Here is a 458,023-nt window from a genome sequence, read left to right on the forward strand (position 1 = left end):
GACTACGGCAAGTTCAAGTACTCGGAACAGAAGAAGGCCCACGAGGCCAAGCTGAAGCAGAAGATCATCCAGGTCAAGGAAGTCAAATTCCGTCCAGGTACGGATGAGGGCGACTACAGCATCAAGCTGCGCAACCTCATCAAGTTCCTCGACGAGGGCGACAAGACCAAGATCACGCTGCGTTTCCGTGGCCGCGAAATGGCGCACCAGGATATCGGCTTCCGCATGCTTGAACGTCTGAAGGGTGACCTGGAGCCGTATGGCCAGGTCGAGCAGTTCCCGAAGATGGAAGGCCGCCAGATGATCATGATTATTGCTCCGAAAAAGAAGAAATAATTCTCCGATTTGTAGGGTGGGCGGGGCAATTTCGGCCAATGGCCGGAATTGCGCCCACGCGGTGATTGTTATCGGCTCCGCTGTCGTGCGAGTTGATTTTGCCGCCAGCTATCACCGCGTGGGCGGGAGACCCGCCCACCCTACGTTCCTCCGGCCGGCTTTTGCGGCTCTGCGGCAACACCATTCCCCCCCAACCTGTGTTAGAATCTGCGGTTCCTGTTTTTCGAAGCAGGTTGTAGCGTATCTCGCATGCGCTGCAAAACAAGTGAAAGCAGGCATCTAAGCGCGACATCAGTTGCCACCTGCAATCCTGTTATATATGAGGCTGTCCGTGAAAAGGACAGAAGACTATGCCAAAAATGAAAACCAAAAGCTCCGCGAAGAAACGTTTTCGCGTACGTCCGGGCGGTACTGTGAAATCGGGTATGGCGTTCAAGCGTCACATCCTGACCAAGAAGACCACCAAGAACAAGCGTCAGCTGCGCGGTACCCGTAACATCAATGCGTCGGACGTGACCAGCGTCTACCGCATGATGCCAACTGCTTAATCTCACACTAAGGAGCTAATATGCCTAGAGTTAAACGTGGGGTTACCGCACGGGCCCGTCATAAGAAGGTTCTTGAGCTTGCAAAAGGCTACCGTGGCCGTCGCTCAAAAGTATACCGTGTTGCCAAGCAAGCAGTCATGCGCGCTGGCCAGTACGCATACCGCGATCGCCGCAACAAGAAGCGCGTTTTCCGCGCACTGTGGATCACCCGTATCAACGCGGCATCGCGTTCGCACGGCATGACCTACAGCGTCTTCATGAACGGCCTGAAAAAAGCCGCGATTGAACTGGACCGTAAGGTTCTGGCCGACATGGCCGTGCACGACAAGCCAGCGTTCGCTGCGATCGTCGCTGCCGTCCAGGCCAAGCTGGCTGCCTAACAGCAGTTTGCTAGAGCAAATAGCGCTGCGGTAACGTAGCGCGAAAAGAGCGGGGCATCGGTTCAAACCTATGCCCCGTTTTTGATTGTGGGGCCTTGTCAAACCAGCACGGACCCTGTGGCTCCCGCCACCATCAAAACAGGAAAACACGCATGAACTCGCTGGAAGAACTCGTCGTCTCGGCCCAGGCTGACTTTGGCGCTGCGCCTGATGCAGCCGCGCTGGAAAACGCAAAAGCAAAATACCTCGGCAAGACCGGCCAGGTAACCGAACTGATGAAGGGACTCGGCAAGCTCGACCCTGAACAGCGCAAGGCGCAGGGCGCCCTGATCAATGCCGCAAAAGAAAAAATTGAACAGGCACTGACGGGCCGCCGCGAGGCGCTGGCGAACGCCCAGCTCCAGGAACGCCTGAACGCGGAAGCGATCGACGTCACCATGCCGGGCCGCGGCCGTTCCATCGGCGGCATCCATCCAGTGATGCGTACCTGGGAACGTGTCGAGCAAATCTTCCGCTCGATCGGTTTCGACGTGGCCGACGGCCCCGAAATCGAGACCGACTGGACCAATTTCACTGCCCTGAACAGCCCGGAAAACCACCCGGCCCGTTCGATGCAGGACACCTTCTATATCGAAGGCAATGACAGTACCGGCAAGCCGCTGCTGCTGCGCACCCATACCAGCCCGATGCAGGTACGCTACGCGCGCACCCACACGCCGCCGATCAAGGTGATCGCGCCGGGCCGCACCTACCGCGTCGACAGCGACGCCACTCACTCGCCGATGTTCCACCAGGTCGAAGGCCTGTGGATTGGTGAGGACATTTCCTTTGCCGACCTGAAGGGTGTCTACCTGAATTTCGTGAAGGCCTTCTTCGAGACCGACGACCTGCAGGTGCGTTTCCGCCCGTCTTACTTCCCGTTCACGGAACCGTCGGCCGAGATCGACATCGCCTTCGGCTCGGGCCCCTTGAAGGGCCGCTGGCTGGAAGTGTCTGGCGCGGGGCAGGTGCATCCGACCGTCGTCAAGAACTTCGGGTTGGATCCGGAAAAATTCATCGGCTTCGCGTTCGGCTCCGGCCTTGAGCGCCTGACGATGCTGCGTTATGGAATCAACGATCTGCGCCTCTTTTACGAAGGCGACTTGAGATTCCTGAAGCAATTTAATTAATAGTGTCGTCGATTCAGTACGATCAATAATAAATTACGCAGTTACAAGGCTAAAGATTATGCAATTCTCCGAAAACTGGCTCCGTTCCATGGTCAACCCGAACATGAGTTCGGATGAACTGTCCCACCTGCTGACGATGTCCGGCCTCGAAGTCGAAGAAGTCGAGCCGGTCGCGCCGCCATTCTCGAACGTGGTCGTGGCCGAAGTGGTCGAAGTGGCCAAGCATCCGAACGCGGACCGCCTGAACGTTTGCCAGGTCGATGTCGGCACCGGCACGCTGCTCAACATCGTCTGCGGCGCGCCGAACGTGCGCGCGGGCATGAAGGCGATCTGCGCCAAGGCCGGCGCCGTGCTGCCGCCTGGCGCCGACGGCAAAGCTTTCGAAATCAAGGTCGGACAACTGCGTGGCGTCGAATCGCAGGGCATGATGTGCTCGGCCAAGGAACTCAAAATTTCGGAAGAGAGCAGCGGCCTGATGGAGCTGCCGTTTGACGCGCCAGTGGGCGCCAGCATCCGCGACTACCTGGGCCTGGACGACCTGAAGTTTACGATCAAGCTCACGCCCAACAAGGCGGACTGCCTGTCGGTGCTGGGCGTGGCGCGCGAAGTGTCCGCGCTCACCGGCACGCCGCTGCACCTGCCGACCACGGTGCCGGTGCCGGTGACCATGGACGAGATCCTGCCTGCCAAAATTTCGGCGCCGGATTTGTGCGGCCGCTTTACCGGGCGCGTCATCCGCGGCCTGAACGCGAAGGCAAGCACGCCCGACTGGATGAAGCAGCGCCTCGAGCGCTCGGGCCAGCGTTCGGTGTCGGCACTGGTCGACATCTCGAACTACGTCATGCTCGAAGTCGGCCGTCCGTCGCACGTGTTCGACATGAACAAGATCCACGGCAGCCTGGACGTACGCTGGGGCAAAAAGGGCGAAACGCTCAAGCTCTTGAACGGCAACACCGTTGAGGTCGACGAATGGGTCGGCGTGATCGCCGACGAGAAAGAAATCGAGTCGCTGGCCGGCATCATGGGCGGCGATTCGACCGCCGTGACCCTGGAAACGACCGACATCTACCTGGAAGCGGCCTTCTGGTGGCCGAACGCGATCCAGGGCCGTGCCCGCAAATTCAATTTCTCGACCGATGCGGCGCACCGCTTCGAGCGCGGCGTCGATTACGCGACCACGGTCGAGCACATCGAGCGCATCACCGCGCTGATCGTCCAGATCTGCGGCACGGAAGCAACGAAAGTCGGCCCGATCGACGACCAGATCGCGAACCTGCCGCAGCGCCAGCCGGTCGTGCTGCGCACGGCGCGCGCGCAAAAGGTCATCGGCGTGCCGATCACCGACGAGATGGTGGCCGATATCTTCACCCGGCTGCACCTGCCGTTCACGCATGAGGCTGGCCAATTTGCCGTCACCGCGCCGTCCTACCGTTTCGACATCGAGATCGAGGAAGACCTGATCGAGGAAGTTGCGCGCGTGTATGGCTTCGAAAACATTCCTGCCAACCCGCCGGTCGCGCCGAGCGCGATGCTGATCGAACCGGAAAACACGCGCTCGCTGTTCGCGATCCGCCACCGCGCGGCCGACCTCGGCTACCAGGAAGTGGTCAACATGAGCTTTGTGGAAAGCGTCTGGGAACAGGATTTCGCTGCCAACGATGCGCCGATCAAGCTGCAGAACCCGATCGCCAGCCAGATGAGCGTCATGCGCTCGACCCTGATCGGCGGCTTGCTGGCCAACGTGCGCTACAACCTGAATCGCAAGGCGGGCCGGGTGCGCGTGTTTGAAATCGGCGCCATCTTCAAGCGTAATGATGCGGTTGCCGACGGTCCATTGTCGGTGGCGGGCTTCGAGCAGCCCAAGCGCGTTGCCGCCATGGCTTATGGCCCGGCGCTGGACGAGCAGTGGGGCGTGCCGACTCGCGCGGTCGACTACTTCGACGTCAAGGCCGACCTGGAAGCCCTGTTCGCCCCGCGTGTGGTACGCTTTGTGAAGGCTGAGCACCCGGCGCTGCATCCGGGCCGCTGCGCCAACGTCGAGCTCGATGGCCGCGTCGTCGGTTTCATCGGCGAACTGCATCCGCGCTGGCTGCAGAAATACGACCTGGCGCAGGCGCCGGTCCTGTTCGAAGTCGATGCCGACGCGCTGCAGCAACGCGTGGTCCCGCGCTACACCGAGATTTCGAAGTTCCCGGGCGCCACGCGCGACCTGGCGCTGGTGGTGAAGCAGGGCGTTCCGGCCCAGGATGTCATCGATGCCTTCGCCTCGGCCGCGGCCGCCCATCCGAATGGCAAGATCGTGCAAGCCATTGTTTTATTTGACGAATACCGCGGCAAGGGCCTGGAGCCGGACGAAAAATCGCTTGCTTTCCGCTTTAGCTTGCAAGATACTCAATCGACCTTGCAGGACGATGTCGTCGAGGCCGTCATGGCTTCGCTGGCTGAGGCTGCAAGAGAAAAACACAGCGCAAAACTGCGCGGCTAAGTTTGTCATTCCAAAACATGTCCATCTGAAGGCAGGGCTTCAAAATTAATAACAACGACGTTGATTCGGCCGTATTCCAGGAGGCCCTGGCGGCCGACCTGCATCGCGCGATGCAGGTGGCACGAGTACGGCAGGAAGCGGAAAAGGATCTCCCGACCCTGACCAAGGCCGAGTTGGCCGAGCTGCTCTTCGAGCAGGTCGGCTTGAACAAGCGCGAAGCCAAGGACATGGTCGAGACTTTTTTCGATGAGATCCGTAACGCGCTCGAGCGCGGCGAGGCCGTCAAGCTGTCAGGCTTCGGCAACTTCCAGTTGCGCGACAAGCCGCAGCGGCCTGGCCGCAATCCAAAAACCGGAGAAGAGATTCCGATTACGGCGCGCCGTGTCGTGACTTTCCACGCCAGCCAGAAACTGAAGGGCATGGTTGAAGAGACCAGCCCGGCATCGATGGCGCGCGCCGCCTGAGTCAGCCAGTCAGTACCGCTACTCGGTACACCTAAAAAGTGAGCCATGAACGATCGCCCGAACAAGATTGAACTGACCGCGCTGCCGCCGATCCCGGCGAAGCGCTACTTCACGATCGGCGAAGTGAGCGAATTGTGCGGCGTCAAGCCGCACGTGCTGCGCTACTGGGAGCAGGAATTTACTCAGCTAAAGCCAGTCAAACGCCGAGGTAACCGCCGCTATTACCAGCACCATGAAGTGCTGCTGATCCGGCGCATTCGCGAGTTGCTCTACGAACAGGGCTTCACGATCAGTGGTGCACGCAACAAGCTCGACAGCCGCGCCAGCAGCCTGGCAGGCGGCATCGAGGATGTGCAGGTCGAAGAGACGCCCGTCGTCGATACGGCCAAGCTGCGCGTGGAGCTGCTCGATATCGTGGCCTTATGCAAGCAGAGTGTAAGCCCAGCTTAATGTAGCGTTAACGCGGCAGTCATGCGTCTGTTACAGGAGACGCTTGAGTGCTAAAATGTTACATGCGGCTTAGGTACCAACGCACGACAGCCGGGGTGAGCCATCCCCGGCACTTTCCTGTGCCAGGAAAATTTAAGGGAAGACAATGATACGCGTTGCCATTTGTGACGATCACCAGATAGTTCGAGCAGGTTTCAAACAAATTTTCTCCTCGTCCGGCGATTTCGAAGTCGTCGCTGAAGGCGCCACCGGCCGCGAGGCGCTGGACATTGCCCGTCGCGAGATCTGCGATGTGCTGCTGCTCGACATCGCCATGCCCGACCAGAGCGGGATTGACATCTTGCGTACCATCCGCCAGGGCCAGCCGAACCTGCCGGTGCTGATTCTCTCCGGCTATCCGGCGCAACAGTACGCGCTGAACCTGTTCAAGATGGGCGCCAATGGCTACCTGAACAAGGAATGCGATGCCGACGAGCTCAAGACTGCCGTGCGCACCGTGTTCCAGGGCCGCCGCTACGTGAGCTCGACGGTCGGCGAACTGCTGGCGCAAAGCTTCGACCGCGATCCGAACACGGCTTTGCATACCGAGCTGTCGGACCGCGAATTCCAGGTCTTCCTGCGCCTGGCCAAAGGCGCGACCGTGTCCGATATCGGAAACGCGCTGTCGCTGTCGATCAAGACCGTGTCCACCTACCGTACCCGCATCATGGAAAAGATGGGCCTGCAGTCGAACAGCGACCTGACCTATTACGCCATGAAGAACAACCTGCTCGACTAAGCAGCAGTTTGCGGGCGCCTCCCGGCGCCTGCCCTTGCCGGCCTCCAATCGCCGGCCGCGGTTCCGACACCGCACGCGTGTCATCGCGCAACGTCCGCCCGTGGCAAACCGTCATCATGTGACGGCCCCACGGTCCCGGCCGCCAGCGCACATCTGAGTTTCCCTTCTATACGACAAGATTGCTGGGCTGCATTGAAGCCTCACAGGGACTATAATCAACCCGGTCCGGCAAGCTGCGCGAAAGGAACCTTTGCAGATGTATTTTTCCACCGATCCCCTCCCGAAACGCAGCCGCTCGCTTCCCCTGTACAAGACGCTGCTGTGCTTTGCCGTCGTGGCGATCCTGCTGGTCAACGGCATCAGCCTGTTGCGCAATCTCGACGGGATGAAGGCCGCCAATTCCCTGCAAGACCAGACCGCCAAAGTCACGGACGAGCTGCAGCACCTGAACCTGCTCGTCACGGATGCGGAAAGCAATCTGCGTGGCTATTTCCTTTCCGGTTCGCCGAGCTATCTCGGCTCGGTGACGGGCGCGCCCGCCCGCATCGATGCCCAGTTGCACAAACTGAGTGCGCTGCTGGCCGACAATCCTTCTCAGCAAAAGAACCTGGCCCAGCTGCGCCTGCTCGTCGAGCGCCAGCTGCGCATGATGAACGAAGCGCTGACCATCTACCGCGATGGCGGGCTGCAGGAAATCCTGACCATTACCGGCGCGCCGACCGAAGGCGACACCGACGAGATCCGCCTGCAAGTGGTAATCATGCTGGGCGAACAGAACGAATTGCTCAACGCGCGCAGCGCGGCCTTTTACGACGAGTACCGCCATGCCGTGATCCTGGGCCTGGGCATCAATGCTGCGGCGATTGCCGTGCTGCTCTTGTTCTACCAGCTGGTGCAGCGCAGTTTCGCCGCGCGCGCCCGCGCCGAACAGGCCTTGCAGCTGGTGAACGAGCAGCTCGAATCGCTGGTGGCACGCCGCACCGAACAGCTGTCGGTGCTGTCGCGCCACCTGATCCATGTGTCGGAAGAAGAAAAATCGCGCCTGGCGCGCGAGTTGCACGACGAAATGGGTGCGAACCTGACGGCCATCGGGATGGACCTGGCCAGCGTCGGCGAACAGCTGCGCGGCAGCCGGCCCGAGCTGGCGGCCATGCTGGCGCGCGCCCGCGCCACCTTGGTCGATACGGTGCAACTGAAACGCCGCATCGTCGAAGACCTGCGCCCGAGTCTGCTCGACAACCTGGGCCTGGGCGCCGCCCTGCAAAGTTATTGCGAGGATTATGGTCGCGTGACCGGGCTCGACTGCGACATCCTGATCGACGGCGACGTCGACAGCGCCGGCCCCATGCATGCGATCGCCTTGTTCCGCATCGTGCAGGAGTCGCTCAACAACATCGCCAAGTATGCCCAGGCGCGCAGCGTGATCGTGCACCTGGCGCGCGAAGACGACGCCTTGTCGCTGGAAGTCATTGACGACGGCATCGGCATCGGCTCCGACGCGATTACGCGTTCGAAATCGCACGGCTTGCTGGGCATGCGCGAAAGGGCTTTGCTGCTGGGCGGGAAACTCGATATCGACCGTGGGGTCAACGGGGTGGGGACTTGCGTGCGGGCATGGATTCCGGCCGTGGGAACAACGGCAGGCGCCGTCGCATTGATGCCGCCGTCCCCATCGCCGGTCCTGCCGGCGGTGGGAGAGGGCGACCGGTTTGCCGCTTAGCGCGCGACGTCCATCAGCAGACGATCGTATTCAGTCTTGGCGACCTTGTAGCATTCGCCGGCATAGTCTTCGAGGCCGGTACGGTCCAGCACGGTGATGTTGCCGCGGCGGTACTGGATCAGGCCTTCATCCTGCAGCTTGCCGGCTGCTGCCGTGATGCTTTCGCGGCGCACACCCAGCATGATCGAAATCAGTTCCTGGGTCACTTTCAGTTCGTTGCCTGGTGAACGGTCCAGGCGGTCGAGCAGCCAGCGGCAGAGCTTCTGCTCGATCGAGCTGTGGCGGCCGCCCACGGCGTTCTGGGCCATCTGGGCGAACAGGGCATTGGTGTAGCGCATCAGGAGCTGGGGCAGGGCGCCGCCCTTCATGAATGCGTCACGCAGGAATTGGGTTTTCAGGCGGTAGCCGTAGCCGGCGCTCTGCACGACGGCGCTGCACATGGCGCGCTCGCCCATGAAGAGCGACACACCGACCACGCCTTCGTGGCCGACAACGGCGATCTCGGTGGTGGCGCCGTCTTCCATGACATACAGCAGCGACACGATTGAGGTTGTAGGGAAATACACGTATTCAAGTTTGCTGCCATACTCGAACAGCTCCTTGCCGAAGGGCATAGGAACCAGTTCCAGGTGCTCGAACAGGGCTTCCAGGTCAGGGCGGGGAAGGGCTCCGAGCAACTCGTTTTGTTGGGTGCCGGAGACGCTGACAACTGGACGGGACGCCGCTTTGATATCCTCTTTGGTCGAAAGAAGCTGGTTGACCGATTGTGCTTTTTGCGTGACACCACCGAGTTGAGCGTTGTTCATTTTCTGTCCTCTTATCTAACGTACTGCATGAAGTGCGACTTCCGGAGAGCTTGTTCACTATGTTGACAAGATCTCAATCGCGATGTGTGTACGATACGGCTTCCGTCTGTTGGCGAACATAAGATTAGGGGTTGCTCCTGTGTAGGCACTATGCATGGTGTCGTGTCAGTCCAGTCCTACTGGGAAAGATGCCGCAAATCAGGGCTTTTCTTTTGGTAGAGCAAACAATTGCTTCATAATGGGTGCGCTCGCAACCATTTACCTCCTCATTTACTTCGATAACTCATGCACGTCCTCCTCGTCGAAGACGACGCCGTCCTGGCCGATGGCCTGACCCGCACCCTGCAGGGACACGGCATGCAGGTCGAACTGGCGACCGATGGCCTCCAGGCCGACGCCCAATTACAGCGCAATCCTCCGCAAGTGGCTGTCCTCGATATCGGCCTGCCCGGCATCGACGGCTTCGAAGTCGTGCGCCGCCTGCGTGCGCGCGGCGATACCACCCCCGTGCTGCTGTTGACCGCGCGCGACGCCATCGAAGACCGCGTGCGCGGCCTCGAACTGGGCGCCGACGACTACCTGGTAAAACCCTTCGCCACGCCTGAACTGGTGGCCCGCATCCGCGCGCTGGCCCGGCGCAACGCCCCGAAGACCGGCATCCTCACGCTCGGCAACCTGGTCTTCGATTCCGGCGCCCGGCGCGCGCGCGTCAACGACCGCGCGCTCGAGCTGTCGGCGCGCGAATGGGCGGTGCTCGAATACCTGCTGCAGCAGGCGGGGCGGGTAGTCTCGAAGCAGCAGATCATCGACACCATCGCGCCCTGGGGCGAGGACTTGACCCTGAATGCCGTCGAAGTCTATGTCTCGCGCCTGCGCCTGAAACTCGATGGCGCCGGCCTCGCGCTGCGTACGATCCGCGGGTTCGGCTACCTGCTGGAAGCGGCCGCCAGCGAATGAGCAGCATCCGGGTCAGGCTCCTGAAATGGCTGGTCGGCCCGATCCTGGTCGTCAACCTGGGCGCCGCCGCGCTGACCTATCTGCTGGCCTGGACCCCGGCCCAGCTGGCATTCGACGAAGGATTGCGCCTGGACGCCGCCACCCTGGCCGCCCGTGTCCGTGTCGGCGGCGCGCCCGCGCTGGCGTCGACTGGCGCCGACAGACTCTCGGGCGAATCGAGCTGGGCCGCCCTGCACGATGCGCAAGGCAGGCTGCTGGCCGGTTCGCCTGAGCTGCCCGGCGCCCGGCGTACCCGCATGCTGGATGCGCGCCTGAACGGCGAGCCGGTGCGGGTGGCCGTGGCCGAGGTGCCGGGCTCGAACGGGCAGCACGTCAGCCTGGCGCGCACCACGCGTGCGCGGCAAGGCGTGCAGGCGGCGATCGTGCGCTCGCTGGTGCTGCTCGAAGTGCTGTTCAGCCTGGCGTTGGTGGGCCTGGTCTGGTTTTCGGTCGGGAACGGCCTGGCGCCGCTGGCCCGCCTGCGCGCCCGGCTCGACGCCCGCGGCAGCAGCGACCTGGCGCCGATCCTGGACACCGGCATGCCGCGCGAACTGGTGCCCGTGGTCGACGCCTTCAATGCCTTATTGGGCCGCATCGAACTGGGCGCGCGCGCGCAGGACGAATTTCGCGCCAACGTCGCGCACCAGCTGCGCACGCCCCTGGCCGGGCTGCGCCTGCAGCTCGAGTGGCTGGCCGCGCGCCACGCGCAGGAGCCCGAGACGCGGCACTCGGTCGAACTGATGCTGCAGGCGAACGAGCGCATGATCCGCCAGACCAACCAGCTGCTCTCGCTCGAACGCGCCGAACCGAACCGCTTTGCGCGTGCGCGCCTGGCGCCTCTCGACCTGTCGGCGCTGGTGGCCGAGAGCGTCCAGCATTTCGTCGAGCAGGCGGCCAGGCGCGACATCGACCTCGGTTTCGAACTTGACCGGGCGAGCGTGCAGGGCGACCGTTTCCTGCTGCGCGACCTGGTCGACAACCTGGTCGACAACGCGCTGCGCTATACGCCGCGCGGCGGGCGCGTGACTGTCGGCTGCGCCGCGCTCTCTAGCGGCGGCGCCATGCTGCGGGTCGAGGACAACGGTCCCGGCATTCCCGCGCACCTGCGCGGCCAGGTCTTCGAGCGCTTCGTGCGCCTCGACGAAGGCACCCATGGCAGCGGCCTGGGCCTGGCGATCGTGCGCGACATCGCCAACCTGCACGGCGCCGAGCTGACGCTATCGGACGCGAAAGAGGGCGGCGCCGTCTTCACCGTCGCCTTCCCCTAGTTTCTACTGTCAGCTTCCTGTCAGCATTTCCTCAGGGAAATGCAAGCTTGCTGCGTTACTATTCTCCCAAGGCAACTTTTATTTCCGGTGCGCTGGCCTTGCAGCGGCCTCTTTACCCTCGGGAACCGACATGAAACCTCAGGCTGGCTTCACGCTCATCGAACTCATGATCACGATCGCCATCGTCGGCATCCTGTCGGCGATCGCCATCCCGAATTACGGCAGCTATGTGCTGCGCACGCGCCTGACGGATGCCTATTCGGGCCTGGCCGGCGTGCAGCCCGCGGCCGAGCAGCACTGGGCGAACACCAACAGCTACGCCGGCTTCACGGCCTTGCCGGCCAATACCGAGAACTTCACCTTCGCCGTCGCCAATGCCAGCGAGAGCGCCTACTCGATCACGGCCACCGGCAAGAACGCGACCCTCGGCTTTGTCTTCACGATCGACCATAACGGCCAGCGCGCCACGACCGGCGTGCCGTCCGGCTGGACCGCGAGCGCCAGCTGCTGGGTGCGCGACAAGGGCGGGAAGTGCAGCCAATGAGGCAGCCAATGAGGCAGCCAATGAGGCAGCGCGTGCGCCCGGCGGCAATGCGCGGCTTCACCTTGCTCGAAGCCCTGGTCGCCCTGGCCATCATGGGCGTCGTGGTCTCGATCGGCATGCCGAGCATGAGCAACTGGATCTATGCCGGCAAGGTGGCCGCCGCAGGCCAGTTCTATGCCGAGGGCTTCGCCATGGCGCGCAACCAGGCGCTGACCCAGAACGGCACCAGCCGCCTGGTGCTGAGCGCAAATCCGACGAATGGCCAGTTCGACTGGCGCATCGACATCTGCTTCCCGCGCTCGAACAATCCCTGCAACGAGATCAGCGAGAACTGGTCGACCACGACCGCCGCGGCAACCGATGACCCGAAAGGCGTGAACGGTTTCAAGTCGCTGCTGCGGCGCGCCGACGCGCTGCCGCCGGCGGCCGAACTGGCCCAGTCGACCGGTGAAGACAATGCGCGCGCCGTCTATTTCACGCCGCTCGGCTGGGTCGATCCCGCGATCGGCCCGCGCCTCGAGCGCATCGACATGAAACCGGCCGGCAAGAAGACCGGCGCCGCCCCCGAGACCGCGATCGTGCTGACGCTGGCCGGGAACGCCATCCGCTGCAAGCCGCTCGTTGCCGCCAACGACCCCTACAGGTGCCCGCCATGAACATGATCCCGAAGCGCCGCCAGGACGGCGTCGCCCTGCTCGAGGCGCTGCTCGCCGCGGTCCTGCTGGCCATCGGCTTGCTCGGCACGATCGGCCTGCAGGCGCGCGCCCATTCGGCCCTGCTTGATGCCGGCATGCGCGCCGAGGCGACGATTGCCGCCGAACGCCTGATCGGCATGATGAGCACCGACGCCCAGAAGCTCGACGACTACAAGCTGGCGGCCGGCGGCACGCCCGGCGCGCGCCTGGCGCCCTGGCACAGCGCCACCAAAAAAAGCATTCCCGGCGCGCAGGTCGTCATCAGGATCGCCCCGGCCAGCCTGTCCTTTCCCGCCGTCGTGACGGTCTCGATCAGCTGGCAGCGCAAGGCGGGCGCCCAGGCCAACACGCACACCGTCAACGCCTACATCTAGGAGCCGGCATGCGACCCATTTCCTCAAGCGCGCAGGGCTTCTCGGTGGTCGAGCTGCTCGTGAGCGTGGCCATCGGCCTGCTGGCGCTGGTATTCGCGACGCGCCTGATCACGGGCTCCGAGCAGAGCAAGCAATCGGCGCTCGGCGGCTCGGACGCGATGCAGAACGGGATGCTGGCGATGTTCTCGGTCAGTAACGACGCCAGCCAGGCCGGCTTCGGCCTGAACGACCCGATCATCATCGGCTGCAATACGCGCTTTACCGACAATGCCGGTTTCATGCTGGCACAGGCGCCGCGCGGCGGCGCCGTCATTCGCCCGCTGGCGCCGGCCATCATCGTATCGAACGGCACCGCGCCCGACGTCATCAGCCTGTACTCCGGCAGTTCCGTCACCGGCACCGGCACCATGCGCCTGGCGACCGACTACGGCGGCGGCACGCGCCTGGACACCGACCGCCTGCCGTACGGCTTCGCCGTCGGCGACGTGGTCGTGGTCGCGCCCGAGGACCGCATCGGCGACTGCGCGCTGGCCCAGATCTCGGCCCCGCCGAACGGCAATCCCTGGGTGATGGTGGGCGGCGGCGCCAATTTCCGCTACAACACCGGCGCGCTCGGCCCCTCGTTCAAGGGCAGCCGGGCGCGCATCTTCAACCTGGGACCGGCCGCTACGCTGTCGCTGCACACCTGGTCGGTCAACAACGGCTTCCTGCGCCTGCGCTCGACCGACATGGAGGGATCGAGCGCGACGCCCGCCACGGTGGCCGACAACATCGTCTCGATCAAGGCCCAATACGGCTTCGACCTGCGCAACGGCGACACTTTCAAGAAACGCAAAAGCATGCAGGTGGGGCGCTGGTCGACCACGATGATCGATGCCGACGCAAACGGCGTGACCGGCAGCCCGGGCGACTACGAACACCTGGCCGCACTGCGTATTGCCGTTGTCGCGCGCAGCAAGACGCGCGAGCGCCCGAACGCGGCCGGCGCCTGCAGCGCCACCACCAGCTTGCCGACCGTGTTCGCCACCGACGAACCGGAAGGGGTGACGCCCGTCCCCATGAGCGTGGACGTGGCCGTGGCGAACGACAGCGCCGACTGGCGCTGCTACCGCTACCGCGTGTTCGAAACCATCGTCGCGCTGCGCAACGCGGGCTGGAAACCATGATGAAACGATCCCTGCACACCCAGTCCGGCATCGCCTTGCCGGTCATGCTGGTCATCCTCCTGGTGATGCTCATCTCGAGCATCTACCTGCTCAAGTCGAGCAACACGACGACGCTCACGGCCTCGAACCTGGCCTACGATTCGGCCCAGAGCCGGGCCGTCGACTTCGGCCTGCACGAAGCCTACCGCTGGCTCGAGACTACATCGGTCGGCAACAAGGACCGGCTCGACACGGACGCCGCGGACTCCGGCTACAGCGCCACCTACGACACCACCCAGGGTGTGCGCACGCCCGCCTTCTGGACCCGCTCGCGCATTGTCAACGTGGGCAACCAGCGCGTCGAATTCGCCATCCACCGCATGTGCGACCTGCCGCTGCCGTACAACGACAAGGACAACAACTGCATCCAGACCAGCGACAACCCGCTGGCCAGCGGTGCGCCGCTGGCGGTCGGGGCCAGCAATGCGATCTCGACGCCACGCTACGCAGAGGTGCCGCGCGTGCACTACCTGATCACCGCACGCATGGACGGCGCGCGCGGCGGCAATGTCGTCAACCAGTTGGTGGTGCTGATCGGCGGCTGACGCCGCCCACCGAATCGAGGCCCCCGGGCCAATGAAATGGAAACACGCATGAATCGTCTTCTCTCGTATCGCCTTCTCGCATTCGTCCCGCTCCTGCTGGCGCTGCTGGCTCCGGCCGTCCAGGCCGGCCCGACCGCGATCTCCCAGCTGCCGCTGCTGAACATCACCGGTACCGGCACGGTCAAGCCGAACCTGATGCTCCTGTACGATAACTCGGGCTCGATGACGAGCACCTTCACCCCCGACTACGTCGACGACACCAGCACCTGCCGCTCGCGCGCGACCATGGCCGGCGGCACGCGCGGCTGCCGCATCGGCGATCCGCCCTTCGCCAGCCCGGACTTCAACAAGCAGTACTACAACCCGAAGGTGCGCTACCTGCCGCCGGTCACCAGCACCGGCGTGCCCTTCGAATCGATGACGCGCGCTTATACCACCGCCTGGACCTCGGTCACGACCGATGCCTTCAACGTCGACAACACCGACCTGCTTGGCGCCGATGTCAGCAAGACCAACCTGGTGACGGGCTTCCCCGACCTGCGCTGGTGCGACGGCAGCGGCAACTGCAGCGCCAACAGCAACGGCTACGCCTACCCGAACGACGTGCGCACGACGGCCCAGTCCTTCCTTGCCAATCCTTACTACTACACGATCAACGTCGCCGAATACTGCACCGACGCCACCCTGACCAATTGCCGCGTCACCGCTGTCAACGCGCCGGCGCCGGCCGGCTATCCGGAACCTGCGCGCGTGCGCTGGTGCGACAGCCGGGCTCTCACCAATTGCCAGGCCAAGTACGTCGGCGCCTTTAAATACCCGCGCTATTCCGACCCGGCGCGCAACCCCGACTGGTACGGCACCATCACCATCGGCGCCTCGAGCTATGCCAATGCGATGCGCATCGACAGCGTCTCGGTGGTCGAGCCGACCGGCACCTTCACCCTCACCAACACGGCCGTTACCGCCTCGGGCGGCACCAACAGCGCCACCAAGCAAGCCGCGGTAGCCAATGCGCTGGCTGCCTCGATCATCGCCAAAACCGGTCTCGCGGCCCAGTACACGGCCTGCGTGCGCACGCCGACCGTGTCGGGCGTGCCGGCCTGTTCGAGCTTCGGCATCACCCTCGACAGCACCGCCATGGTCGCCGTCGTGCCGATCAGCTGCCCGGCGGGCACGAGCAGCAAGGCGGTCGGTCCCTGCACCCTGGTGTCGGACGGCAGCCGCGCCGGGCGCGACCTGATCGTCAATTCCGGCGCCTCGGTGACTGCGCTCCTGACCGTGACCGGCACCACGAACGCCAGCAAGAACCAGGTCCTGAACGGGATTACCTTCGGCGGCGTCCAGCTGTTTTCCGGCACCCTCACCTTGTCGAAAGGCGTGAATTCCAGCGCGGTGGCGCTGGCCATCAAGACCAAGATCGGCACCGGCGGCGCAGTGCGCGCCTATGTCGGCGGCAACAACGTGACGCCGATGTGCGAAGCCGCGGCCAGCAACGTCGTCTGCCTGGTCACCGATTCGCTCGACGCCGACGGCGACAACATCGCCCTCGGCGCGCTCTCGAACAACACCGCGAGCAAGACGACTTACCTGAGCTTTTCCAGCACCGTCGGCGTGTCCGACGGCGTGCCGAGCGCCGTGACGCCGCTGGGCGCCTCGGTATTCGTGCGCACCGACATCGTCGCGACCCGCACCAGCTACCCGAAAGTGGCGGCGCGCACGGACTGCGCGGGAACGAGCTGCACCTATGACGAAGAGATGACCAATTTCGCCAACTGGTACGCCTACTACAAGACGCGCAACCAGATGATGAAGACCGCCGTCGGCCAGGCCTTCCAGCCGATCAACGACAACTACAACGTCGGCATCGTGTCGCTGTCGGTGGCCGCTGCCGAAGGCACGATGAAAGCGCCCAAGCCTTTCGCGGGTTCCTCGCGCACCGCCTGGTACAGCGCGCTGTACGGCATGTCGCCCAGCGGCTCGACGCCGATCCGCACGGCCCTGCATTCGATCGGCAAGATGTACGCGAACCGCGCGCCGTACAACTACTCGACCGGCAACGAGGTGATCCAGTACCCGTGCCAGCAGAACTTCACCTTCGTCACCACCGACGGCTACTGGAACGGCGCAGCTGCCGCGGACGTGGTCAGCAACGACAACGTCGAGAGCTCGGCGCGCTTCTGCTCGCGTGCCAAGGGCTGCGTCGACCCGCGCAGCCAGACCGGCAATTCGCTGGCCGACGTCGCCCTGTACTGGTACAACGGCGGCTCCAACGAAGCGGGCAAATCGCTGCGCTACGACTTAGAGAACTGGACCGACGTCGACGGCCTGGTGGCCGCGGCCGCGGGCGAAAACACGCGCCTGCACATGAACACCTACACGCTCGGCCTGGGCGTGGACGGCCTCATGACCTACGATCCGAAGTACGACACGGCCCCGAAGACCGGCAGCGACTTCCACAAGCTGCTCACCGGCGCCACCGGCTGCCCATGGAACAACGGCGGCACCTATGTCTGGCCGAATCCGAGCACCGAAGACAATACAGCCGGCGTCACCTACCAGTCGCGGGTCGACGACCTCTGGCACGCGGCCATCAATGGCCACGGCAAGTACTTCAGTGCCTCCGATCCGCTGCAGGTGATCGAGGGCCTGCGCGCGGCCCTGTCGAACATCGAAATCCGGATCGGCGCCGCCGCCGCGGCCGCCACCTCGACCCCGAACGTTTCGCAGGCCGACAACGACATCTTCGCCGCCACCTTCACCACGGTGCGCTGGTTCGGCGAACTGCAGGGCAAGAAGATCAATATCTTTACCGGTGCGATCGAACCGAAGGCAACCTGGAACTCGTCGGAGATCGTCGGGCGCAAGGTGGCTGCCGACACGGACCAGCGCCGCATCCTGATGCTGGACGTGGAAACTGGCGGGTTGAAGAACTTCGACTTCCTCGAAATGACCACCGCCGAGCAGGCCTGGTTCAAGGACAAGTGCAGCCTGCTGGCGCAATGCCCGACGCTCTCGGTCGCCGACCGCGCGACCGTCAACAAGGGCAAGACCATCGTCGACTGGCTGCGCGGCCAGCAGCAGCATGCCAACGATGTCGTGCTGCGCGCCTACTCGAAGACGGCCACCACCCCGGCGGGCCTGGCGGCGCCGCTGCCGATCGTGCTGGGCGATATCGCGTCCTCCAAGCCGGCCTACCTGCGCGACCCGCGCAAGGCCTATCCCTACGAGGACTATTTCACCTACCAGCAGGATAACCAGGACCGCAAGCCGACCGTGTTCGTCGGCGCCAACGACGGCATGCTGCACGCGTTCAACGCCCAGACCGGCGAAGAGCTCTGGGCTTACGCGCCGCGCATCACCATGAAGAAGCTGGCCGTCCAGGCCAGCACCACCTATTCGACCAGCCACCAGTTCACCGTCGACGGCTCGCCCGAAGTGGCGGACGTGAAGATCGGCGGCACATGGCGCTCGGTGCTGGTGGCCGGCCTGAATGCGGGCGGGCGCGGCTTCTATGCGCTCGACGTCACCAATCCGGACGAGCCGACCGCGCTGTGGGAATTGTGCGCCGACCCGGCCGTGTGCAGTGGCGACAATTTCGACGCCGACCTTGGCCTGTCCTTCGGCAGCGCCCAGATCGGCACCTGGAAGGGCAGCGACCAGGTCGAGCGCTGGGTTGCCTTCCTGAGCTCGGGCTATAACAACATTCCGGGCACCGACGGCGTCGCCGGCGGCAACGGCAAGGGCTATCTGTATGTCGTCGACATCGCCAGCGGCAGGGTACTCTCGAAAATCACGACCGGCTCGGGCGACACCACCACGCCGTCGGGCTTCGCGCGCTTCACGGCGGTCTCGGAAAACCCGCATACTGATCCGCTGGTGACCCATGTGTACGGCGGAGACAACCTGGGCCAGATGTGGCGTTTCGACTTCACCAAGCCGGGCGCCACGACGCTGGTCAAGATGGGCGACGCCGGCGTGAAACAGCCGGTCACCACCCGTCCCGACGTGACAATGTGCCAGGTCGACGGCACCAGCGCCGACGGCACCGAGAGCCGCACGCTGCAGCGGGTGGTCGCCTTCGGCACCGGACGCCTGCTCGATACGGCCGATATCGGCAATATCGACGTCCAGAGCACCTATGTGCTCAAGGATACGGGCCTGCCGATCAGTGCGGCCGCATGGCGCGGCACCTCCACCATGGCCAGGCAGAGCCTGGCGAAGGTCCCGGGCACGACCACCGCCTACACGATCAACGGCGTCAAGATCGACCTGGCGACCCAGCAGGGCTGGTACATGGACTTCAACCAGAACGCAGGCGAACGCGTCAACCTCGACCCGCAGATCATCTACGGCGCCCTGAACATCGTGACGAATACGCCAAGCTCCTCGTCGAGCTGCAAGGTGGGCGGCACCAGCAATGTCTACCAGATCAATATCTGCACCGGAGCGCCGCTGACCTCGATCACGGTCGACGGCGCGGGCGGCACGGATGGCAGCGGCGGCGGCGGCACGGGCAGCGGCACCTCGGTCATGATCGCGGGCCATACGCTGTCGAATTCGGCGGCGGCCGTCGGTTCGATCATTATCACTCTGCCAAAAGGCAATGCGCGCCAGATCACGACGAATGCCGACGGCAGCATGGGCGACGGCGCGGTGCACGGGGCCATTTCGGCCGCGGCCCAGCGCGGCGGCTGGCGCCGCGTGCGCGAATAAGCGGGGCAGGCAAGCTGCCAGGATGGAAACACGGAGGGGCCGGCGCCGAAAGCGCCGGCCCCTTCTGCATTCTATTCACACGATCGGCCCCGGAATCGGTAAAATCGAGGGTTTTCTTTATCCGGGCTAAGGCCTCGACTATGTCCAACGATCCTGACATCCTCGCTAGCGAGCTTCCTGGCACCGATGCGCCCGAGACCGCAGTTGGTGCGCGGCCGGCCGCCGTCGCGCGCGAAGTGGCGCGCCGCCGCACCTTCGGCATCATTTCCCACCCCGATGCGGGTAAAACCACGCTGACCGAGAAGCTGCTGCTGTTCTCGGGCGCGATCCAGCTCGCCGGTACCGTCAAGGGCCGCAAGAGCGGCCGCCACGCGACCTCCGACTGGATGGACATCGAGAAGCAGCGCGGCATTTCGGTCGCCTCCTCGGTGATGCAGTTCGAATTCCGCGACCACGTCATCAACCTGCTCGACACTCCGGGCCACCAGGACTTCTCGGAAGACACCTACCGCGTGCTGACCGCCGTCGACTCGGCGCTGATGGTGATCGACGCGGCCAAGGGCGTGGAGACGCAGACCATCAAGCTGCTCGAAGTCTGCCGCATGCGCAACACGCCGATCGTCACCTTCATGAACAAGCTCGACCGCGAAACGCGCGATCCGCTGGAATTGTTGGACGAACTCGAGTCGGTCCTGAAGATCGAATGCGCGCCGGTGACATGGCCGATCGGCATGGGCAAGAATTTCCGCGGCGTGTATCACCTGCTGAACGACGAGATCATGCTGTTCAAGGCCGGTGAAGAGAAGGCCGACGGCGCCTTCGAGATCCTGAAAGGCATCGACAACCCGAAGCTGGCCGAGATGTTCCCGCTCGAGATCGAGCAGCTGAAAATGGAAGTGGAACTGGTCCACGGCGCCTCGCATCCGTTCGACCTCGAACGCTTCCTGGCCGGCATCCAGACCCCGGTCTTCTTCGGTTCGGCGATCAACAACTTCGGCGTGCGCGAAATCCTCTCGGCGCTGGTCGACTGGGCCCCGGGGCCGCGCGAGCGCGACGCCACGGTGCGTTCGGTGGAACCCGCCGAGCCGAAGTTCTCGGGTTTCGTCTTCAAGATCCAGGCCAACATGGACCCGGCCCACCGCGACCGCATCGCTTTCCTGCGCGTGTGCTCGGGGCGTTTCGAAAAGGGCATGAAGGTCAAGCACCTGCGGCTGGGACGCGAAGTGAAGCTGTCGTCGGTGGTGACCTTCATGGCCTCTTCGCGCGAGCAGGTCGAAGAGGCGTATGCGGGCGACATCATCGGCCTGCCGAACCACGGCAACATGCAGATCGGCGACAGCTTCTCTGAAGGCGAGATGCTGACCTTCACCGGCATCCCGTACTTCGCGCCTGACCTGTTCCGCACAGTGCGCATCAGGAATCCGCTGAAGATGAAGCAGCTCCATAAAGGCTTGCAGCAGCTGGGCGAGGAGGGCGCGGTCCAGGTCTTCAAGCCGGTGCTGGGCTCGGACCTGATCCTGGGCGCGGTCGGCGTGCTGCAGTTCGAAGTGGTTGCGAGCCGCCTGCTCAATGAATACGGCGTGGACGCTGTCTTCGAAGGATCGAGCATCAGCAGCGCGCGCTGGGTGTCGTCCGACGACAAGAAGTCGCTGTCGGACTTCGAGACGCAGCTCGGCCACAACGTGGCCTATGACGCGGCCGGCAACCTGGCCTACCTGGCCACGTCCGGCGTGAACCTGCGCCTGACGCAGGAACGCTGGCCGAAGCTGACCTTCCACGCGACGCGCGAGCACGCGGCGAAGCTGGGGTAATTCCCGCTGTGGCGACAAGCAGGCCGGCGATCAAGCCGGCCTTTTTTTCGTCGCGATCACGGCTGTGCCGCGCTCTCGATGCTGGTGACGATCTGGTTCGCCACCGTCCCGTCGGGCTGCGTCACGCGCAACTGCACCGGCAGCCAGTGGCGTTCGGGCGCAAGCCACAACTCCACGCGGGCCTCGCCTGCCGGCGCCAGCTGCGCCAGGCGCACGGTGGCCAGCACGCCGGCCGGCGTGCTCAATTCTTCATTGCCCACCACCTGCCAGCGCACGATGCGCGCGCCGCTGCTGCCCGCTACCACGATGTCGATCGTCTCCTGCACCTGGTCCGGCTCCGCCAGCCCGATGCCGGCCAGCTGCATCAGCACCGAGGCGCGGTCCTGGCTGCCCAGGCGCAGCGGCTCGCTGGCGGCGAGGGGCCCGTGCTCGATGCGGCGCGCTTCGCGGTTGAAACGGGTCATTTGCGTGCCGCCGGCGGCGCCGGCTTCGCTGGCCTGGCTTGGTGCGATGCCGGCGTCGTCGCCGCCGCCTTCGCTCTCCAGCAGCCCAAGCACGCCTTCGATGCGCAGGCGGTAGGCGCCGTCGGTCTCTGCCCACACCAGTTGCGCCGCTTCGCCGGCGCTGGCCGGCTGCCCGGGCGCGTTGCGCGTCACCGCATAGGTGAGGGTGGCCGAAGGCGGCAGGCGCACGCGGTAGCGGCCCGGCATTTGCAGCGGTGCGATGCCGGACGTGGCGGCGGGAGGCGGCGCGGCGGGGGTGTCCGCCGCGGCGTTCGATGCGGGTGCGATGGGTGTGGACGGCGGCAGCGCCGGCGCCTCGGCCGCTGCCTGCACAGGCGCCGGGGCAGGGGGTGGCAAGGCCGCCGGTGCGACTCCATCCGGCCGCGCGCGTACAAGACGCAGCGCTACCGGCGTGCCAATGACCGCCGGCGCGGGCGCCCACAGGCCATCGATCAGGACAAGCGCGAACAGGTGCAACAGCAGGGAAAGCCCGACCCACGCCGCCAGGCGCCGGTGCCGGGCCAGGTGGACGGCAATCTTCATGGCGCTAGTGTCACCGACCTGTCTGCAATTGTCCACCTGCGGGAAGGTGTTGATGCCGCGCAAAGGGGTGCCCATGGCGATGCCTTAGATTGGTCAATGCGTTAGAGAAATATCGCGCACTCTCGACTTGCGAGGCCCCCATGCACAAGCACCAGCGTTGTCAAGCCGCGGCGGTTCTTCCTGCCGCCTTTCCTTTCCTGTTCGAGGAGCGCTGAAATGCTGTCGCGCCTGAAGATCGGTCCCAAACTGCTGCTCGCGCCCGGCGTCGTGCTGGTGCTGCTGGTCCTGCTGTCCTCCGGCGCCTGGTATGCGATGGTGCGCCAGAACGCCCTGCTGGAAGACATCGTCGGGCGCCGCGCCGCCCACATGCGCGCCGCCAGCGACGTGGTATTCACGGCCCAGCGCGGGCATGCCGAAATCTACCAGCTGCAGACCTGGATCGGCGGCAGCTTCCCGAAAAGCCGGATCGAGCCCCTGATCCGCGACATCCACCGCCAGCATGCGCTGACCAGCTCCGGCCTGCAGCAGCTCTCGCGCATGACGCCCCCGCAGGGCGACGAGCGCCGCTTCGTCGACGGCGCCGCTTCCGCCTACGCGCGCTATATCCGCGCCGTGGTCGACGTGATCGAACTGGCGCGCGACGACCAGTCGATCAGTGCGAATGCGATGAGCAAGGCCGAAGGCGCCTTTGCCGACGTGGCCCAGCGGCTCAACGCGCTGGCCCAGCTGGAACAATCGCTGTCGCAGGAGGCGTCGAACAGCGCCGCCGAGGAGTTCCGCGCCATGACCTGGCTGATGCCCTTCGTGATCGTGCTGGCGATCGGCGTCTCGCTGCGCATCACTGTGGCCGTTCGCGGCGCGCTGCTGAGCGAGATCCGCAGCATCGGCGCGGCCGCCGTCGACCTGGCCAGCGGCGACCTGACGGTCAAGGACCGCGTGTATGGCAACGACGAGATCGCGGAAACCTCGCGCGCCCTGAACGCCAGCATCCGCAACCTGAACGCGACGCTGCGCACCATCCTCGAATCGGCACGCTCAATCGGCTCGGCCTCGCGCGACCTGGCCCTCGGCAACCTGAACCTCACCACGCGCGCCGTGTTTCGCGCCAATTCGCTCGAGCACACGGCCTCCTCGATGCAGGAGCTGGCCGCCACCGTCAACCTCACCGCCGACAGCGCGCAGGCGGCCAACCGCCTGGCCGAATCGGCGTCGAACGTCGCCCAGCATGGCGGCAGCGTGACCGAGCGCCTGGTGACGACGATGGCGACCGTGAAGGGCAGCGCCTGCCGGGTCGGCGAGATCACCCAGCAGATCGATGCGATCGCCGTCGAAACCGGCACCCTGGCCCTGAACGCGGCCCTGGAAGCGGCCCGCGTGGGGGAGCGCGGGCGCGAGTTCGCGCTGGTGGCGGGGGAAGTGCGTTCGCTGGCCCTGCGCACCGGGAACGCGGCGCGCGAGATCCGCGAGCTGATCGAGCGGTCGGTGGCCGAGATCGAGGGCGGCACCGCCTTTGCCGCGCAGGCCGGCAGCAGCATGGCGACCATCGCGGTGTCGGTGCAGCAGGTGGGCGACATCATCAACCAGATCAGTTCAGCCAACGCCGAGCAGGCCAGCGGGTTGTCGGAAGTGAGCGACGCCATCGTGCAGATGGACCAGGTCACGCAGCGCAATTCCTCGCTGGTGGAAGAGGCGGCCGAAGCGGCGCGCACCCTGCAGATGCAGGCCTTGACCTTGTCGAAGGCGGTGGCGACCTTCCGGCTGGACGAAGCCGTGCTGCCGCCGGAACCGCCGCCGCGCCAGTCGAGCGTGGCCGAACCCGACATGCGCGAGGTGCTCAAGGATGGGCGGCGCGATGCCAGCACGGCGCCGAAGGTGGAGCGGCGCAAGGTCCCCAGGCCGCATTTAAGGTTGGCGTCGCGCAGGGATTGAGTTGTCGATTGGTCGCCGCAAAGCGCGCAAAAAAAAGCGGCGCAGGGATCACTCCCCACGCCGCCCTTCACTTCACGCGATGACGATTACTCGTAATCGCTGATCGGTGCGCAACCGCAGAACAGATTGCGGTCGCCATACACGTTGTCCGCACGGCCCACCGGCGGCCAGTACTTCTTCTTGCGCAGCGAAGCCACCGGGAAGGCAGCCACTTCGCGCGAATAGGTGTGCTGCCAGTCGTCGGCAGTCACCACTTCCGCCGTGTGCGGCGCGCCCTTCAAAGGATTGTCCATCTTGTCGTACTCGCCGCGCTCGACCTTGACGATCTCGGCGTGGATCGTGATCATCGCCTCGATGAAGCGGTCGATCTCGATCTTCGATTCCGACTCGGTCGGCTCGATCATCAGCGTGCCCGGCACCGGGAAGCTCATGGTCGGGGCGTGGAAACCGAAGTCCATCAGACGCTTGGCGACGTCTTCGTTGCTGATACCGGTCTTGTCCTGCAGCGGACGCAGGTCGATGATGCACTCGTGCGCGACCAGGCCGTCGTGGCCGGTGTAGAGCACCGGGTAGTGCGGGGCCAGGCGGCGCGCGATGTAGTTGGCGTTCAGGATCGCCATCTCGGTCGCGGCGGTCAGGCCTTCGGCGCCCATCATCGCGATGTACATCCACGAGATCGGCAGGATCGAGGCCGAGCCGTAAGGCGCCGCGCTGACCGCGCCAATGCCGTCTTCGCTGCGCACATAGCCGGTCGAACGCTGGTTCGGCAGGAAGGGCGCCAGGTGGGCGCCGACGCCGATCGGGCCGACGCCGGGACCGCCGCCGCCGTGCGGGATGCAGAAGGTCTTGTGCAGGTTCAGGTGGCTCACATCCCCGCCGAAGGCGCCCGGCGCTGCCACGCCGACCAGCGCGTTCATGTTGGCGCCGTCGATATAGACCTGGCCGCCGTGCGCGTGGACGATCTCGCACAGTTCCTGGATGCCTTCTTCGAACACGCCGTGGGTCGACGGGTAGGTGACCATCACGCAGGCCAGGTTGGCGCTGTGCTGCTCGGCCTTTTTCTTCAGGTCGGCCAGGTCGACGTTGCCGTTCTCGTCGCAGGCGGTGACGACCACCTGCATGCCGACCATGTTGGCCGATGCCGGGTTGGTGCCGTGGGCCGAGGACGGGATCAGGCAGATGTTGCGGTGGCCTTCGCCGCGCGACTGGTGGTATTTCTGGATGACCAGCAGGCCCGCGTATTCTCCCTGTGAGCCGGCGTTCGGCTGCAGCGAAATGGCGGCATAGCCGGTGACGGCGCACAGCATTTCTTCGAGTTGGCAGATCATCTGGCGGTAGCCGACGGTCTGGTCATCCGGAGCGAACGGGTGGATGCTGGAGAACTCGGGCCAGGTGACCGGGATCATTTCCGAGGTCGCGTTCAGCTTCATCGTGCAGGAACCGAGCGGAATCATGGTGCGGTCGAGCGCCAGGTCCTTGTCGGCCAGGCCGCGCAGGTAGCGCAGCATTTCGTGCTCGGCGTGGTAGCGGTGGAAGGTCGGGTGCGTCAGGAAGGCGCTGGTGCGGGCCAAGGTCGACGGAAAAGCGTCAGCCGCATCCTTGTCCAGTTCCTCGACGCTTGGGACGGCCGCGCCATTCGCGAAGATCGAGAACAGCAGCTCCAGGTCTTCACGGGTCGTGGTTTCGTCCAGCGACAGGCCGACGTGGCCGTCGTCGACGCGGCGCAGGTTCACACCGGCCTCGTTGGCGGCGGCGTGCAGCTCGCCGGCGCGGTCGGTCTTGACCGTCAGCGTATCGAAGAAGCTGTCGTTCGCCAGCGCATAACCCATCTGCTTCAGGCCAGTGGCCAGGATGCCGGTCATGCGGTGCACGCGATTGGCGATGCGGGTGAGGCCGTCCGGGCCGTGGTAGACCGCGTACATGCCGGCCATGACGGCCAGCAGCACCTGGGCGGTACAGATGTTCGAGGTCGCCTTTTCGCGGCGGATGTGCTGCTCGCGCGTCTGCAGCGCCAGGCGCAGGGCCGACTGGCCCTGGGCGTCGACCGTGACGCCGACCAGGCGGCCCGCCATCGAGCGCTTGAATTCGTCGCGGGTGGCCAGGTAGCCGGCGTGCGGGCCGCCGAAACCGAGCGGCACGCCGAAGCGCTGGCTGTTACCGACGACCACGTCCGCGCCCCATTCGCCCGGCGGCGTGAGCATGGTGAGGGCCAGCAGGTCGGCCGCGACCACGATCATGGCGCCGGCCGCGTGCAGCTTTTCGCAGGCGACACGGTAGTCGCGCACTTCGCCGTTCACGCCCGGGTATTGCAGCAGCACGCCGAAGCAGGTTTCGTCCAGCGACTCGACGTCGGCGGCGGCGATCACGCGCACTTCGACGCCGATCGGTTCGGCGCGCGTCTTGACCACTTCCAGGGTCTGCGGCAGCACGTCGTCGGCCACGTAGAAGACCTTCGAGGCCGACTTGCCGACGCGCTGGATCAGCGTCATCGCTTCGGCGGCGGCGGTGCCTTCGTCGAGCATCGACGAGTTGGCGATGCCCATGCCGGTCATGTCGGTGATCATCTGCTGGAAGTTCAGGATCGCTTCCAGGCGGCCCTGCGAGATCTCCGGCTGGTACGGGGTGTAGGCGGTGTACCAGGCCGGGTTCTCGAAGATGTTGCGCAGGATGACAGCCGGCGTGTGGGTGCCGTAATAGCCCTGGCCGATGACCGACTTCATCACCTTGTTTTTCGAGGCGATGGCTTTCAATTTGGCCAGCGCGGCCTGTTCCGGCAGCGGCTCGAAGAACTGGCCCAGGTCGAGCTTGTCCTTGCGGCGGATGTTGGCGGGAACGACGGCGTCGATCAGCGCGGCGCGCGTTGCGTAGCCGAGGGTCGACAGCATCGCCGCTTCTTCCGCGGTCGATGGGCCGATGTGGCGCGGGATGAAGGAATCGCGCTCTTCAAGTTGGGTGAGGCTGGTGCGGGTCATGGTGGTGGCCAAAAAGAGGTGACGGGACGGGCGGGACCGGCCGGACTAAAGAAGGAAGATGGGGAAGGACGGTGACAAACCAAGCTTGCGGCGCGCAGCGCCCCGCAAGCTTGTCGTCAAAATCAGTTGCCGGTCGACTTGCCGTAGGCGTCGGCGTCCATCAGGCCGTCGTACGCGCCGGCGTCGGCTGGCTTGAGCTTGAACAGCCAGGCAGCGAAGGCATCGGTATTGATCGAGTCTGGCGCGTCGGCGGTTGCCTGGTTCACCTCAAGCACGGTGCCGGCGACCGGAGCGTAGATGTCGCTGGCGGCCTTGACCGATTCGACCACGGCGGCGTCCTGACCGGCCGTGAAAGCCTTGCCGACCTGCGGCAGTTCGACGAACACGATGTCGCCGAGTGCATCCTGCGCGAAGTCGGTGATGCCGACGGTCAGGCTACCGTCTGCTTCGCGGCGGACCCACTCGTGGGACTCGGTGTATTTCAGGTCGGTTGGAATATTCATGTGCAGGCTCCAGGTTTAGATAGGTCGATATTATATTAGACGGCCAGGACTTTGCCGTTGCGGACAAACGGCAGCTTGACGACGGTGGCGGCCAGCTTCTTGTCGCGGATCTCGACGTGCACGGTGTCGCCGATCGCGACGTCCATCGGCAGGCGCGCCAGGGCGATCGCCTGCTGCATCGAGGGGCTGAAGGTGCCGCTGGTGATTTCGCCCGCTTCGCCCGAGGCGGCCACGACGCGTTGGTGGGCGCGCAGGATGCCGCCTTTTTCGCGCAGGATCAGGCCCATGAACTGGGCGTTCTGGCCCTTGGCCTGCAGCGCGGCCTTGCCGATGAAGTCGCGCTCGGAGACCAGGTCGATGGTCCAGGCGAGACCGGCGTCGAGCGGGTTCACCGACTCGTCCATGTCCATGCCGTAGAGGTTCATGCCCGCTTCCAGGCGCAGCGTGTCGCGCGCGCCGAGGCCGGCCGGCTTGACGCCTGCGGCAACGAGCGCATTCCAGAGCGCCTCGACCTGGGTCGCCGGCACGCCGATTTCGAAGCCGTCTTCGCCGGTGTAGCCGGTGCGCGCGACCATCGCTTCACCGAAGGCGGTGTCCGGGACGATCACGACGTTGAAGGGTTTCATGTCCTGCGAAGCGGCTTGCGCGGTCGGCAGCACTTCCCAGACCTTGGCGCGTGCGTTCGGGCCCTGCACGGCGACCAGGGCAATCGCACGCTTTTTATCACCTTGAGCGTCGCGGCGCTCGGTGATGGTCAAGCCGCTGTTCGTGGCGTCGTTCTGCTGGCGCATCCAGGCCACGTCTTTTTCGGCGGTGCCGGCGTTGACGACCAGGCGGAACCAGTCTTCGCGGAAGAAGTAGACGATCAGGTCGTCGATGACCGTGCCTTCGGGATTGAGCATGCACGAGTAGAGCGCCTTGCCCGCCACCTGCAGCTTGTCGACGTTATTGGCCAGCAGGCCGCGCAGGAAAGGGCGGGCATTGGCGCCTTCGATGTCGACCACGCACATGTGCGAGACGTCGAACATGCCCGCGTCCGTACGCACGGCGTTGTGCTCTTCGATCTGCGAGCCGTAATTGACGGGCATGTCCCAGCCGCCGAAATCGACCATCTTGGCGCCAGCGGCGCGGTGTGCGGAATTGAGCGGGGTCGCTTTGAGCGTCATGGGAATCCTCAGGGCAGAATAATAGGGAGCCGCCACGCCGGACCTAACCGAACGTGTGCTGCGCGCCCCTCTGTCCTTGGTACCTGAGAGATAGCGATGTCAACATCGCCTGCCCCTTCGGTGGGCCCCGCGTTTTATAACCGTGGCCGCTCTCCAGAGTTGATCGAAGCACGCGTCGCGCGCCGACCCCTGACCGGTCCTTTTGCCTGAGAGTTTATGGGTGATGCCCCTTCGGCGCCAGCAGCAGCTGGTCTCTCCCGATCAAGACTGCGAAGAATATGTCACCCATGCCTGCCTGTCAATCTCGCAGGGCTTGCGGCGGCCTTCTTCTGCTCTGCAGGCAGCCCGCGCACCGTTGGCGTGCATGCGCGCAGGCTTTTTCCTCGATTTGTTAAACTGGCGTCCACACTTTGCGGGGCAAAATAACGGGGTAAAACGAATCTATGAGCGACGATAAAGCGAAAATGAGCAAGGAAGCCTGGTTCACCTTGTCGGGCGACGTCAACAGCGACATGGTGCACCGGGTGTTCGAGGCGGTCGGCCACATGACCGAGGACGGCATCGAAACGGCCCATGTGCTGGTGCAGTCGAACGGCGGCTATGTCAGCGACGGGCTGTGCCTGTACAACTTCCTGTCGAAGTCGCCGATCGAATTCGTGATGTACAACGGCGGGGCGGTGGCCTCGATCGCGGTCATCATGTACCTGTCGGGCAAGCGCCGCTACGCCAGCGAAACGGCGCGCTTCATGGTGCACAAGTCGCACGCGACGGCCTCGCCGGGCTCGCGCCCCGACGCGCTCAACATCATCGTCGAAGGCTTGCGGGCGGACGACGCGCGCACCGAGTCGATCCTGCGCAAGCACGTCGAGCTCAGCCCCGAGCAGTGGGCGATCCACCAGTATTCCGACCTGCACCTCAATTCTCGCGATGCCAAGACGGCCGGCATGATCAACGACGTCGTCGATTTCGCGCCGCCCAAGGGCGCTCACCTGCGCAATATCTGAAGGCCGCATTTTTACGATAAAAAGGCGTGCAAATATTATTTGCAGATTATGCATTACATGCAAAGAATGTTCGCATTCGCTAAAACTTTACCGGGCCTTTCGATCACCCGGCAGGAACAGCATTATATGGCTGAGTAATTCGGCCTGAATCCCCGACAATATCTGCGCCGCATAATAAAAGAGCCTGCAACGCATTCCTTCGCCAGGCTCTTTCATTTATCCGCCATGGTAAATGGCGGAATAAGGTCGATTACTTCTTTGCGTCGTTCTTGTGGCTTTGACGGCCAGCCGCGGCGTGCTGCTCAGGCGTACCGCCGCGCACGCCCGCACCTGCGCCCGAACGCGATCCCGCACCGGACTGCTTGTTGCCTTGGCGGCCCAGTTCGAGATTCTCTTCCTGGGCGCCGCTGCGCGAGCCTGCGCTGGAACCGGAGCGCGAACCGGAGCTTGACCCGGACTGCTTGTTCGCATCGTTCTTGTGGCTCTGGCGGCCGGCTTCCGCGTGCTGCTTGGGGGTGCCGCCCTGCTTACCTTTTCTCTGATTCGAGGCCATGATTATTTCCTTTCAATGTGTGAGAAATATGCCTGCTCGTCGAATGACTGCGTTCTTTCAGCAGTTGTTTTCGGTGCTGCAATCATGCGAGCGGTACAGTTGAACCGGTATCGGATGACCACCTGAGCCCGTGTAGGATGGGTTCCTACACATTGAAAATAATCCATACTTCAAATACTTCAATGTTTTTCGTTAGCGATTTTCAGAACTCTTCCCAATCCGCATCCGGTTTGGTCGCCGCGCGCCGGATCGGCGTGACCGTTTTCGCCGCCGCGGCTGCCGGTGCTGCTTTCGCCGCCGCCTTGCGCGCTGCCGGCCCCGCCTTCTTCATGACCGGCAACTGACGTACCGTGGACGGCGACGCTTCCTGCGCCGCGTCGCCCGCCAGCACGAAGCCGGTCGTGGCCCGCGTTAGCGTGGCGGCCTGTTCGCGCACGGCGGCGGCAGCGGCGGCCGACTGTTCGACCAGCGCCGCGTTCTGCTGGGTTGCCTGGTCCATCGCCGTGATGGCGCCGTTGACTTGCTCGATCCCGGCAGTCTGCTCGGCGCTGGCGGCGGCAATTTCGCCGATGATGTCGGTCACGCGCTTGACGCTGGTGACCACCTCGTCCATCGTGCGCCCGGCCTTGTCGACCAGCAGGGTGCCGGCGTCGACCTTGGCCACCGAATCGTCGATCAGGGCCTTGATTTCCTTGGCCGCCGCCGCCGAGCGCTGGGCCAGGCTGCGCACCTCCGAGGCGACGACGGCGAAGCCGCGCCCCTGTTCCCCGGCGCGGGCTGCTTCCACGGCCGCATTCAGGGCCAGGATATTCGTCTGGAAGGCGATCCCGTCGATCACGCCGATGATCTCGGCAATGCGTTTCGAGGAATCGTTGATCGAGGCCATGGTGCCGACCACGTCGGTGACCACGGCGCCGCCCTTGACCGCCACTTCCGAGGCCGACAGCGCCAGCTTGCTGGCCGTGTGCGCCGAGTCGGCGTTCTGACGCACGGTGGCGGTCAGTTCTTCCATCGAGGAGGCGGTTTCTTCGAGCGAGGCCGCTTGCTGCTCGGTGCGCCTGGACAAGTCCATGTTGCCGGCCGCGATTTCCGTGCTGCCGGTCACAATGCCGGCCGCGCCCGTGCGCACCTCGCCGATCATGCCCGCGAGCTTGCCGGCCAGCGCGGCGAGCGCGGCCATCAGCGCGGCGCCGTCGCCGCCCGCGGCGCTTGCCGCGCGCAGGCGCAGGTCGCCGCCGGCCACGCGCTCGGCCACTTGCACGGCCTCGTGCAGGGGCCGGCTCGCTTCGCCCGCGACCCAGGCGGCGAGCAAAGCCGTGAACCCCAGGCCAAAGCCGAGGCAGAGCAGGGCGCTCCCGCGCAAGGCCGCACCGGCCGCGCCGGCCTGGCCCAGCAGCCAGAGCAGGCAGCCGGCGCCGAGGGCGAACAGCAGCGCAAAAGCGCCAAGGATCTTGAACCTGGTGTCGAGTTGACGAATGTGTTTCATGGGAGCTTCCTCGGGCGGGATGGGTGAAAGGGGACCTTGTTATGTTAGGGAAACAAAATTGTGGACGGTTGCGTCATCGCAAAGTTAAAGATGCCGCTTGGACATGCCGTGAATGAAGAAGCGGGCAGCGCCCGCGACGGAAGAGGCGAAAAAGCCGCAATTTTCCTGCGTGACTATTGCCTTTCGGAAATAATGTGCAACAATAGGGTGTCGGCGCCTTGCGCCACAGGATGAACAAGCCATGGCCAATGCCGCCAACGAACCCGCCAGCCCAGTGTTGCCCGTGCTTCCGCGCGAGGTGCTGGCCGAGCTCGTGCGCGACGCCTGCGCCTGCGCCAACGAACAATTGACCGGCATGGTCAACCGGCTGGTGGCGGCCATGGCCGACATGACCAGCGCCGGGCTCGAGCCCCAGGCCGCCTACCGCCGCGCCAAGGCCGGCAAGCTCCTGCAAAGCAACTCCTACGCCTTCGTCCATCTGGCCGGCGAAGCGATCGAGCGCGCTCTGCGCGAAGCGGTCGACGAACTGGTGCCGGGCGCGAAAATCCGTGCCGGCGCCATTTCGCTGTCCCTGGTGCCGCTGGAAGTGATGGATAACCAGGTCGCCTTCGGCGCGCTCTGCCGTCCCTTCGAGATCGCCCATTCGGAAACCCTGGCCAGCTTGTCGGTGCGGATCGGCATGCTGCTCGGGCGCGAACTGCTGCGGCCCGGGCAGAATCCCTTCCGGCCCGAGGTGTTCGTCAGCGCCACCCACGATGCCTGGCGCGCTTTCACGCCCGAGGTCGAGGACCACCCGGTGCTGCTGCCGCTGCTGCGCCCCGAGCTCTTCATCGACCTGGGGCCGCTCCTGGCGGGGCTCGACGCCACCCTGCGCGCCCGCAGCAAGCAGGCGCGCGAGCGCTTCCACATCAGCAAGACCAGCGACCCCGGGCGCGGCCGCAAGAACGGCATGGACGCCGCCCTGGCCCAGCAGCTGCGCAGCCTGCTCGGCGGCGCGGAGGCGGACGGATCGACGGCGCTGGTGCCGGACTTGCCGAACATGCCGCAGGGGCAGGGCTGGCGTCCGAGTTCGGCGGCCGGCTTTGGCGTGGCCCCGGCGGGGGCCGCGACGGCGTCCGCGGTACAGGCGGGATCAAGCGGCCATCCAGGCGCTCCCGGGGTGCAGGCTGGATCAAGCGGGCCGGGAACAGGCTTGCCGGCCCTGGCCGGCAGCGGCGCGCCGGGTGCGGCATCCCCGACGCCTGGCCAGCACGCCTCGCTGCTCGACCTGCTGGCAAGCCTGCAATTGCCAGCCGCCGCCAACGGCGCAGGCCAGGCAACCGGCGCGCCGGCGGCCCAGCCGCACAATGTCTTCTACCTGCCGCGCTTCAAGCAAAGCCTGCCCCAGGGCGCCCTGTCGCGCGGCGAAGAAAACACGCTCGACCTGCTGTCGCGCATTTTCGAAACCGTGCTGCTCGACGACAGCATCCCGCCCGAGACGCGCGAACTGATCCGCTTCCTGCAGGTGCCGGTGCTCAAAGCGGCGCTGCTCGACCAGGACTTCTTCTTCGAGGAAGCCCACCCGGCGCGGCGCATGATCGACCTGCTCTCGAACATGGGCTGGGAAGGGCGCAAGGGCGGCGACGACCCGGTGGTGCAGGCCATGCGGCGCGGCGTCGACCGCATCGGGCGCGAAGGCGAGTCGCAGCCGGCCGCCTTTGCCGAAGCGGTGGCCGAACTCGAAGCCCAGCTGCTGGTCGAGGAACGCGCGGCCGAGGAAGCGATCGCGGCGCCCATCGCGCGCGCCACCAGAATCGAAAAGCAGACCGTGGCCGCCCGTTCGGCGCGCCAGGCGGTGCAGGTCCGCGTGGCCGACGGCGAGTTGATTGGCCTGGTGTCGGGCTTCCTGGAGCAGCGCTGGGTCGACGTGCTGACCTTCGCCGGGGTGATCGACGAAGAACGTCCGGGTGCGCTCGACAACGCCACCCGCACCATGGACGAACTGGTCTGGACCGTGAAGCCGAAAGCGACGCAGGAACAGCGCAAGGTCCTGATCAACAAGCTCCCTGGCCTGCTCACCGCGCTCAACAAATGGCTCGATGCGATCAAATGGCAGGACGCCGAGCGCCTGCAGTTTTTCGCCGAACTGGCGAAATGCCACCTCTCGATCGTGCGCGCCCCGATCGAACTGTCGCCCGAGCGCCAGCTCGAGCTGGCGGTGGAGGCGGCCCAGCAGGACGCCCTGCGCCGCATCGCCCTGGAACAGGCCGCGGCGGCCCAGGAAGACACGCTTGAAAAGGACGATGCCGCCCTGACGGTCGACGAATTGGAGCGCGGCATGCGCATCGAGTTCACCCAGCTTGACGGCAGCGTACGCAAGGTCAAGCTGGCCTGGGTCAGTCCGCGGCGCTCGCTCTTCATCTTTTCGAGCGGCCTGCGCCAGGAGTCGTTTTCCCTCAGCGCCGACAAGTTGCTCGAGGCCGTGCGCGCCGGCCGCCTCGCCGTGCTGGCGCTCGAGGGCGTGGTCGGCCGCGTGCTCACCGCCGCCATGCAGGACGCCGTCAACGACCCCGCGCCCCCCGGCGCCGCGCGCCAGGCCGGATAAGGCAGCCTTGCCTCAGTCCTGCGCCGCTCCCAGGCGCAGGCGCCGGGCCCCGGTGGCATCGATGAATTCACGGTCGTGGGTCGAAAAGAAGAACAGGCGCTTCGCCCCTTCCTGGCGGATGTGCGCCGCCAGGAAGCCCCAGGCCTCGGCGTCGATCCCGTTGGTCGGTTCGTCCAGCACCACCAGCGGCGCGGGACTCATCAAGCCACTGAGCAGCATGAACTTCTTGCGCGTCCCGAGCGACATCGCGTCGAAGCGCTTGTCCATGTGCGGGCCCAGGCCCAGGCCTTCGATCAGGTCTCCGGCATCGTCCAGGTCGCGCCTGCCGCGCAGGGCGTCCACCATCACCAGAAACTCCACCCCGCGCATGAAGTCGTAGGCCACCGGTTCGTCCGGCACATAGACCAGCTGGGCTTTCGCGCGCGCCGGATGGCGTTTCATGTCGTGGCCGGCGATCCGGATCGTTCCGTCCTGCGGGGACTCGACGCCGCAGACGAGCGAAATGAGCGTGGACTTGCCGCTGCCGTTGACGCCGACCAGGGCCACCGCGCCCGGCGCGCAGGAAAACGAGAGCTGCTCGAACACGGTTTGGCCGTCGAAGCGCATGGCGAGGGTGTCGACCTCGAGCAGGGGCGCAAGGGAAATGCTGGTCATAGATTGAATGCGATCAGAAGTGCCGCCGCGACGAGCGCGAATTTGGCGAGGTTGGCGTCCTTGTGGCGCTGCAGGACCGGAAGGCCGAGCAGCGGGAGCCAGGCCAGCCAGTAAGCGCCGGCGCCGGCCATCGAGAGCGTCGCCGTATGCTGCGCGCCGAAGCGCCAGGCCAGGGCGGCGAGCGTGGCCCCGAACAGCAGCGCGGTCAGGCCGAGCACCAGCCATTGCGCCGCCAGCACCATGCGCAGCCGGGCGAAGGGCATGCTGCGCAGCAGGGGCGCGAGGACCAGTCCGCCCTGGTGCAGGGTATAGAAATAGCCGGAACTGAAGCAGATGCTCAGGGCGCAGCCCACGTGCAGAAAGGCGCGCGCCTCCTCGACCTTGTTGGCATACACGATCATCCACCAGGCCGCCAGTTGCGGCAGGCCGGCCAGCAGCAGGCGCATCGCCGCATCGTAACGGTGCTGCTCGAGCAGCAGGGCCGCCTGGACGCGCAGCAGGATCAGGGGGCGCCACGGCGGCGCGCCTTCTGTACGGGACGCGCGTTCCAGCGGCGCGTCGCTCTCTGCCATGCAGGCGTACACGGTCGCCGCCAGTGCGGCCAGCGCCGCCGGCGCCAGCAGGAAGGAATGCAGCCAGGGCGCGCCGACCAGGATGGCCAGCACCGCGCCGGCGCCGAGGCGGGCGCGCATGTGCGGGCCGAAGGCCACCGCCCGGGCGGTCGCGATCGTCAAGGCGGCATACAGCAGCAGGTAGAGCGGGAAGCGCTCGTCGACGCCCAGCGCATGCTCCGAGCGCCCGGCGATCCAGAGTGCGACCGCAAAGGGCAGCAGGAACACCGGCAAGGCCAGGCCGAGAACCGACAGGTCGACCAGGCGCTGGACAGGGCGCGGCAGCGGCAGGCTGCGGCTGTAGCGGGCCAGGGCGCCGCCGCGGATGAAGGGGCCATGGATGCTGGTCCAGGCGGCCACCAGCGCCATCCACCCGGCCGCGAAGGCGAGGTCCGGCCCGATGCTGCCGGGCGCGCGCCAGAAATGCAGCAGGGGCTCGGCCAGCAGGCTGGGGCGCTCCCTGAACAGGATGCCGAACAGCGCCATGAACAGCATGATGGCCTGGCTGTAGCGGCGGTAGAGGGCCATCGACTGCCTGCGGAAGGCGTCGCGCCGGATCCGGTACAGGATCATGAAGGCGGGGTGCGCTTCCCGCTTGGCGAACATCCTTGTGTCGTGCATGCGCCGGAATTCCTCGTGCCTGGGCCGGAAGTGGTTTTGGATTATCGCACATTGAATTAAGGCAACGATGCCCTGCGATGGCCGCCCCGCCGGCAGCGTGGAATGCGGCAGCCGGCCCGCCTGCCTGCTCACCTATGAACTTGGCTCAATTGCAAGCAACAAATGGTATGATGCGTCCTTTATCGATTCCCGAGTAGCCGAAGCAACGTGCGACTATCCTCCATTAAATTGTCGGGATTCAAGTCTTTCGTCGATCCCACCAATTTCCAGGTGCCTGGGCAGCTGGTTGGCGTGGTCGGCCCGAATGGATGCGGCAAGTCGAACATCATCGATGCCGTGCGCTGGGTGCTGGGCGAATCGAAAGCGTCGGAGTTGCGCGGCGAGTCGATGCAGGACGTGATCTTCAACGGCTCGACCCACCGCAAGCCATCGGGCCGGGCCTCGGTCGAACTCGTGTTCGACAACTCGCTCGGCAAGGCCGCCGGCCAGTGGGGCCAGTACGGCGAGATCGCCGTCAAGCGCACGCTGACGCGCGACGGCACCTCCACCTATTACATCAACAGCCAGCCGGTGCGCCGGCGCGACATCCAGGACATCTTCCTCGGCACCGGTCTCGGTCCGCGCGCCTACGCCATCATCGGCCAGGGCATGATCTCGCGCATCATCGAGTCGCGCCCGGAAGAACTGCGCGTCTTCCTCGAAGAAGCGGCGGGCGTCTCGAAGTACAAGGAACGGCGCCGCGAAACCGAAAACCGCCTGTCGGACACCCGCGAAAACCTGCTGCGGGTCGAAGACATCCTGCGCGAACTGAACGCCAACCTGGATAAACTCGAAGCGCAGGCGGCAGTGGCAATGCGCTTCCAGCAGATGCAAAGCGACCAGGAAGAAAAGCAGAAGCTGCTCTGGCTCTTGCGCAAGAACGAGGCCAAACTGGAACAGACGCGCTGGTTCCGCGAGATGGAAGAAGCGCAAAACAGCCTGGAAGAGCAGACCGCGAAGCTGCGCAATGTCGAACTCGAACTCGAGCACCTGCGCCAGCACCATTTTTCGGTCGGCGACCGCCTGCACACGGCGCAAGGCGCGCTGTACCAGACCAATTCCGAGATCGGCAGCCTGGAAGCCCAGATCAAGTTCGTGATCGAGTCGCGCACCCGCCTGCAAAACCAGCTCGGCACCTTGAGCGCGCAGCGCGACGGGTGGCTGGCGCAGGCGCAGGAATACGAAGAACAGATCGAGGAAGCGACCTACAAGGTCGAGGAGCTGGCCGCGCGCGCGGAAGGCGCGCAGATCGCGGTCGAAGCCCAGAACGAGCGCCTGCCGGAACTCGACGCCGCCTGGCGCGACGCCCAGCGCCGCGGCGACGAAGGGCGCGCCCGCATCGGCGAAGTGCGCCAGCGGATCGAACTGGCCGCCGCCCACGGCCGCAATGCCGGCAACATTTTGAATGGCCTGGCCACGCGCCGCGAACGCCTGCAGGCCGAGAAGAAGGCCCTCGCGCCGCCCGACAGCGCCCACCTGGCCAACCTGCGCATGCAGCTCGAGGAAAAGCAGCAGGCGCTGGAAGAACAGACCCTGCTGCAGGAAGAAGCCTCGGCCTTGCAGGACGCGGCGGAGACCGAGCGGCGCGAAGCCCACGCACAGTCGCAGCGCGAGTCGACCACCAACGCCCAATTGGAAGCGCGCCTGTCGGCATTAAAACAGCTGCAGGAACGCGTGCAGACCCAGGGCAAGGTCGCGCCCTGGCTGAAAAAACACGAACTCGATACGCTGCCGCGCCTGTGGCAAAAGGTGCAGGTCGACGAGGGCTGGGAGACGGCGCTGGAAGCGGTGCTGCGCGAACGCGCGGGCGCGCTGGAGCTGTCGAACATCGACTGGGCCAAGGCCTTTGTCGGCGACGCGCCGCCGGCGCGCCTGGCGCTGTATGCGCCAATGCCGGGTGCGCCGGCCGCGCAGGAAGTCATGGGACTGAAGTCCTTCGCCAGCCTGTTGAAACTGAACGACCCCGGCCTGCGCGGCGTGCTCAACGACTGGCTGCACCTGGTGTTTACTGCCGAGACGGCGAGCGAAGCCTTCGCCGAGCGCGCGCGCCTGCCGCAGGGCGGCAGTTTTGTCACGCGCCAGGGCCATGTGATCACGGCGTCGAGCGTGCGCTTCTACGCGGCCGATGCCGAGCAGGACGGCATGCTCGGGCGCCAGCACGATATCGACAACATCGGTAAACAATTGCGCGCCCAGGTCTTGCTGACCGACGAAGCGCGCACCCGCGCCACGCGCGCCGACGCGGCCGTGACGGAACTGACGCGCCGCCTGCAGGACGCGCGGGCGCGCATCGCCACGCTGCAGCGCGAGACCCACGCGCTGCAGATCGAGGTCGTGCGCCAGAACGAAGTCGAATCGCGCTTCAACCAGCGCAGCAGCCAGATCGACGTCGACCTGGCCGAGATCGCGGCCCAGGACGAAGAGCAGCGCATGGTCCAGCAAGAGGCCGAGCAGCAGTTCGAACAATTGGACATGGAACTGGCCGAACTGCAGGGCAGCTTCGAAGACGGCCAGACCCTGTTCCTGCAGCGCGAAGCGGCGCTGTCGGAGGCGCGCGAGAAGCTGCGCGACCTGGAGCGCGGCGCGCAGGAAGCACTGTTCGCCGAAAAGACGGGCCGCGCGAAGATCGAGGAACTGCGGCGCAGCATCGCCACCGCCACGCAGCAGGCCGCGCAAGTGGCCGATTCGCTCGCCAGCGGCAAGGAAGAACTGACGGCGCTCGAAAGCGGCTCCGCCCACGAGGGCTTGCAGGAACTGCTCGACCGCCGCACGGCGCAGGAAAAGGCTTTGTCGGATGCGCGCCATGAGCTCGACCAGGTGGCGCAGCAGTTGCGCCACGCCGAGGAAGGGCGCATGGGCTCCGAGCGCAGCCTGCAGCCGCAGCGCGACCGCATCACCGAGATGCAGCTCAAGGAACAGGCGGCGCGCCTGAACCAGGAACAGTTCGCCGAAGCCCTGGCCGCCACCGGCGCCGACGAAGCCCTGCTCGCCGAAAAGCTCGACCCCGACCTGAAACCCCAATACCTGCAGGGCGAGGTCACGCGCCTGACGAACGCCATTGCGGCGCTGGGCGCGGTCAACCTGGCCGCGGTCGAGGAACTGGCCACGGCCAGCGAGAGGAAGCGCTTCCTCGATTCGCAGAACGCCGATTTGAACGAAGCGATCAATACGCTGGAAGACGCGATCCGCCGCATCGACAAGGAAACGCGCGACCTGCTGCAGGACACTTTTGAACGCGTGAACACGCATTTCTCGGAGCTGTTCCCGATCCTGTTCGGCGGCGGCAATGCGCGCCTGGTGATGACCGGCGACGAAATCCTGGATGCCGGCGTCCAGGTGATGGCCCAGCCGCCGGGCAAGAAGAACGCCACCATCCATTTGCTCTCGGGCGGCGAGAAGGCCCTGACGGCGACTGCCCTCGTGTTTTCGATGTTCCGCCTGAACCCGGCGCCATTCTGCCTGCTGGACGAGGTCGACGCGCCGCTGGACGACGCCAATACCGAGCGCTTCTGCCGCATGGTCAAGCGCATGTCCGAACATACCCAATTCCTTTTCATTTCGCACAATAAGATTGCGATGGAAATGGCCAATCAACTGATCGGTGTGACGATGCAGGAGCAGGGCGTATCGCGCATCGTGGCGGTGGACATGGAGTCCGCCGCCCACTTCTCACAAGAGGCACAAGCAGCATGACAGACCTTCAAATGAGCCTGATCGCGGCGGGCGGCGTCTTCGTCGTCGGCGTCATCTCCTATAACAAGTGGCAGGAGCACAAGGCGCGTAAAAGCGTCGAACGCGCCTTCGCTTCCGATCACGACGACGTCCTGATGCGCCCCGACGGCACCCCAGGCGAACGCAGCGAACCGGTGCTGGAACTGGGCGCCACGCCGCCGCTCGGGCCGGTCGAGCCAGGCTTCGGCACCGGCGCACCGGGCGCCGGTGCTTCCGGCGCTTCCGATGCCACGGAAGCGCTGGAGCCCGTCGCGCCGCTGCCGGGCACGACGCCGGATACGCCCCCGGCTGAACTGGCCGAGAACCTGGTCGACCCGCTGATCGACTGCATGATCCCGCTGGCCCTCGAGGGCGCGGCGCGCGGCGACAAGATCCTGCCGGCCCTGCACAAGCTGCGCCGGGTCGGCAACAAGCCGATCCACTTCATCGGCCTGGCCGTGAACGGCGACTGGGAGCCGATCGTGCATGGCGGCGTCTACACCAAGCTGCAGGCGGGCGTCCAGATGGCCACCCGCACCACCAGCCTGAACGAACTGGAATACTCGGAACTGGTGACGCGCCTGCGCGCGGTGGCCGACGAAATCGGCGCCGAGCCGGAAGTGCCGGACATGATCGAAGTGATGAGCGAAGCGCGCACCCTGCACAAATTCGTCGCCGGCCACGACGCCCAGCTGGGCGTGAACCTGAAATCGAACGGCGCCCCATGGCCCATGTCGACCCTGATCGGCGCACTGGAAAAGGCCGGCTTCGACGTGCGTCCCGACGGGCGCTTCGCCATGCCTGACGGCGCCGGCGGCGTGCTGTTTACGCTCTCGACCAATGTCACGCTGGGCGCCGACAACACCGACCGCCTGACCTTGCTCCTCGACGTGCCTTGCGTGGCCCCCGCGCGCGACGGCTTCGGCGCCATGGTGAAAGCGGCGCGCGACCTGATGCTGCGCCTGGACGCGACCATCGTCGACGACTTCGAGCAGCCGCTGCTCGACCCGGCGCTGGACGACATCGCCGGCCAGGTGAAGGAGTTCTATACCGAGATGGAAGCGGCCGACATCCCGGCCGGCTCGACCCGCGCGCTGCGCCTGTTCAGCTGAGGCCTGGATGAACGAACAAGTCGATGCTATTGCGCGCATGGGGGCGCTGGTCGAGGAACTGAACCGCCATATCTACAACTACCACGTGCTCGACGCGCCGACGATTCCCGACGCCGAGTACGACCGCATGTTCGTCGAGCTGCAGGCGCTGGAAGCGGCGCACCCGGAGGCGGTCTCGCCGGACACGCCGACCTCGCGCGTGGGCGCGGCGCCCATCCCCGAATTCAAGCAGGTGACGCATGCGGTGCCGATGCTGTCGCTGAACAACGGTTTCGAGATTGAAGACGTCGACAACTTCGACCGCCGCGTGCGCGATGGGTTGGATAACGGCGAAGTGGCGTACGTCGCCGAGCTGAAATTCGACGGCCTGGCGATGAGCCTGCGCTATGAAAACGGGATCTTCGTGCAGGCCGCCACCCGCGGCGACGGCTATACCGGGGAAGACGTGACGGCGAATATCCGCACGGTGCGCGTGATTCCGCTGCGCCTGCATGGCGACGACATCCCCGAGGTGCTGGAAGTGCGCGGCGAAGTCTTGATGTTCAAGGACGATTTCGCCAAGCTCAATCAGCGCCAGCGCGACGCCGGCCAGAAGGAATTCGCCAATCCGAGGAATGCCGCCGCCGGCAGCCTGCGCCAGCTCGACGCCCGCATCACGGCCCAGCGAAAACTGCGCTTCTTCGCCTACGGTATCGGCCTGCTCGAAGGCGCGCCCATGCCGGAATCGCATTCGAAGGTGCTCGACTGGTTCGACCGCCTCGGCCTGCCGGTCTCGAAAGAGCGCGCCGTGGTCATGGGGCGTGAAGGCCTGCTCGACTACTACCGCACTATCGGTGAAAAGCGCGGCGGCCTCCCATATGAGATCGACGGCGTGGTGTACAAGGTCGACCGCCTGGCGGACCAGCGCGCGCTCGGTTTCGTCTCGCGCGCGCCGCGCTTTGCGCTGGCCCACAAATTTCCGGCCGAAGAAGCGCTGACGGTGGTCTCGGCCATCGACGTGCAGGTCGGGCGCACCGGGGCGATCACGCCGGTGGCGCGCCTGGTGCCGGTGTCGGTGGGCGGCGTGACCGTCACCAACGCGACCCTGCACAACGAGGACGAAGTGCGCCGCAAGGACGTGCGCGTGGGCGACACGGTGGTGGTGCGGCGCGCCGGCGACGTGATTCCGGAGGTGCTGTCGGTGGTGCTGGAACGCCGCCCGGTTCCGGAGCCGGCCGCCTACACGCTGCCGAATGTGTGCCCGGTCTGCGGCTCGCACGTGGTGCGCGAAGAAGGCGAATCGGTGGCGCGCTGCTCGGGCGGCCTGTCCTGCGCGGCCCAGAGAAAAGAAGCGATCCGCCACTTCGCCGGCCGGCGCATGATGGACATCGAGGGCCTGGGCGACCGCTATATCGACAGCCTGGTCGAATGCAGCCTGATCCACGGCGTGGCCGACCTCTACACGCTGACCCTGGACGACCTGCTGCGCATGAAGCGCCTGGCCGACGAAAAAGAGGGCAGCACGCCCGAGACCGTAAAACAGGGCAAGGTGCCGACCAAATGGGCCGACAACCTCCTGAACGCGATCGCGGCCAGCAAGCAGCCGCCACTCGAGCGCCTGCTGTTCGCGCTCGGCATCCGGCATGTGGGCGAATCGACCGCCAAGACCCTGGCCGACTGGCTGGGCAGCCTGGCGCTGGTACGCCGTGCGCCGGCCGCCTTGCTGCGCGTACTGCCCGACATCGGTGGCACCGTGGCCGAGTCGATTGCCGACTTCTTCATCGAGCCGAAGAACCAGGCCGCGCTCGACGCGTTGCTGGCGACGGGCGTGGCGCCGCAGGGCGAGCATCCTCCGAAGGCGGCGCTGCGCGAGCGCCTGGACGAGGTGGCCCTGCTGGCCGCACTCGGCATTCCGAAACTGACCGAGCCGCGCGCGCGCCAGCTGCTGGCCGGGCGTACACTCGAAGACCTGGCCCACCTGAAGGTGTTCAGCGTGTTCGGCCTGCCTGACTTGCTTGTCGCTTCCCTTGATGCCTGGATGGCGGTGCCGGCCAACCGCGAAGCCTTGCTGGCGCTGGCCAGCCTGCGCGGCACGCTGATCGACACGCTGCCGCAGGAGTTTGAGACCGAGCAGGGTGTGCTCAGCGGCCAGACCTTTGTCCTGACCGGGACGCTGCCGACCATGTCGCGCGACGAGGCCGGCGCGCTGATCGAGGCGGCGGGCGGCAAGGTATCGAGTTCGGTATCGAAGAAAACCTCCTATGTGGTGGCGGGAGCGGAGGCCGGCAGCAAGCTGGCCAAGGCCGAGTCGCTCGGCGTGACCGTGCTCGACGAAGCGGGCCTGCTGGCCCTGCTGGCGGCAGCGCCGGGTGCATGAACAGAACAGGAGAACAAACATGAACAAAATTCGCAAGGCAGTCTTTCCCGTGGCGGGCCTGGGCAGCCGCTTCCTTCCCGCCACCAAGGCGCAGCCGAAGGAGATGCTGCCCATCGTCGACAAGCCGCTGATCCAGTACGCGGTCGAAGAGGCGGTGGCCGCCGGCATCACGGAAATGATCTTCATCACCGGGCGCAACAAGCGCGCGATCGAGGACCATTTCGACAAGGCCTATGAGCTCGAAGCCGAGCTGGAAGCGGCCAACAAGCAGGCCCTGCTCGAACTGGTGCGCAACGTGATCCCGAAAAACGTCACCTGCATCTACATCCGCCAGTCGGCGCCGCTGGGCCTCGGCCACGCGGTGCTGTGCGCGCGGCCCGTGGTCGGCAACGAGCCCTTCGCCGTGCTGCTGGCCGACGACTTCATGGACACCGATCCCGGCGCCAAACCGGTGCTGGCCCAGATGGCCGAGGTCTACGACTACGAGCAGTGCAGCGTGCTGGCGGTGCAGGACGTCCCGCGCGCGAACACGCGCCAGTACGGCATCGTCAAGGCCGAGTCCTACCGCGACAAGCTCGAGCTGGTGTCGAACATCGTCGAAAAGCCGCTGCCCGACGAGGCCCCGTCGACCCTGGCCGTGGTCGGGCGCTACATCCTGTCGGGCGCCATCTTCGAGCACCTGGAACACCTGGGCACCGGCGCCGGCGGCGAGATCCAGCTGACCGATGGCATCGCGGCCCTGATGCGCGCGGAACGCGTGCTCGCCTACCGTTACGACGGACGGCGGTATGATTGCGGTTCGAAGCTTGGCTACCTGCAGGCGACCGCCGCGATGGGACTGAAGCACCCGGAGACGGCGGCCGGCTTCAGTACCTTTTTGGCCCAGCTGGCAAAGGAGAACGGACATGACGGTACGTGAGATCCTGAAGATGGGCGACCCGCGCCTCTTGCGCGTGGCCGAGCCGGTGACCGAATTCGGCACGCGCGAACTGGACCTGCTGCTGGCCGACATGTTCGAGACCATGCATGCGGCCAATGGCGCGGGCCTGGCGGCGCCCCAGATCGGCGTCAACCTGCAGCTGGTCATTTTCGGTTTTGCCAATAATGCGCGCTATCCCGACGCGCCCCAGGTGCCCGAAACGGTGCTCATCAATCCGGTCCTGACGCCCCTGTCGGACGAGATGGAAGAGGGCTTCGAAGGCTGCCTGTCGGTGCCCGGCCTGCGCGGCAGCGTGCCGCGCTTCAAGCGCTTGCGCTACGAGGGCGTCGACCAGTACGGCGAACCGATCCGGCGCGAGGTCGACGGTTTTCATGCGCGCGTGGTCCAGCACGAGGTGGACCACCTGCTCGGCATCCTCTACCCGATGCGCATCGTCGACTTTTCGCGCTTCGGGTTTACCGAGGTGATGTTCCCGGGGCTCGATCCCGCCGGCGACGACTGACGTCACACGGCCAGCCGCAGCTCCTTCGCGGCCGCCACCATGTTGGCCAGCGCCGGCAATACTTCTTCCCACTGGCGCGTCTTCAGGCCGCAATCCGGATTGACCCACAGGCGCTCGGCCGGAATGCGCTCGGCCGCCTTGCGCATCAGCTGCACGATGTGCTCGCGGCTCGGGATGTTGGGCGAGTGGATGTCGTAGACGCCCGGGCCAATCTCGTTCGGGTAGCTGAAATGCTCGAAGGCGTCGAGCAGCTCCATGTTCGAGCGCGAGGTCTCGATGGTGATCACGTCGGCATCCATGGCGGCGATCGCGGCGATGATATCGTTGAACTCGGAATAGCACATGTGGGTGTGGATTTGCGTCGTGTCCAGCACACCGTTGGCGGCGATGCGGAAGCACTCCACGGCCCAGTCCAGGTAGTGCTGCCACTCGGCCCGGCGCAGCGGCAGGCCTTCGCGCAGCGCGGCTTCGTCGATCTGGATCACGCGCACGCCGGCCCGTTCCAGGTCGAGCACCTCGGCCCGGATCGCCAGCGCCAGCTGCCGGCACGAGACCGAACGCGGCTGGTCGTCGCGCACGAAGGACCAGTTCAGGATGGTCACGGGGCCGGTCAGCATGCCCTTCATCGGCTTGTCGGTCAGCGACTGCGCATAGCTGCTCCATTCCACCGTCATCGCCTGCGCCCGGTTGATATCGCCGAACAGGATGGGCGGCTTGACGCAGCGCGAGCCGTAGGACTGGACCCAGCCGAAGCGGCTGAAGGCATAGCCCTCGAGCTGCTCGCCGAAATACTCGACCATGTCGTTGCGTTCGGCTTCGCCATGCACCAGCACGTCCAGCCCGAGCGCTTCCTGTTCGCGCACGCTGCGCGCGATCTCGGCGCGCATCGCGGCCTTGTAGCTGCCTTCGTCCAGGGTGCCGGCCTTGAATGCGCTGCGCGCCTGGCGGATGTCCGCAGTCTGGGGGAAGGAGCCGATGGTCGTGGTCGGGTAAGGGGGCAGCTGCAGGCGGGCCGCCTGTTTCGCCGCGCGCTGCGGATAGCCGCTGGTGCGCTCGGCCAGGCGCGCGTCGAAGGCAGCGACGGCCTGGCGCACGATTGGCGCGTGCACGCGTGGCGAGGCACGGCGTGCGCTGAGTGCATCCGCGTTCGCGTCCAGCGCCGCCTGCACCGAAGCACGCCCGAAGCGCAGCGCCTGCGCCAGCACCTGCAATTCATCCAGTTTTTGCACGGCGAAGGCCAGCCAGGACTTGATCTCGGCATCGAAGGCCTGTTCGCTGTCCAGGTCGACCGGCACGTGCAGCAGCGAGCAGGAGGGCGCCAGCCAGAGCCGCTCGCCCAGGCGCGCGGCCACCGGCTCGAGCCAGTCGAGGACGGCCGACAGGTCGGTCTTCCAGATGTTGCGCCCGCTGATGACGCCCAGCGAGAGCACTTTATGGTCGGGCAGGAGATTCAGGAGCGGGGCGACGTCGTCGAAGCCGCTGACGGCATCGATGTGCAGGCCGGCCACCGGCAGGTTGGCGGCCAGGTAGCGGTTTTCCTGCAGTTGGCCGAAATAGCTGGCGACCAGCAGCTTGACCCGGCAAGCTTTCAGCTGGTGGTAGGCGAGGTTGAAGGCATGCTGCCAGTCCAGGCTCAGCTCAGTGACGAGGATGGGCTCGTCGACCTGCACCCATTCCACGCCTTCAAGCGCCAGGGTTTCCAGCAGGTGCGCATAGGCGTCGAGCAGGGCGGGCAGCAGGGCGAGCTTGTCGGAGTCGTCCCTGGCCTTGCCCAGCGCCAGGTAGGTGACCGGGCCGATGATCACGGGTTTACCCTTGACGCCGTGCTCCTTCGCCTCGGCCAGCTGCCCGAGCAGGCGCGAGGCGTCGAGCGTGAAGGTGGTGGAGACCGAGAATTCGGGGACGATGTAGTGGTAGTTGGTATCGAACCATTTGGTCATTTCGCCGGCCGCGACGGCGCCGCAGCAGGCCTGGTGTTCTTCGCTCCCGGCCGAGCGGCCGCGCGCGACACGAAAATAATTGTCGAGCGCATCGCCATGAAAGTCGCGGAAGCGCTCGGGCAGGTTGCCGAGGGTGACGCTCATGTCGAGTACCTGGTCGTAGAGCGAGAAATCGCCGACCGGCACCAGGTCCAGGCTGGCCTGCTGGTCCCAGTGGCGCTTGCGCAGCTGCCTGCCCAGGCCGAGCAGGGCATCGCGCGAGGACTCGCCCTTCCAGTAGGACTCGAGCGCGAACTTGAGTTCGCGGCGCGCGCCGATGCGGGGAAAGCCGAGGTTGTGGATGGTGGTCATGGGTGCTCCGGGTAAGTGAATGAATCGACTCATCCATACTAAAGAGCAGCATTCATGAAGTAAAATGGTCATTTCTCACATATCCATTACATTCACTCATGTCGATGCTGGAACGTACCCATCTGGAGATTCTGCTCGAGGTCAAGCGCCAGGGTTCGCTGACGGCGGCGGCCGAGGTCATGTGCGTGACCCAGTCGGCGCTCAGCCACAGCATGCGCAAGCTGGAAGCGGCGGCCGGCACGGAACTGTGGACGCGCGAAGGGCGCTCGCTGCGCCTGACGCAGGCCGGCGAATACCTGCACGTGGTGGCGCAGCGCCTGCTGCCGCAGCTGGTGCTGGCCGAGGAGCAGCTGCGCCAGTTCGCCAACGGCGAGCGCGGCACCCTGCGCATCGGCATGGAATGCCATCCCTGCTACCAGTGGCTGCTGAAAGTGGTGGCGCCTTACCTGGCCGCCTGGCCGCTGGTCGACGTTGACGTGAAGCAGAAGTTCCAGTTTGGTGGCATTGGCGCCTTGCTCGGCCACGAGATCGACCTTCTGGTCACGCCCGATCCGCTGCTGCGGCCCGGGCTGCGCTTCGAGCCGGTGTTCGGCTACGAACAGGTGCTGGTGGTGCACAAGGACCATCGCTGGGCGGGACAGGCCGAGGTGCTGCCCGCGCAGCTGGCCGAAGAAACGCTGATCACCTATCCGGTGCCGATCGACCGGCTCGACATCTACACCATGTTCCTGCTGCCGGCGAACCAGGCGCCGCGCCGGCACAAGACGATCGAGACGACCGACATCATGCTGCAGATGGTCGCCAGCGGGCGCGGCGTGGCGGCGCTGCCGAAATGGCTGGTGACGGAGTATGCGCCGCAGCTGCAATTGCAGACCCTGAGGCTGGGGCCGAAAGGGATCCAGAAGCATATCCATCTCGGCGCGCGTGAAGCGGACTGGGAACTCGATTACCTGCACGCCTTTGTCGCGCTGGCGCGCCGGGGGGGGCGGTGGATGAAGGCTTTCCCTCGCCCTGAATTTACTGCGCCTTCGGGTAGGGGCTGCTCCCGCCTTCGGCGATGAAACGGTCGATGCGCGCGGCCAGCACCGGCAGGGGCACCGAGCCCAGTTGCAGCACCGTGTCATGGAAGGCGCGGATGTCGAAGGTCGCGCCCAGCGCCTTTTCCGCTTTTGCACGCGCCTCCATGATCGCCATCTGCCCCAGGTAATACGACAGCGCCTGGCCCGGCCACGAGATGTAGCGGTCCACTTCGGTCGTCACTTCGTGGTTCGACAGCGCCGTGTTCTCGCGCAGGTAGGCCTGCGCCTGTTCGCGCGTCCAGCCTTTGGCGTGGATGCCGGTGTCGACCACCAGGCGCGCCGCGCGCCAGGCTTGGTAGCTGAGCATGCCGAACTCCTCGTAGGGCGTCTCGTAGATGCCCATTTCGCTGCCCAGGCGCTCGGCGTACAGGGCCCAGCCTTCGCCGAAGGCCGAAATATAGGCGCGTCTGAACGGCGGCACGCCGGTCTGCTCGAGTGCGACGGGCATCTGGAAGGCGTGGCCCGGGGCCGACTCGTGCAAGGTCAATGCCGGCAGGCTGTACAGCGCGCGCGAGGGCAAATCATAGGTATTGACCAGGTAGACGCCGGGCCCGCCGCGTCCGGCCGTGTAATAGGGCGCCTGGTCGGGCGGCACCGGCCGGATCGCAAAGCGCTGGCGCGGCAGGTAGCCGAAATACTGGCCGGCCTTGGCGTCGAATTTCTTGGCGATCCAGGCCGCGCGCATCAGCAGTTCGTCGGCCGACTTCGCGTAGAACTGCGGGTCGCTGCGCAGGAAAGCAAGAAAGGCTTGCAGGTCGCCCTTGAAACCGGCGCGCCCGATCGTGGCCGTCATCTCGAGGCGGATCTTCGCCATCTCGTCCAGCCCGATGCGGTGGATGGCGTCCGCGCTCAAGTTCGTCGTCGTGTATTCGACGATCTTCGACTGGTAATAGGCTTCGCCGTCGGGCAGGCTGGCGGCGGATAGCGCTTCGCGCGCCCCTGGCAGGTAGACCTCGCGCACGAAGCCGAGCACCGCCGCGTAGGCCGGCTGCACCTGGGTGCGGATCGCGGCGACGGCCTCGGCGCGCAGGGCGGCCTGCTCATCAAGGGGAATCGCCGCCGGCATGCTCTTGAAAGGCGTGTAGAACACCGTGTCTTCGGGCGCTGCCGCGACCACCGAGGCCAGCGCGGCGTCGCGTCCCTGCAGGGTGACGCGCGGGGGCGTGAAGCCGCGCGCCAGGCCCGCGCGCAGGTTGGCGGTCTGCTCGGCGAAGTGACGCGGCAGCTTGCCCAGGCGCGCCAGGTAGTTGCGGTAGTCCTGGGCGCGCGCAAACGGCTGGCGCGCGCCATAGGTCACGTCGGTCCAGAAGGCGCTGTCGGCATTGACCGGCGCCTCGTACTCGCGAAAGCGCAGCGCCTGGACAAAGGCCGCGATCTGGGCATGGTAGACCTGGAAGTTGAGCTGCTGCGGCGCCGACAGGCGCGCCGGGTCGATGGCAGCAAGCTGGCGCAGGGTGCCTTCCCAGTAGGCCAGGCGCGCGGCCTGGGAGGCGGCTTCGACGCGCGGAAAATCGGCATCGACCTTGCCGCCTTCGGCCTCGTCGTCGGCCAGGCCCTGGGCCACGCGCCACTGCCATTCGGCGCGGTGGATCGCCGTGAAGCGCGCGTCGAGCGAGGGCGCTTTGGACGGCACGGCCCGCGCTGCCTTGACAGGAGCCGCCTGCGCCTGCGCCGGCAGCAGGATGCCAAGCGCGCACAAGACGCCTGCGATGGATTGCTTCATGTTCTCTCCAAAGTATGGCCTGGAAGTTCCTGCTCTGCATTATGGCGCAGCGGCCGATACGTCACCGATAACTTCTGTTTAAGCGGGGCGCGGCGTAGGAATTCATCCCGTCTTCGTATGAAAGAGTAAAAAGTGTTGATCTTGCCTTTATAATTGTGTCGCAGCCAGCCAAATGGCGAATAAAACATAACAACGACAGCCAACAGCGCGCATGGATCAGAAAGAGGGGCCGCGGCCCGGGCAACCCGGAGAGGGGAATGGCAGCAATACGGGAAGCGCCGCGGCATTGGTGCAGCCCTGGCTGCGCCTGAGCGAACAGCTCATGCCCCTGGTCGGCGAAAGCGGTTTCTGCGCCCTGTTCGGACGCGCCCTGCGCCTGTCTACCCCACGCTTCGAGCGACTGTCCACTTGCGACAGCGCGCGTCCTGTGGCCGACCTGTTGACGTCCCTGACCAGAACCCTGAACGAGATAGGACCCGAGCAAGCGAGCGCCGCCAACGGCGTCCTGCTCGAGACATTCACCACGCTGCTGGGTTCCTTGATCGGCGAAGCGCTAACGAAACAGCTGTTACACGTCGCAGAGCTTGGCGGGGAGGGGCAGACGTATGGACTGGAGCAGAAGTAAATGAGCGATAAAGTAGACCTGGGGCTTTTGCAAACCGGTGTGCCAGGATTGGACACGCTGCTCGGTGGAGGCCTGCCCGAGTTTTCGTTCAACCTCGTCGCCGGCCCGCCGGGCAGCGGCAAGACGACCCTGGCGCACCAGATCATGTTTACGCTGGCCAGCACCGAGCGGCGCGCCCTGTTCTTCACCGTGCTGGGCGAGCCGCCCCTGAAGATGCTGCGCTACCAGCAGCAGTTTTCCTTCTTCGACATGAGCATGGTGGGACCCGCGATCCGCTACGTGAACCTGAGCGAGAACCTGCGCACGGGCGACTTCAGCGGCGTGCTGGAACGGATCATGGCCGAGGTCGAGACCTTCTCGCCCTCGCTGGTGTTCGTCGACTCCTTCCGCTCGGTGGTGCAGACGGCCAAGTCGGGCAACGAGGGCGTGGCCGACCTCCAGTACTTCATCCAGGAGCTGGGCACGCGCATGACGAGCTGGCAGGCCACCACCTTCCTGATCGGCGAGTACGTCAGTTCCGACCCGGAGGCCAATCCGATCATGACGGTGGCCGACGGCGTGCTCTCGCTGACCCAGGTGCACGAGCACAGCACCGTCGTGCGCAAGATGCGGGTCGTCAAAATGCGCGGCCGCGCCCACCTGGCCGGTTCGCACAACTTCCGCATCACGGGCGACGGCCTGCGCACCTATCCGCGCATCCTGCCGCCGCTGGCCGACGACCGCATCCCGGGCGTGCCGATCGACCGCGACGCGCGCCGCATCTCGGTCGGCGTGCCGGGCCTGGACAAGATGCTCAATGGGGGCCTGCCGGAAGGGCACACGATGCTGGTCTCGGGGCCCACCGGTTCCGGCAAGACCATCCTGGCGACCCGCTTCCTGCAGGAGGGCGCGCGCCTCGGCGAAAAAGGCGTGGCCGTGTACTTCGAAAAAGGCACGCCGCGCCTGCGCAACGCCGAGCTGGCTGAAATGATACAGAAGGGCGATGTCAGCGTGGTCGAGAGCCGCCTGCTCGACCTGACGGTGGACGAGCTGATCGACGAGCTGGAACGCACCCTGCAGCGCACCGGCGCCACCCGCCTGGTCATCGATTCGCTCTCCGAATTCGACCTCTACATGGCGCCGGAATACCATGCCGAGTTGCGCCTGGCGGTGTTCCGCCTGCTCTCGGCGGTGGCAAAGCAAGGCGTCAGTGCGCTGGTGACGATCGGACTGAACGACGTGTTCGGCGAGCTGCGTTTCGGCGAAGCGAACATCCCCTTCCTGACCGACGCCATCGTCACCCTGCGCTACGCCGAGGTGGACGGCAAGCTGCAGAAATTCATGTCGGTCGTGAAGGTGCGCGGAAGCGCCCACAGCACTGACCTGCGCGCATACCGCATCACCGACGAAGGCCTGGAGATCGATGCGCTCCCGACCGAGGTCATCGGCGTCTTCGGCGGCGCCGCGGCGCGCGCCCTGGCGCCTGGCTGAAAAGGACAGGGAATGTTTCACGAACACGGAGGCAGCTCGATGCAACGTTCCCTGGATCCCGCACAGGGGCAGGACCAAAGCGACGCCTTGACCGGCGCGCTGCTGCTTCGCATCGCCAGCCAGGAAGAAGAAATCGCGCGCCTGCGCGAAGCGAACGAGCACCTGGTGCTCGCCGCCATCAGCGCCCAGGGCCTGCGCGACGACGCCGAAGATGCGAACCGGCGCCAGAACGAATTCCTCGCCATGCTGGCGCACGAGCTGCGCAATCCCCTGGTGCCGATCAGCATGTCCTCGATGCTGCTGGAGCGGTCGGCCAACGCCACGCCCCAGCTGCTCAATTTCACCAAGGTGATCCGGCGCCAGGTCGACCACATGGCCTGCCTGCTCGACGACCTGCTCGACGCCGCCCGCATCAGCAGCGGCAAGATCACGCTCAACCTGGAACCGCTGTCGCTCTCGGCCACCATCGACCAGGCGCTTGAAACGGTCTTGCCGCGCATCGGCGAGCGCAGCCAGGAATTCGTGCTCGACCTGCCGCCGCAAGCGCTCGGCACGCTGGGCGACCGGGTGCGCCTGACCCAGGTGCTGTCCAACCTGATCGGCAACGCCTCCAAGTACACGGGCGACGGCGGGCGCATCGTCTTGAGCGCCGCGCGCGAGGGCGACGAGATCGTCATCGCGGTCAGTGACAACGGCAGCGGTATCGCACCCGAAGTGCTGCCGCATATTTTCGATCTGTTCACCCAGGGTCCGCGTTCGCTGGCGCGCTCGGAGGGCGGCCTGGGCGTCGGCCTGAACGTGGTGCGCAACCTGGTCACCATGCACGGCGGGGCGATCAGCGCCGAAAGCCCGGGCGTCGGGCAGGGCAGCCGCTTCATCCTGCGCCTGCCGGCCTGCACGCTGCCCGATGCGGCGCCGCCGCGGCAGGACCTGCATCCCGCCGCCGCCAGCTGCTGCCGGGTCCTGATCATTGAAGACAATATCGACGCCTGCGACACCCTGAAAGCCTTCCTCGACATGGAAGGGCATGAGGTCAGCGTCGCGCACGACGGCCAGACGGGCCTGGACGCGCTGCTGGCGCAGCCCTACGCGGTCGTGGTCTGCGACATCGGCCTGCCGAGGATGGACGGGCTCGAGGTGATGCGGCGCCTGCGCGCCGCCCAGGACGGCGCAGGTCCGGTGGCGATCGGGCTGTCGGGCTATGGCCAGGCCGAGGACCGAGCCCGTGCCCTGGAGGCGGGCTTCGACCATTACCTGGTCAAGCCGGTGAACCCGGACGCCTTGCTGGCGCTGGTCGCGGCGCGCGTTTAAACGGCCGCGCGCGCCTGCCAGTCGGCGCGCGTCATTTCCCAGGCCGCATGCGGCCGTTCATACCATGTTTCCAGGCCGCGGTAGCGCAGGCCGAGGCGCTCCATCACGCGTGTTGAAGCCGTGTTTTCCGGCAGGCAGACCGCCACCAGCGACCGGGCACGCAGGGTATCGAAGGCGAAGGCGGCCATCGCCTGCGCCGCTTCCGAGGCCAGGCCCCGGCCCCAGCGTTCGGGCACCAGGCGCCAGCCGATTTCATGCGGATTGGCCGGGTCGCGCCCCAGGTACTGGATGCAGCCGGCGCCGACCAGCAGGCCTGTGTCGCGCTCGATGAAGGCCCACCAGGAAAAACCGTATTGCGCCCAGCGCGCCTTGACCAGCGCGATCATCTTGCGCGTCTCTTCAGGCGCTTCGGGAGCGCCGCTAAGGAAGCGCATGACTTCAAGCCGGCGGTTCATGGCCTGCAGGCCGTCGAAGTGCTGCTCGTCGATCGGTTCCAGGCGCAGGCGTGGTGTGGTCAGGATTGTCATCGTTGAGATAGACCTCGACAGAATAAAAAAAAAGGGCCGGCGAAGCGGCCCTTCATGTCCAGCGCGCTGCTTACTGGTGCGCGTGGTGCGTTGCCGTGAGCTTGCGCATCAGCGGCAAGACGGACAGCGCGATCAGGGTGCAGATCAGGGCGGCGATGCCCAGCTTGTTGAACAGGCTGGTGTAGATCGGCAGCGTCTGCAGCGGGTCGGTCATGCCTTGCGGGACGCTGGCGTAGTTCGCCACCACGCCGCCCAGGTATTGCGAGATGCCGGTCGCGACGAAATAAGCGCCCATCATGAAGCCGCCCATGCGCGCCGGCACGTAGCGCGCCACCATCGCCAGGCCCAGGCCCGAGACCAGCAGTTCGCCCAGCGAATACAGGCCATAGCCGGCGATCATGATCCAGGATGAGGTCATGCCGTTGACGGCGAAGCTGCCCGCAAAACCGTAGGTGAAGAAGCCGGCGGCGACCACGCTGAAGCCGAGCGCGAACTTGCCGGCGATCGACAAGTCCTTGCCGGTGCGGCCGGCGCGGGTGTACATCACGGCCAGCACGGGCGAGAGCACCATGATCCAGATCGCGTTCAGGGCCTGGAACTGGCCTGGCGACCAGGTCCACAGGTGGGAGCCCAGCACGGTGAACTCGAGGTCGACGTTACGCAGCGCGAACAGCGACAGCGAGGTGCTCATCTGCTGGTAGAAGATGAAGAAGAACACGGTCTGCAGGGTCAGCACCAGGGCCGCGATCAGGCCGGCGCGTTCGCTGCGCTCGCTCTTGCGGATCAGGTGCACGAAGATGCCCAGCACCACGATGCCGGCCAGGTAGACGAAGACGCGGGCAATGCTCTGGTATTGCAGGATCACGGCCGACAGCGCGACCGCGACCACGCCGCCGCCCAGCACCATGGCCAGCTTGCTCTTGTCGAGCGGAAGTTCGTCCGGGAGCGAGCCGACGTGGCGGATGGTCGCGCGCATCATCAGGAGGGTGAAGATGCCGATGATCAGGCCGACGCTGCACACGCCGTAGGCGATGTGCCAGCCGATCTCGTTACCGTGGGCCGCGTTGAAATAATCCTTGATCGCGGGCGTCGCCAGCATCGAGAAGGTCGAGCCGACGTTGACCGCCATGTAGTACATCGTGAAGGCGCTGTCGATTTTCGAATCGTCGCCTTCGTAGATCTTGCGGACCAGGTTGGCGGTGTTCGGCTTGAACAGGCCGTTGCCGACCACGATCACGCCCAGTGCCGAAAACAGGAACCAGGTATTCGTCGTCGGCACCGCCATCAGGGCGTAGCCGAGCGAGAGGATGATCGCGCCGAGCAGCATCGAGCGGCGGGTGCCGAGCACCTTGTCGCCGATCCAGCCGCCGATGGCCGGCGCGACGTAGATCAGGGCCGCGGCTGCGCCCCAGACGAGGTTGGCGCGGGTATCTTCGAAGCCCATGCGCTGGACCATGAAATAGACGATCAGCGCCTGCATGCCGTAATAGCCGAAGCGCTCCCATAACTCGATCATCCAGACGGTCACGAACGAGCGGGTCTGGCTGTACGGCAGGATTTCCGTTTTCAAAAAATGTCTCCTTGGTATGTGGACTGTCGCCTCCAGCTCATGACCAGAAGCAAGCTGCTGCATGCTACGCGAGGGCAGGGCAAGATGCAATCCTGACAGGCGGGGCGAACGGCGTTCCGTATGAAGTCAACCGTGCGCGCAGCGCCACGTTACGCGGCGAGGACCCGTTCGTTCGCCAGCAGCAGGGCGCAGCCGTCGGCCGGCAGCGGGCGGCTGATGTAATAGCCCTGGATTTCGTCGCAGCCATAGGCCCGCAGCGCGTCCAGGTGGCCGGCCGTCTCGACGCCTTCGGCCACCACCTTCAGGTTCAGGCTGTGCGCCAGGCTGATGACGGCCTTGGTAATGGCCGCGTCGTCGGCGTCGTCGGGCAGGTCGCGCACGAAGGTCCGGTCGATTTTCAGGGCGTCGAGCGGGAAGCGCTTCAGGTAGGCCAGGCTCGAATAGCCGGTGCCGAAGTCGTCGACCGACAAGCGCATGCCCTGCTGCTTGAGTTCGGTCAGGATGCGCACCGCGCTTTCCGGGTCGGTCATCAGCATCGATTCGGTCAGTTCGAATTCGAGCAGGCGCGGGTCGACCCCGGCCTCGGCGACGATCGCGCTTACCTTCGCGGCAAAGCCGTCCTGCGCCAGCTGGCGCGCCGACAGGTTGATCGCCACCGGCGGCACCGGGGCGTACCGGGCCGACCAGGCCTTGATCTGGCGGCAGACCTGGGCGATCACCCATTCGCCGGCCGGCAGGATCATGCCGGTTTCCTCCAGGATGGCGATGAATTCGCCGGGCGCGACCAGGCCGCGCTCTGGATGGCGCCAGCGCAGCAGGGCCTCGAAGCCGCTCACCAGGCCGGTCGCGAGTTTCACTTTCGGCTGGTAGTGCAGTTCGAACTCGCCGCGCTCGAGCGCCAGGTGCAGCTGGTGTTCGGTCTGCACGCGCAGCGCGGCGTTGGCGTTCATCTCGGCCAGGTAGAAGCGGTAGTTGTTGCGGCCATTGTGCTTGGCGCTGTACATCGCCGTGTCGGCGCTGCGCAGCAGGGTGGCGGCGTCGCGCCCGTCCGCGGGATATTGCGCGATGCCGACGCTGGCCGAGACGAACAGCTGCTGGCCCTGCAGCAGGAAAGGCTGGGCCAGGGCGTCGACGATGCGCTGCGCGGTGGCTTCGGCATCGGCGCTGCTGCCCAGCCGCGGCAGCACCACCGCGAATTCGTCGCCGCCGAGGCGCGCCACCACGTCGCCGGGCGCCACGCAGGCCTGCAGGCGCTGCCCGGCCTGGGCCAGCAGGGCGTCGCCGGCGCTGTGGCCGAGCATGTCGTTGACGCTTTTAAAGCGGTCGAGATCGATGAACATGACGCCGGCCCGGCCTCCGGCGCGCGCGGCGGCGCCGATCGCTTCTTCTAGGCAGGTGCCGAGGCGGTGGCGGTTCGGCAGGCCGGTCAGGGCGTCGAATTGCGCCAGATACGTCAAGCGATTGCGTGCATCCTCGCGCTCGACGGCGCTCGAGAGGATGTTGGCCAGGCTGGTCAGGAAGCCGTCCTCGTCTTCCTGGAAGGTGCGCGCGGCCGGGGCATACACGGCCAGCGCGCCGTAGGGGCGCTCGCCGCAGTCGAGCGGCACCGCAATGCTGCTGCCGGCCTGCCCGGCGCCGAGCAGGGCGGCGCTCCAGAGGCCGAGCGCGTCGTCCGCGCCGGGAACGCAGTCGATCCGGCTGCCCTGGGCATCCTGCGGGAAGCCGCAGGCCGCCTGCAGGCAGGCCTGGCCGGCGCCGGCGTCGAAGCCGAACAGCGCCGCGTGGCGCACGTTGACGCCGTCGCAGGCGGTAATCACGGCCTGCGCGAACAGTTCGTGCAGGGAGCCGGCCTCCAGTGCCTTGCGTCCGAGGCGCGCGATCAGGCCCTGGCGCATGGCGTTGCGCACGATCGCGTCTTCGAATTGCTTGCGTTCGCTGATGTCGAAATCGATGCAGATGTATTTTTCGACGCGGGCGGCGGCGTCGAAAATCGGGACGATGGTGCGGTACCACTGGCGTTCGCCGTCACGCGCCGACACCGCGACTTCGCCGCGCCAGACCGTTTCGGCCGGCGACCAGCCGCCGCCCATGCGCGGCAGGGCAATGCCCAGCAGGTCTTCGCGCGCGTGGCCCGACTGGCGCACGAATTCGTCGTTCACGGCCGTGACGCGGCCTTCCAGGTCGACTTCGCAGACGATGGCCGCCTGGTCGAGCGCGCTCTTGTGCTGGACCAGGGAATTCATGAGGCCCGCGATGCGCTGGCCGTACTCGTCGCGCATGCTGGCGGCGCTGCGGTTCACGGCCAGGATGGCTTCGCGAATTTCCAGCGGGGTGTCGGGATGGACCGTGGCGGCTGCGGCTTCTCCATCGCCGTAAAAGCGCAGGCTGCCCAGGTTCTTCAGCCAGCGCACCAGCAGCGTGCGCGCCAGCGCCAGGCTGATTGCCAGCACCACGGCCGCGAGCAGGCCCGATTGCACCAGCAGCAGCCACAATTGCGAGGCGAGCCTGCGCTCGTCGAAATGCAGGCGCAGCACGCCGTAATCCTTGCCGCCGGCGGTGACCACGCGGTTCACGTCGTACAGTTCGCCGCCCACGTGCGCCAGCAGCCAGCGCGGCGCCGGCGCCAGCGAATCGTCGGGCGCGGCTTCGGCGCGGATGGTGCCGCCATTCATGTCGATGAAGGCGGCGCTGCGAAACGGCGACTGCACCATCATCGTCGAGAGGGTGCGCTTGACGGTGTCGTAGTCGCCGATCAGGGCGCTCTCCTCGATCGCCTGCGCGCCCACTTCGACCAGGGTGTTGGCGGCGTCCTGGGTTTCTTCGATGTGGCGCAGGTACTGGTGGCGGTAGAACATGCCCAGGCCGACACCCACGAAGACCAGCATGCTGACGGCGAACAGGGCGAACACGCGCCCCACCAGCGTGCGCGGCCGCAGCAGGGCGGCAGGTCGCGAGAGCGCGGCGCGGATCAACGCAGCTGGGCCGGAGCGGCCTGGTAGAACGCGCGGTAGGCCGCGTAATCGGCCTCGGTGGCGGCGACGAAGCCGACCGGCTCGGGTGCATGGATCAGTTCCGTGGCCGCCGCCAGAATCTTGCGTCCTTCCGGATCGCGCGCCATGCCCAGGAAGGCCTGGGCGACGGCGCGCACGTGCGCCTTGGGCACGCGTTTGGACGACATCAGCGCCAGGTCGTTGAACGGGGGCGAGCTCCAGAGCACGCGAAACGCCTTCTGCTCGCGTTCGGCGTAGTTCTGCACCAGCTGGGAATTCGCCCCGGCCGCCTTGACGCGGCCGCTGAAGAGCTGGGTGAAGGCGGCATCCATGTTGCCGGCAAAGACAACCGTGATCGGCACCTTCTCGCGCAGCAGCTGGGCGTAGGTGACTTTGTAGGCGATCAGCGCTTCCGGGCCCGGAAAGACGACGGTGCTCTCGCCAAGTTCCGCGAGCGTGCGCACGGGCGACTCGGCCGGCACCACGATCTGGGCGCGCACCGGCGCCGCGTCGCGCCGGCCGAACACCGTCCAGCCCAGGTGGGCGCGCTCGGGACTGAACAAGTGGTTGGTGAAAGCGAAGTCGACTTCGCGCGTCAGGATGAAGCTGGTGGTGTCGGCCGAGGTGCGGCCGAGCTTCAGGTTCAGGCGCACGCCGCTCCTGGCCGAGACATAGCGCACGATCGGATTCCAGAAGCTGGCCGACACGCGCAGGTTGTACTGGTTCACTGGTGAAAAGTTATAGGCCGGCGCTTCGGCGGCCAGGCTGGGGCCGGCCGCCAGGCAGGCGAGGAGCACGGCAAAGCCGGCCCGAAGGGTCATGCGCATGATGATGAAACACGGGGGGAGGGCGCTCGACAGGCGCAGGGAACGAGACTATAGCAGAGTTCTAACTAACAATTCCAACTGGAAACTTGTTGTGTTGTAAAGCTGCGAAGGCCGCGGTTCAGTTCGCCGAAATGCGCTGGACGCCGGCCACCGGCTGGGTTTCGAAACGTTCGCCAAAGCCGGCGATCAGGGGCTTGCCCTGGGTGATGGCGGCGCGCACCGCGGGCAGGGCGAGCGAGGCCTTGTGGCTGGCGGCATTGTCCCAGGCTTCGGTGATCCAGAGCGCGTCCGGGTCCTGCACGTCCTTGGCGATGACGTAACTCAGGCACCCGGGCATGTCGGCCGTGCCGGCCGCCAGCAGGTCGATCAGGGCGTCGCGCTGGCCGGGTTTGGCGCGCATTTTTCCGATCAGGCCATACATCGGGCCGGCCGCCGCGGGCTGGGCGGCGGCGTCGGCAATAACAGGCGCGGTAGCGAGCGCAGTGAGGGCGGCGCGGCGGGAGATGGCCATGGCAGGATCCTTGATGAGCAATCCGGCAAGATTAGCAGAAAGCACAATGCAGGAACAGGCCGGCCGGGCCGCCTGCTTAAAACACCTCGTCGGCCCGCAGGTAGCGCCACTGCCCGACCGGCAGATCGCCCAGCTTGACCTTGCCGATGCGCACGCGTTTGAGGCCAACGACCTTCAGGCCGACCATGTCGCACATGCGGCGGATCTGGCGCTTCTTGCCTTCCTTCAGGGTAAAGCTGAGCTGGTCGTCGTTCTGCCAGCGCACCTTGGCCGGCAGCAGCGGCTTGCCGTCCATCCAGAGGCCGAAACACAGTTTTTTCAGGTCGGCATCGGGCAGCTTGCCGGGCTTGGTGTACTCGACCCGCACCAGGTATTCCTTCTCGACCGAGGTGGTCTCGCCAATCAGCGTCTTGGCCACGCGCCCGTCCTGGGTCAGGACCAGCAGGCCCACCGAGTCGATGTCGAGGCGCCCGGCCGGCACCAGCGAACGCAACTGGGTCGGGTGGAACTGGTCCGGCGCCGGGTCGTCCGGCCAGCGGTTCTCCGGCTTGATCAGGGCCACGGCCGGCGTGTAGCCGTCTTCGGCCTGGCCCGATACATAGCCCATCGGCTTGTTGATCAGGATGGTGACGCGCTTGCTTTGCTCGGCCGCGGCCTGGCGCTCGACGGTGATGCGCTGGTCGGGGAGCACCTTGCTGCCCAGTTCCGAGACGACCTTGCCGTCCACCCGCACCCAGCCGCGCGCGATCCATTCATCGGCTTCGCGGCGCGAGCACAGGCCCAGTTCGGACATTCGTTTGGAGAGGCGGAGCGGTTCGGTCATTGGAAACTTGGTATAAGTGAATAAAAATAAGTGAGACGGGGTGTATCAGATCGCCAGCGCGTCGAGCAGCTCGGTTTCCAGCTGCACCAGCACGCGCGGGTTGTTCAGGTTCGGGCCGTCGACCAGGAACACGTCCTCGACGCGCTCGCCCAGGGTCATGATTTTGGCGGTATGCAGGTTGATGCGGTAGCGCGTGAGCACGGTGGCGATCGCGTACAGCAGGCCGGTGCGGTCGTTGGCCGCGATCGAGAGCAGCCAGTACTGGCCGCGTTCGTCCGGGCGCAATTCCACGGTCGGCGCCGCCGGGAAGTGGCGCGACAGGCGCGACAGGCGACCGCGCGTGGGCGGGGGCAGCGGCGCGTTCGACACCAGCAGCTCGCACAGTTCGTGTTCGATCAGGCTGATGATGTCGCGGTAGTTCTTCGCGAAGTTTTCTTCGGTGACGAGGAAGGTGTCGAGCGCATAGCCGTCCTTGGTGGTGTGGATCTTGGCGTCCAGGATGCTGAAGTTCTTGCGGTCGAAATAGCTGCAGATGCGCGCGAACAGGTCGGGCTGGTCCTTCACGTAAACGGCCACCTGCAGGCCTTCGCCGACCGGCGCCAGGCGGCTTTTCACGACCGGGCGCGTGCTCTTGAGCTTGTCGTGCAGGCTGCGCGTCTGCCAGGCGATGTCGGATGCGTCATGGCGCAGGAAATACACCACGTCGAGCTGGTCCCACAGCGCTTCGTGCGCGTTGGCGGGCAGGCCGAACAGGCGCAGCGTGGCCAGCGCTTCCTGCTGGCGCATCTTCAGTTCGCGGTCGGCCGAATGCGGCTCGCCGCCGAGCACGCGCAGCGTGATGCGGTACAGGTCTTCCAGCAGCTTGGCCTTCCAGGCATTCCACACCTTCGGGCTGGTGCCGCGGATGTCGGCCACGGTCAGGAGGTAGAGCGCCGTCAGGTGGCGCTCGTCCTTGACGACATCGGCAAAGGCGGCAATCACGTCGGGGTCGGACAGGTCCTGCTTTTGCGCGACCTGCGACATGGTGAGGTGCTGCTCGACCAGGAAGGCCACCAGTTCGGTATCGTCCTGGGACAGGCCGTGTTCCCAGCAAAAATCAAGCGCGTCGACCTTGCCCAGTTCCGAGTGGTCGCCGCCGCGGCCCTTGGCGATGTCGTGGAAGAGCGCGGCCACGTACAGCAGCCAGCGGTCGCGGAAGTTGGCGATCAGGCCGCTGCAGAAGGGGTATTCGTGGGCGTGTTCGGCCATCGTGAAGCGGCGCAGGTTACGCACCACCATCATGATGTGCTGGTCCACCGTATATACGTGGAACAGGTCGTGCTGCATCTGGCCGACGATGTTCCTGAACTTCGGCAGGTAGCGTCCCAGCACGCCGAAGTCGTTCATGCGCCGCAGCGCATGCACCAGGCCGACCGGCGCTTTCAAAATACGCAGGAAGTTGGCGCGGTTGACGGGGTCGGCGCGGTAGGCGTCGTCGATCAGGTTGCGCGCATGCCAGAGCGCGCGCGTGGTGCGCGCCGTCATGCCCTTCAGTTCGGGGCGCTCGGTCATGGCCACGAAAATCTCGAGCACCGAGGAGGGCGTGGTCTCGAAGGTGTCGTCGTGGGCGATGTCGATCAAGCCGTGCACGTCGTTGAAGCAGGCGTTGATGCGCACCGGTTCCGCGGGCGTGGGGAACAGGCGCGCCTCGATGTTCTGCAGCAGGATGGTATTGAGCTGGGTGACCGTTTTGGCCGCCCAGTAGTAGCGCTGCATCAGGTATTCGCTGGCGCGCCGTGCGCCGGGGCCCGACGGATCTGATACCAGGTCGAAGGATTCGGCGATCGCCGTCTGGACGTCGAACAGCAGGCGGTCTTCGCGCCGGTTGGTGTGCAGGTGCAGGCGCACGCGGATGTCCTTGAAGGCGCGCTCCTTTTCCATCAGCTGGCGCGCCTCGTCCTGCGTGATCAGTTCGCGCGTGGCGAGCTGGCTCCACGAATTGGCCAGGCCCGCCGCTTTCGCCACCCACAGGATCACCTGCAGGTCACGCAGCGCGCCCGGGCTTTCCTTGACGTTCGGCTCGAGCGCAAACGCCGTGTATTCGTATTTGGCGTGGCGCAGGCGCATCTCGGCCGTCTTGGCCTGGAAAAAAGCCTGCGGGTCGAGCGCTTCCTGGTAGCGCGCCTGCAGCTGGTCGAACAGCGCCGCGTCGCCCGTCACCAGGCGCGCCTCGAGCAGGCTCGTTTGCACGGTGATGTCGGCGCCAGATTCGGTCATGCACTCGTCGACCGTGCGGATGCTGTGCCCGATCTCCAGGCCCAGGTCCCACAGCAGCTGCACCAGGCTTTCGAGCTTGGCCTGGGTGATCGCGTCGGGCGCGGCGCCGAGCAGGATCAGGAGGTCGACGTCGGACTGGGGAAACAGCTCGCCGCGCCCGTAGCCGCCCACGCCCACCAGCGCCGTATTGGCGGGCAGCCGCGCCGTCACCCAGGCGTCGCTGAGGATGTCGTCGACGCACTGGCGCAGCCCGCGCAGCAATTTTTCCGGCTTGCCGTCCTCGCGAAAGGCCGCGAACAGGACCTGGCGTTCGGCTTTGAGCCGGCTTTTCAGTTCGGGACGAGCATCGGCGAGGGCGGCGGCGGACATGGTGCTTACGCCGGTACGGCTTCTTTGTTGGCGACGATGGCGGGCGGCGGCGGGGTGCCGGCGGAAGTGGTGAGCACTTCGTAGCCGGTCTCGGTGACCAGGATCATGTGCTCCCACTGCGCCGACAGGCTGCGGTCCTTCGTCTTGATGGTCCAGCCGTCCGGCATTTCCTTGATCTCGCGGCGGCCGGCATTGATCATCGGCTCGATCGTGAAGATCATGCCCGGCTCGAGCTTGTCGAGCGTGCCGGGTTTGCCGTAATGCAGGACCTGCGGCTCTTCGTGGAAGACGCGGCCGATGCCGTGGCCGCAGAATTCGCGCACCACGCTGTAGCCGCTCTTTTCCGCGTGCTGCTGAATCGCGTGGCCAATATCGCCCAGATAAGCGCCGGGTTTTACCTTGGCGATACCGAGCCACATGCATTCGTAGGTTACTTCCGACAGGCGGCGCGCCAGGATCGACGGCTCGCCGATCAGGAACATGCGGCTGTTGTCGCCATGGAAACCGTCCTTGGTGATCACGGTGACATCGATGTTCAGGGCGTCGCCGCTTTTCAGGACCTTGTCGCCCGGGATGCCGTGGCAGATGACGTCGTTGATCGAAGTGCACACCGCCTTCGGGAAGGGCGGGTAGCCGGGCGGGGCGTAGTTCAGCGGCGCCGGCACGGTGCCCTGCACATTGGTCATGTATTCGTGGCACAGGCGGTCGAGCTCGCCGGTGGTGACGCCGGCTTTCACGAAAGGCGTGATGTAGTCGAGCACTTCGGCGCCGAGGCGGCCGGCCAGGCGCATGCCTTCGATTTCTTCGGGGGTTTTGATGGAGATGGACATGGATAAGCAGTATTCGAGACGGCGGGGCGGCATGCCCGGCGCAATAGTGCTTGCATTATAAGGGATGTGACGGCGTGTTGCCGCCGATACCCCGTGTCCCGCATGCAAAGCTTGAATTGCAACGAGAATCCGGCTAGAATCTCGGGTTGCTTGGGCTGAGGTCCGGCAATGTTATCAAAGTAGTCTATTTTTTATTATCAAAATCGCGAATCCGGCCGCCAAGGGTGCCCCAAAGGGTGACTGGCCGACATTCAAGAATTTAACCCTGGAGAATTACATGTCCGTTACTATGCGCGAAATGCTGGAAGCCGGTATTCACTTCGGCCACCAGACCCGTTTCTGGAACCCAAAGATGGCACCGTTCATCTTCGGTCATCGCAACAAAATCCACATCATCAACCTGGAAAAAACCATGGCGATGTACCAGGATGCGATGAAAACCATCAAGCAGATCTCCGCCAACCGCGGCACCATCCTGATGGTCGGCACCAAGCGCCAGGCCCGTGACCTGATCGCCGCTGAAGCCCAGCGCGCAGGCGTGCCTTATGTCGACCAGCGTTGGCTCGGCGGCATGCTGACCAACTTCAAGACCATCAAGACCTCGATCAAGCGCCTGAAGGACATGGAAGCCCAGATCGCTGACGGTTCGGTCGAGAACCTGTCGAAGAAAGAAGCGCTGATGTTCGAGCGCGAAATGATCAAGCTGCAGAAGTCGATCGGCGGCATCAAGGACATGGGCGGCGTTCCTGACGCAATCTTCGTCGTCGACGTCGGCTACCACAAGGGCGCCATCACCGAAGCCGGCAAGCTGGGCATCCCGGTCATCGGCGTGGTCGATACCAACCACTCGCCAGAAGGCGTCACCCACGTGATCCCTGGTAACGATGACTCGTCGAAAGCCATCGCCCTGTACGCACGCGGCGTTGCCGATGCGATCCTGGAAGGCCGTGCCAACGCCACCAACGAAGTTGCCGAGATGGTCAAGGCAGCCGGCGGCGACGAATTCGTCGAAGTCTCCGAGCAGGCATAAAAAAGTAAGAGCCGGTCATACGGCCTGCCGCATGCGGCATTCCGCATGACCCAAGGGGTGCCGCGCTGTAGCTGAGCACCCCTTTTTTTAAGCACAAGATTCCGTATTAAACATTTAGGAGAAGAACATGGCAGCAATTACTGCAGCGATGGTTGGTGAACTGCGCGCGAAGACCGATGCGCCGATGATGGAATGCAAAAAAGCCCTGACCGAAGCCGAAGGCGACATGGGCCGTGCCGAAGAGATCCTGCGCGTCAAGCTGGGCGGCAAGGCATCGAAGGCGTCCGCTCGCGTCACCGCCGAAGGCGTGGTTGCAAGCTTCATCTCCGGTAACATCGGCGCGCTGGTGGAAATCAACAGCGAAACCGACTTCGTCGCAAAGAACGACGAATTCATGGCCATGGCCAACCTGGCAGCCAAGCTCGTCGCCGAGCAGAACCCTGCCGACGTGGCAGCCCTGTCCGCACTCGACGTCGGCGGCCAGACCTTCGACGCACTGCGTTCGGCACTGATCGGTAAAATCGGTGAAAATATGACCGTGCGCCGCTTCCAGCGTTTCGAGACCACCGGCAAGCTCGCTTCCTACCTGCACGGCGCGCGTATCGGCGTCATCGTCGACTACGACGGTGCGGACGAGCAAGTCGGCAAGGACGTCGCGATGCACATCGCCGCGATGAAGCCGGTCGCCCTGTCGTCGGACGGCGTGCCAGCCGAAATGATCGAGAAAGAGCGTTCGGTCGCCCAGCTGAAGGCCCAGGAAGATGCCGACGCAGCCGCTGCCGCCGGCAAGCCTGCCCAGTCGCCGGAAATCCTGGCCAAGCGCCTCGAAGGTTCGGTCCAGAAGTACCTGAAGGAAGTCTCGCTGCTGAACCAGACGTTCGTGAAGAACGACAAGCAGTCGATCGAGCAAATGCTCAAGGCCGCCAACACCACGGTGAAGGGCTTCACGATGTACGTCGTGGGCGAGGGCATCGAGAAGAAGGTCGACGACTTCGCAGCAGAAGTTGCGGCACAGATGGCTGCCAACAAGCAGTAATGTGAAAGCGGGCCGCAAGGCCCGTTTTTTTAACCTGGCCATTTGCATTTTGGCCATGGTTGGTGCGCCCTCCACATTCGAGCGTGCGCGCCGTTTTGCCCGCCATCTGTACATTTGCAGATGAGGCGCCATGCCACGAGCCCGGCGCCGGAACCGAATTCGAATCAATACATCAGGAGAGCGCTTCATCATGACAAAACCAGCCTACAAACGAGTCCTGCTTAAACTGTCTGGCGAAGCACTGATGGGCGACGATCAGTTTGGCATCAATCGCGTCACCATCGACCGCATGGTTGCCGACATCGCCGAAGTGGCGAAGCAGGGCGTCGAGCTGGCGGTGGTGATTGGCGGCGGCAACATCTTCCGTGGCGTCGCGCCGGGAGCGCAGGGCATGGACCGCGCCACCGCCGACTACATGGGCATGCTGGCCACCGTCATGAATGCGCTGGCGCTGGCCGACGCGATGCGCCATGTCGGCATCACCGCGCGCGTCATGTCGGCGATCGGCATCGACCAGGTGGTCGAGCCCTACGTGCGCCCGAAAGCGCTGCAATACCTCGAAGAAGGCAAGGTCGTCGTCTTTGCCGCCGGCACCGGCAACCCCTTCTTTACCACCGACACCGCGGCTGCCCTGCGCGGCGCCGAAGTGGGCGCGCAGATTGTGCTCAAGGCCACCAAGGTCGATGGCGTTTATACTGCCGATCCACAGAAGGACCCGACCGCCACCCGTTACGAGTCGATCTCGTTCGACGAGGCGATCTCGAAGCAGCTGCAGGTGATGGACGCGACCGCGTTCGCGCTGTGCCGTGACCAGAAACTCCCGATCAAGGTGTTTTCGATCGTCAAGCCAGGCGCCCTCATGCGCGTGATCATGGGCGAAGACGAAGGTACACTGGTACACGTTTAATAACAGTAGAACTCGCTTTTAATATCGAATAACAGGAGAGCAGCATGTCCTTAGCTGACGTAAAAAAGAATGCGCAAGAGCGCATGACCAAGTCGATCGAAACCCTGCGTGCCGACCTGGCCAAGGTTCGTACCGGCCGTGCCCACACCGGCATCCTCGACCACATCACGGTCGACTACTACGGCTCGCCGACCCCGCTGACCGGCGTGGCCAACGTCACCCTGATCGACGCCCGCACCATCGGCGTGCAGCCGTATGAAAAGAAGATGCTGAGCACCATCGAAAAAGCGATCCGCGATTCCGACCTCGGCCTGAACCCGTCCACCTTCGGCGAACTGGTCCGCGTGCCGACCCCGGCCCTGACCGAAGAGCGCCGCAAGGAAATGGTCAAGCTGGTCAAATCGGAAGCCGAAGATGCGAAGATTGCCGTGCGCAACATTCGCCGCGACGCCAACGAGCAGCTGAAAAAGATGGTCAAGGACAAGACCGCATCGGAAGATGACGAGCGCCGCTCCTCCGACGAAATCCAGAAGCTGACCGACAAGTTCGTCGCCGACATCGACAAGATGGTGACGGAAAAGGAAAAAGAAGTCCTGACCGTGTAAGATGCCGTGCTCGGGCGCGATGGCAAGGCCATCCGCAAGCGAGCACAGCAACTACGCTGTAACTGGTAAGCAGACGTAACCGACAGCAGCATGCGGACCATTGCCGGGCACAATCGCGCAAGGTCCGCTTGCTCATTCACCTTATTACCCGCCTTCCGTACGTCCCTGATGGCAAACGATTTATGATCTTTAAGAGTTCCACGACCGTAGTTCCCGATGTGCCGGCCGTCCCGCGCCATATTGCCGTCATCATGGACGGCAACGGGCGCTGGGCGACGAAACGCCTGCTGCCCCGCGTCGCGGGTCACGTCAAGGGCGTCGAGGCGGTGCGCGGCGTGGTCGAAGCCTGCGTGCTGCGCGGGGTCGAATACCTTACCCTGTTTGCTTTTTCGTCGGAAAACTGGCGCCGTCCGGAAGAGGAAGTCTCGCTCCTGATGCGCCTGTTCGTCACCGCGCTCGAACGCGAAGTGTCGAAAATGCACGCCAATAACATCCGCCTGAAAGTCGTGGGCGACCTGTCGCGCTTCGATGCCAAGCTGCGCGAGATGATCGCCAATGCCGAGCGCCGCACGGCCGGCAACACGCGCCTGACGGTCTCGGTCTGCGCCAATTACGGCGGACGCTGGGACATCATGCAGGCCACCTCGAAAATGGTCGCCGCCAATCCGGGCGTGGCCGAGTTCAGCGAAGACATGCTGGCCCCGCACCTGGCGATGGCCTATGCGCCCGAGCCCGACCTGTTCATCCGCACCGGCGGGGAAGAGCGCATTTCGAACTTCCTGCTGTGGCAGCTGGCCTATTCCGAGCTGTATTTCACCGACACCTATTGGCCGGACTTCTCGGTCGAGTCACTCGACGCGGCGATCGCGTCCTACCAGAACCGCGAGCGCCGTTTCGGCCGCACCGGCGAACAAGTCGCCAACAAGACCAAATAAGACTAACCAAGCTGATGCTCAAAACCCGGATCCTCACCGCGCTCGTGCTGCTGGCAGTGCTCCTGCCAGTGCTGTATTCGAATAACTTCACGGCGTTCGCGGTGGTGGTGACCGCCTTCTTCGGCGCCGCGGTCTGGGAAACCTTCCGCCTGTTCAATCCGAAGTCGAACAAGGCGGCCATCGTGGCCGTGTTCTGGACCGCCGCCTTTGCCTGGACCTTCTTCTTCAGCGCCAACGGCGCGGCCCAGACCTTCTGGTTCGTGATCAGCGTGCTGGTCTGGGCGCTGCGCTTCGTGCCTTCGCTCAAAATCGGCTTGCCGGCGCTCGACAGCGCCGCCAATACCATGCTCAGCCTGACCTATGCGGTGTCGCTGGTGGGCTGCTTCGCGGCCATCGTCGCGCTGTATGCCTATTCGCCGCTCTACCTGCTGTCGGTGCTGGTGATCGTCTGGTGCGCCGACATCTTCGCTTATTTTTCCGGCAAGGCCTTCGGCAAGCGCAAGCTCGCCCCCTCGATCTCCCCGGGCAAATCCTGGGAAGGCGCGATCGGCGGCGGCATCGCCGTGCTGGTGCTGGCCACGCTCGCCATCGTGCTGGCGAACGAACAGCTGGCCGGAACCTTTCCGATCCGCGTCCAGGCCGGCCTCGGCTGGGCTGCCACCTATCTCGTCCTGATCCTGATCGTCGCCGCCAGCATCGTCGGCGACCTCTTCGAATCCCAGCTCAAGCGCCGCGCCGGCATGAAGGACAGCAGCAACCTGCTGCCGGGCCATGGCGGGGTGCTCGACCGGATCGACGCCCTGGTCCCGGTACTGCCCCTGGCGGCACTGATCGGCGCCTGGCTGTAAGGAGCTTTAACATGCAACGTATTACCATCCTCGGCGCCACCGGCTCGATCGGCGTCTCGACCCTCGACGTGCTCGCGCGTCACCCCGAGCAGTACCAGGTCTACGCACTCTCGGCCCACAGCCGCGTCGACGAACTGGCCGCGCAGTGCCGCCAGTTTCGCCCCGCACGCGCCGTGGTCGGCACGGCCGAAGCGGCCGCCGAATTGGCGCGCCTCCTAGACGGCCTGCCGGTCGAGGTGTCGTATGGCGAGGCCGCCCTGTGCGAGATCGCATCGAGCCCCGATACCGATACCGTGATGGCGGCGATTGTCGGCGCCGCCGGCCTGGCCCCGGCCCTGGCCGCCGCGCGCGCCGGCAAGAAGATCCTGCTGGCGAACAAGGAAGCGCTGGTCATGTCCGGCCAGCTCTTCATGGACGCCGTGCGCGAACACAAGGCGACCCTGCTGCCGATCGACAGCGAGCACAATGCCATCTTCCAGTCGCTGCCCGGCGACTACGCGCGCACGCCCGGCGCAGCCGGCGTGGCGAAGATCCTCTTGACCGCCTCGGGCGGGCCCTTCCTGCACCGCGCCGTCGAAACGCTGGAAGACGTGACCCCGCTTGAAGCCTGCAAGCACCCGAACTGGTCGATGGGCCGCAAGATCTCGGTCGACTCGGCCACCATGATGAACAAGGGCCTGGAAGTGATCGAGGCCCACTGGCTGTTCGGCGCACCGGCCCACCTGATCGAGGTCGTGATCCACCCGCAAAGCGTGATCCACTCGATGGTGTCCTATGTCGACGGCTCGGTGCTGGCCCAGCTCGGCAACCCCGACATGCGCACCCCGATCGCCCATGCGCTGGCTTACCCGGAGCGGATCGACTCGGGCGTGGCCCAGCTCGACCTCACCAGCATGGGCGCGCTGCAATTCCACAAGCCCGATTACGCGCGTTTCCCTTGCCTGGCGCTGGCCTTCGAGGCCCTGCGCGCGGGCGGCACGGCGCCGGCCCTGCTGAACGCGGCCAATGAAATCGCGGTCGAAGCCTTCCTGGACGAGCGCATCGGCTTTCGCGACATCGACCGCGTGCTGCGCCGCGTGATGGACGAGAACGAGCACGGCGCGGCCCACGACATCGAGGCCGTGATGGCCCAGGATGCGCGCGCCCGCGCCGCCGCTTCCAGCATCGTCGCTGCCATCGGGCGGAACTGACCATGGGCTTTCTCTACACTGCGGTAGCCTTCCTGCTGGCGCTCGGGCCGCTCATCATCTTCCATGAACTCGGCCACTACTGGGTTGCGCGCGCCTGCGGCGTGAAAGTGCTGCGCTTCTCGGTCGGCATGGGCAAGGTCGTCTGGTCGCGCCGCTTCGGGCCGGACCAGACCGAATGGGCCATCTCCGCGCTGCCGCTGGGCGGCTATGTCCAGTTCCTCGACAGCCGCGACCCGGAAACGGCGCCGAAGGACGACAAGGACCGCGAGCGCGACTTCATGCGCCAGAACGTCTGGAAACGCATCGCCATCGTCGGCGCCGGCCCGGTCGCCAACTTCCTGCTGGCCATCTTGCTGTTCGGCGCACTCTTCATGCATGGCGTCGAAGAGCCGGGCACCAAGCTGCGTCCGATGGCGGCCGACACCCCGGCCTATGCGGCGGGCCTGCGCGGCGGCGACAGCATCGTCGCAGTGAACGGCGAGCCGGTGGAAGGCTGGTCCGACCTGCGCTGGCAGGTCACCCACCTGGCGGTCGACAAGCAGGATGCGCGCCTGGACGTACGCGGCGCCAACGGCAGCCAGTACACGGCCACGATTCCGGCCAGCGCCATCGGCGAGCCGGGTCCCGAGGGCGACATCATGGGCGCGCTCGGCCTGGACGTCTGGATCGGCCTGCCGCAGGTGGAGAACGCGGTGGCCGGCGGCGCCGGCGCCGCCGCCGGCTTGATGAAGGGCGACGTCGTGCTCGGCGCCGACGGCAAGCCTTTCGCGCACGCGGCCGACTTCGTGCAGGCGGTACGCGCCTCGCCGGGGCGCACCATGCAGCTGGCGGTGCGGCGCGGCAGCCAGAGCTTGAGCCTGCCGTTGACCCCCGCGAAGGACGCGAAAGGGCAGGGCCTGGCCAGCGTGCAGCTGGCGCCGGCGATCGAGCGCGTGACGGTGCAGGCCGGCCCGGTCGAGGCCTTCGCAAAGGGCGCGCGCCGGACCTGGGAGATGACGGTGCTGACGTTCAAGATGATCGGCAAGATCGTCACGGGGCAGGCTTCGCTGAAGAACATCACCGGCCCGATTGCCATTGCCGACTATGCCGGACAGACCGCACGCATGGGCCTGGCCACCTTTTTGGGCTTCATCGCAGTCGTCAGCGTGAGCCTGGGTGTCATGAATCTGTTACCAATCCCCGTGCTCGATGGGGGGCATTTGTTGTATTATTCGCTGGAAGTTTTAACCGGGCGTCCCCTGTCCGAGCGGATCCAAGGATTCGCGCAGCGCGCGGGGGTGGCCTTGCTGTTCATGCTGATGGCGCTCGCCATCTTCAATGACCTGTCGCAGCGGCTATAGCGGCAGCGCGCCACCGCCAAACAAGAATATTTGTATGTTGTCCAATGATTGACCCATTGATTTAGCCAATGAAATCACAACCAGATCGTTTTGCCCTGCCGTTCATTCGCCGCAGCCTGATCGGCGCGGCCGTGCTGGCGCTGTGCGCCGCTCCCGCGCTCGCCGTCAATCCGTTCGTCGTCAAGGACATCCGCATCGAAGGCATCCAGCGTACCGAAGCGGGCACCGTGTTTACCTATCTGCCGGTGCGCGTGGGCGAGACCTTCGATGACGTCAAGGGCGTCGCCGCGATCAAGGCGCTGTATGCAACCGGCTTCTTCAAGGACATCCGCCTCGAAGAAGAAAACGGCGTGCTGGTGGTGCTGGTCGAAGAACGCCCGGCCATCAACACGGTCGAGTTCACCGGCACCAAGGAGTTCGAAAAGGACATGCTGGTCAAGGCGCTGCGCGACATCGGCGTCGGCGAAGCCAAGATCTACGACAAGTCGGCCGTGGACCGCGCCGAACAGGAACTCAAGCGCCAGTACCTGTCGCACGGCCTGTACGGCGTGAAGATCACGACCACGATCACCCCGATCGAGCGCAACCGCGTGAACGTCATGTTCAACGTGGACGAAGGCGACATGTCGCGCATCCGCCAGATCAACATCGTCGGCAACAAGGCCTTCTCGGACAAGGAACTGCGCGAAGTGCTGCAGCTGACCACTTCCGGCTGGTTCACCTGGTATTCGAAGGCCGACCAGTATTCCAAGACCAAGCTGACCGGCGACCTGGAAGCGATCAAGTCCTTCTACCTGGACCGCGGCTACCTGGAGGCGAACGTCGAATCGACCCAGGTGTCGATCACGCCGGACAAGAAGGACATCTACCTCACGATCAACATCACCGAAGGCGAGAAGTACACCGTCTCGAGCGTCAAGCTCGAAGGCGAGACCTTCGGCCGCGAAGAAGAACTGCGCAGCCTGATCGTCCTGCAGCCGGGCCGCACCTATTCGGGCGCGCTGCAGGAAGCCTCGAGCAAGCGCATCTCCGCGCGCCTGGGCAACTTCGGCTATGCGTTTGCAACCGTGAGCGCCGACCCGCAGATCAACCGCGAAAAGCGCGAAGTGGCCTTCACCTTCGTCGTCGACCCGGGCAAGCGCGCGTATGTGCGCCACGTGAACATCTCGGGCAACACGGTCTCGCGCGACGAAGTGATCCGCCGCGAATTCCGCCAGTTCGAAGGCGCCTGGTACGACGCCAACAAGGTCAAGCTCTCGCGCGACCGTGTCGACCGCCTCGGCTACTTCAAGGAAGTGAAGGTCGACACGCCGGAGTCGCCGGGTACCAGCGACCAGGTCGACATCAACCTGACGGTCGAGGAAAAACCGACCGGTAACTTCATGGTCGGCGGTTCGTTCTCGCAGGCCGAGAAGTTCACCTTCACGGCCTCGGTCCAGCAGGCGAACTTCGCCGGCAGCGGCCAGACCGTGGGCATCGACCTGAACACCTCGAAGTACAGCCGCACGATCGCGTTCTCGAACACGAACCCCTATTTCACCGACGACGGCGTCTCGCGCGCCTTCCAGCTCTACCTGCGCACGACCCGTCCGCCGCTGTCGAACATCGGTTCGTACACGGTACGCCAGACCGGCGGCAACATGACCTTCGGCGTGCCGTTCTCCGAGACCGACACCGTCTACTTCGGCGCGGGCCTCGAGCGCACGACCCTCGAGACCGACAGCTCCAGCCCGGCCCTGTACCGCAACTTCGTGGCCCAGAACGGCGGCCCGTCGAACGGTATCGGTACCGGCAAGAGCATCTCGATCCCGCTGAGCGTGGCCTGGGGCCGCGACAGCCGCGACAGCGCGCTGACGCCGAGCATCGGCCGCTACCAGCGCGCCAACTTCGAAATCGACGCGATCGGCGACGCCAAGTATTTCCGCGTGGTCTATGAACAGCAGTGGTACCGTCCGCTGACCTCGTGGATGACGATGGCCCTGCGCGGCGAATTCGATTACGGAAAGGGCATCGGCGGCAGCTCGTATCCGGTCTTCAAGAACTTCTATGCCGGCGGCATCGGCTCGGTGCGCGGCTACGAGAGCTCGACGCTGGGCGTGGTCGATCCGGTCTACGGCGACGCCATCGGCGGCTCCAAGCGCGTCCTCGGCACGGCCGAACTGCAGTTCCCGTTCCCGGGCAGCGGCAAGGACCGCAGCCTGCGCTGGTTCACTTTTGTGGACGGCGGCCAGGTCTTCCAGGAGAAGTCGAAGATCTACCTGGGCGAGCTGCGTTACTCGGCAGGTATCGGCCTGTCGTGGATTTCGCCGGTCGGTCCGCTGCGCTTGAGTTATGCTAAGCCCCTGAATGAGAAACCGGGCGACCAGCTCGAGCGCTTCCAGTTCCAGATGGGCACGGGCTTCTGACCGGCGCCCGTCGGCATTTACCCCTGGGTTTACCCTTTTCATCGCGGAGAACCATGTTGAAAAATCCGATAGCCTCGCTGCCACGCATCTTGTCACAAGCGCTGCCACACGCGCTGGTGCTGGCGGCCCTGTGCGGCACCGCCTCACCGGCCCTGGCGCAATCGGCCCCTAGCCGGATCGGCTTCGTGACCACCGAGCGCCTGATGACGGAATCGAAAATGGCCAAGGCGGCCGACGCCAAGATCCAGGCCGAGTTTTCGAAGCGCCAGAAGACGACCGAAGAGATGCTTGGCAAGTTCAAGCAGATGAGCGAAAAGTTCGATACCGACGCGCCGCGCCTGACCGACATCGAGCGCACCCGCCGCGCGCGCGAGCTGTTCGACATGGAAAAGGACGTGCAGCGCATGCAGCGCGAATTCACCGAAGACCTGATGCAGAGGAAGAGTGAAGAGCGCGCCGCGATCGCCACCAGGGCCTACAAGCTGATCGAACAGATCGCCGAGCAGGAAAAGCTCGACGCCGTGCTGCAGGAAGCGGCGTGGTCGAGCCCGCGCATCGACATCACCGACAGGATCCTGAAACTGCTGGACAAGTAACTTGGAACATCGTCAACATTCACAGCCGGGCGTACGCCTCGGCGACCTGGTCGAGCGTTTCGGCGGCCAGCTGGCGGGCGATCCCGACCTCATCGTCGCGTCGATCGCGCCGCTCGACAGCGCAGGGGCCAGCCAGATCAGCTTCCTCAGCAACAGCAAGCTGCGCGCGCTGGCCGCGCAAAGCGAAGCGGCGGCGCTGATCCTGTCGCCGCTGGACGACCCGTCCGTTGCCGCCACCTATACCGGCGCGCGCATCGTCACCACCAACCCCTACGCCTATTTCGCCCGCGCCGCGCAGTATTTCGTCTCGCTCGAAGAAGCCGCCCCAAGCCCGGGCATCCACCCGAGCGCGGTCGTCGATGCCTCGGCCGAGATCGACGCCACGGCCCACATCGGCCCGCACGTCACGATCGAAGCAGGAGCGGTGGTGAAAGCCGGCGCCATCGTCGATCACGGCTGCTTCATCGGGCGTGAAGCGACCGTGGGCGAGGGCACGCACCTCTACGCCAACGTCACCTTCCACAGGAAATGTATCATCGGCGCGCGCGGCATCGTCCATTCGGGCGCGGTGATCGGCGGCGACGGCTTCGGCTTTGCCAACGAGGCGGGCGTCTACATCAAGATTCCGCAGACCGGACGCGTGGTGATCGGCGACGACGTCGATATCGGCTCGAACACCTCGATCGACCGCGGCGCGCTGGCCGACACGATCATCGAAGACGGCGTCAAGCTCGACAACCAGATCCAGATCGGCCACAACTGCCATATCGGCAAGCACACGGCGATGGCCGGCTGCGTCGGCGTGGCCGGCAGCGCGAAGATCGGCAGCCGCTGTACCTTCGGGGGCGCGGCGATGGTGCTCGGGCATCTGGAGATCGCCGACAACGTGCATATCTCGTCGGGCAGCATGGTCTCGCGCTCGGTGCTCGAACCGGGCCAGTACACGGGATTTTATCCGCTGGCGAAAAACGCCGAATGGGAAAAGTCGGCCGCGATCGTGCGCAACCTGAACACCATGCGCGACAAGATCCGCGCCCTGGAAAAAACAATCAAAACGATTACCGAACAGAGCAAACCCGAAAATGACTGATACCGTAGCCAACACCGCGCCCAAGCGCACGCTGAACATCACCGAGATCAAGGAATATCTGCCGCACCGCTATCCGCTGCTGCTGGTCGACCGCGTGCTCGACGTCGAAATCGGCAAGCGCATCACCGCGATCAAGAACGTCACCGTCAACGAAGAATTTTTCAACGGCCACTTCCCGCACCAGCCGGTGATGCCGGGCGTCCTGATGATCGAAGCGATGGCGCAAACCGCGGCCATCCTGTCCTTCATGACGATGGACGTGAAGCCCGACGAGAACTCGGTCGTGTACTTCGTCGGCATCGACAACGCGCGCTTCAAGCGTCCGGTCGGTCCCGGCGACCAGCTGGTGATGGACGTCGAGATCCTGCGCGTCTCGCGCGGCATCTGGAAGTACAAGGCCACGGCCAGCGTCGACGGCAAGGTCGCTGTCGAGGGCGAACTGATGTGCACCATCCGTGCCAACGAGAGTGCAGCGGGGCAGTAATGAGCAACAAGATTCACGCCACGGCGATCGTCGACCCGAAGGCCGAGCTCGATAGTTCGGTCGAGGTCGGCCCGTATTCGATCGTCGGCCCCAACGTGCGCATCGATGCCGGTACCGTCGTCGGGCCGCACGTGGTCATCGAAGGCCATACGACGGTCGGCAAGGACAACAAGTTTTTCCAGTTCTGCTCGATCGGCGCCGCGCCCCAGGACAAGAAGTGGAACGGCGAGCCGACTCGCCTGGAAATCGGCGACGGCAATACGGTGCGCGAGTTCGTCACCTTCAACCTGGGCACGGCCCAGGACGAGGGCGTCACGCGCCTGGGCAACGACAACTGGATCTCGGCCTATGTGCACCTGGCGCACGACTGCCAGGTCGGCAGCCACACGATCTTCTCGAACAACGCACAACTGGCCGGCCACGTGCACGTGGGCGACCACGCCATCCTGTCGGGCTATGCCGGCGTGCACCAGTTCTGCAAGATCGGCGCGCATGCCTTCATCGGCATGTACACCAGCCTGACGCAGGACGTGCCGCCTTTCGTGCTGGTGTCGGGTAACCCGGCCGGCGCGCGCGGCGTGAATATCGAAGGCCTCAAGCGCCGCGGCTTCACGCGTCCCCAGATCGACGGCATCCGCGCCGCCTACAAGCACATCTACCGCGAGAACCTGACGCTGGAAGAGGCCAAGGCGGCCCTGGCGCGCGATGAAGAATCGATGCCGGACGCGGCAAGCCAGATCCGCGCCATGCGCGACTTCCTCGGCAGCGCCACCCGTGGCATCGTCCGCTGAGGTTTCGTTAGCCCTGGTCGCCGGCGAGGTGTCCGGCGACATGCTCGCCGCCCGCCTGCTGGCCGGGCTGCGGCCCCATCTCCCGAACGCGCGCTTCCACGGCATCGGCGGGCCGCGCATGATCGAGCAGGGTTTCGTGTCGGAGTTGCCGATGGAGACCCTGACCGTACGCGGCCTGTTTGAAATCATCCCGCGCTACCGCGAAATCAAGGGCATCCAGAACCGCCTGCGCGAGCGCCTGGTCCGGGAGCGTCCGGCCGCCTTCATCGGCGCCGACTACCCCGGCTTCAACCTCGGCCTGGAAGAGCAGCTGCGCGCCGCCGGGATTCCGACCGTGCATTTCATCGGCCCCCAGATCTGGGCCTGGCGCGGCGGGCGCATCAAGAAGATCCAGCGCGCGGTCTCGCACATGCTGGTGATCTTCCCCTTCGAAGAGCAAATCTACAAGGATGCCGGCGTGCCGGTAACCTATATCGGCCATCCGCTGGCCGAAACTATTCCGATGGCGCCGGATGCCGCGGCGGCGCGCACGGCGCTGGGCCTGGCGCGCGATGCGCGCGTGGTCGCCATCATGCCGGGCAGCCGCATGGGCGAGCTGAAATACCTGGCCGAGCCCTTCGTGCGCGCGGCCGGCCTGCTGGCCAAACGCGATCCCGGCCTGCGCTTCGTGGTGCCGATGGCGGGCGAAAAGCAGCGCGCCTACTTCAGCGAGATCGTCGCCCAGACCGGCCTGGGGGGCATCGAGCTGACCCTGGCCGACAACTCGCACACGGCCATTGCCGCGGCCGACGCCGTGCTGGTTGCGTCCGGCACGGCGACGCTGGAAGTGGCGCTGTTCAAGAAGCCGATGGTGATTGCCTATAAAGTCATGCGCGCGTCCTGGGAAATCATGCGCCACATGGGCTACATGCCCTGGATTGGCCTGCCGAACATCCTGGCGCGCGAATTCGTCGTGCCGGAGCTGCTGCAGCACGCCGTGACGCCCGAAGCGCTGGCCGATGCGGTGTGGCAGCAACTAAACGACGCCGCGGGACGCGAGCGGCTTGCGGCGCGCTTCACGGAGATGCATCATGGCCTCCTGCGCGATAGCGCTGCGGTCAGTGCAGAGGCTGTGCTGAAGGTCATTGGAAAATAAAGAATCAGGCACCATGAGTAAAAAACGCTTCAACTTCTACCCCGGCCTGCCGCCGCGGCTGCGCCCGTTCACCGACCTCGACATCGTCTGCGGCGTCGACGAGGCCGGCCGCGGCCCGCTGGCCGGCCCGGTGTATGCCGCCGCCGTCATCCTCGACCCGAAGCGCCCGATCGAAGGCCTGCGCGATTCGAAAAAGCTGACCGAGGCGCGCCGCGACGAACTGGCGCCGCAGATCCGCGAGTACGCGCTGGCCTGGGCGATTGCCGAAGCCTCGTGCGAGGAAATCGACACCCTCAACATCCTGCATGCGACCATGCTGGCGATGCGGCGCGCCGTGGAAGCCCTGCAGACGATCCCGACCCTGGCCCTGATCGACGGCAACCGCTGCCCGCCCATGACCATCCGCGCCCATGCGGTGATCGAAGGCGACGACAAGTGCCACGCGATCTCGGCCGCCTCGATCCTGGCCAAGACCGCGCGCGACGCCGAACTGGTGCGCCTGCATGCCCAGTACCCGCAGTATTGCTTCGACCAGCACAAGGGTTATTCGACGGCGCTGCACCTGGAGCGCCTGCGCCTGCACGGCCCGTCGCCGGTGCACCGGCGTTCGTTCGCACCGGTGCGCAACCTGCTGCAGGTCGACCTGTTCGCGGCCGTCGCATGAAACAGGTTTCTTCGCGCGACAATCCCTTCTACAAGGAACTCAAGGCGCTCGCCGCCAGCTCGCAGGCGCGCCGCAAGGCAGGGCGCACGCTGCTCGACGGCGTGCACCTGTGCCAGTCCTGGCTCGACCTGCGCGGCGCGCCGGGCCATTGCGTGGTCTCGGATGGCGCCTTGCACCATCCCGAGGTGGCCGGCATCGTCGAGCGCTGCGAAAGCCTGCGCGCGCACGTCACGGTCTTGCCGGACGCGCTGTTCGGCGCCCTCAGCCAGGTCGAGCATGGCGTGCACCTGCTGTTCCTGGTCGACACGCCATCGCCCGTCCAGCCGCACAGCTTGACCGTATCGAGCGTGCTGCTCGACGGCGTGCAGGACCCCGGCAATGTCGGCTCGATCCTGCGCAGCGCCGGCGCGGCCGGCATCACCCAGGTGTTCTGCAGCGCCGGGACGGCCTTCTGCTGGTCGCCCAAGGTGCTGCGCGCGGCGATGGGCGCGCATTTCGTGCTCGAGATTTTCGAGAACGCCGACCTCGGCGCGCTGATCGACAACTCGAAGCTGCCGGTGCTGGCGATGAGCGGTTACGCCAAGCAGAAGCTGTACGAGGTCGACCTGACCGGCCCCGTCGCCTGGCTGCTAGGACACGAAGGGCAGGGCGTGGCGATTGAGCTGATGGAACGCGCCACGCACCAGGTGGTGATCCCGCATGCGGGGCAGGTCGAGTCGCTCAATGTGGCCGCGGCCGCCGCCATCTGCTTCTTCGAACAGCTGCGCCAGCGGGCGGCATGAGCGCGGCATCAGCGCGATTCATGGACGGCATTGCCCCCTGTAGGGTAAGCTCGCGCTAAACAGCTTGTGGAGTAGAGATGGACATCGCGCATTTGCATTTCCTGGTAGCCGAAGCCGACAGCACGCAGCGTTCCGGGCTGGTCGAGATGCTGGGCCGCCTCGGCGCCAGCCGCGTCACCGAGGTGCCCGACGGGCACATGGCGCTGCGCACCTTCCAGGCCGGCTTCACGCCGCGCGTGCACGTCGCCATCATCGACCTCGCGCTGCCCGGCATGGACGGCCTGGAACTGATCCGCAACCTGGCAATGCTCGACTCCGGGATCAGCCTGATCGTCACCGGCGCCCAGCCGGCCAACCTGCTGTTCTCGGTCGAGACCCTGGCCCAGGCCTACGGCATCGACCTGCTCGGGTCGGTCTCGAAGCCGGTCACCGCCGCCAAGCTCAAACCCCTGATCGACAACTACGCGCCGGCGAGCGTGCCGCCCACGCTCGACAGCACCCCGCGCTTCGAATTCGCCGAGATCGGCAACGGCCTGCAGAAGCGCCAGTTCGAACCCTTCTTCCAGCCGAAGATCGAACTCGCCACCGGCCAGGTGAAGGGCCTGGAAGCCTTCGCGCGCTGGAACCATCCCGAGCACGGCCTGCTGGGGCCGTCGGCCTTCATCGACGCCCTGGTCCAGAACAACCGCATCGATTTTCTCGACTGGAGCATGATCGAGCTGTCGGTCGAGCGCTGCCGCTGGCTGCACGACCAGGGCACGCCGATCTCGATCTCGATCAACCTGGCGCCCGAGACCCTGGCCCATCCCGCCTTCCTGCGCCAGATCACGGCCTGCCTGGGCCGCCACGCGATCCTGCCCGACTACATCACCTTCGAAATGCCGGAGTCTTCGGCGCTCAACACCGACCCGAATTTCATCGAGCGCCTGGTGCGCCTGCGGATGATGGGCTTTGGCCTGGCGATCGACGACTACGGCACCGGACGCTCGAACCTGCAGCTGCTCGCCCGCATCCCGTTCACGGAACTCAAAATCGACCGCAGCTTCGTCGACGGCGCCTCGAAACGGCGCCCGCTCGGCACCGTGCTGCGCTCCTGCCTGTCCCTCGCCCACAGCCTGGACCGGATGTCGGTGGCCGTCGGCGTCGAGACGCGCCAGGACTGGGACTTCCTGCAGGGGCTGGGCTGCACCTATGCCCAGGGCTATCACATTGCCAATCCGATGGAGGCATCGGCCTTCCCCGGATGGCTCGAGGATTGGCGCCACTTTTTCTGATTGGAGGAGTGATGGGAATTGCGCTACGCTGCCAGTGCGGCAAGCTGCAGGGTGAAGTCGATGCCAAGCAGGTGGCCGCGCGCGCCGTCTGCTATTGCAAGGACTGCCAGGCTTTCGCCCGCTACCTGAAGGCCGAGGACCGCGTGCTCGACGCCGGCGGCGGCACCGAGGTCGAGGCGGCGCTGCCGGCGGCGGTGCGCTTCACCAGCGGCCAGGAACACCTGGCCTGCATGTCGCTCAGCCCGAAAGGCATCTACCGCTGGTACGCGTCCTGCTGCAATACCCCGATCGGGAATACCCCGCGCGACCCGAAGATGTCGTATGTCGGGGTGGTGCGCACCTGCCTCGACGCGCCGCTTGATACCATCGAGCGCGACCTGGGGCGCGTGCGCATGGTCGCCAGTTCCAGCTCGGCCTACGGTCCAAGCAAGCCCAAGCCCCTGGGCAGCGTGCTTGCGATCGGCAAGATCGGCGTCATGCTGGTCAAGGCGCGCCTGAATGGCGGCTGGCGCGACAATCCCTTCTTCGATGCATCCGGTGCGCCGGTGCGCGCGCCGCGCGTGCTGACGCTGGAGGAGCGGGCGGCCCTCACGCGCTGAAAGGCAAATGAATGGAAGTATAAATTGCTAGCAAGTGGCAATATAAACTTCCAATTTAACTTTACAAATTGCTACTCTCTGGAATATAGTCGTGCGCACACCGCGTATAACGATCTCTGGAGAGTGAAACATGCCCCTGCTGCGCCCGCACTATCTCGCCTTACTCGCCGCCGCTCTGTCAGCCCAGGCCGGCGCCCAGCAAGCCGGCACCGCGGCGCCCATCGCCCAGGTCGAGGTGAAAGGCGGGGCGGACAGCTACAACGCGCGCCGCGACGACACGGCTGCCCGCATCGTGGTGGGGCGCGAGGAAATCGCGCGCTACGGCGACACCAGCGTGGCCGACATCTTCAAGCGCATTCCCGGCGTGACGCTCACCACCGGCGCCGGGCGCAGCATCGAAGTCAGGATGCGCGGGCTCGGGCGCGGCTACACCCAGATCCTGGTCAACGGCGAGCGCACCCCGGCCGGCTTCGCGCTCGACTCCCTCTCGCCCGACCTGATCGAACGTATCGAAGTACTGCGCGTGGCGAGCGCCGAGTTTTCCGCCGAGTCGATGGCCGGCACCATCAACATCGTGCTGCGCAAGGCGGCGCGCAAGCGCCAGCGCTCGGCCAAGCTGGGCTACCTGGCAGCCAGCGACTTCCGGGGACCGAACTTCAACGCCGAACTGGGCGACCGCGGCGAACGTTCCTCGTACGCCTTTACCGCCAGCGGCAACCACGACACCCTGGACCGCGAAGCGTACGGCGTGGAGGAAAACCGCGCGCCAAGCGGCAGCGTCGACCTGCTGCGCACAACCGTCGTGCCCGAGCGCGGCCACACCAACCGGTTCAATCTCGCCCCGCGCTTGAACTGGACGCTCGATAACGGCGACACCATCGCCTGGGAAAGCATGGGCAACGGCACCAGCTTTCGCAACCATGCCCAGCCCTTGATCACGACCCTGGCCGGCCCGGCGCCGCAAGTGCCTGACCTGCAGACCTTCGGCGAGATGGACGACAGGATGATCAAGTCCGACCTGCGCTGGAACCGCAAGACGGCCTCCGGGCTTGAACTCGACCTGAAGTTCGGCGCCGAATGGTCGTCGCGCAAGATGTTCGTCAAGCGTCTCGGCTTCGACGCCGGCGGCAGGCTGGAAACCGACGGCAGCACGCTCACGGACACCCACGCCAGGGGCGTCAACACGACCGGCAAGGCGACCTACACGGCGGGCGGCGGGCACCTGCTGGCGCTGGGCTGGGACATCCGCGTCGACGACAGCGACGATATCCGCGTCGAGCGCGACCGCGTGCGCGTGCTGCCGCCTGGTGTGCTTGACGAACGCTTCCGCGCGCAGGCCAGCCGCGCCGCCGTGTACGTCCAGGACGAGTGGACCCTTGGGCCCAGTGGTCGGTCTACCTCGGCACGCGCCTTGAAGGCGTGCGCACGCGTGTGCTCGGCAACAGCTTCGCGCCGGCCCGCGTCACCTCGAGTGTCCTCAGCCCGATCGTGCAGACCCTGTACAAGCCTCCCGGCGGGAAGGGCGACCAGCTACGCCTTGCGCTGTCGCGCACCTACAAGGCGCCGGACCTGTTTGCCATCGTGCCGCTGCGCAGGGCCTGGGAAAACAACAGCGCCACCGAGGCCGACTATCAGGGCAACCCGGACCTGAAGCCCGAACTTGCCTGGGGACTGGACGCGGCCTGGGAGCATTTCTGGGCCGAGGGGGCGATGCTGTCGGTCAGCGGCGCCGTGCGGCGCATCGACGACTACACCAGCAACCGCATCTATTTCGACGGCGCGCGCTGGATCTTCACGCCCGCCAACGAGGACCGGGCGCTCATGCGCAGCATCGACGTGGAGAGCAAGTTCCCGCTCAAATCGGTGTGGGCGGGCGCCCCGGCGATCGACCTGCGCGCCAGCGTCAGCCGCAACTGGTCGCGCGTGGACTCGGTGCCGGGGCCGGGCAACCGCATGGAACAGCAGGTGCCGCTGAGCGCGAACGCCGCCATCGACTACAAGTCGGGCGCGCTCACCACGGGCGGCAGCGTCGCCTACCGGCGCGGCGGCAGGGTGCAGGTAGCCGCTGAGCGGGGCTTCTATCGCGCCTCGCGCAGCGAGCTCGATGCCTATGCGCTGTGGGCCTTCAGCCCGAACACGCAGCTGCGGGTCGCGCTTGCCGACACGCTGGGGGATAACGTGTTCGGACCGGATTACACCGACCCGGCGCGCGGGGTGGAAACGCGCCGCTGGCGCTATCCAGGCGGCGTGCGCGTGCGCAGCACCCTGGAAATGAAGTTCTGAGCGCTCAGCACTCGATGACGAGACCGGGCCGGAACCCTTCCTGCTCGCCCTTGGAGAGGTAGCCGAGCGGATTGGCGACAACGCGGCAGGACCAGGCGCGGCCATCTTCCACGCCGCTCTCAACGTAGTCGTTCAGGCAGTGCAGGTGGCCGTGCAGCCACAGGTCGGCCAGCGGGAACAATTCGTCGAGGGCATTGCAAAAGCCGGCCGTGCCGGGCGTGATGCCATAGCGCGGATCGGCGCTTTTCAGGCTGGGCGCGAAATGGGTAACCGCGACCGTCACCCCGTCGTGGGGAACGGCCAGGGCCTCACGCAGCCATTCCTGGCAGGCTAGCGACATGGCGCGCCAACCCTCGGCCAGCACCGGCTCGCCATCCCGCAGGGTCGTGTTCTTGCCGAGGTAGTAGTTGGCGGCGCGCTGGGCTTTTTCGCGCAGCTGCAGCTGTTTGGTCAGCTCGTGGCCCGCGGCCAGCGCATCGAAATCGGCCCAGAGGGTGGTGCCGATGAAGCGCACGCCATCGATGAGGACCGTCTCGCGGTCGAGCCAGGTGATCCCCAGGCGCGCGCAGGTGGCGCGCAGGCGATCATAGGTTTCATCGAACTCCAGGCCGTCGAACTCGTGGTTGCCGGGGATGTAGAGCACCTGCGCCTGCGTGGCGCCGAGGGCGGGTGCGAAGCGTTCGAGGCCGAAGTCGGTGCCGCCCAGGCGCGAACTTGCCTGGTAAGAGCCGATGTCGCCGGCCAGGACGATGACGTCGATGCCGGGCGCCAGCGCGGGCTGGAAAGCCGGATAGCGTTCGAGGTGGAGGTCGGAAAACAGCTGTATGCGCATGGCGGCAGTATAGCCAGATTGGCCGGGCCGTGCCGGCGCTGGACGCGACCCGGTCCTGACCCGCCCTTTGGCTGGCGTCGCGGCGCTGCGTGCGCAAGCGCACAGAGGCCAGCCGCCCCAAGGCGCTAGGGTGCAGGATCGTTCAGCGCAGGGGGTCTCATGAGCAAGGATTCTGGAAACGTACGTATCGAACCGGCGACCATGCCGGCCGGCGGCTGGGGCTCACTGAGCGAAGTGGCGCATGTGCTGTTCGACCAGCGCCCGGGAGTCAAGGACAGCGCGCTGCTGCTCAAGCAGAACAAGCCGGACGGCTTCGCCTGCGTCAGCTGTGCCTGGGCCAAGCCGGCCAACCCGCATCCCTTCGAATTTTGCGAAAGCGGCGCCAAGGCCACCGCCTGGGAAACCACCAGCAAGGCCATCGGCGCCGACTTTTTCGACCGATACACGGTGACCCAGCTGGAAGCCTGGAGCGACCACGCACTCGAGGACCAGGGGCGCCTGACGGTGCCGCTGCGCTGGGACGCCGCCAGCGACAAGTACCGCCCGATCGCCTGGGAGGCCGCCTTCGCCGAGATCGGCGCGGCCCTGCGGCAAGCCGAGCGCGACAAAACCGTGTTCTACAGTTCCGGGCGCGCCTCGCTCGAGACGTCCTATATGTACGCGCTGCTGGCGCGCATGTACGGCAACAACAACCTGCCCGACAGCTCCAACATGTGCCACGAAAGCACCTCGGTGGCGCTGCAAAAGACCATCGGCGACGGCGTCGGCACTGTCTTGCTGGACGACTTCGAAGCGACCGACTGCATCTTCTTCTTCGGCCAGAACGTGGGCGTGAACAGCCCGCGCATGCTGCACCAGCTGCAAGCGGCGAGGAAGCGCGGCGTCCCGATCATCACTTTCAATCCCCTGCGCGAACGCGGCCTGGTGAGTTTCACCAATCCGCAGTCCCCAAGCGAAATGCTGACCGGGCAGGAGACGGCCATCAGCACCCAGTACCACCAGGTCAAGCCCGGCGGCGACACGGCCGCCATCATGGGCCTGTGCAAGGCGATCCTGGCGCTGGACGACGCGGCGGTGGCCAGCGGCGCGGAGCGTGTGGTGGACAGCGCCTTCCTGGACGCGCATACGCACGGCCTGGAAGACTTCCTGGAATCGGTGCGTGCCTGCGCCTGGCCGGACATCGTGCGCGAGTCGGGCCTGAAGCAGGCGGCGCTGGAAAGCGCGGCCTGGGTATATGCGAAGGCCAAGGCAGTGATGGGCGTCTACGGGATGGGCCTGACCCAGCACCGCAACGGCGTGCAGAACGTGGCGATGGTGGTGAACCTGCTGCTCCTGCGCGGGAACATCGGCAGACCTGGCGCCGGCATCTGCCCCGTGCGCGGGCATTCGAACGTGCAGGGCCAGCGCACGGTCGGCATCACCGAAAAGCCGGAGCTGGCCCCGCTCGACAAGCTGCAGGAACAATACGGGTTCGAACCGCCGCGCAAGAAGGGCATGAACACGGTCGAGGCCTGCGAAGCGATCCTGGCGCGCAAGGTGCCGGCCTTTGTCGCCCTGGGCGGCAATTTTCTCCGCGCCGTGCCCGAGACCGTGCTGATGGAAGCGGCCTGGCGCGAGCTGCCGCTCACCGTCCAGATTTCGACCAAGTTGAACCGCAACCACGTCATCCACGGCAAGGCCTCCTACATCCTGCCCTGCCTCGGGCGAATCGAGGTCGACCGCCAGCTTGGCGGCGAGCAGAGCGTCACCGTCGAGGACAGCACGGCCTGCATCCACGGTTCGCGCGGGATGGCGGAACCGGCATCCACCCAGCTGCTGTCTGAGCCGGCCATTGTGGCCGGCATCGCCAAGGCCACCCTGGACCCGAATCCGCGCGTCGACTGGGATGCCTGGGTGGCCAACTACGGCGGCATCCGCGACGCGATCGAAGCGACCTATCCCGACATCTTCCCCGACTTCAATGCGCGCATGTGGACGCCGGGCGGCTTTCGCAAACCCGTCGGCGCCGCCGAGCGCAAGTGGAAGACCGAGAGCGGCAAGGCCAATTTCACGGTGCCGGAAGGCTTGCCGGGCGACCCGGACCTGACAGGAGGACCGGCCACGATGCGCCTGTTCACGGTGCGCAGCGACGGCCAGTTCAACACCACCATCTACAGTTTCGACGACCGCTTCCGCGGCGTCTACGGCAGCCGCATGGTGGTCTTCATGGGCCGCGCCGACATGGCCAAACGTGCGCTGGCCCAGGGCGACCTGGTCACGCTGCGCTGCGCCAGCGACGACGGCGTCGAGCGCAAGGTGGAAGGGCTCGCGGTGGTGCCCTACGATATTCCGGAAGGGACGATCGCCGGCTATTTCCCCGAATGTAATCCGCTGATCCCGCTCTGGCACCATGCGAAGGAAAGCCAGGTGCCGGCCGCGAAAGCGATCGACGTGCTGGTCGAACGCGGGAGCGGATCATGAACGCGGCCGAAGCCTTCCTCGGCGCCGCCCCGGAGGGCACGCGGCGCCTGGCTGCGAGCCGCTGCGCGGGCGAAGCGGCAGAAGAAGGCAGCGAACTGGTGGCCGACGAGGCGCCGGTGGCCCTGGTCTACAACGGCATCACCCACGCCGTGATGCTGGCCTCGCCGCTCGACCTGGAAGACTTCGCGCTGGGCTTCACGCTCGGCGAGCGCATCGTGCGCCAGGCGCGCGACGTCTACGACATCGAGGTCGGACACACGCCGCGCGGCATTGCGATCGATATCCGGATCGCCTCGGGCGCCATGGCGCGCATGAAGGGCGCGCGCATCGCCCGTACCGGCAAGACCGGCTGCGGCCTGTGCGGGGTCGACAGCCTGGACTACTTCGAGCAGGAAGCCTGCCTGCCCGACCCGCGCACGCCGCCTGCGGCGCCGGCAGCTAGCCGCATCGAATCGGGCGCGCTGGAACGCGCGATGGCGGAAATGGCCGCGCGCCAGCAGCTGCACCAGGCCACCGGCGCCGTGCATGCCGCCGGCTGGGCCGCGCTCGATGGCGAACTGCTGATGGTGCGCGAAGACGTCGGCCGCCACAATGCGCTCGACAAGCTGGTCGGCGCGCTGGCCAGGGCTCGGATGGCGCCGGAAGATGGCTTTGCGGTCGTGACCAGCCGCGCCAGTTTCGAGATGGTGCAAAAAGCGGCGCGCGCCGGCTTCGGCCTGCTCGCCGCGATCTCGGCGCCGACTGCGCTGGCCGTCAGGATGGCCGAGGGCGCCGGGTTGACGCTGGCCGGGTTTGTGCGCGGTGGACGGTACGTGGTCTACAGCCACCCGCAACGTCTGCTTTCACCTGACACGTAGGGTGGGCACTCGTGCCCACGCGGTGGAGCGCATGATGGTCGAGATCCAACCCACGTTCGGCACCGTGGGCGTATTAAATTTCTCCGCGTGGTATCGGCCGGTGAACCGCGTGGGCACGAGTGCCCACCCTACCTTACCGAATGCGTTCTGCGCTTTGCACCGCCAAGGCTTCCGTCGCCGCCACGCTGTCGAGCGGGCGGAAATAAAAATACCCCTGCACGAAGTCGCTGCCCATCTCGCGCAAAATATCAAGTTCGGCCAGCGTCTCGACGCCCTCGGCCACCACTTCCAGGCCCAGCGTGCGCGCCAGCATGACCACGACTTCGGCGATCTGGCGCTTGTCGCCGTGGCTGTCCATGGCGCTCACGAACGAGCGGTCGATCTTGAGGGTGTCGATCGGCAGGCGCCGCAGGTGGCTGAGCGACGAGTAGCCGGTGCCGAAATCGTCCAGCGAGAGGCGCACGCCGAGCGCCTTGAGGTCCTTGAATACGGTCAGCGCATGCTCGGCGTCTGCCATCACGGCGCTTTCGGTCAGTTCCAGTTTCAGGCTGCCGTGGGCGATGCCTGACTCGGCCAGCACGCGCGTGACCACGTCCACCAGTTCGCCGCCCGCCAGCTGGGTGGCCGAGACGTTCACGCTCATCGAGAGGGCGGGGTCGCCGGCCAGTTGCCAGACGCGCAGCTGGCGGCATGCCTGTTCCAGCACCCAGCCGCCGATCCGGACAATCAGTCCCACTTCCTCGGCCACCGGGATGAATTCGACGGGCGAAATCATGCCCAGTACCGGATGGCGCCAGCGCAGCAGCGCTTCGAAGCCGCGGATCACGCCGTCCTGCGGGGTGATGATGGGCTGGTATTGCAGGTAAAGCTGGTTCGTCTCCACAGCCAGGCGCAGCTCGGCTTCGAGCGTCAGGCGGCGCAGGGCGCCTTCCTGCATGGTCTGGTCGAACATCATCCAGCGCGCGCGGCCGTTCTGCTTGGCGTGGTACATCGCGATGTCGGCGTCGCGCAGCATGTCGTGGACGTCGGCGTAGCCGCTCGAACTGAGCGCGATGCCGATGCTGGCGGTGACGTAGACCTGCTGCTGGCCGATCAGGAAGGGCGTGGCCAGCGCCTTGAGCAGGCGTTCGGCAACCCGGATCGGGGTCGCCGCGCTGTTGACGTGGTCGAGCAGGATGGTAAATTCGTCGCCGCCCAGGCGCGAGACGACATAGCCGGCGTCCTGGGCGTCGCGTGCGACCAGGTCGTTCTGGCGCAGGCAGGCGCGCAGGCGCTCGGCGGTGGCGACGATCACCTGGTCGCCGGCCTGGTGGCCGAGGCCGTCGTTGATCGCCTTGAAGCGGTCGAGGTCGACGAACAGGACCGCGAACTGGTAGTCCGGGATGCGCTGCGAGCGCACCATGAAATGTTCGAGCCGGTCGAGGAAGAGCTTGCGGTTGCCGAGCTGGGTCAGGGGATCGTGCAGCGCGTCGTGTATCAGCCGGTCCTGTGCGCGGCGGCGTTCGATCACGCGCCCGAGCTGGGTCCCGACCTGGGCCATCAGGCGCAGCATCGATTCCTCCGGGGTCTGCCGCTCGCGGCTGAAGAATTCGAGCACGGCCACCACCTCGTGGCCGATCACGACCGGGAATGCAAACAGCGAGGCCAGGCCGAGCTGCACCAGCAGCGGCAGGCGCGGGTAGTCGTCGGCAGTGGCGGCGTCGGCATTGGCCCAAGTGGGCAGGGCGCTGCGTACTACCTGGCCCGGCAGGCCGACGTCGTGGCCGAAGGCGATGGTTTCGGACAGATTGCGCAGGGCGTCGAAGCGGCCCTCGCTCTCGTCGTGCCAGACCGCCGTGGAGTCGAGCGCCTCGCCCTCGCCCCGCACCAGCAGCAGGTGGCCGAGCGGCCAGCCGGTATAGCGGCATACCGCATCGAGCGCGCGGCGCATGGCGTCGTCCACGCTGGCCGCTTCGTTGGCGGCCACCGCGATCTGTTCGAGCAGCTTGAGTTCCTGCTGGCGCTGGAACAGGTCGCGCAGGCCGCGCTCGGCGATGGCTTCGGCTTCCTGGCGCGCCGCGGTTTCGCGGCGCAGGCGCCGCTGCAGGCGCGCGATCTCGGGATCGGGCACCGGATCAGGCGCTGCGGCGGCCTCGTTCAGCGTCATGCGCGAAACTTGACGTGGAAGCTGCACTTGGCGGCGCCATGGTGCATGCACTGCGGCTGGGTGATCTCGGCCTGTTCGCCGAAGTGTTCGGCCGCGCCCTGCATGAAGCCTTCGGCCAGGGCGCACAGGCGGCGCGCCGAGTTGTAGCCGATGACGAGCTGTCCGCTGTCGGCCGTGTCGAAATCGAAGACCGGCGGGCTCGCGCCCGGATACAGCTTGCGTACTTCCGGGTGGATGATGTTGTTGAGCGTGAGGAGGAAACTGCGCGTGTCCGGATGGCCGGCGAAGAAGCTCGGGTAGCGCTGTGCCAGCAGCGGCATGGCGCGCCGCCCGAACCAGCGCAGGACGTCCTGCTCGGGGATGTTCAGTGCGGCCGACGCAACGCCGACCAGGCGCAGGATTTCGGCATCGTCATAGCTGCCCAGCGAGGTATAGGCGCCGTCCAGGCCGGCGTCGTCGAGCAGGCGGTCCCAGGTGTCGTCGCCGAACTCGGTACTGACCGCCTCTTCCAGCAGATTAAAAACAATGCCCTTCATACTATTTCTTCCATGTAAATTTTAGTGATATTTCACAATGCGGATTTTACACGGGCGCGCCGCTGTTGATGCATGCTGCATGAAATTGGCAGGGACAAATAAGGGACCGCCGCGAGGACACAACACGGTTGTTGCCCGTTTGCAACGCCTGCGTCGGCCTGCTCCTATTCAGCCTTCGTCTTCATCGCGCAGTTTGTCGAACACGGCCAGCGCCGTCTCGCTCAGGCCGTCGACAACGAAGGGATCGTCCGGCGCATACTCGGCCGCGTCGACCAGGATACGCAGCTTGGCCAGGCGGTCGCCCAGGGCCAGCGCCTGGGCCGGCGCCGGAGCGTCAAGCTGTCCGGCGCTGCCGATGGCGTCGCAGACGGCTTGCGGAAAATCCCACAAGGCGGCGATGCGCCTCGACAGGATGCGCGCCTGCGTAAACAGGCCGGCCACGAATGGGTCGGAGCCGGGCAGGGCCTCGCCCGTGCAATGCTGGTCGATCAGGCGAAAGGCCACGACCAGGCCGACGTTTTCCATCAGGCCGGCGAGATAGGCGTCGAAGGCGTTCGCGCGCAGGCTTGGTGCGAGCAGGCTGGCGGCCAGGGCGCACTTTTCGGACTGGCGCCAGATCAGGGGGGCGGCGCGTTTGGCCAGCCGGCTGCTTTGCATGCTGACGATGGGGCGAAACGCCACGCGCGCCAGCAGCATGCGCATGCCGTTCTGGCCGAGCAGCATGATGGCGCCTTGCATGCTGCTGATCGGCGGGCCGGAATGGTAGCGCGGCAGGTAAGCCGGCCGGTTCGCCTCGCGGTAGACCTCGGCCACCAGCACCATGTCCTGGCTGAGCTGGCGCGACAGCTCAGCGGCGTTCATGTCCTCGCCCTGCAGGGTGCGCATCAGTTGCGGAATGATTTCGGGTACGCGCGGCACCAGGGCGGCGCCCGCCACCGGGGATTGCGCCAGGCGCGCCAGTTCGGCCAGGATGGCCACCTCGGTCTGCGGCGTGGCGCGCGGCGGGCGCGCCTGGGCCAGCCAGCGGTAAAAGACGGCGTCGATCTCGGCGCCGGTCGCCGCTACCCCCTCCGGCGCGGCCCCTGCCTCCGCGGCCGGGGCCGCGTCCGCTTTTTTTAATTTGTCCAGCCAACCCATTGCATGCTGCCCTTAGAAAGTGTCCCGCCGATTTTACATGAGGGAGGGCGCGCAGGCTGACGCCGCGGCCACACAGGCCGCTCCACGCCCGGAACTTGTTGCCTAATTGGAATTAACTGATTTATGATTTGATAACTTATCGAACCTGCTACGGATCCTCCATGCGCGCGACCCGAATTTTCCACCTTTACGCCAGGCGGCTGGCCGCCCTCGGACTGGCCGCCCTGGCTGGCGGCGCCTGGGCCGCGGCGCCCGCGCTGCCGGACTCGCCCCAGGCCTGGCGCGCGGCCGCGCAAGCCGACATCGAGGCGGCGGTGCAGGTCACGCGCGAAAACCATCCGGGCGCGCGCGACCCGCACAACCCGCGCTTTCTCGCCAACCTGGACGCGGCGCGCCTGCACGGCCTGGCATTGGCCGCGAAAGTGAACGACGCCGCCGGCTACACCGCGGCGGTCGAGGGTTTCAACGTGCGCATCGGCGACGGCCACGCCGGGATCCGGGCACGCATCGACAAGTCGGCGCGTCCGCCCACGCGCTGGCCCGGCTTCATCACGGTCTGGCGCGGCGACGCCCTGTATGTGCATTCGTCGCAGGCCCCGGAGGTCGCGGTCGGCAGCAAGCTGCTCGGCTGCGACGGCCGGACCGGCGAGCAGCTGGTGCGCGAGAACGTCTTCAGTTTCGAGGGCCGCGTCGGCGAGGCCGGGCAATGGTGGTCGGACGCGCCGAATTTGTTCATCGACACCCACAATCCCTTCATCACGCTGCCCCGGCGCTGCCGTTTCGAGTTCCAGGGCGCGGTGCGCGAACACAGGCTCGCATGGCGCGAACTGGACGCCGAAGCCCGCCGCCTGTGGGTCGACAGCGAGAGCGGCGACGCGCGCCCGGTCGGCATGTTTGAAGCGCGCAAGAACCTGGCCTGGGTCTCGATGCCGACCTTCCACCCGAACGAGGAAGAACGCGCCACCTACCGCGCCCTGACGCGCGATGTCGAGACCAACCGTGCGCGCTGGCTCGCTTTCGACGCAGTCGTGATTGACCTGCGCAAGAACGGCGGCGGCTCGTCCGCCTGGAGCGTCGATTTTGCGCGCGCCCTGTGGGGCAGCGAACGGGTGCGCCAGGCGCGCTCCGCCTTCTCGGGCAAGTCCGAAGTCTGGTGGCGCGCCTCGCCCGCCAACACCGAATATGTGTTTTCGATGGCGCAGACCCTTGCCGGCCAGGGCAGCGAGGACATGGCCGCCTGGGCCCGCCGCAATGCCGAAGGCATGCGCGCGGCGCTGGCGCGCGGGGATGATTTCCACGTAGAGAAAAGGGATCCTGCCGCGGCCGCGCCGGACGCGCTTGAGGCGACGGCGTCCTTCACGCGGCCGGTGTATGTGGTCGTGCCGGGCAACTGCGTCAGCGCCTGCCTTGACGCGCTCGACGTCTTCACGCGCTTCCCGAACACGACCCTGATCGGCGCGCCGAGTTCGGCCGACTCGACCTACATGGAAGTGCGGCGCCATCCGCTGGCCTCGAACCTGGCGGTGGTGATCGTGCCGAACAAGATGTACGTCAACCGCGGCCGCGCCAACGGCCAGATTTACCCCGCGGCTATCGAGGTGCGCGACGTCGCCTGGTCGGTCGAGACCCTGTTGAAGACGGTCGAAGCGGATCTGGCGCGCCACACCCATCCAACCACGACGACGAGGTAACCGTGCTTCTCCACCGTTTGCGCCTCCATTTCTCCAGGCTGCTCCTTGCAGGCCTTCTTGCTGCCCCGATCGGCCCGGCATGCGCCGCGGCGGCCGCTGCTCCGGTGGCATTGCCCACGACCCCAGAGGCCTGGCGCGCCGCGGCCCGTGTCGACATCGAGGCCGCCGTACAGATCACGCGCGCGAACCACCCGGGTCCGCTTGACCCGCACAATCCGGGTTTCGCGCTCCACCTGGAAGCGGCGCGCCGTCACGGGCTGGCGCTGGCGACGGTGCCGGCAAGACGAGAATGAAAAAACTGTTCAGGTACCTGGCGATCACTCTCTCGACCGTGATTGTCTGCGGCTTGTTATTCATTGGTACCGCGGCCTGGCTATTTGCTCCCAAGATCGAGCGTTTCGCGTCTTACGGCCAGCTTCAACAATCCGGATTGATCGAAAAAGGCTGGATTACCGGCTTCATACCGCAGGATGCCTACGCTATCGTCCACACGCATGATCTGGATAACAACGAGGCAGTGACGGAGTTTTCATATACGTCTGCCTTGCGCGCCAACCCCGGCGAGAACTGGCAGCCGGTGTCGCAGGCGGCGCTCGGCAGACGCGCCGCCGACGGGTGGGAATTCAAACATGGACCAGACATCCGCTACTTCGCGATGGCCGGCCCGACGATGGACGAATTTGTGGCCATCGATGCGAACAGCAGGCGGGTCTTGCACTGGGTTTCCAACAAACGATAAACAGCCGTGCCAGGCGATCAGTACTCGCGCCGATCCGATCCGGCCGCTGCAGACATGCGGTTTGCCGCATTCGCCGGCATCTGGGCCACCACGCTTTCTTCCCTGAACATCCGGCTCACTTCCCCAAACGACATCGGCTTGCCGAACAGCCAGCCCTGGGCGTACTGCACGCCTTGCTCCTTCAGGAACTCGGCCTGGGCCGCGAGCTCGACGCCTTCGGCGATCATTCGCAGGTTCAGCGAACCGGCCATCGCGATGATATGCGGCACCACCTGGTTGGTGGGCGCCCTGGTGCCGATCGCCTCGACGAAGGAGCGGTCGATCTTGAGAATGTCGAGTTCAAGCGATTCCAGGTAGGAAAGGCTCGAATAGCCGGTGCCGAAGTCATCGATGGCGACTTCGTAGCAGCGCTCACGCAGTGTCTCGATGGTGGGACAGGCGGCCGTCATGTTGAGAAAGCCCCGTTCGGTAATCTCGATCAGCAGGTTGCCGGGCGCGGCCCGCGTGTTAGTCATGAAGCGGTCGAGGAGGGGAACCGTGCCAGGCGAGTGCAAATCGGCGGCGGAGATGTTGATGGCGACGTGGAAACCGGGATGATTTGCAAGAAAGTGCCCGGCATCGCGTTCCACCAGCTCCAACACTCGTTCGGTCAACTGCGTGATGACGCCGCACTCTTCGGCCACTGTAATGAACAGATCCGGCGCCATCAGGTCGCCGGTCGAGCGGCGCCAGCGCAGCGCATGGCCAGCGCATCGGTTCGCTCCTGCACATACGCGGCGGGCACTCAGGGCCGTTACCGGGCGAACGGTCGACCTGTAACAGGCCAAGCGCCATCTGCGATATCGGCGTCCAGGTGGCAAGCGGCAGGGCCTTGTGCACCAGCACCGCAAAGCCGTCACGCTCAAGCGCGAACAGGGGACTCCTGCCCGCCGCGTCGAGTGGAATGTGCGAGTAGATGACGACGCCGGTCGGGGTGACAAAGGTGGGCTGGCCGAGTTTGAAAGCGGCGGGCCCCATGGACGAGCAGCCGATGACGCCATCGCGCACGCGTCCGACGCCCTGGATGTAGGGATAGCTGAGATTCAGGCGGCGCATCAGCGCCAGTTCCGGCGCTGAACATGGCGCGTGGCCGGCGCAGGCCAGCGCGGAAATCGTTGCGTCGGCCTGGCGGGTGCTCTCGTCGGGTCAATTCCGTGACTGGCGCAAGCGTTTCGGGTCAGTACTCGCGCCGGTCCGGCTTGATCTCCTGCAGCACCGTCGTCGCAATCTCTTCAATCGACTTGGTGGTCGAGGACAGCCAGCGGATGCCTTCGCGCTTCATCATCATTTCCGCTTCGGCTACTTCATAGCGGCAGTTCAGGATCGAGGCGTATTTGCTGCCGGCGCGGCGCTCCTCGCGGATCTGGGCCAGGCGCTCCGGTGCGATCGTCAGGCCGAACAGCTTGTGCTTGAAGGGCGGCAAGGACGACGGCAGCTTGCCGCGCTCGAAGTCGTCGGGAATGAGCGGATAGTTGGCCGCCTTGATTCCGTACTGCATCGCCAGATACAGGCTGGTCGGCGTCTTGCCCGAGCGCGAGACGCCCACCAGGATGACGTCCGCCTCGGCCAGGTTCTTGTGCGACTGGCCGTCGTCGTGCGCCAGCGAAAAGTTAATGGCTTCAATCCGGTTCTTGTATTCCTCGGAGTCGACCACGTTGTGGATGCGGCCGATCGTGTGCGTCGACTTCACGCCCAGTTCCATTTCCAGCGGCGCAACAAAGGTCTGGAACAGATCCATGTGCATGCCGTTCGAGCCGCGGATGATGCCCGACAGGTCGTGTTTCACCAGGGTCGAGAACACGATCGGGCGTTCGTTATTGGCCGCGTAGTGTTCGTTGATGCGGCGGGCCGCGTCTTTCGCCTTCTCGAGCGTGTCGATGAAAGGGATACGGATCTGGCGAAAACGCATCTCGAACTGCGAGAGCACCGCGTGGCCGAAGGTCTCGGCGGTAATGCCGGTTCCGTCGGAAACAAAAAACACCGTGCGGGTGCTTGGGGGGAGTGGAGGCCGGCCTTCAACTGTCATGGTATTTTTTTAACAAATGCTGTCGGGTTTGCAGTGATGTGCGATGTGAATTCGAGGCACACGGGGTAGAATGCTCGGCAACGGATTTTCCATTGTGCTGCACGGCGACCAGAATAACAAGAACACTCGCCTCCGGCACCGGTACAGATTTCTATCATCAAGTAAGGTGTTTTATTATGACTAACCTGTCTAATGCAGCATTGAAAGACCCCGAGCAAGGCGCCAGCGTCTACGTCGCCCCGTTCGAGAGCCTGCGCATGACCGATGTCGAATCGGTCGGCGGCAAGAATGCTTCGCTCGGCGAAATGATCAGCCAGCTGGCCGAAGCCGGCGTGCGCGTGCCGACCGGCTTCGCCACCACGGCCCAGGCCTTCCGCGACTTCCTCGAGCATTCGATCGATGGCGGCGCGCCCCTGGCCGAGCGCATCGCGACCCGCCTGGAACACCTCGACATCGACGACGTGCGTTCGCTGGCCGTGGCCGGCGCCGAGATCCGTCAGTGGATCATCGACACCCCGTTCCAGCCGCGCCTGGAAAACGAGATTCGCGACTTCTACGAGCGCCTGGTGCTTGAGTCCACGGCAGAAATGTCCTTCGCCGTGCGCTCCTCGGCCACCGCCGAAGACTTGCCGGACGCCTCGTTCGCGGGCCAGCAGGAGACCTTCCTGAACGTGGTCGGCATCGACAACGTGTTAGAGGCGATGAAGCATGTCTTCGCTTCGCTCTACAACGACCGCGCGATCTCCTACCGTGTTCATAAAGGCTTTACCCACGCGGAAGTGGCCCTGTCGGCCGGCGTGCAGCGCATGGTGCGCTCGGACCTGGGCGCCGCCGGCGTCATGTTCACGATCGACACCGAGTCCGGCTTCAAGGACGTCGTCTTCATCACCTCGAGCTACGGCCTGGGCGAGACCGTGGTGCAGGGCGCGGTCAATCCGGACGAATTCTACGTCCACAAGCCGATGCTCGAACTGGGCAAGTCGCCCGTCATCCGCCGCAACATCGGCTCGAAACTGATCAAGATGGAGTTTACCAGCGAAGCCAAGGCCGGCCGTTCGGTGAAGACCGTCGACGTGCCGATCGAACTGCGCAACCGTTATTCGCTGACCGACGCCGAAGTCGTCGAACTCGCAAAATACGCCGTCATCATCGAGAACCACTACGGCCGTCCGATGGACATCGAGTGGGGCAAGGATGGCCGCGACGGCAAACTCTTCATCCTGCAGGCGCGTCCTGAAACGGTGAAGTCGCAGCAGAAGTCGACCGACGCCCAGCAACGCTTCAGCCTGAAAGGCACCGGCACCGTGCTGACCCACGGCCGCGCCATCGGCCAGAAGATCGGCGCCGGTCCAGTGCGTGTGATTACCGACCCGGCCGACATGGAACGCGTGCAGCCGGGCGACGTGCTGGTGGCCGACATGACCGACCCGAACTGGGAACCGGTCATGAAGCGCGCCTCGGCAATCGTCACCAACCGCGGCGGGCGTACCTGCCACGCAGCCATCATCGCGCGCGAACTGGGCGTGCCGGCGGTTGTGGGTTGCGGCGACGCGACCGATATCCTGAAGGACGGCACCTTCGTGACCGTGTCGTGCGCCGAGGGCGACGAAGGCAAGATCTACGACGGCCTGCTGGAAACCGAGATCACCGAAGTCTCGCGCGGCGAACTACCGCCGATCAAGACCAAGATCATGCTCAACGTCGGCAACCCGCAGCTGGCGTTTGATTTCCAGTCGGTGCCGAACGGCGGCGTGGGCTTGGCGCGCCTGGAATTCATCATCAACAACAACATCGGCGTGCACCCGAAGGCCATCCTCGAGTATCCGAACATCGACGCCGACCTGAAGAAGGCAGTCGAGTCGGTCGCGCGCGGCCACGCCTCGCCGAAGGCCTTCTACGTCGACAAGCTGGCGGAAGGCGTGGCGACGATCGCCGCCGCCTTCTGGCCAAAACCGGTCATCGTGCGCCTGTCCGACTTCAAGTCGAACGAGTACAAGAAGCTGATCGGCGGTTCGCGCTACGAGCCGGACGAGGAAAACCCGATGCTGGGCTTCCGCGGCGCCGCGCGCTACCTGGCCGAAGACTTCGCCGAAGCCTTCGAGATGGAATGCATCGCCATGAAACGCGTGCGCGAAGAGATGGGACTGACCAATGTCGAGCTGATGATTCCGTTCGTGCGCACTCTCGGCCAGGCCGAGAAAGTCATCGGCCTGCTGGGTAAATATGGCCTCAAGCGCGGCGAAAACGGCCTGCGCGTCATCATGATGTGCGAAGTGCCGTCGAACGCAATCCTGGCGGAGCGCTTCCTCGAGCACTTCGACGGCTTCTCGATCGGTTCGAACGACCTGACCCAGCTGACCCTGGGCCTGGACCGCGATTCCGGCATGCCGCTGCTGGCCGCCGATTTCGACGAGAGCGATCCGGCCGTGAAAGCCATGCTGTCGCTGGCGATCAAGGCTTGCCTGGCGCAGGGCAAGTACATCGGCATCTGCGGCCAGGGGCCGTCGGACAATCCGGACTTCGCCCAGTGGCTGGTGGAGCAGGGCATCGAGTCGATGTCGCTGAACCCGGATTCGGTGATCGATACCTGGCAGAAGCTGGCCGCCATGAAAGTGAATTAAAATAGCTCAAAGGCAACAAAAAGCTTGACTCGGCGTCGGAACGGGTTAGACTTTTGCAAACCCTCGCCACCCCTGCGGTGGCGGGGGTTTTTCATATCGACTGGAGAATCCCATGCGTCCTGGTTCCATCGTGCTTGCCTTGACAGGCCTGCTGCTTTCCACCACCGTACTCGCCGCCGACCCGGGTTTCTGCCACTCGGTTTGCGACAGCGAACGCCGCGCCTGCAAGGCGGACGTGCAGCAGCTCGCGGCGGAAGACGGCGAGGGCCTGCTCGTGATGCAGGAGCGTAACCAGCTGGCGCGCACCGCCGCCAAGACCGGCGCGCCGACCTCGGAAGCGGTGCGCAGGGGGGAACACTCGGCGGTGCAGAATCGCCGCATCCAGCGCACGGAAGCTTGCGTGAGTACCTGGCAGCGCTGCGAACGCGCCTGCAAGGCGCCCGAGGCCAAGGCCCCGGTGTCGCCTGTCCTCTCCCCGCGCAAGAGCGGATGAACACCTACCGGGTTATTGTCGTCGGATTGATCGGGAGAGCAAGATGTCGGACTGGATGAACTGGCTGGTGGGGGCGGGAATCCTGGTGATTGCCGAACTGTTCACCGGCACCTTTTATTTGTTGATGATCGCCATCGGACTGGCCTTCGGCGGCATTGCCGCCATGCTGGGGGTGAGCGGGCCGATCCAGACCCTGGTTGCGGCCGGCGTCGGCCTGGTTGCCACGGCCGTCCTGCACCGCAGCCGTTTCGGGCGGCCGGCCAAGAGCAATGCGACGCGCGACCCGAACGTCAATCTCGACATCGGCGCACGCGTGGCTGTGCCGCACTGGCAGGAAGGTCGCGCCCGCGTGATGTACCGCGGCGCGCTGTGGGATGTCGAACTCGGTCCGGGTGCGCAGCCCGAAGCGGGGGAATACCGGATCGTCGAGGTACAGGGAAACCGCTTGATCGTCGCGAATTCATAAGCAACGCTAATATTGATTACTCATCTACAAGGGATGCTCATGGAATTCTCGTTCGAAATAGTCGCGCTCGTCATCTTCGTCATCGCGATGGTCTTCGTCTTCAAGACGATCAATGTCGTGCCGCAGCAGCATGCCTGGGTGGTCGAGCGTCTCGGCAAATACCACGCGACGCTGGCGCCGGGCCTGAACATCGTGATCCCCTTCATCGACCGCATCGCTTACAAGCACGTGCTCAAGGAAATCCCGCTCGACGTGCCGCCCCAGGTCTGCATCACGCGGGACAACACCCAGCTGCAGGTCGACGGCATCCTGTATTACCAGGTCACGGACGCCATGCGCGCTTCCTACGGCGCCTCGAACTATGTCCAGGCCATCACCCAGCTCGCGCAAACCACGCTGCGCTCGGTGATCGGCAAGATGGAACTCGACAAGACCTTTGAAGAGCGCGACCACATCAACACCACCATCGTCAACGCGATCGACGAGTCGGCCGCGAACTGGGGCGTGAAAGTGCTGCGCTACGAGATCAAGGACCTGACGCCGCCGGCCGAGATCCTGCACTCGATGCAGCGCCAGATCACCGCCGAGCGCGAAAAGCGCGCGCTGATCGCCGCCTCCGAAGGCCGGCGCCAGGAACAGATCAACATCGCCAGCGGCGAACGCGAAGCCTCGATCGCCCGCTCCGAAGGCGAGCGCCAGGCCTCCATCAACCGCGCCCAGGGCGAAGCGAGCGCCATCGTCGCGCTGGCCGAAGCAAGCGCCACCGCGCTGCGCCAGGTTGGCGCGGCTATCCGCGAACCGGGTGGCGAAGACGCGATGAATTTGCGCGTGGCCGAGCATTACGTGGACGCCTTCGGCAAGCTTGCCAAGACGAATAATTCGATCATCGTGCCGGCTAACCTGGGCGAGATGAGCGGGCTGATTGCCAGCGCGCTGCAGATCGTGAAGGCCCAGAAATGAAGCGCGTTATCGTAATTACCGGCGCCTCGGACGGCATCGGCGCCGAGATGGCGCGCCAGCTGGCGGCGAAAGAGGGCGCCAACGTCGCACTGGTGCTGGCGGCGCGCAACGCTGCCCAGCTGGAAGCGGTCGCCGCCGAATGCGTGGCGCATGGCGCGCAGGCGCTGGCGGTGCCGACCGACGTCTCGGTGCAGATCCAGTGCCGGCGCCTCGTCATCAGCGCGGTCGAGCGCTTCGGGCGCATCGACGCGCTGGTCAACAATGCAGGGCGCTCGGCGCATGCCCTCTTCGAAGAGGTCGAGGACCTCGGCTGGTACGAAGAGCTGATGCGGGTGAACCTGTGGGGCGCGGTCTGGTGCACGCAGGCGGCCCTGCCGCACCTGAAAACGGCGCGCGGCAGCATCGTGGCGGTGTCCTCGCTGGCGGGCCTGATCGGCGTGCCGGGACGCACGGCCTACAGCGCCACCAAGTTCGCGATGACGGGCTTTTTCGAGGCGCTGCGGGCGGAAGTCAAAGGCGCGGGCGTGAGCGTGACGACTGCCTATCCGGGCGTGGTCGCTACTCAGATCCGCTACCGCGGCTTCAACGCCCAGGGCGAGCCGCTCGGTAAGAGCTCGCTGAAGGAAGAGGGTGCGATGAGCGTGGAAGAATGCGCGCGCCTCATCATCGAGGGCATGAATGGGCGCAAGCGCGAAGTCGTGATGACGTCCAAGGGCAAGCTCGGGCGCCTACTGAAACTGCTGGCGCCGGGGATGGTGGAGAAGATGGCCATGGCGGCCGTCAAGGACGAGGCAAGGCCGCACTGAGCCTCACTATCGTAGAGTGGGCACTCGTGCCCACTCTACATCAACGCCGCAATCAGAAGTCGACCGACCCCGAGAAGGTCAACGTCCGCGGCGCACCCGCCACCAGATAGCCCGCCCCCGGATAACCGCCTGCCGAAGCCCAGTAACTGCGGTTGGCGACATTGTCGACCCGCGCACGCAGGGTCACGTCGCACTCGAAGGCGCGCGTCATGAGGGTGGCGCCGATGTCCAGGCGCGTCCAGGACGGCAGATGCTGCTGGTTGGCGCCGTCGGCGTATTGCTTGGCGGTGTAGAGCGTGCGGGCGTTGAGCGACAGGCCCGGCATGCCCGGCACGCTCCAGTCCGCGCCCAGGTTGAACTGGGAGCGCGGCACGCCGATGGCCTCATTTCCTTCGTTGATATTGCCCTGGGTCTCGCGCTGCTCGGCGTCGAGCAGGGTCAGGCCGCCCAGCAGGCGCAGGCCCTTGGCCGGCATGCCGAACACAGACAGTTCCACCCCGCGGTTGCGCTGCTCGCCAAACACGCCGAAGTGGCCGTCCTGCACAAAGGCGCTCGGCTGCGCCGTGACGAACAGGGCCGCGCTCATGCCCAGTTTGCCGGTGTCGACCTTGACGCCGATTTCCTTCTGGCGCGAGCGGTAGGGCGCGAAGACGGCGCCCTGGTTGTCGATGGGGGTGGCGCCGGCGGCGGCCTCGGGGCCCTGCTGCAGCGCCTCGATATAGTTCGCGTACAGCGACACGCCCTTGACCGGTTTATAGACGATGGCGGCCACTGGTGTGTTCGCGCTTTCCTCGTACTGGGTCAGTTCGCTGCCGGTCTGGTAGTTGTAGCCGTAGTCGCGGATGCGCTGGTGGCGCAGGCCGAGGGTGACCAGCACCTTGTCCTGGGCGAAGGAAAGCGTGTCGGCCACGGCCGCGCTGGACAACACGGTCTTGCGCGTGACGCGCGGCGCGTTCATGTCGCCGCCGTCCGGCCAGGGGAAGAAGGCCGGCGCATCCACGGGGACTGGCCGGTAGAGATTGTTCGGCTGGCCCAGGCTGAAGGCATAGGCGTTCTTCGATTCGGAATGAAAGCCCGACACCGTCGCCGCCAGCGAGTGCTTCACGGGACCGGTAAAGAGGGAGCCGCGCACGCCGAGTTCGCCCGTCTGGACGCTGTCTTCGCGCACATTGTCGAAGCGGCTGAGGTTGCCGTCGCCGTTTGCCGCACCGACCGTCACCTGCGCCAGCACGTTCGCCTCGTTGCCCTTGCGCGCGCCCAATGCCGCCCAGGCCACCGCATCGCCGCCCAGGTCAGCCTCGGCACGCAGGGTGCCGAAGGTGTCGCGTTCCTTCGAGTAGGTCCATGGCTGGCCCCAGTTGCTGCTGGCGCGCGGCGCGGCGACAATCGCCACGCCCTGGTCCACGGTGACGCTCGGACGCGCGTTCTCTAACTTGTGGTTCTGGTAGCCGGCGTCGGCCGAGACCCGGAAGCCCTGGCCCCGGTAGTCGGCGCCGACCGAGAACACGGACAGTTCGCGCTCTTCGGCGTCGACCGCCGTTTCGCCCTCGCGCCGCACGGCGTTCACGCGCAGGCCGGCACGGTTCTCGGGGCCGAAGCGGCGGCCGATGTCGACTGCGCCATACACCTGGCCGCTGCTCTCGCTGCCGAGCGTGACCTGGTTCAGAGGCGCATTCGGCGCGCGCTTGGGCAGCAGGTTGATCATGCCGCCGATCCCGCCGCCGCCGGGCGCCGCGCCATTCACGAAACTGTTCGCGCCGCGGAAGACTTCGACGCGCTCGAGCAGTTCGGAGGCGACGAACTGGCGTGGCAGCAGGCCGTACAGGCCGTTATAGGCCAGGTCGTCCGAATTGACCGCGAAGCCGCGGATCACGTACAGCTCCTGGTAATTGCCGAAGCCGCGCGCCACGCGCACCGACGGGTCGTTCTGCACCACGTCGGCCACGCTCTTGGCCTGCTGGTCCTGGATCAGCGCGTGCGTGTAATTGGTGGTGTTGAAAGGCGTGTCCATCATGTCGACATTGCCGAGCAAGCCGAGGCGGCCGCCGCGCGCCACCTGGCCGCCGGCGTAGTCGCTGGGCAGGCCCTGGGCGGAAGCGTCGGCCGAGGCGGTGACGACGACGGTCTGGATCGGCTGGCCGGTGGTGTCTGGCACGGTTTGCGCCGTAGCGTGGCCGGCAGCGAACAGGCCGGCGGCGAGGGCGAGGGGAGTGAGGGAGAAGCGGGGCTGGATCATGGTTGTTCAAGTCAAATGAGAATAATTATCATTATTATGAACCCAAACGCTTGCAGCTGTAAATGAGAACCATTATTATCTGGGCTCATCCTGGAAACCGCATCCCATGTCATCGCAATCCCTACGCCGCTGGAGCTGGATCCACAAATGGAGCAGCCTGGTCTGCACCGTCTTCATGCTCCTGCTGTGCCTGACGGGCCTGCCGCTGATTTACCACCACGAAATCGGCCACCTGCTGGGCAACGACGTCGAGGCGCCCGTGCTCGGGCCGGGTGCGTCCCGTGCCAACCTCGACGACGTGATCGCCTCAGGCCGCGCCCTGTACCCGTCCAAGATCATGATGTACATGTCGCAGGAGGCGGACGAGCCGGACATCTGGAACGTGACCCTCGGCGACCATCCGACCGACGAAGACTACAAGCCGATTGCGGTCGACGCGCGCACCGCGAAAGTCATCACCGAGCCCGCCTTCGAAGGCGGCGCCTTCATGTCGACCATGTTCCGCCTGCACGTCGACCTGTTCGCCGGCCTGCCCGGTAAACTCTTCCTCGGCTTCATGGGGCTGCTGCTGATCGTCGCCATCGTCAGCGGGGTGGTGCTGTACGCGCCCTTCATGCGCAAGCTCGAATTCGGCACCGTGCGCCACGGCAGGACCAGCCGGCTGAAATGGCTCGACCTGCACAACCTGCTGGGCATCGTGACCCTGGTCTGGGCCCTGGTCGTGGGCGCGACCGGGATGGTCAACACCTGGGCCGACGTGCTGCTGAAATACTGGCAGGCGACCGAGATCGCCGACATGCTCGAACCCTACAAGGGCGCCGCGCCGCCGGCCAGGCTGGCGTCGATGGACGCGGCCGTCAAGCGTGCGGAAGCCGCCGCCCCTGGCATGGCGGTGGCCTTCGTGGCCTTCCCCGGAACGCCGTTCGCCAGTCCCCATCACTACGGCGTCTACATGCGCGGCAACGAAGCCTTCTCGTCGCGCCTGTACAAGCCGGTGCTGATCGACGCCCAGACCGGCGACATCACCGACCAGCGCGACCTGCCCTGGTACCTGACCGCCTTGCTGATCTCGCAGCCGCTGCACTTCGGCGACTATGGCGGCGGCTGGATGCAGTTCCTGTGGGCGCTGCTCGATGTCGCGACCATCATCGTGCTGGGCAGCGGCTTGTACCTGTGGGTGCAGCGCGGGCGCGCGGTGAAGCGGCATGCGGCGGCCGTCACGGGAGCGGCCGGCACGCCGACTCCAACGCTGGCGCGTTCGGGAGAACGGCCATGAAAGGCGGCGCCATGCAGCTGTGGTTCATGCCGGTCCTGCTCGGCGTGCTGACCACGATTGGTCTCGTCAGCGCGCTGCTGGGCGACGGGATCTGGGACATCGTGTCCGCTTTCGCGCTCGGCGCGCCGGTCATCGCCGGGGCCTGGTACGGCCTGCGCCGGCGATGACTGAAGACTTCCTTAAGTTGCCAAAGGCTTAAGCATTGCCAAAGTATCGCCCGGTATAAGGTGGCTACCTACCACACCACACCACACCGGGAGACTGCAATGAAGGGCTTCATCCGCGCCAACAAGGGATTTATTTTGTTCATGCTGCTGTTCGGCGTGTTCCGAACGGCGGTCGCGGACTGGAACCCGATTCCCTCGTCCTCGATGCGGCCCAACCTGCTCGAAGGCGACGTCGTCTTCGTCAACCGCCTGGCCTTCAACCTCAAGGTCCCGCTGACGGACCGCGTTATTACGGAGACCGGCGAGCCGCAGCGCGGCGATGTCGTCACCTTCAGTTCGCCCACCGACGGCACGCGCCTGATCAAGCGCCTGGTCGCGCTGCCCGGCGACGTGGTCGAACTGCGCAACGAGCTCCTGATCATCAATGGCCGCCGGGCCCGGTACGACGCCGTGCAGCAGGTGATGGAGCCGGCCGGGCAGGGCGAGGTCCCGGCGCTGCGCCTGTCCGAACACTTCGACGGCCATGCGCGGCGCATCCAGTTCATTCCGCAGGTGCAGACGCCGGCCCGCAACTTCGGCCCGGTGACAGTACCGCCCGGCCAGTACATGATGCTCGGGGATAACCGCGACAACAGCGCCGATTCGCGCTATATCGGCTTCGTGCCGCGCAATCTGCTGATCGGCCGCGCCGAGCGGGTGCTGGTGTCGGCCGACATGCTGGACAACTGGGGGCCGCGCTTCGAACGTTTCGGCATGTCGCTGCGCGACTAACTGCAAGCCGGGTCAGCGCTGCGCGATCCGCGACGAGACGACGATGACTTGCGCCAGGTCCTGTCCAGGAACATAGCTCAACAGCATGTCATCGCCCGATTCCCCGAGGTTGAACTGCATGGTGACCTTGCCGTCGCCCGAGACGAACTTGTCGCGATCTACCTGGACCAGGCGGATCGGCCTTTGGTTGTCGATCACCGCGCTGATGGAGCGCTTCGAAGGCTTCACGTTCATGCGCCAGCCGTTCGACATCGCATAGCTCGCATCGAGCTGTTCGGCCTGGTCAGGGAAGATCAGCAAGGCCTTGACAGGGGCGGTCACCTGCACCGTCGATATCGGTTCGGGAGCGGGTTGCGGATAGGGGGTGGTCTGGGCGAGGGCGCTGGAAGCGAGCAAGAACAGGGGAGCGGAAAGCAGGCAGGACAGGGGACGCATGATCGTTCCTTCACAGTGCAGGATGAACCCGGCGCAGCAGCGTGCTGCCGGTGCGCCGGCGTGCCGCAACGCCGATCAGGCAGCTACTGGATTGCGGTAATTTGAGTCTAGGGCAGGGCTCGCCAAGCACAAGGTCCATGCAGCGTGCATCACGAAACGATCTGGCTTTCGAAAAAGCCAGATCGCCGTGACATGACTCAGATTCGCAGGGGCGGCGCGATTTTTCGTATCGCAGTTGCGACAGCGGCAGGGTCGCCCGTCTCAGCGCTGGGCCACCTCCGAGGAGATGACGATGACCTGCGCCAGGCTCGGGTCGGGCCGGTAGCTCATTACCACGTCTTCGCCCCAGCTGCCCCGGTTGAATTCCATGTTCACGTTGCCGTCAGGCGAAGCGAATTGGTAGGGGCCGACCGCGAACAGCCGCAGCGGCTTCTGGTCGTCGATGGCGGCGTCGATGTGGCGCGCCGCGGTGCTCACTTTCATGTTCCAGCCATTCGAAATGGCATAGGTGCCGCGAATGGTCTGGGCCTGGTCGGGCCAGATCCGGACCGTCTTGGCAGGCGCGCGCACCGACACGGTCGATATCGCCTCGGTACCGGTATCGGTGCGGGGGTAGGGAAGGTCCTGGGCACCCGTGCTCGAGGCCAGCACGAGCAGGGATGCGGGAAGCAGAAGAGTTAGCGAACGCATGATGGTTCCTTCACAAAGTGTTTGAAACGCGTTCGGACCGGCATTGCCGTGGGTTGGCGATGGCGGGCCGCCAGAGTTCCGCGGTCGCTGGGTGTGGACTGCGGATACCTTCAGTCTAGGCAAGCCGGCGCCGACTTCAAGCAGGCGAAGCCGCCGAACCGGGGCGGGCTCAGGCATGGGCGATGGAAACTCGGTACAATCGCTGCCCCGCACGCCGCTTGTTGCCGCGCGCCTCGTTTTGAAAGCATCCGATGTACAGAACCCTCACCGTCGTGCTGGCCTGCCTGGGCATGGCCGGCGCACTCGCCATCGATACCTATCTGCCCTCGATGCCCGCCATCGGCCGCGAATTCGGCGTCGGCCCAGTGGCCGTGCAGCAGACGCTGTCGGTCTTCCTGTTCACCTTCGCCTTCATGATGCTGTTCTACGGCACCCTGTCGGACTCCTTCGGCCGGCGCCGCGTGATCCTGGTGGCGCTCGTGCTCTACACGATCGGCTCGATCGGCGCGGCCTTCGCGCCCACCTTCGGCTGGCTGCTGGCCTTCCGCGCGCTGCAGGGCCTGTCGGCCGGCGCCGGTACGGTGGTCGGGCAGGCCGTGGTGCAGGACCGCTTCAGCGGCGCCCAGGCCCAGAAGATGATGTCGAACATGATGATGGTGTTCGGCCTGGCGCCGGCCATCGCCCCGATCGTGGGCGGCTGGCTGCACGTCCACTTCGGCTGGCGCTCGACCTTTTACTTCCTGGCCGCCTTCGGCATCCTCCTGATCGTGCTGACGCTGCGCCTGCTGCCCGAGAGCCTGCCGGTCGAAAAGCGCCAAGCCTTCCATCCGGGCACGATCGCGCGCAATTACCTGAAGGTGCTCAAGCACCCGCAGTTTTTACTCTTGTCGCTGGCGGTGGGCATGGCCTTCGGCGGCCTGTCGCTGTATATCGGCTCGGCCGCGAACTTTGTGATGGTGATCCTCGGGCTGCCGGAGACGGCCTTTGCCTGGATGTTCATCCCGCTGATCGGCGGCATGGTGCTGGGCTCGGCCTGGGGCGGCAAGCGCGCCGCCAGCATGGCGCCGGGGCGCCTGAAGTGGATCGGCTTCGGCACCATGCTGGTGGCGGCGGTGGTCAATATCGGCTACAACGCCTTCTTCCCGGCGGCGATACCGTGGGCGGTGCTGCCGCTGGCGATCTATACCTTTGGCCTGGCGGTGGCGATGCCGGCCATCCAGATGAGCGCGCTGGGGCTGTTCCCGGACAACCGCGGGCTGGCCTCGTCGATGCTGGGGTTCATCCAGATGATGTCGTTTGCGCTGGTGTCGGGGCTGGTGGCGCCGGTGCTGTTCGACAGCGCCTTCAAGCTGGCCTGCGGGGTGGGGGTGGGGCTGGTGCTCAGTTTTGGGGCTTGGCGGGCGAGCAAGCTGGCGTGATTCGCCAGGGCCGGTTGAACGCGTGGGCGGGAGACCCGCCCACCCTACATCCTGCTAAACGCTTTTCGGATACGCTTGTGCTTGACCCGTAGGGTGGGCGGGTTCCCCGCCCACGCGTTCAACGCACGTGCGCATACCGCGCCGACAAATCAACGCTTGTTGGTCTTCATCGCCGCCTGCACCTCGCGCTTGGCGTCGCGGTCCTTCTCGTTGGCGCGCTTGTCGTGCTGCTTTTTACCTTTGGCCAGGCCCACTTCGCACTTCACGCGCCCGCCCTTGTAATGCAGGTTGAGCGGCACGAGCGTATAGCCCGAACGTTCGACCTTGCCGCGCAGCTTGTCGATTTCTGCGCGGTGCAGCAGCAGCTTGCGTGTGCGCAGGGCTTCGGGGTGGCTGAAGGCGGAGGTGGTCGAGAGCGCACTCACGTGGCAGCCGAACAGGAAGAGCTCGTCGCCGCGCACGACGACATAGGCTTCCTTGATGTTCACGCGTCCGTCGCGAATGGCTTTGACTTCCCAGCCCTCGAGCACGATTCCCGCTTCGTAGCGGTCCTCGATGAAGTAGTCGAAAAATGCTTTTTTGTTGTCAGCGATGCTCATGAAATAGCGAAAATCCCCGGGTCGGTTAAACTACAGCTGTCGCGCCCGGGAAGGGCGCAGATTGCAACTTGTCCAACATCATAACAAACGGTTGACCAATGGCAGTAGTGCACAAATCAGTTTTATTGGGCTATAGCGCGGAACAGATGTTCGATCTGGTGGCGAAAGTGGAAGATTATCCGAAGTTCCTGCCGTGGTGCAGCGGCGTGAAGATCCTCGAGCGCGCCGACGACAAGCTCGTCGCCAACCTCGCGATCAACTTCCACGGCGTCAAGCAGAGCTTCACCACCTCGAACCACAACGTTCGCCCGGTGCAAATGAAGATGCACCTGGTCGACGGTCCGTTCAAGATGCTGGAAGGCACCTGGAACTTCAAGGCGCTGCGCGCCGACGCCTGCAAGATCGATTTCGACATGCACTACGAATTCTCCAGCATTATCCTCGAGCAGCTCGTTGGTCCCGTGTTCGGGATGATCGCCAACAGCATGGTCGACTCCTTCTGCAAGCGGGCCGAGACGGTATATGGCTGAACTCGTGGCTGAAAAGTTCCAGGTCGTCGTCGCGTATGCCACGCCCACCCGGGAATACCTGCAGGCGCTGGAGGTTGAGCCGGGCACGACCATCGGCCAGGCGATCGAGGCCAGCGGCGTGCTCGCCGCCTTCGCCGACATCAACCTGGTGACCCAGCCGGTCGGTATCTTCGCCAAGAAGAAAACGCTCGAGACAGTCCTGCGCCCGCGCGACCGCATCGAGATCTACCGTCCGCTGGTGGCCGATCCCAAGGATTCGCGCCGCAAGCGCGCCGCCAAAAAAGAATCCGCCGCGTCCCAGTCTGCTGCTTGAACCACTGTCTGTAGTCACAGTGTTCTAACTGAGTGTCGTGCGCGCGGCATTCTTTGCTAAGATTGCCCGATGCTGAGTGTCCTGAGTCTCTTGTTGGTGACGACCGCCTTGTCGGTGGTTATGCTGTTCGTGCTGACCTCGCTACGTGGCAGCAATGTCATCGGCATCCGCGAATGGGGGCAGGCCAATGCGCTCGCCATCCTCGCGCTGCTGCTGTTCGCTTCACGCGGCATCCTGCCCGACCTGCTCTCGGTCGAAGCGGCCAACGGGCTCTTCCTTGGCTCGGCTGCGCTGATGCTGGCGGGTTTCCGCCGCCACCTGGCCTTGCCGGTACCCACGCGCATTCTCCTGACCAGCATCCTGGCGGCCACGGCCGGCGTCGCCTACTTCCATTACCAGGTCGAATCGTTGGCAATGCGCACCGTGATCGTCTCGGTCTTCCATGCCGGCATGTACCTCGCCATCGGCCGCACCATTCCCGCGTCAATCGAACCGCGCCTGCGCTACGCCTTCCTGTTCACGCGCCGCGCCGCCTTCGTGCTCGGCAGCGTGCACGCCTGCCGCGGCGCTTTCTACGCCATGCAAGTGGGTAATCCGCTGAGCTTCCTCGACCCGGCCATCTATAACCTGGTGTTCTTCGCGATCGGCACCCTGGCGCTGCCGGCCCTGACCCTGGGCGCAGTCATGATGGCCAACGCCCAGGTAATCCGCGAGACCGCCTACGCCGCCGACCACGACCACCTCACGGGCGCCTGGTCGCGCCGCGCCTTCTTCACCTTCGCCGAGCACGAGCACGCACGCGCCGAGCGCATCGGCAGCCCGCTCTCGCTGCTGGTGTTCGACGCCGACTTCTTCAAGCGCATCAACGACACCCACGGCCACGCCACGGGCGACCGCGTGCTGCGCGACATTGTCACGCATGCCCAGGAAGTGATCAGGAAGATCGATTATTGCGCCCGTCTGGGCGGCGAGGAATTTGTGGTGCTGCTGCCGGACGCGAGCCACCTGACGGCGATGGACGTTGCGGCGCGCCTGCGCACGGCGCTCGACCGCTCGCTGCAGCTCGCGCCCATGACCATACCGGTCAGCTATACGGTGAGTATTGGCGTGGCCACGCTGGCGCCAGAAGAAAGTTTGGCGGGGATGATGGCGCGCGCCGATGCCGCTTTGTATGTCGCCAAAGCCGACGGGCGCAACCGGGTGGTCAGCGCGCCGATGCCGCCGCGAATCGAGCGCGTGGCCGGGCGCAGCTGACTTAGAGCCTATTCCTGTAGGCCGGAGTCGCTGTTGGCGCGCCTGGCAAGCGGGTGCTGCGTTGCTCGTCGTTGCATGGCTAGCCATGCGGCCTCCTCGCGCCTTGCCCGCGCTTGCCAGTCATCGCCAACAGCTTCCCCCTGCCTACAGGAATAGGCTCTTAGCGGCACTCGCCCATCTGCTTCACGTTGGCCTCGTTGAGCGCGGCGCGTTCGGCCTCATTCAGGTAGCGCCGCTTGCCATCCGGCCCGATGTCGACGATGCGGATGCCCGAGTCGATCACGCGCTTGTCCTTGCGCAGGTTTTCGCAGTGGGCCGTGCGCGCGGCCGCCTGCTTGGCCTCCTGCTCGGATTTACGGTCGGCATCTTCCTTCGCCTTGGCACGCTTGCGATAGTCGGCTTCGCGCTCGGCCAGGGTCGGCGGGCCTTTCGGTTTGGCTGTGTCGGTGGCCGTCTCGGGCGTGCTCGGCGCTGGCGGCGCGAGTTGGGCGGGAGCAGGCTGGCCAGGCGCCTTCAAAATTTTCGAGCGTGGCGTGCCGGGCGGCGGCGGCTGGTCCGAATACTGGCGCGTGCCGTTCGGGCCGATCCAGACGAACTGGGCCTGCGCGGCACCGGCACAGCAAAGCAGGAGCGCGGCGGCAAGGCGAAACAGGCGAGGGCGGAGCGGCTGGAGCATGGTTAAATATTTCCTGTGAGTACGACTTGTGATTCTCCATGATTCACGGGGAGTGTCAATGGACGGATGTCCCAAGGGTCTTTTTTAGGCAACGTGCGACGGGATTCGCGGCTTTCTGTATAATTCGCTTTTGCGCCTATAGGAAAATGCTATGCGTCTACTTCAAAAAGCACTCACGTTCGATGATGTGCTGCTCGTCCCGGCCTACTCCAATGTTCTTCCGGCCGACACCTCCCTTCGCACCAAGCTGACGCGTAACATCACGCTCAATATCCCGCTGCTCTCGGCCGCGATGGATACCGTGACCGAAGCCCGTCTGGCAATCGCGATGGCGCAGGAGGGCGGCATCGGCATCATCCACAAGAACCTGCGTCCGGCGGACCAGGCACGTGAAGTGGCGCGTGTAAAACGTTTCGAAGCCGGCGTGCTGCGCGACCCGATCATTGTGCCTCCAAACATGAAGATCCGCGACGTCATCGCCCTTCAGCACCAGCATGGTTTCAGCGGCTTCCCGGTTGTCGAGGGCAAGCAGGTGGTCGGCATCATCACCAACCGCGACTTGCGTTTCGAAGAAGACCTCGACGCCGAGACCCGCACCAAAATGACCCCGCGCGAAAAACTCGTCTACGTGAACGAGGAAGCGAACACCGAAGAAGCCAAGCGCCTGATGAACAAGCACCGCCTCGAGCGCGTGCTGGTCGTCAACGACGAGTTCGAGCTGCGCGGCCTGATTACCGTGAAAGACATCATGAAGTCGCACGAGCACCCGTTCGCATCGAAAGATGCGCAGGGCAAACTGCTCGTCGGCGCTGCTGTCGGCGTGGGCGAGAAAGACCGCGAACGCGTCGAGATGCTCGTCGCCGCCGGCGTCGACGTGCTGGTGGTCGATACCGCGCACGGCCACTCGCAAGGCATCCTCGACACCGTCAAGTCGATCAAGACCCGTTACCCGCAGGTGGACGTCATTGGCGGCAACATCGCTACCGCGGCCGCTGCGCTGGCGCTGGTCGAGGCGGGTGCCGACGCCGTCAAGGTCGGCATCGGCCCTGGCTCGATCTGCACCACCCGTATCGTTGCCGGCGTCGGCGTGCCGCAAATTACGGCCATTTCGAATGTGGCCGAAGCCCTGCTTGGGACCGGCGTGCCCTGCATCGCCGACGGCGGCATTCGCTACTCGGGCGACGTCTCCAAGGCGCTCGCAGCAGGCGCCTCGACCGTCATGATGGGCTCGATGTTTGCCGGCACCGAAGAAGCGCCGGGCGAAGTGATCCTGTACCAGGGCCGCAGCTACAAGTCCTACCGCGGCATGGGTTCGCTGGGCGCGATGGCCGAAGGCTCTGCCGACCGCTACTTCCAGGACGCCTCGGCCAAAGCCGACAAGTTCGTCCCGGAAGGCATCGAAGGCCGCGTCGCTTACAAGGGCAGCGTGCTCGCGATCATCTATCAACTGGTCGGCGGCGTGCGCCAGTCGATGGGCTATTGCGGCTGCGCGACGATCGACGAACTGCGCGAAAAAGCGGAATTCGTCGAGATCACCTCGGCGGGCATGCGCGAATCGCACGTCCACGACGTCCAGATCACCAAGGAAGCGCCGAACTACCGTTCGGAATAAAGCGAAAGCGGCCCCTTTGCGGGCCGTTTTTTCGTAGGGTGGGCCGGGCCGCGATCGGACTCCGTGCCCACGCGGTCTCACCGTGTGATCGACCGCGACGCAAATTTTGCCACCCGACCCCGATTACTTCTTACTATTTGGCTCTGAATGCACTCCAAAATCCTCATCCTCGACTTCGGCTCCCAGGTCACCCAACTCATCGCCCGCCGCGTACGCGACGCCGGCGTCTTCTCCGAAGTCTTCCCCTACGACGTCAGCGACGAGTTCGTCCGCAACTACGGCGCCGCCGGGGTCATCCTGTCGGGCAGCCACAATTCCACCCTGGAAGGCGACTCCCCGCGCGCCCCGCAAGCCGTGTTCGAACTCGGCGTACCAGTCCTGGGCATCTGCTACGGCATGCAAACCATGGCGGCCCAGCTCGGCGGCAAGGTCGAGAACGGCAAAGTCCGCGAATTCGGCTACGCAGAAGTGCGCGCACGCGGCCACACCGCGCTCCTGAAAGGTATCAACGACTTCGTCACTGGCGAAGGCCACGGCATGCTCAAAGTCTGGATGAGCCACGGCGACAAGGTCCTGGAAATGCCGGAAGGCTTCAAGCTGATGGGCAGCACCGATTCCTGCCCGGTCGCCGCCATGGCCGACGAAGAGCGCCGCTTCTACGCCCTGCAATTCCACCCGGAAGTCACGCATACCACCCAAGGCGAAGCCATCATCGGCCGCTTCGTGCACGAAATCTGCGGCTGCAAATCCGACTGGAACATGCCCGACTACATCGGCGAAGCCGTCGAAAAGATCCGCGCCCAAGTCGGCACCGATGAAGTCATCCTCGGCCTGTCGGGTGGCGTCGATTCGAGCGTGGCCGCAGCCCTGATCCACCGCGCCATCGGCGACCAGCTGACCTGCGTGTTCGTCGACCACGGCCTGCTGCGCAAGGACGAGGGCAAGATGGTGATGGACATGTTCTCGAAGAACCTCGGCGTGAAGGTGCTGCGCATCGATGCCGAAGACCAGTTCCTCGGCCACCTGGCCGGCGTGAACGACCCGGAGCAAAAGCGCAAAATCATCGGCCGCGAATTCGTCGAAGTGTTCCAGGTCGAAGCCGGCAAGCTGACCAACGCCAAGTGGCTGGCCCAGGGCACGATCTACCCGGACGTGATCGAATCCGCCGGCAAAGGTAAAAAGGGCCAGACCATCAAGAGCCACCACAACGTAGGCGGCCTGCCGGAAACGCTGAACCTGAAATTGCTGGAGCCGCTGCGCGAACTGTTCAAGGACGAAGTGCGGAAACTCGGCGTGGCGCTGGGCCTGCCGCACGGCATGGTCTACCGCCACCCGTTCCCGGGCCCGGGCCTGGGCGTGCGCATCCTGGGTGAAGTGAAAAAGGAATTCGCCGACCTGCTGCGCGAAGCGGATGCCATCTTCATCGAAGAGCTGCGCAATACGCCGTTCGAACTGCCGCCGGTTGCCGGTATCGACGCCGGCAAGGCGCCGGTGAACTGGTATGAGGCGACCAGCCAGGCGTTTGCCGTGTTCCTGCCGGTGAAATCGGTGGGCGTGATGGGCGACGGGCGTACCTATGAGTACGTCGTGGCCCTGCGCGCGGTGCAGACGCTGGACTTCATGACGGCGCAGTGGGCGCATCTGCCGCATACCCTGCTCGGTAAAGTATCGAACCGGATCATCAATGAAGTGCGCGGGATTAATCGCGTTGTTTATGATATTTCGGGGAAGCCGCCAGCGACGATTGAGTGGGAGTGACCGGAGTTTTCTAAGTAACTGATCTTGAATTGAAAACTGAAGAGCCGTTGATCATCCGAGTGAATGATCAACGGCTTTTTTATTGCCTGCGCGGACAAAGCCGGGAATGTAAATGCAGTGCGAAGCTTGAAATTTCATTGGTATCTAACATGGTGTTGATCTAGACATTCAAAGTGAAAAGCGTGCGGTACAGGGGTATTTTCAAACATGGTATCGGAAGCACGTATGCTCGAAAACACCGCACTGCGTAACCTTACGCTCATAGACAAGGGCCTGTCAGGTTTTCAAACCACCCCAGATTTTATATAGGCTCCATTGTTTGAGAAAACGGAGTCATGAAGAAGTAACCGAAGTATTCCCTGGAAATCATCGAGCGCGCCGTGCGGACGGTCCAAGTTACGCCACCGAGGAAGATCTCTCTCCGCGCGCCGACGCTTGGCTTTTCAGTCCAGGTCGATCCGAAAGCAACTGCAAACATGGGAGTTTGGATGTAACAGATGAGCTCGGCGCACCTGAGATTCAGGAGGCCGCGCACCCTCGTGCCGTTCGTAGAGCTACGCCGATGTGATCTGTCACCGCCAGCTCATCAAATTCGAAACCTGCTCCTCGCGGCGATAGCTCAAGAAAGCCCCACAAGCGTAGGTTGCTAACCCCCGGTGTCAGAATAGTTGTCGCGTCACTTGATGAAGTAAAGCCATACCGGGGACGGGCAAGAGAGAGCGTGTGAAGCAGTATTCAGCAGAACGAAAAGAAGCGTTACTACGGCAGATGATGCCGCCCCAGAACCGGGTGGTGTCGGAACTGGCCCGTGAGAGTGGGATCACCGAGCAGACGCTTTATACTTGGCGCCGTCAACTTCGTAATCAAGGAACGCCGGTGCCAGGTAGTGGGAAAAATGCTGAGGAATGGACTTCGGAGGACAAGTTCGCGGTGGTGCTCGAAACAGCAGCGCTGAACGAAAGCGAGCTGTCGGAGTATTGCCGCCGCAAGGGGCTTTTCGCAGAGCAGATCGCCACGTGGCGGGCTGCGTGCATGGCGGCTAACGTGAACGTGGCGCAGCAGGTGCGCGGTCAGCAGACGCAATCGAAGGAAGACAAGAAACGCATCAAGCAGCTGGAGAGGGACTTGCAGCGCAAGGAGAAGGCCTTGGCCGAGGCGGCAGCGCTGCTGATCCTGCGAAAAAAAGCCCAGGCGATCTGGGGGGACAAAGAGGAAGACTGATCAGCGTCCCAGATCGCCTGTCGTGTGTTGCGTTGATCCGCGAAGCAGAGGCAGCAGGTAGTCGGTTGTCACCGGCTTGCCAGGAGCTCGGCATTACCCTGCGTACGTTTCAGCGGTGGGTGCGCGACGGCGACGCTGCTGTAGCTGCCGACAGCCGCCCGACGAGTGCGCGGCCAGAGCCTGCCCACAAGCTCAGTGAGGACGAACGGGCCGAGATTCTCGCTGTCGCCAACAGCGAGGAGTTCGCCAGCCTGCCGCCAAGCCAGATCGTACCGACGCTGGCCGATCGCGGCGTTTATATGGCATCGGAATCGAGTTTCTACCGCGTGTTGAAGGCGGCTTCGCAGCAGCAGCATCGCGGCAAGGCAAAGAAGCCAAGTGCTCGCGTGCTCACAAGCCATTGCGCCGTGGCGCCGAACCAGGTTTGGAGTTGGGATATCACGTGGCTGCCGGCCGCGATCAAGGGCAAGTACCACTACTGGTACATGGTGCTCGACATCTACAGCCGGAAAATCGTCGGTCACGAAGTCCATGAGGCGGAATCGGCAGAGTCGGCAGCGCGGCTGATGCGCCGGGCCAGCTTGGCCGAAGGCCTGGCGGGCCGGCCGCTGGTTCTGCACTCGGACAACGGCAGCGCAATGAAGGGTTCGACAATGCTGGCCACGTTGGAACAGTTAGGCGTTGCACCGTCGTTCAGCAGGCCCCGCGTGAGTAACGACAATGCGTTCGCCGAGTCGCTGTTCAGAACCTGCAAATATCGCCCGGATTACCCAAGTAAGCCGTTCCAGACGCTGGAGGACGCACGCGCATGGACGCAGAAATTCGTGCGCTGGTACAACCAGGATCATAAGCACAGCGGCCTGAAATTCGTGACGCCGGCACAGCGCCACGGTGGTCAAGCCGGAGCGATCCTGGAACATCGCGAACAAGTGTATCGACAGGCCAGAAGCCGCCATCCGCAGCGCTGGTCGCGGGGTGTCAGAAACTGGAATCTGGACGATCATGTCTGGTTGAATCCGGAACGGATTCGGCCAGAAGAATCAAAGCAGGTTGCGTGAGATGACGCGACAACTACGTTGACAAACACCGCTAAGGTTATTGCACGCCTAGTCATCCAACTCGAAAGCGAGCTGAAGAACTGCTGCACGCGAAAGCGAGGCAACGCTTTCTGCTTTGTGGCGCCCTTTTTCGCAGTAACCCTCCGTTAGCGAGACCTTCCGTGAGGCTTGACTCATTAACGCCAGCTGGTCGAAGGGCAAACCGTGACTTTAGAGGCGGTCCTACACGCTGATCGAGCAGTTCCCGTGGATGGGCACTTGGACGCGTTCATGTCCCATGTGATTGCCGAACTTGTAGTTAACGATGGGGTAGCTCACGCATTTGAGCTAGTTGGGCAGGAAGGCAGATCCCGCATTCGGGGAAGGCGTTAGTTGATCTATTGCATATTTCCACCGAGAAATAAGGCGAATAATCCGATGAGTTTGCTCCCACAACCTTCTCGCTACTCATCTGATGCAGAAATTAACTCTTTCGCGCCGCGTCCCGCGACACTGCCTTAGTCTGCTTGGCTGCTTCCTCGCTTTTCCTGCATCCGCTCAAGTCACCGACGAGCTGGCAGACAATCAGTTACAGCGCCAGCAACAACGCGAAGAAGCGCAGCGCAGGCAAGACGACGCAACGCCCGACGTGCGTTTACAAATACCAGTGGCGCCCAAGCCAACAGGATACCCGGCGGGCGAAACGCCATGCTTTGTGATCCGAGAAGTGAAGCTCGAAGGAGACGAAGCGGATCGTTTTCAATGGGCGCTGACGGCTGCAGAGCCGGCGCTCGGACGATGCCTGGGCAGTACCGGCATAAACACCATAGTGGCGGAAATCCAGAACGCTTTGATTCAGAGCGGTTACGTCACCAGCCGGGTGCTCGCCGCTCCGCAGGACTTGCAGAGTGGCGAACTTCGGCTGAAGCTGATCCCCGGAAAAGTTCGAACTATACGCTTTGCCGATACCCATCCTCGTGGAGGCTACGCCAGCGCGCTTCCTTTACGCACTGGCGACGTCTTGAACCTGCGTGCCATCGAGCAGGGCCTGGAAAATTTCAAGCGTGTGCCCGGCACCCAGGCTGACATTCAGATCGTCCCTGGAGAGCAACCGGGGGAAAGCGACTTGCTTATCAAATGGACGGGTAGCCGCGGGTATCGCTTAAGCCTGTCGGCAGACGATAGCGGCAGCCGCTCGACAGGAACCTACCAGGGCGGGATTACGCTCTCACTCGATAACCCGGGCGGACTGCACGATCTGTTCTACGCCACACTGAACCGGAATCTGCCCGGCGACAGCCCTGGTGGCGCTCACGGCACCAAGGGCTATGCGCTGCATTACTCCATTCCTTATGGGTACTGGCTGGCAAGCTTGCAGGCGAATGATTACGGCTACCACCAGACGGTGGCAGGCGCAAACCAGGACTACATCTATCGTGGAACGAGCACCAACACCGAGCTGAGACTTGCGCGCCTTGTCTATCGTGATGCCGTGCGCAAGACCACCTTGTCGCTGCGTGCCTACCAGCGGAGAAGCCGCAACTTTATCGATGACACCGAAGTCGAGGTCCAGCGTCGCCGGATGGGTGGCTTTATTGCCGGCGTCCAGCACAAGGAATTTATCGGCAACAGTACGTTGGATATCGGCCTGACATGGAAGGTCGGCACCTCCGCTTTCGGCACACTGCCAGCACCTGAAGAACAGTATGGAGAAGGCACCGCCCGTCCTCGCCTGTTCAATGTCGACATCAGCTTGAACATTCCCCTCGGCCGTACCGTTGCGTACCAAGCTGCCTGGCGTCGCCAGTGGAACCGGACGCCTCTGGTGCCGCAAGACCGTTTCGCGATCGGCGGCCGTTACACAGTCCGTGGTTTCGACGGCGAAGCCAGCCTGTCTGCAGAGCGGGGTTCGCTCGTGCGCAATGACCTTATCTGGACTGTCCCTGGAACGAACCAGCAGCTGTACCTCGGACTCGATCATGGCGTCGTGTCTGGGCCGAGTGCCGCGCGCCTGCTTGGCACCCGCCTGACCGGTGCGGCCGTGGGCTGGCGCGGCCAGTTGGGACGACTACAAGCTGACGTGTTCGCCGGAAAACCGGTGCGCATGCCAGAAGGCTTCCGTACTGCGCACGTCGCCGCAGGTTTTAACCTCAACTATGAATTCTGATCCGCCATGAACAAACTTTGCTACCGCATCGTATTCAATAAAACTCGTGGTATGTGCATGGCCGTGTCGGAAACGGCGCGCAGCCGGACAAAGGCCCCAGGACAGGGCAGGGCCGACAGCTCAGTGCGAGGCTTCAAACATGTCCCTTCGTTGCACCGCATAGCTCTGCTGATTGCGGCAGCACTAGGAGGAACGATAGTAGCTGGTGGTGTGTCGGCGCAAGTCGTCGCTGATCCTAACTCTCCAGGAAAGCTGCGACCGACCGTGCTCGAAACCGCGAACGGCGTGGTCCAGGTCAACATCCAGACTCCCAGCGCGGCTGGCGTCTCAAGGAATGTCTATTCGCAGTTTGACGTGCCGAAAAGTGGGGTCATCCTGAACAACTCCCGCACGGATGTACAGACCCAGATCGGCGGCTGGGTACAAGGAAATCCCTGGCTGGGCAAGGGGACGGCGCGGGTGATCCTGAATGAAGTCAATTCGAGCAATCCCAGCCGTTTGCAAGGCTATATAGAGGTGGCGGGCAGCCGCGCAGAGACCATCATCGCCAATCCGGCCGGGATTGCGGTCGACGGGGGCGGTTTCATCAACGTCAGCCGTGCCACGCTCACCACCGGCAACCCAATCATCGAGGATGGCAGCCTGAAAGGCTACTCGGTTCAACGTGGTCAGATCGTCATCGGCGGAGAGGGGCTGGACGCCAGCAAGACCGATTACACAGCGCTGATTGCCCGCTCAGTTCAGGTCAATGCGGGGCTATGGGCGCAGCGCCTCAACGTTATCACTGGTACGAACGAGGTCGAGGAGGCAGCGCAGGCCAGCGTGACGCAGGCGAGCCAGGCGACCGGAGCCCTGCCGCAGTTTGCGGTCGACGTCGGACAGCTCGGAGGTATGTATGCGAACCAGATCTATATGGTGGGCACGGAGGGTGGCGTTGGCGTCCGCAATGCCGGCGGGATCGGGGCCAGTGCTGGCGATCTGATCGTGACCGTCGCCGGGCGTCTGGAGAATAGCGGCACGCTGTCGGCGAGCCAGCGCCTGCAGCTGGATGCCGCCGGCGTTGGGAACCGCGGGAATATTCAGGCAGGCAGTACGCTGGTGATGACTGCCGGTGATCTCGCCAACGTCGGTCAGATCAAATCTGCGGTGGAAGCGTCGATCACGGTGCAGGGCGAGATTAATAACAGCCGCGGGCACATCGAAGGAGCCCGAATTGATCTGCGCGGTGCCGCGTTACGCAATGTCGAAGGCACGGTTTTGCAAACCGGGGCATCGGCGCTTGCGCTCAAAGCAGAGCAGGTCAGTAATGCGTCAGGGACGCTTGGGCGACAAAGCGTGGCGGCCACTACAGAAACCGGCGGCACCGCGGACGCGAGCAGCGGCGCCACATCCCCGATCGGCGCTGGTGGCACGAGTGGCGCCGCTCCAGACGGTGCGGGTCAGACGGACGCAGGCGCACCCGGCGTTTCCACGCCACAGCCAGTGCTGGCCGACGGCCGGGTGGAGGTACTGTCGCTCGATAACGCGTCGGGGCTCATCGCCTCCAACGGGCAGGTGACGCTGAACACGGGCACGCTGGAAAACCGGAGCGGCGTCGCATACGTAAGCAGTCTGTCCGTGACCGGACCGTCCTTGGACAATACCGGCGGTACGCTGACGATCCTCGGCACCTTTAGCCCTCGGCTTGAAAGCTTGGTCAATGATCAGGGCAAGCTCCTGGTTGGTGGCGCTTTCGATGGTGGGTTCGGCTCTCTCAGCAACCGGCAAGGCCTGCTGCAGGCCACGCATCTCAACGTCGATGTGACCCGGACCCTGGACAACAGTGGGGGGACCCTGCGCCAGCTTGGCAGCGCCATTGCGGGCATCCGTGTTGGCGGCGAGCTGGCGCTGGGCCAGGGCACACTGGATATGGCATCCAGCTTGAGTCTGCGCGCGGGTTCGATCAGCGGCAGCGGCAGCATCCTGAATGTGACAGGCAACCTGGACGTGGAAGGCGGGACGACCAGCAGCGCCCAAGGAAAGTGGATCGTCGGCGGCGACGCCAACCTGCGCACCAGCGGCTTCGACAACAACAAGGGCACGATTGCTGCTGGGGGGACGCTGAGGATCGATAGTGCAGGTTTTGATAATGCCGGCGGAACGATTGCAGCGAAGGAGGCCAATATTATGGCCGGCGGCGCTATCGATAATAGTGCCGGCATTATCCAGGCAGTGCGTAGTCTTGAGCTGAACGCTACCGGCGGAATCGTTAATCTGGCCGGCAGTATCGCGGCAACGGCAAGCGACAGCACCATGCGTGTGAGCGGTGCCGCCCTGGTCAACAGCGGAAAAATTGCCGGTAATGGTGTCGCTGACCTGAAGGCGCACTCCATCGTCAATATGTCGAATGGAAAAATTTCAGCTGGCGGCCCCCTGGTGCTGAACGCGCATGCCAGCATTGACAATACTGGCACCATTAGCAGCGGCGCAGCACTCACGATCGATGAGGCGGCAGCCATGCTGACCAATCGTGGCACGCTGGTCGCAGATGGCGACATTGCGATCCGCGCCGCCAACATCGATAACAGCGGGGGTACGCTTGCTACCGCAGCCGGGTCCGGCGCCAACGTGACGTTGCAGGCGAACAGCCTGGCCAACCGCGAGGGCAGGATCGTAGCCGAACGTGCGCTGACCCTCGATCTCGGCGGGGCGCTGGACAACGACCGAGGGATGATTCAGGGTGTCGATTTGGTCCGCACAAGCGCGGGCGGGAACCTGACTAACGACAGCGGCGTGATAGAAGCAACCGGCGCCCATGCCACGCTTGCGCTGCAAGCGAATGCGATCCACAACGGTACCGGGCGCGTGGTCAACGTCGGTGACGGCAAGACGACGATCGCAGCAGCCGACAGTCTGGGAAGCGCCGGTCTAGTGGCTGGCAACGGCACGCTGGACGTTCGCGCTAATAGCCTGCTGAACCAGGCTGGAGGGACGCTGGCGTCGGGAGGCGCGATAACGGCCGCGGTCGGCACCCGGTTCGACAACTCGGGTGACATGCGCAGTGGTGCCGCGCTCGATATCGCAGCGCAGGCCGCTGAGGTGACCAACGCCGGGCTGGTAGTTGCGAGCGGAGCAATGACCCTGGCGAGCGCCGCCTTCAACAACGATGGTGGGCAACTGGCGACCGCCAAGGGTTCGGCAGGAAATCTCAATCTTGATGTCGCAAGCATCAGTAACCGTGGTGGGTCGATCTTGTCCGACGGGAATGCGCAGCTGATCAGTGCCGGCGCGTTCGATAGTACCCACGGCAAGCTGCAGGCCGCGGGTTCGCTCGAGCTCAGCGTCGCTGCTACGCTCAGCAATGACGGTGGCCTGATCGAGACGCTGGACCCATTTGCACGCCTGAACCTGCAGGCATCCGCGCTCGACAATGGAAATGGCCGCATCGTGAACGTTGGTGCTGGTGCGACGACGGTAACGGTGGAGGGCAGGTTCGTCAGCAGTGGACTCGTCGCCGGCAATGGCAGCGTGAACCTGGCAGTGTCCGATCTCGACAATCAAACTGGCGCCAGGATTGCCGCAGGCACTACCCTGGATATCGGGGCGGCCCGCACGATTGCCAATGCGGGCCAGATTGGCAGCCAGGGGGCACTCAGGGTCAATGCCGCCAACGCGGCGGTACGTAATAGCGGTCACATCGTCAGCGGTGCTGACGCTAGCCTGGATACCGCGTCCTTCGACAACAGCGGCGGCCAGGTGGGCACCGTTGCAGGAAGCGGCGGCGACATCGTGCTGCACGCAAGCGACATCATTAACGAGCGTGGCAAGTTATTGGCCGATGGTGCCGCGCACATCACATCCGCCGGAATGCTGGACAATCGGCAGGGTGAATTGCGAGCCAACACTGCAATGGCCATCAATGCCGCAGGTACGTTGGTCAGCCAGGATGGCGTGATCGAAACTGCGGGTCCGGGCGCCACCCTGAATGTGCGCGCCGAATCCATTGAGAACACCGCAGGCCGCATGGTAAACGTGGGCAGCGGCTCCACTACCGTCATGGCGAATAGCCGAATCGTCAATAGCGGCATGATCGCTGGCAACGGAACACTCGTCATCTCGGCGCAAACCTTGCAGAGCACGAGCGGCGGTACGATTGGCTCATCGGGCGAACTGGATCTGGCGCTGCACCAGGAACTTGTCAACGCGGGCACCATCACCAGTGCACAGACCCTTCACTTCAATCAGGGCAGCGCCAGCCTGACCAATAGCGGCCGGATTGGGGCCGGCGGCGCCATCGACATTGACGTTGCGACCGTTCGCAACGACGGCGGGCAAGTGTACACGGTGACCAATTCGGGCGCCTCGATCAACATGCGGGCGGATACCGTGAACAACATCGGCGGCACCGTCTCCTCCGATGGACGTCTACAGGTCGAGGTCGTCGGCAGCGTTGGCAATAACGGCGGAACACTCCATGGCGGAACTGGCACGATCCTCGACGTAGGCAGTGCCTTGACGAATGGCAGTGGCAGTATCGAGGCAGCCGAAGGCACGTTGGGAATCCGGGCTCAGTCGGTCGACAGCAGTGGGCGCATCGTTAACGCAGGCACCGGCGCCACGACGATCGACAGCACCACGGCCATCGTCAACGCTAGCACGATTGCCGGCAAGGGCACGCTCGAACTGTCTGCGGAAACGTTACAGAACTTAGGCAGCGGCACGATCAGCAGTGGCGCTGCGCTCGATCTCGCGATTCGCCGGGAGCTGGGCAACGCCGGCGCCATGATCAGTGAAGGAACCATACGCTTCGACCAGGCTGCAGGGAGACTGGCTAATACCGGCCGCATCGGTGCACAGGGCAGCATTGACATCACCGCCGCCGAGGTCAGCAACAATTATGGTGGCCAGGTCTATACGGTCAACAATTCGGGCGCCGCGATCACTCTGGATACTGGCAGGCTGGACAATACCGGAGGCACCTTCTCGGCCGACAGCCTGCTGCGTGTGGAGGCGGGCGGAAATGTCGCCAATAGTTCCGGACTGCTTCGTGGCGGAACCGGTGCAGCGCTGCAAGCGGGCGGCGCGCTGGTAAATGGTAGCGGTGCCATCGAAGCCTCCTCCGGAGCGCTTGCAATTCAGGCGCAAACGATCAGCAACAGCGGACGTATCGAGAATGCCGGTACAGGCCAGGCGACGATCGACAGCGTTTACGGCATCGTCAACAGCGGCGCCATCGCCGGCAACGGAACACTAGACGTGCACGCTTCTGCGCTTCAGAACGAAGCCGGAGGACGGCTGGCCTCGGGGCGCGCCCTGGTGTTGGATGTGGGCCAGCAATTCAAGAATGCCGGCACCATCAGCAGCGGCGGTACGCTCAGTTTCGACGAAGCTGCCGCGTCATTCGCCAATAGTGGCGAGATCAGTGCAGCCGGCAGTATGCACTTGACGGCTGCATCCTTGGACAACAGTGGCGGCCGAATCTCGACGGTGCGCGGCTCCAGCACGGACATTACAATATTCAGCTCGACCCTGAGTAACCGTAATGGTGCGATTCTGGCCGACCGCAATGGAACCCTCTCGGTTTCCGGCGACGTCAACAATGGCCAGGGCACGCTACAGTCCGGCAATAACCTGGTCTTGACCGCCTCCGGCACGATCGGCAATGCAGGTGGCGTCGTCGAAACGCTGGGCGCAGGCAGCAGCCTGACGCTCCAGGGGGCAGCCATCCATAACGGCACTGGTGAGATCACTAATGCCGGTAACGGCGACACACGGCTTCTGAGCCAGATCAGCATCAGCAACGACGGCGTGATCGCTGGATTGGGCAATGTGCTCCTGTCTGGCCAAGCACTGCTGAACCACGGCGGAGCGAGAATCGAGTCTGGAAACGATCTCACGCTGGCGATCACCGAGGAGCTTGGCAACCAAGGAAAGATCAACAGCGCTGGCAAGTTGACCTTCGACCAAGCGGGTGCCACTTTCTCCAATAGTGGCGAGATTTACTCCGGGGGGCACACCCTGATCAATGCCAACCTGGTAAATAACGATGGCGGCCGTCTTGGAACCGGCAATGGTTCCGGCGCCGATCTGACCCTGACCAGCCAGCAGCTGAGCAACCGGGACGGCCGCATCGCCAGCGATCGCGATTTAGTGGTCAATACGCACGCGGTTACGGCGATCGGTGCGCTATTCGCGGGGCGCGACCTGGCCCTGACAATGGACGGTGATTATTTGCAGGGCGGCAGCGATCAACAACTCCGCTCGAACCGCGACCTGAGCCTTTCCGTTACCGGCAATATTACCAATACCGCGACGATGGAAGCCGCCCGCGTGTTGACCCTGTCTGGCCAACACATCGTTAACGGGGCAGGAGCGTCCATCGAGGGCGCGGACGTGATCCTTAGGGCACGCGGCGACCTGATCAACGCCGGCGAGATCAACGGCCAAAATACGCTGGACATCAACGCGGTTAGCGTCAACAACAGCGCAGGCATCGTAGGAGGGGGTGTCAGCCTGGCCGCCGGGAGCCTGATTAACAGCGGTTCGTCCGCGCTGATTGGCGCCACTGGCACACTCAGGCTCGGCGTGAACTCGACCCTGAACAATACTGGCGGCGCTACCCTGTACAGCAGTGGAGACATGATTATCGGCAATCAATGCTGCGGGAGTACCGACATCGTCAACAACATCTCGTCGACCATCGAAGCGGCCGGCAACCTGGCGCTCAAGGCGGGTAGCTTGAACAATGTGCGCGAAAACGTCGAGATTGTGAAGGTGAAGACAGTGGACGAAACCGTTCACATGACTATGCCGAGCTGGTACAAGTTCGGCGAAAATTACCATCGGTTCGATACAGAAGCAGCAAATTACAGAGCACATGAAGTGTATTTCGTCAGCCCGTCGGACATCCTGGAAGATCAGGAATATGTGACGCCCGACGGTTATACCATCCATCGTGCGGTGATTCGAACCCACGCGAACGATTCGGCGTTTTACGTAGCCGCTTCGGGCCTATACGGGTACTACGGCGCGCAGTCCCGGTTGACGCCGGCCGAGGGCACTCGGGTGATCTACTATACCGAGAGCGCCCAGGTCGCCAATCCCGACCAGGGAGCACCTGCGAGCAATGCGATCGTGCGTGCAGACAGCGTGACGGATTGGAGCTCGACAGTCGACTTTTCCAGTCAGTACGGCAACTGCAGCAGTGACTGCATCCGGCTGATCACAGAACCAGATTACATCGACCCTCGCACAACGATCATCCGGCTGACCCAACGGACTTTGGGGCCGTACAGGGAGAAGGGCGAGGAATCGCGTGACGCGCACCATGTCGTGATGGAAGACCGGCTCGGACCAGGCGCGGGCGCCGTTGCCCAGATTCTTTCTGGCGGAGACATGCGCTTGACAGTCGCCAGCGTATTCGAAAACCGATTCAGCGACATTAAGGCCAAGGGCAGCCTGATACTGGACGGCGCCGCCAGTAAGCCTACCGTCGGTGCCACGCTGTACCGCACCCACATCTTTGATGGTACGTGGAAAACCTTGGGAGGGGAAACCATCTCCTACCAGCAGCCGACAATCTCCGAAAAAATAGGTTCTGTGTCAGGGGTAATCGAAGGCAACCAGGGCGTCAGCATTTCGGGCAGGAGTTTCAGCGTCGTTGACGTCACAGCAGGTACTGTCGGCAATATCCGCGACGCGGTCAACGTGATTGGTAGCGGTGCTTCAGGGGCAAATTCCGCCGGCGCAAGTGTGGGTGCGTCCACGGGCTCTGTCGGGACGGTCGGGCTAGTACAAGTAAGCGTCACCGGGACAACGGCTGGATTGGCAAGCGAGACCGCAGCAACTGGCGGCAACGGCATCGTGAATGCCAGCCTCGGAGCCGCCGCAAGCGGTTTCGGCAACAATGCGCGAGGCGGCGGAAAGGCAACCGCTAGTGGTTACGCCAACAAGCTAGTCGTTGGCACCGTCGGGAATACGAACGGGGGCGCCAAGCCTGCGCCTGCGCATCAACCCAGCATCGTGCACGGAACGGAATTGGGTGGCGTGATGAAAGTTGCGCCGAGTGGCCTGTTCACCCGTAACCCGGACGCGAAAAGCAGCTACCTCTTTGAAACCCGGCCGCAGTTCGCTAACCAGCGGCAGTGGGCCAGCAGCGACTATTTGCTTAAGCAACTGGAGTTCGACCCGGTCACTACGCAGAAACGCCTTGGCGATGGATTCTACGAACAGCGCCTGGTGCGTGAACAGCTGGCCGAACTGACCGGTCACAAGTCCTACAGCGGCGCCAGCGACGACAGCATCTACAGTGAGTTGCTGACGAATGCCGTCAGCGCCGCGAAGGAGTTCGGCTTGCGCCCTGGTGTCGCCCTCAGTGCCGAGCAGGTGAAGCGGCTGACGAGCGACATCGTCTGGCTGGAAACCCAGACCGTGATGCTACCTGATGGCAGCACCGAGACCGTGCTCGTGCCGAAGGTCTACCTTGCGCACGTGGGGACGCATGCATTGCAGCCGGGCGGCGCGCTAGTAGCCGGCAACGGAGTGGCCATCCATACGACAGAGAGCATCGTTAACAGCGGCGGGGTGATCGATGGTGGCAATGGCCGCACCTTGCTGCTGGCGGGGCAGGACATTGTGAATCAGGGCGGCAGGATCAACGGCGGTGCTGTGGTGTTGGCAGCCGACCGCGATGTCAAGAACGAATCGTTGGCGGTAACGCAAACGCATGACTTCCAGCAGAATGGCGGTAGCTACACCTCCTTGGCAAACCAGGCCACGATCACGGCCACGGGCGCGCTCGATATCATGGCCGGACGGGACCTGAGCGACCTCGCTGGCAAGATCACCGCCGGGAGTGCCGTGCTCACTGCCGGGCAGAACATCGACTTTGGTACGATCCGTACCGGCAGCACCTACCAGTCCCAGATCGGCGATTACACCGAGAAGAACAGCAGCGCTACCCATCAGCTGAGCCAGATCAATACTGCAGGTGACCTGAAGATCGCAGCGAAGGGCGACCTGAACCTTACCGGCACACAAGTCTCGATTGGTACTGGTGGCAGCGGCAACGGCCAACTCCTGGCCGGAAAGAACATCAATATCGCTGCCGTGACCAACGAGGTCAACACCTCGGCGCAGAACGATCCGGGCAGCAAGCAGTATGACAAGCGGGTACATCAAGACCAAACCGTCGTGGGGTCTGACGTCATCGCCGCAGGCAGCCTGACGGTCGCTGCGGGCATACTCGAGCAGGGTGCCATCAACATCACGGCCAGCTCGGTTACTGCCGGCGAGCAGCTGAAACTGGCGGCCACCGACAACATCAATATCGGGTCCACGCAGGAGAAGCACGTATCGGACACCGCCTCAACTCGCACTTCGGGAAGCTCATTGAGCAGGAAGACAACGCAGAAGGCTGATTACGTGGCGAGCAGCCAGGCGGTCGGCAGTGCCCTGTCCGGCAAAACCGTCGATATCAGCGCAGGGAAGGATGTCAATGTGCTCGGTAGCGCCATCGCAGGTGATGGTGACGTTAGTCTGGCAGCGCTCGGTAATGTAAATATCGGGGCGTCCACCAGCACCCTGACCGAACAGCACCACACACAGGTCAAGGAAAGCGGCTTCCTGAGTGGAGGCGGATTTGGCATTACCTACGGGACGCGGGTCACGACGACGGACCAGAGCCGCGACGCGACGACGCAAAGTGGCCAGTCGCGCAGTATGGTTGGATCGATTAAAGGCAACTTGAGTGTCAGCGCGGGCAATGCAGTCAAGATTAGCGGCAGCGATTTGAGCGCTGGTCAGGACATGATCCTGACTGGGAAAAGCGTGGCGATCACGCCAGGCGCGGACGACGAGAACGGCAAGTTCACCACCAAGATGACGCAAGATGGACTCACGCTGGCAATCGGCGGCAGCGTCGTCAATGCTCTGCAGACCGCGCAATCCATGACTGCGGCAGGAGAGAAAACGTCGAGCGGACGGCACAGGGCGCTGGCCGCGGCCGCAGCGGCGTTGACCGCGAAGGATGCAGCCCAGGACATGGCTCAGAACGGTCCAAGCGCCAGAATCAGCTTGACCGTCGGCCATTCGGAAAGTGAAAGCACCGAGCTGACGGCTAGCCGCTCCAATGCAGGCAGCGTGCTCGCGGCCGGCAACAACGTCACCATCCTGGCGACCGGAGCGGGCAAGGACAGCAATATCGACATCGTCGGGAGCGATGTGCGTGCCGCAGGCAACGTGTCTTTGACTGCAGACAACCAGATCAATCTGCTGGCTGCCCAGGATACCGAGAGCCAGCACAGCCAGAGCAAGAGCTGGAGCGCGGCAGTTGGCATAGCTGCCGAAATAAACTCGCAGGGGGCGAGGTATGGCATCACTGCCAGCGCCAGCGCGAGCAAGAGCAAAGTCGATGGTGAGGGCACGACCCAGGTCAACAGCCATGTCAGTGCCGGCAACCGGGTGACGATCGCCAGTGGCGGCGACACCAATCTGAAGGGCGCGGTCGCCAGCGGCAACCAGGTAATGGCGACCGTTGGCGGAAACCTGAACATCGAGAGTCTGCAGGATACGGCCAAGCTCGACGGCAAGAGTCAGAGCGTCAGCGTTTCCGGCACTATCGGCGCAGGTGGCGGATTCAGCGCCAGCGTCAGTCAAAGCAAGGTAAATAACGACTATGCGAGCGTGCACGAGCAAAGCGGGATGCGTGCAGGCGATGGCGGTTTCCAAGTCAATGTTGCTGGTAATACGGACCTGAAAGGAGGCGTCATTAGTAGCAGCGAGCGGGCAATCGAAGACGGCCGCAACAGCTTGACTACCGAAACGCTCTCGTCTAGCCACCTCCAGAACCGAGACAGCTCCAAAGCCAGCGGTATCAGCTTGGGTGTAAACGTCGGAAAGAACCAGAGCGGAAACACGTTCTCTCCGAGCCTGGCCCCAGGCATTGGCAAGGTGAGTGGCAGTCAGAGCAGCGTTACGCGGAGTGGCGTAAGCGAAGGAACGCTCACGGTTGGCGATGTGCAGGAAGGACAAGCGATCGCAGGCTTGAACCGTGGCGTGAAGACGGGAGACGATACGGCTCAGGCGCTCACCAAGAGCTGGAGAGGTGCGGAGGCGCTTGACGATGTAGGCGCGCAGATGGAGATCACCAGCGCCGCAATGCCACGGCTTGCTAAGACAATCGGCGATTACGCTGAGACAAAGGCCGCCGAACTGAACAAGCTGGGCAACGCGGAAGAGGCGGCGAAGTGGGAGGAAGGCGGCGTTTATCGGGTTGCCGCACATACGGCGCTGGGTGCGCTGGGGGGCGGTGCCAGCGGTGCGTTGGGCGCAGCAAGCACCGCGGTTGCGACACCAGCCCTTGCCTCGTCAATTTCGAAGTTGGACGTCCCGGAGGAGTTAAAAAGCGCCTTGCTACTTGCGGCTGGCACGGCAATTGGTGTCACCGTCGGTGGACAAGAAGGAGGCGTTGCCGGCGCTAATGAGGTGGCGAACAATTATTTAAGTCATGTACGTACGGCATTTAACCAGCTGTCCGAGCAAGAACAGTTGGTGAAGGCCGAAAATGAATGTAACGCAGGTAACCTAAATTCTTGTCAAACACGCGACGGCCTAAAATGGAAATCGGATTCACGCGACATCGCACTCGCGGCCGCTTGCTCACATGGACAAACTGCTAATTGTCGTAGTGCAGTTGTGTTGGCTCAACAGGCTGGAAACAGAGTTATTATCGGAGACGATGGAAAAGTTATTATCTATCCGATCGGTGGGGCAGAGTTGGTGCCCGTTAAGAACGTTAAAGCCGAGAGTTTTCACGATAAGGTTTCTCGAAGCACATCTGAGGGTTTACTTCTTTACGGGACACCTACACTAGCTTGGAAAGGGGCGGTACAGGGCGCTGAACTCGGTGCCAGCGCACTCGCTGCCTATCAGCGGGCATCTGCGGGGTATTCAGTGCTCGCGGCATCCGGAACAGGAGCTGCACTTGGTGGTTTGTCCTACAGTGGGAGCGCAGCTTTAGGCGCTTGGCACGAAATCTATCTAGATGAACAGAAAAGCTTTGCGCCGGAATTTGCGAATCGCTTCTCCTACTCTGGATTGGCTGCTGCTTCGACAGTTGGTGCAGTTACTGGGGCTTACGGTAATGCTATGTTCCAATGGGCCGGCGTTCCTAACGCGTTAAGTAACATAAAGACTTTGCCAGGGGCAATTATTCGCCTTAACGCCACAGCGTTAGGCCAAAGTGCTGGTCGAGCCACTCAAGAGTCAATCAAGCCGCCTAGCGACAGGCAATAGAAAGGACATATTATGTTTGATGGGTTACTGTCGGGACTGTTGGGGGGACTCTTCGGCCCAGCAATCGCACACTGGCTAAGCAAATTTAAATATTGGATCGTGTTCCTCACTGGGTTTTTCGCGACGCAGGTTTTTTTTGTTGCGTCGATGTTACACAAAGTGGGTTTTCGGAAGACTATCGAGTCTTTCGAGAATGGGATTAATCCAATACTTGTTTGCGCTCCAGCGATTGCTGGCTTACTAGCTGTTCTGGTTGCGTTCATTGGCTCGTTAAACTCTTCGAACGATAGCTCTAAGAATAGTACGGCAGACAAGGACAAGTAGGCGACAACCAGTTTTGTGACAGTATGGGACACGATCCGCCTGCAGAAATATAAAGTTATGTTTATGTGCCCTTGCCATGACTTGCGCCGCAACCGTCCAGTTGCCTTCTTAATTCACGACGTTGCTGACCAACGGCATAATCGAGCCTTGCGCGGTCGTCATGTATTTTGTAGCCAAAAAGCAGCGCAAAGGAACCGTGAGCCTCGAATGCACCGAACTCTCGATCAAACCTTGCATGCAAGCTGAATTCAAAGCCGGCTTCCGCCAGGCCTCGCCGCTCTTACAGCGTGCGCGCCGCTGCGCGGGCATGCTGCTCTAGCGCGACATCGAGAATCCGAGCGCCGACTGGCTTCTGGTGCGCTGGCAGACGGTCGAGGACCACAACGTCCACTTCCGTTGCAGCGAGGATTTCTAGGAAGGCGGCGGCTGGTCGGCCACTGCTTCGATGGGGCGCCCAGCGTCAGCCACCTGGAGACGGTGCTCGAAGGCTTCTGATCATGTGCGTCAATTACCGTCCGCCCACGCCCGAGCAGTTCGGCACGCTGGGGGACTTCAGCGATCTCCCAAACGACTGGCGTGGCCGGAGGAGACCTCGAAGGATTACGTCGCGCCCATCCTGTGCAGGGATGCTCACGGCCGACTGGAAGCCCGCCTGGCGACCTACGGCATGGTGCCACGGCACCGGATTCCGCCAGAGATCAAACCTTTAGATACGATGAACGCGCCGGTACGCAAGTCTCGATTGGTACTGGCGGCAACGGTCAACTCCTGACCGGAAAGAACATCAATATCGCTGCCGTGACCAAAGAGGTCAACACCTCGGCACAGAACGACCCGAGCAGCAAGCAGTATGACAAACGGGTACATCAAAACCAGAACGTGGTGGGGGCGGACGTTACTGCAGCCGGCAGCTTGACGGTCGCTGCGGGCATACTCGAGCAGGGTGCCATCAACATCACTGCCAGCTCGGTTACTGCCGGCGAGCAGCTGAAGCTGGCGGCCACCGACAGCATCAATATTGGGTCCACGCAGGAGAAGCACGTATCGGACACCGCCTCAACGCGCACTTCGGGAAGCTCATTGAGCAGGAAGACAACGCAGAAGGCTGATTACGTGGCGAGCAGCCAAGCGGTCGGCAGTGCCCTGTCCGGCAAAACCGTCGATATCAGCGCAGGCAAGGATGTCAATGTGCTCGGTAGCGCCATCGCAGGCGATAGTGACGTCAGTCTGGCAGCACTCGGTAATGTAAATATCGGGGCGTCCACCAGCACCCTGACCGAACAGCACCACACACAGGTCAAGGAAAGCGGCTTCCTGAGTGGAGGCGGATTTGGCATTACCTATGGGACGCGGGTCACGACGACGGACCAGAGCCGCGACGCGACGACGCAAAGTGGCCAGTCCCGCAGTATGGTCGGCTCAATCGACGGCAACCTCAACGTAAGCGCAGGCAATGCAGTCAACATTAGTGGCAGCGATCTGAGCGCTGGGCAGGACATGATCCTGACTGGGAAAAGCGTGGCGATCACGCCAGGCGCAGATGACGAGAACGGCAAGTTCACCACCAAGATGACGCAAGATGTGCTTACGTTGGCAATCGGCGGCAGCGTCGTCAATGCTCTGCAGACCGCGCAATCCATGACTGCGGCAGGAGAGAAAACGTCGAGCGGACGGCACAGGGCGCTGGCCGCGGCCGCAGCGGCGTTGACCGCGAAGGATGCAGCCCAGGACATGGCTCAGAACGGTCCAAGCGCCAGAATCAGCTTGACCGTCGGCCATTCGGAAAGTGAAAGCACCGAGCTGACGGCTAGCCGCTCCAATGCAGGCAGCGTGCTCGCGGCCGGCAACAACGTCACCATCCTGGCGACCGGAGCGGGCAAGGACAGCAATATCGACATCGTCGGGAGCGATGTGCGTGCCGCAGGCAACGTGTCTTTGACTGCAGACAACCAGATCAATCTGCTGGCTGCCCAGGATACCGAGAGCCAGCACAGCCAGAGCAAGAGCTGGAGCGCGGCAGTTGGCATAGCTGCCGAAATAAACTCGCAGGGGGCGAGGTATGGCATTACTGCCAGCGCCAGCGCGAGCAAGAGCAAAGTCGATGGTGAGGGCACGACCCAGGTCAACAACCATGTCAGTGCCGGCAACCGGGTGACGATCGCCAGTGGCGGCGACACCAATCTGAAGGGCGCGGTCGCCAGCGGCAACCAGGTAATGGCGACCGTTGGCGGAAACCTGAACATCGAGAGTCTGCAGGACACGGCCAAGCTCGACGGCAAGAGTCAGAGCGTCAGCGTTTCCGGCACTATCGGCGCAGGTGGCGGATTCAGCGCCAGCGTCAGTCAAAGCAAGGTAAATAACGACTATGCGAGCGTGCACGAGCAAAGCGGGATGCGTGCAGGCGATGGCGGTTTCCAAGTCAATGTTGCTGGTAATACGGACCTGAAAGGAGGCGTCATTAGTAGCAGCGAGCGGGCAATCGAAGACGGCCGCAACAGCTTGACTACCGAAACGCTCTCGTCTAGCCACCTCCAGAACCGAGACAGCTCCAAAGCCAGCGGTATCAGCTTGGGTGTAAACGTCGGAAAGAACCAGAGCGGAAACACGTTCTCTCCGAGCCTGGCCCCAGGCGTGGGCAAGGTTAGCGAAAGCCAGGCCAGCACGACCCGCAGCGGCATCAGCGTTGCGGCGCTGACAATTGGGGATCAACCGGCGGGCGAAGCAATCGCGAATCTCAACCGTGACGTCATAACCGGTAAGGACACGTCCGGGCGCTCATTAAAGGGTGGACTGGAGCGCAGGCGTTGGACGAAGTGGGTGCGCAGATGCAGATCACCAGCGCCGCCATGCCTCGTCTAGCAAAAGAGATTGGCGATTACGCCGCAACCAGGAAGAAGGAACTGGAGAGTCAGGGCAATACCGAAGAAGCGGCGAAGTGGGCCGAAGGAGGGATTTACCGCGTCGCGGCCCATACGGCGCTCGGCGCCATGGGGGGCGGACTGGGTGGGGCAGTCGGAGCAGCGGCTGCGGCAGAAGCGGCGCCAACCATAGACGAACTTCAGAAGGCGATGACGGTGAAGTTAACCGATGCCGGGTTGGGCGACAATGCGGCAGAGGTCGCGGCAAAACTGATCGCGGGCGGGGCCGCCGGGGTCATTGGCGGTGTGGCCGGCGGCAGTGCAGGGGCGGCGACCGGGCTGAATGCGGACGCAAATAACCGTCAATTGCATGAGAGCGAGTCCCAAAAGCTAGCAGTATTGAAGCGAGGAAAGTCAGCGGATGAGCAACACAGACTAGACGCCGCTGCCTGTGCCTTAGTGAGGTGTGCCGACGGCGTTCCTACAAGTGATCCGCTATATCGGACATTGGAGGCGCTGCAAAGTGAAGGCAAAAACTACAATGTCGAACAAATGGCGCTAAAGGCGACGGGCGAATTTGTTTACCAAGCATATTTGGATCCAGCGCGCGACGCTTTAACCAGCCGTGCTGAATTACTGCGTCGCACGGGTGGCGCCATCAATCTAGGCGCGGGGACGCTGGGGACAGTCGGTGGCGGGGTCATTGCCGCCGGCGGCGTGGCATCGTGTGTCGAGACGGTTGGCTTAGGTTGCGCATTTGGTGCGTTTGGTGCATATATTGCCACAGCGTCGAACCAACAGGCACAACAGGGAAGCCAAGCGCTTTTTGGCCCGTTCCAGTCCAGCGAAGGTCAGCGGGTGTTGAACTCGCTTAATGCGCAGACATTCCCAGGAGAAAAGGATCCTCTCGTGACCACTGGTCTGGACGCGCTTAAGTTAGGTGCGACGGCGGTGGCAGGGAAGGTTATCCCGAAGGGGCTTGCTGCGGCCGAGGGATTAGCTGGCAGGACCCGCAGCAGCGCTGTCGTTGCACCAAGTGGGTCGAGCCCCACATTTACTTTCAATTCTGTCGAGAATCCAGGGCCGCTTGCCACCTTGCCAGGTACTCCGGCTGCAAATTTCTTTTCTGGGAAGTACAACGCTACCGTTCTCACCGATGATCTAGTGCTATACCGAGCAGGCGAAACTGGGAAGCCCCTTGGTCAGTGGTTTACCAGAGAGGCCCCCGAGTCGCTAGCAAAGGTAAGGATCGATTCCGCCGTAAAAAGTCAGTGGGTAGATCCAAAAACCCGAGTTTTGACCGGCAGCTCGCCCATTGACGTTGTTTATACCGTTAAAATCCCGAAAGGATCCACGGTCTATGATGGGCCAGTTGGTCCTCAAGGAGGATTTTATGTTGGCGGACCAAATGCTAGTCAAGTATTTGTGGAGACGCCATGGAACATTAGGGGCGTTCAGGTGCTTGATGCATCGCCGATTAAAGGAAAGAAATGATATGAAAACCAATCACAAGCAAGTCGAAGAAGTCCGCGTCCTCCTCAACGAACTGCTTGCACTTCTTGATGAGGAAAAGGAAGGAAATTGGTCTCGGGGTATTAGGGCGGCATGTCAGGAATTAGTTGGCTCGGAAGGTTGCGTTGCCAATGCCGATTTCGAGAGCGCGCGGTCAATTTATAATACTATGATGGCAGGTGGGCGCGGTTTTGCTGAGTATTATATTTGGGCGGAGGACGAGGAGGAGCGGATTCGTAGGAATAAAGCACTAGGAGAGCTTCGAAAAAAAATATGGGAAACATTTAATTCTTGACTAGAGACGACCAGAACAAGGCGTTTAATAATTTTTGCGTCAACGATGTGAGGCCCGTTGCACTAATGGCGTTGTAACAGCACAGGGTTTCCTTCGCCGCATGGGCCGGCGAAAGCATTAAATTCAACTGATTTTAATGCTGGCGTGGAGTCCAAGCGGATGACGCGTTCTACCGAGACGCACCCTCGCTTGTGCTTGTACTCTCCGCACAAGGCGAAAACGTCATTCGAGCGGAGCCAATCAGAACTGTGCTTGACACCGACAGGATACGACCCGGCGGCACGACGGTTCCGCGTCGCCGTACGTTCATGTGATCTAGCATCGCCAACTCAGCAAATTCGAATCTTGCCCGCCTTCACTGAGGAGTACGAATTGTCCGAGGGCGGTCGCAACGCTCAACGGGTTGGGAACAAGGTCACGTTCGAAACGAACGGAAATGTTTATATTTATCCCATCAGTACGCCAGAATTAGTCGAAATTCTGAAATCGGGCGCTTGAGGCTTCGACGAGACAGTGTCCAGATGTCCGTCCGCGGGTTTGCTTCTTTGTACTGGGGCCGGACGAGGTGCCGCTGATGATCACCAAGCACTGCCTGCGCTTCTCGTCAACCTTTGCCCGAAACAGGCCACGGGCGTGCAGGGCGTGCAAGGCCAGGTGCGCGCCGAGCCAATGACGCTGAGGTCGGGCGAGGAACCTACATGCTGCGTTTCGACTGCAAGCCTTGCGAGATGCACATTGTCGAGGCGATGAAGCCTGGCATCCTGCGCGCACCGCCGCCATCCGCCGTGCCGTACAGCCCGCTGACCTTCCATCCCCGCCGGCCCATGTGAAAGCTTGCGGACAGCGGCCCGGACGAAAGCGCTGGTGTCCCAGCCTGCGACCGATTGAACCCGCCCGCCCGCGCCCTCATTCCCGGAACCGTTGCAGGTGCCGCGTGAACTCCGCCTCCGCCTCGACACTGGACAGGTGCGACGCTGCCAGCTCGACGTATTCCGTCCCGGCGATCCGCGCCCGCATCCAGCGCGCGTCGTCCACGGTGGTCACCGGATCCTCGCGGCCGGCCACCAGCAGCGTCGGCACGGAGATCGCGGCGAGCTCCGCGCGCAGGTCGGCCTGCGCCAGGGCCAGGCAGCAGGCTGCATAGCCGCGCGGATCGCATGCCTGCAATTGGCCGACCAACCCGTCCACGCACGCCTGGGCGCGTGCGCGGAAGCTTGGGGTGAACCAGCGTCCAGCCGCGCTGGCTGCGATCGGGTCCATGCCGTGCGCCAGCACCTGTTCCGCGCGCGCTGTCCAGCCTTCTGCCGTCCCGATCCGGGCCGAGCTATTGGCAACGACGAGCCGTCGCAGCCTCGGGCCGGCATGGACGCCGAGCCACAAGCCGGTGAGACCGCCCATCGAGATGCCGCAGAAGTCGACGGTCTCGATGTCCAGCGCGTCCAGCAGGCGCAGCACGTCGCCGCCGAGTTGGGCAAGCGTATAGCCCGGGCCAGGGCCGTGCGCTTGCGCACCGGCCAGGCCGCTCATCCCATGGCCGCGCGTATCGTAGCGCAGCACACGCACCTGCCGCGACAGCATGTCGGCCTGCGCCTGCCACGACGACGCGGTGGTGCCGAGGGAATTCGAGAACATCACGACTGGTGCGCCCTCGGGGCCTTCCAGCGTGTAGGCAAGCTGTCCATCGCCCGGGTCCAGTAGCCGCATCGGTCGCTCCCTTCAGGCCTCGAAATGCGCGCGCTCGATGTGGTCGGCCGGAAGGCCGTCGCGCGTCGCCTGCAGGTCGAAATCGAAGTCGATCGCATAGCAGGGCGCGTCGACTTCCCTGGCGTGTAGCGAGGCGGGGTCGCCCACCTTGCGCATCGCAGGCACCAGGCCCTCGCGGGTGGCGAAGGCAAAGTCGTCCCACAGGTAGGGGTCGCCGTCGATGTTGATCTGCGTGGTCAGCTTGCGGTGGCCAGGTGCCGTGACGAAGAAATGGATGTGCGCAGGGCGGGTGCCGTGGCGGCCCAGCAGCGTGAGCAGCTTTTCGGTCGAGCCGCCCGGCGGCACGCTGTAGCCGACGGGCACCTTGCTGCGGAAGCGGTAGCGGCCTTCGGCGTCCGTGCGGATGGAGCGGCGCAGGTTGAACGGGCTTGGGGTGGGATCGAAGAACGAATAGCCGCCCAGGTGGTTCGCGGGATGCGGACGGGATAGACGTTCAGGCGATAGTACAGGTCCATCCTGAACTTGCCGTTGGCCACCGCCTGCTGCAGGTCTTCGTTGGTGGCGGCGACGATGCGCACGTCGATTTTCTGGCTGTGGGTGCCGCCCACGCGTTCCAGTTCGCCTTCCTGCAGCACGCGCAGCAGGGAGGCCTGGGCGCGCGCCGACAGTTCGACGACTTCGTCGAGGAAGATGGTGCCACGGTTGGCGCGCTCGAACTTGCCGGGCCGGCTGACGGTGGCGCCCGTGTACGCGCCTTTCTCCACGCCGAACAGCTCTGCTTCGATCAGGTCCGGCGGAATGCTGGCGCAGTTGACGGCGACAAAGGGCTGCTGCGCGCGCGGCGAAGCCGCGTGCAGGCCGCGCGCGAACACTTCCTTGCCCACGCCGGTTTCGCCCAGCAGCAGCACATTGGCCTTGCTGGCCGCCGCGCGCCGGATCAGCTGGCTCGCTTCGCGGAAGGCGCGCGAGCGCCCCACGGAATTGGCCGGGGCGTCCTCTTCGTTGGCCCGCACGGCTTCCCGCAGTTCGCTCAGCTGGCTTTGCAGGGCGAACAGTTCTTCGGCCATCGAATCGCGCATCAGCAGTCGCTGCGTTTCGGCGTGGTCTTCCCATTCCTCGGCCGGTTTTCCCACGATTTCGCAATGCGGGCTGCCACAGCCGGCGCAGGCCACCTCCTTGTAGATGATGGAGCGCCCCATGAAATAGGTGGTATAGCCGCTGGCGTAGCCAAGCTGGCTCCAGCACACCGGCTCATCGCTGGTGTCGTGGTGCTGGAGGTAGACCTGCGCCTCGAACGAAGTGCGCCAGACGAAGCGCCCGAAATAGCTCCCCTTGGCGAGGTCGAATTCCAGCTCCAGCGGCGTCACGTGCACAAGGCCGCGTATGCTGTGCAGTTGCGGTCCCACCATGAAGGCTTGTTCGACCGGCAGGTCCGGCCGCAGTTTGCGCGCCAGTTCCGCATCGCGCAATCCGGTCTGGTAGCCGTAGCGCATCAGCAGGGCGCGCGCGCTGCATGCCCATGGTCTCTACCAGCTCGTCGCGCAGCGCGCCCCAAACGCCCGCATGGTTGAGCATCACGCGCTGCTCGGACAGCCAGATGGTGCCCTCGTCGGGATCGAAACGGATCTGCGCAAGCAGGTCTTCGTTGGAAGGTAACTGCGGGTTTCCCACTACGGCGTCTCCAGCGTGTTTATCGATGGTATCGGGGCATAGTGCCACAGATGCCCAGCGTCGTCAGGGATGTTCCGGAACCCGAACCGCAGGGTGCGCAAGGCCAGGTGGGGACCGGGCCGATGAGCTTGAGGCCGGGCGAGGAAACCTGCACGCTGCGCTTGGACCGCAAGCCGTGCGGGATGCACGTCGTCGGGGCGATGAATCCCGGCATTTTGCTGACCGTCCCCGTCAATTGGTTTAAGCTTGGCGTGGCTCCGGTTCACGCCCGGATACAACTACAGATTCGCCCTCCACCATTTCCGCGACTTTCCCGCCACCTTTTTCAAGAACCCGAAGCATGCAATCAGTCCACTGCATCGAAGACCTCAGGCTGCTGGCGCAGCGCAGCGCCGCGTGCCGCGCATGTTCTACGACTACGCCGATTCTGGCGCATGGACGGAATCAACCTACCGCGCCAATGCCGACGACTTCTCCCGCATCCGGCTGCGCCAGCGGGTCGCGGTCAACATGGAAAACCGGTCGCTGGCAAGCACGATGGCAGGGCGGGACGTATCGATGCCGGTGGCGCTGGCCCCGACCGGCCTGGCCGGGATGCAGCATGCCGATGGCGAGATCCTGGCGGCGCAGGCGGCGGAAGCGTTCGGCGTGCCGTTCACGCTGTCGACCTTGTCGATCTGCTCGATCGAGGATACCGCCGCGCATACGCGCGCACCGTTCTGGATGCAGCTGTATGTGATGAAGGACCGCGATTTCATCGAGCGCTTGATCGACCGGGCAAAAGCGGCCCGCTGTTCGGCGCTGGTCCTGACCCTGGACCTGCAAATCCTCGGCCAGCGCCACAAGGACTTGCGCAACGGCCTGTCCGCGCCGCCGCGGCTGACGCTCGGGAATATCGCCAACATGATGACGCGGCCGCGCTGGTGCATGGGGAATGCTGGGCACGAAACGCCGGGGCTTCGGCAACGTCGTCGGGCACGCCAAGGGAGTGTCGGACATGGGTTCGCTGTCGGCATGGACATCGCAGCAGTTCGATCCGGCGCTGTCCTGGAGCGATGTCGAATGGATCAAGCGCCGCTGGGGTGGCAAACTCATCCTGAAGGGCATCATGGAGCCGCAGGACGCCAGGCACGCAGTGGAGTCCGGTGCGGACGCCCTGGTAGTCTCCAACCACGGCGGGCGCCAGCTCGACGGTGCGCCCTCGAGCATTGCGGCGCTGGCCGACGTCGTCGACAGCGTCGGCGGCGGGATCGAAATCCACATGGATGGCGGCATCCGGTCCGGGCAGGACGTGATCAAGGCGCTCGCGCTCGGCGCCCGCGGCGTGTACATCGGGCGCCCCTTCCTGTATGGCCTCGGCGCCGGTGGCAGGGCAGGGGTGACGCGCTGTCTCGACATCATTCGCAAGGAGCTGAACATCACCATGGCGTTTTGCGGTCACCGCGATATCTGCGATGTCGACGAGCGCATTCTTTGGCAGCCTGCGACGGCACGCGCTGCCGCGATAGCGGGAGAGCCACCAGGGAAAATTGCCTTTCCCTGATCCTCGACATCAACCGCCTGGCGCAACTGCTGGAGCAGTCAGCGCATACCGGTCAGTAAGCGAAGGTCCCGGCCTGGCTGCAATCAAGATAGGCCATACGCGTGCGCAACGACCAGATTTCATTGGCAATATCATGCAATGCAAGGGTTTTGCCATGGACACGTTGACGCGCGGCTGCAGGGGCCGACGGCATGATCTCGGTCAGCGCCGGCGCAGCGTCGGCGACTTTGACAAAGAGGGCGCTACGAGCAGCGATGTCGGAAGAGAGTTGCGAGCAGGAGGCGTCTTCATTGTTTGCAGCCTGGGTGGCCGAGCTGGCACCGGTGCAAAGCGCGAAGCATAAAAGTGCGATCGATTTCTTCATTATTAGTCCTTGAGCTATGGGGAAGCCCGCGGGCGAACTGGCGGGCTGATTCTATTTCGTGAAGGAAAATAGAGGAGATCGGTCAATTATTGTGCAGCGCAGCATCAGGCGCCAATTGTTTCTGGTGATGTGAGTTATTTCCGTAAGGCATATAAGACTTCACCAAGGTCTACCGCAACGGGCTTTTCATTGTATGTACGCGCGTCGATAGTTTAAGATGCGCAACTTGATAGGTTTATAACAATGGAAGCGAGCACGGAATGACCCGATTGCGACGATGGTGCAGTGCGCTGCTGGGGTTCGCGTTAGGAAGGCCGCGACAAGGTCGCAGCCCTGCGCACCGGCGCGCGCCAGGAGCCTTTGCTGCACGAGTGCTTGCGCATGGCGGGGGAGGAGGAATTGTGCGCGATCGGGCAGGAAGCCTTGCGCAACGCCTTGCGTCATGCGCAGGGCTGATCCATGCCAATGCCCGCCTGCATACGGCGCCCGGCGCCGGCACCACATGGCGGATCGAAATCAAGGCGGCGCTGGCATATGCGGATCGCCGCCCGCGCAGAACCTGGCCCTGGCAAGGAAAATGATCATGAAAAGAATCGATGTCGAGACACTCACGCTCCTGGCCGAAGCGTCCGTCGCCGTGACGGCGCCGTGCACCTGTAACGAGGAGTCCCTTGCCGCCTGGAGGGCAGTGCCGCTGGCGCTGGACCCGGGCCGCCTGGAGGAAGCCGGCTTCCTGTTCGACGATCCCTACGACGAGCCGACCTTCGCCGAGTACCATCCGGCGGGAACCCGTTATGAAAGCGAAACCGCGCCGATCGCGATGCGCTTCTACCCCTACAACCGCTGCGCCGTCGTACGCTGCAGCGACTGTGGCCGGCACTACCTGCGCTATAACGAGGCGGGCGGCTATTTTACGGAAATGCGGATGCGCGCCTTGCGGCCCGAGCTGATCGTCGATGCACCGCTGGGTGCATGAGCTTCCGTAGCCGAGGTTTGTTTCCGGGATCGCTACGTCGATAACCGTAACTAACCAACGTGAGAAGTGCAGGGCAAACAGAGAACCGGGCGCTAACGATAAGGGAAGAGATAACAGTCCTGCACGCAGGCCGCCAGGAAGGAGGGAGAAGGCCATTGCTGCCCTGTCCTACGTGCGCCTGAACCCCACCCGAAGTCCAGGGATCGGGCGGGGCTAGTCGAAAAAATCGACGATAGCCGATCAAATAACTCGTTTTTCCTCCTCGCTTACGCCGCGCATAATGGTTTTCATGAGAGGGAAGCAGGTTTCCCTCGAATCGAACCAAGCGATCAGACAAGCACCTGGAGAACGACATGGAAATAACGACGCACCGCGGCACCGGACCGCTGCAGCAAGTCATTACGATCGGCCCGCACACGATCCTGACCGACGCCTCCGTGGAAGCGGGCGGCGAGGCGAGCGGTCCCTTGCCGCACGACCTGCTGGCGGCGGCCCTTGCGGCCTGCACCACGCTGACGCTGAACCTGTACGCCCGCCGCAAAGGCTGGCAGCTGGACGAGGCGCGGGTCGCCATCACCCACGGCCAGGAAGGGGACGCCTATGCGCTGCACCGCCGTATCGAACTGGTCGGCGCACTCGGCGCCGACGAGAAGGAACGCCTGATGGCAATCGCGAACCAGTGCCCGGTGCACAAGACCTTGTCGGGCCGGATCGCCATCACCACCGAAGTCGCCTGAGGCGGCCCATTCTTCACCACCGTCTCGAGCCTGCCACCGGCGCACAAAGCCGGTAGCAGGTCAGGGACCTTACTGGCCTTCCTCTTCCGGCCGCGAAGCGGACTGACGCGACATCCCCCCAGAGCGCGACTCGTGCTGGGCCGATACCGGCCGCACTGACGCGTGCATTGCGCCCTGGCGCAAGCCCTGCTGCGGCGCGGCGCCGGGGCGTGACATCGCTGGCCGTCTCGCACCGAGCGTCAGGTCGCTGGGCCGGTTCAAACCCGTGGCGACCACCGTCACGCGCATGGCCTCGCCCAGCGTGTCATCGTAGACCGCGCCGAATTTGATGATCGCGTCGTCGTTGGTCTGCGCGCAGATCGTGTTCATCACGAGCTTGGTTTCGCGCAGTTTCAGGGTTTCCTCGGAGGCGGCGATATTAACCAGCACCCCGCGCGCGGCGCGCAGGTTCGCGCCATCGAGCAGGGGACAGGCGATCGCCTCTTCGGCCGCCTTGACGGCGCGGTCGTCGCCGGTATGTTCGGCCGAGCCCATCATCGCCATGCCGGTCTGGCGCATCACCGTGCGCACGTCCTCGAAATCGACGTTGATCATCCCTGGCACGGCGATGATGTCCGCGATGCCGGTCACGGCCTTGCTGAGCACCTCGTCGGCGGCGGCAAACGCCTGCTTTTGCGTGACATCGTCTCCCAGCACTTCCTCGAGGCGGCTGTTGAGGACAATGATCAGCGAGTCGACGCATCGAGCCAGCGTCGCGATGCCTTCTTCGGCCACGCGCATGCGCCGCGGGCCTTCGAATTCGAAGGGTTTCGACACCACGCCGAGGGTCAGGATGCCCAGCTCGCGTGCCACTTCGGCAACCACAGGGGCGGCGCCGGTGCCGGTGCCGCCTCCCATGCCGGCGGTGATGAAGACCATGTCGGCCCCCTTGAGGGCCTGGGCAATGTGCTCGCGTTCACGGATGGCGGCTTCGCGTCCGACCATCGGGTCGCTGCCGGCGCCCAGGCCGCTCTCGCCAAGCTGGATGCGTTTTTCGGTCAGGGTGTTCGACAGGGCTTGCGCGTCCGTATTCGCGCAGATGAATTCGAAGGTGGACAGTCCGGACGGTGCCATGTGGTTGACGGCATTGCCGCCGGCGCCGCCGACACCGATGATTTTGATGACCGTCGCCGGGGTGGGAATTGTAGATTCGGACAAGGAAGACTCCGTTTGAAGAAATAGCGTTCGGCCGGCCGCGCACCTGCCGCGCATCTGCTGCGCCGCGTTGTGGCGCATGCCGAGCCCAACAGACTACTTGCTGAGGCGCGCACGCGAAAGCGTGTAAACGTTACATTCGAAACGATTTGTAAGAGCGCGTGACATCGTCCCCAGATCTAAAAGCGGACGCCCGCCGTCCGGTGTCCTGAACCGTCCCGCCGCGCACCGGTCAAAACTTGCGTTCCTCAGGTCAGATGGGAGCACCTCACGAACCAGCCGGTTCGCGTTCAGTTTTTCCAGGGAGGACGATCATGGCCATCAAGAACATCGCAATTGCCTGCCAGGGCGGGGGCAGCCACGCGGCGTACACGGCGGGGGCGCTGCCGGTGCTGCTGCCCCGCTTCGACAACGTCCTCATTGCGCGCTCCGGCGGCAAGCGACACATGCTGGAAGAGGGCAGCGGTGAACACCTGAACCTGGCCGGCATCAGCGGCACCTCGGGCGGCGCGATCAGCGCGCTGCTGGCCTGGTTCGGTTACCTGACCGGTGGACCGAAGGCCGCGCAGGACCGGCTCGACGCCTTCTGGGATGCGAACTGCGCGCACCAGCCGGGCGAACGCATGCTCAACGGGATGACGCAGTTGACGGGCCGCATGCTGAGCATCGATCTGAAGCTCAGCCCCTATCTGCCGCCGCTCATCGATATCGAACGCTTCACCACCGGCACCTGGCCGTGGATGACGAAAATGTGGCCGCCCCTGGGCGGCTGGATTCGCGAGCACTATTTCCAGTTGCGCGAAACGGTCGCACCCCACGTCGATTTCGCACTCGTCGGCGCGATCGGCGATTTCTGCAGCATCCCCGAGGAGGTGAAACGCTGGCAGTCCTGCGACCTGGAGGCAAGGATGGTCCACGCCTCGCAGCCGGCGCACGCCGGCATACGCACGAAACGCCATGCCATCGAAGAAAAGATCCGCGCGAAAATGGAGACCACGCGCCGCCTCGTGGACTGGATTGCCGGCCAGGACCTGGAACCGGACTGCGTGCTGCGCGCCGCCTTCGACGCGTGGAAGGTGCCGCAGTACAGCTTCGAGCCCGCCTCGCTCGAGCGGCTGGCTGCGGCGGTGCAGGATGTCGGCTACACGATCCCGCAGCTCCTGATCGGTGCCGTCGACGTCGACAGCGGCGCCTTCATCGCCTTCAGCTCGGAACGCTCGCCCGAGGAGGCCGGGGTGACGCTCGACGCGGTCCTGGCCTCGGCTTGCCTGCCGTGGGTGTTCAAGGCCCAGGAGATCACCGGCATCGACCCGGACACCCAGGAAGTGCGCGCCACCGCCTGCTGGGACGGCCTGTTCTCGCAGAATCCACCGATCAAGAACTTCATCTCCCACATCGGCGATCCCGCCAAGAAGCCAAACGGACTGTGGATCCTGCAGATCAACCAGGACAAGGCCGATTTCAGCAAGCGCATTGCGGACGCGAGCGACACCTATCGCTATGGGAGCGAGCTCTGGCAGCGGCGCGACACGCTGTCGGGCAACCTCTCGCTGAACCAGGAAATCGCCTTCATCGAAGCCGTCAACCGCCGGCTGGACGACCCGTACCAGGCCTGTCGCCCGCAGGACAAGCCGGTCGAAGTGGTGCGCATCGTCATGGATGCGGAAGCGGTCAGCGCTAGCGCGGGCCGCGAACTCGGTATCTTTTCGAAATTCGACCGCGACCTGATGCTGAAAAACGTGCTGGTCGAGTATGGGCGCGTGCAGGCCGCGAATTTCCTGGCATTGCGCGCCGACCGGGACCCGCTGTTCGGCGACCTGGCGCGCGCGCTGGAGCAGATGGGCGCGCGGCCTGGCAGGGGGCAGGCGCGGGCGGCGAACTGGCGTTCCGGGCAAATCTTCGGCGCAATGCTGTCCCCGGACGTGCTCACGCTCGACCGTGCGCCGGGCCTGCATCCGGACAGCGTCCCCCAGGGCGCCCTGATCTGGCACGTGAGCGATGCGGTCATTGACGGGCGGGTCGTGGGCATCAGGGGCCGCACCGAGCTGCTGAACCGGGGAGACGGCTGGCGGCTGGGCGAAACGCGGCTGCTCGAAGTGTGGCAGAAGGAGGCGACGGCCGCGCAGCAGCAGCAGGCATTGGCAGCCTGGGAGGAGGAGCAGCTGCCGGCCGGCGCCGAGCGGCGTCATACGGCGGCGGCGCGGCCGCCGGGCTTGCGCTAGGTAACTGCAACAGGGTCGAGGACAGCGATCATTGGCGCAGCCGCCAACCAGTCGCCGGCCTGTTCCAGGAACCTGAGAAAATGGGCGCTCCCACGGTGCGCTTCCAGCGCAGCGTCGTCCGCGTAGACTTCGAGCACGTGGAAGGTGGCGGGTCGTTCGCCGTCGCGGTACAGGTCGTAGCGCCGGACGCCCGGTTCCTGCCTGGAATGCGTGAGCAGCGCGCGCAGTGCTGCCTCGAGGTCGGTGTCCCGTTCGGGGCGGGCCACCAGCGTGGCAATGACTTCAACGGTCATATCGGTTCCTTTCTCAAAAGCCGGACAGCACGATCTTCCCCCGCGCCTTGCCGCTCTCGAGCAAGGCATGGGCGCGGCGCAGATTGGCTGCGTTGATGGTGCCGAAATGGTCCGCCAGCGTCGTGCGCAGCACGCCGGCGTCGACCAGATCGGCGATCCGGGCCAGGATGTTGTGCTGTTCGATCATGTCCGCGGTCTGGTACATCGAGCGCGTGTACATCAGTTCCCAGTGCAGCGAGATGCTCTTGGGCTTAAGGATCGGCACGTCGAGCGACACGGGGTCGTCGATCAGCGCCAGCTTGCCCTGCGGCGCCAGCATCTCGGCGATCTCGACCAGGTGCTTGTCGGTGTGGGTCAGGCTCGCCACGTACTCGACCGCGTCCAGGCCAAGGCCGCGCAACTGCGCCGGCATCGGCTTCGTGTGGTCGATCACATGGTGGGCACCGAGCTCGCGCACCCACGCCTGTGTTTCCGGCCGCGATGCGGTGGCGACCACGGTCAGGCCGGTCAGCTGGCGCGCCAGCTGGATCAGGATCGAGCCGACGCCGCCGGCGCCGCCAATGACCAGCAGGGTCCCGCTCGGGTCTTTGCCTTCGCGCACCTGCAAACGGTCGAACAGCAGCTCCCACGCCGTGATCGAGGTCAGCGGCAGCGCGGCCGCTTCCTCGAAGCCGAGGCTCTTCGGCATCGGACCGGCGATGCGCTCGTCGACCAGGTGCAGCTCGCTGTTGGTGCCCGCCCGTAGCAGCGAACCGGCGTACATGACGCGGTCGCCTGGCTTGAACAGGGTGACCTTGTCGCCCACGGCGCGCACCACGCCGGACGCATCCCAGCCCAGCACCTTTGGTTCTGCCGGGGGCGGCAGCACGCCGCCACGGATCTTGGTATCGACCGGGTTCACCGAGACCGAGTGCACTTCCACCAACAGGTCGTGCCCGCTCGGCGCAGGCTCGGGCAGGGTGGTGTCGGTCATGGCATCCGGCGAAGCGAGCGCAACGGACTCGTTATAGACAACAGCTTTCATAGGTACTCCATATAAATGACAGGCCCGGTTACAGCGGGCGGGGTGCTGGCGCTGTCGCACCATGCTACCGATTGCGCGCTTGCAGAGCGGATCGTTACGTGCGGGCAGCACCGGCAAAGCGGTGGAAATGGCGCGGCGCCGCCTGGGGGCGCCGATGCTGTGGACGGCAAGCCGGCCCGGTTCAGAATTCCTGGACGGTCGGGCGCAGCACGATTTCGTTGATGTCGACGTCGGCCGGCTGGGCGATGGCGTAGGCAATCGCGCGCGCGACCGTGTCGGCGGGAATGGCCATCTGGTAGAAGTCGAGCACGGCGCTGGCGCTTTCGGCGTGGCTGCTGCCATGCTTAAGTTCCGATGCCACCGCGCCCGGCGAAATGATGGTGCTGCGGATCTTGCCGCCGACTTCAGCGCGCAGCCCTTCGGAGATGGTGCGCACGGCAAACTTGGTGGCGCTGTACACGGTGGCGTTGCCGAATACCTTGAGCCCGGCCACCGACGCGATGTTGATGAAATGGCCGCTGTCCTGCTTCTGGAACACGGGTAAGGCGGCGGCGATTCCATACAGCACGCCCTTGACGTTAATGTCGATCATGGCGTCCCACTCGTCGACCTTCAGTTCGCGCAGCGGCGCCACCGCCATCAGGCCGGCATTATTGATCATCACATCTAACCGGCCGAAATGGGTCAGCGCGGTTTGCACCAGTGCCGCCACGTCGTCCTTGCGCGTCACGTCGGTGACGGCGAATGCGGCCTGGCCGCCGGCGGCGCGGATCTCCGCCGCCAGCGCTTCCAGCCGATCCTGGCGGCGCGCGCCCAGTACGAGGTGCGCGCCCTGCGCCGCCAGGTGGCGCGCGGTGGCTTCGCCGAGGCCGCTGCTGGCGCCGGTGATGAGGACTACTTTGCCTGCGATCTCGTTGTTCATGGTGTTTCTCCGATAGGGATGGTCAATTCAGGAAAGGAGTATGCGGGCCGGGTACAGGGTTGTATATGGAACAACGGCGATTTCAGAATTCGAATTTATGGAATAATCGCAGCCTCATTGAGGAGCTAGCGCGTGCTGAACCAGACCGACCTGTTACGAATCTTTTGTGTGGCGGCGGAATCGTCCAGCTTTCGCGAAGCGGCGGCGCGGCTCGCCATTTCGCCGCAAGGGGTGACGCGCGCGATCCAGCAGCTCGAGCGCCACTTCGGCGAAGTGCTGTTCCACCGCAGCACGCGCCAGGTCCGGGTGACCGAGTTCGGCGCGCAGCTGGCGGCGCGCGGCCGCGATTCGCTGCTGCAGTTCGATGCGCTGTTCCAGCGCGCCAGCGATGCCTCCGAATCGGAACTGCCGACCCGCGTGCGCATCACGGCGCCGCGCAGCCTGGCGCGCATGCGCCTGCTGCCGGCGCTCGCCAGGCTGACCTTGGCGCACCCGGCGATCATCGTCGACCTGCGACTGGCCGACGCCATCGCCGACGTGGTGGACGAACAGATCGACATCGGGGTGCGCCTGGGCTTCATGCGCGACAACCGCTTCGTCGCGCGCGCCGTCGCCAAGATGTCGTTCGTGATTGCCGCCGCGCCGGCGCTGGTGGTGCGCACCGGGGTTCCGGCCTCGCCCGAGGCGCTGGCGGCGCTGCCGACCACCGGCTACGTCGATGGCGCCAGCGGCAGGGTGTGGCCGTGGTACGTGGCCGACGGCCTCGGCGGCAGCCAGCAGTTCACCCCGACTTCCCCAAGCTTCCTGAGCGACGACCCGGAGGCCGAACTCGACGCGATGCTGGCCGGCGTCGGCTACGGCCAGCTGCCGCACTACCTGGTCGCCGCCGAGCTGGCCAGCGGCCGCCTGGTCTCGGTACTCGACGACTTCGCCCCGCCCGCGTGGGACGTGTTCGTCTATCGCCCGCAACGTGGCCCGGTGGCGCCCCGCATCCGGCGCGTGTTCGACACGATCGTCGAGGCCCTGTCCGACCCGGTGCCGGCGAGCGCCTGACTGCCTCCTTCAACTGCTTGACATTCTTATCACCTCCGGCCCACAATCGCACGACCGTTCGGTTTTCCTTCTAAAAGGTTCGCCATGCCAAGCTCGACCGCAGTCGCCCACCGTATCTGCCCCTTCTGCGAGGCCAGTTGCGGTCTCGAACTCGACTTGGAGGAGGGACGCGTCGTCCGTATTCGCGGCGACCAGAACGACGTGTTCTCGAAGGGCTTCCTCTGCCCCAAGGCGATCGGCCTGAAGGACCTGCACGACGACCCCGACCGCTTGCGCGTGCCCCTGATCAAGCGTGACGGCCAGTTCGTCGAAGCCAGCTGGGAAGAGGCTTACGCAGAGATCGAACGGCGCCTGCCGCCGATCATCGCGGCCGGCGGGCCGGACGCGGTGGCGACGGTGCTGGGCAACCCGGTCTCGCACAAGATGAGCCTGATGCTCTACTTCCCGCGCCTGGCCAAGGCACTGGGCACCCGCAACATGTTCTCGGCGTCGAGCGTGGACCAGGTACCGAAGATGCTGTCCGTCGGCCTCATGTTCGGCAGCTGGCTGTCGGTTCCCGTCCCCGATATCGAACGCTGCGATTACCTGGTAATCCTCGGCGCCAACCCGATGGTATCGAACGGCAGCTTGTGGACCGTGCCGGACTTCCGCGGCAAGGCCAAGGCATTGCGCACGCGCGGCGGCAGGATGGTGGTGGTGGACCCGCGCCGCACCGAGACCGCCGAGGTGGCCGATGCCCACCATTTCATTCGTCCCGGCGCCGATGTATTTTTCCTGCTCGGCATGGTGCAGGCGCTATTCGACGAAGCCCTGGTGCGGCCAGGCCGGCTGGCCGCGCATTGCAACGGGTTCGAGGAGCTTGCCGCGGCGGTCAGGGAGTACTCGCCCGAACGCGTCGCCGCGCGCTGCGGCATCGATGCCGCCACCATCCGCAGCCTGGCCCGTACGCTCGCCACTACGCCGCGCGCGGCCATCTACGGGCGCATCGGCACCTGCACCCAGCAGTTCGGCACCCTGTGCTCCTGGCTGATCGATGTCATCAATGTACTGACCGGCCACCTGGACGAGGAGGGCGGCGCCATGTTTCCCAAGGCCGCGGCGTTCGGCGCCAACACACGCGGCAAACCAGGCGTCGGCCGCGGGGTCGTCAGCGGGCGCCATCGCTCCCGTGTTTCCGGCGCCGTGGAGGTGGCGGGCGAGCTGCCGATCACCTGCCTGGCCGAGGAAATCGATACGCCCGGCCCGGGACAGATCAGGGCGCTGATCGCGATCGCCGGCAACCCGGTGCTCTCAAGCCCCAACGGCCCGCGCCTGGCCGCCGCGCTGGACGGGCTGGACTTCATGGTCAGCCTCGACATCTACCTCAACGAAACCTCGCGCCACGCCGACGTGATCCTGCCGGGGCCGTCGCCGCTGGAAGACGCGCACTACGACGTCACCTTCACCCAGTTCTCGCACCATAACCACGCGCGCTACAGCCCGCCGGTGCTGGATCGCCAGAGCAGCCAGCCCGACGAGTGGGAGAGCCTGTTGCGCATCGCCGCGATCGCGAAAGGGCAGGGCGCCGGGGCCGACATCGAGGCATTTGACGACGCCTTGCTGGGACAGGAGCTGGACAAGGCCTTCGGTCCGGCCGCCGCGCAGGTAATGGCGGCGCTTGCCCCGCAGCGCGGGCCGGAGCGTCTGCTCGACCTGGCGCTGCGCACCGGCCCTTACGGCGACCAGTTCGGCCGGGTGCCCGACGGGCTCTCGCTGGAAAAAATCAGGCAAGCGCCGTCCGGCATCGACCTGGGGCCGATGACCCAGCGCATACCCGAAGCCTTGCGCACGCCGTCCGGCAAGATCGAACTTGCCCCGCAAATGCTGCTCGACGACCTGGCGCGCGTGGCGGCGGACCTGGCCGCGCCCGCGCCGGATCTGGTGATTGTCGGCAGGCGCCAGCTGCGCTCGAACAACAGCTGGATGCACAACCTGCCGGTGCTGGCCAAGGGCGTCTATCGCTGCACGGCGCTGGTCCATCCGATGGACGCCGCCCGGCTCGGCCTGCTTGATGGCGGCATGGCGCAACTGCGCAACGGCGCGCGGCGCATCGAGGTGCAAGTGGAAGTGAGCGACGAGATGATGCCAGGGGTGGTCAGCCTGCCGCATGGCTGGGGCCACGACCTGGCCGGCACCCGGCTTGGCGTCGCGGCCGAGCGGCCGGGCGTCAACCTGAATGCGCTGCTGGACGAGAACCTGCGCGATCCCTTGTCGGGGAATGCAGTGCTGTCAGGTGTGGCGGTGGAGATGGCCCCGCTGGGAAGCGCTATCTTGTAAGTGCGCCTGACGCAGACAGGATGTTATGCACGCGACTTACGCTTTATAAAAATTTGCGGCTAGAAAACTTTTTATCGAGGCCGTTCATTCCTTTCCCTATAGAATTGTTGCTTTATTTATTTCGACGATTCCTTGGGATGGTAATGGTGAGATTAATTCGTAAAAAACGCTACCTGGCTGGCGTAGCGGTACTCATTCTGGCTTGCGCGACGAGTGCCTGTGTATCGCCGCCAATTACGTCCGAGACACGTGCCCAGACATCGCCGAAAACCCTGCAGTTGGCGAGCGGCGATGGTCTGCTGGCGATCAAAATCGCCGTCAACCGTCCACAAGTCAGTCCGCTCTTCCGCAAGTTCACGACGCTGGCTGTGTGGAATGAGCGTTTGGAAAAGGAATTCGAACTGAAGGATTATGCGGACCCTGGGGCCTCGCATGCATTCTTCGTCGGCAGCTTGCCGTCAGGTCTTTATAGCTTGCGTGCGATTAAGGGAGAGGTCAGTAACCCTATGATCGAAGCGTCTATCCGTACGGACGCCAATGAGAAATTCCCAAAGTTCACTGTCGCCGAAGGCCGCCTCACGGATCTCGGCAGCATCGCCTATATCCGCGCCCATTATCCCGCTACGTCGATTCAGTATCATTTGGGCCAGGTGTACGCGCCGAATGATCGCCAGGCAGAACTTCGCCAGCTCAGCCCTGCCTTGGCGGCGATAGTCGGGACGCAACCGGCGCTCGGCTGGGAACCGGGCGAACGTCTTCAGGCGCTCCAGGAGCGTTACGACGGCCTGCGCTCGACCAGCATGCTGGCTTATTCGCCCAAGCGGCTGGAGGACGGTACGCTCCTGTCTGGAGAAGCTTTTGGCCAGATCACGGTGCGTAGCCCCGGAGGTGCATGGAGCGTCATTCAAACACCAACTGCCTTGCCGATCCGGTCTGTCCATGCAGCTAACGATGGCACGCTGTTCGCTGGCTCTGATGACGGTACCCTGCTCACCAGGGCCGCTGGAAAGGCGGACTGGCAAACTGTCGCTCTGCCGCTGGACGACGCCAGCGTGATCGACATCGGACCTCTGCCTGCTTCCCAAGAACTTCTGGTCGTCCTGCAGACCCGCGATCGATTTATCGGCTTGTCGACAAGCATGGCGGCGCCTGGGCAATGGACCGAACAGTTTTCGCAACCACGCCAGCTTTTTCGAGCGTCCGCCGCTGACGCTCGTGGGTTCGTCCTGCGCGCAGGCGATAACCTGGCCCTGGTCAGCGGCAGCAACATTGCGAAGCAAAAAACAGTTCGTTACGACCACCAGACCCGCCACTGGGAGGTAGCCGCCTTGGACAGCGATGGTCTGCCCGAATGCTGGGCCATGCTGCCCGACGGCCGGATCGCGCGCTTCCAGCAGGTGAACCTGTCGCGCGACAGGTTCTTCGAGCTTTCCGGAGATGGCGGCCTGCATTGGGAAAGGCGCGCCGAGCTGCACGCCACTTGGGGATCGCTGCTCTTCGTGTCTAACGACGTAGGCTATGTCGCGCGCGCAGGTGGCCCACCGCAATATGAATACTATGAGAACGCCAAGGGCGGCGAGTCGGTCTGGCGTACCGACGACGCTGGTCGTACCTGGCGCGAAATGGGACCAGCGCCAGCTTTTCCCCGGCGCCTGATACATCTCGGCGGAATGGACAATATCGGCTTTGTCAGCGACGATGGTCGTTTCTACAGCTCGTCCGATGGTGGCAAACGCTGGGTTCTGGAACGAAGAGTGCCCTGAGCGGGCCAGCATCGGACGTGCAAGCAGCGGTGGAACATGACAAAACTGATGATGTTCATCGGGGAGTGGCGCCGAAGGCTTGGCCGATGGCGTATCCACCGTCGGCGCCATATCGACATCAGGCCCGCGCCGCGGCCACGGCCGGCTGCCTTCCCAGCACGAGGAAACCGAAGGCCGTCGCCAGCACATACATGCTGACCGAGTAGATCGCCGCCGGCACCATCAGCTGGAAGTCGCCCAGCACCGATACCGCGACAAAAATCGCCAGCGTCGAATTATGGATGCCGATTTCGTAGCCGATCGCGATCGCATTCGGCTTGTCCATCCCCATCAGGCGCGGCACGTAGTAACCCAGTCCCAGGCTGATGGCGTTGAAGGCAATCACGGCCAGGCCGATCGAGGCGAAGGAGGCGGTCAACGCATTCCACTCCTTGGCGATGGCGATCAGGGCCAGCGCGGCCAGCACCACCATCGAGAAGCGCTTCATCGGTTTTTCCGCGCGCGCGGCAAAGGCCGGCGCCCGGCTTTTCACGAACATGCCGATCAAGACCGGCACCAGCACGATCCCGATCACTTCGATCACTTTCCCCGTTTGCATGGGCACCACCTGGCCGGTGCGGGCAAAGGTATTGATCGCAAAGTTGCCGATCAGGGGCAGGCTGACGATCGACAGCACCGTATTGATGGCGGTGAGCGAAATATTCATCGCGACGTTGCCGCCGAAAAGATGGCTGTACAGGTTCGCCGATACGCCGCCCGGCGAGGCGGCGAGCAGCATCAGGCCGACGGCATACACCGGCGACACGTCGAGCGCCACGATCAGGCCATAGCAGATCGCAGGCAGCACCAGGGCCTGCAGTACGAGTGCCAGTACCACCGGTTTCGGATGCCCGAGCAGGCGGCGAAAATCGGCAAGGGTGAGCGACAGGCCCAGTCCAAACATGATCAGGGCGAGGGCGCCGATCAGCAGGGTCGGCAGCAGCGTGATGAAACTGTTCATTCATGTCTCCTTATTATTTATATTTATTCAGGACGGCTCAGGTCAGGTAGCTCTCGTCGACGCGGTTGAGCTTGCGTATCAGCGCGGGCCAGGCGAATGCGCCTCCCATTCCCGATGTCTGGGCCTTCATCGATTCGGCGGTGCTGCCCAAAACTTCCGGTGCAATCATGCGCAGTTCGCCGCCGCCCGCCTGTGCCGCCAGCTGGATCTGGCAGGCGGTCTCGAAGATGTACATCGACAGGAAGGCGTCGGGGATGCTGGCGCCGACGGTCAGCAAGCCGTGGTTGCGCAGCATGAGGAAATGGGCCGTGCCCAGGTCGTCCTGCAGGCGCGGCTTTTCGGCATCGTGCAGCGCGACGCCTTCGTAGTCGTGGTACGCCAGCGAGGCGAGCACGAACATCGACTGCTGGGATATCGGCAGCACGCCATCGCGCTGGGCGCTCACGCCCACCCCGGCGCGGGTATGGGTGTGAATGACGCATCCCGCGTCCTCGCGCACGGCGTGAATCGCACTGTGGATGACGAAACCGGCGCGGTTGACCGGCAAGGGCGAGTCGGACAGCTTGTTGCCGTCCTGGTCGACCTTGATCAGGGACGATGCGGTGATTTCATCGAACATCATGCCGTAGGGGTTGATCAGGAAGTGGTGCTCGGGCCCGGGGACCCGGGCGCTGATATGCGTGAAGATCAGATCGGTCCAGCCGTACAGTGCAACGAGCCGGTAACAGGCGGCCAGGTCGCATCGCAATTGCCATTCGTCGGCGCTGACCTGGTCTTTCATGGAAGGGATATTCATTTTAGTTTCCTCGGATGATGTGGATTCAGGCCGGTTATTCAGCGGGCATGGCCTTGCTGTAAATACTGCGGCGCGGCTTTTCGAACACGCGGCGCAGCATCGGCTCGAATTCGGCGAGCGGCAGTGTTTCGGCCTGCCTGTCGAATGCCGGCGCGTCATACAGGTCGCAGAATTCGGCCGTGGCGTCATAAAAGGGATGGCCCGCGAATTCGTCGCGCATATCGCGGTTCAAGCCAAGATGATGGAAGAAGTGATAGCCCTGGAATATGCCGTGGTTCTGCACCATCCAGAAATTGGCGTCGCTCACAAACGGTTTCAGGATGGCCGCCGCGATATCCGGGTGATTGAAGCTGCCCAGGGTGTCGCCAATATCGTGCAGCAGGGCGCAGACCACGTATTCCTCGTCGCGCCCATCCCTTAATGCCCGGGTCGCGGTTTGCAGCGAATGGGTATAACGGTCGACCGGAAAGCCGCCGTAGTCGCCCTCGAGGATTTTAAGGTGCGCCAGAATGCGGTCGGGCAGGGCTTTTGCATAGGGCACGAATTCCTGGCCGATCAGCTGCCAGTCTTCCCGGGTACTGTCTTTCATATTGCTGAAGCTCGCGCGCACGTTCATGGTTGTCGTCTCCTGTTTCTTGTTCTGGAAGAACCGCCGAGGTTCTTCATCGATGGTAAAACAGGAAACGATTTAGTGATGAAATTTTTTGGGCTGGGAGCCGCTCAAGGAAGAAATATCATCCCTGCGGGCTGGCGCTCATCTGCCGGCAATAGCGGACGAGATTGTCGGGCAGGTCGGATGGGCACACGCCGCACTGCCGGTTGCCGGGCACCGCATGGTCGATGAAGGTGGGGTAAGGCAGGTTCAGGTTGCCCATGATCTCCCGGAATTCTTCCAGGGTCTTGCCCTTGCCCAGCCGTGGATTGCGCAGCTTTTCCTGCGCAATCGAGGTCACGAAACGTTCCTTGTAATCGTGGGCTGGGTAGACGAGGGTCTCGTCCGGCAATGCAAACAGCTTTTCGGTAACGCTCCGGTAAAGGGCGTCCGCATCGCCGTTCTGGAAGTCGGTGCGCCCGCACCCCTCGATCAGCAAGGCGTCGCCGGTGAACACACGGTCACCGAGCAGATAGGAGAAGTGGCCATCGGTGTGCCCGGGCGTATGCAGGGGCTGGAGCCGGATGCCTGCCATCTCGAACGGTTTGCCTTCCTCGATGCCGATATCGGCGCAGGCCAGCCGGTCGAAGGCCGGCGCCGCGATCCTGCTGCCGGTCGCCCTTTGCAGTTCGAGGGCAGCCGTGATGTGGTCGGCATGGATATGGGTGTCGAGCGTGTACGCAAGGCGCAAACCCAGGCGTTGGAGCTCGGCAAGGTCGCGGTCCATGCTCGAAATGACCGGATCGATCAGGATCGCCTGGCCGGTCTGTTCGTCGCCCAGCAGGTAAGTATAGGTGCTGGACACGGGCTCGAAGAGCTGGCGGAAAATCATGGCGGTTCTCCTGCGGATGGGTGGGGGTTCAGGCGCCCTGCGGCAGGCCCAGGTTCCGGTTCGCAGGGACGGCGACGTCGATCAGCTTCGGCTTGGGCAGGTTCAGTTCGCTCATCAGTTTGCAAAAATCGCTGCGGCTGCGATTGGCGAGGCGGCTGTTGTGGCGTTTCTCCCAGCCGATGGTCGATACCGCCTGGCCCTTGTAGTCGTGTCCCGGCCACACGCGCGTCTCGTCCGGCAGCGCAAACAATTTTTCCGTCACGCTGTCGTAAAGGGCGTCGCTGCTGCCGCCCTGGAAGTCGGTGCGCCCGCACCCGTCGATGAGCAAGGTGTCGCCAGTAAAGACATTGCCGCGCCAGGCGTAGCTCATGCTGCCGGGCGTGTGGCCCGGCGTATGCAGCACCCTGATCTGCTCGCCGTCGCCGAAGCCGATGACATCGCCGTCGTTCAACTGTACTTCGGCGGGGCCGATCCCGCAGCCGCTCGGCACCGCCGCCTGCGCCCCGGTGAGTTCGCGCAGCTTGCCGGCGGAAGTGACATGGTCTGCGTGCGCATGGGTCTCGAGAACATAGGTCAGTTGCAGTCCCAGCCGCTCGAGGTGACGCAAGTCGCGCTCCCAATGGTGGTCTACCGGATCGATGATGACGGCCTGGTTCGATCCCGGGGCCGTCAGAAGATAGGTGAAGGTCGACGATTCGGTGTCGAACAGCTGGATCGGATTCAGGTTCATTTGATTTCCTCGTTCCTCGATGAATGATTACAGGACTTCCTTACGCCGCTGCCTTGACGATCATGGCGATGGCGACGAGTGCCGACACGGCGGCAAACGCCTTCTGCAACTGTGGGCCGGCAAGACGGCTGCCGAGACTGCGGCCACCGAGCATTCCTGCAAGCGCGCCTGCCGAGAAGGGTAGGGCCAGCGCCCAGTCCATGTGTCCGCTGGCGGTGCTGGCGGCGACGCCCATCAGCGAAATCAGTGCGATGACGGCCAGCGAGGTCGCCACGGCCGACTTCATCGGCAGGTCCGAATAGCGCTGCAGTGCCGGTACCATGACGAAGCCCCCGCCCACGCCGAGCAGCCCGGACAGCAGGCCAGCCAGAGCACCGGAGAGCGACATGGCCACTGCGCAGGGGCGCGTCCAGACAAAGCGCCCGGTATCTGCGCCGCGTTTGCACACTACTTGTGCGGACGTCGGGATGGGGCCATGTCCGGATGCCTGCCTGAACGTCTTCAGCGCGACGTACAGCAGCACCAGCGCGAACAGGACGGCCAGCGACCGGCCGTCGATTTGGCGCGCAGCCCAGAGGCCGGCGGGCGAGAGCACCATGCCGGTCACGGCGATCAGCCCGGCGGCGCGGTAGCGCACGCTCCCCGAGCGCAGTCCCAGGATTGCCCCGAGCGCGGCGGCCATCCCAACGGCCATGAGTCCAACCGGCCCCGCCTCGGAGACGCTGGCGCCGGTGCCGAAGACCAGCAGCGGGACTGCCAGGATGCCGCCACCGGCGCCGGTCAGGGCAAGGATCAGCCCAACGATTACACCCAGCGCAAGCGCGGTCATGCTCAGGCCCGGCCCTGCGCGCGCGCGGCCGAGATTTTTTCCAGGCCCTCGAACAAGGCCATCCCCGCGAGCATCGCCAGTGTGAAGATCAGCGGTTTCACACCGCCCGAGGCGAGCGATGCCAGGGCCGGGCCGGGGCAGTAGCCGGCCAGGCCCCAGCCGGCGCCGAAGGCAAGCGAACCGAGCACCAGGCGGCGGTCGATAGCCGTTGCCGTCGGCAGGCGCATAGGCGCGCCCAGGAGCGAGCGCTTGCGCTTGCGCGCCAGGCCGAAGGCGAACACGCCGACCAAAATCGCCCCGCCCATGACGAAGGCGAGCGATGGGTCCCAATTGCCGGCCAGGTCGAGAAAGCCAATCACCTTGGCGGGGTCGGTCATGCCCGAGACGATCAGGCCGATGCCGAACAGGAGGCCCACCATCAATGCCATCAAGATTTGCATGTCGATTCCTTCAGTTGAATACGTGGCGCACGAGATACACCGTCACGAAGCCGGCGAGCATGAACGCGGCCGTCGCCACGAGCGAGCGGGGCGACATGCGCGAAATGCCGCAGACGCCGTGGCCGCTGGTGCAGCCGGCGCCGTAGCGGGTGCCGGCGCCGACCAGCAGGCCGGCGGCGACCAGCGTGCCGGTTCCAGCCTCGACCGTGACAGCAGGCAGCGCCGCGAACAGGCCATACACGACGGGCGCCGCCAGCAGGCCGGCCAGGAAGGCCACGCGCCAGCCGGCGTCGCCGCGTTGGGGGCGCAGCAAGCCGCCGAGGATGCCGCTGATGCCGGCGATCCTGCCGTTGAAGAGGATGAAGGCGGCGGCGGCCAGCCCGATGAGCACGCCGCCGGCAAGCGCTGCCTGCGGCGTGAAATTGACCCAGTCGATCGTCATGTCGTTTTCCCTTTGCCTGGCTGGCAGAACAATTCATAAAGAACCTGCATGATCGCGGTGGCTTCCGCACTCTCGATCTTGTAATGAATCTGCTTGCCCTCGCGCCGGGTGCTGACCAGGCCCTCTTCGCGCAATACCCCAAGCTGCTGGGACAAGGTCGGCTGCTGGATTTGCAGCAGGGTTTCGAGTTCGCTGACGCAAAATTCGCCCTGCGTCAGCTGGCACAGCAAGAGCAGCCGGTCGGGATTGCCAAGCACCTTCAGCATGCCGCAGGCGCGTGCCGCGGCAGTTTGCATGGCCTGGAGGTCGAATTTCTGTCCATCGCTCATCGGGAATCCTTCCTGGGTTTCGTTATGCACGAAGATAGTATATGCAAACACAGTATATAATTCAATATATTGTTTTCGTATTTTTTTTCACCAGGAGATCCCATGAGCGTTCGCTACCTTGATCAAGATTTTGCGGTTTCCGCGCAAGTTGCCCCGGACGCCGTGTCCGAACTGTGTAGTGCAGGCTTTGCGGCCATCATCTGCAACCGGCCCGACAGCGAGGGCGACGGCCAGCCCGCGTTCGCTGCGGTTGCCGGGCAAGCACGGGCGTGTGGCGTGGAGGCGCACTACCTGCCGGTCGTACCGGGAGAAATCACCGTACGCGACGTCGAGGCCTTCGCCGCGCTGTTTGCCGCGGCGCCCAATCCAGTTCTGGCTTACTGCCGAACGGGACTTCGCGCCGAGACGCTCTGGCAGCTATCGGCCGGGCTGCGGGACGGGGCGAGGGTGGAAGCGTGACCGCGGGATTGCCGTAGCGCCCAGGACTGGCTTGCCTGAGCGAAGCAAAGAATGGCCCCCGTCCGGGATGGGTATGCGGGAGCCGGCCATGCCGCTTGTCAGCGCGGCGCCAGCCGTGCGGAAAACGCGACGCGCACACGCAGGCCCGGCGTGCCGTCGGGTTTCGGGCTCAGCGAAATGCTTGCCCCGATCTGGTTGGCGATCGACGCCGTGATCGCCAGGCCCAGGCCGGAGCCCGTCTCGCCATTGCCGAGGACCCGGTAGAACGGATCGAACACGCGCTCACGCTCTTCCGGCGGGATGCCCGCGCCCGTATCGTCGATGCACAGGACGGCGCGGCCGCCGCATTCCTCGACGCCGATATCGACCCGTCCGCCTTCGGGCGTGTAGCGGATCGCGTTGTCGACCAGGTTCTTGATGAGGATCCGGATATCCACCGGGCGCCCGGTAACCTGTGGATCGGCATCGCCCACCACGCCCAGGTCGATCGCCTTGGCTTCGGCCAGCGGCACCAGGTCCTCGAGGCATTCCTGGATCGCCTTTTTCAGGGGCACCTGCGTCAACTGGTCGAACCCGGGCTCCTGGGTGCGCGCCAGGGTAAGCAACTGGTCGAGCAGGACGCGGGTGCGCGACAGGCCCGCCGACAGTGCTCCCAGCCGTGCGCGCGCTTCGCCCGGCATGTCGCTCGCCGCCAGCCTCTCGGCCTGCAGCGACATGGCGGTCATGGGCGAGCGCAGCTCATGCGCGGCATCGGCGATGAAGCGCCGTTGCCCCGCCAGCGCGCGCACCGTGCGGGCGATCAGCTTGTTGATCTCGGCGACGAAAGGCCAGACTTCCGACGGCAGCGCGGCCCGGTCGAGCTCGCCAAGGTCGTGTTCGCGGCGCGCCCCCAGCTGCGCCGCAAGGCGCTGCAGGGGCTGGAACATGGCGCGCACCAGCAGCATCACCATCAGTACCAGGACAGCCCCAAGGAACAGGATCGGCATGACCGTGCGCCAGGCGTTCGCGCGCGCCGCGGCGTCGCGCACCGCGGTTTGCTGCGCGACCGCGACGCGCACGCCTTTGGCGTTGGTGCGCACGAACACGCGCCAGGTCTCGCTGCCGATGCGCACCGTCTGCAGGCCGTCGGGCAAGGCCGTGGCAAAGCGGGGCGGCCGTTCCGGCTGGGCCAGGATGGCGCCCGGCGCGTCGATGAAGCGCACCACCAGCCGGGCGTTGAAGCCTGCGTCGCCCACCTGTTCGCGCGCCATCGGCGAGGTGGGAACGGCATCGAGCCGGCTGATCAGGTAGCCGACCTGGCGCAGCTGGGTGTCCTGCCCGCGGTGCGCGTCCTCGGTCGCCGCACGGTAGGAGAACAAGCCGGCAATGGCGGCGCCGCTCAGGATCGCCGTTGAAATCCACAGCGAAAGCCGGAAGCGCAGCGATGCGGTCAGCGGCCCTTCGCGACCATCCATCCGACCCCCCGCACGTTCTTGATGATGTCGCTGCCCAGCTTCTTGCGCAGCGAATGGATCAGGAATTCGATCGCATTGCTCTCGACTTCTTCGTTCCAGCCGTAGACGCGGTGTTCGAGTTCGGAACGGCTCAGGATGGCGCCGGGGCGCACCAGCAGGGCCTGCAGGAGCGGGAACTCGCGCGCCGTCAGGCGCACCGCCGCCGCGCCGACCCGTGCCTCGTGGGTGGCCGGATCGAGTTCGACGATGCCGTTGCCCAGCACCGTGCTGGTCGTTCCCTCCTTGCGCCGCGTGAGCGCGCGCATCCGGGCCAGCAGCTCGGTCATCGCGAACGGCTTCACCAGGTAGTCGTCGGCGCCGCTGTCGAGCCCCGCCACGCGGTCTTCCGTCGCCTCGCGCGCCGTCAGCACCAGTACCGGCACGTCGTTGCGCGCCCTGCGGATCGTCTGGAGTACCGCCATGCCGTCGATGTGGGGCAGGTTCAGGTCGAGCAGCACCAGTTCGTACTCCAGGGTCAGCAGGGCCGTGAGCGCGGCCTCGCCGTCGCGCACCCAGTCGGCCGCGTAGCTGGCGTCGCGCAGCGCATGCTGCACCACGCTGCCGATCATCGGATCGTCTTCCACCAGCAGCACTCTCATTGCCTGCCTCCGCGCGCATGCGTGTGCGCCGCCATGCCGCCAGGCGCCAGCGGGTGCTCGAAAATCTCGCTTGCCACCCGCGCCAGGTCGTTCATGCCGGCACCGGCGGCCATGTGGCCGCTCAGCCAGCCGGCTTGCCCGCCATTGCCGAGCAGCTCCTCGATCAGCAGGCAGGCCGCGGGAAAATCAGGGTCGTCCGAACGTGCGCTCAGCCGGGCCAGGTCGCCGCGCACCACGCGTTCGATCGGGTGCTCCCTGCGCGTGCAAGGGTCGATCCAGTTGCCCTGTACTCCTTCCTTGGCCGCGTTGAAGCGGTTCCAGTTGTACAGTTCGCGCGCGCTTGCGCCCGGCCAGACACCGGGCTGGTCCGCCATCTCGATGCACAGCTCGCGCGCGTAGCAGGCCAGGGCCGCCGCGTGCGCCGGGTGCAGCGGGGTATCGAGCACTCTCAATTCGATCGTCCCGTACTCGGGTTTGGGACGGACGTCCCAATAAAAATCCTTGATGCTGTTGACGATGCCATGCTGTGCCAGGCGGTCGAAGTGCTCGGAAAATTCCTGCCAGCTGCGCAGGTCCGGCGGCATGATGCCGCTCATCGGGAACGCCCCCACCACGTTGCTGCGGGCGCTGCAGAATCCCGAGTCCTCTCCCTGCCAGCAGGGCGAGTTGGCCGACAGGGCGATGAACAGGGGCGCGCGCTGGGTCAGCCAGGCGCCGATGCGCACGGCCTCGTCGGCGCTCGCCATCCCGATGTGGACGTGCATGCCGAATACGGTGAACAGCTTGGCCAGATAGCCGTACTTCCTGGCCGACTCGCGGTAGCGGTCCTTCGGATAGATGCGCTGCTCGTTCCATTTCTGGAACGGATGGGCGCCGCCGCCCGAAATCGCCGCCCCGACCGCGAAGGCGGCCCGCTGCACGGTGGCGCGAATCTCCTCCAGCTGGTCCGCGGCCTCGCGGTAGCTGCCCAGTACGGAGGTCGCGACCTCGAGCATCGACGTGGTGATCTCGGGTGTCGCCACCCAGGCCTTCTCCTGCTGGTCGAGCAGGAGCAGGATGTCCGGCGCCGCCGGCAGCAGGTCGTAGGTGAGGCGGTCGAGGACCATCAGCTCCAGTTCGATCCCCATGCTGCCGAGCTGCGAACTGGCAAACGGCGGCAGGAATGCCGGGCCGGCGCCGGCGACGGCGCGGGCCTGCGCGGCCGCGCTGTCGAGCTCCGTGATCGTCTCTGTCATAGTTCGCTTCCTTTATGTGTTTCGCCGGCAAAGTGCAATCCGGCCCAGGTTATCGCCGGGGCCACCAGCACGTTGAGCGCCAGCAGCGCGCCCATCACGTTGGTGGCAGTGATGCTCAGGTAGGCGGCGTTGGAAATCGAGCTGTCGACGACCAGGGTGCTGAAGCTTACCAGCGAGCAGGCCGACAGCGCGATCGCGTGCTTCTTGCGTGCGCTCCATGCGTATCCGGGGACCAGCGCGAGGCGCGTCATGGCGATCCGCATGGCGAACAGCAGCACCGCCATCAGCAGGACCGGCCAGTGCAGCACCTGTTCCACCTGGACCAGTGCGGCGGCGGTCATGAACAGCAGCGCGTAGCCGATGTCCTGCACGGTCTTGAGCTGTGCCTGGAACACGTTCTCGCGCTTCTCTGCATTGCGCAGCAATAAACCCATCAGCAGCAGCGAAAGCAGGGCGCTCGAGGAGGTCACCGAGCACAGGCCGAGGTCGAGCATCAGTGTCGCGAGCAGGATCCCGGGCCGTACGCCGGCCTGCGCCCGCGAGACGCTCGACGCCAGCTTGTAGACGCCGTAGCAGAGCAGCGCGATGGCGGCGCCCAGCAGCAGCTTGCCGCCCTGGAGCGCGAGCTGGTCGGCAAAAGGTGGCTCGTCGGTGACGCCATGGCTGCGCAGCCAGGACAGCGAGACCGACAGGGCCAGCAGCGCCACCAGATGGCTCAGGCCGACGGCATTGGCGGCGGCATAGGTTGCGACACCAGTGGCATTGTGGTCCGATACCATCGAGGTGAACACCACGGGATTGATGGCAATCAGGATCGACGCGATAAAGGCCGCTTCGCTCCATGCCAGGCCGAACGGAACCAGCAGGGCCACGGCACAGGCGCCGCGCAGCACGCAGCCGAGCAAGAGCGAGAGGCCCTGTTCGCGGCTGCGCCAGAGCCAGGCCAGATCCATTTTGCGGCCGGCCTCGAACAGTACCAGGGCCGACGCTGCGTTGAGCAACTCCTGGAAATGGGTGAGCAGGGCCGTGTCGACCAGGCCGAATCCGCTCACGCCCAGGATCAGCCCGGCGGCGACCGCGCCGTACAGGCGGGGCACCCCGCGCCGCTGCAGCAGCACGCCGAATATCTGCGCCAGCAGCAGGCCGGTGCCGATGATGGCCAGCGGCGAAAACAGGAACAGGGGGAGGCTGGACAGGTCACTCATACGCGGCCGCCCACTGCACGGCGATCGCCTCGAGCTCGCGCTCGACGGCCTGTCTTGCCTGCCACAAGGCCGCCGCATTGTCCTGCCCTGGCCGCAGCCGGGTACTCATCCGCAGGCGAACCGTCGCCCCATCGTTCTTGGAGGGCATCCACAACTGGCCGTTCAGGGATGCGCCCTCGACCCAGGTGGCGAGGAACTTGGCACCGCTGGGCAGGTTTGCGGGCATGTCGAGCATCTTGAAAGGCGTCAGCCATTTGGCATCCGGATACTGCCTGCTCAGTTGCAGGTGCATCGCGGCGCGCTGTTCGAGCCGGCTGTCGTTGGGACTGTAGGACAAGGGCAGCCTGGCCTGGCCCGGCAGCGGATTGCCGACCGTAAGGCACAGGCCGGCCGTTTCCAGGGTCAGGCCTGCGGGGCCCAGTTCGCCCGGCCGCGCGCCGAGCACGCGGCGAAACACCGGCTGCGCCGGCGATGGATCGGGCTTGACGGCGGCGGCCGGCTGCTGCTGCCGGGCGGCAGACTCGGCCAGCAGCGTCCAGCGCTGCTCCTGCCAGCGCCGGGTAGCAGGACGCGGATTCGGGTTCCAGTGCCATTCGGTGGCATGCCATTGGCCGCCGTCGCGTGCGATCTGGACCAGGCGTTCTTCGCCGCCCACGGCAAAGCGCAGGGTTTGCGCGCCCCAGCGCCTGTCCCAGACGCTGCGCGGCGCGGCCGGCGGCAAGCCCCGCTGGACCCAATTCCACCAGCGTGCCTGTTTGCTGATGCATGACGAGGGCGCGCCCTCGTCCCAGCTCCAGCTGGTTTTGCGCAAGCGGTTTTGCCAGGCACATTCGGCCTTGCCGTTCGGCCAGGCAGCGCTGCGCTGCGCAGCGGCAGGCTCGCGGCAGGTCCATGGCCTCTGCTGTGCCAGTGAACGGAAATCGTCGAGGAAGTCAGGATTCGGGGTGGCGCCATGCCGGGAGGCCGCCGCCAGGGCAGGGGCCGGCGCGCAGGCTGCCGACAATATGAGGGCGGCAGGCATCAGGCCCCGGGTCCAGTAAAGGGTTCGGTTTTTCAATTTGCACGCCCAGAAGTTAAGCGCATACAGAGGACTGTTAAGCACGGGAAATTGAATGTTATGGAGGAACACTTAGCGAACACTTAGCGATTCCGTTGGCAAGGCGCAGCCAGGCAGCGCTTGCTGCCGGGGTCAAATGTTTCCGGGCGCTAATGGTTCGCTAAGTCTGCGCTTCTACGATGGCTGAAATCGCAGTCGATCGACGGCGTGCTTACTCCGAGGCTGCCCGCGCGCGCCCGATTCGATAACATGACCAAATTTGCTTTCATTCTTTTCGTGCTGGGCTTGCTGGCTGGCTCCGCATCGTCCGTACAGGCAGGCAGTGCGCAGGGACCGACGGCAACGAAGGCGCAGGCGCAGGCGGCGCAAAAGCAGCGGCCTGCGAAGGCAGCCAGGCATCGCCGCTCCACCACCGGCTACGCCGCCCGTCTCGGGGCGCTCAGGTCGCATGCCGTGCTGATCCTCGATCCGGCGACGGGAAAGGTGCTGTACCAAAAGAACGCCCATGCGGCACTGCCGATTGCTTCGCTGACCAAGCTGATGACGGCTCTGGTGGTGCTCGAAGCGCGGCAGGACATGCTGCAGCCGCTGTCGATCACCAGCGCGGACGTCGATCGCCTGAAATATTCGTCATCGCGGCTGCGTGTCGGGACCCGTCTGTCCCGCTCGGCCATGCTGCACCTTGCCCTGATGAGTTCCGAAAACCGGGCGGCAGCGGCCCTGGGACGCAGTTATCCCGGCGGAACCCGGAAGTTTGTCGCTGCAATGAACGCGAAGGCACGCGCGCTCGGCATGCGCAGCACGCGCTATTCGGAGCCAACCGGGTTGTCGAGCGCGAACGTCTCCAGCCCGGCGGACCTGGCGAAGCTGGTGGTTGCCGTCGAAAAGCACGCGCTGATCAGGCGCTACTCCACGGACCGGCATTTCTCGATCAGGCAAGGCCGGCACCAGACTGTTTACCGCAATACCAATCGCCTCACCGCCAATCCGAGCTGGCAGATCCGCCTGCAAAAGACAGGCTACATCTCGGAGGCCGGCCGCTGCATGGTCCTGCATGCGAAGGTCAAGGGCAGGGCGACGGTGATGGTGTTCCTCGACGCGCAGGGAAAGTACGCGCGCGCGGCCGATGCGAACAGCGTCCGTGCCTGGCTGTCGAGGTTTGCAGCATGGGCACGGCGATGAGCGTGCGGATAAACGGGCGTCAATGCATGCTTGCTCACAACTTCTTACAAACAACGCGAGCCGGATGTTAAAAAAGCGCTAAGCTCTATCTTCGGAACCGAGAAGTGGTTAGTAGAAGATCATGAAGACGCAATTGCTTGAAGACATTGGCCAGAGCGCTGCCTTGTCCCCAGCGCCTGCCAAGCCAGTCGAAAATGCGAAAGCAGGGACCTTGACGCAAGTTCCTGCCACAGCGGGAAAGGCGGCGCCTGCCAGGCCCCGGACAGCCACGGGCGTGTGGCGGCTTGCCGCTGCCGAGAAAATGCCGGCGCCGGCAACGCAGTCGGAGGAACCGGCGCCGGTTGCCTTGGACCAGGTCTTCGAAGAAATCGCCGCCCTCGAGGCGAATTTTGTTCGTCCAAGGCAGCAGCCAACACCTGTCATCGCACAGGTCGAGCCCGAGCCCGCGCCCGAGGTGCAGGCCGCCCCGGCCCAGCCTCCGCATGCGCCCGCCGTCCTCCCGGCCGAGGACAGGACTGCCCCGAATCCGGCCCGCATCGCGGCTGTGCCGCAAGACCCTTTGTTCGATTTCACCGAGCCGCTGCCGGCACAGCAGGAATCCAATCCGTTTACGCCAGCCCCAACCGTGCTTGCACGGCACGGTAAACGCTACGTCCTTGGGGCAGCGGGCCTGCTGTCAGTTGCGCTGCTCGTCTTCGGAGGCCGGTGGCTGTACCAGGAGCGAAACGATGCCGGATCGATGGCACGCATCGCAGCGCAAGCGCGGGTGGCTACGCCAGCGAATGGACAAGCGATTGCAGAAAAGGCGTCCCTGCCGGCGCCCGGCGCTGAGGTGCGCGCGCAAGCCGACGCTTCCACCAGCAGTCCCGTGCCGCCCCTCGTGATGCTGGAACGCGATCCGCCTGCCGCCATCAAGCCTGAACCAGCGCTTCCATCCGTGGAGGAGGCGCCGCCAGTGGCGCGCAAGCCCAAGCGCACCGTGGAAAAGAAGACCGCTTCGACGCGGCCGAAGCCGATCATTCGAAAGGCGGACGAGCTCGTCCGTACGGCAGCGCGGCCAGCGCAGGAACGGCCGAAACGCGAGCCGGTTCGTCAGTTTGCACGCGCAACCGCCATCCCGGTCGACAGCCCGGCGGCGCCGGACACCTCCATGGCCGCTTTGCTGAGGGCATGCAGGGCACATGGCTATCACGCAACCCAATGCATCAAGCGTGAGTGCAGCGTGACCGCTTACGGCTTCGCTTGCCGCGGGCGGTGACAGGCAATCGAGCAGGCGCTTGGGATCAAACCCGCTTCAACTGCCCGATCACGCTCGCCACCTTGGTCGTAATCACATCGACCGCTGGCCCATTCGCACCGTGCGGCAAAATGACATCGGCATTGCGCTTGGTCGGCTCGATGAACTGCTTGTGCATCGGCCGCACCGTTTCCAGGTACTGGTTGACGATGCTCTCGGTCGAACGGCCGCGTTCGGCAATATCGCGCTGCATGCGGCGGATGAAGCGCACGTCCGGGGCGGTGTCCACAAAAATCTTCAGCGACATCATGTCGCACAGGGCCGCGTCATACAGGGCGAACAGGCCTTCGATCACGATGACCGGGGCCGGTTTGACGGGAATGGTCTTGTTGGAGCGGTTGTCGATCGTGAAGTCGTACTCCGGCATCTCGATCGCTTCGCCATTGCGCAAGGCCTGGACGTGCTGGACGAGCAGCGGCCAGTCGAAGGCCTGTGGATGGTCGTAGTTCTGCCGGCGCCGCACTTCCGGGGTGAGGTCGGACTGGTCGCGGTAGTAATCGTCCTGCATCACGACCGAGACCATGTCGGCGCCGAAGGAGGCCAGCACTTGCTGGGTCACTGTCGATTTGCCGCTGCCGCTGCCGCCGGCGACACCAATGACAAAAGGTTGGAAAGAAATGTCGTTCATCCCCGCATGATACCGGAGCGGCGGGCGAACCGACAGGGGCCGGTTGATCCGGCACGCGCCGCCGCATGGGCACGCTTTGCGCACCTTGTTTTATAATTAAGTCAATATTCCCTCAGCATTGACTCATCCAGGAAAGCGAGCGACCCACCCCCATGCACTATGCCCTCGCGCCCCGCACCTTCCTCTTCAGCCATTATTTCAACACCGGCCTGCGCATCGCCACCGGCATCATCGGCCTGACCTTCATCGCCTACCTGCTCGCCGACCTGCCCACCGCGGTCGCCGTCGCCATGGGCGCGCTGTGCACCAGCCTGATGGACATGCCCAGTCCCTTGCGCCACAAGTTCAACGAGATGCTGGCCGGCGTGCTGCTGTGCTCGGTCGTGGCCCTGGTCGTCAGCCTGAGTTCGCAAGTCGAGTGGCTCTTGCTGAGCGTGATCGTGCTGGTCTCCTTCCTGGCCAGCATGATGGTGGTCTACGGCAGGAAGGCGATGCCGCTGCAGTTCGCGGCGCTGTTCGTGATGATGCTGGCGAGCGAGGCGCCCAGCACGCCGCTGCAGGCGCTGGAGCATGGCGTACTGTTCTTCCTGGGAGGCGCCGGCTACATGGCCTATGCCATGGTCGTCGTGTGGAAATTGCAGCGCCGTCTCAAGCAGCAGGTGCTGGCCGAAGCGCTGTACGAGCTGGCCGTGTACACCAGCATCAAGGCGGGCTGCTACGACCTGGCCACCAGCCTGCCTGCGCAGATGGAAAAGCTGGTGCGCGAGCAGAGCGTACTGGCCGAGCGCCAGCAGGCCTCGCGCGACCTGATCCTGCGCGGCAAACCAACGCCTGACGAAGCAATCCTGGTGCAGGTGCACTACGCCATGTTCGACCTGTATGAAATGGTGCTGTCGACCGACACCGACTACGGCGTGCTGCGCGAACATTTTGCCGCGGGCAGCACCTTGCCGCTGCTGGGCGACCTGATCGGCAAGGCTGCGCGCGACATCGAGGCGGTCGCGTATGCGATGACGCGCGACCAGCCCTCGCGCTCAACGGTCGATTACGGTGACGATCTGCGCGCGCTCGAGGCCCTGCAGCGCGCGCTCCCCATGAGCGAGGACAAGGACCTTGACGCGCAGGCCGCGCTGCGCGCCACGGCCAACAAGATCGGCGACGTGATCGCCATGATCGGGCGGCTGCACGCTGCCAGCCAGGTCTCCCACGGCGTGCTGCCGATGGTGCCGCAAGCGGACATGACGCCTTTCCTCACCCAGCAGCGCTACAGCATCGGCCTGCTGCTGGACAACCTGCGCTGGAGTTCCCCGGTGTTTCGCTTCGCGTTGCGGGTGGCGATGGCCATTTCCGTCGGCCTCGTCACGAGCCGCTGGCTGCCCTATGTCTCGCATGGCTATTGGACCGCGCTGACGATCGCCGTGATCCTGAAGCCGAGCTTCAGCCTGACCCGCCAGCGCCGCGCCGACCGCCTGGTCGGCACGCTGATCGGCTGCATGATCACCGCCGTGATCCTGCATTTCGTGCACACGCCCGCGATATTGATCGGTTTCATGTTCGTCGCAACCGTCGCGGCCTCGAGCTTCCTGTCCATCAAATACCGCTACACGGCGGTCGCCGCCAGCGTGCAGGCGCTCTTGCTGATCGGCCTGACGGTGCCGCAGGGCGGCAGCGGCATCACCGAGCGCCTGCTCGACACGCTGCTCGGCACCCTGATCGCCACCTTCTTCAGCTATGTATTGCCGAGCTGGGAGTACCACAACCTGCCGCGGCTGGTGGATGGGGTGCTGGACGCCAGCCGTAAATACATCGATGCCGCCGCCGATTTGCTGTTGAAGCGAACGAGCGACGATGTCCAGTTTCGCGTCAGCCGCAAGCGCTTCATGGACAGTCTCGCAACGCTCAGCGCGGCGCTCGGGCGCATGCTCGACGAGCCGGCCGCGAAGCAGCGTGCGCCAAGCGAGCTGAACCGCTTCACCGTACAGAACTACCTGCTGATGGCCCACCTGGCGGCGCTGCGCCTGCTCCTGCAGCGTTACGAGGAGAAGCTGCCGGCCGCCGAGGTCGAGGCTGCACTCGAACGCATGTTCGCCGAGGTCAGGGCCAGCCTCGACGCGGCGCCCCAGACTGCGCCGGCGCCGGCGCCGGCGCAGGAAAAGACCACCTGGATCGCCGAGTGGCCCGGCTGGGCGCCCCTGCAGCGCCGGCTGCGGCTGCTGCAACAGGACGCGGCGCAACTGGCATTGAGCCGTGCCGCCATCGGGGATGTTCTCGGCCAGAAATGAAGCCCCGTGCGGCACGCCGCAGGTTTGCATAGGAGCTCGGGCGGAAACGACGGATAATGTCGGATTATTCGTCTTCAGCACCGCTCCGGAATTCTCCTATGGAAATCAAAGTCAACTTCCTCGACAAACTGCGGCTCGAAGCCAAGTTTGACGACTTCACCGTCATCGCCGACCAGCCGATCCGCTACAAGGGCGACGGCTCCGCGCCCGGCCCCTTCGATTATTTCCTGGCCTCGTCGGCCCTGTGCGCGGCCTATTTCGTCAAGCTGTATTGCAATACCCGGAATATCCCGACCGAAAACATCCGCCTGTCGCAGAATAATATCGTCGACCCGGAAAACCGCTACGCCCAGATTTTTAAAATTCAGGTCGAGCTGCCGGCCGATATTTCCGATAAAGACCGCCAGGGCATCCTGCGTTCGATCGAGCGCTGCACCGTCAAGAAAGTCGTGCAGGAAGGGCCGCAATTCGTCATCGAAGAAGTCGCGAACCTGGACGCCGATGCGCAGGCGCTGCTGACCCTGCAGCCCGATTCAACTGCCGCCACCTATATCGTCGGCAAGGATTTGCCGCTCGAGCAGACCATCGCGAATATGTCGGCCCAGCTGGCGGCCCTCGGCATCAAGATCGAAATCGCGTCCTGGCGCAATATCGTGCCGAACGTGTGGTCCTTGCACATCCGCGACGCCCATTCGCCGATGTGTTTCACCAATGGCAAGGGCGCGACCAAGGAAAGCGCATTGGCTTCGGCCCTGGGCGAATATATCGAGCGCCTGAACAACAACCACTTCTATGCCGGCGCCTTCTGGGGCGACGACATCGCCCGCGCCGACTTTGTCCATTATCCGAACGAGCGCTGGTTCCAGCCCGGCCCCGACGATGCGGTACCGGGCGAGATTCTCGACGAGTACTGCCTCGGCATTTACGATCCCGACGGTGAACTGCGCGGCTCGCACCTGGTCGACACCAATTCCGGCAACGCCGCGCGCGGCATCGTTTCGCTGCCTTATGTGCGCCATTCGGACGGCGAAACCGTGTATTTCCCGTCCAACCTGATCGAAAACCTGTATGCCAGCAATGGCATGAGCGCAGGGAACACCCTGGCCGAAGCGCAGGTGCAATGCCTGTCCGAGATTTTCGAGCGGGCGGTCAAGCGCGAAATCCTGGAAGGCGAAATGGCCTTGCCGGACGTACCGCAAGAAGTGCTGGCGAAATACCCCGGCATCCTGGCCGGCATCCAGGGCCTGGAAGAGCAGGGCTTCCCGGTGCTGGTGAAGGATGCCTCGCTGGGCGGGACTTATCCGGTCATGTGCGTCACCCTGATGAATCCGCGCACCGGCGGCGTCTTTGCTTCCTTCGGCGCGCACCCGAGTTTCGAAGTGGCGCTGGAACGCAGCCTGACGGAATTGCTGCAGGGACGCAGTTTCGAGGGCCTGAACGATTTGCCGCAGCCGACCTTTGCCAGCGAAGCCGTCACCGAGCCGTATAACTTCGTCGAGCACTTCATCGATTCCAGCGGCGTGGTGTCGTGGCGCTTCTTCAGCGCCAAGGCGGATTTCGATTTCGTCGAGTGGGATTTTTCGGCCGAGGGAAAAGACTCGAATGTCGAAGAAGCCGCGACCCTGCTCGGCATTTTGGAAAGCATGGGCAAAGAGGTCTACACGGCCGTGTACGACCAGCTGGGCGCCGTCGCCTGCCGCATTCTCGTGCCCGGTTATTCGGAAATTTATCCGGTCGAAGACCTGGTCTGGGATAACACGAACAAGTCGCTGCTGTTCCGCGAAGACATCCTGAACCTGCATCGCCTGGACGACGAGCAGCTCGAAGCCCTGCTCGAGCGCCTGGAAAACAGCGAGCTCGACGAGTACGCCGACATCGCCAGCCTGATTGGCGTGGAATTCGACGACAACACCGACTGGGGCCAATTGACTGTGCTCGAGTTGCGCCTCCTGATCAACCTCGCCCTGAACGAATACGAGGCGGCGCATGAACTGGTGGGCGCCTTCCTGCAGTACAACGACAATACGGTCGAGCGCAAACTCTTCTACCAGGCCATGAACGTGGTGCTGGACGTGCTGCTCGACGGCGAGCTGGAACTGGACGATTACGTGTTCAATTTCCGCCGCATGTATGGCGACGCCCGCATGGACGCCGTGCTGGGCTCGGTGGACGGCAGCGTGCGCTTCTTCGGCTTGACGCCGACCAGCATGCAGCTGGAAGGCCTCGACCGCCACCACCGCCTGATCGACAGCTACAAGAAGCTGCACAAGGCGCGGGCGAAGGCGGCTGCAGCGAGCTAGGCTTCCTGCAGCACCTCGGCCGCGGGCAGCCCGGCCACCGGCGCGGGTGTGCCCCAGTACATATTGTTCAGCACCACGACATTGGACGAGGTGCTGTCGACGTGCACGCCGCCGCGCGTGGGGCCCGCGAAGATGTTGGTCGTAATGAGGGTGCGGCTTCCGTAAATATAGGCGAGCTGGATGTGTGCGTAGAACGGACTGGCCGCGTTGCCCCCACTGCGCCGGTTCAGGACGGCACGCGTGCAATTCGAGTCCAGGATATTGCTGGCGATCGTATGTCCGCCCGTGTCCGGTATGCTGCCGGGCGCGCCGCCTCCGTATAGCTGGATCCCGTTGCCCTCGTTGTTGGCGACGCGGTTCCCGTACACGGAGCAGCGCAGGACGCCGTCGTCCAGCCCGATTCCCACGCCTTCGGAACCGTTGTCCAGCGGGCCGCCGTAGTTGTAGTTGAACCTGCAGGTATTGTTCCGGATCGTATGGTCCGACACCGCGCCCGGCCCGGCGGCTGACGACAGCTCGATGCCGCGCCCGTAATAATTCGGACTCGCGGCGCCGCCGTTGGTGTTACAGGTGTTGCCCTCAATGATGAAGGACTTTGCAAAGCCGGTGACGTGAATCCCGAAATTCATGTTGGTACTGCACTCGTTGCTGCTCACGCGGTTGCCGTTTCCGCTGCTGAGGAAGATGCCGCTCAGCATTCCGGTGACGCGGTTGCGATCGAGACGCGCCTCACGGCCGTTGACGAGATAGATGCCGATCGTATTGCGGTTGGCGTTGTAGGTCACGCCAGGCGGCGGAGAGATCCGGTTGCCCTGGATGAGCAGCCTGGTAAACGCGGCGGCGCTGGTATAGGTCTCGCAGCGGATGCCGTGCGATGCGGGCGAGCCGCCGCCCCGATGCAGCACGGTGTTGCCGAGTATCCTGATGTTGTCGATGTTCGTACTGCCGGCCACGAGGATGCCGTGGTTCGCATAGGCGGGACTGCAACTCACGGCGTCCACCGTGCAGCCTGTCATCGTCACCTCGTTTTTTTCGAAGACATAGACCCCGGCGCAGTTCGAGCTGAGCGTGATGTTCTCGAAGTTGCAGCCATTGCCCAGCCAGATGATGGCGACGTCGCTCGCTTCCGGCAAGGCCGGGTTGCGGATGTCGAGATTGCGATAGGTAACGAAATCGCACTCCTGGCCAAAGACGGCAATCGACCCGCCTGCCTGTGGTGTGACGGGACTGCCGGGAAGCAGGATGACCGGCTTGGGCCGCGATGGATCGTCCGAGCCATCGCTGCGATACCAGGCGCCGATGGTGATGCGGGCCAGCCGCGTGCCGCCGGCCGTCAGCCGGAACATGCCTGCATAGGTGGTGCCGCGCTTTTGCAGGTAGGTGTTGCCGGGAGACCAGGTAACGCTGAGCCAGAATTTGAACGGATTGGCGAGCGAACCGTTACCGGGACCGGGACCGGCAGCGCTGGGGTCGATGTAGAAGGTGGCCATGATGTCTTGCCTGTCGTATCGGAAAATGACCTGGCCTGCGCGCCGCCGGTCCGGGTGGCAGGAGGATGAAAGAGGGGAGACCGGCGCTAACAGCTTAGCCAGATCGTCAGCAGAGTCTGTTATGGGGTATCAAGCGCCGCTTGACCCTGTTGGCGCGGGCGTGCCCAGTCACTGGCAGATATCGGGCTTGTTGTACATCGGATGGCGTTGTTCATGATATATTGAAAAAGTTTTCAGAAAGCAACTATAAAAAAGACCACACCCAGGGGAGTTTCCCCATGGTTGCCGCCGAAGACCATGCGCTGACCGGTCGTCTTCGAAAAAGAAAGCTTCTGATGCATCATCTCGCCCCGCACTTGGCCCGTAAGAACTTGATCGAAAAGCCCTGATGGAAACGGTCTTCCTTGTCATCGGTAGCGCGCTTGCACTGGTGTTCATCGTCGTCGGCGTGAGCGCCCTGCGGCGGGGGGCCGCGTCCAGGCACTGGCGCCAGGTACCCGGCACGGTGAACGAGGTGGCGATCGAACGGCACCTCAAGACCGGCGGCGCCGACCGTTTCTCGGCCCGGGTCGACTACAAGTTCGTGTTCGAGGGCAGTAGGCGGCGCGCCAGCCAGGGCTTCGGCCGCACCACCATCGACCGCGACGAGGCGGTCTCCTACGGGCGGCCGTATACGGCCGGACAGGCAGTCGACGTGTTCGTCGATCCGGCCGATCCCCGCAGAAGCACGCTGACCCCCGGCCTGAACTACGGACATCTGGTCACGGTGGCGTTCGGCGCGGTCATGCTGGTGTTCTTCCTGAGCCGCCTGGCAGCCTGAGACCGGGCGAGAGTGATAAACTCTCGCCCTGACCATCGACGTTTCAATAGCCATGACCACCAAAAAACAGCCTCCAGCGGGCAAACCAGAAGGCACGCCTGCGGGCCGCCCCGAGAATCCCTTCATCGACGGCGGCTTCTACGACCGCGTGCGCGACTACACCGAGCGCGACGCCACCTTCTCGAAAGAGCTGAAGGCGATCGGCGACCGCGGCGCGGGCAAGGCGAGCACCGACGCCCGCTTTGCGCCATCGCTGGAACTGCTGCGCGGTGTGGTCAAGAAGGGCGTGTCGCTGAACGACATGCTCGAACGTATCGTGTCGGGCGCCGATTCCGGCCTGTGGGAACCCTGGCTGGCCGCCTACGGCATCGAACTGCGCGGCGTCAGCTACGGCAAGACCGGCCCCCGCAACGCCCGCCTGGCGCTCGACATGAGCCTGAACGCCAAGGCCAATCCGCTGTTCGCCAACGCCGGCGTGCGCAACTGGCGCAGCCTGGTCGCGGAAGACTGCGCCCAGCTGCAGGTGGAAAAGCCGACGGTGGAGACGGCGGCCAAGGCCTATGCGATTTTCTTCCTGGACGCGGCCGAATAAGACCGCGGTACCTCTGACCATATAAAAGGAGCGGCGATGGTGCTCGAGAGTGCGGAACTGTTGATCAAGCCCGGCATGGAAGCCGAATTCGAGGCAGGGGTGCGCCAGGCCACGCCGCTGTTCCGGCGTGCGCGCGGCTGTTCCGGCATGCGCCTGGAACGCGGCATCGAAAACCCGCTCGCCTACCGCCTGCTGGTGCGCTGGGCGACGGTCGAGGACCATAACGTCCACTTCCGCGGCAGCGAGGATTTCCAGGAGTGGCGCCGCCTGGTGGGGCACTGCTTCGACGGCGCGCCGAACGTCAGCCACCTCGAGAGCGTGTTCGAAGGCTTCTGATCAGGCCCGCGCATGTGCGTCAACTACCATCCTCCCACGCCCGGGCAATTCGGCAGCCTCGGCGCCTTCACGGATCTTCCGGCTGATTGGCGCTGGCCGGAGGAAACCTGGAAGGATTACCTCGCCCCGATCGTGCGCGCAGGTAGTGGCGGCCGGCCGCAAGCCTGCCTTGCCAGTTACGGCATGGTCCCGCGGCGCCAGATTCCGCCCGAAATAAAACCCTTCGACACGATGAACGCGCGCGCCGAGTCGCTTGGCGAACGGCGCTCCTTCGCCCCCGCCTGGCGCCGCCTGCAGCTGTGCGCCGTGCCCATGGCCTGGTTCTACGAACCCTGTTACGAAACCGGCCGCGCCGTGCGCCATGCGATCGGCATGGCCGACGAATCGCTGTTCTTTGTCGCCGGCCTCTGGCGCGCCTGGCCGGATGTGGACGGTTCTGTCCAGTTCTCGTTCACCCAGATCACCATCAACGCAGACGAACACCCCCTGATGCGGCGCATGCACAAGCCGGACGACGAGAAGCGTTCCCTCGTGATCCTGCCGCACGAGGATGTGGGCGACTGGCTCGCCTGCAAGGACCTTGAGGTGGCGCGCAGCTTCCTGCGTCATTATCCGGCGGACGGCATGCGCGACTGGCCGGCGCCTGCCGCATCGCGCAAGGTCGTGGAAGTATCGCCGAACCTGGAGCTGTTCTGATCGTTCGACCTGTCCTGACCACCTGGAGAATGCATGAAGCAACTGTCTAGAGGAGAAAGGCTGCCGCTGGCGGCACATGCGCCGGATGGCGTCCTGCAGGCCGGCTTGTCCGCGCGCGGACTGGGGCTCGACTTTGCCTGTTTCGCGCTCGATGCGCAGGGCAAGCTGTTCGACGAGCGCTACATGACCTTCTTCAACCAGAGCGCCAGTCCCTGCGGCGGCGTGCGGGCAGCAGGGGCGGGCGCGGACAAGGATGGCTTCAGCTTCGACCTGAACCGCCTGCCGGGCGGCGTGGAGCGCGTCGTAATCACGGCCAGCATCGACGGCGCCGGCCGCATGTCGCAGCTCGAGTCGGGCCATGTGCGCCTGCTTGGGCGCGACGCCGAGTTCGCGCGCTTCGAGTTCGGCGGTTGCGACTTCAGCGCCGAACAGGCCGTGATGCTGGGAGAGCTGTACCGCAAGGACGGGCAGTGGCGCTTCATGGCCGTCGGCCAGGGTTTCAATGGCGGGCTGGCCGCCCTGGTCGCGCATTTCGGCGCCGATGTCGCGGCGGACGCCCCGGCGCCTGCCGCAACGACCACACCCGCCATCAGCCTGGAAAAGCGCGTCGAGCAGGCTGCGCCGCAGCTGGTCAACCTGGTCAAGTCGGCCGGCGTCTCCCTGGCCAAGGTGGGACTGGACAAGCACCGCGCCAAGGTCTGCCTGGTGCTCGACATCTCCGGCTCCATGAGTGCGCTGTACAAGAAAGGCCAGGTACAGGCCTTCGCCGAACGCATCCTGGCGCTGGGCTGCCGCTTCGACGACGACGGCGAGATCGACGTCTTCCTGTTCGGCCGCAACGTCCACCGCGACGAGCCGATGGACTTGCATAACTTCGGGCGCTACGTCGGCCAGATGATCGAGCGCCACCCGCTCGAAGGCGACACCCGCTACGGCGCGGCGATGCAGGCGGTGCGCCGCCATTATTTTCCCGACGCCGGCGGCGGCGAGCGCAGCACGCCCTGCAAGGCGGCCGTTCCGGTGTACGTGATGTTCGTCACCGACGGCAGTACCTCGGACCAGCCACTGACCGAGCGCCAGCTGCGCTGGGCCAGCCGCGAGCCGATCTTCTGGCAGTTCATGGGGATCGGCAAAGGCAAGAAATCGAAGAACAAGCGCCTCGCCAACTTCGCCGATTCCGACTTCCCCTTCCTGGAAAAGCTCGACGAACTCGATGGCCGCCTGATCGACAATGCCGACTTCTTCGCCGTCGCCAGTCCCGACGAACATTCCGACGCCGAACTGTACGACCTCCTGATGACCGAATACCCGGGCTGGCTGAAACTGGCGAAGCAGCACGCTTTGCTGCCCTGAGATCGCCCCTGCCAGCACGGCGGGTGCGTAACGGTTATCATATTCATCTCATTTGACAGAGGACCCCACCCGCCATGACGACGTCCAGCTACCCAGATACCCGCCTCCTGATCGCCAACGAATGGCTTGACGCCACTGGCGGCAAGACGATCCCCGTGCTGAATCCGGCCACCGGCCAGCCGATCGGCAACGTTGCCCACGCCAGCATCGCCGACCTGGACCGTGCGCTGGCCGCCGCCCAGAAGGGTTTTGAAACCTGGCGCGCCGTCTCCGCGGCCGAACGTGCCGCCACCATGCGCCGTGCGGCCCAGCTGCTGCGCGAGCGCGCCGGCGACATCGCGCGCCTGCTGACGCAAGAGCAGGGTAAACCCCTGGCCGAAGCCAAGGGCGAGATCCTGGCCGGCGCCGACATCATCGACTGGTTCGCCTTCGAAGGCATGCGCGTGTATGGCCGCATCGTCCCGTCGCGCAATCCGGCCGCGCAGCAGCTGGTGCTGAAGGAACCGGTCGGTCCGGTCGCCGCTTTCACGCCGTGGAACTTCCCGATCAACCAGATCGTGCGCAAACTCGCCGCCGCACTGGCGACCGGCTGCTCCTTCCTGTGCAAGGCGCCCGAAGAGACCCCGGCCTCGCCGGCCGCATTGCTGCAGTGTTTTGTCGACGCCGGCCTGCCGCCGGGCGTGGTCGGCCTGGTGTTCGGCGATCCGGCCGAAATCTCCAGCTACCTGATTCCGCATCCGGTCATCCGCAAGGTCACCTTCACCGGCTCGACCCCGGTTGGTAAACAGCTGGCAGCCCTGGCCGGCGCGCACATGAAGCGCGTCACGATGGAGCTGGGCGGCCACGCACCGGTGATCATCGCCGAGGATGCGGACGTCGCGCTGGCAGTGAAAGCCGCCGGCGGCGCCAAGTTCCGCAATGCCGGCCAGGTCTGCATTTCGCCGACCCGCTTCCTGGTGCACAACGCGATCAAGGACGAATTCACCGCCGCTTTCGTCCAGCATGCCGAACGCCTGAAACTGGGCGATGGCCTGCTTGAGGGCACGACGCTGGGGCCGCTGGCCAATGCACGCCGCGTCACCGCGCTGTCGAAAGTGATCGAGGATGCGCAGGCACGCGGCGCGACGCTGGCCACCGGCGGCAAGCGCATCGGCGAGACGGGCAACTTCTTCGCGCCGACGATCCTGGCGGACGTGCCGCTCGACGCGAGCGTGTTCAACGACGAGCCTTTCGGCCCGGTCGCCGCGATCCGCGGTTTCGACAGCCTGGAAGACGCGATTCAAGAGGCCAACCGCCTGCCGTACGGACTGGCCGGCTATGCCTTCACGCGCTCGATCAAGAACGCGCAGATGCTGATGAACCGGATGGAAGTGGGCATGGTCTGGATCAATCAGCCGGCCACGCCGAGCGCCGAGATGCCCTTCGGCGGCATCAAGGATTCGGGCTATGGTTCCGAAGGCGGACCGGAAGCGATGGAGGCTTACCTGAACACCAAGTCGGTGTCGATGGTCGGCGTCTGAGTCGAGCCGGACGAAACAAGAAAAGCCCCTGAGTCAGGGGCTTTTTTTAGGTTCATCACGGATTTCCGGGAAACGCGGCGTGATCTTGAGGAAGAAGAAGTCGCTATCCCGGTAGCCGTAGGCCATCCGTTTCATTACTTTGATACGGTTGTTGATGCCTTCGAGCTGGCCGGTATGCATCGGCCAGCGCAGCCGTGCTGCGATGCCTCGCCAGTAAGGCTTGAGCTTTGCTGCAAACTTTCTGAGCGGTTCGATTCCGCTGTCGCGCGCCATCTTGAGCCAGTTGCGCCAGGCGAGAAGCCACCGCCAGCCGCCCGATGTCTGCCAGAGTTCCTTGAGTGCTGTCTTCATCACGTACACCGTCATTAAGGCCTGGTTGGCGGCAAGCAGCTCGTCCAGATTAGCCTGCTGGGCTGGCGGGACGTTTTCCCGGTTGCGCAGCAAAAGCCAACGAGAGCGCTTGACGACTTTGCGCTGAGGGCGGTCGTCGCGCAGGCGGTTTGCCTCGTCGACCCGTACCCGGTCGATCACCTCACGGCCGTACTTGGCAATGACGTGAAACAGATCGTAGACCACGCGCGCCTTCGGGCATTGCTGCTGTACTTCCAGGTCAAAAGCGGTATTCATGTCCATTGCGACGGCTTCGATGTTGGCGCAGCGGTCGGGGCCGAGCCATTCGAAGAACGGACGGATGGCCTCGCGGCTGCGGCCCTCGCCGACCCACAGTACCCGCCGGCTGTCCGCATCGAGCACGACAGTGGCGTAACGATGCCCCTTGAACAGCGCGAATTCATCCATGACAAGCCGCGTTGGCTGCGCTGCGGGCAAAGCAGCCAGTTCACGTTCGAGCTTGGCACGCTCGATAGTGCGCACCGTCTCCCAGTGCAGCTGCGCCAGTTTGCACACGTGGGCAACTGGAAGCTTCTCGCACCACAAGCCGACAAACTCGGCCAGGGAGCGGGTCACCCGGGCATGGCGATCGAGCCACGCCACGCGCTCGACCCTGGTGCCGCATGTGCTGCATTTCAGACGACGCAGTGGCACCCGCAGCCGTACCGGCTTACCCTGCATCGGCAGCTCTCGGATGATGCGCGTCGCGCCATCGTGCACCTGGTAGCAATGCACGCCGCACCCGCCACAGACCATCGCTGCGCTCGCATCCCGCCGCAGCGTAATCCACACGACATCGTCCTTCACATCCAATTTGGTAGCGGTAAAGCCTTCCCAGAACGGGAGGCTGAGACTATGATCTGGCATGAGAGCGGTAGGTTGAGTTGGTTGGGTTTGGTCGCACAAACACAATAACTCTTCCTTACCGCTCTCTTGCGTTTACAACACGGTCATCCCGGAAATCCGTGATGAACCTTTTTTTATGGGCTCGTGCAGGGGAGGCTAGGCACCGCCGACCAGGGGAATCACGCCGAAGACGACTGCGGCTGCGAGCATCACCAGCGCGGCCGTGATCGACCAGAGCAGGGTATAGCGCTGGTGGTCGCCGAATTCGACTTCCGACAGGCCGACCAGCAGATAGGTCGACGCCACCAAAGGGCTGAGCAGGTGGACCGGCTGGCCGATGATCGCGGCGCGGCCGATTTCGGCGGCGCTGATGCCGTACACGGCGGCCGCTTTGGCCAGGATCGGCACGATGCCGAAGTAAAAAGCGTCGTTCGAAATGAAGAAGGTGAAGGGGATGCTGAGTACGCCCGTGACGATGGCCAGGTAAGGACCCATCCATTCCGGCACGCCGGCAATCACGCTGTTGGCGATCGCATCGACCATCTTGGTGCCTTGCAGGATGCCGACAAAAATGCCGGCGGCGAAAATCAGCGACACGACCGGCAGCACGTTGGCCGCATGCGAGGCGATGCGCTCCTTTTGCTCCTGCAGGCCGGGATAGTTGATCATGATGGCGATCGCGAAGAAGATCATGAACAGCACCGGCAGCGGCAGGGCGCCCGTGATCAGGAGGCCCATCAGGGCGGCGGTGAGGAGGAAGTTCACCCAGATCAGCCTGGGACGCGCGATGCTCGCGTCGAGGCTCGGCAGGTCCGGTCCGGCGCCGCCGTCGAAGCTGGCGGCCGAACCGGTGATGGCGGCGGACGCAGCGCCGCGGCTCCCCGGCAGTGCATGCACATTGTTTTCCCGGCCTGCGGCGGCATAGGGCGCGGCGATCTGGCCGGTGGTGCCGTCCATCTTGGCCGCGACGGCGAAGTCGGCGTAGGCAGGCTGCTGCGCCGCGGCTTTCTGGGCCTTGGCTTGCGGCGCCAGCGTGACCGTGCCGATCCGCTTGCGCTCCTTCATGCCCAGCATGTAGGCGACGAACAGCACCCAGACCGAGGTGACGGCCATCGGCAGGATCATCGGCACGAAGATGTCGCTGACCTCGACGCCCAGGGCGCTGGCGGCGCGCGCCGTCGGGCCGCCCCAGGGCAGGATGTTGAAGACGCCGCCGGCCAGCATGATCACGCAGGCCAGGATCAGGCGGCTCATGCCGAGGCGTTTATACAGCGGCAGCATGGCCGACACCGTGATCATGTAGGTGGTGGCGCCGTCGCCGTCGAGCGAGACGAACATCGCCAGCACCGCGGTGCCGACCACGATTTTCATCGGGTCGCCGCCGACGACTTTCAGGATCTTGCGCACCACCGGGTCGAACAGGCCGGCGTCGATCATGATGCCGAAATAGAGGATGGCGAACATCAGCATGACGCCGGTCGGCGCCAGGCTCTTGATCCCGGCGAGCATCATGGGGCCCAGTTCGGCGCCGAAGCCGCCGATCAAGCCGAAAGCGATCGGCACGACGATCAGCGCCACCAGCGCCGGCAGGCGCTTGGTCATGATCAGGAACATGAATACGACGACCATCGAATAGGCCAGGGCGGTCAACATTGTCGTTCTCCTGACAGGTGCTCGACCTGTCTGCATCGGGGCCCGTGAGGCCCGTCGTTGGTTGGTGCGAATGCGCGTGGATTGCCAGGCCAGGCCCGCGCCATGCGGAACCGGGCGCGAAACGGCTCAGGCCAGCGCGGTCAACGAAACCAGTGGACGGTGAGGGAACGGCCGGGGGAGTGCGGCGCCGCAAGGGCGCGCGGGGGCAGGGTGCTGCATGGTGTCTCCGGCTGTTGTCATCGTGATGCTGCTTTGTTTGCATCGACTATAGGCGCGCCAGCCTTTCAATCAGCTTTCAGTGCGTGCGGGACGCGGCGCCTCGTGCGGGAACAGCACGCTCACTTTCAGGCCACCGCTTCCCTCGGCCGCGCCCAGGGAGAGGGTGGCGCCGTGCAGCTGGGCGATGTCGCGCACGATCGCCAGCCCGAGGCCGGTGCCGCCCGGATTGGCGTCCATCGTCGCCTGGGCGCGATAAAACGGAGTCAGCACCTTGTCGTAGTCGGCCGGATCGACTCCGGGGCCGCTGTCGAGTACTTCGAGCAGCACGCCCGGCGCCTGGCGGGCGACGCGCAGCAGCACGCTGCCGCCGGGCGGGGTGTAGCGGATCGCGTTGTCGGCCAGGTTCGAGACCAGCTCGTGCAGCAGCAGGGCCTGGCCATTGACGACGGTGTCCTCGCCGTCCGCCGCTTCCAGGGCCAGGTCGATCCCTTTCTGCACCGCCGGCAGGGCCAGCTCCAGCCCGACCTGTCCGGCGATTTGGGCCAGCGAAACCGGCCCCGTGTCGCCGCTGCCGCTGCCATGCTCGATCCGCGCCAGCATCAGCAGGCGGTTGGCCAGGTGGATGGCCGAATCGGTGGTGCCGGCGATCGCCCCGACAATCGCGCGCATGGCGGCGGGGTCGTTTTCGCGCAGGGCCAGTTCGGCCTGGGTCTTGAGCACCGCCAGCGGGGTGCGCAACTGGTGCGAAGCGTCGGCGATGAAGCGGCGCTGGCTGGCGATCAGGTGCTGCAGGCGCGCCATGGTGCCGTTCATCGCCGCCACCAGCGGGCGCACTTCCTTGTGCACCAGGGCTTCGTCGATGTTCGACAGGTCGGACAAGGCGCGCGTCTCGACCTCGTTCTTCAGTCGCATGAGCGGGCGCAGCACGAGGCGCACCGCGAACCACACCAGGCTGGCCACCGCCAGCACCAGCAAGGCCTGGCGCAGCAGCGTATTGACGAGGATGCGGCGGGAGAGAGCGCGGCGCGCGTCGAGTGTTTCGCCGACCTGGATCAGGGCGATGCCGCGCATCGAATCGTCGTAGACCGGCTGCAGCAGGGCCGCGATGCGCACCCGCTCGCCGTTGTAGTCGGCGTGGTAGAAGCGCACCAGGGCCGGATACAGGTCGCTGCGCGGCACGTCCTTCGGCACTGCCGGCAAGTCGCCATAGCCGGACACGGTTTCGCCGCGCAAGCCGGTCACTTTGTAGTAGATCCGCCCCAGGGTGTCGGTCTCGAAGCTGTCGAGGGCGACATAGGGCACGTCGGCCGCCACCTTGCCGTCCTTGACCGAGACCCGTTCGGCCAGCGCGCGCGTGGAGGACAGCAGCGAGCGGTCGTAGGCGACGTCGGCCGCCTCCAGCGCATCGCGGTAGAGCGAGACCGCGTTCAGGCCGACCAGCAGTATCAGCGGCAGGATCAGCCAGCGCAGCAGCTCGCCGCGCAGGCTGCCGAGCGGCTTGGCGCCGGCTGCCATGGCGCCGGCGCGGCGCCGCAGGAAAGCAGGGAGGGCCATGGGATGCCGGGTCCTAGGCGGGCGGGCGTTCCTGCAGCAGGTAACCGATCCCGCGCAGCGTGACGATGGCCGCGCCGCCTTCGGGACGGCGTTCGAGTTTTTTTCGGATGCGGTGGATATACAGCTCGATGGCGTCGAGGTTGACGTCGTCGTTCAGCGCAAAGACTTCGTCGAACAGCTTTTCTTTCGAGAGCGCGCGGCCCGGACGCGCGATCAGGGCTTCGAGCACGGCGTGCTCGCGCGGCGTCAGGGCCAGCGGCTCGCCGCAATACTGAAACATGCGCGAGACGGTGTCGAAGCCGAGCTGGCCGCAGCGGTGCACCAGCGCCTCGTTGCCGCTGCGCCGGCGCAGCAGCGCCTTTACGCGCGCTTCCAGTTCGGCCAGCTCGAAGGGCTTGGCCAGGTAGTCGTCGGCGCCCAGGTTCAGGCCTTGCACTTTTTCTTCGACCCCGCCGCGGGCGGTCAGGATCAGGACCGGCGTGCCGCCCCGCGCGCCGCCGCGCGCACGCAGGCGGCGCAGCACGTCCAGCCCGTCCATCTTCGGCAGGGTCAGGTCCAGGATCACCAGTGCATAGTCCTGGGTATGCAGCAGGGCGTCGGCATCGGCGCCGGTGGCCGCGCATTCGACGGTGAGGTTGGCGTCGCCCAGGGCTTTCGACACCCAGTGCGACAGCTCGACGTGGTCTTCGACTAACAGGATTCTCATCGCGCCAGTGTAAGCGCAAAGCGCCCGGTTCGGAAAGGTCGGGGGAGCGCGGCAGTCGCCAGCGCGCTATGATGTGGAGCATGAACCTACTGCGCGCCCTCCTGGCTTTCCTGCTGCTGGCCTCCTTCGCACCGTTTGCCGCCGCCCTGGCGCAGCCGGACGCGCAATGCCTGATTCCGTCCAAGCCGGGCGGCGCGATGGACCTCACCTGCAAGCTGGTGCGCAAGGGGATGGCCGGCACGCCGGGCGTCCCCGAGCTCAAGCTCAGCTACATGCCCGGCGGCGTCGGCGCCGTTGCCTGGCGCACCATGGTGTCGCAGCGCCGCGGCGAACCGAATACGCTGGTGGCGTTTTCCGGCGGCTCGGTCTTGAACCTGGCGCTTGGCAAATTCGGCAAGGCCGAGGTGGGCGACGTGCGCTGGGTCGCGGCCTTCGGCGCCGACTACGGCATGATCGCGGTGCGCGCCGATTCGCCTTACCGCACGCTCGGCCACCTGGTCGCGGCGCTGAAACTCGATCCGCAGCGGGTCCTGATCGGCATGTCCGGCACCGTCGGCAGCCAGGACTGGATCAAGATGGCGATGCTGGCGCGCCTGGCCGGCATCGATCCGCGCAAACTGCGCTTCGTCGCCCTGGAGGGCGGCGGCGAGCAATTCGTCGCGATGCAGGCGGACCACGTGCAGGCGATCTCCGGCGATACCTCCGAAGCCCTGCTGTATTCCGGCGACGGCAAGGTGCGGGTGCTGGCGGTGCTGTCCGAACGGCGCCTGCCCGGCGTGCTGGCCACGGTGCCGACCGCGCGCGAGCAGGGTTTCGACGTGGTGTGGCCGGTCACACGCGGGGTCTGGATGGGGCCGGGCGTGCCTGAGGCCGACTACCGGCGCTGGGTCGCGGCCTTCGCGCGCATGGAAGCCAAGCCCGAATTTGCCCGCATGCGCGAACAGGCCGGGCTGTATCCATTTTTCCTGACCGGCGACGCGCTGGCGGCCTACGTGAAAAAGGCGGTCGTGGACTACCACCGCCAGGCCACCCAGTTCAAGCTGGTGCGCGAGCGCTAGGCGCGGCTACAGCAGGAAGCTGCGCGCGCCCGTCCCGCTCAGCGCGGGTGCGCCGCCCGTTTCGTCCTTGAGTCCGATGCCGGTAAGCTGGCGCTTGCGGGCTTCACCCAACAGGTAATGCAGCTTGCCCGCCGCCTCCTCGAAGCCCAGCCCGGCCGGCCTGACGTTCGAGATGCAGTTGCGGCGTTCGTCCGTCAGGCCCACGCGCGGCGCCCAGGTGAGGTAGAGACCCATGCTGTCGGGCGAACTCAGGCCCGGCCGCTCGCCGATCAGGACCACGACCATTTTCGCGCCGAGCAGCTCGCCGACCTCGTCGCCGACCGCCACGCGGCCCTGCTCGACGATGGCCAGGGGCGCCAGCGTCCACGATTCCGCTTTCAGGCGCGCATGCAGGGCCTGCAGCAGCGGCGCGGCATGCTGGTTGATGCCGAGCGCGGACAGGCCGTCGGCAACGACGATCGCCAGATCGAAAGGACCTGCGCCGGCCTTGTTGCGGGCTGCGAGCAGGGTGCGCGAGGGCGCATCCAGCCTGCGTCCGAGATCGGGGCGTTGCAGGTAGACGTTGCGGTCCTGCGCGGCGCTGTGCAGCAGCAGCGGGGCGGCGGCTCCCGGCCAGGCTTGCGCGAGCGCGCCGGCCAGGCCGGCGCTGTCGAGTGCTTCGTGCACGGCGTCGCGCGCACGCGCATGCGCCAGCTGGAAGTCGAGCTGGGCGCCGGTCAGCTGGCTGACGCCGCTGTGCCCGAGCGCGATGCGGGCCGCCGTGAACTGGCGCAGGGCCTGCCAGGGATCGCGTTTTTCGGAGATATCGGTCATGGCAGCGCCTTCAGGACAGCTGCAGCAGCGCGCGCTGGAAGGGCGCCGGCAGCGTGCGGCCCAGGGTCGCCCGGGCGTCGTTCGTAAAAATGCCCATGCCGCGCAGCCAGGCGAGGAACTCCGGCGCCGGCTCCAGGCCGAGTATGCGCCGCGCATACAGGGCGTCGTGGAAGGAGGTGGTCTGGTAGTTCAGCATGATGTCGTCCGCGCCGGGTATGCCCATCACGAAGCTGCAGCCGGCCGCCCCCAGCATCGTCAGCAGCACGTCCATGTCGTCCTGGTCGGCTTCGGCGTGGTTGGTGTAGCAGACGTCCACGCCCATCGGCAGGCCGAGCAGCTTGGCACAGAAATGGTCTTCCAGGCCGGCGCGGATGATCTGCTTGCCGTCGTAAAGGTATTCCGGCCCCATGAAGCCGACCACCGAATTGACCAGCAGCGGCTGGAAGGCGCGCGCCACCGCATACGCCCGGGCCTCGCAGGTCTGCTGGTCGAGGCCGTGGTTGGCGTTGCTCGACAGCGCGCTGCCCTGGCCGGTCTCGAAATACATCAGGTTCTCGCCCAGCGTGCCGCGTGTGAGCGACAGGGCGGCCGCGCGCGCCTCCGTCAGCAGCGCCAGGTCGACCCCAAAACTGGCGTTGGCCGCCTGGGTGCCGGCGATCGACTGGAACACCAGGTCGACCGGCGCCCCGCGTTCGATGGCGGCCATGGTGTTGGTCACATGGGTCAGCACGCAGGACTGGGTCGGGATCGCATAGCGGCTGATGATGTCGTCCAGCATCCGGACAAGATTGACCACTTGCGCCACATTGTCGGTGGCCGGGTTGATGCCAATGACGGCGTCGCCGCTGCCGTACATCAGGCCGTCGAACAGGCTCGCCGCGATGCCGGAGGCGTCATCAAGCGGGTGGTTCGGCTGCAGGCGCGTCGAAAGCGTGCCGGCCAGGCCGATCGTGCTGCGAAAGCGGGTGACGACGCGGCACTTGCGCGCGGCCAGCACCAGGTCCTGGATGCGCATGATTTTCGACACGGCGGCCGCCATCTCGGGCGTGATGCCGGGGGCAATGCGGGCCAGTGCCGCTTCGTCGGCTTCGTCGCCCAGCAGCCAGTCGCGAAAGTCCCCGACGGTCAGGTGGCGGATCGGCGCGAAGGCCGCCGCGTCATGCGTGTCGAGGATCAGGCGCGTGACTTCGTCAAGCTCGTACGGCACCACGGCCTCGTTCAGGAAGGTGGTCAAGGGCAGGGCACTGAGTGCCATCTGCGCAGCCACGCGTTCCTCGGCGCTGCCCGCCGCCACGCCGGCGAGGAAGTCGCCGGAACGCGCCGGGGATGCCTTGGCCAGCAGCGCGCGCAGGTCCGCGAAGATATAGGTACGGCTGCCGACCAGGTGGGTAATCCGGCTCATGGGGTGCTCCTTCACAGGCGCAAGAAGTCTGCATCAGCCACGATCCTGCCACAATTCTGGCCCGGCTTGATAAACAGTTGGGTGCGGCCCAACCAGCGGGCGTGAATTGTTGGCCGCGGCACGACGGTCGGCGTGGCCGGGAAAGGCGCCAGCCCCGGGCACATGGCCTGGCACGGTCGATGCATGGCAGGGTGCGAGCGCAGGCAGCAAGCTCATTCCCAACCAAGCATTTACATCGAGGAGAACGATCATGAAAACGTTAGTCATCAAGGACCTGGCGGTCACCCCCACGGCAGCACACGAGCAAGGCGGCGCAGCACGTACGCTGTCGCGCGCGGAAATGGAAAGGGTAGGGGGCGGGCGCGCCATCTCCGTGCTGGTCGACGGCCGCCCCGGCGGCGTGGTCGACGATTTCCAGCTGCAGATGGCGATCTTCAAGGGCGATATCGGCGTCACCGTCGTGTGAGTTGAAGCCGTGTGCAGATAGTCCGGCCACAAGCCTGCTGCGGCGGGCTTGCCGGCCGCTTTCATCCCCGCCGTCCTGACAGGTGCCATTTGCTTGCTTTTTGGGCCACAATGGGCTCGTTGACCCAAGGAGGAAGCGGATGCGTGATGCAATCATCGTCGGTGGCGGCCATAACGGCCTGGTCTGCGCTTTCTACCTGGCCCGCGCCGGCTTGAAGGTGACCGTGCTCGAAGCCCGAGGGGTCGTCGGCGGCGCGGCGGTCACCGAGGAATTCCATCCCGGCTTTCGCAACTCGGTGGCAGCCTACACCGTCTCCCTGCTCAACCCGAAAGTCATCCACGACATGGACCTGGCCGCGCATGGCCTGCGCGTCGTCGAGCGGCCGCTCTCCAACTTCCTGCCCACGCAGGACGGGCGCTACCTGAAGATCGGCGCCGGCCGCACCCTTGCCGAAGTCGCCAAATTCTCCCAGCGAGATGCCGACCGCCTCGACGCCTATGGCCGGCACCTCGACGAGGCCGCGGACCTGCTGCGCGAACTGGTGCTGCAAACGCCCCCCAACCTGGGGCAGGGCAGCTGGCTCACGGCGCTGCCCGAATTGATCAAGGCGGGTAAGCTTGGCAACCGCATGCGCAAGCTGTCGCTGTCGAACCAGCGCGAACTGCTCGACCTGTTCACCAAATCGGCCGGCGACTACCTGGACGGCTGGTTCGAGAGCGCGCCGATCAAGGCGGCGTATGGTTTCGACAGCGTGGTGGGCAATTACGCCAGTCCGTACTCGCCGGGATCTGCCTATGTGCTGCTGCACCACGTGTTCGGCGAAGTCAATGGCAAGAAGGGCGCCTGGGGCCACGCGATCGGCGGCATGGGCGCGATCACGCAGGCGATGGCGAAGGCCGCCCAACAGCTCGGCGTCGAGATCCGTACCGATTGCGCGGTGGACGAAGTGTTGCTGGAAAAAGGGCGCGCGACCGGCGTCGTTACCGCCAAGGGCGAACGCCTGAACGCCCGGGTGGTCGTGTCGAACCTGAACCCGCGCCTGCTGTACACCAAGCTGGTGGACCCGGCCGCGCTGCCCGACGACTTCCTGCGCCGCATGCAGGCCTGGCGCTGCGGCTCCGGCAGCTTCCGCATGAACGTGGCGCTGTCGGAGCTGCCCAGCTTCAGCTGCCTGCCGGGCCGGGAGGCCGCCGAGCACCACGGCAGCGGCATCATCATCGCGCCCAGCCTGCAGTACATGGAGCGCGCCTACCACGACGCGCGCAGCTTCGGCTGGTCGCGCGAGCCGATCGTCGAGGTTTTGATTCCTTCGACACTAGATCAAACACTTGCGCCGCCCGGCCAGCACGTGGCCAGCCTGTTCTGCCAGCACGTCGCACCCCAGCTGCCCGACGGCGCGAGCTGGGACGACCACCGGGACGAGGTGGCCGACCTGATGATAGCGACGGTCGACCGGCATGCGCCGGGATTCAGATCTTCCGTACTCGGGCGCCAGATCATGAGCCCGCTGGACCTCGAGCGCACCTTTGGCCTGGTGGGCGGCGATATCTTCCACGGCGCGCTCGGGCTGGATCAGCTGTTCGCGGCGCGCCCGATGCTGGGGCATGCGGATTATCGCGGGCCGGTGGCAGGGCTATATACCTGCGGCTCGGGGACGCATCCGGGCGGCGGCGTCACAGGGGCGCCGGGCCATAACGCAGCGCGCGAGGTGCTGAAGGACTTTGCAAACCCGAAGAACCCGGTGCGCAGCCGCCGGGAAGAGGCTAGCGCGCCGTAAGGCAGGCTCAGCCGACCTCGGCCTGTCCGAAATACCCATACTGCAGGCTTGCGGCAATCCGCCGCGCCACCAGCATGAACTCGTCCGCCACCTCCGGCGCGAACAATCTGCGCACATGCGTCTCGAACAGCGCCAGCCAGCGCCGGAAATGCGCCATCTCGACGCCCTGGATCTGCATGTGCTTGCCGAAGACATTGCCCTTGAATTCGCCGCTGGCCAGCATGACGGAGCACCAGAAGTCGACCATGCGCCCCAGGTGCGGTTCCCAGTGGTCCTTGATGGCGCCGGTGAAGATGGGCGCCAGCAGCGCGTCCTGGCGGATGTCGGTATAAAAATCGTTGACGAGCGTGATGATCGACGCGCGGTTCAGTTCGGAGTACATGGTGTGCGGTGTGTTTCGAGGTGAGGGCAGCGCCGACATTGTGCCAGAAGCAGCAGGCCAAGGCCGCCAATACTGCCGGTTACAAAACGTTTGTGCCAAGCTTGTTAAGTTGTTATCCTCTGGGAAACTTTAGCGGCAGCCGGCCGCGAACAAGCACAGGGGATCGGGATGAAAAGACGGGAACTGCTGGGAGCTTCGATGTCCGCCGCGCTGCTGCAAGCGGCGCTGCCTGCCGCGGCGCTGGCCAAAGGCGCGGAGAAGGGACCCAGCCTCGGGCGCGCCCGTCCCGGCACGCCGGGATGGCCGGCCGCCAAGGAATGGCAATCCTTGCGCACCCAAACCGGCGGCCGCCTGCTGGCCCTGAGCCCGCCCTTCGCCCGCGGCCAGAGCGAAGCCGTGCGTGCCGAGGCGCTCGCCGGCCTGAAGAACCCGTACTACATCGGCGACAACCCGGCGCTGACCCAGACCAGCGGCTGGCAGGACGCCTGGACCTCGCGCGCCAGCGCCTATGCGGTGGCCGCGCGCGATGCTGCGGACGTGGCCGCCGCCGTGAAATTCGCGCGCCGCCACAACCTGCGCCTGGTGGTCAAGGGCGGTGGCCACAGCTACTTCGGCGCCTCGAACGCCCCCGATTCGCTGCTGGTCTGGACCCGCAAGATGAACAAGGTCACGATGGTCGACTCGTTTGTTGCGCAAGGCTGCCCGCAAGCGTCGAGCCAGAGCGCCGTGCACGTCGGCGCCGGCGCCATGTGGGCCGATGCCTATGCCGAGGTCACCACGCGCGGCGGGCGCTACGTGCAGGGCGGCGGCTGCACCACGGTCGGGGTGGCGGGGCTGGTGTCGGGCGGCGGCTTCGGCAATTTTTCAAAGGGCTTCGGTACGGCCGCGGCCAGCCTGATCGAGGCCGAAGTCGTGACCGCCGATGGCGAAGTGCGCATCGCCAACGCCTGCACCAATCCCGATTTGTTCTGGGCGCTCAAGGGCGGCGGCGGCGGCAGCTTCGGCGTGATCACGCGCCTGACCCTGCGCACGCATGCGCTGCCGGCCTTCTTCGGCGCCGTGTTCGGCGAGATCACGGCAGCCAACGGCGAGGCCTGGCGCGCGCTGGTGGCGCGCTTCGTCGAGTTTTACCGCACCAGCCTGTTCAACGAACACTGGGCCGAGACCGTCACGCTCAAGGATGGCAAGACGCTCAAGCTGGGGATGGTGTTCCAGGGGCTGGACCAGGCCCAGGCACAGGCAGCATGGGCGCCGTTCTTCGCCTGGGTGCGCGAGCGCAAGGATTACAGCGTTGCCGAGCCGGCCGTGATGGCTATTCCCGCGCGCCACTTTTGGGACCCGCAGTTCTTCCAGAAGCATGCGCCCGGCCTGACGACGGTGGACGGGCGTGCCGGCGCCTCGCCCGACCACCATTTCTGGACCGGCGACGGCGAACAGGCGGGCTGGTTCATCCACGGTTACCAGTCTGCCTGGCTGCCCGCCAGTCTGCTCGCGCCTACGCAGCAGGCGCTGCTGGTCGATTCGCTGTGCGCGGCCGCTGCCCAGTGGGACCTCGCGCTGCATTTTAATAAGGGCATCGCCGGCGCGCCGAAGTGGGCAGTCGATGCGACGCGCGACACGGCGATGAACCCGGCGGTCGTCGATGCGTTCGCGTTGGCGATCATCGCCGGCGGCGGCGGACCAGCGTTTCCCGGCATGCCGGGCGCGGCGGTCGACGAGGGGCGCGCGCGCCGCGCCGCGACACGCATCCGCGGCGCGATGGACGCATTGCTGAAAGCGGCGCCCGAGGCCGGTGCCTATGTCTCGGAAAGCGACTACTTCCAGCCGCGCTGGCAGCAGGCTTACTGGGGTGGCAACTACGCGCGCCTGGCGCGCATCAAGGCGGCGGTCGATCCGGACGGGCTCTTCGTCGTTCACCATGGCGTGGGCAGCGAGGGCTGGAGCGCGGACGGCTTCACCAGGGTCAAGCCTGGCTGAACCGGGCCGGCCTGCCGTCCATGGAACAAATCTCCGGCCTGGGAGTCCCATGCATAGGGGGATAGACGCCGAGGAGATGGTATGGCCGGGATCGTTCGCATCGACGATGAAGTCATCGATACCGATTACTTCATCCGAACTTTGAAACTCACCGGGCAGTTCGAGGGACTTGTCGAGCAGCTGGTGCGCGAGAAGCTGACCGTGCACGCAGCGAAAAAGCAGGGCCTGCAGATTGCGCCGCAAGACATCCAGGAGCGGGCCGACCAGTTCCGCCGCATCCAGGGCCTGCACCGGGCCGCCGACATGAACCATTACCTCGACGCGCTCGGGGTGAGCCTGGACGAATTCGAAGACTTCGTCACCGACGGCCTGTACCACGAAAAGATGATGGAACAGGTCTGCAGCGAGAAGGCGGTCGAGCAGTACTTCAAGCTCAACTCGCCGCGCTTCGACAGCGTCGAGATCAGCCATATCGTGCTCGACTCGGAAGGCAAGGCCAAGGAGATGATGTCGGCGCTGGCGGACGATCCGGACAGCTTCGCCGAGATGGTGAACGAGCACTCGGTGGGCGAAGCGCGCGAGAACGGCGGGGTGATCGGCAAGGTGCTGCGCGGTTCGCTGCGGCCCGACCTGGAGGCGCGCGTCTTCAATGCCGCGCCCGGCGACTTGCTGGGGCCTTTCCCTTCGAGCGACCGCACGCTCTACGAAATCTTCGCCGTCAACGCCAAGTACCCGGCCACGCTCGACGAGGAAACGGCGGTCGAGGTGCGCCGCCTGCTGCGCGAGGAATGGCTGGCCGCGCGGGCCCAGGAGCACATCATCGAAACCGTCACGGCGCGCTGAGCAAAGACAGGCCGCCCGAACGACGCGCTGACCGGCAGTCAACCACATGGAAACCTCAGCGCAACAGCGCCAGGCATCGAGCGAGTTCCTGGCCTCGGTCGAAATCCTGTCCGTCTTCACGCCGGAAGAGCTGGACCAGCTTGCGGAAAGCATCGAAACGCGCACCTATGCCTTCGGCGACGCCATCTGCAGCGCCGGCGACGCGGCCGAGGGCCTGTACGTCATCAAGTCGGGCTCGGTGCGCGTGTTCGGCGAAGAGCACGGCAAGGAAATCAGCATGGGGGTGCGCAAAACCGGCGAGGTATTCGCCGAAGTGGCCATGCTGCGCCCCTACCGGCATGAACTGTCGGCGCGCGCCGCCCTCAAGACCGAACTCTGGTTCATTCCGCGCACTGCAATCGAACCCGCCATCGCCCGCAACAGCGCGGCGCTCGACTTCATCAACAACTATGTGGCGATCAGCTCGGCCGGCGGCCTGGTGGCGCGCCTGTTCGACCTGCGCGGCAAGGTGAGCAAGCCCGAGCTGGAAGAATTCGTGCGCAGCGTCGGCGTCAAGCGGGTCGGCGCCGGCAAGGAGATCCTCAAGCAGGACGCGCGCGACGACCGGCGCCTGTACGTGGTGCGCCAGGGCCAGGTGCGCGTGGTCTATCACGACGGCGCCGACGAGTATGTGCTGGCCACGCTCGGTCCCGGCGAGATCTTCGGCGAAAAAGCCTGCCTGATGCGCCAGGAGCAGCCGGCCCAGGTGGTGGCGGCCTCCGAAAGCGTCCTGCTCGTCATCCCGGAAAAATCGGCCCATTTCATCCTTGAGCGCAATGCGAAATTTCGCGAGGTGATCGAGGAGCGCGTGCGCTTCTTCGAGCGCGAACTGCATCGCCAGAAGCGGCTGGCCGAGCGCCGCAAGCGCCCCGTCATCCTCGACCTGGCCTCTACCCCGAAGGCCGGCGAAAAGATCATCAAGCGCTTTGCCCTGGTCGAACAGGCCGAGGAGATGGATTGCGGCGCAGCTTGCTTGGCCATGCTGTGCCGCCACTACGGCATCAACATGACGCTCGGTAAGCTGCGCGAGCTGGCCAACGTGACCACGCAGGGCGCGACGCTCGACAGCCTGGCGCGCGCGGGCGAGGCCCTGGGCTTCGGGGCGCGCGGCGTGCAATGCACCTTCGACGCGCTGCTCGGCTTCGAGCTGCCTTTCATTGCGCACTGGGAGGGCTACCACTACGTCATCGTGTATGGCGTCTCGCCGAACCAGGTGTGGATGGCCGACCCGGCGGTGGGCTTTCGCAAGATGAGCGTGGAGGAGTTCGAGCGCGGCTGGAGCGGCACCTGCCTCGTCTTCACGCCGGGGCAGCAGCTGGTGCAGCTGGAAGCGGCACGCTCGCCCTGGCTGCGTTTTGTCAGCTACCTGCAGCCCTACCGCAAGATCCTGCTGCAGCTTTTTCTGGCTACCTTCGTCATCCAGATGCTGGGCATCGTGCCGCCGATGATCATCCAGAACATCCTCGACGGCGTGCTGGTGCACCAGAACATCGGCCTGCTGCACTTGCTGATCCTGGGCTTGGTGATTTCCACCGTGTTCAGCCAGATCATGTCGACCCTGCGCGCCTATCTGTCGAACTACATGGTGCGCAACCTCGACTTTTCGATGATGGCGCAGTTCTTCAAGCACACGATGTCACTGCCGTATTCCTTCTTCGCCAAGCGCAAGACGGGCGACATCCTGGCCCGCTTTTCCGAAAACCAGACCATCCGCGCCTTCCTCACCGAGTCGACGGTGACCACCTTGCTCAACCTGCTGATGGTCTTCATTTATTTCACCATCCTCTTCCTCTACAACGTCAAGTTGACGCTGCTCCTGATCGGCTTCGTCATTCCGATCATCGCGCTCACCGTGCTGGTGACCCCAAAAATCAAGGACTACGCGCGCGAGGTGTTCAACGTCTCGACCGACGCCCAGTCCTTCCTGATGGAGGCGCTGGGCGGCATCGAGACCATCAAGGGCATGGGCAGCGAGCGCCCGGTGCGCCTGAAATGGGAAAAGAAATACGTCAAGGCGCTCGAGATGCAGTACCGCGCCCAGTCCTTCAATATCCTGGTCGGCCTGGCCAGCCAGATTCTCAATTCGGCCACCACCATCGTGATCCTGTGGGCGGGCGCCACCCTGGTGCTGGCGCGCGAGCTCACCATCGGCCAGCTGATGGCCTTCAATGCCCTGATGGGCAGCGTGCTCGGGCCCCTGATGGGACTGGTCGGCCTGTGGAGCCGCATGGCCGACGCCACCGTCGCCATGGAGCGCCTGGGCGACGTGCTCGATATCGAACCCGAGCAAAAGCCGGCCGATCTCGCCTCGCGCGTGGTGCTGCCCGACCTGCAGGGCGAACTCAGGTTTGAATCCATGTATTTCCGTTACGGCGGCGAGGATACGCCCTGGGTGCTGGAAGACATCAGCATCGAGATCAAGCCGGGCGAGCTGGTCGCGGTGGTCGGGCGCAGCGGCTCGGGCAAGACCACGCTGGCCAAGCTGCTGGTCGGCTTCTATCCGCCCAGCGATGGCAAGATTTTTGTCGACGGCTACGACATGAGCGTGATCGACAAGGATTACTACCGGGCGCAAGTGGGCTATGTCATGCAGAGCAACCTGCTGTTCTCGGGGACGATTGCCGAGAACATCGCCAGCGGCGACGACAGCCCGGACCGGCGCCGCATCGAGGAAGTGGCGAAGATGGCGGACGCCCATGCCTTCATCTCGAAGTTGCCGCTCGGGTACGAACAGGTGGTGGGCGAGCGCGGCGTGGGCCTGTCCGGCGGCCAGGTGCAGCGGCTGTGCATCGCGCGTGCGCTTTACCACGACCCGCGCCTGCTGGTCTTCGACGAGGCGACCTCGGCGCTCGACACCCAGTCCGAGAGCAACATCATGGCCAACATGGAGAAGATTTTGTATGGCCGCACGGCCGTCATCATCGCCCACCGCCTGAGTACCATCATGCGGGCCGATAAGATCGTGGTGCTGTTCGAGGGGAAGATCGTCGAGCAGGGGCGCCACGACGAGCTGCTGGCGCGGCGCGGCATGTATTACGAGCTGGTACAGAAGCAGTTGGGTGCGGCATGAAACTGTACAACCCCGGCGGCGAGCGCGGGTCCGCGATGTCGTACGCGGCCCTGCTGGAAAAGATCGAAATCATGCGCTCGACCCTGCGCTGGGCCACGAGGCTCGAACGGCCGGACGTCGAAAAGCTGCTGCGCCAGTCGAATGCCCTGCGCGATGAAGTCATGGGACTGTCGCACAAGGAGCGCTTCGTGCAGGCGCTCGGCGGCGACCGGCGCGCCGACAGCCCGGTCGAGCACCCGCCGGCGGAACTGTCGACGGGCGAACGGCGCCAGGCGCTGCTGGCGCGCAGTTTCGTCTTCGAAGGCACCTTCGGCGACAATCCCAAACTGCTCGACGCGCTGGAGATCGCGGAAAAAGCGGCGCCCACCGACTTGCCGGTGCTGGTTGACGGCGAGAGCGGCACCGGCAAGGAGCTGATGGCAAAAGTCATCCACGCCAACGGCGCCCGGGCCGATAAACCCTATATCTCGGTCAACTGCGGCGCGATTCCCGACAACCTGCTCGAGTCCGAACTGTTCGGCCACAAGCGCGGCGCCTTTACCGGCGCGGCGAACGACCGCAAGGGCAAGTTCGAAAGCGCGCACAAGGGCACCATTTTTCTTGACGAGATCGGCGAGCTGCCCTTGCCGGGCCAGGTGAAGCTGCTGCGCGTGCTGCAGTCGCACGAGATCCAGCGCGTCGGTTCGGACGAAACGATCAATGTGGATGCGCGCATCGTCGCCGCCACCAACAAGAACCTGCGCCGCCTGATCGAGCAAGGAAGCTTCCGCGAAGACCTCTTCTACCGGCTCAGCGTGATCCACGTGACCCTGCCGCCGCTGCGCGAACGGCGCGACGAGATTCCGCTCCTGATCGCCTGGTATGGCGACGAAGCCAGCGAAGCACTGAAACGCCCGCCGGTCGCCTTGAGCCCGCGCCTGCGTAACTTCCTGCTGCAGTATCCGTATCCCGGCAATATCCGCGAACTGCGCAACATCATGTACCGCATTTCCTGCCTGGCCGGCGAGACGGCCGACCTCGCGCATCTGCCGGAGGATATCCGTCCCGCGCGGCCCGCCGCGATCGTAACGCCTGAAGCGGCCTCGCAAGGGGTGTCACTGGCCGAGGCCAAGCGTCTGGCCAGCGACGAGGCCGAACGCAGCTGCCTCGAGCGCGGCCTGCAGGAAGTCGGCGGCACCGTGGCGGAACTGGCCAGGCGCTGGGACATGAACCGCTCGCACCTGCAGATCCTGCTCAAGAAGCATGGGCTGCACTCGAAGGATTTTCGGAAGCACCACTAAGATCGGACAATCAAAGCGCTGGGTTGACCACCGTCTTGTCGCTCGACATATCGTCGGCCCGCACCACGATCGCCGTGATGTTGTCGCGCCCGCCATTGGCCAGCGCCAGCGCGATCAGTTCGTTGGCGGCGGCGATGCAGTCCCCCGGTGCCAGCGCCGCCGCGATCTGGCCTTCCTCGACCGGGGTGCTGAGGCCGTCGCTACAAAGCAGGAACAGGTCGCCGTCGCGCACCACCAGGGTGGCGATGTCGAAGTCGATCGCATCGGCCGCGCCGATCGCGCGTGTGATCATGTTGGGGCTCGCTGCAGCCATGGTCATGTCGGCGCCGCTGTCCTTCAGCGCTTCGAGCTGGCTGTGGTCGCGCGTGAGCTGCTGCAGGCGGCCCTGACGGCACAGGTAGATGCGGCTGTCGCCGGCCCACAGGCAGGCAGCTTCCACGCCGCAGGCGAGCAGGGCGACGACGGTGGAGCCGATCACGGGCACTTGGCGCACCCGTGCTTCCAGGCGCAGGGCCTCGTTCACCTGCGCCAGCTGGGCGCGCGCGCTGTCGACCAGGCTGGCGAGCGTGGCCTGGGCCGGCAGGCTGGCGAGCGCATCGACGACGGCCTTGCTCGCGAAGTCGCCGTAGGCATGGCCGCCCATCCCGTCCGCCACCGCCCACAGGCCGCGCTGCGGCTGCGCGAGAAACGCGTCCTCATTGCGGCTGCGCACCAGGCCGACGTCGGTGCGCGCGGCTGAAGTCCAATGCATGTCGCTGCCAGCGTCCATCGCATCGTCCAGGTTGGGTGTCCTTCCGCGGCTAGCGCAGCAGCGAGTTGTTCACGCTGCTTTCGTCCACCACGACATTGAGCGTGGCGCCGGCGCCGGTATTGTTCACGGAGACCGTCTGGAACTGGTTGATCATCTGGTCGGCGAAATTGTTGATCTGATAGAAGTTAATGACCGGGAACTGGCTGCTGGACGCGGGCACGAAAGGCCGGATCCAGCCGAACACCCAGGGTGCGCCGGCGCCGCGGATGGCCGACATCGCCTTGCGGTCGAGGGTGGCGCTATTGGGCAGGTCGCCGATGGTAATGCTGGCCATGATGTGCCTCCAGGTTGAACGGAAGGTCTACACTTGGGGAAAGCGGGGCCGGTCTCCCCAGTGTAGAACAAAACGATCGCATTGGTGGGTCAGCCTACGATCTTGTTTTCGCCGCGCTGGTCGACGTCGCTGTCGACGTGCAAGCCGTGCACGAAAGCCGACCCGTTGGCGGTGGCCGTCAATACTTCCTGCATCTGCGCCAGGTTCTGGGTGGCGTTGATCGAGGAATCGAAGCTGCCTGCAAGCTTCAGGTCGCCGTAGCCGTAAGCGGGTGCGCCCATTTTCCAGCCGCCGCGCACGGCAGCCATGGTCGGGCGGTCGAGCTGTTCGCTGCGGGCCAGGTCGAGGATGGTCAGGGTTTTCATGGGTTTCTCCTTGAAGTCGATTCAAACGGTTTGGTTCAGAATACGGCGTTGTTGCGGGCCCAGAGCGAGGCGGCCAGGTCGATGTCCGGGCCTTTGAAACCGGCGCCGATCACGCCATTGTTGTTGAGGACGTTGACGCCGATCTGCTGCAGCTGGGCGATCTGCTGGTTGACGTTCACGTTCACGTTCACTTCCTTGCCGAAGGCGTTGCCGCCCCGGACGGCGGACATGGCCCGCTGGTCGAGGGCCGCGCTGCGCGCGAGGTCCTTGATGACGATGGATGACATGCTGTTCTCCTTGATGGGGTAGCTGGTGCGCGGCGGTGGTGCCCGCCGCGCAGCCTGTGATTAGCCAATGATCTTGTTCTCGCCGTCCTGGTGGACGTCGCTGTTGACGTGCACGCCGTGGACGAAGGCCGAGCCGTTGGCGGTGGAGGTGAGCACGCTTTGCTTTTGCAGCAGGTTCTGCGTCGCCGTGATCGACGAATCGTAGGACGGCGCGTAGCTCAGGTCGCCGGGCTTGAAACCGGGCGCCTTGACGTCGGGCGCATACATGCTCCAGCCGCCGCGCACAGCTGCCATGGAGCGGCTGTCGAGTTCTTCGGTGCGGGCCAGGTCTTTGATGGTCAGGGTTTTCATGGTGATGCTCCTTAAAGGTCAAGTAGATGAAAGCGTGCGTCGTGTTCAGAGAAGCGGGGACTGACGGATGATCTTGTTTTCGCCGTGCTGGTCGACATTGCTGTCGACGTGCACGCCATGCACGAAGGCCGAGCCGTTGGCGGTGGCAGTCAACACTTCCTGCATCTGCGCCAGGTTCTGGGTCGCCGTGATCGACGAATCGAACTTCGGTGCATAGGTGACGTCGCCGACCGGATAGCCGGTCCCCATCTTGAAGCCGCCGCGTACATGTGCCATGGCGCTGCGATCGAGTTCTTCGGTACGGGCCAGGTCGGTGATGATCAGGTGTTTCATGGTGAATCTCCTTGGTGGTAAGTGGTTTGGTGTCGAGGCATTTGGTGTGCGCTCATTGGACATATAGCGAAAGGTGTGCCAGCTGCTTTAGCTTTGCGTTCGAGGCGTGTAAGTGCTTGAATTTGAATGGCTTTCTTATCCGCCTGCCGGTATCGATGAACATTCGATTAAGCCCGGGGACAGCCAGGGTGACGGCTGCAATCCAACATGTTCGGACCGCTGTTTGGCGCTTCACAACAGGTAGCGGTGAGGCTGACGAGTACGTAGGGTGGACACCCGTGTCCACGCGTGACGGCACCGATGCCCGCGACCCGGCTCGGAAGTAGCACTGCAGATGGAATGAAATGCCCGCAACGGGGCAGGAAAGGCGGGGAAAGGCGAGGAAGGGTAAAACGCTCTTACTGCAAAATCACTGCAGACGGCCGCGCAAGCACGCGGCCGTCTTCGCCTGCTCACGCACGCTGCGGCATGGTCGGCGCACGCACGACAACAGCCCTGGCCTGCGCTACTTCATTCGCGCGCGCCACTGCTGCTGACTCCTTGGCGTCGCCCGACGACAGGCTCTCGAGTGCAAGCGTCCCCGTGCTGACGACGGCGAGCGTGACAACGAAGATGGCTTCCATGTGCTTGTGGATGTTCATGCTGTTCCCCTTGATAGGCTGGTTTCGAAAAGTCGGAGCGTTTGTTCGCTCACGTTCTTCCTACAGCACTTAGCGTGCCAGCGGCCCGCGGGGGGCATGCCGGGAGAAAGGGCGCGCAAAGCGTCGGGCCACGGACAACAGCCTGCACAGGCCGAGTCGCTTGCGGCCCAACACCGCGGCGCCAAGCGGACAAAAAAAAGCCGTCCAGCGTTCAACTGGACGGCTCGGCGCGACGCGCACGGTGGTCAGCGCGCGGGCCGGCGCGGCGGCGCCAGGTCGAACAGGCGAATGCGCTGCGGCCCGCTACGCGCGGCGGCCGCCGCTTGTGGTGAGCGAGCCCGATAGCGCGACCCGCCGGCGATGGCCAGCATTGCCTGGCGATCGAGTTCGGTACTTTCCAATAAATCCTTGATGACGATGTGAGCCATGAGGCCTCCCTTGTAAAGCTGACGTTAACGGGCTCCATCCCGTTGCCGGGATGGAGGGTGAAGCTGGGGGCGCGATGCGGTCAGAATACCACCTCATTCTTCGCCCGCAGCGCGGCGGCGAGATCGATGTCGGGGCCCTTGAAGCCGGCGCCGATGACGCCGTTTCCGTTCAGGACATTGACGCCGATCTGCTGGAATTGCCCGATCTGCTGGTTCACGTTGACGTTCACGTTGACGTCGCTGCCGAAGCCGCCGAAGCCGGTGCCGCCCCGTACCGTTGCCATTGCCTGCGTGTCCAGTTCGCTGGCATGGGCCAGGTCGTCGATTGCGATGGATGCCATGGTCTCGCTCCCCGCGCTTAGCCGACGATCTTGTTTTCGCCGTCCTGGTGCACGTCGCTGTTCACGTGCACGCCATGGACGAAGGCCGACCCGTTGGCTGTGGCGGTGGCCACGCTTTGCTGCTGCAGCAGGTTCTGGGTGGCGGCGATCGACGAATCGTAGCTTGGGGCGTAGCTGACGTCGCCCACTTTCCAGGAAGGCGATGGCGCATACATGCTCCAGCCGCCGCGCACGGCCGCCATGGCGGTGCTGTCGAGTTGTTCGGTACGGGCCAGGTCTTTGACGGTCAGGGTTTTCATGGTGATGCTCCTTGAGTATGTGAAAAATGGTCGAATCGATTTCAGGCTGCCGGGGAACGACGGATGATCTTGTTTTCGCCGTGCTGGTCGACGTTGCTGTCGACGTGCACGCCTTCCACGAAGGCCGAGCCGTTGGCGGTGGCGGTCAGGACTTCCTGCATCTGCGCCAGGTTCTGGGTCGCCTTGATCGACGAGTCGAAGGTTGGTGCGTAGCTGAAGTCGCCTGGCATATAGCCGGGGCCCATCTTGAAGCCGCCGCGGACGTCGGCCATGGCGCTGCGGTCGAGTTCTTCGGTGCGGGCCAGGTCGGTGATGGTCAAGGTTTTCATGGTTCATTTCTCCTGAGAGTAAGTAGTTGGTAAGTGAGGCATTTGGTTTGCGCTCGATGGACATATAGCGAGAGGCGTGCCAGGTCTGGCCCGGCGCATTGGCCGCAAGCGCAAGCCATTGAAAATCAACGGTTTATATTGTTATGGAAGAGCCAGGGCCGGCCGAGCCCCCGGGGAGAGTGCGAGCCCGGATGGTGGCCCGTCCCCAACAGATTCCGAAGGCCTGTTGGGCGCCCTCCAACACCTGCTGCAGACCAGCGAAATTGAGTCGCCACAAACGCTTGATCCTCGCTCGCTTCATGCTAGTCTCACATTACCGGCTTGCGATTTACACAATCGGATCATGGACAGTTTCGCGCATGCGCTCCACCAGTTGCAGAGCGGCGCCTTGCAGCATCCCGAGTTCCTGGCGCAGCTCGACCGGGTGCTGGAAAGCGCCCCGGAAAGCCCCGGCCGGCTGCTCGAGCTGCTGAGCCAGGAACACGCGCGCCAGCCCCTGCCGGGCGATGTCTACAAGGAAGTGCAGCTGCGCATCGGACGCATGATCGCGGCGCGCCAGCGGCTCGGCGGCGACGATACCTTCGTCCAGACCCGGCCCGGCGCGCAGGGCGGCGCGAACGCTGCGCCCATGCCGCGCGACGACGACCCTTTCGGCGCCGAGCCCGAGCGCATGAAAGGCGTCGGCGAAACCCTGAACGGGCGCTTCGTGCTGGAAGAGTGCGTGGGTTTTGGCGGCATGGGCACGGTCTACAAGGCGCTCGACCTGCGTAAACTCGAAGCCTCGGACCGCAATCCGTATATCGCCATCAAGGTGCTGAACGTCCAGTTCCGCGGCCATCCGAAGTCGCTGATCGCGCTGCAGCGCGAAGCGCGCAAGGCGCAGGCGCTGGCGCACCCGAATATCGTCTCGGTCTACGATTTCGACCGCGACGGCGCGATGGTCTATATCACCATGGAATACCTGCAGGGCAAAGCGCTGAGCCAGGTCTTGCGCGCGCCGGGCTTTTCCGGCATGCCGTATGCGCAGGTGCTGCCGATCGTCAGCGGCATGGGCAGTGCGCTGGCCTATGCGCACGGACGCGGCTTCGTGCATTGCGACTTCAAGCCGGGCAACGTGATCCTGACCGATGCGGGCGTGGTGAAGGTGATCGACTTCGGCATTGCGCGGGTGTTCCAGAAGACCGAGACCGATGCCGACGTCACCGTGTTCGACCCAGGCAGCCTGGGTGCGCTGACGCCCGCCTATGCCAGCCCCGAAATGCTCGAGCAGCGCGAACCCGACCCGCGCGACGACATCTATGCGCTGGCCTGCATCACCTACGAACTCTTGACCGGGCACCACCCCTTCAACCGGCTGTCCTCGGCCCAGGCGCGCGGCACCGGCATGAAGCCGCCGCGCCCGGCCAATCTCGGGCGTTCGCAATGGCAGGCCTTGAAGTGCGCGCTGTCCCTGGAGCGTACCGAGCGCACGCCGACGGTGGCGAAATTCCTGGCCGAATTCGGCGCCGCCGGCGTCAAGCCGCGCTACAGCCTGGTTGCCGCCTCGGGCGCGGCCGTGGTCGCGGTGGCTGCGCTGGCGGTGGCGGGCTGGCAGTTTCTCGGGCAGGAAGCTGCGGCCCCGGATGCCGCGCCAAGCGCGCAGGCAGTGGCCGAGCCCGCCGTCACGCAAGCGCCGCCCGTGATCGATCCGCCGGCGCCTGCCCCGGCAGAGCCTGCTGCGCCGATGGTCGCGGCGCCCACCGCAGCGGCCGTGGCGGCGACCCTGGCGCGCATCCCCTGCGCTGCGCTTACAGGGGGGCAGCGGGCGAATACGGTGCAGGTGCAGGGTGTCGTGTCCAGTGCGGTCGGCGCGGCCGGCGTGCGCGCGCCGCTGCTGGCGATGCCCGGTGTGTCGGCCGTCGACCTCGAGCTGCGCGAAGTCGATCCCGCCATGTGTCCCGTAATTACTACCTTTGCTCCCTACTGGGTCGCGCACCGCCAGGCGGGCGGCGGGGCCGGGCTGCGCCTGGCCGGCAGGCTGCGCAATAATGCGGCCCTTTCGGAAGGCGATTCGCTGATGGTCGACGTGACGACCCCGGCGGGCGCATCCTTCATGACGGTCGACGCCTATTCGCCGGACGCGGGCGTGATCCACCTGCTGCCCAATGCCCTGGCCCTGGACAACAAGGCGCCGCCCAACCGGCGCGCCACGGTCGGCAGGCCGGGCGAGTGGCGGATCGGCACATCGTCCGGCGCCAGCCTGCTGGTCGTGCTGCTCACCACGCCCACGCCCCTGTTCGGAACGCTGCGGCGCGAATCCGAGCCGAGCGCCGACTACCTGGCGAGCGTGGCCGGCAGCCTGGCGCAGATGCGCGCGCAAGGCAAGGCCGGCGCCATCGGGGTCGAATTCCTGCCGGTGGCAATCGGCGCACGCGGACGCTAGGCGCTTGTCACTTCAGGCTGCGCGCCACCCGGAAGCCGTTCTGCGACTGGCGCACGCTGGCGTCGTAGCGAAAGCGCGTCGAGCTGACCATGTAGGGCGCCCCTTCGCGCCAGGAGCCGCCGCGGATCACGCGCACCCGGCAATTCGGTTCTTCCCAGGCGCTGCCGTCGCTTGGTGCATCCTTGTAGTTGTTGTGCCAGCAGTCGGCGACCCATTCCCAGACGCTGCCGCTGGTATCGTGCAGGCCGTAGGGGTTGGGCGGGTAGCTGCCGGCATTGGCCGGCCGGTCGCTGCTCCAGGGCTGGCCGCATTCCTTGCAATTGGCTTTCCCGCTTGCCATTTGCTGGCCCCACCAATACGGCGTTGCGGTGCCGCCACGGGCGCCGTATTCCCATTCGGCCTCGGTCGGCAGGCGGTAGGGCTGGCTGCTGATCAGGCTGAGCCATTTCACGTATTGCTGCGCATCGTCCCAGCTGACGTCGCGCACCGGCGCGCTCGGGCTGGTGTCGGCTGGCTGCGCGATGCGGGGGCAGCCGTTGGCGGTCACGCAGGCATTCCATTGCTGCACGGTGATCTCGAATTTTCCGATCGCAAACGGGGCCGAGATCGTCACCTGGTGCGCCGGCCGTTCGCTCGGGTCGCTGGCATTGTTCCCCATGGTGAAAGTCCCGGCGGGCAGGGAGACCAGGGCAGGGCAGGACTGGCAGTCCCGGATCTCCCCGCCATTGCGCACCGGCGTTGCCGCAACACGTGGCGCCGGCGCCGGGGCGCTCGGCTTGACGGGCGCGGGTTTCGGCTTGACGGGCGCGGCGGCCGCCGGCGGCGCCGTTGCCTGCGCGGCAGGCGCGCGCAGGCGCGTGATCCTTGCCTGGGCCAGGGCCGCGAAGCGTCCCTTCGGATAGGCTTTCAGGTAGGCCTCGTAATCGCTGGCGTGGGTGCTGTCCTTGATCGAATTCCAGAAGGCCAGCTCGAACTGTTCGGGACTGGCGCGCGGAACAATGCCGGGCGCCTGCATGCCGGCCATGCGCGCCTGCGCCTGGTCGCAGTATGCAAAAGCGGGCCCTGCCAGTATGCAGACCATCAAGCGCGTGTGCCACATGAGCGTTTCCTTTTTCGTATAGCCTACGATAGGGATTTGACTTGCGATCTGACTGAGAGTGTGCCAGATTTAGAACTAGCGTTGCGCACATCCTTACGAGCACGGCTGGAGTATTCCATCATGCGCCCCACGATCGTTCTTTTTGCGCTACTTGCGGCAGTCCTGCAGTCCGGGGCCGCCCATGCCGGCACGATGCTTGGCCAGGCAGCCGAGCCCGCTGCAAAACCTGCGGCAAAACCTGCGGCAAAACCCGCCCCCAATCCAGCCGCGCCCCAGGTCTATTTCATCTGGCCCTACGACGGCTCGGTCATCACCGGCGGCAAGTTCTGGGTGCGGATGGGACTGCGCAACATGGGCGTCGCACCGAAGGGCGCCGACGTGCCGGGTACCGGCCACCACCATCTCCTGATCGACACCGAACTGCCGGCGATGAACGAGCCGATTCCGAACAACCGCAACAACCTGCATTTTGGCGCCGGCGAAACCGAGGCGCGCGTCGAGCTGCCGTCCGGGACCCATACCCTGCAATTGCTGCTGGGGGACAAAGACCACGTGCCGCACAAGCCGCCGGTGGTATCAAAAAAAATCACCATCACGGTACGCTAGCCTCGCCCGGGAGAAGACCATGCGCCCATTCTTCGCCGCCCTTGCCTTGATCGCCGCGCTGGCGGGCGGCACGCTTGGCGCGACGGATGCGCCCGCCAATGCCTACTGCTATATCGGCTGGCCGCTCGATGGCCAGGTCCTGCAGGCGGGCAAACCCTTCCGGGTCTGGTTCGGCCTGCGCCACATGGGCGTGGCGCCCAAGGGCGTGGCCATTCCCAACACGGGCCACCACCACCTCCTGATCGACACCGAGCTGCCGCCCGCGGGGCAGCCGATTCCGTCGGACCGCAACCACCTGCATTACGGCGCCGGCGAGACCGAAACCATGATCGAGCTGGCGCTGGGCAAGCACACGCTGCAGCTGTTGATGGGCGACGAAAACCACGTGCCCCACACGCCGCCCGTGACCTCGAAGAAAATCACGATCACCGTCAAGTGAGCCGGCATGGAACCGAACGCCGCCTTTTCTCCCGCACCGCCTGGCACCGGCGACCCGGTGCGGGCCTATGTCGAATGGATGGGGTCAACAACGCCCGGCCCGGCCGTCTTCCCCCTGCACGACGAGGCCGTGCTCGGGCGCGACCCCCAGGATGCGCTCGAATCGAACAAATACATCTGCATTCCCGAGCCGACCATCAGCCGGCGCCATGCGCGCATCCGGCGCCGCGGCGCGAATTATTTTGTCGAAGACCTGCATTCGCGTAACGGCACTTTCGTCTGCGGCGAGCGCCTGGCGCCCGGCGCCTGGCACCTGCTGCGCGACGGCGACGAGCTGGCGCTGGCCTCGGCGCAGCTGGTATTCCATTCGCTGATGCTGTCCGAGCAGGCCAGCACGGCCACCGTCATCACGCGTTCGGTCGACGCCACCCGCTTCGCGCCCGTGGTCGACGCCGCCAACGCCGCGCGCACCGACCTCGAAAAAACCGTGCACCGGCTGCACGCGATGGCCCAGGTCAGCATCGCGCTGGGCGCCGTGACCGACCAGGAGACGCTGATCGAAAAGATCATGAACTTCATCTTCGACCTGTTCCCGCTGGCCGAGCGCGCCTTCATCATGCTGCGCCCCAACGAGCAGGACCCGCCGCGCCCGGTCGCCGCGCGGCGCCGCGGCGGGGGCGTGGAAGACCCGGCGCAGCTGCGCATCTCCCGCACCATCGTCGACCAGGTGCTGGTGAAAAAACGCGCCATCCTCTCGGTCGACACCCTGGCCGACCGCCATTACGCGGCCCACGAATCGATCGTGGCCCAGGCCATTTTGAGTGTCATGTGCGTGCCGCTGATCCTGGGCGAGGACGTGCTCGGCCTGATCCAGGTCGACACCTCGTCCGACCCGCAGGCCTTTCAGGAGGCGGACCTGGAAATCCTGAGCGGCGTGTGCGCCGAGACCGCCGTCGCCCTGAAAAACTTCCAGCTGTATTCCGACATCAAGGGCCTGCTGGATGGGTTTGTCTGCGCTTCGGTGCAGGCGATCGAGGAGCGCGACCCGGTCACGGCCGGCCATTCTTTCAGGGTCGCCGACTACGCCGAGCACCTGGCGATGGCCATCGAACGCGCCGACGACACGGTGCTGCGGCGCGCCGCCTTCACGCCGGCCCAGCTGCGCGAGATCCGCTACGCCGCGCTCCTGCACGACTTCGGCAAGGTCGGCGTGCGCGAGCACGTGCTGCGCAAGGAGAAAAAGCTGCACCATGCCGACATGCGCCTGCTGGAACAGCGCTTTCGCTACGCGCGCGCCTGCCTCGAACGCCATGCCTGGCGCACGCTGGCCAAGGATCATCTTGAGCAGGAGCTGGGCATGGCGCAGTTTCGCCGCGAATGCGAGCGCATCGAGGCGCGGCTCGAGGAGGAGGGCGCGCGGCTCGACGACTTCTATGCCACCATCGTGCGCGCCAACGAGCCCTCGGTCTCGCACAGCACGGCCCCGCCCGAGCTCGATGCGATCCTTGGCCACGCCTGCGCGGGCTGCGAAGACGCCGGCTTTCGCCTGCTGAACGAGGACGAATACGCGGCGCTGAGCATCAGCAAGGGCTGCCTGACGCAGGACGAGCGGCGCCAGATCGAGGCGCACGTGGCCGATTCCTACTCCTTCCTGATCCTGATTCCCTGGACGCGCGAACTGGCCGGCGTGCCGGCGATCGCTCATGGCCACCACGAGAAGCTCGACGGCTCGGGCTATCCGATGGGCCTGAAGGGCGGCGAGATCAGCCTGCAAACGAGGATCCTGACGATCAGCGATATCTTCGACGCCCTGACCGCGCGCGACCGTCCCTACAAGGAAGCGGTGCCGGTCGAGCACGCGCTCGACCTGATCGCCGAGGAATGCCGCGTGGGCCACCTGGATGCGCGGCTGTTCAAGGTCTTCGTCGACGCGAAAAGCTGGGAGGCGCGCGCCCACGCATGAGGGCAGGCGAGGCAGCCTATGAATGTCCAGACGAGGAGATGGCGGAATTGGACGCTGGCCGCGACGGCGGCGCTGCTGCTGGCGGCCTGCGCCGACGTCAGCATGAAGCCCTACCAGACGCCCGACAGGCCGGCCAAGACGGCCTGGTCGAGCCAGAAGGGCCTGCCGATTGCCCCGAGCGAGATGATCGCGCCCGACTGGTGGAAGCAGTTCCGCGATCCCTATCTCGATGGACTGGTGGAGCGCGCGCTGGGCTCGAATTTCGACCTGAAGGTGCTCGCCGCGCGCATCCGCGTGGCCGGCGCGGAGATCGGCGAAGCGCGCGCCGGGGCACTGCCGACGCTGGAATCCGGCGCCGGCGCGAGCTTCGAGAAAAGCACCGGCGAGAAGTTCACCAAGCAGTTCAACCTCGGCACCCAGGTCAACTGGGAGATCGACGTCTGGGGCCGCGTGGCCAAGGGCGTCGAGGCCCAGACCGCCGAATTCAAGGCCACCGAGGCCGACTGGCGCGCGGGTTACCTGTCGCTGGTGTCGGACGTCTCGACGACCTATTTCCAGATCCTGCAGTTCGACGAGCAGATGCGCCAGCAGCAGCAAACCCTGGAAAAGAACAAGGCGATCCTCGGCACCTTCGAGGCGATGATGTCCCAGGGCCTGCTGCCGCAGACGCAAGTGCTGCAGCAGCGCGCCGAAATCAACCGCCTGAGCCGCGACCTGATCGAACTGGAGCGCCTGCGCGCCGTGGCCGGCAACGCGCTGGCCACCCTGCTCGGCACTCCCGCGGGCGAATTCAGCGTGCCCCCCGGCGCCCTGCAGGGAAGGGTGCAGCTGCCGGCCGTGCCGGAAGGGCTGCCCTCGCAACTGCTCAAGCGCCGGCCGGACGTGGTGGCGGCCGAATACCGGGTGCTGGTGGCCCATGACCTGGTCGGGCAGGCGAAACTGGCCCAGCTGCCCTCGATCAGCCTGACCGGGCGCGGCGGGACCTCCAGCTTCGCCCTCAGCTCGCTGCTGAAATCCTTCACTTTCGGCCTCCTCACGAGCATCAACTTCCCGATCTTCGATCCGAGCGTCAAGGCGCGCATCAAGACCAGCGAAGCGCGCACCGAGCTGGCCGAAGGCGAGTACCGGCGCGTGGTCATGGCCGCTTTCGAGGAAGTGGAAAACGCGCTGGTCAATCTCGACGCCCACCGGCGCCAGCGCATCGAACTGCAGCAGCAGTCCGAACGGCTCGGCGTGGTGGCGGCCCAGGTGGAAGCCCAGCTCAAGGAGGGCATGGTGTCGCAGCTCGAAGTCTTCGAGGCCGAGCGCACGCTGCTGGCCTCGCAACTGGCGCTGCTGGCGAACCACCAGCAAATCCTGTCCGACACCGTGACGCTGTACAAGGCCCTGGGCGGCGGCTGGCCGGCCGTGGACGTGCGCAACGTGTCGCACAATGCGGCGCGGGACTGAGCGATGGCGGCGACCGACGCCATGATCGCCGCCCCGCGTCCCGCGCCCTCCGGACGCCTGACAATCGTGCTGGTGCCCGTGTCGCACCCGGAACTGGGCCCGATCCAGATTCACGAGCCCCTGTTCGCGATCGGCCGCCTCGAAGCCCCCTTCGACGCCTATCCGCAAGCGCTGGCGGCCGACCTGTCGCGCCGCCACGCCCGCATCTTCTGCGAGCATGGCGCCATCTATTTTGCCGAGTTGGGCAGCAAGAACGGCAGCACCGTCAACGGCGTGCCCGTCAGGCAGGCCATTACCACGCTGCGCGACGGCGACCTGCTGGGCCTGGGCAAGACGCTGACCTATCGGGTGCAGCTGGAGCAGGGCGCGCGCGAGGCGCCGCATGCCAGGCTGGCGCGCCTGACCCTGCACCCCGAGGACGGCGGCGCTGTGCTGCAGCCTATCGTGATTTCCGAATTCCCCTTCATGGTCAGCAAGGCCGACGACGCTTTTGCGCGCTACAAGGAGTTCGAGCCGGCCCAGGTGAATTATCTGTCGCGCCGCCACGCGCATATTTTTCTCAGAGGCGGGCAGCCGCACATCGAGGACCTGGGCAGCACCAACGGCAGCTTTCTCAATGGGACCCGGCTGGATGAGCATGCGGTGGCGCTGGCCGAGGGCGACGTGCTGGCCTTCGGCGGGCGCTATTTCGTCTACCGGATCGCACTCGAATGGGAGGCCAGCGCGCGTGATCCGACCCTCACGCGCCTCGGCACGGCGCAGCCGGCCGGCCTGGACGCCGACCGCACCACCTTCGTCGAAGCCGCCGACTCCTTCCTCGATATCTTCTGCGTCGATCCGGCGCCCGCGGCCGACGAGGCGCCCGGCGCCGCGCAAGCGCCTGATGCACAGGAGGCGGCGGCGCCGCGCGGCAAGTTCGCCACCATGCTGGCCGGGCTGTACGCCGCATTCGGCGGCAAGGAGCTTCCGGATATGCGGCGCCTGCGCGACTACTGGATACCGGGAACGCTGCTCTCCGTCGTGCTGCTGGCCTGGCTGGGCTTTTCCATCGGCAGCACCGAGCGCGAGCTCGAGCGCCTGCTGGCGGACCGCGCCTATGCGCAGGCCGCGGTGGTGGCGGGCGACGCGCTGGCCAACGACCCTGGCGACAGCCGCCTGCAGGCCCTCGCCACCGAAGCCCTGCTCAAGGCCAATCTGCCGGCCTGGATGGCGGCGGTGAACGCCGGCCATTTCGAGGGTGCGGCGCGCCAGGTGGGCGCCATGCGCCGCCACGTGCGCGCCATTCCGGAACTCGGCCCCTTGCTGGATGAACTCGACTGGATCACCTCCCTCAAGACCTTCGTGGCCAGCAGGGGCGGCGCCCAGGCCCCCAGTCGCGACGCCGCCGATGCCGCCCGCATCGCGCAGTTCCTGAAGCAGTGGGAAGAGCGCAATGAAGCCTACCAGCGCGGCTTCGAGACCATGTCCGGCCACGTGCCGGCCTTTCGCGATGCCTACGCCGACGCGCTCTCCGACATCCGTCGCCTCGCGCTGGCCAGGAGCGGGACATGAAACGCGACTTCCTCAAACCCCAGTCCCTGACGCCCCTGGCCGAAGCGCTGGAGGAGCACAGCGCCGAAGGCATCTCGATCCTGACGGCGAACCCCTGGCGCTTCACCCAGGCGCTGGTCTACTCGATGGTGGCGCTGGTGCTGGCGGCCATCGTCTGGTCCTTCTTCGGTCACGCCGACGTGCGGGTGACGGCCAACGGCGTGCTGGCGCCCGCATCCGAAGTGCGGCGCCTGTACGCACCGATCGACGGCGAACTGAGTAACATCTACATCGCCGAGGGGCAGCCGGTGAAAGCGGGCGACGTCGTGGCCCGGATCTACGCGCGCGGCGCGATCGAGGCGGCGAGGAACGCCCTGGAAGCGCGCCTGAAACTCGACGACGCGGAGCGCGAGTGGAAGGAATTCCCGGAAAAGAAAGCGCTGTTGGAGCGTAATGCGCAAGCGCTGCGCGAGGCGGCCGAGGTCGAAGAGCGCCAGCACCGGCGCCGCCTGGCCGAAGGGACCAGCCAGCTGGCCCAGGGCCAGAGCGCCCAGCAGCAGGAAGCGCGCACCATGCTCGAAGACGCGCGGCGCGCACGCGACGCGGCACGCGGCGAAGCCGACAAGTACGCCCGCCTGTTCGCCTTGCCGGGCGGCGGCGGGGTCTCGCAGCTGCAGGTCGAGAGCAAGAAGAACGCCTTGCAGGCGGCGGAAAACGCGATGCGCGTGGCCCAGGCGCGCATCACCGAGCTGGCGGCGCGGCAAAGCCTGGAATCGACCCAGGCCAGGAGCGAACTGGAAACCAGCGGCCAGAACCTGGATAAACTGCGCCTGCAATCGGAGTCCGCCGACCGTGAAGTGGCGAACGCCGAAGACAAGCTGCGCCTGCAGGTGCAGACCGCGCGCCTGGTGGCCGACGCGGCGGCGCGCATCAAGTTCGAGAACATCGACAAGGAGAACTTCCTGCGCATCGTGGCCCCGGTCGATGGCGTCATTACCGAGGTGACCTCGACCCAGCCGGGCGACAAGATCCAGGCCAATGCGCCGCTGGGCGGCATCGCGCCGCGCAATGCCAGGCCGATCCTGAAGATCGAGATCGCCGAGCACGACCGCGGTTTCCTGCGCGAGGGCCAGGCCGTGCAGATGAAGTTCAACGCCTTTCCCTACCAGCGCTATGGCCTGATTCGCGGCACTCTGCAGTACATTTCGCCGGCCACCAAGCCCTCGCCGGCCACCAAGCAGCCCGTCTACGAAGGGCGCGTCTCGCTCGACCAGGCCCAGTACAAGGTGGGCGAGACCACCTATCCGCTGCGCTACGGGATGACCGCGGTGGCCGAGATCGTGGTGCGCGAGCGCAGGCTGATCGATCTGGCGCTCGATCCGTTCCGGAATATCGGCGGCTAGGCTATGCTGTTGGGGTAAGTCCGGAGAAAGCCCGCTTGCGGGCTTTTTTGTTGCGCGCTGTGTTTACCACTGCACTGTTCGCGGATGATCTTTTGTGCACACTGACGCAGGCGGCTAAATCCTGAGTCCACGCGGTACAACGGTGGCTTATCGGTGAAGCGCAACTTAACCTTTGCGCCAACAATTAGAAAAACTAACTTCAAGGAACACGCATGTCGACACAGCCGATCACGGTAGAGCAGGGCCTGCAAACCGCCGGCGTCGGCAAGTTCCAGTACCGCCTGTTCCTGATCTTCGGCCTGGTCTGGATGGCCGACGCCATGCAGGTGCTCTCGATCGGCTTCTCCGCCCCCTCGATCGCCAAGACCTTCGCCATCCCGGTGCCGCAGGCGCTCCAGACCGGGACCCTGTTCTTCATCGGCATGCTGATCGGCGCCTTCGTCTTCGGCCGCCTGGCCGACCGCATCGGGCGCCGGCCGGTGCTGATGATGGCGGTGGTGATCGACGCCTGCTTCGGCGTGGCCTCGGCCTTCGCCCCCGACTTCACCTGGCTGCTCGCGCTGCGCTTCCTGACCGGCATCGGCGTGGGCGGCACGCTCCCGGTCGACTACACGATGATGGCCGAATTCCTGCCCTCCGACCGGCGCGGGCGCTGGCTGGTGCTGCTGGAATCGTTCTGGGCGGTCGGCACCATCCTGCTGGCGGTGCTGGCCCTGGCCGCCGTGAGTTGGGGAGACGACGCCTGGCGCGTGATCTTCCTCGTCACCGGCCTGCCGGCGCTGGTGGGCGTGGTGCTGCGCCTGTTCATTCCGGAGTCGCCCATGTACCTCAACCGCAGCGGCAAGTCCGAGCAGGCGCGGGTAGTGCTGGCGCACGTGGCCAAGGTCAATGGGAACGACGTCGCGATTCCCGCCCTGCAGCCGGACGTGGCGGTCAAGCGCTCGCTCGGCGCGCTGTTCTCGGGCGTGCTGCGCCGCCGCAGCATTGCCCTGTGCGTGGCCTGGGCGCTCATCTCGATCGCCTATTACGGCGTCTTCGTCTACCTGCCGGTAAAACTGAGCAGCGAAGGCTTCGGCTTCATGCGCGGCCAGGAATTCCTGATCCTGCTGGCGGTGGTGCAGCTGCCCGGTTTCGCTTTATCGGCCTACGGCGTCGAGCGCTGGGGGCGCAAACCCACGCTGATCGGCTTTCTCTTGCTCAGCGCCGTCGGCTGCATGTTCTACAGCTTCGGCAGCTCGACCGCGGTCGTGGTCGGATCGACCCTCCTGATGAGTTTTGCGCTGCTCGGCACCTGGGGCGCCCTGTACGCCTTCACGCCCGAGGTCTACCCGACCGAATTGCGCGCCAGCGGCATGGGCATGGCGGGCGCCGTGGCCCGTTTCGGCGGCCTGTTCGCGCCGACCATCATCGCGCCGGTGATGGCGACGCAGTTCACGCTGTCGCTGGCGATGCTGGCCGCCTTCCTCGTCATCGGCGCGCTGGCGATCGCCTGCGTCGACGTGGAGTCGCGCAACCGGGCGCTGGAATAAACGGCCTCGGCTTTTGTTGCCACGCAGTCACGTGTTACCCTAAGCCGACAATCACCCGACCTGCATGCCACTCATGATCATTTCGTCCGCCACCGATTTCCGTGAAGCCGCCCGCCGCAAGCTCCCGCCCTTCCTGTTCCACTATCTCGACGGCGGCGCCGGCGCCGAGCAGACGCTGCGCAGCAATGTCGACGACCTGCAGGCCGTGCGCCTGCGCCAGCGCGTGCTGCGCGGTTCGGAGAAGCTCGAGCTGGGCGTCGAGTATTTCGGCGAGCAGTACGCGCTGCCGGTGGGCCTGGCGCCGATCGGCCTGGCCGGCATGTATGCGCGGCGCGGCGAAGTGCAGGCAGTGCGTGCGGCCTGCAAGAGCGGCATTCCCTTCATCCAGTCGACCGTGTCGGTGTGCTCGCTGGCCGAAGTCGCGGCGCAAGCCTCGCACCCGATCTGGTTCCAGCTGTACGTGCTGAAGGACCGCGAGTTCATGCGCGACGTGATGCGCCGCGCCTGGGAGCTCGGTGCGCGCACGCTCGTCTTCACGGTCGACATGCCGGTGCCGGGCAACCGCTACCGCGACGCCCACAGCGGCATGAGCGGCGCCAACGGCCCAATGCGGCGCGTGCTGCAGGCCATGCTGCATCCGCGCTGGGCCTGGGACGTCGGCGTGCACGGCCGTCCCCACGACCTGGGCAACATCACCGCCTACCGCGGCCACGCCACCGGCCTGACCGACTACATCGGCTGGCTCGGGGCGAACTTCGATCCCGACATCGCCTGGCAGGACCTGCAGTGGATCCGCGACGAGTGGAAGGGCAAGCTGGTATTGAAGGGCATCCTCGACCCGGACGACGCACGCGACGCGCTGGCCTTCGGCGCCGACGGCATCGTGGTGTCGAACCACGGCGGGCGCCAGCTCGACGGCACGCTGTCGTCGGCGCGCGTGCTGCCCTCGATCGCCGAAGCGGTCAAGGGCAAGCTGACCATCTTCGCCGACGGCGGCGTGCGCACCGGCACCGACGTGTTCCGCATGCTGGCCCTGGGCGCCGACGGCGTGCTGCTCGGGCGCGCCTTCGTGTATGCGCTGGCCACCGGCGGCCAAGCCGGCGTCGAGCGCCTGCTCGCGATCATGGAAAAAGACCTGCGCACGAACATGGTGCTCACCGGCGTGAAGTCGGTGCGCGAGATCGGGCCGCACCTGCTGGCGGCATGAACGGCTGAGCACGCCCGTTTGAGCGTACCGGTCAGCGCAAATCGGCCGAGTCGTAGTAGACCGTGCCTGCCACCGGCGACCGGTTGGCAAGCGCCGGCAAGTTCTCTTCGACGCCCTGCTTGGGTACTTCGACTGCGGCCGTAGCGGCGCGTTCGAGCAGCACGATGTGGTCGAAGTCCGGCCGGCTGTCGATCAGCTTGACCAGGAAACGCCCTACCGGTGTGTAGCGCGCCACGGTCTGCACGACGGGCTGGGGCGAAAGGGTGCGGTAGAGGACTACCTTCTCCACCACCAGCTCGGTCTCGCGCTGGCGCGTCGTGCCATCGCGCTCGAAATGGCCTTCGACGATGTTCGCCTTGAATTCATGGAGCGGCGTGGCGGCGCCTGGCGCCAGCCGGTGCAGGGCAAAGCGCTCCGGCTCCAGCGTCCACAAGGCAGTCTTGCCATCGAGCCGCGCGCGCATCTCGCGCTCGCGCTCGGGATCCTTGAAGTGCAGTCTGAGAACGACCTGGTTGTCGTGCGGCGCATGCAGCATCGGCAGGTGCGAGGCATACAGGCCGTCGCGGTCGCCGAAGAGGACCATGCCGTGCACGCCGTGGCTGGGGTCGAGGGCGAAGGCGTGCAGGGGCAGCAGGAAGAGGAGGACGGCGAACAGGCGGCGGGCGTAGGTGGTCATCGGATGTCTTGAGCGGAAAGCGGAACCCGTGCATAGTAGAAGCCATTGACGCGCGCGTAAAGAGAAGAATGCCGCGCTTTCCCCGATTGACCACACAGCCACGGGAGAGGCATGACGAAGACCGCTCTGCTGGTTCTACTGGCCCTGACCGGTGCCGCTTCGCAGGCGCCCGCCGTCGCCGCAGGCCCGCCCGCCGACCTGGTCTACCGCAACGGCTTTGTCTACACCGTCGACGCGAACGACAGCGTGCACCAGGCTCTGGCCGTGCGCGGCGGGCGCATCGTCTACGTAGGCGACGACGCCGGTGCCACGGCGCTGGCCGGTACGAGCACGCGCGTCGTCGACCTGCAGGGCCGCATGCTGATGCCAGGTTTGATCGACGCCCACATGCATCCGCAATCGGGCGGCAGCCGCCTGCTCAACTGCAGCCTGGATTACCAGCGGCTCACTGTGCCGCAGTTCCAGGCACGCATCCAGGCTTGCCTCGATCGCGATAAAGCGAAAGACCCAGGCCGCTGGCTGGTCGTCGTCAACTGGTTCCAGCAGGGGATGCAGCCCGACGGCGTGGCCACCAGCACTGGGACGCTGGACGGCTTGATCACGGCGCGTCCGATTCTTGTGCGCTCCTCGTTCGGGCATTCGGTGCAGCTCAATGCGCGCGGCGTCAAGCTGGCCGGCATCCAACGCGGCACGCCTGATCCCGCGGGTGGAAGAATCGTGCGCGACGCGGGCGGCGAGGCCACCGGCCTGCTGGAAGACAGCGCGCAGGAACTGGCGATGCGCCTGCTGCCCCCACTGAATGCGAAGGAAAATCTCGCCGCCTCCAGCGCCGCACTGGACGCGATGCGCAGGCAAGGGATCACCAGCTTCCTCGACGCCTGGACCGACGTTGACACCATGCGCGCGTTCGCGACGCTGCAACGCCAGGGCAAGCTGACGGCGCGCGCCCATTTCGCGCCGCTGATCGATCTCGACAAGGGCGCGACCGTTCGGACTGCGGTGGACAGCCTGCTGCAGCAGCACAGGCGCTTCGACCAGGGGCCGACCGGCGTACGGCCGTCGATGCAGGTGCGCCATGCCAAACTGTTCATGGACGGCGTGATTGCCGCGCCCGCGTTCACCGGGGCCATGCTCGCGCCCTATCTGGTGAGCGAGGGGCGGCCGAATCCCGGCAATGGGCCGCGCAGTTATTTTTCGCCGGCTGCCCTGGACAGCACGCTGGCGGCACTGGCCCGTGCGCGCATCGATCCGCACATCCACGCCGACGGCGACCGCGCCGTGCGCGATTCGCTCGACGCCATCGCGCGCCTGCGCGGCACGCCGCAGGGCAAGCACGTACGGCCCGCGCTGGCCCATGCCGAGATCGTGGCTCCCGCCGACTATCCGCGCTTCGCCACGCTGGACGTTGCACCCGTGCTGTCGCTGCAATGGGCCAAGCCGGCGCCGGACACGGTCGGCGCCTTGCAAGACTTTCTCGGCCCCGAGCGGTATGCGGCGGTCCAACCGCAAGCCGTGCTGCTGGACGCCGGCGCGCGCGTGGCCTATGGCAGCGACTGGCCGGTCGATCCTCTTGACGCCTGGTTCGCGCTCAAGGTCGGTGTAACCCGCACGGCCGCGCCCGATGCCGGCCCGGAGTTTGCCGGACGCCTGACGGCGCAGCCCGGCATGCCGCGCGCCGCCGTGCTGCGCGCGGCCACTTTGAACGCAGCCTGGACGCTGCGCCAGGAAAGCACGACCGGCTCGCTGGAAGTGGGCAAGCTGGCCGATTTTCTTGTCCTCGACCGGAATTTCTTCAGCATTCCCGAGGAAGACATTGCCAACATCAAGGTGCTGCAGACGGTCGTCGGCGGCAGGCTGGTGTACGAGGCAAAGGATTAGCGCGGCAAGCGAGGCCTATCCGCGCCCGATACGCTATCCTGTCGCCTGTTTTCGATATTCAGGCGATGCAATGAAGAGGTTGGGTGGGATGCCGTCATGGTAGAGAAGGACGAGTTGGACGATCGATCGCCGCGGCGCCTGCCGCCGCGCCTGTCGCCGGAGGAAGCACTGGCGCGGAAGGAAACGCGCGAGCGCAGGGATGCCGAGATGCGCGGCGTCGCGTCGATCGACGCGATGCGCGCGGCGATCAAGGACGCTGCGCGCAAGCTCTTCGCAATCGAGGAGCTGCCACGCGCCGGCAAGCTCGATGCGGCGGCCTTCCTGGCACGCGCCGCCGAAGGACTGCCGTTCCTGATGCCCGGCGGTGCCTCCCGCTGGCCGCTCGCATCGCTCACGCCGCAAACCCTGCGCGAACAGTTCAGCACCATCCCGGTACGCGCCCGCGTTGGCGACTACGTCAATACCGCCTTTGCGGCCGACCGGGCGATGCAGGACATGTCGATGCTCGAATACCTGGACCTGGGCGCCAGCGGCACGCAGGCGCTGCCGCCGTATCTGGGCAACCTGGAGCTGCGCGAACTGAACCGCTTCTGCCACTGGCCGGCCTGGTTCACGAAGCCCGGCCCGCCGCGCTTCTGGCTCGGCCCCGCCGGCACGGTAACACCGCTGCACGCCGATTACGACGACAACATCTTCGTGCAGATCTGGGGTTCGAAGCGGATCTTTCTGGCACCGCCGCACCACGATGAATTCCTGTATCCGGTCGAGGCGAACGCGCTGCTGTTCGGTTCACCCTTCGACCCGGAAGCGCCGGACTACGAACGCTTTCCCCTGGCGCGCCAGGCGACGCTGCTCGAGATCGTCGTGGGACCGGGCGACATGCTGTATGTGCCGGCCGGGTGGTACCACCAGGTACGCTCGCTCAGCTTTTCGCTGTCTTCGAACCGATGGTCGCGCACGATGCCGCTGGCGCTTGGCTCATCAACTTAACCTCAGCGGTTGTCGTCCCGCTCGTCCGCTTCGCGCTGGTTGCCCGTATGTTCCGGCACGCGCGCACGCGGCAGGTGCCAGTCATATTTGACCGCCACCATGCGCAGGCCGAAGCACAGCAGGGCGCCGGCCACCGCGGTGGCGGTGGTCGGCAGCTGCAGCGCGTCGCCGATCACGACGACCGATGCACCGGCCAGCGCCGCGACGGCGTAGATGTCCGACCTGAACACGGCCGGCACGTTCGAGAGCAGCACGTCGCGCGCGATGCCCCCGCCAATCCCCGTCAGCATGCCGAGCAGGGCCGCCATCACTGGTTCCAGGCCGTAGACCAGCGCCTTTTGCGCGCCCGCCACGCAAAACAGGGCCAGGCCGACGCTGTCGAAGAACAGGACCGGCGAACGCAGGCGGTTAATGATCGGGTACCAGAAGAAGATGACGACGCCGGCCAGCATCGAGACGGCCAGATAGCGCCAGTCGCTGATCGCAGCCGGCGGCGTCGCGCCGATCAGCAGGTCGCGCACGATGCCGCCCGAGTTGGCGGCCACGAAGGACAGCACCAGCACGCCAAAGATGTCAAGGCGGCGGCGTGCGCCGGCGGTGGCGCCACTCAAGGCGAAGACGAAGGTGCCGACCAGGTCGAGCGTGAGCACGAGGGTCTTCATGGCAGCGCCCATGTCGAGCGAGAGAACATCGAACACTGTAACTACCTTTGGTAAAAAACGCGGCGGAACGCGCAATGATACGCGCCCGCCGCCTGCCCGAAGTAAAAAAGCCCCTGCGAACAGGGGCTGCTTGGCCTACACCTGCGGTTTACTGCTGCGCGACGACGGCCGGTTCGTCGAGCGTGAACGCCTTCAGGCCGAGCGCCTTGCTGCTGGCCTGGCGCACGCGGTTGGCGAGCGCCGGGTCGCTATTCAACTTCTGGCCATACGAAGGCACCATTTCCTTCATCTTCGCCTGCCATGCCGGCGTCGCCAGCTGGCCCTTGAACGCTGACTGGGCGATCACCTTGAGCATGATCGGCGCGGCGGTCGAGGCGCCGGGCGAGGCGCCCAGCAGGGCGACGATGCTGCCGTCGGCCGCGCCCACGACCTCGGTGCCGAACTGCAGCAGGCCGCCCTTCGGCGTGTCCTTGACGATCTGGACGCGCTGGCCGGCGGTGGCCAGGGTCCAGTCTTCCAGCTTCGCGTTCGGCAGGTATTCGCGCAGGGTCGCCAGGCGGTCTTCAGGATTGAGCATCACCTGCTCGACCAGGTATTTGGTGAGCGGGATGTTATCGATGCCGGCTTGCAGCATCGGACGCACGTTACCCGTGCCCATCGAGCCCGGCAGGTCGATCCAGGAACCGTTCTTCAGGAACTTGGTCGAGAAAGTCGCGAATGGTCCGAACAACAGGGTCTTCTTGCCGTCGATGACGCGCGTGTCGAGGTGGGGCACCGACATTGGCGGCGAGCCGACCGAGGCCTTGCCATAGACTTTCGCATGGTGCTGGTTGACGAGCTCCGGATTGTTCGTCACCAGGAACTGGCCGCCGACCGGCACGCCGCCATAGCCCTTCGCTTCCGGGATGCCCGACTTTTCCAGCAGCGGCAGCGAACCGCCGCCGGCGCCGATGAAGACGAACTTAGCGCGCACGGTCTGCAGCTTGTCGTTCGCCAGGTCCTTGATCGAGACGTTCCAGATGCCGTCGGCGCCGCGCTGGATATCGCGCACTTCATGGCGCAACTGCAGGGTCATGCCTTTTTTTTCGGTCAGGGTTTTCACCATCGAGCGGGTGAGCGTACCGAAGTTGACGTCGGTGCCGATGTCCATGCGGGTCGCGGCAACCTTCTGCGTCTTGTCGCGGCCATTCATCACCAGCGGCGCCCACTGGCGGATCTGGTCGTAGTCTTCGCTGAACTGCATGCCCTTGAACAGGTTTTCCTGCTGCAGGGCGGCGTAGCGCTTGCGCAGGAAAGCGATGTTCTCATCGCCCCACACGAAACTCATGTGCGGCACATTGTTAATGAAGGCTTGCGCCGGCGGCAGGTAGCCCTTGTTGACCTGGTAGGCCCAGAACTGCTTCGACACTTCGAACTGTTCGTTGATGTCGACGGCCTTTTTCGTTTCGATGCTGCCGTCCGCGCCTTCGGGCGTGTAGTTCAGTTCCGCAAAAGCAGAGTGGCCGGTGCCGGCATTGTTCATCGCGTCCGAGCTTTCGGCGGCGACCGAATCGAGGCGCTCGACCATCTCGATCTTCAGGTCTGGATCGAGCTCGGTGAGCATGGAGCCGAGGGTCGCGCTCATCACGCCGGCGCCGACCAGCAGCACGTCGACCGGCTGTTCATTGGATGCGGGAGGGGCCTTTTCGCAGGCGGCGAGGAGCGAGCAAGAGACTAAAACGGGAAGCAGTTTACGCATGAGATATCCGAATCTTGAACTGAGACGACGACAGCAGGGAGTTGAAAGGACAGATTGGCTGGTTTCTCATGGCCAGCTTGGTGGAGCTCGGAGGTAGTCGAAGTCTCGTCGACGCGGCTCATGCTGCCCGGCGACGCGATGTCGCCGGGCGCGGGTAACCGTCTGAATCGGTTACAGGGATGTATTTTACTACTGAATCTTTCACGTATGTATTATCGGCTCAAGATTCGAGGGCGGGAGGCGTTTACTCCACCCAGCTGAACCCGTCGCGCGCCAGCAGGGCGAACGACTCCGATGGCCCCCAGGAACCGGCGGCATACGTGTGCGGCTTTTCGCCCAGCTTGCCCCAGCCCTCGATGATCGGATCGGCCCAGGACCATGCGGCTTCGAGTTCGTCGCGCCGCATGAAGTGGGTCAGGCGGCCGCGCACCACGTCGATCAGGAGGCGTTCGTAGGCTTCGGCGCGGCGCTGCTGGAAGGCCGACTGCAGGTCGAGGTTCAGCGCCACCTGCTGCATGTGCATGCCGCTGCCGGGTTCCTTGGCCATGATCTGCAGCTTGATCGCTTCCTCGGGCTGCAGTTCGATGACGAGGCGGTTGGCGACGCCGCCCGGCGCGCCCGGGAACAGCGGGAAGGGGGGATTCGCGAATTCGATGACGATCTTCGACGAACGGCGCGCCATGCGCTTACCCGTGCGCAGGTAGAACGGCACCTTCGACCAGCGCCAGGTGTCGACGTGGGCGCGCAAGGCGACAAACGTCTCGGTGTTAGATTCCGGCGGCACGTTGCGCTCTTCGAGGTAGCCCGGCACTTCCTGGTTGCCCGAGACGCCGTGACCGTACTGCCCACGCACCGTGTCGCGCGCGATGTCGGCCAGGCCGAAGCGGCGCAGCGAGCGCAGCACTTTCAGCTTCTCGTCGCGCACGGCGTCCGGCGCGAGCGAGGTCGGCGGCTCCATCGCGACGATGCACAGCAGCTGCAGCAGGTGGTTCTGGACCATGTCGCGCATCGCGCCGGTGCCATCGTAGAAGCCCGCGCGGCTGCCCACGCCCACTTCCTCGGCCACCGTAATCTGCACGCTCGAGATGTTCGGCGCACGCCAGATCGGTTCCAGGATCGAATTCCCGAAGCGCAGCACCATCAGGTTCTGCACCGTCTCCTTACCGAGGTAATGGTCGATCCGGTAGATCTGCGACTCGGCAAAGTGCTTGCCCACTGCTTCGTTAATCTCGATCGCCGAGGCGAGGTCGGTGCCGAGCGGCTTTTCCAGCACCACGCGCGCATTGGCGTCGACCAGGCCGGATGCAGCCAGCTTGTCGCAGATCGTGGTGAACAGCGCGGGCGCGGTCGACAGGTAGAACACGCGCTCGGCGCCAGGACGCGAGGCGGCGGCGAGGTTGCCGAAGTCGGGCGCGGCCTGCACGTCGAGCACGACGTACTCCAGCAGGCGCAGGAAGCCGTCCCAGGTCTTGTCGTTGAAGTTCTCGGGCGCGATGAAGGCGCGCGAATGGGCCTCGACGTGGGCCAGGTAGGCGTCGCGCGCCAGCTCCTGGCGGCCGGTGGAGAGGATGCGGGTCGAAGGCGGCAGGTTACCGTGCAGGTAAGCCATGTACAGCGCCGGCAGCAGCTTGCGCATGGCCAGGTCGCCCATGCCCCCGAAGATGGTCATGTCGAGGGGGAGGGCGGTGTCGGGCGCGGTTGTTTGGGTCATGGTCTTGGCTCAAATAGTAGTGCTCAGCGCTCTGCGGGCAGGGCGCCGACGCGTGGTCGTATCAAATACTATAGCCTAGATCTGCGGGCAAGGCCGCCAGGCGGACAGGGAGCCGGCGCCCCCTTCGCATGTGGATGCCGGATCGGTTATCCTTGCAGTAGACCAAACGATAACAACAGGGGACACCATGGAATCAACCATCCTGAACCGCCGCGACATCGACTTCCTGCTCTACGAATGGCTCAATGTCGAGTCGCTGACGACGCGCCCGCGCTACCAGGACCACAGCCGCGAGACCTTCGACGCGGCATTGGATACCGCCCAGCAGATCGCGACCGATCTCTACGCCACGCATAACAAGAAGAGCGATGCGAAGGAGCCGCATTTCGATGGCGAGCGTGTCGCGATCATCCCGGAAGTCAAAACCGCGCTCGATGCCTTCTGCGCGGCGGGCCTGTTGGCGGCGGGCCAGGACTACGACTACGAAGGCATGCAGTTGCCCTGCGTGGTCGAGAAGGCAGTCGGCGCCTGGTTCCCGGCCGCGAACGTCTCGACCTCTTCGTACACCTTCCTCACGATGGGCAACGCGAACACGCTCCTGAAAACGGCGACGCCGCGCCAGGTTGAGCGTTTTGTGCGTCCCCAGCTGGCGGGCCGCTTCTTCGGCACCATGTGCCTGTCCGAGCCGCAGGCCGGCTCCAGCCTGTCGGACATCACGACGCGCGCCGAGCCTGACGCGGTCGATGGCCCCGAAGGCGAGCGCCAGTACCGGCTGCGCGGCAACAAGATGTGGATCTCCGCCGGCGAACATGAGCTGGCCGAGAACATCGTGCACCTGGTGCTGGCCAAGATTCCCGGCCCGGACGGCAAGCTGATCCCGGGCGTGAAGGGGATTTCGCTGTTCATCGTGCCTAAATACCTGGTCAACGAAGATGGCTCGCTCGGCGAGCGCAACGACATCGCGCTGGCGGGCCTGAACCACAAGATGGGCAACCGCGGCACGACCAACTGCCTGCTCAATTTCGGCGAAGGCAAGTACAAGCCTGACGGGCGGGCCGGCGCGATCGGCTACCTGGTGGGCGAGCCGCACAAGGGCCTGGCCAACATGTTCCACATGATGAACGAAGCGCGCATCGGCGTCGGCCTGGGCGCGACCGTGCTCGGGATCACCGGCTATCTGCACGCGCTCGACTATGCGAGGAATCGCCCGCAGGGACGCCCTCCGGCCGAGAAGGACCCGGCGAAACCGCAGGTCGCGATCATCGAACATACCGACGTGCGCCGCATGCTGCTGGCCCAGAAAGCCTACACAGAAGGCGCGCTGGCGCTGATCCTGTACTGCGCCAGGCTGGTCGACGAGCAGCGCACCGGCGAGTCGGTCGAGGCGCAAACGCGCGCCGGCATGCTGCTCGACTTCCTGACGCCGATCGCCAAGTCCTGGCCTTCGCAGTGGTGCCTCGAAGCGAACAGCCTGGCGATCCAGGTCCACGGCGGCTATGGCTACACACGCGAATACAATGTCGAGCAGTTCTACCGCGACAACCGCCTCAACGCGATCCACGAAGGCACCCACGGCATCCACGGGCTCGACCTGTTGGGACGCAAGGTCTCGATCCAGCAGGGCGCCTTGTTCAAGGCCGTCAACGAGGAAGTGGCGGCCACCATCGGCAAGGCGCGCACGGCGGACAATGCCGACTTGCAGGCGTATGCCGGCCAGCTCGAAGCACTGTGGCAGCGTATCGGCCAGGTCACGGCGACGCTGTACGGCGCCGGCGACATGAACAAGACCCTGGCCAATGCCAGCTTGTACTTGGAAGCGGTCGGGCACGTGGTGATCGCCTGGATGTGGCTTGAGAAGGCACTGGTGGCGGTCGAGGGCGAGGGCGACTTCTACCGCGGCAAACTGCAGGCCTGCCGCTATTTCTTCAACTGGGAATTGCCGAAGGCCGAGCAGCAGCTTGCGCTATTGGCGACGGTCGACACGACCACCCTCGACATGCAGGATGCATGGTTCTGATGACTGACGCATTCGACCCGACCACCCAGATCACCCTGAACGACATCGCCATCGGCGCCCGGCTCGTCGAGGCGCTGCTGCACCATGTAAAGAAGAATGGCGCCGCGCTGATCGGCTATGCCGAGCTGCTCGAGCTGGGGCGTTTTCTCGATCCGAAGGATGCCGAGATGGGCCGCGCCGAAGTGCTCGGCATGGCCATGAAGCTGCGCTTCGTGTCCGAGTTTTGCAAGGAGAACGGGTATCCGGACCTGGCCAGCCTGGCCGCGCATCCGCTGCCAGGCGCCGACGGCGATCGTGACGCCGAACGGCGCGCGGCCGCTGCCTTCGACTGGGCGGCGGCGCCGGCGCAGCTGGCCGCCTATGTCAAAGCCGCGAAAGCCCGCGTGCCGGCGCGCCTGAAACCGCGCAAGGAGCGGCCGGCCGAAGTGTCCTGGTATGCCTACTTCAGCGCGCACCGCGAGGCGTGCAAGAACATTACGTCGAGCGACAAGAAGGAAGTGGTCAACCTGATGATGGCCGGGCTCGACCCGGAGACGGCATTGCGGCGCTTCCTGGCGGCGAAGGCGGAGTTCGAGGAAGCTTGACGGCGGGCGGCGGCTTCGCCTGCAGAGAAGCGCGAAATGCGCGAAAATGGCGGGTTACGCCGTTCATTGGGAACTCCCGCCATGTCTTCTACCGCTATTCCAAGCCTGCGCCCCGGCGCCGGCATGAATCCGACGCCGCTCGGCGTGTCCCTGATCCTGATCCTGCTCGGCGCCTGGTACCTCACCGGCGCCGTCGGTCCGAAGCAGGCCATGCTGTTCGTGGTCGGCGCGCTGCTCGGCCTGGCCTTGTACCACGCCGCCTTCGGCTTCACCTCGGCATGGCGCGTCTTCATCGCCGACGGCCGCGGCGCCGGGTTGCGCGCGCAGATGCTGATGCTGGCCGTCGGCGTGGCGCTGTTCTTCCCGGCGCTGGCCGCCGGCACCCTGTTCGGCAATCCGGTCTCGGGACTGGTGTCGCCGGCCGGCACCTCGGTCGTCATCGGCGCTTTCATCTTCGGCATCGGCATGCAGCTGGGCGGCGGCTGCGCCTCCGGCACCCTGTACACGGTCGGCGGCGGCAGCACGCGCATGATCGTGACGCTGGTCTTTTTCATCATCGGCTCGGTCATCGGCACCGCGCACATGCCGTTCTGGACCTCGCTGCCGCAGCTCGCGCCAATCTCGCTGGTCAAGACGCTGGGCCTGACACCGGCGCTGCTGCTCAACTGGACCGTATTCGCGGCCATTGCGGCCATCACCGTCATCGTCGAAAAACGCCGCCATGGACGGCTGGTCGCGTCGCACGAGCAGCCGCCGCACGGTTCGCCATGGCTGCATGGCCCTTGGCCGCTGGTGGCCGGCGCGCTGGCGCTGGTGCTGCTCAATTTCGCGACCCTGGCGCTGGCCGGCCGGCCCTGGGGCGTTACCTCGGCCTTTGCGCTGTGGGGCGCCAAGGCCGCTTCCTTTATCGGGATCGACATCGCCAGCTGGACCTACTGGTCGACCAAGGCCAACGCCGCGGCGCTGGCGGCTCCCTTGTCGCAGGACGTGACCACGGTAATGGACATCGGAATCGTGCTCGGCGCGATGCTGGCCGCGGCACTGGCCGGGCGCTACGCACCGGTCTGGCGCCTGCCCCTGCGCTCGGTCCTTGCCGCGGTCGCCGGCGGCCTGCTGCTCGGCTATGGCGCGCGCCTCGCCTATGGCTGCAACATCGGCGCCTACTTCAGCGGCATCGTGTCGGGCAGCCTGCATGGCTGGCTGTGGCTGGTCTTCGCCTTTGCCGGCAACGTGCTCGGCACGCGCCTGCGGCCCTTCTTCGGGCTGGAAGTCGAGCGAGTGAAGCCCACCGCCTGCTGATCTGGCGGCGTTTCGAAAGCAAGGAACGGATAGAGCGCACTGGACGAAGCCTTCATCCTGACGATGTTACCCACATCATCAGGAGGAAGACCATGCATCAGCTATCGGGAAAAGTCGCCATCGTCACCGGCGCCAGTTCGGGCATCGGCTACGCGACGGCCAGGTTGTTCGCCAGCGAAGGCGCGCAGCTTGTCGTCACCGCGCGCCGCCAGAGCGAGCTCGCCAAGCTGGTCACGGAGATCGAGCGCGAGGGCGGCGTTGCGGTCGCTATCGCCGGCGACATCCGGGACGAGCAGCTTGCACGCGCCCTGGTGGAGACGGCAGTCGAGCGCTTCGGCGGGCTCGACATCGCATTCAACAATGCCGGCACCACGGGCCAGACTGCGCCGGTGGCCGACATCCCGCTCGATACCTGGCAAGCCACGCTCGACACCAACCTGACAGGATCCTTCCTGGGCGCGAAGTACCAGTTGCCGGCCATGGTGAAGCGCGGCGGCGGCTCGATCATTTTTACCTCGAGCTTCGTCGGCAGCACCGCCGGCTTTCCCGGGATGGGCGCCTATGCCGCCAGCAAGGCTGGATTGACCGGCCTGATGCAGGTTATCGCCGTCGAGTATGGCACCCGCGGTATCCGCGCGAACGTCTTGCTGCCAGGCGGCGTCGACACACCCATGGGGCGGGAGACCGCGAATACGCCGGAGGCGCTGGCCTTCATACAAAGCCTGTACGCCCTCAAGCGCATTGCCCGGCCCGAGGAAATCTCGCGCGCGGCGCTCTACCTGGCTTCCGATGCGTCGAGCTTCAGCACCGGTTCATGCCTGCTAATCGATGGCGGGGTGTCGGTGAACCGTACGTGACAGCTTAATGCCCGAGGAGCGCCAGGCTGCGCTCCCATTCGGCATGCCATGGATCGAGGAAGGCGTTGGCGTCAAACGCGCGTTTCAGACTGCGCAGCGGCACCCGGTGGACGTCGTGCAGGCCGAGCGCCAGCACGACAGGATTCCAGACGATCTTCGATTTCGCCTTCTTGGTGCTGGCCTTGATGCGCGCACCTTCGTCGCCGAAGATGCCGCCGGCGCTGGTCAAGGCCGCGTCGAGGTCGAGCTTGGCCAGGCCACCAAACGCGGCGATCACCTGTTCCTTGTAGATGCCGGCCGTCGATTCCGTCGGCGGCTTCGGTTCCGCAGGCGGCTCGGCGGCACGCTTGACGGTCTTGACCAGTTTCTCCAGTTCCTTTTTCAGGAAGCGCAGTTCGTGGAGCTCGCGCCGGAAGCCCGGTGCGGGCAGCGTCGTCACGATCTTGTAGGCGTCCTTGGTGATTGTGATCAGGACGTCCTCGCTGCCTGCCGCCAGGCGCGCGGTGTCGCCTTCGAAGAAGATCGGCGCGGCATAGCCGCCGTTGGCGTCGCCGAAGAGTTCCGGAAAGGCCGCATCATAGTCGAGCCAGACCCAGGGCGTCATGCCGTACTCGATCAGGCGGGCCAGGGTCCAGGGCGTGCCGAGCTCCTGCTCCAGCCAGTCGCAGCTTTGTTCGAGGGTCGCCCGGAAAGGCAGGATGGTGATCGTCATGGTGATTCTTTCAGCCGGAGGAGTTGCGCGGCCTGGTAGGCGCCGAAGGCGTCGTTGAAGAGGCAGCGGATCAAGGGGTCGTCGACCAGTTCGGCCGTGTCGAGGTCCGCTTCGGTGGCGTCGTCGAAGCGCGTGTCGTTGATCCGCATGTACATCGAGGTCAGGGATTCGCCCAGTTCAAGGGCCGCGTACAACTTGGCAGCCGGGATCTCGGTGGTCCAGGAGAGCGGGGCGGCGGCAGCGACGAGGCCGATGCTGTCTTTCTCGACGCGGTAGTGGTACTGCGTTTCTGTACCCGCGCGGTCGAACACGGAAAGGCGCCAGAGGCGCGGCTGCTCGAAGAAGCTGTCCTCGGGCAGTTCCATGCCGCGGTATTTTTCGAGCAGGCCTGCGCGGCAGTAGCCGTCCACCCGCGCGGCTTGGTCAAGGCTCAAGGCCGGGAAGCGGCGCGCGATCTCGCTCGTTGCTGGCGGAACGGCCTGCGGATCGTAGTCGTAGTCCACATCCTGCTCACCCACCGGCAGCACCCAGTCGAGCGGCGCCGCCGGCGTCAAGCCATCCGCATCGAGCCGCATCGTTACCGAGGGATTCATGCGCACCACGCGCGCCTGCGGCAGCGCTGCGCCAATCTCGGCTTCGAACTGGCAATAGCTGATCGGGAAGAAGGAATGGTTGTACCAGGACCAGCTCTCCTGCAAGAACTGGCAGGAGCTCGGCACGATGAAGCGCGGAGCGAGCGCTGTGAGTTCCTCGATCCATTCTGCGGGCACGGTGGCCGGCGCTGGTGACGTGCGCGAGGGCGACAGCACCTCCATCTCGCGCATGGTCTGGAAGGGCCACAGCACCACGTCCCATGGGCCGTGCGCGGCGAGCGCCGGCAGCGTGTCCGGGTCGATCCAGGAGTCGACGACATTGAGCACCTTCAGGCCGGCCGCCTCGACCTGGAACATCGAGTCGACATCCGGGTCCATCGCGATGCGTGGCGTGACCGTGATTGCGCCGGCCGTCACCGGCGTGTCGATCCGCAGGGCTTGCACGTTGACGAAACCAAGTTCGCGCACCATCGCGAACAGCTCGTCGAAGATGCAGTATATATAGAGGGGCGTCGCGCGGTCGAGCAGGGCCAGGCTCTCTAAGGAGCAGTGGTCGTCGTGGAAGTGCGAGATGAAGACGGCATCGAAACGCAACTGGCGGATCTTGTCGCGGTCGAATGCGACCTGTGGGAAGGCGTGGCAGTTGCGGCTGAAGGGATTCTCGAAGATCGTGTCGAACGCGATCCGGCTGCCTTCGCATTCGAAGACATAACCGGCATGCAGGATCCGGGAGATGTGAAGCGGCATAGATTCTGCAAAAAGGGTGGCGGCGCGCTATGTTAACACGCCGCCCCTTTGCTAGGCCAGGTGGTCCGAGCCGCCATCGTAGGAGTCGCCGGCAAAATTGTCGGTGTCCATGCCGGCGTCGTCCAGCAGCGAACTGCCGCTGTCGGTATTGCTGTCGCCCAGCAGGCTGTTGCCGCTGTTCTGGAAGTCCTCGATCGGCGAGGTCAAGGAAGAGAAGGCGTCGTTATTGCCGAGGAAGCCGTTGCCGTCCTGGTTGTGATGGCCGAGCAGGTTGCCCAGGCCCTGGAACAGGAAGGCGCCGGCTGCGACGCCGGCCGCGGTCGAGGCGATGTTCCCGAGCGCGCCGCCCATGCCGCCACCACCGACGCCGCCGCGGAAGAAGTTACTGGCGCGGCTGGCCAGCGAAGGCTGCTGGTAGTGCTGGGGGTACTGCTGCTGCACCTGGCTGCCGTAGGCTTGCGCCGGCTGGCGCTGGCCGCCGCTGTTGCCCCAGGCGTTCGGGTCGAGGAAACCACCGCTGTTCTGCGCCCCGCCTTGCAGCTGGCGCTGCAGGTTGGCGATCTCCATCTTGGCATTGTCGAGCGCCTGCTGTTGCAGCAGGGCGCGCTGCACCAGCAGGTAGGCCGCATCGGGCTGGTAGGCCACGGCCTTCTGGATCATGGCCTCTGCCTCGGGATCCTTCGGCAGGCCGCGCACCTGGACGAGCTGGTTCAGGAAGTTTTCCAGAAGCTGGGTATCTTGCGGACTCATGGTGTCACCCTCCACATGGCTTGAATGGTCAATATCGCACCATTGTGGAGGGATTCAGGATTCGCGGGCGCGCGCCCGCTCAGAACGCGGCGATGCCCGTCTGCGCACGGCCCAGGATCAGCGCGTGGATGTCGTGCGTGCCTTCATAGGTGTTCACGACTTCCAGGTTGACCATGTGGCGGATGATGCCGAATTCGTCCGAAATGCCGTTCCCGCCCAACATGTCGCGTGCCGTGCGGGCGATGTCCAGCGACTTGCCGCAGGAATTACGCTTCATCATCGAGGTGATTTCCACTGCCGCCGTGCCTTCATCCTTCATGCGTCCCAGGCGCAGGCAGCCCTGCAGGCCAAGCGTGATCTCGGTCTGCATGTCGGCCAGCTTCTTCTGCACCAGCTGGTTCGCAGCCAGCGGTTTGCCGAACTGCTGGCGGTCCAGCGTGTACTGGCGCGCCGTGTGCCAGCAGGCTTCGGCCGCACCCAGCGCGCCCCAGGCGATGCCGTAGCGTGCCGAGTTCAGGCAGGTGAACGGGCCTTTCAGTCCGCGCACTTCCGGGAAGGCGTTTTCTTCGGGGCAGAACACGTTGTCCATGACGATTTCGCCGGTGACGGAAGCGCGCAGGCCGAACTTGCCGTGGATCGCCGGGGCCGACAAGCCTTTCCAGTCCTTCTCCAGCACGAAGCCGCGGATCGCGCCTTCATCGTCCTTGGCCCAGACCACGAACACGTCGGCGACCGGCGAATTGGTGATCCACATTTTGGAACCCGTCAGCGAGTAGCCGCCGTCGACCTTGCGCGCACGGGTGACCATCGAGCCCGGGTCGGAGCCGTGGTTCGGTTCGGTGAGGCCGAAGCAGCCGATCCATTCGCCGGTGGCCAGTTTCGGCAGGTATTTCTGTTTGGTCTCTTCGTTGCCGAACTCGTGGATCGGCACCATGACGAGCGAGGACTGCACGCTGGCCATCGAGCGGTAGCCGGAGTCGACGCGCTCGATTTCGCGCGCGATCAGGCCGTAGGCGACGTAGTTCAGACCAGGGCCGCCGTACTGTTCGGGAATCGTCGGGCCCAGCAAGCCGAGTTCGCCCATTTCGCGGAAGATGGAAGTGTCCATCTTCTCGTGGCGGAAGGCTTCGAGGATGCGCGGCTGCAGCTTGTCCTGGCAATACGCGTACGCGGCGTCGCGGATCATGCGCTCGTCGTCGGTGAGCTGGCTGTTCAGGAGGAGTGGATCGTCCCAGTGGAAGGCGGCTTTGGTCATGATGTTCTCTCTATTGAATGGGTGTTCAGCGGGCGAAGTACAAATCGTGCAGATGGTCGAGGCTGACCTCGGAGGCCGCCTGCGACAGTACGACTTTCCCGCTTTGCATCAGGTAAACGTGGTCCGCGACGCCGACCGCGCGCTGGGTGTTCTGCTCCACCAGCACGATGGTACGCCCGTCGCCCTTCAGGCGCGCGAGGATTTCGAACAATTCGTTGACCATCACCGGCGCCAGGCCCAGCGAGGGCTCGTCGATGATCAACAGCTTCGGGTCGCTCATCAGGCCGCGCGCCATGGCCAGCATCTGTGCTTCGCCGCCCGAGAGCGAACCGGCCATCTGCTTGCGCCGTTCGCGCAGGCGCGGGAACATGAGGTAGGATTTCTCCAGGTTGGCGGCCGCTTTCGAGCGGTGCTGGGGCGCGAAGGCGCCCAGCATCAGGTTTTCCTCGACCGTCATGTCGCGAAACACCATGCGCCCTTCGGGAATCATGGCCATCGAGACATCGTGCATTTCCCAGGTCGGCGTGCCGCCCAGCTGCTTGCCGTCGAGCGTGATCGAGCCCTGCTTGATCGCCACCAGGCCCATGATGGCGCGCAGCAGGGTGGTTTTGCCGGCGCCGTTGGGGCCGATGATGGTCGTCAGCTTGCCGGGGGCGACAGTCAGCGACAGGTCCCACAGCACGTTGATTGCGCCATAGCCGGCGCGCAGGTTGGTAATTTCAAGCATGGTCGGCTCCCGTATAGCTTTTCACCACAGCCGGATTGCTGAACACTTCCTGCGGCGAGCCTTCGGCGATCAGCTGGCCGAAGTTCAGCACCGCCACGCGGGGGCAGAGGTTGCTGATGGTTTCGATGTCGTGCTCGATGATGCAGATCCCGACCGAGAATTTCTCGTGCAGGCCCTTGAGCATGTTCATGAAGGCGCGCTTGCCGTTGGTCTCCAGGCCAGCCAGCACTTCGTCGAGCAGTAGCAGCTTCGGGTCGGTGGCGAGGGCCTTGGCCACTTCGAGGGCCTTCAGTTCGGTCAGCGCCAGGCCGGTCGATGCGTCGCGCTCGGCCTTGGCCGTGAGGCCCGTAAAGTCGAGCACTTCGTCGATGCGGCGCTCGTCGATGCGGCCCGTGCCGAAGCGCTGGGCCACCTGCAGGTTCTGGCGCACGGTCAGTTCGTGCATCGGCTGCGGGATCTGGAAGGTGCGTCCGATGCCCATGCGGGCCCGCTGGTACATCGGCGCCTTCAATACGTCCACGCCGTTGAACACGATGCGGCCGGCCGTGGGGCGAACCAGCCCGGAGATCGCATTGAACAGCGTGGTCTTGCCGGCGCCGTTGGCGCCGACCAGGCCGACCACGTCGCCGGTGCCGATGTTGAGCGACACGTCGTTCACGGCAGTCAGGCCGCCGAAGCGCACGGTCACGTTTTCAAGCTGTAGCATCTTTTTTCCTCATGAACTTCTTCACCAGGCCAAACAGGCCGTCGGGACTCGCCAGGATCATCCCGACCAGCACCACGCCCAGCACCAGCTGGTGCCCCGTCGGCATGATGTTCTTGACGAACAGCTGGTCGACGAGATACACCACGACCGCGCCCACCAGCGGGCCGGTAATCGTGCGGTAGCCGCCGAAGATGGCTGCGACGATCGGGATCGTCACCCACAGGCCGCTGAAGGCGTAATCCGGCTCCAGGAAGTTGATGTAGTGGGCGTTGAAAGCGCCGACCACGCCGCACATGAAGGCCGAGACGAGCAGCATCAGGCCCTTGAGCAGGGTGTTGTTGACGCCAACCACGCGGGTTGCATCTTCGCTGTCGTGCATGGCGCGCAGCGCCAGGCCGTGCGGGCTGCGCCGGATCATGTCGTAAATCAGGGCGAACAGCAGCACGATGGTCAGGATCACCAGGTAGTTGCCGGTCTTGCCGCCGAAGTCGACACCGAAGAGTTCCGGCAGGCGCGGAATGCTGGCGATGCCGCCCGAACCGCCCGTGACCGAGGTCCATTCGGTGGCCAGGATGCGGAAGATGTGGGCGTAGGCGAGAATGGCCAGCGCAAAATAGGGACCGCGCAGGCGCAGCACCGGCATCATCAGGAGCGCGGAAATCACCGCCCCGACGCCGCCCATGACCAGGCCAATAAACACCGGCACGCCGAACTTCATCGACAGCACGGCCGAGGTATAGGCGCCGACCCCGAAGAAGGCTGCGTGGCCGAAGCTCACCATGCCGCCCAGGTTGCCGAGCAGCGCCCAGGACAGGGCGATGCCGCCGATGACGAGCGAGGCAATCACCAGGCTCATGACGTAGGCGTTCCCGCCCAGTACCAGCGGCACGCCGACATAGGTGGCCGCCAGCACCACGATCAACAGTTTATTGATTTTCATCCGCGCCTCCCGGCTGCACCGAACAAGCCGTTAGGCATGAAGAAGAGGACCAGCAGGAACAGGCCCATGCCGGCCAATTCCTGCAGGGCCGAGCTGGCGAGCGTCACCGTCAGCGACTCGGCAATGCCGAGCAAAACCGCGCCGATCAGTACACCGGGAATCGAGCCGATACCGGCCAGCACGGTGATGATGAAGGCCTTCACGGTCAGCACGCTGCCGGTTGCCGGGCTGACGACGCCATAGCTGAACAGGGCGACGCCGGCAAACGCCGCCAGCAGGCCCGCCACCAGGAAGGAGACCAGTTCGGTGCGGCCCGGATTGATGCCCATGAGTTTGGCGGCGTCGCGGTTGCTCGAGACGGCGCGCACCGCGCGGCCATACCAGCTGCGCGAGAGCCACCACCACAGGGCCACGATCAGCACCAGCGAGACGAAGAAGAACAGCACTTCGCTGCGCATGCTGTAGAGATCACCGACGACGAAGGCTTCCTGCATCCAGGACGAACTGGTGGCGCGCACGTCGGCGCTCCAGATCATGAGCACGACGTTGGTCAGGATGACGCCGACGCCATAGGTCAGGGTCAGCGAATTGATTTCACGGTTGGTCTTGATGCGGCCAACCACGAAATAGAGGAGGGCGGAGGTGATCGTCACGACCAGCACCGCCACGGGAATCGCGGCGGCCGGGTTCCAGCCCAGTTTCGATTCGACCGTGTAGGCGATGTAGGCGGCCAGCAGCACCAGTTCGCCGTGCGCGAGGTTGATGACCTTCATGGCGCCGAATACCAGCGCCAGGCCCAGGGCGATCAGCGCATACGAGCCGCCCTGCAGCATTCCGGAGTACACGGACTGCAATATTAATTCGGACATGTGTGCATTCCAATTGAGGTGAGACATGCCGGGACGGGCGCCGGCACCGCGCGCCCGCCTCCGGCTGCTACATGCTTACCAAGGCACGCCTGGGAACATCGGCTTGCCGTTTGCGGATTCCTTAGGCCATACCAGCACGACCTGCTTGCCCTGATGCTGGCCCATGCGCTGCACGAAGCCCGGGTTGTCGCCGTTGGCGTCGAACTGCACGCGGCCGATCAGGGTCTTGCTGTCGGTCTTGCGCATCTCTTCGATCACGCCGCCTTTTTTCAGCGTGCCCTTGTCGGCCGCGCGTGCAATTGCTTCGAACAGCAGCATCGACTGCACGTAGCCGAACTGGCCCAGGTAATCAGGCTCCTTGTTGTGCAGCTTCTTGTAGCCGTCGCCGAAGGCCTTGCCTTCAGGCGTGGTGAAATTCACCGGGAAAGGCAGCACGGCGGTGCCGTAGACCTTGGGCATCAGATCCGGGAAGTCGGCCGCCATTTTCGGCGTGGCCAGCGACCAGACGCCGGCAATGGCTTTCACCGACGAGGGCTTGAGCACGCGCGCGGCGCGCAGGATGCCGACGTAGTCGTTCTCGTAGCCGACCATGGCGATGAATTCCGAGCGGTCCTGCAGCTTGACCTTGTTCAGGATCGGCTTGAAGTCGGTGATCGCCGGATCGAAGGCATGCATGGCGACCTTGACGCCTTTCGCGCCCAGGGTTTTCTGGACGTCGGTTGCCAGGCCTTCGGTAGCGTCCTTGGTCGAATAGATGATCGAGACCGATTTCACGCCGAGGTCGGAAATCAAACCGATCAGGGCTTTCTGGTAGCCGGCGGTGTTATTAATGCGGAAGAAGTTCTTGCGGCCGGCTTGCACCAGGCCGTCGTCGACGCCGCCCGAGGTGATGTAGGCCAGGCCCAGCTTGTTGGCGGCGTCGGAAGCCGGCGAGATGTTGTTCGAGCCGTAGCCGCCGGTCACTGCAACGACGCCTTCGCTGGCCAGCTTCTCGACCGCGGCGACCGCCTTGGCAGGAGCGGATTCGTCGTCGACGGTGACGAGCTTGATGGTGTGCTTGCCGTTGGTCTTGTTGAAGACTTCAGCGGCGACGCGGATGCCTTCCTGGGTGCCCATGCCGACCCGCGCGAGCGGTCCGGTAAGGGGAATTTGTACGCCGACCAGGAATTCTTCTGCCTGCGCGGTGCTTGTGCCGAGTGCGGCGCTTGCGGCCACCATTGCCAGGACGATGCTTGTTGCCTTCTTCATGTCTCCACCTTTTCAGTTATGTTCACGAGTCCGCCCCTGCGAAGGGACGGCTTTGCTGCAGCCTGCGCCGCATGCGGCGCAGGCAAATTCTGTACTGCGTTCAGTTGCCCGCTCAGCCCAGGTTGCGGCCCATGCTCATTTCCACGCTGCGCACCAGCTGCACCAGGCGCGGGCCGAGGTCGTCGATCAGCTTTTCCTGCGGCAGGAGGAAAGAAGGGCCGCCGCAGTTGAAGGCCATGGTCTTGGCCGGATCGGGATCGATCAACGGTACGCCGACGGCGCTGATGTTCGCGTCCCACAGTCCCGAGGACATGCAAAAGCCGCGGTCCTGGTAATCCCTGAAGCCCTGTTCGAGATCGGCCTTGATCTTCGGCCAGTTGGTTTCGGTCTGCAGGCGGATATGGTCCATCAGGAAGTCGCGGTCGTTCTGCGGCAGGCCGCACAGATAGGCCTTGCCCATGGCGGTGGTCGCCAGCGGAATGCGCGAACCGGCGTCGCGGCGCAGGGTGACGGCGGCGCTGCCGCGGCAGGCTTCCACGTAGACCATCGAGAGGCGGTCGCGGATGCCGATGGCCACGCTGCACTGCGCGTATTCGGCCAGTTCCTGCATCGCGGGCCGTGCAAGCTTGCGCACATCGAGGTTGGCGAGCAGGGTGTAGCCGAGGGCCAGCACGGCCGCGCCCAGCTGATAGCGGCCCTGGTCGGCGGAATAGTTGAGGTAACCGAGCTTGGTCAGGGTATGGGTCAGGCGCGAAATCGTCGGTTTCGGCATGGCCGTGCGCTTGGCTATTTCACTGTTGGTGAGATAGGTTTCGCCGGGGCGAAAGCAGCGTAGAATTTCCAGGCCACGCGCCAGGGCCGTCACGAACTGGCGGTCCTTGGCTGCATCGTCTTCGAAGGTCTCGATCTCGTGTTGCATGGTTTCCTTGATTGTCTCGGCGCCTGGCGTCTGGGGCCGGGTCTGGTCGAATATTCACACACGCAAAAGAAAAGTGTCAACTGTTTCGTGAAATAGCCGTTCGCACAGCGAAACACATTATCCGCGCCTCCTATGGCGGCGCTCGATTCTGATTGATAAGTTGCAAAAGACGCAGGGCGTACTGACAGCAACTCAACCGTAATCTTGGCATTTACAGCAATGGCGAAAATGCGGTATCGTTGATTTCGCTGAAATCTGCAAAACACAGTTTCGCACAGCGAAACACCCTACAAAGGAGACAGGCTTGAACACTTCCGCCGCACCCGCATCCGCATCCGCTTCCGTGAGCACGCGTCGCCACGACGACATCCTCCTGGTCACGATCGATAACCCACCCGTGAACGCACTCGGCGTCGACGTGCGGCGCGGCTTGTCGGACGCCATCGACGCGGCCGAGCAGGACGCCGCGGTCAAGGCTGTCGTCGTCAATGGCGCCGGCCGCAACTTCCTCGGTGGCGCCGACATCCGCGAATTCGGCAAGCCGCCCCACGCGCCGGCGCTGCCGGACGTGTGCAACCGGATCGAAGCCTGTTCCAAGCCGGTGATTGCCGCCATCCACGGCGCGGCCCTCGGCGGCGGCCTGGAAGTGGCGCTCGGCGCCCACTACCGCGTCGCGCTCGGCAGCGCCAAACTCGGCTTGCCGGAAGTGCTGCTGGGCCTCCTGCCCGGCGCCGGCGGCACCCAGCGCACGCCGCGCCTGATCGGCGCGAAGGCGGCACTGGAACTGATGCTGAGCGGGCGCCATATCGGCGCGACGGAAGCCGCAAAACTCGGCCTGGTCGACCGCGTGGTCGAAGGCGAGGACCCGGCAGCCGCCGGCCTGGCCTATGCGCGTGAACTGATTGCCTCCGGCGCCGCACCGCGCCGTACCAGCGAAGCGGGCGCGCTGAGCGATCGCGACACCACGCAGGCGGCCATCGACGCCGCCCGTGCCGAGACGAGCAAGAAGGCGCGCGGCCTGTTCTCGCCACTGAAAATCGTCGACGCGGTGCAGGGCGCACTCGACCTGCCGTTCGCAGAAGGCCTGGCGCTCGAGCGCAAGCTCTTCATCGAATGCCTGGACAGCCCGCAGCGCGCCGGCCTGGTACACGCCTTCTTTGCCGAGCGCGAAGCGGCGAAAGCCCCCGAAACCCGTTCAGCCCAGCCGCGTCCGATCGCCGGCGTCGGCATCATCGGCGGCGGTACCATGGGTGCGGGCATCGCGGTTGCGGTGCTCGATGCCGGTTTGCCTGTCGTGATGATCGAGCGCGACGAGGAAGCGCTGGCCCGTGGCCGCGCGAACGTGGAAAAAGTCTACGACGGCCTGGTTGCCAAGGGCCGCATCAAGCCTGAAGCCAAGGACGCCGTCATGGCGCGCTGGAGCGGCAGCACCGCCTATGACGCGCTGTCCCAGGTCGACCTGGTGATCGAAGCCGTGTTCGAGGACATGGCCGTGAAACAGGCCGTGTTCAAGGAACTCGACCGCGTCTGCAAACCGGGCGCTGTGCTGGCCACGAATACCTCCTATCTCGACATCGACGAGATCGCCGCCTCTATCTCCCGTCCGCAGGATGTCATCGGCCTGCACTTCTTCTCGCCGGCGAACATCATGAAGCTGCTGGAGATCGTGGTGCCGGCCAAGGTGGCCGCCGATGTCGTCGCCACCGCCTTTGAACTTGCGAAAAAACTCAAGAAGACCGCAGTGCGCGCAGGCGTCTGCGACGGTTTCATCGGCAACCGGGTGCTGGCCGTGTACGGCGCCGCCGCCCAGGCCATCATGGAAGACGGCGCCTCGCCCTGGCAGATCGACAAGGCGGCGCGCGAGTTCGGCTATCCGATGGGACCGTTCCAGGTCTCGGATCTGGCCGGCGGCGACATCGGCTGGGCCACCCGCAAGCGCCGCGCCGCCACGCGCGACCCGAAGGCGCGCTACGTGCAGATCCCGGACCGCCTGTGCGAACGCGGCTGGTTCGGCCAGAAGACGGGCCGCGGCTATTACCTGTACCCGGAGGGCGCGCGCGTCGGCACGCCGGATCCGGAAGTCGACGCCATCATCGACGCGGAACGCCAGCGCGCCGGCATCACCCCGAAAACCTTCACGGATGAGGACATCATGCGCCGCTACCTGGCCGCCATGATCAACGAAGGCGCGAACGTCGTGCACCAGAAGATCGCCCTGCGACCGCTCGACGTCGATGTGACCTTTGTCCACGGCTACGGCTTCCCGCGCTATCGCGGCGGCCCGATGCACTACGCGGACACGGTCGGCCTGCCGAAAATCCTGGCCGATATCCAGGAATTCGCCAAGGAAGACCCGGTGTTCTGGCAGCCGTCGCCGCTGCTGGTGGACCTGGTCGCACGCGGCGAGAACTTCGCCAGCCTGAACAAATAACAGAACCCCTTAGAGGAGACTCGCCATGCGCGAAGCCGTCATCGTTTCAACCGCCCGCACCCCGCTCACCAAAGCGCACCGCGGCGAATTCAACATCACCTCCGGCCCGGAACTGGCCGCCTTTGCCGTGCGCGCCGCCGTCGAGCGCTCGGGGATCGACCCGGCCCTGATCGAGGACGCGATCCTTGGTTGCGGCTACCCGGAAGGCACGACCGGCCGCAACGTCGCGCGCCAGGCCATCATTCGGGCCGGTTTGCCGATCACGATCGCCGGCACCACCGTGAACCGTTTCTGCGCCTCGGGCCTGCAGGCGATTGCGATTGGCGCCGGGCGCATCGTCGTCGATGGCGCGCCCGCCATCATCGCCGGCGGCGTGGAGAGCATTTCGCAGATCCGCACCCGCGACAGCGGCGACTCCGGCATGGACCCGTGGATTTTGGAAAACAAGCCGGCGCTCTACATGCCGATGATCGAGACGGCCGACATCGTCGCCAGCCGCTACGGCATCTCGCGCGAAGCACAGGACCGTTTTTCGGCGGAGAGCCAGCGCAAGACCGAGGAAGCCCAGCTCGCCGGCCGCTACAAGGAAGAGATCGTCGCCTGCACCACGACCATGGCGGTGACGGACAAGGAGACCAAGGCGGTCACCAAACAGGAAGTCACGGTCAGCGAAGACACCTGCAACCGCCGCGGCACCACCTATGAAGGCCTGGCCAAGCTGGCGCCGGTCATGGGCGAAGGTAAATTCGTCACAGCCGGTAACGCCTCGCAGCTGTCGGATGGCGCCTCGGCCTGCGTGATGATGGAAGCGAAAGAAGCCGAACGCCTCGGCTTGACCCCGCTGGGTGCCTTCCGCGGCATGGCGGTGGCAGGCTGCGAACCCGACGAGATGGGCATCGGCCCGGTGTTCGCGGTGCCGAAGCTGCTCAAGCGCTTTGGCCTCACCGTCGACGACATCGACCTGTGGGAGCTGAACGAAGCCTTTGCTTCGCAGGCGATCTACTGCCAGCAACAGCTGGGTATCCCGGACGAGCGCCTGAACGTGGACGGCGGCGCGATTTCGATCGGCCACCCGTTCGGCATGACCGGCGCGCGCCTGGCCGGCCATATCCTGCTCGAGGGCCGCCGCCGCAAGGCCAAGTATGCGGTCGTCACGATGTGCATCGCCGGCGGCATGGGCGCCGCCGGCCTGTTCGAGATTTATTAAGGAACGCCATGGACCTGAATTTCACCCCGCAAGAAGAAGCCTTCCGCGCCGAAGTCCGCGCCTTTTTGGATGAGAAGCTGCCGGCGCGCCTGTCCGACAAGGTCGCCGAGGGCAAGCACCTGTCCAAGGCCGACATGGAAGAATGGCACGCCGTTCTCAACGAGCGCGGCTGGCTCGCGAATCACTGGCCAGAGGAATACGGCGGCCCGGGCTGGACCGCCATCGAAAAATTCATCTTCGAGAACGAGAGCGCGATTGCCCATGCGCCGCGCATCGTGCCCTTCGGCGTCAACATGCTTGGCCCGGTTCTGATCAAGTACGGCAACGCCGCGCAAAAGGACTACTGGCTGCCGCGCATCCTGAACGGCGACGACTGGTGGTGCCAGGGTTATTCGGAACCGGGCGCCGGCTCCGACCTGGCCGCGGTCAAGACCACCGCCGTGCGCGGCACTGACGCCGAGGGCGAGCACTACATCGTCAACGGCCAGAAGACCTGGACCACGCTCGGCCAGTACGCCAACATGATCTTCTGCCTGGTGCGCACCGACCGCGAGGCCAAGAAGCAGTCGGGCATCAGCTTCCTGTTGATCGACATGAATTCGCCCGGCATCGAGGTGCGCCCGATCATCACCCTCGACGGCGAGCATGAAGTCAACGAAGTCTTCTTCACCGATGTACGCGTCCCGGTGCAGAACCTGGTGGGCGAGGAAAACGCCGGCTGGACCTGCGCCAAATACCTGCTCACCTACGAGCGCACGAATATCGCCGGCGTCGGCTTCTCGGTGGCCGCACTGGCGCGCCTGAAGAAAATCGCCGCGCGCCAGACGCGCAACGGTAAACCGCTGCTTGATGACCCGACCTTCGCAGCACGCCTGGCGCGCGTCGAGATCGACCTGGAAAACATGAAGACGACCAACCTGCGCGTGATCGCGGCGGTGGCCGGCGGCGGCGTGCCGGGTGCGGAAAGCTCGATGCTGAAAATCCGCGGCACCGAGATCCGCCAGGAGATCACCTCGCTGGCGCGCCGGGCGATGGGCGTGCATGCGCGTCCCTTCAGCCAGGACATGCTCGATGCCGATTACCAGGGCCAGCCCTTCGGCCCCGACTTCGCAGCGGCCGCCGCGGCCCAGTACTTCAACAACCGCAAGCTGTCGATCTTCGGCGGCTCCAACGAGATCCAGAAGAACATCATCTCCAAGATGATTCTCGGACTGTAAGGATACCGACATGAATTTCGAACATACCGAAGAACGGCGCATGCTCGCCGACAGCCTGAACCGCTTCATCGCCGAGCGTTATGGCTTCGAGACCCGCAACAAGATCGCCGGTTCAAGCGAAGGCTATTCGCCCGAGATGTGGAACCACTTTGCCGAACTGGGCGCGATCGGCGTGCTGATGCGCGAGGAAGACGGCGGCTTCGGCGGCGCCGGTTTCGATATCGCCGTGATTTTCGAAGCCCTGGGCCGCGGCCTGGTGCTCGAACCGCTGCTGGCTTCCGCCGTACTGGCGGGCGAGGCGATTGCCGTCGCCGGCAACGAAGCGCAGCGCGGCCTGCTGGCCGAGATCGCCGACGGCAGCACCATCGCCAGCTTCGCGCACGACGAGCCGGAGACGCATTATGAAATGGCGCGCGTCGGCCTCACGGCCAAACGCGAGGGCGAGGGCTGGGTCCTGAGCGGAACGAAGTCGGTGGTGCCGCAGGGTGGGCAGGCCAAGGTCTTCGTGGTCTCGGCGCGCACCGCGGGCGCGATCGACGACGAATCAGGCATCTCGCTATTCCTGGTGCCGTTTGATACGGCAGGTCTCACCATCCGCAGCACGCCGACCATCGACGGCGGCCACGTCGCCGAACTGAGCTTCACCGACGCGCGCCTCGGCGCCGACGCGCTGCTCGGCGTGGAAGGCGGCGGCTTCGCCACCGTCGAGCGCGTCGTTGGGCGCGGCATCCTGGCCCTGTGCGCCGAAGCGCTGGGCGCGATGGAAGCGGCCAAGGCGGCCACGCTCGACTACCTGCGCACGCGCAAGCAGTTCGGCGTCCCGATCGGCAGCTTCCAGGCACTGCAGCACCGCATGGCCGACCTGCTGCTCGAGATCGAACAGGCACGCTCCGCCGTCATCAACGCGGCAGCCGCGCTCGATGCGGACCGCCTCACCCGCGAGCGCGCGCTGTCCGCCGCCAAGATGTCAATCGGCCGCATCGGCACCCTGGTGGCCGAGGAATGCATCCAGCTGCATGGCGGTATCGGCATGACCTGGGAACTGCCGCTGGCGCATTACGCCAAGCGCCTGGTGATGATCGACCACCAGCTGGGTGACGAAGACCACCACCTCGAGCGCTATATTGCGCTCGGCCGCGAGCAGCAGGCAGCATGACGGCCGGCCTGCTGGTACGCACCGAGGGCGCGGTGCGGGTGCTGGTCAACAGCAATCCCGCTGCGCGCAACGCAATCACCCCGGCGCTGTACGATGCGCTGCCGGCAGCACTGGAAGACGCCGCGTCCGATCCGGCCATCGGCGCCATCGTGTTCGCCGGCGACGGCGACTTCTTCTGCGCCGGTGGCGATCTGCGCCAGCTGGCCACGCGGCGTGAACTCGCGCCCGCGCAGCGCCGCGAAAAGATCGAACGCCTGCACGACCTGGTCCGCGCGATCCGCGCCTGCCCAAAACCCGTCATTGCGGCGGTGGAGGGCGGTGCGGCCGGCGCCGGCATGTCCCTGGCCCTGGCCTGCGACATGCTGGTGGCCGCGAACAATGCCTTCTTCACGATGGCCTATGTGAAGGTGGGCCTGAGTCCCGATGGCGGCGCCACCTCCTTCCTGTCGCAATTCCTGTCGCGCCAGCAGATGATGGAGCTGTGCCTGCTGGGCGAACGGATTCCCGCCGAGCGCCTGCACGCCTTCGGCGCGGTGAACCGCTTGAGCGAGCCTGGTGCGGCGCTGGCCGAAGCGCTGGCGCTGGCCGGGCGCATTGCCGGCGGTCCCGCGAACGCCGCCGAACGGATCAAGCGCCTGTGCGAAAGTGCGGGCCACGCCAGCCTGGAACAACAGCTCGACCTGGAGGCGCAGACCATGGCGCAATCCCAGGGCGACGACGAAGCGCAGGAAGGCATCAAGGCCTTTTTTGATAAGCGCGCACCTGATTTCGCGTCCCTGCGCGGACGCACTGGAGAGACACAGTGACTAGCAAATCCTCCCTGCCGCTGGCCGGCGTGCGCGTCCTCGACCTGTCGCGGGTGCTGGCCGGCCCGTGGTGCGCCATGGTGCTGGGCGACCTGGGCGCCGAGGTCATCAAGGTCGAGCACCCGGTGCGCGGCGACGATACGCGCGACTGGGGCATGCGCGTCGGTTCCACCGAGACGGCCTATTTCAACAGCGTCAACCGCAACAAGCGTTCGGTCTGCCTCGATCTGAAAACGCCCGAGGGCCAGCAGATTGCGCGTGATTTGATCCGGAAAAGCGACGTCGTCATCCAGAACTTCAAGTTCGGCGACATCGAGCGCCTGGGTCTCGGCTACGACGAACTCGTGAAAGAGCAGCCTGGCCTGATCTATTGCTCGATCACGGGCTACGACCGCACCGGGCCGGAAGCGGCGCGTCCCGGCTATGACCTGGTGATCCAGGGCGAGGCCGGCTTGATGGCCCTGAATGGCGAGCCGACCCAGCCGCCGCTGAAATTCGGCGTCGCGGCAGTCGACATGATGACCGGCATGTATGCGGCCCAGGGCGTGCTGGCCGCGCTCTACGACCGCGAGAAAACCGGCGTCGGCCGCCACGTCGGCATGGCCCTGTTCGATTGCGGCCTGATGATCACCGCCTATTACGGGCTGGAAGCGCTGCTGCGCGGGAACGATCCTCCGCGCTACGGCAATGCGCACCCGTCGATCATGCCCTACGGCGTGTACGAAGCGGAAGATGGCCCGCTGGTGATTGCAGTTGGAAACAACAGCCAGTACCTGCGCTTTTGCACCGAGGTCATCGATCGTCCCGACCTGGCCAGCGACGAACGTTTTAAAACCAATCTCGAGCGCACCAAGCACCGCGAGGAACTGGCGCCGCAGCTGCGCCAGGCGGTCTCGGCGCGCAAGCGCAAGGATTTGTTGGAACGCATGGCCCAGGTCGGCATTCCCTGCGGCGAAGTCGCGGGCCTGCACGAGGCGATGACCTCGAAACGAGCCGTCGATTCAGGGCTGGTGGCGCGCATGCCGCATCCGGTGGCGGGCACGGTCGATGTGATGGCCTCGCCGTATCGTTTCAATGGCGAGCGTTTGCCGGTGCGCAAGGCGCCGCCGACGCTGGGGGAGGGGACGAACGAGGTGCTGGCGGAGATGCTGGGCTTGTCTGAAGAGAGACTAAAGGAGCTGAAAGAACGCGGCGTCGTTTGAAGGACACCTTGATTCCCCGGGCCAACACGCAAAACTATTTATGACTGTCGCGCTTCATTTATTGCCATCCACGGCATACATTGAAATTGACGTTTGTCCGTTTTATTGGAGCGCATCATGTCATCCCGTCCACTTGTTCCGGCCGTCCTCGTCACGATGTTGACGGCCTGTATGTCGGCAACCGCGGTTACGCCGCGCGCCGACCTGCTCGGCTCACCAGTCCCGCCGGTGGCCGCTACCCGTACCGTGAACCTCACGCAAGACACACGGTATGTGAATGTCGTTGCCGGCGATACCATCCGCTTCGTTAACGGATCGGGTGAATTCGCCTGGAGTTTCAATGTCAGCCCCATCGTCCAGATGTTCGACCTGAACCAGGTGGCGCCTCCGGGTGCCCTTGGGCATTCGGTGAACGTGTATGTTGCACCCGATCCGCGCTATTCGGAGCGGACCGAGTTCAACGACCATGACCGCCAGGACGCAAGGGCCCCGGCGATCATTCGCTGACGTTTAGTTACCGGCCTTACTTGCCCGCATTCAGGGCGCGCAGGAACTGACCCTTGATCTTGCCGCCCTCGACCGTGCCCAGGATGACGTTGGCGATCGTGCCGCCTTTGCTGTCCAGGCCGTCGATGTCGTTCGGGTTATACATCGCCGGCAGGGTGGTGAAGGCTTTTTCCATCTGCGCGCGGATCGCGGTCGCGTCGGTGGTGGTGCCGGCCAGTTTCATGGCAGCCACCGTCGCGTGCACGGCCGAGTAGTTCAGGCTGATCTCGGTGCTAGGATCCTTGCCCGGGTTCAGCTTGCGGAAGCGTTCGGTGAAGGCGACGGCTTCCGGACGGGTGTCGTTCGCCAGCGGCATCACGCCGATCGAACCTTCCAGAGGGGTCAGGCCGCCGACCACCTTGGCCATCTCGTCGATCTTGGCCTGGTCGAGGATGATGAAGCCGCCCTTGAAGCCCAGTTCGCGTGCCTGCTTGGCCACCAGTGCAGTCGGCTCGGAGGCGCCGCCGATGAACATGACGTCCGGTTTCGACTGCATTGCACGGGACACGCCGCTGTAGAAGTCGGTGGCCTTGTTGTAGGACATCGGATTTTCAGCCACGACCTTGCCGCCGGCAGCTTCCCAGGCCGGCTTGAAGGCGGCCGACCAGGCTTTTGCGTAGTCGTGGTCGGCCTGCACCATGGCCACGTTCTTGCCGTGCTTGGTCATCATCGCCTTGGTGAACGGGGCAATGTAGCCGGTGAAATCAGGCGGGATGCGGATCGTGAGCTTGTTGCCGCGTTCGGTCACCTGCGGCAGGCTGGTGTAGGCCAGCAGCAGCATGTTCGCTTTCTCGTTCATGCCCTGGACCGCGAAGATGCCGCCCGAGTGCGGGACCAGCACGGCTGCCGTCTTGTGCTGCTGGATCAGGCGCTGGACGTTGATGCCGGTCTCAGCCGGGTTGTACTTGTCGTCCAGGGCGACGATTTCGACCTTGTAATTCTTGCCGCCGATTTGCAGCGGCTTGGCGTTGATTTCCGCGGCGGCCATTTCCATGCCGCTCAACACGTTCTTGCCATACAGGGCGGCGCCGCCCGAGAGGGGGCCGGAGTAGCCGATCTTGATGACTTCCTGTGCCTGCACGCCGCCGGCGGCGAAGGCGAGGGTGGCGGCGGCTGCGGCGAGCAGGGTACGGCGGGACAACTTGGCTTGCACTTTCATCTTTGCGTCTCCTAAGATTTACTTGTTGTGGTTGCTGCGGTGGTTGTAGTGCTTCAACTCGGCATCTATGCGCCGATATAAGCTTTGCGTACCTGTTCGTTATTGAGCAGCTCTTCGCGGCCGCCTTCCATCACGATGTGGCCCTGTTCGATCACATACGCGCGGCTGGCGATGTTCAGGGCCGCATACGCATTCTGCTCGGCCAGCAGCACGGTGGTGCCGGCCTTGTTGATGCGGGCGATCACCTCGAACATCTGCTTCACGACCAGGGGCGCCAGGCCCAGCGAAGGTTCGTCCAGCAGCAGCGCTTTCGGGCGGCCCATCAGCGCGCGGCCGATCGCCACCATCTGCTGCTGGCCGCCGGAGAGCGAACCGGCCGGCATGTCCTTCTTTTCAAACAGGATCGGGAACAGTTCAAAGACTTCTTCCAGCGAGCGCTGCGTGCCCTTGCTGTCGCGCCGGTGCACGTAGGCGCCCAGGGTCAGGTTCTTCAGCACCGACATGCCGGGGAAGAGCTTGCGTCCTTCCGGGCAGTGCACCAGGCCGTCGGCGACGATCTGCGAGGGCTTGCGCCCAACCAGTTCGTGGTTGCCGAAGCGGATGCTGCCGGTGCTGGCTTTCTGCAGGCCGCTCATGGTGAGGAAGATCGAGCTCTTGCCGGCGCCGTTGGAACCGAGCAGCACCACCAGTTCACCTTCGTCGGCGTGGATCGAGACGTCGTGCAGGGCGCGGAAGCTGCCGTAAGAGAGGGAGACTTTATCAAGCCGCAGCATGTTCGCTCCCCAGGTAGGCTTCGATCACGACCGGATTGGCGCGGATCTCGGAAGGCGTGCCTTCGGCGATTTTTTCGCCGTAGTTCAGCACCAGGATCTTGTCGGCGAGGTTCATGATCATGTCCATCTTGTGTTCGATCAGGCAGACGGTCAGGCCGCTGGCGGCCATTTTGCGAATCAGGTTGGCCAGACCCACGGTTTCCTCGGGATTCACGCCGCCCGCGGGTTCGTCCAGCAGCAGCATGGTCGGATCGGTCGACAGGGCCAGCGCAAAGGCGACGCGCTTGCGTTCTTCCTGCGAGATGTCGCCGGCGATGCGGTTCTCGATGTGGCCCAGGCCCACGAAGTCGAGCGCGGCGCGCGCTTTTTCGCGGCAGATGCGTTCTTCTTCCTTCAACCGTCCGCTGCCGAGCACGACGTCGAGCAGGTTCGACCTGGTACGCAGGCGGTGGCCCACGATCAGGTTGTCGAGCACGGTCGCGGTATCGAACAGGGTCGTGCTCTGGAAGGTGCGGCCGATGCCCAGGCGCGCCATCTGGTCGGCGCGCAGGCCGGTCACGTCGCGCCCGTCGAAGACGACGCGGCCAGAAGTAGGGGCATACGCGCCGCTGACCAGGTTGAAGAAGGTGGTTTTACCCGCCCCGTTCGGCCCGATGATGGCGTTGATGGTCCCGCGTGCGAATTTCACGCTGACGTCGTTGACGGCCGCCAGGCCGCCGAAGCGCTTGGTGAGCGAATCGATTTCAAGCATGGGTCGCTCCTTTCGCAGCCGGCAGTGCGCCGGGCAGTGCGCCGCCCTCGCGCGCAGGCTGAGGCGTGCTCGCGGCCTGCGCGGCAAGGGCTTCCTTGCGGCGCTTGCGGTTCATGTAGGTGCCGACGATTCCGTAAGGCAGGAAGATCACCAGGATCACGAGCAGCGGGCCGAAGACCACGAAGCGGTAGTCCTGCAGCACCTGCAGGTACTGGGTCAGCCATGGCACGCCGATCGCGCCCAGCAAAGGCCCAAGCAGGGTGCCGATGCCGCCGATCAGCATGTACATCGTCATGTCGAAGGTGTGCTCGACGCTGGCCACGCCCGGACCGATGAAGCGCACGAAACCGGCATACAGGCCGCCGGCCAGGCCCGAGAAGAACACCGACAGCATGAAGGCGAGCAGCTTGTTGCGCATCAGGTTGATGCCCAGCGCCTGCGCCAGGTCGTCGCCGTTGCGGATCGCCATGAAGGTGCGGCCCAGCAGCGAGCGCACGATGCGGTGCATGATCCAGAGGCTGGCGACCAGGAAGAACAGCACCAGGTAGTACTGCGGGCGCGGCGTGGAAAAATCGATGTCGCCGATCGATGGCGGCGCCGGGATGCCGATGATGCCGACCGTGCCGTGGGTCAGGCTCTCCCATTTCTCGATCACGAGGTACATGATGTAGCCCACGCAGAGCGTGAAGATCGAGAAGAAGTGGGTCTTCAGGCGCAGCGAGACGATGCCGACGAAGAAGCCGAGGAAGGCCGCGAACACGCCCGAGAGCGCGAACGCGATCCAGAACGGCACGTTATGGTCGACCGTCAGGATGCCGACGGTATAGGCGCCGACGGCCATGAAGCCGCTGTGGGCCAGGTTGTACTGGCCGGTGTAGCCGGTGATCAGGTTCAGGCCGATCGTGGCGATGGCGTAGATATAGGCGGTCGACATCACGGTCAGGTGGTAGTCGTTCCCGGCGAGGAAGGGGAAGGCCAGCGCGAGCACCAGCAGGAAGCTCCAGCCGACGGTTGGGTTAAAGAGCTTCATCAGTGGGCTCCCTTGGCGAACAGGCCCTGCGGACGCACGGACAGGATCAGCACCAGGATCGCAAAGGCGATGATGTCCTTGTAGTCGGTCGAGATGTAGAAGGCGCCGAAGGCTTCGGCAAAGCCGAGGATCAGGCCGCCCACGATCGCGCCCGGCACGCTGCCCATCCCGCCCAGCACGATGATGACAAAAGCCTTGGTAATCACCAGGTTGCCCATTGAGGTGTAGACCAGGTTGATCGGCGCGTACAGGACGGCGGCGACGCCGGCCAATGCACCGGCGATGGCGAAGGTCAGCATCGCCACGCGCGTGGCGTCGATGCCGACCAGGGCCGCGCCTTCGCGGTTCTGGGCCATGGCGACGATGGTCGCGCCGGTGATGGTCTTCTTCAGGAACAGCTGCAGCAAGGCGACCAGCAGGAAGGCCGCGGCGATGATCAACAGGCGCTGGGCCGGCAGGGTCAGGCCGCCGAATTCGAGCAGCTGGGTATAGGGCGTGTCCATGCGGTGGAAGTCCGCGCCCCAGATGGCCTGGGCGCCGGCTTCCAGGAACAGCAGGATGCCGATCGAGGCGATCATGTGGTGCAGGTAGGGCGCCTTACGCAGCGGGTGGAAGACCAGCCGCTCGGACAGTACGGAAATGAGGGCGACCACGACGGCGGCGCCCAGCATGCCCCACCAGTAGTTCATGCCCAGCTTGTTCATGATGAAGAAAGCCGAATAGGCGCCGGCCATGTAGAAGGCGCCATGCGCGAAATTCGGCACGTGCAGGATGCCGTAGACGAGGGTGAGCCCGAGTGCGACCAGGCTGTAGACCCCTCCAAGGGTCAGCCCGTTAAGGACTTGTTGCAGGAAAAGCTCCAAAATCGTGTCTCCATTATTGGTGTGATCGTTATTGATTTGGATGCTGCTGGCCAGGCGCGTCGTTACGGCATGAGCGCACCTCGTTGTGGATAGCCGGCATGGAAACGCAAGGGCGCGAGGCTGCGTGCGTTCAGTTCGAAAAGGGGGAGGGAGGAGGAGGCAAAACCGCGGATAGCGGCGCCGTCAGGGCGGCTTGCCTGTTTATTCGCCAACACGTCATGTGTGAACATGCGACTCCTCGTTAATGGGCGCGCGATCGGCGCTCCCGGTGGATTCAGCGATTTTGGTTTTGCTACGCGAAACTACAGGGTGTAAAATGGAACAAAAAAAGGATACGATAATTTCAGGTGAGTAGCAATGTTTTGTTATCGCGCCGCAAACGATGTGTAAGTACGCGGCCACGGAACCAAACATCGTGTCTTGATAAAGCTCATCTGCCGCTGCGGCAAGGCCAGTGTGCCATGCCTTGTGCTTCCCGGCAAAGCCTCATTCGAGAAGGCCCGTATTCCACTGTCCACACTGGGGTCCACCATGCAAGCGAGCGATACGACAAACACCGGCCATGACCCTGACGGCGGGGAGCTTGTCGACGCCTCGCGCAAGAACGAGGAGCGCTATTTCATCATGGCGCTGGCGCGCGGCCTCGAGGTGCTGTCGTGCTTTCGCTCGGCCGACAAGGGCCTGACCAACCAGCAGATCGCCGAGCGCTGCGGCCTGCCCAAGTCGACCGTCACGCGTTTCACCTATACGCTCACCCGCCTGGGTTACCTGGTGCAGGAAACGGGCGGGCGCTATGTGCTCGGCACGGCCACCCTCGGGCTGGGCGCGGCGATGCTGGCGCGCCTCGACATCCGCCAGCTGGCACGCCCGATGATGCAGGAGCTGGCCGAGTTTTCCGGCACCACGGTCTCGATCGCGGTGCGCGACCGGCTCTCGATGATCTATATCGAAGTCTGCCGCAGCACGGCGGCGCTGGCGCTGGCCCTGCAGGTGGGTTCGCGCATGCCGCTGGCGGTGTCGGCGATCGGGCGCGCCTACCTGGTCAAGGCGAGCGAGCAGGAGCGCCAGGATATCCTCACGCGCTACCAGGAGCTCGACGAGATGGCCTACACGGCCGTGCTGGAAGCGATCGAACGCGGCACGCGCGACTATGCGCAGTACGGCTGCACGACCTCGTTCGGCGAATGGCAGAAGGACGTCAACGGGATCGCGGTCGGCTTCTATCCGATCGGCGGCAACCAGCTGATGTCGATCAACTGCGGCGGTCCCTCGTCTAGCGTGTCGGAGCAATTCCTGCTCGAGGAAGTGCGGCCGCGCCTGATCGAGATCGCGGCGCGGCTCGAGTCCTAGTAGCCTGCGTCGAGCTGGGCCGCCGTCAGCGCCTTCATCACTGCAAAGACCCCACTGGCGCGCAGGATGCGCTTGCCGTCCACCAGCAGTTCGCAGTCCGCGAACGCCACGCGCGAGCCGATGCGGCCGATGTGCACATGCGCCTCGACCCAGTCGCCGGGGCGGGCGGCATCAATAAAATCGGTACTCAGGTTGACCGTGACAAAAGAATTGCGTCCTTCGCAGGCCATCGTCAGGCCCAGGCCCAGGGCCGAGTCGGCCAGGCTGGCCAGCATGCCGCCGTGGACGATGCCGCGCATGTTGGTGTGTTGTTCCGTGATGCGCATCGCGATCACGATCTCGCCGTCGCTACGCCGGCAGTACAGAAAGCCCAGGCTCGCCATGTAGGGACCGCCGCGCTTGAGACGCTCGAATCCTGGCGGCACAATGCTGCCGTCCTCGTCCTGTGAAATCATATCGAAACCTTTTACCCAAAAAAAACACGGCGGCCCAGGGGCCGCCGTGCTGTTCAACCAACTTGATTCAAGCGAGCTTGAATCAGAAGAAGTGCATCACGCCCACGGTGAAGCGGTTGGCCGAGTCGCTGCCTGCGGTGACGATGCCCTGCGCCAGGTTGATGTCGCCGCTTGCGAAACCAGCAAGCGTACCAGTGTTGGCAGGCAGGACATTGCTGGTGTTGGCGCGCGTGTAGGCTGCGTACGCGGTGCTGCGCTTGCTCAGCGCGTAACGGCCGATCAGGTGGTACTGCTGCGAGTCGGTGTCCGCGCCGAAGTCGCCGTAGCGCTTGGTGTTGTAGACCGCGGCGGTCAGCGTAAAGGCAGGCGCGAGCGGGATGTCGGCGCCGATGCCGGCCACCGAGATCGTGCGGTTGGTGCTGTCGACTTCGTTGGCGATGTAGGTGCCCTTGATCACGGCGCGTGCCATGGTGTACTTCAGGCCGACGCCGGCGGAGGTCAGCAGGTCGGTGTTGTTGGCGTTCTTCATGCGGGCGTACGCGCCGGCGACGCCGATCGGGCCTGCGTTGTAAAACGCGGACGCGCCCTGGTAGGAGCCAGCCTGCGTGTTGCCATTCACCTCGCCGAAGGCGCGCATCAGGCCGAAGCCGAAACCGGCGAAGGTCGGCGAGACGTACTTGATCGAATTCGACTGGCGCAGGGCGCTGTTGAATTGACCGTTGGCACCGAAGCCGCCGTAGACCGCGCCGAAGTTCATGGCGCCGAACAGCACGTTCGGGCTGTTGGCAGCGAAGGCCAGGCCCATCGGGTCAGCCAGGCCGACCGAACCGATACCAAGGATGTTCTGGCGGCCGATGTCGATCGAACCGAAGCCGCCGCTCACGCCGACGGTGGCTTCACGGTCGAACAGCGCGGTGGAGGACGTAGCGCTGCTCGGCGAGCCGGTGTTCACGCCGGCCGAACCGACGTCGTTCAGCAGGGTACCCTCGAGGCCGAAGCGGGCCTTCATGCCGCCGCCCAGGTCTTCCGTGCCACGGAAGCCCCAGCGCGAGGTCTGCATCTGGCCAGCTTCGACGTTGGTTTTGTCGAAGGCAGAGCCGTCGTTATTGATGTGGGTTACGCCGGCATCGAGGACGCCATAGATCGTCACGCTGGTCTGCGCCGAAGCGGTCGAGGCGCAAGCTGCGAGCACGGCCATTGCAAGGATGTTCTTCTTCATTAATTCGGTCTCCTGGTTACGAGGTGCTCCGGCCCCGACGAGGCCGGACGGCAATACTTCGGGGGTATAGCGGCGGCGTTTCTCTTGGTGGAACTGTGCCATCTATAATGAAACTGTATTTTCTTGAGTCAATATTGTCAATGACTTCATGCCACTTGCGAGGCGTTTGTGCAATTTCGCACAAGAAGTGTTGTTCAATAGAGCAAGAAGGGTGCGCAGGGGCCAAATTTGTGCACTGCGGTGGTGCGGAGAGGTGAAACACCCCACCCCCGCGCGATGCGGGGGTGGGGGGGGGCTGCGATTACTCTTCGTGGAATGCTTCTTCGCGTTTCTTGCGCAGCGAAGGCAAGAGCACGACGATCATTGCCGCGGCGGCCAGGGCCAGCATGGTGGCGCTGATCGGACGGGTGACGAACACCAGCGGGTCGCTGTGCGAGAGCAGCAGCGCACGGCGCAGGTACTCTTCCATCATCGGGCCGATGATGAAGCCCAGCAGCATCGGGGCCGGTTCGGCGCCCAGTTTTGCGCAGATGTAGCCGAACAGGCCGAACAAGGCCATCAGCCAGACGTCGAACTCGTTGTTGTTCAGGCTGAACACGCCGATCGAGCAGAACATCAGGATGGCCGGATACAGGCGGTGGTAAGGCACGGTGATCATCTTGACCCAGAGGCCGATCATCGGCAGGTTCAGCACCACCAGGAACAGGTTACCGAACCACATCGAGACGATCAGGCCCCAGAACAGCGCAGGCTGCTCGGTCATCACGGCAGGACCAGGCTGGATGCCCTGGATGATCATGGCGCCGATCATCAGCGCCATCACCGGGTTCGACGGAATGCCGAGGGTCAGCATCGGGATGAACGAGGTCTGGGCGCCGGCGTTGTTGGCCGCTTCCGGTGCCGCCACGCCTTCGATCGCGCCCTTGCCGAACATGGCCGAGTTCTTCGAGATTTTCTTCTCGATCGAGTAGGAGGCGAAGGAGGCGAGCATGGCGCCGCCGCCCGGCAGGATGCCGAGGGCCGAACCAATGGCGGTTCCGCGCAGCACCGGCGCGATGATGCGCTTGAGATCGTCCTTGGTCAGCATCAGGCCCTTGACCTTCTTCATCATCACCGTGCGCGACTCGTCGTGCTCGAGGTTGCGGATGATTTCGCCGATGCCGAACATGCCCATCGCAACGATCACGAAGTTCACGCCGTCGGCCAGTTCCGGCAGGTCGAAGGTGTAGCGCGCCAGGCCCGAGTTGACGTCGGTACCGACCAGGCCCAGCAAGAGGCCCAGGATCACCATGCCGATCGCGTTGAGCAGCGAACCGCTGGCCAGCACGACGGAGGCGACCAGGCCGAGCACCATCAGCGAGAAGTATTCGGCCGGGCCGAATTTGAGCGCCAGGTCGGCCAGCGGCGGCGCGAACAGGGCCAGCAGGACGGTGGCGACCGAACCGGCGAAGAAGGAGCCGAGCGCAGCGGTGGCAAGCGCCCGGCCGGCATGGCCCTGGCGCGCCATCTGGTAGCCATCGATCGCCGTCACCACCGAGGACGATTCTCCCGGCAGGTTGACCAGGATGGCGGTGGTCGAGCCCCCGTACTGGGCGCCGTAATAAATGCCCGAGAGCATGATGAGTGCCGAGACCGGCGGCAGGCCGAAGGTGGCCGGCAGCAGCATGGCGATGGTGGCAACCGGGCCCAGGCCCGGCAGCACGCCGACGGCGGTGCCGACGAACACGCCGATCAGGCAATAGGCGAGATTGGTAAGGGTGAAGGCCGTTTCCAGGCCCAATCCGAGATTAGCAAAGATTTCCATGTTTTCTTCTTAGTAGCCGAACCAGGGGCCAAGGATAGGCATCGGCAAGCCGAGCAGCTTGACGAACACGAGAACGGCGAATGCGGCCAGGCCGACGGCCAGCACGATATTCGCTTTCCAGGTGAACTTGGGACTGGCATAGGCGGCGAGCAGCACCAGCACGAGCACGGCGGGGACCAGGCCGGCCTTGCGCATCAGGAAGCCGAACAGGATGACGGCCGTCAGGATCAGGAACAGTTCCTTCAGGTGGAACTTGCCGATCGCTTCGCCAGGACGCAGGAAGGAGCGGATCATGCCCATTGCGCCGACCAGGGTCAGCAGCCCTCCGAGGACGGTCGGAAAGTAAGCCGGGCCCATGCGGCCGGCGTTACCCATCGGGTAGTCGAGGCCGATGATGATGGCGGCCAGGCCGAAGAATAGAAAGATGAAGCCGGTCCAGAAGTCCTTTGGATGGCGGATGAATGATGGCACTGCGCGCTCCTTTATTGCTTGATGAATACTGTCGAGCTTGATGTCGCGGCCGCCGGGATGTCTCCTTCCGGGCGGCCAGACGACTTGCGGGCCGGCCACGAAAGGGGTTCCGTGGCGGCCCGCTGCCTGCTGTCCTGCGCCTTAGTCGGCGTAGACGCCGGCCTTGGAGATGATCGGCTGCCAGCGCTCGATCTCGGCCTTGACGTGGGCGCGCAGTGCCTCCGGCGTGGCGCGTTTTTCCGAAACCGGCTCGGTGCCGAGGTCGGCGAAGCGCTGCACCACGTTCGGATCCTTCAGGGCCGTCTGCAGGGCGCTGGCCAGGGTGTCGACGATCGGCTTCGGCGTGCCTTTTGGTGCGTACATGCCGTGCCAGACCGCGACTTCAAAGCCCGGCAGGCCCGATTCGGCCAGCGTCGGCAGCTCTTTCATGAAGGGCAGGCGCGCCTTGGTGGTCACGCCATAGGCCTTGATCTTGCCGCTCTTGACCTGGCTGGTGGTGTTGGTGGTCTGGTCGCACATGAAGTCCACCTGGCCGCCGAGCAGGTCGTTCATCGCAGGACCGGTGCCCTTGTACGGCACGGTGGTGAGGTCGGTGCCGATGGACGTCATGAACAGCATGCCGCACAGGTGCGAAGCCGAACCGACGCCGGCATTGGCGTAGGTGACCTTGTCCTTGTTGGCCTTGACGTAGGCGAGGAACTCCTTGAAGTCCTTGGCCGGGAAGTCCTTGCGCGCGACGATCATCATCGGCACGTCTGTGACGAGGCCGATCGTTTCGAAGCTGTCCAGGGCGTTGTAGCTGAGCTTGCGGTACAGCGAAGGCGCGGTGGACTGGCCGATGTGGTGCAGGAACAGGGTGTAGCCATCCGGTGCGGCCTTGGCGACACGCGCCGCGCCGATCGTGCCGCCGGCGCCGCCGACGTTCTCGATGATGATCTGCTGCTTGAGTTTGGTGCCCATCGACTGGGCCACGAGGCGCGCCACGGTGTCGGTTGGACCGCCGGCGGCGAATGGAACGATCATCGTGATCGTCTTGGTTGGATAGGTCTGGGCATGCGCCATCGCGCTGCCAAACAATGCCAGGCATGCGGCGGCGCGCATCAGGGTGATTTTCATGGTGTCTTCCTCGGTCTCTGTTTATAAGTTTTGCCCAACCGTCCACCTGTTGCTCGCGATCTCTTTTGCGCCTGGGGCGCTTCCGTCGGATCTTAGTGAACAGGTACGTACGCAGGCTTGGTTGTACCAGCAAATATACTGATTTGCAACTAAGGGAAAACCGCAATTGCAAGCCGTGCAACGCTGATCCTTATTCGTGCATGGCGCCGAAAACCCTCTTGCGGCGACACTCATCCATATTAGTGCGGACGCGGCGCGGATGGCGCGCAAAAGGCATGGCGCCGCCCGCTCGCGCGCGGTGCTAGGCTGGCGACAGGGAGGCCGTCATGTTGCGTGCAACGCTATTGGTTCTGGTTCTGGTCCTGGCCATGCAGCCGGCAGCGGCGCAGACCTGGGTGGCGCCGGTCGAGATCGCCACCGGGCGCGGCGATAAAGGCCCGTGGCGCCAGAACGGCTCGCGCTACGATTATGTTGACGACGCCAGCGTCGCCTTTGACCACGATGGCGCCCTGGCCCTGGCCTGGGTCGATCAGAAAAGCCGCGATGTCTGGCTGCGCCGCCTGGCGCCGGGCCGCCGGTTTGGCGCGCCGGTGAACGTGTCGCGCAGTCCCGCCACCTTTTCCTGGCTGCCGCGCATCGCGGCCGATCCAACGCGTCGCGGGCGCCTCTGTCTGCTGTGGCAGGAAATCATTTTTTCTGGAGGCTCGCACGGCGGCGACATCCTGTTCGCTTGCGCAAACGACGGCGGCGCGGCCTTGTCCGCGCCGCTCAACCTGTCGCGCTCCAGCGGCGGCGACGGCAAGGGACGGCGCGACCGGCGCACCTGGTCGAACGGCAGCCTCGATCTCGCCATCGGCGCGGACGGCAGCGTATTCGCCGCCTGGACCGAGTACCACGGCGCGCTGTGGCTGTCGCGTTCGATCGACGGCGGCGCCAGCTTTTCCCAACCGCGCCGGATCGCGGGCGACGACGAGCGCCCGGCCCGCGCGCCGTCGCTGGCCCTCGGGCCGGGCGGCAGCGTCCATCTCGCCTGGACCGTGGGCGAAGACCCGCAAGCCGCCATCCGCGTCGCCCGTTCGCTCGATGCGGGCGCCAGCTTCGGGGCGCCGCTGCTGGTGGGCGGCGGCGCAGGCGCGGCCGATGCGCCGCGGCTGGCGGCGGGTGGGGACGGCAGCCTGCACCTGGTCTACGCCCAGGGTGGCGCCGTGCGCCATACGCGCGCCGCGCCGGGCGCCGGCTTCGGCCCGGCGCGCACGCTCTCAAGCCAGGGCGCCGCCTATCCGATGCTGGCCGGCGACGGCCGCGGCACGCTGGTGGTGGCCTGGGAGAGCATGGATGCTTCGGGACGCCCCCAAGCGCTCGGCTTCGCCGTCTCGCGCAACGGCGGACGCCATTTTTCCGCACCAAGGACCGTGCCCGGCAGCGCAGCGCCTCCCGGGGGCAGCAACGGCAGCCAGCAAGGTTTGCTCGGCTCGAAGCTGGCCGTCAGCCGGGATGGCCGCATCGCGCTGGTCAACAGCAGCCTGGTGCCGGGCCAGCGCAGCCGGGTGTGGCTGATGCGCACGCGCTGAGGGCATCAGAAATACCTGACCCAGGCCTTGCCACTCTCGCGCTTGTAGCGCCCGAAACGCCACGTCGGCCAGTACAGCGCCGCGGCCAGCAGCGCCGACAGCGCCCACACCTGCCACACCGCGCCCAGGTCGGCGCGCGCCACGCCCAGCACGGCGGCCGCGATGCGCTGCAGCACCAGCAGTGCGTACAGGTGCAGCAGGTAATAGAACATGGGCGCGCCGCCGAAGACTGCAGCGATGCGGGTGAACACGTTGTCGCGCTGCTCGGCGGCCGCCAGCACCAGCAAGCCGGCGCCCAGGGTCAGCAGAATAAAGTCGAGCGAGGGCGGGTATTTGGTGAAGTTCAGGACCGACATCGCCGTGTGCAGGGCCTCGTCGTGCACGGACCACGGCAGCGGCTCGCCGTACAGGTTCGTCGCGCGCAGGGCTGCCAGCAACATGAGGCAGGCCGCGCCCGCGAAGGCCAGGCTTCGCCGGCGCGTCGCGGCCGGCATGTTGCGCCCATACAGCGGGCCGCAGGCGTAGCCGAGCAGGATCACGCCGATCCAGGCCAACACCGGATAGCTGACCTTGATGCGCAGCGCGCCCTCGGCCAGCATGCCGCGCTGTTCGAGCACCGTCCACGCCGCGGCGCCCAGGCTGCCCGGCTCGAAAGAGACGCCTGCCAGGGCATTGTGGCCGCCGACAATGACGATGCCGATCGCCCCCAGCAGCGGCAGCGGCAGGCGGTGCAGCAGGGCCAGCGCCAGCATCGACAGGCCGATGGCCCAGATCACTTGCAGGTAGAGGATGGACGGCGTCAGGCTGCCGGTCCAGGCGAAGTTCACCACGGTCAGTTCCAGCGCGAGCAGGAGCGCGCCGCGCTTGGCGAGGAAGCCCGTGGCATCGCGCGGCCCGGCCGGCGGGTGGGCGTAGAGCCAGGCCGACAGGCCGGTAAGGAAGATGAACAGCGGCGCGCAGAAGTGGGCAGCCAGGCGCGTGAAGAACAAGGCAGGGCTGGTGGCGGCGGCGTCCATCGGGTCGCTCACCTGGTGCTGGAGGAAGAAGGTTTCGCGGACGTGGTCGACCGTCATCAGAAGCATGACGAGGCCGCGCACGACGTCGATCGAGGCGATGCGTTTGTTGGGAGTTTGCATAAGTGGCTTCCTAAAAACGGTAGGACAGGGTGGCCGTCGCACTGCGCGGGGCGCCAGGCGCGATCCACAGCCGGCTGTATGAACTGGCGGCGTAGCGGCGGTCGAACAGGTTGTCGACGTTCACAGCCAGGCGCCAGTGCTTGTCTGGAGACCAGGCGGCCAGGAGGCGCGCGGTGCTGTAAGCCGGCAGCATGAAGTCCGACGAGGCGGCGACGTCGCCCGGCCGTTCGCCCACATAGGCGACGCCGCCCCCGACCGAGGCGCGCGCGTCGCCGGCGATGAGCAGGACATTGGCCGAGTGGCGCGCCACGTTCGGGAAACGGCTGCCGCTGCGGATCGTGTTGTCGCCGCGCGTGACGCGCGCATCGGTGAAAGCATAGGCGCCGGAGAGCTTCAGGCCGCGCCGCAGCGTGCCGGCCACGTCCAGTTCGATTCCCTTGCTGGCCACTTCCCCGGCGGGCAGCGAAAAATCGGTGTTCTGCGGATTGGTGGTCAGGACATTGCGCTTGCCGATCCGGTACAGCGCCAGCGTGGCGGCGAGGCCGGCCGGCACGTCGAGCTTTGCGCCGATTTCGTGGGCGCGGCTCGATTCGGCGGGGAAGGCCGTGTTGTCGATGCCGATGCCGCTGTTCGGACGGAAACCGCGCGCCGTGCTGGCGTACAGCGAGACGGTCTCCAACGGCTGGTACACCAGGCCCAGGCGCGGGCTAATGGCGCGCAAGCGCTGGCTGGCACTGCTGCCGAGGCGGCGATTGTCCACGTGCTGGCCGTAGCGGTCGGCGCGCACGCCGGCCAGCGCCTTCCAGTGCGCACCCAGGCTGACCTGGTCCTGCGCGTAGACAGCCGCCGCCTGCTGGCGCTCGTGGGTGTCGATCGACAGCGCCAGCGGCGCGGCCTGTGTCCCGTATTCAGGCGCGAAGATATCGATCGCATAGGGAGCCGCCGCCGAGGGATTGCGCCGCAGCTGGACGCGCCAGTCGTCGAAGCGGTAGCTATCGGCGCCAAACAGCAGTGCGTGCGTCATGCCAAGCGCGTGCACCTGGCCCAGCAGTTCGATGCGCGCCGAGCGGTCGGTCGCCGAGAAATCGCGGTGGCGGCGCTGGCGCTGCAGCGTGCGTCCATCCGCCAGCAGTGCATGCGCGTCGCTCGAGAAGCCGCGCAGCGCACTGTCGCGATACGCCGCGCCGCCTTGCAGCGACCAGCCGTCCTTTAGTTCATGCTGGACGAACAGCTGGTGGCCGAGCGAGTTGATCTTTGTGCTGCCGTCGCCGGGTTCGCCCAGGAAGCGCGATGGCGGGAGCGCGTCGACCCGGCTGCCCACCGCCGGGATGCCGCGGTCGAAAGGCGCGCGCTGGCGTACGGCTTCGATTTCCCAGGAGACGGTCGTTCGCTCGCCTGCCAGCCAGACCACGGACGGCGCCAGGTAGCTGCGCTCGCTGGCGACGCCGTCGCGAAAACCATCGCTTTGCTGATGCGCGCCGTTGATCCTCCAGGCGAGGCTTGCGCTGGCGGGGCCGGTCAGGTCGGACGCCAGGCGCCGCGTGCCATGGCTGCCCAGGGCTGCTTCCTCGCTCTGCATGGGCACGAAGCGCGGCTTCCGGGTGAGGATGTTAACGGTGCCTCCCGGCTCGCCTCGTCCATACAGGGCCGCGGCGGGCCCCTTCAGGATTTCGACCGACTGGGTACCGGCAATGTCGCGCAGCCCGTTGTAGCCGCGGCTTGCATTGAAACCGTTGACCATGTAGTCGGAGCCAAAATTCGGATCGCCCGTAAAGCCGCGCATCGCGTAGCTGTCCCACAGGCCGCCCAGGTCGCTCTGGCGCGCCATGCCGCTGGCCAGTTCGAGCGCGCCGGCCAGGCTGGTAACGCCGGCATCGCGCAGCAGGTCGGCGCCGAGCGTGCGTGCGCTTTGCGGCAGGTCCAGTGACGGCGTGTCGGTCTTGGTGGCGCCGGCCACGGCCAGGTCGCGGTAGGCCGTGCGCCTGGCGCTGACCTCGACGGTTTCGATGGATGCTTGCGCCAGTGCGGCGCAAGGCAAGGTGCCCGCGGCGAGCGCGAGAAAGTGATGCTTGAAATTCATGGTGGTTCCCTGCATGGCCGGCGCATGGCACGGCGCCGCCCGCGCCCCTGCGGACGCGAACGACGGCCGTGCCTGCGGCGGCGGATCGTTGAGTAAGGCGGCGGCACAGCTGTGCCGGCGCGGCGCGCCCGGTTACTAGGCCGGACGGCGCAGGTTCAGAACGGGAGCAGGGAAACGGGAGGGGCGTGGGCCAGGGGCAGCAGCCAGTCGGCGCGCAGCAGCGGCAGGCGCGCGGCGAGGGGCGCGAGCAGCGTTTGTACGAGGTGCCAGCTGACCGGCGCGGCCGCCAGTGCGGCAGGCGGCGGCGCTGCATACGGCTGCGCGTGCAGGGCGCAGGCAACGCAATGCTGCGCCGTCGCGCTCGATTCGTGCTCGTGCTGGGTGGCCGCGAAGAGCTGGGCCAGGAAGACGAGCGTGACCAGCCATAACGCCCACCAGCCGCGTGGGGCGGCCTGTGTGCTTGAACGTGGAGGCATTGCGCTCATCGTGGCGGGCTGGATAGGGGGGAGGGCGATTGTACAACAGCGGCCAGCGGCGGCGCTGGCGGCCCGCAGCGTGGGTACAAGCACGATCCGTTGTAAAGGCGCAAACAACCGCCTGATGAGGATCAAATCCCCCGTGTCGGTTTCTGAACAAAAAATTGCTCTCGGGACACTGGCCGCGTATCATCGACAGCTGCCACGCGCGCCATGCCGGCGCGCGGCGCATCGGCTCGGCAGGCTAATTCCCCGACAGGAAGGCATTCATGAAGTTCGACTTCTTCCAGAAGATTTCACGCGCGCCCACGAATCCGCGCACGGCGCCAAAGGCACGCGAATTCGACGTCGCCGACCTGTACCGGGGGCCGATCGCCGATGCGGGCGAGCCCGCTGCCGACAACCGCGCCCTCGACGAGAAGCTCAGGCAAGCCTATTTCTGGATCGTGAACAAGGCGATCATCAGCCCGCACTACGACATCGAATACAACGAAGGCGCGCCGCAGACCTTCCAGGTCGGCGACAGCCGGCGCCTGCTGACGCTCCCGTCGGCGCAAAGCTATTCCAGCTTCATCCTGCTGCCGCTGCTTACCTTCGCCACCCGCCGCAAATGCCTGTTCATCGGCGGCCCGGGGCGCGGCAAGACTGCCAGCGCAATCCTGATGGGCGTCCTGTCGGGCGCCTCGGTGCGCGAGGTGCGGCGCGCCATGCAGCACGGCCACCCGCAGATGACGATCGCCGACCTGCTTGGCAATCCGCTGCCGGCCGACCTGGTCAACGCCCAGAGCATGAGCGACATCCGCATTGCCTGGCGCGCCTGGCTGTCGATGCGCGTGAAGATCATCGACGAATACAACCGGATCCCGACCCGCACCCAGAGCGCGCTATTGACCGTCATGGGCGACAACTACGCCGAGGTGCTGAACCAGGTGTTCGATTGCCCCGAGTCGGCCTGGTACCTGACGGCCAACGACGACCAGGGCGGCGGCACCTTCCAGGTCATCGAAGCGCTGCGCGACCGTATCGACGTGATCGTCCAGGCGCTGGCCTTCAATCCGCGCTTCCTGAACGACCTGCTGGTGCGCATCGAAGAAGACATCCGTCCGGAAGAACTGATGCCGCGCGAACTGGTGTTTTCGGAAGCGGAAGTCGATGCCATGGGCGAGGCGATCCGCGCCATCACCGTGCCCGAACAGGTGCGGCGCCGCCTGGAATTCTTCGCCAGCCAGTTCGAACTGTGCGAGAGCGCGGGCGGGCAATTCGAATACATGACCAAGGACACAGCGCGCCTGGCCGGTGCCGCCTGGCACGAAGTGACCGCGCTCGACACCGGGCGCGACCGGCTGAAGGACCTGGGCTGCCAGAGCCGCAACGGCGTCTCGGTGCGCAACCTGACGACCCTGCTGGTGTATGCGAAGGCGCTGGCCTACTTCCGCGGCAACGGCGAAGTGGCGCTGGAAGACCTGCGCCAGGTGCTGCCCTTTGTCCTGCACGACAAGCTGCAGCCGGACCTCGATGCGCCCTTCTTCGGCCTGCCCGAAAACGCGGCTTACCGGCTTGACCGCGTCAGCTGGCTGCGCCGCCTGTTCGACCTGTCCAACGACGATTACACGCGCCTGAACCTGGAGCACGACGATGCCGTGGGCGAGATGGCGCGCCTGTTCGAGAGCGGCCTCGATGGCGTGTCGGAGCGCGAAACGCGTTCGCGCCTGGTGCGGATCGAGAAGCTGGTCGCCGAACGGGTCAAGGGACGCAAGCTGTACGGGCACCTGTACGACGACCTGCTCAAGCTGAAGTACCTGCACCAGCGCTATACCAATTACCTCACCTGGCTGCGGTCGCAATAGCATGGTCACTCCAGCCTTTGCGCAGGCCCTGGCGGCGGGACGCGCTGAATTCAACCGCCGCACGGGCGAGGCAGCGCGCCGCCATCCCGGCTTCGACCACGAGGCATTGGGCGCCTTCCTCATGGAAGGCGTCGACGGCGTGGTGGACGCGGTCGCCGCCATTGCACCCGAGTGCGCGCAGAGCGCCGCGTTCGACGCTTACGACATCGCGCTCGAACTGACAGGCTTGCGCCTGGTCGGGCGTGCAGCGCGCAGCACGCTCCTGGCGGTGCTCTGGCGCACGCTGCTGCCGCGACTGGCGCACCTGGTTGCGCGCGAGCCGGCGGCCGTCATCGGCATGCTGAGCAACGCCGCGCTGCACCTCGAGCGGGTTCCCGGCGCGCGCTGCACCCAGTGGATCGCGGAGCTGGCGGCGCTGGCGCCGCGCATCGAATCGCGCTCGCAGCTGCGCGCGGTCGGCGTCATCGCCGCGTGGCGTTCGGGTGCCGCGCATTTTCGCAGCGAGGCCATCGCGATTGCCAGGGGCTTGCCCGAGGCCCTAGCCCTGGCCGCCTTCGGCAGCCCCTTCGGCGGGTCGTGGGAGAGCCTGCGCGCGCGCCTCGAGCGCGACCCCTGGTGGCATGCCGAGGACGGCGTCGGCCTGCCCGAACGGGACGTGGGGGCCTTTTCCGGCTTCGGCGGCATGTTCGGCGCGCCGCCCGAGGTGCGTGCCGCACCGGGCGGCTTCCTGGTGCAGGCGGCCGGGCGCCACTTCCTGCTGCGCGCGGACGCCTACGGCGCCGTGCTGCTGGGCGCCGATGCCGAAGAATTCGAGCAGGCCGCGGCCGCCGTGCCGGCCTTCCGGGCCGAGGGCGCTCGACTGATGGTCGGCCGCCAGGAACTCGCGCTCGACTTGCCGGCCCTGGGCCTGGCCGTGTGCGAAAGCGGCGGCACCCTCGCCATCAGCTCGCCGTTCACCCACGCCATTCGCCTGGTGCCGCGCCAATGATGGACCTGCGAACGCTGCGTCCGCACCCGGCGCGCGATGCGATGGATGCATGGCGCGCGGCCTGGCCGCAGGCGCTGGCCTGCTGGAGCCGCTACACCCGGCTGCACGATGCGCGTCTGTGCGCGAGTACCGTGGAAGCGGCGGCCGAAGGGCTGGTGGGCAGCTTCGCGGCGATCCGGATCGCCGACCAGAGCATCGTGATCGACATGCAGGCGGTGGCTGCGCTCGGCTTGCAGGACCATGCGGTCGAGGTGCTGGCCCACGAGATTGGCCATCACGTGCTCGCCCCCGGCAGCGCCAGCGAACATTTCCGCATGCTGGCGCGCGTGCGGCGCGCACTGCCGACGCTGGAAGACAGGGCGCCGATGGTCGCCAACCTGTATACCGACCTTTGCATCAACGACCGGCTGCAGCGCCAGTCCGGCTTGCGCATGGCCGACATCTACCGCAAGCTGGCTGCCGCCCGCCAGAAGAAGGACGCGCATCCGCCCGGCGCGGTATGGCAGCTGTACATGCGCATTTATGAGCACCTGTGGCAGCTGGAGAAGGGCAGCCTTGGGAGCGGATCGGGCGACGGCGCCGAAGTCGAGGGGCTCGAGTCCGACGCCTGGCTGGGTGCGCGCCTGATCCGGGTGTATGCGAACGACATCATGGCCGGGGCAGGGCGTTTCGCCACTTTGCTCCTGCGCTACCTGGTCGACGAGGCGGGCAGCCTGGACGAACTGGGTGCGCTGCACGACACCCAGGGCGCGGCCGCCGGTTCGGCGCCGTCCGGCCTGCAGGAGATCGAGCCGGATGAGATCTCGGACGCTGTCCACCCCGCCTACGACCCGCGCGTCACCGGCAGCGACGACATGTCCGGGACAAGCGGCGAGTCGCAGCGCACCGAGTCGGCGCAGGGCCAGGCACGCGAGCCTTTCGAATATGGCGCCATCCTGAAGGCGGCCGGCCTCACGCTCGACGACCACGACATCGCCGTGCGCTACTACCGCGAGCGCGCGCTGCCGCACCTGGTTTCGTTTCCGGCCAGGAGCGGCGTGCCCGGCGGCGAGCCGCAGTTCGAAGCGCTGGAACCATGGGAGATCGGCGACCCGCTCGACGAGATCGACTGGCTGCAGAGCATGGCGATCAGCCCGGTCCCGGTACCGGGCCTGACGACGGTGCGCCGCGCCTGCAGCCTGGACGCCGGCGCCGAGCCGCAGCGCCTGCCGGTCGACCTCGACATGTACGTCGACAGTTCCGGCTCGATGCCCAATCCACAGGTCAACACGTCCTACCTGGCCCTGGCCGGCGCCATCATTGCCCTGTCGGCACTGCGCGCCGGGTCGTCGGTGCAGGTGACGCTGTGGAGCGGCCAGAACCAGTTCCAGTCCACGCGCGGGTTCGTACGCGACGGCGACAGCGTGCTGCGCGTGCTGACCGGCTTCTTCGGCGGCAGCACCTGCTTCCCGATCCAAAAACTGCGCGAGACCTTCGACGGCGGCGTGCGACGTCCCACCCACATCCTGCACATTTCGGACGACGGCATTACCACGATGTTCGACAAGGACGAGCACGGCAACAGCGGCTGGGACGTCGCGCAACGCGCACTGGCCGCAGGCGGCGCGGGTGGCACCATGGCGCTGAACCTGGGGCAGGACTGGGACTCGGAGACGAGCTGGTACGGAGCCGCCATGCGCGACACCCTGCGCCGCGCGCGCAAGGAGCAGGGCTGGGACATCCACGCCATCGCCGACATGCAGGACCTGGTCGCGTTCGCGCGCGCCTTTAGCCGCCGTCACTACGCGCCGGACGCGGCGCCGCGGGGGCGGCGGTGATCGTCCTGTGGCGCGTGACCGAACGCTGTAACCTGGCCTGCTCCTTCTGCGCCTACGACCGGCGCCTGCCAGGCGTGCGGCGCGAGGCCGATGCGGACGTGGTGCGCAATTTCGCCGCCGTGCTGGGCGCCTATCGGCGCGAGACGCAGGAGCCGGTGCTGGTCAGCTGGATCGGCGGCGAGCCGCTGCTCTGGCGGCCCGTCTTCGCGCTGTCGGCCCTGTTGCACGAGGTCCACGGCATCCGGGTCAGCGCCACCACCAACGGCACGACCCTGCACCGGATCGAGGTGCGGCGCCAGGTCCTGGCCAGCTTCAGCGAACTGACGGTCAGCGTCGATGGGTTCGCGCCGCTGCACGACGCGCTGCGCGGCTGGCGCGGCGGCTGGCGGCGGCTCAGGGATGCAGTCATGCTGCTTGCCGCCGAACGGTCGGCAACGGGCAGCAGCTGCAAGCTGCGCGCCAATATCGTCGTCATGCACGACAACCTGCCCGACTTCGCGGCCCTGTGCCGCGAACTGGCCGATTGGGGCGTCGACGAGATCACCTTCAACCAGCTGGGCGGGCGTGACCGTCCTGAGTTCTTTCCCGCGCACCGCCTCACGCCGCACGATGCGCGGGATTTGACGGCGCTCGTGCCGCCCCTGCAGGCCGAACTGGCCGCGCGCGGCGTGCGCCTGTGCGCCAGTCCAGCCTACCTCGCGCGCATCGAAGCGAGCGCCGAAGGGCGGCCGTTGGCGGTGCCCGACTGCGGCCCGGGCGAGCGTTTCCTTTTCATCGATGAAGACAACCGGGTCGCGCCCTGCCATTTCACCAGTGCGGAGCTGGGCGTGCCGCTGGAGGAGCTTCAGTCGGCGCAGGATATCGCCGGCCTGGCGCCGCGCCTTGCCCAGGCGCGCACTGCCGGCAGGCCGCGCGTCTGCGCAGATTGCCCTTCGACCCAGGTTTTTGCCAAATTTGCGAGTCCACCATGAACAATCCCGGCCCCGTCCTCGAAACCCTGACCCGCCGTCTGTCCGAGACGCCGCCCGATTTTCTCGCCGAACCGGTGGTCGGCGCCAGCGGCAGCGTCGCCGTCCCGGCCCTCGTGAACGACCTGGCGCGCATGCATGGCGCGCGCCTGACTGCGGCCGATTTGAACAGCTTTGCCGGCAGCGCCGCCCACGTCGACCGCAACCGGCTGGCACTGGTGATGATCGCAGTCTGGCTGCTGGCTGACGACTGGTTCCTCGCTCAAGGGCTTGCGCCGGCCAGGCTGGCGCGCCTGCTGGCCGATGCCATGGCCGAACTGGCCGTGGAAACCCCGGCCCACAAATTCGTCAACGACCCGGACCGGCGTGAAGAACTGGCGCGCGTGGTCCTGGCCTTTTTCGACTGGCGCCCGCAAGGAGAAACGCTGGCGCAGGCGACCGACCGCCTGGCCGCGATCAGCGCGACGGCTCGCCGCAAACTGCTTGCCGCGAGCCGGGCCTCGGAGCAGCGCGCACGCGAGATCCGCGAAGCCCTGGCAAAGAAGGCGGCCGAGGAATCGGCCGACAAGTGGACCCGCGAGTGACAGACCATGGTTTCACGCTGGAGCGTTTTCCGACCCTGAGCGACCGCGGGCGGCGCACGCTCGCGTACATGCGCGATCACCCGTTTGCCCCGATTTTCCGCAACGAGAGCGGCAACCGCCTGCTCGCGCACGAGGTCGATGCGGTGCGCGGCTACGAGCGCGAGGTGGCCCAGGCCACGGTCGGCTGGACGCCGGGCCGCCTGCCTGACTGGGTCACGCCCTTTGCCGCCGGCGTTTTCGGGCAGGTTCCGTACTACCGCGCGCTGGGCTCGCCGCCGCTGCGCTTCACCGACATTGCGCCAATCGGCCGCGCCGAATTCGCGCGCGACATCGCCCGCTTCGTGCCGGATCATGTGCCGATCGACCGGCTGATCAATTTCCGCACCACCGGCACCACCGGCCACCCGCTGCTGATTGCCTCGCATCCGGTAGTGGCGGCGCGCTACGCGGCGTTCCACAAGCGCGCACTGCGCAGGCATGGCATCGAACTGCGCCATGGCGGCGGGCAGGTCGGCGTGGTGCTGCTCGGGTTCCAGCAGCGCTGTTTCACCTATGTGTCGGTGACGCCTGCGATGGACGAAGCGGGCCTGGCCAAGATCAACTTGCATCCCGACGACTGGCGCTCGCCCGGCGACCGTGCGCGCTATCTCGATGCGCTGGCGCCGGAGCTGGTGGCCGGCGACCCGATCTCGTTCGCCGAGTATTTGACACTCCCTGTCACGCACGCGCCGCGCGCCCTGATCTCGGTGTCGATGGCCTTGCATGCCGGCCTGCGCGAGCGCCTGGAAAAGCGCTTCAAGTGCCCGGTGCTCGATATCTATTCGCTCAATGAAGTCGGTCCGGTGGGCGTGTTCGACGCCGCCGCCGGCGGCCACCTGCTGCTCCAGCCGCAGCTTTACGTCGAGATCCTGGACCAAGCCGGGCAGCCCGTGGCCCGGGGCGGGCGCGGCGAGATCACCGTCACCGGCGGCTTCAACTTCTGCCTTCCGCTCCTGCGCTACCGCACCGGCGATTTCGCCTCGCTCGCCTTTGGCCCCGATGGACCGGTGCTGGTGGACTTGTCCGGACGGCGTCCGGTACGCTTCCTGGCCAATGGCGCATGGCTGAGCAATATCGACATCACCCATGCGCTGCGTCCGCTGCCGATTTCCCATTTTACGTTTCACCAGGGCGTGGACGGGAGTGTCATACTCGCGCTTGCCAGGGATTCGATGGGAATCGCGCACGCAGCGCGCTCGGCGCTGGCGCTGCTGTTCGGCGCCCAGCCGATCGCCATCCACGAACTCCTGGCGGACGACAAGACCTTGCAATACACCTCGGACCTGGCAGGCGCCCATACATGATCGGACCACTCGAAATCGGCGCCAACGCGGCGGCCACCCTCTCCATCGTGCTTGCAGGCCGCAACAGCATCCATACCTGGTGGACCGGCATGCTGGGCTGCGCCCTGTTCGCGCTCTTGTTCTTCGAATCGAAGCTGTATGCCGACGTCGTGCTGCAGGTGTTCTTCGTACTATCGAGCGCGATCGGCTGGCGCCAGTGGCTGCGCGGCGACCACGGCCACGCCTTGCGCGTCGCGCCCGCCGACTTCCGCAGCCTGGCCTGGACGGTGCCGGCCGGCCTGGCCGCGAGCGCCGCCTATGGGGCCATGCTGCATTACTGGACCGACGCCTATGCGCCGTTTCTCGATTCGGCCGTCCTCGTCTTCAGCGTGATCGCCCAATTGCTGCTGATGGGACGACGCATCGAGAACTGGCTCTTCTGGCTCGCCGTGAATTCGCTGGCGGTGCCGCTGTACGCGAGCCGCGAACTGTACCTGACCGCGGGCCTGTATGCCGTGTACTGGGTGAACGCCATCATCGCCTGGCGCTGGTGGCGCACGCTGGCCCACCCGCCCGCGGCCCGGGCGCAGGCCAAAGGCGCCGGGGCATGAGCGGACAGGCGGCACGCTTCCGGCGCGGCCTGGTGGTCGGCAAGTTCTGCCCGCTGCACCGGGGGCACATGCACCTGATCGACGCGGCCCTGGCCGCCTGCGAGGAAGTGCTCGTCATCAGCTATACCTCGCCCGGCTTTCCCGGATGCGGCCGCGTCCTGCGCCAGCGCTGGATCGATGACCTCTATCCGCAGGTCATGAGTCTCGTGATCGACGAGGCCTCGCTGCCGCTGCTGTGCGCCGAGCGCGGGATCGCGCCCTTGCCCTTCCCGGAGAACGATGCTGCGGACGCGGTGCAGCGCCGGTTCACTGCATGGCTGTGCTGGTCGGTGTGCGGCGTGGCGGTCGATGCCGTCTTTACCAGCGAGGACTATGGCGACGGCTTCGCCGCTGCAATGTCCGATCATTTCAGCGCCCGCATGGGCATGTCGTCGCCCGTCACCCACGTCTGCGTCGACCGTGCGCGGACCGCCGTCCCTGTTTCCGGCACGGCGATCCGGCGCGACCCGCATGCACACCGGGACTTCCTCGATCCGCGCGTGTATGCACACTTCGTCGAACGGATTTGCCTGCTGGGCGGCGAATCGAGCGGCAAGACGACGCTTGCCGCGGCCCTGGCCGGACGCCTCGGCACGGTGTGGGTGCCGGAAGTTGGCCGCGCACGCTGGGTAGAGCAGGGCGGACGCTTGGACTACCCCGACATGCGGGCGATCGCCGATGGCCAGCTGGCGCTGGAAGACCGCCTCGCGCAGCAGGCCCGGCGCTGGCTCGTGTGCGACAGCAGCGCCTTGACCACGGTCTTCTACAGCGGCCACGATTACGGCCGGGTCGACCCGGCGGTGCGCGCCCTGGCCGCCCGGCCGTATGCGCACACCTTTGTATGCGCTCCCGATTTTCCTTTCGTGCAGGACGGGACGCGGCGCGACGCCGCCTTCCGCGAACGCCAGCATCGCTGGACGCTGGACCAGTTGAACGCCGCGGGGATGCCATACACAGTGCTGCACGGAGCGCTGCATGCGCGCGTCGAACACGTCGTCAGCCTGCTCGAACACGCCGCGGCGACGCCGCTTCCTCAGTACTGACAGACCTCTCCTGCAGTTCCATACGGTAGTTCTACGTATTTCAAATACGTCAACGATCCCCAATAATCATGCGCTCGCGGATGGCCGGCCCCGGCCGGCCCACGCGCGCCCCATGTGTCGGCATGCCGCCGTACGTGGGGGAACAGCAAAACCGCCGGTCCGCACCACGCGACCGGCACATAAAGAGAAGAGGAGCACCTTTGTCATTTTTGATTGTTCTCGCCGCCCTGGCCTTCCTGATGTTCGCCGCCTACCGCGGCTACAGCGTCATCCTGTTCGCACCGATCGCAGCCCTCGGCGCGGTGCTGCTGACCGATCCCTCGGCCGTGGCGCCCGTCTTTTCCGGCATCTTCATGGAAAAGATGGTCGGCTTCGTCAAGCTCTACTTCCCGGTCTTCATGCTCGGCGCCGTGTTCGGCAAGCTGATCGAACTGTCCGGCTTTTCGGAGTCGATCGTGGCCGCCGCCATGAAATACATCGGCCGCTCGCGCGCGAACGCCGTCATCGTCGCGGTGTGCGCGCTGCTGACCTATGGCGGCGTGTCGCTGTTCGTGGTCGTGTTCGCGGTTTATCCCTTCGCGGCTGAACTCTACCGTCAAAGCAATATTCCGAAGCGTTTGATGCCGGGCGCGCTGGCGCTGGGCGCGTTTTCGTTCACGATGGATTCGCTGCCGGGCACCCCGCAGATCCAGAACATCATCCCCACCACCTTCTTCGAGACGACTTCCTGGGCCGCTCCGATCCTGGGCACGATCGGCTCCATCTTCATGATCGTGGTCGGCCTGAGCTACCTCGAATGGCGCCGCCGCGCCGCGATGGCCGCCGGCGAAGGCTATGGCACGACCCTGGTCAACGAGCCCGATCGCGTGGAAAACACCTCGCTGCCCAATCCCCTGCTGGCACTGCTGCCTTTGATCGTCGTCGGCGTCGCCAACTTCGTGCTGACCAAGATGATCCCCGAATGGTATGGCGCGTCGTTCACGGTGGCGCCCGATATCCTGCCGGGCCTGAAAGCCCCGATCACCACGCCGATCAAGACCGTGGTCGCCATCTGGGCGGTGCAGGGCGCGCTGCTGCTCGGTATCCTGTTCGTCGTCGCCACCGCCTTCAACCGCATCAAGGACCGCTTCGCGGCCGGCTCGAAAGCAGCCGTCGGCGGCGCGCTGCTCGCTGCCATGAACACGGCCTCGGAATACGGTTTCGGCGGCGTGATCGCCGCGCTGCCGGGCTTCGTCGTGGTCGGCAATGCGCTGAAAAGCATCCCCGACCCGTTGATCAATGCGGCGGTCTCGGTCAGTTCGCTGGCCGGCATCACGGGTTCCGCTTCGGGCGGCATGAGCATTGCGCTGGCCGCGATGTCGGACCTGTTCATCGCAGGCGCGAACGCGGCGCAGATCCCTCTCGAGGTGCTGCACCGCGTGGTGGCCATGGCCAGCGGCGGCATGGATACGCTGCCGCACAACGGCGCCGTCATCACGCTGCTCGCCGTCACTGGCCTGACGCACAAGCAGTCGTACAAGGAGATTTTCGCCGTCACCGTCATCAAGACGCTGGCCGTGTTCTTCGTGATCGCCGTGTATTACCTGACCGGACTGGTGTAAGCCGGTTCTGGTGTCCTCCAAGCCCGTGTCCGACACGGGCTTTTTTTTCGCCTAGGCCCACGCCAGGTGGCGGTCGATCAGGAAAGAACAGGGTCGATCGGACTGCATTGCGCGACTATATATATGGCCAGCCTATTGCCGTGTTAAAGCACCGGGATGACACTTGGCCGGTTTGGTGTAAATAAAACTCCAGGCCCTTTCTATCGCCGATATCGGCGGCAGGTGAATATTATCATCGCTGTCGATTTCAATAAACTCACACTTTCTCACATTAATCCGCGCCATTTGCAGTGCCCGCCGATTGAATATCATTTGGCGGCGCTGTATGTGTTCTCGCCGAATGAAATGCGGGGCGTCGTGCCCCATTTTGGTTACTTCGGAATTGCGAGTGTCTTATTTTCGCGGCCGGTTTTCCTCATTGTTCAATTTTCCGTTGCAATAAGTCGGCCGCTTCAACTAAAATTGCGTTGCGGCAATTTTTTGAAGATTAATAAATACGCCCCATTACTGGGCGAACAAAACGGGATTTACTGGAATACTATGCAACGAATTAACGGACTGGTTCTAAAGACGGGCGCCATTGCAATGGCAGTGGCATTGGCAGGATGCGGTGGTGGCAGCGGTAGCGGTACTGGGGATAGCGCGCAAGCAACCCCGGTTGCGCAGCGCGTCGTGCAAGGCACTGCGGCCAAGGGCCTGATCAAGGGCGCCAAAGTAAGCATTTATACGATCGACGCCCAAGGCGTGCGCACTGCGGCGGCCATCGCCACCGCCACCACCAGCGCTGACGGCAGCTATAAACTGGAAGTGCCGGCCTCGATCCTGAATTTCATTATCGAAGTGAGCGCCGCGCCTGGCGCGGTCATGGCCGATGAAGTCACCGGTACCGATCTGCCGCTGCCGGAAAGCCTGAAGCTGCGCAACGTCGTGACGCTGGCGGAGAATGCCGCCGGTCCTTACGTCGGCACCGTTTCGCCGTTGACCGAAATGGTAGCGCGTACCGCGGAAACTGCCGACGGCAAACTGCCGCGCCAGGCAGTCGCGCAGGCCAAGGCCAGCGTGCGCAGCCTGCTCGGCTTCGATCCGGAGACAGTCAAGCCGGTCAACTCGAACAGCGCGGCAGTGGAAAGCGCCAGCGAAGACGAGAAGAACCAGAGCCTGGCCCTGGCAGCGATTTCGAAGATGGGCAATACCGTCACGGCCGATTGCGGCCAGAGCACCCCGGGCGAGCGTATTTCGTGCGTGGTGACCAGGCTGGCGGGCTCGGTCACGACCAAAGACGGCCAGCCTGCCCTTGAGCAGAACCGCCTGGCACAGTTCACCGCTGCGATCCAGTCGGTTGCGGCGGATCCGAAGGTCAACCGCACCGGCAAGACCAGGGTGGTCGGGATTCCGGCACTGAACCCAGGCGCCACCGTGCCAGGCCAGACCCCGGGCGCGGTGCTGCCGCCGCTCGAGGCGACCAAGGCCTTGTTCGGCAGCCTGCGCACGAACCTCAATTCGCTCAATGAAGGCGATGCTTTCCGTACGACTGCCGACGCCATCGCGGCTGACCTGAATGGGGCAATCGCGCCAATGGGCAACCATGCCTCGGGCCTTGCATCGCTGGCCCTGAACGCGCTCGACCGCCTCGATCGCTATCGCGCCGATCCGACCATTGGTACAAAGTTCAACGTCTGGAACCAGGAGCTGGCCCAGGAATATACGGCGCCACAGTACATGAGCTTCGGCCGCGGCGACGGTGTCTGCCAGATCACGCCGAGCCCTCTCAGCATGAGCTGCACTGTTTATCTTGTCGACTTGGGTAATCTTCAGTATTCGAATACGGGATATGTGTTGCCGTACGCGGAACGCGTTCTCAAGATCGAGCCGAAGGCAGGCAGCGCGACCGAGTTCGCCTATTCGGTCGCCTTGCAGCGTCGGGAATACCAGTACGTCTACGTCAGTAATGTATCGAACACGACCGTAGCGCAGCCACTCGGCGGCATTTACTCGGGCAGCATGGTCTTTGCACGTAGCGGCGCCACGATCACGCAGCTGGCTGTCAACGGCCTCATGCCGGGCAGGCTGGAAAACGGTGTGTTCCAGAGCGATTATGAATCCTGGTCGCTCAAAGCGGCGCGTACCGAGGAAGCTGGCGGCATCGTGCTGTACAAGTTCGGTGCCTCGGTCAGCGCGGTGAAGGGGAACATCTCGGCGGGCACCGTGGAGATCGACGACAGCTCCTTCCTGCGCGTGGCAATGGAGCAGGGCGGTTCGAGGGTCACGGCCAACGCCGCCAACGAGCTGCAAGTGACGATGCGCGGCAGCGTCGGCGCCACCACGGTGGACGGCACCGTGCGCGTCTCGGGCCACAAGCAGGACAAGAGCAAGACCACGCACATGCCGACAAAACTTTCGTTCGACGGTTCGCTCAAGCACAAGGACGCCACCGTCTTCAGCGGCAAGGTCGCGATCAACCGCGCCAATTACGAGAACTACGACGCCGCCCTGGAGGAGTCCGATACGAACTTCGTCGCTGACACGGTGGAACTCGGCGGCGTGCTGTCGGTGCCGAACCGGCCGACGCTGAGCCTGACGGTGGGCGCGACCCGCACCGGTGTGGACAGCGTCGACCTCAGCGCCCAGTACCGCGATGGCACCTCTGTGGTCAACGCGAGCTCAACGGCCAAGCGTGGCGAACGCCATCCGCTGGTGAAGGTGTCGAGCGCCGAAGGCGTCGCCTTCTCGTTCAGCGACCGGACCGCACTCGTGCAGGTGACCAAGGACGGTGTCGTCACCGCCTCGGTTGACCTGGGCAGCGGCATCGTTACCTACAGCGACGGCGCCACCGAGTCGCTGAAGTAATCCAAGGCGGGCTTGCCCGTTCAAGCCTGGCGCACCGCGCCGGGCTTTTTTTTTTATCGTTGAAGACAATGCGAACAATTTTGTTAACCGGCGCGCTTGCCTGCGGTGCGGCCTGCGCGCACACCACGGACGCGCCGGTGCCAGAGGACTGGAAAGTCTATACCGATATCTCGGCATGGCAAGCGAGCGATCCAGTACCGATCGACCAGATCGACGGCGAGTGGACCACGTATTCGCCGCGCGCCGGGCGCAACACCGCGCTGATGCGCAGCCGCGCCGCGGTCGGGGTGGAGAAAAACCGCTGGCGCGTGGGCGTGGAAGTACGTCAGGATGCCTACCTGACGACCGACCGCGACAGCCTGGACGCTTACTATCTGTACCAGCGGAAGCAAAAACCGGGGCCACCGGCCAGTTTCGTTTTGCGCGGCGATTACTTCTTCTGGCGTGCTCAGGGCCTGCGCGTCGGCTACACGTTTTCCGGCCCGCGCATTGCCGGACGCGCCAGCTCCATTGAGCTCAACGGCGCCGCCTACGGAAAACAGGTGTTGCGCGAGCGCAGGGTGCGCGGCACGCTCGAGCTCCTGCCGGAGGACAACTACGGCTTCGGGGTCGACCATACCGACGCCGACAGCCGCATGACTTATCCGTTCATGAAAGAGACGCCAGGCGCGACCGGCGCCGGACTGTCGCTGGCTGCCACACTGCCCCTGCTCGACGCCTGGACCCTGCGCCTGCAGGCCGACGACGTCGCCAGCCGGCTGCGCTGGAAGAACCTGCCGGTCAATACCGAGTCGCTCAACTCGGACGTCAAATCCTTCGATGGAAACGGCTACGTCAACTACCGGCCGCTGCTGAGCGGCCGCAAACGCCAGCTCGAGCGCAGCTTCCGCATACCGCGCTATACCGCCGCAGCGCTTGCCTACCAGGGCCAGGACCTGGGCGTCAGCCTGCATGTGGCGCGCTATGCGGGCGAAACTATTCCGACGCTGTCGGTGTCGCACCGTTTCGGCTGGTTGACGCTGCACGGTAATGTAGAGACACGCTTCGACAGTGCCGGCTTCGGCCTGGAGGCCGGGAATCTGCGCCTGCAGCTGCAGTCGGATACCTTCAATTGGGACCAGGCGAAGGCGCGCTCGCTGCAATTGCACTACCACAGCGCTTTCTGAAGCTGCTGCGTGACAAGAGCCGGCGAGCCAAGTTCTCGCAATCGCATTTTCCAGGTCAGCCGCGCGGACTTGCATTCATCGCGCAGCGCTTCATCCCGACGGATCGGCAGCCTGTCGCATTCGACGCCTTGCCGCCGGGATGCTCGTCTAGAGTGGCTTCATTCCCACTCCCGCTCGAGGACATCGCCATGCTGGAACTGCAGAACGTCACCAAACGCTTCGGACCGCAAGTCACGGCCGTGGCCGACCTGTCGCTGCGCCTGGAACCCGGCGTGGTCGGCCTGATCGGCCACAACGGCGCCGGTAAAACCACCCTGATGCAGATGATCGCGACCCTGGCCAAGCCGAGCAGCGGCCGGATCCTGTTCGATGGCGTCGACATAGAGGCGCAGCCGGAAGCGATCCGGCGCCGCCTGGGCTACCTGCCGCAGGACTTCGGCGTCTACCGCAACGTGTCGGCGCTCGAATTCATGCAGTATTTCGCGGCGCTCAAGGGCGTGCGCGACCCGGGGCGCATCGCGCGCCTGCTCGAACTGGTGAACCTGCACGAACAGGCGCGCCGTCCTGCCAGCACGTTTTCGGGCGGGATGCTGCGCCGCCTCGGCATCGCCCAGGCCTTGCTGAACGATCCGGACATCCTGGTGGTCGACGAGCCGACCGCGGGGCTCGATCCGGAAGAGCGGCTGCGCTTTCGCAACCTGCTGGCGGAACTGGGCTTCAACAAGCTGGTCATCATTTCGACCCATATCGTGTCCGACGTCGAGAGCATCGCCGGCCGCATCGCGATCATGCGCAGCGGCCGCCTGGTCGCCTGCGATACGCCCGGCGAGATCCTCGGCCGCGCGCGCGGCCAGGTCTGGTCGGCCACGGTCGACGCCGGCGAGTACGAGGTCCTGCGCTCGACCACCCACGTGCTGCAGGCGCTGCGCCAAGGCGAGCGGATGGCGCTGCGCATCGCCCATGCTGGCAAGCCTTGCCGCGGCGCGCAGTTGTCCGAACCGACCTTGGAAGAAGCGCTGATGGCGCAGCGCTATGCGGTGCGGGAGGCGGCATGATGGCCTCGTTCGAGAAGCGCGCCGCCTGGACCCTGGCCTTGCTGGAAGCGCGCATCCGGCTGCGGCGCCCGGCCACCCTGGTCGTGCTGCTGGCCGTCGTCGCCCTGAGCTGGCTCATGATCTGCGACCCGGCTGACGGCCACACGCTGATCGGCATCGATGGTGCGCGGGTGCGCTACACCAGTGCGGCGCTGGCGCTGGGCACCGCTTCCCAGCTGACTTTGCTGTTCGGGCTGGCCGGCTTTTACCTGCTGCGCGGACGCATGGCCGAGGACCAGCGCAGCGGCCTTGGCGGCGTGATCGGTGCCAGCCCCGCGGGCGGGGCGCTGTTCGTGCTGGCGCGCTGGTGCGGCGGCGTGCTCTACATGTCGGCGCTGGCCGGTGCTTCCCTGGCGACGGTGCTGCTGTGCCATGCCGTGCGCGGAGAAGGCCCGATTCAACTGCTGGTCTACCTGCAGACCTGGGTGCTGGTGCTGGGACCGATGATCTTGTTCACCGCGGCCTGCGCGGCCCTGTGCGACAGCTGGGCGCCGCTGATGGGCAAGGCCGGCGACCTGCTGTACTTCCTGCTCTGGGCGGCGCAGATGGGAATGGTCACCGGCAGCGGCGGGACTGATGCTGCGGGCGCGATCCCGGTCGATTTTTCCGGCATGAGTGCGATCGTGGCCGCGCTGGCACCGCATGTGGATACGAGCAGCATGATGCTCGGCATCGCCGACTTCGATCCCAAGATGCCCGTGCTCACGCTGCCGGACGCGCCCTGGACCGCCGGACTGGTGTGGTTGCGTGCCCTCGGCGCCGTACTGGCCCTGCTGCCGCTGCTGGCCGCGCTGCGCCTGTTCCATCGTTATTCGACCGACCGGGTCAAGCCGGCGAGGGCGCGCCGCCGCCGTTCGCCGCTGGCGCTGCTTGACGGCTGGCTGCGTCCACTGGGACGGCTGGCGCAGCCGCTGTTCAAGCTGTCGGCGCGCTTGCCAGGCGGCGCGGGCCGGGCGCTGGCCGACGTGGCGCTGACGCTGGCCGCGACCCCGTCTGCGGTGGCCGCACTGCTGCTGACCCAGGTACTGGCCTCGAGCCTGGACGCGCCCCTGCTGGCGCCGCTGGTGCTGGCCTGCGTCGCATTCTGGGGCCTGCTCGTGAGCGACCTTGCGGTACGCGATGGCGAGGCCGGCTGCGCGGGTCTCGGCGCGGCCGTCCCAGGGGGTGACAGCGGCCGCTACGGGCGCCAGCTCGGTGCTACCTTTTTACTGGGACTGATGTTTACCGGCGTGGCGGCGGTGCGCCTGGCTGCGGACGCGCCGTTGCGGGCCGCCGCGGTGCTGGCCGGCGTATTCGCGCTGTCGAGCCTGGCGAGCCTGCTGGGGCGCGCCAGCGGCAGCGCGCGCACCTTTTTTGCGCTGTTCCTGGTCGGGCTCTACACCAGCGTGAATATCGACAAGGTCGCGCTGGCAGACGTGGTGGGCTTCCACGGCTCGGCGACGGCGGTGTCGGTACTGGCATGGACAGGGGTGGGAATGGCGGCGCTTTGGGGCGGGCAGCTGTGGAGCAAACGCCTCAAGGCTTGCTGAACGCGGCGCCGGCGCGCTTGACCAGCAGCGCGCCGAGCCACAGGGCCGCGGCCAGGTCGAAGGCCAGGCAAAACGCTGGCCACCATCCGGGCACGCCGGCATTGTCGATCAGATGGCCGTGCGCGAAGTCGAACACGCCGTGCGCGGCAAGGGCGGCTACGACCAGCCAGAGATTGCGCCGGAAACCGATGACCGCGACGGCCAGGAAAGCGGCGGCGACGATCGATTCGACGGCCAGCGCCCGCTGGCTGCCGCCCATCGCCGCGAACAGGATGTAGTAGCTTGCGATCACGATCAGCATCGTCGGATAGAACACCCGCTCGCGGTCAAAACCGGCGAAGCACGCCGCTGTGCACAGGGCCAGGGCGAGGCCGATCAGGTAGTCCATCAATTCGCCGCGCTGCTCACGCCTCGCTGGCCAATGCCGACCGGCCGCGCATCCGCCTTCAACGCCCATTGGGTCCACATGCCGCCTGCCAGATCGATCAGGCCAAACAGGATAATCATCGGCGTGACAATGCCGAGGAGGGCGAACACCGTAACGGCCAGGAAGAACGAGTACCGCGTGTAGACGGACGCCTGGAGAAAGGGCTTGTAGCCGGCGCTGACCCAGACATACACGCCGATATTAAAGGCGAGAACCCCCGCCACGCGAATCCAGACTTCCGAGGTTTCGGGAATCTGAAATAAGGGAAGCAGGATATTCGGGGCGATCACCAGGGCTGCACCGACAATAAAGACATATACGGCGAATACTTTGGCACTGAATACGGCTCTGGACATATTCTCTTTCTCGATCAGGGAATTAACACCGGGGTTCATCACGCGGCATGCGCATCCGCGCGCGGCCAGCCGATCCGCGCCGCCCGGCCCAGGCTCGCCTTGACCACCATGCGGTGGAAGGGCGCGATGACGAACAGGTAAACGCGTCCCAGCAGGTTATGGCAGTGGACGACCGTGGAGAGCGTCAACCGGGTGCCGGAGCACAGCACCGACACCCTGAAATCGAGATGCTTGTCGTCTTCGCCCACCACGATCTCGCGCTCGGTCGTGCTGTAGACCTTGAAGATGCCGACGCGCTCTGGCTGGGCAGTGGCGCCGAGTGTCGCCAGTTCACGTGTGGTCTTCAGGCCGAAACCGGCGACGATCAGGTCGCGCAGACGGGTGAGCACACGGATCCAGGCTGGCTGGTGCGCGAAAATGAAGCGCGCCAGGGCATCGGGATCACGCGTCGCGCCAACCGGGAGTTCGATGGCAAAGGCATCGGCCAGGTGCACGGATGGATAAACCTCATAAATGCGCGATTGCGCGGGGAGTGGTACCGCGATTGCGGAACTAAATCCAGTCGACATGCAGGCACCTTTGACATGACAGAATCAAACCATCGGGAGAATTGCTGTTTTTGCAAATACGATTATGCGCCGGTTATTGCACCTAATCAATATATGCATGCCGCAGTGACTTCCTTCGCAAACGGCCGGAACCAGGGGGAACGCAAGTGGAGCCGGCGGCGGTCACGTCTCTGGCCGCCGGTTCAGCCGGCCCTAGCGCACGCCAGCCACCGCCAGCGCCGTCATGTTGACGATCCGGCGCACGGTCGCGCTGGGGCTCAAAATGTGCACCGGCTTGGCCGCCCCGAGCAGGATCGGGCCAACCGTCACGCCCTTGCCCGACGAGACTTTCAAAATATTGAAGGTGATGTTGGCGGCGTCCAGCGAGGGCATAACCAGGAGGTTGGCGCTGCCGGCGAAACCTGCGTCGGGCAGGTAGACCTGGCGGATTTCCTCGGACAGGGCGGCGTCGCCATGCACCTCGCCGATCACCGCCAGGTGCGGGTCGGACGCCGCCAGCACTGCACGCGCCTCGCGCATCTTGCGGGCCGACGGGCGCTCCGAGGCACCGGCCGTCGAATGCGACAGCAGCGCTACCTTCGGCTCCAGCCCGAACTGGCGCAGTTCGGCCGCCGCCAGGCGCGTGATGGCCGCCAGCTCCTCGGCGGAGGGACTGTCGTTGACATAGGTGTCGGTGATGAACAGGGTCAGCTTGTCGAGCACTAGCGCATTCATCGCGGCCAGCACCCTGGCGCCCGGCGCCATGCCGATCACGTCCTTCACGTGCGCCAGGTGGCTGTCGTAGCTGCCGCGCATGCCGCAAATGAGGGCGTCGACCTCGCCCGAGGCCAGCATCTGCGCGCCCTGCAGCGTGGTGTCCCCAACGGCCTCGACCAGCGTGTAGTCGGCGCCTTCGCGCAGGCGCAGGCCATTGTGTTTGATCGCCTCGGCCACCTCGGACGCCTGGCCGATCAGCACCGGCTGCGCCAGGCCGCTGTCGACCACGGTCTGCACGGCGCGCAGCACGCGCGCGTCGTTCGCCTCGGCATAGGCCACGCGGCGCGGATTGGCTTTGGCCTGGGCGAACACCGGCTTCATGAAGAAGCCCGTGTGATAGATCATTTCGGCCAGGCGCTCGCGGTAGGCCGCCATGTCCGTGATGGGGCGCGCGGCGACCCCCGATTGTTCGGCCGCGATGGCCACCGCCGGCGCAATCGCCGCCATGAGGCGCGGGTCGAACGGTTTCGGGATGATGTAGTCGGGACCGAAGCGCAGGTCTTCGCCGGCGTACACCGCGGCCACGGCATCGTTGGCCTCCCGTTCGGCCAGGTCGGCAATGGCCGAGACGCAGGCCAGCTTCATCTCCTCGGTGATGCGTGTGGCGCCGCAATCGAGGGCGCCGCGGAAGATGTAGGGGAAGCACAGCACGTTGTTGACCTGGTTCGGATAGTCCGAGCGGCCGGTGGCGATGATGCAGTCGGGCCGTGCCGCGCGTGCCACTTCCGGCCGGATTTCCGGCTCAGGATTGGCCAGCGCCAGGATCACCGGCTGGCGCGCCATGGTCTTGACCATCTCGGCCGAGAGCACGCCCGCGGTCGAGCAGCCCAGGAAGACGTCGGCACCCTGCACGATGTCGGCCAGGCTGCGCGCGTTCGTCTCCTGGGCGTAGCGCGCCTTGTTCGCTTCCATGTTGGCTTCGCGACCGGCGAAAATGACGCCCTTCGAGTCGACCACGTAGATGTTCTCGCGCTTCACGCCCAGGCTGACCATCATGTCGAGGCAGGCAATGGCGGCGGCGCCCGCGCCGCTGGCGGCCAGCTTGACGCTGCCGATGTCCTTGCCCACCACTTTCAAGGCATTGAGCAGGGCGGCGCTCGAGATGATCGCCGTGCCGTGCTGGTCGTCATGGAAGACGGGGATGTTCATCCGTTCGCGCAGCTGCTTCTCGATGTAGAAGCATTCGGGCGCCTTGATGTCCTCCAGATTGATGCCGCCGACGGTGGGTTCGAGCATCGCGATCGCGTCGACCAGCTTGTCCGGGTCCAGTTCGTCGAGTTCGAGGTCGAACACGTCGACCCCGGCGAATTTCTTGAACAGGCAGCCTTTGCCCTCCATGACGGGCTTCGAGGCCAGCGGCCCGATATTCCCGAGGCCGAGGACGGCGGTACCGTTGGTGATCACGGCCACCAGGTTGCCGCGCGAGGTGTACTCGGCCGCCATGGCCGGGTTGGCGGCGATTTCTTCGCAGGCATAGGCCACGCCCGGCGAATAGGCCAGCGACAGGTCGCGCTGGTTCGACAGCGGCTTGGTGGCCACCACCTCGATCTTGCCGCGCACGGGGCTGCGGTGGTAGTCGAGGGCGTCGGCGCGCAACTGGGTATCGCGCAAGTCGTCCTGGCTGCTTTCGATGCTCATGTCGTCTCCTTGGCGGAACCTTCGCCTCGCGCGTCAATCGCTATGCAGCGCGCATGCGCGGCCCCTTGTCGATGGATGGGGACCTCATCATACGTGATCGGAAAAATCGCGGCGCCTGTCAGGGTCGAAGGGGTGCCCTTCCAGAAAGCGCTCGAAAGCATCGCGCGGTACCGCCGGCGAAAAGTAATAGCCCTGGATGTAGTCGCAGCCGAGGGCGGCCAGGATGTCGCGCTGGGCGGCCGTTTCGACGCCTTCGGCGATCGCTTCGATGCCGAGCCGGTGCGCCAGGTCGACGATGGCCTCGGTCAGGGCGCGGTCGCTGCCGTCGTCAAGCAGGTTGTTGATGAAGGACTGGTCGATCTTCAGGTAGTCGACGTCGAAATGCTTGAGGTAGGAGAGCGAGGAAAAGCCTGTGCCGAAATCGTCGATCGAGACCCGGGCGCCGGCGCCGTGCAGGGCGTCCAGGCAGCGCGTGACCTGCTCGGCGTCGCTTACCAGCACGCCTTCCGTGATTTCGACGGTGATGCTGTTGGGCGGCAGGCCGGCGTTCACGATCCGGTCCAGCCAGGGCAGCTTCGCGTGCTGCTCGAACTGCATCGGCGAGACGTTCACGGAGAGCTCGACCCGGACCCCATACACGCGCTGCCAGCGCTCGACGCTGGCGATGGCTTCCTGCAGCACCCACTCGCCGATCTCGTGGATCAGGCCCGCTTCCTCGGCCAGCGGAATGAAGCGCGCCGGGCTGATCATGCCAAGTTCGTGGTGCTGCCAGCGCAGCAGGGTTTCGGCCTTGCGGATGCGGTCGGTGGTCGTCTCGACGATCGGCTGGTAGTGCACCTGCAGCTGCTTGCGTGCGAGCGCCGCGCGCAGGTCGTTGGTCAGCGCGAGCTTGTCGCGCGCATGCTGCTGCAGGGCCGGCGTGAAGTACTGGAAGCGCCCGCGCCCGGCGCCCTTGGCCAGGTACACGGCCTGCTCGGCATTGCGTACCAGTTCCGCCGCGTCGGCGCCGTCGTCCGGGAAGACGCTGATGCCGACGCTGGCCGACACATAAGCGACCGCACCGGGGGCGAGTTCGAGCGGCGCGGCAATCGCCCCGATGATGGCGTCGGCGGTGGTCTCCAGGTGGCGCCGGCCGTCGAATTGGCTGACCACCAGCGCGAACATGTTGCCGCTCAGGCGAGCGATGGTCGCGTCTTCGGCCACGCTGTCGGCCAGGCGGCGCGTGAGTTCGACCAGCGCGGCGTCGCCCTTGGCGTGGCCATAGCTGTCGTTGATGTCCTTGAAGCGGTCCAGGTCGAGCAGCAGCACGCCCAGAACCTGGTTGGCGCCGCCGGCTTTTTTCAGGTCCTGCTCGAGGCGGTCGAGGAAGAGGCGCCGGTTCGGCAGGCCGGTCAGGGCGTCGAAATTGGTCTGGCGCCAGATCAGTTCATCCTTCTTCTTTTGCTCGCTGATGTCGTGGAACTGGACCACGTGGCGGTGCACGCGCCCATCGCCATGGCGGATGATGCGGATGTCGACGTATTTCGCCGTGAACGAGCCGTCCTGGTTGCGGTCGAGGATCTCTCCTTCCCAGTGGTCGTTCGCCAGCAGGTCCTGCCAGAGGCGCGCGTAGAAGCAGCCGTCGTGCATGCTCGAATCGAACAGCGCCGGCCGGGTGCCGCAGACGTCCTGCAATTCGTAGCCGGTCTGGCGCGTGAAGGCTGGGTTGGCGTCGACGATCAGGTTCGCTTCGTCGGTGACGACGATCGCTTCCAGGCTGGTCTGGTAGATCAGGTTCGCCATGCGCATCGATTCCTCGAGGTCGCGCCGCTGCGTCACGTCCTGCACCGTGCCGCGCAGCTTCACCGGGCGGCCGTTTTCCATCACGGCGCTGCAGATCGAGCGCACCCATTTGCGCTTGCCGGCGCCGCTGACCATCTCGAGTTCGATCGTGAAGGGCCGGCCTTCGCGCGCGGCGGCGTCAAGGGTGCGGCCGATCAGGGCGCGGTTCTCGTCGTCGTAGCAGGCGGTGCAGGTGGCAGGCGTGACCGGCAGGCCGGCGGGAATCTCGTAGATGCGTTCCAGCTCCTCGGTCCAGTGGAAGGCGTCGGTGGCCAGCTCGATTTCCCAGGCGCCGATCTGGGCCAGGTTGCTCATCTCCGCGAGCAGGCGCTCCTGTTCGCGGATCGTGCTTTCCTGGTCGCGCCGCTCGGTGATGTCGCGTGCCACCCCCATCACGCCGAGCACGGTGCCATCGAGCTGGGTCACCGGCGTCTTGATGGTCTCGAACACGTGGCGCTCGTAGCGGCCGGGCGGCGCGCCTTCCTCGAAGGTGATGGGCCCGCCGGCGCGCAGGACGGCGGCGTCGTCGCGCGCAAAACCTTGCGCGGTCGCCGGTGCGAACAAATCGGCGTCGCGCTTGCCGAGGATCTCCTCGCGCGCCTTGCCGAAGACGGCTGCCGTCCGGGCATTGCAGGCCTGGTAGACGCCCTCGCGGTCCTTCAGCCAGACCAGGTCGGGACTGCTTTCGACGAGCGTGCGCAGCTGCGCCCGTTCGCGCGCGAGGGCACGCGTGCGGACGCGCACCGCACGCCGCACCGAGGCCAGCCAGGCAGCGAGCAAGACCACCAGCGCCGCCAGCACGACCAGCACCTGCACCAGCAGCCCGGCATGGCGCGGCGAGGCCAGGGCGAGCCCCAACCAATTATCGTCCAGCGCGTCGCCCTCGACGACGTTGGCGCGGCCTTGTTCGATCATCGGCAGCGCCGGAATGAGCTCGACCGGCAGCCCGCTCTTGTGCTGCCACAGCCGCCACAGGTCGACCGTATAGCCTTCGAGCCGGCCTTCGGCATTGCGGTAGGCGTAGGGCGGGTAGTTCTGGTCCATGACCACGCGCAGGGGAGCCGCCGGCGCAACGAAGGTGGGCCAGAAGAAGCAGGCGATCAGCAGTGAGCGGACCAGTGTCCCGAACATCTCGTCTCCTGATGGGCCGGCGCGGCGGCCGGTCAGGGGACGATAGCACGATGCCCGCTACCGTGACGCAATGGTTGGCCTCGGTACAGGCGGTCTGCCGCGGCGCATGCATCGGGCGAGACCAGGGGCTCTGCCACCGGGCGTACCGGCCGCGCGGCGAGTTCGAGCACTGAGAGTTCGCGGCCCCGGTCAAGTCTTGACGGCCCGCTTCTGCGCCGGTTTGATGGTCCAGTAATAAATCGTGCGCCCGTCGACGCTGTCGGTTTTCTCGGGCGGCCACTCCGGCCCCATGTCGAAGGCGTGCGAGACCACGCGCGAACCCACCTTCAGCTGTTTCCACAGCTGGGGCCGCAGCCGGGTATTGACGTTCGGCAGCAGGTAGAGCGTGACGACCGAGGCGGCCGAGACGTCGGTCTCGAACAGGTCGGCCACCTTGAAGCTGACCTTGTCGGCCACGCCGGCCTGCTCGGCATTCTTGCGCGCCTCGCGGATGCGCTCGGGATCGAGGTCGATGCCGGTGCCGCGCGCGCCATGGGTTTTGGCCGCCGTCACCACGATGCGCCCGTCGCCGCAGCCGAGGTCGAAGAGGACGTCGTTCTTGCCGACCTTCGCCATCTTGAGCATGCGTTCGACCACTTCCGGGGGCGTGGGCACATAGGGCACGTCGAGCGACTGCGTGACCGCAGCCGGCTGGGCCAGCACGGCGGCCGAAGGCAGCAGCAATCCGGCGGCGCCGGCGCCGAGTCGGGTCAGGGTATGGCGGCGAGGTAGCGAAGTCATCGACATTCTCCTTGGTGGGTTGACGGGCGCCGGATCAGGGTTCGGGCTCGGGATGTCCGCCCAGCCAGGGCATGAGCAGCAGCCCGACGGCGAGCACGGCCACGCCGATCCAGGCGGCGTTCAGGCCGCCGAGCGACTGGCTGTAGACATACGACAGGCTCGAATACAGCATCCAGGCGCAGGTGGCGCAAAACAGGAGCGGCAGCACGGGAAACAGCGGCACCTTGTAGGGGCGCGCCAGGCCCGGTTCGCGCCGGCGCAGCACGAACAGCGACAGGCCCGCAAGCAGGAAGAACAGCCAGAACACGGGCGCGGTGAATTCGACCATGGCCTTGAAGCCGCCGCCGAACAGCGCGCCCAGCAGCACCAGCAGCAGCGCGGCCACGCCTTGCACCAGCATGGCGGCGGCCGGCGTGCCGCGCTCGCCGTCCCAGTGGGCCAGGCGGCGCAGGCGGCGCCAGTCGCAGCCCATGGCATAGCCCGAGCGCGCGCCCACGATCATGGTGGCGTTGATCGAGGTCAGCGCCGACACCGCCACCAGCAGCGACATCGCCTTTTCGCCGCCGCTGCCCAGGGTCTTGCGCATGACGTCGGCGGCCAGCGTTTCGGAGGCGGCCATGCCCTGCATGCCGAGGGTTTTCCAGCAGGCCCAGGTGACCAGCAGGTAGAGGGTCGTGATGATCAGGATCGACAGCATGAGTGCGCGCACCATGTTGCGCGGGCCGTCGCGCACCTCGGCGCTGATATAGGCGGCCTCGTTCCAGCCGCCATAGGTCAGCAACACGAAGACCATGGCCATGCCGAAAGAGACCGGGCCGGCCACCGCGGGCGGAGGCTGGGCGGGCCCGGGACCGGCGAACAGGGCGGCCGCGCCGGCGATCAGGAGCAGGCCGCCGACTTCGGCCAGGGTCAGCCAGCTCTGGGTGAGGGCGCCGCTGCGCAGGCCGCGCAGGTTGACCAGCGAGAGGACGGCGATCACGCCGAAGGCATAAGCCGGGGCGCCCCAGGCGCTCGCCACGCCGGGCAGGGGCCAGGCTTGCTGCATGTAGTCGCCGAATACGAAGGCGAGCAGGGCGATGGAACCGGTGGTGATCACGGAAAAGCGCGCCCAGCCAAAGAGGAAGGCCACCGGACGGCCATAGGCGCGGCGCAGGAAGTGGTAGTCGCCGCCGGGATGGGCGCAGGAGGTGGCCAGTTCCGCGTAGCAGAGCGCGCCGGCCAGCGACACCAGGCCGCCCAGGATCCACATGCCGAACATGCCTTCGGCGCTGCCCGACAGGCCCGCGACGATGGCCGGCGCCTTGAAGATGCCGGCGCCGATGACGACGCCGACGATCAGGGCGACGGTCTCGCGCAGGCCGAGCAGGGGGCGCGGCCCGGCGCCCAGCGTCGTTGCGGTGATGCGCTCTGCTTCGGTCCGGTCCATGGCGCTGTGCGGGTGGTTGGCGTCCGGGTTCGACGCTGCCGAGCGATCATTGGTTCCCGGGCCCGGCAGGACGCTTGCGCCACGACACACCATCGCCGTGTCAGGCGGAAAGCAGGCCGCGCAGTCCTTTGATCGCGCCCACTTGCGCACGCACACCCGGGTCCTGGCTGGCCTTGCGTTTACCCTCGATCCGGTCGATCCGGATCTCGATGCCGACGATCGCGCGCCGCAGCTTGTCGATGTAGGCAGGCGGGGCGTCGCCAATCGCCCAGGGCGCGGCCTGGCTTGCCTCCTGCGCCTGGGTCAGGCGCTCGAGCATGTACATGAGCCAGGCCGGGTCCTCGACCGCGCGTGCCACGCCATGGACGTGCACCACCGCGTAGTCCCAGGTCGGTACGACCTTGCCGTGTTCGCGCTTGCCCGACATCCAGTTCGGGGTGATATAGGCTTGCGGCCCCTGGAACATTACCAGCGAGGGGAGGCCCGCGCCGAGCGATTGCCAGACGGGGTTGGCGCGCGCCACGTGGCCGATCAGCGTCCCATGCGGGCCCCTGCCGCGTTCCAGCAGAAAGGGAAGGTGGTTGGCCACCAGGCCGTCTTCTGCCTGCAGCACCCAGGCGCCGAGGGCGTGCGCATCGACCAGCGCATGCATCGCGTCGAGCTCGTTCAGCTGGTGATCCTGCCGGATGTACATGCGGACTCCTCAATTGGCGTGGAAGGCGTGCCGCACCAGCATGGCGCACAGCACGAACATGGTCAAGCCGATCAGGGCGTCGAGCAGCCGCCAGGCGCGCGGACGGGCAAACAGGGGCGCTAGCCGGCGTGAGCCGAAACCCAGCAGGCTGAACCAGCACAGGCTCGCCACGCTGGCGCCCGCCACGAACCAGCCGCGCAGGATGGCCGGCTGCTGGGCGCCGATGCTTCCCACCAGCAGCACCGTGTCAAGGTAGACGTGCGGATTGAGCAAGGTGAAGGCGGCGGCTTGCGCGAGCACGTCGCCGCGGCCCAGGCGCATGGCGCCGGCCGCAGCTTCCAGCCGGGCCGGGTGGCGGGCGCGTTGGAGTGCGCGCCAGCCATAGACGGCGAGGAAAACGGCACCGGCCAGGGCCAGTGCGCGCGCCAGGCCCGGACTCTGGCCGAGCGCCCCGGCCATGCCGAACACGCCGGCGCCGATCAGGAGCGCATCGGCCAGGGCGCAGAACGCGACCACGCTGCCGACGTGCTCGCGGCGCAGGCCCTGGCGCAGGACGAAGGCGTTCTGGGCGCCGATGGCGACGATCAGCCCAAAGCCGAGCGCGAGGCCTTGCAGGAAGACCGGGAAGGAGGAAGCAGGATTCATGCGGGCATCTTGTCAGCGGGCCACGATGAAGGCAAACTATCTTTTCTTTCCCCACTTAAGTAAAACTAATCCCATGCTCGACTACGCTGCTTTGTCGGCCCTGGCCGCCGTCGTGCGCGAGGGCAGCTTCGAACGGGCGGCAAGCGCGCTGCACGTGACGCCGTCGGCGATCTCGCAGCGCATCCGCCAGCTGGAGGAACGCGTCGGCTGCGCGCTGGTCGTGCGCGGCCAGCCCTGCCTGCCGACGCCAACCGGGCGCCGCCTGTGCCAGCACGTCGACCACGTGCGCCTGCTCGAACAGGATCTGCAGGACGCGCTGCCGGGGCTCGATCCGGAGGGACTGGTGCGGGTCGCGCTGCCGATCGCGGTCAATGCCGACAGCCTCGCGACCTGGCTGGCGCCGGCGATTGCCGCCTTCGCCGCCAGCCGCCCGGTGCTGATGGAAGTGGCGGTCGACGACCAGGACCACACCAGCGAATGGCTGCGCAGCGGCGCGGTGGTGGCGGCCGTCACCGGCGTGGCGCGGCCGGCCTCGGGCTGCAACAGCCGCGCGCTGGGCTCGATGCGCTATCTCGCCGCGGCCAGCCCGGCCTTCGTGCAACGCTTTTTTGCCGACGGCGTGGGGGCGGGCAGCCTGGCGCAGGCGCCCAGCCTCGAGTTCAACACGAAGGACGAGCTGCAGGCGCGCTGGGCGCGGCGCCTGTGCCACCGCCACGTCGCGCTGCCGCGCCATACCTTGCCGTCGACCGAAGCGTTTGTTGCGGCGGCGCTGGCGGGGATGGGGTGGGGGATGCACCCGCAGGCGCTCATCGCGCCGTATCTGGCGGACGGTTCGCTGGTGGAGCTGGTGGCGGACACGCCGCTCGATGTGCCGCTGTACTGGCAGCATGCGAGGGCGGCGTCGGGTTTGCTCGAGGAGCTCAGCGCGGCCGTTGTTGGCGCAGCGCAGGGGGCCTTGTTGGCGCCGTAGCTTTGCCGGCGCTCGTGCGTGGTGCGGCGGTACGACGGCAGAACAAAGGCACGCGCATTCAGCACCTCAGGGCCTGCTAATAATGCCGCCCCACCAGCCGCCCATGCAGCACATCCCGATCCAGCCCCGGCTCCACCAGATACGCAATCTTCCCCGCCACCACCGTCGCCACCGGCACCCCATCCCGGAACAGGATCCGGTTTGCCCCCAGCGCCGGCACCTTCTCGCCCGGCAGCAAAGTGCCGCACAAATTGAGCGGGTCGACGCCGGAGATGCACACGAGCGAGCCGTCCAGCGGCCGGCGCCGCACCTCGCGCAGCAGGGGAATGGCTTCCGGCAGCGCGAACTGCTCGCCCGAGAAGCCGGCCACGAAACGCCCGCCGCGGATTTCGCCGCGCGCCTCCAGCCGGTGGTAGACCGGCAGCAGCTCGCGCCAGGACGGCATCCAAGCCGCCTCGCGTTCGAGCAGGCGCCAGAACATGACGCCGTAGCGGCGCAGCAGCGTCATGGCGACGTAGTCGAGCGTCTCCGGGTCGAGCTTGCGGCGCCGTGGCGGCGTGGCCGGGTCCTCGGGCAGCGGATCGGCGCGCCGCACCAGCGCCCAGCGGCCCGCTTCTTCCATGGTCGGCCCGGCGCCGCGGCGGCGCTTCTTGTCGTTGCTGGCGCGCTTACTCGCCGGGAGCAGCATCGCGCGCAGGCCGGCGAAGCTGTCGGCGTTGACCAGGCCAGTGGCCACCAGCTCGCCCAGCGCCGTCTCGAGCTCGACCGGCATCATGCGCGCATCGAACTGCAGCTCATCGAAGAACATGGCGCCGTCGCGCCGCAGCGCGTCCAGTACCTTGGCCGCGCGCGGCGAAATCTCCGGCGGGCCCGCGGGCAGCGGCAGCGCATGCCAAAGCGCCACCTGGCGCCGCGGCAGCAGCACGATCGGCGTGCCGCGCACCGGGCCGCCGGCAGCGGTGCGCGGCGCGTCGATGCGGCTCCAGACGGTTTTGCCGGCGCGGCACAAGTCGTCCAGCCAGAGCATCGAATAGTCGCGCATGCGCAGGCCCAGCACGTCCGCTTCCCAAGCGCCGGCGGCCGCCTCGTAGCCTTCGAGCAGGTTCAGGAGCAGCGGCAGCGCCTCCTGTCCCTGCCATTGCGTGTCCTCGGTCAGGTGCTGCCAGTCGAACAGGAAGCGCATGAAATCCCGGATCTCGACCGGTTCGATTTCGCGCCGCAGCCGCTTGATGGTGTAGCGGTGAATCCTGGCCAGCAGGTGCCGTTCGCACCATTCTTCTTCCTCGGCGCCGGGCGTGAAGCGTCCGCGCATCACATAACCCTGGGCCTCCAGGGCGCCGAGTGCAATCGCCACCGCGCTTTGCGGCAGGGCCAGGTCGGCAGAGATGCGGTGCAGCGGCTGCGGCCCGAAGCCGCTCAGCCGCGCACGCACGATGTCGAGCAGGGCGTCGTCGCGGGTCCAGGCGGCGCCGTCGTTGCCGCGGTGGCTGTCGGGGATGCTCAAGGCCGGCGTGACATCGGCGCCGGGATAGACCGCCAGCACGCAGTCGAGCCGCTCCAGGGCGACCCAGGCGTTCAGCCCAGCGCCGCGCACGCGCGTGGCGCGGCCGGCTTCGGCCAGCTCTTCCAGCCACAGCGGCCAGCCTTCGCGGGCGCGCGCTTCGTCCTGCGTGATGAGGGCCAGCGCCACCAGCGCTTCCTGCACCTCGTCGCTGTTGCGGGCAGCAGGCCAGGCTTCCTCGGCCACGCCGGCGATCGCGTCGAGGTCGAGCGCGCCCATGTCGTCGGTCGTCGCCGGATCGCTCCAGCGCCGGTTGATCACGGCCTGGGTACGGCGCTCTTCCAGCGGCGCGTCGTCGAGGAAGGCGTAGGGACGGGCATTGAGGATCTCGGCCGCCAGCGGCGAGGGCGCCGGCAGGTCGCGCGCGACCAGCTTGATGCTGCCAGACTCGATCCTGCGCAAGAGCGCCAGCCAGCCTTCGCTGTCCATCGCCTCGTGCAGGCAATCGTCCAGGGTCTGGGCGACCAGCGGGTGGTCCGGCAGCTCGCGTTCGCCGACGATGTTTTCAAGGCAGGCCGCGCCATCCGGGAAGATCGAGGCCAGCAGGTCGTCGCTCTTCATGCGCTGCAGCTGGGGCGCCACTTTGCGCCCGCCGGCAAAGCGCGGCAAGGCCAGCGCGGTGGTCGCGTTCCAGCGCCAGCGCACATTGAACAAAGGTGCGTCCAGCAGCGCCTGGACCAGGATCGGTTCGGCAGTGGCGGATTTTAGATAGCGCCAGACTTCGTCGAGCGGGAAGCTGTGGCTGGTCGAGAGCGACAGGATGATCGCGTCTTCGGTAGCTGCGGCCTGCAGCTCGAAGTTGAAGGTGCGGCAGAAGCGCTTGCGCAGCGCCAGGCCCCAGGCGCGATTGATGCGGCTTCCGTAAGGGCTGTGCAGCACCAGCTGCATGCCGCCCGACTCGTCGAAGAAGCGCTCCATCACCAGCGTGTCGTGGGTCGGCAGCGCGGAGAGGGCCGCGCGCGAACGGGCAAGATAGTCGACGATCTGGCGCGCCGCATCTTCGTTCAGGCCGAGGTGCTCGATCAGCCAGTCGACGGCGAGAATGAGTGCAGCTTCGCCGGAGCTCTTCGCCAGCTGTGTTTCGATTTCGCCGCGCAGGCGCGCCACGCCCATCGACAGTTCGTCGCTGCGACCGGGTGCTTCGCCATGCCAGAACGGGATATTCGGCGCGGCGCCGCCGGCGTCTTCGACCCGCACCTTGCCCGCTTCGACCTTCATGATGCGGTAGGAGGTATTCCCGAGCTGGAAAACGTCGCCGGCCAGGCTCTCGACGGCGAAATCCTCGTTGACGGTACCGACCGAGAGGCCCGCCGGCTCCAGCAATACCGTGTAGTCGGCGTTTTCCGGAATCGTGCCGCCCGAGGTGACGGCGGCGAGCTTGCCGCCGCGGCGCCCGCGCAGCGACTGGGTGGCGGCGTCGCGGTGGATGTAGGCGCCGCGCACGCCATTGCGCGTGGTGTAGCCCTCGGCCAGCATGCGCAAGAGCGCGTCGTACTGCTTGCGCTCCAGCCCTGCGTACGGCGCGGCGTTGCGGACCAGGGCGAACAGGGCGTCCTCGCCCCATTCCTGGCAGGCCACTTCGGCCACGATCTGCTGGGCCAGTACGTCGAGCGGCGCGCGCGGGATGCGCAGCAGATCGAGTTCGCCGCGCCGCACGCAGTCGAGCAGGGCCGTGCATTCGATCAGGTCGTCGCGCGAGGTCGGGAACAGCCGCCCCTTGGGCGTGCCGCCGACCTGGTGGCCCGAGCGCCCGACGCGCTGCAAGAAGGCGGCGATATTCCGGGGCGAGCCGACCTGGCAGACCAGGTCCACGTCGCCGATGTCGATGCCCAGTTCCAGCGAAGCAGTGGCCACCAGCACCTGCAGGTCGCCGCGCTTCAGGCGCTGCTCGGCCTCGAGCCGGTATTCCTTGGCCAGGCTTCCGTGGTGCGCGGCCACGTGTTCGCTCCCCAGCCGGTCGCCCAGGTGACGCGCGACGCGCTCGGCCATGCGCCGGGTGTTCACAAAAATGAGCGTGGTCCGGTGCAGGACAACGAGCTCCATCATGCGGTCGTAGACCCGTTCCCATACCTCGTTCGGCAGCACCGCTTCCAGCGGCACCGGCGGCAGTTCGAGCGCCAGGTCGCGCGCGCGGATGTGGCCGACGTCGACCACGGCGCAGTCGCCGCCGGCGCGCCCGACCAGGAAATCCGCCACCAGCGACAGCGGCTTTTGCGTGGCCGACAAGCCGATGCGCACCGTGCGCCGCCCGCACAGCGCGTCGAGCCGCTCCAGGCTGAGCGCCAGGTGGCTGCCTCGCTTGCTGCCGGCCACCGCATGGATCTCGTCGACGATCACGGTGCGCACCGTGGAGAGCATGGCGCGCCCGCTGTCCGAGCCGAGCAGCACATATAGCGACTCCGGTGTCGAGACCAGGATGTGCGGGGCGCGTTTGCGCATCGCGTTGCGCTCGGCAGTGGTGGTGTCGCCGGTACGCACGGCGGTGCGGATGCCGTGCGGGCGCATGCCAAGTGCGGCCAGCTCGGCGCCGATCCCTTCGAGCGGGCCTTGCAGGTTGACGCGGATGTCGTTCGACAGGGCTTTGAGCGGCGAGACATACAGCACCTGGGTCGCATCCGGCAGCGCGCCGTCTTCGCTCTCGCGCACCAGGGCGTCGATCGCGGCCAGGAAAGCGGTGAGCGTCTTGCCGGAGCCGGTTGGGGCGGCGACGAGCGTTGGCCGGCCGGCCTGGATCAGCGGCCAGGCGCGCAGCTGGGCTTCGGTCGCGCAAGGGAAACTGGCGGCGAACCAGCGCGCTACGGCCGGGTGGAAGTCGTGGCGGAGCTGCTCGAGTGGGGCGCGGTCGTTCATCGGAAACAGATGGGGGCGAAAAACGGGTTGGCAAGCTGAAAGCATACCAGCCGTGATCCCAGGCACAGCTTTGCGATGCGCCCGTCTTTATCCAGACTCTTGATAGCACCGTCTATAAAGCGTTCGAACTGCGGGCCCTGGTCCTGTACTACTCGAACCCAGTACGCGAAAAAATGCCGTCGTTACCACGCTGGCCCGGTTTTTTAATAAGAGAATTGCGAAGCCTTGAGGGCCTCAAACTCATGTTTCTGTCCAATTCTCTAGAGCGCAATGTCTATTGTACCGAACCACCGAATTTTCTTGAATGACGAAGGTCCTGTATGTTTGGTCTTTTGCCATTGCGGCGACAACCATTTGATACTGATTTCCGGACAGACCTTCAAAGTTAATTCTCATGACAAGCGAGCCACTCGCGCCGTACATAGCCTGTTGACGCCACGGCGTGCCTAAAATTGAAACTCCTCGAAAACGAGCGGTCTTGTGATAACAATTTAACGTCTGCATTGCGAAGTCTGCAACACTTGACCGCAGCTGCTGGGCGTCCACCTGCCCTGGCTCGGTTTGATGCTTTACGACGTCGGCAGTGGCTTGCGGATTCTTCAGTGCAAGCGTCAAAATCATTGTTACTGGGTCCATTTTTCCTTACATTCGAGAGTGCTTGCGGTTGCTGAATCAGTTATCTGTCTTAGGGAGGTGCAGCATCAAAGCTGAACGAATTGCGTCGGCGTGATTGTAAAGTTCGTCAACTTGCGACAGAGAAAATCGTTCTTCCTCCTTTTTGTCGTTGAATAGACCCACCGCCAACTTTTCAGTGTTATTGAAGCGCAGGCGACAAATCGGCTTACGATTGTTGTCGTCAAGAAGAATCGCACAATAGGTCTGCGCGTCGCGCATGTGGATACGCTTGAGAGGGACGCAGTCCCTAAGGATCGCCCGGACAATGTGGAAACCCTCGATCTCTTCGGAAGTGGTAACGATCTGGTCGCCTTCCTTTTCCTTAACCTGTGCGGCGTCGATGGGTACAGGTGGATCCTGGGTCAATGAAAGCTCGGGTGTCATCGCTCCCTTGAGGCGCTCGTTGATACGTTCACTTATTAGCGATTCGAATGCACGCTTGGTAATTAATGTAAACTGATCTCTAACTGCCGGCGTAAAACGCTTCCCACCGAGCAGGTCAGCAGACAGGAGTCGGACCATATCCTCAGAAGGGTTAGCAATCCATTCGGCTAAGCGCGACTGTATGACGCGGGTGAACTTAAGATCGCTGGCAGTAGTAAGAATCGTATCAACGTTAAACAATGCCTTTGCGAACTTTTTGAGTTCGTCTACGTCTCTATCCTTAAAATCAAGGATGCTAAACTCAAAGAATGGCTTTTCGTCCATCTTGTTAGGCTGTTCTAAATCGGTAAAGAACCGATAGACAAGTCCATTTGTCAGAACGCCGAATCTTGCCTCAGTAACGTGAAAGTAACGGAAAAGTTGGCCTGCGTGGTTGATGTTAAGGTCGCCCCCGCATTTTTTGCATTCAAACAAAATAATGGGCTTTCCGTCCTTCAGGATGGCATAGTCCACTTTTTCACCTTTTTTTGTCCCGACGTCTGCAACAAGTTCCGGCGTTACCTCTGTTGGGTCGAACACGTTGTACCCGAGTGCCTGGATGAATGGCATGACCATCGCATTTTTGGTGGCTTCTTCAGTGCTTACCATATCCTTCGTCAATGCGATCCGCGAAGACAGCGCTCGAAGCTGATCGATCAAATCCATGAGGCTCACCCTTAAAATTTAATTGACGGCTCCCGCCGTGCTTTTATCACCGGAAGTTATTTTTACGATACATCGCAGTTTTGCATGGAATACATCCAAAGAGCAACTTTTGTATGGATTGCAATTCATTAGATGTCTAGACTCGTGGGATCATGTACCCATCCGTAGCTGGCCCCTCTTCAAGGCCAGGCACGTTTTGCGTACACTGTTCCAACCTGATCTTTCAATGGCAACCTGATGACCCAAGCCCTGCACAGCCGAGCACGAACGACGCACCTGATCCGCGAGGAAATCAAGAAATCGACCTTGCCGCAAGCCGAGCTGGCGAGGCTCTACAACGTCACACGCCAGACTATCAGGAAGTGGCAGGATCGCGATAGCCCGGTCGACGGTTCGCATTGCCCGAAGACGTTGAACACGACGCTCACGCCCGAGCAGGAGCTGATCGTGGTGGAGCTGCGCAGGACCCTGCTGTTGCCCACTGACGACCTGCTGGCAGTCACACGCGAGTTCATCAATCCAGCAGTGTCACGCGCCGGCCTGGGACGCTGCCTGCGCCGCCACGGCGTTTCTGACTTGCGCGACCTGGTCGAGGGGGACGACAGTAAGCCGGCAACGAAGAAAACTTTCAAGGACTACGAGCCCGGCTTCATTCACATCGACATCAAGTACTTGCCGCAGATGCCGGACGAGTCTCAACGGCGCTACCTGTTCGTGGCCATCGACCGCGCCACGCGCTGGGTATTCATCGAGATCTACGCTGACCAGACCGAAAGCAGCAGTGTCGATTTCCTGGCCAAGGCGCGCGCTGCCTGCCCCGTCAAGATCGTCAAACTGCTCACCGATAACGGTAGCCAGTTCACCGACCGTTTCACTGCCAAGGGCAAAAAACAGGGAACCCAGCGGGCGCCACCTGTTCGACCGTCTGTGCAAGCAATTCGAGATCGAACACCGCCTGATTCCACCACGTCATCCGCAGACCAATGGCATGGTCGAGCGTTTTAATGGCCGTATCAGCGACATCGTCAATCAGACCCGTTTCGGCTCGGCCGCCGAGCTTGAATTGACGCTGCGCAACTACGTCAAAATCTACAACCACAACATCCCACAGCGGGCGTTAAAGCATCAGACGCCGATCCAGGCGCTCAAGGATTGGCAGGCCAAACGTCCTGAATTATTCACGAAACGCGTCTATAACCAAGCGGGTCTTGACAATTAGAGAGATGGAGAGCCCACAGCAACGCGGGCTTCGTAGGGGAGAGAACGGCTCGTCGCCGGGCACATCAAGTAGAGGCAGCACAGCAAGCTGCAGCGCATTGGACATGTCGTTTTGCTACACTGCCGCCTTTATCCGCAAGAACATCACAATGCACAACGCGCTTGAACTGCGGGCCCACGCCCGCCACTGGCTTCTGGAACCGGACCCGCGCACCAAGGCCGCGGGTGTGGCCGCGCTCGCCCAAGCTTTCCAGGACGGCGCGGTGATGCTCGACAGTGCCGCCGCGCTGGCCGAATCCGGCGCCATCCCGGGCCGGCCCGCGCGCCCCGAACTGGTCCACCCGCGCCTGGTCGGCCGGCGCTCGATGGCCACGGTCGAGGGCCGCGCGATGCTGGTCCACGCGCTCGCTCACATCGAATTCAACGCCGTCAACCTGGCCCTCGACGCCCTGTGGCGCTTCCCCGGCATGCCCGACGCCTATTACGCCGACTGGCTGCAGGTGTCGAAAGAAGAGGCCTACCACTTCACGCTGCTGGCCGACCATCTAAAGACGCTGGGCCATGCCTATGGCGATTTCACGGCCCATGACAGTTTGTGGGAGATGGTCGAGAAGACCAAGGGCGACGTGCTGGCGCGCATGGCGCTGGTGCCGCGCACGCTGGAGGCGCGCGGGTTGGACGCGATTCCGCCGCTGCGCGCGAAAATCGCCCAGGCCGGTGATGCCGAGGCGGCCGCGATCCTCGACATCATCCTGCGCGACGAAGTCGGGCACGTCGAAATCGGCAACCACTGGTACGGCTTCCTGTGCGCCGCCCGCGATCTCGACCTGCGCGCCACCTACGACGAACTCGTGGTGCGCTACAACGCGCCGGTGCTGAAGGGTCCGTTCAACCTCGAGGCGCGCCGTCGCGCGGGCTTTACCGAAGAGGAACTGGCGCGCTTCGCCTGAGACTAAACCAGAGCGTTCTGCATGATTCGAAAATTTCGATGATAGCTCTGCAAACTACTCGCTTTTTGTTCGCGAGGTGTACGCGCATAATTCAACACATGCACAACACGGCCACGCTTGGAACTGCAAGCGAAGATTCGAATCCTTCGACCGGCCGCTAACAAAAGGAACGCATCATGTTGAAAGTACGTAAAAGCGAAGACCGCGGCGTTGCCAATTTCGGCTGGCTCGATTCGAAGCACACCTTCTCGTTCGGCCATTACCAGGATGATGCCCACATGGGCGTCGGCCCGCTGCGCGTCATCAATGAGGACCGCGTCTCCGCTGGCCGCGGCTTCGACGCCCACGGCCACCGCGACATGGAAATCATCTCGTATGTGCTCGACGGCGCGCTGGAACACAAGGACAGCATGGGCAACGGCTCGGTGCTGCGCTACGGCGACGTCCAGCGCATGAGCGCGGGGCAGGGCGTGGTGCACAGCGAGTTCAATCACTCGAAAACGGAGCCCGTGCACTTCCTGCAGATCTGGATCCAGCCGAACGAGACCGGCAAGCCGGGCGGCTACGAGGAGAAGCACTTCGACGCAGCCTCGAAAACCGGACGCCTGCGCCTGGTGGCTTCGTCGGACGGGCGCGAAGGCTCAGTGTCGATGCGCCAGGATGCGTCGATTTATGCGGCGATCCTGGGCGGCAGCGATGCCGTCAGCTTCCCGCTGCAGGCCGGACGGATCGGCTACGTGCATGTGGCACGCGGCGCCGTGAACGTGAATGGGGTGGCCTTGACGGCGGGTGACGCGGTGCGGATCGACGACGAGGCGGCGGTCACGTTGGGCGGTGCCGCGGACGCGGAAGTGCTGTTGTTCGATTTGCCGCGCTAGGCGTCGTTCGTCGGGGTTCAAGCGGTGTACCGCGTGGGCACAAGTGCCCACCCTGCGAATATCGACGAATCGTAGGGTGGGCACTCGTGCCCACGCGGTAGGCGCGTTGCAAGTCGAAACGCCTCAGCGCTGCGCCGTCATCCGCGCCAACGACCCACTCCCACGCAAGCGCTCGCGCCACCAGCGCAGCGCCGCACCTTCCTCCCCGGTACGCCAGGCCAGATACAAGGTCTCGTCCGGCTTCGGCTCCTCGACCTCCTTCACGACGAAGCGCCCCTGCGCGGTGTCGTCGCGCACCCAGGCATCGGGAAGGAAGCCGAAGCCCAGCCCCGCGCGCTGGAAATCGTATTTGGTCTGCATGTCCGGCGCCGACAGCGTGTCCTGCCCGAAGAGCAAGCCAACGGTGCGCGCCTGCAGCTGGCGCGCCGAATCGGCGACGTAGGTATACGGCCCGCTACGTGGCGAGGTCCCGCTTTCGACACCGGATAAGTGATTGCGACCTAGCGCGTGGCAGAGCCACTTGGCACCCGCATAAAGAAGTGCTCAATGAACACAATATGGTACAAATCTATATTTAGAAGAGTGTTATGATCGTGACATCATAATTCCAAGATTAAATATATGTTGAATTACGGGTTCAAGCCTCTGCCATTGGCCGTCGAAAGTCCTCCCTCAACAGTCTTCGCGATCGTATTGACCAGCTCTGAAAATTTCGTGCCTAGGGGTACTGGGTTCTTGCTCAATAAACCGGGGTATGTTGCTACCGCTTCCCACGTCGTAGGACGCGGGGGAGAACCTGTTGGGGTTGTTTTAAACGAAATTAGTAACATGAACGAGTACCAGTCCGCCATGGTTACGCAGGTTCGCTATGTCCCAGCCGAAATTGTCGCGTTCGACCCAATCCATGATCTTGCAATCCTCTTTGCGCCTGAGCTTGCCAGATTTGTGAATTCGTCGCTTGTCGTCAGCGGCGCCGATCACACAGGCGTCGGGCAAGATGTGGTGAGTTACGGTTTTCCTCATTTTGATGGCGGGCGGAAAGTGTTAACTCGCTTCGACGCGAAAATCGGCGCCAAAATATCGTTGCCATCACCCGCCGATGACGTGAAATATTTGGTTCTGAACACGCTCGCGAGACCGGGGCAATCAGGCGCACCTGTATTCCGCTCAGGTACCAACGAGCTGATTGCTGTTCTGAGTGGTGCGTATCAGCCGCCGAACCAAGGGCTGTCGATTATGATTGGTGGAGCCGACTTATCTGCTATGAGCCAAACGACACATATCGTTTCCGCAGAGTATCTAAAAGGAATGTATTAATGGACGACATCCAAAGTGTTATTGAAGGCACCGATCCTGAGAGCTGGATCGAAGCGCTGCCCACTTACCAGCGAAACTCGATTATCCAGATGCGTACCAAGGGCGCTTCATACGATGAAATTGCTTTAACGTGGATCGCTGCCGGCTCCAGCGCGACAGCACCGTTTTCGTCGGGTAGCGTGCCGAATGCGGACCCCACGTTTCTTGAAAAGCTGCGCGGCGAGGTTCGGGCCTATCTATGCGGTGATAAGCGGTACGAAAAAGACCGAAAGCAGATTGCAGCAAGCGGGAAAGAGATGCATGCATTCGTGGTCAGCGGAATGTCGGTCGCCATTGCTCCATTTGTTGGCTCTGCTGGCGTCGTCATTGCGCCTATTATTGCATTAGTGCTGGCAAATATCGGCAAGGTCTCTTTGAACGCTTGGTGCGCTAAGTCAGGAGGTAATCAATGAAGGTATTCATGAGCTGGTCCGGTAACCGCAGTCGAGAGGTTGCAAAACTGCTAGACTATTGGGTCAAATGTGTCGTGCAGGCATCGCGACCCTGGATTTCCACCAGCGGTATCGACAGTGGTTCGATATGGTTCAACCAGATCAGCAACGAGCTCCAGGATACAACCTTTGGCATCATCTGCCTTACGAAGGAAAATAAGGACGCACCTTGGATTCTGTTCGAAGCAGGAGCGCTTGCAAAGGGCTTGGCGAGCAGCCGAGTCTGTACTTTCTTAATTGATCTGGAAACGAAGGATATTCGTGATCCGCTGGCGCAGTTCAATCACACGCTGCCGAACTACGACAGCATGTGGAAGCTAGTCTCTACACTTAACAACAGCCTTCCAGAGGTGAGTCGCTTAGATGGGATCATTCTGAAAGGCGTCTTCGAGACGTACTGGCCACAATTTCAGCAGAAATTTGCGCTGATCCTTGAGACGTTCCCAGAGTTGACTGTAGTGGAGCCGCGAAAGCAGGAAGATATTCTATCCGACATTCTTGAAAGCACCAGAGGACTGGAGCGGCGGATGCGAATAATGGAGACTATCTCATCGAATTTCGACCACCTGCTGCCGAGTGATAAGGTGCTTGCGGCGGCCAGGGCAGCTGCAATACCGGCTGCTGCTTTGGACCAAGCATCAAGAGACGCGGTCTCGTATGTCCGACAGATGTTGGATCACGGTGGCTCCTTGGAAAGTGCGATCAGGACGCTGCACGGGTGGCCAAACCTAACAAAAAAACGCATTAAAGAAATTGAAGAGTACGTCATTCGCGAAGATATTGAACCAATCCTCGGCTCACCGCAATGATGAACACGCTTTGACTAGGCAACAAGGGGTTTTCTTTCGCGAACTTATGTGTGCGAACTTACAGTTTTTTCTAAGTACTGTGCACACTTGGCCGATGCCGCCACGGACGCAAAAACCACTCAGCCTCGCCTGTTGACGGTCGCCTTTCACACGGTGTACGCGTGGAGTCAGGACTCCACCCTACGAATAGTGGCAGATCGTAGGGGTCATTGTGGCCAATGGCCGCAATGACGGGTTCACCGGACTCCTGACTCCACGCGTTACACCGCGCGCATATCGAAACGCCCCAATTACCCCCGCTGCGGCGCGAGCATGCGCGCAACCGCATCGCCCTCACGCAAGCGCTCGCGCCACCAGCGCAGCGCCGCGCCTTCTTCGCCAGTACGCCAGGCCAGGTACAAGGTCTCGTCCGGCTTCGGCTCCTCCACTTCCTTGACCACGAACCGCCCCTGCGCGGTGTCTTCACGCACCCAGGCCTCGGGCAGGAAACCGAACCCCAGCCCCGCGCGCTGGAAATCGTACTTTGTCTGCATGTCCGGCGCCGACAGCGTGTCCTGGCCGAAGAGCAGGCCAACCGTGCGTGCTTGCAGCTGGCGCGCCGAATCGGCCACCGAGACGGCGCGCTGCGCCACCAGGTCGGCCTTGGTGAGCGGATGGGTGATGCCGGCCAGCGGATGCGTGGGCGCCACCACGAACACAAACGACATGGTCGCGATCGGCTCGGCGCTGTAGCCGCCCCCCGAAGGACCGCTGCCGGCCGCGCCGACCAGCAGGTCGGCGCGCCGCTCCAGCAGCGCTTCCCAGGTACCCGACAATTCCTCCTTCAAGAGGCGCAGGCGGGTCTGGTCGGCCACGGCGTAAAACGCGCCGATGTCGTCGATGAGCCCACAGGGCGAGAGCATCGAATCCATCGCAATCGTAAACTCCGTCTCCCAGCCCGATGCCACGCGCCGCACGCGCCGCTCCAGGTCGCCGGCGGCCTTCAACAGGTAGCGGCCTTCCTTGAGCAGCTCGGCGCCGGCGCTGGTCAATTCCACGCGCGGGCCGAAGCGTTCGAACAGCTGCACGCCCAGGTCTTCCTCGAGTTTTGAGACCGTGTAGGAGATGGTGGAGGGAACCCGGAACAGTTCCTTGGCGGCGGCGGCGAACGAGCCGCGGCGGGCGATGGTGTCGACGGTGAGGAGGGCGTCCAGGCTGAGTTTGAGCATGCGGCGATCGATGAAAACGGCGATGAGTGAAACGATGGCGCAATGATAACCCGGCGCGCGCCATCGCTTGCCGGACCACGTAAAAGCTGACGCCAATCAATTGTTCAAGCCGCGAAACGGCTCGAAATTTGCGATATAACAAAGCGACAACATCCTTCGTAAGCCCCGTGTAAGAAATCCGTAAGGAAACAGGCACATCCTGCGAAACGATGTACCGGCATTTGTCCGGGGAGTTTGCTTGGATTCACCATTTGCATGTATCGATTCAGTCCGTTTTATTTATAAAAACCAGACAGGAGACGTACCATGAAGAAGGATGACACCGCGTCGAAGCAATCCGTTTCAAACCGCAGGAAGTTCCTCGGCAACGCTGCCGCAGGGACCGCGGCGGCCACACTGGCGGTTCCCATGATCGCCACGGCGCAGACGCCGACCAAGATGCGCTTCCAGAGTACCTGGCCCAGCAAGGACATCTTCCACGAATACGCCCAGGACTTCGCCAAGAAGGTCAACGACATGACCGGGGGCGAACTGCGGATCGAGGTGCTGCCGGCCGGCGCCGTGGTGCCGGCCTTCGGCCTGCTCGACGCCGTCTCCAAGGGCACGCTCGACGGCGGCCATGGCGTCATGGGCTATAACTACGGCAAGCAGGCCGCCATTGCGCTGTGGACCTCGGGCCCGGCTTACGGCATGGACGCCAACATGGTGCTGGCCTGGCACAAATACGGGGGCGGCAAGGAACTGCTGGTCGAGCTGTATAACGGGATTGGCGCGAATGTCGTCTCCTTCCTGACCGGGCCGATGCCGACCCAGCCGCTGGGCTGGTTCAAGAAACCGGTGAGCAAGGTCGAGGACCTGAAGGGCATGAAGTTCCGCACCAATGGCCTGGCGATCGACCTGTTCACGGCCATGGGCGCGGCGGTCAACGCGCTGCCCGGCGGCGAAATCGTGCCGGCCATGGACCGCGGCCTGCTCGACGGCGCCGAATTCAACAATGCCAGTTCCGACCGGCTGCTGGGCTTCCCCGACGTGTCGAAGGTCTGCATGCTGCAAAGCTTTCACCAGAGCTCCGAGCAGTTCGAGATCACCTTCAACAAGACCAAGTACAACGCGCTGCCGGCCAAGCTGAAGGCGATCATCGAAAACGCGGTCGAGGCGTCCTCGTCCGACATGTCCTGGAAAGCGGTCGACCGCTATTCGAAGGACTATCGCGACATGCAGGCCAGCCAGGGCGTCAAGTTCTACAAGACGCCGGACGCGCTGCTCCAGGCCCAGCTGCGGGTCTGGGACGAGGTGGTGGCGAAGAAGGGCGCCGACAACCCGCTGTTCAAGAAGGTGGAGGCCTCGATGCGCGCCTTTGCCGAGCGCGCGATGAAGTGGGACATGGATACCAACAATCCGCGCCGCATGGCCTACAACCACTACTTCGGGCGTAAGGCGCCGCCGCCGAAGAAGGCCTGAACCCTTATCGATAGCAGTCATCCACGCCCCCGGTCCGGTACCAGGGGGCGGTTTCTTGCGAGCGGGAGTCGTCCATGCAGAACGTCCTGTTTTTCGTCGACCGGGTCAGCACCCTGGTCGGCCAGGCCTTTTCCTGGCTGATCGTGGCCCTGACCTTTCTCATCACATGGGAAGTGGTCGCGCGCTACGCCTTGAATACCCCGAATCCCTGGGCCTTCGACCTGATGATCATGCTCTACGGCGCCGCCTTCATGATGGCCGGCGCCTACACGCTGGCCAAGAACGGCCACGTGCGGGGCGATGTGCTCTACAGTTTCTTCCCGCCGCGCCTGCAGGCCGGGCTCGACCTGCTGCTCTATATCGTCTTCTTCATTCCGGGCGTGGTGGCACTGGTCTGGGCCGGCTACACCTATGCCGCCGAGTCCTTCGCCATCCGCGAGCATTCCACGCTCACCGCCAACGGCCCGCCGCTGTACCCCTTCAAGATGGTGATCCCGCTGGCCGGCATCCTGCTCTTGCTGCAGGGCGTGGTGGAGATCGTGCGCTGCGTGGTCTGTCTGCGCCAGGGCGAGTGGCCCTCGCGCGAACCGGACGTCGAAGAGGTCGACGTCGACAAGCTCAAGGCCATGGTGCACGCAGACGAGGCGGGTAAACCATGAAAAAGGAAATCTGGTTCGGCCTGTCCATCCTGCTGGCGATCGTCGTCGGCTTGTTCGCGCTGATGCCGGCGCCGGCCGACATGACCAACGGCCACCTGGGGCTGTTGATGCTGGCGCTGGTGGTGGTGGCCATCATGCTCGGCTTCCCCACGGCCTTCACCCTGATGGGCATGGGCATGATGTTCGCCTGGTTCGCCTTCCACAGCCAGGACCCGGGACAGGCGACGCAGCTGACGCTCGACCTGATGGTGCAGCGCGCTTACTCGGTGATGGCCAACGACGTGCTGATTTCGATCCCGCTCTTTATCTTCATGGGCTACCTGGTCGAGCGCGCCAACCTGATCGAGCGCCTGTTCAAGAGCCTGCACATCGCGATGGCGCGCGTGCCCGGCTCGCTGGCGGTGGCGACGATCGTCACCTGCGCGATTTTTGCCACCGCCACCGGCATCGTCGGCGCGGTCGTCACGCTCATGGGTTTACTCGCCTTGCCGGCCATGCTCAAAGCCGGCTACAGCACCCAGCTCTCCGCCGGCTGCATCACGGCCGGCGGCTGCCTGGGCATCCTGATTCCGCCGTCGGTGCTCCTGATCGTGTATGGCGCGACGGCCGGGGTCTCGGTGGTCAAGCTGTATGCGGGGGCGCTGTTCCCGGGGATCATGCTGGCCGGCCTGTACGTCGGCTATGTGCTGCTGGTGGCGAAACTCAAACCGTCGTCCGCGCCGCCGCTGCCGGCGAGCGAACGCATCGTCGCGCTGCCGGCCTTTACCGACGCCATCCCGAACGCCTACAACAAGATGGCGGTGTCCGGCCTGGTGGGGGCGATGAAGGGCGCGCGCGCGGCGCACGTGCCGAGCCGCACCCTGATGTCGAACCTGTTCGTGGCCTTGCTGCCGGCGCTGGCTTTCGTCGCCGTCATGGGCGTGAGCTACCGGATGGTGACGGCGCCGCAGGCCGCCCCGACGGAGCTGGTCGAGATGGGCGCCGGCCAGTCCCTCGACCCGGAATCCGGCGCGACCTCAAGCGAGACCGATGGCTTGCAGGAGCCGCCCGCCGAGGGGGACCTGGCCGAACCGCCGGTCGAAAACGGCCTGGCGGAGCCCCCAAGCGAAGGCGCCGCCGCGACGCCCGCGGTGGCCGCGCCCGAAGCGGCCGCGTCGCCGTCGCGCATCGAAGCGGCCGCCGCCACGCCTGACATGGAGCGCCTCGCCGAGCCGGCGCCGCGCAGCTTCTGGATCGCGCTCGGCGTGGGCGGGCTGGCGCTTGGCATCTTCTATGTCTTCTTCAGCTTCGCGCGCCTGGAGATCTTCAAGATGCTGCTCGGGTCCCTGTTCCCGCTGGCGTTCATGATCCTGGCGGTCCTCGGCAGCATCGTGTTCGGGCTGGCCACGCCGACCGAGGCGGCCGCGATGGGCGCCTTCGGCGGCATGCTGCTGGCGATTGCCTACCGCCGTTTCAACATGAACCTGCTGCGCGAGTCTGCCCACCTGGCGGCCAAGACGACGGCCATGGTGTGCTGGCTGTTCGTCGGCTCGAGCATCTTCTCGGCGGCTTTTGCCCTGCTGGGCGGGCAGGAGATCATCAACGAATGGGTGCTGGGGATGGAGCTCACGCCGGTGCAATTCATGATCCTGGCGCAGGTGGTGATTTTCCTGCTCGGCTGGCCGCTCGAGTGGACCGAGATCATCGTCATCTTCATGCCGATCTTCGTGCCGCTGCTCGCCCATTTCAACATCGACCCGCTGTTTTTCGGGCTGCTGGTGGCCATGAACCTGCAAACGGCTTTCCTGTCGCCGCCGGTGGCGATGTCGGCCTTCTACCTGAAGGGCGTCTCGCCGCCGCACGTGACCCTGAACCAGATTTTCATGGGCATGCTGCCCTTCATGGGCATCCAGATCGTGGGGATCGTGCTGCTGTATGCCTTCCCGGCGATCGGGCTGTGGCTGCCGGGGGTGCTGTACAAGTAAGCGAAAAAAAAGACCACGATCGCTCGTGGTCTTTCTACTGTGCTGCGCTGTACTTAAAAGTAGAAGTTCACGAACGCGCCGACGTGGTCGCCCCGGACCTTGTCGCCGAAGGTCTTGTCCTTGAAGCGGTCGTTCACGTAGCGCAGCTTGAAGCCGAGCTGGTGCGAGTACAGGTATTCGATTTCGGCCACCGGGCTGGTGCTGTCCTTGAACTCGTAGTCGCCGATGTCGGCCACGCCGCTGGTGCGCAGCGCGGCGGCGGTGACGTAGCGCAGGCCGCCGCCGACACGCACCTTGTCGTTGACGTGGTAGTAGCCCAGCAGTTCGACCGGCACGCGCTCGAAGCGCATGTCGCCATTGGTGCCGCCGGCGTTGTCGACGTGGTAGCCGACCGTGCCCTGGACCGAGAACTGCGGACTGACGCGGTAGTCGAGGCCGACCAGGAAGGCGACGCTGCCGCCGGCGTCGATGTCGATCTCGTCGCCGTCGACATACTGGGCGGTCACGATGGTTTCGCCGCCATAGGTGAGGCCGGCGCCGGCGACGAAGCGCAGCGGCTTGTTGGCGGCGTCTTCGACGGGAACCCAGGTCTGGGCCTGCGCGCCGAGCGAGGCAAGCGCGAGAGCCACTGCAAGTGCGAATTTGTTCATGTTGTTGTCCTGGCTGACGTTGGGACGACGCGCCCATGCGTCTGTCCTAGCCGGACATGATAAGGAGGCAATTGCATCAACGCAACTTAACAACCAAGATTTGTTGTTTTAGTCAAACAATTGGTTGCACCGCCAGCGCGGCGGCGCAGATGTGAACCTGGCGCCATGTAAAAACCGCCACATGACGCCGAATCCGCTTAGAACACGCGGTGGATCCAGCCGTGCTTGTCTTCGGCGCGGCCGTTCTGGATGTCGAGCAGCGCGGTCTTCAGGCGCGTCGTGACCGGGCCTGCTTCGCCGGTGCCGATCTGGCCCTCGAAGCCATTGCCCTTGACCTTGCCGATCGGGGTGACGACCGCGGCGGTACCGCAGGCAAACGCTTCGGCGAGGCGGCCGCTGGCGGCGTCTTCTTTCCATTGCTGGATCGAATACGGCTCTTCGCGCACGGTGATGCCCATGTCGCGCGCCAGCACGATCAGCGAATCGCGCGTGATGCCCGGCAGGATGGTGCCGGTCAGCGGCGGGGTCTGGATCGAGCCGTCTTCGAAGACGAAGAAGATGTTCATGCCGCCCAGTTCCTCGACCCAGCGCTTTTCGACCGCGTCCAGGAACACGACCTGGTCGCAGCCTTCGCGCGTGGCTTCGGCTTGCGCGGCCAGGCTGGCGGCGTAGTTGCCGCCGCACTTGGCGTCGCCCGTGCCGCCCGGCGCGGCGCGGATGTAGTTCTCGGAGACCCACAGGGTGATGCCCGCAGCGCCGCCCTTGAAGTAGTTACCGGCCGGCGAAGCGAAGATGCAGAACAGGTATTCGCTGGATGGACGCACGCCGAGCGCAGCTTCCGTGGCGATCATGAAGGGACGCAGGTAGAGGGCCGAGCCTTCGGCACGCGGGATCCAGCCGCGGTCTTCGCTGACGATGGCGTGCACGGCTTCCAGGAACAGCTCTTCCGGCAGCGGCGCCATGGCCAGGCGGGTGGCCGACTTCTGGAAGCGGCGCGCGTTGGCGTCCGGGCGGAACAGGGCGGCGCCGCCGTCCGGCTGCGGATAGGCCTTCAGGCCTTCGAAGATTTCCTGGGCATAGTGCAGCACCATGGTCGACGGATCGAGCGGCAGCATGCCGCGTGCCTCGACTTTGCCGTCATGCCAGCCGCGGCCTTCGGTATAGCGGATCGTGACCATGTGGTCGCTGAACGCCTTGCCGAAGCCGGGGTTGTCGAGCAGCGCCGAACGGTCGGCGTCGGGAAGGGGCATCAGGCTTTTCTGGATCGACAGGGTCGAAGGGCCAAGTTTGTTCATACAATCTCCAGGATTCTAAAATTGCGCGACAGTGCGGTAGTGCGTCGTCAGGCGGTATTATCGACCAATCACAGCATTTTGGCTGCGGGAAGTTTTATCGGACGGGCCAGGCAAACCGCTGCCGGCCTTCATTCAGGGAGAAAAAGTGCCTCGCTCAGAACTTGATTCGAACGAAACAGATACCGCGCCGCTGCTGCCGCGCATGGGACCCGGCCTTGTGCTGCGCGTCCTGTCGAAACGTGCGCAGTCGGCGCCTGCAGGCCCCGTGGCGCCTTTGCGCTCGCAATTCATCTTGCCGGGGCTGGACGGGGCGCACGTCGCGCGCTACCGCGCCGCGCTGGGTTTCGCGCCTGGTGCGGCGGCGCCGCTGTCCTACTGGTACCTGCCGGTGCAGCGCGCGCACATGGCCACGCTGCTCTCGGACGCCTTTCCGTACCGGCTGGCCGGCATCGTCCACGTCGAGAATTTCCTGGAGTCGCACGCGCCGCTGCCGGCAGGTGCATCGGTCCTGCTCAGCACCCGCATCGACATCCTGCCGCCCGGCAGTTCCGGCGCCGTCTACTGCGCGCTCGAGACGGTCGGCACCGCCAATGGCGAGCGCATCTTCACCTGCACCAGCAAATACCTGGCGGTGCGCGGTGCGCGCTCGGGCAAGCCCAGAACCGGGCAGGCGGTGGTGCAGCAGGGCCCGGTGATCGACAGCTGGACCCTGGGACCGTCGAGCGGGCGCGATTACGCGCGCATCTCCGGCGACTGGAACCCGATCCACCTGACCAAATGGAGCGCGCGCCTGATGGGCTTGCCGGCGCCGATCATCCACGGCATGCATACGCTCGCCAGGACCTGCGCGGCGCTCGAGACGATGGCCGGCCGTCCGGTCGCCTCGATCTCGGTGCGTTTCAAGGCGCCCGTGCCGCTGGGCGAAGCTGCCGTACTGACCCGCGGCGCCGCGCCCGATCGCTATGTGCTGTTCTGCGCCGGCGTGCCGGCGGCCGAAGGCGCCTTCACGCTGGCCTAGGAACGAAGGCGGGCGAAGCGCCGTACAATGGAGCGCATCGCCCGCTTTCCTTATCGACAAGACCACATGAACGACCACCACGGAAGACCCGTCCATGAACTGACGATGACGGTCCTGATGACCCCTGACATGGCCAATTTTTCCGGCAACGTCCACGGCGGCACCATCTTGAAATTACTCGACAGCGTGGCCTATGCCTGCGCCAGCCGCTATTCCGGCGCCTATGTCGTCACGCTTTCGGTCGACCAGGTGATGTTCCTGCAGCCGATCCACGTCGGCGAACTGGTCACCTTCCTCGCCTCGGTCAACTACACCGGCACCAGCTCGATGGAGATCGGCATTCGCGTCGTCACCGAAAACATCCAGCAGCGCACCGAGCGCCATGCCAACAGCTGCTATTTCACGATGGTGGCGGTGGACGCGAACCGCAAACCGCAGGCGGTGCCGCCTTTGGCGCCGGAGACCGAGGAACAGAAGCGGCGTTTCGAAAAGGCGGAAGAGCGCAAGCGTTCGCGCCAGGCGCTGCACGGGAAGAAGCGCTAGGATCGGCAAGGGCAAGGACGGCGAGGGATTGTCCCGCCCACGGCACAATGTTTCCCGACTTTGCCACCTAGTGAAAAATGGCGCATGCCCTTACAGTAAGCGCATCGGCTCACACCCTCGTTCAAGGACCCACCATGACTTCCTCCCGACTCCCGGTCTATTTCATCTCCCACGGCGGCGGTCCCTGGCCCTGGATCGAGCAGATGCGCGGCATGTATGCGCGTACGGCGGCTGAATTCGCCGCGCTGCCGCAGCGCCTGCCGGCCAAGCCGAAAGCGATCCTGGTCGTCTCCGGCCACTGGGAGGCGGACGAGTTCACCGTCTCGACGGCCGCGCGCCCGCCGATGGAATACGACTATTCCGGCTTCCCCGAGCACACCTACCACATCAGTTATCCCGCGCCGGGTTCGCCGGAACTGGCCGGCCGCGTGCGCGAACTGCTGTCGGGTGCCGGCATCCCGGTGCAGGAAGACGCCAGCCGCGGCTACGACCACGGCGTCTTTGTGCCCTTGAGCCTGATGTATCCGGACGCCGAAGTCCCCATCCTCATGCTGTCGATGAAATCGAACTACGACGCGGCCGAGCACCTGCGCCTGGGCGCGGCGCTGGCGCCGCTGCGCGACGAGGGCGTCCTCATCATCGGCAGCGGACTGAGTTACCACAACATGCGCGGTTTCGGCCGCGACGAGTCCACGCCCGTTGCCGTTGCCTTCGAAACCTGGCTGGGGAGCGCCATCAGCCATCCTGACGCGGCCACCCGCAACGCCATGCTGGTCGATTGGGAACAGGGCCCCGGCGCACGCCAGGCGCATCCGCGCGAAGACCACCTGGTGCCGCTGATGGTGGTTGCCGGTGCAGCGGGCGAGGATACGGGACGCGCGCTCTTCATCGACCACGTGATGAAGGTGCCGATGGCGTCCTACGAGTTCGGCGGGACGCTACGCAGGTAGGCCAGCAGGTCGCCGACCTGCTTCGCATTGCTCATGCCCCAGAAGCGCATCTTGGTGCCGGGGATCAGGCCGCTCGGCGAGTCGATGAAGGCGGTGAGGGTCTTGTCGTTCCAGACGATGTTCGATGCAAGCATCGCCGGCGAATAGCGAAAGTCCGACGTGCCGCCGGCGCGGCGGCCGAAGACGCCGTTCAGATGCGGGCCGAAGCCGGCGCGCGCCGACGGTCCCACGCTGTGGCAGGAGCCGCAGCGCGAGGCGAACAGGCGCTGGCCGTTGGCGAGGTCGGCGGCGCCGGCGGCCAGGGGCGCGCAGGCAAGCAGGAACAGGAGCGAAGCGGATTTTTGCATGCGGTGTCGGTGTTGGAACAGGCGCGGTTTGCCTGGCCGGGCCGCGCGGTCCGATTATACCCTCGCGACGCTTGCGTGTCGGGTGGCGCGCCGGCCGCGCTCAAGCCCGGGCGCGCAGCTCGGGCGCCATCGCCAGCGTGCCGCATACCCCGTTGCGCCCGGCGCGCTTGACCGCATACAGCTGCTCGTCGGCGAGCGCGATCAGTGCGTCCAGCGTGTCCGGCGGCACCGGATGCAGCGCGGGGACGGTGGCGACGCCGAAGCTCGCGGTGGCGCTCACGGCGCCCCCGTCTGCCAGCGCGGTGGCGGCGCCGGCAAAGGCTGCGCGGATGCGTTCGGCCAGGGCCAGGGCGCCGGCCAGTTCGGTCTGGGGCAGGACCACCAGGAATTCTTCGCCGCCATAGCGGATCACGCTGTCGACCGGCGCGCGCACCATCGCCTGCAGCAGGCCGGCCAACTCGATGAGCACCCTGTCGCCGGCTGCGTGGCCGTGGGTGTCGTTGATGCGCTTGAAATGGTCGATATCGCACAGGATCACCGACAGCGCGCTGCCGTAGCGGCGCGTGCGTTCGAGTTCGGCCTCGAACTGGCCGCTCAGCAAAGCGCGGCGGTTGTGGCAGCCGGTCAGGGGATCGCGCTCGGCCAGCTCCTGCAGCAGTATCGCCGAGCGAAACTGTTCGCGCTGCGCCAGGTGGAAACGGCGCGCGGCGATATAGCCGAGCGCATTGCCCAGGATGAGCAGCAGGACCAGCGCCACCACGTCATCCGGGCGCAGCGCGCCCTGGACGATCAGCATCGCCGCGAAGGCCAGGCTGGCGCCGACGCCGATCGCCACCGCATACACGAAGCGATTCGGGAAGATCAGGTAGACCGCCATCAGCATCAGGGCCAGCGACATCAGGTTCCAGGACAGGGCGGCCGGCTGGTACCAGCACAGCACGGGGAACACGGCCAGTCCGACGACCAGCACGCAGCAGGTGGCGCGGATCGATGCCTGGATCGAACCGGGATGGCGGGCGATGGCGGCGAGGGCACCGAATGCCGTCAGCGCGACGCCGATGCGCAGGGCGACCATGGTCCAGGCGGTGACGGTGGGGCCCAGCGTGGCGATATCGGTGAGCCCGAACACGACGTAGAACAGGGCCGAGAACAGCAGGCTTGCGCGCAGCTGGGCGTTGCGTTCGGGTAGAAAATGACGGAGGAAGCGGTCTTCGAATTCGCGGTCCACAAACTCGGCGCGGTGGGGATGGATGCTCAGGCAACGTGTGGAGAGGGCATGAGGCGACACGGCGACTTTCAGCAATTTCAGCAGTTGAGCTCGACAGAATCTGTCGATATTCTAACTCAGCGGCCGGGAAAATTGCTAATTTGAAATCATCAGCCGGTCATCGCGTGGACACGGTGTGCCCACGCTGCCCCTGGCCTCAGGCTGCCAGCGCCGGCGTGATCTCGGCGCCGCTGGCCGCATGCCGGTTCACGGCCGACAGCACCGCCTTGAACGAGGCCGTGACGATATTGCTGTCGATGCCGGCGCCAAACAGGGTCGGGCCATTCCCCACACGCAGTTCGACATAGCAGGCCGCACGCGCATTCGCGCCCGAGCCGATGGCGTGCTCGTGGTAGTCCATCAGGCGGATGTCGATGCCGAGGGCGTTCACGAAGGCGTCGATCGGCCCGTTGCCGGCGCCGCGCAGCACGCGCTGCACCTGCTGGTCGAAGGCCGTGACTTCGAGCCGCACCGGTTCGCCGGCCGCCGTGTTCTCGCTCATGCGGTGCGAGGCATAGCGGTAGGGTGCCTCGGCTTCGAGGTATTCGCGCGCAAACAGGGCGTGGATGTCGCTGGCGGCGATTTCGCGTCCGCTGCTGTCGGCCAGCTGCTGCACCACGCGCGAGAACTCGATCTGCAGGCGCCGCGGCAATTCGAGGCCGTATTCCTGTTCGAGCAGATAGGCCATGCCGCCCTTGCCGGACTGGCTGTTCACGCGGATCACGGCGTCGTAGCTGCGCCCCAAATCGGCCGGGTCGATCGGCAAGTAGGGCACTTCCCAGATCGCGTCCGCCTGCTGGCGTGCGAAGCCCTTCTTGATCGCGTCCTGGTGCGAGCCGGAGAAGGCGGTGAACACCAGGTCGCCCGCATACGGATGGCGCGGGTGGACGGGCAGCGAATTGCACTCTTCGACCAGCTGGCGCACGCTGTCGATGTCGGAAAAGTCCAGGCCCGGGTGCACGCCTTGCGTGTACAGGTTCAGGGCGAGCGTGACGAGATCGACGTTGCCGGTGCGCTCGCCGTTACCGAACAGGCAGCCCTCGACGCGGTCCGCCCCGGCCAGCACGGCCATTTCGGCCGCCGCGACAGCCGTGCCGCGGTCATTGTGCGGGTGGACGCTGATGACGAGCGACTCGCGGCGCGCGAGGTGGCGGCACATCCATTCGATCTGGTCGGCATACACGTTCGGCGTGGCTGCTTCCACGGTCGAAGGCAGGTTGACGATCATCGGGTTGGCAGGCGTCGGCTGCCATTCGGCGCTGACGGCGTCGACGATGCGCTTCGAGAATTCCAGTTCCGTGGTCGAGAAGGACTCGGGCGAGTACTCGAGGCCCCACTGGGTCTGGGGGTGCCCGCCGACGAGCTCCTTGATCAGGCGCGTGCCGTCTACCGCGATCTTGACGATTTCATCCTGGCTCATGTTGAACACGACCCGGCGGAACACGGGCGCCACCGAATTGTAGACGTGGACGATGGCGCGTTTGGCGCCCACCGCCGAGTCGACGGTGCGGCGAATCAGCTCTTCGCGCGCCTGGGTCAGGACGATGATGGTGACATCGTCGGGAATGCGGTTTCCTTCGACCAGCATGCGCACGAAATCGAAATCGGTTTGCGAGGCCGACGGGAAGCCCACTTCGATTTCCTTGATGCCGACTTTGACCAGCATGTCGAAGAAGCGCAGCTTCTTCTCGATGCTCATCGGCTCGATCAGCGCCTGGTTACCGTCGCGCAGGTCGGTGCTCATCCAGATCGGCGGACGGGTGATGGTCTTGCCCGGCCACTGGCGGTCGGCCAGGTCGACGGCGGGGAAAGGACGGTATTTGGCGGATGGGTTGTAAAACATATTCGTACTCCTGCTAGGTAAGGGGTGCCGGGATCGGCGCGGGAGTGGCGAGGGCTGCCGGGCGGGCCACAGATCGCTAGGCCCGGCAACCGATCGCTAGTTTTAGCAGTAGGCGAACGAAAGCGCGCGCAGCAGCCGGGAGCGGCAGGGTGAAGATCAGGGTGGAAGAAGAAGCGTGCATCGTTGCGAATTCCTGTGACTACTTTTAAACACCGGCAGGGCCGGAACGCGGGTGAAAATCAGGCGCGTAGTAGTAGCGCTAGCGATAGGACGCTGGCGTTTGGCAGGGCAGTCGGAAGATGCAGTGAGGAAGTCATTGACTTGACTCTAAGCGGGAAGCTGGTGGGGTGTCAAGCGTAAATTTGTGCAATGCAGTATAGACAAGCGCTCAGGATTGCTGCGGCTGGGTCAGGAAAATCCAGGCCACCGTGATGACGACCATGCCGGTGGCCGTGATGCAGGTCCAGGTGAAGAACCAGGCCGAGAGCAGGGTTGCCTGGAGCGCCCGTTCGACCAGGCAGCCGAGGGCGAAATCGAGCACGGTGAGGAAGGACCAGCGGCGCAAATAGACCGGCAAATATTTGCTCATGCGCCGGTTGTGCTGGCTGACGGCGTGGCGCTCGATCGGCGTGCGCGCGCCGCCGGCATCCATGAAGAGCCAGTCGAAAAAGATGAAGCGGTAGAGCAGGGTGCGAAAGCGCAGCTGCGCCGTTTCGCCACCGTGGTGCTCGCTCGTCATGCCAGCTCCTCGTGGACGGGCGCCTGGCCGGACTGCACCTTGCGCGGGGTCTGGCCAGTATGCCGCAAGCTGGGCAGGGTCCGGCGCGCGGGACTGGTTTTCATGCGTGGTGGGGCTGTTGCCTGTTGCGGTATTGGTGGGTTGAATCCGCGTGGGCACGGGTGCCCACCCTGCGGATAAGGTTGCAGGCCAGCTCATGCAAAAAACCGTCGGAGCTCGCCTGTAACGCATCCCGTAGGGTGGGCTCCCCGAGCCCACGCGGATCACGCACACCACTAACCGCCCACGCAACAGCGCCACATGGCTAAACCGCACTCAGCCGCCCCGCACGCCCCTTTCTCATCCTTGATATAGTGCTCCTTTCGCCGCACCCAAGAGGAAAGCATGAACAAGACCCTGGTCGCAGCCGCCGCGCTGACCATCACCACCGGCCTGGCCCAGGCCCAGGAAGTCGTCAAGATCGGCCACTCGGCCGCCGTCACCGGCCCGGTCGCCTATTTTGGCAAGGACACCGAAAACGGCGCGCGCATGGCGATCGAAGCCCTGAACGCGCGCGGCGCTACCATCGGCGGCAAGAAGGTGCGCTTCGCGCTGGTGGCCGAGGACGACGGCGGCGACCCGAAGCAGGCCACCAGCGTGGCCCAGAAGCTGGTCGACGCGCGCGTGAACGGGGTGGTCGGCCATGAAACCTCGGGCACCACGATTCCGGCCTCGAAGATCTACCACCAGGCCGGCATCCCGCAAATTTCGCCCTCGAGCACCAGCCCGAAATACACCCAGCAAGGCTTCAACACGGCCTTTCGCGTGGTGGCCAACGACGTCCAGCTGGGCCAGGCATTGGGCCGCTATGCGGTCGACGGCCTGAAGGCGAAACGCGTCGCCGTGATCGACGACCGCACCGCCTACGGCCAGGGCCTGGCGGCCGAATTCGCCAAGGGCTTGACCAGGCAGGGCGCGCAAGTGGTGGCGCGCGAATTCACGCACGACAAGGCCAGCGATTTCAATGCCATCCTGACCAAGATCCGCGCAACCAAGCCGGACCTGGTCTTCTTCGGCGGCATGAGCGCCGTGGCCGGCCCCATGCTGCGCCAGATGAAGCAGCTCGGCTTCAACGCGAAGATGATGGGCGGCGACGGCATCTGCTCGGACGAGATCCACAAGCTCTCGGGTGGCGCCATGCTTGATGGCCAGGTGTTCTGCGCCGAGGCGGGCGGGGTCGACGCCGCCGGCCGCGCCGGGCTCGACACCTTCCGCGCCGATTACAAGAAACGCTTCGGCATCGACGTCCAGATCAATGCGCCGTATGCCTACGATGCCGTGATGACGATGGCAGACGCCATGGCGCAGGCCGGCTCGAGCGCGCCTGCGAAGTACTTGCCAGTGCTGGCGAAAACCCGCTACAAGGGCGTGACCGGCCCGATCGCCTTCGATGCGCGCGGCGACATCCGCGACGGTACCATCACCCTCTACACCTTCAAGGGCGGCAAGCGCAGCCTGCTGGCCGTGACCAAGTAATTACTTGTCCATGGCCGCGAGCAGCGCCAGGGCGATCCTGGCCTGCTCGGATTGCGCCATGTCGGTGTTGTTCAACAAGACCACGGCGCGTCCGTCCTTCGGCGAGTAGGCCAGCAGGGTCTTGTGGCCGCCGCTCACGCCCGCCTCCCAGGCCAGCGTGCGCGCACCGGCCCCAGTGCCGAGCTGCTTGATGCGGCCGCCCAGCGCATATTCCTCCGGTGCGTGCTGGACCGTCAGCAGCGCGCGGCGCGAGGCGGGCGACAACAGCTGCCCGCCATAGACGGCGTCGGCCAGCTTCACCAGCTCGCTTGCCGTGCTGTAGATGGTGCCGCTGGCGGCCACCATTGGCGGCGCTGGCATGCTTTTGCGCGTGGTCCTGGCGGCGTCGTAGGCGCCGGCCATCTGCGGCAGGCTGGCCGTGTCCTGGCTTGCGAAGCCCGTCTCGCGCAGGCCTGCCGGTGCGAACACCAGGCGCGCGACGACCTGCGTGAAGGCTTCGCCGGTGACGCGCTCGACGATGCCGCCGATCACCAGCCAGTTCGTGACCGAGTAATCGAACTTCTCGCCCGGCGCGAACGTCAAAGGGCCACTGCCGAACTTCAGGGCGGCGTCCAGCGGCGAGATCGTCATGCGCTCGGGGCTGCGGTCGCGCTTCATCGCCAGGCCCAGGCCATTCTCAATGCCGCTCGTGTTCGACAGCAGCGCGCGCAGGGTGACCGCGCCGCTGGCGGCGGGCAGTTCCGGCAGCCAGGCCGTGATCGGCTTGTCGAGTTCGAGCTTGCCCTGTTCCACCAAACGCAGCACCGCCACCGCCGTGACCCATTTCGAGACCGAGCCGATCATGAACCGGGAATCCGGCGTGAGCGCCGCGGGCGTTTCGAAGCGGGCCTGGCCATAGGCCCTGACCAGCGGCGCCGTGTGACGGTCCGGGCGCACCAGCACCACGCCGTTGTAGGCCGGCGTCACCTGGGTATCGAGCAAGGCCGCGTCGGGCAAGTGGGCGGGCGCACCGGCGCAGGCGGACAGGGCGGCCAGCAGGGCCAGTGACAGGCAGCGCCTGCGAAGCAGGGGAAAGGGCATGGACTTCCTTGGCTAGTTCGACGGGCAATAGACTACCGTAAATTTATTGCCAAGGTCACAGCATTTTTTCGGATGTGGCTGGTTTGCATCTTTTTCATCGTGTGCACCATGGACGCGCCGAAACTACCGCCAAGGGCGCTACACTGGCCATTTCGCATGCAAGGTGCATGTGGTCCGGTTCGCGCCAAGCATGTGCAAACGCCAGGGAGGTAGGGCAGCATGATTACACCGCAGGACGCTCTCGATGCGGCCGCTGCCGGCGGGGACGGCCCCGATCCCGTCCAGTTGCGGCGCCTGTGGACGCTGGTCGACAACCTCGACGCCTGCTTCTACGTGAAGGACGCCGCGGGCCGCTACCTGTTCGCCAACAAGGCCCTGGGCGCGGTGTTCGGCACCGATCCCGCGCAGATCGTCGGCCGCGACGACGCGCCCTTTGTCGACCTGGACGCCTCGGGCATCGGCGCCACCGACAAGCAGGCCTTGTCGAACGGGGAAAAGGTCGCCACCGACGAACTGGTCTGCCTGAGGAATGGCGAATGCCGCCTGTTTCGAAGCGTCAAACTGCCGCTTTTCGATGCCGAACGCCGCGTCGTCGGGCTGTGCGGCATTTCCACCGACATCACCGAGCAGCGCCGCGCCGTCGATGAACTGGTCGAGCGCAACGACCTGCTCAACACCATCCTCTCGAACGTCGACGCCGCCATCTACCTGAAGGACCAGCAGGGCCGCTACCTGTACGCCAACGGCCCGGTGCTGGCCCTGCACAAGCGCGACCTGGCCGGCCTGGTCGGGCGCACCGACCGCGACCTGATGCCGCCCGAGGTCGCCGCGCGCGTGGCCCAGTACGATGCCGAGGTGCTGGCCGGGGAAGGCGCCGAAGTGCGCGAGGAAACCATCATCGGCGCCGACGGTTTCAAGCACCACTTCCGCTCGCGCAAGGTCAAGCTGCAGCTGCCGGGCCAGCCGACCTGCCTGATCGGCTTCTCCACCGAAATCACCGAGCTGCGCGGCCTGCGCACCCGGCTCGAACAGGAACGCATCACCGATTCGCTCACGGGACTGGCCAACCGGGTCATGTTCGAGCTGGCGCTCGAGGAGCAGCTCGTGATGGCGACCCTGGGCGGGGGACGTCTGGCGGTCGTGATCATCGACCTCGACCAGTTCAAGTACATCAACAACAACTTCGGCCAGAGCATCGGCGACCAGCTGATCAAGCTGGTGGGCCAGCGCCTGCAGCAGTGCAATGTGGTGCTCGGCAGCCTGGCGCGCCTGTCCGGCGACGAATTCGCATTTACCTTGCCGCAGGCCGAGACGGTGGAGGAAGTGGCGCTTCAGGTCGAGCAGATCCGCGCTTACCTGGCGCAACCGTATCCGGTGCTGCGCCAGCCGCTGCACCTGACCTTCAGCGCCGGCATCAGCCTCTCGCGCGGCAGCCTGCATGGCGCGGCCGAGCTGCTCGGGCGCGCCGAGGCGGCCATGTACTCGGCCAAGGACAACGGGCGCGACCAGTACCGCTTCTATTCGCCCGAACTCGGTTCGACCGTGACCCAGCGCGTGGAACTCGAGCGCGACCTGCGCGCGGCCGTCGGCACCAGCGAGTTCGCGCTGCACTACCAGCCGAAGATGCGGCGCGACGGCAGCATCGCCGGTTTCGAGGCGCTGATCCGCTGGAACCGGCCGGGCGTGGGCCTGGTCGCCCCCGATAACTTCATTCCCCTGGCCGAGCAGCTCGGCCTGCTGCTGCACCTGGGACGCTGGGTCATCGAACAGGCCTGCCGCCAGATCGCCGCCTGGCGCGACGCCGGCCTGGGCACCATTCCGATCGCCGTCAACCTGTCGACCAGCCAGCTCACCAGCCCGGCGCTGCCCGACTATGTGTTCGACCTGATGCGCGAGCACAAGATCGAGCCGGGCTGCCTGGAAATGGAGCTGACCGAATCGATGATGATGTCCGACCCCGACCTCGCGATCGCCATCCTGCACCGGCTGCGCAGCGGCGGCGTGGCGCTCTCGATCGACGACTTCGGCACCGGCTTTTCCTCGATGTCCTACCTGCGCCAGCTGCCCGTCAACTACCTCAAGCTCGACCGCTCCTTCGTCCAGAACTGCGCGGTCGACGCCAAGGACGCCGACCTCTGCGCCGGCATCATGGCCCTGGCCCACAAGCTCGACATGCACGTGGTGGCCGAAGGCGTCGAAACGGCCGAACAGCACGAAACCCTGACCGCCTGCGACTGCGACCTGTTCCAGGGTTTCCTGTTCAGCCGCCCGATGTCGGCCGGCGCCGCGACCGATTTCCTGCGCAGCGCCCATTGAAGGCGCCGGCGCCGGGCGTTCAGGGCTGCGCCTGCGCCACCCGCGCCCCATCCCCCGCCCGCAGGAAGGGGTAGGGATTGATCGCACCGCCCGATTCATAAATCCCGTAATGCAGGTGCGGGGGCGTTCCTTTCGCGTTCCCGGTCGTGCCCACATAGCCAAGCACGGTCCCCGGCCGCACCCGCTGGCCGTTCTCGATATCGGCATAGCGGTCGAGATGGGCATAGTAATGGCGCTGCCCGCCCGGCCCCAGCACCCACACCACCTGGCCGCCGAGGCGGTTGGTGGACACGCGCAGCACCACGCCTTCGGTGGCGGCCGTCACTGCGGTGCCGCGTTTGGCGAAGATGTCGATGCCCTCGTGCTTGCGTCCTTCACTGCGCGCGCCATGCCAGGTGTCGCGCAAGGCGCGCGGCTCGACCCCGCGCACGGGCACCTGGAGTGCAGCGGGAACCGGCATCGATGCCAGGCGCATCGCGTACAGCATGTTCTTGATGTAGGGGCCGAACAGAGCGTAGGCGCCGAGCAGGAGCAGCGCGAGGACGGTGCTGCGCAGCAGGATTCGCATCGGGCCTCCCTATGAATGAAATGAAAACCGGCGCTGGCGCCGGCAGTGGTGCTGCGGTGGACGCAACAAGGCGAACGCCCCCGGCACAGGCAGGGCGTTCGCATATTGTAGTCGCGCTGTTGCGCGCTGCTTGAATGCTTGAAGGCGGCTTACTGTTCCTTGCCCATCACGTCCTGGTCGAGGCTGTGGCCGAGCGAGCCCTGTGCGCTTTGTCCGCCCTGGCCGCTTTGCCGGCTGCCGCCGCTCTGGCTGCCCTGGCTGCTCTGGCTGGATTGACTCCCTGGTTGCTGCCCTTGCTGGCGCCGGCCGGACCGGGCGCGCGTGCCGCGGCCGAGCGCCGGCGTGGTGTCGCCAGGCTCGCCGTCGTCGATATCGGCCGACTGGCGGTTGCCTGCGCGGTAGCCGCTGTCGTCGCTCGACGGCATGCCGATACCGCCATCGCGGGTACCGGTGTTGAGGTTGCCGGTGGTGCCCGTAATGCCGGCGCTGCTGGTGCCCACGCCGGTCAATTCGTCGTAGTAGCGGCCTTTCGTGCCCCTGCCTTTGATTCCGCCCATTGCTGCCTCCTGCTGTCGGTGATTGGTTCCCCCATGGTAATCCCGGGTCGGCGGCGGACAATAGGCGCATGCGAGAGAGCCTTGTAGGAGCAATCGCACGCAGTCTCAGCAATTCGTGCAGGGAATGCGCACGATTGAGCGAATCGGCCCTGGCCATGGCGCCGCGCCCCATGCTTTACTCGGCGGGCGCCGCATTGCATACTGCTTGTTCTTCTATCTACATACTGAGGGGACAGTCGATGTCTTACATGTTGCTGATCCATGAAGCCGTCGGCCAGCGCGCCACCCGCAGCGAGGACGAAGGGCGCGCGCTGTACGAGCGCATGCTGCGCTTCGGCGATGCCTTGCGCGAGGAGGGCGTGCTGCTGGGCGCGCAGTCGCTGGCGCCGCAAAGCCGCGCCACCCGGGTCCAGGTCGAGGGCGGCAAGACGCGCGCTGTCGACGGGCCCTTTGCCGAAGCCAAGGAAATGATCGGCGGCTTCTTCCACGTCGACGTCGCAACGCATGCCGAAGCGGTCGCGCTGGCGGCGCGCTGCCCGGCCGCCGAGTGGGCGACGGTCGAGGTGCGGGCGCTGGCGCCTTGTTACGAAAGCTGAAAATCTTTTTTCGCGGTGTGTCGAATCCTGCCGGCCCGTTTCGTCGTGTGACTGGAAACGGTTGAAGCGCGGCATGGGCCGCGCCCGGTCCCGTCAAGGAGAACAGCATGCGTTACATGATCATCGTCAAGGCCACGCCCGAGTCGGAAGCCGGCTGCATGCCGGAGGAAGCCTTGCTCGGCGTCATGGCCGACTACCACGGCGAACTGGCCCGCGCCGGCGTGCTGCTCGACGCCAGCGGCCTGCATCCGTCCAGCCGCGGCTGGCGCATCCGCTACCACGGCAAGGAACGCAGCGTCATCGACGGGCCCTTCACCGAGTCCAAGGAAATGATCGCGGGCTACACCATGATCAGCGTGCGCACCCCCGAAGAAGCGCTGGAATGGGCGCGCCGCTTTCCGAATCCGCGCGGCGGCGATCTGGAGGCCGAGATCGAGGTGCGCCAGGTGTTCGAGCTCGACGACTTTCCGCCGTCCGAAACGCTGGAGCGTTTCCGCGCGCTCGAACAGGGCCAGGCCCCGCTCCAGTCCTGAATCGGCCCGCCTCAACTTCCCCGGAAAGGAAACACCATGCACAAGCAAATCTATGTGAACCTGCCGGTGAAAGACCTGGCGCGCAGCCGCCAGTTCTTCTCCCGCCTCGGCTTCGAATTCAACGCGCAGTTCAGTAACGACGAAGGCGCCTGCATGATCCTCGGCGAGAACATCTTCGCCATGCTGCTGGTCGAGCGCTTCTTCCAGACCTTCACCAACAAACCCATCTCCGACGCCGCCACCTCGACCGAGGTGCTGACCTGCCTGTCCTGCGAGAGCCGCGAGGAAGTCGACGCGCTGGTGGCCAAAGCGCTCGCGGCCGGCGGACGATCGCCCAATCCGAAGCAGGACCACGGCTTCATGTACGGCCACGGCTTCGAAGACCTGGACGGGCATGTCTGGGAGCTGTCGTGGATGGATGTGAACGCGATTCCGTCGCAGCCCTGATGCGCCAGCAGGTCGACCAGGCCATCGGCGCCGTCTGGCGCATCGAGTCGGCGAAGATCGTGGCGGGCGTCGCGCGCCTGGTACGCGACATCGGCCTGGCCGAGGAGCTGGCTGGCGACGCGCTGGTGGCCGCGCTCGAACACTGGCCGGCATCCGGGATTCCCGACAATCCCGGCGCCTGGCTGATGCGCACGGCGAAGAACGCGGCGCTGGATTACCTGCGCCGCGATAAATCCTTCCGCGAAAAATGCGTGCAGATCGGCCAGGACCTGCAGGCGCAGGAGGCGCATATCGTGCCGGACTTTGTCGATGATCTCGATGCCGCGCGTAACGACGTCGTACAGGACGACTTGTTGCGCCTGATGTTCACGGCCTGTCACCCCATCCTCTCGACCGAGGCACGGGTGGCGCTGACCCTGAAACTGCTCGGTGGCCTGTCCACCGGCGAGATCGCGCGCGCCTTCCTCGTGCCCGAGCCGACCATCGCCCAGCGCATCGTGCGCGCCAAGCGCAGCCTCGGCCAGGCCGGGGTGCCCTTCGAGCTGCCGCCGCCGGAGCAGCTGGCCGAGCGGCTCGGGTCGGTGCTGGAAGTGGTCTACCTGATTTTCAACGAGGGCTATACCGCGACCGCCGGCCAGGACTGGATGCGCCCGGCGCTGATGGAAGAAGCGCTACGCCTCGGGCGCATGCTGGCCGAACTCGCAGCAGGCGAACCGGAAGCCCACGGCCTGGTCGCCCTGATGGAGCTGCAGGCCTCGCGCGCCGCCGCCCGGGTCGACCGCGCGGGCCGGCCGGTGCTGCTGCTCGAGCAAGACCGGTCGCGCTGGGACGGCATCCTGATCCGGCGCGGCCTGGCGGCGCTCGCACGTGCCGAGCTGCTCGGCGCGCCCGGACCGTACGCGCTGCAAGCCGCGATCGCCGCCTGCCACGCCCGCGCCAGGACGGCCGGGGACACCGACTGGGCCCGGATCGCCGCGCTGTATGGCGACCTGGCGCGCGTTAATCCTTCGCCCGTGGTCGAACTGAACCGCGCGGTGGCGGTGGGCATGGCGGAAGGGCCGGCGGCCGGGTTGGCGCTGGTCGATGCGCTGGCCGCTGGCGGCGCGCTGGAGCGCTACCAGTGGCTGCCGAGCGTGCGCGGGGATTTGCTGGAAAAGCTGGGACGGCGGCGTGAAGCGGCCGCCGAGTTTGCGCGCGCGGCGCAAATGACGTCGAATGTGCGCGAGCGGGAGTTGCTGGAGGAGCGGGCGCACGCGAACAGGTAAACGCAATGTCGCCGAGAGGCTTGAGGACATACCGTAGGGTGGGCCTCGGCGGCCCCGCGGTCCCCCGCCCACGCGTTCAACCAGCCAATGCATTTTCGACACAGTGTTCGACGCCGCAAACGCGCGTTGAACGCGTGGGCGGGGAACCCGCCCTCCCTACGGGTCCGATTTCCATTATCGTCATCAACGCTGCTTCAGCGCCTCCAGCCGCGCTCTCTGGCCGCACGTTCCGCTGCGGCGTTCATGGTCGTGCCGGCGATGCGCTCGTCGATCGCGTCGAGCACGGCCACCGGTGTCGCCGCGGCCGCCTGGCGGTATTCGCCGCGCACGGCGCGCGCTTCCGAGAGGACGGGAATGCGCCAGGTCTCGCCGTCGCGGCAGGCCAGGCCCGCACTTCGGCCGACGCTGAAGCTGCGGCAATAGCTGCCGCTCTTGGCGGCAAAGCTGACGCCGATGCGCACCGGGCTGCTGGGCGCCGGGTCGCTTGCCAGCTGGCGCGACAGGGCGCCGGCGAGCTGGCCGCGGGCAACCAGGCGCCCGCCCGCATCGGCGACCACGAGGCTGCCTTCGCCGCTGCTGCCGTCGAACCAGAGGCTGCCCGCCATCACGCCCAGCACCAGGGTCGCCGCGAGCGCGCCCCAGCGCGGCCAGTTGCGCTGCGCTGCCTGGCCATGCGCCGCCGGCGCCGGCACGGGGGCGACGCGCACCTTGGCATTGCGCGCGGCCTCGAAGGAGAGCACCTTGGCGCCTGCGCTGCTGCCCGCGCTGCTGCCTGTGCGCAGCTGCGGCGGCAGCGGTTCGTCGAGCACGCCGGCAAAGGCGGAAAATACATCGCGGCGCAGGGCGCGGTGGCGCTCGACGACGGCGGCCAGCGACGGATCGGCGCGCACGGCGCGTTCGACTTCGCTGCGTCGCGGTTCGTCGAGCTCGCCGTCGGCATAGGCCATCAGGACTTCGTCTGAATATTTCATGCTACGGTTCTTTCGTCGGACAACAATTTCTGTAAAGCATCACGCGCACGGGCCAGGCGGCTCGTCAGCGTGCCAATCGGAATCTCGAGCACGGCGGCCGCCTCCTTGTAGGGCAAGCCGTCGACCAGCACCAGCGCAACCACGATCCGGTGTTCATCGGACAGCAGGCTCATCGCTTTCTGGACGGCCATCCGCTGCTGCTGGACCTCGGCGCCGTCATGGCCGACGTGCTCGCCTTCCTCGGCGGGTGCGAAGACCGCGTCGCGCCGGATCCTGCTGCGCACCTCGTCGATCCAGGCGTTGCGGATGATGCGAAACAGCCAACTGTCGAGTCTGGTTCCTTCAGTATATTGCTCGCTGCGGCCGAGCGCGCGTTCGATCGCGAGCTGCACGAGGTCGTCGGCATCTTCACGGTGGAAGGTAATGGAGCGCGCGAAGCGTCGCATCCGGGGCAGCAGGGCGGCAAGGTCGTTGGCAAGCATGGGATCAGGTCGGTTCACATCGATAAAACGTCAGCGGGAGGGATTTTATTCCATCTGCCAATCGTTTTTCTTTTAAACGGACGAGCTTCCCTTATGATCGCGACCATGAAACCGCCTTGCCTGCTCTTGAACTACCGTATTTACATTGCCTGCGCGCTGATGCTGTGCGGCGCCGGCAGCGCCCAGGCCCAGCTGCGCCTGCCGGCCCTGACCCTGCCGCCGGGGCTCGGCGCGCCGGGCGTCGACGGCATGCTGCGCCCGGTCGAGCGCCTGGTGGAGCGCACGGTGCCGGGCGACCTGCGCAGCCTGCGCCTGAATACCGTCGAGGCGCTGCTGCAGCGCCACCGCCAGGTACTCGAAGCCGATCCGCGCGGCGAACCGGTGGTGCGGCGCGAAATTCTCGCCAATGGCGCGGGCGAGGCGGCGCACGGCGCGGCCCGCCGCATCGGGCTGGAGATCCTGCGCGAGGAGCGTTTCGAGGAACTGGGCGAGTCGCTGCTGGTGCTGCGGGTGCCGCCGCAGCTCTCCACGCAGGAGGCCTTGCTGCGCCTGCGCGAACTCGACCCGTCTGGTTCCTATGATTTCAATCATGTGTACACCGCCAGTGGCGCGCTGCCGCTCGACGCCGGCACCGGCGCGCCAGCGGGCGCTGCGAGCGGCGCGGCAAGAGCCGCGGGCGCCGTCGGCCTGGTCGACAGCGGTGTCGACGTGGCGCACCAGGTGTTCGAAGGGGCCGCCATCGAGACCTTCGGCTGCGAGGGCAAGCCGCACCCCGCCGCCCACGGCACGGCGGTGGCCGCGCTTCTGGTCGGGCGTGCAGGGCGTTTCGCCGGCGCCGCCCCCGGAACCCGCCTGTACGCGGCCGACATCTATTGCGACAGCCCGAGCGGCGGCTCGGCCGACAAGATCGCCGGCGCGCTCGGCTGGATGGCGCGCGCGCGGGTCGGCGTGGTCAACATCAGCCTGGTCGGTCCGCCGAACGCCACCCTGGAACGCGTGGTCGCCGCCATGCAGAAGCGCGGCCACCTGCTGGTGGCGGCGGTCGGCAACGACGGACCGGCCGCGCCGCCGCTCTACCCGGCCAGCTACCCGGGCGTGGTCGGCGTCACCGGCGTCGACCGCCAGGGGCGCGCGCTGCCGGAAGCGGGGCGCGGACCGCAAGTGATGTTCGGCGCGCCGGGCAGCCAGATGGTGAGTGCCGCGCTCGGCACGCCGCCGTTTCGCCAGGTGCGCGGCACCTCGTTCGCGGCGCCCATCGTCGCCGGTTTGCTGGCGCAGGCCTTGCCGCAGCCGGACCAGGCGGCGGCTGCACGGGCGCTGGCCGCCCTGGCCGCGCAGGCCGTGCGCGAGGGTGAGGGCGTCAGCAACGTTACGGGTCATGGCGTGGTGGGCGCAGGCTTGCGGACGGATCCCGCCCGGCTACGTTAAAAAAAAGGGCGCTGTTCGCGTTAAGTGTGGAAATCTGCCTTGCGCCCAATGCCCAGCGCCGCCTGTAGCAATCCCTCTGGCGTACCGATGCGCCCGCCATCGAGTGCCCAGCGCCAGCCCAGGTAATTAGTCAAATACCGACTGGCCACGCCACGAAAGGGGAGTAGCCAGCCACGCAGCCGGCTGTGGTAGCTGTTGACGTTCTGCACGTGAATAGCACCGCGCACCCGGATCCCGGCTTTCAGGTTGACCGCCTCATGGGTGATGCCGGCTTGCCGCGCGAAGGTCCGGTACGCGGGATGGCCATCGGAAACCAACAGGACATCGCGTTCCAGGCGCGGCAGCAGGTGCTGGTGCAATTGCGCTAGTGTCAGCATTCCCTTGCCCGGGACCCAGTCCAGGGTCTGGCCGGTGCGGTCGCGGGCCACCAGCACACACATCTGCTCGTTCGATATCCCCCGTTTTGTGGCTTTACCACCGCGCTTGCGTGGCGGGCGATCGAGCGTGCGTGACCCTTTGTGCGATTCGAGCACATACATCTCGTCTGCTTCGGCAATGCCGCCCAGGAATTGCGGCCGGTCGTCCTTGCTGATTTTTAGGAAACGGTGGCGCCAGCGAAAACTGGTCGCGCCGGCCACGCCAACATCGGTGGCGGTACGGCGGATGCTGCGCGAATCGAGCATGCGGCTTAGGTAGTCGATCCACCTCTCCTTGTGGCGCAGGCGCGCCAGCGCCGTGCCGGTCAGGGCGTTGCAGGTGCGTCCGCAGTCCTTGCACCGATAGCGCTGCAAGCCGCTGGCGCGGCCGTGCCGTTGCAGCTGGCGCGAGTGGCAGTCCGGACACGCGATACGCTGCGCTGCGGTTTGCTCGATCAGGTCTACGGCCTGGTCGCGTTTGGCCGCGGGAACAAGGAGGGAAAGCAGGCGCTCGCGCTGGCGCCGGGTCAGCGCGGGAAGTTGCTTGAGGAAGTGATCGAACGGACGTGCTTGCATGGCGTCTCCGGTCTGATTACGGTTGAGGTTGGACCTCAGCCGTTCCGGGAAATTCCACACTTAACGCGAACAGCGCCAAAAAGTGATGTGGCATGGATTAAACGGCCGCGTCCGCTCGTTTTCCTGATAACGGCGCGCAATCCGAGCGCCACAACCAGGAGAATGACCATGAAAAACAAGCACATCGCCAACAACATCCTTCGCCAGCTCGCCATCGTCGCCGCCTTGTCCGCCACCGCAACCGCGCAGGCCCAACTGCTCGGGGGCGGCGGCGGCCTGGGCGGCAGCGTCGGGGGCGTGATGCGCGGCGCCGGCAGCATCGGCGGCGGCATGGGCGGCATGGGCGGGATGGGCGGCATGTCCACGATGGGCGGGCGTGGACTGCCCGATATCGGGCGCGTCGAGCGCAGCGTCAGCGGCCAGGCAAATGCCGCCGGCAATGGTGAAGCGCGCACGGCGGCGCCCGCAGCTCCGTCGAATGCGGCAGGGCAGGGCGGCGTCACCGGCGAAGTGGGACTCTCGCAGGCAGGCGCCCTCGGCAGCGCAAGCGCACTGGCCGGTAGCGCCGTGGGCGGCGCACGCGGGGCCGCCGGACCTGCAGCCGGCGCGGCGCGCAGCCAGCTGGCCAGCACGCGTGAGTATGCGGCGGCTACCGGCGCCAACGGGCGCGCCGCGGCGGCAGGTAGCGCAAACGGCGCGGCAGCCGGCGCGCGCGGCCTGGCGGAGCAGGCCACGTCGGCCCAGTTGCCCGCATCGTTCAGCGGCTCGGCTTCCGCAGGCGGCAGCGGCAGCGGCAGTGCCGGCGCTGGCAGCAGCGGCAGCGGTACGGGCGGCAGCGGCACGGGCACGAATTCCGGCAACGGTAAGTGACGGCTAACGCGTAGTTGAACGGGCGCAGCGTCGAGAGAAACGCTGCGCCCTTATGCCTCTGGCACATGTTCTTATAGGAATTCGATCCTTCGCGCAGTCATTCACCTGGCGTATACTCTTTGGTCCGCTTATTCACGTACCTGGAGTCCCATGGCCACCCGACGCACCCTGCTTGCCTGCGCAATCGCGCTTTCCGCCCAATTCGCCGTGGCCTCGGCCGCCCGTGCCGACCAGCTGGCCGACATCAAGAAAAAGGGCGAGATCGTCTTCGGCGTGCTCGGTACCGACGAGCCGAACAGTTTCATCGATCCGAAAACGCGCGAACTGGTCGGCTACGAAATCGACCTGGCGAAAGCCGTCGCCAAGAAAATCGGCGTCAAGCCGGTGTTCAAGCAGATGTCGGTCGCCGCCCGCATTCCCGAGCTGCAGCAGGGCCATGTCGACGTGCTGGCCGCGACGCTGACCCACAACAAGGAGCGCGAGTCGCAGGTCGATTTCGCGTTGACCCACTTCGTGACCGGTTCGAAGGTCATGGTGCGCGTTGCCAGCGGCATCAACGCATTGCCTCAGCTGGCCGGCAAGAAGGTCGTCACCGTCCGTGGCGGCACCCAGGAGACGAATATCCGCGCCGTGGTGCCGACCGCCACCGTCGTCACTTTCGAGAATACCCAGCAAGCTTTCCAGGCGCTGCAACAGGGCAAAGGCATCGCCTACGTGAACGACGAGTCCTCGCTGCTGGCCGACTTCGGCAAGCTTGGGTCCAATGCGAAGAACTTCACCATCCTGCCGACCAGTATCGGCGTCGAATCGATCGCGCTCGGCCTGCGCAAGGGCGAGAAAAGCTTGAAGGCGATCGTGGATGCGACCCTGCGCGAATTGGAAACCAGCGGCACGGCCAACGCCTTGTTCGTGAAATGGTATGGCCCGGGCACGCGCCCGAACATCGCCAAGCGCACCTTCACCATCCACACCGACAAGCTCTGAGTATCCTCCGTTGACGTTTTTTGACGCAAGCCTGCTCCAGTCGGGCGAGTACCACGACTGGCTGGTGCAGGGTTTCATCCTTTCGCTGCAGCTGCTCGTTGCGAGCTTCGTGATCGCGCTGCCGCTGGGCGTGGCGATCGCGCTGATGCGCACCTCAACCAGCCGCGCCTTGCGCGCGATCGGCGCGTCGCTGGTGGAGGGCGTGCGCAACGTGCCCTTGCTGGCGCATCTGCTGTTCTGGTATTTCGCCTTTCCCGAGCTGCTGCCCGAACCGGTCAAGCTGGCCCTGTACGACAGCAATCCCGAATTCATCTGCGCCGCAATCGCCCTGAGCCTCTACGCCGGCGTGCACATGGCCGAGGACATCCGCAGCGGCATCCGCGCCGTGCCCGCCGCCCAGATGGAGGCGGCCCGTTCGCTGGGCCTGGGCCGCATGGCCAGCCTGCGCCTGGTCTTGCTGCCGCAGTCGATCCGCATCGCCGTGCCGCCCCTGCTGTCGCAGACGGTCAACCTGTGGAAGGACACCAGCGTGGCCACCGTCATCGGCGCGGCCGAGATGATGTACCAGGCCGCGCGCGTCGAGACGGCGACCTTCCGCAGCGTCGAGGCGTTCACCTTTGCCACGCTGGCCTACCTGACGGTGTCGCTCGCGATCTCGCTGGCGGCGCAGCTCTACGCGCGCCGCTTCCCGGTGCGCACTGTATGAGGCCACGATGCTTGAACTGATCCAGGACTACTGGCTGTACTTCCTCGTCGGCCAATACCCGAACGGGCCGCTGGGCGGCCTGTCCTTGACCATCCTGCTGTCGGCCGCCGCGCTGGTGCTGGCCATGCCGCTCGGCCTGGTGCTGGGCGTGGCGCGCGTGAGTCCCTACCGCGCCGTGCGCTGGCCGGTGGCGGTGCTGGTGCAGGTGGTGCGCGCCGTGCCGCTCTTGCTGGTCGTGTTCTGGGCCTACTTCTTCCTGCCGGCCGTGACCGGCGTGAAGACTGGCCAGGCGACGACCATGCTGATGACGCTGGTGCTGTTCGACGCCGTCTACCTGGCGGAGATCGTCAAGGCGGGCATCGCGTCGCTGCCGAAAGGCCAGCTCGAAGGCGCGCGCTCGCTCGGTTTGTCGTATGGCCAGGCGCTGCGCCTCGTGATCCTGCCGCAGGCGCTGCGCCACGTGTCGCCCTCGCTGGTGAGCCAGCTGGTGGCGACCATCAAGGCCACCTCGCTCGGCTACATCATCGGCCTGTCCGAAGTATCCTTCATCGCCACCCAGGTCAATACCCTGGTGTTCACCAAGGCGGTCGAGGTCTACATCGTGCTGGCGCTTACCTATTTCGTCCTGTGCTTTGGCCTGTCGCGCCTGGCCTTCCTGCTCGAGCGCCGCCTGAACCGGCGGCCGGCACAGGCATCCGTTTCAAAGGCAAGTCCATGATCCAACTCGACAAGGTCAACAAGTGGTACGGCCAGTATCACGCCCTGGCCGACATCAGCGAGCAGGTCGCGAAGAATGAAGTCGTCGTCGTCTGCGGCCCCTCGGGCTCGGGCAAGTCGACCCTGATCCGCACCCTGAACCGGCTGGAAGAAATCGACGGCGGGCGCATCGCCATCGACGGGCGCGACATTCACGCGCGCGGTCTGGACGTGAACGCCTTGCGCGCCGGGATCGGTTTCGTGTTCCAGCACTTTAATCTGTTCCCGCACCTGACGGCCCTGGAAAACTGCATGCTGGCGCCGGTGAACCTGAAGCGCGCCAGCAAGCTTGAAGCGCGTGCCTATGCGATGGAACTGCTGGACGGCGTTGGCCTGGCGCACAAGGCCGACGCCTACCCGCACGAACTTTCGGGCGGCCAGCAGCAGCGCGTGGCGATCGCCCGTGCGCTGGCGATGCGTCCGCCCATCATGCTGTTCGACGAGCCGACCAGCGCGCTCGATCCGGAAATGGTGGGCGAAGTGCTGCAGGTGATGCGCAAACTCGCTGGCCAGGGCATGACCATGGTCTGCGTGACCCACGAGATGGGCTTTGCGCGCGACGTGGCCGACCGCGTCCTGTTCATGAGCGAGGGCCGCATCCTCGAGCGCGCATCTCCGGAAGACTTCTTCACACGCCCGGTCCATCCGCGCGCGCAACAGTTCCTGGCGGACCGCAGCGGGCGCTGAATCACGCGCTGATTCACGCTTTCTTTTTGGCCGCCTTCTGCGTCGCCAGCGCGCTTAAATCGAGTTCGATCCAGGTCGGGACGTGGTCGCTCGGCTTCTCGCGCCCACGAATGTCGTGGTCGGTCCCGGCGGCGCGCAGGGCGGGCGCCAGCGTCGGCGAGAGCAGCAGGTGGTCGATGCGCAGGCCGGCGTTGCGCCCGTAGGCGTTGCGGAAGTAGTCATAGAAGGTGTAGATGACTTCATCCGGATGCATGGCGCGCAGCGAGTCCGTCCAGCCCTGGTTCACCAGCCGGTGGAAGGCCTCGCGCGTTTCGGGCCGGAACAGGGCGTCGGTCAGCCAGCGCTCCGGCTTGTAGACGTCGAGCTCGGTCGGCATGACGTTGTAGTCGCCGGCGATCACGACCGGTGCGCCGGTGTCGAGCAGTTGCTGGGCCCGCGTAATGAGGCGCTCGAACCAGGCCAGCTTGTAATCGAACTTCGGTCCTGGCGCCGGATTGCCGTTCGGCAGATACAGGCAGGCGACGACCAGCTCGCCGACCACGGCTTCCAGGTAGCGGCTCTGTTCGTCGCTGTCGTCTCCCGGCAAGCCGCGCGTGACTTCGACCGGGTCCTGCCCACGCGCCAGGATGGCCACGCCATTCCAGCTCTTTTGCCCCTGCCAGATCGCCCCGTAGCCGGCGGCGTTGATCTCGGCCAGCGGGAAGCGTTCCTGCGGCGCTTTCAATTCTTGCAGACATGCCACGTCCGGCTTTTTTTCCTCGAGATACTCCAGCAGGGCCGGGAGGCGGCTGCCGATGCCGTTGATGTTGAAGGTGGCGATGCGCATGTTTTCTCCGTTTCTGTGTCCCCGACACCTTATCTCAGCTGAGCCCTAATCGGCGCACGCAAGTGTGTCAATATTTATAATAAGTTTCCAGCAAGACATGTATCTTGAGCACCACAGCGACTGCTGAGCGTGCGCGCATATCTTTATAAAATTGTTATTATTATTAAATCTTATCTATCACTGGAGACACACATGTTCACTTCCTTCCTGCGCACGATCGCCCGTCCAGCCGCTGTCACCCTTTTGCTGGCTGCTTCGGCCTCGGCATCGGCGGGTAGCTGGGAAGTCCAGGCGCTCGACGTTGAAGGCGTGCTGGTCGAAGCCGTCGGTCCGACCGATCGCTGCCTGTCGAAGTTCGGCGGCACCATCAGCGGCCACGGCACCAGCGCACTGATGGGCGGCAAAGTGGTCTTCATCGCAACCGATTGCATCACCCCGGTCCCGCCGCTGTATAACTTCAGCAACGGCAAGTTCATCGTCATGACGACCACGGGCGAGCAGATTTACGCCAATTACAGCGGCCAGATGGTCCCGACCGGCGAAGGCGCGAAATACGTGTTCTCCGGTGCGACCTTCCAGGTCACCGGCGGCACCGGCAAGTTCGCCAAGGTCACGGGCGGCGGCACGCTCACCGGCGGCGAAGACATGCTGACCGGCGCGGGCACCATCAAGCTGACCGGCCGCGTGCTCTACTTCAAAAAGTAATCTGGTTTGCCTCCAGAGACGGCGCCCTCGCGGCGCCGTTTTTTTTCGCCTGACGCGTTCATCCATTCGTGCGGCCTGTCCTACATCCCTGTCGCCCGTGCGCCGATTGTTCCCGGGCACCGGGCGACTATGATGGAGCGATACCAACGTAAAAGGAGAGCACGATGTCGACACAAGACGACCAGAAGCATGCAAAAGGCCGTTCCTGGGATCAGATCACGAAGGACGGCACCAGCAGCGCCGGCAGCATGGGCGTGGGCGGCACCGGCGACAGCAAGCTCAAAGGCGGCGCCAGCGAGCAATCGGCTGGCCGCACCGACGACCTGCTGGACGACGGCACCTCGAATGCGGGCGACCAGGGTTTTTCGAGCGGCGGCGGACGGATTGACACCGGCCTCGAAGGCATGGGCAACCTGACTGGCGGGACGAAAGGCAATCGCCAGTCGGACCAGGGCCAGAATCAGCAGGGCGCGCGCGTGACCGATGAGGGACGCGACGACGATCCTGCCTCGAAAGGGCAGCAGAACCGGTAATTCAGTGGCATGAGTCCTCACGCCGGCGGTGTGCTTCTAGGACGAAGCACCCGGCTGGCGCGGTGCGCGCAGCGTGATCCTGACGATCTCGCCCGCCTGCCACAGGCGCATGCGCGGCCCCCAGCTGCCGGCGCCGCGGCTGATGACGAGCGCCATGTCTTCTATCGCATGCTGCCCGACCAGCTGCGGAAAGCGCCGCTGCACCAGGTAGCTGAAGGGCCAGATCTGGCCGCCGTGCGTATGCCCGGACAGCATCAGGCCGACGCTGCGCGCGGCCGCCATCTCGATCACGGGCGCGGCTGGAATGTGCGAGAGCAAAATCGTCGCCGTCTGCGCCGATGGCGCCAGCACGCGTGCAAGACTTCCCGTGATCTCGCCCTTGCGCCGCATCGCGCGGCCGACGTCCTCGATCCCGGCCAGCACCAGGCCCGGCGCCAGCTCGACGCTGGCGTCACGCAGCCAGCGCACCCCGCCTTCCTCGAATTCGCGCACGGTCGTCTCGACGTCGCCATAGAACTCATGGTTTCCGGTCACAGCCCAGACGCCGCGCGGCGCCTTCAGGCCGCGCAATGCGCGCGCCAGCGCGGGTTCGTCCAGCGGATTGTCCTCGACCTGGTCGCCCACCATCACCACTGCCGCCGGCTGCAAGGCGTTGATCTGCGCGACCCGGTCTTCCATCCATTCGGCGCGGCGCTGGGCGCCCAGGTGCAGGTCGGTGACCATCACCAGGGTCATGCCGTCGAGGGCCGCGGGCAACTTCGGCATGCGTACTTCGTACTCGACGACGCCGGGGGCGCGCACGCCCTGGAACACCGCGAACCCCGCCAGCAGCGCCCCGGCCAGCGCGCCGATCCCGAGCAGACGCCTGCTGCGTTCGCGCCACCAGAAGCCGAAGCCGGTCGCGAGGTCGACCGGCAGCAGGCACAGGGTCATCACGAACAGGATGCCGAGCCAGGTCAGTGCGAACTGCCCGGGCCACCAGCGCCAGTCGATCGCCTCGTCGCCCAGCTGCACGCCAACGATATACACCACCCAGACCAGCACGGCGCCCAGCCACCAGGCTTTCATGGACACGCGCGCGCGGACCGGGGCGATTCGGTACAGGCGGTGCGCCACATAGAAGTGGAACAGGGTGCCGACGATGTTCAGGACAATCGAAAACATCCTTAGCTTGCCGCGACCGCCTGCGCCACGTCCTGCAGCGCCAGGCGGGCCAGCTGGCGGATGCCTTCGTACGATCTGGCGGCCGCGATGAAGCGCCCGTTGTGGCAGAAGGTCGCATCCGGCACGCCGGTGACGGCGGCAAGATCCGCGTCGCGCAGGCCGGCCCAGGCTTCGGGCAGGTCGGCCCTGGCATCGAAACTCTCGGCGTTGAGCGGCACCGCATGGATCATGTAACGCTGCTCGGCGATGCTGTGGCTGATCACGAACAGCACCTTCGGCATCTCCTTGCGCACCACGGTGGTCCAGGGCAGGGCGCCGTTATCCAGGAACAGCAGCTTGCCGTCTTCCAGCACCTCGGCGCCGCGCACCCGGGCCAGGGCCAGCAGGGCGCCGACCCGGTACTTGACCGAATTGATCATGATGTCGGTCAGGAGCGCCATCGCCTTGCGGAACTGGCTCAGGCGGTAGGCGTCGGACGGCTCGCCGTAGCCGAGCCGCTGCTCGTCCATCCAGTTCGGGTTGAAGCCCGAGACGACCGCCGACAGGCCATAGCCGCCGGGCGCGTTCTTGGCCGCGCCGACGTCCGACAAATCCAGGTATTGCACGATGTCGGCGTCGATCGCATACGCCATCTGCTGGGCTGCGTCAGGGGTCAAGGCCTGGCCGGTGTGTTCGAGGGCGAGCGCGGCGACGCAGCGGGCGCCGTATTCGCGCCACACCAGGCCTGCGCTGGCGTAGGGTACGCCGCTCTGGCGGGTGGTGGCGAACCCCTTCTGGTGATGGTCGAAGCGGCCGGTGGCCGGATCGTGGATGCCGCCGACGTCGATGGCGAAATCGGCTGCCTCGATCGTGGCCGTGTCGCGCGTGCGCACGAGATGACTGTCCGGGAACAGGATGAAGAGAACGGCCACCGCCCATGCGTCGTCCGCGTGAAACTTGCCGCTATGCGTTACCACTACCATGCCGAACTCCCATCTGGAACCGTTTGAAGCAGCCCGGCCGGCGAAGCGCCGGCAGGCCTGGAAGACAGATGATACCGTTTCAGGCGAACACACGTGTGAGCTTGCGGGCGCAGCCCTTAGTTGGCAGCCCCCGCCGGCAGGGCCAGGCGCGCGCATCCGGCGATGAAATCGGCCACCACCTGGGGCTGGGTCACCGGCAGCATGTGGCCGCCGTCGACCAGTTGCAGCTGCAGGCCCGGCACCTTGTCGGCCAGCGCCTGGCCATGCTGCTGCCAGTCGAGAAGCGCGTCTTCGCGGCCGTACAGCACCGCGGTCGGGACCTTCAACTGGCCGTAGCGCGCCACCAGTCCCGGCATGTGGCCGGGCAGGGCCTGCATGTCGGCCGAGGCGGCGAGGAACTGGCTCGGGCGCAGGCTGAGCATGCCGCCGCCCTTGACCGGGAAGTCGTGCGGCGCGCTTTCCGGCGCAAAGACGGTTGCCAGCACCTTCTTGCCGCCGGCGATCCCGCCCGGCGTTGCCAGGGTCCAGGCAAAGAGCTTGCGCATCCCGGGCGAGGCGATCGAGAGCGGCTTGAATACTTCGGGCGGCGCTGCCTGCACATGGGTCAGTGGCGCGACCAGGGCCAGTGCCCCGACCTTGTCGGGATGCTCCAGCGCCAGCGTCAGCGCGGTGGCGCCGCCGAGCGAGTGGCCGGCCACCGTGGGCCGCTCCAGCCCCATGTGCTCGATCAGGGCCGCCAGCGCGGCGGCCTGGGTCGAGAGGTCGGCAGGCGCGCCGGCGCCGCGCGCCGAATAACCCGATCCCGGACGGTCGACCGCGATCACGCGGTGGCTGCGCGCCAGGGTCTCGAATACGCCATAGTCGAAGTGCGCGCTCTGGCCGCCCAGGCCGTGCAGCAGCAGGACCGCCGGGCCGCTGCCGGCTTCGCGCACGTGCAGGCGCGCGCCCGGCACCTCCACGAATCGGCCGCGGGCCGGCAGATAGGCTTCGATGCGGCGCGCGGTGCGCAAGGTGAACCAGGCCAGGCCGGCAAGCACCAGGAGCAGCAAGGCAATCACGATCAGGAGGAGTTTCATCGGGCAGTGGCTTTCTTCAGGAAGCGCCAGTAATTAACCGGCGAAATGCGTTCGAGGATGGAGACGACCTTGGCGTCGGTGCCGACCAGGATGCGCGACTGGCCTTGTTCGATCCCGCGCGCGATGATTTCGCCGGCCGTCTCGGGCGCCAGGCGCAGCAGTTTTTCGGCCAGCTTGCGCCCCTGCGCCACGTCGTCCGGCGGCGTGCCTTGCGGAACGCGGGCATTGCGCGCGATCGCCGTGGCCACCCCGCCCGGATGGACCACGCTGACCGCCACCGTGCTGCCTTCGAGTTCGTGGCGCAGCGCGTTCGAAAAGCCGCGCACGGCGAATTTGCTGGCCGAGTAGGCGGCCTGGCCGGGCGGCGAGACGATGCCGTAGATGCTAGAGACGTTCACGATGCGCGCTGAGTCGCTCCGGCGCAGGATCGGCAGGAAGGCGCGCGTCATGCGCACCACGCTGTTGAAATTGATGTCCATCAGCCACTCGAAGTCCTCTTCGCTGACCTGCTCGAAGCTGCCGCCCAGTGCCACGCCGGCATTGTTGATCAACAGGTCGACACGCCGGTGGGCGGCCAGCACCTGGCCGGGCAGGATGCGCACCGCCTCGCGGTCGGCGACGTCAAACCGGTGGGTGGTGACGCGCACGCCGATGTTGGCGAGCATTGCGGCGGTCTCCCTCAGGCCTGCGCCGTCGATGTCGCCGAGGGCCAGGTGGCAACGGCGCCGCGCCAGCGCAAGGGCGGTGGCGCGGCCGATGCCGCTGCCGGCGCCCGTAATCACGGCGACCCGGTTCGATACGTTCATGGGAGCTTTCCTTTTGGTCCAAAGCGCATCACGCCGTCGGCAATGCGGCCGAAGCGGATGGTCAGCATGTCCTGCACATAGTTCTGGTACACCTGCCACGGCCGGCGCGCGCCCTGTTTCGGCAGCAGCGCCTGCGCGCGCTGCACATAGCCGGAGGTGAAGCTCAAGAAGGGCTGCGCCTCGACGCCCGGCTCCTGGCGCACCACGGCGATCGCCTGGCCCTTGCGTTCCATGTAATTCAAGAGGCGGCAGACCCAGGCCGCCGTCAGGTCGGCTTTCAGCGTCCAGGAGGCGTTCGTATAACCGAAGGTCATCGCGCTGTTGGGCAGGTCGCTGAGCATCATGCCCTTGTAGGCCATGTGCGCGCTCGGTTGATATGCTTGCCCGTCGACCTCGATCCGGGCGCCGCCCAGCACCGACAGCGACAGGCCGGTGGCCATCACGACCACGTCCGCCGCCAGCACGCGGCCGGACGCCAGCACGATGCCCTCTTCGGTAAAGCGCGCAATGTGGTCGGTCACCACTTCCGCGGAGCCGGCGCGCAGGGCGCGGAACAGGTCGCCGTCCGGGACGACGCAGACGCGCTGGTCCCAGGGCTTGTAGTCGGGCGTGAAATGGGCGGCGTCGATGCCGGGGCCGAGCGCCTGCGCGGCCATCTGCACGATCTTGCGTTTCGCCAGTTCGGGTTTGCCGCGCGCGATCCGGTACAGCAGCATCGATTCGGCGATCACGCGCCAGCGCGTCGCCCAGTAGGCCAGTTTTGGCGGCAGGCGCCGTTGCAGGCGCTGGGCGAAGCGGTATTCAGCCGGGCGCGACACCACATAGGTCGGCGAGCGCTGCAGCATCGTCACATGCTGCGCAGTAGCTGCCATCGCCGGCACCAGGGTCACGGCGGTGGCGCCGCTGCCGATCACGACCACGCGCTTGCCGGCGTAGTCGAGGTCTTGCGGCCAGAACTGCGGATGGACGATCCGGCCCTGAAAAACCGCTTCGCCTTCGAAATGCGGCCGGTAGGCGTGCTCGTAATCGTAGTAGCCGCTGCACATGTGCAGGAAGCGGGTGCGCAGCAGCGTCGTCCCGCCCGTGCCGCCAAGCTGTACTTCGATCGTCCACAGCGCATCGAGGCTCGACCACGAAGCGCGCAGCACCTTGTGCCCGAAGCGGATGTGGCGCTCGATGCCGTGGCTGTGCGCCGTCTCGCGGATGTAGTTGCGGATCGACGGCCCGTCGGCGATGGCTTTCGCGTCCAGCCAGGGCTTGAAGCCGTAGCCGAGCGTGTACATGTCGGAGTCGGAGCGCACGCCGGGATAGCGGAACAGGTCCCAGGTGCCGCCAATGGCGGCGCGCGCCTCGAGGATGGCGTAGCGCTTGCCGGGGCAGCGCTCTTGCAGCATGACGGCCGCGCCGATGCCGGAAAGGCCGGCGCCGACGATCAGGACGTCGAACGGCGCCTCGTCCGGCGCCGAAGTAAGGGGTGGCATTGTGTCTCTTGGTTGTTTTTTTATATAGTGACACTGTACATTGTCACATTTTTTCTGACAAGTAAGTATGTCAAAATAGCGGCATGACCGTCGAAACGACCGCGCCGCGCGCATACCGCGGCGTCTCCTCCGAACAGCGCCGCGCCGAGCGGCGCGCCAAGCTGATCGCCGCGGCGATCGCCGTCTATGGCGAGCGCGGTTACCGCCAGGCCACCGTCAAGGCGGTGTGCGATACAGCCGGGCTCACCGAGCGCTATTTCTACGAATCCTTCGGCAACAGCGAGGAGCTGCTCGTGACCTCCTTCAATGCGGTGACCTATGCCGTGTTCGACGAGATTTCGCTGGCCGCCCGCGGCGCCGGGCGCGGGCGCATGAACCGCGCGCGCGCCATGCTCGACGCCTATTTCGGCGCGCTCCAGCGCGAACCCGCCTCGGCCCGCGTCTACCTGGTCGAGATCCGCGGCGTGAGCCGGGAAGTCGACAAGGCATTTGACGCCGCCCTGCGCGCGATCGGCGCCGAAGTGGCGCGCCAGATCGCCCCGGAGGGCGCCGCGCCCGACGAGTTGCTCCAGGCCGGCATCGTCGGCAGCGTGATGCACATCGCGCTGCGCTGGATCGGCAATGGCTACCAGCCGCCCCTGGAGCAGGTGACCGATGCCGCGCTGCGGCTGGGCATGGTGTTGGCGCGGCCGGCGCGCACGGCGACAAGGGCATAGGGCCGGCCGTGCGGATCGAACTCACCACCTTCATGCCGCGCGGGCTGCGCACCCGGCTGGCGCTGGCCTTTTCGCTGCTCTCGGTGATCCTGACCCTGGCCCTGCTTGGCCTGGTCGAGCGGCGCGCCATCGGCCAGCTCGAGACCCAGATCGGGGCCGGCCTGGCCGACCTCGCGGCCCAGACCTCCGACAAGCTCGAACGCGGCATGTTCGAGCGCTACCGCGAGGTCGAACTGATCGCCAGCCGGCCCATGCTGACCGACCCCGACTACGATGCCGCGCGCGTGGCCGAAGCCTTGCAGCGGGTGCAGGACAGCTATTCGTACTACGCATGGATCGGCGTCGTCGACCTGGCAGGCAAGGTCAAGGCCACCGGCAACGGCCTGCTGGTCGGGGCCGACGTATCGAAGCGGCCCTGGTTCCGCCAGGCCCTCGACGGCGGCTATGCCGGCGACGTGCACGAGGCGCTGCTGCTGGACAAACTGCTGCCGCCCCAGGCCGAGCCGCGCCGCTTCGTCGACGTCGCCTTTCCTTACCTGGATGCGGCTGGACGCGTGCAGGGCGTGCTCGGCGCCCACCTGTCGTGGAACTGGGCCCGCGACGTCGAGCGCTCGGTGATCGGTTCGGCCACGCGCGAGGCGCCGGTGCAGGCGCTGATCCTGAACGGCGAGGGGCGCGTCCTGCTCGGGCCCCCGGACCTTGCCGACAAGGTGCTCGCTCTCGACAGCTTCCGGCGCGCACGCACGGCGCGCCGTGGCGGCCACCTGGTCGAACGCTGGCCGGACGGCAGGCAGTATGTGGTCGGCTTCCAGCAGGGCGCCGGCCATGGCAATTATCCCGGGCTGGGCTGGGTCGTGCTGGTGCGCCAGGACGTGGCCCAGGCCTATGCGCCGGTGCGCGAAATGCGTGCGAACGTGATCTGGAGCGGCGCCGCGCTGGCCCTGCTGTTTTCGCTCGTCGGGGTCTGGGTCGCGCGCAGCATCACGCGGCCCCTGGCGCGCCTGGCGAACGCCGCCACCGCGCTACGCGAGGGAGCGATTGCGCCGATCCGGGCCCGGCCCGACGATTACGCCGAAGTGCGCGCCCTCGGCAGCGCGCTCAATGCGCTGGTATCGGACCTGGAGGCGCGGCGCGGCCAGCTCGAGCAGTTGAACAGCACGCTCGAGGAGCTGGTCGAGGCGCGAACGGTGGAGCTGCGCCGCGCGCTGGCCACCGTGCAGGTGAGCGAAGCGCGCATCCGGGCGATCGTCGAGACGGCGCAGGATGCCTTCATCGGCGTCGACCTGGCGGGGCGCATCGTCGACTGGAACCAGCAGGCCGAGTTGCTGCTCGGCTGGCGCCGCGAAGAAGCGATCGGGCAGAGCCTGGCCGACCTGATCATGCCGGCCCAGCTGCGCGAGGCGGCGGGCGGGGCGATGGACGATTTCGCCGGCGGCGCGCGCAGCCGACCGGAGCGCCGCGTCGAACGGGTCGTCGCCGACCGCCACGGCGCCGGGATCCCGGTCGAGATCAGTACCAGCCTCACCGGCCAGGGCGAGACGGCCGTGTTCAGCATCTTCCTGCGCGATATCACCGAACGCAAACGCATCGAGCAGGCGAAAAACGAGTTCGTCGGCACCGTGTCGCACGAACTGCGCACGCCGCTGACCTCGATCCGCGCCTCGCTCGCGCTGCTGGCCGACGGCGCCCTCGGGGCGCTGCCGCCGGACGTGCTGGAACTGGTCGAGATCGCGCACAACAACTGCATCCGCCTGCACCGCCTGGTCGACGACATGCTCGACATCCAGAAGATCGAGGCCGGCATGATGTCGTTCGAGCCGACGGTGCAGCCGGTGCTGCCGCTGGCGCGCGAAGCGATCCGCACCATGCACGGCATGGCGGGCGCCGCCGGCGTGTCGCTGGTGCTGGAGGGCGAAGCCGCGGCCGGCGCACTGACCGCCGCTTTCGATCACGACCGCATGACCCAGGTTCTGACGAACTTGCTGTCGAACGCGATCAAGGTCGCACCCAGGGGCAGCGCCGTCGTGCTGGGGCTGGCGCAGGACGCGCGCGGCGCCTGCCTGTCGGTGCGCGATGCGGGCCCGGGCATTGCGCCGGCGCTGCGCGAGCGCGTGTTCCAGCCTTTCGTGCAGATCGGGGAGGGCGCCATGGCGCCCCGGGGCGGCACCGGTCTGGGATTGGCGATCTGCAAGCGCATCGTCGAAGAACACGGCGGTTCGATTGCGATCGGCGACGCGCCGGGCGGCGGCGCCGTCTTCAGCGTGTGCTTGCCCTTGATGCCGGCAGCGCTGCCGGCCTGAAGGCGTTCACGCCATCAGCGTGGCCGCGGCCGCCAGCAATTCGCTCGGACTGAAGGGCTTGAGCATGTAGCGCTCGGCCCCTGCCGCCAGGCCCGCAGCCACCTCGGCTTGCTGGCCGTGGGCCGACAGCAACAGGATCCGGATCATGCTGGTGGCCGGGTCGGTTTTCAAGGCGCGGCACAGCGCCAGGCCGCTTTCGGCGCCGAGCGACACGTCGAGCACCATCAGGCGCGGCGGATCGGTGCGCACGATGGCCATGGCCTCGGCCACGCTGGCGGCGGTCTCGACCCGGCCCAGGGTAATCAAACTCAGGCGAATCAGGAGGCGCAGCTCGCGCTGGTCGTCCACTACCAGGATCGCATCACGCATCAATGGCTCCCGCAGCGGGCAGGCGGATCGTCAGCACGGTGCCTGCGCCAGGCGCCGACACCAGTTCGACGGCGGCGCCATGCGCATCCATGATTTCCTTGAAGATGGCCATGCCCAGTCCCGTGCCGGCGCCTTGCCGCTGGCCGCGCCAGAACGGCTCGAACAGGCGCCCCTGTTCGTCGGGCGTCATGCCGGGGCCGGCGTCGCGGATTTCCACCAGCACGGCCGGGGCCTCCGGCTGCGGCGCGGCCCATGCGCCGACAACCACCGCGCTGCCCGGGGCGGAATAACGCAGGCTGTTGTCGAGCGCATTGATCAGCGCCTGCGCCAGGCGCGGCGCGTCGGCCGCGACAGGCGGCAGGCCGGGTGCGAGCGTGAGCGCGATGCGTCCCTGCGGGTCAAGCGCGGCGACGCCGGCCAGCGCCTGCACCAGCAGGGCGTCGACCGGCGTGGGCGCGAGGCAGAGCGCCGCGCGCCCGCCGGATTCGATCCGGGCCAGGTCGAAGACCTGGCCAACCAGCGCCGACATCCGCTCGGCCTGGGCGTGGACGATTTCGAGCAGCTCGCGCGCTTCGGCCGGATCGAACTCGCGCTTGAGCAGCAGCTCGGTGAACCCGATGATGCTCGCCAGCGGCGTGCGTAATTCGTGCGCCGCCTGCGTGAAGGTCTGGTTTCTGCGCAGGCCGCCGGAAGGCTCGATCGGTGCAGGCATGGTCGCGTCGGTCAAGGGCGAAGTTCAGGCCGCGGCCGGCACGCCGATGGCCTGCTCGACGGCGCCGCGCAGCTGGCCGAAGGGCACCGGCTTGGGAAACACCGGAATCTCGCCCGGCAGGCCCATCGAATCGATGGTCTGGCGGTCCAGGCCGCTGACGACGATGATGGCCATGCTCGAGAGCAGGGGGTCGGCGCGCAGCGTGCGGATCATGCGAAAGCCGTCCATGCCGGGCATGCTCAGGTCGGTCACCAGGATGTCCGGGCGCTCCTGCCCGATGCGCAGCAAGGCCTCGAAGCCGTCCATGGCCGTGTTCACGGTGAGCGGCAGGCCCCAGCCGGCAATTTCGAGCTGGTACAGGCGCAGCAGGGTGCGGTCGTCGTCGACCAGCAGCAGCTTCCTGCCGGCCCGCGCGCCGCCGCCGGTGATTTCGCGCCGCTCGTTGACCAGCTTGTGCACCGAGACCATCGTGATGCGGCGGTGTCCGCCGGCGGTCTTCCAGGCCTGCAGCGCGCCGTTTTCGACCCAGAGCTGGACGGTGCGGTGCGAGACGCCGAGCAGGCGTGCGGCGTCCTTGGTGGAGCAGAAATCGGCGGCGTTGTAGGCGAGGTCGGTTTGGTCGTCAGGTCTTTGCATGGTCACGGTTCGTTCGGCGCCAGGCGCTGCGCGCTTGCGGGCGGGCGGCGCCGATGGTGAAATGGGAGCGGACATTGCCGCGCTAACAGGGCTATTATCGTCCAGAACGGTGTGCACTGTCTCGCCGGGCGTGCGCGAAGCTCAGCTTTGGGCCGCCTGGGCGCCAGGCGCAGCAGGTGCGAGGGGCGAATCGTTCAGCAGCGCGTCGACCAGCGCGGTCATGTGGCATACCTGGCGCCGGATCGTTTCGCTCGACTGGCGGATGCGCGCTTCGTTCGCGCCGGGCGGCGCCGGCGGCAAGGCGACCTGGCCGGTCACGTCGATGCAGCTGCAGAGTACGCCGCGCACGCCGCCTTGTGCGTCGCGCAGCGGGCTGTACGAAAAGGTGAACCAGGCCTGCTCGAGATAGCCGTAGCGCTCGAGGGTGGCCGGGTAGTTCTCGAACAGGGAGGACTCGCCGCCCAGCACGCGGCGCACCCAGGGGCCGAGCGCATCCCAGACTTCATGCCAGACTGCGGGGAAGGGCGAACCCAGGCTGTGGGCCTTGTAGCCCAGCATCGGCTCGTAGGCATCATTGAAGAACAGGGTCAGGTCCTCGCCCCAGATCAGAAAAGTCGGCAAAGGGGAAGCGAGAACAATCCCGAGGCTGGTGCACAGGGCGGGGTCCCAGCCGGCGATGGGCCCAAGCGGATGGTGCGACCAGTCGAGCTTGCCGATGCGCCGGCCAATCCGGCCGCCATTCGTCAGGAACCCGCATGGGTTCTGGCTTTCTTTCACGCTGGCCTCGATCCGGGGAAACTCCGGATTCTACCGAAGTTGCCGAGAAACTAACGATTAAATATCGGGTCAAAGACGGGACAACCCCCAGCAGGGCCGATATTCCGGCGAAGTGGGGCCAGGCCAGCCGTATCGGTTTTAGCGATTCATGACTGGGGGCCTGCGATGTGCAGGAACCGCCCATCCGTTAAACCTGTCTAAATCTCGCAGCGTGACACTCCCTCCGACGACACCAACCCGAGGCGGACATGATGGGAACCCGATTAAGCGAGCTCGTCGAGCGTTACGGCGGACGACTGGAGGGCGATGCCGGCATCGAAGTCACGGCGATCACTCCGCTCGAGCGTGCCGGCGCCTCGGACATCAGTTTTCTCAGCAACAGCAAGCTGCGCGCGCTGGCCGCGCGCAGCCATGCCGCGGCGCTGATCCTCTCGCCTGCCGACGAACCCGAGGTGGCCGCCACCTTCGCGGGGGCGCGCATCGTCACCGCCAATCCCTATGCCTGGTTCGCCCGGGCGGCGCAGTACTTCGCGCAGTTTGTCGATGCGGCACGTTTGCCGCCGCCCGAACCGGGCATCCATCCGACGGCGGCAGTGCACCCCAGCGCGCAGGTCGATCCCACGGCCCATATCGGCGCCCACGTGACGGTCGAGGCAGGGGCTGTCATCAAGGCAGGGGCGGCCATCGATGCGGGCTGCTATATCGGGCTCGAGGCGCTCATCGGTGAAGGCACCCACCTGTTCGCCAACGTGACCTTCCATGCGCGCTGCATTATCGGGGCGCGCGGCATCATCCATTCCGGGGCGGTCATCGGCGGTGATGGTTTCGGCTTCGCCGTGGAAGACGGCGTCTACATCAAGATTCCGCAGACCGGCCGCGTCGTCATTGGCAACGACGCCGACATCGGTTCGAACACCACGGTCGACCGCGGCGCGCTCGACGATACCGTCATCGAAGACGGGGTCAAGCTCGACAACCAGATCCAGATCGGCCACAACTGCCACATCGGCGCCCACACGGCCATGGCCGGTTGCGTCGGCGTCGCCGGCAGCGCCAGGATCGGCCGGCATTGCACCTTCGGTGGCGCGGCCATGATCAACGGCCATATCGAGATCGTCGACAACGTGCATATCACGGCCGCTACGATGGTGCCGAACTCGATTACCGAACCCGGCCGGTACACGGGCTACTTCCCCGTTGCCAGGAATGCCGACTGGGAACGCGTCGCCGTCCTCGTGCGCAACCTGTCCAGCATGCGCGAGAAGGTCCGTGCGCTGGAGAAAGCGGTGAAAGCACTGGCTGAAGAAAAGGAAAAGCCTTAGACGCGCTTAGGCTCTTAGTCCCAGCCCTGTTCCGACTCTTTTTCATAGCTCTTCAGGTCGCGCGCGAACATCTCGTTGAGTTCATCGCGCGCGCGCTTGGACATCGAGGCGTACTGCTCGCGGTCCTTGTAGAAGGGATAGACGGCGTCGACGCTGGCCTTGTTATGCTCGCGGAATTTCAGCGTCGCTTCGCGCGCACGGTAGGCGCCGTAGCCGAGGTGGCACAAGGCGCGCCGTCCGAGCTGCAGGGCGGACTCGAAGGTTTCGCGCTCGATGATGGTGACGCCGCGGTCCATCAGCTGGTAGTAGTGGGTGACGTTGCGCGCCCGCGCCAGGATCGGCAGGTCGGGGAAATGCTCGCGCACGGCGTCGGCCAGGGCCAGGCTGTCCTCGATGTCGTCGATCGCCAGCACCAGGGCGCGCGCCTTGGCCGCGCCCGCCGCATGCAGCAGGTCGACCCGGGTAGCGTCGCCATAAAAGACTTTCCAGCCGAAGCGGCGCAGCAGTTCGATTTGGTCCGGGTCGTGGTCGAGCACCGTCAGCTTGATCCGGTTGGCGTTGAGCAGGCGCCCCACGATCTGTCCGAAGCGCCCGAAACCGGCGACAATCACGTGGCCCTCGTTGTCCTCGATGGCGTCGGCTTCGCGCAGGTTCTGGCCGTGGTAGCGGGGCTCCAGTACCTTGTCGTGCAGGAGCAGCAGGAGCGGCGTGGTGACCATCGACAGCGCCACCACCGCCACCAGGATCGAGCCCACCTCCGGCGTGAACACGCGCGCCGCGCCCGCCGCGCCAAACACCACAAAGGCGAATTCGCCGCCTTGCGAAAGCAGTGAGGCGAACAGCCAGCGCTGGCCGCGCGCAATCCCGAAGCGGAAGGACAGTGCGAACAGCACCGCCAGCTTCAGCACCAGGAAGGCCAGCACCAGGCCCAGGATCAGCAAGGGTTTCGAAAGGAAGACGCCGAAGTCGACCGACATCCCGACCGCGATGAAGAACAAGCCGAGCAGCAGGCCCTTGAACGGCTCGAGGTCCGTTTCCAGCGCATGCCGGTATTCGGAGTCGGCCAGCAGCACGCCGGCCATGAAGGCGCCCAGCGCCATCGACATGCCGACCCATTGCATCAACAGCGAAATGGCGATCACCAGCAAGAGCGCGAAGGCCGTGAAGATTTCGCGCATCTCGGACTTGGCGATGATGCGCAGTGCCGGGCGCATCAGGTAGCGGCCGGCCACGATCACGCCGACGATCACCGCGGCCAGGCGCGCAGCGCCCATCCAGCCTTCGCCGCCGTCGCCGCTGGCCGCGGCCACGCCCAGCACCGGCACCAGGGCGATCATCGGGATCGCGGCGATGTCCTGGAACAGCAGGATGGCGAAGCTGGCCTGGCCGGCGGGCGTGCCCATCAGGTTGCGCTCGCCGAGTGTGGCCAGCGCGATCGCGGTCGACGACAGCGACAGGCCGAGCGCGCCCACCAGCGCTACTGGCCAGGCGATCCCGGCCAGCAGGGCCGCGCCGAACAGGGCCCCGGCCACGCCCAGTACCTGGGCCGCGCCCCAGCCGAAGATCGGCCGGCGCATCGACCACAGGCGCGCCGGTTCCAGCTCCAGGCCGATCAGGAACAGCAGCAGCACGACCCCGAATTCGGAAAAATGCAGGATGGTCTCGACTTCGCGGATCAGTCCCAGGCCCCAGGGCCCGATCGCCATCCCGGCCAGCAGGTAGCCGAGCACGGCCCCCAGGCCCAGGCGCTTGGCCAGCGGCACGGCGAGCACCGCGGCGCCCAGGTAAACGACGGCGTTGGCCAGCAGGCTATCCTCCATGTGGGTTCTCTTTCGCGGGGGTGAGCAGGAAGGCTTCCAGGCGTGCGCGGAAGCTGGCGACGTGGCCGGCGATGGCGGCCTCGCTGGCGCCATTGGCGCCGTGCAGGATGTGCGGCGGCCACCAATGCATGCCGCACAGGAGCGCCGTCTGCTGGAAAGGCGGCAGGTAGGCGTCAAAGCTGCGGCCATGGCGCTCGCCGGCCTGGTAGGCGTCCTCGGGACTGCCGGTGGTCACGGCCAGCAGATAACCCTTGCCGCGCAGAGCGGTGGCGCCGGGACCGTAGGCCCAGCCGGCCACCAGCACGCTGTCGACCCATTCCTTGAGCAGGGACGGCATGCTGTACCAGCGGATCGGGTGCAGGAAGACAACCAGCTCGGCTTGTTCGAGCAGGGCCTGCTCGCGGGCGACGTCGATGTAGAAGTCGGGATAGGTCTCGTACAGGTCGTGCACCAGCACGCCCTCAAGCGCGCGCGCGGCATCGGCGAGCCTGCGGTTGATGCGCGAGCGGTGCGGCGCGGGATGGGCGTACAGGACCAGGATGCGTGGCGTGGGCATGGGAGGCGGGCGTCGTTGTCTTGCCTGATTGTACATGCCCGGACGGCGGCGGATGCGGGCCAAGGGCTTCACGCCAGGCGGGCATTGTTCGGGCCTCCGAGCATTTTTCCGCCGGTTTGGCCCGGCCGGACCGATATCGGGCTAAAATTCACGGTTGAAATTGTTCCAGTGCACTTACTTACCCTCCATACGGAACAGTCACTTGTCTACCTGTTCATCCGATATCACCTACCCATGCACAGTTCCAGGAAGTCACCGCCAGGCCGCTTGATCCGGGTCGTCATCGTCTGCGCCTTGCTCGCCGCCCTCGGTGCGGAAGGCGCGCGCTGGCTGCGCGCGGTGCCCTCGCTGTCGCTGCTGACCGCCGCCAATGCCGCCACGCCAGGCGGCGCGAGCCTGACCGAACTGTCGCGCGCGCTCATTCCGATGCCGGCCGCAACGCCCTCGGCGCATGCCAGCTCGCTGGCCACCGTCCATGGCGGCTTGCTGGCGGTCTGGTGGGCCGGCAGCCGCGAGAGCGGCCCGGATGTGAAAGTGTATGCCTCGCGTTCGCGCGGCGGCAAATGGAGCGCGCCCTGGGAAGTGGCGAGCCGCGACTCGCTGGGCCGCGCGCTCGGCTTCGGCGTGCGCCGGATCGGCAACCCGGTCGCCTGGACCGCGGCCGACGGCGCGGTCCACCTGTACGTGGTGGCCACGGGCCTGGGCGGCTGGGCCGCCTCGCGCATCGTGCACATGGTCTCGCGCGACGACGGCGCCAGTTTCAAGGTGCGCCGCCTGCTGCCGCTCTCGCCCCTTCTCAATACCAGCGTGCTGGTACGCACCTCGCCGGTGGCGCTGGCCGACGGCGGCTGGTGGCTGCCCGTGTACTTCGAACTTGGCATCAAATACCCGATGCTGCTGGCCTTCGACGCCCAGGGCGAGCCGACCCGCGTGAGCCGCATCGGCGCGCGCATGACGACGCTGCAGCCGGCCATCGTGCCGATGTCGGGCCTGGAGGTGCGTGCCTGGATGCGCGACGCGAGCGACGAGAAGCGCGTGCAGTATGCGCGCAGCCGCGACGGCGGCGCCAGCTGGGAAGACTTGCCGGCGCTCGACCTGCCGAACCACAGTACCTCGATCGCCGCGATCCGCCTCGCGAACGGCGACATCCTCATGCTGCACAACCACGTGCTCAAGAACGGCACGGCGCGCAACATCCTGCGCTTGTCGATCTCCTCGGACGGGCGCGTCTGGCGCACCCTGGACGATATCGTCAGCGGCAAGGCGGGCGACGAATTTTCGTATCCGTCGATGCACCAGGTGGGCGACGAACTGCACGTCACCTATACCCACCAGCGCGAAGCGATCGCCCACCACGCCTACCGCATCAATCTCGGAAAGGCGATGTGATGACCCTGCCTGAACTGGCCCTGCAGGCCGTCTACGGCCGCCTCGCCTGGGCCGTGGTGCTGGCCGCCTTGCTCATCGCCCTGTTGCCGCAGGCATGGCGCCGCTCGCGTGCGCTGGTGCCGGGGCTGCTGTGCGGCGCGGTCCTGGCCATGCTGCTGCCCGGCCCAGCCTCGCCGGCCTGGTGGCTGGGCCTGGCGCTCCAGTATCCGAGCGGCCTGCTGACTTTCCTGTGCCTGGTGTTCCTGCATGCGCGCTGGCTGGGCCGCCCGGCCGGCGCCGTGCTGCCGCTGCCGCTGCCGCTGGCGGCAACGCTGGCCCTGGCCGGCGCCGTGCTGTACCTGGACGCCATCGGCTATCTTGCGCTGGGCGTGTACTACGCCGGCTTTGGTCCCCTGGCCGCGCCCGTGCTGGCCGTGCTGGGCGTGGCCGGCTGCGCCCTGCTGCTGATGCGCGGGCAGGGCGGCCCGGGCTACGTGGCGCTGCTGTGCGCGCTGCTGCTGTTTTGCCTGCTGCGCCTGCCGACCGGGAACCTGTGGGATGCGCTGCTCGACCCGCTGCTGTGGGCCTGGGCGCTGGCCTCGCTGGCGCGGCGCGCGGTGCGCGGCCTGATGCCGGCGCGCGGGGCGGATCGGCACATTTTTATTAAGTAAGTAATCAAGTCAGTTCTCAAGCAAGGAGCATGTGCGTGACAAATAATAAGTGGTGGACCCATCCGGCTATTCTCATGGCGATCGCCATCAACGTCTTCGTCCTCGGCCTGGCCGTGGCCTGGTCCGGTCCCGATACCAAGGCGCTCTGGCGCCTGCTGGGCGAAGACGGCATCGTCGAATGGATGCAGTTCCTGTGCTTCGCCGTGATTGCGGTGATGCTCGGCTTCGTGTTCGTCGAGCGCCTGAAACAGCCGGGCACCTCGAAGTTCGAACTGCTGGCTCTCGGCGGCCTGTCGGCGCTGGTGGCGCTGGCGGCGCTCGAGGAAATCAGCTGGTTCCAGCGCGTGCTGGGCGTGGTCTCGCCGGAGTTTTTCGTGGCGAATAACCGCCAGGCCGAAACCAACCTGCACAACCTGGCCCTCGGCAGCGGCAGCCTGCACAAGACCGTGCTGCTGAAGCTGATCCTGGTGGCCGGCCTGACCCATAACCTGGTGCTGCCTTTCCTGGCGCGCAGCCGTCCCGGCCTCCGGCGCTGGATCGAGCAGATGGGCCTGTACTTGCCGCCGCTCGGCGCTTCGGTTGTCTACATCGTGCTGGTGGCGCTCTCGCACCTGCTGATCGAGCACCCGCGCAAGGGCGAGCTGGGCGAGATGTTCGGCGCCGTGCACTACCTGGCCACCGTGTTCTACGCCTATTACGTCGGCTTCAATTACGACAAGCCGGCGCTGTTCGCCGAGCCGGTCGCCAGCCGCCGCCTGTCGGTGCTGTTTGCCTGGGCCATGGGCTTCCTGCTGCTGGTGTCCTGGCTGCTCAGCGCCGGCGTCGGCGCGACCGGTGCCTGAGTTACTGCCCCTGCTTAGCGTGGCAGGGGCGCCTCGGGTGGCAGCAGCCCTTGCGCCACCAGCTCATTCCAGAACGCGGCAGGGATCGCAATCCCCATCAGCACGGCGTTGCGGCACAGGTGCTGCGGGCTGCTCGCGCCCGGGATGGTCGCCGCCACCACCGGGTGCGCCGCGCCGAACTGCAGCGCGGCGGCGGCCAGGACGACCCCGTGGCGCGCCGCCACCTGGCGCAGGCGTTCGCGCTGCGCGTGCTTCTCCGCACTGGCCGGCGCGTAGTCGTAGTGCTCGCCGCCCGCCAGAAACCCTGAATTGAACGGCCCTCCCAGCACCACCCTGGCGCCGCGCTGCGCGCACAGCGGGAACAGCTCGGCCAGCGGCGTCGTCTCCATCAGCGTGTAGCGCCCGGCCAGCAAAAAGATGTCGGGGTCGGAGGCCTGCAGCGCGCGCAGGCAGGGTTCGACCGTGTTCACGCCCATGCCCCAGGCCTTGATCACGCCTTCCTCGCGCAGTTTCACCAGCCCCTCGAACGCGCCATGCCTGCCGGCGGCGATCCCAACATGGTGCTCGAATTCGCCGCGGCTGAACTGGTCGGGCGAGAGGTCGTGCACGTAGACGATGTCGATGTGGCCGAGGGCCAGGCGCTGCAGGCTGTCTTCGACCGCGCGGCGCGCGCCGTCGGCGGTGTAATCGAGCACGCGCCGGAACGGCAGGGCGGAGACGAAGGGCGCGGCGATCTCGCCCGTGGATGCGGGCGCCAGCAGGCGGCCGACCTTGGTCGAGAGCGTGTATTCGTCGCGCGGACGATTGCGCAGCGCGCTGCCGAAGCGGTGTTCGGACAGGCCGGCGCCGTAGTGGGGCGCGGTATCGAAATAGCGGATGCCGGCTTCCCAGGCCGCATCGACCGTGCTGCGGGCCGCCTCGTCGCTGGTGGTGTGGTACATGTCGCCCAGGCCCGTGCCGCCAAGGCCCAGGCGCGTGATCGGTTGGTAGCGCTCGTTCATGGTGGGTCATCCCGTCTGTTGGCAAGGAGGATCATGATGCCCGCCGCGCCGCTTCGGCCGCGCACGCTTGACGTAAAAAAACCCGGGCAGCGCAAGCTGTCCGGGCCAGGTGCTCAGTGCCGGCACATGCCGGCTACCGGGCCAATCAGAAGTGGAAGACGACGCCGGCGGCGACCTTGGTCATTTCGCTGACCGGGACCGACAGTTCGACGCGGGCGCTGATGGCCGGCGAGAAGGCATAGCCCAGGCCGAGGCCGTAGACGACGCCATCATCGAGCTTGGCCGATTCCGAATCGCCTTCGAAGCGGGCCTTGACGCGGATGTCGTTGTAGCCGAGGCGGCCGAAGACGCTGAAGCCGTTCGAGAGTGGCAGGGTGCCGATGACCGACAGGTTGGTCTGGTTGAAGTCGATGTCGACCTTGTCGCCTTCGAAATCGATGTTGCCGCTGGCCAGGCGGTTATAGCCGGCTTCGATAGCGAGGTTCTGGTTGAACTTGTAGCCGACGAAGGCGCCGACGCCGGATTCGCTGCCAGCGTCTTCCAGCTTGGTCGTGCTGACTTCGGCGCCAGCGTAGAACTTCGTTGCTTGTTGGGCCATTGCCGACGACGATGCGATGACCAGGGCTGCTGCGATTGCGATTTGCTTGAACATGTTTATTACCTTGAGTGCGATTATTATTTAACTTATTGTCGACGGCAATGTTGCCGTACGGCATTATTATTGCATGCTTTACTTAAATTTACAATTCGGGTCGGAACACTTCCCCGTGGCCATTGCGGCGTCATTGCAAAACGCGTGCGCGGACACTGCGCAGGGACGAAAAAAAAGGGATGCGTTCGCATCCCGTTCTTCATGCCGCGGTGCTGCTTAGAAGCGGAAAGCGACGCCTGCGACCAGCTTGGTGGTGTCGCTGGCCGGCTTTTGCACTTCCAGGCGGCCGTGGACGATCGGGCTGAAGCTGTAACCCAGGCCGACGCCATACAGGACGCCCGAATCGTGCTCGCTGAAACCGCGTGCATCGGCATCGAATTCGACACGGTTGTAGCCGAGGCGGCCGTACAGGTCGAAGCCACTCGAGAGTGGCAGGCTGCCGAGCAGCGACAGGTCGACCTGGTCGATCGTCACATTGGTGGTGCCGAATTCGGTATCGGCCAGGCGGTGGTAGCCACCTTCGACCGCGAAGGCCGGGGTGAACTTGTAGCCGAAGAAGGCGCCGTAGCCGCCTTCGCGGTCGAAGCCTTCGATTTTGGTCGATGCGACGTCGATACCGGCGTAGAAGGGCTGCGGTTCGACCGCGAGGACTGAGGAAGATGCGGCGAAGAGGGCGGCGGCGGCGATTTGCTTGAACATGTCTGGTCTCTTATCGATAATGAATGAGGAGGCCGAACGCATGGCTTCGGCCGGGCGCGCATTATCGCATGCGAGGGTGGGCGCACGATTGAGAGGGGGCAGCGGTTGTTTGCCTGCCGGCGCCGGGGTGCAAATAATCTTTGCAGTTTGGGCTGCAGGTGCAAATATCCTTTGCACCTGCGTTTGCAGCGCCTAGATATGCAAGGCATGCCCCAGCGCGCGCAGCGCCGCTTCCTGCACGGCTTCTCCCAGCGTCGGGTGCGCGTGGATGGTGCCGGCGACGTCTTCCAGGCGTGCGCCCAGTTCGATCGAGTGGGAAAACGCGGTGGACAGTTCCGACACGCCGCGCCCGACCGCCTGCCAGCCGAGGATCAGGTGATTGTCGCGCCGCGCCACCACGCGGACAAAACCGTCCGTCGACTCGATCGTCATCGCGCGCCCGTTGGCGGCGAACGGGAAGTTGGCGGTGATCGCATCGATCCCGGCAGCTTGCGCCTCGCCCGGCACCATCCCGACCACGACCACTTCCGGATCGGTGAAGCACACCGCCGGCATGGCCGCCGGCGTGAAGTGGCGGCGTTTACCGGAGATGATCTCGGCCACCATCTCGCCTTGCGCCATGGCGCGGTGCGCCAGCATCGGCTCCCCGGCCAGGTCGCCGATGGCCCAGACATTGCGCATCGAGGTGCGGCACTGATCGTCGATTTTCACGGCGCGGCCATTCATGTCGAGCTGGAGCGATTCGAGCCCCCAGCCGGCAGCGCGCGGGCGGCGCCCGACGGCCACCAGCACGCGGTCGGTGGAGAGCACGATTTCCTCCCCGGTGGCTTCCTGCACGCGCACGCCGTCGCCGGCCGCGTTCAGGCCGAGTACCTTGGACCCCAGGCGCAGGTCGATGCCAAGCCGTTTCAAGCTTGCCGCCACCGGTTTGGTGAGTTCCGCGTCATACGCCGGCAGGATCCGGTCCGCGGCCTCGATCACGGTGACGTGGGCGCCCAGCTTGCGGTAGGCCGTGCCCAGCTCCAGGCCGATGTAGCCTGCGCCGACCACCACCAGCTGCTCGGGAATGGTGCCTGGTGATAGCGCTTCAGTGGAGGACACCACCATGCCCCCGAACGGCATGAAGGGCAGTTCCACCGCTTCCGAGCCGGCGGCCAGCAGCAGGTGCTCGCAGCGCACGCGCTGGAGTTCTCCGTCCGCGCCCTTGACCTCGACCGTCTTGCCGTCGAGGATGCGCGCGAAACCCTGGATCACCTGCACGTCGTTCTTTTTCAGCAGCGTGCCGACGCCGCCGGTCAGGCGTTTGACGATGCCGTCCTTCCAGCCGACGGTACGGGTGACGTCGATCGAAGGCGCGGCGGCCGAAATGCCGAGCGGGGAATCGCCGGCGTAGTGCTGCGCTTTCTCGAATTCCTCGGCCGCGTGGATCAGCGCCTTGGAAGGAATGCAGCCGATGTTCAGGCAGGTGCCGCCCAGCGGGCCGGCTTCGACCAGGATGGTGGGGATGCCGAGCTGGCCGGCGCGGATGGCGGCCACATAGCCGCCGGGGCCGCCGCCGATCACGAGCAGGGTAGTGGTGATGGGATTCATCGGTTCACTCCACGAACAGGGTTGCCGGACACTCGAGGTAGCCGCGGATGGTCTGGATGAATTCCGCCGCCACCATGCCGTCGATGACGCGGTGGTCGAAACTCGAGGACAGGTTCATCAGCTTGCGCGCCACCATCGCGCCGTCCTTGATGACGGGACGGTCGATGATGCGGTTCACGCCGATGATCGCCACTTCCGGACGGTTGATCACGGGCGTGGTGACGATGCCGCCCAGCGCACCTAAACTGGTAATGGTGATCGTCGAACCCGAGAGCTCTTCGCGCAGGGCCTTGCCGCTGCGCGCCGCCTCGGCCAGGCGCGCCACCTCGGCCGCTGCCGACCATGGATCGCGCGCTTCGGCGTTGCGTACCACCGGCACCATCAGGCCGGCCTCGGTCTGGGCGGCGATGCCGAGGTGGACCGGGTTGTAGGTGGTGACGATATTCGCGTCGTCGTCGAAGCGCGCGTTCACCGAGGGATACCTGCGGATCGCCAGCACGACGGCGCGCATGATCAGGGGCAGGAGCGTGAGCTTCGGACGCTGGCCGGCGTAGCGGGCGTTCAACTGCACGCGCAGCGCTTCGAGTTCGGTGACGTCGACTTCCTCTACATAGGTGAAGTGCGGGATGCGGCGCTTGGCTTCGGCCATCTTCTCGGCGATCTTGCGGCGCATGCCGATCAGCGGCATGGCTTGCTCGCCTTCCAGCAGGGCGTAGCGGCGGTCGCCTTCGGCCGCCTTTTGCTGGCCGCGCGCCACGTGGGCGTCGAGGTCGGCGTGACTGATGCGTCCCGCCGGGCCGGAGCCGGTCACGAACTGCAACTCGATGCCCATGTCCCAGGCGCGCTGGCGCACGGCCGGAGCGGCCAGTGGCTTTTCGCCGGGCGCGCGGCCGTGGTGGGAGGGGGCCGGTGTGTGCGCACCGCCTTGCGTATAGCTCGGCGCCGCCGGCTTCGATGGCGCGGCCTGGGCCGGCGCCGCGGTCTCGGCGCTGGTCACCGTCGTGACGACCGTTTCCGGCTGGGCCACGGTAATCGGCGGGAATTCTTCCGCGGTGCCGGCGGTGGAATGTGCAGCTGCCTTGGCAGGGGCCGCGCCGGTCGTCTGGCGCGCCGCGCTGGTGTCGCCCTTGAAATTGCCGGCGCCTTCGACTTCGAGGCGGATCAGTTCCGCGCCGACGGCCATCGCTTCGCCCAGGTTGCCGCCCAGCGAAGTGACGGTGCCGTTCACGGGACTTGGAATTTCGACGGTCGCCTTGTCGGTCATGACGTCGGCCAGCACCTGGTCTTCCTTGACCGTGTCGCCCGGCTTGACGTGCCAGGCGACGACTTCGACTTCAGCGATGCCTTCACCGAGGTCGGGCATTTTAATGACGTGAATACCCATTTATTTCGCCTCCATCGCACGTTTGAACGCGGCGCCGACACGGTCGGGGCCGGGGAAGTAAGCCCATTCCTGCGCGTGCGGATACGGGGTGTCCCATCCGGCCACGCGCTCAATGGGCGCTTCCAGGTGATAGAAGCAGTGTTCCTGCACCAGCGAGACCAGTTCGGCGCCGAAGCCGCTGGTTTGCGTGGCTTCATGCACGACCACGCAGCGGCCGGTCTTCTTGACCGATTCGACGATGGTGTCCAGGTCGAGCGGCCACAGGGTGCGCAGGTCGATGATCTCGGCATCGATCCCGGTTTCCATGGCGGCCGCTTCCGACACCCAGACCATGGTGCCGTAGGTGATCACGGTCAGCTCGGCGCCGGGGCGGAAGATGGCGGCCTTGTCCAGCGGGACCGTGTAATAACCCTCCGGGACTTCGCCCATCGGGTGCTTGCCCCAGGAGACGACGGGACGGTCGTGGTGGCCGTCGAAGGGGCCGTTGTACAGGCGCTTCGGCTCGAGGAAGATGACCGGGTCGTCGTTCTCGATCGAGGCGATGAGCAAACCTTTCGCGTCGTAGGGGTTCGACGGCATCACCGTGCGCAGGCCGCAGACGTGGGTGAACATCGCCTCCGGGCTCTGGCTGTGGGTCTGGCCGCCGTAGATGCCGCCGCCGCAAGGCATGCGGATGGTGAGGGGAGCCGTGAAATCGCCCGCCGAGCGGTAGCGCAGGCGCGCCGCTTCCGAGACGATCTGGTCGGACGCCGGATAAAAATAATCGGCGAACTGGATCTCGATGACCGGGCGCAGGCCGTAGGCGCCCATGCCGACCGCGGTGCCGACGATGCCGCCTTCCGAGATCGGCGCATCGAACACGCGCGACCTGCCGTATTTTTCCTGCAGGCCGTCGGTGGCGCGGAACACGCCGCCGAAATAGCCGACGTCCTGGCCATACACCACGACATTGTCGTCGCGGCCGAGCATGACGTCCATCGCCGAACGCAGCGCCTGGATCATCGTCATCTGGGCCGTGCCCGTTCCCTTTGCCGGCTCGTTGGCCGGGTCTTTATCGCTATCGTCGCGCGCCATTCTCACACTCCCAATTGTTGACGTTGGCGGCGCAGGTGCTCGGGCATGTCTTTATAGACATCCTCGAACATCGACGCGGCACTCGGAACGCGGCCATCGGCCAGCGTGCCGTACTGTTCGGCTTCGCGCTGCGCGGCAAGCACTTCGGCTTCCAGGTCGGCCTGGACGCGTTCGTGCTCGTCGTCGGACCAGGCGCCGAGCTTGGTCAGGTGCTGCCGCAAGCGGGCGATCGGGTCGCCCAGCGGGAAGCGGCTCCAGTCGTCGGAGGGGCGGTAGCGCGACGGGTCGTCGGAAGTGGAGTGGGGGCCTGCGCGGTAGGTAACCCATTCGATCAGGGTCGGGCCCAGGTTGCTGCGGGCGCGTTCGGCGGCCCAGCAGGAGGCGGCGTACACCGCCAGGAAGTCGTTGCCGTCCACCCGCAGCGAGGCAATGCCCGCGCCGACGCCGCGCGCGGCAAAGGTCACGCTCTCGCCGCCGGCAATCGCCTGGAAGGTCGAGATCGCCCACTGGTTGTTGACGACGTTGATGATGCAGGGCGCGCGGTACACATGCGCGAACGTCAGCGCCGTGTGGAAGTCGGATTCCGCGGTGGCGCCGTCGCCGATCCAGGCCGAGGCGATTTTGGTGTCGCCCTTGATCGCCGAGGCCATGGCCCAGCCCACCGCCTGCGGCAGCTGGGTGGCGAGGTTGCCGGAGATGGAGAAGAAGCCTTTTGCCTTGACCGAGTACATGACCGGCAGCTGGCGGCCCTTCATCGGGTCGCGCTCGTTCGAGAGCAGCTGGCAGATCATGTCAACCATCGGATACTCGCGCGCCATCAGGATGCTTTGCTGGCGGTAGGTCGGGAAGCACATGTCGCCGTCCTTCAGGGCCATCGTCTGGGCCGTGCCGATGGCTTCTTCGCCGAGCGAGATCATGTAGAAGGACATCTTCTTCTGGCGCTGGCCGATGACCATGCGCGCATCGAAAATGCGGGTCTTCATCATGGTGCGCAGGCCGAAGCGCATTTGTTCGACGCTGATCTCGGGCGCCCACGGGCCGACGGCATTGCCGTCTTCGTCGAGGACGCGGATCAGCGAAGTGCACAGGTCGGCGGTGTCGCCGAAGAGGACGTCGATGTCGGGCCGGCGGACGGCGCCGGCGGGACTCATTTGTAAGTACGAAAAATCGGTCTTGCAACCCGGACGGCCGGTTGGCTCCGGGACATGCAGCGACAGAGGATTACCCTGGCTCATAATTCGCGTTCCCTTTGTAAGGTGATGTGCGGCAAGCTGAAATGATAAAGGGTGGGAGCCTGTGCACGGGCATTGCAGAGAAGTATTTTCGTGGTGCTTTGCAGCATTTCCGGGCGCCGGCGCTTGCACGAATGGTCGAGTGCGCGTATCGCCGCGTGGGCTCGGAGAGCCCACCCTACCGTGCGCGAATGACGTAGGGTGGGCTCTCCGAGCCCACGCGGTTGACCGTGAATGCGAGCTAAAAGCTAACACGCAGTCCCGAGCGCATCCGGAGCCAGGCCAAACGTACGCGCTTCAGCGCGCGGGGTTCGAGACCCACCCACCCCCCAGCGCCCGGTACAGCCCTACCAGGTTCTCAAGCTGTGTGCGCTGCAACGTAACCAGGTTGAGCCGCTATCAAAAACGTGCGCAAAGGTACGCGCCGCTCTCTTCCTGCCCCGAACCGTCTATATGGACGCCCCCCCTTTTGCAAGGTATTTTCAGCTTTGTTCAGACGAGGAAAGTCGCAGTTCTATATCCGGCCTTGCACGGCGGACGCCGCTGGCCCCGATGAAATCCGCTGACCCACGCCTCATTCCTGCTGCGGGCTGTTAGCCCAGACGGTTCGTCAGGCTTGATGGGTCCTGGTCTAACCTGTCTGTCATCGCTGTCTACACCTGTCGCAACTGGTGACGTGCCATCCTTTCAAAAAATCGATTCGTCTCACGTCGTTGCCGCTGCCTGCGGCATCGAGCTGACATATTCCTTGTCGTACTTGCGCCCGTGGGCCAGCATCGCCCAGATCGTGCGCGCGATCTTGTTGGCCACGGCCACGACGACCACGTTGTATGGCCGTCGCGCGCTGATCTGCTGCAGCCACGGACTCGGTGTTTTGCTGTGCTCGACCACCGACCGCGCGCCGTTTATGATCATCTTGCGCAGGTAGGTGTCGCCACGCTTGCTCATGCCCAGCAACTTCACCTTGCCCCCGCTCCCGGTCTGGCCAGGTATCAGGCCGACATAGGCCGCAAACTCACGGCCAGACCGGAACGCCTTGGCGTCGCCCATGGTGGCCACCGCCGCGGTAGCGGTGATCAAGCCGACACCTGGGATGTCGGCGATGGCCTTCGCGGCGGAGTCCTGGCGCATCCATCCCTGCAACGATCGCTCGATATTGGCCATCCGCTCGTCCAGCCGGGCCACTTCGTTCCACTGGTCGCGCAGCGCATCGATCAGCGGCGCCGGCAGCCGTTCCGCCAGCCGTTCGAGCGCCTCTTTTATGCCCTCGTCGAACGATTTTCGTCCCTTCCCGAACACTTCGCCGTATTCCGCCAGCAGGCCGCGCAACGCGTTGATCGTCGCCGTACGCGCCTTCACCAGGCCTTCGCGGATGCGGTGCAGTGCCAGGATCGCCTGTTGGCCTTCGGTCTTGACCGCCACAGCTTTTATGCCCGGCTGCTGCACGGCCAGGTAGATTGCATAAACGTCGGCCGCGTCGTTCTTGTTCCCGCAGACGAACGCCTTGACCATTTTGCCGCCCATCAGCTTCACTTCGTGTCCCATCTCCTGGAGCTGGCGCGCCCAATGCTGGGACCCGCCGCATGCTTCCATCCCGATCAGGCAGGGCGCGCGGTTGGCGAACCACTCCAGGAACTTTGCGCGCTTGATCTGCTTGTTGAACACCTCCCCGGTCCCCTTGTCTACCGTGTACACCTGGAACACGTTCTTGGCGATGTCGACACCGACCACCTGCTTGTCCGTCGCTTTCATGATCTGGCCCCTCCGGCTCAACGGGATAGCGGAATGCTTCCCCTGGAACAGCTTCAGATACCACCGGCTGCCGGTGGTTCACCCGTCAGCCAAACCTACCGACTCGCGGACTTCGCCTATGCGGTAGAGGTGGGGGCGTCCATTTCATTCTGCTGACCGTGTTCGTGCCCGACAGGCGTGACTTTCCCGCCTGCCGCCGGAACCATTCCGGCGGCAGTGCCCGGCGTTGCCGCCGGACTCGCCACGGGTAGCGCAGTGCACGCCGCAAGTGCGCCGGTTGCGAGCCGTTGTAGATTGATGGCCGCGTTCACATCACGGTCGTGCCGTACGCCGCAACTGCAGGTCCACGCGCGTTCGGCTAACGCCAGCGAACCATTTTTCTGGCTGCAGGCGCAGCACGGCTTGGTGCGCGAACGGTTGCGCGTGGGCGTCGTCTAGCTCCCCCGCGCCGCCGGCCCCAGGCCCCCCTGCAGGAGCTCGAGCGCGCGCCGCACCAGCGTGCGGCGCTGGGCCGCCGTCGCCCCGCGCAACGCCGCGCCGAGCATGCCGCAGACGAGCACCAGGTCGGCCGGGCGCAAGTCGGCGCGGCAGGTTTTATGTTTCAGGCCGAGCGCCAGCGGCGCGCGCAGCAGCCGCGCCAGGCGCTCGCGCGCGGCTTTCGCCGCCGGATGGCCCGGCTCGACGGCGCGCCAGTAATCGGCCAGGGCCGGGGCGGCGACGATCTGCAGGCTCACCCGCTCGACCAGCATGGCCAGGTCCTGGCCGGGGGCGGCTTCTTCGAGGGTAGACATGGCGCGGTCGAACAGGGCCTCGACCAGCGCGGCGCGGTCCGGGAAATTGCGGTAGAGGGTGGCGCGGCCGACGCCGGCCCGCGTGACCACCAGGTCAAGCGGGGCCGTGATGCCGCGTTCGGAGAAGACGGCATCAGCGGCATCGAGAATCTGGTCGCGGCGCAGCGCCGCATCGGAGCGCAGTTGGGTCATGTTGTGGACACCGTTGTCCGGTTCAATGCCCCAGAATACTGCGATGCGCCGCGCGTGGGCGCACGGGTGGGACTGGCCACCCGGCGCCGCTTCAGGCGATGACCGGACCCCGGCGCGCGGCCAGGCGCTGGCGCACCACATACCCGATGCACAAGGCCAGCAGCCACACCGGAATCAGGTAGACCGACACCCGCATCTGCGGCGTCAGGTACATGACCACCGTAATCCCGGCCAGGAAGGCCAGGCACAGCCAGTTCGCCAGCGGATAGAAGGGGCTCGGGAATAGCGTGCGCTTGCCCGCCTTGGCGGCGCGAAAACGCAGGTGCACGATCGAGATCGTGGCCCAGTTGATGATCAGGCCCGATACGGCCAGACCCATCATCAGCCCGAAGGCTTCGCCCGGCAGGAAGTAGTTCACGCCGATGCAGATGCCGGTGGCCACGGCCGAGACGCCCAGCGCCGCCAGCGGCACGCCGCTCCGGGTCAGCTTCATCAGGATGCGCGGCGCATTGCCCTGGGCCGCCAGGCCGTAGAGCATGCGCGTGTTGGCATACACGGCGCTGTTGTAGACCGACAGGGCGGCGGTCAGGACGACGATGTTCAATGCCGTGGCAACTGCGTTGCTGTTCAGGGCGGCGAAGATCAGCACGAAGGGGCTGCCGCCGCTGACGACTTTTTGCCACGGGAAGAGCGAGAGCAGGATGAACAGGGCGCCGACGTAGAAGATCAGCACGCGGTAGAGCGCCTGGTTGGTCGCGCGCGGGATCGAGCGCGCCGGGTCGTCGGCTTCGGCCGCCGTGATGCCGATCAGTTCCAGCCCGCCGAAGGAAAACATGATGACCGCCATCGCCATCACCAGGCCCGCGACGCCGTTCGGGAAGAAGCCGCCATGGCGCCACAGGTTGGCCACGCCCGCTTCCGGGCCGGCGGTGCCGGACAGGAGCAGGTAGCTGCCGAACAGGATCATGCCGATCACGGCGACGACCTTGATCACCGCGAACCAGAATTCGAGTTCGCCGAAGGCCTTCACGTTCAGCAGGCTGAAGGAATTAATGATGAGGAAGAAGGCCAGCGCCGACTGCCAGGCCGCCACGTCCGGGAACCAGTACTGGACATAGATGCCGACCGCCGACAGCTCGGCCATGCTCACCAGGATGTACATCACCCAGTAGTTCCAGCCCGTGACGAAGCCGGCCATGTGGCCGCCGTATTTGTCGGCGAAATAGCTCACCGACCCGGCGACCGGCTCCTCGACCACCAGTTCGGCCAGCTGGCGCATGATCAGGAAGGCGACCACGCCGGCCACGCCATAGCCGAGCAGCACCGAGGGGCCGGCCATCTGGATCGATTGAGCAAGCCCGAGGAAGAGGCCGGTGCCGATGGCGCCGCCAAGGGCGATCAGCTGGATGTGCCGGCTCTTGAGGCCGCGCTTGAGTTCTTGTTTGGGTTCTGACATGGCCGCCTGCCCGGTGTGCAAAAGTCAATGATTCTAATGCATATGGGCATTTGTGGGGTTGCGGCGAGCCTGCCCGGGGCTCAGGCTGCGTGCGGCAGGCCCAACCGGCGATTTGCCGGCGGCGCCACGTCGATCAGCTTCGGCCGCGGCAGGTCGAGCGCGCCCATCAGCGCAATGAAATCCTCGCGTGGCCGGTTCGCCAGGCGCGCATTGTGCTCGCGCTCCCAGCCGATCTTCGACACGCTTTGCCCGCGGTAGTCGTGTCCCGGCCAGACCCGGGTGGCGTCCGGCAGAACAAACAGCTTGCCGTGAGCACTGTCGTACAGCGCGCTGGCGCTGCCGCCCTGGAAGTCGGTGCGCCCGCAGCCGTCGATCAGCAGGGTGTCGCCCGTAAACAGGTTGCCGCGCCACAAGAAGCAGACGCTGCCCGCCGTATGGCCGGGCGTGTGCAGCACGGCGATCTCCTCGCCCCCGAAGGCGATCAGGTCGCCATCCTGCAGCTGCAGGTCGGCCGGGGCGATGCCGCAGCCGCTGGGCGCAGCGGCGCGTGCGCCGGTCAGGTCGCGCAGGCGCCCGCTGGACGTGACGTGGTCGGCATGGGCATGGGTCTCCAACGTAAAGGCCAGGCGCAGGCCGAGGCGGCGCAGGTGGGCCAGGTCGCGCTCGCAGTGCTGGTCGACCGGGTCGATGATGGCCGCTTCGCCGTTGGCGGCGGCCAGGATGTAAGTAAAGGTCGACGACTCGGCATCGAACAGCTGGATCGGGTTGACGTGCATGGGCTCCTCCTGCTTCTTGGAGCGCGAATTGTACGGCAGCCTTGCGCCCTCATGCGGGTTTGCCGCTCCCCGCGGCTATCCCCTCGAACAGGGAGAACAGCGCCATGCCGGCGACCATCGCGCCCGCGAACAGGAGCGGTTCGACCAGTCCCGTTCCCAGCGAGGCCAGCGCCGGCCCCGGGCAGAAGCCCGCCAGGCCCCAGCCGATGCCGAAAACGACGCTGCCCAGCACCAGCCGGCGGTCGACCACGCTGCTCGCCGGCAGCCGGATCGGCGCGCCCAGCACTGCAGTTGCGCGCGCACGCGCCAGGCGAAAGCCGAGCGCCGACACCATGATCGCGCCGCCCATCGTGAACAGCAGCGAGGGGTCCCAGCTGTCGGCCAGGTCGAGGAAACCCAGTACCTTGCCGGGATCGGTGAGGCCGGAGAGGATCAGGCCGAGCCCGAACAGGAGGCCGATGGCGAAGGCGGAAAAGAGAAACATGGCCAGGCTCAGGCGAACACGTGGCGTAGCAGGTAGACGGTGGCAAAGCCGGCCGCAACAAAAGTGCAGGTGGCGATGACAGACCGCTTCGACAGGCGCGCCATCCCGCACACGCCGTGGCCGCTGGTGCAGCCGCTGCCATAGCGCGTTCCCAGGCCCACCAGCAGGCCGGCCGCGACCAGCATGCCGTGGCTGGCCTCGATGTGCAGCACCGGCAGCGGCCGTACGGCGCCCCAGACGGCAGGCGCGAGCACGAGGCCGAGCAGGAACAGCGCGCGCCACGCAATGTCGCCCCGCACAGGGGGCAGCAGGCCGCCGAGGATGCCGCTGATGCCGCTGATGCGGCCGTTGAAAAGAATCAGGAGGGCGGCCGCCAGCCCGATCAGCATGCCCCCGGCAAGCGAAGTCCAGGGAGTGAACTGCATCCAGTCGATCGTCATGGCGTCCTCCTTGCGCGGCTAGCGCAGCTTGCCTAGCTGTTCGTCGACCCCGGCGCGCGAGATCTCGCCCATGTGGCGTGCCGCCAGCATACCGCGCCGGTCGTAAAACAGGGTAGTCGGGTAGCCGCCCACGTTCAGGCTGCGCGCGGCCGCGAGCTTCCTGTCGAGCAGCACGTTGCGGGGCGCGACGCCGGCTTGCTTCAGGTAGCGCTCGATGGTGGCCGCGTCCTCGCCGACGTTGAGGAAGACGAAGTCGACGCCGGGATTGGCCGCCTGCGCAGCGACCAGGGCCGGCATTTCGCGCCGGCATGGCGGGCACCAGGTAGCCCACAGGTTGATGACCACCGGCCGCCCCTGGGACCGGAACTGGGTGAGCTGCGCCGGGCCGCCGTCGAGCCGCTGCACGGCGAGGGCGGGCAGGGGCGCATTCGCCGGCTGGCTGGCCCGGAGCGCGAAGCCGGCGCCGGCCCAGACCAGCACGCCAGCCAGGGCCGCCGTCATCAAGGGCCGGCGCAGCGCCGGGTGCCGCCGCAAGTGCTCCAGGCCAACCACGCCGGCAACCAGCAGGCCGGCAAGGACGGTGAAGCCGCCGTCGCGGATGTCGAGCATGCCGAGCGGCGCGTCGCGGTAGGCGTCCCAGTGCTTGACCACGAAGGCGGCGCGCGCGGCGCCGAAGCCTGCCAGCGTCATCTGCCACAGGGCCGGCGAGGCATCGGCGCCGCGCCGGCGCAGCCAGAGCCAGGCAACGAGATTCGCCGCGCACAGCGCGGCAAGGGGCACCAGCACGCGCAGGGGCATGACCAGGGGCCCGAGGTTGATTGCATCCATGTACCGCTCTCCCGTTCAGTGAACGCGACTGTAGAGGGGTGAGATTAACTCAGCAGTATTAACGGAAGATTAAGAATGCCTAACAAAACCGTTCGACGTACGGCCCACAGATGAGAGCGCAAGCAAGCGAGAGGAACGCCTGGTGAATGTCAGCTTGCAAAGACGGCCGCCATGTTAATGCCAGAACTTTGGTCGTGTACCTCCAACATCGACCCAAGCGGACGGAAAGAATTCGTCTTGGATTATTGAGGGCCTCGTGTCACGTACCTACTATGGCGCTATACCGTCGCGGCCTCAATGAAGAAATTACACTTCTGTTTCGCATGGCTCGAATGTAACCACTATATGAAATTCGATGCACTAAGCATCAAATAATGACAAATTGTGATTATCGCTAAGAGCGAAACTTACCCAATTGTTCGTGCAGGATTTTATTGACAGTTGGAATTATTTTGCGGATTATTTAAGCACATTAAAACTTAACGTGACCCTATATGCACACGAGGTTAAACGTCTTGCCGATTTTCTGCGCTAACCTTGGATTGATAGCGAAAGTTATACCAATCTTAGCTTCTTTAGTGGCGTTATTGCCGCCCGCTTTGGCTCAGGACGTCACCTCGTTTGAGGAGCAACGAAAACTCATCCTCGCGCCGCGTGCTATTGCATCCATTGGCACCGATCTTTTTGGCGACACCACGAACTTCTACAATGGTGCGTTGGCCTTCAGGCAAACAGACGTCAGCCTTCCTGGAAATAATGCATTGCCCGTCATGGCAGGCCGCAGGATCGTCACAGGGGAGCGCGTTCAGAGCGGAAAGGCGTTTGGCCGTTGGGAACTCGATATTCCGCATATCCACGGCCTTTTCTCCAAGTCGTTTGGTTGGAAGGCTGCCGATGGCAGCACAGCACGCTGTAGCAAGTTCGGCGCCCCACCAATGGCGATGGGCACGAACGGCGGGTCGTATTGGAATTCGGACGAATTCTGGAAGGGGAATTATATTTATGTTCCAGGGCATGGCAATCAACGCCTGCTTAAACGTCACTCCAGCAATTCGCGTGTGCCGAGTCCGGCCGGAGATTACCCACTGGTCACGTCGAACTTGTGGGCGATCTCGTGTTTGTCGGTACTCAAGAACGCAGGAACGGGAAGCGATCCGGTAACGGAAGGCGAGGGCTTTCTCGCCATCTCGCCGGATGGCACACGGTACTATTTTGACTGGCTCGCCCGGTATCCAGCAGCAACCCTGCGGCGAGGAAGCGAAACGCCGGAGAGCGCTGTTGTATCGGCGAGCAAGTTATCGCTAGAAGAAGGAAGCGTGAGGCCGGAACCAGATGGCATTACGTCGTCCGATGAAACTACCGTGATTGTGGAGGCACCGGAGAATTCAACGTCCTTGATGGCCGCCACCAGCGCCACCCTGGCGCGTGATGAAATCTGGCTTCTGCCGTCCAAAGTGGTGGACCGTCATGGCAATACGGTCATTTACACATATGACCCGGCAAAGCCGCGCAATCTAACACGTATCGATGCCAGCGATGGGCGCGCTTTGGTGTTTTCTTACGTCCCTGATGGTAATAACGACGTAATCGAGACGGTTACCGACGGAAGCCGCACCTGGACCTATGGGTATCGGACTGATGGGATCTCGACAGCACTCAATCTCGACAGGGTAACGCTGCCGGACAACTCCGCATGGAACTTTGCCAATTTCTATAACCTGCTCCAGCAGGTCAACTATATCAACAATGGGGGCTGCTACGATGCGCCCCGGATCAGCACGAACGAGCTCGTTGGCAGCATCGTGCATCCGTCGGGAGCGACAGGCACGTTCACCTTGCGTCCTACCGTTCATGGCCGTTCATATATTGCGCTCGGTTGTACAGATGCTTCAGTGCCCCCTCCAGACGCACGCTTCTTCGCCACCGAGTCACTAGTGAGCAAAAAGCATATCCGGTCCCGGTCTGGACGCCTTGTCGTGGACAATCGATTACGGCCTGCCGAATGCAAGCTGGGCTGATTGCACCAACTGCCCGGATACGAAAACCGTCAGCGTGACCGACCCTGCCGGCCATACGACCCGCCATATCTTCGGGAACCGCAAAGACGTCAACGAGGGGCGTCTGCAGTCGCAGGAAATCGGGTGGGACGGCAGCGCCGCCTTACAGACCATTGCCAACACCTACAGCCCGTTTGGCGCAGGCCCGTATCCTGACTACGCCGGCTTCGGCAATCCAGGCGATGGGGGCGATCTCGGGATGGATATCCGCCCGGCGCCACTCAAGCAACGGATTATCACCCGGCAGGGGACTACCTTCACATGGGAAGCTGAATCGCCACGAGTTTACTAGACACTCGCGAGCCGCTTGAAATACTGCTTTTCATACTCGACCGGCGACAAATTATTGCTGAAGCTGTGCCGGCGCTTCGGATTGTAAAACATCTCGATGTAATCGAAGACATCCGTCCTTGCATCTTGCCGGGTGCCGTAAGTTTTGCGTCGGATTCGCTCCCGTTTCAAGAGCTGGAAGAAGCTCTCGGCAACGGCGTTATCGTGACAGTTCCCGCGTCGGCTCATGCTTTGCTGCAGATTGTGCTGGTCCAGAAAGTCGCGCCAGTCGTAGCTGCTGAATTGGCTGCCCTGATCGGAATGTACCATCACCGTATTCTTGGGTTGCCGCCGCCAGAGCGCCATCAAGAGCGCATTCATCGCCAGCTCGCGATCGATGCGTGAACTCATCGACCAGCCGACCACCTGACGCGAAAACAGGTCCAGTACAACGGCCAGATAGAGCCAGCCCTCGTAGGTACGGATGTACGTAATGTCCGTCACCCAGACGCGGTTGGGTTCCTGCACGTCAAATTGACGCTGAAGATGATTGGGCGCCACCAGCGAAGGCGCACCGCCGCGCTTGTATTTGCGCTTGGCGTAGCCGGTTTGTGAACGAATCCCGGCCGACCTCATGAGTCGGTGGACACGATTGACGCCGCATTGTTCACCGAGCTCGCGCAGATCGTCGCTGACTTTGCGGTAGCCGTACACGCTGCCGCTTTCCAGCCAGGACTCCTTGATGGGAACCAGGAGGCGCTTGTCTTCTTTGGCTCGTTTGCTTTCAGGGTTAAGGCGCCAGGCATAGAAACCGCTCGGATGCACCTCAAGCACTTTGCACAGCCGGCGCACCGGGAATTGGTCCTGTAACTGAGCAATTAAGGTGTACCTTACCCGGACGTCTTGGCAAAGTACACCGCGGCCTTTTTCAATATGTCACGCTCCTCCGTAACGCGCTTGAGCTCGGCCTTCAGGCGCCGCATCTCGTCTGACTGAGCATCGACAGCCTTGCGCTCCGCCTCGGGCACGCCGTAGCGCTTTGTCCAGGCGTACAGGCTATGGATGCTGATCCCGAGCCGCGCCGCTACTTCGCTCGCCGGGTGACCGCCCTGCGCCACCTGCTTGACCGCTGCAATCTTGAATTCTTCTGTGTACCGCTTACCGCTCATATCTTCTCCTTGTGCCCGATATTATGGCTCAGGAGTGTCTACGATAGTCGTGGCGATTCAAGCGAACGAATTCGATACCTATGCTAAACCAACGAAGGTCACGCGAAGCAGTAGCCTCGGACATACCCGTACCGAAATCACGGAGTACGACAATAACGAGACAAAGTGGGTCCTGGGGCGGGTCAGCAAACTTACCGATGGCACCGGCAAGGTCATGCTGCTGAACGAATACAACAGTAGTACGGCCAACCTGGAAAAGGTAAGCAAGTTCGGCAAGTTGCAGCAGACACTTGCTTACAATACTGATGGCACAGTCAAGTCGATCGCGGACGGGAAAAACCAGTCGACGCAGTTCTCCGATTACAAACGGGGAATAGCCCAGCGTATCGACTACGCTGACGGCACGTTCGAAAAAGCCGTCGTCAACGATATCGGCAAGATTACCTCGCTGACGAACGAAGTCGGATCGACGACGACGTTCGGCTACAAGGCCGGCAAGCTGGCGTCCATAGTCCATCCAGGCGGCGATACCGTGGCATGGAACGGCGTGACCTTGTCGCTCAGCCAGATTGCACAACAGGAGTACGATCTCGGACCTGGCCATTGGAAGCAGACCGTCACGACCGGCGGCGCCGAGGACGTAACGTATTTCGACGCCTTGTGGCGACCGGTCTACTCGGAGCGTTGGGATAGTGCCAACCGCAACAATACAGTTCGCTTTACCAGGCATTCGTACGACTTCAATGGCCGGGTGACATTTGAGTCGTACCCACAACGCAGCCAAGGTTCCCTGACGACCGGGAAGAGCTTCATCTACGACGCGCTTGGCAGACTCACAAGGACCGAAGCTGCAAGCGAACTCGGTAATCTGACTTCAAGCCATACCTACAGCAGCGGCTATACCTCCACAATCACCGATGCGCTCGGGCGCGTCTCCACCTATACCTACCAGGCGTTTGACGAACCGGTCGACAGTGCCATCGCTACGATCACCATGCCGACAGGCGTTACTGTTGCAATCGCCCGCGACGATTTCGGCAAACCGAGGTCGATCCAGCGAAGTGGAGCGAGCGGCAAAGTCACGCGTAGCTATGTCTACGATGACAGCGAACGGCTGTGCAAGACGGTCGAGCCCGAAACCGGTGCGACCTTGCAGGACTATGACGCCGCCAATAATGTCGTGTGGCGCGCTGGCGGCACCGATCTGTCGAAGGCACTGGCATGCGACCGCAGCACCGTTGCCGCCAGCCGCAAGGCAAGCCATCTCTACGACAAACGCAACCGCCTGACCGACACCACCTTCGGCGACGGCAGTCCTGCCATTGCACGCACTTACACGCTCGATGGCCTGCCGGAGACAGTCAACTCGAAAAACGCGAAGTGGACCTATACCTATAACAAGCGCCGTCTGCTCGAACGTGAAAGCTTGCTCTACGCGACAACCCCATACCAGATCGACCGCAGCTACGATGCCAACGGTTCACTGGCATCGCTGAAGTATCCGGGCGCCACTCAGGCAGTGTCCTACTCGCCAAACGCATTAGGCGAGCCGCAAATTGTCGGGTCGTATGCAACCAACATCTCCTACCATCCGAATGGTGCCATTGCCGGGTTCACCTACGGCAACGGCATCACCCGGGCAATGGCACAGAACATGCGTGGTCTGCCGGAGGTGGCGTCCGACGCGGGCATCCTGCACGAAACCTATACGTACGACGCCAACGGCAACGTACTCGGCATTCGCGACGCATATGGGGACAGCGCCACGCGCACCATGACCTACGACGCCCTGGACCGCCTCGAAACAGTAACGGCGCCAAACCTGTGGGGCAAGGCAACTTATGGCTACGATGCCCAGGACAACCTGGTTTCGAGCTCGATCACGGCGGGCGCCAATGCCCGCAGCGCCACGCACGCCATTGACGCAGCGACGAACCGCCTCGGATCGGTCACCAGCGGCCACCCCAGTTTCAACTTCAGCTATGGCTATGACGCGCAGGGAAACATCACCCAGCGGGGGAATCGCAGCTACGTGTTCGACATGGCCAACCGCATGTCCGCCGCCACCGGCTTGGCGACCTACGAATACGACGGCCATGGGCGCCGTGTCAGCGTGGTCGGTAACGATGGCGTGAACCGCATTCACGTCTACAGCCAGGACGGCCGCCTGCTTCACACTACCGCCGGCGCGAACAGTCCGACAAACTATATCTACCTGCACAACCACGTGATCGCGGAGGTGAAGTGATGCCGGCCTTGTTTCCCTTCGCCGTTTGGGCACGCCGCTGCCGGGGCGGGCTATCTGCGCTGCTCTCGCCTGTCATTCTCATCGCTTTGCTGCTGGCATTATTCACCGTCGGCACTGCCCATGCGCAATCGAAGTCGGGCGCCGCACTGCCAGCTGCCGAGTTACCGAGCCCGAACGGCATCACGCCACCGGGAGATGACCCGGCGCCGGCACCGCAGGACTATGCATACGCCGTCGGGATGTCCGCGCCGGCATCGATGGTGGCCGGCAGCACGGCCAACGTCACAGTCACGATGCGCAATGGCGGTACGACAACCTGGTCGGGTACTGTCAGCAACCCGTATTGGCTTGGCCTCGCCAATCCGCTCAATAGCTCGATATGGGGCGTATCACGGGTTCGCGTCGCCAATACTGTTGCGCCCAACGGTCAATCCACATTCGGCTTTACGATCACTGCGCCAACGACGCCGGGTAACTACAGCTTCGACTGGCGCATGCTGCGTCAGACAGGGACCTGGTTCGGCGAAACCGCGACCCACACCATTACCGTCACGCCCATTCCCGTTTACGATGCCCAGCTGACAGGTGCAACTGTGCCGGCCACGATGACGGCCGGCGGGATGTATAACGTGTCGCTGACGTTCAAGAATACAGGCAATGTAACTTGGACCCAGAACGAGAACTACCGCATTGGCTCAAACAGCCCGGTTGACAACGTCACCTTCGGCAACAACCGCCTCAACATGAACGTGGCCAGCGTGGCGCCTGGCCAGTCGGCAAGCTTCAGCTTCCCTGTGCAGGCGCCAGCCACCCCGGACACCTACCTGTTCGATTGGGGCATGCTGTGGGAATGGCATTTCCGCTTTGGTCAGACCAGTGCGGTCGCGGTCACGGTTGTTGCAGCGCCGCTGAAGCCGACGATTACGGTCACGCGCAATCTTTCGCCGATCGCTGAGCAAGCGTTTACGACCACCTGGAAGACGACCGACGCGAGTTCGGTAACGCGCGTTTGTACCGCATCGGGTAGCGGCTACACCGTCAATGAAGCGCTTGCCGTGAATGGCACGCGGACCGAAACCGCGCAAGTGGGCTGGGTCGGCTACCCGTCGAGCTGTACCTGGACCGCAAGCGGTGCAGGCGGCACGGTGTCGCACGTGGAGACCATGACGACACTACCAGCCGGCAGCGGTGTTACCTACATCCATACCGATGGGCTCGGAAGCCCAGTTGCGCGGACCAATACGATCGGAAAGGTGCTCAGCCGCACGCGCTACGAAGCTTACGGACAGGCGGCGCAGGGCACGGCGAAGACCATCGGGTTCACGGGGCACGTGAACGATGCGGATACGGGGCTGACGTACATGCAGCAGCGGTATTATGATCCCGTGGCGGGGAGGTTTTTGAGCATTGATCCGGTGGTGACGGATGCGAATACTGGTGGCAGCTTCAATCGATACGCGTATGCCAATAATAGTCCGTACAAGTATGTCGATCCGGATGGGAGAAATCCTGCCGCGATTCCGGCGGGTGTGGGGGGTACTCTTGTTTGCGGTCCTGTATGTGGTGGTATAGCAGCGGGAACCGTGCTCATTGGTGGAACGTATGCCGGCAAGAAGATTGTAGATTGGTGGAATTCTCGGTCAGAACCGAAAAGAAGTGATTCTACTGTGCCACCAGCTCCTGATACCTTAGTGGGTGAGCAAGGTGATAAGGCCGGCCCGGCGAAGAATGGTAAGCGCCATACTAGCGGCCCACTCACCCCCGAAAATGGAGGGACTGGTGACGCGAAGAAGGACTTTGACAAGCTTACAGGCGGCTCAGGTAAGGCACCGGATTCGTCAGATTCTCGTAGTCAATACCCGGCGTCCAAGTCGGTGATAACGGCATCTGGATTCGGCCAGATGGCAAAGATGGTCCACGAATCGAGATTCCTGCGGCTCCAGGAAAGCTTCCAGAAACACTACACTATCCTCCGGAGACGAAATGAAACGTCAATTGCAGTTTGATCTAAACGGTTTAAAATCGCTCAAAGCCATATTGGCGAATGGTATTAAGGCTTATTCGACGAATGCAGTCTTTACAGGCGGAATGGTCAACGTTATTTGGTTTTTCTTATGTAATGGTTCGATACTTCGTATTCAATCGAAAATGAATGACCTGACTGGGTGGGAAGAGGTCGGGACGTTGGTATTTCGCTTGGTTGGAGCAGACCAAAAAATTGCTGATCCAATCGAGTTGCCAAACTCATGGCGGTGCATTGCGTCTAGCGCAATGCTGGTAGTAGACGAATCTGAGTTTACTGCAGAAAGTGGTTTGGCTCTCCGAAATTGTTCTGGGGAGGAAATGATATTAGTATGCGGAGCCGACGTATGTGCTATACAAATTCAAGCACCATTTTATTCCGGTGATTTTTTACCTGAATATGATGTTGAAACATATATTCGGCGTTCTCTGGACTAGTCGCAGAGGCCAGATCTCAACAAAGGCCGCAGGCGTTTCCTTCGATGTTACTAAAACCAAGTATCCTTGATGGTGACGATGTGAGCGAGCTCAATGATTTGAAAATGGCATTCGAGAAGTTTGGGTTTGAAAAGCTAAACGGGGCCGTCGTTGTATCAAATAGTGATGTATGGTATCGACATCAGAAGAGCAATAATGTAGCAGAAGTCTTCGCTTACCTGAGCTATAAGCCACGTGCGAAAGCATATAACGTTGATATTGGCATTCTAAATCGCGCTGCTCATGAGTCAGTTAAGCAAGCATTTCCGCAAATCCAAAAGATCATGGATCCGGATTATTTCTCGATCCCCTTCTTAATGGAAAGGCCCTGTTGGAGTATGTTGGATGCGGGGCGCGCATTGAATTGGCCATCATTTTATGTGATTCCCAACCCAAAGAATCGGTCAGGTTGGCCCTCAATGTTTCAACTATTATGTGATGATTTTATAGCTCCATTGTTTCTTCAGGTTAAAACGCTCGAGGAACTTTTTAAGCTATTATGCCGAAGTGATCCTCCATTTGAATGGGAGGGCGATCAGACGTTGAGAATGAGTGAAATTATTGTTTTGGCAAAGGTAATCGGAATAAATCGTCGAGATCTTGATGGAAAACTTCGTTTGTTGCTGGGCTCGGCATCAATGCATGATGAAGATAAGAAGAAGTCTTTCCAAATAATTGAGTCACTTATGGAAATTTTCTGGAAATGGCGTTTCTGACCTCGTAAGATCTTTAGATTTACCGAAAAAACAATAGCGGGGTCAAGTTGAGAGGGTCCGGGTTCATGGGCATCCAAAAGAGAAGAGCGGGGTCAAGTCTGACATTCGGACTCGACCTACGGTCGGCCGATGGGAAACTACTTGAATCGATAAATAATAATTCGACGATTACCGTGCTAAATGGAAACGTTTTGAAATGAACCATTCAGAAAAATCCCGCAGATATGTCGTCACCCATCTTACTTGGTTGATCGAAGAGCCGACAAAAAACGCGACTGCTGGCTTAACAGCGTACCGCGCCGAGTTGGGAATTGATGATTTGTTCAGTATATTTGCAATGTTTTTGCAGCCTTCGGCCACGACAGGAAAGTGGGAGCGGGCCAAGATCTATGCGCTCGTTGAGGAAATGGAGGACCGACTTCCACCGATTGGCAAGCGGCTCGTGATTGCCGCTGGTGCGCGCCCCTTGGCATATGCTGATGTGGTCGCAGAAGACGGTTGAAAGCAAAAGCGGGCACCACGTTTACCTTCAACGTGACCGCGCCTAATGCCCCCGGCAGCTACCCTTACAGTGGGCATGCAGCGCGAAGGCTAGGGGTCGTTCGGACTAGGTACTAACGTCGCGATGATCAATGTCGTCGCGCCGCTGCCCTCGGTTATCAGTGTCGAAGTTGTCGGGATCAGAGTCCGACGCGCATGCAGCCACAGCTGAACCACAACGTTGCGGTAACGATGCGCAACAACAGCACTACAACCTAGGACCCAACAATGGGTAATCCGGGGTTTTTTTCATGCCCTATGCATTGGCAAGCAATAGCGCGTCGTTCAGCACATGCTTGAGATCGCAAACGTAGAATGGGGAATCCAGATGGCCGGCGATCAGGCCCCGATAATCAGGCATCAACGCAATTTTCCGGCTCAGGACAATCGGAAGCGTTGGCCGAAGACGTTTTGCGACCTTGATAAACGATTCGGTGGTCTGGCCGGATGGTTTTGTTAATGCAATTAAACAATCGACTTCCATCGCCCTGATGGCATAGAGCGCGCCATCGGGCTGCGCTGCGCCGATTGCGCGAAATCCAGCCATGCACACCATGTGGGCAACCGTCTTGCGTACGACGGGGTTCCTTTCAATAACCAGAATAGTCGTCATCATTGCCTCGTTTCAATATGCGCCTTGCTCGCTGCCATCGTCACGGCGTGTTCAAGCTCTATTGAATCATGATGCTCGGCATACCTGCCCGGTCCTTTAGCTGACGCAAGCGGTCGATGTAAATGTAGGTAAAGGAGTCAGGCGCGCTAGGCCGATTCCCCACGCACGCCATCCTCTTCGTCAGCCTGCGGTGCCGGCGGCAGGTGCGTCACCAGCAGCTGGTCGATCCGGTTCCCGTCCATGTCGACGACCTCGAAGCAGTACTCGCCCCAGTGCGCCTTTTCGGCCGCATGCGGAATGTAGCCGAGCTGGTAGAGCATGAAGCCGGCCAGGGTGTGATACGCACCGGCTTCCTCGTTCGGGAAGCGCATGTTTGTGCCCATCAGGTCGCGGAAGCGCTCCAGCCCCATGCTGCCGTCGAGCAGCCAGCTGCCGTCCTCGCGCTGCACCGCGTCCGGCGCGTCTTCCTCGCCGATCACCGAGACGTCGCCGACCAGCGCGCTCATCACGTCGGTCAGCGTGACCATGCCCTGGATGTCGCCGTATTCGTCGACGATCAGGGCGATCTCGGCCTTGTTCTTCTTGAACAGCTCGAGCAGGCCCATGGCGCTGACCGTCTCGGGCACGTACAGGATTTCCTGTACCGCCTTTTCGATGTTGATGGCGTCCAGGGTGCCCGCGCGCACGGCCTGGGACAGCAGGTCGCGGCAATGCACGAAGCCGATGATTTGCGAGCGGTCGCCGCGGCAGACCGGCATGCGGCTGTAGGGGCTGCAGGCGATGCGCGCCAGGTTGTCCTCGCGCGGGATCTCGAGGTCGACCAGCACCAGGTCGACGCGCGGCGTCATCAGGGACTTCAGGTGCTGGTCGTCCAGGCGCAGCGCGCGCGAGACGATGTCGTATTCGGTCTTCTCGAAGACGCCGGCGTCGGTGCTCGTCTTCATCATGCCGGTGATGTCTTCCTCGGTCGGCGCCTCTTCCTTGTGGCGGCCGATGCCGATCAGGGCGACGATGGCCTCGGTCCCCAGCGCCAGGATCTTCACGAATGGCGACATGATCGTCGAGAGCACGCGCAGAGGCGGTGCGATCAGCGTGGCCACCGCTTCCGGATAGGCCATGGCGATGCGTTTCGGGACCAGTTCGCCCAGGATGATCGAGGCGAAGGTGATGCAGACCACCACCAGGCCGAGCGCGGCCTCGTAGGCGTAGGGGGCGACCAGCGGTATCGTTTCGAAGCGCGGCACCAGGCGCGCCACCAGCGAGGCCTCGCCGAAGGCGCCGTTGAAGATGCTGATCAGGGTGATGCCGACCTGCACCGTGGAAAGGAAGTGGCTGGGTTCATCGGCCAGGTCGAGCGCGGCGCGGGCGCCCCGGCTGCCTTCGCCGGCGGATTTTTCGAGCCGCATGCGCTTGGCCGAGACCAGCGCCAGTTCCGACATCGCAAATACGCCATTCAGGAGGATCAGGAAAAGAATGATCAGGATGTCGGTCAGCATGGCAAGGCACGTTCAGCGCCGAATTCGATAATGAAATGGCATCATCGCATGTGCTGGCGAACTGGCCCCGCACTGGAGGGCGCGCCCGCACCCGTGTTCGACTGGTCACGCTGGTGTAGCGAGGCGATGCGCTCGCGAATCCAGGCATGCGTGCGCGCCGGAACGATGTGCGCCAGCGGCGTCGGAAACCGCAGGAAGCCATGCGGCGCTTCGGGCAGGACGTGCAGCTCGACCTCCGCCACCTCGCGCCAGCGCGCGGCCAGCAGTTCGGTGTCGTCGCACAAGGGATCGAGCGCGCCGCCCACCATCAGCGCCGGCGGCAGGCCCGAGAGGTTGCCATACAGCGGCGAGTGGGGTGCCATGCGCCGTTCTTCGTCAGTGCAGCCTGGCGTGAGCATGTGCAGCGCGGCCCGCAGGCCGGGGCCGTCGAGCACCAGGGTGTCGCGGCCGGCGGCGTGCACGCGCGCCGTGCCGCCGAGGTCGTACACGCCGTAGTACAGGATCGCGCCGGCGACCTGCGCCAGCAGGCGGGGCGCATCGCTCAGGCGCAGCAGGACGGTGGCGGCGAGGTGGGCGCCGGCCGACTCGCCCAGGAAGAACACGGGCAGGCCGCGCAAGTCGTCGATGCCGCCTTGCAAAAGCCAGCGCGCGGCCGCCAGGCAGTCTTCCATCGAGGCCTGCAGGGGCGCGCCCGGCAGCAGCCGGTAGTCGACCGCGACCACCGCCACCTGGCAAGCGTTTATCAGCGCCGCATTGTGCGGGTCGTCCAGGCGCGGGTTGCCGATCACCCAGCCGCCGCCGTGGACATCGAACACGACCGCGCGCACCGGGCCGGCCGGGCGCAGCACCCTGACCGGCACCTGCAGGCCGTCCGCCTCTGCCAGCGCCTGCGCGATGCGCACGCCGCGCCGCCGCAGCCGGCCATCGGCGCCGATCTGCGAGACCCGCAGCAAGGCCTGGACCAGTGCGGCCGTGAACCGGTTGGCGACCTTGAAGCGCGGCAGCCAGGCCAGCAGGCGGTTCAGGCGCCGCACTTGCAGCAGGGTCAGCTCATCGAGCGCGATTTTCGTCATGCGGGGCGGGGAAGGGCCGTTGTTGGCCCGGCGTCTTGATATAGTGGGTGCCATTCTAATAAGGATGGCGCCGGCGCGCCGTCCACCATGTCCATTGACGAAGAGACGCTTGCATGCCGACCCTGTTCCATCGCCTGGCGCTGGCCGCCGCCTTGCTGTGCGGCGGCGCCGTCCATGCCCAGAGCACGCCTGTCGCCGACCACCACCAGCACGTGTTCAGCGAGGAGATCATCAAGCTGCTCGGCCCGGATTCCGGCCTGAAGCCCCTGTCGGCGAAGGAACTGGTGCCGCTGCTGGACGCGGCCGGCGTGAAAAAGGCGGTGCTGCTGTCGACCGCCTACATGTACGGCAGCCCGCGGCGCGAGGTCGATGACGAATATGCGCGGGTGCGTGCGGAGAACGACTGGACGGCGGCGCAGGCCGCGCAGTTTCCTGGCCGCCTGATCGCTTTCTGCGGCATCAATCCGCTGAAGGACTATGCCCTGGATGAAATCAAACGCTGCGCCGGCCAGCCTGGCCTGAAGCATGGCATCAAGCTCCATCTCGGCAATTCCGACGTCCAGCTTGACCAGGACGCGCACCTGAAACGCCTGGCCGAGGAGTTTGCCGTGGCGAACCGGGAGAAGATGGCGATCCTGGTGCACATGCGCGCCAGCATCCGCAACAAGCGTCCCTATGGCGCGGCCGAGGCCCAGGCTTTTCTCGAGAAAGTCCTGCCGGCGGCGCCGCATGTGACGGTGCAGGTGGCGCATTTGGCCGGCACTGGCCCCGGCTTCGACGACCCGCCTTCGCGCGCGGTGTTGGCTACCCTGGCCGACGCGGCCGAGCGGCGCCTTCCCGCCACCCGCAACCTGTACTTCGATGTCGCTTCGATCGCGCAGAACGACACCACGCCGGCGGACGCCGCCGAGCTGGCGAAACGCCTGCGCCAGATTGGCCTGCACCGGGTGCTGTACGGGACCGATTCGGCACAGGGCGACAACCTGCGCCCACGCGAAGCCTGGGCGGCGTTTCGCAAGCTGCCGTTGACCGAGGCCGAGTTAAAACAGGTCGCTGGGAATGTCGCGCCGTATTTCAAATGAGCGACCATTCGTCGTAACAATGTGACATCGGTGTTGAAGATATTTTGCATTGCTGAGCAGCCCGCGCTAAGCTGCTCAGCTGTTTGTACTTGCAAGCGCCACATTATTCAGCAGATTTGCGACAACACCAGTCCGTGATCGGATTGTTGTTGCCGTACAGAAATCTTAGGGCTACACTCTGTTCTGTAACTGAAAAGGGCAAACTCCGCGAAAGCGGAGGACGCAAAGTCAACGGTCTAATGAGCCTCGCGGCTCGATGACGGCAGGACTGCCAGGCAATCGACAGCGCACAGCGAACCTCCATTCGCGGGCGCCGCCGTGACCAGCATTCCTGTGAAACCACCATTTACAGGATCTGCTCGCCATGAACTTCGCCTTCGACTCGCTTCCCTCGCGCAAAACCGCCGCCGCCCTTGCTTGTGCCAGCCTTGCGCTCGGTATCGCCAGTGCTGCCCACGCCGCGCCTGCGGGTGAGTTCGCGCGCGGCCGGATCCTGATCGAAGCGCGCGCCGGCCTCTCGGACGCCGAGCTCGACACAGTGGTCAAAGCGCATGGCGGCAAGCGCCGCAAGCTCGGCCAGAGCCGCATGCACGTCGTCGACCTGCCGCCTGGCCTCTCCGAAGAAGACGCGGTGGCGAAGCTGTCGCGCCGCGCCGAAATCAAGTTTGCCGAGCTCGACCGCAAAGTCAATGTGGCGATGGCCGTCAACGACCCCTACATCGGCAGCGCCTGGCACATCGGCAAGATCGGCGCCAGCACCGCCTGGGACAGCACCCAGGGCGGCGGCATCACGATCGCCGTGCTCGACACGGGCGTGAACCCAGCCCATCCGGACCTGAAAGACCGCCTCGTCGCCGGCTACAACGCCTACGACAACAACACCGTGACAAGCGACCTGTGCGGTCACGGTACGGCGGTGGCCGGCACGGCGGCCGCCAGCACGAACAATGCCATGGGCGTGGCCGGTGTCGCCGGCGCCGCCCGCATCATGCCGGTGCGCATCGCCTACAAGGATTCGACCGGCGCCTGTCCGGCCTACTTCAGCACCATCGCCAGCGGCATCACCTGGGCCGCCGACAACGGCGCGCGCATCGCCAATGTCAGCTATGTCGGTATCGCCGGCAGCGCCGCCGTGAAAAGCGCGGCGCGCTACATGAAGGGCAAGGGCGGCCTCGTCTTCATTTCTGCAGGCAACAACAACGTCGACGAAAACGTGACGGCTGACGACGCCTTCATCATCGTGTCCTCGACCGACAGTGCCGACAACAAGTCCAGCTTCTCGAGCTGGGGCAGCTTCGTCTCGCTGGCGGCTCCCGGCACCGGCATCTGGACCACCAACAATGCGCTCGGCTACTCTGCCTGGAACGGTACCTCGTTCGCCAGCCCGGTGAGCGCCGGCGTGGCCGGCCTGATGATGGCCGCGCGCCCCGACCTTTCGGCCGAGCAAATCGAAAAGCTGCTGTTCCAGACCTCGGTCGACCTCGGCGCCGCCGGGCGCGACCCGGTATTCGGCTACGGCCGCGTGAATGCCGCCGCGGCAGTGGCCGCCGCCCGTGTCCTGGTCAATACGGTCGACACGGTCGCGCCGCAGGCGGCGATCAGCGCGCCCCTGGGCAGCAGCACGGTCTCCGGTTCGGTGCCGGTGAGTGTCAATATTTCCGACAATGTCGGCGTGGTGCGCGTCGACCTGAAGGTCAACGGCACGACGGTGGCCACCGACAGCGCCGCGCCCTACAGCTTCAGCTGGAATTCGACGGGCGTCGTGAACGGCATGGCCTCCCTGGTCGCGGTGGCGTATGACGCCGCCGGCAACGCGGGTGCCTCCAACACGGTCGCGGTCAACGTCGTCAACGCCGTGCCGGTCGTGACGGCCGATACGGTCGCCCCGACGGTGAGCATCAACAATCCGGTGGCGGGCACGGTCAGCGGCACAGTTTCGGTTGCGGTCGCCGCCGCCGACAACGCCGGCGCCGCGGGCATCCGCACGGCGCTGTCGATCGACGGGAAAGTCGTGTCGAACGGGCAGGGCGGTTCGCTGTCGTACAGCTGGAATACGCGCAAGGTAGCGGCCGGCGCCCACACCATCTCGGTGACGGCGCGCGACGCAGCCGGCAATGCAACGACCCGCACGGTGGGCGTGACGGTGCGCTAAGCGTTTCTGCGGCAAAAAAAATGGCGCCCCCTAGTGGGCGCCATTTTTGTGTGCGTTACCGCAATCAGTCGCGACGTCGGCGCAGGGCCAGTCCGGCCAGGCCCGCGCCCAGCAGGGCCAGGGTTGCCGGCTCTGGTACTTCGCCACCGCCAGGATTTCCGCCGCCGTCTTCACCCGGCACCCAGGTCAGGTGGCTCAGGCGCCCGATGTTGCAGGGATCGTCGTTGCCTTCGCGGCAGTCGCCACCGGTGAGGAAGTTGACGTCGACGTTACTCCATGTCAGCTGCGTGAAGCTGGGCTCGTTTCGGAAAACATAGGTATCGAAGGCGGTCAGCCACACGTTGGGGTTATTCGGATTGCCCGGCGGCAGGCCGAATTTGAGCAGGAAATAGCCTGGAGTCTGGGGCGCCACATTGATCACCCACATCTGGGTGGCGACATCGAATGTTGCGACCGGCGACTCGTCCTTTTGCAGGTCGGCCAGCGTGAACGATCCGCCCGAGTACAGGTTGATCGCATCGAGCTCCGATTGCGCACCCGAATTGGCACTGGTGTACGACCCGATGATCACATCGGCGGCCGCGTTACCGGCGGCGAAACCAGCAGCTGCGATTGCGGCGATCAGGACGCTCTTCAATTTCAACTCTTTCATGGTATTCCCCATTTATTATAGTGGAGCCTGTTTTCATGCAACTTGCGTACCACGACCGCCAAGTGATTGATTCTTCTGTCAATACAGGTTTGGCTGAGCGCAACAACTGTTGAGTGTTGTAAAAAATATCGACACTTGGTAATTTGAACACCGCACGCCGCACGCAGGTGCAGAGCCCTGGCAACAAAAAAGATGGCGCCGAGGGCGCCATCTTTCATGGAGACAGGCCGCCCGCGAGGCGGCCTGCGTATCAAGCGCGGCGGCGGCGCAGGAGCATGCCGGCGAGACCTGCGCCCAGCAGCGCCAGCGAAGCTGGTTCCGGCACTTCGCCGCCGCCTGGCACACCGCCGCCATCCTTGGCGGCCACCCAGGTCACGTGGCTGAGACGGCCGATATTGCATGGGCCGTCGTTTTTCTTGTCCGTGCAATCGCCGCCGGTCAGGAAGTCGACGTCCTGGTTGCGCCAGACCAGCTCATTGAGTGCGTCCAGGTTCTTGAACACATAGCTGTCCCACGGCGTGTTGAACTTGTCTCCATTGCCCATGCCGAACTTGAGCAGGAAGTAGCCAGGCGTCTTGGGGGTGGTGGTCAGCACCCACAGGCTGCTGGCCGTGTCGAACTGGGCACCGCCGTTGCCGTCGATTTTGTTCAGGTCCGACTGGAGGAAGACGAGGCCGCTGGCGTCGTTGATCATGGCCAGCTCGGTCTTGCCGCCCGAATTGGCACTCTCGTATTTTGCCAGGTAGGTGTCGAGCGTCGGCGCCGCCATGGCGTTGCTTGCTGCAAAACCGGTTGCTGCGATTGCTGCGAACAGAATGCTTTTCAAATTCAGCGATTTCATGGGGACCCCTTCATATTGTTGTGTACTCATCCATTAGCAAGGGTCGTGCCATGCGGCATAAGTCATTGATTTTTATCAATATGGAGGTGTCTTAATTACAATGCTAATTTCGTCTTGTAAAGTTTTTCGACAGCAGACCGGACCGTTTTAACCGAGGACGGTGACGACCACCGTGCGCCTGTGCCCCTGGGTCCGGTGCTCCCACAAATAAATGCCCTGCCAGGTGCCGAGCAGCAGCCGACCATCCTTGATCGGAATGGCGATGCCGGTATCGGTCAGCACGTTGCGCACGTGGGCAGGCATGTCGTCCGGGCCTTCATCGGCATGGCGCCAGGCCGGGTCGCCATCCGGCGCCAGGCGCGCCATGGCGGTTTCCAGGTCGCGCCGCACGTCGGGGTCGGCGTTCTCGGTGATCGTCAGCGAGCAGCTGGTGTGCTGCACGAAGACCTGCACGATGCCGCAGGCGATGCTGGACGCCGCCACCACCTCGGCCACTTCGCGCGTAATGGACTGCGTGCCGCGGCCGCGTGTCTGGAACTGCAAGATCGCCTGGTGCGCCATGGCCGGGACTTAAGGCGTGGGCCGGAAGTTCTTGCGGATCCCGGCCCAGCAGTCCTGGTAGCCGCCCTGCAGCTGCGGCGAGGCCAGCGCGTGCGCGGTCGGGCAGAGCACGTGCTTGGTCTCGAACATGAAGGCCATCGTGTCGGCGACCTTGCCGGGCGTCGAGGTGTCGGCCTTGCTGGCCTTGTCGAAGGTGGCCGCGTCCGGGCCGTGCCCGCTCATGCAGTTGTGCAGGCTGGCGCCGCCGGGCACGAAGCCTTCGGCCTTGGCATCGTAGGCGCCGTGCACCAGGCCCATGAATTCGCTGGCGACATTGCGGTGGAACCAGGGCGGACGGAAGGTGTCTTCGGCCGCCAGCCAGCGCGGCGGGAAGATCACGAAGTCGAGGCTGTCGACGCCCGGCGTGTCCGAGGGCGACTGCAGCACCAGGAAGATCGACGGGTCCGGATGGTCGTAGCTGATCGAGCCGATGGCGTTGAAATGGCGCAGGTCGTATTTATAGGGCGCGTAATTGCCGTGCCAGGCAACGACGTCGAGCGGCGAATGCTTGATGCTGGCCGCCCACAGGTTGCCGCAGAACTTGGCCACCAGATGGAAATCGCCCTCGCGTTCCTCGTAGCGCGCCACGGGCGTGAGGAAGTCGCGCGGATTGGCCAGGCCGTTCGAGCCGATCGGGCCCAGGTCCGGCAGGCGCAGCAGGGCGCCGAAGTTCTCGCAGATATAGCCGCGTGCCTCGCCGTCGGGCAGGCTGACCTGGAAGCGGATGCCGCGCGGGATGACGGCGATTTCCTGCGGTTCGAGCGCGATCGTGCCCAGTTCCGTCGCGATCTCGAGGCGGCCCTGCTGCGGCACGATCAGCAGTTCGCCATCGGCCGAGTAGAAAAAGCGGTCCGTCATCGGCGCGTTGGCCGCGTACAGGTGGACCGCGCAGCCGCTCATGGACTCGGCCGACCCGTTGCCGGCCATCGTCACCCAGCCGTCGATGAAGTCGGTCGGCACGGCGGGCATGGGCAGGGGGCTCCAGCGCATCTGGTTCGGCGGCGGCGCGACCTCGCTGAAGTTGCCGACGATCCGGCGCCTGTCGATCTGCTCGAAATTGCCGTGCATGGCGGCGGGGCGAATGCGGTACAGCCAGGAACGGCGGTTGTGGCCGCGCGGGGCGGTGAAAGCGGTACCGGAAATCTGTTCGGCGTAGAGGCCATAAGCCGCTTGCTGCGGCGAATTGCGGTGCCGGGGCAGGGCGCCGGGCAGGGCTTCGGTGGCGAATTCGTTGCCGAAGCCGGACTGGTAGCCGGCGTCGGTCGTTGTGTGCTGGGTCATGCGGGTCTCCTCGCGGACGCGTTGTTTTTCTCGGATAGTTGCACTCTAAGTCAGGTGTGGATATTTTACGACGTGAATAGATGAATGTAGACTATTCATACCGTAAATAGTGGAGTACCCATGATCGAGCCGCATCAGATTGACCTGAACCTGCTGGCCGTGTTCCAGGAAGTCTACCGCGAACGCCAGATATCAAAAGCCGCGCGCCGCCTGGGCCTGTCGCAGTCGGCGGTCAGCAATGCGCTGGCGCGCCTGCGCCGCATTTTCGGCGACGAGCTGTTCGTGCGCACCGGGCAGGGCATGCAGCCCACGCCCTTTGCCGAAGGACTGGCCGAGCCGGTGGGCGCGGCGCTGGCCCAGGTGGCGCTGGCCCTGAACCGGCGCGGCGGCTTCGATCCGGCCACCAGCACGCGCCGCTTCACGATTGCCATGACGGATGTCGGCGAAGTGCATTTCATGCCGGCCCTGCTGGAACGCTGCCGCGCCGCTGCGCCCTTCTTGCAGATCAGCTCGCGCCGGGCGGGCAGCATCGCCCTGAAGGAAGAAATGGAAAGCGGGCGCGTCGACCTGGCGATTGGCCCCTTCGAGGACATTTCCGAAGCCTTGTACCAGCGCCTGCTGTTTCGCCAGCCCTATGTCAGCATGCTGCGCCGCGGCCATCCGCTCACCACCGGCAAGCTCGACCTGGCCCGCTTCGCCGCCGCCGAGCATCTGTTCGTCGATACCAGCGAGTCGCCCTACGACCGCATCAACGATCTGCTGGAAAAGGCCGGCGTCGGCGCCTCGACCCGTTTTCGGGTGCCGCACTTCACGGCCGTGCCCTATATCGTGCAGGCCAGCGACCTGGTGGTGACGGTGCCGCAAAAGCTGGCCGAACGCGCCGGCCCGCCGTTTGGCCTGGCCTGGATCACGCCGCCGCTGGCCTTGCCCACGCTGCAGACGAACATGTTCTGGCACCGGCGCTATAACCAGGATCCGGGCAACCAGTGGCTGCGTGCCCTGATCGCCGAAGCCTTCGCCGAGTAAGAGCGCCCAACAAAAACTCCATAGCTGCGTTGCAGCTCCTCGCCGTACAGTTGTACTGTCTTCGTCGCTGCGCCTTGCTATGAAGCTTTTGTTAGGCGCTCTAAAGTGTGGCGAAAATCCAAAGCGGGCCGCCGCCGTCCCTGAAGGATGTACGACTTTTCGATTGGCAAGCGTATGCTTGGCCGAACCGGATAGCCCTGACAGGAGATCGAGATGCGACTGAATCAATTCACGCGCGCGGCAACGGTTGCCGCTCTGACGTTCGGCCTCGGCAGTCCCTTCGCCCTGGCCGACGAGACCTGCAACTCCCCGTATATGTCGAACCTGATCAAGGGCCAGGAGGATTACCTCTACGTCTGGACCCTGGGCGTGAAGGGCATGGGCGACGGTTCCGACAAGCTCGTCACGCTCGACGCGAATCCCAAGTCGCCCAGCTTCGGCAAGGTGATCGCCCAGTTGTCGGTGGGCGGGCGCGGCGAAGCCCACCATGCGGGTTTCACCGACGACCGCCGCTTCCTGTGGGCGGGGGGCCTGGACGACAGCAAGATCTATATTTTCGACATCCACACCAATCCCGGCAAGCCGCGCCTGGTGAATACCATCGGCGACTTCGCCAAACGCTCGGGGCTGGTTGGCCCGCACACCTTCTATGCGATGCCCGGCAGGATGCTGATCGGCGCCCTGTCGAACGCGAAAGATAACGGCGGCACCACCGGCATTGCCCTGTACAACAACAAGGGCGACTTCCTGCGCAAGTACGACATGCCCGTCTCCAAAGGGGGCGACGGCTACGGCTATGACCTGGCGATCAATCCGGGCAGGAACGCCATGCTCAGTTCCAGCTTCACCGGCAAGCAGAACTACATGACGCCGCTCGGCACCCTGATCAAGGACCAGGGCGCGATGAAGCAGTTCGGCAACACGATGGTGGTGTGGAATTTGAAGACGATGCAGCCCGAGCAGGTGCTGAACGTGCCCGGCGCGCCGCTGGAAATCCGCTGGTCGCTCCATGAAGGCGACGACTGGGCCATTACCGCCACCGCGCTCACCTCGAAATTGTGGCTGGTGAAGAAGGACGCCAAGGGCCAATGGCAAGCCAGGGACGTCGCTGCGATCGGCGACCCGGCCAAGACGCCGCTGCCGGTCGACATCTCCATGCGCGCCGACGGCAAGGGCTTGTGGGTCAACACCTTCATGGACGGCACCACCCGCTACTTTGACATCAGCAACCCGGAAGCGCCGCGCCAGACCTATGCCAAGAAGACGGGCTCGCAAGTGAACATGGTTTCGCAAAGCTGGGATGGCAAGCGCGTTTACGTGAGTTCCTCACTGCTGGCCAACTGGGACAAGGGCGGCGACGAGAACGAACAATTCGTCAAGCTGTTCGCCTGGGACGGCAAGGAGTTGCGCGAACAATGGAAAGCCGACTTCACCCAGCTCAAGCTCGGGCGGCCGCACCACATGAAGTTCGGCGCCAAAACCGGGCAGCAGGCGGCCTATGGCGGGGACGGCGCACGGGTGGCAGGGCGGTGAAGCGCAGCAAGCTTGTGCGCAGGGCAGGGCTCGGGGCAGCCCTGCTGGCGCTTGCGCTGGTCGCTCCGGTTAGCACGGCGGCAGATTCCCTGTCGGTGCCAAAGCTGGGCTTCGTGCCGCCCACGCCCGGCAGCTACCGGCTGGAGCGCATCATGCAGGCGCCCGACGGCATCGTGCTCGAGAGCGACGGCAGCCTGCGGCGCCTGGCCGAATTCACGACCGGCAAGATCACGCTGTTCTCCTTCATTTACACCTATTGCACCGACGCCAAAGGCTGCCCGCTGGCCTATGCCACCCTGCACAGCCTGAAAAGCAGCATCGAAGCAGATCCGGCCTTGCGCGGCAAGGTGCGTTTCGTCAGCATGAGTTTCGACCCGGAACACGATACGCCGGCGGCGATGCGTAGCTACGGCGGCGCCGAAGCGCGCGACCGGCGCGGCCTCGACTGGCATTTCCTGACCACCCGTAACGGCCGCGAACTGGCGCCAATGCTCGATGGGTTCGGCCAGGACGTGTCGGTAGCGCTGCAGCCGCCCGGCCAGCGCGTGCCGGTGCTGAGCCACATGCTGAAGGTCTACCTGTTAGATGCCACCGGACAGGTACGCGAGATCTATTCCACCTCCTACCTGCACCCAGCCGTGTTGCTGGGCGATGTCAAGACCCTGCTGCTCGAACAGCCCCGGCGCCCGGCCCGCTGAAAAAAAGGCGCTTCCCGCCGGCGCAGCGCCCGGGTATGCTCGCCTGGCGAGCGTGCCGATCCGACAATGTTGATACTGAAGCGGGGACCCAACTGGCGTATCATTGCGCTCGTCGCGCAGCCGCGCCGTGCCAGTCACGGCGCAGGCATGCGCAATTGTTCGGGCCTGGCGCGAAGACGCCGGCCGCACGGTTCCGCCTGGCGCCGCTCACGAGGCAAGCGCCGGCTGGAGGAGATCACTTGCATCACAAGGAAGACAAGGAAAACAAGATGGCTGACCTGTTTGAAAATCCAATGGGCCTGATGGGCTTCGAATTTGTCGAGTTCGCGTCACCAAAACCGGGCGTGCTCGAGCCGCTGTTCGAGAAGCTGGGCTTCACGAAGGTCGCAGTGCACCGCTCGAAGAATGTGGTGCTGTACCGCCAGGGCGAGATCAATTTCATCGTCAACAACGAACCGAAGAGCTACGCGGCCTACTTTGCCGCCGAGCACGGCCCGTCGGCCTGCGGCATGGCCTTCCGCGTCAAGGATTCGCACGCCGCCTACAAGCGCGCGCTGGAACTGGGCGCCCAGGCGGTCGAGATCCCGACCGGCCCGATGGAGCTGCGCCTGCCCGCCATCAAGGGCATCGGCGGCGCGCCGCTGTATTTGATCGACCGCTTCGAAGACGGCAAATCGATCTATGACATCGATTTCGAATTCCTGCCGAACGTCGAGCGCCGCCCGGTGGGCCATGGCCTGAAGATCATCGACCACCTGACCCACAATGTGTACCGCGGACGCATGTCCTTCTGGGCCGGCTTCTACGAAAAAATGTTCAACTTCCGCGAGATCCGCTACTTCGACATCAAGGGCGAGTACACCGGCCTGACCTCGAAGGCCATGACGGCCCCCGACGGCAAGATCCGCATTCCGTTGAACGAAGAGGGAAAAGCGGGCGGCGGCCAGATCGAGGAATTCCTGATGCAGTTCAACGGCGAGGGCATCCAGCACATCGCCTTGCTGTCGGAAGACCTGATGGCGACCGTCGACTCCCTGCGCGCCGCCGGCGTGCCCCTGATGAGCGCGCCGCCGGAAACGTATTACGAGATGCTCGAAGGCCGCATTCCCGGCCACGGCGAAAACCAGGGCGAACTGCAGACGCGTGGCCTGCTGCTCGACGGTAATGTAGTCGACGGCAAGCCGCGGCTGCTGCTGCAGATTTTCTCGGAAACGCAGTTGGGTCCGGTGTTCTTCGAATTCATCCAGCGCAAGGGCGATGATGGCTTCGGCGAAGGGAATTTCAAGGCGCTGTTCGAGTCGATCGAGCGCGATCAGGTCAAGCGTGGCGCGATCGGGCAAGCGGCCGCCGCGGCGTAAGTTTGTTGTAGCAGCGCAAACACCGACGCGCCGGAATACCCAGCGCATCGGTGGTTCATCTCAGCTGGCGTGCGGCGTCGTGCTCGCATTCTCCCAGGTCTTGCTAGCCGCCGGCTCCCCGCCCGGCTTCTTCACCAGGTGGCGCAGTGCGAACAGCGCGCTGGCCAGACCCACCACCGCCGCCGTCGTGCTGCCCGAGAAGCCCACGGCATGGCTCTTGGCCAGCTTGCCGGCTTTCGGCGCAATCAATTCCATGCGGCGCTTGGTCATTTGCGAACCGAGTTCGGACAGGCGCGCCTTGCTCATCAGGGTTTCGGCCTGCGGCAGCAGCGTCGTTTCCTCGTCCGCCACATGGTGGATCACGTCGCGCATCAATTCCAGCAAGACCTTGTCGTGACGCGGATCGGAAGCACTGGTGCGGCGCAGCTCGGCGATCATGCGGCGCATGTCGTCGTGCTCGGGTTCGGCCTTGTGGATGAAGGGCTCGCCCTTGTCGAGCTGGCGCATCACCGGATAGAACACTTCCTCTTCCAGCGTGGCGTGGATCTCGAGCGCGGTGCAGATGGTATCGGCCAGCGCTTTCTTGACGCTGGGCGACTTGTCCTTCGTGTACTGATGAAAGGTCACCATCACGTGCGAGTGATCGAAACGGATCATGTCGGTGATGGTCGGGCTCAGTTGGTTGAGTGAAAACATTTGGGTGTCCCTCCAGATTGGCGAATACATGAGATGCTAATTTGGCCATGGCGCGCACAACGTAGGAGATCAACGCGGCGCCGTGTCGGCATACGACGCGTTCGCGGCGGTCGAATTTCGCAGCCTTCAAAACAACTCTTCCGTAACCGAAAGTAGAATGTCCTGAAGGACAAGCGGGCGTGATTCCTATGTGAATTGTTTAATTGTTCGTCATTCTTGTCCTACACCGAGAAGGCCATGCTGCCCATTACGGGCCGCTTGTCCGACTGCGAAGATGAGTCTTGTTAGGCTGACGCCGCGATGCCGGGCAGCCGTATCGAGAGGGCGTGGCACGCTGATGCGTGAACGCTTGGCTTTCATCTATCGGAGGAGTCGGAATGGCGTCGGAAGACATCGAGGTGCTCAAGCAAATGCAGGCACGCACGCTGTCTAATCCGGCCGCGGATCCTCGGACCGGCGCCGAGCCCGGTCTCGACGCGGCCACGCCGAAGGGCGCGTCGGCCGTGAGCAAGGCTTGATGAACTGAGGCGGCGCGGGCGGCGGCATGGGCTTCTTCATTCACGCGCGCGCCGCCGTCGCCGCTATATTTGCTACCCTGCTGACACGCAGGGTAGCTCCGCTACGGCGGACAGAAGGGATCGTGGATGGAATCTGGAACACCGAAATTGCGCTGGACGGGTGCGTTGATGCGCATGTTCACCGTGCGCCGCGTCATCGGCCTGCTGATCTGCACCGCAGGCTGTTTGTTATTGCTGGGCTCTCTCGCCGAGCAAATCCTGAGTTCGAATCCGAAGATGCATGCCGCCTTGCTTGGCGGCGCGACCGCAGCCGCGGCCACCGCGCTGGGCACCTTGCCGGTCTTGTTTTCCCAGAATTTTTCGAAACGCACCTATGACGGCTTCCTCGGCTTCGGCGCCGGGGTGATGCTGGGCGCGACCGCGTTTTCGCTCGTTATTCCGGCCCTGGCCGCGGCGCGCTCGGCCGGCGCCGGTCCCTGGGAGGCAAGCCTGACGGCCGGCGCGGGCATCATGTTCGGCACCGGCGCCATCCTGCTGCTGAGCCGCGCGACGGCCCCGGCCCAGGTGCTCGCTTCCGATATCCACGGCAATTCGCTGCGCCGCGCCTGGCTGTTCGTCACCGCCGTCGCCCTGCACAATCTGCCAGAAGGCATGGCGATCGGGGTGGCCTATGCCGGCATCGACATCGAGAAAGCCCACTCGCTCACGACCGGGATTTCGATCCAGGACGTGCCGGAAGGGCTGGTCGTGGCACTGGCACTGCGCACGGTCGGCTACAGCCGCATGACCTCGGTGGGCATGGGCGTGCTGTCGGGCGTGATCGAGCCGGTGGCCGCCGCGTTTGGCGTGGCGCTGATCGGCATCTCGAGCGGCTTGCTGCCGTTTGCCCTGGCCGCTGCCGGCGGGGCGATGCTGTTCGTGATCGTCAACGACGTGATTCCGGAGATGCGCGAGAACGGCAACGGCACGTCGGCGGCCATCGCGCTGATCTTTGGCTTTGTTTTGATGACGGTGCTCGATACGGCGCTGGCCTGAGCAGTCGATAGCTCGGGAGCCGGTGCGGCGTGCAGGCTAACGCGTGGACACAGGTGTCCACCCTACAAATCAAAATGCCGCACAAACCAGCTGGAGGCCAGCGCCTCCACCTGCTCCAGTGCCCCCGGCTCTTCGAACAAATGCGTCGCCCCCGGCACGATCTCGAGCGACTTCTCGCAGCCCAGCGCCGCATACGCCTGCCGGTTCAAATCCAGCACCGCCCCGTCTTCGCCACCCACAATCAGCAAGGTCGGCGCGAGGACCTGCCTCAGCGCCGTACCCGCCAGGTCCGGCCGTCCACCGCGCGAGACCACCGCCGCAATCCCCGTGCCGCTGTCGGCAGCGACCCGCAAGGCGGCTGCCGCACCCGTGCTGGCGCCGAACAGTCCCAGGGGCAGGGCGGCCGTCAGGGGTTCGGTGGCGAGCCAGCTGGCCGCCGCATGCAGGCGCGAGCTGAGCACGTCGATGTCGAAGCGGTTGCGGTAGGCTTCGTCCTCTTCCAGCGTGAGCAGGTCCAGGAGCAGGGTGGCCACACCGGCGTCGCGCAGGCCGGCGGCCACCTGGTTGTTGCGCGGGCTGAAACGCCCGCTGCCGCTGCCGTGGGCGAACAGCACCACCCCGATGGGATCGAGCGGCAAGGCGAGCATGCCCTCGAGGCTGGCGGCGCCGGCGCGAATCTGGACGGGTTCCTCTCGTGTCATGGCTGCCTCCCCAAACTCGCTTAGACCCCCCGTAAAAAAGAAAAATCCGGGCAGACACGAGGTCTGGCCGGATTTGACGCAGTTACCGATAATTCCGGCAACTGCGAACCCTGCTATATAGAGACGCTTAGTCGCGGATCTCCAGCTTGCGGTTCAGGCTCAGCGCCGCCAGCGAGCCGACCGCGCCCGACAGCAGGTAGAGGCTGACGTAGCCGAGGCCAAAGTTCGCGCCCAGGCCGAGTGCGACCAGCGGTGCGAACGCGGCGCCGACCAGCCAGGCCAGGTCCGAGGTCAGGGCGGCGCCGGTGTAGCGGAAACGCGACGCGAAGTTCGAGGTCACCGCGCCCGCCGCCTGGCCGTAGGACAGGCCGAGCAGGCCGAAGCCGATCAGGATGAAGGCATTCTGGCCCGATTCGCCGCCTTCGAGCAGCATCGGCACGAAGGCCGAGAAGATGGCGATCATGGCGGCGAAGATGCCGAGCGTGGTGCGGCGGCCGATCTTGTCGGCGATCAGGCCCGACAGCAGGATGCAAACCGCGGCGACACCGGCGCCCCACATCTGGATGTACAGGAAGCCGGTGATCGGACGCGTGTCATACAGTTGAATCCACGACAACGGGAACACCGTCACCAGATGGAACAGGGCGTAGCTGGCCAGGGCGGCGAGGGCGCCGATGACGATGTTGGCGCCTTGCGTGCGGGCCAGTTCGCCGACCGGTGCCGGGTCGAGTTCGTGTGCGTCCAGCAGGCGCGAATATTCCGAGGTCGACACCAGGCGCAGGCGCGCGAACAGGGCGACGACGTTGATCGCGAAGGCCACGTAGAACGGATAGCGCCAGCCCCAGACCAGGAAATCGTCGCTCGAGAGATTGTTCAACATGTAAGCGAACAAGCCGGCGGCAATCAGGAATCCTAACGGTGCGCTCAATTGTCCGAGCATCGCATACCATCCACGCTTGTGCTCGGGCGCATTAAGTGCCAGCAAGGACGGCAGGCCGTCCCACGAACCGCCCTGGGCCACGCCCTGGGCGATGCGCATCAGGGACAGCAGGACGATCGAGGCGGAGCCGATCTGGGCATACGTTGGCAAAAAGGAAATGACGACGGTTGCCGTGCCCATCAGGAACAGGGCGATCGTCAGCTTGACCTCGCGGCTGAACCGTTCCTGGATCTTCATGAAGACGATGGTGCCGATCGGGCGCGCGATGAATGCGAACGCGAAAATCGTAAACGAGTAGAGTGTGCCTTCCAGCCGGTCAGCCCACGGGAAAAATACCGAGGGAAACACGAGCACCGAGGCAATCGCATAGACGAAGAAGTCGAAGTATTCGGAGGCGCGGCCGATGACCACGCCGACTGCGATTTCGCTCGGGGAAATGTGACCGTCCCGGGCATTGATGTTGCGTGCCCCGCTGTGCGGGGCAGATATTGGGGCAGCTCCTGCACCGTCGTGGCTATTTGTGCTCTGCATATTCTTAGTCTCCAGGTAAGTCGGCGGCCTTCAAGGTAGTCCCCTGGCCTGGGCAAGGGTGGGACAAAACGTCCAATGTGCAACGAAGGCCGATGGCATTACAGTAGCATGTTCTTATTCCCATGTAACGTTAGATACCTAGCATGATTCCTAAAATTGTCCGTCCCGGACTGTCATTACTCCTGCTTGCGGTGCTGACCGGCTGCAACACGGTGGTGATGAACCCCTCCGGCGATATCGCCAAGCAGCAGGCCGACCTCATCACGATCTCGGTTTTGCTCATGTTAATCATCATCATTCCGGTGATGCTCCTGACGGTCTTCTTCGCCTGGAAGTACCGAAAGGGCGCCAATGCGCGCTATGAGCCCGACTGGGATCACTCGACCAAGCTCGAACTGGTGATCTGGGGCGCGCCCCTGTTGATCATCATCGCGCTGGGCCTGATCACCTGGATCAGCACCCACAAGCTCGACCCCTACCGTCCGCTCGACCGCCTGGATGCGAACCGCCCGATCCCTGCCGGCACCAAGGTGCTGGAAGTGCAGGTCGTCTCGCTCGACTGGAAGTGGCTGTTCATCTATCCGGAGCAGGGCATCGCGACCGTGAATGAACTGGTGGCGCCGATCGACACCCCGATCCGCTTCAAGCTCACTTCGTCGACCGTGATGAATGCGTTCTACATCCCGACCCTGGCAGGCATGATCTATACGATGCCGGCGATGGAAACGACCCTGAACGCGGTAATCAACAAGCCCGGCGACTACAAGGGCATGTCCTCGAACTTCAGCGGCGACGGTTTCTCGCACATGAAGTTCGCCTTCAAGGGCACCAGCCAGGCCGATTTCGACACCTGGGTGAACAAGGTCAAGGCCAGCGGCAACACGCTCGGCCGCGCCGACTACCTGACGCTCGAAAAACCGTCGGAAAAAGAGCCGGTGCGCCATTACGGCACCGTGCAACCGTCGCTGTTCATGTCGATCGTGAACCGTTGCGTGGCCGAAGGCGCCGTCTGCATGAACCACCAGATGGCCATGGATGCGCAGCGCGTACGCAACGACATCGCCCTGAAGCAATTGCCGCAGGACGCCAAGCGTTCGGTCGCAAAAGCGGACGCCGCAGCCGAAGTGTGCGAAACCCCTACTAATATTGTGAAGAAGTAAACATGCAAGACTCATTTGACTTGACGAAGCTAATCTTCGGACGGCTCAGCTGGGACGCGATTCCGTTCCATGAGCCTATCCTGCTCGCTACCTTCGCAGGCGTCCTCGTCGGCGGAGCGGCCCTGATCGGCCTGATCTCCTACTTCCGCCTGTGGGGCACGCTGTGGCGCGACTGGATCACCAGTATCGACCACAAGAAAATCGGCATCATGTACATGATCCTGGGCCTGGTCATGTTCCTGCGCGGCTTTGCCGACGCACTCATGATGCGCGCCCAGCAAGCGCTCTCCTTCGGCGAGAACGCCGGCTTCCTGCCGCCGCACCACTACGACCAGGTCTTCACCGCCCACGGCGTGATCATGATCTTCTTCGTGGCGATGCCGTTCGTGACGGGCCTGATGAACTACGTCGTGCCGCTGCAGATCGGCGCCCGCGACGTGGCTTTCCCCTTCCTGAACAATTTCTCGTTCTGGATGACGACCATGGGCGCGGTGCTGGTCATGGCTTCGCTGTTCGTGGGTGAATTCGCGCGTACTGGCTGGCTGGCCTTCCCGCCGCTGTCGGGCATCCTGGCCAGTCCGGGTGTCGGCGTCGACTATTACATATGGTCATTGCAGATTGCGGGCGTCGGGACATTGTTATCAGGTGTCAACCTGATCGTCACCATCGTCAAGATGCGCGCTCCCGGCATGGACCTGATGAAGATGCCGGTGTTCACCTGGACTTCGCTGTGCACCAACATCCTGATCGTGATGTCCTTCCCGATCCTGACCGCCACCCTGGCGATGCTGGGCATGGACCGTCTGTTCGACACCAACTTCTTCACGAACGACAAGGGCGGCAACGCCATGCTGTACGTGAACCTGATCTGGATCTGGGGCCACCCGGAGGTCTACATCCTGATCCTGCCGGCCTTCGGCATCTTCTCGGAAGTCGTCTCGACCTTCTCGAGCAAGCGCCTGTTCGGCTATACCTCCATGGTCTATGCGACTGTCGTCATTATGGTGTTGTCATACCTTGTTTGGCTGCACCACTTCTTCACCATGGGTTCGGGGGCGAGCGTCAACGCGTTCTTCGGCATCACGACGATGATCATCTCGATCCCGACCGGCGCGAAGATCTTCAACTGGCTGTTTACGATGTACCGCGGCCGTATCCGCTTCGAGCTGCCAATGATGTGGACCGTGTCGTTCATGCTGACCTTCACCATCGGCGGCATGACCGGCGTGATGCTGGCGATCCCTGCGGCCGACTTCGTGCTGCACAACTCGCTGTTCCTGACTTCGCACTTCCATAACGTCATCATCGGCGGCGTGCTGTTCGGTCTGTTCGCGGGCTTTAACTACTGGTTCCCGAAGATGTTCGGCTTCAAGCTGAACAAATTCTGGGGTGTGGTCTCGTTCTGGCTGTGGTCGATCGGTTTCTGGGTCGCTTTCCTGCCGGGTTACATCCTGGGCTTCATGGGCGTGACCCGCCGTTCGAGCCACTTCGAAGATCCCGAGCTGCAGGGGCTGTTCATCGTCTCCTTCGTCGGCACGCTGATGATCGCCGGCGGTATCGCGGCCCTCCTGATGCAGATCTTCGTTTCCTGGCGCGACCGCAAGAAGAACGTCGACGTCACTGGCGACCCGTGGGATGGCCGTACGCTGGAGTGGGCGACCTCGTCGCCTCCCCCGGACTACAACTTCGCCTTCACCCCGCGCGTGGAAGACAACGACACCTTCGCCGACATGAAGAAGAATGGCTGGACCCGTCCGCTGACCGACTACGTCGCGATTCACATGCCGAAGAACACCTGGGCCGGTTTCGTGATCTCGGCACTGTCGATGGTGGTCGGTTTCGCGATCATCTGGCACATGTGGCTGCTGACCGGACTCGCCTTCGTGGCGACGATCGTGGCAACCATTGTCCACACGTTCAACTACAAGCGTGACTACTACATCTCGGCGGAAGAAGTGACCCGCACCGAGAATGCACGCACTAAATTGCTGGAAGCCCATGTCTGAAATTAACGCAACCATGACCGGCGCCCCGGGCGCCGACGCCGGCGCGCGCTACCACGTGCGCGAGCATCATCCGGAACACGGCACCATGCTCGGTTTCTGGATCTACCTGATGAGCGACTGCCTCATCTTCGCCAGCCTGTTCGCGACCTATGCCGTGTTGGGCCGCAGCTATGCCGGCGGTCCGTCGGGCGCCGAGCTGTTCGACCTGACCCTGGTCGGCATCAACACCGCCTTCCTGCTGGTGTCGTCGATCACCTTCGGCTTCGCGATGATCTCGGCCCAGGCGAAAAACCTGGCCAAAGCCCAGCTCTGGCTCGGCATCACCGGTATCCTCGGCGCCTGCTTCCTGGGCCTGGAACTGTATGAGTTCTACCACCTGATCCACGAAGGTGCCGGTCCTGCGCGCAGCGCCTTCCTGACGGCCTTCTTCTCGCTGGTCGGCACCCACGGCCTGCACGTGCTGTTCGGTATCGTCTGGCTGGTGACGCTGATGGTCCAGCTGGCAAAGCACGGCCTGTCGGTGGAAAACCTGCGCCGCATGGCCTGTCTGTCGCTGTTCTGGCACTTCCTGGACGTGGTCTGGGTCTTCGTCTTCACCTTTGTTTACCTGATGGGAACCCTGCCATGAGCGAACATCACAACCACGGCCACCACGCCGACCATGGCCACGGCCATGACGCACATGCAGTGCACTACAGCGCCAAGGATTACACGATCGGCTTCGTGCTGGCCGTGATCCTGACGGTGATCCCGTTCTGGCTCGTCATGGGCAATGTCCTCGACCCGTCGATGACGCGCTACGTGATCATGGGCTTTGCCGGCGTCCAGGTAGTCGTACACATGATCTATTTCCTGCACATGAACTCGAAGTCCGAGGGAGGCTGGAACATGATGGCGCTGATCCTGACCATCGTCCTGCTGGGCATCATCCTGGCCGGTTCGATCTGGGTCATGCACCACATGAACGCCAACATGATGCCCGGCATGGGCGACGCCGTGATGGGCGCTCCTGGCGGACACAGCGGTCACGAGATGCCGTAATGGACCGGCACGGTCCGGCAGCAAGCGAGTCGGCCATGCCGGCGCGCCCCCGCGGTTGGGTGCGCACCGTGCTGGCAGTCATCGGCCTGCTCCTGATCGTGCTGTTCGCGGGGCTGGGGACCTGGCAGGTGCAACGCCTGCAATGGAAACTGGCCCTGATCGAACGCGTGAACACGCGCGTTTCGGCGCCGCCGGTGGCGGCGCCCACGACTTCCGTTTCAAAAGAAGCCCACGAATACCGGCACGTACGTCTCGCCGGACACTTCCTCTACGAATACACGACCCCGGTGCAGGCACTGTCCGACCTGGGTGCCGGCTATTGGCTGGTCACGCCGCTGTGCACCGGGAATGGCATCGTCCTGGTCAACCGCGGCTTTGTGTCCGTCGAGGATGCGCGCGGCCGTTATCCGGCGCGCAAGGCGAGCGGCAATCCCTGCGCCGGGTCTGTCGGCGATGCGCATGCGCTCACCGGCTTGCTGCGCATCGCCGAACCGGGCGGCGGTTTCCTGCGCGAGAACGACCCTGCCAGGAACCGCTGGTTTTCGCGCGACGTGGCCGGCATTGCCGCCGCGCGCGGCCTGGGCGCGGTCGCCCCATACTTCGTCGATGCGGCGCGCGGGCAGGACCCGGCCGGCGCGCCCGACAAGCCCGTCGGCGGCCTGACCGTCATTTCCTTCCAAAACAATCACCTCGTGTATGCGATCACTTGGTATGCTCTTGCTGTGATGGTGCTTGGAGCCTGGGTGTTTGTCGCCCGGGCCGGCAACAGGGAAAACCGCAAGGCAAAGGACGATGGCAGTAAAGCTTGATCTACTAACAAAAATTACGCCGTCGATGGCGTCCTCGGCCGAGGCGAGCGTCGAATACGCGGCCGGCCACAAAAACATGCTGCAGCTCATCGAGCTGCGCTGGATCGCCGTCATCGGCCAGATCACCACGATCGCCGCGGCCATCCTGGTCTTCGACATCAACCTGCCGCTGGTGCACATGCTGCAGGTGCTGGCCTGCCTGATCGCCTTCAATATCGCCAGCCACCTGCGCTGGCACGAACGGCGTCCCGTCGCCAACAGCGAGCTGTTCATGGCCTTGCTGGTCGACGTGGCCACCTTGACCGTCCAGCTCTACCTGTCCGGCGGCACCACCAATCCCTTCGCCTTCCTGTATCTGCTGCAGATCATCATCTCGGCCGTGCTTCTCGAAGCTTGGTCGACCTGGACTATTGTTTTTATCACTCTCCTTTGCCTGGCCTTGCTGGCCGTTTTCGCCCAGCCGCTCGCGCTGCCCTTCGACCATGCGCGCGGCATCGCCAGCCTGTACGTGCAGGGCATGCTGCTGTGCTTTGCGATCAACGCCGCGCTGCTCGTGATTTTCATTTCGCGCATCAGCGCGACCCTGCGCAGCAAGGCCGCGCTGCTTGCCGATTTACGCCAGCGCGCCGCCGAGGAAGACCATATCGTGCGCATGGGCCTGCTGGCCTCGGGCGCGGCCCACGAGCTGGGTACGCCGCTGGCAACCCTGTCGGTGATCCTGGGCGACTGGAAGCGCATGCCTGAGTTCCGCGACAACCAGGACTTGCGCGAGGAAATCTCCGAGATGCAGACCCAGCTCCAGCGCTGCAAGTCCATCGTCAGCGGCATCCTGCTCTCGGCCGGCAGCGCGCGCGGCGAGTCGGCCGTCAGGACCACCATCCACACCTTCCTCGACGGCCTGGCCGAAGACTGGGAAGACAGCCGCAAGGTGGCCGGCTTCGAATACGAGAACCGCATTCTTGACGACATCCCGGTCGCCTTCGATTCGGCCCTCAAGCAAACCATCGACAACCTGCTCGACAACGCACTGGAAGCCTCGCCCGACTGGGTTCGTTTCGAGGCCAGCGTCGAGGAGGGCATGCTGCGCCTCGACGTGTTCGACAAAGGACCCGGCTTTGCGCCAGGCATGCTGGCCCAGTTCGGAAAACCCTACCAGTCGACCAAGACCCGGCCCGGCGCCGGCGTTGGCCTGTTCCTGGTGGTGAACGTGGCGCGTACCCTGGGCGGAAGCGTCATCGCGCGCAACCGCGAGGAGGGCGGGGCGGAGGTGAAGCTCACGATCCCGCTGGCCTCGATTGCGCTGAGCGGGGAGGGCGAGCATGTCTGAGACTGAAACGCCGGTCCTCCTGATCGTCGAGGACGACGACGCCTTTGCCCGCACCCTGGGCCGTTCCTTCGAGCGGCGCGGCTACCGCGTGCTGCACGCGCCTGGCTACGAAGAAGCGGCCGAGGTTTTGAAGGACAACGATCCCGGCTTCGCCGTGGTCGACCTAAAGTTAAAAGGCAATTCGTCGGGCCTGAACTGCGTGCAGCTGCTGCACGCGCACGACCCGGAGATGCTGATTGTGGTGCTGACCGGCTTTGCCAGCATCGGCACGGCGGTGGAGGCGATCAAGCTCGGGGCCTGCCAGTACCTGGCCAAGCCCTCGAACACCGACGACATCGAAGCGGCGTTCGGGCACGTGGCGGGCAGCGCCGACATCGAGGTGACGAACCGCTCGACCTCCATCAAGACGCTGGAGTGGGAGCATATCCATGCGGTGCTGGCCGAGACCGACTTCAATATTTCAGAGGCGGCCCGGCGCCTCGGCATGCATCGGCGCACGCTGGCGAGGAAGCTGGAGAAGCAGCGGGTGAAGTAGCACGAAGAGCAGACCCGTAGGGTGGGCGGCTATACCAGGCTGGAGGCGTGCCTCTTGCCTGGATGCCGCCCACGCGTTCAACCGCAATCTGACATCTCGCAACGCATCATCTGCCTGTTGAACGCGTGGGCGGCCCTAGCGCCGCTGGACCGTCAGCTGCATCGATCCAGCCGCCCACCTTACCGGTCTATGCGTTCTCTCACGGAAGAATGAGATTAACTCCTGCGCGCACGACATCCGTCTTCCGCGCGTCTGCTGTTTATTTCGGGCGATACAAAGCGCAGAGCTTGTTTCCATCCGGATCGCGCACATACGACAGGTGCAGCGCGCCCATCGCGCTTTCGCGCAGGCCCGGCGGGTCTTCGCAGGAGGTGCCGCCGTTGGCCACGGCGACGTCGTGGAATTCCTTCACCTGTTCGGGCGAGCTGCACTTGAAACCGATGGTGGCGCCGTTGGCGCAGCTCGCGGCCTCGCCGTTGATCGGCTCGGTGACGCCGAAGCTGTTGCCTTCGTGCCGGTAGAACAGGCGGGCGTGGCCGGTGGCGGACGTATTGCGGAAGGGCTCGCCCACGCCCAGCGTCGCCAGGACGGCATCGTAGAACTGCTTCGAGCGTTCGATATCGTTCGAACCGATCATCACATGACTGAACATTCTGTCTCCTCAATATAGGTGGTTGGTGTTATTGCAGCACCAGTATAGATCGAGAATTGCCAGAAACAAACCAGGGCAGGCGCCCTGGTGTTCAGGTGGTCATGCGCTGGAAGACTTCGCGCGCCGCGAGACCCCCGCCGCCGATCAGGAGGGTGAAATAGGCGATGGTCGCGATATTGCTGATGTGGCCCAGCAGCACGCAGACGCCGTCGCGCTGCAGGAGGCCGATGGCGAAGAACAGCAGGGCCACGGCCGGGAAGGTGTTGCTGAACGGGATCAGGCCGAAAGGCATCATCAACAGGACGGCGCCCAGGATCAGCGAGGCATTGTTCATGTGGGCGATCGGGCCTTCGGCGACCAGCCACTGAATGCGGTTCGGGCGGCTGACGCGCTCGATCTTCTGCAGCCAGGGCAGGGCCTTGCGCAGCAGCGGGCGCAGCTTGCGCGTGCCGATGACGCGGTGCCCGATGCGCGACGGCAGCCAGAGCTCGCGGCGCAGCAGGCGCGCGAGACCAATCAACAGGATGGCGGCGCCGAACACGGTCGACACGCCCGGGATCGAGACCGGAATCAGGAAGACCAGCGTCAGCAGGGCCGCCAGGATCAGGAGGCCGTCGTCGCCGACGCGGTGCACCAGTTCGGCCAGCGTGACGCCGGTGCGGGGCAGGGAGCGGACCAGCGTGCGCAGGCGCTGGGAGATGGGTTCACTGTGCATCGTGTCCTTGTTCGTGTCGTTATGCCGGGTGCGGGCGCACTTTTGCGCCGCGCAACATTATAGGCTGCGCGCCCGGTGAATTCGGAACGCTTGGGCAGGCAGTGTTGGATTTATGCCGCGTCAGAGTATCGCCAGCAGCTTGCGCACCGCCAGGTGCGCGTCCAGCCAGCCACTCTCGAGCAGTGTCAAGCGGCATTCGCTGCACTCCTCGAAGGGATTGCAGGCGTGGGGAAGTTCCAGGTAGTGCGAACCGATCACCGGCTTGGCGCCGTGGGCGTCGCGCGAGGAGGGGGCCTTGGCCGCACCGCCGGGAGCGTCGGGGGCGGCGCCGGGAACGATCCATTGCGCGAAGGGCGCGCTGTCCTTGCCATCCGGGACATACCAGCATTTGCGGGTCGGATTCCAGCGTGCGCCCAGTGCCTTGGCTTCGTCTTTTTCGGCGTAGGGGACCTTCAGGAGAATCATGCGGTGCTTTCGATGGAGCTGTCGGATCTGTGCCGCAGGGCGCGGCGTCCCGTATTGTAAGGGCAAGCGCCGCGACGGGGAATGGCAGGCGTGGCTGGCGCAGTGTTTTGCATCGACAGGGAGCCCGCGGCCTGATTACCCGGCCAGCTTGCTGAGCGCAAACGCCGCCAGAAAACCCAGCACCGTGATCAGGCCCGCGAAATCGTGGGCTTCGGCAAAGGCTTCGGGAATCATGGTATCGGCCAGCATGGCGAGGATGGCGCCGGCCGCAATCGCCGTGGTGGCGGCCACCATGGCCGGCGAGACGCTTTCGAACAGGGTGTAGCCGGCCAGCGCCGAGATGCCGGAGGCCAGCGCGATCGCGCCCCAGATGCCGAAGATGTAGGCGGCGCTGCGGCCCGCCTTCTTCATGCCGGCCGCGCTCGACAGGCCCTCTGGCAGGTTCGACAGGAAAATCGCCGACACCGCCACCAGGCTGACCTTGCCGCCGCCCAGCATCGACAGGCCGATCACGATCGACTCGGGAATGCCGTCGAGCAGGGCGCCCACCGCAATCGCGCGTCCGCTGCCGCCATGTTCCTGTTCGCTCGGCTGGCAGCCCGAACGCTTGCGGTGGCGCGCGCCGCCGTGGGCCAGCCACCAGTTGACCAGCGTATAGGCCAGGGCGCCGCCGAGAAAACCCAGCGCGGTGGCCTGGAAGCCGCCGGTGTGAAAGGCTTCCTCCATCAGCTCGAACGAGAGCGCGGAAATGAGCACGCCGCTGCCGAAGGCCATGGTCGCCGCCACCAGCCGCACCGGCAAGGCGAAGCGATAGCCGACGATCGCCCCGAGCAGCAGCGCGCCGCCCGCCACCAGCCCCCAACAGCCTGCCTGCAGCCACATCGGTATGTGTTCCATCGTTCCCCTTTCGATTTGGCAAAATGTTACGCTGAAACCGCTGAGCGGCCGCGTTCGCCTGCGGCGCTTGCCACAATCCTGACAGATTGCTGTGCTACATTTGCCACTTTTGCAAGGAGAAGCACATGATGTTCTCCCCACGAATCCGGCTTGCCGCCCTGGCGCCGGCCCTCCTGCTGGCCGGCTGCGCCAGCCTGGTGAGCGACCCCGGCCCGGACGACGTCGCTTTCGTCGTGCTTGGCGAAGACGGTGTTGCCAGCGCGCGCCTGATCACGGCGGCGGCAGCCTGCCCGCCGCTGATGGTCGACAACCGCGCCTTGCCGATGCGGGTGCGGGTGCCGAAGTCCGCCATCCCGGCGCGCCCAGGACAGCCCCACACGCCTCCTTCGAACGCGATGCTGACCTGCGAGGCGCCGATCGCCGCCGGCAGCGTCACGGCCAGCGTCGCCGGGCTGGACCTGCCGGTGCCGCGCAGCGAAGCCAGGCGCATCGTCGTCATCGGCGACACCGGCTGCCGCCTGAAGGGCCGCCAGGCGCAGGACTGCAAGGACCTGGCGCGCTTTCCCTTCGCGCGCGTGGCCGCCAGGGCTGCGGACTTTGCACCGGACCTGGTGATCCACGTCGGCGACTACCACTACCGCGAAGACCCGTGCCCGGCCGGCCAGGCAGGCTGCGCGGGCAGTCCTTACGGCTACGGCTACGACGCCTGGGCCGCCGATTTCTTCACCCCGGCGCGCAAGTTGCTGCAGGCGGCGCCCTGGGTGCTGGCACGCGGCAACCACGAGAGCTGCACGCGCGCGGGACAGGGCTGGTGGCGCTGGCTCGATCCGCGGCCCTTCCAATCCGGACGCGATTGCGATTCGCCGGCCAACGACGCTGTGGGAGAACACAGCGACCCGTATGCGGTGCCGCTTGGCGCCGGCGCCCAGCTGATCGTCTTCGATACCGCCAATACCAGCCACAAGGGTTTGCCCAGGACCGATCCGCGCCGCGCCGTGTATGCCGAAAGCTATCGCAAGATCGCGGCGCTGGCGCGCGGCGCGCGCTACAACATCGGCGTCGACCACCATCCGCTGTTCGCCTTCGGGGCCAATCGCGACGCCGAGACCGGCGCCGTGACCCTGTTCGGCGGCGACAAGGGCCTGCTCGACGCATTCGGCGACGCCGATCCCGGCATTCTTCCGGCCTCGATCAGCATGCTGCTGTCGGGCCATGTGCACCTGTGGGAGCAGCTCAGCTTTTCCAGCGGCCACCCGACCCAGTTCGTGTCCGGCTTTTCCGGCACGGACGAAGACACGGCGCCGTTGCCGGCCATGCCGCCCCTGGGCATGACGCCGGCGCCGGGGGCGGTCGTCGAGCACATGAGTTCCTGGATCGGCGGATTCGGTTTCATGACCATGGAGCGTACCGGGCCTGATGCCTGGCTGGTCAAGGTCTGGGACCTTGATGGCCGTGAGCGCAACAGCTGCAAAGTCGTCGGGAAAAAGTCGCGCTGCGCGGTGGCGCAGGTGCCTTAGGCGTCAATACGTTCGCACAAATGTAGTTGCCAATAGAATATATTTCAGGCAATATGTCCTGGTTGAGAGCGCTACCCTCAGGATGGGCTCTCGATCAGCGATGAGACGCTCTCGCGTTTCTTTTGAGCCCCCGGCGCCTTGTCCGGGGGCCGTTTTTTGGAAGGCGCACCGCCCGGTGCGTGGCTGCGCCCGCAGGACTTCCGCCGTCCATCGAGGAGACCCCATGCTCGACTATGCCGATCTCGGCTTGCAACTTGCCTGGCCGCTGGCCATCGCACTGGCCTGGATGGCCGGCGAACTGATTTTCCGCTGGACCGCGCTGCCGCGCATCGCCGTGTATGGCGTGGGCGGTTTCGTGTTCGGCAACCTGGCCGCGGGCTACCTGCCGCCCTCCGAATCGAAGAACTTCATGCTGCTGGCGAACCTGGGCTTCGGCCTGATCCTGTTCGAACTCGGCTACCGCATCAATTTGCGCTGGCTGCGCAGCAACCCGTGGATCGTCGCCACCTCGGTGCTCGAGGCCACGCTCACCTTTGCCGCCGTCTACATCGTGGCCGGCATGTTCGGCATGGAGCAGCTGGCTGCGGCGCTGACGGCCTCGCTGGCGATGTCGAGTTCACCGGCAGGTCTCGTGCGCGTACTGAACGAGCAGGGCGCGGCCGGCCAGGTGACCGAACGCGCCATGCACCTGACCGCCCTGAACTGCGTGATGGCGGTCTTCACCTTCAACGTCGTGGTCGGGATCGGCCTGTTCCAGACCTCGGGCGACCTGGTGCAGGCCGCCGGCAGCAGCCTGCTGGTGCTGGTTGCCTCGGCCGGCCTGGGCGCGCTGTTCGGCGCCCTGGTGCCGCTCTGGCTGCGCATGATCGACGCCGCACGCGACGCCACCCTGGCCTTCGCGCTGGCGGTCGTGCTGCTGGTGGCGGTCACCCACGTGCTGCAGTTCTCGCCGGTGCTGGCCGCGCTTACGTTTGGTCTCGTCGCGCGCCACCGCCGCATCGCCCTCAGTCCCGCGCAGCGCAATTTCGGCGTGCTGGGCGACCTGCTGGCGGTACTCATGTTCTTTTTTGTGGCCACCAAGGTCGAGGTCGAGCACCTGGGCGGCGGGATCGCGCTGGGACTCTTGCTGGTGCTGGTGCGCGGCGTGGTGAAGGTCGGCGTCTGCACGGCTTTTGCGCGCGTGTCGGGCATTTCGGCGCGCAAGGGCGCGCTGTCGGGCCTGGCGCTCACGCCCATGGCGGTGTTCGCCATCCTGCTGATGGAGCAGACGCGCTGGATCGGCGTCGACCTGTTCGACAGCCTGGCGCCGCTGGCGGCCGTGATGCTGCTGCTCGACGTGCTCGGCCCGATCCTGACCCAGCGCGCCGTCGTCTGGGCCAATGAAACCCGCCACACCAAGGAGGCTTGACGATGGCATTGCCACCTTTCGCACAATCGCATTCGCTCACCATGGGCGTCGAGCTGGAACTGCAGCTGGTCAGCCTGTCCGACTTCGACCTCGTGGCCGCCTCGCCCGACATGCTCGAGCTTCTCGAGCGCGCGCCGTTTCCCGGCAACGTCACGCCCGAGATCACCGAGAGCATGCTCGAGATTAATTCGAGCGTGCACACCCACCACGGCGAGCTGCTCAAGGAACTGCGCGAGATCCGCGACACGCTCCTGCGCGCGGGCGACCGCCTGAACGTGGGCGTGTGCGGCGGCGGCACCCACCCGTTCCAGCAGTGGTCGCAGCGCAAAATCTTCTCCAAGCCGCGCTTTCGCGAAGTCTCGGCGCTCTACGGCTACCTCGCCAAGCAGTTCACGGTCTTCGGCCAGCACGTGCACATCGGCTGCAGCTCGGGCGACCAGGCGTTGTACCTGCTGCACGCCCTGAACCGCTACATCCCGCATTTCATCGCGCTCTCGGGCTCTTCTCCCTTCCTGCAGGGCAGCGACACCCAGTTCAATTCGGCGCGCCTGAACAGCGTGTTCGCCTTCCCCCTGTCGGGGCGCGCGCCGTTTCTCCTGAGCTGGGAAGCCTTCGAGCGCGACTACTTCACGCGCATGGAAAACACCGGCATCGTGCGCAGCATGAAGGATTTTTATTGGGACCTGCGCCCCAAACCCGAATACGGCACGATCGAACTGCGGGTCTGCGACACGCCCCTGACCGTCGAACGCGCCGCCGCGCTGGCCTGCTACCTGCAGGCGCTGTGCCGCTATCTGCTGGAAGGGAACGAGCCGGCGCCGCTGGAAGACGACTACCTGGTCTACAACTACAACCGCTTCCAGGCCTGCCGCTTCGGCCTCGACGGCACCCTGGTGCATCCGCAAAGCCACGAGACGATCTCGCTGCGCGAAGACATCCTCGCCACCTTGCGCCGGCTCGAGCCGCATGCGAAAGCCCTGGGCAGCGAGGCGGCGCTGGAACACATCTACCGCGAGACGCATACCGGCAGCGACGCCCAGCTGCTGCGCGAGGCGCATGCGGAGGCCGGCAGTACCGAGGGGATCGTGGATGCGGCCTTGCGGCGCTTCCGGGAAGACGGCGACTGAGCCTGGCGGGATTGGTCTTAGTCCGCGCTGCTGCGGATGCTGTATTTTTCGATGCGGTAGCGCAGCGCGTCGCGCGACAGGCCCAGCATTTTGGCGGCCTGCGTCACGTTCCAGCTCGATTTACCGAGGGCGGCAAGCAGGTAGTGACGCTCGACGTCCTCGAGCTTCATGCTCGCGCCGCTCTCCTGCGCGCGATGCGGCAAGCCGGCCGGCGCATGCTCGCCTGCAGAAGCCGGGAACAGCAAGTCCTGCGCCGTGACCGCATCCTCGCGCGCCATCAGGGCGACCTGCTCGAGCATGTTGCGCAGCTCGCGGACGTTGCCCGGCCAATGCCAGTTGTTCAAGGCCTGCTGCGCATCGGCGGCGAGGAACAGCTGCGGCTTGCGGTAGCGCGCCGCATGCATCGCCAGGAAGGCCCTGGCCAGCAAGAGGATGTCGCTCGAGCGTGCGCGCAGGGGCGGCGCCTGCAGGTGAACCATGCGCAGCCGATAGAACAGGTCGGAGCGAAAGCTGCCCTGCGCCACGCGTTCGGGCAGGTCCTGGTTGGTCGCGGCGATCACGCGGAAATCGATGCGCTGTTCGCGCAGGCCGCCCAGGCGCCGCACCTTTTTTTCTTCCAGCACCTTGAGCAGCTTGGCCTGCACGCCGAGCGCGAGTTCGCCGATCTCGTCGAGGAAGAGGGTGCCGCCGTCGGCCGCCTCGATCAGGCCGTATTTGCGTTCGCGCGCATCGGTAAAGGCGCCGCGTTCATATCCGAACAGTTCGGCTTCGAGCATCGCCGGAGGGATGGTGGCGCAATTGAGTTCGATGAAGGGCTGGTTCCTGCGCGCTCCCGCGAAATGCACGGCCCTGGCCACGAGTTCCTTGCCGGTGCCGGTCTCGCCGGTGATCAGGACGGTCGGCAAATCGTTGTCCAGCAGGCGGCATTCGGCCTCGGCCAGGCGCCGGATGTTTTCCTTCAGCGCCAGCATCGGCGGCGATTCGCCCAGCAGGTGCTTCAGTTCGCTCTTGCTCGCCTGCTGCGCCTGGATGGTATGCAGGGTCTTCTCGACCCGCTCGTGCCCCAGGGCGCGGTCGATCAGCAAGCTGAGCTCACTCATCACGATGGGTTTCGACAAATAGTCGAAGGCGCCCAGCTTCATCGCCTGGACCGCCAGCTCGACCGTCGCGTGGCCGGTGATCATGATGATCTTGATGAGCGGGATCCGTGCGCGCAGCTGCGCCAGCAGCTCCAGGCCGTTCATCCGCGGCAGGTGGAAGTCGAGCACCACCACGTCGGGCAGGAAGGTGTCGAGCCGGGCCAGGCCGTCCTCGCCGGAATGGACGGTGACGGCTTCATAGCCGTGCCGCTCGAGATAGACCCGGATGTTCTTGGCCAGGACCAGCTCGTCCTCGATGATCAGGATCGCGCGCGTCATCGCGGGGCCGCCGGAAAGACGAGCGTGACGACGGTACCCTGGCCCTCGGTGCTGGCAATGCGGACCTGGCCGCCGAAGCGTTTCACGATGCGCCGCACCAGGGTCAGGCCGACGCCCAGGCCCTTGGCTTTGGTCGTGAAGAAGGGCTGGCAGATTTTCGCGATGTCGCCTGGCGCGATGCCTGCGCCGGTGTCGGTGATGTCGATGTCGACTTGCCTGCTGCCCGGGGTGGAATGGGCGCGGATCGCAATGTCGCCGCCCTCGGCCGGCATGGCCTCGAGCGCATTGCACAGCACATTATTCAAGACCTGGGTGAGCAAGGCGGCATTCGCCTGGATCGGCGGCAGTTCGGCCGGCAATGCCAGCGCGATGCCGACGTGGCGGCGCTTCGATTCGCGCTCGAGGCCGGCCACGCATTGCGCAATCAGGGGCCGCGCGTCGATCGCTTCTTTCCGGTAGTCGGGGAGCTGGGAATAGGTCAGCAGCTCGCGTATCCATTGCTCGATACGCTCGGCTTCGGAAATGATGTCGTTGGCCGATTCTCCGCCCAGGGCGCCCGGCGCCTCCTGCCACAGCTCGGCCGACGACCGGATCGAGGCCAGCGGATTGCGGATGCCATGCGCGACCGCGGAGGCCATTTCGCCCAGGGCGGCCAGGGTTTCGGATTCGATCAGCCGCTCCTGCTGCGAACGGATCAGAAGGTCCGCACGGCGCACGATCCAGAACAGCACCAGGTATAAAAACAGGCCGATCCCGATCGAAATCATCCATGTCAGGGCGGTGCCGGCATTGATGGCGCGCGACAGGGCGATCGGAATCCGGTACACCTCGACCACGCCGATGACGGCATTCGTGGCCGCATCGCGGATGGGAATATACATTTCGACGAAGCGCATGCGCGATTTGCCGAGATTGACGTGTTCGGCTTTCGCCGCACCTTGTTCGCCGACTTCGCCGACTTCGCCGCTTTCGATTTCCAGCCGGCCTTGCAGCGCTTCGTTGAGCTCAGGGTTGTCGCCGTATTTCTTGCCATGGTCGAGTCGGTTCTCGCTCGACCACAACAGGGTCGCGTCCTTGCCATAGACATTCGCGCGCGCGACGTCGGGCATGGCCGCCACGTGCCGCAGAAAGTCGAGCAGCCCGAGCGCGGCTTGCGGATGGTCGAGCGAATAGCCGCGCGCCAGCTCGATGGCCATGACGTTCTGGACGAAATCCCGGGTCAGTTCGGCATCGCGCTGGAGCAGGCGCTGGGTGAGAAAACGCGACATCAGGGCTGCGGACACCGCCGAGGCCAGGCAGATTGCGATCAGGCTCAGCAGGAGGAACCTGCGCATGAGATCAAACTGGCTGGCGGCAGCGGTGTCGATGCGATTCACGTTGGCAGATCCCCGTGGATTAACGAGCAAATGGCGTCCAGCGCGGCCGGTGCGGTCTTTCAGCTCCAGCGCAGCATGCACCGATATTACTCCGGCGCGCAGTGCTCTCCCAACTTTTATTATGCGTATTGCATTTGTTCCACAGGGCATAGATACACCGGCGCGCCAGCCATCGGCAGCCGGGTCAAAACACGCAATGGGTGGGGGAAAACACCCATTTGTCCGGGAGCGCTGCGGCGCTTGCCTGCATAACGCCCCGCAGGCAGGGCCGACTGCTTGCTGGCACGCGCTTTGCTGATCATTTCCTGTGTCACACCCCCATAAAACACATCAGGAGATCCAGATGAGCCCGAATCCGACTTCTTCGCGTCGTTTCTTGACTTTCGCCTCAACCCGAAAGGGGCGCGGCGCCGGCATCGCCCTGTGTGGCGCGCTCCTGATGACCGGCTTCGCCGGCCAGGCGCACGCGGCCTCGTCCGACGGCTGCGAAGGAGGCGGATTTACCGTGCTCGGGCTACGCGCGCCGCAAGACCGGACCATCGCCGCGAATGCGCTCGGTGCGGGCGAGGTCATTACCGTGCGCGGGAAATACGTCCAGTTCGACATCGATAAAAGAACTTTCGGAATTCGCAATTACATCCTCACCGGCGCGCCGAACCCGCTTGATATGACCGGCGGCAGGCCGACCCCCGTTTTTGAGAGCAAGCTTCCCGACCATCGCGGCCTGGTGCTCACCAGTGGCGTCGAACTGCAACTCAAAGGCGAAGGCCTGGTCATCCTGCGCGAAGGGCCAGGGCTGACGATGAGAGTGCAGGCCAAGGACTGTGCGCAGGGCGGCGTGTTCCAGATGGAACCCGAGCGCGCCGACCAGAGCAGTACGCTGTTTACCCATGTCTTGGCCGCCGAGGCATTTTATTTCGACAACGGTAATTTCCGCAGGCGCGAGGGAGACGTCGTTCCCTACAAGGACACGACGATCGTCGTGCCTTCCCGGATTAACTTCGGCAACGCCTTCTCGCGCAAATTCGTCGGCCGCGACAGCGCCCAGGTGGCCGAGCGCATCGAGGAGCCAAGTTGCGCGAACCTGATTGCCACGCGTGCAGGTCCCCCCGAACTGGTGCGCCATTGCGGCAGGCTGTCGCGCTGGATGGTGGCCAGTGGCGGCCGCATGGGCCAGGTGATGGGCGAGGACGCGGTCGAAGTGGCGCCGCCGGCGACCGTCTGCGTGCGGAAGTGCCAGGCAAGAAACCGGGTGCGCGGTCAATCGGTGGTGCTCGGCTTCCCATTCCCGGTCCCGATCGACCAACGCCTGAAGCCGGCATTGCCCTGATTGTGTGGCGGCGCCTGCGGAAAGACAACGCAGGCGTGCCGCTTGTCCAGAATTCAGGTCGCTCTGGATTGTGCCGGCGGACCCCTAGGCCGTTTAGTCAGGCACATTACCCGGTCTCGTACCGGGTTTTTTTATGCCCCGACTACCGCCGATAGATTATCCTGAGGACTCTAATTTTTTGCTGGAATCAAATGAAGCTGCCATGACCATTTCGCTCCCGGAACGTTTACAGACAAGGCGCCTGATCCTGCGCGAACCACGCCCGGCCGATGCGGCACAGATTTTCGAGGCCTATACCCAGGACATCGAGGTGGCGCGCCACATGGTCTGGCGTCCCCACACGTCGCAGGGCGAAACGGCGGCCTTCATCGCCTGGTGCATCGATACCTGGGCGGCGGGCCGTGGCCGGCCCTATGTGCTGGCGCACCGCGATGACGAGGCTGTCCCGATCGGCATGTTAGAGGCTCGCCTGCTGGGCAATACCGTCGACGTCGGTTATGTCCTGCAGCGCGCCTCCTGGGGCGCCGGCCTGATGGTAGAGGCGATGGATGCGTTCAGCAGCGCCGCCCTGGCGCTGCCGGACTGCTACCGGGTGCAAGCCACCTGCGACACGGAAAACCAGGCATCGGCGCGCGTGCTGGAAAAGTCCGGCTTCGTGCGGGAAGGGCGGCTCGAGCGGCATCTGATCCTGCCGAACCTGGGTCCCGAGCCGCGTGCCTCGCTGATGTTCGCGCGCTGCCGCTGAGTTTTACATTTGCGCCAGCGGCACCTGGGCGCCGTCGGCGTCATGCGCCAGCACGGCGATCAGGCTCGCCAGGTCGGCTTCCAGCCGGTGCAGGGTGGCTTCATCCAGGCTCGAGAGCGCGTCCGGCAGCACGCCGGCAAAGGGCATCGGCGCGCGCTGCAGCAATTCGTCGGCGGCCGGCAAGGCGCGCAGGGCGACGCCGCGCCGGTCGAAACCTTCGCGCGCGGTCGAGACCAGGCCGCGCCCGGTCAGCGTGCGCACCAGGTTGCTGGCGGTGGACTGGTGGATGTCGAGGGCGCGCGCCAATTCGGTGACGCCGATGCCGGGCGACTGCGCGATCACGGACAAGGCCCACAGCTGGGCGCCGCCCAGGCCGGCTTCGCGCTCGACCTGGCGGAAATGCGTCTTGACGGAGTTGAAGACCACCCGGAACTGGCGCAGGACGCGCGTGGCGGGTTCAGGTGAAGACGGTTCGGCGGGGGGTGCTTGTACAGGCATTTTGCCATCATAGCGGAAAGTGCAAGCCGTCGCGAGGACCGCCGCTCGCTGCGCCCCGATTGAGCGGCGCGGTCGGCTATACTTGCGGCACAAAGAAACAATTGAGCAAGGAAAACAGTGGATCAGGACGAGAAGACCGAAAGCGGCATCAGGCAGCAGGCGAGGGATTTGTTTGGCAGCGCCGGAGGCAGGGCCCGCGCCGGGGTGCGCCAGGCGCATGGGTTCATCCAGGGGCGGCCGCGCTACGAGCAGGTCCTGATCGTCGGCATGCTCTCCTTTGCGGCACTGATGGCCGTGCTGATCGTCTACCTGATCATTCTGATTCCGCTCACGCCCGGCATCGACGACTTGAAGCAGGTCAGCAGCGCGCGCCCGAGCCGGATCCTCTCGGCCGACGGCACGGAGCTCGGCACCTTCGAGCAGGGCCTGCAGGAACGCGTCAAGCTGTCGCAGGTGTCGCCGCACGTGGTCAAGGCGCTGATCTCGACCGAGGACCACCGCTTCTACGAACACCATGGGGTCGACTTCACGCGCATCGGCGGCGCCATGCTGGCCAGCCTGAAGGGCGACGCCCAGGGCGGCTCGACGATTACCCAGCAACTGGCGCGCAACATGTTCCCGGAAGAGATCGGGCGTGCGCGCAGCATCAACCGCAAACTCAAGGAACTGATCACCGCGATCAAGATCGAGAACACCTACAGCAAGACCGAGATCCTCGAGGCCTACCTCAACACGGTGCCCTTCCTGTACAACGCCTACGGCATCGAGATGGCCGCGCGCACCTATTTCGACAAGACCGCCCTGAAACTGGACGTGCTGGAATCGGCCACCCTGGTCGGCATGCTCAAGGGGACGTATTACTACAATCCGGTGACCAATCCGGAGCGTTCGCTCGCGCGCCGCAATGTGGTGCTCGGGCAGATGTACAAGCACGGCGCCTTCAGTGAAGCGCGCTTCAAGGCGTTCACCAAGCGCCCGTTGCGCCTGGACTTCGAGCGCCAGGCCGAACGCAGCGGCCGCGACAACCATTTCACGGCGCACGTGCGCAAGTGGCTGCTCGAATGGGCCGACGAAAACGACTACGACCTGGCCCTCGACGGCCTGGTGGTGCAGACCACGCTCGACGCGGACCTGCAGGAAGCAGCCTTGCGCGCGGTCGAGAAACAGGCCGGCGCGCTGCAGGCGGTGGCCGACGTCGAATGGGCCAATCCGGGGCTGCCGGGTTCGAGCTCGATCGGCACCTATACGGCGATGCGGTCGAGCATCGCGCCGTTCGACTACTACTGGCAGACCCACCGCGCCCAATTGGATGCCTTCGTGCGCGAAACGCCGACTTACCGCAAGGCGGTCGAAGGCGGCGAAGCACCGGGCGCGGCCCTCAAGCGCATCAAGCTTGACCGCGACTTCATGCGCAAACTGCGCGAATCGAAAACGCACCTGGAAGCCGGTTTCGTCGCCATCGATCCGATGAGCGGCGAAGTCAAGGCCTGGGTCGGCAGCCGCGATTTCGCGCGCGACCAGTTCGACCACGTGGCCCAGGCCTCGCGCCAGCCGGGTTCCACCTTCAAGCCCTTCGTGTATGGCGCGGCGCTGGAAAACGGCATCCCGCCCGATCAGCCCTATGTGGACGCGGTCATGGACATCAAGGCCGCCGACGGCACCGTCTGGCGCCCGACCGACATGTCGGGCACGTCCGGCCGCCAGATGACGATGCGCGACGGCCTGGTGTACTCGAAAAATACGATCACGGCCCAGGTGATGCGCGACGTCGGCCTGCCGCCGGTGGTGAAGCTGGCCCAGAACCTCGGCGTGCGCACGAGTAAGCTCGCCGCCGTGCCGTCGCTGGCGCTGGGCACCAGTCCCGTGACCCTGCTCGAGATGGTCAGCAGCTACGCCACCATCGCCGCGCAAGGCGAATACCGCAAGCCGATTTTTGTGCGCCGGATTTCCGACCGCGACGGCAATGTGATCGCCGACTTCGGCACCGTCAAGCCCGAGCGCGCGATGTCGCAGGCCTCCTCGGTGACCCTGATCGACATGCTGCGCGGGGTCGTCAACCGCGGCACCGGCACCGGCGTGCGCTACCGCTTCGGCATCAACGGCGACGTCGCCGGCAAGACCGGCACCACCCAGAACAATGCCGACGGCTGGTTCATCCTGATGCACCCGAACCTGGTGGCCGGGGCCTGGGTCGGCTTCAACGACAACCGCGTGACCATGCGCTCGAACTACTGGGGGCAGGGCGGCCACAATGCGATCCTGCTGGTGGGCGACTTCTTCAAGACCGCGCTGGATGCCGGCAAGATCGACCGCGCCGCGCTGTTCCCGGGCGGCCGCGCGCCCGAACCGCGCCGCGTGCAGGAAGAGGCGCCGGAAGAGGAATTCATCGAGCCGGGCGACCTGATCGAAGGCATGCCGGCCGACCCGCAGCAGCAGCAGGAGGAAGAAGAACCTCTGGAGGACGAAGCCGAGGAAGTGATCGACGCGCCGATGGAAGGCGTGCCGCCGCCACAGCCGCTCCCGGTGCCGACGCCGATGGATTGATGGTCATGGGGTGGAAATGTATTCCCGCCGTGTACGAGCTTACGTCCCTTTCGGCAGGCTACGCAGGGTAGAGGGCAGGCGCGCGCGCTCTTGCGGCAGCGCGGGCGCGCCCGCCGTTCCCGGTTCGACCGCTTCCTGCAGCAGCAATTGCTGCGCGCGCGGCGCGGTCGAGATGCCGAGATCGGCGAACATCTGCATCGAGGCCAGGATGACTGCCTGCTGGGTGTCCATGAACAGGGTGTAATCGGCGTCGAGGACGGTGTAGATGATCTCCCACTCGATGTATTCCTGGGTGTACTTCGACAGGTGGGCGCGATCGAAGCGCACCTTCTCGTGGCGGGCGATGAATTCGGCGATCGCAGTCGGCACCTTGGCGGCCAGCGCCGGCGGTGTGTCCGGATGGGCGCGCAGTGTGTAGACGATGCGGCGCGTGACCATGCGCTTGAAGTTCGAGACCGTGTCCTTGAGCAGTTCGGCGTTCGAGACGATGATCTGCTCTCCGCTCGAAGCGCGCAGGCGGGTCGTCTTCAAACCGACCTTTTCCACCGTACCCGAGGTGTCGGAAGTCGAGATGAAGTCGCCCACTTCGAAAGGCTTGTCGATGGCGATCGAGAGCGAGGCGAACAAGTCGCCCAGCACGTTCTGCACGGCCAGCGCGATCGCAATGCCGCCGATGCCGAGGCTGGCGACAAAGGTCGTGATGTTGATCCCGAGGTTGGCCAGCAGGGCCAGCGCGAAGATGACCCAGACGCTGGTCTGCAGTACCCAGATGATGAGGGTATGCGCAATCGTGACCTGGGAGTCGGCGGCAGCCTGGTCGTGGATCTGGAAGTAGCGGCGCGCCGTGACCTTGATCGCGCTGTGCAGGTAGATCGCAAACTGCAGGCCGAGGGTCAGGAACCACAGGTGGCTGACGCGCGCGTTCCACGGAGAAGGCAGGTCGAGCGCCGACAGGCCGATCAGGACGCTGGTGGCGAACACCACCAGGTTGCTGGTGCGCGCGAGCGTCTTGCGCAGCACTTCTGCCACGGGGCGGTGTGCCCGTTCGTCGCCCAGTTTATCGAGGCGGTGCCGGAACAGGACCAGCAGGCCATGGATGGCGACGAAGCTGAAGACGGCGAGGGCCAGCGCGAAGAGGGCGTTCGGCAGCGTGATGTCGAGGGACGCAATGAAGGCGCGGATATCCACTGTGGGCTCCTTTTTTTATGGAAGAGGGGGCGCAAGGGCGCGCGGCACAGCCGGCGGCGTCAAGCTGGCGAGGCCGCAGGGCATGCGGGGTCGGGTCGACCCGGTGCAAACAAGTACAGGATGGCCGCGGCGCAAGGCCGCGGCGCCGGGCGGACGCGCAGGGCGCCCGCCCGTACAAGAAAAATTTACTTGCCCTTCAGGTGCTCGCGCACCGCATTGGCCGAGACGCCCACTGCGGCCACGGCTTTTTCCAGCTGTTCGCGGGAAACGCCAAGGGCTTCGGTCCAGTAACGGACTTCATGCTCTTCGTGCACGTTGATGCGGCTGCGGTCCTGTTGACCGGTTTTTTGCAGACTATCGGACATGATGCGCTCCTGTTGACGAGTTTGGAATGACTATGCCAGCCGGTGCCGCCATCGTCGGTTAAGCATTTCACCTTGCGGCGCATTGCTCAGTAGCAGCTCAGCGGCTAGAAAGTTCCTGTTCGTCAGTACCTATATTTGAGCGAACTCAACCCCAGCGCAGTTCCCCTTCCAGAAATTGCTGTGCTGACTCAGCAGTCAGCCTCTCGTCAGCCGCCGGCTCGATGATCGACAGGTCAGCCGTGCACCATTTCGGTGCATTTTGGCAACTTTTCCGGAGGCACGACCATGAATAGGTACACGCACTCGCAGCCGCGCTCCCGCCGCGCTTCCCTGGCCCGCACCGTGCTCGCCGCGGCCATCGCCGCCAGCCTGCTGTCGGCCTGCCAGTTTCCGGGCGGCGGGCGCGTCGACCAGTTGAACGACCTGCGCGGCCCGACCAAGGACGTCACGGTCGAGCTGCGCGAAGGTACCAATATCGCGGCCGCGCCTTCGCCCGACGGCCGCCGGATCGTGTTTTCGGCGCAGGGCGCGCTGTGGGTGATGCCGGCCGCGGGCGGACGCGCGGTGCGCATCACGGACTGGCACCTGGAGCCGACGGCGCCGGTCTGGTCGCCCGACGGCAAGCGCATCGCCTTCCAGAATTACGCGCCCGAGGGTAATTTTCACATCTGGAGCATCGAACCCGACGGCAGCGACGCGCGCGAACTGACCGACGGCCCCTTCGACGACCGCGAGCCGGCCTGGTTGCCCGACGGCAGCGGCCTGGTGTTTTCGTCGGACCGCAGCCGCGACGGCCAGTACAAGATCTGGCGCATCAAGCGCGGCGGCGGGGCGCCGAGCCAGGTGACGACCGGCCCCGGCGCCGAAAGCAATCCGGTGGTCTCGCCCGACGGCACGCGCCTGGCTTATGTCGACGGACCCAACGTGGTCACCAGCCTGTTCGGCGGCCCCCCGGCCCTGGTCGCGCCCGGCACCGCCCCGGCCTGGACCCCGGACGGCAGCGCGCTGGTCTACCAGAACGCCGCGCGCCAGCTGGTGGTGGGCGGGGTGCAGGTGACCACGGACGAAGACATCTTCCCCTTCCCGGTAGGCTTCCTGCCGGATGGGCGCATGCTGTACACGGCCGACGGCCATCTGCGCACGCGCGACGCGGCGGGCGGCAACCCGTTCGACATCGGCTTCAAGGCGGAACTCAAGCTGCGCCGTCCGGTGTTTTCGAAACCGAAGGACCGCCAGTTCGACAATTTCCGCCAGCGCCCCGTGCGCGGCATCAGTGCGCCTGTGCTGTCACCGGACGGGCGCAGCATCGCCTTTGTTGCCCTGAACGACGTCTGGGCCATGCGCATCGGCGAGGAGCCCGTGCGCCTGACCAATGATCCCGACCGCGACGCCAACCCGCAGTGGACGGCCGACGGCAGCGCCGTTTATTTCTCGTCCGAGCGCGGCAACGCCGGCCAGCTGGCGGTCGACCAGGTCGCCCTGGCCGGCGGCGTGCGCACCCGGCTGGCCGCGATCCCCGGCCGCTCGATGGTCACGCCCAAGCTTTCGCCCGACGGCACGCGCCTGGCCTACACGACCCTGTCGGGCCAGCTCGAGATCTGGACGCTCGCCACCGGCGTCTCGGAAGTGATCCTGCAGTCGGTCAGCACCCAGGTCAGCACGCCGCAGTGGACGCCGGACGGCCGGCGCATCCTGCTGGTCGATAACGAGCGCGTCAACAACCGCTTCCGCGAGGGCTACAACAAGCTGCGCGTGATCGACCTGGCCACGCGCCAGGCTACCTTCTACGCGGTGGCGCCCGAGCCGCGCCAGGTGGCCGAGCGCGACGAGGGGGCGGCCGCACTTTCCCCCGACGGCACCAAGGTCGCCTTCATCATGGATTCGCGCCTGCACGTGATGCCGGTCGGCCCGAACGGCGCGCCGACGGGCGCCGCGCGCCAGGTCAGCAGCGACATGGCCGACCTGCCGGCCTGGGGCGGCGACTCGCAGACCATCCTGTACAAGTCGGCCGAACGTATCCGCACGGTGCGCGCCGACGGCAGCCAGGTGCGCGAGATTCCGGTCAAGCTGCACTGGCGCCAGGCCGCCCCTGCCGGGCGCACGCTGATCCACGCGGGCGCGCTGTGGGATGGCGTAGGGTCGGCGCTGCGGCGCGATATCGACATCGTGGTCGAGGGCAACCGCATCGTCTCGGTGCGGCCGCACCGCGCGCACAGCACGCACGGGGAGGCCGACCACATGGCCGACGCCAGCGGCCTGACCGTGATGCCGGGCCTGATCGAAACCCACCTGCACCCGCTCACACTCTACCAGGGCGGGCAGTTCGGCCAGATCGCGCAGCTGATGCTGTCCTACGGGATCACCACTGCCCAGTCGGTGGCCGGCCCCTTGCACCAGAGCCTGGAGATGCGCGAGGCGCTGGAGGCGGGCAACCTGATCGGGCCGCGCCTGTTCATCTCGCCGCCGCTGTGGGAAGGCAACCGCCTGTTCTACAGCTTCGCCCGCACCCTGCGCACGCCCAGCATTGCCGACATCGAGATCGCCAAGGCGAAACGGATGGATGCCGACTTCCTGAAGAGCTATGTGCGCGCGCCGATCCCCGTCATGGCGCGCATCGCGCAAGGGGCGCTCGACCTGGGCGTGCCGAGCGGGACCCACATGGTGCAGCCGGGCGCGGCGACGGGCCTGGCCGGCACCACCCACCTGTCGGCCACCCAGCGCATGGGCTACGGCTGGTCGAAGTCCTTCGCGCGCCTGATCACCTACCAGGACGCGGCCGACATCTACGGAAAGGCCGACTTCCGCCTGATCGACACGCTGTTCTCCATCAGCGCCCTGGCCGGGCTCGATCCGGGCATCGTGACGGACCCGCGCTTCATCCTGGTGCCGCCGAACTTCGTGCCCGGCCTGGAGAACGCGCAGCTGCCCACGCCCGCCCAGCTGGCCACCATCGTCAACGACGCCACCCAGCAGGCCAAGGTCAAAGCGGCCGGCGCCCTGGTGGCCAACGGCACCGATTCGCCGCTGGTGGTGCCCGGCATTTCGCTGCACCTGAACATGCGCGGCGCGGCGCTGGTGCAGGACAACCTGACGGTGCTTCAATCGGTCACGCGCGACGCCGCCCGCATCGCCCTGGTCGACGAGGACCTGGGTACGGTGGAGGCGGGCAAGCTGGCCGACCTGATCGTGGTCGGCGGCGATCCCTTGCTGAACCTGCGCGCGGCCGCCGACGTGCGCCTGGTGGTGAAGAACGGGCGCGTGTTCACCCTGGACGATATCCTGGCCCCGGCGCGCACGCCGGCCCAGTTGGCGGCGCGTAAGCTGGCGCTGGAGGCCCAGGACCGGCTCTGCCGCGAGCAGCCGCAGCACTGCGAGGCCGAGGGAGGCGGCCACGCGCATTGAAGCCCTGGGCCGGCCGCTATCACGAAGGCGGCCGGCCCAGGTTGAGTTAATGCAATTAGTTGTTGGCTCCATGCCGGGGTTTCGGGTACGCTTGTCTTATCGGCACTATTGAGGAGCACCCATGTCTTATGAAACCTCCCAGCCCGAGCGCAGCGCGGTCGACGCGCTGCCCGGCCTCGTCGCACTCGACTTCGGCACCAACTGGTGCGGCTATTGCCGCGCAGGCGAACCGCTCATCGCGGGCGCGCTGAAAGACTACCCGGATGCGCAGCACATCCAGGTCGAGGACGGCCCCGGCCGCGCCCTCGGCCGCTCGTTCAAGATCAAGCTGTGGCCGACCGTCGTGGTCCTGAAGGACGGCGCCGAGGTCGCCCGCGTGACCCGGCCCGACAGCGTCGATGAAGTGCGTGAAGTGCTGGCGAAGGCGGTGAGCGCATGAGCCAGACCATCAAGCCGCAAAAAAACAAAGCGCGTACCGTCCTGTTTGCCAGCCTGATCGGCACCACGATCGAGTTCTTCGACTTCTACATCTACGCCACCGCCGCGGTGCTGGTGTTCCCGAAACTGTTCTTCCCGGCGGCCGACCCGGCCGCCGCCGTCCTGCAATCCTTCGCCACTTTCGCGATTGCCTTCTTCGCCCGTCCGATCGGCTCGGCCCTGTTCGGCCACTTCGGCGACCGCATCGGGCGCAAGGCCACGCTGGTCGCGGCGCTGCTGACGATGGGACTCTCGACCATCGTGATCGGCCTGCTGCCGACCTATGCCAGCATCGGCACGCTCGCGCCTTTATTGCTGGCCTTGTGCCGCTTCGGCCAGGGCCTGGGCCTGGGCGGCGAGTGGGGCGGGGCGGTGCTGCTGGCAACCGAAAATGCGCCGCCGGGCAAACGCGCCTGGTACGGCATGTTCCCGCAGCTGGGCGCGCCGATCGGCTTCTTCCTTTCGGGCGGCGTCTTCCTGCTGCTGACGCAGTCGCTCACCGAAGCCCAGTTCTTCGACTGGGGCTGGCGCGTGCCCTTCCTGTCGAGCGCGCTGCTGGTGGGCGTCGGCCTGTACGTGCGCCTGAAAATCCACGAAACGCCGGACTTCCAGGCCGTGATCGACAAGGGCGAACGTGTCAAAGTGCCGGTCGTGACCGTGTTCAAGGACCATGGCCGCGCGCTGGTGCTGGGCACCCTGATGGCGACGTCGACCTTCGTGCTGTTCTACCTGCTGACCGTGTTCGCGCTGTCCTGGGGCACGAGCCCGACGGGTCTCGGTTATTCGCGCACCCAGTTCCTGCTGCTCCAGCTGGGCGCCGTGATCTTCTTCGGCATGCTCATTCCGCCGTCGGCCCTGATCGCCGACCGCTTCGGGCGCCGCGCCGCGATGATCGGGGTGACGGTGGCGATCATGGTGTTCGGCCTGTTCTTCGGCGCGCTCTTCGTCGCCAACAACCTGGTGGCGGTCGGCCTGTTCCTGGTAATCGGCCTGTCGCTGATGGGCCTGACCTACGGGCCGCTGGGCACGTTGCTGGCCGAACTGTTCCCGCCGGAAGTGCGCTACACGGGTTCCTCGCTGACCTTCAACCTGGCCGGCATCCTGGGCGCGTCGCTGGCGCCGTATGCGGCGACCTGGCTGGCGACCCGGCATGGGATCGAGTATGTCGGGTTCTACCTGTCGGGGGCGGCTTTGCTCAGTCTCGTGGCGCTGATGATGGTGCGTGGTGAAGGACGGCGCACTGGGGTGTCGCTGGCTTAAGCTGGCTTAAGCTGGCATGAGATGCGGGCGGGGTGGGGCTGTTGCCTGCCCTGTCCGTGGTGCGCATCATCCGCGTGGGCACGGGTGCCCACCCTACGGGAGGCGGCGCAGGCCGGAATGCCGAGGCGCGCAGCGCCGAACCTCCAGCGTCTCCCGTAGGGTGGGCTCTCCGAGCCCACGCGGATTCAAAACACCACAAACGGCGCAGGCATCAGCCCCACCTCCGTCAACAAATCACACCGACGGCAACAAACTGTCATCCTCCTTCTTGTCCGTCCGCACCGCCGCCAGCCGGTCCACCATGATCAGCCCCTCGGCCGCCGCGTGCGACGCGGCAAACACGCTGTCCGGCGCCAGGATCAACTGGATCCCCGTGGTGCTCACTTCCTCGATCAGCTTGTCCAGCGCATCGATCCGCACCGGGTCCGGGTTCACATTGCGGATATAAATCATCCGCACCTGCTTCGGATGGCGGCGCACGATCTCGCTGTAGATTTCCGGATCCTTTTCCCCGCTGTCGCCGATGAGCACGAACTGCATGTCCGGATAAAAACTCAGGATCAGCTCGATCTTGTCGAGCTTGTGGCTGCCGTGGTTGGTCGGCTTGAACACGTCGCGCAGGCCCAGTTCGCGCAGCAGCAGGGGGCCGACCGGGATGCCCTGCAGGCGCAGGAAGTCGACCAGGAAGCCGAACAGATGCCAGGGGCTGCTCGACACATAGAACATCGGGTTGTCTTCATTGCCTCCCGCGCCGTCGCGCAGCGCCCGGTAGAAGGCGGCCACGCCCTTGAAGGGTTTGCGCGTGTGCGCATTGGTGCGCGCCAGCATCAGGGCCATGTTCAGCTTGTTGGTGACATTGGTCCACAAGACCGTGTCGTCGATGTCGCTGATGATGCCGAAGCGCGCCGTCGCGGCGGGCACGAAGGCTTCGCTGGAAGCGCGGATCGGCGCGCCGTCGGCGCCCCTCCATTCGGGCAACTCGAGTTCGACCCGGTGCGGGCCGCCCGCCAGCGGCGCACCGGACGCGATTTCGAAGGAAAAATAGCCGCCGCCGTCGGTCGTGGTTTCCCAGGTGCGGCCATCGAAGTGCGCGACCACGCGCGCGCCGGCGACTTCATCCGATTCGAGCCGGTGGTAGAGGGCCACCAGGTTGCTCCAGCTGCTGTCCTGGCCGGTCTGCTCGCGAAAACTCGCCTCGTCCAAAACCCGGCCCTTGATCCAGAGTTTGTGGGCGTTGCCGAAGCCGAGATAGGGCAGCACCAGCAGCGGGCGGTCGCTGCCCGCGCTGCGCAGGCGCCGCAAGGCCCCGGTGGCGAGCTGGCCGGCGACGCTGGCCAGTCGCTCGTGCAGCGCCGGCTTGTCCGGCTCCGCGAACGGCGCCGGGGCGCTTACTGGCGCCGGCACCCGCTCCGGATGCTCGATCCAGAGCCGGCCCGCCGGCAGCCCGGCGGCCAGCAAGACCGATTCGAACTGGCCGGACATCTCGAAAGGCAGTTCCTGCGGCAGCAGGTTCACCTGCGCGCCGGCCGCCTGCAGCTGGGCGGTTTCGGCTTCGGTGGCGATGCCCGGGTTCAGGTAGAGGGCGGCGCCCGCGGGGACAATGCGTGCGCTGATGTCGAGAAAACCGTCGCGGGTCAGGATCAGGAAGGCGGTATCAAGGCTGGAGGTGGTCATCGGTATCGGTCGCAAGCAAAGGTGGCTGAGGTCCAGGCGCCAGTATCGCGTATCTGGTCGATTTGCCAACGCACGGCTGACCGGCCCGGGCCAACCCGCGCGCTATGCACGCTAACGCACAGTCCGATTTCAATTTAAAAGGCATACTGCTCGCATTGTGTATTTGCCATTAATTAACGAACAGCTTTCAGGACTCCTTCACCATGTCTTTTGTCGTCATCGCTGGTCTCGTCGTGCTGATCGTGATTGTCACGCTGCTGCCGCTGTCGCGGCATACCGAATGGTGGGTGCGCGACTGTGATTTCCCCCGGCTGCAAATCGCCTTCCTGGCGCTCGGGGTGCTGGTGGCAGAAGCCTTCCTGCTCGACATGGGCGAGCGCGAGTCGCCCATCCTGATGATCGTGACCGCCGCCTGCCTGGTTTATCAGGCCTGGTGGATCATCCCGTACACGCGGCCATTCCCGAACGAGGTCAAACTGGCCCATGCGGGCGCGCCGGGCGACCGGGTCCGCATCCTCACAGCCAATGTCCTCACGCCCAACCGCAATGCCGACGGCCTGATCGCGCTGATCCGCGAGCACAAGCCGCACGTCTTCGTCACGCTGGAGACCGACAAGTGGTGGCAGGAGCGGCTTGACGTGCTCGAACCGGACTACCCGCATTCGCTGAAGTGCCCGCTCGACAACCTGTACGGCATGCACGTGTATTCAAGCCTGCCGCTGGAAGACACGGCGATCCAGTTCCTGGTCGAAGACGACATCCCCTCGATGCACGCGCTGGTGGTGCTGCCATCAAGCCGCAAGGTACGCATCCACTTCCTCCATCCGGCCCCGCCCAGCCCGACCGAACACGCGGAGTCGACCGAGCGCGATGCCGAATTGCTGGTGGTGGCGAAAAGCGTGGCCGGACTGGACACGCCGGTGATCGTCGCGGGCGACCTGAACGACGTGGCGTGGTCGACCACGACCCGGCTGTTTCGCAAGATTAGCGGCCTGCTCGACCCGCGCGTCGGGCGCGGCATGTACAACAGCTTCCATGCCGACCACTGGTTCCTGCGCTGGCCGCTCGACCATCTGTTCCACAGCCGCCACTTCACGCTCGGCTTCATCCGCCGCCTGCCGCATTTCGGCTCGGACCACTTCCCGGTGCTGGTGGAATTGCTCTACGACGCAGCGCGCGGCGCCGAACAGGAGGGCTTGCAGGCCGACGCCGAGGACCATGCGCTGGCCGAGGAAAAGATCGCGGCCGAGCCGGTCACGGTGGACGACGTCCACGAACCGCGGCCATGAAGGGAAGCCGAGGCTTCAGGACTCGCGCTTGAATTCCGGCGCCGGCGCTGGATGGCGGCGCTCGTCGGGACGGGTCAGCACGCGCCTGGCCACCTCGAAAGGCACGCCCATGCCGGCCATCGTGTGCGCCGGCGTGCCGCCGGTGGCGGCGGGGGTTTGAATCGCCGCATCGATCAGCAGCGCGGTCTTGTAGTCGGTTCGTCGGTCCATATGCTTAGAAAGAATACACCAGAGTCAGCGAGGTCTGGGTGTCGGTGTTCTTCTTGTCGACCGGCACATTAGTGTCGTTGCGGGCCGAGAAGGCCGCCTTCATCTGCATCGTGTCGTTGATCTTGGTGGACAGGGCCGATTCCGCGATCGAGTGCACGTTCGAGGTGCCGCGCTCGACGCTGACCGTCTGCACGAAGGCCGCCGAGGGGCTCACCTGCCAGCGGAAACGGGCCGCGCCGCGCACCGTCAGGCCGTTTTCCAGCTCGCCCGTCTCGCGCTCGCCCTTGAAATAACCCGGGCCGATTTCCACGTCGAGCGCCTTGTCGACGCTGTTGTAGAGCTGCGAGCCATGGCCGACCGCGAACGTGGAATAGCGCGTGTAGGCGCCGAAACGGTCGTTCACGTGCGAGCCGAGCACGAAGGCGCGGCTGCCTTCCTCCATCAGCTTGTAGGCGGCCTTGGCCGAGAGCGCCCAGCGCTGGGCCGAGCGCGCGCGGTAGCGTTCGCCGTCGTCGTCGGTGATCTCGTCTTCCTTGAAGAAGCCGCTGACGATGTATTCGTTGCTCCAGTCGGCCGTCTCGTGGCGGGCGTCGATCTTGCCGCTGATCGAGGTGCCGGTGGTGTTGCCGGAGGTGTTGATCGCGCCCAGCTCGGCCGAGGTGAACCAGCTGCCGTTCGGGATGGTCTCGGGACGCGCGACCGTCAGGGCGTTGTGGATGCTGCCGATTTGCGGCAAGTCGTCGGCGGCGCCGTCGAATGCGAAGGTACTGCCGTGCGCCAGGCCGAGAAGGGCCAGCGCGGATAACAGGAATGGTTTCATAAGCGTGGTCGGGCCTGTGCGGCAAGGGGGGCTCGGCCCAGATTGTATCCTAGAAGCAGCGAAAATGTGTCGTGTGGCGGAACACGAGGTCCCCGCAGGCGCGCCGTCCTAGGTCCCGATATAGACAATCTTGAAAATGAACAGCCCCGCGATAACCCACACCACCGGCTTGACTTCGCGCGCCCGGCCCGTGGTCAGTTTCAGCGCCGCATAGGTGATGAAGCCGAAGGCGATGCCTTCGGCGATCGAATACGTGAACGGAATCACCAGCGCGGTGATCGCCGCCGGGATGCTTTCGGTGGTGTCGCCCCATTCGATGTCGCCCAGGTCGCGCAGCATCAGGCAGGCCACGAACAGGAGCGCCGGCGCGGTGGCATAGGCCGGCACCACGCCCGCCAGCGGCGCAATGAACAGGCAAGCCAGGAACAGCAGGGCCACGGCCACGGCGGTGAGGCCCGTACGGCCGCCCGCCTGCACGCCGGCCGCGCTCTCGATATAGGCGGTGGTGCTCGAGGTGCCGAGCACGGAACCGGCGACGATCGCGCCGCTGTCGGCCAGCAGGGCCTTGTTCAGGCGCTCCATCTTGCCTTCGACCAGCAGGCCCGCGCGGCTGGCCACGCCCATCAGGGTGCCGGTGGCGTCGAACAGTTCGACCAGGAAGAACACCAGCACGACGTTGATGATGCCGACCGACAGCGCGCCCGGGATGTCGAGCTTGAACAGGGTCGGGTCGATCGACGGCGGCGCCGAGAACACGCCCTTGAAGGTATTGCCGCCAAAGAAAAAGCTCAGCACCGTGACCGCGATGATGCCGATCAGGATGGCGCCGCGCACCTTCAGGCGGTCGAGCGTGACGATCAGCAGGAAACCGACGATCGCCATGATCGCTTCCGGCTTGTGCAGGTCGCCCGCCTTGACCAGGGTCGGCTCGCTGCCGACGACGATGCCGGCGTTTTTCAGTGCGATCAGGGCCAGGAACATGCCCAGGCCCACCGTGATGGCCACCCGCAGCGAGTGCGGGATGCCGTTCACGATCATGCCGCGCAGGCCGAACACCGACACCAGGATGAACAGGCAGCCGGAGATGAACACGGCCCCCAATGCAGCCTGCCAGGCCACGCCCATGCCGAGCACCACCGCGTAGGCGAAATAGGCGTTCAGGCCCATGCCCGGCGCCATGCCGATCGGATAGTTCGCATACAGGCCCATGACGGCGCTGCCGAGCGCCGCCACCAGGCAGGTGGCGACGAACACCGCTTCCCTGGGCATGCCGGCGTCGCCGAGGATTGAGGGGTTGACGAAGATGATGTAGGCCATCGTCAGGAAGGTGGTCAGGCCGGCGAGCAGCTCGGTGCGAACGTCGGTGCCGCTTTCCTTGAGTTTGAAATAGGTGTCGAGCATCGTGGATGGAGTGTTTCGATAGGTGCGCCAGGCGCGGTTGGGATGGGCGAAGCATAACACTGCCGGGCCCGCCACGCGGCCGCGACCAGAGCCGGTAACCCGTGCCGGGTATCTGGGCCATGCCAAGTACTCATCGCTTGCTTTACCTTGCGAGATTGGTATCATTAATTTGCTGGCTGTCATGTCGATGGCCGTCTACCTGTGAGCCCGCGATGCAGATCCGTGCCTACCTGTACTTGATGGCTGCGGCAATCCTGGTCCCGGTGATTCTCTTCGCCGGCTTTGCGCTGCGCCTGATCGAAGGCAGCGAGCGCGAGCTGGCGCGCGCCGCCGTAGCGCGCTCGGCCGAGCGGGTCGCCCTGCTGGTCGACGCCCAGCACACCCATACCCTGGCTGCCCTCGAAGTACTGGCCGCGTCGCCGGCGCTGGTACGCGGCGACTTCGACAGCTTCCTCGTCCAGGCCAAGGCCGCTGCCGACGAGCACGACGTCTGGTGCGTGCTCATGGACGAGCAGGGCCGCCTGCTCGTCAACACTCTCGGCCCGGTCGGCGCCACACTGCCCGAAGACACCATAGCGACCTATTTCCCCACCTTGTTCGCGCAGAATCGCCCGCTTTTCACCAACGTCATGCCGGGTCCCGCCAGCGGGCGCCTGGTTACTGTCGTCGCCGTACCCGTGGTGGCCGGAGCGCGCCGCTTTGTGCTGGTGGTGAGCTTCGGCACCGACCATTTCCGGCGCCTGCTTGCCAATGCCGGCGTGCCGCGCGACTGGCAGGTCGACATCGTCGACCGCAAGGGCAAGCTGGTCGCGTCCAGCCTCGGCTCGGCCGAAATGGTCGGCCAGCAGGCGTCGCCCGGCCTGGTCGCGGCCGGCGCGCGCGGCCGCGAAGGCATGTTCGACGCCGCACTGCGCAGTGGCGGGTCCGGCACCGTGGCCTTCAGCCGCACGCCGCACGCCGGCTGGCTGATCGGGGTCGGCGCGCCGGCCAGCGCGGTGGCTGCGGCGCCCGGCGGCGCCCGCCGCGCCGCGGCACTGGCCCTGGTCGCGGCGCTTGTCGGCGCGGCCGCGGTGGCGGCCTGGTTCACGCGCGGCCACGCACGCTCGATCAAGAATGCGCTCGAGGCGGCAAGCAGTCTGGGGCGCGGCGAACTGCCGCCCCAGCGCCGTTCGCGCATCGTCGAAATCGACCGCCTGCTGGGGGCGCTGCGCAAGGCGGGCAGCGAACTGCGCCGGGCCCAGGCCACGCGCGAGTCGGCCGGCTCCGAGCGCCAGTCCCAGCTCGAGCGGGCCCAGCAGGCACGCGAGATGGCCGAGGAAGAAAACCGCGCCAAGGACCAGTTCCTGGCCATGCTGGGACACGAATTGCGCAACCCGCTGGCGCCGATCGGCACCGCCGCCCAGCTCCTGAAGCTGCCCGATCTCGACGGCCACCGCGCGCGCTACGCCGGCGACGTGATCGGGCGCCAGGTCGAGCACATGAACCGGCTGCTGTCGGACATGCTCGACGTCTCGCGCGTGACACGCGGGCTGGTCACCCTGAACCTGGAAGACGTCGACCTGCGCGACATCGTCGAGCGCGCCGTCGAGCAGACCCGCCCGCTGATGGAAGAGCGCCAGCACCGGCTCGAACTGCGGGTGCCGAACACGCCGGTTGCAGTGCGCGGCGACCAGACCCGGCTGACCCAGGTGGTGGCCAACCTCCTGACCAACTCGGCCAAGTACACGCCGCCGCATGGCTCGATCCAGCTGTCGCTGGCCAGCGCGGGCGATGAAGCGAGCCTGGCCATTGCCGACGACGGCGAAGGCATCACCGCCGAACTGCTGCCGCGCGTGTTCGACCTGTTTTCGCAGGGCGAGCGCAAATCCGACCGCGCCCAGGGCGGCCTGGGCCTGGGCCTGGCCCTGGTGCGCAGCCTGGTGCAGCTGCATGGCGGCAGCGTCGAAGCGAGCAGTCCCGGGCGCGGCGGCGGCAGCATTTTCACGGTGCGCCTGCCGCTCAGGCATGAACTGGCGGCTTTGACCGCGCCCCTGCCGGCGCCGCGCCGGGTGCGCGAACCGGTGCGCCCCGCGCCGAATGCCGCGCTGCGCGTGATGCTGGTGGACGACAACATCGACGCCGCGGTCAGCCTCTCGCTGCTGCTGGAAGCGGCGGGCGACCACCTGGTGTCGACCTATTACGATGCCGCCAGCGCGCTCGAGTGGGCGGCCTTCGAGCGGCCCGATGTTTTCATCCTCGACATCGGCCTGCCCGACATGAACGGCTACGAACTCGCGCGGCGCCTGCGCGCGATGCCGCAGTTCGCCGCCACGCTCCTGATCGCGCTGACCGGCTATGGCCAGCTGGCCGACAAGGTGAGGGCGCGCGAAGCGGGCTTCGACCTGCACATCGCCAAGCCTGCCGAACCCGAGGAGATCCTGGCCGCGCTGGCCCTGGCCAACCTGACGCCCGAAGCCGAACGCACCGAGTAAGCGTCGGACGCGCTGGGTGCGCGCGCCGCGATGCGCTACCATGGCGCTTTCATCCTTCATCACGCCTACCATGCCGAAAAACAAGAAGCCCGTGCCCCGCAAGACGGCCACCGCTGCCGAACCCGATACCGACGCGCTGGCCCAGGCCCTGGCCGATCTCGCGCTCGACGTGGCCGAGGGCGAGGACAGCGATCCGGAGCTTGCCGCGGCGCGCGAGGAAGAGCTGCTCGTCGCCATCCGCAAGGCGCTGCGTAAAAAACGCGACGAGGTGCTGTACGGCGCCATCGAACTGGCGCGCTTCACCGACCCCGAAGCCTGCCGCCTGCTGCGCGCCCACATCGGCGAACAATCGGCCACCCTGCGTTTGCGCCGCGAGAACGAACCCGAGTTCGAGATCGACGCCTTCCTGATTCCGCTCTTCGTGCGCAGCACGGGCGGCCTCGTGGCCGAGGAAACCTTCCTGGACGACGCCGCCTACGAGGAACTGGCGGCCAGCTTCGTCACGTCCGAACTCGACAGCCCGAAGGCGAGCGTGGCCCTGGTGCGCCACGCCTACGACCTGGCCGAGGCCGACCACATCGGTTTTTCGGTCTTGCAGGACTTGCTGCGCGAAGCCGCCGCCACGATGACGAGCAAGAAGCCGGTGGCGGCGCCCTTGCTCGAGGCGAGCATCCGCGGCTGGACCGGCGAGCGTTTCGCGCCCGACGAGACGGCGATGGAGCTGCGTTTCCTGTTCGGCTTTTCGCTCAAGCGCGTCGACGACCCGTTCTACGCGGTGCCGAAGCACGAGATCGACGCCGACGTCTTCTTTGCCGACCGCATGCGCCGCTACCGCGCCTGGACCGAACGGGTGGCGCCGCTGGTGCGGCGCTGCCTGGCGCGCGACCCGGACCGCGTCCAGGTCGACTTCCTCTACCAGGACCTGTTCCACGGCGCCAAGGAGCAGGGCGTCTCGGAACTGGCCATGCTCGGCACCCTGTCCGAAATTAACGGCCTGCTGGCGGCCAAGGAGCTGGCGGCCGACCGCGTGCGCGCCGTCGTCGCCCCGCAGGATGCCGGCGAACACATTGAGCTGCGGGTGAACCTGTACGCGCTCGACGGCGGCCCGCCCTGGGGCGGCGTGCTCAAGGCCGTCGACCTGGCGGCCGACCTCGGCGCCGAGGTCGACGAACTGTGCGATGCGCTCGGCTCGATCGGCATCGACGACGTGTCCACCGCCGACAGCTTCGACGACGAGGGCCATCCCGAGGGCGCCCAGCCCTATCCTCCCGGCTGAGATTCCCGCAGTGCAGCAAGGGGTTTCTCCGGCCCCTGCGGCATCCTGGACGGACTTGCCGGACGCCCGGCCAGCGCTGCGCGCTACGGCAGAGTATGCCTACAGCCTCCGTCGCTTTCCTGCCTGACCCGTATTGACCCGCTACCCGCTTGAACAGCGCGTTTGCGGGGCTGCGCACGGCTGCGCGGGCTGCGCGTATGGATGAGTTTTCGTAGTGGATTTCCTTGTATGGGAGTAGGAGTAAACCTACAAAGATGCCCGCAGGACACCGGACGCTCCTATGAGGAAAAGCTCTGCATTTCCAACAGGCCCTTTCTGCAGGCTAATGTTGCAATGCATAAATCAAAATAATAGTAAATTTGCATGTTACGATGCTCCCTCTCCGGCATCAATGGCAGGGCGTGAAGCCTCTCCGCCGCCGCCTTGAACCGCACCGTATCCAAGATCAACTATAGCGCCACAAAGGCGAAAGGAAATCAACATGCCGACCCTGATCGTGTTTTGCCACCTCCGCTGGGACTTCGTCTTCCAACGCCCCCAGCACCTCATGACGCGTCTGGCGGAACACTACAACATCCTGTTCGTCGAAGAACCGATGCACACCGAAGGGCAGGCCCGCCTCGAAAAAATGCCCGTGGCAGCGAACATCACCGTGTACCGTCCGCACACCCCGATCCAGCAGTGGGGCTTCCACGACGACCAGCTGCCTACCCTGCAAGGCCTGCTTGCCGACCTCGTGCCTGAAGGCGAGCGTCCAGTGGTCTGGTTCTACACCCCGATGGCGCTGCCGCTGCTGCAGGGACTGAACCCATCTCTGGTCATTTACGACTGCATGGACGAGCTGGCCGCTTTCAAGAATCCGCCGAAGCAGCTGCTGCAGCGCGAATCGGCCCTGCTCAACATCGCCGACCTGGTCTTCACCGGCGGCCCGAGCCTGTACGAAGCGAAGAAAGACCGCCACGCGAACGCCCACTGCTTCTCGAGCAGCGTGGACGCGAAGCACTTCCGCCAGGCCCTCGACGAAGCCATCTCGCATCCGGAGCAGGCCAATATCGCCGGTCCACGCCTGGGCTTCTACGGCGTCATCGACGAGCGTTTCGACACCGACCTGGTGCGCCAGATGGCCGCCGCCCACCCGGAGTGGCAGATCGTGCTGGTAGGCCCGGTCGTCAAGATCGACCCGGCCGAACTGCCGCGCGCTGAAAACGTCCACTATATGGGCCAGCGCAACTATGACGACCTGCCGAAGTTCCTGGCCGGCTGGGACGTCTGCCTGCTGCCGTTCGCCATGAACGATTCGACCAAGTTCATCAGCCCGACCAAGGTGCTGGAATACATGGCTGCCGAAAAGCTGTCGGTCAGCACCCCGATCACCGACGTCAAGGTGCCTTACGGCGACGTGGTCGCCATCGCGTCGACTGCCGACGAATTCATCGCCGCCTGCGAGCGCATGCTTGCCGCCAGCGAAGAAGAGAAGACCAGGCTGGTCGAGCGCATGCGCGACATCGTGGCCAATACCTCGTGGGACAAGACCGCCGGCCGCATGCATGAGCTGATCAGCACCACGGCCCCGGGCGAAGCACGCTCGGCCGCCGCTGCCGTGCTCGAAGGCGGGACCACGGCACGGGTCAACCCGCTGCCGGTAGCGCAGAAGTCGGCTGCCTGATTTTTTCAGGACGCCAGATCACCCGCCCGGCCGCGATGGCCCGGCGGGTTTTTTTTTTGCCCTTCGGTTGCGCGGCTGCAGCGCGCTGGCCGGGAGCGCGCACAATTGACAATTGGAAGCGTCAGGCATACATTGCTTTCTTTACAATTAATCACACAATCACGCGCCTGGCGCGAAACAAGACCCCCTATCGATGAGTGCTGCCGTCCAACCTCGCATCCTTCTCGTGGACGATCAGCCTGCCAACCTTGCGGTGCTCGAGGCGCTGCTGGGCGGACTGGACGCCGTGCTGGTGCGTGCCGATTCGGGCGAAGCGGCGCTGCGTGCGCTGCTGGCGGACACCCAGCCGGAGGCTAACTTTGCGCTGGTCCTGCTGGACGTCCAGATGCCCACCCTGGACGGCTTCCAGACCGCCGAGCTGATGCGCCAGCACCCGCGCTCGCAATCGGTCCCGATCATCTTCATCAGCGCCGGCGACCCCGACGATTTCCCGTTCGAGCGCGCCTATGCGCTGGGCCACGCCGACTACCTGGCCAAGCCGGTTAACCCGCATGTGCTGCGCGCACGGGTCGAGCAGTGCCTGGCCGCCTACCGCAAGGACGCCGAACTGGCGCGCCTGCGGGCGCAGCAGCCGCCGGCCGCGTCCCCCGCAGGCGGCCACGCCAGCCGCCTGCGCCTGATTCTCGACAACCTGCACGACTACGCCTTCATCGGCACCGATACCGAGCGCCGCATCACCGAGTGGGAAGCGGGCGCGCAAAGCGTGGCCGGCTGGAGCGCCGAGGAAGCCTGCGGTCAGTTGGCCGACATCATCTTCACGCCGGAAGACCGCGCTGCCGGAAGGCCGGAACAAGAGGCCGCCCGGGCACGCGCCACGGGCCGTTCGGAAGACAAGCGCTGGCATATGCGCAAGGGCGGCGGGCGCTTTTTCGCCGACGGCATCATGATTGCCCTGCGCGAGAATGACGAACTGCGCGGCTATGCCAAGATCATGCGCGACGCCACCGCCGAACACATGGCCGCCGAGCAGCTGGCCGACAGCGAGCGCGCGCTGCAGGCCAGCACCGAGCGCTTCGCGCGCCTGCTCGAATCCTCGGGCGAGGGCATCGTCGGGCTCGACGCCGAGGGCCGCTGCACCTTCATGAACGCGGCCGCTGCGGCCTGCCTGGGCTATGCGCCCGATGAACTGGCCGGCGCCACGCTCGCCATGCTGCTGCCGCCCTCCGGCGCGGACGAGGGCGCCGGCGAGCAAGCGCTGTTCGAGGCGGTGCGCAGCAGCGCCACCCTGCGCCTGGACGCCGCGCACCTGCGGCGCAAGGACGGCAGCAGCTTGCCGGTGGCCTGCTCGGTGCACCCGATGGCGTCGAGCGACGGCCCCGGCGGGGCGGTGCTCACCTTTACCGACATCAGCGCGCGCCAGCAAGCGAGCCTCGAGCGCGAGCGCCTGGTCGCCCAGCTGCGCACGGCCAACGAGCGCATGCGCGACATCTTCTACCAGGCGCCCGCCTTCATGGCGGTGCTGCGCCGGCCCGAGCTGGTGTTCGAGATGGTCAACGAACGCTTCGCCGACCTGGTCGGGCGCCGCACGCTGCTGGGCAAACCGGTGGCGCAAGCCCTGCCCGAACTCGAAGGGCAGGGCCTGTTCGAGCTGCTGGCCGGCGTTTTCCAGAGCGGCGAAGCGCGGGAAGGGCGCAACGTGCGCCTGCAGCTGCATACCGAAAACGGCGACCTCGACACCTATTACGTCGACTTCCTGTACATGGCGCTGCGCGAACCGGACGGCCGCGTGTCGGGGGTGCTGATCCACGGGATCGACGTCACCGAGCGTACCCTCGCCAGTTTGCTGGCCGCCGGCCAGCGCGGCGCGCTCGAACTGGCGGTGTCGGACGCGCCGCTGGGGGACGTGCTCGACCTGCTGGCGCGCACGGCCGAGGATTATGCCGGCGGCGCGGTGCTGGCCGGGATCCAGCTGGCCGGCCCCGGCAATGCGCTCGCGCATGCGGCCGCGCCCAACCTGCCCGAAGACTTGCGCGAGGTGCTCGACCGGATCGGCACCTCCCCGCTGGGTGGGGCCGGCGGCACCGCGGCCTGGCGCGCCGAACCGGTCGACTGTCCCGACATCGCGAGCGACCCGCTGTGGGAACGCTGCCGCGGCGAAGCACTCGATGCTGGCCTGGCCGCCGGCAGTGCGCTGCCGATCCTGGCGCCCTCGGGCGCGGTGCTCGGCGCCTTCAGCTGGTATTACCGAACCGGCGTGGTGCGCGCGCAGCGCGATGTACAGGCCCTGGCCCTGCTGGCCAACACGGCCTCGCTCGTCATCGGCCAGCGCGCCGAAGCGGCCGCGCGCCAGGCGGCCGAGGAGCGGTCGCACGCGATTTTGGAGAGCATGAACGACGGCTTCCTGGCCCTCGACAGCGCTTGGCGCATCAGTTACGCCAACGCGGCGGCCGAGCGCATCACGGGACTGGAACGCGCGCAGCTGTTCGGCGACGTGTTCTGGGACCTGTTCCCCGGCTGGCAGGGAAGTGCGCAGGAAAAGGCCTGCCGGCGCTGCGCCCTCGAGCGCACGGCGGAGCGCACCTCGGCCCACATTGCCGCCTGGGGCGGCTGGTACGAGATCAACTGCTCCCCGACGCCCGATGGCGGCATCGCCCTCTACCTGCGCGACGAAAGCGAGCGGCGCCTGGCCGAGGAGGGGGTGCGGCGCCTGGCCGCCGTGGCCGAGCAGTCCTCGGACTTCATCGGCATCTTCGCGCCCGAGGGCACGGGTCTCTACCTCAATCCCGCCGGCCGGGCGATGGCGGGCCTGGGCCTGGAGGCCGACATCCGCGGCGCGCGCCTGCTGGACTTCTTCTCCGACGACTGCCGCGCTTTCGTGCGCACCGACGTGCTGCCGGCACTGACCGGCGAAGACCAGAAATGGGAAGGCGAACTGAAGTTCTCCGGACGCGGCGCGGGCGACACGGTGCCGGTCTATTTCAAGGGCTTCGCCGTGCACGGCGCCGACGGCGCCCACCTGGGCCTGGCGACGATCACGCGCGACATCACCGAGCAAAAGCGCGCGGAAGACGAACTGCGCCGCATCGCGGCCGACCTGTCCGAGGCCGATCACCGCAAGAGCGAATTCCTGGCCACCCTCGCGCACGAGCTCAGGAATCCGCTGGCGCCGATCCGCACCGGCCTCGACCTGCTGCGCATGGCCCCGGGCAATGCGCAGACCGCCGGCCGCGTGCACGAAATGATGGACCGCCAGCTCGGCCAGCTGATCCACCTGGTCGACGACCTGCTCGACATCGCCCGCATCACGCGCGGGCGCATCGAACTGAAAAAAGAAGCGATCGACCTGCGCACGGCGGTGACGATGGCGGTCGAGTCGAGCACGGCTCTGATCCAGGCCGGCAAGCACCAGCTGGAAGTGGCCTTGCCGGACGAGCCGCTGCCGCTCGAGGCCGACCTGACGCGCCTGGTGCAGGTGCTGTCGAATTTGCTGAACAACGCCGCCAAATACACGCCCGGGGGAGGGCGCATCGCGCTCTCGGCCTGGCGCGAAGAGGCGCAGGCGGTGGTGGCGGTCACCGACAGCGGCATCGGCATCGCGCCGGACGCCATCGGTTCGGTGTTCGAGATGTTCACCCAGGTGCGCAGCAGCCTGGACCGGGCCCAGGGCGGGCTCGGGATCGGTCTGTCGCTGGTGCGGCGCCTGGTCGAATTGCACGGCGGGCGGGTGCACGCCTTCAGCGCCGGGCGCGGGCGCGGCAGCACCTTCACCGTGCGCCTGCCCTTGAAGCGCGGCGCCGGCGAACTCAAAACCTTCAGCGCGGCGCCCGCCTTTCACGCTGGCGCGCGCCGGCTGCGCGTGCTGGTGGTGGACGACAACCTGGACGCCGCCGAAAGCCTGGGCGCGCTCCTCGGCGCCCTCGGCCACGACACGCGCATGGCGCACGACGGCCCCTCGGGCCTGGCCGTGGCACGCGCCTTCGGGCCCGACCTGGCCTTCCTCGACATCGGCCTGCCCGGCATGAACGGCCACGAACTGGCGCGCGCGCTGCGCTCGAGCAGCGAGCTGCGCGATACCGTGCTGGTGGCGCTGACCGGCTGGGGCGCGGCGAGCGACATGACGCTCTCGCACGAGGCGGGCTTCGACCAGCACCTGACCAAGCCGGTCAGCCGCGAAGCCCTGGAACAGGCGCTCGCCACGGCCGCGGAAGTCCTTGCGCAGGGGCGTTCATGACGAAACACACCGTCTCCTGCGGTACGCTGGTGCTCGATTCTGGAGGCAGGCTGCTGCTCTGCCATGTGACGCATACCGCCGCCTGGGACATCCCGAAAGGCATGCGCGACCCCGGCGAAACCTCGCTCGAGGCGGCAATGCGCGAGCTGCGCGAGGAAGCCGGCGCCGCTTTCGATGCCGCACGCTTCGTCGACCTGGGCGAATTCGCTTACCGGCGCGACAAGCGGCTGCACCTGTTCCGGGTCGCGGCCGGCGACGAGCTGGGCGACCTCTCGCAGCTGGCCTGCAGCAGCTATTTCCCGCATGCGAAGACCGGCAAGCCGACCCCGGAGACGGATGGCTTTCGCTGGGCGCGGCGCGAGGAAATCAGCCAGCTGTGCTGGCCGCGGATGGGGGCGCTCCTGCTCACTCTCGACTGGTGACGCCGCGGTGCTGCCTCCCGTAGGGTGGGCACTCCGTGCCCACGCGGAATGAGGCACCGACGAAACGCCCTTTGTACCGCTGCGTCTGAATCGACGCTGCGGATCCGGATGCGTCCACGCAGCGCATGCGTTCGCGTGGGTACGGAGTGCCCACCCTACGCTATGCATCATGAATAGGCGTTCAGATCGGAGCCCGCCGTGCGCGCTGCGCCGGTGTTTCGCAGTACCATGAACCCGCCAAGAAACAAGGAGGATCGCCATGAGCACCCAACCCACCGCCGTTGATTCGTTCGACGTCGCCACCATCATGGGCGGCCTGTACGGCGACGGCATCATCGCCTGCAAGGGTGCGTTCGAGCGCGCCTGGGTCGAACGCCTGGGGCAGGATATCGCCATGCTGTTCGAGGAAGCGCAGCGCCAGCCGGGCGGGGCGCTGGCCCGCGGGCCGAACCGCTATTACGTCGAAGTGCACCCGGAGCGCATATCCGGCTTTGCCGACATCATCCAGCATCCCTGGGTGGTGGCGGTCTGCCGCGCCATCCTCGGGCCCGAATACCGGATCGTCGAGGCCGGCTTCGACGTGCCCGGCCCCGGCGCGCTGCACCAGCCCTGGCACCGCGATTTCCGCTCGCCAGAAGCGACCCTGATCGGCCGGCGCATCAATTCCCTGGCCTTCAACATCACCACCGTCGACGTGACCGAGGACATGGGGCCTTTCGAAATCGCCCCCGGTACCCAGTGGGACGACCTGAAGGACGGCGACCCGATGTTCCCGCCGAAGGAGCTCTGGCCGCGCTACGAGGCGCGCGCCCAGCGCAAGCTGCCGAAGATGGGCGACATCTCGGCACGCTCGGCGCTGACCATCCACCGCGGGACCGCCAACGAATCGAACCGTTCGCGCCCGGTCTTCGTGCTCGGCGTCGATGCGCCCGACGCGCGCAACGCCGAGAAGCACGACCTGCAGCTTAGCCGGGGCTATTACGAGAGCCTTCCGCCCGAACTGCGCCGCCACATCACCTGCCGCGTGGTCGACCAGCTCGCGCCGATCGTGCAGGCGCATACGATCGAAGGCTTGAAGATGGGTGTGAAGGTGTAAACGGAAGCGGGCGCCGCGTGCCGTCAAAACGGCCGGCGGCGCCCGCTGATGCAGGACGCGAAAATTAAGGCGTGCCCTTGTTCCCGTTCCCGGCCTCGGTCTGCACGGTGTCGGGCATCGATTCGGTGACGCTGCCGGGCAGCTGGCCGACGCGGCGCGTGTCGTCGGACTGGATGTCGAGGTTGACTTCCTCGGCCACTTCGAAGCGGCCGTCTTCGGCGCCTTCTTCCCCCGGCAGCAGGTTCTCGGAGCGCTTCGGATCATCGTCCGCAGCTTGCGGCGTTTGCGGCTGGTTGCGTGGATCGGTGCTTGCCATGTTGTTCTCCATATCAAAATGTTCACATGGCTGCATTATGTCCGAGGCGCCCTGTCGCGGGCGCACGCTATTTTTCAATTTACTTTTTATCGCGTTCGCGCGGCAGGTTCTTTTCCAGGATCGCCCACAGGATCAGGCCGTAGGCGAGCAGCCGGATCAGGTAATGCAGCGGCGAGTCCTCGGCGTTGGCGTCGTTGACGGCCGAGTACAGCCGGTGCAGGCCCTCGATGAAGAAGGAGGCCGCGAAGTAGAGGAAGAAGCGGTCGCCCGAATCGCGCCAGAAGCGCAGGAAGAACAGCGCGATGACGAGCGAGCCCATGCTGATGGCGCCGGTGAACAGGTCGTACATGTCACTCCTTTTCGTAGATCAGGCCGTACAGCAGCAGGGAGACCGCAACGAGTGCGCTGATCAGGCGCGCCGGCAGGAATTCGATGTCCGGGAACACGATCTTGTCGAGCAGCAGGAACAGGTTATTCAGGGTCATCACCGCAAAACATGAGCCGGCCCAGAACAGCAGGCGGTAGCGCGTGCGCCCGTAGCTGGCGAACAGCAACCATGTGCAGGCCAGCGAGGTCAGGATACAGAGGGTGTAGATCGTTTCCGCCACTGTCTAGTCCTTTCGCAGTTTGAAGGCGTTCGCAAATTGCTGGGCCTTGCGGTCGAGGGAAGAATGAATCAAATGGGTGACTTCGACCAGGTGCCGCGCGTACAGCTCGGCCAGTGCGTCGATGCGCTCGCGCAGCTGGGGCGACGAGGGCTGATATTGATAGCAGGCTTCCTGGGGTCCGGGGCAGGGCGCGACCATGCCGGCGCGGAACAGTTCCTCGAGCAGGGCCTGCGCGGTGCGTTCGCGTACGTAGAGGCGTTGCGCAAGCGAGTCGCCATGCCATTGCTGCGTCGGATTGGCGCGCAGCAGGAGCAAGGCTTCGAGGAAGGGGACCGACGGAATACTCGTGAGCACGAATCGCCGCAAATCCTCCGGGAATGGGACCTTTTCCATTGACGGGGCTGTTTCCGGTATGGAATGTTATCGAAAGAGCCGCAATTCTAGAGCATTCCTCGCGACAATGCACTCCCTGCCGTACCGTGCGCAAGTATTGACGCGCCGCACAGGGACAGTCTGCTCTGGCGCGAAATCTGTGTCGGCTACAATGCGCTTTTGTCACACACTTTCGACTCATCCATGTTCCATAAACTCTTTGTCGGGGCTGCTTTCCTCGCCTCGCTGCTCGCGCCCGCGTTCGCGCTGGCATCGACCTGTCCCGACCATTATGCCGATGGCCGCGCGCCCGAGATCCGCAATCCGAAGCTGGCGGTCGCCACGCGCGAGCTGTGCTACGGGGTGTTCGGCATCATGCATTCGGGCGTGACCCGCACGCCGCTCTGGTCGGCCGAGAACCTGCGCGCCGACAATGTGGCCTCGGCCCAGGGCCTGAAACGCGACAACGCCTTCCACGCCGAGCCGCGCCTGCCGCGCGAGCAGCGCGCCGAACTCGACGACTACGCGCGCAGCGGCTTCGACCGCGGCCACATGACCCCGAACGGCGACATGCCGGACCGCCGCACCCAGCGCGAAAGCTTCACGCTGGCGAACATGGTGCCGCAGGATGGCGACCATAACCGCCACATCTGGGCGCCGATCGAAGGGGCGGTGCGCAAGATGGCGAAAAAGGAAGGGCAGCTCTACGTCATCACCGGCCCGGCCTTCCTCGGCACCAACCTGCGCAAGGTCGGCAACGTGCTGGTGCCGACCCACCTGTACAAGGTTGTCTACAGCCCGCGCCAGAAGCTTGCTGCCGCCTGGTTCACCGAAAACCGCGCGCGGGCCGAGATCCAGGTCATTCCCGTGGCGGAGCTGGAGCGCATCGTCGGCATCGAATTTTTGCCCTCGCTCACGCGCCAGCAAAAGGAACGCATGCTGCACCTGCCGAAAATCCGCCAGAAGAAGCAAAAGACCGGCTTTTTTTCCTGACCATTCCCGAACCTGATCAACGGAGAGCTCCATGACTGCGAAAAAGAAGACCTTTGTGCCGTATGCGAACGAAGCCGACGTGCTCCAGGTCGACAACCTGATGATCGAAAACCGGCTGGACCGCATCACGATCTCGGGCGACGTCGACCTCACCCTGGACAAGTCGGGACTGGCGCATGCGCGGCGCCTGAAGGAAGTGCTCGACGCCGTGCTCGCCCGGCTCGAAGGCGAAGACCTGCCGGAGCGCCTGCCGCCGCCGGACGTGAAGAACGTCGCCAATCCGTTCAACTAGTTATCAGCCGCTTCCCCAAGGCCTCGTTCGAGGCCTTTTTTTCGGTCCGTCGCGCGCCATCCTCGTTTGCCGCACCGGTTTGACCCTCATTGCATGATCTGTCCGAACCGCTCGGGATCTGGCCTTCGATGCGCTCTGTCTGTGCGGTGCTTCGCCTTTATCTACGCGCTTTCTGCCCAATGTCGCTGGTTATTACCTCAACATTTACGGCAGTCAATGGTGCGCGGTGTCCCGTCCGTTTGGAGTACGCTGGTTGTGTCTTGTGCAAGCAACCACACAATGAGTAAGTGCTTCACATCACCCGGGTCCGTCGCGAGGAACGCCACCAGGACGCACGCGTTTTAAAGGCCGAACAAGTCCGTGTCGAACGATTCGACGCATCCGGGACCCGCCACTGAAGTAATCGATACTATCTGGAGGATTCATCATGCATCATACTTTGATCGCCGTCTTCGACAACCACGCAGACGCTACCAGCGCCCAGAACGAACTGTTGTCCTCGGGCTTCTCCAGCAGCGACGTGCGCCTGCAGCACGGCGACGAAACGGCGCCCGGCGGCTCGATGGCCAGCTCCACCACGACCACCACCACGACCACCGACAACGAGCCAGGCATCGGCGAGAGCATCAAGAACTTCTTCAGCGACCTTTTCGGAAGCGATTCCGATAACTACAGCAGCAAGTACTCGACCGCCGCCTCGCTCGGCAACCATATTCTGACGGTGAACACCGACAGCGAAGCGGAAGTAGAACGCGCCGCCGACATCGTCGAGCGCTTCGGCCCGATCGACATCGACGAGCAGTCGGAGAAATGGGGCATGACCGAAGGCTCGGGCGCCATGATGGGCAGCCGCGGCAGCATGAGCGGCGGCCAGTCGATGTCGCTGCAGTCCGATCCCGACCGCCTGCCGCTGAACCAGCAGTCGCTGAACGACCCGGTCCCGATGGGCACCACCTATCAGGAGCCAATGGGTTCGCGCGACGAACTCTCGACCGGCAGCTACGGCGCCGGCACCGGCAGCAGCCTGCAGCAGAACCAGGGCGGCACTTCGCTCTCGGGCTCCTCGCTCGAAGGCTCGGCCGCGTCAAGCTCGAACCTGCAGGGCTCCTCGCTCACCGGTTCGCAGCAGCGCGACACGAGCACCCTGGGCAATACGGTGGGACAGGAGCAGCGCAGTGGAAGCATGCGTGATGTCCAGCGCACCGGCGTGCGCGTGTTTTCCCGCAGTCCGGCCCAATCGAGCCTGAGCGGCGACGACGATTATTACCGTAACCACTTCACCAGCACCTATGGCACGACCGGCGACAGCTACGACGATTACGCGCCGGCCTACAGCTATGGTTCGGAAATGGCGCGCGACCAGAAGTACAGCGGCCGCAAGTGGGACGACGTCGAAAACGACCTGAGCTCCGACTGGGCGACCCGCGCCGGCAACAAGGCCGGTTCGACCTGGGAAAAGATGAAGGCGGCAGTCAAGCACGGCTGGGATCGCATGACCTCGGACGACGACGACAGCTACTACCGTAACCACTACAACGCAACCTACAGCAGCACCGCGGGCGCGAACGATTACGACAAGTACCAGCCGGCCTACCGCTATGGTTCGGAAATGAGCCAGAGCCAGATGTACCGCAACCGTCCATGGGACGAAGTCGAGCCTAACCTGCGCAGCGACTGGGAAACCCGTCACCGCGACACCGGTTCGACCTGGGAAAACATGAAGGACGCCGTGCGTCACGGCTGGAACAAGATGACCAAGTAAGGCCATCTCGCAGTTGACGTGAAAGAGGGCGCCCGCGGGCGCCCTCTGTTCGTTCTGCCGCTTTTACTCGGCGAAGGCCTGGGCCGCCGGCGTGATCTTCACGTTCTCCGGCTTGATGCCAAGCTTCATGTTGCCGATGACTTTGTCCTCGTCGAGCACGGCCTGCGGCTTGGCCGCATCATAGGTGATCGGCGAGAAGGCATCGGTCACCAGCGCGTTCTTCAGGCCGGCCGCGTCTTTCGTAATGAAGACGACCGAGAGGTTGCGCGCCGACAGGTGTTTTTTGATCGCCGCGTTCACCTCGGCCACGCTCAGCTTCGCCAGGCCCTCGCGCATCATCTGCGTGAATTCCGGCGTCTTGTGCCACTGCGAGTCGAGCGCATAGCCGAGGCGCTGGTCCTGGGTCGCGGTCATCACGAACACGTTCTTCATCAGGTAATCGCGCGTGGTCTCGAAGTCTTCTTTCGTTAAACCATTCTCGACCAGTTTGCCCAGTTCGCTCAGCGCCAGGCGCAGCGCGAAATGACCGTTCTGCGGCGCCACCGGGCGGATCCAGATTTCGAACAGCTGCGCCTTGCGGCCCAGGTTCGGGTTCGGGAAAAACTGGAACATCCCGCGCGGGAAGGCTTCGATATAGGCGTAGTCGCCGTAGTTCATGCCGCGCAGCTCACGGATCTGCTGGTACAGGTGCGAGCTCGAGGCGCGGTGCTCGCCGAGCCAGGTCTTGGCCAGCCACAGCGCCGGGAAGTCCGGATGCGAACGCGTCACTTCGAGCGGCAAGCCAAACGAGATGGCCGTGGCGCGCGTGTTCTTCTCGATGATTTCCACTTCCAGGCCAGTCGCCTGGCGGCCCCGCGGCACGCTGGTGGCCGGCAGGCCGGCGCCAACGGGCAGGCGCGCCAGCTGCGTCTTCAAGGCTGCGATCATGCCGTCGCTGACATCGCCCGAGATGCCGACCCGCACCGCACCCTGGGCATAGGCCTGGCGGTAGAAGGCTTTCACGTCGTCCAGGCTGATCGACTCGATGCCCTTCAGGGTGCCGAGCACCGGGTGGCCATACGGCGTGCCGGTGAAGACATTGGCCTGCAGGCGCTCCTTGCCGAACTCCTCTTCGTTATTGTCCTTCAGGTCGAGCACGAGGGCGTTCTTCTGCGCGTCCTTCAGGCGGCGGAAGTCTTCTTCCCGAAAGCCTGGTTCGAGCAGCATCGGCAGCGCGATGCCGAGGTATTCATCCCAATTGTCCTTGTGGATCGAACCGCTGAAGGTGGTCATCTCCTTGTCGACCTGCTCGGTGAAACTGCCGGCCAGCGGGAACAGGGCCTTGGTCACTTCATCGATCTTGCGCGCCGAGGAACCAGCCGAGGCGACCATCGAGGCGGTCAAGGCCGCCAGGCCTTCCTTGCCCTTCGGGTCGTGCGCCGAGCCGGCCGCGAACAGCAGCTTGAAGCGCACCTGCGGCAGCGCCGACTTCTGCACCAGCACCTCGAAGTTCGCAACGCCCGTTTTTGGCGTCATGCTTGCCAGCTTGGGCAGCGCTTCGACCCCGGCGGGGAGGGCGTCGTGCGCGAGGGTGGTGACGACCATGCTGTCGTCGACCAGGTATTTGCGCGCGGCGGCCTGCAGGTCGGCCGGCGTGAGGCTGTCGACCAGGCGGTAGTAGCGGTTCAGGGTGCCGTAGGAGCGGTTGAAGTGCACGTAGGATGCCAGGGTAGCGGCGATCTGCTCGGTGTTGTCCAGGGTGCGCACCAGGCCGTATTTCTGGGCCGATTTCGCGTCCTGCAGCTCTTTGGCAGTGACCTGGGTGTCGCGCAGGCGCGCCACCGTTTGCAGGATGGCGTCGCGCACATACAGCGCGTCCGCCGGCTTCTTGACGCGCGCGCCGATCGTGGCCAGGGTCGGGTCGACCCGGTTCGGCGTGAAATCGAACAGCTGGTCGACCTTCTGTTCGTCCTGCACCAGGCGCTTGTACAGGGGCGAAGTGCGGCCGAACGAGAGTGAGAGCAGCATCGACAGTGCAGCGCCGTCTTTTTGCGTTTCCGAGAAAGCCGGGGCGCGGAAGGCCACCGTCACCAGCGGCAGGGTCGAGGTCGGCCAGGGCACGTGGCGGTACTGGGCGCCGGCGGGCGCCGGTTCGCTCGGGACCGGCGCCTTGTACGTTCCCTTCTTCCAGCCGGCCCAGTATTTTTCGACCATGGCGATGGCTTTTTTCGGGTCGACGTCGCCGGCGACGATGATGGTCGTCTTCTCGGGGCGGTACCAGCGGTCGAAGAAGACCTTTGAGTATTCGTACTGGTTGGGCATGTCCTCGATGTCTTTCAGGAAGCCCATCGTGGTGTGTTTATAGGTGTGGGTGGTAAAAGCCGCGTCGCGCTGGACCTCGAACAGCTTTTGCATCGGGTTCGCGCTGTTCTTGTTGTATTCGCCGAGCACCGCGCGCGACTCGGTCTTGAAGGCTTCGACCGGATAATCGAGATGCTGGAAGCGGTCGGCCTCGACCTTCAGGACCGTTTCCAGGTCTTCCTTGGCAAAGGTCGTGTAGTAGTTGGTCAGGTCGTCGCTGGTGTAGGCGTTCTGGCGCGCGCCGGCGCGGGTGATGACTTCCTGGTATTTCTCGGGTGGGTAGGCTTTGGTCCCGCGGAACATCATGTGTTCGAAAAAGTGTGCAAAACCCGACTTGCCCGGCTCGACTTCATTGCGCGAGCCGGTCTGCACCGGAATCGTCACCGACACCAGGTTCGGCAGGCCGGTCGGCACGACGATGATTTTCAGGCCATTGGCCAGGGTTTTCTCGGTCGCCTTGAAGGGCAGCACGTCGGCGCCGGCCTTGGCGGGCGCGGCCGGTGCGGCGAAAGCGGGGCAGGACGCAAGCAGCAGCGGCGCGGATAAGGCAAGCGCCGTCGGGATGAATTTGGACACACTGTCTCCTTGGGAATTAAGCTAGCGCGAAGCATAGGATATTCCCCAAGGAATGAACAGCAAGATCAAATATGCATATCGGGCACGGGGTGCCAGCCGAGTTCAGCCCTTGGCCAGCGGCAGGCTGATCCGGTTGCGGCCGAGGTGCTTGGCGCGGTAGAGGGCGGCGTCGGCGGTGGCCACCAGTTCGCTGGCCTGGGTTTCCGGCCCGGCGATCGCGGTGGCGGCGCCGATCGATACCGTCACCTTGCGCAGCGGCGCCAGGCCGTTCGGCAGTGCGAGCTGCTCGACCCGGCGGCGGATGCGCTCGGCCACGATGGCCGCACCCTTGAGCGACTGGTTCGGCAAGATCACGGCAAATTCCTCGCCGCCGTAGCGCGCCACCAGGTCGTTCGCTCGCATTTCGCTGGCCACGGCCGTTGCGATGCGTTTCAGGCATTCGTCGCCGCCGAGGTGGCCGTTCGCATCGTTATAGGCCTTGAAATTGTCGACGTCGACCATCAGCAGCGAGAGTGGCTGGCGCAGATGCAGCGCGCGCTCCCATTCGGCCGCCAGGGTGTCGTCGAAACAGCGGCGGTTGGCCAGGCCCGTCAGGCCATCGCGGGTAGCGAGCTTTTCCAGCGCGAGCCGGGCCATTTTCTCGTCGGTCAGGTCGCGCAGGGTCTCGACCACGGCGGTCAAGCGCCCGTTCTCGTCGAAAATCGGGCTGGCGTCGGCCGCCAGGTAGCGCCGCTTGCCCACGCGCGGCATGTCGCACCAGGTCTCCACCGACAGCGGCGAGGCAGTGCCGGCGTTCTTGCCGTGGCGCGGGTAGATATGGCAAATTTCCTCGAGCCGGTTCTGGATCACCAGGTCGGCCAGGGTCGGGCGCGGTTCGTCGTAAAAACTGCGCCAGTGATGGTCGGTGCCGACGACTTCGCTGGCCGGCACGCCGGTCAGGCGTTCGCAGGCGCGGTTCCAGATCAGGACCTGGGCCTGGCTGTCGAGCACGAAGGCGGGAATGGCCAGCATTTCCATCAGCTGGTAGGCGAAGGCGAGGTCGGCGGCCGGTGCGATGCTGCTGCAGAGGCTCACGGGCAGGGTGCCTCCCGGGGAATTACCTGACACGCCCGCGATGGTGTCGTTCGTTGGGTTCGGCGGGCGTTGCATCGCTGTGCTGGTCATCAGTCGGCCTTTTCGACATTCCGTGGAGCAATCTATTGATTGCTGACAAGAACCGATTTTGCAACCGCAGCACGGCTGACCTATTGATTTGAAGCAATATGCACCGGATTGACTTTCAGGCCGCTGCCATTCCGCGGGAGCAAGGCAGCATCAGGGCCAGCGCCATGCCGCCGTCGGACTTTGCCGTCATGCGCAGCGCGCCGCCGCAGGCTTCGACGCGTTCGCGCATGCCGGCCAGGCCGCAGGCGCAGGGGGTCTGGCTGCGGCGGCTGCCGCGGCCGTTGTCGTCGATACGCAACGTCAACGCCGCGCCGCTCCTCTGCAAGCCAACACGCACCTCGGTGGCGCTGGCGTGGTGGGCCAGGTCGGCCAGGGCTTCCTGCAGCACGCGGTAGAGCAGGGCGTCGCCTTCGAAGGCGGCCAGTTCCGGCTCGCCCAGCGGGCCCGGGCCGATGTCGAGCTGGTGCGCAATGCCGTTCAGGCGGGTGAATTCTTCCAGCTGGCGCTCGATGGCGCTGCGCAAACCTTCGCCCAGGGCCAGCGGCCGCAGTTCGCTGACGACGGCGCGCAGCGACTGCAGCACCGCGTCGAGCGTGACGATCATCGCGCCGCTCTGCTGATGCACCGCCGGATGGATGCCGTTGCTCGCCACCTGTAGCAGGGACAGGTCGGCCCGCAGCGTCAGCAGGGTCTGGCCGAGCTCGTCGTGGATGTCGCGCGCGATGCGGGCACGCTCCCCGTCGCGCACGCTTTCCTGCTGGCGCACCACTTTCGACAGCACCGTCTGGGTATCGGCCAGGATCTCCTCGACACTGCGGCGCGCATCCTGTTCGCGCGCCAGGCGGGTGGCCAGGTCGCGCGTGCGGTCGTCGGCATCGATCGCGCGGCGCAGCAGCAGGCAGATGGCGCCGCCGGCGCCCAGCAGCCAGAGGAGGGTCGTGATCGTCGACAGGCTCGGTGTACCGGCCGGCACCGTGGCGCCCACCGCGCAGGCAAGCACGACCGTGATGACAGGGAGATAGCCGGCTGTCCTGGCAAGCATGGTCTTCATGACGCTCCTTCCGACGGGTTATCAGATATTTCCTCAAAACAAAGTTACCGCCTCTTGCGGGGAAATGTCTTGTCGAGAGTCAATACCCATGCCGTATGGCAAGTGCAACACGGTTGCCGCAAGCCGGCCGGGACTCGGCAAGCCGGGGTGGGCGCGGGTATAATGGACGGTTGACGAGAGGTTTACTGTGACTTACAGCATCAAAGAAATTTTCTACACCTTGCAGGGCGAGGGCGCCCATGCCGGACGGCCGGCGGTATTTTGCCGCTTCTCCGGCTGCAACCTGTGGACCGGGCGCGAGCAGGATCGCGCGAGCGCCGTGTGCACCTTCTGCGATACCGATTTCGTCGGCACCGATGGTGAGCGCGGCGGCAAGTTCCGCGACGCGGCAAGCCTGGCTGCCGAGATTAACAGCCTGTGGCCGGCCACCCATGCGCCCAGCAAGTATGTGGTCTTCACCGGGGGCGAGCCGCTGCTGCAGCTCGACGAAGCCTTGACCGCGGCCATGCACGCCCAGGGTTTCACGATCGCGATCGAAACCAACGGCACGCTTCCCGTGCCGCCGGGCGTCGACTGGATCTGCGTCAGCCCGAAGATCGGCTCGACGCTGGTCGTCGAAAAGGGCAACGAGATCAAGGTCGTGATTCCGCAGGCGAACCAGGACTTGGCGGCCTACGAGCAGCTCGACTTCGAGAATTTCTTCGTGCAGCCGATGGATGGCCTGTTCGCCGCGCAGAACACGCGCCTGGCCATCGAGACCTGTCGCGCCAACCCGAAGTGGAAGCTCAGCCTCCAGACCCATAAACTGCTACAGATTCCCTGACTTTTACAAAGCTGACGCTGACCCGATGTTAACTATTACCCGCAAGCTCGAATTCGATGCCGGACACCGGATTCCCGACCACAAAAGCCAGTGCCGCAACCTGCACGGGCACCGCTACACGCTGGAAATCACCCTCGTCGGTGAAGTGATCCAGGCCGAAGGCAATTCGGACAACGGCATGATCATGGACTTTTCCGACATCAAGGCGCTCGCCAAGGAGCACCTGGTCGACGTTTGGGACCACGCCTTCATCGTCTACGAAAAGGACGACAAGGTGCGCGAATTCCTGGCCAGCCTGCCCGGCCACAAGACGGTCGTGATCGACCGCATCCCGACCGTGGAAAATCTCGCGCAAGTGGCCTTCGGCATCCTGAAGGCGGCCTATACCGACCGCTACGGCACCGGCCTGCACCTGCACAAGCTGGTGCTGCACGAGACGCCGAACTGCTGGGCCGAGATTACCGATGCCTGACAGCTTGAACGCGCCTGGCCTGATCCTGGGCGACGGCGTCGCGCTGGACGCGGCCATGCTCGACGCGCGCATGCTCGACGCCCATTTCATGCGCCTGGCGCTGGTGCAGGCAGGGCAGGCGCGTGCCGAGGGCGAGGTGCCGGTCGGCGCCGTCGTCGTGAAGGATGGCGAGGTGGTCGCGGTCGGCTACAACCAGCCGATCGGGCGCCATGACCCGACCGCGCATGCCGAGGTGAACGCACTGCGCGCGGCCGCCGAAAAACTCGGCAACTACCGCTTGCCGGGGTGCGAACTCTACGTGACGCTGGAACCCTGCGCGATGTGCTCCGGGGCGATGATGCATGCGCGCCTGGCGCGCGTCGTGTACGCGGCAAGCGACCCCAAGACGGGCGTGTGCGGCTCGGTGCTCGACCTGTTCGGGCAGGCTGCGCTGAACCACCACACCGCGGTCACGGGCGGCGTGCTGGCCGACGAAGCGAGCGCGATGCTCAAGAGCTTCTTTGCCGAACGGCGCGCGGCTTCGCGTCGAAGCGTCGCGTCTTAATTACCCTTTCGCTCCCAATCTGCACGCAACGCCGCAGCGCCGTCGCGCGCTGCGCACGCGCACAGCCACGGGCGCCGTGCATGCTGTGAAAATGCTATGCTGGTTTCAGGCTGCCGCACCTTGCGGCAGGAAACCAGGCAGGACACCAGCACCCTGTTCACCGCCATGCCGACGCTGACCGCCAACGGAATCCGCATCGCCTTCGATACCGCCGGGGACGCCAAATCCACGCCGCTGTTGCTGGTGCACGACCTCGCCATGCAGCTCACCAGCTGGCCCGAGGAATTCGTCGACGGCCTGGTCGAGCTGGGCTTCTACGTGATCCGCTTCGACCACCGCGATTGCGGACTGTCCACCAAGTTCGAGCGCACCGGCAAGCCCAATCTCGCCTGGAACTGGCTCAGCACGCGCCTGAAGCTGCCACAACGTCCCGTCTACCAGCTCGACGACATGGCCAACGATGCGCTCGGCGTGCTGTCCGCCCTCGGCATCGCGCGCGCCCACCTGGTGGGCGTCGCGATGGGCGGCATGGTGGCGCAGATCCTGGCGGCGCGTCATCCGCGGCGCGTGCTCAGCCTCACCTCCATCATGTCCAGCAGCAGCAAGCGCGGCTTGCCGGGGCCGCTGCCGGCCGTACGCGAGGCGCTGCAGGCCAGGCCAAGCAATCCGAACGAGGTCGACTCGATCATCGATGCGGCGGTGGCCTTCCAGCGCACCATCGGCAGCCCGGCCTACCCGACGCCGGAAAAGCAGCTCAGGCGCCGCGCCGCGCGCGCCTTGCGGCGCTGCTATTGTCCGGCCGGCGCGCTGCGCCAGATGCTGGCCGTCACCAGTGCGCCCGAGCGCAGCGCGCTGCTGCGCGCCATCGACGTGCCGACCCTCGTCATCCACGGTGCGGCCGACCCCCTGGTGCCGCTGGCCTGCGGCGAAGACACCGCCGCCCAGATCCCGGGCGCGCGCCTGGAAGTCATCCAGGGCATGGGCCACGATTTGCCGGCCCAGCTGAACGAGCGGATGCTTGCCTTGATCGACGCCAACGCGCGCGGTAAGATGGCCCCAAGCTCAACACCGCGCCTGTTTGTCAGGCAGTAAACACCCAGTGACTCACGCTCAACTCGGCGTCGCCATCGTGGCGCCCGCCGGCTACGTGCCGGACCCGGCCGCGGTCGACCGCGGCATCGCCTACCTCCAGGCGCGCGGCTGCCGCGTCCACAATTACTACGACCATGGCGCCATCCACCAGCGCTTCGGCGGCACCGACGAGGCGCGCCTGGCCGCCCTGTACGCGGCAGCCGACAACCCCGAAGTCGACCTGGTGATGGCGGTGCGCGGCGGCTACGGCCTGTCGCGCCTGATGCCGGCCATCGATTTCGAACGGCTGGCCGACAGCGGCAAGCTCTTTGTCGGCTATTCCGACATCACGGCGCTGCAGATGGGCCTGTATGCAAAGGCGGGGGCGCAGAGCTATGCCGGGCCTTTCGTGGCCAACGATTTTGGTGCGCTTGAGCTGGTCCAGTTCACGCTCGACGATTTCTGGACCTGCCTGGCCGGCCCCACCCACACCATCGTCGAAACCGCGTGCGGCAATCCGCGGGTCGAGGCCAGCGGCACGGTCTGGGGCGGCAACCTGGCCATGCTGGTCTCGCTGATCGGCACCGAGTGGTTCCCCCGCATCGACAACGGCATCCTGTTCGTGGAAGACATCGCGGAACACCCCTACCGGGTCGAGCGCCTGCTGCTGCAATTGCAGCAAACCGGGGTGCTGGCGCGCCAGCAGGCGCTGGTGCTGGGCGACTTTTCCGGCTACCGGCTGGGGGCGATGGACAATGGCTACGATTTCGACGCGATGCTGGCCTACCTGCGCAAGACGCTGCCGATTCCGGTCATTACCGGGCTGTCTTTCGGGCACATTCCGCGCCGGGTGACGATTCCGTTCGGGGCGCAGGCGACGCTGGCGTCGGACGAGGCGGGTTTCCGGCTGACCATGAGCGGCTACCCGACGCGGCGCCTGGCCTGAGGCGGGGCGCCGGCCACGCCCACGCCACCCGTCAGCTGCGCACGATGGTAAAATGCCCGGTTAAAACGCATACCTCGCGTATATCCTGTTTATAAGGCTTTATCCGTGCTCTCCACAGCTAATATCACAATGCAATTCGGCGCCAAGCCGCTCTTCGAGAACATCTCCGTCAAGTTCGGCGATGGCAACCGTTACGGCCTGATCGGCGCGAACGGCTGCGGCAAGTCGACCTTCATGAAGATCCTGGGCGGCGACCTCGACCCTTCGGCCGGCAACGTCAGCCTGGACCCGGGCGAGCGTTTGGGTAAATTGCGCCAGGACCAGTTCGCCTACGAAGATGTGCGCGTGCTCGACGTGGTCATGATGGGCCATACCGAATTGTGGGACGCCATCGCCCAGCGCGACGCCATCTACGCCAATCCGGAAGCGACCGACGACGACTACATGCGCGCGGCCGAGCTCGAAGGGAAAGTCGCCGAATACGACGGCTATTCGGCCGAAGCCCGTGCCGGCGAGCTGCTGCTCGGCCTGGAAATCGCCAGCGACCTGCACCAGGGTCCGATGAGCGCCGTGGCGCCGGGCTGGAAACTGCGCGTGCTGCTGGCCCAGGCCCTGTTCTCGAACCCGGACATCCTGCTGCTGGACGAGCCGACCAACAACCTGGACATCAACACGATCCGCTGGCTGGAAGACGTACTGAACCAGCGTAACTCGACGATGATCATCATTTCCCACGATCGTCACTTCCTTAACCAGGTCTGCACCCACATCGCCGACATGGACTACGGCACCCTGAAGGTCTATCCGGGTTCCTACGACGATTACATGCTGGCATCGACCCAGGCGCGCAACCAGCAGTTGTCGAACAATGCCAAGGCCAAGGAAAAGGTCGCCGAACTGCAGGAATTCGTGCGCCGCTTCTCGGCCAACAAGTCGAAAGCCCGCCAGGCCACCTCGCGCGCCAAGATGATCGACAAGATCAAGATCGAGGATTTCAAGCCATCCTCGCGCGCCTATCCGTTCGTGCGTTTCGAAGGCGAGAAGAAGCTGCACCGCCTGGCCGTCGAGACCGAGGGTCTGACCAAAGCCTACGACCGTCCGCTGTTCAAGAACTTCTCGATCATGATCGAGGCGGGCGAGCGCGTGGCCATCATCGGCGCCAACGGCGCGGGCAAGACCACGCTGCTGCGCTCGATC

Annotated in this window: 394 protein-coding genes, 10 pseudogenes and 3 riboswitches (2 of these 407 running past the window's edge); of the genes and pseudogenes, 219 read left to right on the plus strand and 185 right to left on the minus strand. The window is 65.1% G+C overall.

Annotation, left to right across the window (positions count from 1 at the left end):
* The 9 genes from infC to NMB41_RS10435 form a co-directional block, all read left to right on the plus strand.
* Nucleotides 1-336, plus strand: the 3' portion of a protein-coding gene (gene infC / locus NMB41_RS10395) for a translation initiation factor IF-3 (RefSeq protein WP_494382374.1). Its footprint begins 135 nt before the window's first position; 336 of the gene's 471 nt are visible here — the last part of the coding sequence; its start codon lies off the left edge, out of view; it ends in the stop codon at nt 334-336.
* A gap of 350 nt (nt 337-686) precedes the next feature.
* Nucleotides 687-884, plus strand: a complete 198-nt coding sequence (gene rpmI / locus NMB41_RS10400) for a 50S ribosomal protein L35 (protein WP_050407401.1) — start codon at nt 687-689, stop codon at nt 882-884.
* A gap of 20 nt (nt 885-904) precedes the next feature.
* Entirely contained in the window at nt 905-1,264 is a 360-nt protein-coding gene (gene rplT / locus NMB41_RS10405) for a 50S ribosomal protein L20 (protein ID WP_379721600.1), read from the plus strand.
* Nucleotides 1,265-1,416: 152 nt separating this feature from the next.
* Nucleotides 1,417-2,433, plus strand: a complete 1,017-nt coding sequence (pheS, locus tag NMB41_RS10410; protein WP_494382375.1) for a phenylalanine--tRNA ligase subunit alpha — start codon at nt 1,417-1,419, stop codon at nt 2,431-2,433.
* 58 nt (nt 2,434-2,491) lie between these two features.
* Nucleotides 2,492-4,918 (plus strand): phenylalanine--tRNA ligase subunit beta, encoded by a 2,427-nt coding sequence (pheT, locus tag NMB41_RS10415; RefSeq protein WP_494382376.1) that lies wholly within the window; start codon nt 2,492-2,494, stop codon nt 4,916-4,918.
* A gap of 110 nt (nt 4,919-5,028) precedes the next feature.
* Nucleotides 5,029-5,382, plus strand: coding sequence for an integration host factor subunit alpha (locus NMB41_RS10420; protein ID WP_494382377.1), 354 nt, complete (start codon nt 5,029-5,031; stop codon nt 5,380-5,382).
* Nucleotides 5,383-5,427: 45 nt separating this feature from the next.
* Nucleotides 5,428-5,832 (plus strand): MerR family transcriptional regulator, encoded by a 405-nt coding sequence (locus NMB41_RS10425; RefSeq protein ID WP_494382378.1) that lies wholly within the window; start codon nt 5,428-5,430, stop codon nt 5,830-5,832.
* Nucleotides 5,833-5,977: 145 nt separating this feature from the next.
* Nucleotides 5,978-6,610, plus strand: coding sequence for a response regulator (locus NMB41_RS10430; RefSeq protein ID WP_056334485.1), 633 nt, complete (start codon nt 5,978-5,980; stop codon nt 6,608-6,610).
* A gap of 256 nt (nt 6,611-6,866) precedes the next feature.
* Nucleotides 6,867-8,330, plus strand: a complete 1,464-nt coding sequence (locus NMB41_RS10435) for a CHASE3 domain-containing protein (protein WP_494382379.1) — start codon at nt 6,867-6,869, stop codon at nt 8,328-8,330.
* Here the strand turns inward: NMB41_RS10435 and NMB41_RS10440 are convergent.
* On the minus strand, nt 8,327-9,136 hold the full coding sequence (locus NMB41_RS10440; protein WP_494382380.1) for a Crp/Fnr family transcriptional regulator: 810 nt from the start codon (nt 9,134-9,136) through the stop codon (nt 8,327-8,329). The two genes, NMB41_RS10435 and NMB41_RS10440, sit on opposite strands and share 4 nt — an antisense overlap.
* A gap of 285 nt (nt 9,137-9,421) precedes the next feature.
* Between NMB41_RS10440 and NMB41_RS10445 the strand changes: the two genes are divergently transcribed.
* From NMB41_RS10445 to NMB41_RS10485, 9 genes are all read left to right on the plus strand, one after another.
* Entirely contained in the window at nt 9,422-10,093 is a 672-nt protein-coding gene (locus tag NMB41_RS10445; RefSeq protein ID WP_494382381.1) for a response regulator transcription factor, read from the plus strand.
* Nucleotides 10,090-11,400 carry a sensor histidine kinase gene (locus NMB41_RS10450; protein WP_494382382.1) on the plus strand — a complete coding sequence of 437 codons (1,311 nt, stop codon included), beginning with the start codon at nt 10,090-10,092 and terminating at the stop codon, nt 11,398-11,400. The genes NMB41_RS10445 and NMB41_RS10450 overlap by 4 nt, the downstream gene beginning before the upstream one ends.
* 130 nt (nt 11,401-11,530) lie before the next feature.
* Nucleotides 11,531-11,944 (plus strand): type IV pilin protein, encoded by a 414-nt coding sequence (locus tag NMB41_RS10455; RefSeq protein ID WP_494382383.1) that lies wholly within the window; start codon nt 11,531-11,533, stop codon nt 11,942-11,944.
* 8 nt (nt 11,945-11,952) lie between these two features.
* Entirely contained in the window at nt 11,953-12,600 is a 648-nt protein-coding gene (locus NMB41_RS10460) for a pilus assembly FimT family protein (protein WP_494382384.1), read from the plus strand.
* Nucleotides 12,597-13,013, plus strand: coding sequence for a hypothetical protein (locus tag NMB41_RS10465; protein ID WP_494382385.1), 417 nt, complete (start codon nt 12,597-12,599; stop codon nt 13,011-13,013). Before NMB41_RS10460 ends, NMB41_RS10465 begins: the two co-directional genes overlap by 4 nt.
* 8 nt (nt 13,014-13,021) lie before the next feature.
* On the plus strand, nt 13,022-14,179 hold the full coding sequence (locus NMB41_RS10470; RefSeq protein ID WP_494382386.1) for a PilW family protein: 1,158 nt from the start codon (nt 13,022-13,024) through the stop codon (nt 14,177-14,179).
* On the plus strand, nt 14,179-14,763 hold the full coding sequence (locus NMB41_RS10475; RefSeq protein ID WP_494382387.1) for a pilus assembly PilX family protein: 585 nt from the start codon (nt 14,179-14,181) through the stop codon (nt 14,761-14,763). Before NMB41_RS10470 ends, NMB41_RS10475 begins: the two co-directional genes overlap by 1 nt.
* Before the next feature lie 48 nt (nt 14,764-14,811).
* Nucleotides 14,812-19,476, plus strand: coding sequence for a pilus assembly protein (locus NMB41_RS10480; RefSeq protein WP_494382388.1), 4,665 nt, complete (start codon nt 14,812-14,814; stop codon nt 19,474-19,476).
* Between the two features lie 140 nt (nt 19,477-19,616).
* Nucleotides 19,617-21,287, plus strand: coding sequence for a peptide chain release factor 3 (locus tag NMB41_RS10485; RefSeq protein WP_494382389.1), 1,671 nt, complete (start codon nt 19,617-19,619; stop codon nt 21,285-21,287).
* A 56-nt stretch (nt 21,288-21,343) separates the two neighbouring features.
* On the opposite strand, the gene NMB41_RS10490 is transcribed toward NMB41_RS10485, so the two are convergent.
* On the minus strand, nt 21,344-22,408 hold the full coding sequence (locus NMB41_RS10490) for a DUF3108 domain-containing protein (protein ID WP_494382390.1): 1,065 nt from the start codon (nt 22,406-22,408) through the stop codon (nt 21,344-21,346).
* A gap of 720 nt (nt 22,409-23,128) precedes the next feature.
* Here NMB41_RS10490 and NMB41_RS10495 point away from each other — a divergent pair.
* Both NMB41_RS10495 and NMB41_RS10500 read left to right on the plus strand, forming a co-directional pair.
* Nucleotides 23,129-23,275: pseudogene (locus NMB41_RS10495) on the plus strand (hypothetical protein); the annotation flags it as partial.
* A 192-nt stretch (nt 23,276-23,467) separates the two neighbouring features.
* Nucleotides 23,468-24,262, plus strand: a complete 795-nt coding sequence (locus NMB41_RS10500) for a methyl-accepting chemotaxis protein (protein WP_494382820.1) — start codon at nt 23,468-23,470, stop codon at nt 24,260-24,262.
* A gap of 86 nt (nt 24,263-24,348) precedes the next feature.
* Here the strand turns inward: NMB41_RS10500 and gcvP are convergent, their stop codons facing one another.
* The 3 genes from gcvP to gcvT all read right to left on the minus strand — a co-directional run bounded on the left by gcvP (nt 24,349) and on the right by gcvT (nt 28,903).
* Nucleotides 24,349-27,234: an aminomethyl-transferring glycine dehydrogenase gene (gcvP, locus tag NMB41_RS10505; protein WP_494382391.1), complete on the minus strand. Its 2,886-nt coding sequence runs from the start codon at nt 27,232-27,234 to the stop codon at nt 24,349-24,351.
* Nucleotides 27,235-27,356: 122 nt separating this feature from the next.
* Nucleotides 27,357-27,737, minus strand: coding sequence for a glycine cleavage system protein GcvH (gene gcvH / locus NMB41_RS10510; RefSeq protein ID WP_494382392.1), 381 nt, complete (start codon nt 27,735-27,737; stop codon nt 27,357-27,359).
* Nucleotides 27,738-27,772: 35 nt separating this feature from the next.
* Nucleotides 27,773-28,903, minus strand: coding sequence for a glycine cleavage system aminomethyltransferase GcvT (gene gcvT / locus NMB41_RS10515; RefSeq protein WP_494382393.1), 1,131 nt, complete (start codon nt 28,901-28,903; stop codon nt 27,773-27,775).
* A gap of 60 nt (nt 28,904-28,963) precedes the next feature.
* Nucleotides 28,964-29,070: riboswitch (glycine riboswitch) on the minus strand.
* Between the two features lie 17 nt (nt 29,071-29,087).
* A riboswitch (glycine riboswitch) is annotated at nt 29,088-29,173 on the minus strand.
* Nucleotides 29,174-29,346: 173 nt separating this feature from the next.
* On the opposite strand from gcvT, the gene NMB41_RS10520 reads away from it, so the two are divergent.
* Nucleotides 29,347-29,907, plus strand: a complete 561-nt coding sequence (locus NMB41_RS10520) for an ATP-dependent Clp protease proteolytic subunit (protein ID WP_494382394.1) — start codon at nt 29,347-29,349, stop codon at nt 29,905-29,907.
* Nucleotides 29,908-30,157: 250 nt separating this feature from the next.
* On the opposite strand, the gene NMB41_RS10525 is transcribed toward NMB41_RS10520, so the two are convergent.
* Both NMB41_RS10525 and NMB41_RS10530 read right to left on the minus strand, forming a co-directional pair.
* The gene (locus NMB41_RS10525; RefSeq protein ID WP_494382395.1) at nt 30,158-30,460 is read right to left on the minus strand and encodes a hypothetical protein; all 303 of its coding nucleotides are present in this window, start codon (nt 30,458-30,460) and stop codon (nt 30,158-30,160) included.
* A 202-nt stretch (nt 30,461-30,662) separates the two neighbouring features.
* Nucleotides 30,663-31,946: a methyl-accepting chemotaxis protein gene (locus NMB41_RS10530; RefSeq protein ID WP_494382396.1), complete on the minus strand. Its 1,284-nt coding sequence runs from the start codon at nt 31,944-31,946 to the stop codon at nt 30,663-30,665.
* A gap of 241 nt (nt 31,947-32,187) precedes the next feature.
* Between NMB41_RS10530 and NMB41_RS10535 the strand changes: the two genes are divergently transcribed.
* Nucleotides 32,188-34,530 (plus strand): DUF1631 family protein, encoded by a 2,343-nt coding sequence (locus tag NMB41_RS10535; RefSeq protein ID WP_494382397.1) that lies wholly within the window; start codon nt 32,188-32,190, stop codon nt 34,528-34,530.
* Nucleotides 34,531-34,542: 12 nt separating this feature from the next.
* Here the strand turns inward: NMB41_RS10535 and NMB41_RS10540 are convergent, their stop codons facing one another.
* Entirely contained in the window at nt 34,543-35,184 is a 642-nt protein-coding gene (locus tag NMB41_RS10540) for an ABC transporter ATP-binding protein (protein ID WP_494382398.1), read from the minus strand.
* Complete coding sequence (locus NMB41_RS10545) at nt 35,181-36,416, minus strand: hypothetical protein (protein WP_494382399.1); 1,236 nt, start codon at nt 36,414-36,416, stop codon at nt 35,181-35,183. Before NMB41_RS10545 ends, NMB41_RS10540 begins: the two co-directional genes overlap by 4 nt.
* Before the next feature lie 207 nt (nt 36,417-36,623).
* Here NMB41_RS10545 and smc point away from each other — a divergent pair, with 207 nt between their 5' ends.
* The 5 genes from smc to def are packed head-to-tail and all read left to right on the plus strand — an operon-like array spanning nt 36,624 to nt 45,076.
* The gene (gene smc, locus NMB41_RS10550) at nt 36,624-40,148 is read left to right on the plus strand and encodes a chromosome segregation protein SMC (protein ID WP_494382400.1); all 3,525 of its coding nucleotides are present in this window, start codon (nt 36,624-36,626) and stop codon (nt 40,146-40,148) included.
* A complete protein-coding gene (locus NMB41_RS10555) occupies nt 40,145-41,278 on the plus strand; it encodes a cell division protein ZipA C-terminal FtsZ-binding domain-containing protein (RefSeq protein ID WP_494382401.1) in 1,134 nt (377 codons plus the stop codon). The genes smc and NMB41_RS10555 overlap by 4 nt, the downstream gene beginning before the upstream one ends.
* 7 nt (nt 41,279-41,285) lie before the next feature.
* Complete coding sequence (gene ligA / locus NMB41_RS10560) at nt 41,286-43,634, plus strand: NAD-dependent DNA ligase LigA (RefSeq protein WP_494382402.1); 2,349 nt, start codon at nt 41,286-41,288, stop codon at nt 43,632-43,634.
* Nucleotides 43,635-43,653: 19 nt separating this feature from the next.
* Nucleotides 43,654-44,553 carry a UTP--glucose-1-phosphate uridylyltransferase GalU gene (gene galU / locus NMB41_RS10565; protein ID WP_494382403.1) on the plus strand — a complete coding sequence of 300 codons (900 nt, stop codon included), beginning with the start codon at nt 43,654-43,656 and terminating at the stop codon, nt 44,551-44,553.
* Nucleotides 44,540-45,076, plus strand: a complete 537-nt coding sequence (def, locus tag NMB41_RS10570) for a peptide deformylase (protein WP_494382404.1) — start codon at nt 44,540-44,542, stop codon at nt 45,074-45,076. Before galU ends, def begins: the two co-directional genes overlap by 14 nt.
* A 2-nt stretch (nt 45,077-45,078) precedes the next feature.
* On the opposite strand, the gene metE is transcribed toward def, so the two are convergent.
* The gene (gene metE / locus NMB41_RS10575) at nt 45,079-47,367 is read right to left on the minus strand and encodes a 5-methyltetrahydropteroyltriglutamate--homocysteine S-methyltransferase (protein ID WP_494382405.1); all 2,289 of its coding nucleotides are present in this window, start codon (nt 47,365-47,367) and stop codon (nt 45,079-45,081) included.
* A gap of 104 nt (nt 47,368-47,471) precedes the next feature.
* Here metE and NMB41_RS10580 point away from each other — a divergent pair, with 104 nt between their 5' ends.
* A complete protein-coding gene (locus tag NMB41_RS10580; protein ID WP_494382821.1) occupies nt 47,472-48,428 on the plus strand; it encodes a LysR family transcriptional regulator in 957 nt (318 codons plus the stop codon).
* Here the strand turns inward: NMB41_RS10580 and NMB41_RS10585 are convergent.
* Nucleotides 48,385-50,169 carry a DUF885 domain-containing protein gene (locus NMB41_RS10585; protein ID WP_494382406.1) on the minus strand — a complete coding sequence of 595 codons (1,785 nt, stop codon included), beginning with the start codon at nt 50,167-50,169 and terminating at the stop codon, nt 48,385-48,387. The two genes, NMB41_RS10580 and NMB41_RS10585, sit on opposite strands and share 44 nt — an antisense overlap.
* Before the next feature lie 211 nt (nt 50,170-50,380).
* On the opposite strand from NMB41_RS10585, the gene NMB41_RS10590 reads away from it, so the two are divergent.
* From NMB41_RS10590 to NMB41_RS10600, 3 genes are read left to right on the plus strand one after another with little or no spacing between them, the layout of a single operon-like run.
* Nucleotides 50,381-50,794: a hypothetical protein gene (locus tag NMB41_RS10590; RefSeq protein ID WP_494382407.1), complete on the plus strand. Its 414-nt coding sequence runs from the start codon at nt 50,381-50,383 to the stop codon at nt 50,792-50,794.
* A complete protein-coding gene (locus tag NMB41_RS10595; RefSeq protein ID WP_494382408.1) occupies nt 50,795-52,264 on the plus strand; it encodes a DUF7125 family protein in 1,470 nt (489 codons plus the stop codon).
* 39 nt (nt 52,265-52,303) lie between these two features.
* Nucleotides 52,304-53,575 (plus strand): hybrid sensor histidine kinase/response regulator, encoded by a 1,272-nt coding sequence (locus NMB41_RS10600; protein ID WP_494382409.1) that lies wholly within the window; start codon nt 52,304-52,306, stop codon nt 53,573-53,575.
* On the opposite strand, the gene NMB41_RS10605 is transcribed toward NMB41_RS10600, so the two are convergent.
* The 8 genes from NMB41_RS10605 to map form a co-directional block, all read right to left on the minus strand.
* Entirely contained in the window at nt 53,572-54,102 is a 531-nt protein-coding gene (locus tag NMB41_RS10605; RefSeq protein WP_494382410.1) for a GNAT family N-acetyltransferase, read from the minus strand. The two genes, NMB41_RS10600 and NMB41_RS10605, sit on opposite strands and share 4 nt — an antisense overlap.
* A 70-nt stretch (nt 54,103-54,172) precedes the next feature.
* A complete protein-coding gene (locus NMB41_RS10610; RefSeq protein WP_494382822.1) occupies nt 54,173-55,618 on the minus strand; it encodes a peptide MFS transporter in 1,446 nt (481 codons plus the stop codon).
* Between the two features lie 203 nt (nt 55,619-55,821).
* Entirely contained in the window at nt 55,822-58,644 is a 2,823-nt protein-coding gene (locus NMB41_RS10615; RefSeq protein WP_494382411.1) for a putative bifunctional diguanylate cyclase/phosphodiesterase, read from the minus strand.
* On the minus strand, nt 58,641-59,483 hold the full coding sequence (locus NMB41_RS10620) for a phosphate/phosphite/phosphonate ABC transporter substrate-binding protein (RefSeq protein WP_494382412.1): 843 nt from the start codon (nt 59,481-59,483) through the stop codon (nt 58,641-58,643). The genes NMB41_RS10615 and NMB41_RS10620 overlap by 4 nt, the downstream gene beginning before the upstream one ends.
* 124 nt (nt 59,484-59,607) lie before the next feature.
* Entirely contained in the window at nt 59,608-60,000 is a 393-nt protein-coding gene (locus NMB41_RS10625) for a putative quinol monooxygenase (RefSeq protein ID WP_494382413.1), read from the minus strand.
* A 76-nt stretch (nt 60,001-60,076) separates the two neighbouring features.
* On the minus strand, nt 60,077-60,823 hold the full coding sequence (locus NMB41_RS10630; protein WP_494382414.1) for a pseudouridine synthase: 747 nt from the start codon (nt 60,821-60,823) through the stop codon (nt 60,077-60,079).
* A gap of 45 nt (nt 60,824-60,868) precedes the next feature.
* Nucleotides 60,869-63,448: a [protein-PII] uridylyltransferase gene (locus NMB41_RS10635; protein ID WP_494382415.1), complete on the minus strand. Its 2,580-nt coding sequence runs from the start codon at nt 63,446-63,448 to the stop codon at nt 60,869-60,871.
* Nucleotides 63,449-63,453: 5 nt separating this feature from the next.
* Nucleotides 63,454-64,278, minus strand: a complete 825-nt coding sequence (gene map, locus NMB41_RS10640) for a type I methionyl aminopeptidase (protein ID WP_494382416.1) — start codon at nt 64,276-64,278, stop codon at nt 63,454-63,456.
* Between the two features lie 277 nt (nt 64,279-64,555).
* On the opposite strand from map, the gene rpsB reads away from it, so the two are divergent.
* The 20 genes and pseudogenes from rpsB (at nt 64,556) to NMB41_RS10740 (ending at nt 84,272) form a co-directional block, all read left to right on the plus strand.
* Complete coding sequence (gene rpsB / locus NMB41_RS10645) at nt 64,556-65,308, plus strand: 30S ribosomal protein S2 (RefSeq protein WP_494382417.1); 753 nt, start codon at nt 64,556-64,558, stop codon at nt 65,306-65,308.
* A 127-nt stretch (nt 65,309-65,435) separates the two neighbouring features.
* Complete coding sequence (tsf, locus tag NMB41_RS10650; RefSeq protein WP_494382418.1) at nt 65,436-66,344, plus strand: translation elongation factor Ts; 909 nt, start codon at nt 65,436-65,438, stop codon at nt 66,342-66,344.
* A 190-nt stretch (nt 66,345-66,534) separates the two neighbouring features.
* Nucleotides 66,535-67,251: a UMP kinase gene (pyrH, locus tag NMB41_RS10655; protein WP_494382419.1), complete on the plus strand. Its 717-nt coding sequence runs from the start codon at nt 66,535-66,537 to the stop codon at nt 67,249-67,251.
* Nucleotides 67,252-67,295: 44 nt separating this feature from the next.
* On the plus strand, nt 67,296-67,856 hold the full coding sequence (frr, locus tag NMB41_RS10660; protein WP_494382420.1) for a ribosome recycling factor: 561 nt from the start codon (nt 67,296-67,298) through the stop codon (nt 67,854-67,856).
* 182 nt (nt 67,857-68,038) lie between these two features.
* Nucleotides 68,039-68,791 (plus strand): polyprenyl diphosphate synthase, encoded by a 753-nt coding sequence (gene uppS, locus NMB41_RS10665; protein ID WP_494382421.1) that lies wholly within the window; start codon nt 68,039-68,041, stop codon nt 68,789-68,791.
* A 14-nt stretch (nt 68,792-68,805) separates the two neighbouring features.
* Nucleotides 68,806-69,639: a phosphatidate cytidylyltransferase gene (locus tag NMB41_RS10670; RefSeq protein ID WP_494382422.1), complete on the plus strand. Its 834-nt coding sequence runs from the start codon at nt 68,806-68,808 to the stop codon at nt 69,637-69,639.
* A gap of 11 nt (nt 69,640-69,650) precedes the next feature.
* Nucleotides 69,651-70,829, plus strand: coding sequence for a 1-deoxy-D-xylulose-5-phosphate reductoisomerase (gene ispC, locus NMB41_RS10675; RefSeq protein WP_494382423.1), 1,179 nt, complete (start codon nt 69,651-69,653; stop codon nt 70,827-70,829).
* A 2-nt stretch (nt 70,830-70,831) separates the two neighbouring features.
* Nucleotides 70,832-72,169 carry an RIP metalloprotease RseP gene (gene rseP, locus NMB41_RS10680; protein ID WP_494382424.1) on the plus strand — a complete coding sequence of 446 codons (1,338 nt, stop codon included), beginning with the start codon at nt 70,832-70,834 and terminating at the stop codon, nt 72,167-72,169.
* A 68-nt stretch (nt 72,170-72,237) separates the two neighbouring features.
* Nucleotides 72,238-74,574 carry an outer membrane protein assembly factor BamA gene (bamA, locus tag NMB41_RS10685; RefSeq protein WP_494382425.1) on the plus strand — a complete coding sequence of 779 codons (2,337 nt, stop codon included), beginning with the start codon at nt 72,238-72,240 and terminating at the stop codon, nt 74,572-74,574.
* Nucleotides 74,575-74,627: 53 nt separating this feature from the next.
* Nucleotides 74,628-75,170, plus strand: a complete 543-nt coding sequence (locus NMB41_RS10690; protein ID WP_494382426.1) for an OmpH/Skp family outer membrane protein — start codon at nt 74,628-74,630, stop codon at nt 75,168-75,170.
* 1 nt (nt 75,171) lies between these two features.
* Entirely contained in the window at nt 75,172-76,260 is a 1,089-nt protein-coding gene (gene lpxD, locus NMB41_RS10695) for a UDP-3-O-(3-hydroxymyristoyl)glucosamine N-acyltransferase (RefSeq protein ID WP_494382427.1), read from the plus strand.
* Nucleotides 76,253-76,744, plus strand: coding sequence for a 3-hydroxyacyl-ACP dehydratase FabZ (gene fabZ, locus NMB41_RS10700; RefSeq protein WP_494382428.1), 492 nt, complete (start codon nt 76,253-76,255; stop codon nt 76,742-76,744). The genes lpxD (NMB41_RS10695) and fabZ overlap by 8 nt, the downstream gene beginning before the upstream one ends.
* Nucleotides 76,744-77,535, plus strand: coding sequence for an acyl-ACP--UDP-N-acetylglucosamine O-acyltransferase (lpxA, locus tag NMB41_RS10705; protein ID WP_494382429.1), 792 nt, complete (start codon nt 76,744-76,746; stop codon nt 77,533-77,535). The genes fabZ and lpxA overlap by 1 nt, the downstream gene beginning before the upstream one ends.
* Nucleotides 77,519-78,670, plus strand: coding sequence for a lipid-A-disaccharide synthase (lpxB, locus tag NMB41_RS10710; protein WP_494382430.1), 1,152 nt, complete (start codon nt 77,519-77,521; stop codon nt 78,668-78,670). The genes lpxA and lpxB overlap by 17 nt, the downstream gene beginning before the upstream one ends.
* 13 nt (nt 78,671-78,683) lie before the next feature.
* On the plus strand, nt 78,684-79,334 hold the full coding sequence (gene rnhB / locus NMB41_RS10715) for a ribonuclease HII (protein WP_494382431.1): 651 nt from the start codon (nt 78,684-78,686) through the stop codon (nt 79,332-79,334).
* A complete protein-coding gene (locus NMB41_RS10720) occupies nt 79,331-80,116 on the plus strand; it encodes a TrmH family RNA methyltransferase (RefSeq protein ID WP_494382432.1) in 786 nt (261 codons plus the stop codon). The genes rnhB and NMB41_RS10720 overlap by 4 nt, the downstream gene beginning before the upstream one ends.
* A gap of 77 nt (nt 80,117-80,193) precedes the next feature.
* Nucleotides 80,194-81,390, plus strand: coding sequence for an EAL domain-containing response regulator (locus NMB41_RS10725; protein ID WP_494382433.1), 1,197 nt, complete (start codon nt 80,194-80,196; stop codon nt 81,388-81,390).
* Between the two features lie 11 nt (nt 81,391-81,401).
* Entirely contained in the window at nt 81,402-81,989 is a 588-nt protein-coding gene (locus tag NMB41_RS10730) for a DUF6151 family protein (RefSeq protein WP_494382434.1), read from the plus strand.
* 130 nt (nt 81,990-82,119) lie between these two features.
* Nucleotides 82,120-82,494: pseudogene (locus NMB41_RS10735) on the plus strand (TonB-dependent receptor plug domain-containing protein); the annotation flags it as partial.
* 926 nt (nt 82,495-83,420) lie between these two features.
* Nucleotides 83,421-84,272 carry a TonB-dependent receptor domain-containing protein gene (locus NMB41_RS10740; RefSeq protein WP_494382435.1) on the plus strand — a complete coding sequence of 284 codons (852 nt, stop codon included), beginning with the start codon at nt 83,421-83,423 and terminating at the stop codon, nt 84,270-84,272.
* Nucleotides 84,273-84,276: 4 nt separating this feature from the next.
* Here the strand turns inward: NMB41_RS10740 and NMB41_RS10745 are convergent, their stop codons facing one another.
* Nucleotides 84,277-85,104 carry a metallophosphoesterase gene (locus NMB41_RS10745; RefSeq protein WP_494382436.1) on the minus strand — a complete coding sequence of 276 codons (828 nt, stop codon included), beginning with the start codon at nt 85,102-85,104 and terminating at the stop codon, nt 84,277-84,279.
* A 159-nt stretch (nt 85,105-85,263) separates the two neighbouring features.
* Here NMB41_RS10745 and NMB41_RS10750 point away from each other — a divergent pair, with 159 nt between their 5' ends.
* A complete protein-coding gene (locus tag NMB41_RS10750; RefSeq protein ID WP_494382437.1) occupies nt 85,264-87,564 on the plus strand; it encodes an FdhF/YdeP family oxidoreductase in 2,301 nt (766 codons plus the stop codon).
* A complete protein-coding gene (fdhD, locus tag NMB41_RS10755) occupies nt 87,561-88,421 on the plus strand; it encodes a formate dehydrogenase accessory sulfurtransferase FdhD (RefSeq protein ID WP_494382438.1) in 861 nt (286 codons plus the stop codon). The genes NMB41_RS10750 and fdhD overlap by 4 nt, the downstream gene beginning before the upstream one ends.
* 133 nt (nt 88,422-88,554) lie before the next feature.
* Here the strand turns inward: fdhD and NMB41_RS10760 are convergent, their stop codons facing one another.
* From NMB41_RS10760 to NMB41_RS10770, 3 genes are all read right to left on the minus strand, one after another.
* On the minus strand, nt 88,555-90,567 hold the full coding sequence (locus NMB41_RS10760) for a putative bifunctional diguanylate cyclase/phosphodiesterase (protein WP_494382439.1): 2,013 nt from the start codon (nt 90,565-90,567) through the stop codon (nt 88,555-88,557).
* Nucleotides 90,564-91,103, minus strand: coding sequence for a heme NO-binding domain-containing protein (locus NMB41_RS10765; RefSeq protein ID WP_494382440.1), 540 nt, complete (start codon nt 91,101-91,103; stop codon nt 90,564-90,566). Before NMB41_RS10765 ends, NMB41_RS10760 begins: the two co-directional genes overlap by 4 nt.
* Before the next feature lie 168 nt (nt 91,104-91,271).
* Nucleotides 91,272-92,240, minus strand: coding sequence for an HDOD domain-containing protein (locus tag NMB41_RS10770; RefSeq protein ID WP_494382441.1), 969 nt, complete (start codon nt 92,238-92,240; stop codon nt 91,272-91,274).
* Nucleotides 92,241-92,401: 161 nt separating this feature from the next.
* Here NMB41_RS10770 and NMB41_RS10775 point away from each other — a divergent pair, with 161 nt between their 5' ends.
* From NMB41_RS10775 to NMB41_RS10785, 3 genes are read left to right on the plus strand one after another with little or no spacing between them, the layout of a single operon-like run.
* Complete coding sequence (locus tag NMB41_RS10775) at nt 92,402-93,931, plus strand: S41 family peptidase (protein ID WP_494382442.1); 1,530 nt, start codon at nt 92,402-92,404, stop codon at nt 93,929-93,931.
* Between the two features lie 2 nt (nt 93,932-93,933).
* Entirely contained in the window at nt 93,934-94,224 is a 291-nt protein-coding gene (locus NMB41_RS10780) for a hypothetical protein (RefSeq protein ID WP_494382443.1), read from the plus strand.
* A complete protein-coding gene (locus NMB41_RS10785) occupies nt 94,221-94,670 on the plus strand; it encodes a YbbD-related protein (RefSeq protein WP_494382444.1) in 450 nt (149 codons plus the stop codon). Before NMB41_RS10780 ends, NMB41_RS10785 begins: the two co-directional genes overlap by 4 nt.
* A gap of 17 nt (nt 94,671-94,687) precedes the next feature.
* On the opposite strand, the gene NMB41_RS10790 is transcribed toward NMB41_RS10785, so the two are convergent.
* From NMB41_RS10790 to ppsR, 3 genes and pseudogenes are all read right to left on the minus strand, one after another.
* The gene (locus NMB41_RS10790; RefSeq protein WP_494382445.1) at nt 94,688-95,377 is read right to left on the minus strand and encodes an EAL domain-containing protein; all 690 of its coding nucleotides are present in this window, start codon (nt 95,375-95,377) and stop codon (nt 94,688-94,690) included.
* Between the two features lie 226 nt (nt 95,378-95,603).
* Nucleotides 95,604-95,822: pseudogene (locus NMB41_RS10795) on the minus strand (CSS-motif domain-containing protein); the annotation flags it as partial.
* A gap of 64 nt (nt 95,823-95,886) precedes the next feature.
* Nucleotides 95,887-96,735 carry a posphoenolpyruvate synthetase regulatory kinase/phosphorylase PpsR gene (gene ppsR, locus NMB41_RS10800; protein ID WP_494382446.1) on the minus strand — a complete coding sequence of 283 codons (849 nt, stop codon included), beginning with the start codon at nt 96,733-96,735 and terminating at the stop codon, nt 95,887-95,889.
* Nucleotides 96,736-96,992: 257 nt separating this feature from the next.
* Between ppsR and ppsA the strand changes: the two genes are divergently transcribed.
* The 5 genes from ppsA to NMB41_RS10825 all read left to right on the plus strand — a co-directional run bounded on the left by ppsA (nt 96,993) and on the right by NMB41_RS10825 (nt 102,081).
* Entirely contained in the window at nt 96,993-99,356 is a 2,364-nt protein-coding gene (gene ppsA, locus NMB41_RS10805) for a phosphoenolpyruvate synthase (protein WP_494382823.1), read from the plus strand.
* 112 nt (nt 99,357-99,468) lie between these two features.
* Nucleotides 99,469-99,849 (plus strand): hypothetical protein, encoded by a 381-nt coding sequence (locus tag NMB41_RS10810; RefSeq protein ID WP_494382447.1) that lies wholly within the window; start codon nt 99,469-99,471, stop codon nt 99,847-99,849.
* A gap of 43 nt (nt 99,850-99,892) precedes the next feature.
* Nucleotides 99,893-100,315: an NfeD family protein gene (locus NMB41_RS10815; RefSeq protein WP_494382448.1), complete on the plus strand. Its 423-nt coding sequence runs from the start codon at nt 99,893-99,895 to the stop codon at nt 100,313-100,315.
* Nucleotides 100,316-100,354: 39 nt separating this feature from the next.
* A complete protein-coding gene (locus NMB41_RS10820; RefSeq protein WP_494382449.1) occupies nt 100,355-101,275 on the plus strand; it encodes an SPFH domain-containing protein in 921 nt (306 codons plus the stop codon).
* Complete coding sequence (locus tag NMB41_RS10825; protein WP_494382450.1) at nt 101,272-102,081, plus strand: SDR family oxidoreductase; 810 nt, start codon at nt 101,272-101,274, stop codon at nt 102,079-102,081. The genes NMB41_RS10820 and NMB41_RS10825 overlap by 4 nt, the downstream gene beginning before the upstream one ends.
* Nucleotides 102,082-102,133: 52 nt before the next feature.
* Here NMB41_RS10825 and NMB41_RS10830 read toward each other — a convergent pair whose 3' ends face one another.
* Nucleotides 102,134-104,317: a TonB-dependent receptor gene (locus NMB41_RS10830; RefSeq protein ID WP_494382451.1), complete on the minus strand. Its 2,184-nt coding sequence runs from the start codon at nt 104,315-104,317 to the stop codon at nt 102,134-102,136.
* A gap of 106 nt (nt 104,318-104,423) precedes the next feature.
* Here NMB41_RS10830 and NMB41_RS10835 point away from each other — a divergent pair, with 106 nt between their 5' ends.
* From NMB41_RS10835 to lepB, 3 genes are all read left to right on the plus strand, one after another.
* Nucleotides 104,424-105,593, plus strand: a complete 1,170-nt coding sequence (locus NMB41_RS10835) for a PepSY-associated TM helix domain-containing protein (protein WP_494382452.1) — start codon at nt 104,424-104,426, stop codon at nt 105,591-105,593.
* Nucleotides 105,590-105,760, plus strand: a complete 171-nt coding sequence (locus NMB41_RS10840; protein ID WP_494382453.1) for a hypothetical protein — start codon at nt 105,590-105,592, stop codon at nt 105,758-105,760. The genes NMB41_RS10835 and NMB41_RS10840 overlap by 4 nt, the downstream gene beginning before the upstream one ends.
* A 99-nt stretch (nt 105,761-105,859) precedes the next feature.
* A complete protein-coding gene (gene lepB, locus NMB41_RS10845) occupies nt 105,860-106,531 on the plus strand; it encodes a signal peptidase I (protein WP_494382454.1) in 672 nt (223 codons plus the stop codon).
* Between the two features lie 12 nt (nt 106,532-106,543).
* Here the strand turns inward: lepB and NMB41_RS10850 are convergent, their stop codons facing one another.
* Nucleotides 106,544-106,966, minus strand: coding sequence for a hypothetical protein (locus NMB41_RS10850; RefSeq protein WP_494382455.1), 423 nt, complete (start codon nt 106,964-106,966; stop codon nt 106,544-106,546).
* Nucleotides 106,967-107,227: 261 nt separating this feature from the next.
* Nucleotides 107,228-107,656 (minus strand): hypothetical protein, encoded by a 429-nt coding sequence (locus NMB41_RS10855; protein ID WP_494382456.1) that lies wholly within the window; start codon nt 107,654-107,656, stop codon nt 107,228-107,230.
* A 251-nt stretch (nt 107,657-107,907) separates the two neighbouring features.
* Here NMB41_RS10855 and NMB41_RS10860 point away from each other — a divergent pair, with 251 nt between their 5' ends.
* Nucleotides 107,908-109,074 (plus strand): multidrug effflux MFS transporter, encoded by a 1,167-nt coding sequence (locus tag NMB41_RS10860; RefSeq protein WP_494382457.1) that lies wholly within the window; start codon nt 107,908-107,910, stop codon nt 109,072-109,074.
* Between the two features lie 149 nt (nt 109,075-109,223).
* On the opposite strand, the gene smpB is transcribed toward NMB41_RS10860, so the two are convergent.
* Complete coding sequence (smpB, locus tag NMB41_RS10865; RefSeq protein WP_494382458.1) at nt 109,224-109,673, minus strand: SsrA-binding protein SmpB; 450 nt, start codon at nt 109,671-109,673, stop codon at nt 109,224-109,226.
* Between the two features lie 98 nt (nt 109,674-109,771).
* Here smpB and NMB41_RS10870 point away from each other — a divergent pair, with 98 nt between their 5' ends.
* The 3 genes from NMB41_RS10870 to NMB41_RS10880 all read left to right on the plus strand — a co-directional run bounded on the left by NMB41_RS10870 (nt 109,772) and on the right by NMB41_RS10880 (nt 111,770).
* Nucleotides 109,772-110,203, plus strand: coding sequence for a type II toxin-antitoxin system RatA family toxin (locus tag NMB41_RS10870; RefSeq protein ID WP_494382459.1), 432 nt, complete (start codon nt 109,772-109,774; stop codon nt 110,201-110,203).
* The gene (locus NMB41_RS10875; protein ID WP_494382460.1) at nt 110,196-110,516 is read left to right on the plus strand and encodes an RnfH family protein; all 321 of its coding nucleotides are present in this window, start codon (nt 110,196-110,198) and stop codon (nt 110,514-110,516) included. The genes NMB41_RS10870 and NMB41_RS10875 overlap by 8 nt, the downstream gene beginning before the upstream one ends.
* 69 nt (nt 110,517-110,585) lie before the next feature.
* Nucleotides 110,586-111,770 (plus strand): GGDEF domain-containing protein, encoded by a 1,185-nt coding sequence (locus NMB41_RS10880; protein WP_494382461.1) that lies wholly within the window; start codon nt 110,586-110,588, stop codon nt 111,768-111,770.
* A 160-nt stretch (nt 111,771-111,930) separates the two neighbouring features.
* Here NMB41_RS10880 and NMB41_RS10885 read toward each other — a convergent pair whose 3' ends face one another.
* Nucleotides 111,931-112,446, minus strand: a complete 516-nt coding sequence (locus NMB41_RS10885) for a DUF4124 domain-containing protein (RefSeq protein WP_494382462.1) — start codon at nt 112,444-112,446, stop codon at nt 111,931-111,933.
* Nucleotides 112,447-112,597: 151 nt separating this feature from the next.
* Between NMB41_RS10885 and guaB the strand changes: the two genes are divergently transcribed.
* From guaB to NMB41_RS10930, 9 genes and pseudogenes are all read left to right on the plus strand, one after another.
* Nucleotides 112,598-114,058 (plus strand): IMP dehydrogenase, encoded by a 1,461-nt coding sequence (guaB, locus tag NMB41_RS10890; protein ID WP_494382463.1) that lies wholly within the window; start codon nt 112,598-112,600, stop codon nt 114,056-114,058.
* A 147-nt stretch (nt 114,059-114,205) separates the two neighbouring features.
* Nucleotides 114,206-115,816 carry a glutamine-hydrolyzing GMP synthase gene (gene guaA / locus NMB41_RS10895; RefSeq protein WP_494382464.1) on the plus strand — a complete coding sequence of 537 codons (1,611 nt, stop codon included), beginning with the start codon at nt 114,206-114,208 and terminating at the stop codon, nt 115,814-115,816.
* 723 nt (nt 115,817-116,539) lie between these two features.
* A protein-coding gene (locus NMB41_RS10900; protein WP_494380432.1) for an IS3 family transposase occupies nt 116,540-118,095 on the plus strand; the annotation gives its coding sequence in 2 pieces (ribosomal slippage) (nt 116,540-117,002 and nt 117,002-118,095; 1,557 coding nt in all).
* Nucleotides 118,096-118,549: 454 nt separating this feature from the next.
* The gene (locus NMB41_RS10905; RefSeq protein WP_494382465.1) at nt 118,550-120,241 is read left to right on the plus strand and encodes a ShlB/FhaC/HecB family hemolysin secretion/activation protein; all 1,692 of its coding nucleotides are present in this window, start codon (nt 118,550-118,552) and stop codon (nt 120,239-120,241) included.
* A gap of 264 nt (nt 120,242-120,505) precedes the next feature.
* A complete protein-coding gene (locus NMB41_RS10910; RefSeq protein ID WP_494382824.1) occupies nt 120,506-132,514 on the plus strand; it encodes a two-partner secretion domain-containing protein in 12,009 nt (4,002 codons plus the stop codon).
* A gap of 1,122 nt (nt 132,515-133,636) precedes the next feature.
* Nucleotides 133,637-135,697, plus strand: a complete 2,061-nt coding sequence (locus NMB41_RS10915) for a hemagglutinin repeat-containing protein (RefSeq protein WP_494382466.1) — start codon at nt 133,637-133,639, stop codon at nt 135,695-135,697.
* Complete coding sequence (locus NMB41_RS10920) at nt 135,664-137,190, plus strand: hypothetical protein (protein WP_494382467.1); 1,527 nt, start codon at nt 135,664-135,666, stop codon at nt 137,188-137,190. Before NMB41_RS10915 ends, NMB41_RS10920 begins: the two co-directional genes overlap by 34 nt.
* A gap of 1 nt (nt 137,191) precedes the next feature.
* Nucleotides 137,192-137,503, plus strand: a complete 312-nt coding sequence (locus NMB41_RS10925) for a hypothetical protein (protein WP_494382468.1) — start codon at nt 137,192-137,194, stop codon at nt 137,501-137,503.
* Nucleotides 137,504-138,065: 562 nt separating this feature from the next.
* Nucleotides 138,066-138,333: pseudogene (locus NMB41_RS10930) on the plus strand (collagenase-like protease); the annotation flags it as partial.
* A 76-nt stretch (nt 138,334-138,409) separates the two neighbouring features.
* Here the strand turns inward: NMB41_RS10930 and pcaD are convergent.
* The 3 genes and pseudogenes from pcaD to NMB41_RS10945 form a co-directional block, all read right to left on the minus strand.
* Nucleotides 138,410-139,207, minus strand: a complete 798-nt coding sequence (pcaD, locus tag NMB41_RS10935) for a 3-oxoadipate enol-lactonase (protein WP_494382469.1) — start codon at nt 139,205-139,207, stop codon at nt 138,410-138,412.
* 12 nt (nt 139,208-139,219) lie between these two features.
* Nucleotides 139,220-139,678 (minus strand): annotated as a pseudogene (locus tag NMB41_RS10940) (dioxygenase family protein); the annotation flags it as partial.
* A gap of 59 nt (nt 139,679-139,737) precedes the next feature.
* Nucleotides 139,738-140,926: pseudogene (locus NMB41_RS10945) on the minus strand (sigma 54-interacting transcriptional regulator); the annotation flags it as partial.
* A 292-nt stretch (nt 140,927-141,218) separates the two neighbouring features.
* On the opposite strand from NMB41_RS10945, the pseudogene NMB41_RS10950 reads away from it, so the two are divergent.
* Nucleotides 141,219-142,421: pseudogene (locus NMB41_RS10950) on the plus strand (alpha-hydroxy acid oxidase).
* Between the two features lie 52 nt (nt 142,422-142,473).
* Here NMB41_RS10950 and NMB41_RS10955 read toward each other — a convergent pair.
* Nucleotides 142,474-142,785, minus strand: a complete 312-nt coding sequence (locus tag NMB41_RS10955; RefSeq protein ID WP_494382470.1) for a hypothetical protein — start codon at nt 142,783-142,785, stop codon at nt 142,474-142,476.
* Nucleotides 142,786-143,368: 583 nt separating this feature from the next.
* Between NMB41_RS10955 and NMB41_RS10960 the strand changes: the two genes are divergently transcribed.
* Nucleotides 143,369-143,761, plus strand: coding sequence for a hypothetical protein (locus tag NMB41_RS10960; protein WP_494382471.1), 393 nt, complete (start codon nt 143,369-143,371; stop codon nt 143,759-143,761).
* A 353-nt stretch (nt 143,762-144,114) separates the two neighbouring features.
* Nucleotides 144,115-144,498, plus strand: coding sequence for an OsmC family protein (locus tag NMB41_RS10965; protein WP_494382472.1), 384 nt, complete (start codon nt 144,115-144,117; stop codon nt 144,496-144,498).
* A gap of 69 nt (nt 144,499-144,567) precedes the next feature.
* On the opposite strand, the gene ftsZ is transcribed toward NMB41_RS10965, so the two are convergent.
* Entirely contained in the window at nt 144,568-145,695 is a 1,128-nt protein-coding gene (gene ftsZ / locus NMB41_RS10970) for a cell division protein FtsZ (RefSeq protein WP_494382473.1), read from the minus strand.
* Nucleotides 145,696-146,006: 311 nt separating this feature from the next.
* Between ftsZ and NMB41_RS10975 the strand changes: the two genes are divergently transcribed.
* The gene (locus NMB41_RS10975; RefSeq protein WP_494382474.1) at nt 146,007-147,914 is read left to right on the plus strand and encodes a patatin-like phospholipase family protein; all 1,908 of its coding nucleotides are present in this window, start codon (nt 146,007-146,009) and stop codon (nt 147,912-147,914) included.
* On the opposite strand, the gene NMB41_RS10980 is transcribed toward NMB41_RS10975, so the two are convergent.
* The 3 genes from NMB41_RS10980 to NMB41_RS10990 all read right to left on the minus strand — a co-directional run bounded on the left by NMB41_RS10980 (nt 147,911) and on the right by NMB41_RS10990 (nt 150,153).
* Entirely contained in the window at nt 147,911-148,207 is a 297-nt protein-coding gene (locus NMB41_RS10980; RefSeq protein WP_494382475.1) for a putative quinol monooxygenase, read from the minus strand. The genes NMB41_RS10975 and NMB41_RS10980 overlap by 4 nt on opposite strands.
* A 13-nt stretch (nt 148,208-148,220) precedes the next feature.
* The gene (locus NMB41_RS10985) at nt 148,221-149,231 is read right to left on the minus strand and encodes a zinc-binding alcohol dehydrogenase family protein (RefSeq protein ID WP_494382476.1); all 1,011 of its coding nucleotides are present in this window, start codon (nt 149,229-149,231) and stop codon (nt 148,221-148,223) included.
* A 181-nt stretch (nt 149,232-149,412) separates the two neighbouring features.
* Nucleotides 149,413-150,153, minus strand: a complete 741-nt coding sequence (locus tag NMB41_RS10990; protein WP_494382477.1) for an SDR family oxidoreductase — start codon at nt 150,151-150,153, stop codon at nt 149,413-149,415.
* Between the two features lie 132 nt (nt 150,154-150,285).
* Here NMB41_RS10990 and NMB41_RS10995 point away from each other — a divergent pair, with 132 nt between their 5' ends.
* From NMB41_RS10995 to NMB41_RS11005, 3 genes are all read left to right on the plus strand, one after another.
* Nucleotides 150,286-151,206, plus strand: a complete 921-nt coding sequence (locus NMB41_RS10995; RefSeq protein ID WP_494382478.1) for a LysR family transcriptional regulator — start codon at nt 150,286-150,288, stop codon at nt 151,204-151,206.
* 84 nt (nt 151,207-151,290) lie between these two features.
* The gene (locus NMB41_RS11000) at nt 151,291-153,522 is read left to right on the plus strand and encodes a molybdopterin-dependent oxidoreductase (RefSeq protein ID WP_494382479.1); all 2,232 of its coding nucleotides are present in this window, start codon (nt 151,291-151,293) and stop codon (nt 153,520-153,522) included.
* Between the two features lie 143 nt (nt 153,523-153,665).
* Nucleotides 153,666-155,285, plus strand: coding sequence for a sialidase family protein (locus NMB41_RS11005; protein ID WP_494382480.1), 1,620 nt, complete (start codon nt 153,666-153,668; stop codon nt 155,283-155,285).
* 118 nt (nt 155,286-155,403) lie between these two features.
* On the opposite strand, the gene NMB41_RS11010 is transcribed toward NMB41_RS11005, so the two are convergent.
* The 9 genes from NMB41_RS11010 to NMB41_RS11050 form a co-directional block, all read right to left on the minus strand.
* The gene (locus NMB41_RS11010; RefSeq protein ID WP_494382481.1) at nt 155,404-156,285 is read right to left on the minus strand and encodes a bile acid:sodium symporter family protein; all 882 of its coding nucleotides are present in this window, start codon (nt 156,283-156,285) and stop codon (nt 155,404-155,406) included.
* Nucleotides 156,286-156,322: 37 nt separating this feature from the next.
* Nucleotides 156,323-157,081: a class II aldolase/adducin family protein gene (locus tag NMB41_RS11015; RefSeq protein WP_494382482.1), complete on the minus strand. Its 759-nt coding sequence runs from the start codon at nt 157,079-157,081 to the stop codon at nt 156,323-156,325.
* Between the two features lie 34 nt (nt 157,082-157,115).
* Nucleotides 157,116-157,697 (minus strand): HD domain-containing protein, encoded by a 582-nt coding sequence (locus NMB41_RS11020; RefSeq protein WP_494382483.1) that lies wholly within the window; start codon nt 157,695-157,697, stop codon nt 157,116-157,118.
* Between the two features lie 118 nt (nt 157,698-157,815).
* Nucleotides 157,816-158,565: an MBL fold metallo-hydrolase gene (locus NMB41_RS11025; protein WP_494382484.1), complete on the minus strand. Its 750-nt coding sequence runs from the start codon at nt 158,563-158,565 to the stop codon at nt 157,816-157,818.
* A 28-nt stretch (nt 158,566-158,593) separates the two neighbouring features.
* Nucleotides 158,594-159,295: an MBL fold metallo-hydrolase gene (locus NMB41_RS11030; RefSeq protein WP_494382485.1), complete on the minus strand. Its 702-nt coding sequence runs from the start codon at nt 159,293-159,295 to the stop codon at nt 158,594-158,596.
* 40 nt (nt 159,296-159,335) lie between these two features.
* The gene (locus tag NMB41_RS11035) at nt 159,336-160,124 is read right to left on the minus strand and encodes a sulfite exporter TauE/SafE family protein (RefSeq protein WP_494382486.1); all 789 of its coding nucleotides are present in this window, start codon (nt 160,122-160,124) and stop codon (nt 159,336-159,338) included.
* A gap of 2 nt (nt 160,125-160,126) precedes the next feature.
* Nucleotides 160,127-160,564, minus strand: coding sequence for a YeeE/YedE family protein (locus NMB41_RS11040; protein ID WP_494382487.1), 438 nt, complete (start codon nt 160,562-160,564; stop codon nt 160,127-160,129).
* 10 nt (nt 160,565-160,574) lie between these two features.
* Nucleotides 160,575-161,006: a YeeE/YedE family protein gene (locus tag NMB41_RS11045; RefSeq protein WP_494382488.1), complete on the minus strand. Its 432-nt coding sequence runs from the start codon at nt 161,004-161,006 to the stop codon at nt 160,575-160,577.
* Entirely contained in the window at nt 161,003-161,335 is a 333-nt protein-coding gene (locus NMB41_RS11050; protein WP_494382489.1) for an ArsR/SmtB family transcription factor, read from the minus strand. The genes NMB41_RS11045 and NMB41_RS11050 overlap by 4 nt, the downstream gene beginning before the upstream one ends.
* 102 nt (nt 161,336-161,437) lie before the next feature.
* Between NMB41_RS11050 and NMB41_RS11055 the strand changes: the two genes are divergently transcribed.
* Nucleotides 161,438-161,794, plus strand: coding sequence for a protein tyrosine phosphatase family protein (locus NMB41_RS11055; RefSeq protein ID WP_494382490.1), 357 nt, complete (start codon nt 161,438-161,440; stop codon nt 161,792-161,794).
* A gap of 98 nt (nt 161,795-161,892) precedes the next feature.
* On the opposite strand, the gene NMB41_RS11060 is transcribed toward NMB41_RS11055, so the two are convergent.
* Genes NMB41_RS11060 through NMB41_RS11080 form a run of 5 tightly spaced genes read right to left on the minus strand, consistent with a single transcriptional unit; the run spans nt 161,893 to nt 167,347 of the window.
* Nucleotides 161,893-163,248: an ATP-binding protein gene (locus tag NMB41_RS11060; RefSeq protein ID WP_494382491.1), complete on the minus strand. Its 1,356-nt coding sequence runs from the start codon at nt 163,246-163,248 to the stop codon at nt 161,893-161,895.
* A complete protein-coding gene (locus tag NMB41_RS11065) occupies nt 163,224-163,886 on the minus strand; it encodes a response regulator transcription factor (protein ID WP_494382492.1) in 663 nt (220 codons plus the stop codon). Before NMB41_RS11065 ends, NMB41_RS11060 begins: the two co-directional genes overlap by 25 nt.
* Nucleotides 163,883-165,121, minus strand: a complete 1,239-nt coding sequence (locus tag NMB41_RS11070; protein ID WP_494382493.1) for a YbdK family carboxylate-amine ligase — start codon at nt 165,119-165,121, stop codon at nt 163,883-163,885. The genes NMB41_RS11065 and NMB41_RS11070 overlap by 4 nt, the downstream gene beginning before the upstream one ends.
* Complete coding sequence (locus tag NMB41_RS11075) at nt 165,118-166,326, minus strand: cation:proton antiporter domain-containing protein (RefSeq protein ID WP_494382494.1); 1,209 nt, start codon at nt 166,324-166,326, stop codon at nt 165,118-165,120. The genes NMB41_RS11070 and NMB41_RS11075 overlap by 4 nt, the downstream gene beginning before the upstream one ends.
* A complete protein-coding gene (locus tag NMB41_RS11080) occupies nt 166,319-167,347 on the minus strand; it encodes a hypothetical protein (protein WP_494382495.1) in 1,029 nt (342 codons plus the stop codon). Before NMB41_RS11080 ends, NMB41_RS11075 begins: the two co-directional genes overlap by 8 nt.
* A gap of 285 nt (nt 167,348-167,632) precedes the next feature.
* Between NMB41_RS11080 and NMB41_RS11085 the strand changes: the two genes are divergently transcribed.
* On the plus strand, nt 167,633-168,565 hold the full coding sequence (locus NMB41_RS11085) for a serine hydrolase (protein WP_494382496.1): 933 nt from the start codon (nt 167,633-167,635) through the stop codon (nt 168,563-168,565).
* A gap of 121 nt (nt 168,566-168,686) precedes the next feature.
* Nucleotides 168,687-169,823 carry a hypothetical protein gene (locus NMB41_RS11090; protein WP_494382497.1) on the plus strand — a complete coding sequence of 379 codons (1,137 nt, stop codon included), beginning with the start codon at nt 168,687-168,689 and terminating at the stop codon, nt 169,821-169,823.
* Nucleotides 169,824-169,848: 25 nt separating this feature from the next.
* Here the strand turns inward: NMB41_RS11090 and udk are convergent, their stop codons facing one another.
* Nucleotides 169,849-170,490 (minus strand): uridine kinase, encoded by a 642-nt coding sequence (udk, locus tag NMB41_RS11095; RefSeq protein WP_494382498.1) that lies wholly within the window; start codon nt 170,488-170,490, stop codon nt 169,849-169,851.
* Nucleotides 170,491-170,642: 152 nt separating this feature from the next.
* Between udk and NMB41_RS11100 the strand changes: the two genes are divergently transcribed.
* Both NMB41_RS11100 and NMB41_RS11105 read left to right on the plus strand, forming a co-directional pair.
* Nucleotides 170,643-172,772, plus strand: a complete 2,130-nt coding sequence (locus NMB41_RS11100) for an FUSC family protein (RefSeq protein ID WP_494382499.1) — start codon at nt 170,643-170,645, stop codon at nt 172,770-172,772.
* Nucleotides 172,773-172,870: 98 nt separating this feature from the next.
* Nucleotides 172,871-175,072 (plus strand): OsmC domain/YcaO domain-containing protein, encoded by a 2,202-nt coding sequence (locus NMB41_RS11105; RefSeq protein WP_494382500.1) that lies wholly within the window; start codon nt 172,871-172,873, stop codon nt 175,070-175,072.
* Here NMB41_RS11105 and NMB41_RS11110 read toward each other — a convergent pair.
* Nucleotides 175,069-176,562 carry a right-handed parallel beta-helix repeat-containing protein gene (locus NMB41_RS11110; RefSeq protein ID WP_494382501.1) on the minus strand — a complete coding sequence of 498 codons (1,494 nt, stop codon included), beginning with the start codon at nt 176,560-176,562 and terminating at the stop codon, nt 175,069-175,071. The two genes, NMB41_RS11105 and NMB41_RS11110, sit on opposite strands and share 4 nt — an antisense overlap.
* Nucleotides 176,563-176,950: 388 nt before the next feature.
* Here NMB41_RS11110 and NMB41_RS11115 point away from each other — a divergent pair, with 388 nt between their 5' ends.
* The 6 genes from NMB41_RS11115 (at nt 176,951) to NMB41_RS11140 (ending at nt 181,879) form a co-directional block, all read left to right on the plus strand.
* On the plus strand, nt 176,951-177,382 hold the full coding sequence (locus NMB41_RS11115) for a DUF3592 domain-containing protein (RefSeq protein WP_494382502.1): 432 nt from the start codon (nt 176,951-176,953) through the stop codon (nt 177,380-177,382).
* A 52-nt stretch (nt 177,383-177,434) separates the two neighbouring features.
* A complete protein-coding gene (locus tag NMB41_RS11120; RefSeq protein ID WP_494382503.1) occupies nt 177,435-177,974 on the plus strand; it encodes a hypothetical protein in 540 nt (179 codons plus the stop codon).
* A gap of 36 nt (nt 177,975-178,010) precedes the next feature.
* Nucleotides 178,011-178,310 (plus strand): antibiotic biosynthesis monooxygenase family protein, encoded by a 300-nt coding sequence (locus tag NMB41_RS11125; protein WP_494382504.1) that lies wholly within the window; start codon nt 178,011-178,013, stop codon nt 178,308-178,310.
* A 12-nt stretch (nt 178,311-178,322) separates the two neighbouring features.
* Entirely contained in the window at nt 178,323-179,006 is a 684-nt protein-coding gene (locus NMB41_RS11130) for an SOS response-associated peptidase (RefSeq protein WP_494382505.1), read from the plus strand.
* Between the two features lie 33 nt (nt 179,007-179,039).
* Nucleotides 179,040-180,359 (plus strand): VWA domain-containing protein, encoded by a 1,320-nt coding sequence (locus NMB41_RS11135; protein WP_494382506.1) that lies wholly within the window; start codon nt 179,040-179,042, stop codon nt 180,357-180,359.
* A 74-nt stretch (nt 180,360-180,433) separates the two neighbouring features.
* A complete protein-coding gene (locus NMB41_RS11140) occupies nt 180,434-181,879 on the plus strand; it encodes an NAD-dependent succinate-semialdehyde dehydrogenase (protein WP_494382507.1) in 1,446 nt (481 codons plus the stop codon).
* A 33-nt stretch (nt 181,880-181,912) separates the two neighbouring features.
* Here NMB41_RS11140 and NMB41_RS11145 read toward each other — a convergent pair whose 3' ends face one another.
* The 4 genes from NMB41_RS11145 to NMB41_RS11160 form a co-directional block, all read right to left on the minus strand.
* Nucleotides 181,913-183,136, minus strand: coding sequence for an ISL3 family transposase (locus NMB41_RS11145; RefSeq protein WP_494382825.1), 1,224 nt, complete (start codon nt 183,134-183,136; stop codon nt 181,913-181,915).
* Between the two features lie 135 nt (nt 183,137-183,271).
* Nucleotides 183,272-184,768: a CitMHS family transporter gene (locus tag NMB41_RS11150; protein ID WP_494382508.1), complete on the minus strand. Its 1,497-nt coding sequence runs from the start codon at nt 184,766-184,768 to the stop codon at nt 183,272-183,274.
* A 288-nt stretch (nt 184,769-185,056) separates the two neighbouring features.
* Nucleotides 185,057-186,541 carry a sensor histidine kinase gene (locus tag NMB41_RS11155; protein ID WP_494382509.1) on the minus strand — a complete coding sequence of 495 codons (1,485 nt, stop codon included), beginning with the start codon at nt 186,539-186,541 and terminating at the stop codon, nt 185,057-185,059.
* 13 nt (nt 186,542-186,554) lie between these two features.
* Entirely contained in the window at nt 186,555-187,247 is a 693-nt protein-coding gene (locus NMB41_RS11160; RefSeq protein ID WP_494382510.1) for a response regulator, read from the minus strand.
* Nucleotides 187,248-187,327: 80 nt separating this feature from the next.
* On the opposite strand from NMB41_RS11160, the gene NMB41_RS11165 reads away from it, so the two are divergent.
* Nucleotides 187,328-188,305 (plus strand): Bug family tripartite tricarboxylate transporter substrate binding protein, encoded by a 978-nt coding sequence (locus NMB41_RS11165; RefSeq protein ID WP_494382511.1) that lies wholly within the window; start codon nt 187,328-187,330, stop codon nt 188,303-188,305.
* A gap of 6 nt (nt 188,306-188,311) precedes the next feature.
* Here the strand turns inward: NMB41_RS11165 and eutC are convergent, their stop codons facing one another.
* Both eutC and NMB41_RS11175 read right to left on the minus strand, forming a co-directional pair.
* A complete protein-coding gene (gene eutC / locus NMB41_RS11170; RefSeq protein WP_494382512.1) occupies nt 188,312-189,118 on the minus strand; it encodes an ethanolamine ammonia-lyase subunit EutC in 807 nt (268 codons plus the stop codon).
* 10 nt (nt 189,119-189,128) lie between these two features.
* Nucleotides 189,129-190,520, minus strand: a complete 1,392-nt coding sequence (locus tag NMB41_RS11175; protein WP_494382513.1) for an ethanolamine ammonia-lyase subunit EutB — start codon at nt 190,518-190,520, stop codon at nt 189,129-189,131.
* A gap of 250 nt (nt 190,521-190,770) precedes the next feature.
* Here NMB41_RS11175 and NMB41_RS11180 point away from each other — a divergent pair, with 250 nt between their 5' ends.
* Both NMB41_RS11180 and NMB41_RS11185 read left to right on the plus strand, forming a co-directional pair.
* Complete coding sequence (locus NMB41_RS11180) at nt 190,771-190,986, plus strand: hypothetical protein (protein WP_494382514.1); 216 nt, start codon at nt 190,771-190,773, stop codon at nt 190,984-190,986.
* Nucleotides 190,987-191,125: 139 nt separating this feature from the next.
* Entirely contained in the window at nt 191,126-192,763 is a 1,638-nt protein-coding gene (locus tag NMB41_RS11185; protein ID WP_494382515.1) for a phytoene desaturase family protein, read from the plus strand.
* Between the two features lie 7 nt (nt 192,764-192,770).
* On the opposite strand, the gene NMB41_RS11190 is transcribed toward NMB41_RS11185, so the two are convergent.
* Nucleotides 192,771-193,145, minus strand: coding sequence for a group III truncated hemoglobin (locus NMB41_RS11190; RefSeq protein WP_494382516.1), 375 nt, complete (start codon nt 193,143-193,145; stop codon nt 192,771-192,773).
* 168 nt (nt 193,146-193,313) lie between these two features.
* Between NMB41_RS11190 and NMB41_RS11195 the strand changes: the two genes are divergently transcribed.
* The 4 genes from NMB41_RS11195 to NMB41_RS11210 all read left to right on the plus strand — a co-directional run bounded on the left by NMB41_RS11195 (nt 193,314) and on the right by NMB41_RS11210 (nt 200,354).
* Nucleotides 193,314-195,122 (plus strand): FAD-binding oxidoreductase, encoded by a 1,809-nt coding sequence (locus NMB41_RS11195; protein WP_494382517.1) that lies wholly within the window; start codon nt 193,314-193,316, stop codon nt 195,120-195,122.
* 81 nt (nt 195,123-195,203) lie between these two features.
* A complete protein-coding gene (locus tag NMB41_RS11200; protein WP_494382518.1) occupies nt 195,204-195,965 on the plus strand; it encodes a peptidylprolyl isomerase in 762 nt (253 codons plus the stop codon).
* A 46-nt stretch (nt 195,966-196,011) separates the two neighbouring features.
* Nucleotides 196,012-199,074, plus strand: coding sequence for a peptidase domain-containing ABC transporter (locus NMB41_RS11205; protein WP_494382519.1), 3,063 nt, complete (start codon nt 196,012-196,014; stop codon nt 199,072-199,074).
* Nucleotides 199,071-200,354, plus strand: coding sequence for a sigma-54 interaction domain-containing protein (locus NMB41_RS11210; RefSeq protein ID WP_494382520.1), 1,284 nt, complete (start codon nt 199,071-199,073; stop codon nt 200,352-200,354). Before NMB41_RS11205 ends, NMB41_RS11210 begins: the two co-directional genes overlap by 4 nt.
* A 10-nt stretch (nt 200,355-200,364) precedes the next feature.
* Here the strand turns inward: NMB41_RS11210 and NMB41_RS11215 are convergent, their stop codons facing one another.
* From NMB41_RS11215 to NMB41_RS11265, 11 genes are all read right to left on the minus strand, one after another.
* On the minus strand, nt 200,365-201,123 hold the full coding sequence (locus NMB41_RS11215; RefSeq protein ID WP_494382521.1) for a PP2C family protein-serine/threonine phosphatase: 759 nt from the start codon (nt 201,121-201,123) through the stop codon (nt 200,365-200,367).
* A gap of 31 nt (nt 201,124-201,154) precedes the next feature.
* On the minus strand, nt 201,155-201,439 hold the full coding sequence (locus NMB41_RS11220) for a hypothetical protein (protein WP_494382522.1): 285 nt from the start codon (nt 201,437-201,439) through the stop codon (nt 201,155-201,157).
* Between the two features lie 89 nt (nt 201,440-201,528).
* Nucleotides 201,529-201,804 carry a hypothetical protein gene (locus tag NMB41_RS11225; RefSeq protein WP_494382523.1) on the minus strand — a complete coding sequence of 92 codons (276 nt, stop codon included), beginning with the start codon at nt 201,802-201,804 and terminating at the stop codon, nt 201,529-201,531.
* Between the two features lie 35 nt (nt 201,805-201,839).
* A complete protein-coding gene (locus tag NMB41_RS11230; RefSeq protein ID WP_494382524.1) occupies nt 201,840-202,091 on the minus strand; it encodes a hypothetical protein in 252 nt (83 codons plus the stop codon).
* A gap of 60 nt (nt 202,092-202,151) precedes the next feature.
* Complete coding sequence (locus NMB41_RS11235; protein ID WP_494382525.1) at nt 202,152-202,442, minus strand: hypothetical protein; 291 nt, start codon at nt 202,440-202,442, stop codon at nt 202,152-202,154.
* Between the two features lie 45 nt (nt 202,443-202,487).
* Complete coding sequence (locus tag NMB41_RS11240; RefSeq protein WP_494382526.1) at nt 202,488-202,775, minus strand: hypothetical protein; 288 nt, start codon at nt 202,773-202,775, stop codon at nt 202,488-202,490.
* Between the two features lie 452 nt (nt 202,776-203,227).
* Nucleotides 203,228-203,416, minus strand: coding sequence for a hypothetical protein (locus tag NMB41_RS11245; protein ID WP_494382527.1), 189 nt, complete (start codon nt 203,414-203,416; stop codon nt 203,228-203,230).
* 245 nt (nt 203,417-203,661) lie between these two features.
* A complete protein-coding gene (locus tag NMB41_RS11250) occupies nt 203,662-203,844 on the minus strand; it encodes a hypothetical protein (RefSeq protein ID WP_494382528.1) in 183 nt (60 codons plus the stop codon).
* An 80-nt stretch (nt 203,845-203,924) separates the two neighbouring features.
* Nucleotides 203,925-204,185, minus strand: coding sequence for a hypothetical protein (locus NMB41_RS11255; RefSeq protein ID WP_494382529.1), 261 nt, complete (start codon nt 204,183-204,185; stop codon nt 203,925-203,927).
* A 17-nt stretch (nt 204,186-204,202) separates the two neighbouring features.
* On the minus strand, nt 204,203-204,484 hold the full coding sequence (locus tag NMB41_RS11260) for a hypothetical protein (protein ID WP_494382530.1): 282 nt from the start codon (nt 204,482-204,484) through the stop codon (nt 204,203-204,205).
* A 41-nt stretch (nt 204,485-204,525) separates the two neighbouring features.
* Nucleotides 204,526-204,813, minus strand: a complete 288-nt coding sequence (locus tag NMB41_RS11265; RefSeq protein WP_494382531.1) for a hypothetical protein — start codon at nt 204,811-204,813, stop codon at nt 204,526-204,528.
* 343 nt (nt 204,814-205,156) lie between these two features.
* On the opposite strand from NMB41_RS11265, the gene NMB41_RS11270 reads away from it, so the two are divergent.
* The gene (locus NMB41_RS11270; RefSeq protein ID WP_494382532.1) at nt 205,157-207,235 is read left to right on the plus strand and encodes a serine/threonine-protein kinase; all 2,079 of its coding nucleotides are present in this window, start codon (nt 205,157-205,159) and stop codon (nt 207,233-207,235) included.
* A gap of 7 nt (nt 207,236-207,242) precedes the next feature.
* On the opposite strand, the gene NMB41_RS11275 is transcribed toward NMB41_RS11270, so the two are convergent.
* Entirely contained in the window at nt 207,243-208,334 is a 1,092-nt protein-coding gene (locus NMB41_RS11275; RefSeq protein ID WP_494382533.1) for a formylglycine-generating enzyme family protein, read from the minus strand.
* Nucleotides 208,335-208,526: 192 nt separating this feature from the next.
* Between NMB41_RS11275 and NMB41_RS11280 the strand changes: the two genes are divergently transcribed.
* From NMB41_RS11280 to lldD, 8 genes are all read left to right on the plus strand, one after another.
* Nucleotides 208,527-208,940, plus strand: coding sequence for a DUF4399 domain-containing protein (locus tag NMB41_RS11280; RefSeq protein ID WP_494382826.1), 414 nt, complete (start codon nt 208,527-208,529; stop codon nt 208,938-208,940).
* A 19-nt stretch (nt 208,941-208,959) separates the two neighbouring features.
* The gene (locus NMB41_RS11285) at nt 208,960-209,379 is read left to right on the plus strand and encodes a DUF4399 domain-containing protein (RefSeq protein WP_494382534.1); all 420 of its coding nucleotides are present in this window, start codon (nt 208,960-208,962) and stop codon (nt 209,377-209,379) included.
* A 6-nt stretch (nt 209,380-209,385) separates the two neighbouring features.
* Nucleotides 209,386-211,341 carry an HD domain-containing phosphohydrolase gene (locus NMB41_RS11290; protein ID WP_494382535.1) on the plus strand — a complete coding sequence of 652 codons (1,956 nt, stop codon included), beginning with the start codon at nt 209,386-209,388 and terminating at the stop codon, nt 211,339-211,341.
* An 18-nt stretch (nt 211,342-211,359) separates the two neighbouring features.
* The gene (locus NMB41_RS11295; RefSeq protein WP_494382536.1) at nt 211,360-212,790 is read left to right on the plus strand and encodes an efflux transporter outer membrane subunit; all 1,431 of its coding nucleotides are present in this window, start codon (nt 211,360-211,362) and stop codon (nt 212,788-212,790) included.
* 3 nt (nt 212,791-212,793) lie between these two features.
* Entirely contained in the window at nt 212,794-214,341 is a 1,548-nt protein-coding gene (locus NMB41_RS11300) for an FHA domain-containing protein (RefSeq protein ID WP_494382537.1), read from the plus strand.
* Entirely contained in the window at nt 214,338-215,723 is a 1,386-nt protein-coding gene (locus NMB41_RS11305; RefSeq protein ID WP_494382538.1) for a beta-barrel domain-containing protein, read from the plus strand. The genes NMB41_RS11300 and NMB41_RS11305 overlap by 4 nt, the downstream gene beginning before the upstream one ends.
* Before the next feature lie 212 nt (nt 215,724-215,935).
* A complete protein-coding gene (locus tag NMB41_RS11310) occupies nt 215,936-217,252 on the plus strand; it encodes an MFS transporter (protein ID WP_494382539.1) in 1,317 nt (438 codons plus the stop codon).
* A 73-nt stretch (nt 217,253-217,325) separates the two neighbouring features.
* A complete protein-coding gene (gene lldD, locus NMB41_RS11315) occupies nt 217,326-218,459 on the plus strand; it encodes an FMN-dependent L-lactate dehydrogenase LldD (RefSeq protein WP_494382827.1) in 1,134 nt (377 codons plus the stop codon).
* 31 nt (nt 218,460-218,490) lie between these two features.
* On the opposite strand, the gene NMB41_RS11320 is transcribed toward lldD, so the two are convergent.
* Entirely contained in the window at nt 218,491-219,135 is a 645-nt protein-coding gene (locus NMB41_RS11320; RefSeq protein WP_494382540.1) for a hypothetical protein, read from the minus strand.
* Nucleotides 219,136-219,246: 111 nt separating this feature from the next.
* On the opposite strand from NMB41_RS11320, the gene NMB41_RS11325 reads away from it, so the two are divergent.
* Together NMB41_RS11325 and NMB41_RS11330 are read left to right on the plus strand one after the other, a co-directional pair.
* Entirely contained in the window at nt 219,247-221,013 is a 1,767-nt protein-coding gene (locus NMB41_RS11325; protein ID WP_494382541.1) for an amidohydrolase, read from the plus strand.
* A gap of 96 nt (nt 221,014-221,109) precedes the next feature.
* The gene (locus NMB41_RS11330) at nt 221,110-222,003 is read left to right on the plus strand and encodes a cupin-like domain-containing protein (protein ID WP_494382542.1); all 894 of its coding nucleotides are present in this window, start codon (nt 221,110-221,112) and stop codon (nt 222,001-222,003) included.
* A gap of 2 nt (nt 222,004-222,005) precedes the next feature.
* On the opposite strand, the gene NMB41_RS11335 is transcribed toward NMB41_RS11330, so the two are convergent.
* The 3 genes from NMB41_RS11335 to zwf all read right to left on the minus strand — a co-directional run bounded on the left by NMB41_RS11335 (nt 222,006) and on the right by zwf (nt 226,114).
* Nucleotides 222,006-222,701, minus strand: coding sequence for a trimeric intracellular cation channel family protein (locus tag NMB41_RS11335; protein WP_494382543.1), 696 nt, complete (start codon nt 222,699-222,701; stop codon nt 222,006-222,008).
* Nucleotides 222,702-222,813: 112 nt separating this feature from the next.
* Nucleotides 222,814-224,403, minus strand: coding sequence for a malate dehydrogenase (quinone) (gene mqo / locus NMB41_RS11340; protein ID WP_494382544.1), 1,590 nt, complete (start codon nt 224,401-224,403; stop codon nt 222,814-222,816).
* A 244-nt stretch (nt 224,404-224,647) separates the two neighbouring features.
* The gene (gene zwf, locus NMB41_RS11345; protein WP_494382545.1) at nt 224,648-226,114 is read right to left on the minus strand and encodes a glucose-6-phosphate dehydrogenase; all 1,467 of its coding nucleotides are present in this window, start codon (nt 226,112-226,114) and stop codon (nt 224,648-224,650) included.
* Nucleotides 226,115-226,301: 187 nt separating this feature from the next.
* Between zwf and NMB41_RS11350 the strand changes: the two genes are divergently transcribed.
* From NMB41_RS11350 to NMB41_RS11365, 4 genes are all read left to right on the plus strand, one after another.
* Entirely contained in the window at nt 226,302-228,131 is a 1,830-nt protein-coding gene (locus NMB41_RS11350) for an acyl-CoA dehydrogenase (RefSeq protein WP_494382546.1), read from the plus strand.
* Nucleotides 228,131-228,715: a hypothetical protein gene (locus tag NMB41_RS11355; protein WP_494382547.1), complete on the plus strand. Its 585-nt coding sequence runs from the start codon at nt 228,131-228,133 to the stop codon at nt 228,713-228,715. Before NMB41_RS11350 ends, NMB41_RS11355 begins: the two co-directional genes overlap by 1 nt.
* Before the next feature lie 81 nt (nt 228,716-228,796).
* Nucleotides 228,797-230,014, plus strand: a complete 1,218-nt coding sequence (locus NMB41_RS11360; protein WP_494382548.1) for a YeeE/YedE family protein — start codon at nt 228,797-228,799, stop codon at nt 230,012-230,014.
* A gap of 92 nt (nt 230,015-230,106) precedes the next feature.
* Nucleotides 230,107-230,871: an SDR family oxidoreductase gene (locus NMB41_RS11365; RefSeq protein WP_494382549.1), complete on the plus strand. Its 765-nt coding sequence runs from the start codon at nt 230,107-230,109 to the stop codon at nt 230,869-230,871.
* A 4-nt stretch (nt 230,872-230,875) separates the two neighbouring features.
* Here the strand turns inward: NMB41_RS11365 and NMB41_RS11370 are convergent, their stop codons facing one another.
* From NMB41_RS11370 to NMB41_RS11415, 10 genes are all read right to left on the minus strand, one after another.
* The gene (locus NMB41_RS11370) at nt 230,876-231,583 is read right to left on the minus strand and encodes a hypothetical protein (RefSeq protein ID WP_494382550.1); all 708 of its coding nucleotides are present in this window, start codon (nt 231,581-231,583) and stop codon (nt 230,876-230,878) included.
* On the minus strand, nt 231,580-232,923 hold the full coding sequence (locus NMB41_RS11375) for an MBL fold metallo-hydrolase (protein WP_494382551.1): 1,344 nt from the start codon (nt 232,921-232,923) through the stop codon (nt 231,580-231,582). Before NMB41_RS11375 ends, NMB41_RS11370 begins: the two co-directional genes overlap by 4 nt.
* Before the next feature lie 51 nt (nt 232,924-232,974).
* Complete coding sequence (locus NMB41_RS11380) at nt 232,975-233,673, minus strand: DUF2076 domain-containing protein (protein ID WP_494382552.1); 699 nt, start codon at nt 233,671-233,673, stop codon at nt 232,975-232,977.
* A gap of 79 nt (nt 233,674-233,752) precedes the next feature.
* A complete protein-coding gene (locus NMB41_RS11385) occupies nt 233,753-234,928 on the minus strand; it encodes an acyl-CoA dehydrogenase (RefSeq protein WP_494382553.1) in 1,176 nt (391 codons plus the stop codon).
* A gap of 25 nt (nt 234,929-234,953) precedes the next feature.
* The gene (locus NMB41_RS11390; RefSeq protein WP_494382554.1) at nt 234,954-235,655 is read right to left on the minus strand and encodes an ABC transporter ATP-binding protein; all 702 of its coding nucleotides are present in this window, start codon (nt 235,653-235,655) and stop codon (nt 234,954-234,956) included.
* Nucleotides 235,648-236,361 carry an ABC transporter ATP-binding protein gene (locus NMB41_RS11395; RefSeq protein ID WP_494382555.1) on the minus strand — a complete coding sequence of 238 codons (714 nt, stop codon included), beginning with the start codon at nt 236,359-236,361 and terminating at the stop codon, nt 235,648-235,650. The genes NMB41_RS11390 and NMB41_RS11395 overlap by 8 nt, the downstream gene beginning before the upstream one ends.
* Complete coding sequence (locus tag NMB41_RS11400; RefSeq protein WP_494382556.1) at nt 236,348-237,301, minus strand: branched-chain amino acid ABC transporter permease; 954 nt, start codon at nt 237,299-237,301, stop codon at nt 236,348-236,350. The genes NMB41_RS11395 and NMB41_RS11400 overlap by 14 nt, the downstream gene beginning before the upstream one ends.
* Nucleotides 237,298-238,170 (minus strand): branched-chain amino acid ABC transporter permease, encoded by an 873-nt coding sequence (locus NMB41_RS11405; protein WP_494382557.1) that lies wholly within the window; start codon nt 238,168-238,170, stop codon nt 237,298-237,300. Before NMB41_RS11405 ends, NMB41_RS11400 begins: the two co-directional genes overlap by 4 nt.
* Before the next feature lie 75 nt (nt 238,171-238,245).
* Nucleotides 238,246-239,418 (minus strand): ABC transporter substrate-binding protein, encoded by a 1,173-nt coding sequence (locus tag NMB41_RS11410; protein WP_494382558.1) that lies wholly within the window; start codon nt 239,416-239,418, stop codon nt 238,246-238,248.
* Between the two features lie 112 nt (nt 239,419-239,530).
* Nucleotides 239,531-240,337 carry an IclR family transcriptional regulator gene (locus NMB41_RS11415; protein WP_494382559.1) on the minus strand — a complete coding sequence of 269 codons (807 nt, stop codon included), beginning with the start codon at nt 240,335-240,337 and terminating at the stop codon, nt 239,531-239,533.
* A 304-nt stretch (nt 240,338-240,641) separates the two neighbouring features.
* Between NMB41_RS11415 and NMB41_RS11420 the strand changes: the two genes are divergently transcribed.
* From NMB41_RS11420 to NMB41_RS11450, 7 genes are all read left to right on the plus strand, one after another.
* Nucleotides 240,642-242,768, plus strand: coding sequence for a 3-hydroxyacyl-CoA dehydrogenase NAD-binding domain-containing protein (locus tag NMB41_RS11420; RefSeq protein WP_494382560.1), 2,127 nt, complete (start codon nt 240,642-240,644; stop codon nt 242,766-242,768).
* A 25-nt stretch (nt 242,769-242,793) separates the two neighbouring features.
* A complete protein-coding gene (locus NMB41_RS11425) occupies nt 242,794-243,975 on the plus strand; it encodes an acetyl-CoA C-acyltransferase (RefSeq protein ID WP_494382561.1) in 1,182 nt (393 codons plus the stop codon).
* A gap of 8 nt (nt 243,976-243,983) precedes the next feature.
* Complete coding sequence (locus tag NMB41_RS11430; RefSeq protein ID WP_494382562.1) at nt 243,984-245,192, plus strand: acyl-CoA dehydrogenase family protein; 1,209 nt, start codon at nt 243,984-243,986, stop codon at nt 245,190-245,192.
* 10 nt (nt 245,193-245,202) lie between these two features.
* Nucleotides 245,203-246,348: an acyl-CoA dehydrogenase family protein gene (locus NMB41_RS11435; protein WP_494382563.1), complete on the plus strand. Its 1,146-nt coding sequence runs from the start codon at nt 245,203-245,205 to the stop codon at nt 246,346-246,348.
* Nucleotides 246,345-247,154: an oxepin-CoA hydrolase, alternative type gene (locus NMB41_RS11440; protein ID WP_494382564.1), complete on the plus strand. Its 810-nt coding sequence runs from the start codon at nt 246,345-246,347 to the stop codon at nt 247,152-247,154. Before NMB41_RS11435 ends, NMB41_RS11440 begins: the two co-directional genes overlap by 4 nt.
* Complete coding sequence (locus NMB41_RS11445) at nt 247,151-248,356, plus strand: CaiB/BaiF CoA transferase family protein (RefSeq protein WP_494382565.1); 1,206 nt, start codon at nt 247,151-247,153, stop codon at nt 248,354-248,356. Before NMB41_RS11440 ends, NMB41_RS11445 begins: the two co-directional genes overlap by 4 nt.
* 117 nt (nt 248,357-248,473) lie before the next feature.
* On the plus strand, nt 248,474-248,863 hold the full coding sequence (locus NMB41_RS11450; RefSeq protein WP_494382566.1) for a CzcE family metal-binding protein: 390 nt from the start codon (nt 248,474-248,476) through the stop codon (nt 248,861-248,863).
* Nucleotides 248,864-248,879: 16 nt separating this feature from the next.
* Here NMB41_RS11450 and NMB41_RS11455 read toward each other — a convergent pair whose 3' ends face one another.
* The 5 genes from NMB41_RS11455 to NMB41_RS11475 all read right to left on the minus strand — a co-directional run bounded on the left by NMB41_RS11455 (nt 248,880) and on the right by NMB41_RS11475 (nt 253,478).
* Entirely contained in the window at nt 248,880-250,061 is a 1,182-nt protein-coding gene (locus NMB41_RS11455) for an ABC transporter substrate-binding protein (protein WP_494382567.1), read from the minus strand.
* 65 nt (nt 250,062-250,126) lie between these two features.
* Nucleotides 250,127-250,834, minus strand: coding sequence for an ABC transporter ATP-binding protein (locus NMB41_RS11460; RefSeq protein ID WP_494382568.1), 708 nt, complete (start codon nt 250,832-250,834; stop codon nt 250,127-250,129).
* Nucleotides 250,821-251,585: an ABC transporter ATP-binding protein gene (locus tag NMB41_RS11465; protein WP_494382569.1), complete on the minus strand. Its 765-nt coding sequence runs from the start codon at nt 251,583-251,585 to the stop codon at nt 250,821-250,823. The genes NMB41_RS11460 and NMB41_RS11465 overlap by 14 nt, the downstream gene beginning before the upstream one ends.
* The gene (locus NMB41_RS11470) at nt 251,578-252,615 is read right to left on the minus strand and encodes a branched-chain amino acid ABC transporter permease (protein ID WP_494382570.1); all 1,038 of its coding nucleotides are present in this window, start codon (nt 252,613-252,615) and stop codon (nt 251,578-251,580) included. The genes NMB41_RS11465 and NMB41_RS11470 overlap by 8 nt, the downstream gene beginning before the upstream one ends.
* Complete coding sequence (locus NMB41_RS11475) at nt 252,615-253,478, minus strand: branched-chain amino acid ABC transporter permease (RefSeq protein ID WP_494382571.1); 864 nt, start codon at nt 253,476-253,478, stop codon at nt 252,615-252,617. Before NMB41_RS11475 ends, NMB41_RS11470 begins: the two co-directional genes overlap by 1 nt.
* A 624-nt stretch (nt 253,479-254,102) precedes the next feature.
* Between NMB41_RS11475 and NMB41_RS11480 the strand changes: the two genes are divergently transcribed.
* Nucleotides 254,103-254,828, plus strand: a complete 726-nt coding sequence (locus NMB41_RS11480; RefSeq protein WP_494382828.1) for an IclR family transcriptional regulator — start codon at nt 254,103-254,105, stop codon at nt 254,826-254,828.
* Here NMB41_RS11480 and NMB41_RS11485 read toward each other — a convergent pair.
* The 5 genes from NMB41_RS11485 to NMB41_RS11505 form a co-directional block, all read right to left on the minus strand.
* On the minus strand, nt 254,825-255,283 hold the full coding sequence (locus NMB41_RS11485; protein ID WP_494382572.1) for a PaaI family thioesterase: 459 nt from the start codon (nt 255,281-255,283) through the stop codon (nt 254,825-254,827). The two genes, NMB41_RS11480 and NMB41_RS11485, sit on opposite strands and share 4 nt — an antisense overlap.
* A gap of 82 nt (nt 255,284-255,365) precedes the next feature.
* Nucleotides 255,366-256,502, minus strand: a complete 1,137-nt coding sequence (locus NMB41_RS11490) for a porin (RefSeq protein WP_494382573.1) — start codon at nt 256,500-256,502, stop codon at nt 255,366-255,368.
* Nucleotides 256,503-256,803: 301 nt separating this feature from the next.
* The gene (locus NMB41_RS11495; RefSeq protein WP_494382574.1) at nt 256,804-258,306 is read right to left on the minus strand and encodes a tripartite tricarboxylate transporter permease; all 1,503 of its coding nucleotides are present in this window, start codon (nt 258,304-258,306) and stop codon (nt 256,804-256,806) included.
* 9 nt (nt 258,307-258,315) lie between these two features.
* Nucleotides 258,316-258,777, minus strand: a complete 462-nt coding sequence (locus NMB41_RS11500; RefSeq protein WP_494382575.1) for a tripartite tricarboxylate transporter TctB family protein — start codon at nt 258,775-258,777, stop codon at nt 258,316-258,318.
* Nucleotides 258,778-258,918: 141 nt separating this feature from the next.
* Nucleotides 258,919-259,893 (minus strand): tripartite tricarboxylate transporter substrate binding protein BugD, encoded by a 975-nt coding sequence (locus tag NMB41_RS11505; protein WP_494382576.1) that lies wholly within the window; start codon nt 259,891-259,893, stop codon nt 258,919-258,921.
* 326 nt (nt 259,894-260,219) lie between these two features.
* On the opposite strand from NMB41_RS11505, the gene NMB41_RS11510 reads away from it, so the two are divergent.
* Nucleotides 260,220-261,464, plus strand: coding sequence for a sialidase family protein (locus NMB41_RS11510; protein ID WP_494382577.1), 1,245 nt, complete (start codon nt 260,220-260,222; stop codon nt 261,462-261,464).
* A gap of 5 nt (nt 261,465-261,469) precedes the next feature.
* Here NMB41_RS11510 and NMB41_RS11515 read toward each other — a convergent pair whose 3' ends face one another.
* The 3 genes from NMB41_RS11515 to NMB41_RS11525 form a co-directional block, all read right to left on the minus strand.
* The gene (locus NMB41_RS11515) at nt 261,470-262,600 is read right to left on the minus strand and encodes an acetyltransferase domain-containing protein (RefSeq protein ID WP_494382578.1); all 1,131 of its coding nucleotides are present in this window, start codon (nt 262,598-262,600) and stop codon (nt 261,470-261,472) included.
* 10 nt (nt 262,601-262,610) lie between these two features.
* Nucleotides 262,611-264,680, minus strand: a complete 2,070-nt coding sequence (locus NMB41_RS11520) for a TonB-dependent siderophore receptor (RefSeq protein ID WP_494382579.1) — start codon at nt 264,678-264,680, stop codon at nt 262,611-262,613.
* A gap of 155 nt (nt 264,681-264,835) precedes the next feature.
* Entirely contained in the window at nt 264,836-265,156 is a 321-nt protein-coding gene (locus tag NMB41_RS11525; RefSeq protein WP_494382580.1) for a hypothetical protein, read from the minus strand.
* Nucleotides 265,157-265,425: 269 nt separating this feature from the next.
* Here NMB41_RS11525 and NMB41_RS11530 point away from each other — a divergent pair, with 269 nt between their 5' ends.
* The 13 genes from NMB41_RS11530 (at nt 265,426) to NMB41_RS11590 (ending at nt 282,612) form a co-directional block, all read left to right on the plus strand.
* Nucleotides 265,426-267,003, plus strand: a complete 1,578-nt coding sequence (locus NMB41_RS11530) for an AAA family ATPase (RefSeq protein WP_494382581.1) — start codon at nt 265,426-265,428, stop codon at nt 267,001-267,003.
* Nucleotide 267,004: 1 nt separating this feature from the next.
* On the plus strand, nt 267,005-267,991 hold the full coding sequence (locus tag NMB41_RS11535; protein WP_494382582.1) for a hypothetical protein: 987 nt from the start codon (nt 267,005-267,007) through the stop codon (nt 267,989-267,991).
* Complete coding sequence (locus tag NMB41_RS11540; RefSeq protein WP_494382583.1) at nt 267,988-269,808, plus strand: VWA domain-containing protein; 1,821 nt, start codon at nt 267,988-267,990, stop codon at nt 269,806-269,808. The genes NMB41_RS11535 and NMB41_RS11540 overlap by 4 nt, the downstream gene beginning before the upstream one ends.
* Entirely contained in the window at nt 269,805-270,779 is a 975-nt protein-coding gene (locus NMB41_RS11545; protein ID WP_494382584.1) for a radical SAM protein, read from the plus strand. Before NMB41_RS11540 ends, NMB41_RS11545 begins: the two co-directional genes overlap by 4 nt.
* Nucleotides 270,776-271,360 carry a hypothetical protein gene (locus tag NMB41_RS11550; protein WP_494382585.1) on the plus strand — a complete coding sequence of 195 codons (585 nt, stop codon included), beginning with the start codon at nt 270,776-270,778 and terminating at the stop codon, nt 271,358-271,360. Before NMB41_RS11545 ends, NMB41_RS11550 begins: the two co-directional genes overlap by 4 nt.
* Nucleotides 271,357-272,703 carry an acyl-CoA synthetase family protein gene (locus tag NMB41_RS11555; RefSeq protein ID WP_494382586.1) on the plus strand — a complete coding sequence of 449 codons (1,347 nt, stop codon included), beginning with the start codon at nt 271,357-271,359 and terminating at the stop codon, nt 272,701-272,703. Before NMB41_RS11550 ends, NMB41_RS11555 begins: the two co-directional genes overlap by 4 nt.
* Entirely contained in the window at nt 272,700-273,293 is a 594-nt protein-coding gene (gene pnuC / locus NMB41_RS11560) for a nicotinamide riboside transporter PnuC (RefSeq protein WP_494382587.1), read from the plus strand. Before NMB41_RS11555 ends, pnuC begins: the two co-directional genes overlap by 4 nt.
* Nucleotides 273,290-274,375, plus strand: coding sequence for an AAA family ATPase (locus tag NMB41_RS11565; protein ID WP_494382588.1), 1,086 nt, complete (start codon nt 273,290-273,292; stop codon nt 274,373-274,375). The genes pnuC and NMB41_RS11565 overlap by 4 nt, the downstream gene beginning before the upstream one ends.
* Before the next feature lie 200 nt (nt 274,376-274,575).
* Nucleotides 274,576-275,976 carry a GntP family permease gene (locus tag NMB41_RS11570; protein ID WP_494382589.1) on the plus strand — a complete coding sequence of 467 codons (1,401 nt, stop codon included), beginning with the start codon at nt 274,576-274,578 and terminating at the stop codon, nt 275,974-275,976.
* 672 nt (nt 275,977-276,648) lie between these two features.
* Nucleotides 276,649-278,823: a hypothetical protein gene (locus NMB41_RS11575; RefSeq protein ID WP_494382590.1), complete on the plus strand. Its 2,175-nt coding sequence runs from the start codon at nt 276,649-276,651 to the stop codon at nt 278,821-278,823.
* 68 nt (nt 278,824-278,891) lie between these two features.
* A complete protein-coding gene (locus tag NMB41_RS11580) occupies nt 278,892-279,989 on the plus strand; it encodes a hypothetical protein (protein ID WP_494382591.1) in 1,098 nt (365 codons plus the stop codon).
* Between the two features lie 188 nt (nt 279,990-280,177).
* The gene (locus NMB41_RS11585; RefSeq protein ID WP_494382592.1) at nt 280,178-281,044 is read left to right on the plus strand and encodes an ABC transporter ATP-binding protein; all 867 of its coding nucleotides are present in this window, start codon (nt 280,178-280,180) and stop codon (nt 281,042-281,044) included.
* Nucleotides 281,041-282,612, plus strand: coding sequence for a hypothetical protein (locus NMB41_RS11590; protein WP_494382593.1), 1,572 nt, complete (start codon nt 281,041-281,043; stop codon nt 282,610-282,612). Before NMB41_RS11585 ends, NMB41_RS11590 begins: the two co-directional genes overlap by 4 nt.
* Here the strand turns inward: NMB41_RS11590 and NMB41_RS11595 are convergent.
* The 9 genes from NMB41_RS11595 to NMB41_RS11635 all read right to left on the minus strand — a co-directional run bounded on the left by NMB41_RS11595 (nt 282,599) and on the right by NMB41_RS11635 (nt 292,855).
* Nucleotides 282,599-283,000 (minus strand): hypothetical protein, encoded by a 402-nt coding sequence (locus NMB41_RS11595; RefSeq protein WP_494382594.1) that lies wholly within the window; start codon nt 282,998-283,000, stop codon nt 282,599-282,601. The two genes, NMB41_RS11590 and NMB41_RS11595, sit on opposite strands and share 14 nt — an antisense overlap.
* Nucleotides 283,000-283,437 (minus strand): hypothetical protein, encoded by a 438-nt coding sequence (locus NMB41_RS11600; protein WP_494382595.1) that lies wholly within the window; start codon nt 283,435-283,437, stop codon nt 283,000-283,002. The genes NMB41_RS11595 and NMB41_RS11600 overlap by 1 nt, the downstream gene beginning before the upstream one ends.
* Nucleotides 283,434-283,964, minus strand: coding sequence for a DUF2867 domain-containing protein (locus tag NMB41_RS11605; RefSeq protein WP_494382596.1), 531 nt, complete (start codon nt 283,962-283,964; stop codon nt 283,434-283,436). The genes NMB41_RS11600 and NMB41_RS11605 overlap by 4 nt, the downstream gene beginning before the upstream one ends.
* Before the next feature lie 192 nt (nt 283,965-284,156).
* Entirely contained in the window at nt 284,157-286,358 is a 2,202-nt protein-coding gene (locus tag NMB41_RS11610) for an NADP-dependent malic enzyme (protein ID WP_494382597.1), read from the minus strand.
* Nucleotides 286,359-286,445: 87 nt separating this feature from the next.
* Nucleotides 286,446-289,310, minus strand: coding sequence for a sensor domain-containing protein (locus NMB41_RS11615; protein ID WP_494382598.1), 2,865 nt, complete (start codon nt 289,308-289,310; stop codon nt 286,446-286,448).
* Nucleotides 289,311-289,499: 189 nt separating this feature from the next.
* A complete protein-coding gene (locus tag NMB41_RS11620; protein ID WP_494382599.1) occupies nt 289,500-290,090 on the minus strand; it encodes an SAM-dependent methyltransferase in 591 nt (196 codons plus the stop codon).
* Between the two features lie 34 nt (nt 290,091-290,124).
* Nucleotides 290,125-291,516: an APC family permease gene (locus NMB41_RS11625; RefSeq protein WP_494382600.1), complete on the minus strand. Its 1,392-nt coding sequence runs from the start codon at nt 291,514-291,516 to the stop codon at nt 290,125-290,127.
* 100 nt (nt 291,517-291,616) lie between these two features.
* On the minus strand, nt 291,617-292,210 hold the full coding sequence (locus NMB41_RS11630) for an FMN-binding negative transcriptional regulator (protein WP_494382601.1): 594 nt from the start codon (nt 292,208-292,210) through the stop codon (nt 291,617-291,619).
* 9 nt (nt 292,211-292,219) lie between these two features.
* Nucleotides 292,220-292,855, minus strand: coding sequence for a LysE/ArgO family amino acid transporter (locus tag NMB41_RS11635; RefSeq protein WP_494382602.1), 636 nt, complete (start codon nt 292,853-292,855; stop codon nt 292,220-292,222).
* A 73-nt stretch (nt 292,856-292,928) separates the two neighbouring features.
* Between NMB41_RS11635 and NMB41_RS11640 the strand changes: the two genes are divergently transcribed.
* A complete protein-coding gene (locus tag NMB41_RS11640) occupies nt 292,929-293,825 on the plus strand; it encodes a LysR family transcriptional regulator ArgP (protein ID WP_494382603.1) in 897 nt (298 codons plus the stop codon).
* A 76-nt stretch (nt 293,826-293,901) separates the two neighbouring features.
* On the opposite strand, the gene NMB41_RS11645 is transcribed toward NMB41_RS11640, so the two are convergent.
* The 3 genes from NMB41_RS11645 to NMB41_RS11655 all read right to left on the minus strand — a co-directional run bounded on the left by NMB41_RS11645 (nt 293,902) and on the right by NMB41_RS11655 (nt 300,000).
* On the minus strand, nt 293,902-298,236 hold the full coding sequence (locus NMB41_RS11645) for a DEAD/DEAH box helicase (protein WP_494382604.1): 4,335 nt from the start codon (nt 298,234-298,236) through the stop codon (nt 293,902-293,904).
* Nucleotides 298,237-298,476: 240 nt separating this feature from the next.
* Nucleotides 298,477-298,872: a hypothetical protein gene (locus NMB41_RS11650; RefSeq protein ID WP_494382605.1), complete on the minus strand. Its 396-nt coding sequence runs from the start codon at nt 298,870-298,872 to the stop codon at nt 298,477-298,479.
* 36 nt (nt 298,873-298,908) lie between these two features.
* Nucleotides 298,909-300,000: a type I restriction endonuclease gene (locus NMB41_RS11655; RefSeq protein WP_494382606.1), complete on the minus strand. Its 1,092-nt coding sequence runs from the start codon at nt 299,998-300,000 to the stop codon at nt 298,909-298,911.
* Between the two features lie 237 nt (nt 300,001-300,237).
* Here NMB41_RS11655 and NMB41_RS11660 point away from each other — a divergent pair.
* The 3 genes and pseudogenes from NMB41_RS11660 to NMB41_RS11670 all read left to right on the plus strand — a co-directional run bounded on the left by NMB41_RS11660 (nt 300,238) and on the right by NMB41_RS11670 (nt 303,046).
* Nucleotides 300,238-301,219 (plus strand): annotated as a pseudogene (locus tag NMB41_RS11660) (IS481 family transposase).
* A gap of 148 nt (nt 301,220-301,367) precedes the next feature.
* On the plus strand, nt 301,368-302,168 hold the full coding sequence (locus NMB41_RS11665) for a ferritin-like domain-containing protein (RefSeq protein ID WP_494382607.1): 801 nt from the start codon (nt 301,368-301,370) through the stop codon (nt 302,166-302,168).
* A 176-nt stretch (nt 302,169-302,344) separates the two neighbouring features.
* Nucleotides 302,345-303,046 (plus strand): pirin family protein, encoded by a 702-nt coding sequence (locus tag NMB41_RS11670; RefSeq protein WP_494382608.1) that lies wholly within the window; start codon nt 302,345-302,347, stop codon nt 303,044-303,046.
* Between the two features lie 123 nt (nt 303,047-303,169).
* Here the strand turns inward: NMB41_RS11670 and NMB41_RS11675 are convergent, their stop codons facing one another.
* Entirely contained in the window at nt 303,170-303,406 is a 237-nt protein-coding gene (locus NMB41_RS11675; protein ID WP_494382609.1) for a LysR substrate-binding domain-containing protein, read from the minus strand.
* Nucleotides 303,407-303,667: 261 nt separating this feature from the next.
* Here NMB41_RS11675 and NMB41_RS11680 point away from each other — a divergent pair, with 261 nt between their 5' ends.
* Genes NMB41_RS11680 through NMB41_RS11690 form a run of 3 tightly spaced genes read left to right on the plus strand, consistent with a single transcriptional unit; the run spans nt 303,668 to nt 305,663 of the window.
* Nucleotides 303,668-304,363, plus strand: a complete 696-nt coding sequence (locus NMB41_RS11680) for a S1 family peptidase (protein ID WP_494382610.1) — start codon at nt 303,668-303,670, stop codon at nt 304,361-304,363.
* A complete protein-coding gene (locus NMB41_RS11685) occupies nt 304,363-304,815 on the plus strand; it encodes a hypothetical protein (RefSeq protein WP_494382611.1) in 453 nt (150 codons plus the stop codon). Before NMB41_RS11680 ends, NMB41_RS11685 begins: the two co-directional genes overlap by 1 nt.
* The gene (locus NMB41_RS11690) at nt 304,812-305,663 is read left to right on the plus strand and encodes a toll-Interleukin receptor (RefSeq protein ID WP_494382612.1); all 852 of its coding nucleotides are present in this window, start codon (nt 304,812-304,814) and stop codon (nt 305,661-305,663) included. Before NMB41_RS11685 ends, NMB41_RS11690 begins: the two co-directional genes overlap by 4 nt.
* Nucleotides 305,664-305,953: 290 nt before the next feature.
* Here the strand turns inward: NMB41_RS11690 and NMB41_RS11695 are convergent, their stop codons facing one another.
* Nucleotides 305,954-306,871 carry a LysR substrate-binding domain-containing protein gene (locus NMB41_RS11695; RefSeq protein ID WP_494382613.1) on the minus strand — a complete coding sequence of 306 codons (918 nt, stop codon included), beginning with the start codon at nt 306,869-306,871 and terminating at the stop codon, nt 305,954-305,956.
* A gap of 306 nt (nt 306,872-307,177) precedes the next feature.
* Between NMB41_RS11695 and NMB41_RS11700 the strand changes: the two genes are divergently transcribed.
* The 3 genes from NMB41_RS11700 to NMB41_RS11710 all read left to right on the plus strand — a co-directional run bounded on the left by NMB41_RS11700 (nt 307,178) and on the right by NMB41_RS11710 (nt 310,955).
* The gene (locus NMB41_RS11700; RefSeq protein ID WP_494382614.1) at nt 307,178-308,332 is read left to right on the plus strand and encodes a TRAP transporter substrate-binding protein; all 1,155 of its coding nucleotides are present in this window, start codon (nt 307,178-307,180) and stop codon (nt 308,330-308,332) included.
* Between the two features lie 74 nt (nt 308,333-308,406).
* Nucleotides 308,407-308,991 carry a TRAP transporter small permease subunit gene (locus NMB41_RS11705; protein ID WP_494382615.1) on the plus strand — a complete coding sequence of 195 codons (585 nt, stop codon included), beginning with the start codon at nt 308,407-308,409 and terminating at the stop codon, nt 308,989-308,991.
* Nucleotides 308,988-310,955 (plus strand): TRAP transporter large permease, encoded by a 1,968-nt coding sequence (locus NMB41_RS11710; RefSeq protein ID WP_494382616.1) that lies wholly within the window; start codon nt 308,988-308,990, stop codon nt 310,953-310,955. The genes NMB41_RS11705 and NMB41_RS11710 overlap by 4 nt, the downstream gene beginning before the upstream one ends.
* A 53-nt stretch (nt 310,956-311,008) precedes the next feature.
* Here the strand turns inward: NMB41_RS11710 and NMB41_RS11715 are convergent, their stop codons facing one another.
* Entirely contained in the window at nt 311,009-311,605 is a 597-nt protein-coding gene (locus NMB41_RS11715) for an outer membrane beta-barrel protein (protein WP_494382617.1), read from the minus strand.
* 197 nt (nt 311,606-311,802) lie between these two features.
* Nucleotides 311,803-312,900 carry a branched-chain amino acid aminotransferase gene (locus NMB41_RS11720; protein WP_494382618.1) on the minus strand — a complete coding sequence of 366 codons (1,098 nt, stop codon included), beginning with the start codon at nt 312,898-312,900 and terminating at the stop codon, nt 311,803-311,805.
* A gap of 202 nt (nt 312,901-313,102) precedes the next feature.
* Here NMB41_RS11720 and NMB41_RS11725 point away from each other — a divergent pair, with 202 nt between their 5' ends.
* The 3 genes from NMB41_RS11725 (at nt 313,103) to NMB41_RS11735 (ending at nt 315,411) form a co-directional block, all read left to right on the plus strand.
* Complete coding sequence (locus NMB41_RS11725; RefSeq protein WP_494382619.1) at nt 313,103-313,918, plus strand: MaoC/PaaZ C-terminal domain-containing protein; 816 nt, start codon at nt 313,103-313,105, stop codon at nt 313,916-313,918.
* A 66-nt stretch (nt 313,919-313,984) separates the two neighbouring features.
* Nucleotides 313,985-314,461: an acyl-CoA thioesterase gene (locus NMB41_RS11730; protein WP_494382620.1), complete on the plus strand. Its 477-nt coding sequence runs from the start codon at nt 313,985-313,987 to the stop codon at nt 314,459-314,461.
* Between the two features lie 134 nt (nt 314,462-314,595).
* On the plus strand, nt 314,596-315,411 hold the full coding sequence (locus NMB41_RS11735; protein WP_494382621.1) for a DODA-type extradiol aromatic ring-opening family dioxygenase: 816 nt from the start codon (nt 314,596-314,598) through the stop codon (nt 315,409-315,411).
* Here NMB41_RS11735 and NMB41_RS11740 read toward each other — a convergent pair.
* The 4 genes from NMB41_RS11740 to NMB41_RS11755 all read right to left on the minus strand — a co-directional run bounded on the left by NMB41_RS11740 (nt 315,381) and on the right by NMB41_RS11755 (nt 319,607).
* Nucleotides 315,381-315,758, minus strand: coding sequence for a c-type cytochrome (locus NMB41_RS11740; protein WP_494382622.1), 378 nt, complete (start codon nt 315,756-315,758; stop codon nt 315,381-315,383). The two genes, NMB41_RS11735 and NMB41_RS11740, sit on opposite strands and share 31 nt — an antisense overlap.
* Nucleotides 315,759-315,858: 100 nt before the next feature.
* A complete protein-coding gene (locus NMB41_RS11745) occupies nt 315,859-317,046 on the minus strand; it encodes a GGDEF domain-containing protein (protein ID WP_494382623.1) in 1,188 nt (395 codons plus the stop codon).
* 136 nt (nt 317,047-317,182) lie between these two features.
* On the minus strand, nt 317,183-318,868 hold the full coding sequence (gene leuA, locus NMB41_RS11750) for a 2-isopropylmalate synthase (RefSeq protein ID WP_494382624.1): 1,686 nt from the start codon (nt 318,866-318,868) through the stop codon (nt 317,183-317,185).
* A 388-nt stretch (nt 318,869-319,256) separates the two neighbouring features.
* Nucleotides 319,257-319,607, minus strand: coding sequence for a hypothetical protein (locus tag NMB41_RS11755; RefSeq protein ID WP_494382625.1), 351 nt, complete (start codon nt 319,605-319,607; stop codon nt 319,257-319,259).
* Between the two features lie 384 nt (nt 319,608-319,991).
* Between NMB41_RS11755 and NMB41_RS11760 the strand changes: the two genes are divergently transcribed.
* Nucleotides 319,992-321,122: a branched-chain amino acid ABC transporter substrate-binding protein gene (locus NMB41_RS11760; protein WP_494382626.1), complete on the plus strand. Its 1,131-nt coding sequence runs from the start codon at nt 319,992-319,994 to the stop codon at nt 321,120-321,122.
* Here the strand turns inward: NMB41_RS11760 and NMB41_RS11765 are convergent, their stop codons facing one another.
* A complete protein-coding gene (locus NMB41_RS11765) occupies nt 321,123-322,202 on the minus strand; it encodes a serine hydrolase domain-containing protein (protein WP_494382627.1) in 1,080 nt (359 codons plus the stop codon). It abuts the gene before it with no gap.
* A gap of 219 nt (nt 322,203-322,421) precedes the next feature.
* Here NMB41_RS11765 and NMB41_RS11770 point away from each other — a divergent pair, with 219 nt between their 5' ends.
* Nucleotides 322,422-324,518: a putative bifunctional diguanylate cyclase/phosphodiesterase gene (locus tag NMB41_RS11770; RefSeq protein ID WP_494382628.1), complete on the plus strand. Its 2,097-nt coding sequence runs from the start codon at nt 322,422-322,424 to the stop codon at nt 324,516-324,518.
* Nucleotides 324,519-324,537: 19 nt separating this feature from the next.
* On the opposite strand, the gene NMB41_RS11775 is transcribed toward NMB41_RS11770, so the two are convergent.
* Nucleotides 324,538-325,086, minus strand: a complete 549-nt coding sequence (locus NMB41_RS11775) for a M23 family metallopeptidase (protein ID WP_494382629.1) — start codon at nt 325,084-325,086, stop codon at nt 324,538-324,540.
* A 149-nt stretch (nt 325,087-325,235) separates the two neighbouring features.
* Nucleotides 325,236-325,643, minus strand: a complete 408-nt coding sequence (locus NMB41_RS11780) for a hypothetical protein (protein WP_494382630.1) — start codon at nt 325,641-325,643, stop codon at nt 325,236-325,238.
* Nucleotides 325,644-325,882: 239 nt separating this feature from the next.
* On the opposite strand from NMB41_RS11780, the gene NMB41_RS11785 reads away from it, so the two are divergent.
* The 4 genes from NMB41_RS11785 (at nt 325,883) to NMB41_RS11800 (ending at nt 328,484) form a co-directional block, all read left to right on the plus strand.
* Complete coding sequence (locus tag NMB41_RS11785; RefSeq protein ID WP_494382631.1) at nt 325,883-326,239, plus strand: YciI family protein; 357 nt, start codon at nt 325,883-325,885, stop codon at nt 326,237-326,239.
* A 107-nt stretch (nt 326,240-326,346) separates the two neighbouring features.
* A complete protein-coding gene (locus NMB41_RS11790) occupies nt 326,347-326,772 on the plus strand; it encodes a YciI family protein (RefSeq protein WP_494382632.1) in 426 nt (141 codons plus the stop codon).
* 36 nt (nt 326,773-326,808) lie between these two features.
* Nucleotides 326,809-327,219 carry a VOC family protein gene (locus tag NMB41_RS11795; RefSeq protein ID WP_494382633.1) on the plus strand — a complete coding sequence of 137 codons (411 nt, stop codon included), beginning with the start codon at nt 326,809-326,811 and terminating at the stop codon, nt 327,217-327,219.
* The gene (locus tag NMB41_RS11800) at nt 327,219-328,484 is read left to right on the plus strand and encodes an RNA polymerase sigma factor (protein ID WP_494382829.1); all 1,266 of its coding nucleotides are present in this window, start codon (nt 327,219-327,221) and stop codon (nt 328,482-328,484) included. The genes NMB41_RS11795 and NMB41_RS11800 overlap by 1 nt, the downstream gene beginning before the upstream one ends.
* A 194-nt stretch (nt 328,485-328,678) precedes the next feature.
* Here NMB41_RS11800 and NMB41_RS11805 read toward each other — a convergent pair whose 3' ends face one another.
* Complete coding sequence (locus NMB41_RS11805) at nt 328,679-329,455, minus strand: anti-sigma factor family protein (protein WP_494382634.1); 777 nt, start codon at nt 329,453-329,455, stop codon at nt 328,679-328,681.
* Nucleotides 329,452-329,937 carry an RNA polymerase sigma factor gene (locus NMB41_RS11810; protein WP_494382635.1) on the minus strand — a complete coding sequence of 162 codons (486 nt, stop codon included), beginning with the start codon at nt 329,935-329,937 and terminating at the stop codon, nt 329,452-329,454. The genes NMB41_RS11805 and NMB41_RS11810 overlap by 4 nt, the downstream gene beginning before the upstream one ends.
* 105 nt (nt 329,938-330,042) lie before the next feature.
* Between NMB41_RS11810 and NMB41_RS11815 the strand changes: the two genes are divergently transcribed.
* Complete coding sequence (locus NMB41_RS11815) at nt 330,043-331,365, plus strand: S8 family serine peptidase (protein WP_494382636.1); 1,323 nt, start codon at nt 330,043-330,045, stop codon at nt 331,363-331,365.
* Here the strand turns inward: NMB41_RS11815 and NMB41_RS11820 are convergent.
* A pseudogene (locus NMB41_RS11820) lies at nt 331,357-332,357 on the minus strand (IS1595 family transposase). The gene NMB41_RS11815 and the pseudogene NMB41_RS11820 overlap by 9 nt on opposite strands.
* A gap of 168 nt (nt 332,358-332,525) precedes the next feature.
* Between NMB41_RS11820 and NMB41_RS11825 the strand changes: the two are divergent.
* From NMB41_RS11825 to NMB41_RS11845, 5 genes are all read left to right on the plus strand, one after another.
* Nucleotides 332,526-333,227 (plus strand): hypothetical protein, encoded by a 702-nt coding sequence (locus tag NMB41_RS11825; protein WP_494382637.1) that lies wholly within the window; start codon nt 332,526-332,528, stop codon nt 333,225-333,227.
* A 150-nt stretch (nt 333,228-333,377) separates the two neighbouring features.
* Nucleotides 333,378-334,211, plus strand: coding sequence for an ABC transporter substrate-binding protein (locus tag NMB41_RS11830; protein WP_494382638.1), 834 nt, complete (start codon nt 333,378-333,380; stop codon nt 334,209-334,211).
* 10 nt (nt 334,212-334,221) lie between these two features.
* Entirely contained in the window at nt 334,222-334,917 is a 696-nt protein-coding gene (locus NMB41_RS11835; protein WP_494382639.1) for an amino acid ABC transporter permease, read from the plus strand.
* Between the two features lie 7 nt (nt 334,918-334,924).
* Nucleotides 334,925-335,635, plus strand: a complete 711-nt coding sequence (locus tag NMB41_RS11840; RefSeq protein ID WP_494382640.1) for an amino acid ABC transporter permease — start codon at nt 334,925-334,927, stop codon at nt 335,633-335,635.
* Complete coding sequence (locus NMB41_RS11845) at nt 335,632-336,360, plus strand: amino acid ABC transporter ATP-binding protein (RefSeq protein WP_494382641.1); 729 nt, start codon at nt 335,632-335,634, stop codon at nt 336,358-336,360. The genes NMB41_RS11840 and NMB41_RS11845 overlap by 4 nt, the downstream gene beginning before the upstream one ends.
* Nucleotides 336,361-336,373: 13 nt before the next feature.
* Here the strand turns inward: NMB41_RS11845 and xth are convergent, their stop codons facing one another.
* Entirely contained in the window at nt 336,374-337,186 is an 813-nt protein-coding gene (xth, locus tag NMB41_RS11850; RefSeq protein ID WP_494382642.1) for an exodeoxyribonuclease III, read from the minus strand.
* 192 nt (nt 337,187-337,378) lie between these two features.
* On the opposite strand from xth, the gene NMB41_RS11855 reads away from it, so the two are divergent.
* Both NMB41_RS11855 and NMB41_RS11860 read left to right on the plus strand, forming a co-directional pair.
* Nucleotides 337,379-337,891, plus strand: coding sequence for a hypothetical protein (locus NMB41_RS11855; RefSeq protein ID WP_494382643.1), 513 nt, complete (start codon nt 337,379-337,381; stop codon nt 337,889-337,891).
* 164 nt (nt 337,892-338,055) lie between these two features.
* Nucleotides 338,056-338,424: a hypothetical protein gene (locus NMB41_RS11860; RefSeq protein ID WP_494382644.1), complete on the plus strand. Its 369-nt coding sequence runs from the start codon at nt 338,056-338,058 to the stop codon at nt 338,422-338,424.
* Between the two features lie 36 nt (nt 338,425-338,460).
* On the opposite strand, the gene NMB41_RS11865 is transcribed toward NMB41_RS11860, so the two are convergent.
* From NMB41_RS11865 to NMB41_RS11885, 5 genes are all read right to left on the minus strand, one after another.
* Nucleotides 338,461-339,588: a metallophosphoesterase gene (locus tag NMB41_RS11865; RefSeq protein ID WP_494382645.1), complete on the minus strand. Its 1,128-nt coding sequence runs from the start codon at nt 339,586-339,588 to the stop codon at nt 338,461-338,463.
* A 2-nt stretch (nt 339,589-339,590) separates the two neighbouring features.
* Nucleotides 339,591-340,550: an MYG1 family protein gene (locus NMB41_RS11870; protein WP_494382646.1), complete on the minus strand. Its 960-nt coding sequence runs from the start codon at nt 340,548-340,550 to the stop codon at nt 339,591-339,593.
* A 116-nt stretch (nt 340,551-340,666) separates the two neighbouring features.
* Nucleotides 340,667-341,626 (minus strand): alpha/beta fold hydrolase, encoded by a 960-nt coding sequence (locus NMB41_RS11875; RefSeq protein ID WP_494382647.1) that lies wholly within the window; start codon nt 341,624-341,626, stop codon nt 340,667-340,669.
* Nucleotides 341,623-342,432, minus strand: coding sequence for an SDR family NAD(P)-dependent oxidoreductase (locus tag NMB41_RS11880; RefSeq protein ID WP_494382648.1), 810 nt, complete (start codon nt 342,430-342,432; stop codon nt 341,623-341,625). Before NMB41_RS11880 ends, NMB41_RS11875 begins: the two co-directional genes overlap by 4 nt.
* Entirely contained in the window at nt 342,429-343,913 is a 1,485-nt protein-coding gene (locus tag NMB41_RS11885) for a flavin-containing monooxygenase (RefSeq protein ID WP_494382649.1), read from the minus strand. Before NMB41_RS11885 ends, NMB41_RS11880 begins: the two co-directional genes overlap by 4 nt.
* Nucleotides 343,914-343,996: 83 nt before the next feature.
* On the opposite strand from NMB41_RS11885, the gene NMB41_RS11890 reads away from it, so the two are divergent.
* Complete coding sequence (locus NMB41_RS11890; RefSeq protein ID WP_494382650.1) at nt 343,997-344,629, plus strand: TetR/AcrR family transcriptional regulator; 633 nt, start codon at nt 343,997-343,999, stop codon at nt 344,627-344,629.
* Nucleotides 344,630-344,637: 8 nt separating this feature from the next.
* A complete protein-coding gene (locus tag NMB41_RS11895) occupies nt 344,638-346,929 on the plus strand; it encodes a sensor histidine kinase (protein ID WP_494382651.1) in 2,292 nt (763 codons plus the stop codon).
* Nucleotides 346,930-346,935: 6 nt separating this feature from the next.
* Here the strand turns inward: NMB41_RS11895 and NMB41_RS11900 are convergent, their stop codons facing one another.
* The 4 genes from NMB41_RS11900 to NMB41_RS11915 form a co-directional block, all read right to left on the minus strand.
* Nucleotides 346,936-347,298: a response regulator gene (locus NMB41_RS11900; RefSeq protein WP_494382652.1), complete on the minus strand. Its 363-nt coding sequence runs from the start codon at nt 347,296-347,298 to the stop codon at nt 346,936-346,938.
* Nucleotides 347,291-348,010, minus strand: a complete 720-nt coding sequence (locus NMB41_RS11905) for a sensor histidine kinase (protein ID WP_494382653.1) — start codon at nt 348,008-348,010, stop codon at nt 347,291-347,293. The genes NMB41_RS11900 and NMB41_RS11905 overlap by 8 nt, the downstream gene beginning before the upstream one ends.
* 24 nt (nt 348,011-348,034) lie before the next feature.
* A complete protein-coding gene (locus NMB41_RS11910; protein WP_494382654.1) occupies nt 348,035-348,646 on the minus strand; it encodes a response regulator in 612 nt (203 codons plus the stop codon).
* Between the two features lie 141 nt (nt 348,647-348,787).
* Entirely contained in the window at nt 348,788-349,423 is a 636-nt protein-coding gene (locus NMB41_RS11915; protein WP_494382655.1) for a PAS domain-containing protein, read from the minus strand.
* 251 nt (nt 349,424-349,674) lie between these two features.
* Here NMB41_RS11915 and lpxD (NMB41_RS11920) point away from each other — a divergent pair, with 251 nt between their 5' ends.
* Nucleotides 349,675-350,745 (plus strand): UDP-3-O-(3-hydroxymyristoyl)glucosamine N-acyltransferase, encoded by a 1,071-nt coding sequence (gene lpxD, locus NMB41_RS11920; RefSeq protein WP_494382830.1) that lies wholly within the window; start codon nt 349,675-349,677, stop codon nt 350,743-350,745.
* Nucleotides 350,746-350,759: 14 nt separating this feature from the next.
* Here lpxD (NMB41_RS11920) and kefC read toward each other — a convergent pair whose 3' ends face one another.
* Nucleotides 350,760-352,565, minus strand: a complete 1,806-nt coding sequence (gene kefC / locus NMB41_RS11925; RefSeq protein ID WP_494382656.1) for a glutathione-regulated potassium-efflux system protein KefC — start codon at nt 352,563-352,565, stop codon at nt 350,760-350,762.
* On the minus strand, nt 352,555-353,121 hold the full coding sequence (gene kefF / locus NMB41_RS11930) for a glutathione-regulated potassium-efflux system oxidoreductase KefF (protein WP_494382657.1): 567 nt from the start codon (nt 353,119-353,121) through the stop codon (nt 352,555-352,557). The genes kefC and kefF overlap by 11 nt, the downstream gene beginning before the upstream one ends.
* 234 nt (nt 353,122-353,355) lie before the next feature.
* Between kefF and NMB41_RS11935 the strand changes: the two genes are divergently transcribed.
* From NMB41_RS11935 to NMB41_RS11945, 3 genes are read left to right on the plus strand one after another with little or no spacing between them, the layout of a single operon-like run.
* Nucleotides 353,356-354,510, plus strand: a complete 1,155-nt coding sequence (locus NMB41_RS11935; RefSeq protein ID WP_494382658.1) for a sialidase family protein — start codon at nt 353,356-353,358, stop codon at nt 354,508-354,510.
* Complete coding sequence (locus tag NMB41_RS11940) at nt 354,510-355,160, plus strand: hypothetical protein (protein ID WP_494382659.1); 651 nt, start codon at nt 354,510-354,512, stop codon at nt 355,158-355,160. The genes NMB41_RS11935 and NMB41_RS11940 overlap by 1 nt, the downstream gene beginning before the upstream one ends.
* Before the next feature lie 35 nt (nt 355,161-355,195).
* The gene (locus NMB41_RS11945; RefSeq protein WP_494382660.1) at nt 355,196-356,002 is read left to right on the plus strand and encodes a hypothetical protein; all 807 of its coding nucleotides are present in this window, start codon (nt 355,196-355,198) and stop codon (nt 356,000-356,002) included.
* A 14-nt stretch (nt 356,003-356,016) separates the two neighbouring features.
* Here NMB41_RS11945 and NMB41_RS11950 read toward each other — a convergent pair whose 3' ends face one another.
* The 15 genes from NMB41_RS11950 to NMB41_RS12020 all read right to left on the minus strand — a co-directional run bounded on the left by NMB41_RS11950 (nt 356,017) and on the right by NMB41_RS12020 (nt 370,353).
* A complete protein-coding gene (locus NMB41_RS11950) occupies nt 356,017-357,003 on the minus strand; it encodes an aldo/keto reductase (protein ID WP_494382661.1) in 987 nt (328 codons plus the stop codon).
* A gap of 145 nt (nt 357,004-357,148) precedes the next feature.
* On the minus strand, nt 357,149-357,655 hold the full coding sequence (locus NMB41_RS11955; protein WP_494382662.1) for an outer membrane beta-barrel protein: 507 nt from the start codon (nt 357,653-357,655) through the stop codon (nt 357,149-357,151).
* Between the two features lie 216 nt (nt 357,656-357,871).
* Nucleotides 357,872-358,354, minus strand: coding sequence for an outer membrane beta-barrel protein (locus tag NMB41_RS11960; protein WP_494382663.1), 483 nt, complete (start codon nt 358,352-358,354; stop codon nt 357,872-357,874).
* Between the two features lie 192 nt (nt 358,355-358,546).
* The gene (gene lpdA / locus NMB41_RS11965; RefSeq protein WP_494382664.1) at nt 358,547-359,944 is read right to left on the minus strand and encodes a dihydrolipoyl dehydrogenase; all 1,398 of its coding nucleotides are present in this window, start codon (nt 359,942-359,944) and stop codon (nt 358,547-358,549) included.
* A 4-nt stretch (nt 359,945-359,948) separates the two neighbouring features.
* Complete coding sequence (locus tag NMB41_RS11970) at nt 359,949-361,328, minus strand: dihydrolipoamide acetyltransferase family protein (RefSeq protein ID WP_494382665.1); 1,380 nt, start codon at nt 361,326-361,328, stop codon at nt 359,949-359,951.
* The gene (locus NMB41_RS11975) at nt 361,329-362,336 is read right to left on the minus strand and encodes an alpha-ketoacid dehydrogenase subunit beta (protein WP_494382831.1); all 1,008 of its coding nucleotides are present in this window, start codon (nt 362,334-362,336) and stop codon (nt 361,329-361,331) included.
* Nucleotides 362,337-362,404: 68 nt separating this feature from the next.
* On the minus strand, nt 362,405-363,637 hold the full coding sequence (locus NMB41_RS11980; RefSeq protein WP_494382666.1) for a 3-methyl-2-oxobutanoate dehydrogenase (2-methylpropanoyl-transferring) subunit alpha: 1,233 nt from the start codon (nt 363,635-363,637) through the stop codon (nt 362,405-362,407).
* Between the two features lie 702 nt (nt 363,638-364,339).
* Nucleotides 364,340-365,386: an IS110 family RNA-guided transposase gene (locus NMB41_RS11985; protein ID WP_494379684.1), complete on the minus strand. Its 1,047-nt coding sequence runs from the start codon at nt 365,384-365,386 to the stop codon at nt 364,340-364,342.
* Between the two features lie 116 nt (nt 365,387-365,502).
* Nucleotides 365,503-365,754, minus strand: coding sequence for a zinc ribbon domain-containing protein (locus NMB41_RS11990; RefSeq protein WP_494382832.1), 252 nt, complete (start codon nt 365,752-365,754; stop codon nt 365,503-365,505).
* A gap of 66 nt (nt 365,755-365,820) precedes the next feature.
* Nucleotides 365,821-366,369, minus strand: a complete 549-nt coding sequence (locus tag NMB41_RS11995; protein ID WP_494382667.1) for a TetR/AcrR family transcriptional regulator — start codon at nt 366,367-366,369, stop codon at nt 365,821-365,823.
* Nucleotides 366,370-366,460: 91 nt separating this feature from the next.
* On the minus strand, nt 366,461-367,825 hold the full coding sequence (locus NMB41_RS12000; protein ID WP_494382668.1) for an amino acid permease: 1,365 nt from the start codon (nt 367,823-367,825) through the stop codon (nt 366,461-366,463).
* 80 nt (nt 367,826-367,905) lie between these two features.
* Nucleotides 367,906-368,601 (minus strand): MBL fold metallo-hydrolase, encoded by a 696-nt coding sequence (locus NMB41_RS12005; protein WP_494382669.1) that lies wholly within the window; start codon nt 368,599-368,601, stop codon nt 367,906-367,908.
* A gap of 49 nt (nt 368,602-368,650) precedes the next feature.
* Nucleotides 368,651-369,085 carry a DUF6691 family protein gene (locus tag NMB41_RS12010; protein WP_494382670.1) on the minus strand — a complete coding sequence of 145 codons (435 nt, stop codon included), beginning with the start codon at nt 369,083-369,085 and terminating at the stop codon, nt 368,651-368,653.
* Between the two features lie 8 nt (nt 369,086-369,093).
* Nucleotides 369,094-369,525 (minus strand): YeeE/YedE family protein, encoded by a 432-nt coding sequence (locus tag NMB41_RS12015; protein ID WP_494382671.1) that lies wholly within the window; start codon nt 369,523-369,525, stop codon nt 369,094-369,096.
* 18 nt (nt 369,526-369,543) lie between these two features.
* Nucleotides 369,544-370,353: a TlpA family protein disulfide reductase gene (locus NMB41_RS12020; protein ID WP_494382672.1), complete on the minus strand. Its 810-nt coding sequence runs from the start codon at nt 370,351-370,353 to the stop codon at nt 369,544-369,546.
* Nucleotides 370,354-370,868: 515 nt separating this feature from the next.
* Here NMB41_RS12020 and NMB41_RS12025 point away from each other — a divergent pair.
* Entirely contained in the window at nt 370,869-372,371 is a 1,503-nt protein-coding gene (locus NMB41_RS12025) for a hypothetical protein (RefSeq protein ID WP_494382673.1), read from the plus strand.
* Nucleotides 372,372-372,405: 34 nt separating this feature from the next.
* A complete protein-coding gene (locus tag NMB41_RS12030) occupies nt 372,406-372,702 on the plus strand; it encodes a hypothetical protein (protein ID WP_494382674.1) in 297 nt (98 codons plus the stop codon).
* Here NMB41_RS12030 and NMB41_RS12035 read toward each other — a convergent pair.
* Nucleotides 372,699-373,849, minus strand: a protein-coding gene (locus NMB41_RS12035) for an IS3 family transposase (RefSeq protein ID WP_494381430.1) whose coding sequence is annotated in 2 segments (ribosomal slippage) — nt 372,699-373,606 and nt 373,606-373,849 — 1,152 coding nt in all. Because the reading frame shifts where the segments join, the coding sequence is not laid out codon by codon here. The genes NMB41_RS12030 and NMB41_RS12035 overlap by 4 nt on opposite strands.
* Nucleotides 373,850-373,898: 49 nt before the next feature.
* Between NMB41_RS12035 and NMB41_RS12040 the strand changes: the two genes are divergently transcribed.
* The 5 genes from NMB41_RS12040 to NMB41_RS12060 all read left to right on the plus strand — a co-directional run bounded on the left by NMB41_RS12040 (nt 373,899) and on the right by NMB41_RS12060 (nt 379,814).
* A complete protein-coding gene (locus NMB41_RS12040; RefSeq protein ID WP_494382675.1) occupies nt 373,899-376,097 on the plus strand; it encodes a hypothetical protein in 2,199 nt (732 codons plus the stop codon).
* Complete coding sequence (locus tag NMB41_RS12045; protein WP_494382676.1) at nt 376,097-378,103, plus strand: RHS repeat-associated core domain-containing protein; 2,007 nt, start codon at nt 376,097-376,099, stop codon at nt 378,101-378,103. The genes NMB41_RS12040 and NMB41_RS12045 overlap by 1 nt, the downstream gene beginning before the upstream one ends.
* A complete protein-coding gene (locus NMB41_RS12050) occupies nt 378,081-378,557 on the plus strand; it encodes a hypothetical protein (protein WP_494382677.1) in 477 nt (158 codons plus the stop codon). The genes NMB41_RS12045 and NMB41_RS12050 overlap by 23 nt, the downstream gene beginning before the upstream one ends.
* A gap of 80 nt (nt 378,558-378,637) precedes the next feature.
* Nucleotides 378,638-379,312 carry a hypothetical protein gene (locus NMB41_RS12055; RefSeq protein WP_494382678.1) on the plus strand — a complete coding sequence of 225 codons (675 nt, stop codon included), beginning with the start codon at nt 378,638-378,640 and terminating at the stop codon, nt 379,310-379,312.
* 196 nt (nt 379,313-379,508) lie between these two features.
* The gene (locus tag NMB41_RS12060) at nt 379,509-379,814 is read left to right on the plus strand and encodes a hypothetical protein (protein WP_494382679.1); all 306 of its coding nucleotides are present in this window, start codon (nt 379,509-379,511) and stop codon (nt 379,812-379,814) included.
* A gap of 294 nt (nt 379,815-380,108) precedes the next feature.
* Here the strand turns inward: NMB41_RS12060 and NMB41_RS12065 are convergent, their stop codons facing one another.
* The 3 genes from NMB41_RS12065 to NMB41_RS12075 form a co-directional block, all read right to left on the minus strand.
* Nucleotides 380,109-380,465, minus strand: coding sequence for a hypothetical protein (locus NMB41_RS12065; RefSeq protein ID WP_494382680.1), 357 nt, complete (start codon nt 380,463-380,465; stop codon nt 380,109-380,111).
* 146 nt (nt 380,466-380,611) lie between these two features.
* Nucleotides 380,612-381,961 (minus strand): hemolysin family protein, encoded by a 1,350-nt coding sequence (locus NMB41_RS12070; protein WP_494382681.1) that lies wholly within the window; start codon nt 381,959-381,961, stop codon nt 380,612-380,614.
* A 41-nt stretch (nt 381,962-382,002) separates the two neighbouring features.
* Nucleotides 382,003-383,034, minus strand: coding sequence for an alpha/beta hydrolase (locus tag NMB41_RS12075; RefSeq protein ID WP_494382682.1), 1,032 nt, complete (start codon nt 383,032-383,034; stop codon nt 382,003-382,005).
* Nucleotides 383,035-383,147: 113 nt separating this feature from the next.
* Between NMB41_RS12075 and NMB41_RS12080 the strand changes: the two genes are divergently transcribed.
* A complete protein-coding gene (locus NMB41_RS12080; RefSeq protein ID WP_494382683.1) occupies nt 383,148-384,116 on the plus strand; it encodes an amidohydrolase family protein in 969 nt (322 codons plus the stop codon).
* 187 nt (nt 384,117-384,303) lie between these two features.
* Nucleotides 384,304-384,392: riboswitch (cyclic di-GMP riboswitch) on the plus strand.
* 88 nt (nt 384,393-384,480) lie between these two features.
* Nucleotides 384,481-386,268 (plus strand): S8 family serine peptidase, encoded by a 1,788-nt coding sequence (locus NMB41_RS12085; protein WP_494382684.1) that lies wholly within the window; start codon nt 384,481-384,483, stop codon nt 386,266-386,268.
* A gap of 64 nt (nt 386,269-386,332) precedes the next feature.
* Here NMB41_RS12085 and NMB41_RS12090 read toward each other — a convergent pair.
* From NMB41_RS12090 to hmgA, 4 genes and pseudogenes are all read right to left on the minus strand, one after another.
* Nucleotides 386,333-386,422: pseudogene (locus NMB41_RS12090) on the minus strand (PEP-CTERM sorting domain-containing protein); the annotation flags it as partial.
* A gap of 748 nt (nt 386,423-387,170) precedes the next feature.
* A complete protein-coding gene (locus NMB41_RS12095; protein WP_494382685.1) occupies nt 387,171-387,761 on the minus strand; it encodes a PEP-CTERM sorting domain-containing protein in 591 nt (196 codons plus the stop codon).
* A gap of 147 nt (nt 387,762-387,908) precedes the next feature.
* Nucleotides 387,909-388,322, minus strand: a complete 414-nt coding sequence (locus NMB41_RS12100; RefSeq protein WP_494382686.1) for a secondary thiamine-phosphate synthase enzyme YjbQ — start codon at nt 388,320-388,322, stop codon at nt 387,909-387,911.
* A gap of 9 nt (nt 388,323-388,331) precedes the next feature.
* Entirely contained in the window at nt 388,332-389,642 is a 1,311-nt protein-coding gene (gene hmgA, locus NMB41_RS12105; RefSeq protein WP_494382687.1) for a homogentisate 1,2-dioxygenase, read from the minus strand.
* Nucleotides 389,643-389,762: 120 nt separating this feature from the next.
* Between hmgA and NMB41_RS12110 the strand changes: the two genes are divergently transcribed.
* The 4 genes from NMB41_RS12110 to hppD all read left to right on the plus strand — a co-directional run bounded on the left by NMB41_RS12110 (nt 389,763) and on the right by hppD (nt 394,257).
* Nucleotides 389,763-390,668, plus strand: coding sequence for a LysR family transcriptional regulator (locus NMB41_RS12110; RefSeq protein WP_494382688.1), 906 nt, complete (start codon nt 389,763-389,765; stop codon nt 390,666-390,668).
* A 213-nt stretch (nt 390,669-390,881) separates the two neighbouring features.
* Nucleotides 390,882-392,201: a methanethiol oxidase gene (gene mtoX / locus NMB41_RS12115; RefSeq protein ID WP_494382689.1), complete on the plus strand. Its 1,320-nt coding sequence runs from the start codon at nt 390,882-390,884 to the stop codon at nt 392,199-392,201.
* Nucleotides 392,198-392,899, plus strand: coding sequence for an SCO family protein (locus NMB41_RS12120; RefSeq protein ID WP_494382690.1), 702 nt, complete (start codon nt 392,198-392,200; stop codon nt 392,897-392,899). Before mtoX ends, NMB41_RS12120 begins: the two co-directional genes overlap by 4 nt.
* Nucleotides 392,900-393,168: 269 nt before the next feature.
* The gene (gene hppD / locus NMB41_RS12125) at nt 393,169-394,257 is read left to right on the plus strand and encodes a 4-hydroxyphenylpyruvate dioxygenase (protein ID WP_494382833.1); all 1,089 of its coding nucleotides are present in this window, start codon (nt 393,169-393,171) and stop codon (nt 394,255-394,257) included.
* 60 nt (nt 394,258-394,317) lie between these two features.
* Here the strand turns inward: hppD and NMB41_RS12130 are convergent, their stop codons facing one another.
* Nucleotides 394,318-394,953: a hemerythrin domain-containing protein gene (locus NMB41_RS12130; RefSeq protein ID WP_494382691.1), complete on the minus strand. Its 636-nt coding sequence runs from the start codon at nt 394,951-394,953 to the stop codon at nt 394,318-394,320.
* A 377-nt stretch (nt 394,954-395,330) separates the two neighbouring features.
* Between NMB41_RS12130 and NMB41_RS12135 the strand changes: the two genes are divergently transcribed.
* Both NMB41_RS12135 and NMB41_RS12140 read left to right on the plus strand, forming a co-directional pair.
* Nucleotides 395,331-395,471 (plus strand): hypothetical protein, encoded by a 141-nt coding sequence (locus tag NMB41_RS12135; RefSeq protein ID WP_494382692.1) that lies wholly within the window; start codon nt 395,331-395,333, stop codon nt 395,469-395,471.
* 126 nt (nt 395,472-395,597) lie between these two features.
* Nucleotides 395,598-396,506, plus strand: coding sequence for a ZIP family metal transporter (locus NMB41_RS12140; RefSeq protein ID WP_494382693.1), 909 nt, complete (start codon nt 395,598-395,600; stop codon nt 396,504-396,506).
* Nucleotides 396,507-396,568: 62 nt separating this feature from the next.
* Here NMB41_RS12140 and NMB41_RS12145 read toward each other — a convergent pair whose 3' ends face one another.
* Both NMB41_RS12145 and NMB41_RS12150 read right to left on the minus strand, forming a co-directional pair.
* The gene (locus NMB41_RS12145) at nt 396,569-397,207 is read right to left on the minus strand and encodes a dienelactone hydrolase family protein (RefSeq protein WP_494382694.1); all 639 of its coding nucleotides are present in this window, start codon (nt 397,205-397,207) and stop codon (nt 396,569-396,571) included.
* A 127-nt stretch (nt 397,208-397,334) separates the two neighbouring features.
* On the minus strand, nt 397,335-398,678 hold the full coding sequence (locus tag NMB41_RS12150) for an MFS transporter (RefSeq protein ID WP_494382695.1): 1,344 nt from the start codon (nt 398,676-398,678) through the stop codon (nt 397,335-397,337).
* Between the two features lie 143 nt (nt 398,679-398,821).
* Between NMB41_RS12150 and cyoA the strand changes: the two genes are divergently transcribed.
* Genes cyoA through NMB41_RS12185 form a run of 7 tightly spaced genes read left to right on the plus strand, consistent with a single transcriptional unit; the run spans nt 398,822 to nt 405,556 of the window.
* Nucleotides 398,822-399,838, plus strand: a complete 1,017-nt coding sequence (cyoA, locus tag NMB41_RS12155; protein WP_494382696.1) for a ubiquinol oxidase subunit II — start codon at nt 398,822-398,824, stop codon at nt 399,836-399,838.
* A gap of 2 nt (nt 399,839-399,840) precedes the next feature.
* Nucleotides 399,841-401,844, plus strand: a complete 2,004-nt coding sequence (gene cyoB, locus NMB41_RS12160) for a cytochrome o ubiquinol oxidase subunit I (RefSeq protein ID WP_494382697.1) — start codon at nt 399,841-399,843, stop codon at nt 401,842-401,844.
* Nucleotides 401,837-402,472 carry a cytochrome o ubiquinol oxidase subunit III gene (gene cyoC / locus NMB41_RS12165; RefSeq protein WP_494382698.1) on the plus strand — a complete coding sequence of 212 codons (636 nt, stop codon included), beginning with the start codon at nt 401,837-401,839 and terminating at the stop codon, nt 402,470-402,472. The genes cyoB and cyoC overlap by 8 nt, the downstream gene beginning before the upstream one ends.
* On the plus strand, nt 402,469-402,885 hold the full coding sequence (gene cyoD / locus NMB41_RS12170) for a cytochrome o ubiquinol oxidase subunit IV (protein WP_494382699.1): 417 nt from the start codon (nt 402,469-402,471) through the stop codon (nt 402,883-402,885). Before cyoC ends, cyoD begins: the two co-directional genes overlap by 4 nt.
* Nucleotides 402,885-403,694, plus strand: coding sequence for an SURF1 family protein (locus NMB41_RS12175; RefSeq protein WP_494382700.1), 810 nt, complete (start codon nt 402,885-402,887; stop codon nt 403,692-403,694). The genes cyoD and NMB41_RS12175 overlap by 1 nt, the downstream gene beginning before the upstream one ends.
* Nucleotides 403,678-405,021, plus strand: coding sequence for an ATP-binding protein (locus NMB41_RS12180; RefSeq protein ID WP_494382701.1), 1,344 nt, complete (start codon nt 403,678-403,680; stop codon nt 405,019-405,021). The genes NMB41_RS12175 and NMB41_RS12180 overlap by 17 nt, the downstream gene beginning before the upstream one ends.
* The gene (locus NMB41_RS12185) at nt 405,014-405,556 is read left to right on the plus strand and encodes a response regulator transcription factor (RefSeq protein WP_494382702.1); all 543 of its coding nucleotides are present in this window, start codon (nt 405,014-405,016) and stop codon (nt 405,554-405,556) included. Before NMB41_RS12180 ends, NMB41_RS12185 begins: the two co-directional genes overlap by 8 nt.
* Nucleotides 405,557-405,815: 259 nt before the next feature.
* On the opposite strand, the gene NMB41_RS12190 is transcribed toward NMB41_RS12185, so the two are convergent.
* From NMB41_RS12190 to NMB41_RS12205, 4 genes are all read right to left on the minus strand, one after another.
* Nucleotides 405,816-406,208 carry a VOC family protein gene (locus tag NMB41_RS12190; protein ID WP_494382703.1) on the minus strand — a complete coding sequence of 131 codons (393 nt, stop codon included), beginning with the start codon at nt 406,206-406,208 and terminating at the stop codon, nt 405,816-405,818.
* 91 nt (nt 406,209-406,299) lie between these two features.
* Complete coding sequence (locus tag NMB41_RS12195; protein ID WP_494382704.1) at nt 406,300-406,923, minus strand: exopolysaccharide biosynthesis protein; 624 nt, start codon at nt 406,921-406,923, stop codon at nt 406,300-406,302.
* A gap of 120 nt (nt 406,924-407,043) precedes the next feature.
* On the minus strand, nt 407,044-407,388 hold the full coding sequence (locus tag NMB41_RS12200) for a DUF5710 domain-containing protein (RefSeq protein ID WP_494382705.1): 345 nt from the start codon (nt 407,386-407,388) through the stop codon (nt 407,044-407,046).
* A 135-nt stretch (nt 407,389-407,523) separates the two neighbouring features.
* The gene (locus NMB41_RS12205) at nt 407,524-408,285 is read right to left on the minus strand and encodes a ZIP family metal transporter (RefSeq protein ID WP_494382706.1); all 762 of its coding nucleotides are present in this window, start codon (nt 408,283-408,285) and stop codon (nt 407,524-407,526) included.
* A gap of 125 nt (nt 408,286-408,410) precedes the next feature.
* Here NMB41_RS12205 and NMB41_RS12210 point away from each other — a divergent pair, with 125 nt between their 5' ends.
* From NMB41_RS12210 to NMB41_RS12220, 3 genes are all read left to right on the plus strand, one after another.
* A complete protein-coding gene (locus NMB41_RS12210; RefSeq protein WP_494382707.1) occupies nt 408,411-409,802 on the plus strand; it encodes a metallophosphoesterase family protein in 1,392 nt (463 codons plus the stop codon).
* 223 nt (nt 409,803-410,025) lie between these two features.
* The gene (locus tag NMB41_RS12215) at nt 410,026-411,210 is read left to right on the plus strand and encodes a cation:proton antiporter (RefSeq protein ID WP_494382708.1); all 1,185 of its coding nucleotides are present in this window, start codon (nt 410,026-410,028) and stop codon (nt 411,208-411,210) included.
* Nucleotides 411,211-411,212: 2 nt separating this feature from the next.
* A complete protein-coding gene (locus NMB41_RS12220) occupies nt 411,213-412,337 on the plus strand; it encodes a YbdK family carboxylate-amine ligase (RefSeq protein WP_494382709.1) in 1,125 nt (374 codons plus the stop codon).
* Nucleotides 412,338-412,354: 17 nt separating this feature from the next.
* Here the strand turns inward: NMB41_RS12220 and NMB41_RS12225 are convergent, their stop codons facing one another.
* Both NMB41_RS12225 and NMB41_RS12230 read right to left on the minus strand, forming a co-directional pair.
* Complete coding sequence (locus tag NMB41_RS12225; protein ID WP_494382710.1) at nt 412,355-413,755, minus strand: sigma-54-dependent transcriptional regulator; 1,401 nt, start codon at nt 413,753-413,755, stop codon at nt 412,355-412,357.
* Nucleotides 413,752-415,131, minus strand: coding sequence for a sensor histidine kinase (locus NMB41_RS12230; RefSeq protein ID WP_494382711.1), 1,380 nt, complete (start codon nt 415,129-415,131; stop codon nt 413,752-413,754). Before NMB41_RS12230 ends, NMB41_RS12225 begins: the two co-directional genes overlap by 4 nt.
* Before the next feature lie 343 nt (nt 415,132-415,474).
* Here NMB41_RS12230 and NMB41_RS12235 point away from each other — a divergent pair, with 343 nt between their 5' ends.
* Together NMB41_RS12235 and NMB41_RS12240 are read left to right on the plus strand one after the other, a co-directional pair.
* Nucleotides 415,475-416,461, plus strand: a complete 987-nt coding sequence (locus NMB41_RS12235) for a hypothetical protein (RefSeq protein ID WP_494382712.1) — start codon at nt 415,475-415,477, stop codon at nt 416,459-416,461.
* Between the two features lie 202 nt (nt 416,462-416,663).
* Nucleotides 416,664-417,206 carry a GNAT family N-acetyltransferase gene (locus NMB41_RS12240; protein WP_494382713.1) on the plus strand — a complete coding sequence of 181 codons (543 nt, stop codon included), beginning with the start codon at nt 416,664-416,666 and terminating at the stop codon, nt 417,204-417,206.
* A gap of 3 nt (nt 417,207-417,209) precedes the next feature.
* On the opposite strand, the gene NMB41_RS12245 is transcribed toward NMB41_RS12240, so the two are convergent.
* The gene (locus tag NMB41_RS12245) at nt 417,210-417,704 is read right to left on the minus strand and encodes a MarR family winged helix-turn-helix transcriptional regulator (protein WP_494382714.1); all 495 of its coding nucleotides are present in this window, start codon (nt 417,702-417,704) and stop codon (nt 417,210-417,212) included.
* Nucleotides 417,705-417,821: 117 nt separating this feature from the next.
* Between NMB41_RS12245 and NMB41_RS12250 the strand changes: the two genes are divergently transcribed.
* A complete protein-coding gene (locus tag NMB41_RS12250; protein ID WP_494382715.1) occupies nt 417,822-420,248 on the plus strand; it encodes a penicillin-binding protein 1A in 2,427 nt (808 codons plus the stop codon).
* Nucleotides 420,249-420,287: 39 nt separating this feature from the next.
* Here the strand turns inward: NMB41_RS12250 and NMB41_RS12255 are convergent, their stop codons facing one another.
* On the minus strand, nt 420,288-421,436 hold the full coding sequence (locus NMB41_RS12255) for a mechanosensitive ion channel family protein (protein ID WP_494382716.1): 1,149 nt from the start codon (nt 421,434-421,436) through the stop codon (nt 420,288-420,290).
* Nucleotides 421,437-421,621: 185 nt separating this feature from the next.
* Nucleotides 421,622-421,801: a DUF3606 domain-containing protein gene (locus NMB41_RS12260; protein WP_494382717.1), complete on the minus strand. Its 180-nt coding sequence runs from the start codon at nt 421,799-421,801 to the stop codon at nt 421,622-421,624.
* A gap of 285 nt (nt 421,802-422,086) precedes the next feature.
* Here NMB41_RS12260 and NMB41_RS12265 point away from each other — a divergent pair, with 285 nt between their 5' ends.
* The 3 genes from NMB41_RS12265 to NMB41_RS12275 all read left to right on the plus strand — a co-directional run bounded on the left by NMB41_RS12265 (nt 422,087) and on the right by NMB41_RS12275 (nt 426,940).
* Entirely contained in the window at nt 422,087-425,203 is a 3,117-nt protein-coding gene (locus NMB41_RS12265; protein WP_494382718.1) for an amidohydrolase family protein, read from the plus strand.
* 121 nt (nt 425,204-425,324) lie between these two features.
* Entirely contained in the window at nt 425,325-425,642 is a 318-nt protein-coding gene (locus NMB41_RS12270; protein WP_494382719.1) for a thioredoxin family protein, read from the plus strand.
* Nucleotides 425,639-426,940, plus strand: a complete 1,302-nt coding sequence (locus NMB41_RS12275; RefSeq protein ID WP_494382720.1) for an MFS transporter — start codon at nt 425,639-425,641, stop codon at nt 426,938-426,940. The genes NMB41_RS12270 and NMB41_RS12275 overlap by 4 nt, the downstream gene beginning before the upstream one ends.
* A gap of 234 nt (nt 426,941-427,174) precedes the next feature.
* On the opposite strand, the gene NMB41_RS12280 is transcribed toward NMB41_RS12275, so the two are convergent.
* Nucleotides 427,175-428,614, minus strand: a complete 1,440-nt coding sequence (locus NMB41_RS12280; RefSeq protein ID WP_494382721.1) for an App1 family protein phosphatidate phosphatase — start codon at nt 428,612-428,614, stop codon at nt 427,175-427,177.
* Nucleotides 428,615-428,817: 203 nt separating this feature from the next.
* Here NMB41_RS12280 and NMB41_RS12285 point away from each other — a divergent pair, with 203 nt between their 5' ends.
* On the plus strand, nt 428,818-429,903 hold the full coding sequence (locus tag NMB41_RS12285; protein ID WP_494382722.1) for an endonuclease/exonuclease/phosphatase family protein: 1,086 nt from the start codon (nt 428,818-428,820) through the stop codon (nt 429,901-429,903).
* Between the two features lie 15 nt (nt 429,904-429,918).
* Here NMB41_RS12285 and NMB41_RS12290 read toward each other — a convergent pair whose 3' ends face one another.
* The 3 genes from NMB41_RS12290 to NMB41_RS12300 all read right to left on the minus strand — a co-directional run bounded on the left by NMB41_RS12290 (nt 429,919) and on the right by NMB41_RS12300 (nt 432,334).
* Complete coding sequence (locus NMB41_RS12290) at nt 429,919-430,113, minus strand: hypothetical protein (protein WP_494382723.1); 195 nt, start codon at nt 430,111-430,113, stop codon at nt 429,919-429,921.
* A gap of 4 nt (nt 430,114-430,117) precedes the next feature.
* Entirely contained in the window at nt 430,118-430,933 is an 816-nt protein-coding gene (locus tag NMB41_RS12295) for a DUF481 domain-containing protein (protein ID WP_494382724.1), read from the minus strand.
* Between the two features lie 108 nt (nt 430,934-431,041).
* On the minus strand, nt 431,042-432,334 hold the full coding sequence (locus tag NMB41_RS12300; RefSeq protein ID WP_494382725.1) for an NCS2 family permease: 1,293 nt from the start codon (nt 432,332-432,334) through the stop codon (nt 431,042-431,044).
* A gap of 212 nt (nt 432,335-432,546) precedes the next feature.
* On the opposite strand from NMB41_RS12300, the gene NMB41_RS12305 reads away from it, so the two are divergent.
* The 6 genes from NMB41_RS12305 (at nt 432,547) to NMB41_RS12330 (ending at nt 443,496) form a co-directional block, all read left to right on the plus strand.
* Nucleotides 432,547-434,805: a hybrid sensor histidine kinase/response regulator gene (locus tag NMB41_RS12305; protein WP_494382726.1), complete on the plus strand. Its 2,259-nt coding sequence runs from the start codon at nt 432,547-432,549 to the stop codon at nt 434,803-434,805.
* Nucleotides 434,806-434,845: 40 nt separating this feature from the next.
* On the plus strand, nt 434,846-436,081 hold the full coding sequence (locus tag NMB41_RS12310; RefSeq protein WP_494382727.1) for a hypothetical protein: 1,236 nt from the start codon (nt 434,846-434,848) through the stop codon (nt 436,079-436,081).
* A gap of 481 nt (nt 436,082-436,562) precedes the next feature.
* Entirely contained in the window at nt 436,563-437,747 is a 1,185-nt protein-coding gene (locus NMB41_RS12315) for a glycosyltransferase (protein WP_494382728.1), read from the plus strand.
* A 226-nt stretch (nt 437,748-437,973) separates the two neighbouring features.
* Nucleotides 437,974-441,978: a PAS domain S-box protein gene (locus tag NMB41_RS12320; RefSeq protein ID WP_494382729.1), complete on the plus strand. Its 4,005-nt coding sequence runs from the start codon at nt 437,974-437,976 to the stop codon at nt 441,976-441,978.
* On the plus strand, nt 441,975-442,400 hold the full coding sequence (locus NMB41_RS12325) for an NUDIX hydrolase (protein ID WP_494382730.1): 426 nt from the start codon (nt 441,975-441,977) through the stop codon (nt 442,398-442,400). The genes NMB41_RS12320 and NMB41_RS12325 overlap by 4 nt, the downstream gene beginning before the upstream one ends.
* Before the next feature lie 259 nt (nt 442,401-442,659).
* Nucleotides 442,660-443,496, plus strand: coding sequence for a phytanoyl-CoA dioxygenase family protein (locus NMB41_RS12330; protein WP_494382731.1), 837 nt, complete (start codon nt 442,660-442,662; stop codon nt 443,494-443,496).
* A 64-nt stretch (nt 443,497-443,560) separates the two neighbouring features.
* Here NMB41_RS12330 and NMB41_RS12335 read toward each other — a convergent pair whose 3' ends face one another.
* From NMB41_RS12335 to NMB41_RS12350, 4 genes are all read right to left on the minus strand, one after another.
* Nucleotides 443,561-443,812 (minus strand): hypothetical protein, encoded by a 252-nt coding sequence (locus NMB41_RS12335; RefSeq protein WP_494382732.1) that lies wholly within the window; start codon nt 443,810-443,812, stop codon nt 443,561-443,563.
* A 79-nt stretch (nt 443,813-443,891) separates the two neighbouring features.
* Complete coding sequence (locus NMB41_RS12340; RefSeq protein ID WP_494382733.1) at nt 443,892-444,161, minus strand: DUF5985 family protein; 270 nt, start codon at nt 444,159-444,161, stop codon at nt 443,892-443,894.
* A gap of 1 nt (nt 444,162) precedes the next feature.
* A complete protein-coding gene (locus NMB41_RS12345) occupies nt 444,163-444,420 on the minus strand; it encodes a DUF5985 family protein (RefSeq protein WP_494382734.1) in 258 nt (85 codons plus the stop codon).
* Between the two features lie 3 nt (nt 444,421-444,423).
* Complete coding sequence (locus tag NMB41_RS12350) at nt 444,424-444,813, minus strand: hypothetical protein (RefSeq protein WP_494382735.1); 390 nt, start codon at nt 444,811-444,813, stop codon at nt 444,424-444,426.
* A gap of 183 nt (nt 444,814-444,996) precedes the next feature.
* On the opposite strand from NMB41_RS12350, the gene NMB41_RS12355 reads away from it, so the two are divergent.
* The 3 genes from NMB41_RS12355 (at nt 444,997) to NMB41_RS12365 (ending at nt 447,839) form a co-directional block, all read left to right on the plus strand.
* Complete coding sequence (locus NMB41_RS12355) at nt 444,997-445,785, plus strand: DNA/RNA non-specific endonuclease (protein ID WP_494382736.1); 789 nt, start codon at nt 444,997-444,999, stop codon at nt 445,783-445,785.
* A gap of 31 nt (nt 445,786-445,816) precedes the next feature.
* Entirely contained in the window at nt 445,817-446,077 is a 261-nt protein-coding gene (locus NMB41_RS12360) for a hypothetical protein (protein ID WP_494382737.1), read from the plus strand.
* A gap of 427 nt (nt 446,078-446,504) precedes the next feature.
* Nucleotides 446,505-447,839, plus strand: a complete 1,335-nt coding sequence (locus NMB41_RS12365; RefSeq protein WP_494382738.1) for a hypothetical protein — start codon at nt 446,505-446,507, stop codon at nt 447,837-447,839.
* Between the two features lie 63 nt (nt 447,840-447,902).
* Here NMB41_RS12365 and NMB41_RS12370 read toward each other — a convergent pair whose 3' ends face one another.
* From NMB41_RS12370 to NMB41_RS12380, 3 genes are all read right to left on the minus strand, one after another.
* Nucleotides 447,903-450,755: a M16 family metallopeptidase gene (locus NMB41_RS12370; RefSeq protein WP_494382739.1), complete on the minus strand. Its 2,853-nt coding sequence runs from the start codon at nt 450,753-450,755 to the stop codon at nt 447,903-447,905.
* 102 nt (nt 450,756-450,857) lie between these two features.
* Complete coding sequence (locus NMB41_RS12375; protein WP_494382834.1) at nt 450,858-451,772, minus strand: sensor domain-containing diguanylate cyclase; 915 nt, start codon at nt 451,770-451,772, stop codon at nt 450,858-450,860.
* Nucleotides 451,773-452,034: 262 nt separating this feature from the next.
* Complete coding sequence (locus tag NMB41_RS12380) at nt 452,035-452,970, minus strand: sensor histidine kinase (RefSeq protein ID WP_494382740.1); 936 nt, start codon at nt 452,968-452,970, stop codon at nt 452,035-452,037.
* Nucleotides 452,971-453,157: 187 nt separating this feature from the next.
* Here NMB41_RS12380 and queE point away from each other — a divergent pair, with 187 nt between their 5' ends.
* The 6 genes from queE to NMB41_RS12410 all read left to right on the plus strand — a co-directional run.
* A complete protein-coding gene (queE, locus tag NMB41_RS12385) occupies nt 453,158-453,793 on the plus strand; it encodes a 7-carboxy-7-deazaguanine synthase (protein ID WP_494382741.1) in 636 nt (211 codons plus the stop codon).
* A gap of 25 nt (nt 453,794-453,818) precedes the next feature.
* The gene (queD, locus tag NMB41_RS12390; RefSeq protein ID WP_494382742.1) at nt 453,819-454,265 is read left to right on the plus strand and encodes a 6-carboxytetrahydropterin synthase QueD; all 447 of its coding nucleotides are present in this window, start codon (nt 453,819-453,821) and stop codon (nt 454,263-454,265) included.
* Between the two features lie 70 nt (nt 454,266-454,335).
* Complete coding sequence (tadA, locus tag NMB41_RS12395) at nt 454,336-454,809, plus strand: tRNA adenosine(34) deaminase TadA (protein ID WP_494382835.1); 474 nt, start codon at nt 454,336-454,338, stop codon at nt 454,807-454,809.
* A 96-nt stretch (nt 454,810-454,905) separates the two neighbouring features.
* Nucleotides 454,906-455,901 carry an alpha/beta fold hydrolase gene (locus NMB41_RS12400; protein WP_494382743.1) on the plus strand — a complete coding sequence of 332 codons (996 nt, stop codon included), beginning with the start codon at nt 454,906-454,908 and terminating at the stop codon, nt 455,899-455,901.
* A 7-nt stretch (nt 455,902-455,908) separates the two neighbouring features.
* Entirely contained in the window at nt 455,909-456,826 is a 918-nt protein-coding gene (gene ldcA, locus NMB41_RS12405) for a muramoyltetrapeptide carboxypeptidase (RefSeq protein ID WP_494382744.1), read from the plus strand.
* 105 nt (nt 456,827-456,931) lie between these two features.
* Nucleotides 456,932-458,023, plus strand: partial view of an ABC-F family ATPase gene (locus NMB41_RS12410; protein ID WP_494382745.1) — the 5' portion only. Its footprint extends 510 nt past the window's final position; 1,092 of the gene's 1,602 nt are visible here — the first part of the coding sequence; it begins with the start codon at nt 456,932-456,934; its stop codon lies beyond the right edge, outside the window.

The sequence above is a fragment of the Massilia sp. FBCC-B171 genome (assembly GCF_059134155.1).

Excerpts from the sequence above, each read along its gene's own strand:
- NMB41_RS12070 (WP_494382681.1), bottom strand. The coding sequence starts at position 381,961 with ATGCTGACCGACATCCTGATCATTCTTTTCCTGATCCTCCTGAATGGC.
- NMB41_RS12075 (WP_494382682.1), bottom strand. The coding sequence starts at position 383,034 with ATGACGAAAATCGCGCTCGATGAGCTGACCCTGCTGCAAGTGCGGCGC.
- NMB41_RS11120 (WP_494382503.1), top strand. The coding sequence starts at position 177,435 with ATGACCACCAAAAAACAGCCTCCAGCGGGCAAACCAGAAGGCACGCCT.
- cyoC (WP_494382698.1), top strand. The coding sequence starts at position 401,837 with ATGTCTGAAATTAACGCAACCATGACCGGCGCCCCGGGCGCCGACGCC.
- NMB41_RS10815 (WP_494382448.1), top strand. The coding sequence starts at position 99,893 with ATGTCGGACTGGATGAACTGGCTGGTGGGGGCGGGAATCCTGGTGATT.
- NMB41_RS10480 (WP_494382388.1), top strand. The coding sequence starts at position 14,812 with ATGAATCGTCTTCTCTCGTATCGCCTTCTCGCATTCGTCCCGCTCCTG.
- NMB41_RS11515 (WP_494382578.1), bottom strand. The coding sequence starts at position 262,600 with ATGCAAACTCCCAACAAACGCATCGCCTCGATCGACGTCGTGCGCGGC.
- def (WP_494382404.1), top strand. The coding sequence starts at position 44,540 with ATGACGGTACGTGAGATCCTGAAGATGGGCGACCCGCGCCTCTTGCGC.
- NMB41_RS11565 (WP_494382588.1), top strand. The coding sequence starts at position 273,290 with ATGAGCGGACAGGCGGCACGCTTCCGGCGCGGCCTGGTGGTCGGCAAG.
- fdhD (WP_494382438.1), top strand. The coding sequence starts at position 87,561 with ATGAACGCGGCCGAAGCCTTCCTCGGCGCCGCCCCGGAGGGCACGCGG.
- NMB41_RS11805 (WP_494382634.1), bottom strand. The coding sequence starts at position 329,455 with ATGAAATATTCAGACGAAGTCCTGATGGCCTATGCCGACGGCGAGCTC.
- NMB41_RS11695 (WP_494382613.1), bottom strand. The coding sequence starts at position 306,871 with ATGCTCAAACTCAGCCTGGACGCCCTCCTCACCGTCGACACCATCGCC.
- NMB41_RS11285 (WP_494382534.1), top strand. The coding sequence starts at position 208,960 with ATGCGCCCATTCTTCGCCGCCCTTGCCTTGATCGCCGCGCTGGCGGGC.
- NMB41_RS10850 (WP_494382455.1), bottom strand. The coding sequence starts at position 106,966 with ATGCGTCCCCTGTCCTGCCTGCTTTCCGCTCCCCTGTTCTTGCTCGCT.
- NMB41_RS10520 (WP_494382394.1), top strand. The coding sequence starts at position 29,347 with ATGAGCGACGATAAAGCGAAAATGAGCAAGGAAGCCTGGTTCACCTTG.
- NMB41_RS12150 (WP_494382695.1), bottom strand. The coding sequence starts at position 398,678 with ATGCAGAGCACAAATAGCCACGACGGTGCAGGAGCTGCCCCAATATCT.
- NMB41_RS11055 (WP_494382490.1), top strand. The coding sequence starts at position 161,438 with ATGAGCGTTCGCTACCTTGATCAAGATTTTGCGGTTTCCGCGCAAGTT.
- NMB41_RS11735 (WP_494382621.1), top strand. The coding sequence starts at position 314,596 with ATGACTTCCTCCCGACTCCCGGTCTATTTCATCTCCCACGGCGGCGGT.
- leuA (WP_494382624.1), bottom strand. The coding sequence starts at position 318,868 with ATGTTTTACAACCCATCCGCCAAATACCGTCCTTTCCCCGCCGTCGAC.
- guaB (WP_494382463.1), top strand. The coding sequence starts at position 112,598 with ATGCGTCTACTTCAAAAAGCACTCACGTTCGATGATGTGCTGCTCGTC.
- frr (WP_494382420.1), top strand. The coding sequence starts at position 67,296 with ATGTCCTTAGCTGACGTAAAAAAGAATGCGCAAGAGCGCATGACCAAG.
- NMB41_RS11400 (WP_494382556.1), bottom strand. The coding sequence starts at position 237,301 with ATGAAAATCAATAAACTGTTGATCGTGGTGCTGGCGGCCACCTATGTC.
- NMB41_RS10425 (WP_494382378.1), top strand. The coding sequence starts at position 5,428 with ATGAACGATCGCCCGAACAAGATTGAACTGACCGCGCTGCCGCCGATC.
- NMB41_RS12175 (WP_494382700.1), top strand. The coding sequence starts at position 402,885 with ATGGACCGGCACGGTCCGGCAGCAAGCGAGTCGGCCATGCCGGCGCGC.
- ppsA (WP_494382823.1), top strand. The coding sequence starts at position 96,993 with ATGACCGATGTCGAATCGGTCGGCGGCAAGAATGCTTCGCTCGGCGAA.
- NMB41_RS11050 (WP_494382489.1), bottom strand. The coding sequence starts at position 161,335 with ATGAGCGATGGACAGAAATTCGACCTCCAGGCCATGCAAACTGCCGCG.
- NMB41_RS10485 (WP_494382389.1), top strand. The coding sequence starts at position 19,617 with ATGTCCAACGATCCTGACATCCTCGCTAGCGAGCTTCCTGGCACCGAT.
- NMB41_RS10420 (WP_494382377.1), top strand. The coding sequence starts at position 5,029 with ATGCAGGTGGCACGAGTACGGCAGGAAGCGGAAAAGGATCTCCCGACC.
- NMB41_RS11860 (WP_494382644.1), top strand. The coding sequence starts at position 338,056 with ATGTCGACACAAGACGACCAGAAGCATGCAAAAGGCCGTTCCTGGGAT.
- NMB41_RS12080 (WP_494382683.1), top strand. The coding sequence starts at position 383,148 with ATGCCGACCCTGTTCCATCGCCTGGCGCTGGCCGCCGCCTTGCTGTGC.
- NMB41_RS12215 (WP_494382708.1), top strand. The coding sequence starts at position 410,026 with ATGCTCGACTATGCCGATCTCGGCTTGCAACTTGCCTGGCCGCTGGCC.
- NMB41_RS12260 (WP_494382717.1), bottom strand. The coding sequence starts at position 421,801 with ATGTCCGATAGTCTGCAAAAAACCGGTCAACAGGACCGCAGCCGCATC.
- NMB41_RS11295 (WP_494382536.1), top strand. The coding sequence starts at position 211,360 with ATGAATGTCCAGACGAGGAGATGGCGGAATTGGACGCTGGCCGCGACG.
- NMB41_RS11550 (WP_494382585.1), top strand. The coding sequence starts at position 270,776 with ATGAACAATCCCGGCCCCGTCCTCGAAACCCTGACCCGCCGTCTGTCC.
- NMB41_RS12290 (WP_494382723.1), bottom strand. The coding sequence starts at position 430,113 with ATGGACCGACGAACCGACTACAAGACCGCGCTGCTGATCGATGCGGCG.
- NMB41_RS12200 (WP_494382705.1), bottom strand. The coding sequence starts at position 407,388 with ATGATTCTCCTGAAGGTCCCCTACGCCGAAAAAGACGAAGCCAAGGCA.
- NMB41_RS11980 (WP_494382666.1), bottom strand. The coding sequence starts at position 363,637 with ATGAGCCAGGGTAATCCTCTGTCGCTGCATGTCCCGGAGCCAACCGGC.
- NMB41_RS11755 (WP_494382625.1), bottom strand. The coding sequence starts at position 319,607 with ATGACGAGCGAGCACCACGGTGGCGAAACGGCGCAGCTGCGCTTTCGC.
- NMB41_RS11250 (WP_494382528.1), bottom strand. The coding sequence starts at position 203,844 with ATGGCTCACATCGTCATCAAGGATTTATTGGAAAGTACCGAACTCGAT.
- NMB41_RS12330 (WP_494382731.1), top strand. The coding sequence starts at position 442,660 with ATGAGCACCCAACCCACCGCCGTTGATTCGTTCGACGTCGCCACCATC.
- queD (WP_494382742.1), top strand. The coding sequence starts at position 453,819 with ATGTTAACTATTACCCGCAAGCTCGAATTCGATGCCGGACACCGGATT.
- NMB41_RS11900 (WP_494382652.1), bottom strand. The coding sequence starts at position 347,298 with ATGCGTGATGCGATCCTGGTAGTGGACGACCAGCGCGAGCTGCGCCTC.
- NMB41_RS11720 (WP_494382618.1), bottom strand. The coding sequence starts at position 312,900 with ATGAACAAACTTGGCCCTTCGACCCTGTCGATCCAGAAAAGCCTGATG.
- NMB41_RS12245 (WP_494382714.1), bottom strand. The coding sequence starts at position 417,704 with ATGCCTGTACAAGCACCCCCCGCCGAACCGTCTTCACCTGAACCCGCC.
- NMB41_RS11045 (WP_494382488.1), bottom strand. The coding sequence starts at position 161,006 with ATGACGATCGACTGGGTCAATTTCACGCCGCAGGCAGCGCTTGCCGGC.
- NMB41_RS12010 (WP_494382670.1), bottom strand. The coding sequence starts at position 369,085 with ATGTTTCTCTTTTCCGCCTTCGCCATCGGCCTCCTGTTCGGGCTCGGC.
- NMB41_RS10600 (WP_494382409.1), top strand. The coding sequence starts at position 52,304 with ATGCAACGTTCCCTGGATCCCGCACAGGGGCAGGACCAAAGCGACGCC.
- NMB41_RS11175 (WP_494382513.1), bottom strand. The coding sequence starts at position 190,520 with ATGAGCCGGATTACCCACCTGGTCGGCAGCCGTACCTATATCTTCGCG.
- NMB41_RS12375 (WP_494382834.1), bottom strand. The coding sequence starts at position 451,772 with ATGGAAATGCTGGCCATTCCCGCCTTCGTGCTCGACAGCCAGGCCCAG.
- pyrH (WP_494382419.1), top strand. The coding sequence starts at position 66,535 with ATGACAAAACCAGCCTACAAACGAGTCCTGCTTAAACTGTCTGGCGAA.
- NMB41_RS11625 (WP_494382600.1), bottom strand. The coding sequence starts at position 291,516 with ATGGACCGGACCGAAGCAGAGCGCATCACCGCAACGACGCTGGGCGCC.
- NMB41_RS11815 (WP_494382636.1), top strand. The coding sequence starts at position 330,043 with ATGAAACCGCCTTGCCTGCTCTTGAACTACCGTATTTACATTGCCTGC.
- NMB41_RS11140 (WP_494382507.1), top strand. The coding sequence starts at position 180,434 with ATGACGACGTCCAGCTACCCAGATACCCGCCTCCTGATCGCCAACGAA.
- NMB41_RS11525 (WP_494382580.1), bottom strand. The coding sequence starts at position 265,156 with ATGCCTCCACGTTCAAGCACACAGGCCGCCCCACGCGGCTGGTGGGCG.
- ligA (WP_494382402.1), top strand. The coding sequence starts at position 41,286 with ATGAACGAACAAGTCGATGCTATTGCGCGCATGGGGGCGCTGGTCGAG.
- NMB41_RS10690 (WP_494382426.1), top strand. The coding sequence starts at position 74,628 with ATGTTGAAAAATCCGATAGCCTCGCTGCCACGCATCTTGTCACAAGCG.
- NMB41_RS10585 (WP_494382406.1), bottom strand. The coding sequence starts at position 50,169 with ATGAAGCAATCCATCGCAGGCGTCTTGTGCGCGCTTGGCATCCTGCTG.
- NMB41_RS12295 (WP_494382724.1), bottom strand. The coding sequence starts at position 430,933 with ATGAAACCATTCCTGTTATCCGCGCTGGCCCTTCTCGGCCTGGCGCAC.
- pheS (WP_494382375.1), top strand. The coding sequence starts at position 1,417 with ATGAACTCGCTGGAAGAACTCGTCGTCTCGGCCCAGGCTGACTTTGGC.
- NMB41_RS11495 (WP_494382574.1), bottom strand. The coding sequence starts at position 258,306 with ATGGAAATCTTTGCTAATCTCGGATTGGGCCTGGAAACGGCCTTCACC.
- NMB41_RS11090 (WP_494382497.1), top strand. The coding sequence starts at position 168,687 with ATGAAGACGCAATTGCTTGAAGACATTGGCCAGAGCGCTGCCTTGTCC.
- NMB41_RS11355 (WP_494382547.1), top strand. The coding sequence starts at position 228,131 with ATGACTGACGCATTCGACCCGACCACCCAGATCACCCTGAACGACATC.
- NMB41_RS10810 (WP_494382447.1), top strand. The coding sequence starts at position 99,469 with ATGCGTCCTGGTTCCATCGTGCTTGCCTTGACAGGCCTGCTGCTTTCC.
- NMB41_RS11065 (WP_494382492.1), bottom strand. The coding sequence starts at position 163,886 with ATGAGAGTGCTGCTGGTGGAAGACGATCCGATGATCGGCAGCGTGGTG.
- NMB41_RS11190 (WP_494382516.1), bottom strand. The coding sequence starts at position 193,145 with ATGTACTCCGAACTGAACCGCGCGTCGATCATCACGCTCGTCAACGAT.
- NMB41_RS10720 (WP_494382432.1), top strand. The coding sequence starts at position 79,331 with ATGAAACAGGTTTCTTCGCGCGACAATCCCTTCTACAAGGAACTCAAG.
- NMB41_RS11220 (WP_494382522.1), bottom strand. The coding sequence starts at position 201,439 with ATGGCCAGCATTACCATCGGCGACCTGCCCAATAGCGCCACCCTCGAC.
- NMB41_RS11015 (WP_494382482.1), bottom strand. The coding sequence starts at position 157,081 with ATGAATATCCCTTCCATGAAAGACCAGGTCAGCGCCGACGAATGGCAA.
- NMB41_RS12335 (WP_494382732.1), bottom strand. The coding sequence starts at position 443,812 with ATGGCAAGCACCGATCCACGCAACCAGCCGCAAACGCCGCAAGCTGCG.
- NMB41_RS10870 (WP_494382459.1), top strand. The coding sequence starts at position 109,772 with ATGGCAGTAGTGCACAAATCAGTTTTATTGGGCTATAGCGCGGAACAG.
- NMB41_RS11650 (WP_494382605.1), bottom strand. The coding sequence starts at position 298,872 with ATGGACCCAGTAACAATGATTTTGACGCTTGCACTGAAGAATCCGCAA.
- NMB41_RS11210 (WP_494382520.1), top strand. The coding sequence starts at position 199,071 with ATGAAACTGTACAACCCCGGCGGCGAGCGCGGGTCCGCGATGTCGTAC.
- NMB41_RS10875 (WP_494382460.1), top strand. The coding sequence starts at position 110,196 with ATGGCTGAACTCGTGGCTGAAAAGTTCCAGGTCGTCGTCGCGTATGCC.
- lpxD (WP_494382830.1), top strand. The coding sequence starts at position 349,675 with ATGGGAACCCGATTAAGCGAGCTCGTCGAGCGTTACGGCGGACGACTG.
- NMB41_RS12100 (WP_494382686.1), bottom strand. The coding sequence starts at position 388,322 with ATGGCGCACCAGGCGATCTTGCAGTTCCAGACACGCGGCCGCGGCACG.
- rseP (WP_494382424.1), top strand. The coding sequence starts at position 70,832 with ATGGGCTTTCTCTACACTGCGGTAGCCTTCCTGCTGGCGCTCGGGCCG.
- NMB41_RS10770 (WP_494382441.1), bottom strand. The coding sequence starts at position 92,240 with ATGGGTTGGCTGGACAAATTAAAAAAAGCGGACGCGGCCCCGGCCGCG.
- ispC (WP_494382423.1), top strand. The coding sequence starts at position 69,651 with ATGCAACGTATTACCATCCTCGGCGCCACCGGCTCGATCGGCGTCTCG.
- NMB41_RS11580 (WP_494382591.1), top strand. The coding sequence starts at position 278,892 with ATGCGAACAATTTTGTTAACCGGCGCGCTTGCCTGCGGTGCGGCCTGC.
- NMB41_RS11030 (WP_494382485.1), bottom strand. The coding sequence starts at position 159,295 with ATGAACCTGAATCCGATCCAGCTGTTCGACACCGAATCGTCGACCTTC.
- NMB41_RS11440 (WP_494382564.1), top strand. The coding sequence starts at position 246,345 with ATGACGGCCGGCCTGCTGGTACGCACCGAGGGCGCGGTGCGGGTGCTG.
- NMB41_RS11245 (WP_494382527.1), bottom strand. The coding sequence starts at position 203,416 with ATGAACATCCACAAGCACATGGAAGCCATCTTCGTTGTCACGCTCGCC.
- NMB41_RS11670 (WP_494382608.1), top strand. The coding sequence starts at position 302,345 with ATGTTGAAAGTACGTAAAAGCGAAGACCGCGGCGTTGCCAATTTCGGC.
- NMB41_RS10530 (WP_494382396.1), bottom strand. The coding sequence starts at position 31,946 with ATGAAACACATTCGTCAACTCGACACCAGGTTCAAGATCCTTGGCGCT.
- NMB41_RS10745 (WP_494382436.1), bottom strand. The coding sequence starts at position 85,104 with ATGCGCATACAGCTGTTTTCCGACCTCCACCTCGAACGCTATCCGGCT.
- NMB41_RS12130 (WP_494382691.1), bottom strand. The coding sequence starts at position 394,953 with ATGTTTTCACTCAACCAACTGAGCCCGACCATCACCGACATGATCCGT.
- mtoX (WP_494382689.1), top strand. The coding sequence starts at position 390,882 with ATGCGACTGAATCAATTCACGCGCGCGGCAACGGTTGCCGCTCTGACG.
- NMB41_RS11715 (WP_494382617.1), bottom strand. The coding sequence starts at position 311,605 with ATGAACAAATTCGCACTTGCAGTGGCTCTCGCGCTTGCCTCGCTCGGC.
- NMB41_RS10750 (WP_494382437.1), top strand. The coding sequence starts at position 85,264 with ATGAGCAAGGATTCTGGAAACGTACGTATCGAACCGGCGACCATGCCG.
- NMB41_RS10430 (WP_056334485.1), top strand. The coding sequence starts at position 5,978 with ATGATACGCGTTGCCATTTGTGACGATCACCAGATAGTTCGAGCAGGT.
- NMB41_RS11630 (WP_494382601.1), bottom strand. The coding sequence starts at position 292,210 with ATGTACATCCGGCAGGATCACCAGCTGAACGAGCTCGACGCGATGCAT.
- pnuC (WP_494382587.1), top strand. The coding sequence starts at position 272,700 with ATGATCGGACCACTCGAAATCGGCGCCAACGCGGCGGCCACCCTCTCC.
- rplT (WP_379721600.1), top strand. The coding sequence starts at position 905 with ATGCCTAGAGTTAAACGTGGGGTTACCGCACGGGCCCGTCATAAGAAG.
- NMB41_RS11535 (WP_494382582.1), top strand. The coding sequence starts at position 267,005 with ATGGTCACTCCAGCCTTTGCGCAGGCCCTGGCGGCGGGACGCGCTGAA.
- NMB41_RS11125 (WP_494382504.1), top strand. The coding sequence starts at position 178,011 with ATGGTGCTCGAGAGTGCGGAACTGTTGATCAAGCCCGGCATGGAAGCC.
- NMB41_RS10730 (WP_494382434.1), top strand. The coding sequence starts at position 81,402 with ATGGGAATTGCGCTACGCTGCCAGTGCGGCAAGCTGCAGGGTGAAGTC.
- hppD (WP_494382833.1), top strand. The coding sequence starts at position 393,169 with ATGGCTGACCTGTTTGAAAATCCAATGGGCCTGATGGGCTTCGAATTT.
- NMB41_RS11310 (WP_494382539.1), top strand. The coding sequence starts at position 215,936 with ATGTCGACACAGCCGATCACGGTAGAGCAGGGCCTGCAAACCGCCGGC.
- NMB41_RS10535 (WP_494382397.1), top strand. The coding sequence starts at position 32,188 with ATGGCCAATGCCGCCAACGAACCCGCCAGCCCAGTGTTGCCCGTGCTT.
- NMB41_RS12190 (WP_494382703.1), bottom strand. The coding sequence starts at position 406,208 with ATGTTCAGTCATGTGATGATCGGTTCGAACGATATCGAACGCTCGAAG.
- NMB41_RS12015 (WP_494382671.1), bottom strand. The coding sequence starts at position 369,525 with ATGACGATCGACTGGATGCAGTTCACTCCCTGGACTTCGCTTGCCGGG.
- NMB41_RS11810 (WP_494382635.1), bottom strand. The coding sequence starts at position 329,937 with ATGCTTGCCAACGACCTTGCCGCCCTGCTGCCCCGGATGCGACGCTTC.
- gcvP (WP_494382391.1), bottom strand. The coding sequence starts at position 27,234 with ATGACCCGCACCAGCCTCACCCAACTTGAAGAGCGCGATTCCTTCATC.
- NMB41_RS10490 (WP_494382390.1), bottom strand. The coding sequence starts at position 22,408 with ATGGGCACCCCTTTGCGCGGCATCAACACCTTCCCGCAGGTGGACAAT.
- NMB41_RS12400 (WP_494382743.1), top strand. The coding sequence starts at position 454,906 with ATGCTGGTTTCAGGCTGCCGCACCTTGCGGCAGGAAACCAGGCAGGAC.
- NMB41_RS10835 (WP_494382452.1), top strand. The coding sequence starts at position 104,424 with ATGTCATCGCAATCCCTACGCCGCTGGAGCTGGATCCACAAATGGAGC.
- NMB41_RS11215 (WP_494382521.1), bottom strand. The coding sequence starts at position 201,123 with ATGGACGCTGGCAGCGACATGCATTGGACTTCAGCCGCGCGCACCGAC.
- NMB41_RS10475 (WP_494382387.1), top strand. The coding sequence starts at position 14,179 with ATGAAACGATCCCTGCACACCCAGTCCGGCATCGCCTTGCCGGTCATG.
- NMB41_RS11830 (WP_494382638.1), top strand. The coding sequence starts at position 333,378 with ATGGCCACCCGACGCACCCTGCTTGCCTGCGCAATCGCGCTTTCCGCC.
- NMB41_RS12265 (WP_494382718.1), top strand. The coding sequence starts at position 422,087 with ATGAATAGGTACACGCACTCGCAGCCGCGCTCCCGCCGCGCTTCCCTG.
- NMB41_RS11730 (WP_494382620.1), top strand. The coding sequence starts at position 313,985 with ATGAACGACCACCACGGAAGACCCGTCCATGAACTGACGATGACGGTC.
- NMB41_RS11075 (WP_494382494.1), bottom strand. The coding sequence starts at position 166,326 with ATGAGTGACCTGTCCAGCCTCCCCCTGTTCCTGTTTTCGCCGCTGGCC.
- NMB41_RS11785 (WP_494382631.1), top strand. The coding sequence starts at position 325,883 with ATGTCTTACATGTTGCTGATCCATGAAGCCGTCGGCCAGCGCGCCACC.
- NMB41_RS12050 (WP_494382677.1), top strand. The coding sequence starts at position 378,081 with ATGAAACGTCAATTGCAGTTTGATCTAAACGGTTTAAAATCGCTCAAA.
- NMB41_RS12285 (WP_494382722.1), top strand. The coding sequence starts at position 428,818 with ATGTCTTTTGTCGTCATCGCTGGTCTCGTCGTGCTGATCGTGATTGTC.
- gcvT (WP_494382393.1), bottom strand. The coding sequence starts at position 28,903 with ATGACGCTCAAAGCGACCCCGCTCAATTCCGCACACCGCGCCGCTGGC.
- NMB41_RS11685 (WP_494382611.1), top strand. The coding sequence starts at position 304,363 with ATGGACGACATCCAAAGTGTTATTGAAGGCACCGATCCTGAGAGCTGG.
- smpB (WP_494382458.1), bottom strand. The coding sequence starts at position 109,673 with ATGAGCATCGCTGACAACAAAAAAGCATTTTTCGACTACTTCATCGAG.
- NMB41_RS11690 (WP_494382612.1), top strand. The coding sequence starts at position 304,812 with ATGAAGGTATTCATGAGCTGGTCCGGTAACCGCAGTCGAGAGGTTGCA.
- NMB41_RS12235 (WP_494382712.1), top strand. The coding sequence starts at position 415,475 with ATGAGCCCGAATCCGACTTCTTCGCGTCGTTTCTTGACTTTCGCCTCA.
- NMB41_RS12305 (WP_494382726.1), top strand. The coding sequence starts at position 432,547 with ATGCAGATCCGTGCCTACCTGTACTTGATGGCTGCGGCAATCCTGGTC.
- NMB41_RS10630 (WP_494382414.1), bottom strand. The coding sequence starts at position 60,823 with ATGACCGAACCGCTCCGCCTCTCCAAACGAATGTCCGAACTGGGCCTG.
- NMB41_RS11775 (WP_494382629.1), bottom strand. The coding sequence starts at position 325,086 with ATGCGAATCCTGCTGCGCAGCACCGTCCTCGCGCTGCTCCTGCTCGGC.
- lpdA (WP_494382664.1), bottom strand. The coding sequence starts at position 359,944 with ATGAATCCCATCACCACTACCCTGCTCGTGATCGGCGGCGGCCCCGGC.
- NMB41_RS11385 (WP_494382553.1), bottom strand. The coding sequence starts at position 234,928 with ATGACCAAAGCCGCCTTCCACTGGGACGATCCACTCCTCCTGAACAGC.
- NMB41_RS12225 (WP_494382710.1), bottom strand. The coding sequence starts at position 413,755 with ATGACGCGCGCGATCCTGATCATCGAGGACGAGCTGGTCCTGGCCAAG.
- NMB41_RS12195 (WP_494382704.1), bottom strand. The coding sequence starts at position 406,923 with ATGCACAGTGAACCCATCTCCCAGCGCCTGCGCACGCTGGTCCGCTCC.
- guaA (WP_494382464.1), top strand. The coding sequence starts at position 114,206 with ATGCACTCCAAAATCCTCATCCTCGACTTCGGCTCCCAGGTCACCCAA.
- NMB41_RS10920 (WP_494382467.1), top strand. The coding sequence starts at position 135,664 with ATGCAGATCACCAGCGCCGCCATGCCTCGTCTAGCAAAAGAGATTGGC.
- NMB41_RS11585 (WP_494382592.1), top strand. The coding sequence starts at position 280,178 with ATGCTGGAACTGCAGAACGTCACCAAACGCTTCGGACCGCAAGTCACG.
- NMB41_RS12315 (WP_494382728.1), top strand. The coding sequence starts at position 436,563 with ATGCCGACCCTGATCGTGTTTTGCCACCTCCGCTGGGACTTCGTCTTC.
- NMB41_RS11950 (WP_494382661.1), bottom strand. The coding sequence starts at position 357,003 with ATGAACGAGCGCTACCAACCGATCACGCGCCTGGGCCTTGGCGGCACG.
- NMB41_RS11865 (WP_494382645.1), bottom strand. The coding sequence starts at position 339,588 with ATGTTTTCGATTGTCCTGAACATCGTCGGCACCCTGTTCCACTTCTAT.
- NMB41_RS10820 (WP_494382449.1), top strand. The coding sequence starts at position 100,355 with ATGGAATTCTCGTTCGAAATAGTCGCGCTCGTCATCTTCGTCATCGCG.
- NMB41_RS10825 (WP_494382450.1), top strand. The coding sequence starts at position 101,272 with ATGAAGCGCGTTATCGTAATTACCGGCGCCTCGGACGGCATCGGCGCC.
- NMB41_RS11230 (WP_494382524.1), bottom strand. The coding sequence starts at position 202,091 with ATGTCATCCATCGTCATCAAGGACCTCGCGCGCAGCGCGGCCCTCGAC.
- NMB41_RS11985 (WP_494379684.1), bottom strand. The coding sequence starts at position 365,386 with ATGAAAGCGACGGACAAGCAGGTGGTCGGTGTCGACATCGCCAAGAAC.
- NMB41_RS11465 (WP_494382569.1), bottom strand. The coding sequence starts at position 251,585 with ATGCTTGAAATCGATTCGCTCACCAAGCGCTTCGGCGGCCTGGCGGCC.
- lpxA (WP_494382429.1), top strand. The coding sequence starts at position 76,744 with ATGAGCAACAAGATTCACGCCACGGCGATCGTCGACCCGAAGGCCGAG.
- NMB41_RS11415 (WP_494382559.1), bottom strand. The coding sequence starts at position 240,337 with ATGCAACACGAGATCGAGACCTTCGAAGACGATGCAGCCAAGGACCGC.
- NMB41_RS11825 (WP_494382637.1), top strand. The coding sequence starts at position 332,526 with ATGAAAAACAAGCACATCGCCAACAACATCCTTCGCCAGCTCGCCATC.
- cyoB (WP_494382697.1), top strand. The coding sequence starts at position 399,841 with ATGCAAGACTCATTTGACTTGACGAAGCTAATCTTCGGACGGCTCAGC.
- NMB41_RS10460 (WP_494382384.1), top strand. The coding sequence starts at position 11,953 with ATGAGGCAGCCAATGAGGCAGCGCGTGCGCCCGGCGGCAATGCGCGGC.
- NMB41_RS11935 (WP_494382658.1), top strand. The coding sequence starts at position 353,356 with ATGCACAGTTCCAGGAAGTCACCGCCAGGCCGCTTGATCCGGGTCGTC.
- NMB41_RS10965 (WP_494382472.1), top strand. The coding sequence starts at position 144,115 with ATGGAAATAACGACGCACCGCGGCACCGGACCGCTGCAGCAAGTCATT.
- NMB41_RS10955 (WP_494382470.1), bottom strand. The coding sequence starts at position 142,785 with ATGAAGAAATCGATCGCACTTTTATGCTTCGCGCTTTGCACCGGTGCC.
- NMB41_RS12180 (WP_494382701.1), top strand. The coding sequence starts at position 403,678 with ATGGCAGTAAAGCTTGATCTACTAACAAAAATTACGCCGTCGATGGCG.
- NMB41_RS12145 (WP_494382694.1), bottom strand. The coding sequence starts at position 397,207 with ATGACACGAGAGGAACCCGTCCAGATTCGCGCCGGCGCCGCCAGCCTC.
- NMB41_RS11530 (WP_494382581.1), top strand. The coding sequence starts at position 265,426 with ATGAAGTTCGACTTCTTCCAGAAGATTTCACGCGCGCCCACGAATCCG.
- NMB41_RS11885 (WP_494382649.1), bottom strand. The coding sequence starts at position 343,913 with ATGCCACCCCTTACTTCGGCGCCGGACGAGGCGCCGTTCGACGTCCTG.
- NMB41_RS11540 (WP_494382583.1), top strand. The coding sequence starts at position 267,988 with ATGATGGACCTGCGAACGCTGCGTCCGCACCCGGCGCGCGATGCGATG.
- lldD (WP_494382827.1), top strand. The coding sequence starts at position 217,326 with ATGATCATTTCGTCCGCCACCGATTTCCGTGAAGCCGCCCGCCGCAAG.
- NMB41_RS11365 (WP_494382549.1), top strand. The coding sequence starts at position 230,107 with ATGCATCAGCTATCGGGAAAAGTCGCCATCGTCACCGGCGCCAGTTCG.
- NMB41_RS11260 (WP_494382530.1), bottom strand. The coding sequence starts at position 204,484 with ATGAAAACCCTGACCGTCAAAGACCTGGCCCGTACCGAACAACTCGAC.
- NMB41_RS11000 (WP_494382479.1), top strand. The coding sequence starts at position 151,291 with ATGCCAAGCTCGACCGCAGTCGCCCACCGTATCTGCCCCTTCTGCGAG.
- NMB41_RS10990 (WP_494382477.1), bottom strand. The coding sequence starts at position 150,153 with ATGAACAACGAGATCGCAGGCAAAGTAGTCCTCATCACCGGCGCCAGC.
- NMB41_RS11975 (WP_494382831.1), bottom strand. The coding sequence starts at position 362,336 with ATGACGATGATCCAGGCGCTGCGTTCGGCGATGGACGTCATGCTCGGC.
- NMB41_RS11395 (WP_494382555.1), bottom strand. The coding sequence starts at position 236,361 with ATGCTACAGCTTGAAAACGTGACCGTGCGCTTCGGCGGCCTGACTGCC.
- NMB41_RS10760 (WP_494382439.1), bottom strand. The coding sequence starts at position 90,567 with ATGACGCTGAACGAGGCCGCCGCAGCGCCTGATCCGGTGCCCGATCCC.
- tsf (WP_494382418.1), top strand. The coding sequence starts at position 65,436 with ATGGCAGCAATTACTGCAGCGATGGTTGGTGAACTGCGCGCGAAGACC.
- NMB41_RS10960 (WP_494382471.1), top strand. The coding sequence starts at position 143,369 with ATGAAAAGAATCGATGTCGAGACACTCACGCTCCTGGCCGAAGCGTCC.
- NMB41_RS11455 (WP_494382567.1), bottom strand. The coding sequence starts at position 250,061 with ATGAAAGTGCAAGCCAAGTTGTCCCGCCGTACCCTGCTCGCCGCAGCC.
- NMB41_RS10975 (WP_494382474.1), top strand. The coding sequence starts at position 146,007 with ATGGCCATCAAGAACATCGCAATTGCCTGCCAGGGCGGGGGCAGCCAC.
- NMB41_RS11145 (WP_494382825.1), bottom strand. The coding sequence starts at position 183,136 with ATGCCAGATCATAGTCTCAGCCTCCCGTTCTGGGAAGGCTTTACCGCT.
- NMB41_RS11390 (WP_494382554.1), bottom strand. The coding sequence starts at position 235,655 with ATGCTTGAAATTACCAACCTGCGCGCCGGCTATGGCGCAATCAACGTG.
- lepB (WP_494382454.1), top strand. The coding sequence starts at position 105,860 with ATGAAGGGCTTCATCCGCGCCAACAAGGGATTTATTTTGTTCATGCTG.
- NMB41_RS11020 (WP_494382483.1), bottom strand. The coding sequence starts at position 157,697 with ATGAACGTGCGCGCGAGCTTCAGCAATATGAAAGACAGTACCCGGGAA.
- NMB41_RS11450 (WP_494382566.1), top strand. The coding sequence starts at position 248,474 with ATGTCATCCCGTCCACTTGTTCCGGCCGTCCTCGTCACGATGTTGACG.
- mqo (WP_494382544.1), bottom strand. The coding sequence starts at position 224,403 with ATGCGTAAACTGCTTCCCGTTTTAGTCTCTTGCTCGCTCCTCGCCGCC.
- NMB41_RS11405 (WP_494382557.1), bottom strand. The coding sequence starts at position 238,170 with ATGTCCGAATTAATATTGCAGTCCGTGTACTCCGGAATGCTGCAGGGC.
- NMB41_RS10500 (WP_494382820.1), top strand. The coding sequence starts at position 23,468 with ATGCAGGAGCTGGCCGCCACCGTCAACCTCACCGCCGACAGCGCGCAG.
- NMB41_RS11615 (WP_494382598.1), bottom strand. The coding sequence starts at position 289,310 with ATGTTCGGGACACTGGTCCGCTCACTGCTGATCGCCTGCTTCTTCTGG.
- NMB41_RS11240 (WP_494382526.1), bottom strand. The coding sequence starts at position 202,775 with ATGAAACACCTGATCATCACCGACCTGGCCCGTACCGAAGAACTCGAT.
- map (WP_494382416.1), bottom strand. The coding sequence starts at position 64,278 with ATGTCCATCTCCATCAAAACCCCCGAAGAAATCGAAGGCATGCGCCTG.
- NMB41_RS10465 (WP_494382385.1), top strand. The coding sequence starts at position 12,597 with ATGAACATGATCCCGAAGCGCCGCCAGGACGGCGTCGCCCTGCTCGAG.
- NMB41_RS11275 (WP_494382533.1), bottom strand. The coding sequence starts at position 208,334 with ATGTGGCACACGCGCTTGATGGTCTGCATACTGGCAGGGCCCGCTTTT.
- NMB41_RS12045 (WP_494382676.1), top strand. The coding sequence starts at position 376,097 with ATGCCGGCCTTGTTTCCCTTCGCCGTTTGGGCACGCCGCTGCCGGGGC.
- NMB41_RS11185 (WP_494382515.1), top strand. The coding sequence starts at position 191,126 with ATGCGTGATGCAATCATCGTCGGTGGCGGCCATAACGGCCTGGTCTGC.
- NMB41_RS11635 (WP_494382602.1), bottom strand. The coding sequence starts at position 292,855 with ATGAATCCTGCTTCCTCCTTCCCGGTCTTCCTGCAAGGCCTCGCGCTC.
- NMB41_RS11430 (WP_494382562.1), top strand. The coding sequence starts at position 243,984 with ATGGACCTGAATTTCACCCCGCAAGAAGAAGCCTTCCGCGCCGAAGTC.
- NMB41_RS11255 (WP_494382529.1), bottom strand. The coding sequence starts at position 204,185 with ATGGCATCCATCGCAATCGACGACCTGGCCCATGCCAGCGAACTGGAC.
- NMB41_RS11710 (WP_494382616.1), top strand. The coding sequence starts at position 308,988 with ATGAAAAAGGAAATCTGGTTCGGCCTGTCCATCCTGCTGGCGATCGTC.
- NMB41_RS12185 (WP_494382702.1), top strand. The coding sequence starts at position 405,014 with ATGTCTGAGACTGAAACGCCGGTCCTCCTGATCGTCGAGGACGACGAC.
- NMB41_RS11490 (WP_494382573.1), bottom strand. The coding sequence starts at position 256,502 with ATGAAGAAGAACATCCTTGCAATGGCCGTGCTCGCAGCTTGCGCCTCG.
- NMB41_RS11105 (WP_494382500.1), top strand. The coding sequence starts at position 172,871 with ATGGAAATCAAAGTCAACTTCCTCGACAAACTGCGGCTCGAAGCCAAG.
- udk (WP_494382498.1), bottom strand. The coding sequence starts at position 170,490 with ATGAACGACATTTCTTTCCAACCTTTTGTCATTGGTGTCGCCGGCGGC.
- NMB41_RS11410 (WP_494382558.1), bottom strand. The coding sequence starts at position 239,418 with ATGAAGAAGGCAACAAGCATCGTCCTGGCAATGGTGGCCGCAAGCGCC.
- NMB41_RS11085 (WP_494382496.1), top strand. The coding sequence starts at position 167,633 with ATGACCAAATTTGCTTTCATTCTTTTCGTGCTGGGCTTGCTGGCTGGC.
- NMB41_RS11770 (WP_494382628.1), top strand. The coding sequence starts at position 322,422 with ATGATTACACCGCAGGACGCTCTCGATGCGGCCGCTGCCGGCGGGGAC.
- NMB41_RS11205 (WP_494382519.1), top strand. The coding sequence starts at position 196,012 with ATGGAAACCTCAGCGCAACAGCGCCAGGCATCGAGCGAGTTCCTGGCC.
- bamA (WP_494382425.1), top strand. The coding sequence starts at position 72,238 with ATGAAATCACAACCAGATCGTTTTGCCCTGCCGTTCATTCGCCGCAGC.
- NMB41_RS11195 (WP_494382517.1), top strand. The coding sequence starts at position 193,314 with ATGAAAAGACGGGAACTGCTGGGAGCTTCGATGTCCGCCGCGCTGCTG.
- NMB41_RS11300 (WP_494382537.1), top strand. The coding sequence starts at position 212,794 with ATGGCGGCGACCGACGCCATGATCGCCGCCCCGCGTCCCGCGCCCTCC.
- NMB41_RS11425 (WP_494382561.1), top strand. The coding sequence starts at position 242,794 with ATGCGCGAAGCCGTCATCGTTTCAACCGCCCGCACCCCGCTCACCAAA.
- NMB41_RS10785 (WP_494382444.1), top strand. The coding sequence starts at position 94,221 with ATGAAAAAACTGTTCAGGTACCTGGCGATCACTCTCTCGACCGTGATT.
- NMB41_RS11645 (WP_494382604.1), bottom strand. The coding sequence starts at position 298,236 with ATGAACGACCGCGCCCCACTCGAGCAGCTCCGCCACGACTTCCACCCG.
- NMB41_RS12355 (WP_494382736.1), top strand. The coding sequence starts at position 444,997 with ATGTTCCATAAACTCTTTGTCGGGGCTGCTTTCCTCGCCTCGCTGCTC.
- NMB41_RS11460 (WP_494382568.1), bottom strand. The coding sequence starts at position 250,834 with ATGCTGCGGCTTGATAAAGTCTCCCTCTCTTACGGCAGCTTCCGCGCC.
- NMB41_RS11165 (WP_494382511.1), top strand. The coding sequence starts at position 187,328 with ATGAACCTACTGCGCGCCCTCCTGGCTTTCCTGCTGCTGGCCTCCTTC.
- NMB41_RS10620 (WP_494382412.1), bottom strand. The coding sequence starts at position 59,483 with ATGACCCTTCGGGCCGGCTTTGCCGTGCTCCTCGCCTGCCTGGCGGCC.
- NMB41_RS12350 (WP_494382735.1), bottom strand. The coding sequence starts at position 444,813 with ATGGAAAAGGTCCCATTCCCGGAGGATTTGCGGCGATTCGTGCTCACG.
- NMB41_RS11940 (WP_494382659.1), top strand. The coding sequence starts at position 354,510 with ATGACCCTGCCTGAACTGGCCCTGCAGGCCGTCTACGGCCGCCTCGCC.
- NMB41_RS11040 (WP_494382487.1), bottom strand. The coding sequence starts at position 160,564 with ATGCAAATCTTGATGGCATTGATGGTGGGCCTCCTGTTCGGCATCGGC.
- NMB41_RS12365 (WP_494382738.1), top strand. The coding sequence starts at position 446,505 with ATGCATCATACTTTGATCGCCGTCTTCGACAACCACGCAGACGCTACC.
- NMB41_RS12310 (WP_494382727.1), top strand. The coding sequence starts at position 434,846 with ATGGCGCTTTCATCCTTCATCACGCCTACCATGCCGAAAAACAAGAAG.
- NMB41_RS11480 (WP_494382828.1), top strand. The coding sequence starts at position 254,103 with ATGGCGCTGGCGCGCGGCCTCGAGGTGCTGTCGTGCTTTCGCTCGGCC.
- NMB41_RS11380 (WP_494382552.1), bottom strand. The coding sequence starts at position 233,673 with ATGAGTCCGCAAGATACCCAGCTTCTGGAAAACTTCCTGAACCAGCTC.
- NMB41_RS11200 (WP_494382518.1), top strand. The coding sequence starts at position 195,204 with ATGGCCGGGATCGTTCGCATCGACGATGAAGTCATCGATACCGATTAC.
- NMB41_RS12220 (WP_494382709.1), top strand. The coding sequence starts at position 411,213 with ATGGCATTGCCACCTTTCGCACAATCGCATTCGCTCACCATGGGCGTC.
- rnhB (WP_494382431.1), top strand. The coding sequence starts at position 78,684 with ATGAGTAAAAAACGCTTCAACTTCTACCCCGGCCTGCCGCCGCGGCTG.
- NMB41_RS11225 (WP_494382523.1), bottom strand. The coding sequence starts at position 201,804 with ATGAAAACCCTGACCATCCTCGACCTGGCCCGCAGCGAACAGCTCGAC.
- NMB41_RS11740 (WP_494382622.1), bottom strand. The coding sequence starts at position 315,758 with ATGCAAAAATCCGCTTCGCTCCTGTTCCTGCTTGCCTGCGCGCCCCTG.
- NMB41_RS11520 (WP_494382579.1), bottom strand. The coding sequence starts at position 264,680 with ATGAATTTCAAGCATCACTTTCTCGCGCTCGCCGCGGGCACCTTGCCT.
- NMB41_RS11655 (WP_494382606.1), bottom strand. The coding sequence starts at position 300,000 with ATGGATTTGATCGATCAGCTTCGAGCGCTGTCTTCGCGGATCGCATTG.
- NMB41_RS10525 (WP_494382395.1), bottom strand. The coding sequence starts at position 30,460 with ATGGCCTCGAATCAGAGAAAAGGTAAGCAGGGCGGCACCCCCAAGCAG.
- gcvH (WP_494382392.1), bottom strand. The coding sequence starts at position 27,737 with ATGAATATTCCAACCGACCTGAAATACACCGAGTCCCACGAGTGGGTC.
- NMB41_RS11890 (WP_494382650.1), top strand. The coding sequence starts at position 343,997 with ATGACCGTCGAAACGACCGCGCCGCGCGCATACCGCGGCGTCTCCTCC.
- pheT (WP_494382376.1), top strand. The coding sequence starts at position 2,492 with ATGCAATTCTCCGAAAACTGGCTCCGTTCCATGGTCAACCCGAACATG.
- NMB41_RS11595 (WP_494382594.1), bottom strand. The coding sequence starts at position 283,000 with ATGGACTACCTGATCGGCCTCGCCCTGGCCCTGTGCACAGCGGCGTGC.
- NMB41_RS12110 (WP_494382688.1), top strand. The coding sequence starts at position 389,763 with ATGATCGAGCCGCATCAGATTGACCTGAACCTGCTGGCCGTGTTCCAG.
- NMB41_RS11680 (WP_494382610.1), top strand. The coding sequence starts at position 303,668 with ATGTTGAATTACGGGTTCAAGCCTCTGCCATTGGCCGTCGAAAGTCCT.
- NMB41_RS10580 (WP_494382821.1), top strand. The coding sequence starts at position 47,472 with ATGCTGGAACGTACCCATCTGGAGATTCTGCTCGAGGTCAAGCGCCAG.
- NMB41_RS11610 (WP_494382597.1), bottom strand. The coding sequence starts at position 286,358 with ATGAGCATCGAAAGCAGCCAGGACGACTTGCGCGATACCCAGTTGCGC.
- NMB41_RS11665 (WP_494382607.1), top strand. The coding sequence starts at position 301,368 with ATGCACAACGCGCTTGAACTGCGGGCCCACGCCCGCCACTGGCTTCTG.
- NMB41_RS11360 (WP_494382548.1), top strand. The coding sequence starts at position 228,797 with ATGTCTTCTACCGCTATTCCAAGCCTGCGCCCCGGCGCCGGCATGAAT.
- NMB41_RS11845 (WP_494382641.1), top strand. The coding sequence starts at position 335,632 with ATGATCCAACTCGACAAGGTCAACAAGTGGTACGGCCAGTATCACGCC.
- NMB41_RS11510 (WP_494382577.1), top strand. The coding sequence starts at position 260,220 with ATGTTGCGTGCAACGCTATTGGTTCTGGTTCTGGTCCTGGCCATGCAG.
- NMB41_RS11100 (WP_494382499.1), top strand. The coding sequence starts at position 170,643 with ATGCACTATGCCCTCGCGCCCCGCACCTTCCTCTTCAGCCATTATTTC.
- NMB41_RS11350 (WP_494382546.1), top strand. The coding sequence starts at position 226,302 with ATGGAATCAACCATCCTGAACCGCCGCGACATCGACTTCCTGCTCTAC.
- NMB41_RS11115 (WP_494382502.1), top strand. The coding sequence starts at position 176,951 with ATGGAAACGGTCTTCCTTGTCATCGGTAGCGCGCTTGCACTGGTGTTC.
- NMB41_RS10470 (WP_494382386.1), top strand. The coding sequence starts at position 13,022 with ATGCGACCCATTTCCTCAAGCGCGCAGGGCTTCTCGGTGGTCGAGCTG.
- NMB41_RS11150 (WP_494382508.1), bottom strand. The coding sequence starts at position 184,768 with ATGTTGACCGCCCTGGCCTATTCGATGGTCGTCGTATTCATGTTCCTG.
- NMB41_RS10925 (WP_494382468.1), top strand. The coding sequence starts at position 137,192 with ATGAAAACCAATCACAAGCAAGTCGAAGAAGTCCGCGTCCTCCTCAAC.
- NMB41_RS12000 (WP_494382668.1), bottom strand. The coding sequence starts at position 367,825 with ATGTCAGAACCCAAACAAGAACTCAAGCGCGGCCTCAAGAGCCGGCAC.
- NMB41_RS11870 (WP_494382646.1), bottom strand. The coding sequence starts at position 340,550 with ATGGTAGTGGTAACGCATAGCGGCAAGTTTCACGCGGACGACGCATGG.
- NMB41_RS12270 (WP_494382719.1), top strand. The coding sequence starts at position 425,325 with ATGTCTTATGAAACCTCCCAGCCCGAGCGCAGCGCGGTCGACGCGCTG.
- NMB41_RS11955 (WP_494382662.1), bottom strand. The coding sequence starts at position 357,655 with ATGTTCAAGCAAATCGCAATCGCAGCAGCCCTGGTCATCGCATCGTCG.
- NMB41_RS11070 (WP_494382493.1), bottom strand. The coding sequence starts at position 165,121 with ATGACAGAGACGATCACGGAGCTCGACAGCGCGGCCGCGCAGGCCCGC.
- zwf (WP_494382545.1), bottom strand. The coding sequence starts at position 226,114 with ATGACCCAAACAACCGCGCCCGACACCGCCCTCCCCCTCGACATGACC.
- xth (WP_494382642.1), bottom strand. The coding sequence starts at position 337,186 with ATGCGCATCGCCACCTTCAACATCAACGGCATCGGCAGCCGCCTCCCG.
- NMB41_RS12060 (WP_494382679.1), top strand. The coding sequence starts at position 379,509 with ATGAACCATTCAGAAAAATCCCGCAGATATGTCGTCACCCATCTTACT.
- NMB41_RS12340 (WP_494382733.1), bottom strand. The coding sequence starts at position 444,161 with ATGTACGACCTGTTCACCGGCGCCATCAGCATGGGCTCGCTCGTCATC.
- NMB41_RS10790 (WP_494382445.1), bottom strand. The coding sequence starts at position 95,377 with ATGGCGCCGGATCTGTTCATTACAGTGGCCGAAGAGTGCGGCGTCATC.
- NMB41_RS12280 (WP_494382721.1), bottom strand. The coding sequence starts at position 428,614 with ATGACCACCTCCAGCCTTGATACCGCCTTCCTGATCCTGACCCGCGAC.
- NMB41_RS10540 (WP_494382398.1), bottom strand. The coding sequence starts at position 35,184 with ATGACCAGCATTTCCCTTGCGCCCCTGCTCGAGGTCGACACCCTCGCC.
- NMB41_RS10840 (WP_494382453.1), top strand. The coding sequence starts at position 105,590 with ATGAAAGGCGGCGCCATGCAGCTGTGGTTCATGCCGGTCCTGCTCGGC.
- NMB41_RS10545 (WP_494382399.1), bottom strand. The coding sequence starts at position 36,416 with ATGCACGACACAAGGATGTTCGCCAAGCGGGAAGCGCACCCCGCCTTC.
- NMB41_RS11160 (WP_494382510.1), bottom strand. The coding sequence starts at position 187,247 with ATGAGAATCCTGTTAGTCGAAGACCACGTCGAGCTGTCGCACTGGGTG.
- NMB41_RS11325 (WP_494382541.1), top strand. The coding sequence starts at position 219,247 with ATGACGAAGACCGCTCTGCTGGTTCTACTGGCCCTGACCGGTGCCGCT.
- NMB41_RS11010 (WP_494382481.1), bottom strand. The coding sequence starts at position 156,285 with ATGAACAGTTTCATCACGCTGCTGCCGACCCTGCTGATCGGCGCCCTC.
- NMB41_RS12065 (WP_494382680.1), bottom strand. The coding sequence starts at position 380,465 with ATGACGACTATTCTGGTTATTGAAAGGAACCCCGTCGTACGCAAGACG.
- NMB41_RS10855 (WP_494382456.1), bottom strand. The coding sequence starts at position 107,656 with ATGCGTTCGCTAACTCTTCTGCTTCCCGCATCCCTGCTCGTGCTGGCC.
- NMB41_RS11370 (WP_494382550.1), bottom strand. The coding sequence starts at position 231,583 with ATGACGATCACCATCCTGCCTTTCCGGGCGACCCTCGAACAAAGCTGC.
- NMB41_RS12095 (WP_494382685.1), bottom strand. The coding sequence starts at position 387,761 with ATGAAATCGCTGAATTTGAAAAGCATTCTGTTCGCAGCAATCGCAGCA.
- NMB41_RS11800 (WP_494382829.1), top strand. The coding sequence starts at position 327,219 with ATGCGCCAGCAGGTCGACCAGGCCATCGGCGCCGTCTGGCGCATCGAG.
- NMB41_RS12005 (WP_494382669.1), bottom strand. The coding sequence starts at position 368,601 with ATGCACGTCAACCCGATCCAGCTGTTCGATGCCGAGTCGTCGACCTTT.
- NMB41_RS10905 (WP_494382465.1), top strand. The coding sequence starts at position 118,550 with ATGCAGAAATTAACTCTTTCGCGCCGCGTCCCGCGACACTGCCTTAGT.
- NMB41_RS11025 (WP_494382484.1), bottom strand. The coding sequence starts at position 158,565 with ATGATTTTCCGCCAGCTCTTCGAGCCCGTGTCCAGCACCTATACTTAC.
- NMB41_RS10635 (WP_494382415.1), bottom strand. The coding sequence starts at position 63,448 with ATGTCCGCCGCCGCCCTCGCCGATGCTCGTCCCGAACTGAAAAGCCGG.
- hmgA (WP_494382687.1), bottom strand. The coding sequence starts at position 389,642 with ATGACCCAGCACACAACGACCGACGCCGGCTACCAGTCCGGCTTCGGC.
- NMB41_RS11780 (WP_494382630.1), bottom strand. The coding sequence starts at position 325,643 with ATGGGCGGAATCAAAGGCAGGGGCACGAAAGGCCGCTACTACGACGAA.
- NMB41_RS11005 (WP_494382480.1), top strand. The coding sequence starts at position 153,666 with ATGGTGAGATTAATTCGTAAAAAACGCTACCTGGCTGGCGTAGCGGTA.
- NMB41_RS10455 (WP_494382383.1), top strand. The coding sequence starts at position 11,531 with ATGAAACCTCAGGCTGGCTTCACGCTCATCGAACTCATGATCACGATC.
- NMB41_RS11320 (WP_494382540.1), bottom strand. The coding sequence starts at position 219,135 with ATGACCACCTACGCCCGCCGCCTGTTCGCCGTCCTCCTCTTCCTGCTG.
- NMB41_RS11280 (WP_494382826.1), top strand. The coding sequence starts at position 208,527 with ATGCTTGGCCAGGCAGCCGAGCCCGCTGCAAAACCTGCGGCAAAACCT.
- uppS (WP_494382421.1), top strand. The coding sequence starts at position 68,039 with ATGATCTTTAAGAGTTCCACGACCGTAGTTCCCGATGTGCCGGCCGTC.
- NMB41_RS11765 (WP_494382627.1), bottom strand. The coding sequence starts at position 322,202 with ATGCCCTTTCCCCTGCTTCGCAGGCGCTGCCTGTCACTGGCCCTGCTG.
- NMB41_RS11435 (WP_494382563.1), top strand. The coding sequence starts at position 245,203 with ATGAATTTCGAACATACCGAAGAACGGCGCATGCTCGCCGACAGCCTG.
- ppsR (WP_494382446.1), bottom strand. The coding sequence starts at position 96,735 with ATGACAGTTGAAGGCCGGCCTCCACTCCCCCCAAGCACCCGCACGGTG.
- NMB41_RS10445 (WP_494382381.1), top strand. The coding sequence starts at position 9,422 with ATGCACGTCCTCCTCGTCGAAGACGACGCCGTCCTGGCCGATGGCCTG.
- NMB41_RS12020 (WP_494382672.1), bottom strand. The coding sequence starts at position 370,353 with ATGGATGCAATCAACCTCGGGCCCCTGGTCATGCCCCTGCGCGTGCTG.
- NMB41_RS10555 (WP_494382401.1), top strand. The coding sequence starts at position 40,145 with ATGACAGACCTTCAAATGAGCCTGATCGCGGCGGGCGGCGTCTTCGTC.
- NMB41_RS11330 (WP_494382542.1), top strand. The coding sequence starts at position 221,110 with ATGGTAGAGAAGGACGAGTTGGACGATCGATCGCCGCGGCGCCTGCCG.
- NMB41_RS10595 (WP_494382408.1), top strand. The coding sequence starts at position 50,795 with ATGAGCGATAAAGTAGACCTGGGGCTTTTGCAAACCGGTGTGCCAGGA.
- NMB41_RS10670 (WP_494382422.1), top strand. The coding sequence starts at position 68,806 with ATGCTCAAAACCCGGATCCTCACCGCGCTCGTGCTGCTGGCAGTGCTC.
- NMB41_RS11705 (WP_494382615.1), top strand. The coding sequence starts at position 308,407 with ATGCAGAACGTCCTGTTTTTCGTCGACCGGGTCAGCACCCTGGTCGGC.
- NMB41_RS11855 (WP_494382643.1), top strand. The coding sequence starts at position 337,379 with ATGTTCACTTCCTTCCTGCGCACGATCGCCCGTCCAGCCGCTGTCACC.
- NMB41_RS10880 (WP_494382461.1), top strand. The coding sequence starts at position 110,586 with ATGCTGAGTGTCCTGAGTCTCTTGTTGGTGACGACCGCCTTGTCGGTG.
- kefC (WP_494382656.1), bottom strand. The coding sequence starts at position 352,565 with ATGGAGGATAGCCTGCTGGCCAACGCCGTCGTTTACCTGGGCGCCGCG.
- NMB41_RS11155 (WP_494382509.1), bottom strand. The coding sequence starts at position 186,541 with ATGGCCCTCCCTGCTTTCCTGCGGCGCCGCGCCGGCGCCATGGCAGCC.
- NMB41_RS12210 (WP_494382707.1), top strand. The coding sequence starts at position 408,411 with ATGATGTTCTCCCCACGAATCCGGCTTGCCGCCCTGGCGCCGGCCCTC.
- NMB41_RS11620 (WP_494382599.1), bottom strand. The coding sequence starts at position 290,090 with ATGACTTCGCTACCTCGCCGCCATACCCTGACCCGACTCGGCGCCGGC.
- NMB41_RS11970 (WP_494382665.1), bottom strand. The coding sequence starts at position 361,328 with ATGGGTATTCACGTCATTAAAATGCCCGACCTCGGTGAAGGCATCGCT.
- NMB41_RS12240 (WP_494382713.1), top strand. The coding sequence starts at position 416,664 with ATGACCATTTCGCTCCCGGAACGTTTACAGACAAGGCGCCTGATCCTG.
- cyoA (WP_494382696.1), top strand. The coding sequence starts at position 398,822 with ATGATTCCTAAAATTGTCCGTCCCGGACTGTCATTACTCCTGCTTGCG.
- NMB41_RS11035 (WP_494382486.1), bottom strand. The coding sequence starts at position 160,124 with ATGACCGCGCTTGCGCTGGGTGTAATCGTTGGGCTGATCCTTGCCCTG.
- eutC (WP_494382512.1), bottom strand. The coding sequence starts at position 189,118 with ATGACCGATATCTCCGAAAAACGCGATCCCTGGCAGGCCCTGCGCCAG.
- NMB41_RS11960 (WP_494382663.1), bottom strand. The coding sequence starts at position 358,354 with ATGTTCAAGCAAATCGCCGCCGCCGCCCTCTTCGCCGCATCTTCCTCA.
- NMB41_RS11135 (WP_494382506.1), top strand. The coding sequence starts at position 179,040 with ATGAAGCAACTGTCTAGAGGAGAAAGGCTGCCGCTGGCGGCACATGCG.
- NMB41_RS10860 (WP_494382457.1), top strand. The coding sequence starts at position 107,908 with ATGTACAGAACCCTCACCGTCGTGCTGGCCTGCCTGGGCATGGCCGGC.
- NMB41_RS11725 (WP_494382619.1), top strand. The coding sequence starts at position 313,103 with ATGGGACCCGGCCTTGTGCTGCGCGTCCTGTCGAAACGTGCGCAGTCG.
- NMB41_RS11485 (WP_494382572.1), bottom strand. The coding sequence starts at position 255,283 with ATGATTTCACAGGACGAGGACGGCAGCATTGTGCCGCCAGGATTCGAG.
- tadA (WP_494382835.1), top strand. The coding sequence starts at position 454,336 with ATGCTCGACGCCCATTTCATGCGCCTGGCGCTGGTGCAGGCAGGGCAG.
- NMB41_RS12135 (WP_494382692.1), top strand. The coding sequence starts at position 395,331 with ATGGCGTCGGAAGACATCGAGGTGCTCAAGCAAATGCAGGCACGCACG.
- cyoD (WP_494382699.1), top strand. The coding sequence starts at position 402,469 with ATGAGCGAACATCACAACCACGGCCACCACGCCGACCATGGCCACGGC.
- rpsB (WP_494382417.1), top strand. The coding sequence starts at position 64,556 with ATGTCCGTTACTATGCGCGAAATGCTGGAAGCCGGTATTCACTTCGGC.
- NMB41_RS11700 (WP_494382614.1), top strand. The coding sequence starts at position 307,178 with ATGAAGAAGGATGACACCGCGTCGAAGCAATCCGTTTCAAACCGCAGG.
- NMB41_RS11760 (WP_494382626.1), top strand. The coding sequence starts at position 319,992 with ATGAACAAGACCCTGGTCGCAGCCGCCGCGCTGACCATCACCACCGGC.
- NMB41_RS11905 (WP_494382653.1), bottom strand. The coding sequence starts at position 348,010 with ATGCCTGCACCGATCGAGCCTTCCGGCGGCCTGCGCAGAAACCAGACC.
- NMB41_RS11110 (WP_494382501.1), bottom strand. The coding sequence starts at position 176,562 with ATGGCCACCTTCTACATCGACCCCAGCGCTGCCGGTCCCGGTCCCGGT.
- kefF (WP_494382657.1), bottom strand. The coding sequence starts at position 353,121 with ATGCCCACGCCACGCATCCTGGTCCTGTACGCCCATCCCGCGCCGCAC.
- rpmI (WP_050407401.1), top strand. The coding sequence starts at position 687 with ATGCCAAAAATGAAAACCAAAAGCTCCGCGAAGAAACGTTTTCGCGTA.
- NMB41_RS11130 (WP_494382505.1), top strand. The coding sequence starts at position 178,323 with ATGTGCGTCAACTACCATCCTCCCACGCCCGGGCAATTCGGCAGCCTC.
- metE (WP_494382405.1), bottom strand. The coding sequence starts at position 47,367 with ATGACCACCATCCACAACCTCGGCTTTCCCCGCATCGGCGCGCGCCGC.
- pcaD (WP_494382469.1), bottom strand. The coding sequence starts at position 139,207 with ATGCGGCTACTGGACCCGGGCGATGGACAGCTTGCCTACACGCTGGAA.
- NMB41_RS12300 (WP_494382725.1), bottom strand. The coding sequence starts at position 432,334 with ATGCTCGACACCTATTTCAAACTCAAGGAAAGCGGCACCGACGTTCGC.
- NMB41_RS11080 (WP_494382495.1), bottom strand. The coding sequence starts at position 167,347 with ATGCCTGCCGCCCTCATATTGTCGGCAGCCTGCGCGCCGGCCCCTGCC.
- NMB41_RS10830 (WP_494382451.1), bottom strand. The coding sequence starts at position 104,317 with ATGATCCAGCCCCGCTTCTCCCTCACTCCCCTCGCCCTCGCCGCCGGC.
- NMB41_RS11640 (WP_494382603.1), top strand. The coding sequence starts at position 292,929 with ATGCTCGACTACGCTGCTTTGTCGGCCCTGGCCGCCGTCGTGCGCGAG.
- NMB41_RS11910 (WP_494382654.1), bottom strand. The coding sequence starts at position 348,646 with ATGCAAAGACCTGACGACCAAACCGACCTCGCCTACAACGCCGCCGAT.
- NMB41_RS11795 (WP_494382633.1), top strand. The coding sequence starts at position 326,809 with ATGCACAAGCAAATCTATGTGAACCTGCCGGTGAAAGACCTGGCGCGC.
- NMB41_RS11790 (WP_494382632.1), top strand. The coding sequence starts at position 326,347 with ATGCGTTACATGATCATCGTCAAGGCCACGCCCGAGTCGGAAGCCGGC.
- NMB41_RS10605 (WP_494382410.1), bottom strand. The coding sequence starts at position 54,102 with ATGACAATCCTGACCACACCACGCCTGCGCCTGGAACCGATCGACGAG.
- NMB41_RS10725 (WP_494382433.1), top strand. The coding sequence starts at position 80,194 with ATGGACATCGCGCATTTGCATTTCCTGGTAGCCGAAGCCGACAGCACG.
- NMB41_RS10775 (WP_494382442.1), top strand. The coding sequence starts at position 92,402 with ATGCGCGCGACCCGAATTTTCCACCTTTACGCCAGGCGGCTGGCCGCC.
- NMB41_RS12275 (WP_494382720.1), top strand. The coding sequence starts at position 425,639 with ATGAGCCAGACCATCAAGCCGCAAAAAAACAAAGCGCGTACCGTCCTG.
- NMB41_RS12325 (WP_494382730.1), top strand. The coding sequence starts at position 441,975 with ATGACGAAACACACCGTCTCCTGCGGTACGCTGGTGCTCGATTCTGGA.
- NMB41_RS10885 (WP_494382462.1), bottom strand. The coding sequence starts at position 112,446 with ATGCTCCAGCCGCTCCGCCCTCGCCTGTTTCGCCTTGCCGCCGCGCTC.
- NMB41_RS11590 (WP_494382593.1), top strand. The coding sequence starts at position 281,041 with ATGATGGCCTCGTTCGAGAAGCGCGCCGCCTGGACCCTGGCCTTGCTG.
- NMB41_RS11290 (WP_494382535.1), top strand. The coding sequence starts at position 209,386 with ATGGAACCGAACGCCGCCTTTTCTCCCGCACCGCCTGGCACCGGCGAC.
- galU (WP_494382403.1), top strand. The coding sequence starts at position 43,654 with ATGAACAAAATTCGCAAGGCAGTCTTTCCCGTGGCGGGCCTGGGCAGC.
- NMB41_RS11235 (WP_494382525.1), bottom strand. The coding sequence starts at position 202,442 with ATGAAAACCCTGACCATCAAAGACCTGGCCCGCACCGAAGAACTCGAC.
- NMB41_RS10985 (WP_494382476.1), bottom strand. The coding sequence starts at position 149,231 with ATGAAAGCTGTTGTCTATAACGAGTCCGTTGCGCTCGCTTCGCCGGAT.
- NMB41_RS11675 (WP_494382609.1), bottom strand. The coding sequence starts at position 303,406 with ATGCAGACCAAATACGATTTCCAGCGCGCGGGGCTGGGCTTCGGCTTC.
- NMB41_RS11840 (WP_494382640.1), top strand. The coding sequence starts at position 334,925 with ATGCTTGAACTGATCCAGGACTACTGGCTGTACTTCCTCGTCGGCCAA.
- NMB41_RS11880 (WP_494382648.1), bottom strand. The coding sequence starts at position 342,432 with ATGAACGTATCGAACCGGGTCGCCGTGATTACGGGCGCCGGCAGCGGC.
- NMB41_RS11995 (WP_494382667.1), bottom strand. The coding sequence starts at position 366,369 with ATGACCCAACTGCGCTCCGATGCGGCGCTGCGCCGCGACCAGATTCTC.
- NMB41_RS11875 (WP_494382647.1), bottom strand. The coding sequence starts at position 341,626 with ATGAAACTCCTCCTGATCGTGATTGCCTTGCTGCTCCTGGTGCTTGCC.
- NMB41_RS10980 (WP_494382475.1), bottom strand. The coding sequence starts at position 148,207 with ATGACCGTTGAAGTCATTGCCACGCTGGTGGCCCGCCCCGAACGGGAC.
- NMB41_RS11060 (WP_494382491.1), bottom strand. The coding sequence starts at position 163,248 with ATGGATGGTCGCGAAGGGCCGCTGACCGCATCGCTGCGCTTCCGGCTT.
- NMB41_RS12360 (WP_494382737.1), top strand. The coding sequence starts at position 445,817 with ATGACTGCGAAAAAGAAGACCTTTGTGCCGTATGCGAACGAAGCCGAC.
- NMB41_RS12380 (WP_494382740.1), bottom strand. The coding sequence starts at position 452,970 with ATGAAGACCATGCTTGCCAGGACAGCCGGCTATCTCCCTGTCATCACG.
- NMB41_RS12205 (WP_494382706.1), bottom strand. The coding sequence starts at position 408,285 with ATGGAACACATACCGATGTGGCTGCAGGCAGGCTGTTGGGGGCTGGTG.
- NMB41_RS10440 (WP_494382380.1), bottom strand. The coding sequence starts at position 9,136 with ATGAACAACGCTCAACTCGGTGGTGTCACGCAAAAAGCACAATCGGTC.
- NMB41_RS11470 (WP_494382570.1), bottom strand. The coding sequence starts at position 252,615 with ATGAAGCTCTTTAACCCAACCGTCGGCTGGAGCTTCCTGCTGGTGCTC.
- NMB41_RS11265 (WP_494382531.1), bottom strand. The coding sequence starts at position 204,813 with ATGAAAACCTTGACCATCACCGACCTGGCCCGCACCGAAGAACTCGAC.
- NMB41_RS10435 (WP_494382379.1), top strand. The coding sequence starts at position 6,867 with ATGTATTTTTCCACCGATCCCCTCCCGAAACGCAGCCGCTCGCTTCCC.
- NMB41_RS10625 (WP_494382413.1), bottom strand. The coding sequence starts at position 60,000 with ATGGCCATCTCCCGCCGCGCCGCCCTCACTGCGCTCGCTACCGCGCCT.
- NMB41_RS10450 (WP_494382382.1), top strand. The coding sequence starts at position 10,090 with ATGAGCAGCATCCGGGTCAGGCTCCTGAAATGGCTGGTCGGCCCGATC.
- NMB41_RS11375 (WP_494382551.1), bottom strand. The coding sequence starts at position 232,923 with ATGCCGCTTCACATCTCCCGGATCCTGCATGCCGGTTATGTCTTCGAA.
- fabZ (WP_494382428.1), top strand. The coding sequence starts at position 76,253 with ATGACTGATACCGTAGCCAACACCGCGCCCAAGCGCACGCTGAACATC.
- NMB41_RS11505 (WP_494382576.1), bottom strand. The coding sequence starts at position 259,893 with ATGAAAATCACCCTGATGCGCGCCGCCGCATGCCTGGCATTGTTTGGC.
- NMB41_RS12085 (WP_494382684.1), top strand. The coding sequence starts at position 384,481 with ATGAACTTCGCCTTCGACTCGCTTCCCTCGCGCAAAACCGCCGCCGCC.
- NMB41_RS10610 (WP_494382822.1), bottom strand. The coding sequence starts at position 55,618 with ATGATCGAGTTATGGGAGCGCTTCGGCTATTACGGCATGCAGGCGCTG.
- NMB41_RS11270 (WP_494382532.1), top strand. The coding sequence starts at position 205,157 with ATGGACAGTTTCGCGCATGCGCTCCACCAGTTGCAGAGCGGCGCCTTG.
- NMB41_RS11305 (WP_494382538.1), top strand. The coding sequence starts at position 214,338 with ATGAAACGCGACTTCCTCAAACCCCAGTCCCTGACGCCCCTGGCCGAA.
- NMB41_RS11605 (WP_494382596.1), bottom strand. The coding sequence starts at position 283,964 with ATGTCGACTGGATTTAGTTCCGCAATCGCGGTACCACTCCCCGCGCAA.
- NMB41_RS11180 (WP_494382514.1), top strand. The coding sequence starts at position 190,771 with ATGAAAACGTTAGTCATCAAGGACCTGGCGGTCACCCCCACGGCAGCA.
- NMB41_RS12140 (WP_494382693.1), top strand. The coding sequence starts at position 395,598 with ATGGAATCTGGAACACCGAAATTGCGCTGGACGGGTGCGTTGATGCGC.
- NMB41_RS10590 (WP_494382407.1), top strand. The coding sequence starts at position 50,381 with ATGGATCAGAAAGAGGGGCCGCGGCCCGGGCAACCCGGAGAGGGGAAT.
- NMB41_RS10765 (WP_494382440.1), bottom strand. The coding sequence starts at position 91,103 with ATGAAGGGCATTGTTTTTAATCTGCTGGAAGAGGCGGTCAGTACCGAG.